Here is a 461,373-nt window from a genome sequence, read left to right on the forward strand (position 1 = left end):
TACTTGTCACTGCTACATCATCCATCAGCGCTGCGATATCATCCAAAATAGCAAAAAAACCAGATGCCATAAATTTTAATATTTTTTTAATAATTGTTAAGCAAAAGTAATTATTTTAATTTGATTCATTCTATGATTTCATCGAGGTTTTAGAAGAATTAACATGAAAACTCTGACTAAACAAAAGAGGCAAAAGCTTTAACACATAAGGCACATTAGATTTTTTAGTTAAAATATTGCGCCTATTTTAGAGCACATGAGATTAAAAATCAAAGATTTTTAAAAACTATTGTTTCTTCATTCTACCTATTCAGAGCAGTAAAAGTGCTGTCCTATTAACAACAGGAGCACAATTTTCACATAAAACAAATTATTCGATCCATTTAAAATCATTAAATAACCATCATTTATTTGGGTTGCCAATTTAAAAGTTTTAAATTCCAGGCAAAAAGACTCAATGATGAGTCTCAAAGAGTGAAAAACCAGTCTTTTATACTCGATAATGAACCTAAAAGGCTCAAATTCCAGGCAAAAAGACTCAATAATGAGTCTCAAAGAGTGAAAAATCAGTCTTTTTACTGGATTTTGAGTGTTAAAGACTCAAATTTTATAGAAAAAGAGTCATCCATCAACCTTACAGGCTGAAAAATCATACTCATATATTCACTGGTGAAGATTCTTTTAAAGTTTTTGAACTGTTTTTCGTTTAATTTAAATATCCGTAAATTTATTTCATGAAAAAGCTGATTCTTAAGTATCATTTTTTCGTTCTTGGACTGATCAGCTTTGTATTAAATTCATGCAATACAAAATTCAGAGTCTGGGTAGGAACGAATAACGAACAGAAAATATATAACCTGAAATACGGCGAAGATAAAAGACAGAAAATGGATGTTTTTCTTCCGTCCGATTATCCTCAAGATTCCCGAGTAATATTGATCGTTCATGGTGGTGCCTGGAAATATGGGCGTAAGGAGCATATGATCCAGATTCAGAAAATGCTTTTTAATCACAATATCCCCAGCATCAATATGAATTACCGTCTGGTTTCGAAACCTAAAAAAATCACATACCGTGAACAGCTGGCAGATATCGATGCGGTTATTAAAAAATTCAATGAACTGGCAGGAAAAGCAGAGCTTCAACCGAACAATTATATTCTTTTGGGCGAAAGCTCCGGTGGTCATCTTGCCTTGCTATATGGATATCAGAATCCTGAACAGATCAGAAAGATTATTGCTTTGAGTGCACCTACAGACTTTTATTCCCCAGAGTACCTACAGTCATTCTATTCTACATATTCTTCCCCTACGATTCAAAAGGTCGTGGGAACTAAGTTTCACCGGAAAAATTTATCTGAAGAATTTAGAAAAGCGAGTCCTGTGGCTAATATTTCTCATGTTCCTACGCTGATATTCCAAGGAAATCAGGATTTTCTGGTGAATCAGAAACAAGGATTAGCTTTAGATTCAGCATTAACAGCACAGCATGTTCCGCATAAGCTCGTATTTATGAAAAATACCGGACATGCAGCAAGGTTTTTTAATAAGAAGAAAAGAGACAGTATTATTTATCCGAATATTCTGGAGTGGATTCAACAAAGATGAGTAATGAGTAATCGATGATATATGATAATTGATAGTTGATGGTTTTGGGTCTTAATAAAAAGCCCGCTCATTGAGCAAGCTGGTATTATTTAAATTCTTATTCTTCGTCGTCGAATTTGTGATTTTCATATTTTGAAAAGTCTTCTTTTTTTCCGAATAAAAATTTCAGGATCACCGGTACGGTTGTTATTAAGACGATTACGATGATGATAAGTTCCAGTTTCTTTTTAAGGTCGATTCCGAACTGGTCGATGAAAAGCTTATCAAGGTAATGTCCTGCAAAGATCAGCAGAAAAGACCACAAAACGGCTCCGATAATATTATCTCTTAAAAATGCTTTTTTATCCATTTTCACAATCCCCGCAACGATAGGCGTAAATGTTCGGACTACCGGTAGGAATCTTGCCATAATGATCGCCAGCGCTCCGTTCTTTTCAAAGAAATCGTGAGCCTGATACAGATATTTCTTTTTAAACAGCCAGGTATCCTGTTTTTTGTATAAAGTAGAACCGGCTTTTCTTCCGAAATAATATCCTACCTCGTTTCCAACAATCGCAGCAAATGCCACAGAAGAAGCTAAAATAAACGTATCCAGGAAATCACTTCCCGTAGATCCGAAAGTTTCTCTTATAATGTCAATCGAATAAATTCCCGAAACGAAAAGCAGTGAATCTCCCGGTAAAAAAAATCCTACAAAAAGACCTGTTTCGGCAAAAATAATAAACAAAATAAGCCAAAATCCACCAAGCTTTATATAAAACTCAGGGTTTAATAAATCTTTCCAATTATTGAAATCTTCCATACGTTTTGATAAGTAACAAAAATAGGATTAATAAACGTCATTCCGAAATTTATTATCAGATTTTAACGAAATTTAAACATCCCTTCTATAAGTCCATATCATCGTCTGAAACCGCGGTTCCATCGGCCATGAGAAATGCTTTCAGGAATGGGGTAAGATTTCCGTTCATTACAGAATCGACGTCGGAAGTTTCGTATCCTGAGCGTACATCTTTTACCAGTTTATAAGGATGCATCACGTAATTTCGGATCTGACTTCCCCACTCTATCTTCATTTTGTTGGCTTCGATCTCATTTCGGGCTTTCATTCTTTCTTCCAGCTCCATTTCATATAGCCTTGAGCGTAACAACTGCATCGCTTTTTCTTTATTCTGAAGCTGTGAACGGGATTCTGAGTTTTCAATAATAATTCCTGTCGGTGCGTGACGGAGACGTACAGCTGTTTCCACTTTGTTTACGTTCTGCCCTCCTGCTCCGGAAGACCTCATCGTTTCGAAGGAAATATCAGCAGGATTGATGTTGATTTCAATCGTATCATCCACCAAAGGATATACATATACTGAAACGAAGCTCGTATGGCGTTTCGCATTCGAGTCGAAAGGTGAAATTCTTACCAGTCGGTGTACTCCGTTTTCGCCGCGAAGGTATCCGAATGCAAATTCACCTTCAATTTCCAGCGTTACGGTTTTTACGCCGGCCACATCGCCTTCCTGGAAATTCAGCTCGCGGATTTTATAGCCCTGCTTTTCGGCCCACATCGTGTACATTCTCATCAGCATGGAAGCCCAGTCGCAGCTTTCAGTTCCTCCGGCTCCGGCAGTAATCTGCAATACCGCAGAAAGTTCGTCACCCTCATTGGAAAGCATGTTTTTAAATTCCAGGTCTTCGATTTTTTCCACCAATTGAGGGAAGGTATCATCAAGCTCTTTTTCTGAATCAGGATCTTCTTTGGCAAAATCTACCAAAACCTGCAGATCTTCAAACTGAGTATGAATTTCTTCATAGGCTTCCACCCACTTTTTCTTGGAACGGAGCTGCTTTAAAAATGCTTCCGCCTCTTTCGGATTATCCCAGAATTCGGGAGCTGCCGTTTTTTCGTCGTCGTTGGCTATTTCTATCTTCTTTTTATCAATCTGAAGATATTTATGGAGATCGTCAATTCTTGACTGAATTTCTTTTATCTGGTCGTTGTTGATCACGATTTTTTATTTCTTGCAAAAATAAGAAATTTTATTCCTTTTATCCCTTGTCTTCACGTCCAGTTTTACCTTCCTCTTCATTGTGAGAAAAACCGATTACTCTTCTTGGCTCTTCAACGATCCTGTAGGAATCCAGCTCGGTTTTAAGATCTTTTACCCTGTTCTGAAACTGGTCGAAATTATTAATAATGACGTCACTCAAAAATCTGGCGATCTGATCCAGATACTCTTCCGTAAGTTTTCCTGCAGCGTCTCGTAAGGCTGCTTTTAAGAGATTCTGGTCGATCTTAAGATTTTCGTCTCTTGTTTTCTGGTAAAGATTTTTGATCCTTTTTTTAAGACTTTGGGTAAAATCAATCAGCATGGTATTGCTGAACACTTTCATCTGGGCAGAAATTCCGTGCCAGAAAGGTATTTTATCGGCTTTGTTATTTTTTAAAATTTTAAATAAAAGAGAATCTTTTTCGAGATTTCGGGTCATCGCATATAGAATGATTTCTGATCTTTCGGCGAGATTTGGAGGAAAAATGGGAATCATCACATCAAATCTTCCGGGAGCAAGAATTTCCTCATCTATTTCCGCCACGGAATTCGCAGAACCTACCATTAAAAGCTCTTCCTGCTCAAACTTTGAAATGTAATGAAGAATAATTTCCTGTGTTTCAAGATTACATGAAGCGACGTTATTTTCTGCTTTTCTCGCCATCATGATGTTATCGAAGTCCTCAATAAAGAGCAATACTTTATCCTCTTTCATCATGGTAACCAGAAAATCGTTGAAGTTGGTTTGGTTTCCGTCTACAAAAGAAGTTCCGAGATAATGCTTTTTTACTTCCTTAAATTGATAGCCGATAATTTCGGAGATTTTATTGGCCCAAAAGATTTTTCCGCTTCCCGGAGGACCATATAAGATGATTCCTACAGGTTTATTAATTCCCCAATCTTTGATCTGTTGAGGATTCAGGAACGGCTCCAGAACACCAGAAATATGAAAAAACAGATCTCTGTATCCGATAAAATCTCTTTTCTGCAGGCTTGTTTTATGCCCGAAATAATCGTAAACAAACTTATAATTGCCACCCAGCCGGTTGTCTATTCCATAACTGGAAATCGAGGATTTAAAGAAACCATTATCAAAAATATTGGGATCTGATTCTTTAATTACTTTTTCAACCTTATCTTTTGGCTGATTTATCTTTTCTGCAATCTGCTCGAGGGTTTTCATTTTGTCGAGATCTTTTTCATAGAGCTTCAGGAATTCAATATTTTCCCGGGCGAATTTTTCAAAGTCTTTTTTTATTTCAAAATTGGTGCTGATACAATCAACGAGATCAAGATCAAAATCCTGGATGAACTGTTTGATGGCTTCCGCAGAAACATTGAGTTCTTTTGCTAAATCAACTAATTTCATAAATGTCCATTAATACTATCAAAAATAGCGTATTTGAAATTAAATATGAATTGATTTAATATAAAAACTGTAACAATTCAATAGTATCATAGACTACTACTATGTAAAACAAATTACATGGAAAAAATTTTATCGGTAAAAAATCTTACTAAAAAATTCAAAAGAATTGTGGTCAACAATATTTCTTTTGATGTCGAAAAAGGGAATGTGTATGGTTTGCTGGGACCCAACGGAAGCGGGAAATCAACGACTTTCGGTATGCTGCTTTCTACCATTAATCCTACCAGCGGAGACTGGTACTGGTTTGGAAAGAAAGGCACCGATCCGGATACGCTGAAGAAAATCGGTGCGATCATCGAACAGCCTAATTTTTATCCTTACCTGAGCGCGGAAACCAATCTGAAAATCGTTGCCGAAATCAAAGGAACTCCCTACCATAGAATTGACGAGGTTCTGCAGACCGTAGGGCTTCTCGAACGAAAAAAGGAAACTTTTAAAACATTTTCCCTGGGGATGAAACAGCGTCTGGCCATTGCATCTGCCATGCTCAATAATCCGGAAGTCATGATTCTGGACGAGCCAACAAATGGTCTTGATCCGGAAGGAATCATCCAGATTCGCGAGATCATCAGCAATATTGCCAAACAGGGAATCACTATTATTATTGCCAGTCACCTTTTGGATGAGATCGAAAAGATTTGCAGCCATGTGATTGTCCTTAAAGAAGGAAATTCAATCTACTGCGGAAGGGTGGATGAAATGACCGCCAATAATGGATATTTTGAATTGAAAGCAGACAACAATACATTGCTTTTAAAAGCATTAAACGAACTTCAATGGTTCACAGCAGTTAATCAGGACGGCGATATGCTGAAAGCGCAGATCCGCGATGATGCTTCTATTTCGGCATCAGCTCTAAACCAGAAGCTTGCCGAGCAGGGGATTTACCTGTCACATTTAACGAAGAAAAAGCTTTCTCTAGAATCTCAATTCCTTGAACTTGTAAAAAACACAAAATAATCATGATAAAATTATTTAAACTAGAATATTACAAAAATCTGAATTATAAACCATTCAAGATTTTTACAATCCTGTATTTTGCGATTCTTATTGCATTATTATTTATAGGATTGGTGGATTTTGATCTTTTTGGAGGAAAGATTAATTTAAAAGAACAGGGCATTTATAATTTCCCGGAAATCTGGAATTTCACAACGTATATTGTGGCTTTGCTTAAAATTTTCCTGGGACTAATCATTGTTTTTTCGATTTCGCAGGAATTCAGCAACCGGATGTTTAAGCAAAATACGATTGATGGGTTAAGCAGAAAAGAATTCATTTCTTCAAAATTACTAACGATCAGTATTTTTACGATTGTTTCCACAGTGGTTGTTTTTGCGATCACCATGTTTCTCGGATATAAATATTCTAATACGACAGAATCTGCGAAGGTTTTTGAAGAAATTTTCTTTATCGGAAATTATTTTGTGAAGCTGTTTACGTTCTTCTGCTTTCTGATGTTTCTTTCCATTTTGTTGAGGAAATCGGTTTTTGTTTTTCTTGCCCTTTTTGTTTTCTGGATCGGTGAAGGTATTTTATCCGGTGTGGAAGTGTACATGAAAGTGCGCGGAATGCAGGGACCTCAGAGAAATGAAGTGCTTCAGAATGATTTCTTCATTACACATCTTTTACCACTGGAAAGTATGTCCAGCCTGATTCCTAATCCCGTAGTAAGACTCAATATGGTAAAAATGATGGGTGTGAAATATGAGTTCCACTACCCTACGGAAAGCATGATTGCGTGTCTGGTTTGGTGTGCCATCTTCATTATTGGTTCATACTGGATTTTAAGAAAAAGAGATTGGTAATTTCTAATTCAAGATTCAGAATTCAAGATTTAAAGTTTAATTCTTTACATAATAAGTGATTCGTTTTCGGATCACTTTTTTTATTTTATTGAAGTTTTATTTTATATTTAATAAAAATTAATGGCATGAAGAGAATATATTACGTTCCCGGATTGATAAGCGCTTTACTTATTCCTATTTTATTTTGGTTTTACGGGAGCCAAAGAAGCCATGCGCCATACACAGTGATGGATCTGGGACTGCCCGCAAAAATAAGAGCTGGAGCAACGGATTCCCTCGAAACATTTGAGCATTACAGAAACTGGAATTATAAGAAAATCATTGTACGGCCTAATACCGCTCTGCAAAATCGCGCATATTATGTTTCGAAATTAAAAAAACTTCAGGCAAGAAATGAAAAGGAAACGGGAATTGAATTTGTGATTGATGATAAAAACAATTATCAGGATTTTATTGCCTTAATTGATGCCATGAAGCTGGCAAAACAGGAAGCCTACGGAGTAGACGTGGAGAAAACGAATCATTTCTTTGCGATCCATATGTACAAAGATCCGAACGCCACCAGGAGAAATTATAATAGTGGCGGCACTTGCGTGGTTGATAACGAGTATTATAAAGAAAAATTAGCATTAAATATCATCAAACCTGAAACCTTCATCAATCATGTTCCCAACCAAACTTATTATATAATTTTCGGTTTTTTGGTATTTTTAAATATTTCAATGTTTAGCATTAAAGAAAATCTTCAACTCAAAAGAACTTACGTATGAAAAAGATATATTATTTCCCTGGATTGATGAGTGCTTTGATTGTACCTGTTTTATTTTGGTATTATATTAATCCATACATTGATAAAACGAAGTATACTGTCATTGACATCGGAATTCCTGCCAAATTAAAGAAAGATAAAAGCAATGATATATATAATCTTGAATCCTTACGAAACTGGGATTACAAGAAAATAAAGGTTGATCCTTCAAAAGCAAAAGAAAATTCAAAATTTTATGTTTCGGAAATTAAGTCTCTCCAAAAACGTAATGAAAAAGAAACCGGAATAGAATTTATTTTAGATAAAAATAACAGTTATGGTGATTTTGTCTCTCTATTAAATGATATGGCCGTTGCAAAACATGAAACTTACGCATTGGATTTGGAAAAAACCGGAAATGTATTTGCCACTGTGAATTATAAAAGTCCAAAAACTGAAGAAGAAGAAATAGATTGCCTTTTATGTCATGACACGATTTATACTTATGTTGAGGTAAAGCCCGATTTTAAACAATATTATATGAGTATTTTTCAAAATCTCTCAAAACTTCCAAACGGAGCTTATTATATCTTTTTCGGATTTCTTTTATTTTTAAATATTTCAATGTTCAGCATTAAAGAAAGGTTTCAAATGCAGAGATTTCGTTTAATATAATAGATTTCCGCTGTGCTCCACTTCGTTCCGATCATTTCAGAATGAAATTGAGTTGGTCAGATATAAAAAGAAAAGACTGCCTTTCGGCAGCCTCCTCAATCACTTCACTTAAAATATTACTTTTTATCTTTCTCCAGGAGCGCAATATACTCTCCGTAGCCTTTTTCTTTCATTTCCGCTTTCGGGATAAACTTAAGAGAAGCACTGTTGATACAGTAGCGAAGTCCTCCTTTATCTGCTGGTCCATCATTGAAAACGTGTCCCAAATGGGCATCTCCGGTTTTACTTCTTACCTCTACCCTGGTCATTCCGTGTGAACGGTCAAGCTTTTCTTCAATTAGCTTTTTCGTAATTGGCTTTGAGAAACTCGGCCATCCACAACCTGATTCAAACTTATCGGTAGAGATAAACAATGGTTCTCCGGTGGTAATGTCTACATAAATCCCTTCACGGGTCTCGTCCCAGTACTCATTCTGGAAAGCTCTTTCCGTACCGTTTTCCTGCGTTACATTGTATTGTTCGGCAGTTAGTTTTTCCTTAAGAACTTTTTTATCCTGCTTCTGATATTTCACTTTTTTTTGCTTTGGAGGATTTGCATTTCTCGCCATTTCAAATAATCCCGGTTCAATGTGACAATATCCTCCCGGGTTTTTGTCAAGATAATCCTGGTGATAATCTTCTGCTTTATAAAAGTTTTTTAACGGAATCGTCTCTACCAGTACAGGTTTACTGTAATTTTTTGCCAGTCTCGCTACTTCCGCTTTTACAATAGCTTCGGTTTCTTTATCGGTTGAATAAATTCCGGTTCTGTACTGATCTCCTCTGTCATTTCCCTGTTTGTTTAAACTCGTAGGATCAATCGTTTTGAAATAAAGATCGATGAGCAACTTAAGATCAACTTCTTCCGGATCGTATTTTACTTTCACCGTTTCGGCAAAACCGGTTGTGTGACTGACAACTTCTTCATAGGTAGGATTTTGCTTATTTCCGTTCGCATATCCTACTTCCGTTCCTACGACTCCTCGTATTTGTTGAAAGAAATGCTCAGTTCCCCAAAAACATCCTCCTGCAAAATAAACTTCTTTTACATTTTTATTGTCCATAATGGTCTCATTTTCTTTTTTTGATTCGGCGGATTTCATCTTTTTTGAATCTCCGCAGCTTGTTGCAAATACTGCTATTCCCAGAATCACTCCGAGAAATATTAATATGTTTTTCATTGTTAACTTTTTATTTGTATTCATTTTTTTTCATTTAATATCATTAATCCGAATCCTAACAGCATAAGATCTTTCAGAATGAAAAAATCTGTTACAGGAACTCCATCTACTACTTTCCAGACTCCGGGAGTCGTAAATAAATAACTTAACGTAATCAGAAAAGTGGCAACCATACCGAATCCCGCAAGCCTTTTCAATGATGCAAATTTCACACTAAAGATGAGTAATAATGCAATGATAATTTCTATCACTCCGATAGCATTTGACACCGCCTGTACACTTACAAAATTATATACGAAAAAAGTGAGAAAATGGTTTTCTATTAAAGGTTTTATTGCATTGGCTTCCGTGGGAGTAAATTTAAAAATTCCTATCCACAGTAAAATAAGCGCTGCTCCGAATAATGAAATGTAATAGCCAGATTGATAAGCTGAAATCCGATGATTTGTTTTTGTTCCGTTCATGTTCTAAGATTTTGAATTAATACTTTTATTATTTTCAAAAGTATAGTCGGAGCCATTTCAAAATCCTGACAATTTTTAAATTAAATATCTAATTTTTTTAAAATATTTTTATTAAACTCTTGAATTTCAGAATCATTAATTTCAATATTTTTTTCCTGAGATCGTTTATTTTTTAAGATATCATCTAAGATTTCCAGTTTCTTTTTATAAGCTCTGCACCATTTACAGATTTTAAGATGCAGATTGAGCCGCCTGTTTTCATTTGACGAAATATTGTCTGCACTGCGCTTCTCCATGAGTAAAGTTGCTTCACTGCATGGTAAAAAGATAATATGTATTAGTTTTTTTAGCATTTTTAAATTTATGATTTTGAAAACCAGTTAAATTCTAAGCATTCTCTCAGCTGCATTCGGCTTCGCTGTAAAATCTTCCAGAGATTAGTCGTAGAAATATTCAATTCCTGACTTACTTCCGGTGCTTTTTTTTCTTCGAGATAATACATTTTCATGGGAATCTTCCATCGTAAAGGCAGATCTTCCATACAGTCTTCCAATGTTTTATTAAAATCTTCATCGTCGAGAAGTTCGCCTTGCTTTTCAGAGACATCCCAATTGTTGAGAACATCATTACTTTTCCATAAGCCTGTTTCATCAAAAAAATGATCCAGATGTATCTGTGGCTCAGACCTGTATTTTTTGCGGTAAAAATCAGCAACCTTTCTGTTTAAGATAGCCAATAGCCACGTTAAAGGCTGGCTTTTTCCTTCAAAAGAATCATATGATGAAAAAGCAGCAATAAAAACCTCCTGAACAATCTCTTCTGCCTCGATTTTATCCGAAAGTAAATAAACAGCTCTTCTGAGTAATGGTTCAGAATATCGCTCTATCCAGCGTTTAAATATTTCGTTTTTTGTCATTTCAACGGTTTTCCTGAAAAAATATTCAGATTCTCAAACATCATTCACTGTAAAACACTTATCACAATCTTGATATTTTATTTAAATATAAAAAGTTAAAAGATAAAGTCCAAAAAAATCTCACTTATGAAATTTTCATGAAAAAACTTCAATGTACATTTGGCCTGCATCCACCATAACCTTCAAAACATAATTTTGCAAACAGCTTAAAACGTAAAAGTATATTTTCCTATTGCAGCAAAAAGATTAAATTTGCATCTTATCAAAATTGTAAAAAGCAAAGCAATATAAATTATGACATCACAAGAGATCCGTCAAAAATTTTTAGATTATTTTAAAAGCAAAGGGCACCTCATCGTTCCTTCAGCACCTATCGTACTGAAAGATGATCCTACCTTAATGTTTTCCAACTCAGGAATGACACAGTTTAAGGATTTTTTCCTTGGCTATAAAACACCTACCGCTCCGAGAATTGCCGATACGCAAAAGTGTCTGAGAGTATCCGGAAAACATAATGATCTGGATGATGTAGGCCGCGATACCTATCACCACACCATGTTTGAAATGTTGGGAAACTGGTCTTTCGGAGATTATTTTAAAAAAGATGCTATTGCTTTTGCCTGGGAATTGCTGACGGAAGTCTATGGAATTCCTAAAGAAAACTTATATGTAACGATTTTTGAAGGAGATGCTTCCGAAAATCTTGAAAGAGATCAGGATGCTTATGATTTCTGGAAATCTCATATTTCCGAAGACAGAATCATCAACGGAAACAAAAAAGACAACTTCTGGGAAATGGGTGAAAGCGGACCGTGCGGACCGTGTTCAGAGATCCATGTAGACTTGAGAACACCAGAAGAAAAAGCAAAAGTTTCAGGGCTTGAATTGGTAAACAACGATCATCCTCAGGTGGTGGAAGTATGGAACCTGGTTTTCATGGAATTCAACAGAAAAGCCGACAGAACCTTAGAAAAACTTCCTGCCCAGCACGTGGATACCGGAATGGGCTTTGAGCGTCTTTGTATGGCCCTTCAGGGAAAATCTTCCAATTACGACACCGACGTTTTCACTCCACTGATTGCTAAAGTAGAAGAACTTTCCGGAAAAAAATATACGGGAGTTTTAGAAAACGAAAAAGACATTGCCATTCGTGTAGTGGTAGACCATATCAGAGCCGTTTCTTTTGCAATTGCTGACGGACAGCTACCTTCCAACGGAGGTGCGGGTTATGTGATCAGAAGAATTTTAAGAAGAGGAATTTCCTATTCTTACCGATTCTTAGGGATGAAAGAACCATTCCTTTATAAATTAGTTGCAGTTTTGCAGGAGCAGATGGGAGCATTCTTCCCTGAGCTAGAAAAACAAGGAAAACTTGTTTCAGAAGTGATTAAAAGTGAAGAAGAATCATTCTTAAGAACCATAGAAAACGGATTGATCAGGGTTGAAAAATTGATTCAGCAGACGATTGCCAGCAACGCTAAAGTATTGCCGACTGAAGAAGTTTTTGAATTATATGACACGTATGGTTTCCCGGATGATTTAACGAGAATTATTGCCGAAGAAAAAGGGTTAACGATCGATGAAAAAGGATTTGAGCAGGCATTAAATGCACAGAAACAACGTTCAAAAGCAGATTCAGCACAAAAGGTATATGACTGGGTAACTTTAGAAGAAAAGTCCGAAAACTTCGTAGGTTATGATAAGTTTGAATCTGAAACCTACATTACGAGATACCGAAAAGTAGAAAATAAAGACGGAGAATTTTACCAGGTGGTGTTAAGCGAATCTCCTTTCTATCCTGAAGGCGGTGGCCAGGTGGGAGATAAAGGAATCCTTGAAAATGCAATGGAAAGCTTCGAAGTTCTCGAGACAAAAAAAGAAAACGGACTGATCATTTCTTTAATCAATGGTCTTCCGAAAGATGCAGGTGCAGTTTTTTATGCTAAAGTGAATATGGCAGAAAGAAGAAATTCACAGGCTAATCACTCCGTTACTCACCTGTTACATGAAGCGCTGAGAGAAGTTCTGGGAACTCACGTAGAACAGAAAGGCTCATTTGTTGGTCCTGACTATCTTCGTTTTGACTTCTCCCATTTCAATAAAATGACTGAGGAAGAACTGACATTAGTAGAAGATAAAGTAAATGCCAAGATCAAGGAAAGCATTGCCTTACAGGAATTCAGAAATATCCCGATTCAGGAAGCGCTGGACAGAGGGGCAATGGCTTTGTTTGGTGAGAAGTATGGTGACAGTGTAAGGATGATCCAGTTCGGAACTTCGATGGAACTTTGCGGAGGAACACACGTAAAAAACACCAGTGAAATCGGTCATTTCAAGATCGTTTCCGAGAGTTCTGCCGCAGCGGGAATCAGGAGAATTGAAGCCATTTCGGGAGATAAAGCTGAAGAATATTTCAAAAATCTTGAAAAGCAGATTGCCGAGCTTTCTCAATTGCTAAAATCTAAAGATGTCGTACGTTCTATCGAGAAATTAATCGAAGAAAATGCTGTCTTAAAGTCTGAAGTTGATGCTTTGAAAAAAGAAAAGGCAAAAGGAGAAATCAGTAACTGGAAAGGAGCTTACGAACAAAAAGGCGATAAATTAGTTCTGGTAAAAAGAACTTCTTTGGATGCCGGTTCGGTAAAAGATATCGTTTTCCAATTAAAGAAAGAAATCCCGACTTCCATTACGGTTATTCTGTCCGACGCAGACGGAAAACCAATGATTACCGTTGGCGTTTCTGATGATTTAGCTGGAATTTATCAGGCGGGAGCATTGATTAAAGATTTGGCAAAAGAAATCCAGGGCGGCGGCGGCGGAAATCCGGGCTTTGCCACAGCAGGAGGAAAAAATCTTGATGGATTGGAAAATGCTTATCAGAAAGCTTTGAATCTTTAAACTTTAATAAAAATATAAGGTAAAAAAAGCAACTGTCGTCGTGGCAGTTGCTTTTATTTTTACTGAACTTTTGTTATCAATAGAAATGGGCTTTAGCCCATTTACCAGATTAAATAATGCAATTGGCTTTAGCCAAACTTAAAATCATTTTGGCTAAAGCCAATCCCGATCAGAAACACCTTCGGCCTGCTTGTCTATAACAACATCCAGAGCATTACGCTGGGCGATAAGTGTCGCGATTATTATTCTTCAAATAATTTTGTATCGAAATGAAGGAGGTCGTAAATTGGACACAGCTGATTTAATTTTTAACAAAAGATTATATTTTCTTCAGTCGTTTTGTAACTTTCTTATCAATAGTTTTGTCTAACTATTAAAAAAGACTAATGACAAAATTTTTATCGCCGCTGTTTTTATTCTTTACAGCACTGGTTTTCGGACAGACTCAGTTGAAGGTTTTCAATAAAGCCGACAAGCAACCGATCTATAATGCAGCCGTATATTGTGATGATGCACTGTTGGGAAAAACGGATCTCAATGGAGCGTTGTCCTTTAAAACGAAATGTAAAAAAGTTGAAATCCTGGCCAGCAATTTTGAAGATGTGACGGCCGATGTAAAGAAAAATATGGAGGTTGCCATGCAGCCTTTGTCTGAAAAGAGAGGAAATATTGACCGTGTAGTGATCAATGACAAAAGTGATCCGAGAGCACTGAAAATTCTTGATGAGCTTAATAAAAGGGCCAAAGAAAATTCTCCTAAATCCTTAGATTCCTATAATTTCAAGTCGTATTCTAAATTTTCCATCGACCTCGACAAGGATTCCATCGATATTTATAAAAACTTTTTAACCGTAAGAAAAGACTCTCTTTCAAAGGTTGACCATAAGGATTTTAAACAAAAAGAAAGCGAGAAAAAAGATTCCCTGATTGCAGAAGATTTTGTGGAAGCTTCATCGGAGGGGCAGATGTTCCTTTGGGAAAAAGCTGCTGAATACAAATATTCCAAAAAATTTGGTGAAAAAACCAATATCATTGATAACCGAATGTCAGGTTTTAAAAATCCAATCTATGAAGCGCTAGCGATTAACATTTCGAATCTTGACAGAACTCCGAGACAGCTGAGACCGGAAAACAGAAAGCTGTTTAACTATTACCTTACTGACACGATACAGCTTGACGGAAGAAAAACATACGTCATCAAGTTTAAAGAGATCACCGACAAAAAGAAGCAGAACCCACGGAAATTCAACGGGAAAATCTATGTAGACGCCGACAGCTATGCCCTGAAAAAATTTGAAAGCATCAGCAAAAAAATCAACGAAGGAAATATCGTCTCTGTATGGAAGCCGATCAATAATAAATGGTTCCTGGATTACGAAGATATCAAACTCAAAATGGGTGATACCAGCTTTGACACTTCAAAGAAAGACAGTGTAAAAGCAGGTGAAAAAACGAAATACAACAAAAAGAAATTCGGAAATTACCTGTACGTCAAAAACAGATTCTTTGATTTTGAAATCGACCAACCGCAGAAAGCTTCCGATTTTAAGGGCTATTCCCTTGAAATGAAAAACTCCGACGGAAGTCTGCTGCAGCAATACAGAACTGATAGTTTGACCACCAGGGAAAGTAATACTTATACCAAGATCGACAGCTTTGTGCAAAAACATGATTTTGAGAAAAAACTCAATACTTTGACACAGCTTTTAAGAGGAAATCTCCGCTATAAAATGATCGATTTTGACCTGACCAAATTCATCAGCTATGATAAATACCAGGGATTCCGCCTGGGAGCAGGGATAAAGCTCAATGAAAAATTCAGCAAAACATTTTCTCCTGACGGATATTTTAGATACGGGTTTAAAGATCACCGCTGGAAATACGGGCTTGGTCTGGATGTAAAACTTTCTGATAAAAGGACCTCCGTCTTCCGGGTTGAATATGTAGATGATGTATTTGCTGCCGGAAGATTCAGCAACCAGATGTGGGATATGATGATGAAAATATCTGATTTAAATCTTGACCTCCATAATTCGACATTCTACAGAAATCAGAGATATGGAGCTTCTTTCCTGTATGATATTTCCAACTCATTAAGCATGAAAATTGCGGTGAACAAAGAGAAACAGAATGCTCTTTTTGATTACCAGTATAAAAATATGGGAAACAGTTTTGACAATACAAACGCTGTTTTATCTTTGAAATTTGCCCCAAATGACAAGAATATTATGACCCCTTCTGGGAAATACACGTATGAAAAAGGCTACCCGCAAGTATTTTTAAATTATGAAAAAGGCTTTAAAACCTTAGGCGGAGATTTGGATTACAACAGACTTGACGCATTGATTATCCATCAGTTCAGATCAAAACTGGGATATACCAACATCAAACTTTTCGGTGGAATTTCTTCGGGAACGGCTCCTATCTGGAAAAACTTTGAAATCGCAGGACAGAATGATGCGAATATCGATCACTGGTATTCCAATATAAGCACCCCTTCCAATTTCGGATTTGCTACCATGCCTTCGGGGACTTTCTTTGCGGATAAATTTGCCGGGTTTAAAATTTCACAAAGCCTTCCTTTCCGATTTAAAACGTTGGGTAAAAGATATTCAGATATCGAATTGGAATATCAGTCGGCCATCGGTGATTTTAAAAATGCAGGAGATCATCAGTTCCAATTCCGTCCGCTGGATCACTATTACCAGGAAGCCGGTGTGATGTGGAACAGATTTTTAGGAACCGGATTCGGTGTAGGCTTTTCCTACAGACTCGGCTATTATCAGACCTCAGAGTTTAAGGAAAATATGGGAATTAAGATCAAGTTTAATCTTTTAAACTAAATCGCACAACATTAAAAATTTAATATTAAGTCTGTTTAAACTTTTGCAGTTAATCCTGAAATTAGTTTAAACAAGTTTATTTAAAAAAAATGAAATACCAGATCCCGGAAATCCCGGGATTTTTTGTGATTGATAACTCTTATGAAATAGGCAGTGAATATCAATGGATAAAAACTTTTACAGGAGAATAAATATTATTAATTTTGACCTGTTTTCTATGAAAGGGGTTGTATTGATTATATGTTTCTGTATGGGTATTTTTGGTTTTTCACAATCAAAAGTTACTTCTATTGAAGCTGTTGTCATCGAGGATAAAAGTGATCCCAGAGCACTTGAAATTCTGAAAAAGGTCAATCAAAAGTTCAGTGAAAATTCTCCGAAAACACTAGATTCTTATTCCTATAAATCGTACGAAAAAATCTCCCTGGATATTGATGAAGACAGCATTTCGCAATATAGACAGTTCTTCGAAAATGCCGATTTATTCAGAAAAAAAAGAGAGAAAGATTCCCTGAACAATGTATCTGCCAGAAAGATATTTTCAAAAAGTAAATTATTCTTATGGGAAAGGGCTCAGGAATTTTTATATTCAAAAAAATATGGTGAAAAAATCAACATTCTCGACAACAGAATTTCCGGGCTGAAGCAGCCGATCTATGAACTGATCGCGCTTCAGCAAAGTAACCGCGACCAGCTTCCCGCCCAACTGAAACGGGAAAACAGAGGATTGTACAGGTTCTTTTTGACCGATACTATTGAAATAGACGGAAGGAAGAATTTTGTGATCCGTTTCAGGGAAGTCAACTACAAAAATCCGGATAAAAAGAGAAAATATAACGGTGCGATTTATATTGACACTGAAACGTACGGTATCAAGAAAATCGAAAATTTCAGCAAAAATAAAAACGACGGTATCATTACCAGCACCTGGATTTATTTCAATAATAAATGGTTCCTCGCCCATGAAACCGTAAAGCTCAAGATGAGTAATATGGTGATGGAAGAAGATAACAAAGAAGATCCTGACGAAAAACGTGAGAAAAATAAGAAACAGAGTTTTGGAACTTATGCCTTTCTGACTTCACGGTATTTTGACTATCAGTCGCCTGCAGAAAATGAGAAAAATAAATTTAAAGGGTATACTTTTTCCGTAAAAAATATTGACGGAAGAACATTGGATCAATATAGAACAGATCCTTTAACAGATAGAGAAAGGAACACTTATAAAACCATCGATAGTCTTGGAAAAATATACAATATTGACCGGAAAGCAAGAGTGCTGGGAGGATTGTTATTAAACGGACAAATAAAAGTAGGCGTTGTGGATTTTGCCGTGGATGAAATTGTTAATTATAATTTATATGAAGGCTTCAGGGTTGGTTTGAAAGCTAAACTGAATGAAAGCTTCAATCCGTATTTTTCTCCTGATTACACTTTTGCCTATGGTTTTAAAGATGACAAATGGAAATACAGGATCGGACTCGACATTAAAACGACCTTGGAAAAAGATTCCTATTTCAGGATTGATTATTATGATGATGTGACTGCTTCCGGAGAATTTTACAGAAGACTCTGGAATTTTAAGATGAGAATGGCAAACTATGGGAATAATTTGAACAACGACCGTTATTATCGTTACAGAGGTGGCTCTGTTTCGTATTTAAATGACGTGACTAACGGATTGACGTTGGTATTTGCAGCCAGAAAAAATCTTGAAGAAGCGATGTTTGATTATTCTTTCCGTGGAAGAGGCTCTTCTTTTGGCAATTTCAATACCTTATTTACTTTAAAATACTCTCCGAATTCCACCAACATCATGACGCCTCAGGGAAAATCCCTGATCGATCAGAAATATCCTGAATTATATTTCAATTATGAACAGAGCTATAAACTAATTGGTGGGGATTTTAATTATACGAGATTTGATGCGCTCATTGTCCATAATTTTAAAACCATGCTGGGAACCACCGGCTTCCGTCTTTATGGAGGAATGGTCTTTGGAGACGCCCCAATCTGGAAAAACTTTACCATGAACGGACTGGCCTCCCCGAGAAGGGATTTTAATTTTAACCTGACTTCATTTCTCGGATTTGCCACGCTGAAAGGCGGAAAATACTATAATGACCGGTTTGTGGCGTATTATTTTACGCATAAACTGCCATTGTATTTTAAAAGCTTTGGACAAAATATCTCAAGTTTTGATTTTGTGCTGAGAGGAACTATCGGAAATATGGCGCATCCGGAATATCATCAGTTTAGGTTCAGACCGCTGGATCATCTTTATCAGGAAGTTGGCCTTGAATGGAACAATTTCCTTTCCACTTATTTTAATCTCGGCCTGTTTTACAGGGTAGGTTATTATACCACCCGGAATTTTAAGCAGAACTTTGCGGTCCAGTTTAAATTAAAACTTTTGGAATTTTAGGAGCATATTTAAATTTTACTAAATAAATTTTTTATAGTTTTTCCTTAATTTTCTAAATTAAATAAACTTTGTTTATTCTTAATTCAACATTAAGAATTTCAGTGAGTTAAACTTTATTTTGATTAAGGAATCAATACATTGATTTTAATAAGTTTTTTAAGCTAAAAGACCTTAATTCCTTAATGTTAAGATATAAATTATAATTTTAAACAGATTTTAATATTTTAATCAAAACAATACAATCTACATGCAAAAAATCGAAATAAAAGCAGAGCAATTTTTCGAATTATTAAAATTAAAAGACACTTCGATGTGGGAAATTTTCGCCCAGATGATTGATGGGAATGAAAAGGAAATCATTTTCCTTGATAACGAAGATAAGATACTTTTCAACTATATTCTCCCGAATAACCCGGAAAAGCTGGAAGAAGACCGTAAAGAATTTTCGAAGCAGTTTGCGGACAAGCTTGCGAATCTTAATTGAGGGGAGAGTTTGAGGGTTTTAGTGTGATAGAATTTAGCTTATGCAAAAAGAGTCAGAGAGTTTTGGTATCTATAATATTTTTTTTAAAATAATAGATTAACGCTTCTACACTAAAACACTCCCACTCTCAAACCCTCTTACTCATAAACAGATCAACTGTTTTCTTTGCCTCTGCAACATCATGAACGCGTAGAATTTTTGCGCCTTGCTGTAGGACTTTCAAATGAAGTTTCTGGGTTTCTTCATTGATGTCGAGAGCAGATTTTCCTAATGGTTTATATATAAACGATTTCCTTGAAATTCCGATCAATAAAGGAAATTTACCAAATCCAAAATATTTTACTTCATCTATCATCTTCATCTGATCTTCTACCGTTTTACCAAAACCGAAACCAGGATCTAGAATAATATCTTTAACGCCTTTATTTAATAATTCATTGGTTTTTTCAGAAAAATATTGGTTAATTGAAAGAACAATATCAGCGAATTTTATTTTATCGTGCATGGTTTCGTACGAAGGATTTACATGCATCAGAATATAAGGAAGCTTTGTTTCAGCAGCGGTATCAAACATTTTATCATCATAATGCCCTCCGGAAATATCGTTAATGATATCAATTCCTTCATTAAAGCCAAATCTTACCGTTTCAGCGTAGAAAGTATCCAGGGAAATCAATACTTCAGGAAACTCTCTTTTAATTAAAGAGATCATGCTTCCGATTCTATTGATTTCCTCTTCGGCACTCAGAAATTCAGCATGCGGACGTGTCGATTGCGGACCAATATCTATAATTTCCGCTCCTTCCGTCAACATTTTATGGGTTTGTTCTAATGCTGATTTCTCAGTATTGAATTTTCCACCGTCAGAAAATGAATCTGGTGTGAGGTTGAGAATTCCCATGATCTTCGGCACCGAGAGATCCACCAGCCTTCCATTGCAGTTGATTGAATTAAAAGTTTGGAAGTTTAAAGTGTCCGAAAGTGAAGAAACCTGCAAGCCGGATAAATGATGATGAGACATGACAATATAAGCTGAAATTTATGGTACAAAAATAAAACAAAAAGATTCTTCTTGCTTAAAAATTCTATAATTCAAAACATCTACTTCTCAAACACATATACTCTCCTACCTTATACTCTCAAACTCTCCGGTTCCAAAACCCTTCAACACACAAAAATTCGTATATTTGAAAGATTAAGAGAATTTATGTCAGAAACATCAGTACAGTTTGAGAAAATTATCAGTCAGTGCCGTGAGCTTTTCAGCAAAAAACTACAGGATTACGGACCGGCATGGAGGGTTTTACGACCTAGCTCTATTACCGATCAGATTTATATTAAAATCAACAGAATCCGTACCCTGCAGATGACCGATAAAAAAATGGTGGATGAAAGTGAGGAGGGTGAATTTGTCGCCATTATCAATTATTCGATCATTGGGCTTATCCAGCTTGAAAAGGGCTTTTCAAATGATTTTAATGAGAATAACGAAGAGATCCTCAAACTTTATGATCAATATGCTACCGAAGCCAGACAATTGATGGAACGAAAAAACCATGATTACGGTGAGGCCTGGAGAGACATGAGAATTTCGTCGATCACAGATCTGATTTATCAAAAAGTATTGAGAACAAAACAAATAGAAGACAACCAGGGAGTAACGGTTGTTTCTGAAGGCCTGGATGCCAATTATTTTGATATGCTGAATTATTCCGTTTTCTGTCTCATCAAATTCTCTGAACAGGAAAACAAAGTTGAATCCAAAAACTAATTATATGATCAAAGGTTTATTACGTTTTATTGTTGCGGTTATTTTTATCCTTTCGGGATTTGTAAAAGCAGTGGATCTGGTCGGATTTTCCTTTAAAATGGAAGAATACTTCTCTCCTGCGGTATTCAATATGCCTTTTTTTGAAAAATTTGCCCTGTTGTTTTCGGTAATCGTTGTAATTCTGGAACTTTTGCTCGGATTTATGCTTTTGCTAAAACTTAAGCTTAAATTTACCCTTTCAGCATTGATTGCACTTTGTGTTTTCTTTGGATTTCTGACTTTCTATTCTGCGTATTTCAATGTGGTGACGGATTGCGGATGCTTTGGGGATGCGATTAAGTTTACTCCGTGGCAAAGCTTTATTAAAGATATTGTACTTCTGTTCGCTTTAATTGTTCTCTTCATTCTTTACAGAAAAGATTTTAAGAAAAAAAATGAATACAGCTACGGTGAAAAAAAAGAATCCAACAACGTAAGATATATCCTTTTGGCGGTATTTTCTGTCGTAATGATTGGTATTGGAACTTACGGAATTTTATATGAACCGGTTATTGACTTCCGTGATTATAAAATAGGAACCGACTTAAAAGCTGAGAAAGAAAAAATCAATAAAAATCCATCCGAATATAAAACGTTCTATTCTCTTAAAAATCAGAAGACAGGAGAAATACTGAAAGTAAACCAGGATGATTATATTAAAGAAACAAAATATTGGGCTGAAGGATCACCATGGAAAATTGAAGAAGGGAAAAATGAATCCGTTTTGGTAAAAGAAGGGTATAAATCTGAGATCGTAAAATTCAAAATTGAAGATCCTACCGGAATGGATATGACTGAAGAAGTGATCAATGCGCCGAAAGCCATCCTTGTATTCTCTTATCATCCGAAAGAAGTTTCCCCGGAATTGCTGAAACAGGTGGAAGCCAAAGTAAAATCACAAAAAGCCAATGTTGTGTATGGCGTTTCCACGGATCCGAATACTTTTAAAACTATTAAAAACATGATGATGGATGGCACTGCCATTAAAACCATTGCAAGAAGCAATCCATTTGTTCTTGTTTTGCAAAACGGCAAAATCATAGATAAACAGCCGGCAAAAGAATACATTAAATAATTCTTTGTCTAAATCTAAACACTAAACTTTAATTATATATTTACTCATGCAGAAATCAAATAAACCGATCGCCGGATACCATTTATTAATGATATTATCGTCGATAGACGGAGAATTTGCCCCGGAAGAAGGAATGCTGGTTCAGCAATATCTGGCAGATGAATTTCCTTTCAAAATGGATCTTGATAATGAGCTTGAAACCATCGCTTTGCTGAAGCCCGAAGAATGGAAAGGACACTTTGAGTTTCATGCTAACTGCTTTTATGATGACTCTACGGAAGAGGAGCGTCAGAGCTTTATCCAATTCGCTAAAACTTTAATCAAAGCTGACAATAAGGTAACCGACGAAGAGCATTCTTACTATACTCTTTTAAAAAAAATCTGGAATATTAATTAATTGAGAACAGAATTAGCTTTCTCTAATTCTAACCTCAACTTCTAAAAATAAATAAGAAACTATGAGAAGAAAAATAGTTGCAGGAAACTGGAAAATGAACAAAAACGTAATTGACGCGCAACAGTTGATGGTTCAGTTACTAAGCTATAAAAATAACAATACAACCAACTGTGAAGTGTGGATCGCACCGCCATCTTTGTATTTAATGATGGCTAAAGACATCTTTGAAAAAGACGAAATCGGGGTCTTTGCGCAGGATATGAGCGAGCATGAAAGCGGAGCTTATACAGGCGAAATTTCTGCCGATATGCTGGAGTCTATCGATGCTGCAGGTTCCCTGATCGGACATTCTGAAAGAAGACAATACCATGGTGAAACAGATTCTCACTGCAATAAAAAAGTAAAACTGGCTTTAGATAAAGGTTTAATTCCTGTTTACTGTAATGGTGAAACATTGGAGCAGAGAAAGGCAGGACAGCATTTTGAAGTGGTAAAAAACCAGACGGAGGTTGCCCTTTTCACGCTTTCTGCAGAAGAAATCAAAAAAGTAGTAATCGCTTACGAGCCGGTTTGGGCTATCGGAACAGGTGAAACGGCAACTCCTGAGCAGGCACAGGAAATCCATGCCCACATCAGAAGCATTATTGCTGCAAAGTACGGACGAGAAGTTGCAGATGAGGTTTCTATTCTTTACGGAGGTTCTGTAAAGCCTGATAATGCTAAAGAAATTTTCTCACAGCCCGATATCGACGGAGGATTAATCGGCGGAGCTGCTTTAAAACTGGAGGATTTCTCTAAAATTATTGAGGCTTTTAATTAAAAGTAAGTGAAAAAGTTCGTTCTTTTATTTTTCGGAATTCTTCTATTTGATATTGTATATATTTTTGTGTATGACCAGCTTTTAATCAGCATACAACCGGAATTCCTACAATACCCTTTTGTCTTTATAAAGTACTTTGTGAGTGCTCCGGCGATATTCTATAACAGACTTTTGCCGTTTTATGCTCCGATTCCAATGTATCTGTCGTTGCTGATATTTACAGGAAATGTTTTACTACAAACACTTTTGATCTATACTATTTTCTTTAGAAGGAAAAGAAAGGATTAGAGAATATAAAAAAACAAACGGGGCGGCATCTTCGATGCCGCCCCGTTTTTACAAAATCTAATTACTGAATATCGACTATATACATGGTTCCTTTATCCTGTTTTCCTGTTTTAGGAAGAATTTTTGTTTTCGGATTCCCATTTCCATCATCGGCAACCCCGAAATCATCATCATTGAAAACGGCAAGCTTGTTATTTCCAAGGTAAACAATCCCTTCAAATTTATCGTGTTCATATCCTATTTTGGCGACAAGATCTACGGCTAATGTTTTGGTGACAGGCTGATAACCTGCCGTTGTAATTTCATCCCAGGTACATTCTTCAAGGGCCTTTCCGTTGATTTTCATTCCGTCCACAGCAGCCGCGTCAGTTCCTGATACATCGGAAGCGTTGGCGATATTGATCCTGTAAACCTTCTTCGATCCTCCTGCAGAGCCGAAGTTTCCGTCTCTTTCAATAACCAGAAATTCGGTATTGCTGATCGGAGTGATCTCACATACAGAGTCTGAAGCGCCGCCATCCTGTCTGTATAAAAATTGTTTAGTTTTACCTGTGGCAAGGTCAAAGGTTACGATTCTCGTGAGCGTTTTGTTGGTAGCCAGAGCTTTAGTCGGAACATACATCGTAGACTGCATCGTGCCTACCAGCATTTTTCCGTCGGGTGTCATGCACATTCCCTCCATTCCACGATTGGGACGTCTTTTCGCAAAAACGGCTGGCAGCTTTCTTGTCCCTGTATTTACCCCGATCGGGCTGATTCTCTCCAACTCTACCCCTTCTGCACTGTAGTGAACGATATGAGGACCATATTCATCGGAAACCCAAAAAGTTCCATCCGCAGCAGCTACAATACTTTCACTATCGAGTCCATAGTTATCCGTTCCCAGTATACTTCCGTCCGCAGCATAAGCTGTTTCTCCTGTACTACCCATTCCTGCAGGATTCGGAAGGCCGGTGATAGGTTGGCCGGAAGGATTTTTAAGCTTGATATATTTAATCACTTCAATATTTCCGTCTGCATTGATTTTGAAATGCATAATCGTTGGAGTAAAGTTGGGAACCAAAATTTTGATCCCATTAGAATAAGCTACATTCGGGCCACGGTCGGTGATCACATAGAATTCACCTTTTCGCGTAGGATGTGCCGTTGCACCCGAACCAAAACCTCCGTTGATCACATTCACTCCATTCATCGATGCCAATGTGGTGAAAGGAAATTCCTGAGGCAGCTTTGAATAATTAATATCCTGATCATTACTATTTACATCCTCACTGTCGTTGCAGGCTGTAAGAACAGCGATGGCAAACAGGGGTAACAAGAATTTTTTCATGCGTACTTTTTATTGGATGCGAAATTAGCTGTTCATTGTAAACTGATCTTAAATGAAATGATAATTGTATTTTAAATATAATAGGCCCGGACAATGATCCGGGCCTTAATAAGCTTAATGAGATTTGACTTATATAGTCTGTTCTTCATGTTTACCTTCTTTGATTTCCTCCACCATTTTAGCGTTGAATGCAGGAAGATCTTTCGGCGTGCGGCTTGTAACAAGTCCGTTATCCACGACTACTTCGCTGTCTTCCCACTGGGCTCCAGCATTTTTAAGATCTTTACTGATGGAATTAACCGAAGTCATATTTCTACCTTCTACGACCTCAGCATTGATCAGGATCTGCGGACCATGACAAATGGCTGCTACTGGTTTCTGCTGCTCAAAGAAATCTCTTACGAAAGACAAAGCACTTTCATTTGTTCTCAACTGATCCGGGTTGATCACACCTCCTGGCAAAACCAGTGCATCATAATCAGAAGCATTGGCTTCGTCTAATGTTTTATCAACCGGATATTCCTGTCCCCAATCTTTTTCTGCCCAAGCTTTTATGGATCCTGATTCCGGGCTGATGATGTGTGCCGTCCAGCCCTGCTGCTCCAAATGTTCTTTTGGAGATTTCAATTCGCTTTCTTCAAAACCGTGTGTTGCTAAAATTGCAATTTTCTTTGACATAATTTTTATGATTTAAGTGTTATGTCCTATTAAGTGTAAAAATGATGCCGTTATAGATGCTTCAAGTGATAAAAATTGTTAAAATATACCGCTCTAAGCTGAAGGCGCTAACGAAGCTAAGGTGATGCCACTTAGGCAGCTAAGTGGGTAACGCTTAGGAGGCTAAGTGGCATCACCTTAGGTAGCATGTTAAAAAATAGTAAAATTATAATAGGGTAATAGGCATTAGAATATAAATAGCATCGGACTTTAGCCCTACACTTCAAATAAGAATCGGCATATAGTCTTTAGCCGAAACTTACAGGAGATTTTAATTTAAGCCTGGGGTTATTGATTCACTAAACGAGCTAAAGCTCATTTCTTATTAATATTACAAAACTTTGTCTACCTGGACTTAGATTTGTAATAAGGACGACCACCCTAGCCCGGATTGCAGCGATCGTTTGAGCTCATTTTATTTATTTCGGCGCGGCAGCTTCGCTGCCGCGCCGAAATAAATAAAATAGCGAGTGCGGAAAGCCGGAAATTGCTCCTTAAAAAAATATATAAAATACAATTCGACGAAGTCAAAAAGCTTCAAATACAAATAAATACTGCTTTTCGATGTAATCAAATTGCTCCTTAAAAAATATATAAAATACAATTCGACGAAGTCAAAAAGCTTCAAATACAAATAAATATTGCTTTTTGATGTAATCAAATTATTCCTGATAAAATAAAACCGCACCAAAACTGATGCGGTTTAATTCTCTAAGAAAATAATTTATTTCTTGTCTTTTGATCTCTGTAAAACTTCGTCTACCATTCCGAAACCTTTGGCTTCTTCGGAGGTCATCCAGTAATCTCTGTCTGATGCTTTTTCTACCCACTCGTACGTTTGTCCTGAATGTTCGGAGATGATTTCGTACAATTCTTTTTTAAGCTTTAACATCTCTCTCAGGTTGATCTCCATATCGGAAGCTACCCCTTGCGCCCCTCCTGACGGCTGGTGAATCATCACTCTTGAATGTTTCAACGCAGAACGTTTTCCTTTTTCACCGGCAACAAGCAAAACAGCACCCATTGATGCGGCAATACCTGTACAGATAGTCGCTACATCCGGCTTAATGATTTGCATTGTATCATAAATCCCTAATCCTGCGTACACGCTTCCACCAGGTGAATTGATATAGATCTGAATATCTTTTGAAGGGTCTGCGCTTTCTAAGAACAGAAGCTGAGCCGTTACAATATTGGCCACCTGATCATCGATGCCTGTTCCTAAAAAAATGATTCTGTCCATCATCAGACGGGAGAATACGTCCATCTGTGCAACGTTCAATCTTCTTTCTTCCATGATGTATGGTGTAAGATTCGTAGGACCATACATTCCCATATACTGATCGGTAGCCAGACCGCTGTTTCCTAAATGCTTTACAGAGAAATCTCTGAATTCTTTTTTAATGTCCATATTTCTATTATGTATTATTAAATTTTACGAAGTTTAAATTACAACTTTTATTCCTAAAATATTATAGGACTTTTTGTCACAGACTTTCTTTAAAACAGAAAATAATCAAACATTATCTGTCAGAATAAATCCCCGTAATTGCTGAATAGTTCAGAATTTTGGATAATTCTACCGATACCAGGGTAAGCATCTGGATCTTTTTGATTAATTCAAAATATTTGGCTTCATCAGAATCTGCATAGTCTGCAAGCTCTTTTTTAGTTTGGAGGATCAGGTAATTGACGTATCGGAATTTATGGATCAGGATATCTCCTGCCACCTGCTCAGGGATTTTGTCACCGTAATTTGGGGAAAAGATATTCCGGGTGGACCAGTCATTCAGTTCGCTGTAAATATTCATAGAATTAACGGCCGCTTTGCTGAGCTCTTCATCCATCAATCCGAAAAAGAAATTTCCTTTTCTCAGCTCTTCTTTTTCGACACCTTCTTTGATGTAGTCTACAATTCTTTTGTTGAGCTCGACCTGAAATTCGTAACCATCTTCTTCAAAATGATGAAGAATTTCCTCAATGACGGTAATTTCATATTTTTGTTCGTCAGGTGTTGTTCGCTGCAAGACCACATCGCCATAATTCAGCATATGATTGATGAGATCATTCTCCAGTTTTGTGACGTTAAAGATGATAGGATCAACATAATCTTTCGGCTCATCAACGATCTGAAGTTTTGTAGGTTGTTGTGCTTCCGCTTTGGGCTGGGTCTTTTGGGTCTGATTCTGGGTAATTTGCTTCTGAACGTCCAGCTCATTGAAAAGACTCTGTTCTGATAATCCGAACTTATTCGAAACTTCTTTAAGGTAGACTTCCCTTTTTAAAGCATTCTGAACGAAAGATACCGATTTAACGATATCCCGGATCGCCTCAGCCTTTTTGATAGGATCATTTTCGACCTCTTTCAGGAGAATTTCTGCCTTAAAGTCGATGAAATCCATAGCCTGGTTTTCAATGAACTTTTCGACATACTCCTGCGGATGTTTTCTGGCAAATGAATCGGGATCATCACCATCGGGGAATAGTAAAACCCGGATATTCATTCCTTCCGTCAGCAACATATCAATACTTCTGAAGCTCGCTTTTATCCCTGCATTATCACCGTCAAAAAGAATGGTGACATTTTCCGTAAGCCTTTTGATCAGCTTGATCTGCTCCGTAGTAAGCGATGTTCCAGAACTTGCGACAACATTTTCGATGCCCGACATATGGAGGGAGATCACATCCATATATCCTTCCACCAAAAGACAGACATTTTTTCTTGAAATTGCCTGCTTACTTTGGTTCAATCCATACAGAACGTTGGATTTGTGATAAATCTCTGTTTCCGGAGAATTGAGATATTTTGCCGTTTTGACATTATTCTTTAGAATCCTTGCTCCGAAACCTAATACTCTTCCTGAAAAACTGTGAATCGGGAAAATTACCCTTTCCCGAAAACGGTCGACCCCGGAAGGTGTATTTTCCGGAAAGATGGAAAGGCCGGATCTTTCAAGAATTTCTTTATTGTAGCCTTTCTCCAGCGCATAAGCCGTAAACGCATTTTTCTGTTCAGGAGAATATCCCAGCTGGAATTTTTTGATGATATCATCCTTCAGCTCTCTTTCTTTGAAATAGGAAAGGCCGATGGATCTGCCTTCATCCGAATCCCAGAGAATTTCCTGGAAATAATTGTTGGCCACTTCATGGATCTTGTACAACAAATCCCTTTCGGTGTGTGCCTGTTTGGCCTCTTCAGAAAACTCCCGCTGATCTTCCTCAATCTCAATTCCGTATTTTTTTGCGGCATGGCGAAGCGCTTCGGGATAAGTGAAGTTTTCAATTTCCATCAAAAAGGAAATCGCAGTTCCTCCCTTTCCTGTCGAGAAATCTTTCCAGATCTGCTTACTGGCAGAAACCACAAAGCTCGGTGTTTTCTCATCATGAAACGGACTGAGCCCTTTGTAGTTAGACCCTGCCCTTTTCAGCTGCACATATTCTCCCACAATCTCTTCTACACGGATCGTTGAGAATATTTTATCGATGGTCTGCTTGGAAATCATGATGTAAAAATAGGTATTTTAAGAATAAATCCTGCATCTGGAATGACAAGTATTATCAAGAATATTGCTAAAATTGTGATTACTAAATCACTTACATTATCTATTTTTGCATTAAAATCAAGGCATGCAGTTTACCATAAAAAGTATCGACGACTGGCAGGGTATTGTTGACAGAATAGTTCCCGAATTGAAACATAACATCCTCCTTTTAAAAGGAAATCTGGGAGCAGGTAAAACAACTTTTACCCAGTTTCTTATGAAAAAGCTTAATAGCACGGATGAGGTGAATTCTCCCACGTATTCTATTGTAAATGAATACAGCACACCACAGGGAAAGGTTTTTCATTTTGATCTGTATCGTTTAAAAAATATCGATGAAGTATATGACATCGGTATCGAAGAATATCTTGATAACGCTTTTTTATGTATTATTGAGTGGCCTGAGGTGTATGAAGAAGAGCTTCATGGGCTTAAATTTCACGAAATGAGCATTATCAATACCGGTGAGCATAGAGAAATCTCATTCGACTAAATATTATGTATCTTTGTTTCTGAAATTTGAATGTAAATAACAGTCTGTAAGAATTTAATTATTTAAAGGATGAGTACTACAAATATTTTTACTCCTTTTACCGAAGAGGAACTGATGCCAAAAGAAGAAAAGCTTGAGGTTATCAAAAAAGGAAAACAGTTCAGCATAGGAATTCCGAAAGAAACCTCTCTGAACGAAAGAAGAGCTTGTATCACGCCGGATGCTGTACAGGTTCTGGTAGAAAGTGGTCATGAAATCATTATAGAGGCCGGGGCAGGTCTTGGTTCTTTTTTTACAGACCTTCAGTACTCTGAGTCGGGAGCAAAGATTACCAACGATCCGAAAGAAGCATTTTCGCAGGACCTCATTCTGAAGGTTAATCCGCCAACAGAAGAGGAAATCGAATATATGCGTCCCAATACATATCTTGTATCTGCTCTACAGATCAATCTCCGGGATAAAAATTATTTCCTCAAACTGGCAGAAAAAAAAGTAAATGCCATCGCTTTTGAATTTATTGTTGATGAATATAAACAATTAGCTTTAGTAAGGCTTGTGGGCGAAATTGCCGGAACAGTTTCCATTCTTTATGCCTCGGAATTATTAGCTTTATCCAACGGCCTTATGCTGGGAGGAATCACAGGAGTAAGACCCGCAGAAGTTGTAATTCTCGGAGCCGGAATCGTAGGAGAATTCGCCACTAAAGCAGCTATTGGCCTTGGAGCGAGTGTAAGGGTTTTCGATAATTCACTCTCCAAACTGAGGAGACTTCATACGCTGGTAGACAGCAGGGTTCCAACTTCCATTATTGATCCTAAAGAGCTTAGGAAAGCATTACGAAGAGCCGATGTCGTAATCGGAGCATTACCAAGACTCAATATGACCCCGATCGTGACCGAAGATATGGTCATGAAAATGAAGAAAGGCAGTGTTATCATCGATATTACCATTGACAACGGAAAGGTAATTGAAACGTCTGAGCTTACCACGATGGAAGATCCTTACATCATCAAGCACGGCGTGATCCATTGTGGACTTCCGAATTTAACTTCAAGAATGCCAAGAACGACAACCAAAGCCATCTCAAACTTCTTTCTTTCTTATATTTTACATTACGATGAGGAAGGCGGCTTTGAAAATATGCTGGTTCGCAAAAACGAAATGAAACAGAGTCTTTATATGTACAAAGGACGACACACTAAGAAAATCATCTGCGACCGTTTCGGGCTTACTTACCATGATATCAATCTTTTAATCTTCTAATGAAAAAACTCAAATTCTATATGATAGGTCTTATTCCCGGACTTATTATCGTATTTTTTATCTTAAACAAAAAAGGCGCTAGCTGCAGCGGATATCTTCCCAACAGCCGTGTCATCGCAGAAACATTATCGAAAGATTTCACGTATTCCGACCAGTTCAAAGCAGAAATGTCTGCATTGAATGTCAATGAAAAATTTCTAAAAGACAGTATTATCACCAAAGGAAAAATTGATTTTGACAAAAGTCACGCTCAGAAAAAACCTTGTCCGGATTATCTTTTAACCTATCCTGAAGAAAATCCTGCTTACGAAATTACATTTGAAAAATGTGAGGAAAAAGCAACAATGCTCTCTCTGAAAAAGCTGAAATAATACATTCTGGCAAAATGGAAGGCAATTACTACATGATTCATGATTATCTGATATTCATCGGGGTTTTTGCCATATTTTTTTTTCTGACGGTAAGTATCTATCTGTTCAGCCAGAACCGGAATGTTAAAATCAGAAATACCAGACTTTCGGAGGCAAATAAGATGATTGAGCAACGACTCAATGAAGTTCAGCTGGAGCATATTGGTACGAAACTTAATCCGCATTTATTCAAAAATATTTTAAATTCGGTACAGTCGCATGCTTACCAGACTTATATGTCACTGGATAAACTGGCGAACGTTTTAGACTATATTTTATACGAAAGCAATAACAAATTCGTAAGTCCTAAAGAAGAATTAAATTTTGCCTTAAGTCTTATCGAGATCAATAAAATAAAGGTCAATCCTCTTTTTGATTTCAGGATTAAATCTAAAATTGATAAATCCGATCCCGTTTTTGAGGAGAAAGTTTTTGCTCCTCTCATTTCTGTTGATCTGATTGAAAATGCTTTTAAACATACCGATTTCCTTGCTGAAGATTCATTTATTTCTATTCAGCTTGAACTGCAGCAGGGTATTTTTTCAATGAAAGTAAGCAATAAGGCATCTCTTAAAAATGTCCTTGAAAAAGAAAAAAGTGGTTTCGGAAGCCAGTCTCTGGATCAACGCCTGAAAATGATTTATAACAATTATTATTCTCTTCAAAAAAGTTCAAAAAATGGTATTTTTACAGCAGAATTAACCATTAATCTCGGAAATTTTTATGATAAAATGCGTTATTCTTGACGATGAATTACTGGCCATCAGCTATCTGAAACTTCTTTGCGAACAAATTGAAGGTGTAGAAGTGATAAAGGCATTCAATGATCCTAAAGTCTTTTTAAAAGAAATCGGAAAAATCGACTGCAATGTTTGTATTCTTGATATTGAAATGCCGGGAATGAACGGTCTTCAGGTAGCCGAACTGATTTCAGATTCCAAGAAAATCATCTTTACAACAGCCTACAAAGAATATGCTGCTGAAGCATTCGACCTCAATGTAGTGGATTATGTCAGAAAACCGATTAAAAAAGAAAGACTTATCCAGGCGTTTGAAAAAGCAAAAGAACTCGTACAACACTCACAGAAAAAGTCATTGATCGAATGGAATACGAATATCGGAAAAACCGTCATTTTTACAGATCAGATCGCTTACATTAAAACTTCAGAAATAGACAGCCGAGATAAGGATATTATTCTCAACGACGGCACAAATATCGTTTTAAAGAATCTTAATTTCAAGAATCTCCTTGAAATGCTTCCTGACAAGGACTTTGCGCAGGTCAATAAAAAGGAAATCATTGCTCTTTCTTCCATTAAAGTTTTTTCGACCAACGAAATTATTACAACAATTCCTGCCGAATCTGACGGTTTTCTGAAGCTTCAGATCGGGGAAACTTATAGAAAGAGACTTTCTGACCTGTTCGGAAAATAGATTTCGCTGCATTATTTATTGCTTTCATTACATTTAAAGAAGAATACTATTTGTCATAATGATATTCTTATCAACTTTGCATAAAATATCGGAATTATGAACTTTGGCAAATACAGAAATATTATTTTCTATATCGCTACCATTGCTGCTTTTTCGTTTTTGATATACATTTTCATCATTGAAGGGCAAACGCTGGAAGCCGGGGAGAATATTATCATCAAAACGAACAACAGCTCTACCTGGGATAATTTTTTGGAATCTTTTAAAACGAATTTACATCATCCGCTGGCATTATTACTTGCTCAGATTGTGACGATTATTCTTGTTGCAAGACTCTTTGGATGGATCTGTATAAAGATCAAGCAACCTTCCGTAATCGGTGAAATGATTGCCGGAATTGTATTGGGTCCATCATTATTAGGAATGTATTTTCCGGAATTTTCAGCATTTCTTTTTCCGAAAGAATCATTAGGAAATTTACAGTTTTTGAGCCAGATCGGACTTATCCTTTTCATGTATATTGTAGGAATGGAGCTGGATTTAAGCGTATTGAGAAAAAAAGCGCATGACGCCGTAGTGATCAGTCACGCCAGTATCATCATTCCTTTTGCGTTGGGAATAGGTTTATCCTACTTCATTTATAAGGAATTTGCTCCCGACGGTATCCAGTTTACCTCTTTCGCTTTATTCATTGCAATTGCGATGAGCATTACGGCATTTCCTGTACTGGCAAGAATCGTTCAGGAAAGAAATCTTCAGAAAACGAAACTTGGTACCGTTGTTATTACCTGTGCTGCAGCCGATGATATTACAGCGTGGTGTATCCTGGCAGCCGTAATTGCCATCGTAAAAGCAGGATCTTTTGCCAGTTCGATTTATGTGATCCTAATGGCAATAGGCTATGTATTTTTCATGATAAAGATTGTAAGGCCATTTTTAAAAAGAATCGGAGATCTTCAGGCGGGAAAAAACACCATCAATAAACCTATGGTGGCTATCTTTTTTTTAACGTTAATACTCTCAGCTTATACTACAGAAGTGATCGGTATTCATGCACTTTTCGGAGCGTTTATGGCTGGAGCGATTATGCCCGAAAATGCAAAATTCCGGACCCTGTTTATTGATAAGGTAGAAGATGTTGCGCTGGTACTTCTGCTTCCGTTATTCTTCGTATTTACCGGTCTTCGTACACAGATAGGTCTGCTAAATGATGAACATCTCTGGATCACGGCAGGGTTTATTATCCTTACTGCTGTGGTAGGAAAGTTTGCAGGAAGCGCATTGACCGCTAAATTTTTAGGCATCAACTGGAAAGAAAGTCTGACTATCGGGGCATTGATGAACACAAGAGGATTAATGGAATTAATCGTTTTGAATATTGGCTATGACCTGGGAGTTTTAAGCCCGGAAATCTTTGCCATGATGGTAATTATGGCCTTATTCACTACTTTCATGACGGGTCCGGCACTCGATTTCATCAACTTTATTTTTAAATCTAAAAAACCAGAGGAAGAAAATAAAAACCATAATAATGCTCAGTACAGAGTTTTGCTTTCTTTTGATAATCCCGAGTCAGGAAGCACCTTACTGAAGCTGGCCCACGACTTTACCAAAAAGATGAATGCCAATAAAAGCATTACCGCAATGAATATTGCGCCAGTAAACGAAATGCACGCCTACGACATCAATGACTATGAAAACGAACAGTTCAGAAATGTAATAGACACTTCTCAAGAGCTGCAGTTGAAAATCACAACTCTTTTCAAAGCCTCAACAGATATAGAAAGTGACCTTACGAATATTTCAAACAAAGGAAATTATGATCTCCTGCTCATCATGCTCGGAAAATCAATGTACGAAGGAAGTTTGCTCGGAAGGCTTTTAGGTTTTACCACCAAAATAATCAATCCCGAGAAACTTCTGAATACCGTAAAAGGAAAAGGAAACATATTCAACAACTCTCCTTTTGATGATTTTACCCTGCAGATTTTAGATAAAACCAATATTCCGGTCGGTGTTCTGGTGGAGAAAAACTTTACTTCTGCCGATAAAGTATTTGTTCCCATTTTTAATCTGAGTGATTTTTACCTTCTTGAATATGCCAAAAGGCTGATCAATAATAACAATTCTCAAATCATTATTCTTGATGTGGCCGGACAGATCAGGAGTAACATTGAGGTAAAAGAACTCATCAGAAGCATCGAGCAGGTGGCACCCAATCACATCACTTTATATAATGAGAAGAAGATTGAAAAAGATTTTCTTACTTCTCAGGACCTTATGCTGATCAGCAGTAAAAGCTGGAAAAATCTGATTGACACCAAAAGTCTGTGGCTATCGGATATTCCTTCAACACTGATCATCAGCAATCCATAAAATGTGAATGGTGAATTTTAAAAGTCAATTAACTTCGTTGTCAATTAACTTTGCAGTGAATAATTCATGTGAATTTAAGAATTGACCATTGACTTGCGAAACAAAATTCACTATTCACTTTTTAAAAAAAATTTTCTATCTTCGCCCTGTGATTACAAACATGGGAACATATTATTACGGAATTTTTAACTCAGATATGGGATAAGGATTTCGTTGTACAGATACACATCACCTCGTCCTTGGGCGGGGTTTTTTATTTTAAAATTTAAAAGATGAAAATAAGTATTATAGGCGTAGGCTTAATCGGCGGATCAATTGCTTTAAAACTGAAGCAGAAAGGAATGGCCGATTTTATTTACGGAATAGACAACAGCACAGAACATCTGAATGAGGCTTTAAAGCTTAAGATCATTGATGCTAAGGTTGATCTTGAATACGGGATCAGAAATTCTGACTTAATTATTATTGCAATTCCGGTGGATGCGGCAAGAAAAATATTGCCTCAGGTGCTGGATCTCATCTCGGAAAATCAGACCGTAATGGACACCGGCTCTACCAAAGCAGGCATTGTACACGCTGTAAAAGATCATCCTAAGAGGGAGCGATTTGTGGCATTTCACCCGATGTGGGGAACAGAAAACAGCGGTCCACAGTCTGCTGTTGCAGAAAGCTTTTCAGGAAAAGCCGGGGTTATTTGCAATAAAGAAGAATCTGCACCAGAAGCTTTACAATTGGTAGAGCGCGTTGCTGAAAACCTGGATATGCATTTAATTTATATGAATGCACAAGATCATGATGTTCACACTGCCTATATTTCTCATATTTCACACATTACTTCGTATGCACTGGCGAATACCGTTTTAGAAAAAGAACGTGAAGAGGAAACCATATTCCAGCTCGCGAGTTCGGGGTTTTCAAGTACAGTACGACTGGCGAAATCACATCCGGAAATGTGGGTTCCTATTTTCAGGCAAAACAAAGAGAATGTTCTTGATGTTTTGAATGAACATATTTCGCAATTAAGAAAATTCAAATCGGCTTTAGAAAAAGAAAATTATGATTATCTGGAAGAACTGATCTCCAATGCCAATAAGATCCGGGGAATTCTGGATAAATAGAGAAAACTTGACTGGCCTGAGAGGCTGTTAAATTCTATAATTCTATTTTTAACATTAAGAAATTAAGATTTTTTTTTTGCCTAAAATAGTTATTGAGTAGAGTTTTACTGAGCAAAGTTTACATTTTCCTAAGTAAACTGTTACCGTAGTGAAGTAGACTGTTACCATTGGTAAGTATACCGTTACCGTAGTGAAGTGGACTGTTACCGTAGTGAAGTAGACCGTTACCATAGTGAAGCAGACCGTTACCGTAGTGAAGTAGAGTGTTACCGTAGTGAAGCAGACCGTTACCATAGTGAAGCAGACCGTTACCGTAGTGAAGTAGAGTGTTACCGTAGTGAAGCAGACCGTTACCATAGTGAAGTAGACCGTTACCGTAGTGAAGTAGACCGTTACCGTAGTGAAGTAGACCGTTACCGTAGTGAAGTAGACTGTTACCGTAGAGAAGTAGACCGTTACCGTAGTGAAGTAGAGCGTTACCAGAGTAAAGTAGACCATTACCAAAGGGAATTAAGCTGTTACCGGAGAGAAGTAGAGCAATACTCAACGGAAGTAAAGCAATACCCGACAGCAGTAAGCCTTTACCCGAGGTCAGTAGACTAATACTAAAGATCAGTATACCAACATCTTAGGTAACTAATCTTTACTCGAAATCAGATGAAACTGAAATGGGAGGCAGCACATTTTTATTGATAAAAAAAATAATACAATAAATCCTTAGAACTATGCTCTAAGGATTTTTTATTATAATGTAAATTTAATCTTAACATTCTGCAACGTTCACAGCAATCGCGAGCCCTCCTTCGGAAGTTTCCTTGAATCGGTCATTCATGGAAAGCGCGGTTTCCCACATCGTCTGAATTACCTGATCCAGGCTTACTTTTGCTTTGGCAGGATCACTTTCAAGGGCAATATTTGCGGCGGTAATTGCTTTGATGGCGCCCATCGTATTTCTTTCAATACATGGAATCTGAACCAGTCCTTTAATCGGATCGCAGGTCATTCCCAAATGATGTTCCATGGCAATTTCTGCCGCCATAAGCACTTGTCCTACACTTCCGCCGAGAATTTCCGTAAGGCCTGCAGCCGCCATTGCCGAGGAAACGCCAACTTCTGCCTGGCAACCTCCCATCGCTGCAGAAATGGTAGCATTTTTTTTAAATAAAGTTCCGATTTCACCTGCCACCAATAAGAAACGGATGATATCATCATCGCTGGTAAAAGGAGTAAATGCCTGAGCATACATCAGCACTGCCGGAATCACACCACTGGCTCCATTGGTCGGCGCTGTAATGATTCTTCCGAAGCTTGCATTCTCTTCATTTACAGCTAATGCAAAACAGGAAATCCATTTATTGATATTGGTGAAATTTTCCTCTGCATCAACAACCTGCTGAAACCACTCGTCTTTATTTTTATAGATCTTATCTCCTAGTAATTTTCTGTTGATTCCTGCGGCACGTCGCGAAACATTCAATCCACCCGGGAGCACACCTTCTTTATTCACACCTTTATAGATGCATTCTTTGATCTGCTGCCAGATATACAGTGCCTCCTGTTTTGTTTCTTCCTGGGGTCTCCAGCTTTCCTCATTCATTAAAATAAGATCCGAAATTTTGTCAAGTCCCAGCTTTTCGCAGTACTTTACAATGTCAGAAGATTTATGACAAGGATATAATGTACGGATGCAATGTTTTTCAATAGATTTTTTCTCCTGACTCATGATGAAACCACCACCCACAGAATAAAAATCCTGTACAAGCTCGGTTCCGTCTTCAAAAATGGCTTTGAAAATCATTCCGTTCGGATGATAATCAAGAGATTTCTGCATATTTAAAACCAGGTGATATCCGTAGACAAAAGGAATTTCTTTTTCGCCCCCCAGGTTTATTGTTTGAGTACTTTTTATTCTTTCTATTTTTTCATCAATTTTTGTTGTATCAATGGTTTTAAAGTCTTCGCCATTTAATCCAAGCATTCCTGCGATATCGGTTCCGTGCCCGATTCCTGTTTTGGCAAGAGAGCCAAAAAATTCGAGGAAGACTTCTTTCACCTCAGCAATTGATCTTTCTCTTTTTATAATCCTGATAAATGCTGAAGCCGCATTCCAGGGTCCCATTGTATGCGAACTGGACGGGCCAATTCCTACTTTAATAATTTCAAAAACCGATATTGATTCCATACAGAAATTCTTCCTTTTTTCCTGAGTACAAAGATACACGATAAATCCACACGCAAAAGCCGGAGTTGAAAAATCAGCCCCGGCTTTCTAATTAAAACTATATGAACACTAGTAGATATTTTTTATGTCAATCGTCAATGGTGAATGGTCAATTCGTTTCACGGTCAATTTACGGTGTAGTCATTTTTTAAATTTGGTAAAAAAAATTCACTATTAACAATTCACAATTCACCATTATCTTCTCAGCACAGCTTTTCTTCGTGTTGAGAAAGATCCAATCCCATCTCTTCAGATTCTTCTGAAACTCTTAAAGTAATAATACTGTTTGTTATTTTATATAAAATCAATGATCCGAAAAAGGTAAATACTGATACAAGAAGCAGAGCTGCCATATGATGGGCAAAGACTTCAAAACCACCATGAAGGAGACTTGCATTTTCACCATGAGCAAAAATAGCCGTGAGAATCATTCCCATAATTCCACCAACTCCATGACAGGCAAAAACATCCAGGGTATCATCAATCTTTTTCAATGCTTTCCAGTTGACCATCAGGTTTGATACAATCGCAGAAATAAATCCGATAAACAGACTTTCCGAAATGGAAACGAATCCACACCCGGGAGTAATAGCCACCAATCCTACAACAGCGCCTATACAGGCTCCCATAGCAGATACTTTTCTTCTGTTGATTCTGTCAAAGAATATCCAGGTCATCATCGCTGAAGCAGAGGCGATTGTCGTCGTTCCAAAAGCTGTAGCAGCGGTGGCATTAGCACTGAGAGCCGAGCCCGCATTGAATCCGAACCATCCGAACCAAAGCATCCCGGTTCCCAACAATACATAAGAGATATTGGATGGCTCATGATGAGGCTTTTTCCTGTTTCCCACTACCATAGCGCCTGCTAATGCAGCAAAACCGGCACTCATATGGACAACTGTTCCTCCTGCAAAGTCTTTTACTCCGAAATATTTATTTAACAGTCCATCCGGATGCCACACCATATGACAAAGCGGTGTATAAATAAAGATGCTGAAAAGAACCATAAATAAGAGGTACGAGATGAAACGTACTCGTTCCGCAAATGATCCGGTGATCAAAGCAGGGGTAATCACGGCAAATTTCATCTGAAATAAAGCAAAAAGCACAAATGGAATGGTAGATGCCATGTATTTATGTGGCAATACGCCTACCCGATTAAAGAACGGGTAGCTTAGGGGATTTCCGATAATGCCATAATGTACGCCGTTTATAGTAAAGCCGATAGAATCACCAAAGGATAAAGAAAAGCCAATTACCACCCACAACATGGAAATAACTCCTAGTGCAATAAAGCTCTGCAGCATGGTGGAAATTACGTTTTTCTTTCCAACCATTCCTCCATAGAAAAATGACAGGCCGGGAGTCATCAATAACACCAAACCTGCAGCAGCTAAAATCCAGGCTACATCCGCGCCTACAATTTTATCTTCGCTAAGAAATTCTCCTGTGTTGGGAAAGTCTGCCATAGGACTCCAAAATAATCCGCCAATGGCAACAAGTGTAATGATACTAAAGGAAACGATCCATTTTAAACCGACTGTCATAAAATTTATATATTACCCCTGCAAAAGTAAGCATAAATTTTATAATTAGTATATAAAATTAATTTTAACCCCTAAAAATTTAACACTAAAATAATATTTATTGCTAATTTTATTCAAATACCCCTTTCAAAATACCGGATACTTCTTTAGATTTTGTTGCGGGAAATAAATGAGTGCCTCCTTTTATAGTAAAATCCGGCCGGCAGTTTTTGATCGGGAATACAATATCTTTATCTCCCATAATCTGGATGACGTCCGGATTTTCATCAAATTTCCAATCTGAAATTTTTTCGATAGACCATTTCAGATAATAAGGATCTCTTACCTGGAAGTACTGAAGAATTCGTGGATTTTTCGGATCGAAAAATTTCCTGAACATAGAATATATATTGGTTGTCTTTTCATTGAAAAATTTTACCGGCAGCAACTTAGGAATTCTGGTGATCTGTCCTGTTTTTATTAACCTTGATTTCTCTCGGTCTGACTTTATACTTCCCATGATTACAACTTTTCTTGCAGGCTTTAGCTTATTAATTTCCTGAACCATGATTCCTCCAAAGGAATACCCCAGCAGATAAAAAGGCTCTGAATCATCAATTTTTTCAGCCATTCTGACTACATAATGTAAAAAGTCTTCATTTTGCTCAGGAATGAGCCAATCTATAAAAACAACTTCATGATGCTCCGGAAATTTAATTTTTTCAAGCACTTTAAAATCTGCTCCAAGCCCGCTTACAACATATATTTTCATACTACTAAAATAAAAAAATAAGACAAAAAAATGAGCGGCTTCAAAAGAAATCGCTCATTTGTTTATCGAAAGACCGAGGGTCTTATTTTTTCTTCTTAACAGGAGTTCTGTTTTCGTTATCCAATTTCTCAGTAGAAAGCTTAAACTGAATATCCATTTCATTTTTAATGAAATAATCTTTCAGAGAAGACTGATAGAATACTTTGAAATCTCTTCTGTTCAGTGAGAATTTAGCAGATTCTATTACTACCGTAAACTGCGTGATATACACGTTTGCAGGGAAAGTAATCGTTTTTCTTACTCCTTTGATTGTCACATCTCCGTACACTGTAGAGTTATAATCGCTGTTTGCCAAAGGAATAATTTTCGTTAAATGGAATTTTGCCAACGGAAACTTTTTAACTTCAAAGAAATTGGTACTTTTCAGGTCGTTGGTAAGTTTTACCATATCTTCATCCTGGCTTGATACGTCACCTGCCATGATCGACTTCATATCAATCACGAATTCTCCGTCTACCAAAACCGTTTTGTCAAAAGTGAATTTTCCACTTTTCAGCTTTACCGTTCCGGAATGTGTTGTAGGAACTGTTTTCACTACTTTATATCCCCACCATCTGATCTCCGACGATGTTACTTTTACCACCTTATCTCCTTTCTTCTGCCCGAAAACAAATGACATGCTTACACACATCATAGCAAACAATAGTAATCTTTTCATTCTTTTTTATTTACAATTCAACAAAAATAAAAAAAAGTGTAGAACTTCTACACTTTTAACAATCTTTTTTTGATTAAATTATTTTGCTGTTACTTTTACCTGCAAATCCATATCATCTTTCACAAGAACGTCCTGCATGGTAGATTTGTAAGCAACATCGAATTTTTGTCTGTCGATAGAAAATTTATTTGACATTAAGCTTACTGTTCCGTTAGCATAAGTAATTTTTGCAGGGAAAGAAATTGCGTTGGTTTTTCCTTTTACCGTTAAGTTACCTGTTACTAAAGAATTGTACACTTTGTCATTGTTTTTCTTAACACCTGTGATTTTGAAAGTTGCTGTAGGGTATTTTTCAACCTCGAAGAAATCTCCGTTTTTAAGGTGCCCGTTCAGTTTTTGCTGATATTCACCCGAAAGATCTGTCGCGTTGATCGAAGTCATATCTAAAACGAAAGTACCACCAACCAATTGGTTTCCTTTCATAATCATATCACCTGATTTTACCTTTACAGTTCCGTTGTGAGAACTTGCTTCAGATTTTGCGATCTTATAACCCCACCACTGAACATCAGAGCTTACTACTTTTTTTGCCTGTCCGAATGCTAAACCACTAGCCAAAACTGCTAATAAGAATATTTTTTTCATTTGAATAAAAATTATTTGCTTGTTTATTATTTACTGGTGCAAATGTAGTCAACAGAAATGATAGATTTCATTGATGTATATCAATTAATGCAATAATTTTTATAAATAAAAAAACTCCGGAATTCCGGAGCTTCAGTTAGTCTTGATAATAAGCGGTGTATAGCGCTGCGCCATTCAAAGCTGTATTTTCATTTTTATTCAGATAGATAGGTATATTTCTGAGCATTTCCTCCATCTTATCACTGATCTTGAATTTTTCGTAGAACTTATCTTTATCAATATATTCTCTGATCGCCTGAGGAATATCCCCTGAAATCAGTAAACCGCCGGTAGCTTTTATCTTTAAAGTAAGATTATTGGCTTCTCTTGCAAGGAATTCAATGAAAGTGTCTAATGCAATTTTGCAGATCATCACATCGTCTTCAACTGCCGCTTTATATAATTCCTGTACAAAATTTCCTTCTGTCAGCCTTTCAGCAAGCCATTCCGGTTCCGGATGTCTTTTTACATCTCTTAAAAAACGGTAGATGTTAAAAAGACCTGTTTTAGACAATACATTCTCCCAGCTTACAATACCATAAATGTTATTCAGGAACTGGTAGAATTCTACTTCCACATTTGTTCTTGGGGAAAATTCTGAATGCCCTCCTTCCGTTGCAAAAGGTCTTATGTATTTTCCATCGAAAAAATATCCGGCTTCTCCCAGACCATTTCCGGGCGCCAGAATCGCCACATTTCCTTTCTCAAGGTTTCCGCTGGTATATATCGGATCAAGATCACTGTCTTCCAAGAGACCCATTCCATAAGCTGAAGCTTCCTGGTCATTGAGCATATCTACTCTTTCGAAATCAAAATCTCTTTTAAAATCTTCAACATCGAGATTCCATCCCAGTCTTGCAGGATTACTTTTCCCGTTGATGACAGGTCCCGGAACAGCTATCCCGAGTCTTTTTACATTATCCAACTGATTATCCTGAATAAATTTTTTCAGAATATCTGTGAAAGAAGCATATTCTTTAGTTGGATATGTATGCTGAATTTTAACTTCAAGGCCACCATCAGCAGATACAAAATAGCCTAAAGTTGTAATATCTTCACGAAGGTTGGCACCAATGATAGAAATGTTATCATTGCCAGCATTTTTTACTCCTGGTAAATAAAGCGGAAATTTCGGATTCAAAATCATAACCTCAAATTTTATCAAATATAATAATAGTTTTCGTAAATTTTCGTTAGAAATAAAAAACCTTCTCAAAAATTCGAAAAGGTTTGGCTAATAATTGCTTATATTTAAATCTAACTACTTTCCTAAAGGAATATTGTAAGAGAATCCTACCCCAAGATTACCCACATTGTAGTCCTGATTTGGCAAATCTCCTTTGCTTCCTACAAATACTTTCTGGTATTGAACAAAGAAATTCCAGTCCTGATTGTGATACCCGATTTCCGGCTTGATATAAAATCCACCATCTGGTCTGTCAAGAGAAGCATTAGATGCTACTTTGTTATCACCTACCAGGAAACCATATCCTAAGTCTGTTCCGAAATAAAACCCTGTCTGCTTCGGATAAATTCTGATCAATGCACCTACTGGTACAACGCCTACGTCATTATTATTATATCCGTTGTTGTCTTTTCCAAAATAATGTGTATATCCTGTTGCAATACCCAATCCGAACCCCGGAGTGATCAAATTCTGATAAGCTACATCCACACCCACTGCCATAGAAGTATTATCAGAAGGAACTGCTAAACCAACATTTGCTCCAACTTTGATCATGTTATTCATTTGTGCACTTTGGGCACTCAAAGCTCCAGCAGTAAAAATTCCGGCAAATAAAATTGCATGTTTTAACATTTTCATAACTCTGATTTTTAATTTTACTAAGCTGAAAACTGTAAAAATCGTGCCAAGCAAAATCTTTTTATTCAGATTACCATTGATTAAATCTACAAAAACATGATTGTCAATTCATTAAAATTAAATAAGCGTTTAATTAAATTTCAACAAAAAGGAAAATTACAGCTCAATATTAACAATTCTTAACCGTTACTTATTTTAACCTTATCATAACATCCATATCCAAAATATAAAACATTATGACAGTTCCGTCATTTATTAATAACAAACATCTTCTCTGGCGTGCAGGATTTGGTCCAGGAATTAATCAGCTTGAAGATCTGGAAAATAAAGACCATAACGCTTTATTGAATGATTTGTTTAAAGAGGAAAATTTTGCTGAAATCGATTATCAGACTGCTGAGACAGAATCGTCGGATTATATGAATGACAAATCTCCTGCAGAGAAGAAAAAGGAAATACAGAAGATCAACCGACAGCAAAACGAAGAACTTAATCTTAATTTCCTGTATAAGATGGTCACTAGCAATGAGCAGCTGAGAGAAAAAATGACGTTTTTCTGGCACGGTCATTTCGCTTCCAGGGTACAAAATCCGAAATTTAACAGACAAATCCTGAATGTGATCCGGAAAAATGCGTTGGGAAACTTTAGGGAATTGTTGTTTGAAGTCAGTAAAGCGCCGGCAATGTTGAGTTTTCTTAATAATCAACAAAATAAAAAAGACCATCCTAATGAAAATTTTGCGAGGGAAGTCATGGAACTTTTTACAATGGGCAGGGGAAATTATACCGAGAAAGACATCAGAGAGGGAGCCAGAGCTTTTACAGGCTGGGGTTATGATAAAGGAGGAAATTTTGTAGAAAGAAAAAAACTTCATGACGAAGGCAGCAAAAATTTTCTTGGTAAAACCGGGAACTTCACGGGAAATGATGTTTTAAATATTATCCTTGAGCAGAAAGCAACCTCCAGGTTTATCACGGCAAAAATTTATAAATTTTTTGTAAACGAAAATGCAGATGAAACGATTATCAATACTCTCAGCGAAAACTTTTATCAGTCTGGTTACGATATCAAAAAACTGATGACCGACATCTTCTCAAGTTCATGGTTTTATGATAAAAAAAATATTGGAAACAGGATAAAATCACCGATCGAACTGATGGCAGGAATGATGCGAATGCTTCCGATGAATATTCAAAATCCTGAAAATCTTATTGTTTATCAGAAATTACTCGGGCAGATGCTTCTTTATCCTCCGAATGTAGCCGGATGGCCTACCGGAAAATCCTGGATTGACAGTTCCACATTGATGTTGAGGCTTCAGATTCCGCAAATCTGGTCGGGATTGCGACCGCTTGACTATCGTCCAAAAGCAGATGATGATGTTGATATGGGATTGAAAAACAACACCAACACTTTGACGAAAAATTTCAAAAACCCCAATATCACCATTGACTGGGAACGTGTAGAAAAAATATTTGCTGGAAAAAAACCTGAAGAATATCTGATTCAGAATACAAAATCGCTGGATATGAATTCCGTGAAAAGCTTTTCCGATAACAGTGTAAAAATGAACGTCATTAATTTAATGTCTACTCCTGAATATCAGTTAATGTAGTTTCAGGTCATATTTTAGCTAATCACTGCATAGAACTGCAACCTTAACCTTAACCTTAACCTTAACCTTAACCTTAACCTTAACCATATGCTAATCAAAAGAAGAGAATTCCTCAAAATAAGTTCACTCGCAACCGCTTCATTATTGATGCCTAACTTTCTTAAGGCAATGACATTTGATGATGCTTTGGAATCTGATCAGAAGATTCTGATCGTTCTGCAGTTTACCGGTGGAAATGACGGACTAAATACAATAATTCCTGTACGGAACGATATTTATTTTAAAGAAAGAAACAATATTGCAATTAAAGATTCTTTGCAACTGAATGATGAAACGGGGATCAATCCTGCCCTATCCTATTTTAAGGAGCTTTATGACAATGGTGAGCTTTCGGTAATGAACAATGTAGGATATCCCAATCCCGACAAATCTCATTTCAGAAGCATGGATATCTGGCATTCCGCGAGCAGAAGTGACGAATATCTTGAAACAGGATGGCTCGGAAGGTTTCTGGATGAAGAATGCTACCGCTGCGAACATCCGACACAGGCGCTGGAAGTTGACGATATGCTCAGTTTAGCATTAAAAGGTAAAAATAACAAAGCTTTTGCTTTCAAAGATCCGAAACGATTGTACCAGACCAGCCAGGAAAAATATTTTAAATCGCTTTATGACCATCATCATGATGACGAGACAGTTTCCTATTTATACCAAACTTTAGGATCAACCATTAATAACGCGGGATATATCTTTGATAAAAGTAAAGCAAAAAAAACCGATCAAACTTACCCGAATTCACAATTGGGAAAAGATTTTAAAACCGTTGCTTCACTCATTAAATCCGATATCAATACAAGAGTTTATTACCTTTCCATCGGAAGTTTTGATACCCATGTCAATCAGAATGAAAGACAGCAAAAACTCTTCAACGATATCAATGAAGCGGTAAAATCGTTTGTAGCGGATATGAAAAGTAATGGGCTTTTCGACAATATCCTTCTGATGACATTTTCTGAATTTGGACGTCGTGTGGCTCAAAATGCCAGCAACGGAACCGACCATGGAACGGCCAATCAAATGTTTTTTATAAGTGGTGGATTAAAGAAAAAAGGAATATTAAATCCTCTACCTGATCTTACAAAATTGAACGAAGGAGATCTTATTTACACCGAGGATTTCAGAAAAGTATATGCTACAATCTTGAAAAACTGGCTGAAAGCCAACTCTTCAAAAGTTCTGGGCTGGAAAAACGGCATTTATGATTTTGTGTAAATAAAAAGAGGCTGTTATGTATCAACGCCTCTTTTTTCATAATATTTAAATTAACTACTCCCAGTTTTGTACGGGAACTCGTTTTTTATCTTCCGCCGGTTTTTCATCAAACTTTTCAGCGATTTTTTTGATTATAAATTCAATCACCAAAGGTGCTACCACTGCTACCACAGCTTTTAATATTCTAGATTTCATATTATTATTTTTGTGTTTTGGGTAATACAATTTCCAAGCCACAACGATTTTTTTGGTTTAATCTTCTTCAATATTAAGACCCTGATAATTCTTAAATCCGGATTTGAATTTTTCTTCCATTCTCAATCTTAGTTTCCTTGGCTGATGCACTATCAAGCAATCTCCAAATCCCAATAACAAACGCTCCAGCTCATAGTTGATCTGCACACAGATCTTAAATACAGCACCTTTTTCTGTTTCGCTTATAACTTCCTGGCTTTTATGAAGAGGTTTTGTTTTTACGTAAGGCGTGTTGGATGAATCTACAAAGAAAATCACATTGCGGGGCTTCATCGTTTCAGAAACCGTAACGCCTACAATATCTTTAAAATATTCATCTCCGTCCAGATTCGGGTCAATGTATTCTGCATTTTCTTCCGCCTCTATATGCTCCATCCGGTCAAGGGCAAGGTTATACATTTTTCCTTTGTACAGACAGATCAGAAACCAGCGGTTATTATACTCTTTTAACAGCTGTGGATGAACAGTAAAAATATTTGCTTCTCTTGCCGTGAAGCTTTTGTACTGAATACGGAGTACTTTTTTGTTGATAATACTTTCATAAAGAATATCAATATGCTCAAGACCTTTCAATTGCTCATTTTTATCCAGATGAATAATCGACTTTTGATGCGTAGCATGAATAGAATCTTCCAGCTTCTGAATCACACCATTCATCTCTTTAAACATCGAAAAATCTTTGAACTGCTTTAAAATCTGAACAGCATTGTTCATGGCTTTCAGGTCACTTTCATTCACGGAAATATTGTGGATACTGTAATCCGGATCACTGTAACGGTAATATTTCCGCTCATACACTTCAATCGGAGCTTCATATCCGAATTTTTCACTACGCATGTTTTGTAGATCAAGCTGTACCGTACGTTTGCTTACGAAAGATTCCTTGCCTTCAAATTCAAACAGAGCTTCCGAACATTCGTCAATGAGATCTTCCAGGGTATATTTCCGGTATTTGTTTTTCAGGCATTTGTCCAGGGTTTTATAGCGGATCAGAGCGTTTTTGTTGGATGACATATTTTATATTTTTATTTTGGGCGTGTCCCTCTCCCTTCGCAAAGTCTTATCATCGGGCCGGGCTGCTTCGGGCTTCACTTCGTTTCGGTTTCGGCTCGGGGCAAAGCCCCGAGCCGAAACTCCTCCTTTCAGTCAGACCCTCCGCATCCCTCACGCATTACTTTCTACTCAAAGCCTTTTCTTCAAAAGAAATTCCTTCCCAGCCAAATTCCATGAAGTTTCTGATATTCTGGTGATCGGTACCTTCAGGGTTTTTCAGCACATCTTCCCGGTAAAACTCTCCGAAAAGATTCAGCGTTTCCTGCGCAGAAAGATCATTCAACTGAGCAAAACTGAAAACTTTACACGAACCATTGTTCTGCCCTGCTTCGTTTACGGTATTGCCATTGGTAAATTTTGTCGGCGTAAAATCATAATGTTCATCAATAAAAGCAATAACATCTTTAAACATAATTTGCTCTGATGATTTCTCTAATTGTTCAAATAGCATATTATTTAATTTCTTCAAAAATAATTAAAATAATTTCATCTGCGCAAAAACATTGCATACTTACGTTATTACTTTGCATCAACAAAGAGAATAAAACATGGAATTTAACGGAAACAATTTAATCGAATTAGGATACCGTCCTGCAAAATGGTTTAAGGAAGCCATCGAGTTCATTAACGAAAATAATTTAGACGAAAATCAAATCAAAATATACCTGGAACAATTTAAGCAACCGGAACTTATTCCCCTTCATGAAACGGCAAAAGATTTTATCATCAATATCAGGGCAGAGCATGAAAGCGAAAATGATAACGTAGAAAAAGTAATCAACACCATGAAGGTTTTGATGAAAACGCCAACGCTAACTGACGGAGCCATCATGCCGGACGCCTGTCCTACAGGCCCTGCAGGACATATTCCTGTTGGCGGAGTCGTTGTGGCAAAAAATGCCATTCATCCCGGATTTCATTCTGCAGATATCTGCTGTTCGGTAATGCTGACGGATTTTGGAAAAGCCGATCCCAAAGAAGTCTTGGATGCAGCGCATTCGGTGACCCATTTCGGATATGGAGGAAGGCCGAGAGGTGAACAAATGCCGATGTCGCAGGAACTGATGGATGCTTTCAGGGAAAATGATTTTCTGAATGATGAAAAACTGATCAGCATTGCCCGTTCACATATGGGTACGCAGGGCGATGGGAATCATTTCCTGTTTGTCGGAATTTCCAAAAAAACCGGAAATACGATGCTGGTAACTCACCACGGATCCAGAGCTCCGGGAGCTGCCCTTTACGATAAAGGAATGAAAGTGGCCAACAGGTTCAGAATGGAAATCTCACCGGAAACATTAAAAGAAAATGCCTGGATTCCGTATGAAACTGAAGAAGGAAAATCTTACTGGGAAGCTTTACAGCTAATCAGAAAATGGACAAAAGAAAACCATATATCCATTCACGATGCTGTTTTAAATAAACTGGAAATTGAAAAAGAAGACCGATATTGGAACGAACATAACTTTGTTTTCAGAGATGGTGACTTGTTCTACCATGCAAAGGGAGCAACACCGCTGGATGATAAATTCTTACCGGATATTACAGGTCCAAGACTAATTCCACTGAATATGGCAGAACCTGTTTTGATCGTAAAAGGAACTACCAATGAAAGAAACCTTGGTTTTGCCCCTCACGGAGCGGGAAGAAATTTCAGCAGAACACAACATAAAAAATCATTGGCTCATAAAACCATTGAGGAAGTTTTTGCAGAGGAAACCAAAGGTCTGGATGTACGTTTCTTCACCAATGAAATTGATATTTCCGAGCTTCCAACCGCTTATAAAAGTGCAAAAAATGTTCGTGCACAGATTGAAGAATACGGTTTATGTGAAGTGATGGATGAAGTGATGCCATACGGTTGTATTATGGCGGGTGATGTTCAGAAAAATGCGCCTTGGAAGAAAAAGAAGAAGTTTAGAAAAGCGTAGTATTCAGCACTATTAAGGAGAATTATAATATTAAATCTGGTTTCACTTTTTATTGTCGTGTAAAACAATTTTATTATAGTGAAATTGATTTTATTCTTGAAAAATAGGTTTTAGCCTAGTGAAGTAAGCTTTCCTGGTACAAAACATTTTTATCCTAGTGCAAACCGTCATTATCCTTCAAAAATAAGCTTTATCCTGGTGAAGTAAGTTTTTACCCTAGTGTAAAACACTTTTATTCTAGAGTAAACCGTCATTATCCTTGAAAAATAAGCTTGATCCTGGTGAAGTAAGCTTTTATCATAGCGTAAAACACTTTTATTCTAGAGTAAACCGTCATTATCCTTGAAAAATAAGCTTGATCCTGGTGAAGTAAGCTTTTATCATAGCGTAAAACACTTTTATTCTAGAGTAAACCGTCATTATCCTTGAAAAATAAGCTTGATCCTGGTGAAGTAAGCTTTTATCCTAGCGTAAAGACATTTAATCAATACTTATCTACAATTTTCATTACCATTATTAAATATTAAAAATCCTCAAAAGCGTTGCTTTTGAGGATTTATTTTAATTAAATTATTACTCTATATTTGAGATTATTCTCTGTTTTTAAGCATGATCCAACCAGATTGGCTCATGTTTGCTTTAGACTTCGGATAATCAAAGTTGAATTTATACCAATATGTTGCTGTCGGTAATTTTTTACCTCCTACTGTACCATCCCATACAGGCGTTTGCTTTGAGAATCTGAACATTTCACTACCATATCGATCGTAAACAGATCCCGTAAAGTTATTAAATCCTCCAAGGGCAGTAAGATCAAGAGTATCATTCACTCCATCCTGGTTCGGCGTAATAACATTTCTCACATGGAAGGTAAAGAATTCTAATGCTCCTACACAATGTGTACCTACTGATCTTACCTGAATCTGATATGTTGCATTGTCCTGAAGACCTGTAAATACATTAGAAGGCTGCCAAGAAATCCCCCCATCAATAGAATATTCTGCAGTCTGAGGAATATTATTGATCATCGGAATTTCTGCCGTAATCGTAAGGGTATTATTGCTGTAATCAAGATTTGTAACAAAAGGAGAAGCAGCACCCATTACATTAACGGTAAACGTTTTTTCACAATATCCATTATCAATCGTTACACTGTAAACACCCCATTGATCTACATTGATGCTCTGTGTAATTTCACCTGTGCTCCAAAGATAAGTATAGTTAGGCCCTGCTCCAGCGTCAAGGGTTACTCTGTCACCTTGGCACATTTCAACATCTCTCAGTGGAGAGGTAAGTTCCGGCACTACTTCTACAGTAATAGTGGCAGGATTTAAAGATTTACATCCTTTAGTCCCTAAAGAATATACAGAGAAAGTTGTTGTATTATAAACTGTTGCAGTCTGCGTGTTTCCGGTTCCCTGGAAGTTAGCCCATTCGTAAGTAACACCACCAGTTGCCGTAAGCTCGACTTGAGTTCCCGGACAAACCTTAATTTTTGATGCAACCAAACTTACTGTCGGAGTTGCCTCTTTCAACAAGGTTAATTCAACCATTTTACTACAGAAACCTCCATTCGAAACAACAACGTAAAGAATCTGACCATCATTACCATTATAATGTAAAACATCCTGGATATAGTCGTCATTTTGAGCGATAGCATCGTCCTGATCTTCATAAAAATGGAACACAGCTCCAGTAGTTGTACTGATTGACGGCATTGCATCCGTTAGATCAAACCAAGTAACATCTGGTGTTGTACAAAGCAGCAATGAAGCATCGATCGCGGCAGGTGTTGTTCCTCCGTTAATTTTAATATTGGCTTTTCCCGGACAAGGATTACCTGGGAATGATACCTGAATTTCATAATTACCAGGTTGAGTAGCTGTAATTGTAGGCGTAGTTGCTCCCTGTATAGCAGTTCCGTTGTAGAACCATTGGTATGTCATATTCGGATCGCTCACAGAAGCTGTAATTACCTGAGGAACGTTATCACAAACATTGATTTCTTCCGGTAACGTTGCACCTGAAGGATCTAATAATTCAACACCGATATTGAAAGATCCCCCTTCCAGGAATACCGCAGAGTCATATCCTGAATCACCTGCATCTGCTAAAACCATTTTGAAGTGATAAGCCACACCAGGCGTAACTGTTGCTGTAGCAGTAAGAGGCGTAGTTCTTCCAATAAAATTGGTTTCGATATTAGCCGTATTTAAGCCACCAAAAAACTGAGCGTTAATGGGGCCACATGAAAAGCCATTTCCATCAGGTACAATATTAGTAGCACTTACGGGTCCTGTTCCAGGAGGCGGCAAAACGGCCATATTTACATAAGGTCCTCCGGCTACTGGTCTCAATAAAAGAGCAAACGCATCAGAATAGCCCAGACATGGGAAGTCAGAAGTATATTCTTCAGAAGCAAATAAGTAGTTAAATTTTACCTGGGAAGATGTGGGCACAAAGTCAAACTCCAACACTACGGCATCATACAAGGGTTTTGTAGGGTTAGTAGCTGCTACAAGATCCGGATCGCTTCCTGTAGGTAAATCATCTCCTAAGGTACCACTTATAAAGCTATTACCTGCTTTGTTTGCATAGCCTGTAGAAAGCACAATACCATCTGTAAACGGAAAATTGGTCGTCCCTTTATGAAAATAACCCCATGATCTTTGTACGTTACTTGCCGGTAAATTCGGACTTACTACAACATTTGAAACATTGGGTGTAACACATGAATTTGTCCCTGACGAAATTAAAACATCTTTCACCAACTGTAAAGGATCATAAGCTGATGGTGCATAAGCTGCAGTATTCACATCAATAAAAGCGCCTGCTTTCATCGTTAAAGCAGAAGACTTTTCTTTCTGAGGCTTTCTGACTGTAGTTTTTTGTGAATAAAAGAGACTCGACGACGAGACCATGAATAAAGAAAACAATAGTAGGTATCTCTTCATAAATAAATTGTTTCAACAAATTTAATTTATTTTTATAAAAACTACATATACATTTAACATTTTTATATTAAAAAAGCAAATTAACCTCCCAAATTGAGAGGTTAATATAATTTATAATCGTTAATTTCTATTTTTCAACAAAATCCATCCACTGCGCTGTTCGAGTTTTTTACTGGCAGGGTTTTCCCATTGTACACGGTACCAGTAAGTAGCTGTTGGAAGTATAAGAGTTCCTTTAAGCAAACCATTCCAGCTTGTTTCGTTTTTGCTGGCCTTGAAAACTTCCTGTCCGTATCTGTCGAATATAGAAGCCGCAAAGTTGTTATACTGACTGATTCCTGAAAAATCTACTTTATCGTTCTTCCCATCAGAATTCGGAGTGATTGCGTTTATCACGACAAATGTAAAGAATGACAGCGTAGTTCCGCACTTGGCATCTTTTACCCTTACCATAAGGGTGTAATTGGCATTATCAAGAATATTGTAGAATATATTTGAAGCCTGCCATGTAACCCCTGCATCTACGGAATATTCCAGACTTCCACCTGTAGGGTTTGTTGCTGATAATGTTAAAACATGATTATCATAAGCAACATTGCTGAATTGAGGAAGCGTAGGGTTGATTAGCTGAGCACTGAAAACTTTAGAACATGTTCCATTACTGATTGTTACAGAGTATGTACCAGGTGTAGTAACGGATATCGTCTGTGTAGTAGCGCCTGTATTCCAAAGATATGTATAGTTTGGCCCTGAACCGGCATCCAGAGTTCCTGAATCACCCACACAGGCATATACATCTTTCAATGTTGACTCAATAGCAGGAACCACCTGAATGGTAATTGATGTAGGGTCATCTACCTTACAGCCATTTCCACCTAAAGCATACACAGAATATATCGTAGTAGCCGTTGGAGATACCACCTGCGTATTTCCATTACCCGGTAAGCCGACCCATTCATAGGTAACCCCGCCTGAAGCTGTTAATGTAACGGATTCACCTGCACAAATCTTGGATTTCGATGCTGCGAGTATCGCGACAGGCGGACCAACCACGATCGTGATCGTTGCTGTATTTGATGATACACATCCATTAGCTCCTACCGCGGTAACCGTATAAACAGTAGTACTGGAAGGAGATACCGTCTGAGTACTTCCATTCCCTGGAAGAGTTCCCCAGTTATAAGTCGCTCCTCCGGAAGCTGTCAAGGTAACAGATTCTCCCGGACAGATTTGCAATACCGGCGCTGTAACACTTACTACAGGAGGTGTTGTATTCTGTGTTACGGTTACATTTGCCGTATATGAACAGTTTAAATTTCCCGGTTGGTTAACATTCGTTACTGTTAATGTATAGACACCGCCTGCATTCACTACCGGCGTTAATGTATTAGCACCTGAAACAATGTTTCCTCCTCCGGTTGTTGTCCATGCAATAGTAGAACCCGTAGGAATCACAGAAGCAGATGCATTTAATGTTATTTGTGATGTTGTACAGGTGATTTGCTGAGGTTGAGCAATCGTTAAAGTAGTTTCAGGTGTTGCCAAAAGCTGTAAGTTCACAACATATCGACATCCACCGCTGACAACGAGAACATAGATCGTCTGGTTTCCTGCACTGTTGAATGATGTAGTATTATTTATAGTGTTTGTATTCCCGGCATTAGCATCTGCAATATTTAAATAATAAGAGAATGTAACACCTGGAGCTGATGTAATCTGAGATTGTGCCTCCGTTAGATTATAATTAATTCCCCCTGCCTGATAACATTTAAATAAAGTAGCATTCTGAACGGTAATCGGCTGAGAAACCTGTATTGTAATCGTTGCAGGTGTTTGAGACACACATCCGTTTGCACCAACAGCTGTAACGGTATACGTCGTTGTTGTCGTTGGTGAAACAGTTTGGGTATTTCCGTTACCGGCAAGTCCAACCCAGTTATAGGTAGTTCCGCCGGATGCCGTTAACGTAACCGATTCACCTGAACAGATTAAAACTTTAGAAGCTGTTAGGCCTGTAGTCGGCGGAGCACTATCACCGGTTACAGTGACATTTGCCGTTCCTGTACACGTTAAATTTCCAGGCTGATAAGTATTTGAAATCGTTAATGTATAAACTCCTGCTGTATTTACAACCGGATTCAAGGTATTTGCGCCGGAAACAATATTTCCGTTTGTTGTTGTCCATGCAAAAGTAGAACCTGCAGGATATGTTGAACCTGAAGCATTCAGTGTGATCTGCGAATTTGTACAGGTCAAGGTCGTAGGCGTGGCAATACTTGCGATTATTTGTGGAGCTTTAATTAATTGTAACTGTGCAACTTTTGAACAGAATCCTGTTTTAACAAGCACGTATACGGTCTGCCCAGCACTTGGGAAAGCCGTAGTGTTTGTAATCGTATTGCCATTACCCGCTAACGCGTCTGACTGGTTAAGATAATAAGCAAAAGTAGCACCTGGTGTTGTACTTATCGAGGTTTGAGCCGTGGTAAGATTAAACGTGGCATTTCCCTGCGTGTAGCATGCGGTGAGCGTTGCATTCTGTACGGTCGGCGAAGTTCCTCCTACAATTGTTACAGAAGCTGTTCCCGGACATGTATTTCCCGGTAAAAATACCTGAACGGTATACACTCCCGGCTGTGTTGCGGTATAAGATGAACCAGTCGCTCCAGGGATAGGATTATTTCCCAATAACCATTGATACGTAGCCCCACCACCCTGAACTGAAGCTGTAAGAACCTGCGGCGCATTGTCACATACATTAATGGACGAAGGCAGTTCTACTCCGGCAGGGTTTAAAATCTGAACACCGATATCAAAAGATCCTGCTTCAAGAAAAACTGCAGAATCGAAATTTGAATCCTGATAATCTGCCAAGACCATTTTAAAATGATAGGTCTGTCCCGGAATTACCGTTGCGGTTGCCGTTAAAGGAACCGTACGTCCGTCAAAATTGGTTTCAATCTGAGGGTTGTTCATTCCGGCAAAATATTGAACATTTTTAGGACCACAAGGCAAGTTGGCAGGAATGATATTGGTAACACTTACTGGCTCACCACTCGGAAGCAATGCTAAATTGGTATAAGAAGGATCTCCTACTTTTTTAAGTAATAATGCAAAACCGTCTGAAATATTACACGTAAAATTACTCTGATATTCTTTGGACGCAAACAGATACCTGAAGGTTACTTTTGTGGATGCCGGTACAAAGTCAAATTCTATATAGGTTGCATCTCTTAAATTGGCATTATTTACATTCAGGGCTGTTGCGAGATCGGGATCACCTCCTGAAGGAAGCGCATCACTTAAAGTTCCCTGAAAATTATTTCCTGTCTTTCTGGCATATCCTGTTGTAAGAACAATACCTTTGGCAAAAGGGAAATTGGTTGTTGCTTTATTAAAATATCCCCAACTTCTGTTTTGATCGGTAACTGCTAAATTCGGAGAAACAACCACATTGCTCACGTTGGCCGCAGAACAAGTGGAACCACCACTGATGAGAACTTCTTTTACCAATTGTGTAATACTGTAATTTGATTCGGGATATCCGGCGGCATTTACATCAATAAAAGCTCCTGCTTTCATACTCTGAGCGGTAGGTTTTTTAACAATACCTTTGCCTTGCCTGTCCTGAGCAAAAAAGCATTGTGTAAAAATTAAAAGCAAAGCCAAAAGTAAATTTCTTGTCCTCCTATTTAACATTTTTATATTATTTTAAACAAAAATACTATTTTTTTTGATTGAATATCAATTCAGCATAAATTACATTATCACTAATATAACACTGCTGATTTTAAAATATCAATTCAATTAATTTAATAACGAAAAAAAGACCAACAAATTGTCGGTCTTTTTTTGAATATTGATATTGTCTTATTCTATGTTTTTAAGTAAAATCCATCCCGTTTTCAAGGCAGGTTTTTTACTTGCCGGATCTTCAAAACTTACCTGATACCAGTATGATGAAGTCGGCAGACGTTTTCCCTGGAAGTAACCATCCCAATAAGGCTGAAGGCCACTTGCTTTATATACTTCTTTTCCATAACGGTCGAAAATAGATGCTTTGAAATCTTTATTCTGATTTACACCTCTGAAATCGATAATGTCATTAATATTATCACCATTTGGCGTGATTACATTCTGCATAACAAAAGTGAAATATTCAAGGAATCCTACACAGCTTGTTTTCTTTACTCTTACTCTGATCGATACAACCGTATTTCTCGGTACATTGCTGAATGTGTTTGAATTCTGCCATGTAAGCCCATTATCTATAGAGTATTCCAAAGGTCCGTTACTTGGATTGCTCGCGGTAAAGATCATGGTACCGTTTTCATTATAATTTACATTAATGATTTCAGGGATAATAGCCTGAATTATCTGTGTTGTATATACTTTAGAACAAACACCATTGTTTACTGTTACGGAATATGTTCCCGGAGTTCCTACTGAAATAGTCTGCGAAGTATCTCCTGTATTCCACAGATAAGTATAATTTGGTCCTGCTCCCGCGTCTAATGTAATGACATCACCCTGACAGATCATTCCGCCTGAAAGATTTGACGTAATTGCTGGAACAACTTCTATTGTAACAGATGCTGGCTGTAGAGATTTACATCCCTGTGCACCGATTGCATAGACAGAATATGTTGTTGTCTGAGTTGGAGAAACAGTATAGGTAGCACCCGTTCCGGATACACCTGTCCATTCGTAAGTTACTCCGTTGGCAGCAGTTAAAGTAGTAGATTCTCCTAAACAAATTTTCATTTTGGTAGCCGTAAGCTGAGCAACAGGTGTTGCTTCTTTCCTTAGCGTCAATGTTACTAATTTGCTACAAAAAGCACCATTGGAAACGACAACATACAAAACCTGCCCGTCGGTACCGCTATAACTGCTGACAGCAGCATCGCTCAGATAGCTGTCGTTTTCTTCAACAGCATCTGCCTGATTAACATAATAATGTAAAATAGCGCTTGTAGAAGTTGTGATCAAAGGTCTTGCATCATTTAAATTAAATGCAGAAACAGAAGGGGTTGTACAAAGCTTCAAAGTAGCATTCTGAGCTGGCGGTGTCGTTCCTCCTACGATGGTAATAACCGCAGAAGCAGGACACTGATTCCCTGGAACCGCAACTTTTACCTCATAAGCACCTGGAGAAGTTGCCGTATAAGAAATATTAGTAGCACCATTGATGGCAGCTCCGTCTTTGTACCACTGGAATGTCATTCCCGGCGCGGCAGTAAGCAATGCAGTCAATACTTGCGGTGTATTATCACACATATTTACAGTATCCGGTAAAATAACTCCGTTTTGGTCTACAATTTTAATTCCGATATCAAAAGATCCTCCTTCAAGAAAAACAGCAGAATCTAATGTCTGGTCATTATAATCGGATAAAACCATTTTAAAATGATAAGCAACACCTGGCGTTACATCGGCAATTGCAGTTAAAGGCACTACTCTTCCGTTATAGTTGGTTTCAATGCTTGAAGTGTTATAACCAGCAAAGTAGGTAGGATTCATCGCACCACAAGATAGTGGTGATCCGTCGAATTCTGTATCTGGACGGATATTGGTAACACTTACAGGCCCAGCTGTTCCCGGAAGAATGGCAACATTGGTATAAGGACCTCCCGCAACCGGTTTTATAAGTAAAGCAAAAGCATCTGAATAATTGCAGGGATATCCCAAAGAATATTCTTCGGATGCAAAGATATAATTGAATTTTACCTGATTGGAGTTCGGTACAAAATCAAACTCCAACGCTACGGCATCACGCTGATTGTTAATATTGGTATTGGTAGCGGCAGCAAGATCGGCATCTCCATTCATGGAAATTGACCCGTGGAGGTTTTCGGAAATCGCAGCATTACCCGCTTCTCTGGCATATCCAGTCGTTAAAACAATTCCGTCTTCAAATGGGAAATTGGTGGTACCTTTATGAAAGTATCCCCAAAATCTGTCATTATTTGTTACCGGCTGATTAGGAGATACTGTCACGTTACTTACACTTGGTGTTGCGCAGCTTGACTGTCCATTGATAAGAACCTGTTGAACCAGCTGTTGTGGTGTATAAGATGATTGTGTATAAGATGCCACATTTACATCAATAAAAGCACCTGCTTTCATACTTTCAGAAGTCAGCTTCACTTTACCGTTTTTTCTGGACGCCTTTTGAGCAATAGCAGACCCCGAAACAAAAAGCAACACTAAAAATAAAAAGTAGTTTTTTAGTCTATAATTTAACATTATGTTTGTTGTTTGTTCAAAAATAATAATTTTATGATTAAATTTTATTAAAAAATAGAAAGATTTATGTTAAAAATTTAATCTATTCGATAATCCATAACATATCAGATAATATATCTGTAATAATAAAAAAAAGACTAAATTTTATTAGTCTTTTTTTAGAGTTATTTCGTCAAAACTACAATTTCATGTGATTATTCATTTTTCAGTTCATCAATTTTATCCTGAAGTTCCTGAATTTTATCTTTTAGCACCTTGATCTCATTTTTATTGGAGCTCACATTGCTTTTCAGCATCACATTTTTGGCACGTTCGCTATGATCTTCTTCATCTTCATCCTCATTGATCTCTTCAATATCTTCCTGAATATCTTCAATATCCTCGTTTATTTCTTCGATGTCTTCACTGATTTCTTCTATATCCTCGCTAATCTCTTCAATATCTTCCTGAATGTCTTCAATATCTTCCTGAATGTCTTCAATTTTTTCATGACTTTTATTTACTGACATCTGGATAAAAATAGCAAGATAAATCGCTTCTAAAGATACTACTGTCGTAAGAATCAACAGCATTTTATCAAATTCTACAAGTCCAACTAGCGGCAACAGAAATGAAATGATAAAAAATAGCGTATGTGCAATAAGGGATGGGATTGAGCCTATCCACCAGGTGATACCGTTGGCAATTTTTTCTAAAACCTCAGTTTTTTCTTCGTACTTTTTCATTGTGCTCAACTTTTATAATAATTCTTTAGTAACTCCTAATCCAAACAGTGCGAAATCATATTTTGCAGGATCATTCTCATCAAATTTCCTGATGACAAGATCGAGTTCTTCTACCGTTTTCCAGTCATTCTGCGTTCTTGTGATCAATCCCAACTTCCGGGAAATATTACCCGTATGCACATCCAGCGGAATCGACAGGTATTTCTGATCAATATTTTCCCAGATACCAAAATCTACACCATGTTTATCTTTACGCACCATCCAACGGAGGAACATAATGATTCTTTTTGTAGACGAATTCTTGTAGGGCGAACTTACGTGTTTGTGGCTTCTGTGCTTTTCGCTTCCGAGAAAACTGCTTCTGAATCTTTCAATAGCATGAAGGAAATTCGTTTCCGATTCATGTATTGTAAAAAGATTTTCAAGACTTTTATTTTCTTTGTAAATTTTGTTAAACTGCTCTATAAAATAAACAAAGTCTTCGCCGTTGAACGTTCGGTGTATACTTTTACCTTTAATGTCACCAAGATCTTTTTCCGAATAGTTCATTACAAAATCATAAGGAGAATTTCCCATAATTTCCAGCATTTTTTCGGCTGATTTTATGATTGCTTTCCGGTTTCCCCAGGAAATGGTTGCCGCCAGAAAACCTGCAATCTCAACGTCCTGCTTCAGGCTGAAACGATGCGGAATCTGTATCGGATCATTTTCTATAAACTCAGGATGGTTATATTGATCAGCCTTTTCATCCAAGAATATTTTTAATTCTTCAAACTTCAACATCATTTTTTAAATTTTCACAGCCTCCAATGCCTTGGGTAAAAAAGTATTGGGAAAAATAGTTCGCGCTTCATCAGTAAAAACCGTAAGATCTGCATATCTGTTGGAAAAGTGTCCCAAAATCAACTTCCCGACATCTGCTTTTCTGGCAATGGTTGCCGCTTCGAGTGCAGTGGTATGCCCTGTATAATCTGCCATTTCTTTTAAATCATGTAAAAACGTAGATTCATGGTAAAGGACCGTCACATTTTTTATAATAGGAATTACACTTTCCAAATATCTTGTATCACTACAGAATGCATAAGAAACAGGTGGAATAGGATCTGTCGTAAGAATTTCATTTTTGAGAACATATCCGTCACTAAGCACAAAGTCTTTCCCGGCTTTAATATTATGATAATCGCAGGTTTCAATTTCTTTATACTTTGATATTTCCTGCATATTGAGATGTCTTTCTTTGGGTTTTTCCTTAAAAAGATAGCCATTACAATAAATCCTGTGATCCAAAGGAATGGTATATACTTCTACCCTGTTGTCTTCATAAATCTTTTCCGAATAATCTTTATCCAGCTCATGATAAACCACCTCAAAACCACGATGGGTTTCAGTAATCGTAAAGATGGTTTCCAGCATTTTTTTAATTCCTTTCGGCCCGTAAACATGCAGTGTTGTTTCTCTGCCTAACAGTCTGAAAGATGCGATAAGTCCCGGCAACCCAAAACAGTGATCCCCATGAAGATGGGAAATAAAAATATGATTTATCCTTGAAAATTTTGCTTTTGCTTTTCTCAGCTGTACCTGGGTACCTTCTCCGCAATCGATCAGGAAAGATCTTTCTTCCATTTCCAGGAGCTGTGCAGTGGGAGAAGAATTAATCGTCGGAATCGCTGAATTAAAACCTAATATCGTTAAATAAGTACTCAAATCGATCGTTTATTATTAAACAAATGTAAGGAATTTAGGTTAAGAATAAGGCTGAGATTGAGATAAAGGTTGAGATTGAGGTTGAGGTTGAGGTTGAGAATAAAAACAGTAAGATTAAAAAATGACTTAAAGAGATCTGCTCCTTAAGTCATCTTGTTTAATTTTTTTTGTAATCAAAATTGAATTTTCAAAAACCTCAGCCTCAGCCTTACCCTCAATCTCAGCCTTAACCTTCTCTCAAAAAATCCAGAAATAGATCCAATGCCTGTTTTCGGTGACTTATTTTATTTTTATCCTGAGGTTCCATTTGTGCAAAAGTCATATCATATCCCTCCGGGACGAAAATCGGATCGTAACCGAAGCCTTTGAATCCTTTGTTTTCATCGAGAAGATTTCCGTGCACTCTTCCTTCAAAATATTTTGCGCCGTTTTCATCATAGTAACACAAAACGGTGATGAAGTAAGCTTTTCTATTTTCAATACCCTTCATTTCGCTCAATACTTTTTCAATATTCTTTGCGAAATCGTGATCTCCGGCATAGCGTGCGGAAAATATCCCAGGCCTACCGTCTAAAGATTCCACTACCAGTCCGCTGTCGTCGCCCAAACTTGGAATTCCGGTTTTCTCAAAACAATATTTAGCTTTAATCAAAGCATTGGCATTGAAAGAATCGCCATCTTCCACAATTTCTTCGTGAATATCGTAATCGGTAAGACTTTTAACAATAAATTTTTCACCTAGGATTTGCTGAATTTCTTCTTTTTTATGTACGTTGTGGGTGGCAACCAGTAATTCCATTTTTTTTATTTTTAAATTTTATTTTTAAATGTGAGTACACAATTATGCGATTATTGTACCAGAATATTTGTATTTAAATTTCAGCATAATGCACTTTATATTTCCTTGTAAAAAGATAATAAAATAGTGAAAAAAGTACGATTCCTATCGCGAGTATGATCCATTCGGAAATTTTAAAAGCATCTGAAAAGCTTTCATTTTTGGTATATATAATAAGTATGGTAGAACATAAATTATTAAACCCGTGAAGAAGCATTGGCAATAATAAAGATTTTGTTTTGTAATAAACAAGACCGAGTACACAGCCTAACAGGACGGCACCTACAAACTGCCACGGATTTCCATGTACTAAGCCGAAAATAATTGAAGCAAAAATAATGGCTTTCCACGGTTCTACTCCTTTATTCATTAATCCTTTCTGGATAATTCCTCTGAAAATAATTTCCTCAAATATCGGTGCGCAGATGACAGCGGTAATGATCATTACAACTGGATTAAAAGTAAGCTGATCCATCAATCGATTGAAAAATTCATAATATTTTCCGAAAAAAGGTCCTGTAGTAGGAATCTGCGATGTGATGAATTCTGAGATAAACATCATTCCGATCATCATGGGAAATATAAGCAGGTAGGTATAAAAATTAGTGGGTGAGAAATTGAAATTGAGTTTTTTGCCGGTGGTTCTTCTCACGATAAAAAAATCGAAAAAAGCGATAGCGGTAAGAAATCCTGCTGCGTTGGTAAGCATGAAGAACCAGTCTTTGTACTGAAGATTTTCTTTGAAGGTAAACATCCAGAAAACATTAAAAAAAGAAACAACCGTTGTTCCAACTACGAGTCCTGCCAACAGGACGAGCCCTCCTATCCATGTAAATGTAAACTTTGGATATCTGCTGTTTTCCATGCTTTATATTAAGATTATTTTAACAAAGATAAACGTTTTTGATAAGTTTATTTTATGTTTCCGATAATGTGGCATCGAAAAGGGGCCGTCTATTATGCCGATATGGTCTCGTAATTTTATCTTAATCAGAATAATACTGAGATATTTTATTTTTACTTTAAATGGATAAATTTGATCTGATTATTTTTATCGCAAATTAAGACCAGACTTTTAATTTACTATGCCACACATTTTTAAGATAAAGAAAGGCGTAAACTTATTGATGAAATACTAAGTTGGGTAATAAGTTCGGACAATGATTTATGCATTCCGGACAGCCCTATATATATTTTGGACAATGTCTTATGCATTCTGGAACGCGTCTTATATATGTTGGAAGATCCTTTATATACTTTAGCCAATGCCTTATACATTTTAGAACAGGCATTATATATTCTGGACGATGTCTTTTACATTTTAGAGGATGGCTTATACAGTTTGAAGGATGCAATATGTATTTCTTCACATTTGTCACACTATCTGCAAAAATAATGTTGAGAATATTGCTTAAAAACTCACAAGCAGGAACGTGTATGAAATTGATTTTCACATTCCATTAAAAATTACGATTTTTGCAACTTCAAAATACGATATGTCAGACTTAATCAAAGAAATAGAGAAAAGAAAAACTTTCGGGATTATTTCCCACCCCGATGCGGGAAAGACGACTCTTACGGAGAAGCTTTTGCTTTTCGGAGGGGCAATTCAGGAAGCGGGTGCGGTGAAATCCAACAAAATAAAAAAAGGGGCTACCTCCGACTTCATGGAAATTGAAAGACAGAGAGGAATCTCGGTGGCCACTTCAGTACTTGCCTTTGAATACAGAGATCACAAGATCAACATCCTGGATACTCCCGGACACAAGGATTTTGCGGAAGATACTTACAGAACCTTAACTGCCGTTGACTCGGTGATCGTTGTGATTGACGTTGCGAAAGGGGTCGAGGAACAGACGGAAAAGCTGGTACAGGTATGTAGAATGAGAAACATTCCGATGCTGGTTTTCATCAATAAACTTGACCGTGAAGGGAAAGATGCTTTCGACCTGCTGGATGAGGTGGAACAAAAATTAGGTCTTACAGTTTGTCCGCTTTCATTGCCGATCGGTATGGGTAGTGATTTTCAGGGCATTTATAACATCTGGGAAAACAACATCCAATTGTTTTTGGAGGAAAAGAAACAGAAGGTTGGAGATTCTATTAAGTTTGATGACATTAATGACACTTCTATTGATGAAGTTATTGGTGAAAAAGCTGCCAATACATTAAGAGAAGAATTAGATCTGGTACAGTCGGTTTATCCTGAATTCAACCGTGAAGATTATATGAAGGGTGATCTTCAGCCCGTTTTCTTTGGTTCGGCTTTAAATAATTTCGGAGTACGTGAATTGCTTGATGCTTTCATTGATATTGCACCGATGCCTCAACCAAAGGAAAGCGATACCCGTATTGTAAAGCCTGAAGAAAATACGTTCACAGGATTTGTTTTCAAAATTCACGCAAATATGGATCCTAAGCACAGAGACCGTCTTGCTTTCGTGAAAATTGTTTCAGGAACATTTAAAAGAAATGAAAATTATTTGCTGGTAAGGGAAGGCAAAAAAATGAAATTTTCTTCACCTAATGCATTTTTTGCGGATAAAAAAGAAGTGGTAGATGAAAGTTTCCCTGGTGATATCGTGGGACTTCATGATACAGGAAGCTTCCGAATCGGTGATACGTTAACGGGTGGTGAAAAGCTGAATTTCAAAGGAATTCCGAGCTTCTCTCCTGAGCATTTCAGATATATCAATAATACGGATCCTTTGAAGGCCAAGCAATTGGCAAAAGGAATTGATCAGCTGATGGACGAAGGTGTGGCACAGCTGTTTACGCTTGAAATGAACGGAAGAAAAATCATCGGTACGGTGGGCGCCCTTCAATATGAAGTGATCCAGTATCGTCTGGAGCATGAATACGGTGCAAAATGTTCTTATGAGCCTCTTTCCATGCACAAGGCATGCTGGGTAGAAGCGGATGAAAAATCTGAAGAGTTCAAGGAGTTTGCAAGACTGAAGCAAAGATTCCTGGCGAGGGACAAATACAATCAATTGGTATTCCTGGCTGATTCTTCTTTTACCATTCATATGACACAGGAGAAATTCCCAAATGTGAAACTGCATTTTATCAGTGAATTTAAAAATGCTTAAATAATATTAAAATTATAAAAAGACCGTTCAGAAAGCTGAACGGTCTTTTTATATATGTTTAGATTAAATCTTGCTTATTCTTTGATCCATTTTACAGTTTTATTGATGTTTTTAGATTTAATAGTGATCAAATAATCTCCTTTTATTAATTGACTGACATTGAAAGTTCCGATTTTATCGTAACCTGTTGTATTGTTGATTTTATTAAACACTAATTTTCCGCTTACATCATAAATACTGATATCATATTTATCATTCTGATTAATAAATCTGATATTTACAATATCTTTACCGGGATTAGGATATATAACAAATACATCTTTAGTTGTGTCAACTTCATTTACTGCAAGTACCTGAGTAATTGTAAAATTAACTGGATTAATATTAAAAAATACATTTCCTACTCCTGCAACCATAATTCTTGCCTGGCTTGTACTCACATTTGGAATGGTAATAACTTCTGAACCGTCATTTGCAGTAGAAGCAACAATTGTCGTTGGATACGTAAGTCCCCCATCCGTTGAAAGTAAAATACTTACGTTCGCACAGCTCACCGGTGCAGCAGTTGTATTAGCCACGTTCCATGTTATTGTTTGTGTAGAATTCCCCATCCAGTTTACGGCTGTGGTCGGTGCAGTTACCGTAAACGGCCCTGAATTTCCGTCAACCGTAATTTTTGCATCATCGTTGGCAACTCCGGCGCAACCAGCATTATTATCTCTGACCGTCAATCTGAATTCCATTGATCTTCCGTATGATGGTAAAATTTCGCCTTTTGTTGTTGTGTTATTAATAACATCATTAATTTTAGGAAAATATCTGTACGGTACTGTTACCGGTAAGAATGATCTGAATAACGGAGCATTTCCGGTGGGAGCATTCCAGTTTCCAGCAGGTCCTGTATCATTTTGTTCCCAGCAATATGTTAATGCATTTCCCTGAGCATCTGTAGCAGAACCTGTTAACTTAAAAGGGGTACTTTTGGGTATTGTGTAATCATTTCCTGCATTTACAACAGGCGCAGTATTAGAAACAGTATTTGTTACCTGACATGTTGTCGACTGAATCGTCTGGGTTATTGACTGAAATGAATTGGTATGGAAAATAGGGATACTGTTATTCGCCAAATTATTTGTACTTCCACAAATCCCGGCATAAGCCATAATTGTAATTCCACTTCCAGGCTCCACTGCATGCGAACCATCACGATTGCCTCCTCCACAATTGCTTGTTGTTGCATTAAAAGTATGAGGCCCTCCAAACTGATGCCCTACTTCATGCGCAACATAATCAATATCATAAGGATCACCAACAGGATTCGGTGAACCGGTAATACCACTTCCCTTACTTGAGTCGTCACAAATAACCCCAAGGCCAGCCAATCCGCCGCCACCGGTACTGAATGTATGGCCTATATCATAATTGGCCGTTCCTATTATTGCATCAATCTGGGTCTGACTTTCATCAATTAACAAGCCTGCATCATCATTTCCGTCGAAAGGATCTGTAGTGGGATCTGTAAAGATAACGGAAGTTTCATTAGCAACTAATACAAGTCTTGCTGCAACTTCCTGTTCATATACCCCGTTTACTCTGTTTACAGATGTTACAATAGCTGAAAGCGTCTGAGCAACGGTTGGCGAAGGTAGGCCTGTTGCTGCTATCGCGTATTCTCCTGTACAAGCCACTACAAATCGAAAAATTCTAATTTGACTGCCAACACTGGGAGTTACTGTTTTTTGTGCATTTTTTTTAATTAATTCCGAAGCATCCTCCTTTACTTCGCATATTCTGGGATTTTTATTAATTAAATCTGCTTTTTTATAAACAATATAATTATTGATATCGTTCTTTGCATAAGGATCAATATAAAAATCGCCTGTCATAACAGACTTTATCTGAGCATGGAAGCCCAGTTCTGTAAAATCTAATTTTATCGTTGCGTATTGGTCATCAACTCCCTGTCCGGTAAAGGTAATAAGTTGCGGAAATTTTTGAGCCAATTCCGGAGCCATCACAGAAGATTTCCAGATTCTGAACCTTGCTTTCGTTCCATCGGCCATTGGTAGAATAATGATAGGAGCATTACCTTTAAAATCTGCATCATTCAAGTCAGGAACTGAACTGAAATAGTTTTTAATCCCACTCACATCAAGTTTGTAGATAAGAAATTTCTCTGGCTGCACCGTTCTGCTGTGCGAATCTGCCTTAATGGATCTTTCGCTGATAGAGGAGAAAAAATCCTGCGCTTTTCCTAAAAAGCACAGAATAAATATTCCTAAAAAAAGTAGTTTTTTAATCATAATATATAATTTAATTTATTATCATTTACAACTTAGTTTTTGCTAAGCTTTTCAATTTTACCTTATTTTATTACTTCTTAAAAAATTTAAAGATACTATAAACTAGACATTCGGTATAAAAAACAAATATATAAAAAATACACATTCAAAAAACTGAATGCCAACTAATTACATAAAATTAAAATAATACTATATTTTATACACCATTACATTTATATTAAAGAAAAACAAATTCTTTTTGACTCTTTAAAATGAATATTATTAAGTTTAAAAATTATATAACATCTAAGACATTTATTTGTCTTGTTGTAAAAAGCAGTTCTGTTTCAGCAATTTCTTCTGTAAAACTCTTGTAAAATAATTATAACCCACTTATAATAAGCTTGTTGAAATTTTACATCTGTAATACATTTCATTTACAATCTTTACGAAAATTTCGCTCCTAATTTTACCTCAACGAAAAAATTAATGTTATGAAAAAATTCATCTTACTCGTTGCTGTATCAGGAACATTCATTATGTGTAAAAAAGGGGAATCTGCATCACAACTTGAGGATACTGTCAGTTCGGCTGACAGTATAGCTTCTCAAGCGTCTGGAAAAATCAGTGATGTTAATAACAAGGTAAATGATGCGCTTGATTCGGCAAATGTTAAAATTAAAGATTTTCAGGACACCGGAAATGATATCAAAGACAATATTGAAAATACTGCAAAAATTGTGGATTCCTTATCTGAAAAAATTTCATCCTTAAAACTGGAATCAAAAAAGGAAAAGAAAGATACTGTCAGTAAAGAAGGAAAGATTATTGTACAGGTTCCTGCCCCGAAAGTAATCCGGGAAACAAAAATTATTTATAAGAAAGAGCCAAAAAAAGAGAATTACGAATTAAATGTCCAGAGAAACCGACTCGTTAAGAAAGGAGTGCTTGATCTGACCGTAAATGATGCTGAAACCGCAAAGGAAATTGTAAAAGAAGAAGTCGCCAAATACGACGGATTTGTAAGAAGCGAAAATATTTCGCTACAGAATGACGATAAGAAAACGGCCTACCTGAAAGTGAAAATCCCGATTCAGAAATTTGATTATCTCATGTCTGATCTAAGCTATAATCTCGGGAAAGTTGAAAATAAAAGCATTGAAGTTTCAGGAATGAATGCCGTTGAAAATACACTTTGTGAGATTGATATTACTTTGTATGGACAAGAAAGTGAAGCTGAGGTTGATAAAGAGTACGAAACTTTTGGTGATAAATCTTTTGCCGCCATTTCTTCAGGATGGAATGTAATTACTTCTGCTTTCCTTTTTATTCTTCCGCTTTGGCCACTGTTTGTGATTGCAGGTATCGGATATTATCTTTATAAAAAAAGAAATCCGACTGATAAGCATTCATAAGGCATTATTTATTTTAATAATATTTTAATCGAAATTCCGTTTTTTCAACAAGGGTTATTCCTAATTTTGTTCTGTTAATTTAAATTAAGAATTTAACTTCAGTTAAATAATTTAATCAAACAAGTGTTAAAACAACATATTATTAATATTTTGTGGTTCGTGTGAAAGTAAAAAGGCTCCCATTTTTGAGAGCCTTTTACTATTTCATTTATCGTAAGCAATTACTTTGCAATGCTTCTTGAGATAACGATCTTCTGGATTTCAGAAGTACCTTCATAGATTTGGGTAATTTTTGCATCACGCATCATTCTTTCTACGTGATATTCTTTCACATATCCGTATCCTCCATGAATCTGAACAGCTTCTATCGTTGTATCCATTGCCACTTGTGATGCATAAAGCTTTGCCATAGCACCACTTTCAGAGATATCTTTTCCTGCATCTTTTTCTACTGCCGCTTTAAAGCAAAGCATTCTTGCCGCCGTAATCTGCGTTGCCATATCAGCCAGTTTAAAAGCAATCGCCTGATGATTGATGATTTCAGTTTTGAAAGCCTTTCTGGTTTTAGCATATTTTAACGCCAGTTCATAAGCTCCAGAAGCAATTCCCAATGCCTGAGAAGCAATCCCTATTCTTCCACCGTTCAGAACGGCCATCGCAAAATTGAATCCGAAACCATCTTCTCCGATTCTGTTTTCTTTAGGTACTTTTACATTATTAAAGATCAAAGAATGAGTATCACTTCCTCTGATTCCCAATTTATCTTCTTTAGGACCAATTTCAAATCCTTCCCAGCCTCTTTCAACGATAAAAGCGTTGATTCCTTTATGTTTTTTCTCAGGATCAGTTTGTGCAATGACAATATAATAAGTAGCTGTACCACCATTGGTGATCCAGTTTTTAATACCGTTCAACAAATAATAATCTCCTTTATCTTCTGCAGTGGTTTTTTGTGAAGTAGCGTCAGAACCTGCTTCCGGCTCAGACAAAGCAAATGCCCCGATCACCTGACCGCTGGCAAGAGGTGTAAGATATTTCACTTTTTGCTCTTCGGAAGCGAATTTTTCAAGGCCTGCACATACCAGAGAGTTATTTACAGACATTACCACAGCTGCCGAAGCATCTATTTTTGCGATTTCTTCCATTGCCAGAACGTAAGAAACGCTGTCCATTCCTGCACCTCCGTATTTAGGATCTACCATCATACCCAAAAGGCCCATTTCACCCATTTTCTTTACCTGTTCGGCAGGAAATTTCTGGTCACGGTCTCTCTCAATTACTTCAGGTAATAATTCGTTTTGTGCAAAATCCCTTGCTGCCTGCTGAATCATCAGCTGTTCTTCCGATAAATTAAAGTCCATAAAAATTGAATAATTAGATGGTCGCTAATTTACACTTTTTGTACAAACCTGAAAATAGAATTAAATCTTTGCCATTCTATTCTGAAAATCAACAATTAAACATATTTTAACAAATCGAGAAATCACTTAAAAATATTATTAAAAATATCCATTAAATTTAAATACAGATGAATATATATTGTAATCCGTTTCATTAATTGTTAATTTAAAATTCTAAATTTTGTCAATTAAAAAAAATGCTTATATTTAAAATTAACTATTTACTTTTAAATCATGACCATCAAAAGATTATTCGATATACCCCATTATGCTTTAGAAACATACCCGAAAACGGATATGTTTGTAACTAAGTATCAGGGAGAATGGAAAAAGACTTCTACCCAGGAATTTATCAATGAAGCGAATAAAATATCACGCGGGCTTTTAAAGCTTGGCATAAAACCTGGGGATAAAATTGCACTCATCACAACAAATTCCCGAACTGAATGGGCCATTATGGATCTTGGGCTTTCCCAGATCGGTGTAGTATCCGTACCCGTATATCCGAGTATTTCTCCTGAAGATTACGAGTTTATCTTCACGAATGCCGAAATCAAATATTGCTTTTTATCTGATAAGGATCTTTTAAACAAAGTAACAAAAGTAAAACACAACATCCCTTCCCTTCAGGGAATTTTTACATTTGACAATGTAAGTGGCGCTGCCAACTGGAAAGAAGTGCTGGATCTTGGTGAAGATGATTCTACCCAGATAGAGGTTGAGGATCTTTCCAATACCATTAATTCGGAGGATCTGGCAACTATTATTTACACTTCCGGAACTACGGGAAGGCCTAAAGGGGTTATGCTTACTCACCATAATATTGTGTCTAATGTATTAGGCTCAATTCCGAGAATTCCAAAAAAGAAAGGTCTTGATTACAAAGATACAAGAGTGCTCAGCTTTTTGCCGATCTGCCATATTTTCGAGAGAATGCTTTTTTACCTTTTTCAGTACAATGGCTTCTCCATTTATTTTGCAGAAAGCATTGAAAAAATGGGTGAAAATGTGAAGGAAGTAAAACCTCACTACATGAGTGTTGTACCAAGACTTGTAGAAAAGGTTTATGATAAAATTTATGCAACAGGATCATCTGCCGGCGGCCTGAAGCAGAAGATATTCTTCTGGGCCCTTAATCTTATTTCTAAAAAGAAAACGGTTTCCAAGCCATCCGGGTTACAGGAAATTATTGCTGATAAACTTGTTTTCAAAAAGTGGCGTGAAGGACTGGGTGGCGAGATCATTACGCTGGTTTCCGGATCAGCAGCTTTATCGACAAGACTGAATTTAATGTTTCAAAATGCAGGAATTCCTATTTTGGAAGGATATGGACTTACGGAAACATCACCTGTTATTTCTGTAAATGCTTTTGGGAAAATGAAAATAGGAACGGTGGGTCTTCCATTAGATAATGTTCAGGTGAAAATTCAGGAAGATGGGGAAATTACTGTAAAAGGACCTTCTATCTTCAAAGGTTATTTTAAAAATGACGAAATGACCAAAGAAGTATTCACAGAAGATGGTTACTTCAAAACCGGGGACATCGGGCATATTGATAGTGATGGTTTTCTTCAGATCACAGACCGTAAAAAAGAGATGTTTAAAACTTCAGGCGGAAAATACATTGCTCCTCAAACCATTGAGAACCTTGCAAAAGCATCTAAATTTATCGAGCAGATCATGGTTGTTGGTGATGGTGAAAAAATGCCGACCGCTCTTATACAACCGGATTTTGAATTTGCGAAAAGCTGGGCCATGAGAAATAATCTCAGCATCGGCTCAACTCCTCAGGAAATTGCAAAGAGCAAAGAACTTAAAGAAAGGATTGAAAAAGAAATTGACAATACCAATGAGCATCTGGGAAATTGGGAAAAGATCAAGAAAATTGAGCTGACTCCGGAAATATGGAGCATTGAAACCGGGCTTTTGACACCTACTCTAAAGTTGAAAAGAAAGGCTATTAAAGAGAAGTTTATTGATCTGTATAATAAGATGTACGAACATCATGAATGAAAATAGGAACCGCTTCTTTTGAGGCGGTCTTTTTATAGATATAATTATCGTTTGGGGCGAAAAAGGAAATAACAAACTTTGTAATAATTATTACGATGCTTTATCGCTTCGCTCTTCGCTATGACATGAAAAAAGCTGTCTCATTGGAGACAGCTTTCCTATTTTTAAAAATTGTAATCAGTATTAAAACTTAATTACAGATTTCATTTTTTCATTTTCTTCCATTACCAACTCATCGTCAACAAGGATTTTCCCTGAATGCTCATCGATAATGATTTTCTTTCTCTGAGCAATTTCCATCTGCTTTTGAGGTGGGATTGTAAAGAATGATCCTTTTGGAGCTCCTCTTTCCAATCCTACAACCGCAAGACCGTTTGGTGAATTGGTTCTGATTCTGTTGTAAGAAGCGAGTAACCTTTCGTCGATTTTTGCAGCAAATTCTTTAGACTGCTCAATTAAATATTCTTCTTCCTTCTGCGTTTCAGAAACCAGACCTTCCAATTCTTCTTTTTTGAATTTCAGGTGGTTTTTAAGATCATCAATTTTTCCATTAAGCTCATCCAAAGTTTCGTTTTTGTGACCGATCTTAGCGCCGAATTCTTTGATTCTTTTTTCAGCAAGTTGAATTTCAAGCTCCTGATATTCAATTTCTTTACTTAATGCTTCAAACTCTTTATTGTTTCTTACATTATCTTGTTGAGACTTGTATTTTTCAATTAAAGATTTTGCATGGTTGATTACTTCATGCTTGGTTTTGATCTGATCTTCCTGATCTTTTATATCTGCATGAAATTTTTCAGCTCTTTTTTCAAGACCTTCGATTTCAATTTCAAGATCCTCTACTTCGATTGGCAATTCTCCTCTTGTATTTCGGATTTCGTCCAATCTAGAATCAATGATCTGCAAATCGTATAAAGCTCTTAACTTCTCTTCAACTGAAATATCGTTGGTTTTTGCCATATTTTAAATGAAATAATTTACCGGGTTCGTTTTCTCAATAGATTTTGAGATTGCAAATGTACTAAATTTTTGTGACAAAATTTCAAATAATTGTTGAGTCACAAATTGTTCTGATTCAAAATGTCCTATATCACAGATCATCATTTTTGATTCTGCCAGGAAAAAATCATGGTATTTCACATCTCCTGTAAGATAAGCATCACATTTTTTGGAAATTGCAGATTTTATTCCGCTTGCTCCGGAACCGCCTAGAACGCCTACCCTTTTTATTTTTTTACCATTAAAATCTGAATGCCTGATCACTTCAAGATTAAATTTTTCTTTTACAAATTTCAGAAAATCTTTTTCATCCATAGGCACTTCAAAATCTCCGTACATTCCAAGTCCGGTATATTGATTGGTATTATCCAGACTGTAAATCTGATGGGCAACTTCTTCGTAAGGATGCGCTGATTTCATAGCGGCAACAATCTGTCCCTGCTTATATCCTTCAAAAATAACGGAAACCATATCTTCATCAGCATTTTCCCTGATATCCTGCTGCCCCGAAAAAGGATCAGAGCCTTCTTTAGGTCGAAAAGTTCCGCTTCCGTTGATGGTAAAACTGCATTCGTCATAAAATCCTATGTTTCCTGCACCTGCAGCAAAAAGCGATTCTTTTAATTGCCCTGAATACTCTTTTGGCACGAAGACGGTAAGCTGTTTTAAATTATTTTTCTTAGGCTGAAGAACTTTAAGGTTTTTAAGTCCCAGTTGCTGGCAGATTCCGGCGTTTACGCCAAAAAAGTCATTATCAAAAGCAGTATGAATGGCATAAATGGCAACCTTATTCTCAATAGCCTTTATCACAGCTTTTTCCACATAGTTCTTCCCTGTTAAAGATTTTAACCCGGAAAAAATAATCGGATGAAAACATACAATTAAATTACAGTTCTTTAGAATAGCTTCATCAACAACATTTTCCAGGGCATCATGACAGACCAGTATTCCACTCACATTGCGGTCATATGATCCGCACAGCAATCCGACATTGTCAAAATCTTCCGCCTGCTGCAACGGAATACGTTTTTCAATTTTAGAAATGACATCTCTAATTTTCATTTTATTCTGTATGTTTGTTACGAAAATAAGGATAATTTGTTATATTTAAAAAAACATTAAAATGGAAAGAGAGCATAATCTTATTCCTGAAGATGCCTGGTGGAAGCGATATCTCTACAGAATTATTTACCGTTCTGACACAAAACTCGGGAAACTGTTCGATATCATTTTGCTATCGCTTATTCTGATAAGTACGGCCATCATTATGATGGAAAGCATTCCAAGGCTTGATAAAAGGTTTCATTATACTTTTATTATTTTGGAGTGGATTATCTCCATTTTTTTTTCAGCAGAATATGTTTCAAGAATTGCCGTTGTAAAAAATAAGCGCCATTATATTTTCAGTTTCTTCGGAATCATTGATTTTTTGGCGCTTGTTCCTTTTTATCTGAGTTTTTTCTTTCCTGTTACAAAATATTTTCTTATTTTCAGAATGCTGAGAATGCTCAGGGTTTTCAGGGTTTTTAACCTTATGGATTTTATGAATGACGGCTCTGTAATTGTACGGGCACTAAAGAACAGTTCACGAAAAATTTATATTTTCCTTTTATTCTTAATTATTTTTTCAGTAATCGTAGGTTCGTTGATGTTTATGGTGGAGGGTGGCAGACCGGGCTTTGAAACCATTCCCCAATCCATCTACTGGGCAGTAGTAACAGTTACCACGGTTGGTTATGGAGATGTATCACCAATTACCCCGATGGGTAAATTTTTTGCTGTGATTCTGATGCTGGCCGGTTATTCTATTATTGCTGTTCCTACGGGTATAGTCACCGCCGAAATGCGTAATAAAAGACAGAACCTGGAAAAAGTATGCGACCGTTGCGGAAATGAAGATATTGATGATGACGCAAGATATTGCAAACAATGTGGCAAGAAATTGGCTTAGTGTAAAATAATATATCATCTATTAACCAAATACCACAACATCATGGAACCAAAAAAGAAAAACAAACCAAACAATTTAGTCGTTATATTATTTTCTTTAATTGTATTAATGGTTGTTATTTATTTTATTCTTGTGACCTTCTTCCCGGCTGTTTTTCAAAGCCTTAATACCGGAGACTTACAACCTGTCCCTCAAAACAGATAATATAATTGAATTTTCAATTTAATCAAAAAAGGCGATCTCTTTCGAGATCGCCTTCAGTTTTGGTATTATACACAGTTATTTTTTAATTGCTTTAACTGTTTGTTTTGAACCATCTTTCATGGTAAGAATTAAGAAATACATACCTTGTTTCAATTCTCCTAAATTAAGTGAAGATCCAGGATTGTCAATTACTTTTAACAGTCTTCCTGAAACATCAGAAACTGAAACTGATTTTACATTTGCAGCATCAGCGATATTTATTACATCACTGAAAGGATTAGGATATACTTTAAGGCTTTTCTTTTCAGCTTTCACATCAGAAGTTCCTAGTGTACCATTTGTGATATTAACAGTAAAGGCACCTTCCTCCTCATCAGAACTACTGTAATGACCAACATTTACATAGTAGGTATTTCCGGCAAGGGTAGGGATAGAAAGTGTTTCAGTACCACCTGATCCTGCAACATCAACAGTATTCTCACATGATAAAGCTGAGCAGGTTCCGCTGTATACACCAATCTGTGGATCAAAATCGCTTCCTGCCGGCATTGTAACCGTAATATTGAATGTATTACCATCTCCAACGAATGTAAACCAAGTACCATCATTCATCCAATTGTCACAAACATCTATGATTCCTGCATTATTTGTAGCTCCCGCGGCATCATTTTGAACATAGGTGTATGGGAAAGTATTTGCTATAAGAGCTCCCGCGCAATCATCGTTAGCTGGCGGTGGTGGGAATGTACCTACGCAGATGTCAAAACTTTGATTACTGCCAGCACCATTATAACTGTAAACTCTCACAAGATAAGTCTCTCCTGGTGTGAGATCCGAAACAGTACCTGATAAGTCACCATATGAACAATAAACAGGTGACAATGCTCCGCATCCTCCGTTAAATACTTGGAAATAGACATAAGTATCATCCGGCTCTGTTCCTATTGACTGCACATTTGAAAGTGATATTTTATGTTTTGTTTCAGTTGCAACAAAACTAAACCAAACATCGTCATCTGCTTCTCCATAGCAAGGATCTGGTGCTGTACCTGAGTCTGTAGCTTCAAAGGTATGACCTGCCGTTACAGTACCACAGTTAAGATCCGGATTTACAGTTAAGGCAATTGCCGTTGCACATTCATCATTTGTTGGAGGCGGTGGAAGTGTACCCACACATATATCAAAACTTTGATTACTGCCAGTACCATAATAGCTATAAACCCTTACAAGATAAGTTTCTCCCGGTGTAAGGCCTGTCAAAGTACCAGATGACGGATCTGAACAATAAACGCTTGACAATGCTCCACACCCTCCACTAAATACCTGGAAGTAAGTATCTGTATCGTCTGGCTCACTTCCTACAGACTGTATGTTTAAAAGAGATATTTTGTGATTTGTACTAGTTGCCACAAAACTGAACCAAACATCATCATCAGGAGTTCCATAGCATGGATCCGGAGATGTTCCCGAGTCGGTAGCTCCAATAGTATAACCCGAAGTCACTGTTCCACAGTTCAGATCTGGATTTACCGTTAAGGCAATTGCCGTTGCACATTCGTCATTGGCAGGTGCCGGCGGTGCAGTAGTAAACATTATTTCTGAACATCCTGAAGATTCACCTCCCGTACCTACTGCTACAACTTTTATATAAAGATTGGTATTAGATGGAAACGGAGTGGCCGGCGTAAAGCTGTTTGTGGTTACAGAAACCTGATTAGCGACATCAGTACCACCTGAAGTTGTGCCTATAGAAACCTTATAACTTACCGCTCCCGGAGAACCATTCCATGTAATGGTTGGAGATAAAGGAACAAAAGTACTGTTATTTGCAGGATAGGTAACTGAAGGACAAGCAGGAATAGGATTTGGTATCAAACCTTCAAAGGTAGTAACAGATTTATAATCCTTAAGAACACCATTATTGGGAGGAGAAGCCGGATCCGGGTTCTCATCATCATTTCTATAAGTGATTGAAGAATTTGCAGCTCCTGGATAAACATACATAACTTCATTGAAATTGTTATTGTCGTAACCTGCCGAATTTTCTTCTGCAGCAACTACCAGGTTATCCATATTGTTGTAAGGAAAAGGTGTTGCAAAGGTAATTTCAATTACACCATTCGCATTTGTTACTGTTCCGGAAAATACCTGTGTAAGTTGCGCTAAAGGAACCCAATCTGACACTGATGTAAATGAGGTTTTGGTAGTTTGCCCTAAATACACAGCCCATTCCGATGAATTAGCAATCGACATAGAAGGATCAAGATAGAATTTTAATCCTGTTATGTTTCCCGCTGCATTCGCATTGATTTCCTCTTTAGTGAAAATTTGCTGTACATACGAATAGCCGTAATAGGTACTTATCGGAGCTATTCCGACATTCGTGCTTCCTGCGCCCAACGTTATCTGCGCATTAAGCATCATACTTAAAAACAATAAGCATGAGAGTAGAAATTTTGTCATAAATTTATTTTTGCTGATTAATAGAACGAAATTAATAATAATTTATTAATTCACCGATTATAGTATTACTTTTTTTAAAAAAATTCAAAAATAATTTACTATCACTACTAAACACTTCAACATATCGCCCAAAACATTGCTTATTTCACTATTTATCATCTGTTGGGGAAATAAATATTCTTCAAAGTTATTCTTGATTTTAAAACGAATTATTACCAAAACTATCACGCCAAAAAAATTATCCAATCAAATCTATAAACGTAGATAAAAAAAGCGGCTGAGGCCAGCCGCTAATTCTTTCATTTAATTAAAAAACTACTTTTTAATAGCTTTAATTGTCTGTTTAGAACCGTCTTTCATTTCAAGAGTAACCAAATACATTCCTTGTTTCAGTTCTCCAAGTTGAAGCTGAGATCCAGGATTTGCAATAGTTTTCAATAATCTACCTGAAAGATCTGAAACCAAAACATTCTTAACATTAGAAGCATCAGAAATATTCAATACATCATTAAATGGATTTGGATATACTTTGATGCTGTTTTTAGCATCTTTTACTTCGTTTGTTGCTAAAACAAGTGATGAGTCATATGCAGAGATCTGGAATTGACCGTTTGTACTTACTCCCCCTGCAGTTCCTGTATACCTCCATACACTAAAGTATAAAGTAGACCCAGGAGTTTGTCCTGTTAATGAAACCAATGAATAAACTCCTGAAGAGTTATCATCATTACAAGCAATTGATGTTAATGATCCACATGTACCACTGTGTGCAGAAAGAACCGTATCTAACAGTCCAGATCCTGATACTCCTTTCGTTTCTACTGTAACATTTCCACTTGCAGGAACAATTACTGAGAACCAAACATTATCTCCTCTATTGCTTTGGCATGATGTTGTACCATCTGTTGTTGCTCCTACATTTGACGTTGTTAAAGCATTATCAGCAAATACACCTCCTACAGTTAAAGGAATCGCTCCGGAACAGTTATCATTTGCTGGTGGAGTTACTAATGTCGTAAAGCTGATAGGCCCAACCCATACACTTGTACTACTGCCACAATTTGATCTTACCCAAACATAGTAAGTAGTATTTTGTGTTAATGAAGATAAAGTTTCAGTTAGATTATTTGTCGAAGTACCAGAACCTACCGGATCTGTATTTGAAGTAGAATAATAATATTCATATCCTGAACTTGGTACCGAAGCAGGAGCCGTCCATGAAACATCAGCAGAGCTCAAAGCAACATTTGCTACAGTTAAAGATGTTGGTGCAACACATGAAGGAGCAGCCGTAACATTAAATGTAAAGTCTACATAATTTCCGTATGGAGCTGGCCCACAAGCTGTAATGGCACCCGATTCAGATAAAGCAATTCTTGCCCTGTAAGAACCTAAAGCCTGTCCCACAGGAACCGTAAGAGTTCCTGAAGTACTTGCCGCATAAGTTGTTGTAGCAAGCATGGTTTCTCCTGCATCATTAAAGTCTAAATCATTATTAAAATCTACCCAGATGTAGAAATAGCACGTAGAAGTATTACTGTTAGCTAATGAGTAATTAAACGTTCCTCCCGGATAGCTTGAGAATGAAGTAGCAGTGTTATCCGTATAAGCCGCATAAGCACTGGCAGAATAATTCAGGTTTGTTAAAGCTCCTGTAGTAGAGATTGTTTTTAAATAATAAGAAGTAGAGCTTGATCCTGCTGTTGGTAAACAATAACCTGTTCTGAAGGTTCCGGAATTCGACCAAGCACTCTTATCAGAAGCAGAACAAACAGAACGAACCCAAACATAGTAGGTTGTATTTGGTGTTAAGCCGGATAAATGAGTAGTTGTAGTGGTTGCAGTTCCTGAAGCAGTTGTTGCAGCTGTCGGATCTGTATTTGAAGTAGAATAATAATATTCATAGCCTGAACCGGGTACTGAAGCAGGAGCCGTCCATGAAACATCAACAGAGTTAAGAGTAACGTTTGATGTAGTAATACCTGTTGGTGCAATACATGAAGGAGCAGCATTAACGTTAAATGTAAAGTCTACATAATTTCCGTACGGAGCTGGCCCGCAAGCTGTAATGGCACCCGATTCAGATAAAGCAATTCTTGCCCTGTAAGAACCTAAAGCCTGTCCCACAGGAACCGTAAGAGTTCCTGAAGTACTTGCCGCATAAGTTGTTGTAGCAAGCATGGTTTCTCCTGCATCATTAAAGTCTAAATCATTATTAAAATCTACCCAGATGTAGAAATAGCACGTAGAAGTATTACTGTTAGCTAATGAGTAATTAAACGTTCCTCCCGGATAGCTTGAGAATGAAGTAGCAGTGTTATCCGTATAAGCTGCATAAGCACTGGCAGAATAATTCAGGTTTGTTAAAGCTCCTGTAGTAGAGATTGTTTTTAAATAATAAGAAGTAGAGCTTGATCCTGCTGTTGGTAAACAATAACCTGTTCTGAAGGTTCCGGAATTCGACCAAGCACTCTTATCAGAAGCAGAACAAACAGAACGAACCCAAACATAGTAGGTTGTATTTGGTGTTAAGCCGGATAAATGAGTAGTTGTAGTGGTTGCAGTTCCTGAAGCAGTTGTTGCAGCTGTCGGATCTGTATTTGAAGTAGAATAATAATATTCATAGCCTGAACCGGGTACTGAAGCAGGAGCCGTCCATGAAACATCAACAGAGTTAAGAGTAGCGTTTGATGTGGTAACACCTGTCGGCACAAAACAAGTAGGCGTAGCACCTTGTGAAATATTTACATTATCAAAGTAATAATAAACATCCGCATTAGCATCCGATGTCACATTAAACCTTACATAAAAGTCTCCTGCAACAGGATTAAATGTGATTGTTTTAGTAGCACAAGTATTTGCAGATACGTGATTAGTAGGATCAATTGTATAAACCGTCGTCCAAGGTCCTGAAGTACTTGAAGCATATTCAACTTTTATACTACCTATGTTTGCTGCTGGTGTAGCAGTAGTACTTGAAGAATAATTAGTTACTTTATAATCGAAAGACATAGATACTGTCCCTTGATTATTTCCCGTTAATACGGGTGAAGTAAATTGTCCTGTATTACCATAATATCTTTCCCCCCGAATTGTTCCTCCCGTAGAACCGCAAATCTGACTTGCCGTGGAATTTCGAGAAAAAACTGAACCACTGGTTGTCCAGCCGTTCAGCCCAGTGGCCGTCCAGTCTTGTGTATATGAAACTTGAGCCGAAATTAATGTACCTATAAGTGCTAGATACGCGAGTAAAAGTTTTTTCATTCGTTTGTAAATTAAAATTAGGCGATAAAATTATATATAAATTAAATTATATGAAAATTTGTACTAATTTTATTACAAAAATAATAATCAAAATATTAAATAATTGATTAATATTAAATAATTGTTTGATTTTATAATGAAATTCTCAAATTTATGAATTATTTTTAAAGCTCATTTTCAATTATTTAACAACAATTAAATATTTATCTCTCCTAGGTACAGCCATCATTTAACATAAAAAAATATTTTACTTTCAGACAAAAAAATAGCGACTAAATTAGCCGCTATTCAATTTTAGTTATTTATTACAATCTATTTTTTGATTGTTTTAAGGGTCTGCTTAGAGCCATCTTTCATTTCAAGAGTGACTAAATACATTCCTTGTTTCAGTTCTCCAAGTTGAAGCTGAGATCCCGGATTTGCAATAGTTTTTACCAATCTACCTGAAAGATCTGTTACCAAAACATTTCTAACATTAGAAGCATCTGAAATATTCAATACATCATTAAATGGATTTGGATATACCTTGATGTTGTTTTTGGCATCTTTTACTTCATTAGTTGCTAAAACAAGTGATGAGTCATATGCAGAAATCTGGAATGCTCCATCTGTTGCTGTAGAATACTTCCAAACACTTACAAATAATATTGTACCCGGAGTCTGCCCTGTTAATGCAATTTTAGAGAAATTGCCATTACCTGTATCATCATCACAAGCAACAGAAGTAGTAGTACCACAATCAGTAAACACTGACAAAACAGTATCTGTTAACGGAGAACCTGAAGCAGCATCTGTCTCAATTGTTAAGCTACCTGAAGCAGGAACAGTAACTTTGTACCAAACATTACCTCCTACGTTTGTAGGTGTAAATAAGCAGCTAGCAGTTAATGCAGGAGTATTTGTAGCCCCGACAATAGTACCAGAAACCGCATTTTGTGCAAATGTACCCCCTGCTGTCAAATCAATTGCATTTGAACAGTTGTCATTTGCCGGTGGAGGGAAAGGTATTGTATATGTCAATGGTCCTGCCCAAGTACTCTGGCTTGATATTGAACAATTTGATCTTACCCATACATAATATACAGTTCCAGAAGTTCCAGGAATATTTTGCACCGTGCCTGTCACTCCAGTATATTGAGGAGTATCACTTGCTGTAGGTGCTGTATTCGTTGTGCTGTAATAAACATCATACCCACCAGCAGGAGCCGAAACAGGGGCCGTCCAAGAGACATCAGCAGAAGTAGATGTAATGTTTGAAGCAGTTAATAATGATGGTTCTACACAACTTGGCATTAATTCATACACTACATCATCAATTAAAATACTATACCCTGTCGGGCCAATATGCTTAAATGCCATTGTAGTAACACCAGCAGGGGCAGTAATATTATTTATTGTGTAATTATCCACTACACTTGCACTGTTTGCCGTATAAATAGTACCAAAAGATACAAACGTTGATGCATCTGTAGGATCAGTAAGATAACCAACATCTATTTTATCTCCAGCTGTATAATTGGCTCTCATTTTAAATTTCAAACGATAGGTACCCAATTGAAGCGTACTTACCGGCGGCATAGAAACTACTGCAGGGGCAGCCGCTGAACTAGTATAGATATACATATTGTTCGGACCACTGATCGCTGTACTTGACTGAGTATAAGCAGAACCGTTTGAACCTACTTTAATCCAGCAAGACGGCCAGTCGCCAGCAGTTACAGAGTCAAAGTTTTCAGAAAATGCACTAACAGAAAGACATACAGTAGTAAAATTTCTTTCTGTACAACTTGACGAAACAGCTGCTGGTGAATAAGAATTAATAGTATAATAATATTTCGTACCATTCAGCAATGCGGAGCTAAATGTATAAGAGGTAACATTCCCAAGGTCAACATTATTCAAAACATCTGTTCCTCCTGCTGTTGTTCCCACTGAGATTTTATAACCGGTAGCCCCTTGAGAAGCAGTCCACGTAATAGTAGGCGTTATAGAAACTCCTCCAGCTCCAGCCGCTGGAGCCGTAACAGCAGGGCAAGAAATATTAGCTGTAGTAAAAGTTCTCTCCGAACAACCTGCGGAAGAACCAGAACCATTATAAGAACTTATCGTATAATAATATTGAGTATTAAACTGCAGAGGAGTTGGTAGTGCATACGAAGTAACATTACCTAAATCCTGATTATTAATAATATCGGTTCCTCCCGATGTTGTACCAACACTTAATCTATAGCCAGTTGCATTACCTACTGCATTCCATGTAAGAGTAGCCGATATAGATACACTTGTTGCAGCCGCTGCTGGCGCTGTAACTGTAGGACATGCAGGCAGTAAACTAGGTGAAAGACCTACCAATGTCACAACAGACTGAGTTGCAGATCTTGTTCCAGATTGAGTAATAGCTGTCGGATCCGGATTCGTGTAATCGCTTCGATAGTACAAAGTTTTATTTGTTCCACTGGTATAAGTGTAAAAAAGCTCACCTCCATCGTCTCCGGCTTTATTTTCATCAACAGCAATGACAAGGTTACTTGTATTATCATAAGCAAAAGGTGATGCGAATGTTATCTCTACAACTCCTGCATTATTCGTTGCTGTCCCACTGTAAACCTGTGTCATTGCACTCGTAGGAACCCAATCTGTTGTTGATGAGAAAGAAGATTTTGAAGTAAGTCCAACATATACAACGATATTATTCGAATTACTGATACTGTCGGAAGATCCCAGATAGAATTTTAATCCCGTAATATTTCCAGGAGCAGCAGCATTGATTTCGCTCTTCAGCAAGATCTGCTGCGCATAGCTGTATCCATAATAAGTACTCCACGGAACCGTGGCAACGGATGTAGAAGTACCGCCTGTTGTTGTTCCAGAGCCCAAGGTTATCTGAGCTGACAATAATGTACCTAAAAGCGTAAGGTACGCAAGTAAAAATTTCTTCATGCTTAGTAAATTAAAATTAGATGATAAAAGTATTAATAAATTACAAAATATAAAAGATTATTTTATTTTTTTTAATAAAAAAACAATAAATCCATCAAATAAATGATTTATAACAAACATTTATCACAATAAAAAGAATTATTTTCAATGAATTAAATATTCACAAAATTGATTTTCAATAATTTACCAATCTATAACTTAAAGAATAATTAAATTTTTATAATATTTTAACAAATACCACATAATTATAATTCGTGAAATTTTTAACGATTTGCCAGAATCCGTATTAATTAATGCCTCAGAATAACATAGCTTACAAACAAAAAAAGTGACAAAATAGCCACTTTTTATTTTATATTAATGTAAATAATTGAATTAGTTAAGATAGAATTCATATTTATTCAATAACTGAATTTCTTTGATGAGTTCTCCGCTCAGATTGACCGAATGTTTCATCGACTGAACCTCAAGATGTTCTACCCTAGAATCGTCATCTGTATTTTTTATATAAAATTTCAATTTCTGATTGCCCTGATTTCTTTCAAGAACGGTTCTGAAAAAAGTAAGATCTTCAGGTCTGAAATCCATCACATCCATAACAAGAGAGATGCTTTTGGCAAATCTTTCAAACGCTTCCTGAAGTTCGATTACATCATTTACATTCACAAAGACCCTTCCGTCCTTCACCTGGGCAAATTTAATTTTGAAAATTACAAAACGCTGTACTTCCAGCTTTTCTTTTAAACGCATATAATCACGATCACCTAGCCTGAAAGAATACGACCCTGAATAATCCTCCAATGTTACAAAAGCTACTTTTTCACCACTTCTAAAGCCGTCTTGAACGCGATATTCCGTGATAAGACCGGCAACAGTATATTCTTTTCCTCCGCCTCCGTTCTCCCTTTCTTTCTGAATTGTTTTCCAGTCCTTTTTCTTTTCTTCAAATAATTCTTCCTGCTTGTTGGCAAAAGCCTGTTCTTTATAAGCATCCACCTCATCAAGGTTCAGAAAGTGAAAAACCCCTTTAGGTTCAGCTTTTTTTGTCACTTCCTCAACAATCTCTTCTTCACCGGTCAGCAATTCATCAGAAACGATTTCAACAAGATCAGAAACATCTTCCGGAGTATCCTGCTCAAGAATCGGAGCTTCATCTACAACCAGTTTTACCTCCTCTTCTTTCTCTAAAACCGCTTTTTTAGAAAGTTGCCCCTGCATAAACTGATATTGATATTTAAATTCATCAAGAGGATGCGCAGAAAGATAGAATCCGATAATTTCCTTTTCTTTATTAAGCTTATGCATATTCGGCCATTCCGGACAAGGAGCGAGCTTCGGCTGCTCGATCTGTACTTCTTCAGCAAAATCTGCAAATAAGGAATTTTCCATTTCGTTTTTACTTTCCTGAAAGCTCTGTCCGTACCTGATCAATCTTTCAAGATTGGTTCTTCCCGCCATATCAATATCAAAATACTGACCTCTGTGGAAAGAATCTAATTCATCAAAGGCACCAGCCAACACCAAACTTTCCGCTACTCTTTTGTTCATCTGAGAAGGGAGAATTCTTTCAAAAAAGTCATAGATATTTTTAAATCTTCCGTTTGCTCTTTCTCTCGTAATGGCTTCACTCGGTCCTTCCCCAATACCTTTGATCGCTCCTAATCCAAAACGGATCTGTCCTTTTTCATTTACCGAGAATTTGTATTGAGATTCATTAACATCCGGCCCTAAAACATCTACTCCCATACTTTTACAATCTTCCATGAACATGGTAATAGAGTCGGTATTGTTGATGTTATTACTCATCACGCTCGCCATATATTCCGCAGGATAATTAGCTTTTAAAAAGGCCGTCTGATAAGCAATAAATGCATAGCAGGTAGAGTGAGATTTATTAAAAGCATATTCTGCAAAGGCTTTCCAGTCGTTCCAGATTTTTTCTAATCGCTCTTCATCAAGATTATTTTTTCTTCCGCCTTCGATGAACTTAGGATACATTTTATTAAGAACGTCAATCTGCTTTTTACCCATTGCTTTTCTCAGCGTATCCGCTTCACCTTTTGTAAAGTTGGCCAATTTCTGAGATAAAAGCATTACCTGCTCCTGATATACGGTAATTCCGTAAGTTTCTTTTAAATATTCTTCGGTTTCAGGTAAATCATATACAATTTCTTCTATTCCGTGTTTTCTGTTGATGAAGTTCGGAATATATTTGATAGGACCCGGACGATATAATGCGTTCATCGCAATAAGGTCGGCAAAAACAGTCGGCTTAAGTTCCCTCATGTACTTTTGCATTCCGGGACTTTCGTATTGGAAAATCCCAATGGTTCTACCTTCCTTAAATAACTGGTACGTTTTAGCATCATCCAACGGAATTTCGTCAGGATCTATATCGACTCCGTGTCTTTCTTTAACGAGTTTAAGAGCATCTTTAATGATCGTCAGCGTTCTCAAACCCAGGAAGTCCATTTTAAGCAGACCGGCACTTTCCGCTACTGAGTTATCAAACTGAGAAACCAAAATATCCGCATCCTTCGCAGCAATGGTCACCGGAACAAGATTGCTGACATCTTCCGGAGTAATAATCACTCCACAGGCATGAATTCCTGTATTCCGGATACATCCTTCCATTTTTCTTGCACTTGCGAGCACGTCATGACGAGGATCAGAAGGACTATCCAAAACCAGTCTCATTTCATCAACGAGCATCTGTTCTTCCGGTTTTAGTTTATCATATTTTGCCAGGGCTTTTGCAATATTCATCCCGGGCGTGGAAGGAATTAACTTCGCAATATTATTCGTATCAGGAATCGGGACATCCAATACTCTCCCTGCATCTTTAATGGCAGATTTACCTCCCAGTACAGAGTATGTAATGATCTGCGCAACCTGACTTTGACCATATTTGTCGATTACCCATTTAATAATCCGGTCACGGCCTTCATCATCAAAGTCAATATCAATATCCGGCATGGAAACCCTTTCAGGATTCAGGAATCTCTCGAAAAGGAGATCATACTTAATCGGGTCAACGTTTGTGATTCCGATACAGTAAGCAACAGCAGAACCCGCTGCAGATCCCCGACCGGGACCAACCCAAACTCCCATTTTACGAGCTTCATTACAAAAATCCTGTACAATAAGGAAATACCCCGGATAACCTGTATTAGCAATTACTTCAAGTTCGAAATCCAGACGTTCCTTTATATCATCTGTAATACCATCAGCTCCATATCTTCTTTTTGCCCCTTCATAGGTCAAATGTGTGAGATAAGCCATCTCACCACGTTTCCCTCCATCAATTTCATCTTCTGCGTGAACGAATTCCTGAGGAATATCGAATTTAGGAAGAAGAACATCCCTTTTGAGGGTGTAAGGCTTAAATTTAGCGGTAAATTCTTCGTAAGCATCAAAAGCATCAGGATATGCTAGAAAAGCTTCTTTAATTTCATCTGAATTTTTAATGTAATACTCTCCGGTAGCAAGCCCTCTCCTTTTACCAAATCCCTTCCCTACAGGTGTTGAGAGTTTTTCACCATCTTTAATACAACTCACAATATCCTGAATATTGGAATCGTCTTTATTGGTGTAGAACGTTTCGTTCTGCGCTAAAATTTTAACATTATATTTATCTGCAAAATGAAGGAGAACATCATTTAAATGCTCTTCTTCAGGCAGTTTATGATTCTGAATCTGAACATAAAAATCATCTTCAAAAGTATCTTTCCACCATTTGAAAAGTTCCTCCCCTTTTTGTTCTCCGGTATTTAAAATAGCATCAGGAATATCACCATGAATCCCGGAAGTCAAAGCAATAACCCCTTCTTTGTATTGTGCGATCAATTCCCGGCTCACCCTGGGAACACCAAAATAGAATCCTTTAAGAAAACCAATACTGGAGAGTTTTGCCAGGTTTTTATACCCGTTAAAATCTTTCGCCAACAGGACAACCTGAGTTCTCCGGTCAGGATCATCCTTGGTAAATTGCTTCTGTTCATATCGGTCCGATATATAAAATTCACAACCCACCACAGGAATAAGTGGCTGCGAAACCGGTTCTGCCTCATTAAAAACTTCACCTTTCTCTTCAGCTTCCTGTTTTTTGGCTAAATATTCTTTATGTTTTTTCGCACGGTCACCATTTGCACTTTCTACAGCTGAAACAAATTTGAAAGCTCCCATCATATTGCCCAGATCCACCATACCGACAGCCGGGAAATTATCATCAGTCGCTTTTTTAATCAAATCATTAATGCTCGAAGTCGCCGATAATGTTGAAAAAACACTGTGGTTATCAAAATTGAAGTATTTCCCGAGATCAATTTCATCAATACTTCCAAAATCCTGTTGTTTTTTCTTGTTATGAAAATCTGCAACCTGCCTTCTGATAACAATGCTGAAAGGCCTGATCGGATCGGGATACAATGTTTTGAAGTATGTAAGCTGATCTTCAGAAATCTTTAATACCTCAGCAGGAATTACTCCGATTCTCATCATTTCGAAGAAAACCTGAGCAGTAGCATTTACGTCGGCAGCAGCATTGTGAGCTTCATCAAACTTATGTCCATAAAGCTTTTCGTACAGCTCTTCCAATTTTGGTGGCTTAAATCGACCGCCACGTCCTCCTCCAAGCTGACAAAAATCTGTTCCCAGAACCATCGTATCGGCTCTCGGTTTTTCTTGAAGGTTGTCTTTTATATTTTTACGGTAAAATTCGGCTCCAACGATATTATAGTCAAACTCGACATTATGACCGGATACAACTCTTACTTTTTCTAAAACTTTAGAAAATTCATTTAAAATTTCTGTGAGATCACGACCTTCTTCATTGGCAATCTTTGTGGTGATACCATGAATTCTTGCCGCATTAAATGGAATATCATAGCCTTCCGGTTTAATGATATAATCCTGATTTTCAATTAAAGTCCCATCATCATCGTGCAACTGCCACGCAATCTGAACCATTCTTGGCCAGTTGTCTGAATCTGAAAGCGGAGCGTTGAAATTCTTTGGTAAACCTGTGGTTTCTGTGTCAAAAACTAAATACATGTATTTTCTAGCTTTTATTTAAAAGATAATGTAAAGTTACTTCATTTTTTGATGTTATGTATACATTTAAATTCATTAAATGGGCTCAAAAACTTATGCTTCATTATAAATTGTATTTAGTTAGCAAACAATATTGATAAAAAAGTATTAAAAAAATTAAGAGTAATTAAAATTTAATTAAGATTAATTGATGGATAATCAACATTTAACAATGAATCATGAATCTTCAATACATTTGTTCTGGATATTTATAATCACTAACGGCATGAGGAAAAATCTAATTGTATTGAGTACATTATTATGTATTTCAGCATATGCACAGAAGAATAATGAAAGTTTAAGAAGAGAATTTAATCAGCAAAAGTTTGAAAACGAGAAAAAGTTTGATGCTTATGTTGAAAGGGTATATGGAAAAAATCCGGATTCGGCAACAAAGAAAAAAATAGATTCTTTAAAATCAAGGCTTGGAGGTTTTCATTTTGATATTCCCTATTTCTTAGAGGAGCACGATACAAGACAATTATCCAACTCCAATTCTGATCAGCTGAATACTGCCGGCAATATAACCGGACTTACGGGAGCTTTTAACGGAGAAAATATCAAGTATACAATTTTTGATGGCGGAAGAATATACGCAGCGCATACCGCTTTTGATAATGCTACTGGAAGAATAACCAATAAAGAAGCAAGCTCTCAGAGTTATTCGGATCACTCTACCGGAGTTGGAAGTTTTATCGGAGGTAAAAGTGTTAACTTATCCAGTGGAGGTGTTTCTGTAGGAAACGCAAAAGGTGTCGCTATTAATTCCACGATGGACAGTTACATGTTTGCAACAACTACTTTGCCTGGTGACACTTCTACAAGTACGGTTTTTGATAAAATCCTTATTGCACTGCCTAATATTTCCAACCATTCTTATGGGATTAATGCAGGTTGGGACGAAAAATACGACAGCAGCGGAAACCTTTCATCCTATGTTTATAATGGATCCAAAAGCGGAAATACATTTTATGATTTTCAAGGAACTTATGATAACAACGACTACAATTATGATGCCCTGGTATACAGCAATCCTTCTTTTATTATTGTAAAATCTGCTGGAAACTCATTTGGCATGGGACCGAATGGAACATCAGTAACAATTCCTAAATATTATAAGACTTCGAGCGGTCAGATCGCATTTAGTACCAGTGACACTCCACCCCCAAACAACTGTGCGCAGGGCTACGACTGTATCGGTCCCGGCTCATTGGCAAAAAATATTATTATAGTAGGAGCTACAGACATTATCACAACCAATAATTTCCGCTATACCAGTGCAAGTGATGTTGTACATTCTGAATATAGTAGTGCAGGACCACGAGACGATGGCGGAATAAAGCCGGACATCTCCACAGTAGGAACAGATGTTTTATATGCTGCTACATCAGCCACGGGCAGCAGCGTATGGGCAGGAGGAAGCGGAACTTCTTTTTCTGCACCAGTTGTGACTGGAATTATTGGACTTTGGACACAAATCTACAAGCAGCTTTTCAATAATGCACTACTTAATGCTGCTTCAGCAAAAGTGCTTACCGTTCACTCGGCTGCTGAAGCTGGAAATGTGGGTCCAGATCCATGGTTTGGATGGGGATTTATTGATGCTAAAAAAGGAGCGGAATTACTGGTCGGAAAAGCCAACAACACCGTAATTTTTAACGATGAAATATTAAACAGTGGAGTTAAAAACAGTAAAACAATTGTAGCAAGCGGAAGTGAACCATTAAAAGCGACCATCAGCTGGATAGATCCGCAATATGAACCCAATTACCAGTTCGTATCAGATGTTTACAATAACAGAACATCAAAATTAATCAATGATCTTGATCTCAGAATTATAGATCTTACCACAAATACCATATATTATCCATGGAAGCTTGATGCCAATAGTCCAATGACGCCAGCAACAAAAGCAGATAACACAGTAGATAACGTGGAGCAGGTTGTTATAGATAATCCTGTTGCAGGAAGAAACTACCGAATTGAAATAACAAACAAAGGAACGTTGGTTAATGATTCCGGGGCTGCTGCGCCACAAAACTATTCTATCATAGTTACTGGTCAGACCCAGACTACATTAGGAACAAATGATGTCGTAAAAGACAACGGAATAATTATCGCCCCAACACTTACCAAAGATTTTGTTAAAGTACTAAAAGCACCGAAAAAATCTACTTTTAGCGTATATGATCTTTCTGGTAAAAAGCTGCAAAGTGGCAGTCTTAATAATCCTGAAGAAAAAATTGATCTGTCTTCGTACATTAAAGGAATTTACATCATTGAGGTGAAAACCGACAATGATACCATATCTAAAAAAGTAATTAAAGAATAATCAGATCATTATTTAAACATTAAAACCTGTAAAACACTAACGATTGTTAGTGTTTTGTTTTTTTGTTTATCTTTGCTTTCTATGGAAAATACACTTCACGAAAAAGTTTCTCAGGATATTCTGCTTAAAGCTTATAATCATATGATGCTTGCCAAAGCAATGGCTGACATTTATGAGGAAAACAGAAATGTTACCAAATATGTTCATAGTACATCCAGAGGTCATGAAGCTATTCAGTTGGCGACCGCTTATCAGTTGAAAAAAGAAGACTGGGTATCTCCTTACTACAGAGACGAAAGTGTTCTTTTGGGAATAGGCTTTGAACCTTATCAACTGATGCTTCAGCTATTGGCAAAAGCTGATGATCCTTTTTCGGGAGGAAGATCATATTATTCCCATCCTTCAAGCAGGGATGAAAACAAACCAAAAATCATTCATCAAAGCTCTGCAACAGGAATGCAAACCATTCCGACAGCCGGAGTCGCACAAGGAATAAAATATATTGAGGATTTCAATTTGCAGCAGTTTGAAAACAACCCGGTGGTTGTCTGTAGCCTCGGAGACAATTCCGTAACGGAAGGTGAAGTGAGTGAAGCGCTTCAGTTTTCAGCATTACATCAGCTGCCGATCATATTCCTGGTTCAGGATAATGAGTGGGGAATTTCCGTAACGAAAGATGAAGCAAGAACCTCCGATGCCTATGATTTCGTAGCCGGATTTACAGGCTTAAGCAGAATGAGAGTTGACGGAACAGATTTCATAGAAAGCTTTGAAGTCATGAAAAAAGCGGTTGATTTTGTACGTAACGAAAGAAAACCTTTAGTTGTTTGTGCAAAAACAGTTCTTATCGGCCATCATACTTCCGGAGTACGAAGAGAATTTTACAGAGATGACGAAGATTTAGCTAAACACAGATCAAAAGATCCGGGAGAAATTCTTAGAAACCAACTTCTTGATTCAGGCGTTGACGAAGAATTATTAAAACAGATTACCAAAAAAGCCCGTCTTGAGGCAGAAGAAGCATTCGAGAAAGCTAAAAACGCAGAAGATCCAAAACCTGAAACTGTAATGGACCACATTTTCGCACCTACTCCGATTAATGAAGAAGTGGGAACACGCGAACCTCAGGGTGGTGAAAAAATCGTTATGGTTGATGCGGCCATTCATGCGATTCAGGAACTGATGTGGAAACATCCGGAAGCCTTGCTTTACGGACAGGATGTCGGCGAAAGAATCGGTGGTGTTTTCCGTGAAACAGTAACATTAGGAAAGAAGTTTGGAAGCAAAAGAGTTTTCAATACTGCTATTCAGGAAGCATATATTATCGGTTCTACAACAGGTATGAGTGCGGTAGGCTTAAAACCGATCGTAGAAGTGCAGTTTGCCGATTATATTTATCCGGGAATCAATCAATTGATAACAGAAATTTCAAAATCAAGTTATTTAAGCCAGGGAAAATTCCCGGTAAGCAATATTATCCGTGTACCGATAGGTGCTTACGGCGGAGGTGGACCTTACCACAGCGGCAGCGTTGAAAGTATTTTAGCAAATATTAAAGGAATAAAAATCGCATACCCCAGCAATGCCGCAGATTTTAAAGGATTGCTAAAAGCAGCTTACTACGACCCTAACCCTGTTATCATGCTGGAGCATAAAGGATTGTACTGGAGCAAAGTTCCCGGAACTGAAGATGCAAAAACAGTCGAGCCTGCAGAAGATTATATTTTACCTTTTGGAAAAGGGAAAGTAATTATTGAAGCCGATAAAGATGAAACAGAAAATGGCAGAACTTTACTAGTGGTAACGTACGGAATGGGCGTTTACTGGGCAAAAGAAGCTGTGAAAAACTTTAATGGAAGAGTGGAAGTTATCGATTTAAGAACTTTAATTCCTCTTGATGAAGAACTTGTTTTCGAAAGAGTAAGAGCACACGGAAAATGTATCGTTCTCACGGAAGAACAATTAACCAATTCATTTGCAGAAGCTTTTGCACACAGAATTTCCAGAAACTGCTTTAAATATCTTGATGCACCGGTGGAAACCATAGGTTCCTTAGATACTCCCGCTGTACCGATCAACCTCGCATTAGAAAAGGCCATGCTGCCCAATGCTGAAAAGCTACGTGAAAAGATTGACGGAATGCTGAAATATTAATCCTAAAATAAATTAGACCTCTAAATTCTTTTTAGAGGTTTTTTTGTACGCTTTTTGTTACTTTGAATAAAAATTTCATAAAAAGCATACAAACCTATGATCACTACGAAATACGTCAATTACAAACAGATACTCAACTTATCCGGATTTCATGTTATTCTGATTTCCATTTGGTGTACGTTGATTGCTGTTCTCTTTCACTTCTTCAATTGGCAGTGGATGATTATTCCATGGGTTCCCGTGGCACTTATTGGTACGGCAGAAGCTTTTTTGGTTGGTTTTAAAAACAATCAGGCCTACGACAGATTATGGGAAGCAAGAAAAATCTGGGGAGGAATCGTTAATTCCAGCCGTATGCTGGGATCAATGGTATATTCTTTTGATGCTGAGGATGAAAAAATTGGAAAGTTTGAACTTGAAGACCGTAGAAGAAAAATTGTATGCAGGCATATTGCCTGGCTGTATGCATTTCGTGATCAGCTTCTGATCCCTACAGAATGGGAACACATAAAAGTAGAAGAAGAGCTATCCAAAAAAACGGATCATAAACGCAACCGGTTGATCAAAGCGGGATTTCCTGATTATACCAGAACTCCCCTGTTTTTAAACAAATATTTATCAGAAGAAGAAGCAGAACAAAAGTCTCATTATAAAAATTTCGCGACGTATCTTATTGCTCAGCAGTCAAAAGATGTTAATGAATTGAAGAATATAGGTGCTATTTCAGAATTCAACCAAATGCAGCTTCAGGAATGCCTGAACGAGTTTTATACCCTGCAGGGACAAGCCGAAAGGATCAAAAAATTCCCTTTGCCAAGACAGTTTGCCAGTACGGCTTTTGTATTTAATGTTATTTTCATCATGCTGCTTCCATTAGGTCTGGTAAGTGAATTTGCACAGTTGGGTGACTGGGGAATCTGGGCCTCTATCCCGTTTTGTATCATGATTGGCTGGATGTATATTATCATGGAGCTGGTGGGTGACTATTCCGAAAATCCTTTTGAAGGATTAATGTTTGATATCCCGATGCTGTCTATATGCAGAACAATAGAAATTGATCTCCTGCAAATGACCGGAGAAACCGAATTACCGGATCCGATCGCCTCTAAAAACGGTGTTCTTGTTTAAAAAATAATGACGGCTATTATTAAATTTACAAAACAATAGCCGTTGTATTTTTTACTTCAGAGATCATAAAAGAACTATGAGTGCTTGAAATGTGCTTTAAAGTGGTAAGTTTTGTCAGCATAAAATTTCGGTAATCTTCCATGTCCCTGACTGCAATTTTTAAAATATAATCATAATCCCCGCTCACATGAAAACACTCTGTCACCTCATGCAAATTCATGATTTCCTTTTCAAACTGTAACACATATTCCTTTTTATGCTGTGTTAATTTTACATGACACAGCACAATAAAATTCCGGTCGATTTTATGCCGGTCAAGGATCGCAACATATTTTGAGATTACGCCTGTATTTTCCAATTTCCTAATACGCTCATAAACAGCCGTTACGGATAATCCAAGTTTGTAAGACAGTTCTTTCGTGGTCTGCTTAGAATCTTCCTGCAAAAAAAGCAACAGTTTTTTATCAATATCATCGAAAGCCATAGATAAATTTTTGTTAAAAATTTACATTCACCAAATATAATAAACTTTATTTCTATTAAATCAAATAATCATAGATTTATATTCCGTTAATTCAATTTTATGTTGTAAAAAACATGAAATAAGTTCATTTTAGCAAAAACTAAAAGGATATGAAAGATTTTAACGCCGCAAACGAAATTCAGGATTTACAGTACTTTGGTGAGTTCGGAGGAGTAAATCCATCCATCTCAGACAGTTCTACCTATACTTTCCTTTCTGCCAAAACAATGTTTGATACATTTGAAGGAAATGCAGACGGATGCTATCTGTATTCAAGACATTCATCACCGATGAACCTGTATCTTTCGCAAGCTCTTGCCAAAATGGAAAATACGGAAGCTGCCAATGTGACGGCTTCAGGGATGGGAGCAATCACTTCAGTGCTTCTTCAGACTTGTAAAAGCGGTGATCATATCATTTCCAGCAGAACAATTTACGGCGGAACATATGCCTTTATGAAAAATTTTCTGCTTCCCTTTAATATTGAAACAACCTTCGTCGACATCAATAATTTTGAGTCTGTCGAAAATTCTATACAGCCCAACACAAAGATTATATATTGCGAAAGTGTGAGCAACCCTCTTCTGGAAGTTGCCGACCTGAGAAAGTTGTCGGAAATCTGTAAAAAGTATAACTTAAAACTGATTGTTGATAATACTTTCTCACCACTTTCCATCTCACCTGCACTGCTGGGAGCAGATATTGTGATCCATTCCCTTACAAAATTCATCAATGGAAGCAGCGATACGGTAGGCGGCGTTTATTGTGGAACGCAAGAATTTATCAACGATACCAAGAACGTGAATACCGGCGCATGTATGCTTTTAGGCCCGACGATGGACAGCCTTCGCTCGGCAAGCATCCTAAAAAACCTCAGAACGCTTCATATCAGAATGAAACAGCATAGCCACAACGCGATGTATCTGGCAGAAAGATTTGAAAATGACGGGCTAAAAGTTTCTTATCCCGGACTGAAATCCCATAGAAACCACGAACTGATGAAAAGCATGATGCATACAGAATACGGTTTTGGAGGATTACTGACACTGGATGCAGGAACTACCGAAAAAGCCAATGAATTAATGGAGTTAATGCAGAAAGAAAACCTCGGCTATCTTGCGGTAAGCCTTGGATTTTATAAAACCTTATTCTCATGTTCAGGAAGCTCTACCTCTTCTGAAATCCCTGAAGAAGAACGCGCTGAAATGGGAATCTCCGACGGATTGATACGATTTTCCATCGGCCTCGATCATGACATTGAAAGAACATACGAAAAGATGAGAGAATGCATGCTAAAAACAGGCGTTCTCAACCATGAAACCATCTCCATATCTTAATTATTATCTTAAAAGCTGTTGTTCATCCGACAGCTTTTTTTATTATTACATTTTATGAAAATGTTTTGGAAATGCCTCTTCAGGCTTCATTTTAAAAACATTCAGCAACACCCAGGATTTTAAAAAGCCATATCCGTAAGAAAACATCTGGATATAAGTTGAAATCACAGCCATTCCGGCAATGCTGATATTCTTAGTCACCCATAACGCATGGAACAGCACCATAAAAGTATACAATCCGTAAAAAGCAAGAATGATTCCTTTTCCCATAATGAAATATTCAAGGAAACCCATGATATAACCTAATAAAAATAAAGTCGGAAAAGCGAATGAAATCTTTACATAATTAGGATGCCTTTGGTTCAGAATCGGCCGTGCACAGCCAAACTGATACACCTGTTTGGAAAACTTTCCGAAATCTACCCTTCTTTTATGATAAACAGCAATATTGTCAAAAAAAGCTGTTGTAAAACCATTTTCCCAAAGTGTCATCGAAAGATCCGGATCCTCCCCGATTCTCATTTCCGAAAAACCTCCAACCTTTTCAAATACTTCTTTCTTTACGCCCATATTAAAACTTCTCGGCTGAAATTTTGATACCGCTTTTTTACTGCCGCGGATTCCGCCAGTGGTAAAAACAGAAGTCATAGAATACGAAATTGCTTTCTGCATCAGGTTGAAACCTTTATGAGCCTTATCCGCCCCACCGAAAGCATCACAGGGAATTTCAAGAATATCTTTTTTGATATTTTCGATATAATCTTTTTCTACGATGACATCACTGTCCACAAAAACCAGCCATTCATTTCCCGCTCTTCTGGAACCAAAATTTCGGGATAATCCCGGTCCGGAATTTTCTTTCCTAAAATATTTTATGTTCAGAAAACTTTCAAAATTCTCGATTGTCGGACGCAGATCCACAAGCGAACCGTCATCCACAATAATGATTTCAAAGTCTTTATCCGACTGTGAAGTAAGAGAATTCAGGAGCTCAAAAAGCTCATCTTTACGGTTAAAAATAGCAACGACAATGGAAATGGTAGGCTTCAAATCTGAAAATTTTTCAAAAATACTTATTCACGGAAGAATGCGCAAAGCATTTATGATAATTTATAAATTGAAAATTGATTTTGTTGATAGTACGACAGCTATGTAATTATTTTTACAAGAATATCCCCGATTTAAAATAAATCCACAAAATCACTGATATAAAAAATGATACTACCGACAAACTGAAAAAAAGCCACTGAAAAGCATTTTTAAAATAATACATCTCAAGAACGTGCAGAACGAAAAAAACCACAAGGGAGACCGCCAGCCCCAAAACTGATCCAATAACAACCGACTGCATGTAATTCTCTGAAATAAGTGGATTTCTAAATACCAGAAAGAAAAAAACTGCTGAAAAAAAATACAATATTAGACTTATCTTTTCCCTGACATATTTTGTTTTCTTTTTCTTATTTCTTGTAAATCTCGTTGTCCCTGAATTAAGCAGATTGCTACCGATATCTAATAAATCAAAAAAGTCGAAATTCATAGGTTGAATTTCGACAAATTTAAAAATTTATTCGGTACATCGGAAACTGTTGTCTCCGATACTTTTATTTAACGAGCTGAATATCTACTGCTGAAAAACCTTTTGGAGATTTCTCTTTTTCATAAGATACTTTGTTTCCTTTTTTTACAGGCTCTGCGCAGTTATTACTGTGGAAGAAAATATTTTCCTTCGATTTGTCTTCCGTAATAAATCCGTACCCTTTTTCACTGAAAAAAGTAATGATTCCTGTTTTTCTGATTTCTTCCGCTTCGATGGGAGCCGCTCCCAAACGGATATCATCCACGTTGATCTCTGCTTTTTCCGCATGATCCGGTGGAGTTGAAGTCAATTGACCGTTGGCATCTACATACATCAACATCTCGTCAAGACTTTTACCTTTGTTGTTGCTCGTTTTACGCTCTTCACGCTTAAGAGCTTTTTCCTTTTGTTTTTGAATTTTCTTTTTGAAATTTTCTTTTTTAGAAAAAGAATCCGCCATATATTATTATAAAATTTAGTTGTTACTGAAATAAAAACTTTCCGCTATACGAAAAGAAATAAAAAGTTTTGAATAAGATCTCTGATTATGCCTCAATAAAGAGCTTAAAATGAAATAGTATTAAAATCTGTCAGCTGTAAAAGCAAAAAACTGCTTGGAAATAGAAATTCTAACTTGTTACAGAGAAAGGTAATTACCTCTTATTAGGTACAAAGATACGAAAAAATGCCTACACTTCCTAGTAATTAATTGGATCTCAATTTGTTTTTGTTGTAAAGCTTTGTTTACACTACACCTAAGCTTAAAAATTGTCACATCTCACCAACTCCAAAAATCTAATGAATTTTACACACCCCGTCATTCCGAGGAACGAAGGAATCTCTTATTAGAATTAAATTATTTATAAGGGGTTCCGTAATTTTTTTTTATAAGGAAATTGTATATTTATAAAAACAAATAACTATGAGTTTCAAATTAATTGCTATACGCCCACTTGATGGTTGTAATCCTAAATTCTTAAAGAATTTAACTCCAAACTTTATTTATAAGTTTTATAATGATTATAAATTTTACAATAACAAAGAATTAGCTGAAAATAAATCTACTAATAGCGATATTATAAGGATTGAATACACAGCTAATATTCCAGAAGATTTATATTATCAAGGTGATGACGAATATAAAACTAAAATAAATGTTTCTGCTATTGTCGGGAAAAATGGTAGCGGAAAAAGTGCTTTAGTAGAATTACTTGTAGCATCTATTGTAAAAATGTCTTTGATGATTGATGATAACTTTATTGATCCGAAGAATTTATACTATCATCGAGATGAAGATATATTAAAAGAATTCATAGCAAAATATGAGAAAAGTAAAAATGAGGATTTAAATTCCATAAATTCGGAAATTTACTTTTATCACAAAGCACCTCATTTAATTGAAAATCATAATCCAATTATAAAGATTAGAAAATTAAGATTAGAAAATGGTGTTATATCTATTTTCGATTTTGAAAAAAAATTCAAAACTGATACGGTATTTTTAATAAAAAACAATATTCCTACTTATTTAAACCGGACTAAAAAAACTGCTAAAACAAATAATCAAGAAATAACTTTATCAACAAAGGAATTAGAATTTTTCAAAGATTTCTTTTATACAATAGTAATCAATTATTCACACTATGGCTACAATACTAGAGAAAGTGGAGAATGGTTAAAAGGAGTATTTCATAAAAATGATGGTTATCAATTACCTGTTGTAATTAATCCTTTTAGAGAAGAAGGAAATATTGATATCAATTCTGAAAAGAATTTAGCATCTTCAAGATTCTTAGTTAATATTCTTCAAGAAAAGAAATTGAGAACAATCTCAGAAAATAAAACGGTTTCACATATAAGTATTGAAATTGATAAAAGTAAATTCTCTGAATGGGATGATTTAGAAAAAAGAGATACAAGAATTTACAATAAGGAAGAGGAAAAAAAAGAAATTTTAGAATCACTGATAAATATTTTCTTTGATGAAAAAAGTTTTAAAATAACCAAAACCGAAAATTCTATTTATCCTTTCATCAGGGATTATATTTTTTTAAAATTGTATAAGATCACTCAGTATAAAAAGTATAAAGATTTCCGTGGAGATAAATCCACATTCATGAGAGTTTATGAATCACCATCATCATTTTCTTTTATTGATAATGATAATTTAAGAGATTATTTTCATGATTTAGAAATTGATTCTAGTCATATTACTGACAAACTTAGGCAAGCATTATTCTTCCTTAAATATATGTACTTAAATGATAATGATATATTTGAAAAAGATAAAAACGAAAAACTTATAAAAATTGATGACTTATATGAGAATATAAATTATAATTTTCATGATTATATTAAAAATAAACTTATTGTCGAACAATTTTTATATTCAAATTTCAGGGTCGAAGAATCACTGCCATCAATTTTTAAGGTTAATTATTTTTTTGATAGTAAATACTCAGAAAATAATTTTAATAATTTCAGTTCTGGCGAAAAACAAAAAATATACAGCGTTCATTCTGTAATTTATCATTTAAGAAATTTAAAATCAGTAACGGAAAATTATGATCTTGAAAATCAACATAGTCTAATATATTATAAAAACGTAAATATAATCTTTGATGAAATTGAACTTTATGCACATCCAAACTATCAAAAAAAATTTTTAAATGACCTATTAACCGCAATTAATTCTGTTTATCAGAGGTATGATAATCTTAATATACTTTTCATTACTCACTCCCCATTTATCTTATCTGATATTCCAAAACAAAATGTATTGTTTTTGGGAGTTGATGAAGAAACTAAAAAATTCAAACCTCAAAATTTTAAAAGAATGAATACTTTCGGAGCAAACATAACAGATTTATTAGCTGATAGTTTTTTCATAAACGATGGCCTAATTGGTGATTTTGCAAAGGGGAAAATTGAAGAAATAATTAATTGGCTCAATTCAATTCTTGAACTTAAAGAGAATATAAAAAAATGGGAATTAGAGAATAAAAATCAAACAAATAATACTAAGATAAAAAATACGAAAAAGAAAATTAACAATTATTTAAAAAAAGAAATTCAATTAAAAAGTAATGATTATAAGAAATATTTTAGATTAATTGAAATTATTGATGAGCCCGTTCTGAAACATAAATTAGAGGACATGTATACGGAAGCAACTTTTGAGTTTCCAAGAAAGGAGATATTAAAAAAACAAATTGTTCAAATACAAAAACAATTGGAAGAACTTCAAAATCAACACGACAATGCTTAGTTTAAAATTTTCAACCATAAAATCTCTTCAATACTATGATGAAATTAAACATAAAATTAAGAATTTTGATGCATTGGGTTTAGCTGAAGAAGATATTAAAAAATTAATTATCTCCAAACCTGCCCAACTAATTAAAATAAATAATGATTTTATGACAAATTATATTCAAGGATATAATTTTGATGAACTTATATCTTATACAAAATTGAAAGAAGCAAACAAACCAACAGATACAAAATATCATTTAAAAATATTAGGACTTAAAAATGTTTTTAATTATAAAACTATAATTGGAAATAAATATTATTTGGCAGAAATATTAGACCAGCATACATGTATTTATTGTAATAGAAATTATGTAAAAACAGTTGGGAATTCTGATAACAAAATTTTACGCGCAGAGTATGATCATTTTTTCAATAAAAATAAATATCCTCTTTTAGCACTTAGTTTTTATAATTTAATACCAATTTGTAGTACTTGTAACAAAAAAAAGGGTGATACTGATTTTGATCTAGATAATTATTTACACCCTTATCTAATGAGTGATGAAGATAAAAAATTTAATTTTAGTTACAGAAAAAAAAGTTTTATAGATAACAATGTAAAATTATGTATTTCAACTACAGATTCTGCTGTAGAGAAAAAAATAAAAAAAACATTCAAAGATTTATGTTTGAATGAAATATACAATTCGAATTCTGATAAAGAATTACGAGATTTACTAGATTTACGTTATAAATATTCTCAAAATTACTTAGAAATCTTACTAAATAATACTTTTAAAAACCTTCCAATAACAAAAGAAGAGGTATATAGAATGGTCTTCGGTATTGAAACTAAAGAAGAAGATTATCATAAAAGACCTTTTTCAAAATTTAAAAAAGATATTATTGATGAACTTTTAAAAAAATAAAAATTAGCTTATTTTACATCGCTTAGACCCAAAAACCCTAGCCTTCCGCTAGGGTTTTCCCATTCCCTCATTTAACATAAAATAATGATTATCAATTATTCACTATAAAAAGACCCATCAATCAAAATAAATTTTATATTTGTTCGACTAATTAAAAACGCAAATGCCTATGTCTACAACATTTCCATCGGAAAGCAATTCCGAATCCGGCAAAAACAACAAAAAAACAGCAAGCGAAGTAGGACACGCCAGAAATGTCGCCAACCTGCATAAGCTCATTCAGCAGGTTTCCGTGTATCTATTGTACAATCCGCCGGTTCCCGAACTGAGCGTCGACAGTCTTCAGACCCTTTACAACACGGCCACTACCAAATTGAGCGAGGTCGAAGAAAAACGCAATGCCAACAAAAACGCAATCACCCTGCGCCAGACAGCATTTGAAAACTTGAAAACAACCTGCACCCGCATTGTCAACCGCCTGGAGATCCTCGGATTACCACAAGGCACCGTAGACCAGGCGAAATCCCTGAAACGATCAATACAGGGAGCTAAAAAGAAATCTGCCCCAGCATCCGAAGCAGCTGCAGAAGCACCCAAAACCATTTCTACCTCCCGACAGTCTTTCACCCAGCAGGCCGAAAATTTCGGGATCCTGTTACAGCTGCTGACCACCATTTCAGCCTATGATCCCCAGGAAGATGAATTGAAATTAGCCAACCTCAACACCTACAAAGATTCCCTGGTAAGCGCTACCCAGGCCGTAGACCAGGCCGAAGCCGAGCTCAACCTCAAAATGATGGAAAGAAATAAAATACTATATACGGAAGGAAGCGGCCTCTACTCCATTGCCCAGAACGTCAAAAAATATGTGAAGAGCCTCTACGGAGCCACTTCCCCGGAATATATAACGGTTTCAGGCATCATATTTACCCGCACTAAATAAAATAGTATAATGATTGAAGAATGTATGATTGATAACATCTTATATTCCTCCTAGATAAAGTTACATTCCTGCAATGTAACTTTACTTTTTTATGATCTGGTTTTACTTTCTTGCAATATGGTTTCACTTTCTTGCGATCCTGTTTCACTTTTTTGCCATCTGGTTTTACTTTTTCGCTTCATTGTTTTACTTTTTTGCCTTATTGTTTTACATTGGCACGATATAAAGTTACATTTAAAAGACTTTGCCGTGCTTGGCATAAATTCTATTAATCCTGTACCACCAGAATTAGCTTGATTGGGTGCGTCGGACTTAAAAGTTCCACCACTTTCCCATCTAAATACAGCCATAAGATTATTTGCCATTTTAATTTTATTTTCTTCCCCCCCACAGATCAGCACAAATCTCCACAACCTTTTTCCTAAATTCACAACTCACTTTATTACCCCAAATTAAATCATACTGCTGGCATAAACAAATGCTTTCTTTGTTTTGAGGATGAGCCTTCACCTCCACAGTACTCCTCCCAGACTTCTCCATAGCATCAACCCCTACCTGCTTTTTATATTTCCCTTTTATAACAACTTCCTCAATCAGTATTTCTTTACCATAAATCTTATTGGGATGTATACTGCTGCTTACAGTTTGTGTAAAAATATAATCAGGATTTTTTACCTCAGCATTCTTACTTACAGATTTATGTTGGGCGGTTTCTGCTACTACGTAATATTCATGGATCTTGTCGTGGCTTCCATCCATCACGGCATTGGCTATTTTGGAAAATTCAACAGGCAGTTTAAACTCATGCCATAAAAATCCATCCTTATTTAGATTTCGTGTAATGCTGGCTACCTTATTTTTCTCATTCTTGGTACTATGTCCGGAGCCGTTAACATCATCTTCATACAAGCTAAGCTTTATTTTTTCTCCCGGCATATTTTGGGTGTAAACCTTTACCTTAATGCTTTGTCCGTATTTGAGGACAGTATTTTCTTTGATAGGAGTATCATCACGCATAAACAATTCTACACGATCAATTTTCTTATTTTTTCCCGGGAGTACTTTTACTTTCAATCCGGGAGGAGCGGACTTTTCAGGTTCGTACAGGTAAGCTTCTATTAAGATTTCCTTACCTACAAGCTTTTGATTGTTAATGGTTAAAGGTATTTTATAACCTTTCTTAGGTGGCGTTCCCGGTTTCTGACATAGCTCACGGAAGCTCCCTTTATCGTGTACATATATTTTCCAATTGGTAATACCTATCTTTTCTGTATCATTAATATCATAAAATCTACTGACTTCATAATAAACAGTTTCTCCCAGATGTATTTCTTCCGGGCCTTTGATTTTTGAGATTGTTTTTTACCATGTTTATTTTATCTATTGGAGTAAATATTTAAAATTTTTGCATCATTCAATTTCATTTCCATACAATAAAAGTTTATTTAGAAAATCAGGTTCCCATTTTTCTATATATATATTTTGAAGTTCTGATGCTTGTCCCGATGTCTCTTTTTTTTCACCATTTAAATTAATAGAGCAATAAAATTTACCCGTAATAAAATTGAATGATTTGGAGTAACTGCTTTTGTTCTCTTTTTTATAACTTAGATCATAACCTATAATTTGTACCTTCTTACTCTTATCATTAAATCTAAACTTAATCTTTTCAATTATATTTTTTTTGTACACAGAAATATTAGGTTTTGTTGTTTAATCTGCATACTCCACACGTAATTCTACAATTTTACCTTTTATAATTGGGTCACTTACGTAATAAACTGAATAATCATTATTATATAAAATACTATTGTTTAAAACAGGTGCTTCGATTGTTTCATTTAAGGTTGATAAATGAAAAGATAACTCAAAATTTAGCATTTCATTGTCTGGTTTTGCGAGAATTTTTACGTCATCATTTATATTATCATTATCAAAAAATAAACTTTCGTTTGGTTCATATAATGTGTCAATATTGTCGGTATCATTAATTTTTTTGTCAATAGTACTTATTCGTGAATAGTAAGATACTAGAGAATATATTTTTGGTTTGTTTCCTATTTTATATTCTAAAATTTGCCATTGGCCATCAGCTTCATTTTTATTATAAATGAAGTGTTCTTTGGAAAAGCTAATTTTTTGTTGTTGAGTTTTATGTATTCCGCCCTTACTTTCATTAATTATTTCGGAAATATAATAATTAGCATCATCGGCAATTGTGTAGAAATTATCTTCTCCTTGTTTTTTCTTTATCTCTTCTATCTCATTTTCATTAGGGGCTACCAAAATTGTAGTACTATTCGTAATTATAGTATCAACTTTGGTTTTAGCTACACTAATAATAGTGCTATCACCATTTTTTTTACACAAAAAAAGACATGATAACGTCAAAAAGTATATTCTTATAATATTTTTCATTTTTGTTTTCACGGCAGCTTTGATGATTGAGTTTATTTAATATTACCGTCTTTTTTTACCATGATCATAATGAGCACCAACATTAAGATTTACACCATATATTCTAAAATCTAACATTCCCGTAGCATAATTATTCATTAGATTTAGTTTATTTTATTGTTACTATCCATTAATATTATTTAATTTTAATTAAGGGCATTTCGTTGTTTCCTGGATTGATAAAGTATATAGGATTTCCCGAAATATAATACTCATTATAAGATTTTTCAACATAAATTGTTCCCATATCATCTGATGAAGGATCGTAAATTATTTTAATTTTGTTAAAATCAATTTTTTCAGCCTTTACATTTGAATATTTAGTTTTTATACCCTCTTCAGTAAGATTTATCAAAATGTCATTTAACGAATTTATGGTGATGTCAAAAATTGTTTTTACATTATCTCTATTTGATGCTTCAAAATGATATGTTCCTTTCCATTGATTATTCTCTGTCTGTATAGTCTTTTCAGAATCTTCTAAAGAAAATTTTTTTTGTTTTATTCTAACAATTTTTCCTTCTGAATTTATTTTATTATGCGACCATTTTTCCACATTTGTTCCAGATTCATCTTCAGCTATATCAAGTAAATAAATGTTATCATTACTAATAAAATAATTTCTTTCTTTTACTGTTAAGGCTTCAGAAAAATTTATCGAGCGATAAATTATAATAGAATCTGTAATATTCTTATTAATTTCTATATATAATGTTGCTTGATTATATACATCTGCATTCTGAGTATTGTAAGGTTTAGTAGTTTTAATGAAAATTTTAGCGCTGGAACCTATATTTCCAATGGAAATTTTAGATTTTAAAGAACTTAATTTTTCATAATTAAATTTTATTCTTGACAAAGCACATTTTAAGTTGTCATCTTTTACTTGATTATCTGCACGTCCAAAGAAAGAATCATTTAATTTACATGTTGGCCCAATTGAATTTACAAAATTCAAATCTGAGATTAATGGATCACCTTGCCATGCTTTATTTAATTCAAACGTCTTTGAAATTGCATTTATACTAATCTTTTCTTGTGTTTTTTTGCAAGAAAAGATGCTTAAATAGCATAAAATAATTATTATTTTTTTCATTGTTCTTTTATAATTTTTATTATTGAACTATCAAAATTTCCTGAATGTAGATGACTATTATGAAGCGTTCCACCGTTACCTGCCCTTTTCAGTTTCTCACAATAACTATTTATTCCTTTTAATACTTCAGTAAAGTGAAAAAATTTAGCATTATCAATTACTTTTTGGTCTTGTTCAGTTACACCTAAATAGAGTATATCAACACTTCTACCATTACAATGCTCTTGGCTTGGAAAACTTGAACCTTCATAGAAACAACTGCCCGTAGTTGTTAATTTATATCCTGATTTAGCTAAATACCCAATAAATCCTGCAAAAGAATTTGCACCTGTATATCTTCTTTGAGTTTTTGAAAAATTATATGCAATTAAAACCCCATCCTTATTATAGTTTAGACTATCTGGCATCTTAACCAGCTCAACATTATTTTTTCCGGCTTTATACAAAAGCCAAATATTTCCTTTTTTAGGGTGGCTTCCATATTCTGCAATATCTCCATTTTCATACTTTACCCGCCTAGAAGTGTTTCCTTCTGAAACAATTTGGTCAGAAATAACGTTTGAATGGGTTGGTTTAGTTTTATAAACTTGGCCAATTCCCTTTTCTTTAGTTACATGCCAATCAATTATACAGACATCATGTTCATTCCCCTTTGAATCATGATATACATACTTATATCTATTTTTAAATACTTCTTTTATTTTTTTGGGGATATGTTTTTCAATTTTATTATTATGATAAATATGATAAGTAACAATATCTTTTGCATTAACTTTATCATCTGTTTTATTAATATTTTCGCAAGTGAAAATTTTGGCTTTATTTGATTGTCCTAAATTCTCTACTTCTTTAAGAGCTTCCTCAAACTCCCAAACATAAGACTTCCCTTCTTTACCTGTATAATATTGTTTCTTTCCTTTTTTGTCTATCCAAAACTCATGTCCTTCCCTTTTAAACATAGGATTGTCATCATATGCATCTTTGTTATGATCGTATACTACATAATTCTTGTCATAAGCATATTTTGTCGCATTTGGATAGTTCACAGACAAATAAAGTGCAGTTCTATTATTAAGCAAACCTTTGAATTGTTTCAATTGAAAATGTTTTTCTACATAATCCAATTGTTGTTCTGCTGTAAGAGACATTAAATGAGTTCTTGTTGTTCTTACTTCTGTAGCTGCTGCCTTACTGAATTGAATTAAACCAATGTATTTATATTTACTGCTTTCGTCTGGATTTTTACCAAAAGTTCCACATTTAGGACTAAAAGTATATGCTGATTCTAGTGCCATAATAGTCATTAACCAATTTGCGCCTTCATTATTTTGTTGTGGTAATCCTATATTCTTAGATATTTGAATTACCTTTTTCCTAAACTCGCAACTCACTTTATCTCCCCAAACCAAATCATACTGCTGGCACAAACACTTACCATCCTGTTTCCTCATTGGTTGACTCTTCACCCCAACAGTAGACCTCCCATGATTTCTATTCACCGTAATCTCCTTATCCTTCTGCGCTTTTCCCTTTACCTCCGCCCAATCATGCAGATAACCATTGGCCTGATGGATCAAAATATTCTTTTCCTCTCTCTTGGAAAGAGGCTTTTGTTCTGCTGGTGAGCCTTGTGCTTTTGGATGGAATTTCTTCTTTTCAAGAGCTTTGTATAACGGATTATGGACATTCACATTCTCAGAATTATGAGTCTTGCCTTTGTAATATTCTACCGTTACATAAAACTCAAATTCTTTGGCATCAGCTTCACCTTTCATGGCTTTTTGCATCAAGCCTTTCGTAAGAGTAAATTCTACGACGGCCAGCCCGTTATGGCCCACTTTTGCTGTTGTTGTTTCTATAGCTTGGTTGCCGGCGCTGTGTCCGTCACCTTTTGCATCATCCTCCCAAAGCGTAAAAACCAGATACTTTCCGCGCATCCCCGTTGTATGCGCTTTTGCCCGAAGCCGGTCATAGAAACTGAAGTATCACCCTTTTTATCATCCACATAATGCAGCTCCACTTTTCCTATTTTGGGAATAGTTGAAGATTTAGGATTGATGATCAGGCCCCCACCTTCCGGCTTATGAAGATATGCCTCAAGACGGTAGGTATTTTGGATTGAAATTTCGCCAAATGTAAAAGTTCCATCTCCGATTTTTTTAATATTTGTTGAAGTAAACTTACCGTTACTTCTCTTTTTGAAAAGTTCCCAGGTTACCTTTTCAGGATCTCTATCTGCATATGGAGTGTCCTCATACCAGCCTGCAACGTGATAGGTATTTTTCTCTCCGACAACAGGAGTTGGGCTTCCCGAGACCATTGAAACACCATGCTTACCACTGTTTGCAAGTTGTCTTTTCACCTCTGCTTCGCGTATTTTTTTCTCTTCTGCTAATTCCTTTTGATATTAAGGTGATCAAAATTTAATCCCCTAAGCTAATTATTGCATTTATTTAAAATTATTTCTTGTTTTGGATTTTTGTTATTTAAAAATGGATTTTCCAAAAGCTCTCTCTGATTGGTTTTTACATTATAAAATCCATACCATTTAAATTCAATTTGTTTATTATTTATTACTTTAATTTCTGCTATTTTTTCTCTTGAAGAGTAATCTTCCCAATTAAGATCGGCATTTTTTCCGGAAACACCTGTAATGAAATCATATTTTATTTCATAAACATTATTTAGTTTTTCAGATGAAGTAGATATTGATACCCAGTGTTTTTTTTGAGTATAAAAGCTTAATTGACCTTCATCATCTGCTATATAATATGAGGGGTTAGCATCATCACATGAATTGTAACGGTAATAGCCATTTATAACAGTCTCAATAGTATCATAATTTATAGATAGACTATCTACATTAAAATTATTATAAGTTTCGTTATAATTTAAAATACTAGGTATGTCATTAACTTTTATATCTTTTATTTTAATAGTATTATTTATTTTTTTTAATGTTATATAAATGTAATTTTTAGAATTATCAAAACTATTAGAAATTTCAAACTTATTATTATCTTCAACAGATTTTGAAATGCTTAAATTTTTTCTCCAATCTGATTCTACATCTTGTGCATTTATTACAGGGTCATAATCTAGATTTAAATGCTTGATTTTATTGTATAAATCAATTGTCATGTATTTTTTCCTTAATTGATCAAGTTTTGTTTCAACATCTTTATCACTTTTTTCCATTTCTGAAAAATAAGATGTATAAAATTTTTTTAATTCCTGTAATGCATTATCATCAATTTTTATTCTTTCTATTTTTTTCTCAGAGGAACTAGTCGTTTGACTACATGCTTGAAATGAAAAAAAAGCTACTAAAAGCAGAATTATTTTTTTATTTATCATTTTTAATTTTTTTATTTCCATCTAAAAATATTATATCTAGGGGGATTTTTTCTATATCTTGGTCCAGGCCACATATCTATTTGTTTAAAATCAGAAACCCATTGGCTTCCATTATACATACAAATATGACCATGTGGATGATTTGCTATACTTTGTATTACACTAATATCACCTTTTTTTGGTGTATAATTCTCAGTACTAATTTGTGTAAAGCCTAATTTTGGTAAAAATACATCATAATTTTTTGCTGAAATTGGCCTTCCATTTGTTGATAATCCTCCTGCCTCAATTGCAATTCTTACATATTTAGCACATGCGGAAATTGATTTAGGCTCTACATTAGAATTAATTTTTGCTACTGCTTTATCAATATCATATTTCTTCTTTGTTATTTGTTTACTATCATTATTTTCTTCACAGCAGTTATATCCAAAGTATTTTTTTAAAAAACCTGGTTTAATGTGTAATTTAGCAATACTTCCTTCCTGGCCAGTTAATTCTTCGTTTAAAAACTTATTATATAATTTTTTTACAGTCTCTATACTTTCTTCTCTTTGTCCATATCCTGCACCGGGTAAACTGGCCCATTCTTTAGCACATTTATTAATTGCTCCTTCAAGGTCATTGTTTTTAATATCATTAAAAGCTCTTTTCTTTTTAATTAGTAGATAAGCACAATAAATGTCTTGGCTTTCTGGTGAAAAATCTTCAACTTTATTATCACTTCTCCATTGTGAAAAATTTTCACTGTCCCAATTAGTTAGTGTTATTTGATAAGCTCCTGCTGCTGTTGAATTATGTTCTTTTATGTATATTTTTGGATGTGATTTAAAATTAGAAAATTTAGATCCTCCAACAATACGAGAATATCCTCCTTCGTCAATTGTTCCTTCTCCTTTTCTAATCATCCTCATAAATGCCCTCACTCTAGCCTCACACTCACAAACCTCATTTTTATCATCCTGTTTCACCGCCGGTGGAGCCTTCACCTCCACAGTACTCCTCCCAGACTTCTCCATAGGATCAACCCCAACCTGCTTTTTATATTTCCCTTTGATAACAACTTCTTCAATCAGTATTTCTTTACCATAAATCTTATTGGGATCTATACTGCTGCTTACAGTTTGGGTAAAAATATAATCAGGATTTTTTACCTCAGCATTTTTGCTTACAGATTTATGTTGGGCGGTTTCTGCTACTACGTAATATTCATGTATCTTGTCTTGGCTTCCATCCATGACTGCATTGGCTATTTTGGAAAATTCAACAGGCAGTTTAAACTCATGCCATAAGAATCCATCATTATTTAGATGTCGTGTAATGCTGGCTACCTTATTTTTCTCATTCTTGGTACTATGTCCGGGCCCGTTAACATCATCTTCATACAAGGTAAGCTTTATTTTTTCTCCCGGCATATTTTGGGTGTAAACCTTTATCTTAATGCTTTGCCCGTATTTGAGGACAGTATTTTCTTTGATAGGAGTGTCATCACGCATAAACAATTCTACACGATCAATTTTCTTGTTTCTTCCCGGGAGTACTTTTACTTTCAATCCGGGAGGAGCGGACTTTTCAGGTTCGTACAGGTAAGCTTCTATTAAGATTTCCTTACCTACAAGCTTTTGATTGTTAATGGTTAAAGGTATTTTATAACCTTTCTTAGGTGGCGTTCCCGGTTTCTGACGTAGCTCACGGAAGCTCCCTTTATCGTGTACATATATTTTCCAATTGGTAATACCTATCTTTTCTGTATCATTAATATCATAAAATCTACTTACTTCATAATAAACAGTTTCTCCCAGATGTATTTCTTCCGGGCCTTTGATTTTTGAGATTCCTTTTTTTGCCATGATCTATTTTATTCAAAATCAATTGTACTATCATTTTCCATCTCATCAATAAAACTCCTCAAATCCACCAACGGATTGATATAGCTGTGGAAATTCCTGTCCGCATTCTTGAAGTTCTGTTTGGTCAGCTCTTCCCGCTGGCCGTGATCCATTACTTTTATTTTTCCACCGATGGTGCATTGGAGCTCTGAGATTTCGGTAATAAGAGCGTTATCCATAACTTTTACATTCTGGTAGAACTTCTGCCATTTGCCTGCAGGAGAAAAAGTGCATGACTGGCCGTTTTGAAGCGAACAATTCCCAAAAGGTACTGCAGGAGGATTGAACTGCACATCATTTTGGGTCACGGCAAGATAATCGTCGGATGAACCATCGTCATTGATATAATGCTTCTTGTGGCTAGTGACCTTAAATTGAGGAAACTTAGCCCCTTTGTCGCAGATGGCTTTCCCTTTCTGGATTACAAAAAGTTTTCCGTCGTGTTCACTCGGCGCTTTCTCTTTAGGTTCGTTCTTATTTTCTTTTTCATGCTGATCTTCATTAGATTCTGTTTTGTTATTTCCGGAAATTTCCTTTGCATTTAATTTATCAGCATTCTTCGCTCTCTTACTTTCCATTTCACCGTTAATTTTCGCTACTTCATGTGCATCCGGGATGGTAAGGATCATTCCTTCACGGATGTCATTTCCTATACCTTTCTCTATAGGGCCATTAAAATTGTGAAATGTTTTCAGCGTATAGGCATCAGGTAATCCTATATCCCGGGCGATAGACGATAAAGTCTCGCCTTTTTTTACTTTATATTCTTTCATTTGTGTGTATTTGTGTCGAATTAATGTTTTAAACGTATCTGTATTTCTTTAAATTCCTTTGTGTGATAATCTAATGATTCTACTTTTATTTCGGCATTTTGTAGTATTTTTTGGCTTTTATCCAGATGGTATTTAGCCGTAATGGTAGATTCAGGCAATTCGCTTTCACCATACTGCTCCTCGCTTCTTTTTATATTCCCGAAGATTTCATGCAGACTGCGTTTATCAATAGATTGAGATTCCTGCTTTATGGCAATCAGTTTATCATTGATGTCAATTTCATACACATTTTCGTGCAGTATTTCATCAAATAAGAAATGAGCTGCATTTTCAGATTTCCCTTCAGCATACCTTTTAAAATAAACCGAAAAATAAAACTGAAGAAAAATTTCCTTTCTAAGATAAGAGGTCAGAGTATCTCTATCTTCTATAACAGTATTTATTTCGTCAATATATCTTAGAGACAGAGCATCTTCATAAAGATTGTAAAGGTCCTCTTTTAAGGTTTTCCATTTATTATAAATCTCTTTGTAGTTATGAACATACGACAACAAACCATTTTTATTAATCCCTACCTCTACATAAGAAAACACAGAAGCACATTTCAAGGCCAGATTATATACTTTCAATTCGGGGTTTTCACCATTTAATAAAAGATTTTCTTTTTTGAATTTAAAAATATAATTAGAGTCATGCTTATCCAGATATTGTAATAAAATTTCAAACTGTACATGATCTGTTCTATTTTCAAAAATATCTCTTATTTCAACGATATAAGTATGATCAATAGATTGAAAATCAGGCAATAAATTTCCGTTTTCAATCTGATTGTGATTTTTTATATTATTTTCTTCACTATTTAAATTTCTTTTTTCTAAAATAGTGCGGATATCATTTTCATCAGGGATAAAAATTTCCTGTCCGGCAAAAAGAGTATTGCCCAGATGGTTGCTGTCTTTAGGTACATGCTGATAGTGGAAATATTTCAATAGCTCTATATCCGGAATCTGATACTGTTCAGCAATCTGTTCCAAAGTTTCTCCTTTTTTTGCAATATGGGATTTCAGATAAAGTCTCATACTGTAAAAATTGTTTTGGAAGTCAGCCTTGAAATTAAGGCTGAAAGAATAAAAGTATCCTGAAAAGGGAAGTTTTGTGAAAGTATATTTTTCATGCGTTTGTGTTTATATTTGCTCAAAAATATAAAAATTAATTTAAATTTTTGCCGCAGACATAAAATCCGGTAAATTCAAGGGTATCAATGTTTTTTTGAATGTAAATAAAAACATAACTAAATATTTGCTTACGCATACATTTAAGCAGAGATAAAAAGACGTTTGATTAGGTTTGAATTAGAAAAAATCTTTTAATTCCCAAAAGGGTAGTAATTAATACGTCAACCCAGAATTGCAATCCGAAACATCTTGGTCTTTACAGAACGCAGGATCGATAACATCTTATATTCCTCCGACATAAAGTTACATTCCTGCAATGTAACTTTACTTTTTTATGATCTGGTTTTACTTTCTTGTAATGTGGTTTCACATTCTTGCGATCCGGTTTCACTTTTTTGCCATCTGGTTTCACTTTCTTGCTTCATTGTTTTACTTTTTTGCCTTATTGTTTTACATTGGCACGATATAAAGTTACATTTTAGCAACACGGTAGAACATTCCTGCGTGCTAAAAAGCAATTCTTCCGGAGATTTTTCATTCCATTGCATTTCATTCAGAATGACACACCAGCCAGCTCAAATTTGCAATCCTCGTTTCCATTAAAAGCTTAAACAAAAAAACCACCGGACATCCGGTGGTTTCATATCATTGATAAGTACTAATCTTATGCTTCAGTTGAAGGATTGTTGTTTTCAGCAGGTTTTTCGCCCTGTGGTCTTTGTCCTTCAGGTCTGTTTGGTCTTCCCTCTCCTTCCGGTCTTGGTTTACCTTCCGGTTTCGGAGGTCTTGGCAAAAGAACCTTTCTTGAAAGCTTCATTTTCTTACGGTCATCATAACCCATAAATTTCACTTCCACTTCATCCCCTTCTTTATATGGAACTTTATCCAGACGCTTCCACTCGATTTCCGAGATGTGAAGAAGTCCTTCCGTACCTTTTGCAATCGCTACGAATGCTCCGAAATCCATGATCTTCACCACTTTTCCGTTGTACACCTGTCCTACAACCGGTACAAAAGTGATTTCGTTGATTTTTGCCACTGCTGCATTGATCTTCTCTCTGTCGGTACCTGCAATTTCGATACGTCCGATTTCGCCGATTTCTTCAATGGCAATAACTGTATCCGTATCTTTCTGCATCTGCTGAATGATTTTTCCACCAGGCCCGATTACCGCACCGATGAAGTCTTTCGGGATTTCCATTACCACCATTTTCGGAGCGTGTGGTTTTACATCAGCTCTTGGCTCAGCAATTGTTTCCGTGATTTTATTTAAGATATGTAATCTTCCTTCTTTAGCCTGCATTAAAGCTTTTTCCATGATATCCATAGAAAGCCCTTGGATTTTGATATCCATCTGACAAGCAGTGATACCATCGGCAGTTCCCGTTACTTTAAAGTCCATATCTCCAAGGTGATCTTCATCTCCCAAGATATCAGAAAGTACGGTAAATTTACCTGATTTTGTATCAGTAATCAATCCCATAGCGATACCGGAAACAGGTTTTGTAATCTGTACCCCAGCATCCATTAATGCTAAAGTTCCCGCACAAACCGTTGCCATAGAAGACGAACCATTTGATTCAAGGATATCGGAAACGATTCTGATCGTATATGGATTTTCTTCAGGAATTACGGCCTGTAAAGCTCTCTGAGCTAAGTTTCCGTGTCCTACTTCTCTTCTTGAAGTTCCTCTCAAAGGTCTTGCTTCACCCGTAGAGAACGGAGGGAAGTTATAATGTAAAAAGAATTTTTCGTCATGTTGCGTGATAACGCTGTCGACCATGTTGGCATCTTTTACAGAACCCAACGTTACAGCCGTTAATGACTGCGTTTCACCTCTTGTAAAGATCGCAGAACCGTGGGCTCCCGGAAGATAATCGATCTCAGACCAGATCGGACGGATTGTTTTCGGATCACGGCCGTCAAGACGGATGTTATCTTCTAAGATCATCTGACGCATTGCTTCTTTTTCTACGTCATGATAATATACTTTTGCAAAAGGAGTTACTCTTTCAAGCTCCTCAGCGTTATCTACATACTGAGCAAGGAACTCATCAAGAACAGCCTTGAATTTTTCTCCTCTTTCTTCTTTTGCAGATGGCGTTTTTGCAACTTCATAAACTTTATCATAAGTTTCTTTCCACACTTTTTCACGGATCGCTTCGTCGTGAACTTCATGCAAATATTCTCTTTTCGGGAAAGCTTTACCTACTTTTTCAGCTAATCTTTCCTGACCTTCGATTTGTTTTTTGATTTCAGCATGTGCGAAGATGATGGCCTCCAGCATTTCCTGCTCAGAAATCTCTTTCATCTCTCCTTCTACCATTACGATAGAATCTTTGGTAGCACCCACCATGATATCAAGCTCAGAATCTTTTAGCTGCTCATAACTTGGATTAATAGCCAGCTGACCATTAAATCTTACCACTCTTACTTCAGACATTGGTCCGTTGAAAGGAATATCGGTAATGGCAATTGCTGCAGAAGCGGCCAAACCTGCCAAATCATCAGGAATTGTCTTCCCGTCATAAGAGATTAATGAAATCATCACCTGAACTTCTGCGTGGAAATCTTCAGGGAAAAGCGGACGCAATACTCTGTCCACCAATCTCATTGTTAAAATTTCCTGATCGGAAGGCCTAGCTTCTCTACGGAAAAAGTTTCCGGGAATTCTTCCTCCTGCATAAAATTTTTCTCTGTAATCTACCGTTAATGGTAAAAAATCCACTCCTGGATTTGCTTCCTTATTGGCTACAACCGTTGCCAAAAGCATTGTTCCGCCACATTTTACAACTACGGATCCATCGGCCTGTTTTGCCAGCTTACCCGTTTCAATAATAATTTCTCTGCCGTCTGCAAGAGTAATCGTTTCTGTAAACGCTTGAGGTATACTCATAAAAATTGTCTTCTTGTACTCCGTATTGAGTACGATTAATATTTAAACTCTTTAAATTTTCGATGCAAATTTAATGTAATTATTTGGATATAACACTTTGTCGGCCTAAATCCGTACTAAAATCAAGGCAAATTTATGTTTTTAGTAACGTAGCTTCTCGTGTATTTTAATGTGGTAATTTTAAAAAAAATAAATCAGATAAATAAAAAAGCAACTTCTTTCGAAGTTGCTTTTAAAAATCTTGTAGATTATTTTCTTAAACCTAGTTCAGCAATAATTGCTCTATATCTTTCGATATCTTTGTTTTTAAGATAATCTAGTAATCTTTTTCTTTTACCTACCAGTTTTACCAAAGATCTTTCAGTGTTGTAATCTTTGTGATTGCTCTTTAAGTGAGCAGATAAATGGTTGATTCTGAAAGTGAAAAGAGCTACTTGTCCTTCAGCACTTCCTGTGTCTTGTGCAGATTTTCCATGTTTTGCGAAAATTTCCTGCTTTTTTTCTGTATTTAAGTACATTCCAATATTATTTAAATGATTATTATGTAACGGCTGCAAAATTACGATTTATTTTGGATTCTGCAAACATTATTGATTTCGTAAATTGAAATTGATAGAAAAAAATGTTAAATATTTCTTAAAAAAATTATGCTATCCCATTAAAAGGCAGTAATTTTGCATAGGAATTAATGATGAGAAAATCTACTACTTTCGCAATATTCGCTATTCTTGTTTTATCGGGCTTTTCTTTACTTAAAGCGCAGAAGAGTTATGACGCTAAAATAAAAAAAGTGTTGTACTTCAATCCACAGGTTGAGCCTGATATTGAAGAGATAAAAGAGCCTACCAATACTGCTTTTTTCAGTGCCGTTTCAGATAATTTAAGTGAAAGAAAAAACAAAATGCTGAAAACGGAAACCCAGATTTCTTTTGACAGTATTGACAAAAAGACAATTGCGGATTATTGTATTAATAATGATGCAGATTTTGCCATTGTGCCTAAAGTAAAATATTTCAAAGTAGGAATCGGAAAATATGTTTTTTCCAACCAGGTAATAGTAAGCATGAAACTTTTTGATGCTTCAGGAAATCTCATTACAGAAACCGATTATGATACGTATAGGAAAAATATGCGGCTTTTGGGATCTACAGTAAATTCAGTGAAGATCGGTACAAACGGTGCGATCAAAGGAATTCTCAAACAATTGCGAAAAATAAAGCCTTCTGAAGAAAACGGGTTTTAAATTTATTCTTCAAGTAAATATGTAAGCTTCCGTACAGTAATATTTCTTCATCAAGAATATTATGCACACCATTGATTTTCATAAATTTATATTCATTCTAAAGTGAATAATTTAAAAAAAATGATTATTTTAGAGATAACAATTCATTCAAACTTATCTCAATTCAAATTCTTCTGACACTCGCATTCTTGTGAGTGTTTTGTGTTTAAATACATTTTAAGTAATCCTTAAATTTAAATCACCATTACCTTTTTCTAAAAATTTGAACTATTTTTGCATAACCAAAATTTAACGTTTTGAATTCTAAAGACGAACTTATCTTTAATCCTGCCGATATTGCCGAAACTCTGAGCGAACTTCACGCCGATGAGAGGCTTTTGGCATTCCTGAAAGTTCCGAAAGAATACAAAGCAGAAGTTTTCTCACATCTTGACCCTGATTTCCAGGAAGAAACCATCCGAAGCATCGGAAGCGACGAAGTATCTGAAATCCTTAACGCGATGACGCCCGACGACAGAACGGCTCTGTTTGAAGATTTTCCGGATGAACTGATTAAATATTCTATTAACCATCTGAATCCTCAGGAAAGGAGGATTGCATTGAAGTTATTAGGCTACGATTCTGATTCTATTGCACGTCTGATGACGCCTTATTACATCCAGATCCGGAAAGAATGGACGATCAAAAGATGTCTTCAGCAAATCAAAAAAGTCGGCAGCAAGGTAGAAACCATGAATTACCTGTATGTTGTTGATGAAAGAAACCGATTAATCGACGACATTGCTCTTGGAAGCCTTCTGCTTGCGGAAGAAGATACGTTGGTTTCAGAAATTACTGATAATCATTTCGTTGCTATTACAACCACCACTTCAAAGGAAGACGCTGTTCAATATTTCGAAAAATATGACAGGGCCGCACTTCCAATTGTTACAGAATCAGGTGTGTTGGTAGGAATTGTAACGATTGATGACATTCTGGATCAAATTGAGCAACAAAACACTGAAGACATCCAAAAATTCGGGGGTCTTGAAGCATTGGACGTTCCGTATACCCAAACTTCGCTAATTGAAATGGTGAAAAAGAGAGGTATGTGGCTGATCATCCTTTTTTTCTCTGAAATGCTAACTGCTTCTGCGATGGGATATTTTGAAGATGAAATTCAAAAAGCGGTGGTTTTAGCGCTGTTTGTTCCTTTAATCATATCCAGTGGCGGAAATTCAGGTTCGCAGGCTGCTACATTGATTATCAGGGCGATGGCACTCCAGGAGATCGGACTGAAAGACTGGTGGTACGTTATGCGAAAAGAGATATTCACCGGATTATTTCTTGGCGGAATTTTGGGAATTATTGGTTTCTTAAGAATTATGATCTGGCATCAGGCAGGTTTCTTTAATTACGGAATATACTGGCCGTTCGTCGGCCTAAGTGTTGGTGTTTCTTTAGTGATGATTGTTCTTTGGGGAACTCTTTCTGGTTCTATGGTTCCGTTTATTTTAAAGAAATTAAAACTTGACCCTGCAACTTCTTCTGCTCCTTTCGTAGCAACATTGGTCGATGTCACAGGACTTATCATTTATTTTTCTGTGGCTGGGCTTTTCTTAACCGGTAAACTTTTGTAATTTTAGGCAACTTCTAAAATATCAGAATGAAAGTTGTTTCTCTTGTCCCCTCAATTACTGAGGCTTTATTTGATTTAGGTTTAACGGAAAATCATGTGGTGGGAAGAACAAAATTCTGTATCCATCCTGCAGAAAAGGTGAAAAACGTAACGGTTATTGGCGGAACGAAAAATATTAATATTGATAAAATAAAAGCTTTACAACCCGATCTTATTTTGGCAAACAAAGAAGAAAATGTCAAAGAACAGGTTAAAGCTTTAATGACTGATTTTAAAGTAATTGTTACCAATGTTGAGACTATTGAAGATAATTATTATCTGCTTAAAAATCTAGGTCAAATTTTCAATAAACAAGATAAAGCGCAAATGTTCAATCTTAAAATTTATGATGTTTTACAACAAACCAAAATTAATAAGAAGATAAAAGCAGCTTACCTCATCTGGAAAAATCCTTATATGACCATAGGATCTGATACTTTCATCCATAGAATACTGGAAGAAATAGATTTTGAAAATATTTTCAAAGATAAAAAACGTTATCCGGTAATTGAAATTGCAGATCTTGCTCATGCAGAAGTTATCATGCTTTCTTCTGAGCCTTTTCCTTTTAAAGAAAAGCATATTGAAGAGCTAAAAGCTTATTATCCCGATAAAAAAATCATCATTGTAGACGGAGAAGCTTTTTCATGGTATGGAACACACATTGCGAAATGCGGGAATTATTTTAAAAATCTGGTTTCTGAAGTAGAGTTAATTTAATTTATGTTTTTCTCACAGATTCGAACAGAATTGTATTGAAACAAATAGGCTTTTTAAAATTAAATTCTTTGAAACAAAAGACTCCGGCCCTTCGGGCCGGAGTCACTATTTTAACAGATATATTCCACTATAAAATTTTGGAGACTTCGTTGCAAAGCCATTCCAGCAATTCACGGTCTTCATCCGTAAAAGGATTGATCGTGTGAGAATCGATATCAATTTGTCCTATATTCTTTCCGTCTTTAAAGATAGGAACAACAATTTCTGCTTTTGTATCAATGGAGCAGCTCAGATAGTTGCTTTCTTCATGTACATCGGGAACTACAAATGTTTCGTTAGAAACGGCAACCTGCCCGCAAATTCCTTTTCCATAAGGAATAATCGTATGATCTGTAGGAGCTCCAACATAAGGCCCCAATTTCAGTTCTTCTTTATCTCCATTTTTGAAGTAAAAACCAGTCCAATTGAAATATGATATTTCCTGATCTAAAAGATGGCAAACCTTTTCAAGTTTCTCTTCCGTATTATGTTTTGGACTTTCTAATATTGATGAAAGTCTTTTTTTTAATTCTGACATTTTATATTGTTTTTAAGAGAATTGTTTTAACGAAAGTTCTTCTTTATAGCCGAACATTCCGCGTTCTTTAATCATTTCCGCGACGCCTTCAGGAAGCTGGGTTTCCCAGCCTTTGATGTTGCATCCGATCTTTTTCAAAATATCTCTTGAATAAATTTCCAGGAACTCCGGATTGTAGTTGGTAATGTCTACGATACGTTCGTTGTGCTTGAAATATTTATACAATTCTTTCAGGTTTTCTTCTACTTTTAATGTATCGGAATTCAGCAATTCATGCGTTTCAGGATCCTTGTAAGGATAAAGATACACTCTCAGTCCGTTTCTGAAAAACTTACCGAAAGCCTCCAGGATTCCCCCTGATAGATTCTTATAATATTTCTCGTCGAATACCATCAACAGGTTATTTACACCCATCGCCACCCCGATATTTCCACTGGTGTACGAAGCAAAGTAATCAATCAAACGGTAATATTCCGAATAATTGGAAATGATAACCGTATATCCTAGTTTGCCCAATACATCGACTCTATCCAGGAAATCCCTTTCATCAATATCACCGTCTGCACGAAGGTTTGAAATGGTGATCTCGATCAGAACTTCGGTTTCGTCAGGTGTACATAGGGCGTCTTTAAGAAACATGTCGAGACCATTTTTCAACATATCAATATTTACCTTCGTTACAGGCCTGAAACTTCCCCTAACAGCAAAAATATTTTTCTTGTATAAAATATCAGCAGGCAGCATATTGTTCCCTTCCGAATTGAAGATGACGGCATCCGTCATTCCATGTTTTACCAGCTGTAAGGACATCAGTCTGTTGTCAACATATTCAAAGGCAGGACCGCTGAAATCGATCATGTCGATCTCCAGATTATCCTTCGCTACTTCGTCGTAAAGAGATTCTACTAGATTTCTCGGGTTATCATAATAATGAAAGGCCCCGAAAATAAGATTTACACCAAGATTCCCTAAAGTTTCCTGCTGTAACGTGGCATCATTTTCTTTAAATTTTACATGAATAACAATTTCATTGTAATCTTCATTCTCCTTCACCTGAAAACGGATTCCTACCCAACCGTGACCTTTAACTGTTTTATCAAAATTAATGGTTGTAACGGTATTTGCATAAGAAAAAAACTTTCTGTTCGGGTTGTTTTCTCTGGAAATTCGCTCTTCGATTAAAGCTACTTCATAGCGAAGCATTTTTCGAAGTCTGTTTTGGGTAACGTATCTGTTTTTTACCTCTTTTCCATAGATCGCATCACTAAAATCTTTGTCGTAAGCCGACATTGCCTTAGCGATTGTACCGGAAGCTCCCCCTGCTCTAAAAAAGTGTCGAACAGTCTCCTGCCCTGCTCCAATTTCCGCGAAAGTACCATAAATAGTAGGATCTAGATTAATTGTTAATGCTTTTTGTTTAGGAGTTAGTTTCTGATACATTAGGACATTAAATTTTTCGTAAATTTACCAAAATTAAAACAACCTCAAAAGAAATGAAGTTGAAATTTTTAGGAACGGGAACTTCCCAGGGTGTACCCGTTATTGGATGCACCTGCGAGGTATGTACTTCAGAAAATCCCAAAGACAGTCGTCTCAGATCTTCTGTAATGGTGACCACCGATGAAAGTAAAAAAATACTAATCGATTGCGGTCCCGACTTCAGACAGCAAATGCTTGACAATAAAGAAAATACGATTGACATCGCATTGCTTACCCACGAACACAATGACCATGTGATCGGTCTTGACGATATGCGTCCTCTGATTTTCAAAACAGGAAAAGATATGCCTTTGTATTGTTATTCAAGAGTTGGAAATGAGGTAAAAAAACGTTTTCCATATGCCTTTACAGATGAGAGATATCCCGGAGCGCCTGCTTTTGAGCTGCATGAAATTGAAAATAAGCCTTTTACGGTTTTAGATACAGAAATTACGCCTATTGAAGTAATCCATTTTAAAATTTCTGTGTTTGGATATAAGTTTAAAAATCTTGCTTATATTACCGATGCCGGCTTTATTTCAGATACGGAAAAGGAAAAGCTTAAGAATCTGGATGTATTAATTTTGAATTGTATCAGAAAGTTTGATCCGCATCCTGCTCATTTTATTCTTCCTGATGTTATTAAATTATTCGAAGAGCTAAAACCAAAGAAACTATTTTTAACGCACATCAGTCATCATCTGGGGCTGCATGATGTTGAAGATAAATTACTTCCGGCCGGAATGCACCTTGCCTACGATGGATTGGAAATAAATTTTTAGTTTTTTCATTAAAATATTTTTTGAGATTCATAAAAAGTTTCTATATTTGCACACCGATTCAAACAAAGGTAACACTTGCCCAGGTGGCGGAATTGGTAGACGCGCTGGTCTCAAACACCAGTTCTTAGGAGTACCGGTTCGATCCCGGTCCTGGGTACACAAGCCAAATGGCACCAATTGAAGACAATTGGTGCCATTTATTTTTTATATACTTGATAATCAGTAATATATCAATATTATAAAGTTATACCTATTTAATACTTCTTTTTTTACTTTATAGGCGATTTATAAAATGGTCGAATCACGCAAAACGACTGTATATCAATAACTTAATATCAAAATACTCTTTATTTAAAGGAGAAACGTATTGAGATTCTGCCAAGGTGACCATACCGGAATCGAACCACATATATCTTATTGATTTTAAGAAAATTAAATCTGATCTTAACTAGAAATCTGGTAAAACCAAATTTTCAAAAGGAAACTTCATAATAAAAACCGCTACCCTTTCGAGTAGCGGTTTTTATTATGGCTTGTTTTTTAATGTTTTGTATAAGCTATAATTTCCTGAGCTATTTTGTCGATAAATGTGATAATCCTCAGAGTTTTTTGCTTTATGAATAGAGTCACCAATTTTAAGAACATTCTTATCAGGTGCATAAATCCAAAAGGTATAATTAAAATCATTTTCTCCAACAAATTTGATAACTTTAGAGTTTTCAAATTTTCTATTTGATTTTATCTCTTCAATGATACCATTAACTTCTGAGCTATAAAATTTATTGTATTTATATAAATTCCAAAAAAACCTGTCTCCTGGAGTTACTTGCCATTGTACTTGTAATTCTACAATCCGCTCACTTTTTCCAAATCTTCCTACTCAGGTTTTTGCTTTCTCAAAAAGAGATAGCTCTAAGTTTGGGTATAGACCAGGTACAATACAGCAGAATAGAAAGCGGTAAAGTAGAGCCTACTTTATCTTCTCTTGATAAAATCGCTGAAGCTTTAGGAATTAAACTCGCTGAACTTCTGGACGAAGAACAAACTTTGGATATTAATTCTTATGATAAAAATGTAATTGATAAAGTACGGCTTTTAGAAGAGCTTGACGAAATAGAAAAAAATCCATCTTCAATATTATCGATATCGCCATCAGTAAAAACGATTAAAAGACAATCTTGCAAACGTTTACAAGGTATAAAGCAAAAAAACCTCGCTTTTGCGAGGTTTTTTTTACAAAACTGTATTATATTTCGATATAAGTAAATGATAAAGAAAGGAAGGTATTTGCTTATTGTAAACAACATCTTCTTTCCTTGTTCCATTATCATAATATATCGTGCGTAATCCCATTATGTAGATATCCTTATGGATTTTGAAAGTATAAAAACTTATGCAATCTTCCGCCGTTGTTTCATTGATGAAGTATAAATCATCATTGCTGAATAACAATAATCTGAAAGGCGATTTGTTTTCAAGATATTTAAGCTTGTAACCTCTTAATACTCTTATTAGTCTAATCTCTTTTATATCTTCCTGTTTAAACACTTTGCTTATATTCTCTTTTATAAAACGATTGGATATATAGTCAAATTCTCCTCTCATAATCATTCGGATAAAGTATTGTAAAGTTCCGTTCCTGTTTCTGAACCATAATAGTATCCTACAGCTCCCCCAACAATACCACCAATTACAGTTCCCCAAGGTCCGGCAAAAGAACCAATCATCGCACCATATTCCGCTCCAGCCCAAGCTCCTGTCCAACCTCCAATCTCACCAGATAATGCTTGTGCTTTATTATCCGCAGTTGCCACATTATATATGGACATACCTGCGGAAACTACAACGACCGCAGTTCCTGCTCCCCTCAATATTTTCGCAGTACCAGCACCACCCCTAATTCTTCCGCTAGGCTTAATTCCCTCAGAAGCATAGTATTTTGCTGTAGCTAGTTGAGCTTCTTTTGTTTTAAGGATTTGAGACATTGCTCGCCCTTGTGTGGACAATTGAGCTCTAGTTGATTGTTGTAAATGATACCTATAGAAAGCATATTCTGCAGAACTCGTATAATTATTATAAATAAGTCGATTATTGGGATAGTAATAGTTGAGTCTAATATGGGAATCTTTTGCTAAATTATAGCCAGTATACCAAAGCCAAGAAACATTGTTAGAACTAGATTTGGAACTACCACTAACAGTAACTCCTTCGATCTGCGTTTCTTTATATGAAATACCAGCACCGTTACTATCTCTCCACATATCTCCATCCCAAGTAAAGGTCCCGTCTAAATCTGTCCAAACCTGCCCCTTTTCTGTTCCTGGTCTGTCAGGATATGCCAACATATTATTTTCCTCTTCAAATAATCCAGTTGGGTCAGAAAAATATGTAGGATTATTAAACGCGAAACGATAAGGCGTCCAACTAGGCATTATTTCAGAAAGCCCGTCATGGGCAATAAATCTTGCAATATCCGGCATATAATGACGGAAGTCCATTGCGTACATACCCGTCTCCTGAAGTTCCTTACCGTTATATTTGTAGTTTTGGTACCCACCTAAAAGTCCTTTAGGACCTCCAATATGATTTAGACCAAATGGATAGTAGTCGTTCCTGTCTGTAATTTCTAATATGCCATCCGTATTTTTAGCATAACTAATTCTTGCATTTCCCAATTGATCTCTATACTGGTAAATATAACGGTTTTCTGTGAAACTGTAAAAGCCTTCTGCTGTTGGCACAAAACTTAAAATCCAAGTAGAAGAAGGTATTAGTGGGGGCTTTTTACCATCACCTGGTAGCACTATATCTTTCTGCTGATAAGCCTGCTCTTCAAAAGCTACGCTGGTACGACACCATGTACATTGTGTAGTTTCTGAAGAACTATACTGAAAGCCATCCAAGTAATCTGTCATATTTGTTGTTGTAGAATATCCCCTAGGCCCAACATTGATATAGGTTTTGCGTAATTTAATCCCATCAGCACGATACAAGTGATTTAAAGTGACATTAGATATAGCTCCCAAGTTATTTTCACTGATTCCGTAAGTAGAAGGTAAATTCAAATAGTTATATGATATAGTTTGAATACCTTTGTCCTTCATATTAATCATATTCCCATTAGCATCGTAATCGATCAGATTATTTCCACCTTCATATCCTGTATCATTCGTTGAATTTTCAATAATCTTGTCAAGACGGTTTCCAGTGTATTGATAATCCAGATTGTCTACCAATGTACCTGTAAGTCCTGATACCGGAATTGCAGTACGCTTAAGATTTGAGATATTTCCATTCAGGTCATATGTTAAATACTCATCAAAATTACCGCTGATTCCCGTGCTTGGCTCCTTATAAAATGCGTTCGTAAGTCTGTTCAGTTTATCATACTCATAGGAATATCTTCGTTTAGGATCATTTACTACCGCTCCCGTTATCCAATCTACTTCAGCGATATTACCATTAAATTTAGGAGCAGCATTTTCCGGATTATTATATTTTATTTCATAACCAAATAATTTGCCATTAAGATTTGCCGGATCGTTGATTTTAGTCATCCATCCTCTGATATTGTAACTATAGCTGATGTCCTGCAGCGGAACAGAAGGTGATATCCCCCCTACTTTCTTCCCGGAAATCAGTGAAAGTTCATTATAGCTATTCTGGGTTAAATATTCTACAGGATTACTGTCCACCTGATGGGTATGGATCATTAACCTGTTTTGAGGATCATAGGTAAAGTTTTCGGTAATCATCCGATCGGTATCCGTATCCAGTCTTTTATGAGTGGTTATAGTCTGTTGGATAACTCCTGAAAAGTCCAATTTAGAATCTACCTTGGTCCGACCACCTAAGTGATTGATAGAATAACTTCCGATAGCTCTTCCCTTTTTGTCATAGTACGTGTAGTTCTTTGTCCAGTTGTTATCCTCAATATTTTTTATCAGGTTCATCACCGGAAGACTTTTTGTACTTAATCCTTCTGTGGTGGGAGTATCGGTTAGTGTTGTTTCTCCCAGAATCGTTGGAGGAAAAGCAGGGTTGAAACTATAACTTGGATAACTGTCGTAATAATTGACAGACAACAAAACATAATTATACTGAGGATACGCTGAATTCGTTGTATAGTATACGTCCATCCCGGTATTGTTAAAACTTGCTGTAGTTCTGACTTCATTATTGGAGCCTAATCCCTCCACAGCAACTACCTGCTGGGCTCTACCCGGCGGGCTGTCTAGAATACCGGTATATATAGGCCTTGAAAACTGATCGTATTTCGTGAAGAGCCATTTACCCTGAGCTTCCAGTACCGCATCACGGGTAAGAACCAACCGGTCTTGCTTATCATAAACCATATACTCCCAGCCTTTACCAGGAAGCTTCTTTTCTACCAAACGGTTTCTGCCGTCATATTTATACTGATAGCAAAGATCCGAAAGAATCGTATTGGGATCATCCGCCAGCGATGCTTTTGGAGGAATGACAAAAGCAAGCTGATTATATTCATTGTACACATAATACGTGTCGGCTTTTTCCGTCGCACTGAGCATCTTTCTTACCAAGAGTACCTTTCCCTGAGCATTTTTAAACTCAATCGTCTGGTTGCCGTCTTCATCCGTTACGGTGTTTTTATACAATTGAGCATCACCATAAACGGTACTTTGGGTGATGGTGCTTTTCGTGGCTCCGTTTTCCCAAGAGGTTACCGTGACATATTTTTTTACAGCATCCATTGTAGTATTGGCATTATACCCGAATTGTACTGGTTTATCGTTCCAGGCCTGGCCTACCTGTTTCTGCTGCAGAATCCTGTCCAGCGGAGAGTTTTCCATGATTTTTTCCGAAAAAGGTTTCTCATTCATATATACTCCTGTTGGATCTCCTATCGGGAAGTTACCTGAAGTTTGTGTATATATTCCACCGTTATTGGTCGATTGTTGAGGAACAGGAAGGTAATCGCTTACCTGTCTTCCGAAACCGTCATATAAGATCGGCTTTACCACGTCTTTACCCTGCGGAGAAGCTTTTACATTTACAATCTGTTTGGGTCTGCCTAATCCATCAAAGTACTGGACAGTCTGAATTTGTTTGGCAGTAGTACTAGATGTTGTAACAGGTTCCAAATACGTTCTGCTCTGGATATAGTTTTCTGTAGAACTTATTTGTCCATAAGACAAACCTGACAACAGTAAAGCGCCTATAGGAATTAATATTTTTCTCATCGGTATTAGTTTTTGTAATTGTAGTTGAATTCTTTTAACAGTTTACCACTCTGGCTGCCTTCTCTTATTTCTTTTAGCCTGTTGGCAGCGTCATAAAGATAGATTTCTCTTACTCCTGATGGAGGGGTAATGCTTCTCACCCCTATTAAAGGATCATAAGTATACGTCGTAATCTGATAGCCTGCCATATTGCTGTCTTTTCTAAAGTTATCTAGTGCGGTAAGAAGAGCTGACTCATCATTATTCGGAACTGCAGAAGCGTCCGTATCTGATGCAGAGACAATTGCAGCTACAAAACTGCTTACCTGAGCGTATGTAGCACCAACAATTTTAGCTATGGGCTGTGTGTTATTATATCCCCAGATAATAGCGGTCGGAACCCCATCCTTAGAACTATATTGCTGTAAGTTTCCCTTGATATCATACTGATCATAACTAAAGTTTACCATAAATGAGGGTGGATAAATATTGTTATTGATATCATTAACATTATAGTCTAACAACGAATAAGGAAGAGGAAGACCAGCAGTTTTTTGAGCGGCTTCAGCATTAGACTCAGGATATTTAATCTCACTAAGAGAAAGAGTCTTTGTTATATTATCAGCTGTTCTTTCTACTCTTGTCACCAACGGAATTCCGAACATTTTCTTAGATTCCAGATAAGCGTTCCCCACAATATCTGCATATTCATATTCTGTTTTTATTTTTTCATTAGAAGCCTGATTAGTGTGCAGCCATATTGAGCCTTTTGAATTATATGTAAATGTCTCTACACTTTGCAATATATTGTTATTAAAATATTGTTTGTGAATGATTGTATCGATCTTATGAGATTCAGACATCATAGGCGTAATATAATAATGATACTTAGAAATTCCATCATACTCCCCTGATGAGGCTAATACCGGATCTTTCCCGGTACCTCCCAGAAGAAATTTCTTTTCCGGTCTTACACTGTAAAACTGATTAAATGGAATTAAATTTTTATAGATATAGGTATCTGCTTGAAGAAGATTATTATTGGAATCTTTAGTTAATTTTTCTCTGATAAGACCATTCGTTTGATTTTTGATAACGGGAAAGAAATTAGCAGTTGCATTTTCATGATTGTTATAGTAGTATTCCGTGCTTCCTTTCGACTGAAGAGGATTATCAACACTAAATTTCTTCTCAATTACTTTTCCATACCCCACAGCATCAAATTCATTTGAAGTGACTTGGTCACTTATATACCAGAAATTATTATAACTCGCATTACCTGAACAATAAGTTGACGGAGTACAGTCAAAACAATAATAATCTTTCTCCATTAGAGGACTTATTTTGTTATGCAATATTCCTTCATCATATTCATAATTTTTCCATTCAGCAAGAGTGCCTTGTAATGAATAATTTTTAACTGATTTTATACGGGGACCGTGGCCAAAACATGTAAAACCACTTCCAACAGCAGGAGAATCAATATAAGTCACAGTCGAAAATACACCTGCGGAATGATACATATCTGCCGGGACGTACATATTGGGATTAAGATTAAGTTTTACCATATACCTGGTAGTTGGATCAGGATCAACAGAATCAATTGTATAAATCTCTTCCCATTCGTATGAATATGTCTGATTGAATGTAGATGCGTTAGTAAGACTGGCAAGATCCCACTGTTTTAGAACCTGTGTATTCGTTGTTCCGTTAGCATTCGTTTTTAGTTTCATAAATTGAATAGAAGCTCCTGCATTAACTAACTGGTAAAAATCATATCGTTTTGATTGAGGACCATACGGACCTCCGTCAAACCCACCTGAAAACCTATTTAAAAAACGTATAGTCTTTGGTCCAGCGGTTACTTTAATTGTTAAAGTATCTTTGTGTGGTGAGCTATATCCTCCTATTCCCGTATTGTTCAAAAGATATGTTTTTGTAAGATCTATCACCTGATCATGACTTGGAATAAACTGATTTTTAAAAGAATTAATTTCGTAATCAAATTCAGTATACCCTTTTGTCGGATACTTTATTTTTTTCAGCATATAGGCGTCAACAAAAGTTTTATTAGAATACCTATTATTAAATTCATAATCAATAGGTAATCCGGTACTGGATTGGATATAAAATCTTAAATCCGGCAATAGTATATTACTACTATGCCCATTGTAGAACCCCCAGAAATCTTTTGCAAAAGACACTTTGGGAGGAAGAGTATTCGTAAGATTATATTCAAAATCATAATTCTCACCAATATTTATTTTATTTTCAGAACTATCGTAAGTTGATATTGACACTTTGTCAAGCTTTAATCTTTTTCCCAAAGCATCTTTTAAAGTTGGATTCAAAAGATTAGATGGAAAAACAACACTTGGAAAATCGTCAATGTATGGAAAATAGGAATAATTAAAATCAACTGTTTTTAACTTTTTATTCGTTCTTGCATTCATTATATCAATAGACTGCAATCTTTTTACATTATTAGTAGATAAAATATTGATATCATCTCTTCCTTCAAGGTTGAACTGAGCTATTACATCATCTGTCCTGATCTTCTTCAACATTTTCACATCGCTAGCATTCATTATGGCAAAAGGATTTTGATATTGTTTATTAATCTTTCCGTCGCAGAATGTATAACCTAAATTGTAGCCATACTTATCAACATTTTTACTTTGGCTAAATGTATAAAATGAATAATTGGCATTCTCATAGTCAAAAAAGATCTTTTGTTTAGTAGGCAGTTCTATCTGCGTAATTTTATAGCTTCGGCTGGAAAAATCTGATGTTAGAGGATTGCCATAATAACTTGTAAATATTTCACGCTCTCCAAAGGTATATTTAATTCCTTTATCATCCGTTGCTACGATACTTCCCTCGGAAACATCAAACTGAATATCTTCGCTTTTGTCGATAAGAACAACCTGTCGGGTCTGAAGGTTTATGAAAAAGCTGCCGGTATGTCCAAAAAAATTAAACCTAAAAGTATCTACCTCACCATATTTTCTATAAACAAGATCATTTACAACCACATCAGCATCCGAATTAATGGGTGGGGATGGTGGAAAGCATAGTGGTATTCCAGAAGTAGGCATACACCAGTCGTAATCTGCATAACCTCTTTGCTTAACTACTTTAAAACGACCTGTACCCCCAGGATATGTGGCCAATCTATCATAAAAAGCGGCATACTCATTCGGACTTACATAACTTACATCCAATTGGTCTGCTTTACCTCTAACATTTTGATAAATCACGCCTTCGGGCATTAAATTCCAGCCCAAGCCTACCCAAGTTGCCTGATCATCCAGCTTGATTCCAGATGCTTGATAGTCTAAAGAAATAGGTATAGAAAAACCATTTACATTTAATGAATATAATGGCACTGTGGTACCTGCTACACCTGTATAAAGACTTACAGGAATATCTCCAAATCGCTTAAACATAGCAACTTCAGGCGACGTGGGAGTATTAATTTTATTCTCTGCTAGTGTTTGTGCAAAATAAAAATTCGAAAATAATACAATAAGTATCAAATAGGTTGTTCTCATTATTTCTTTATAATTTTTGCGTTGGCTGTTTTATAATCATTAGTTTTTATCGTTATAAGATACGCTCCCTGTACTAAGGCCTGCGTATTAATCTTGGTCACTTTATTCTTGGTTTTCAATATTTGCAGTTGCCTTCCTCCCATATCGTACAACACAATATCAGCCTCCTTAAAATCAAAACCAATTTCAACATAAGCATAATCTGATACTGGATTCGGATAGATTTTAATATCCTGTTTCTCGATCAGCTGATCAATCTGCTTATCTCCCAGTTTTACAATTTTCCAGTTCTCCTTTCCCAGCTCTTCGGCACTTGTTCCTGCCAGTACAATTGATCCATCCCTGTTTAATTTAATATCTGAAAGTCTCTCTTCTTTTTTCTTTGACTCTCCTTTCACATATTTTCTCCACTGTTCATTTCCATTGTAATCCAAATAAAGCATCCAGAACGTTTCGTCATCATTCTCGATTTTTCCCTCTGCCTGAGTATAACCTCCTAATAAGATTCCTTTTGAAGATTTTTCATCCCAGGAATGTAAAACACTCATTCCCATTAACACATCTCTATTTTTAAAATTGTAAGATTTCTGCCAGATTTCCTCTCCTCTTTCATTAAGAGAAATCAGCCATAAATCGGTTCCTTCTTCAATGCCAACCGTTTTATTACCCGACCTTTCTGATCTCGATTCACCCCCGATTAAGTATCCTGTAGAAGTCAACGCTAATGTTCTTAAATGATCATCACCTTTTCCGCCGAAATTCTTCTCCCACTCCACTTTTCCGTCTTTGGAAAGCTTGATGATCCAGTAATCACCTTCACCATAGTTGCCGCTGGATTTTGGCTGATGGCTGATGGCTTTACTTCCGACTTCCGGCATTCCGCTTCCAGCCACAGCACTGCTTCTGGAATAGACTCCTAGTAATGCTCCGCCGTCTTTCGTAGGGATCATTTTCTCAACTTCATCCAGGCCTTTTCCACCAAGAATTAGTTGAAAAGTTTCTTTTCCATTTTTGTCAAGCTTAATAAGAAGAACATCTTTCGAACCATAACCTTTTTCAGAATTTTGAATATTGCCTGCCACAAAGAATCCTAAGTCGGTGGTTTGGATAACCGATCTAACCTCTTCATCAGATGTACCTCCAATGGTTTTCTGCCACAATTCATCCCCAAATTCATTGATCCTGATCAGCCATATATCTGAACCTCCTTTGGAATCTTCTTTCTTATCAACACCTTTTCCCGAATAGGTAGTACCGGAAATTAAGAATCCCCCCTCCTGCGTACTTACTGTAGCGGATAGAAAATCATGATTCTGACCAGAAAAATATTTTTCCCAGACTTTCTCTCCCTGCTGGTTGAGTTTGATTAAATGGAAATCATAACCATTGTTTTGTTTGCTTTCAGCAGTTAATTTATTCGACTGAATAGAACTTCCTGAAATCAGGTACTGTCCATCGATGGTTGTGATAATCTGGCTTAAAAAATCCTGCGTTGAGGATTTAATATCTTTCTGCCAAACTACTTCTTGAGCTGAAATACCCAAGAATGAGCATAAGAACAATGCTCCTGAGTAGATTTTATTCATGATATATATATTTTGAGTTATTGATTATTAATTTAAATCGCTACAAAAGTATTATTTTTATTTCTCCTTTAAAAGAATTACACCGTCAATTTTATATGAATTTTATAATATTGCATCATTAAGAGACAATACTAAAATAAAACATACCAAAAGTTTACGTATTTATTTTTTAGTTTCAGAAATAATGAACTAAATTATATTCGTTCCTTTTCGTGCTACAAAATCTTCTGAATATATTTTAAATGTTTATTTATAAATCTCTAGCATTACTTTTTCAAGCAATAATCTATTAATTATAGAAAAAAGCAACGAATATGCTGGACTATTATATATATATTCTTTTCCAGCAAATCCCTGAACTTTATCTTTCGTTTTAAATGCAATAGCATTTTGAAGATTACAATCCGGTTTAGTTACATTGCTTTGAAATACTGATATTTGATAAAGTAACTTCCTTAAAATTCCTGCAGTCTCTTGCAAAACTAGTTTGCCAAGAACATTAGAAACACAAATATTTTCAAATTTCTTCTCTCTGTAACCTAATGGATAAGGTTGAATTTTTTTTAAATTCTTCTTTAAATATTATATCCTTTTCTCTTTTGGATGTATTAAGCTTCATCTCAAAACTATTCGGTGTACTATTCTTTGAAGGATTTTCCATCACAAATGAATAATATGAATTATTTTCAAATAACATATTGTGAATTTTTCTTCATCCTTTTTGCATGTAACAAGTACAGAAATTAAGAGAAGACTAATAACTAAAATCATCAATACTTTTATTGAGCTGCTCATTAGCAATATTTTTATTTATGGATTGATAATATTGCTGCAAAATTTGTCTATGTATTGGTTTCTTGTTGTATGATTATTTTTTTCCTGATAATGATTGTAAATTCTAACTGTTTGAAATTTGACATTTTGTGACGTTTAGATAATTTATAAGTCGTAGCTACTACTTTGATTAAGCTTGCTATCATAAGAAATCTTTTGCTTCAGGCAAAACATGTACAAAATCTTCATGATCAAATGTTTCTATTTGAGTTGCAAGTCTGTTAAGAGTATATTGTTTGTTATGCTTACAGTGAAGTTAGTTCTTCCATTTTTACTTTCAACAGTTGTTTACTGATGCATTTTGAGTCAAAGACTGCTTGGAAACATTATTATCAAATGTCAAATCCATTTTTTTTATTATGAAACTTTCCATTTTATTATACTTAACTCGGCAATTACTTGTCCTTTTTGAGCGAACTTAGCTATTAATGACTGCCCTTCTTTAGATTTTACAAAGTTTTCAAAAGCATTTATTTGCTGCTAATTGCTTTTTTGTAAGTCTCAGTAGGATCCACATATTTCCAAAGGCTTTTCTATTGTTTATAATGTGGTGTTTTTAAGCTTCTCTTACAAACTGTAATTCACCTGCAATTTTACCTGATCGCTTACCATTACTCCTCCATCTTCTAGTGCAGTGTGCCAGGTAAGTCCGAACTTTGACATTTGAAATCATCATATGTCTTACTTTGAAGGATAATTCATTGTGTGTCGGGTCCAGGTTCCATTTTGTTGCCATTGTAATTATATTTTTAAATGTTATTGATACTGCAAATTTATAGGGAACACCTATCGGAATTGTTGACATTTGATAATAAAGGACTAATTCAATTATTTGTTTACTATTGAATTTTGAAAAGCATTTTTAAAGGCCAAATAATTTTCATTAAATTCGTAAACCAAGAAATTAGCTTAGCATTTCACATGAATATCAATCAAGACAGTTTTTTAATTCTTTTCAATTATATCGAAGCACATAGCTCTTCGCTATTAACTTCTGAAGACAAAGAATTCATACGAGAGTTGTTTGTTTACAAAAAAATTGGCAGAAAACAATTTTTTCTAAAGCAGGGAGAAATTTGTAAATACTGTGGCTTTATCATTAATGGATCGATGAAACAATATGCTGTTGATGACTTAGGCAAAGAAAATGTCATCAATCTTTATCTGGAAAACTGGTGGGTAGCAGACCGCGAAAGTCTGTTGGGTTCAAAACCAACTATTTATAATATTGAAGCTTGTGAGGATACCGAAATATTGATGATTTCACAAGAAGGCATCAAAGAAATAACAAAAGTTCCGGCTCTAAATGAATTGACAAAACGATTAGACATGAATCACGGTATAGCGATGCAAAACCGCATCAATAATGCAATAAGTCTTCCTGCAGCTGAACGTTACAATAATCTTTTTAAGACTCATCCTGCTTTTTTACAGCGATTTCCACAGCATCTCATTGCATCCTATCTGGGAATTACAAAGGAAACTTTGAGCCGTTTCCGGAAACACAAATAGATCAGGATAAAATTCCTAAATATTATTTTTTCCAAATAGAATGTCATAACACACTACATTTATTTGAAAGCAAAATTTAATGCCATAAATTAGCAAGATAATCAAAAGTAGATATGGATTCATTTCAGCCGCTTATCGATCACATCAGTAAAAAGATATCAACTACGGAAAATGAAACGATGGAAAGGCGTTTCTTCGCGAGTCAGGAGCAATACTTTCTCCGATCAATCTTTCTTTATTATGGTAAATTTTTCAAAGCTAATTCGGCAATATCTTTTACCACCTGTGTCGGCGAGTTGCAATCACAATTACTAAATCCCAGAACGTAAATATCTTTACCAGGGATATAAACTCCCATAGATTTGAATCCGAAGATGCTTCCGCCATGCTCACGGGTTGGGATGCCATTGATATTTTTCAAATGCCAGCCGTATCCGTATTCAATTTCTTCACCATTATTCAATTTGTATTTTGTAAAAGCTTTTGTAGATTCTTTTTGATTTAATAAAAGATTTTGGTTCAGTGCGATTTGCCATTTCAGCATATCGTCCAAAGTTGACATCAAGGAGCCGGAGGCGTAGGGAACACTGAAGCTAATGACCGATTTATTCACAAAACCATCGCTTTTTTTATGATAGCCGTAAGCTCTGTCTTTTATCACCTTTCTATCGGTGGCATAATAAGAATGTATCATACCGATTTTCTCAAAGATATTTTTCCGGATAAAGTCTTCATATTTTTCTCCCGAAACCTTTTCTATAATATACCCCAGAACAATATATCCGGAATTATTGTATTCAAATTTCTCTCCCGGCTTAAAATCGACAGGCTCATTCTTAAAGAAGTCAACCATCATTTGTGGTGTCATTTCTTTTTGGGAGATTTCAGAAAGTCCTTTGATTTTTGTAAAGTCCTTGATTCCTGAGGTATGTGTTAAAAGATGATGAATCGTGATGTTGCTTCCGTTTGGGTAATCTGGGATATAATTGGAGATAACATCTGTGACCTTCAGCTTTCCTTGCTGCTCCAGCATCAGTATAGAGACGGAAGTAAATTGTTTGGTCATCGAGCCGATTTCAAAAACATTATCCGGATTCAACGGTACATTAAGTTCCAAATTGGCTAGTCCGAATGCCTTTTCATAGACAGGTTTTCCTTTTTGGGAAATCAGAAAAACTCCTCCAGGGCCTTCCTTTTCAGTAAACTTTGTTTGAATAATACTGTCTACTTTTTCTGAAAAATGTTGAGAAAAAAGAAATTGGATACAAATACAAAGGAAAATGCCAAGAATATATTTTTCATAATATTAATTTAATGCAAAGATATATCTTTTAACAATTACTATGCAATACAAAATACTAAAATAATAAAAATATTAAATCTGTTTACTTTTCAATTTGCAAAAAATACGTTGTTTCATTTCCAACCTACTTTCTGCCTCCATGCGATATAATCCGGGTTTTGGCTCTCGATGGATTCAATATGTTCTATTGGTGGGATTTTATCGATTTCTTCCTGCGAAAATTCCGGTAAAAGATGGTCTTTTCTCATCGCATTGATTTCATCTTTATTCATGACCGGATAGATGCTGCCATCTGAGTTCAGTTGAGTCCCGAATTTCTGTGGCTTTCCCTGAAAAAACTGAATCCGGTCAAACAAAAAGGCAAGATGTTTTAGATTGATGTCAGACTGATCTTCAAACATCATTTGGTAAGAACTTTTCATAAATTCAGGATCTGATATAGAATGCTGTACAATTAACCAGGCTGCCTCACTGGCTTCCTGACCAACTTTCGAAATCGTTGGGAACCCGATCTGCTCAATGATCTGTCTTAGATGTCGGACGTTTTCTTTATGTATTTTTTCCATTTCGGGATGGTAGCCATCAGAAAGTTTGTTCTCTCTCAACAACCTTTCCCTTACCTGCAAATCTTTCTTTGCCAAGCGAATCAGTTCTTTCGAAAATTTAGTATTCATATTTTTTTTGTTAAAAATTCCATTAATCTTTATATATCAAAAAAATCATTTTGTATTTTGAAGAATTCTGTGTAGCCAATCAGCAAGCACTTCATTTTAATTTTTGGTAATTGATATTCTTAGTTTCTATTTTTTGTTAATTCATAGTTGCCCATTACTTCGTCTTTTATTACAGAATATCGTCATTAAGCTCTAGTAGCCAACCCTTTCCGCTTATAATCTTATTCTCCATTTTCAAAGGACTTGTGACTAAAATCTTATCCCATTTAGAACTTATTAATGCTATTTGAGAATCTGTTACCATTTCTGAAAATTTTTACAATAGAATGCTTGTATTAAAATACAAACTTTTGTTTAGCTCAAAGATAAATAGATTTGGGTGATTATATACTTAACTATGCCAGCCTAGCAATTGATCGTACTTACTTTTTGGCCTTTCTACTACAACACTGAGACTTTTGGATACATTTGCCAGGGCCACATAACTGAACTTTGCTGTATCAAAATTTATCAGTATGGATTTAAAAAACAGTACGGTTCTGATCACGGGTGGGACCAGCGGCATTGGTCTTGAACTTGTAAAACAGCTGATCGAACAAGGTTCACGGGTGATTGTCACAGGAAGGAAAATCGAAGCGCTTAAAGAGGTGAAGGAACGCTTCCCCAATATTTATACTTTTCAAAGTGACGTAAGCAACCCTGAAGATATAAGGCAGCTTTATCAAAAAGTTATACATCAGTTCCCAGAATTGAATGTGCTTATCAATAACGCCGGAGAAATGCGGCTGATTGACATGCAGGATACCTCTAACAACCTTGAAGATATCACACGGGAGATCGACATCAATCTATCAGGTGCTATTCATATGGCATCTCAGTTTTTACCACATCTTCTTACCAAGCAATCTGCTGCTCTTGTGAATGTTTCTTCCGCAATCGCCTTTATGCCCTACTCTATTGCACCGATATACAGCGCCTCAAAGTCGGGCATCCATGCTTTTACAATGGCACTGCGCCTGCAATTAAAAGACATCAGCGTAAAAGTAATGGAGCTTATACCTCCTGGGGTTAATACCAACCTGCAAAATGATTGGGTGATGAAAGTTAATCCTAAGCAGATGATGGACGTAGACAAATTAGTAAACGTTGCAATCAATGGTCTTAAGAAAGATATTTCCGAGATAAAACCACCTTTAGTAAAAGTTTTAAAATTTTTGAGTCGCATCGTACCTAATGCATTGATGAATCTCGGGCACAAGGAATTTGGAAAATTTAAACAGTTAAACAATAATAAATAACCGTAATATATGAAAAAAGCAATGTTAGCAGTTGTTTTTCTGTTGATCTCGGTAACATCTTTTATAATACTTTGCTTTGTGTAATATACTCAATTACGGCACATCGACAGTTAATTGGAATCCATATTACAGCACTACAATGCATTTATCCCAAATTAATTTTAAAAAAAAACCTAAAAACAATAAAATGAAAAATAGTAACGACGATCTGTCAAGATTTGGGCTGATCTTATCCAACGCAGTCCCACCTATAGGAATCTTCCTGTATTTCAGACACAAAGGACAATACCCTAACAAGGCTAAAAAGGCACTTATAAGTGCACTGACAGGCATACCTATCGCTATCCTGACGGGATATATCATGAACACTTATATTCTCAGCTAAATGATAAAGAACATCATTTCATTGCTGTTGCTCATTGTTTCGGTATTGTTAAACTTTAAGCACGGCTGGGATACATTTAATTACAAAAGTAATCCCGAATCAGTAAAAGCAATGGCCGATCTGGGCATTACGGAAGTAACCGTTCCTTTTCTCGGTTCGCTGGCGATAATCACCGGTATATTTCTGTTGTTTCCGAGAACATTCTTCTATGGTAATGCACTTAATGCTGTATTAATTACTCTAATCATGACATTAGCAGTACGGTCAGAAAATTATAAAATGGCTTTGATGGAAATACCTTTCCTGCTTATGCCACTGATCATGATCTGGCTAAAATATCCGTTCAAAATTAACTAAATTGCAGTATGGGAAATACAACACCTTTTAGGATCCGGTCTATATCGGAGATCCATCGTTTAATGGGACTTCCCAAGCCCCATCATCCGCTGATCAGTATCATTGATCTGAAAGGACTGAGAAATGATAGAGGGATTGAAGCCGTTATATTTGACCTGTACGTCATTTCAATGAAAAGGGGTTGTGACGGCTTACATTACGGTCAGCAAAAATATGATTTTGACGAAGGTTTAATGGCTTTTTTATCACCCGGTCAAATTTTAAAGGGTGAAGAAAATGGCGTGCCACCTGCTCTGGAGGGCTGGATGCTATTTATACATCCTGATTTTTTATGGAATACCTCGCTCACCAAAAAAATAAAGAAATATGAATATTTTGGTTATGCAACCCATGAAGCCTTATTTCTTTCTGACAGGGAAGAACAGGTAATCAATGATCTGGTAAAAAATATCAAAGAAGAATATCATTCCAATATTGACAAATTCAGTCAGGACATTATCATTTCTAATCTTGAGACGATGCTGAATTACGCTGAACGCTTCTACGAACGTCAATTCATCACCAGGAAAATAACCAACCATTCAATACTTAACCGGCTTGAGGAAGAATTGGTAAACTATTTTAATGACGATGATCTGCTTTCTAAAGGATTACCAACCGTACGGCATATGGCTGACAAACTAAATATGTCATCGAAATACTTAAGCAGTTTACTCAAGCAACTTACCGGGCAGACTGCACAACAGATGATTCACGAAAAGCTGATTGATAAAGCAAAAGAAAAATTGTCGACAACCGAATTGTCCGTTAGTGAGATTGCTTATCAACTGGGTTTTGAACATTCACAATCATTTAACAAACTTTTTAAGCTCAAAACCAATCAAAGTCCGCTAGAATTCCGGCAGTCTTTTAATTGACGACTTAAAGAACTATTGGAAATGCACAAATATGAGAAGTAAAATAACTTTAAGCCCAACAGTCACTCTTTTGTAGATTTCATTAAGAACAGCCTTGAGTTGACAACAATTAGCTTTAAAGTCAGCACAATCATTATACAATATTCCAACAGCTACAAATAAAAAACGGCAGGGGTTTACATTCTGCCGTTTCAAATAAATTTATTTATCTTACAATAACTCTCCCATTCCGAACACCGTCAATCCTTTGGCAAATTGTTCGGCTACCGCTTGGTTAGCGGCCTCAATATATTGACCAGTGATGGGATCAACCACGGTGCGTAAGGGTCTGCTTCCTTTTGGAGTGTCAATAAGTTTTACAATAGCATCAGCAACGTCCTGTGGATCAGGCTTTTTATCCTGCATTTCACCACCCAATGCGGCTACCATTTTGTCAGGGATATCGGCAATGGCTGCGTATCCCTCAAATACTCCCTGATCAGATGCAGGGTTGTTCTTTTGCTGCATTTCCGTAGGGAAAGCACCCGGTTCGACAATAGCTACATCAATACCTAAACGTTTTACCTCGTAATGTAAGCCCTCACTTATTCCCTCCAATGCAAACTTTGAAGCTGCATAAATAGTAGCGAACGGAAATGACACCCGCCCAAAGCCGCTGGTTACATTAATAATCAATCCTTCGGATTGTTTGCGCATGGCGGGCAGCACTTGTTTCATCAGTCGCCAAGGGGCATAAACGTTGATATCAAAGGTGGTGTGTACATCGGCCGTGGTAAAGCTCTCAGCGACCCCTGTCATACCGTAACCTGCGTTATTTACCAGCACATCAATTGTGCCTTCTTTGTCCAAAATGGTGTTAACAGCTTGTTTCACGCTGTCGTCATCTGTCAGGGTAACATCCAAAACGGTTACATTGCCTAAGGTCTCAAGAGCAGCTGCTTTATCAGCATTACGGCCCTGAGTATCACGCATGGTAGCGTACACTTTGTGTCCTAAAGCGGCTACACTATGGGCGGTAAGCCAGCCAAAACCACTATTTGTTCCGGTTATTAATACAATCTTTTTGCTCATCTTTTTATTATTTAATGACTATGCAAATATTGAAAATGACAGTAAAAAAACATTTACCAAATGGTAAAAAGTGAAGTTAACGGATATTGCGGCGTATACGGCTTAGCGATTGCTGGGTGACGCCTAGATAAGAAGCCACATATGAAAGTGGGATACGGTTGATGAGGTTAGGGAATGCTTCAATAAACGAAAGATAACGTGTGGTAGCATCTTCTGAAACCAACGGACTGCGCCGCTCCATAGCCAGCGTAAGACATTTTTTTACCATCTTCGCCTTCATCATTTCCCAGCCAACAATGGTATTAGATATCTCATCCCAATCTTTTTTATTAAAAACAAGTACTTTGCAGTCAGTAACCGCCTGTAGATATTCCGAGGCAACAATCTGCGATTCAAATTTTTCATTATCAACTACAAAATTGCCTTCGTCCACAAAATAATTGGTAATCTCTTCACTCTTATTGTTATAATAGCAAAAGCGGAACACGCCTTCCAATATGAAAGCTACATAACGGGGCACCTTTCCGGCTTCCGAGAGGTATTCGTATTTTTTGAATTCAAGGGTTTGCACCTTGCTTAGCAAAAATTCGATCTGCTGTTTGTTCAGGTCACCAAATTGCAGGATAAAATTTATCATTGCTTCCATTATGCAAAGATAATACATTATACAAAGCGCTCAATTACCAATCAATAACGTTCATCTTCAACATTCGCAAACGTCTTCTCAAAATATATTGTTGATTGTCAAGTGACAAGGCAGATTTAAAAGGTAATATTTAGTGCCTGAAAACCAGAATAAACTGTTTCATTATTATTGTTCTAACTGAATGACTGTCTGAATTCCAGGGGTGTCTGGTTGGTTTTATTCTTGAATAACCGACTGAAGGATTGTAAATGTTCAAAACCCAGTTCATATGCGATTTGACCGACAGATAAATCTGTTGTAGAAAGTTTTTCTTTCGCCTTTTCTATAAGTCTGGTTTGTATATGCTGCTGGGCGTTTTGCCCGGTCAGGTTGCGAAGCATATCACTTAAATAACTGGGTGAAAGATATAGCTCATCGGCAAGATATTGAACGGTTGGAAGACCATTAATTAAGGATTTTTCTTTATTAAAATAATCATCAAGAATAGTTTCCATTTTTTGCAATAATTGGGCATTAACGGTTTTTCGTGTTAGAAACTGTCGCTTATAGAAACGGTTACTGTAATTCAGCAATGATTCGATTTGTGAAATGATGACATCCTGGCTAAAATCATCTAACCGGTCTTTCAGCTCATCATCTATATTTTTAAAAATAGCAACAATGGTTTCTTTTTCCTTAGCGGATAAATGAAGCGCTTCGTTTGCCGAATAAGAAAAAAAACCATAACGTTTGATTGTTGCTGCAAGAGGATAGGTTAATAAAAAATCAGGATGAATGATCAAGGTATATCCCGAATGATCTTCATTATTATCACTTCTGGATGTCACCTGATTAGGTGAAACAAAAAACAGTCCTCCATCGTCAAAATCATAATATTGCTGACCGTATTTTATTTTTCCTTTTAGATTCTGCTTCAAGGATATTTTATAAAAAACAGAAGTATGATGATCAGGCAAATGATTTACCTGCAATTGATTATCGCTATTAGTAATCAGGCTTATCAACGGATGCAAAGGCTTAGGCAACCCGAGCATCCGATGCAAATCTATCAGAGAGTTATAATGGTAAGGAATTTTAGAATCCTGTTTCATTGGATAAATTTAGTAAATTCTCTTGTTTGTTACCACGGAATTTCACCCGTTTCAGGATTATTGTCTACACAGAAAAATTTGCCTGTAGGTCCATCATTATCGATAAGTGTGTAACGGAGAATATGTTCCGCACCTACTTCTACACTGCTTGTACCCAAATGATGATTAAAATCGGTAGCTGTAGATGGCGGGCTGATGGCGTTTACTTTAAAGTTTGTGTCACGAAGTTCAAATGCCAGGGCGATGGTATACATGTTCAGGGCAGATTTTGAGGACTGATACACCGCCCCTTTTGCATGATAATATTTATAACCCGGATCACTATGCAACGTAAGCGAACCCTGACTCGAACTCACATTTGTAATGCGAGGTTCCGTAGATTTCTCTAATAAGTCAAAAAATGCCTGTGTGGTTCTGATGACTCCAAAAACATTTACTTCGTATACTTCTTTAAATTTATCGATACCCGTCCTAAGCGAAGAATGCATGATAGGTGTATTACCGGTAAATTCTATTCCGTTTATTCCTGCATTATTTATTAAAATATCCAAAGAAGTTGTTAAACGACCGATTTCAATACGCGCAGCATTCACAGATTCCTGATCGGTTACATCAATTTGTATGGCTTCAACATTTTCAAAACCCTCTTCTTTCAGTTTCTTTACGGCTTCTAATCCGTTTTGCAAATTTCGACTTCCAATAAAAATATAATGTCCTTTTTCGGCCAGCTGTCTTGCCATTTCAAAGCCGATTCCTTTATTGGCTCCCGTAATCAATACTTTTTTCATTTTATATTTGTTAAAATTGAATTACGAAAGTCGGGATATAGGAAATGATTGGTGTAACTGTATTGCGGTATTTTGTAACGGAATTCGGGACATTACCCATAATTCCGATATTATCTAGTAAATTTTTGTAATAAATCGGTTGTAAGCATCTTTGTCACTAGGAGTCTCTAAAAACTTAGCCCTTCATAAGTTGAACTGCCTAAATTAATTAAATTAAATGAAGTATAATTTTATCCAGCGCTTTTAGAGGCCATCAATTTATAGACTGACATGTTCTCAGCTCTACATCATTAGATCAAAGCTAATATATAACATATTGCAAGAGAAAATATTTCTTAAAAAAAAGACCGATTGTTCTATTTTTTATTTAATTTTGTCCCCGATAAGAATTGCTGCTTATGAAAACTCAAAAATCCGAAAATACAAAACAGCTGATCATTGAAAAAACGGCAACGGTTTTTAACGTGAAAGGATATGCGGGAACTTCTATAAATGATGTAATGAGCGCTACCGGTCTTTCAAAAGGTTGCATTTATGGTAATTTTGAAAACAAAGATGAGATCGCACTTAATGTTTTTGACTACAATTTCGCTAGGGTCACGGAGCACATGAAAGAACGTATTCTAGCAACTGAAGATGCTATCGAACGCCTGCTGGTTTATCCTCAAACGTATAAAAACTATTTCAGATATCCTTATTTACAGGCAGGCTGCCCTATTTTAAATACAGCTACGGAAGCTGACGATACACATCCGTTACTTAGGGCACGTGCACAAAAAGCTCTTGATCTTTGGAAAACATCCATCGAAAATCAAATCAAACGTGGTATAGAAAGGAATGAAATAAAGGCAGATACCGATCCAGCAGAGATCGCTGTGGTTATGATCTCAATTATCGAAGGTGCATTCATGCAGGCAAAGGTCAACAACCGTATGACAGAGCTTAATATAGCCATGTCATTTTTAGAGAAGCTGATCAGGAATTTGAAAGCTTAATTTTTTTAACCATAAAAAGACCGATCGGTTTATTTTTTTAATTAAAATATTTAAATAATAAAATGGAAACATTTGATATTACCGTCATAGGATCAGGTCCAGGCGGATATGTGGCAGCTATCAGAAGCGCTCAACTGGGATATAAAACAGCCATCATTGAAAAATACAGTACCTTAGGCGGTACATGCACCAATGTCGGTTGCATTCCCACCAAAGCGTTGCTGGACAGTACGCATCATTATGCAGATGCGCTCAGTAGCTTCGGAGCACATGGGATTGAGTATTCGGATCTCCGTCTCAATTTTGAACAACTTTTTAAACGAAAAAGCGAAGTTGTGGCAAAAAATACACAAGGGCTAGATTTTCTGATGAGAAAGAATAAGATTAAGGTTTTTCAGGGCTCAGGTTCTTTTATCAATAATGAAACATTAAAAATCGTAAATAACAATCATACTGAAACCATTATCAATTCAAGTAAATTCATTATTGCCACAGGCTCAAAACCCGCAACTATTCCAGGCGTTACCATCGACAAAAAGAGAATCATTACTTCTACCGAAGCCTTATCAATGCAGCAAAAACCCGAGAGCATCGTGATCATTGGCGGGGGCGTGATCGGTGTAGAAATGGCTTCCATATTCAACAGAATTGGAACAAAGGTGACCATTTTAGAATATGCTGATAATCTGATTGCCACTATGGACAGTGAATTAGGAAGAGCTTTAACGAAGATTTTAGTAAAAGAAGGGGTAGAAATCAGACTTCAGCAGGCAGTGTACAAAGCTGAAAATCTTGGCAATACCGCTAAAGTTTATTCCAAAAATAAACAAGGTGAAGAAGAAGAGCTAACCGCCGATTATATTCTCGTTGCTGTCGGCAGAAAGCCTTATGTTAAAGGGCTGGGGCTGGAAAACACCAACGTGGAATTGAATAACAACGGTACGGTCAAGGTCAATGAACCGCTTCAGACAACAGCTCCAAACATTTATGCTATTGGAGATGTCATCGGTGGCGCTATGCTGGCCCATAAAGCAGAGGAAGAAGCAGTATTTGTGGTGGAAAGAATCAATGGTCAGAAACCTCATATCAATTACGACCGTATTCCTTCGGTAGTGTACACATGGCCGGAGGTTGCTTCTGTAGGGGCAACCGAAGAGGAATTAAAAAAACAGGGACTGGAATATAATATCGGTAAATTTCCATTTGCCGTGAATGCCAGGGCCAGGGCGGGAATGGAAACGGAAGGTTTTGTGAAAGTGCTTTCCGACCCGAAATATGGAGAACTTTTGGGAGTACACATTATCGGTGCCCGGGCGGCTGATTTAATCGCACAGGCTGTTGTTGGTCTGGAATACGAAGTAACAGCGAATGATATGGCAGCAATCAGTTATGCCCATCCGACCTACTCGGAGGTATTGAAGGAAGCTTATACCATAGCATCAGGAAGACCTTCATTAAATATTTAAATATATTTGTTATTTTTTAGCATTATGTTACAACAAATCAGGCTCGCAACTCTAAAGGATTATCCGAGAATCATGGAAATTTGGGAATCCGCAGTCAAAGCAACACACGACTTTCTTACTGAGGAAGATTTTATCCATTTTAAACAAGTCATCCCAAAGGATTATTTGCCCAATCTTGAAGTATTCCTGCTTATCGAAAATGGGGAACCTGTCGGATTTTCATCAGCAATGGAAGGAAATCTTGAAATGCTTTTCATTCATAATGATTACCGCGGAAAGGGCTATGGCAAGAAGCTATTTCATTTTATGAAGGAAAAACATGGTGTCACGAAGGTCGATGTCAATGAGCAGAATCATCAGGCTATCGGGTTTTATGAGAAATTAGGTTTTAGAAGAACAGGGAGATCTGAAAAAGACGGTTCGGGTAAAAATTATCCGATTATCCACATGGATCTCTGAATATAAATTACAACTGGAACGCTTTAAATTCAATTTTAAATCGTAATATTGCAATATAAAAATACAATCATGGGTTTAACTAAAACAGAAATATTTTCGGCCGAGCAAAATAATTTAGCTTCCCTGTTCAAAGTTTTGGCACATCCGGCTAGAATTGCAATTCTCCAACATATTATTAACCAGAAAGCTTGCATTTGTAACGATCTTGTTGATGAATTGGGGCTGGCACAAGCAACCATTTCACAGCATCTTAAGGAATTAAAGAATATCGGAATTATTCAAGGAACTATCGAAGGAAAATCTGTCTGCTATTGTATCGAAGAAAAAAAATGGAAAGAAGTTCAGGGATTATTAAATCAATTTTTTGAACAAGATGTAAAAGTTGGACAATGCTGTTAACAGCTTTTTTCATCATTTTAATATCGTCATATTGCAATATATAATTATAAATAATAAAAATTTTAACTACAATGAAACTATCAAAAGTCAAAGAAATCTTATCTACACTGAACAACGTTGAATTTCAGTTAGAGAACGGAAAATTTGTACCAGAACATTTTCACGTTACGGAAATAGGTATTATCACCAAGCGTTTTATAGATTGTGGCGGAAATATCAGAAATGAGAAAGTTATCAATTTTCAATTATGGGACGCTAACGACTATGAACACAGGTTGAAGCCGGCAAAACTCTTAAACATTATCTCTCTGTGTGAGAATAAATTAGACATCGAAGATTCTGAGATAGAAGTCGAATATCAAAGTGAGACTATTGGTAAATACGACCTGGATTTCAATGGGAATAATTTTGTCCTGAAAAATAAGCAAACAGCCTGCCTGGCTAACGAAGCTTGTGGAATTCCTGAAGGAAAACAAAACCTGAAATTATCCGATCTGAATAATGCTTGCTGTTCTCCTGATTCAGGGTGTTGCTAAAAAAAACAATGCATTATGGAAATCAGATCTATAACAAAAGACAATTTTCCGGAAGCCGTCGAAATCTATAAGCAAGGATTAGCGACCAATATAGCCACTTTTCAGAACGATCCACCAGAATGGGAAGATTGGGATAAAGCGCATCTGGACTTTTGCAGAATCAGTATTTACGATAATGATACAATGCTTGGTTGGACATCTTTAACACCCGTTTCAAGTAGATGTGTCTATGCAGGTGTAGCAGAAGTTAGCGTTTATGTCGCACAGGATGCACGTGGAAAGGGAATTGGCAAAATATTGTTGAATGAATTAATTACTCAGAGTGAAGAAAATGGGATTTGGACATTGCAGTCAGGCATTTTTGCTGAAAATGAAGCCAGTATCAATCTTCACAAAAAATGTGGATTCAGGCTGGTTGGTTTCAGAGAAAAAATAGGTAAGAAAAATGGTGTCTGGAAAGATAATGTTCTTATGGAACGCAGAAGCAAAAATATCGGAATAGATTAATAAACATAAACTTAAGCAACAACTATGTATTCAGCATTAATAAATACTATTGAGCAATTACAATTTCAAAACATCAGTGAAGAAAGAAAAACAACATTACAACCTTTGATTGATTTTATACAGGAAAAAACAGATAAAGGAGAAAACATTAATATTAATTTTATTTGTACACACAACTCACGCAGGAGCCATTTGTCACAAATTTGGGCACAAACAGGAGCATCCTATTTTAACATTCCAAATGTATATTGCTATTCGGGTGGCACAGAAGAAACTGCATTATTTCCACAAGTTACTGATACACTGATCACTCAGGGTTTTAATATTTTCAAAATTGCAGACAGCAAAAATCCTGTCTATGCCATCAAGTACGATGATAATTTTTTACCTGTTATTGGATTTTCAAAAAAATATGATAGTCCATTCAACCCAACATCCGGTTTTGCAGCTATTATGACCTGCTCACAAGCGGACGGAAGCTGCCCTTTTATTGCGGGAGCCGAAAAGAGAATTCCGATAACGTTTGAAGACCCTAAAATATCCGATAACACGCCAGATCAAAAAAAGGTATATGCAGAAAGAAGTTTGCAGATAGCTTCTGAAATGTTTTACATTTTTTCTAAGATTAAAAAATAGTTTGATGCAGCCAAAATTAAAATTTCTAGATCGTTACCTTACTATATGGATATTTCTTGCAATGGCAGCGGGTATTGGGCTAGGATATTTCTTCCCTTCAATTTCGCAAATCACAAATGCATTGTCTGTAGGAACGACAAATGTTCCATTGGCAATAGGTTTAATTTTGATGATGTATCCTCCACTGGCAAAAGTTGATTATTCATTATTACCACAAGCTTTCAGAGATAAAAAAGTAATCGCGATATCATTATTCCTGAATTGGTTTGTGGGTACAGCATTAATGTTTGGATTGGCAGTCTTATTTTTAAGACATGAGCCAGGTTATATGACAGGTTTAATTCTGATAGGTCTGGCAAGATGTATCGCAATGGTAATCGTCTGGAGTGACCTCGCTAAAGCAAATAGAGAATATACAGCTATGCTAGTTGCATTAAACAGCATATTTCAGGTAATTTCTTACAGCTTCTTAGTTTGGTTATTTATTAATGTATTACCAAGTAAACTGGGACTTGCAAATTTCAACATATCCGTATCAATGAAAGATGTCACGGAAAGTGTACTGACATATCTGGGTATTCCTTTTGCAGCTGGCTTTCTGAGTCGCTATATTTTTGTCAGATTAAAAGGTGTTGATTGGTATAATAAAAAATTTGTGCCTAAGATATCGCCCATTACTTTATATGCTTTACTATTTACCATCATAGTAATGTTTAGCTTGAAAGGAGATAAAATATTAGAGTTACCAATGGATGTGCTAAAAGTTGCAATACCGTTAATTATCTACTTTGTGTTTATGTTTTTCGTTAGTTTTTTCATCAATACAGTTTTAAAAGTTCCTTATGACAAAAACGCATCGATCGCATTTACAGCAACAGGAAATAACTTTGAATTGGCGATAGCCGTTGCAATAGCAGTGTTCGGTATTAATTCCCAGCAGGCTTTTGTTGGTGTTATCGGACCATTAGTGGAAGTACCGGTACTCGTATTATTAGTCAGGGCTAGCTTGTGGTTGAAGAAGAAATATAAGTTTTAAAAGTAATGCATTAAAAATGCTTTTGATATTAAGTCTTTTAAGCTATACTTTAATATTCATCAATAGTCTGACATTTCAATGGCACGAACAAAAGTCGTTTGTGCTATTTCTTTAAAATTATGCAATTCCTGTACGCATTACTTCACAATGATTCAATTTACATCAGAGCAATTTTTTATAAAATAACACTTCAAATCCAAAATATTTCGTAGCATACCAAGAGAAACCTCTTTTTTCAAAAAAAGGAATATTTACTAATGTTGAAGTTTCCACGCACATCGCTTCTTTAAATGTCTTGTAATATTCTGTCAGATCTGTTAAAAACACAGATCCCTTTCCCTGATGTTGCACTTCCGGCATTACCCCTAAAAACCATAAATGAATATAATCCAGATCTTTAGGATGAACTTCTGCGATAATATTTTCTTTATTGAGAAGTTTTTTAATTTTTATCAACCCAAACACTTGATATTGTAGATCAAGCCAAATTGATTTTAAATTAAAACTTTTCTTTTTTGGATCAATTAAAACTGCACATGCGGTCAGATCTTTTTTAATCCAGACATCACCAAAAAGAAACCCTTTAGCGATTGAGTAATGAAATAACTTGGGAAGAGACTTTTTACTCTTTAAAACATAGTTTGCAGATTTATCTTCCTGGAAAGATTCTGTCAATATCTCTATTAACCTAGGGATATCATTCTTAGTTGCTTTTCTCATTTTATTTTACAAATAACTAATTAACAGTATATTATAAAACTTTTAGTGTTTTTTTATTTTAGGTATTAAATTTACCTCGTCGAATTTACAAAATAATTTTGATCCTTAGTTTAATAATTACGCAGCAAAAGTATTTAAAAAAAAGAAACATCCCTTTCTCAGTTTGTTAAAGTTAATTAACACTTAAAAAAAATATACAAAGTGTTAGTCTACAATATTTTACATTATACATCCGAATCGCAGGAGAAAAGTATGTGAAATTCTCTTACAATTTTCAATAAAAAAAAGCTGCCTCAATTTGAGACAGCTCTATTAAATAATGAGTTATTAACTATTAATCTTTCAATATTTTCTGAGAGACCGGCTGATTATTTACTGTTCCGGTAACAATATAATTTCCTTTTTGCAGATCGGCAACATTTAATGTTTCATTGTTTCCTCCTTTAAAAGTTTTAATCAATTGTCCTGATAAACTGTAAACCTTGACGTCTTTTACGTCAGCATCAAAAATAATTTCATCGTCTTTTACAAAACTATTTTTAATGAAACCTGCTCTTTTGGAAGCTGCTGAAATATCACTTACGGCCAACACTCCTGAAGAAGATTGCGGAGTCGGTAAAGTTACAGTGAAATCTACATTGTTGTTATTCGTATCTGCAATCGTATTCGTTCTGGTAATAGAATTCAAAATGGTTGGCGACGGAGCGGGGCCGGCACCTTCATATTGATTAGCAGATCCGTATCCTACAAAGTCCAGTACATTTGCTGAAGTTGGGCTGGTAACTTGCGTTGAGTTACTTGCCAGCGCAACTTTTCCGGAAGTTAGGGAAAGTCCTACACCGACTCCTACAGCTGGTGAACCGTCAAAATTCAGTACCACACTGACAATAAGATTAGGATTAAGTAAATTAATAAGTCCTCCTAACCCACTGGAACCCTGCTGAATTAAATAAGTTTGGCCGGGTGCCAACGTGATAGAAGGAATCGGATAATACTGGTCAAAACCTCCAGTCGCGGATCCAAACTGAATCGTTGCACCGTTAAGAGACTGATTCGTCGTACCGATGTTTCTTAGCTCAACGAAATCATTCGTAATCGCTGCGCCAAGTAAGCCACCTCCGGTGTAAATTTCATTAATCACAATTTGTGCATGGGATAATGCAGCCATCGAGACAAGCCCGATAAAAGTAAATACTTTTTTCATAATTCAATATTTGTTGATTTAACATAAAAATACAAATTTAGTACCAAACTGAAAAAAAACACTACTTTAAATATATGATTAGCAGATAACTACGTATATATCACACAAACAAGATATTTTTTGCACTAGTAGAGATTTCAGATCATTTTATATTTTTTATTTATCAGATTTGGTGGTCAATTAAATCAAAAATAAGTATATCAATAAATATGTATTTATGAGCCTGATCAATTTTCAACTTTTTCATAAAATTTTATTATTAATATTCAAATAATAAAAAAGTGACTATATTATTTGATATTTATAAATCAACTTTAATCCATTTAAAGAAAGATTAAAAATCACTGTCAATTCATTAAATTTATATTCCAAATAATGAATTACAAAAGTTCAGAATTTGATAATCTATTTTAACACAATGTAAACTTATGACGAATATAAAACTAATAATTGACCATATCATTCAGATAGAACATGGCTTTAAACACATTATAGAAGCCGGAGATCAAATCCTGAAGGATAAAGATAGAGATCATTTTCTACAGGCTTTGGATTTTCTGAAGCAAAACGATTACCAGGTAAGGATGCTGGGAACTTATATTCTGGGACAGCTTTCAACAGACCATCCTGAGGCTCTAGAAATTTTAGAAAATGAAGTATCGATGGATCCAAACTGGCGTGTACAGGAAATGCTGGCAAAGGCGTTTGATCATTATTGCAGTGTCATAGGCTATGAGCAAAGTTTACCTAAAATAAAAAATTGGTTGTCTAGCCCTAATCCGAATGTTAAAAGAGCCGTTATTGAAGGACTCCGAATTTGGACAGGAAGGCCTTATTTTAAAGATCATCCTGAAGTGGCTGTTGATCTTATTGCTAAATACAGATCAGAAGACAGTGAATATGTAAGAAAGTCAGTAGGCAATTCTCTTCGTGATATCAGAAAAAAAAATCCTGATTTAATAGATAAAGAAGTATCAACATGGAATCTTCAGGATAAAAATACCTTGTTTACCTACAAACTGATTAAAGAAAAAAAATAATTCTCACGATTTTTACAATTAAAATCTGTTTAATTTTACAGAACTCAGCGCTGTGGTATCTTTGTCGGACTATATCCAAAATGTTTTTTAAATGTATTTGAAAAATGGGATAAATCTTCAAAACCAAGATCAAGATAAATATCAGAAGCTGACATTTCTTTCTCTTTAATCAGAAAATGAGCTTCATCCAGACGTTTCTGTAAAATCCATTTGTGAGGTGATAGGTGAAATATTTTTTCAAAGTCCCTTTTGAAAGTAGCCAGGCTCCGTCCTGTGAGATAAGCAAAACGCTCAAGGCTGACATTATACTGATAATTTTGAATCATAAATGACTGCAGATCTATTTTATGAGGTTCTGAAAAATCAAAGAGAATATTTTTAAGCTGAGGTTTTGATTGTGTTATAATAAGAAGCAGCTCCTTTATCTTTAAATCAACCAACAGCTTGTTATCAAGACTGCCACTATCCATTATTGTTTGCAAAGAACTAAAAAAGCTCTTTATCAGGTCATTTATTTTTATAGAAACCATTGGCTTTATTTCATGAGAATCATAAGATTCAAAATCATATTCTTTAGCGAATTTTCTTAAAATTTCTTCGCTCAGATAAATATTTAAACTTTCAAAAACACCGTTTTCAGGAGGATATTTTACAAATTTCACCAATTGATTTTTTCGAATAAGATTAAAATCACCTTCTTTAGCGAGATAAGTACGATTTCCATCAGAAAGCGAAAAATTCCCTGACAGCTGTAAAGACAGCGTGTGCCGAGGAACAAAATTTTCCCCTTTTCTGCTTAGCTCGTGATAGCAGGAATAAACAATATCAGAATTCTCAGTCATAATGTTGTTGATAAAGACAAAGCGCCGTCTCTGCAACAACGCTTATCAAATTTAAAGAAATTATTACTTCAGTATAGCTTTGATTTCAAGATAAGGCTCAAGCCCGTATTCACCATATTCCCTTCCCATCCCTGATTGCTTAAATCCTCCGAAAGGGACCATAGGATCATGACGAAAGCCATTGATACATACTCTTCCCGCATCAATTTTTTCAGCAACTCTTGCTGCTCGTTCATTATCCGCGGAACTGATGTAAGCTGCCAAACCGTAAGGTGTATCATTTGCAATCCTGATCGCATCTTCCTCAATTTTATAAGGAATAATGGATAATACCGGTCCGAAAATCTCTTCCTGAGCAATTTTCATATCGTTCCTCACATTGGTAAAAACAGTTGCTTTCACAAAGTTTCCGGCTTCCAGCCTTTCAGGTTTTCCGAGTCCGCCAGCCAATAAAGTGGCTCCCTCTTCTATCCCGGTTTTTATGTAGTGCTGAACTTTTTCAAACTGCTTTATACTGACCATTGGACCAACATTGGTGCTTTCGTTTTGCGGTAATCCTACAATTATTTTTTCTGCAACAGATTTTGCAATTGCGTTGACTTCATCAAGTTTTTCTTGCGGCACCAGCAATCTTGTAGGCGCAATACAAGCCTGCCCACTGTTCATATAGGCCCCATAAACTGCCACTGGAATTACCTGATCTAAATCTGCATCATCGAGGATAATATTCGGAGATTTCCCACCGAGCTCCAAAGTAAGGCGTTTCATTGTTTCCGATGCATTTTTTGCAATTGATTTTCCAACTGCCGTAGAACCTGTAAAAGAAATTTTAGCAATATCAGGATGAGTAGTGAGCTCTGCGCCAACAACATTTCCCAGGCCTGTAACAAAATTAATGACTCCTTTTGGTAATCCGGCATCATGAAAAGCTTCCATCAGGACCTGTGTCTGAAGGCTGCTCATCTCGCTTGGCTTGATAACCACCGTACACCCTGCGGCAATGGCAGTGGCTACTTTACTTGCAATTGAACTGTTGCTGGCATTCCAGGGTGTGATGATCGCAACAACACCGACTGGCTGCAATCTAACCGTCGAAGAATTGATGGTTCTTTCAAATTCAAATTTTTTGAGAACTTCTATCATACTGTCAAACCAAGCGCCGGTATGCCCGTTACTCATCGTCACAAATTGGTAAGTCCCACCGTATTCTTCTATCATCGTTTCGATAAAATCCTGTTTTCTTTTTTCGACTGCAGTTTTGAGCCTTGTTAAATAATCAATGCGTTCATTAGCCGTAGATTTTGAAAAAGATATAAAAGCTGTTTTTGCTGCTTCAATTGCTTTTTTAGCATCCGTTTCATCAGCGAGAATTACTTCTCCGATCTTTATATTATTGGCTGGATTGATTAAATCGAATATTTCTGTTCCGTGAGGCATTACAAATTCGCCATTGATATAAATTTTATTTACGTTTTTCATTGTACTGATTTTTATTAGTACAAAGGTAGGATGACAGTCACATGGACACTTTGTAAAAAAGCTCAATTTCACTTTGTAAAAAAGCTCAGCTTTAATGTATATTCAATAAAAAGCCTTCTGATTTTTTATGTCAAAAGGCTTTTTAAAAAATAAAACTAATCATAAGAAAGCTAAATAAAATTGACGAAAGGTAAGTTTTACTATGAAAATAATATGATAACCACCGGCATTTAGAACGGAAGAATGCAATTTTAAAAATAAAACCAGAATAAAAAATAAAGGAGTTATCCGCCGACAACTCCTTTATTTTTTATTATTTAAGAAACACTGACTCCAAAAATATGGCCTATCAATGCAGTTACGCCCATCGCGACAGTTCCCCAGAAACATATTCTCATGACTGCAATTCCGGTTTTTGAGCCTCCGGTTCTGGCCGAAATGGCTCCCAGAATCATCAGAAAAACAATTGAGAAACCATACTGAAAATAGACCATCTGGTTGATTGGTGCCAAAAGTGAAACAATAAACGGCAATAAAGCCCCCAGCGCAAATGAACCGAATGAAGCAATTGCAGCCTGCAACGGTTTTGCCTGAGTAATTTCATTGATTCCCAGTTCATCATGCGCATGAGCCGCCAAAGCATCATGTTCGGTAAGTTCAGTTGCTACGCGCAAAGCCGTTTCTTTACTGACGCCGCGTTTTTCATAAATTTTGGCAAGTTCCTGAAGTTCTATTTCGGGCATTTCTTCCAGCTCACGCTTTTCCCTGAGAAGATCAGCTTTTTCAGTATCTTCCTGAGAGCTCACGGAAACATATTCTCCGGCAGCCATAGACATTGCACCGGCAATCATTCCGGCAAGGGCGGCAAGAACGATCGTATTCCTGTCCGGTGAAGCGGCGGCAACCCCTATAACGATACTTGTGGTGGAGAGCAATCCGTCATTAGCTCCTAAAACCGCTGCCCGAAGCCAGCCCACTCTATTTACATAATGTTTTTCTAATTGATGATGCATAATTAAAAGTTTAAAACCATTCCGGCTCCAAAATTTTTAGAATCTAAAACAGGATAGATCATTGTAAAACTTTTGGAATCTGTTTTATTAAAAAATGTATTAATCCAGGGAAAAAGCCAATAAGCCAATTCTGTACTTAAAATTCCGAATCCGGCACCTGCAACCACATCCCCGACCCAATGTTTATCATTCAAGGTACGGTAAACTCCTGTGAATAAAGCAATAGGATATCCTGAAAGTGAAAGCCAGAAATTTTCATCTTTATATTCTCTGAAAAGAAAATGAGCGGATGAAAAAGCCGCCGCTGTATGCCCCGAAGGAAACGAAAGATTATTAGAACCGTCAGGACGTTCTTCTTTCACCAAATGTTTCAACGGAAGCACAAATGCCGCTGAAATCAGTTGCGAAGTTCCATAGATAATGGTCCTATCCTTGAAATCATGTTTACCTTTTATCCCTACAAGATTATAGCCATACACCATAGCGGCAGGAAGATACTGCGTATAATTATCAAGTTTAATATGTTTCGGCTGATGCTCACCAATTTCATATTTTGTAGATTTGTTCAGATCTTTCAGAGCGTCAGAAGTAAGACTTATCACCCCATATCCAATCAAAACCGTTGGAACGATGAGCTTTTTATAACTGGGTCTGTAACTACGATCCTGGTATTCAAGCTTTTCAAAAGACATGGAAGAATCTGCCCTGATCTTCTGCCCATTCAAAGAATAAGAAAAGATCAAAGCAGTCATAAATTTGATTAATACTTTCATGGATTATTACTTGAACCTTAAATTTAAGGAAATAATATCAGATTTCATACCCACAGATTTTGTATAATGACCATATCTGATTTCCAGCATATTAAGTCGCTCTATTCCAAATAATCCATTCTTCGGACTGATCCGGATTCCGGCACCGTAAAAATGACTGTCGAATTTAGATAAATCATAATTACTGGTATAAAAATCATCAAAAGCTGTGTGTTGCTGATATGGCGCAAAGTACTTCGCTGCAGTCTGTGAATAATACCTGTAAAACGGACTAACCGAAACAAATGGCGAAATTTTCACTGGTGTTTCAATACTCAAAGTATTTGATTTTAAGCCCCAATCATCGGTATAGTAACGATAATATGCCCTCAGGATTACTTTATCTCCAAGGAAATAATTGGCCCGTAAACCTACGGGGATTTTAAATCTTTTGTCCGGCAACGCTTCCTGATGAACGGAATTATCATTAAAATAAACCCTGTGAAACGGCAGGCTCAGATATCCTGTCTGCTGAACGGCATCTCCCAAAATTTCTACCTGGAAATTCTGATTAATGATTTGAGAATATGCCAGAGAAAGGGCAAAAGTATTTCTTCCGCTGGTTCCATAACTTTCATGTTCGCCACCCGTGCTTCCGTTTGTTCGCAGTTCGATCGGAGCAATCAGTTTTACCTGATCCAGATAAGCCTGGAACTTAGCCGTAAACTCTCCCATCCTGTTTGCCGTTTTCTGCGCAAAACCGATGTTTGCACCGTAAGACTGATAATCGAATTCGAAAGATGTAGAAACACCAGCCATCAACGTTGTTCCTTTAGACTCATTTTCACGGCTCCAACTCAGTGCAGGATAGATTCTGTTGTCTGCGTGAGAAGCTGAGGAATTCGCTTTCAGATCAATCATATCTGAAGAAGCAGAAGTATAGTGGTCTATTTCCACACTAAAATTGAATTTGTTTTTACGGTCTTTTTTATCATACTTTACCATTGTCACATCAATGGTATTGGAGATGTCCGTTAGTTTTTCCGTTCCGATTCCGCCGGTGACTGCAGAATTGTTTCCGTCCTGACGATAGTAGCTCGAAACGAGGTTTGCTTCATCAAAGGTTAGCTTTTTAGGCTGCTCGCTGTTTGTGTTTTCCTGGGCTTTTGCATTGAAAATTCCGAAGAGTGCAATTACACTTATTATTATTTTTTTCATTTTAGATCACAATTAAATTTACAGTTACTGTTTTAATTACACCCACAACCGCCACCGACTTTCCCGGCATTGGCTCCGGAAGAACCTTCTCTATAGGATTGAAAACTCAGCTCTGTTTTTTCGATCGTACGGTTTCCGAGAACCATTTCCGCATCGTTGAGCTTATTCTTTTCATATTCTTTTACGGTAGTGCATGAATGCATTGAAACCATTGTGATCACCAAGCAAATTGCTGTTATTATTTTTATGAAATTTTTCATTTTTGATTTTGTTTTTAAGAAGCTTATTTGTCTTTAGATCTTACCTGAACTTCAAATGAAGATTTCACTTAAGCCAAGAATGACAAGCTTTTCATTTTAAATTAATGTTTTGGGATGTGTAAATTCTGCCCGAATCATCAATGATAATACATTCCAGATGGTTGATCTGGTTTACCATATTGAGTGCAGCATCGATTCCCATAATACTGACGGGTGTTGCCATTGCATCCGCAATCTCTGCATTAGGACAGAAAATCGTTACGCTTTTTACACCAGAAACCGGCATTCCCGTTTTCGGATTGATGGTATGAGAATATTTTTCACCGTTGATCATGACGAATTTTTCATAGTTTCCAGAAGTTGCAACGGCCATATCCGTGATATTCATATAGGAAAAAGGCTGCTTGGCATTGTCAGGATCGGCAATTCCTACCGTCCAGGGTTTTCCGTCTGCCTGATTTCCCCAGGTTGTCAAATCGCCGGAAGCATTTACAATTCCGGAAATAACTCCCCTTTTCTGAAGAAGACGTTTCGCCATTTCTGCGGCATAACCTTTCCCAATTCCTCCAAAACCGATCCGCATACCTTTTTCTTTCAGGAAAACCGTCTGGTGTTCTCTGTCAAGAATAATATTCTGATAATTAACCAGTTTTAGATGATCTCTAATGAGTTCAGGATTTGGAAGTTCTTTCATTTCCCGATCAAAATTCCAGAAACTTTTATCGATCCCGCCATAGGAAATATCAAAATAGCCGTCTGTGATTCTGCTGATTCTCAAACTTCTTTCAATCAGATCAAAAATCTCCCAGTCTACTTTCACAGGTCGTATTCCTGCATTTTTGTTAATGAGATTGGTCTGACTTTCTTCACTGAATGTGGTAAGAAGCTTTTCTATTCTGCGGATTTCCTCAATAGCAGCTTCAATATGGCGATGGGCAATATTTTCATCATCACTCACGACGGTAATTTCAAAAGCATTCCCCATCAGTTTTTGAGGTCTTTTGAATTCTTTTACCATAATTTAATTATTTTGATTTTTCCCTAATCTCCCTGATTTCTTTACTAAAAGCCAACGCATTTTCAGATGGCAATCCTTCCCAGCTTTTCAGAACTTTGCCTTCTTCATTCAGCAATAAAGTATAGGGAAACAATCCTTTTTTATTGTATTCATCGGCTAAAGAAGCATTTTCTTTTTTAAGTTCTGCAGAAAGTTGATTTTTTTTATTTCTGGGAAAATCTGCGTTGATGTATACGATCACATGATCAGATTCCAATTGTTTAAACTCATCAGTTTCAATAATATTCTTATGAAGCTTGATGCACGGAATACACCAATCGGACCCTGAAAAGTTAAGGAGAATAAGCTCTTTGTTTTCTGATGCTGTTTTTTTTGCGTTTTCCAGTCTGCTTTGTGCATGGATACCAACAGTGAGCACAACCATTACTATGGTTGAAAAAAGTGTTTTCATTATTTTAAATTTTATAATGAGTAAATAATTGAGACCTTGACTTTTCTTTAAGCCAAGTAATTTAAATGAATGATGAAAACAAAGATTTCGGTGGTTCCCAGACAGAATTGACAAAGCCTTTAAAACAAAAGTCCTCGTCTTTTGATGGAATTTTATTTGTTTTTAACTGCGTAAAATTAATTTTTGACGCCTCAAGGCTGAAGCCCGGGCTGACCGTAAAGACTAGAGCTAACGGCGCAGAATGAATAATGAACGGAAGCTTCTGATCTTTACCATAATCTCCATCTTTCACAGGATGGTCATAATGCGTTTTGATGAACGCTGAGAAAGGCATATCAGGATTAAGTCTCTTGTGTTCCCAGTAATGTTCTACCAAAGTCGGTATTTTTAAAAGCTGATACAATTCGGTTGTGGAAACCAAATACAATGTCAGAAACAATATGGAAATCAACTTTTTCACTACTCAAAATTATGAAATGTTTTATTAAGAATGACTTTAAATTATGCCTTTAATTATTTTTTAATTTTTAGTCATTTATGCATCGTTGATTCTTAAATAAACTGATCACTAATTTCCTGGAAATAAGTTGTCAAATAGCCAGAATCCCGCAATATTTACGGGATTCATTAATTGTTCTTATTCCGATTTTTCTAAGATTGATTTTTTTACCGGCTGCAATTGTGGGATTGAGAGTGTGCTGAGATATGTAATGGTTGTTCTGTTACCATTTTCATCTACTTTTACAATGATAGATTTGCAGCATGGAGATGCCTTGAAGTGATTTTTGTAGCGTGTTCCACATTTGAAGCACTCGGTGATTACCGTTTCATTTTTTTCCATAGTTATTGTGTTAATTTCTTTACCTTACATAAAGGTATCAATTTTTGAAATAATATTAGCAAAATTGTTTTTCGGTCTGCAGCTTATTAAATATTGATAATTTGTAAAGTGCATCCAGAACGTTATCGTCTTTCAATTTTCTGTTTTTTACCTTTCGTATATATACTGCGTCTTTTGGCTCTTCTCGCAGAAGTATATTTACTGAAGTTGTGTAACGCGGCGGTAACCATTGCTCAATAAAATCAAATTTTTCATCAGATTTTTTCTGTTGATTGGGATACTTTGATTTGCCCATACAAATGAATAAATTTTTGTTAAACCTTTTTTCGTAATTTTGTGTTGTCTCAAGAAGACAATTTTAAAAACAAATATACAATTTTAAATTTATAAACAACATTATATTTAAAATTTATCAATTTATTATTGCTAATTATTTAACACAAAGAAGCTACTCAATATGAAAATTTACGAGAAGATCCGTGAGTACAGCAGGGAAAAAGGCGAAACGATGAGAGAAATCGCAACAAAGTACGGTGTCACGCCACAGTCAATCCAACTTTATTTTTCGGGGAAAAATGCAATGCCCCTGACTTTTTTGGTATGGTACGTAGAACATCATCCGGACATAGATCTTTATGCGCTTTTCAGCAAAGATCATGATAATATTGTTGCCGAGCCAAGAGCTGAATATCATAAAAAGTACAGAAAACAGCATGTTATCGACAGTATTGTCAAGATTCTTGAAGATGAGCTGTAAACGCTGAATAATATGAAAAAAGAGATCTGTTAATGTTAAATTTTAGCAAATTAGATCTAGTAATAGCTGTTTTTATTTTTAATCAACTATCTTTATCGTGATATAGAATTAAAAATATAATTTTTTTTAATTGATCTATTACTATTTGTATTCTATTGTCTTAATGATCCCATCGAATATATCATAAGATTTTGATGGGATTCAATACGATTGAGCGATATAATATCGCAAAACGTGTTTTATAAACTTTACGGCCGTGGCCATGAGGTTTATTGACGAAGGCTGAACATTTGTTCGGCTAATTTCATTTTATTTAAGGATTAGAATTATTTTAGTATGACAAGCAAAATCATAGGTGTAGGAAACTATATACCTTCAGAAACCATTAACAATTTATTTTTCGATAACCATGTATTCCTCAATGAAGAGGGAAATCTTTTACAAGACAGTAATGCATCCATTACAAAAAAACTACAAAAAATTACAGGTATCGAAGAGAGAAGATATGCCAACAGCTCACAGGTAGCTTCTGATCTGGGTTTCATAGCAGCACAGTCTGCAATTGAAGATTCGGGAATAGACCCTGAAACGCTGGACTATATTATATTTGCCCACAATTTCGGTGATGTACGATTTGGGACTATCCAGTCTGATACAGTTCCAAGTCTGGCTTCAAGGGTAAAACATTCATTAAAAATAAAAAATAATTTCTGCGTTGCATATGATGTGCTTTTCGGATGTCCGGGATGGATTGAGGGAGTAGTTCAGGCTCATGCCTTTATCAGATCCGGGATAGCAAAAAGATGTCTGGTAATCGGTGCTGAAACACTTTCTCGGGTAGTCGATATCCATGACAGAGACAGCATGATTTATGCCGACGGAGCCGGAGCTGTAATTATTGAGGCCAATGAAACTGATGATTCAGGAATAAAAGCCCATTTATCAGCTTCTTATACACTTAACGAAAAAGATTTTTTGTATTTCGGAAAATCATACAACAATGAAAGCTGCCCCGATACCAAATATATTAAAATGGACGGCAGAAAAATCTATGAATTTGCGCTTTCCAATGTTCCTGACGCCATGAAAAAATGCTTCGATAACAGTGGATATTCCATAAATGATCTGAGTAAAATAATCATTCACCAGGCCAATGAGAAAATGGATGAAGCCATTGTAGAACGTTTCTATCAACTCTACGAAAAAGATGTTCCTTCCGATATAATGCCTATGGTTATCAGCAAATTGGGAAACAGCAGTGTAGCAACCATACCTTCTTTGCTCACCATGATCCTGAAAGATGAGCTGGAATCTCACACGATAAAAAAAGATGATATCATTCTCTTTGCGTCGGTAGGAGCAGGCATGAATATCAATGCACTCGTTTATAAATTTTAGAGTAAGCTATAAAGAGATCGGTTTAAAAGATACAAATATATTTTTGATAATCAACTACTTAAAATATATTTAATCTGTTTATTTTGTTCTATCTTTGCAATACAAAACAGGCCACTGCCTTGTTATTCTGTAGATTTTACATCTTATTTTCTTTCAGTTTACCTTTCCAGATGCCATTTTAGTTGAACAACAAGTCTTTGCACAAGGCATTAGACTTAACAATAATTTTTTTAACAATATTACAATGCAAGAAGGCACCGTAAAATTTTTTAATGAAGCAAAAGGCTTCGGGTTTATCTCTCCAACAGACGGAAGCAGAGATATTTTTGTACATTCTTCAGGATTAATTTCAAGATCTATCCAGGAAAATGACAAAGTAGTTTTTGAAGTACAGCAGGGCCAAAAAGGCTTAAATGCTGTGAATGTAAAATTGGCATAAAGCCAAGTCTTCAGGTATCAAAAGTAAGAATATTAATATTTTAACTATTTACCTGAAAAGACATTATTGAATTGATATTTATCTTATTTATATATGTCATCAACCTCTCGCAGAAAATGTGGGAGGTTTGTTTTTTTAATAATCATGAGCATGATTAGCACTAAATTTGTTTCATTGTTTTTAACAATTTATTTATCTTCGTTTTCCAATTAAATAATTTGATTTTGCCTGCAGAAACAGTATATATGCCAGCCAGCTCCTCTCACAAATTAATTCCTATGACCGATTTCGTCATAGAATATTATTCACATGAAGGATATGCAGATCTTCAGACCTTAAAGCTGATGAATAATTATGCAAATTTCCTGAAAAAACCTCTGACACTGGGGATGTTTGTTCCGGTTGACACGAAAGGAAATATTCTTAAGGAACCCAAAAACTATACGTCCTGGAAATCTCTTGAACACAACAAAAAAGGCAGTGATACCAAAGTCGACAGTAGCGCATTCGAAGAATATAAAATATATCAAAAAGCAGAAAAAAAATGTCTTTTCGAAGGATTTAAAATCGCTTATAATGGTTATTCAGTGGTAAGAATAACAGCAATCTATAATGATTCTATTGAACTCTCGTTTAATAAAAATGAAAAAGCTTTTCAAAATTTCAGAGATGTAGAATCCCTGACGCATTTTCCAGACATCTACCTAAATGCTAATGCTTTGAAAAAATTAGGACTAAGAAAATAAATTTTAATTTTACTAAAATTATCCGTTTTTAACTGCTTTTCCATACACTTCGAGCGCTCTTTTTCTGGCAAAAACGTGCTCTACAATCTGATCAGCATTTATTTCTTCTTCGGTAAGCCATTTTTTGATGTATTTCTGATCAGCATCAAACTTTTTAGCTTGTTCGGAAGGATTAAAAACCCTGAAATAAGGTGCTGCATCACATCCGCAGCCTGCTGCCCATTGCCAGTTACCGTTGTTGGATGAAAGTTCATAGTCCAGAAGCTTTTCTGCAAAGTAAGCTTCACCCCATCTCCAATCGATGAGCAGGTGTTTGGTAAGAAAGCTTGCGACGACCATTCTCACTCTGTTGTGCATAAATCCCGTTTCGTTCAGTTGTCTCATTCCGGCATCAACAATGGGATAGCCTGTTTTTCCTTTGCACCAGAGATCAAACTCTTTTTCATTATTTCTCCATTCTATATTTTCGTATTTTTCTTTGAATGAATGATGCACTACTTTTGGAAAATGATAAAGGATCTGCATAAAGAACTCGCGCCATATCAGCTCATTCAGCCAGGTTTCATTATGTTCAACGGCATACTGGACACATTTACGAACCGAGATTGTTCCGAAGCGTAGAGCAACACCCAAATGGGTTGTGTGATCCATTCCCGGAAAATCTCTGTATTGCCCGTAGTTATCAATGATTGATCTGTTAAGCGTGGGATGTTTAAATTCTATTTCTGTCTTTTTAAAGCCAATATCTTCAAGTTCGGGAAATTCTGACGCCTGATATGGTAAGAAATTCGAAAAATCTGCTTTATAATTTTCAATGCTGCTTTTTTTCAGAAGCTCTTTCCATTGCTTTGAATAAGGCGTATAAACGGTATAGGGTGTTCCATCTTTTTTTAGAACTTCATCCTTTTCAAAGATTAACTGATCTTTAAAACTTTTAAAACCAATATTATTTTTTTTAAGATAGGCTTCCACTTCCTGATCTCTTTTTATAGCGTCCAGCTCGTAATCCGAATTACAGAACACGGTATCAATTTCGAATTCTTTGATTAATTTTTTGAATGCATCCAAAGGTTTTTCATGAAAAACTTTAATTCCTGATGTATGGTTTTTTAGTTTCTGATGAATTTCTTTCAACGCCTGGTGGAAATAATCTACTCTTTTATCCGATTTGTTTTCAAGTTTTCCTAAAATCTCTTTATCGAAAATAAAAACAGGCAGCACTTTAAAATCTCCATTTAAGGCCTGATAAAGACCACAGTTATCCTCCAATCGTATATCTCTGCGGAACCAGAAGATATTTATTTTATTTTTAATACAAGACATAAAATCAGTTGTTTTGATTAAAACGTTGTTCTAATACATTAAATCGATAATCGAAAATATGTTGGAGTTTGTTTTTAACAAAAATTTTATGTGCGATTTCTCCTAAAAAGCCAAAAGGAAGTTTATAATCAACAGTATCTTTCATCAGTACACCGTTTTCATTTTCTATAAATTCATGGTGATGATTCCAGAGTTTGTAAGGTCCCTTTTTTTGAAAATCAGTAAAGCTCTTTCTGAAACTGACCTGAATGATCTCGGTTTTCCATTTTAATTTAATTCCAAAAAGTGGAGAAACAAAATAGTCGATGATCATGCCTTCATAGATTTCATCATTCTCAAACTTTGTCAAGACAATGAATTTCATATCTTCCGGAGTAATCTTGGAGAGATTTTTAGCAGAAGAAAAAAATTTCCATGCAGTGTCTATATCACAATTCAGTTGTTGCTCGCGAAAGAGTCTGTGTTTCATTATTTTTTCACATTGAAATACAATAAAGATACCACATTTGTATTTTTTTTAATGCACTAATGTAAAAATTATTTTATAAAAACATTTCTGTTAAATATAAAAACAATTTAATACATTATTTATAATGTAGAAATATTCCGTAATCTGTAGGCGTCCACAGTGCCGCTTTTTGTCCGGCAACTTTCAAGGCATTGTTAGCCCAGGTATTACAGGTATCAAGAAAACTGTATTTTCCTTTGGCATCGTAGAACGCGTCATTATTTCCATAGACCGCATTGGTTGGAATGAGAATAAAGTTCCCGTTTAGATCTCTGTCAAATTTATTTTCTACAAATTCTACCAGCTTTTTATACTGATTTTTGCTGATCATGATCATTTTACAGTCATCGCCTTCCTTCATTGTCTCATAATAGGTACAGTGCATCGCAGATTCACTTAGCCAGAATGCAGCTTTAAAGGCGGTGGAAAATTTGAGATCGGCCCAGGTAGGAGTATCAAGATAAAAGCCTTTATCACCCCACCCGATTCCTATATATTTATAATCTGTTTTTTTTGATTTTGTATTGGCAAACGGAACTTTAGAACTCCAGTCGTAAAGATCGTTTTTGACAGGCATCACAATATCTGTATGAACTCCATTGGTATAAATATAAATGGGAATTTCTTTCTTTTGACCATCATCTTTCGCCGAAACTTCAATAAACGGCAGAAGATATCCTAAAGCAATATAAAGTGCGATAATTCCAACAATAATGCCTAAAGCTTTAAGAATAATAAATAACATTTTTTTGACAGCCATCTTTTAATATAATGAATAAAATTTAATAATAATTTTCTTAAAAGTATTTGTTTTAAACGAATTTTTCTTTAAATTTAAATACAAATTGTTCACAAATATGCAGAAAAACTCTAAATCAAACAAAAGATTTAAAATCAGAGTAAAAGTTGCTCCAAAAAGAATACAGAAAAAACGTTGATTTTCGGTGAGAAATATTCTCCTGGAAATCTTTTTTTTGAAGTAACCCGATACCTGTAAAATCTTACCTCTTTAAATAAATTTAAGGAATGGTCGTTCACCCTTTTGATTTTGGAACCTAAAAATTCCAGACAGGAAATTATCCCCTAAAAATTCAACTTATCTGATGACCTTTCGAGGAATTCAATATTTCGTTTAAGACCCGCAAATTTTGTCCTTTTAACGGGAGATTTCCTAAATATTTCCGAAAACAGTTCCTGGGTAAGTTCTTTCCATTCTCCTTTTTTAAAGTTTTTCAATGCCTGGTTTGGTGAAAACTTTTTTTGATGTGTCGGTGCTGAAAACCTATTCCAAGGACAAACATCCTGGCAGACATCACATCCGAACATCCAGTCATCCATTTTATCTTTAAAATAATCGGGAATATCATTTTTCAGCTCAATAGTAGCATAAGAAATACACTTGCTTCCGTCAATCAGCTTTTCAGAAACAATAGCATTTGTCGGACAGGCATCTATACATTTCCGGCATGTCCCGCAATGATCGGTTGTTTCGTGATCGGGAATCAGTTCAAGATCGCAGATGATCTCGGCCAGAAAATAGAATGAGCCATTCTGTTTAGTAATAAGATTTGCATTTTTGCCCACCCAACCAATTCCGGATTTACGGGCCCAACTTCTTTCCAAGACCGGTGCAGAGTCTACAAAAACGCGAAAACCAAACGCTCCGATATCTTCCTGAAGCCCTGCAACCATTTCTCTGAGAATATCTTTGATTACTTCATGGTAATCTTCGGCATAGGCATATTTTGAGATTTTAAAATTATCCAATGTAGAAATTTTCTCCTCGGGAAAATAATTGTAAGAAAGGGAAATTACTGATTTTGAACCTTCTACCAATAATCTCGGATCAAGTCTTTTATCGAAATGATTTTCCATGTATTTCATTTCGCCATGAAAATTATTCTTCAGCCATTCTTCCAGTGGTCGTGCGTCTTCTTCCAGAAAATCAGCTTTGGAAATACCACAGCTCTGAAAGCCGAAACTTTTTGCCCTGGCCTTGATTAACTGCGAATATTTTTCTGCGTTCGAATTCATTATTTTACCTTGCAAAACTAAGATTATTTTATAAATTTGTTTACGCTTTGAGATTGAATTGCTGTATAAATGTTTTCAGTAATTAAAATTTCAGAAATTAATCTAAAATATTAATATCATTATGTCTTTATCAGAAGTTTTAAAATCAGGAAATTATGAATTAATCGACGTTCGCGAGCCTATGGAGCTTGAGATGGACGGAAATATAGAAGGAGCCAAAAATATTCCTCTGGGCGAAGTAGAAGACAGACAAGATGAGATTTTGTCTATTGAAAAACCGGTAATTATTTTCTGCAGAAGTGGAAACAGAAGTGGAAAAGCTTTGGAATACCTAAACACTCAAGGCTTGAAAGAAGGCTATAACGGCGGTGGCTGGGCTGAACTTAAACAAGCTATAGAAGCAAATCAGGGAACTTTTTAAAGTTCCTTTTTTTATTTAAAAAATCGTAAAATGGATCTTCAAGAAAGATTTTCAAGAAATTGTATTCAAATCTCAGAGAATATTAAGCTTATTAATGATCTATGGCTTGAGATAGAGAAGAAATATTCTGAAAAAGGAAGACACTATCACAACTTTGAACATCTACAAAATATGTTTATTGAACTGAGTGAGGTAACGCCTACAATAACAGATCTTACAGCCATTACATTTTCTGTATTTTATCATGATGTAATTTATAATGTTTCTTCAAAAACTAATGAAGAAAAAAGCGCTGAGTTTGCCAGAAAACACCTTCGAAAATTGTGTACAGACACCGATCTTGCTGAAAAAGTTTCACAACAGATCATTGCTACAAAGCTTCACGTATCTGAGGACAGTGACACCAATTATCTTTTGGATGCAGATCTTTCGGTCTTGGGACAGAAATCTGAAAAATACATAGAATACACTCAAAAAATCAGAAAAGAATATTCAATATATCCCGATTTACTATATAAACCCGGAAGAAAAAAAGTATTACATCATTTTCTGGAATCTGAAAGTATCTTTAAAACGAATTATTTTAGAGAAAAATATGAAGATCAGGCCAGAAAAAATATACTGTTAGAAATTGAATCTTTAAATTTTGGCTAAAGCCAACTTGTATATTAAAATTAAAGCGGGCTAAAGTCCGCTCCTATTGATATTGCTGATTTAATTTTTTTATTAAAATAGTGATTTAAATTTTACGGCTATTCACTATTTGACCTATGAATTCAATTGATTTTGCTAAAACCAGTTCTGGAACCTCTTTATGAGGAGTATGTCCGGCACCTTTAATAATAAACTTTTCAGCAGCTCCGCCTACTTGAGAAATCGTTTTCTCGACCTGCATCAATGTTCCATATTCATCATTTTCACCCTGAATAAATAAAAGCGGTGAATTTATATCTTTCAAAAGATATTCTATATTCCAGTTTCGAAATCGATCACTTAACCAAATCTCTGTCCATGCCTTAATGATCATTTCCACCTTGTCACCGTGATATTTCGCCAACCGTTCAGGAAGATTTGTCGTCTGATAAGCATGCAATGCGTCTGCAACACCTTTTATGGTAATATCTTCCACGAAAATGTGACCGGCTTCACAGATAACTGCCTTTATTTTTTCGGGATATTTTGCGGCAGTAATTAAAGCAATTGTCCCTCCATCACTGTGACCAAAAAGAATAATCTCCTGTATATCTAATTGATCCAGCAAGGTGTTCAGAACATCTGCTTCCGTTTCCATATAATCGTTTTTACGTTCATGAGTAAACATAGGAAAAGATTTTCCATAGCCTAAACGATCATATATCAACGTATTACATTGGGTTTCCTTTGACAGTTTATCCGGGAAGTCTCTCCAAAGCTGAGAACTGCCTAAAGAATCATGTAAAAAAACAATAGTCGGCCTGTTTTCAAATAAATTTTTATACTCAACATAAAGCTTTTTCCCTTTTACATCGATAATCCCTATTTCCATTATCTTTAAATTGCTTATAAAACCGGGGTATCCGCATTTCTGAATTCTTCCAGCAAATTTTTAAAAACGGTTTCTGCAGGAAGTACCTCATCAATTAAAGCTGAAACCTGGCCTATTTCAAGCTCTCCTTCATCCAAATCACCCTCAAACATTCCTTTTTTTGCTCTTGCGCGGCCTAAAGAAGCAATCAGGGATTCTTTATTTCTCCCTGTATTATAGATTTCTTCGAGTTCATTAAAAAACTTATTTTTAACCATCCTTACCGGCGCAAGTTCTTTCAGGGTAAGATGAGTATCACCTTCCTCAAGTTCAGTTATTTTTTTCTTCCAGTTTTCATGAGCACTTGCTTCTGTCGTTGCGGCAAACCGGGAGCCAATCTGTACACCGTCTGCCCCAAGAATCATGGCTGCTTTTATTTGTGATCCCAAAGCAATTCCTCCTGCTGCAATCAGCGGTTTTGTAATATGTTTTTTAACATTCGGAATCAGACAGAATGTTGTCGTTTCATCTCTTCCATTGTGACCGCCGGCCTCAAAACCTTCTGCAACGATACCGTCAACTCCTGCATCTTCGCATTTCATAGCAAATTTTGTAGATGAAACAACGTGAGCCACTTTTATTCCTTCTTTTTGAAGAGTTTCGGTATAAGCTTTAGGACTTCCGGCAGATGTGAAAACAATCTTCACACCTTCTTCCAAAATAATATTGATAATTTCTTCTAAATTGGGATAAAGGAGCGCTACATTTACGCCAAAAGGCTTATCAGTAGCTTTCTTACACTTCTGAATATTTTCACGCAAAATGTCAGGATACATACTTGCTGAACCAATCAATCCCAATCCTCCGCAGTTTGAAACTGCCGAAGCCAGTCTCCATCCGGAATGCCAGATCATGCCCGCCTGGATGATGGGATATTCAATATTAAAAAGTTGTGTAATTCTATTCTGACTTTGCTGCATATCGTGAAGTTTTTTAGCCGAACTAAAATCTATAAAATTGCTCATGCTGTAAAAATAATAAAAACTAATGTTAACGGCAGTTTTAAGCATAAAAAAACCTTCAGAAATTCTGAAGGTTTAGTATTTATTTTTTGATTGAATCTTTTTTCCAGCTTCCTTTAAAAGCACAGCTGTCATATCGGCCGTCTATTGAAATGAATGTCGTCGGTAATTTTGAATTAACAAATTTTTCCACCATTTCATTTCTTCTTTTGTTAAGTGCCATTTGCTTGATTCTGTCATAGTCAGTTTCCAGCGTAATCTGGTGTGCAGGAATCACATCTTCCATTTTAATGATCTTTACTACTTTTCTGTCTCTTTCATCTTTATCATCAAAAGCATTCGTGATATCTCCTTTATTAAGACCTGCTAACTCATAACTGATTGTTCCAGGAACACTTTCTCTTTCTATTTTATTAGAACCATCAGCACCGGGAATCACACCGGCATTGAATTTTGTTCTTTTATCATCAGAAAATCTGAACGCTGCATCTTTAAAAGTCATTTTACCGTCCATAATCAAACCTCTGATGCTGTCTAATTTTGCTTTTGCGGTTTTAATTTCTTCATCCGTAGGCGTTGCCATTAGAAGAATATGTCTTGCATCATATATCTTTCCTGATTTTTTCACCAGCTGTATGATATGATAACCGAATTCGGATTCTATCGGGTCTGAAATTTCTCCTTCCTGAAGGTTAAGGGCAGCAGCTTCGAAAGGTTTTACCATCTGACCTTTAGAGATATTTTTCATTAAACCACCGTTTGCCGCTGAACCCGGATCTTCTGAATAGATCCTTGCCTGGCTTTCAAAAGTTTCTCCTCCCTGAATATCCTGCTTTATTTTCTTTAGTCTGTTAATCAGTTCATCTTTGTGAGCTTCCGTAAGCTTGGGATACATCATAATCTGTGATAATGAAACCTCATCTTTAATTTCCGGAAGCTGAGTTTTATACATATTGTAGAAATCAGTTACCTCATTAGGCGTAACGTCAGCTTTTTCCGTAATTCTCTGGTATTTTGCCTGTCCGTAATATTGATCCGTATCGATTTTCTCGATCGCATTTTTCATTTCATATCCGTTTCTGAACTTATAGGCAGCCAGCATCGTTTTTTCATCCGGAAACTGGGACAATAATTGCTGATATTTTGCATTAGCCTGCTCCTTGATCGCAGCAGAACGATTATCTATTAAAGTATCTTTTCTTGCTTCGTATACCAGAAGTTTATTGTTGAGAAGATTTTCCAAAAACTCACACTTATCTATATTAGAAGCTCCCTGCTGTTTTGCATAGTTCATCTGCTCATTCACATCAGATTCCAAAACAATTTCATCACCGATTACAGCAGCAATACCATCCACTAAATCTCCTTGTTTCAGCTGAGCATTCATCATATTTGCACCAAACAACATGATGAAAATTCCAAAAAGAAAAGTGATCTTAAGTTTATTTATCATTTTACTATTTTAAACAAGTTGCAAATTTAGAATTCTTAATGAATTACACTAAATTTTTTATTATAAATATTTCTTAAAAAAGAAGTATTTACTGTAGTTCCACGTCAAATGTTGTTAATTCTTTAAATTGTCTTAATCTTGCGAACATATCCGATTCATTTACCTCCTCAATTCTTTCGGTCCCGAATTTTTCAACTGTGAAAGAAGCCATTGCAGAAGCTACAATTAAAGCAGATTTCATGGTTTCAAAATCAGTTTTTCCTTTTTTAGCAAGATAAGCTGCAAAACCTCCCGCAAAAGTATCTCCGGCTCCGGTTGGATCGAAAACCTCTTCCAGCGGCAGTGCAGGGATCGCAAATACCTTATCGTCGTGGAAAAGTAACGCTCCGTGTTCACCTTTTTTGATAATGACATATTTCGGGCCCATCGCATGAATTTTTTTAGCTGCTTTTACCAAAGAATATTCTCCGGAAAGCTGTCTTGCTTCTTCATCATTGATGGTGATAACATCTGTTTTCGCGATCATGTCCATTAAAATATCCCAGGCGGTATTCATCCAGAAATTCATTGTATCGAGAATAACTAATTTCGGACGATTATGCATTTTTTCAAGAACTGACAGCTGTACTCCCGGATGAAGATTTCCTAATAATAAAATCTCTGCATCCTGCATAGAATCAGGAATTTTTGGATCAAAGTTTTCCAGAACATTTACTTCTGTTGCCAATGTATCTCTTGTATTCAGATCGTTATGGTATTTCCCGGCCCAGAAAAAAGTTTTACCTTCTTTTACAATTTCAATCCCTTCGATGTTTACACCTCTATCGGTAAACATATCCAGATATTCCTGAGGGAAATCGCCTCCCACAACGGAAACGATTCCTGATTTTACACCCAAAATAGATGAAGTAATCCCGATATATGTTGCTGCACCTCCCAAAATTTTATCTGTTTTACCAAATGGAGTTTCAATTGCATCGAATGCAACACTTCCTACAACTAAAAGTTTCATATTATTTTCAAAGTATGTTAAACGTAATTAATTTTTCCATTCAAATGTGTCAAGCAGATGTTTCATATCATTTTTGATATAATCCACTGCAGGAGCCAAAGAGTCAGGTTTTGGCCTTGTGTTAAAGTATAAGTAAGCAGTTACAAAATGTTTTGTACTGTCTGTAATGTAAAACTGAAGATTGGAAGCACTTTGACCTTTAAGCTCGTAGAAATTACCATACACCTTCTTTTCCGGGTATTCGAATGATTTGGTGTCAATAGCACTTGCCTTTATCGTATGTTCGTAAACCATTTTTTCCGCTTCCCGGATGTGTGCCGCGAAATCGTTTTTTATCGGATAATAAGTAACGAATACTTTCGCTTTCATTTTCGGATAGTTCAGGTAATACCAGCAAGGTCTTTTGGCATCTGCTATTTTGGCAAAATCTGAATATTCAAATGTATAGGCACAGTTATTTTCAAACTTCTGGTATTTTGGGGCAGGATATTCCAGGCGAAGTTCTCCATAAGGCTTTGGAATAGGATCTTTGCCACAAGACACCAAAAGCAAAACTGCAAAAATAAAAATGGCGTTTTTAAACATTTTGCAAAAATACAAATTCCATTTAGATTTGAGAATACAAATTTCAGGATTTCAATAGGTTTTGGATTTGAAATTGAATTTTGTAGGGATGGCTTTATTTTAACACAAAGATCGCAAGATTTTTTTGATCATTACCCGCTTTTAAGTTCGCAAAGGCGTTTCACTCAGCAAAAGACATTAAAATTTATAATTTTGGGTGAATAGCACATTTTGTCATTCTGTAGAAATCCAGACAATTTATATTTAATTTTTGAGATTGCTTCGTCGCTTCGCTCCTCGCAATGACATCACAGAATTCTGTATGCCGCATCATAATTTTGGATATAATTTTCCAAAGGTTTTGGAAATGATCTTTCGTGAGAATCCATTACATTGGTTATGATGAAATTATTCTCAGCGATAAAACTTTGCCAGATTTCTTCAGAATCTACTTCAACATTGTAAATTTCTATGCTTAAATTTTTGTGTGTCAGTTTATGGCTTACCGTTTTCACTCCTACGATGAATGCTACCAGTTTATCGGAAATTTCAGGTACAAATTCGAACAGCTTTTTCCATATGAAGTCATCTTTTCTCTGCTGAATCAGGAATTGTCCGTTTCTGTGGACAAAATAATATTTTAATTCAAGATCTTTTGCTTTTGTTTTTTTGGCTTTAACGGGAAATTCAGATACTTTGTTCAATGAAAAAGCCAGACAATCATTATTTAGCGGACATTCTCCACACAAAGGATTCTTTGGTTTACAAATTTCAGATCCCAGATCCATCATGGCCTGATTAAAATCACCGACATTATCCGGTAAAATTAAATGTGCAAGCTCAGAAAAATAATTGAAAGCTCTTGAGTTTGAAATATCAAAATCATCTGCAAAAATACGGCTGAGAACACGGTAAAAATTTCCGTCCACCGCAGGAATTTTGCCATTGAAACAAATACTGGAAACCGCAGCAGCAGTATATTTGCCTACTCCTTTTAATTTTAAAATTTCTTCATATTCATGGGGGAAAATTCCGTGATAGTCGTTCATGATCTGCTGTGACGCTTTATGAACATTTATAGCCCTTGAATAATATCCCAATCCTTTCCAATACAGTAAAACTTCATTTTCATCAGCTTCAGCCAGTGTTTTAACGTCCGGAAACCTTGCAATAAAATTATTGTAGTGATTCAATCCCTGATTGATCCTTGTCTGCTGAAAAACAATCTCACATATCCATATTTTATAAGGATCTTTTGTCTGGCGGAAAGGAAGATCTCTGGCATTTATCCTGTACCAACTTAGAAGTTTACTGCCAATAGGTTTTAAATCTGAATTTTTTATATTTTCCAAAAGTTCTTCTTCATTAATGCTGCAAAGATAATTTAATTTTCCCTTTTTACCGGGTAAACGGGGGCGGCTTTAAGCCATTGATATTTCAGGTGTTTGTCTTTTGCAATAAAGCGGTAGCCTTCAAGTCTTTTAAGGTAAGCATACATCGGAGATTTCAGTTTCAATCTTTGATTTGACAAAATCTGCATTGGAAAGGTAACGATTGAGTCTATCGTTGTTTTAAGCACTTCTCCTGATTGAATTTTATAGATGAAAACTGCCCGTCCACGACCTGTAGAACTGTCTGTCAGTTTAATATCTGATGTTGAAATTACGAGATTACTGGCATCAAAGCATTCCTGTTCACTCATAATATAAGCTTTACCTTCTTGTCTTTCGTCCGCAAAAAGATCTATTGTATGTTCCTGTTGAATCTTTTTTTCTTCACAGCTAACCACAAAAAGAATTAATGGCAAAAAATAAAGTAATCTGCCTTTCATAAAGAAATATTTTAATGATTTGATAGAAAAAAACCGATGTATTTTCATCGGTTTTTATTGTAAGATATTTTTTTATTCCTGAGCGTATTCAGCATCCCATTCGTTTCCGTCATCACCTTTGTGCCCGTCAAGCTTTATCACAAAACTTTTTGTTGGGAAATATGGTGTCAGGCGGATGTCAAGCCACACTCTGTCTTTATTTACTCTATCCTGTTCGAAACGAACGATTTTAAATTTCTCGATCAGTTTGTCCGGACCTTTAATATTATCCAGGAACTGAACAATCTGTCTTCTCAAATCATCTTCATTTTTAGCATTCCAGTTTTCGAAAGCTCTTCTGTTCAGGAAGTCTAATAAAACTTTAGTGACATAGTCGAATACACGGACAACAGAATACGTCTGCAGACCGATATTATCGCCGGTGAACAGTGTTTTTGCAGAAAATGCCATGATCTTTCCGTACTCATTTACCATAGGAACAAGTCCCATTTTTTCAAGCTGTGAAATCTCGCTTTTCTTTAACTCGAATTTTACGGCGTCTACTTCATTGATGTTTCCATGTTTTTTACCGGCAGCTACCTGAGACATCAGCGTTTTATGGATTTTTCCTGCCAGTGAAGTCGATGGCGGAAGCTCTACGTTTTCTTCCTCTCCTACTTCTTCAGCCTTTCCACGGCCTACCAGCCAGTTGCATGTCATGATCACATTACTTCTGTGCAGTTCTCCACCCGTAAGATTCGCAGAGTGGAAAAGATCTACCACATCATCCGGCTTATCAAGATTCGCAAAATCGGTAACCATCATCACTTTGTTTTCGTTACAGATTTTTGCCCATTTCTCAATGACTTTATTCGATCCCAAATATCCCGGAATTGCTAAAATAGAATAGTTATCCCTAAGATCAAGGCGATCGTAATAATTTTTAAATTCTTCTGCAATAGCATCGATAAACAAAGGATTATCAAGATCGGAAACTTGATCCAGGCTTGCATTGACAATGCTTACATTGTCAACTTTATCAAGCTCGGTATTTTTATAAAACTGAGCCACCGTTCTGTAGTTGGTTTCAAGCATGCGAACGGCGTCAAGTGTATTTTTAAGGTTTGATTTCAGGCTCTGCTCTGCTGCCTGTGCCTTTGATTTGCATGTTTCGGCCATTTTATCGGCAGAATCATTGCCTTCCAGAAGATTTACCCAAAGGTTTATTTTTTGAAGAAGCTCTTTTCGTTCCTCTTCTTTATTGCTGTCATTAAGGAAGATTTCTTTCCTTGCTTTTCTGGTAGGGTTCATATTGGCAATACCATCCACAACGGATTCTACAAAACCAAAACCTCCGATTTTATTGAGTTCGGCAAGCGGATTAGCCTTCGGCTGACCTGCGTGTTGCTGCTGTTGTCCCTGTTGTTGGTTTTCAGCTGCCTGTAATTTACTATCCATGATTAATGTAAAGTCTTTAGATTATTTTTCAAGTTCTTGTGCCACGTCCTTCAATACTTCGATAAATGCAGCTCTGGTCTGATCATTTTCGAGCATATTCCGCAAAATTTTGTTGGTTTTCAGCTGACGTACGATTTTATTGTACTGTTCATGCTCCATGCTGAGCTGCTGAAGGTACGCTGATTTCTGGGTAAGATTTTTCGGGGTGAAGTCCGCAAGATTTTGAAAACGGAATTCTTCTTCTACTACATTGCCGTCTTCCGTTTCGTGCTGCACGTGTACAGAAGGCTGGAAATGTTTGAAGACGTCATCCACAGTCTTTAGACCTGTTACAATTTCAGGAACATAAGATTCATCTGTAGTAAGCTGGCTCACGATGAGTGACTTGTTTTCCTGTATGTTCTGAATAGCTTCATTAGCATCCACTTTCACTTCGTTTCCGCCAACGCCATAATTAAACATTGCCATATTATTGTTATTTTGAGATTTTCTATTTTGGTGTGAATCGTATTTATCAGCATCAAATAACTGACCAATCCAATGTTTAAATTTAAAAAAAAACTGTAACATACAAAATTTTGTTAAGATTTTTCTTGAAATATTTAATTTAAATACTAAATATTAATCAAAAATCAACATTTTACGATAATACTAAGCTAGGAAAAATTAAATAAAAAACGCACCATTTCTGATGCGTTTTTCGTTTTCTAACAATTTTTGGCTTGTTTACCAAATTTTTATCCTGTCTTCAGGTGCCTTGTACATTTTGTCGCCAGGCTTGATATCAAATGCTTTAATAAATGCATCCTGATTCACCAGCGGGCCATAAGCCCTGAATATTCCCGGAGAATGCGGATCGGTCTTCACCTGATTGGTCATATACTGATCCGTAGATTTTGTTCTCCATACGGTTGCCCAGCTCATGAAGAATCTCTGATCCTGTGTAAAGCCACTGATCAATCCCGGGTTTCCGTGATCTTTAAGATACATCTGAAGCGCATCATAAGCAACCGCTACCCCACCAAGGTCACCGATGTTTTCACCACTGGTAAATTTACCGTTGACAAAACTACCTTTTACCGGCTCATAAGCGCTGTACTGGGCCGCCAGTTGGGCAACTTTTGTATCGAAATTCTTACGATCTTCATCGGTCCACCAGTTATTCAGGTTTCCGTCACCATCGAATCTGGAGCCACTGTCGTCGAATCCGTGAGAGATTTCATGCCCGATCACCGCTCCGATTCCACCAAAATTAACAGCGGCATCTGCTTTTGGATTGTAGAATGGCGGCTGAAGAATGGCTGCAGGGAAAACGATCTCATTGTTGGAACCACTGTAATAGGCATTTACCGTTTGTGGAGTCATGCCCCATTCTGTTTTGTCGACCGGTTTTCCTATTTTATCAAGGTTTCTCTGATACTGCCATGCAGAAACATTCTGAAGATTAGAATATAATGTCGCGCCTGCTTTAGGAGATTCTACCTTTAACTGAGTATAATCTTTCCATTTATCCGGATAGGCGATCTTTACGGTGAATTTGGATAGCTTTTCCTGGGCCTTTACTTTCGTTGCAGGCGACATCCAGTCCATATCGTTAATGTGTTGCTTAAATGATTTTAAGATATAATCAATATACGTTTCCATCTGCGCTTTGGCTTCGGGAGTGAAATATTTTTCTACATACAGTTTACCGAAAGCTTCACCAAGAACACCGTTGACCAAAGAAAGACCTCTTTTGTTCATCGGACGCTGCTCTTTCTGACCCTGAAGATATTTAGAATAGAAATCAAATCTGATCTGTTCCAGCTTTTCATCCAGATTGCTGGCGTTACCATTAATTAAGTGATATTTAAGATAATCTTTTACCAACGGAAGATTTTTCTGGGTAAGGAAAGAATCCATATTCTGATAATATTTCAGTTCACCGATAATCACTCTGTCCGTATTAACTCCCGCTTCCTTAAGATATTTCTGAAGATTTATATTTTTAACCAATCCTGATAATTCAGAAACATTTTTCGGGTTGTATCTTAAATTAGCATCCCTGTTTTGCTCTAGCGTTAATAAATAATTAGCAAGCTGCTTTTCAAAATCAACTACATTTTTTGCTGCTGCATCAGAGTTTTTGTATCCCAGAACACCGAATAATTTCCCTACGTAAGACTGATATTCTGTCAGGGTTTTGGTATTGGCTTCGTTTACTTTTTGATAATAATCTCTTCCCAACCCAAGATCCGGACCGCCAAGATAAACCGCATTCATTTTGGAATTCTTCATATCTGCCCCTACTCTCCAGCCATAAAACGAGTTGTCCCCTAACTTTGTAGCTTCCAGTAAATATTTCTGAAGATCATTCAGGTTTTTGATGGCGTCGATCTTAGCCAGATCTCCTTTTATCGGTGCCAACCCTTCTGCATTTCTTTTATCAGTATCCATAAATGAAGCATACAGATTCTGTATTTTCTGCCCCTCGGAACCCTCGGAATAAGATTCGGATAAAATTTTGTTTAAAATATCCAGAGAAGCATCATCCACATTTTCCCTCAATGCATTAAAGGATCCCCAGCTCGCTTTATCTGAAGGAATCTGTGTGGTTTTCACCCAATTTCCATTCACATAGCTAAAAAAATCATCTTGCGGGCGTACCGATTTATCCATATAAGATAAATTGATCCCTTCTTCTTTTATCTCTTCTTTCGCAGATTCTGCAGCAACTTCTTTTACCGCTTCAGGTTTTTGTGTGTCTGCGGTTTTTGCCGTCCCACATGAATTTAAAAATACAAGCCCTGACAAGGCAAGTATTCCGATATTTAGCTTTTTCATTAAAAATATTTTTTGATTTTACACAAACTTACCAAATATACAAATTTTAGTGATAAATGTTTATGGTTTAGAATATAGAGGATGAGGCTAAGGTTGAGGTTAAGATTGAGGTTAAGATTGAGGTTGAGGTTGAGGTTGAGTTTGAGGTAGTGAGATTAACGATGTGGCTTGTATAAGTAATCGTTAAAATCAGGTTGATTATTTTTATCATTTATCAAATAAAAAAACCGCTCATTGCTGAACGGTTTTGGTATTTTTTCGGTAATGATTACCAAATTTTAATTCTTTCTGCAGGCGCTTTGTACAATTTATCTCCCTGCTTCACGTCGAATGCTTTGTAGAAGGCATCAACATTGATGATAGGCCCGAAACTTCTGAAATATCCAGGAGAGTGCGGATCTGTTTTTACCTGGTTTACCATGTATTTTTCACTGGATAATGTTCTCCAAACAGTTGCCCAGCTTAGGAAGAATCTCTGATCCTGTGTATATCCGCTGATCAATCCAGGGTTTCCTTTGTCTTTAAGATACATTTGAAGTGCATCGTAAGCGATATTCACCCCACCTAAGTCGGCGATATTTTCACCGTTTGTAAAAGTTCCGTTTACGAAAGTTCCTTTTACAGGCTCGTATTTATCATATTGAGCAGCAAGCGCTTTAGTCGCTTTTTCAAAGTTTGCTTTGTCTTCCGGAGTCCACCAGTCTACCAGGTTTCCGTCTGCATCGAACTGTGCGCCGGAATCATCAAATCCGTGGCTCATTTCGTGACCGATAACCGCGCCAATTCCTCCGAAGTTTACGGCTGCATCTGCCTGAGGATTGAAGAAAGGCGGCTGAAGAATTGCGGCAGGGAAAACGATCTCGTTATTTACCGGGTTGTAATAAGCATTTACCGTTTGTGGAGTCATTCCCCATTCAGATTTATCAACCGGTTTTCCGATTTTTGCTAAATCCTTATTGTACTGCCACTCAGTGATGTTCTGAAGGTTTGAGTAAAGATTCCCACCTTTAGATTCAGGAACGATGGTTAATTTAGAATAATCTTTCCATTTGTCAGGATAAGCAACTTTTACAGTGAATTTGTTCAGCTTCTGCATTGCTTTTTCCTTTGTTGTAGAAGACATCCACGCCAGGTTATTGATGTGTACGGCAAAACTTTTCTTTAAATAGTCGATGAGTTCAACCATCTGCGCTTTTGCTTCTGCAGGGAAATATTTCTCTACATACAGTTTTCCGAAAGCTTCACCCAATGTTCCGTTGATCAGCTCATATCCTCTTTTGTTTAATGCTCTCTGTTCCTGCTGACCTCTTAGATATTTACCATAGAAAGCAAATCTCATGTCACCCAGTTTTTCGCTTAAGTAAGAGGCACTTCCGTTGATCATGTGGAATTTAAGATAATCTTTGATCACAGGAAGATTCTGTGCATTGATGAATTTGTCTAAATTTTTATAATATCCCAATTCACCGATGATCACTTTATCTGTATTTACCCCTACTTTATTAAGGTAAGAAGGAAGGTCTACATTTTTTACAAGCGTCTTAAGCTCAGCCATTGTTTCAGGGTTGTACTGAAGCGTATTGTCGCGACTCTGCTCGTTCGTAAGATACGTTTTAGCGATACTTTTTTCGTAATCAACAATACCTTTTGCTGCTGCGTCGGCATTTTTGTATCCTAATTCTTTCAGCATGGAAGCCACATATTTTGTGTATTCGTTAAGAGCTTCCGTATTTTTTTCGTTTACTTTCTGGTAGTAATCTCTTCCTAAACCTAATGATGCATTTCCTAAATACACCGCGTTCATTTTAGAATCTTTCAGGTCTGCATCTACACCCCATCCATAGAAGGTATTTTCACCTTCTTTTGTTACGGAAATCAGGTAATTTTGAAGATCGTTAACGTTTTTGATGGCATCGATTTTATTCAGATTTGTCTGGATAGGTTTAATTCCGTCTGCATTTCTCTTCTGAATATTCATGTAAGTTGCATACAGATCCTGAATTTTTTTACCTTCTGTTCCATCTGCGAATTTATCTTTCAGCAGAGAGTTCAGGATAGTCATTGAATTGTTATCTGTATCTTCAGCCAATTTGTTGAAGCTTCCCCAGGTTGGTTTATCAGAAGGAATTTTAGCGGTTTTCATCCACGTTCCGCTCACATAGTTGTAAAAGTCATCCTGCGGACGTACTGATTTATCCATCAGGCTAAGATCCAGACCTTTGTCAGAAGTCTGTGCGTTCACATTCTGTGAACAGATCCCTGCTAGTAAAAGCAAAGAAAGTGTAAGTTTTTTCATTATAATTACAATTTATACAATAAGTGTAACTTTTTTTTAATTCGTTACTTTTTAGTGAAGACAAATTTAATTAAATATTAAGATGTGTCTATATTTATTTTTTCAACATGATTCATGCTTGTTTATGAACATTTTTAACATTAAACTTGTTTAAACTAATTCAGAATTAACCGCAAACCAAAGGTTCGACGTAGTCAAAAGTCACAAAAGATGAGTTCAAATTTTATTTAAAGATGATGGCTATAAATGAAAAACATCACAACAGCTTTAAAAAATCTTCGATTTTTCTTTTGAGAACTTTGAATATTCTAATTATTGCTTTATTATTATCTTTTGGAACTTTTGTGGTTAAATAAAAGTTTAAAACACCTTTATTAATAAATTCACTTTAATAACATATCGAGAATTTTTTTATAAAACATCAGTTCTCGATACAAAATTCTTTCAGAATTTCACTCGAACCGATGTTACCTTTCTTTTAAATCTCTGAATAATTGTATCAAAATTCTAAGACGCTGCAAATTCTTTCACATTTCCTGTACGTTTCAGGAATCCCCACGATTGCATTTCGCCTTTTAAAGCCCGTCTCAGACTTCTGAACAAAACAATATACATCAGCCATCTGTAGCCGAACCGCTGCGGAATAATATACAGAAGATTAACCATTTTTTCTCTCTGCATGACAAAAGCAATTAAAGCCAGTGAACCATCCACCAAAAGAAAGATTAAATAATAACTTACTATTTTGCCTCCGTTTCCTGATAATATTCCGAAAAACATGATAAGATCAGCTAACGGTGAGAAAAACGGAATGATATACTGAAACAGTAAAATATTCGGCATTGCCCACAATCCGAGGCCTTTGTATTTCGGATTGAGGAAAGTATGTTTCTGTTTCCAGAACATCTGCATAATCCCGTACGTCCATCTGAACCGCTGTTTTAAAAACTGCTTTACACTTTCAGGAGCCTCTGTAATGGCAACGGCACGGTTTTCATTGGCAACGGTATATCCTTTTTTCAGAATCTTAACCGTAATATCGCAATCTTCTGCCAATGTATCGGAAGAATAGCCTCCAACCTCAACAACCGCAGATTTCTTAAACGCACCAATAGCTCCCGGGATCACCGTAATGGCATTGATATTAGCATAAGCAAGTCGATCAAAATTCTGACTGGTTGTATATTCTATGGATTGCCATTTCGTCAGCCAGTTGACTTTATTTCCTACTTTTACATTTCCGGCCACGGCTGCAATTTTCTCATCGGGATATGAATTTAAAAATCGGGCAATTAAATATTTTACAGCATCTTTTTCCAGTTTGGTGTCTGCATCGATACAGACTACATATTCTGCATCAGACTGAGAAATACCGAAGTTCAGAGCGGTTGCTTTTCCACCGTTTGTTTTAGTGAAAATTTTAAGTTTCGGATGACCGGCAAATTCCCCTTTTGCCTTTTCGTACGTTGAATCTTTACTGCCATCATCAACCAGAATGATATCAAAATCCGGATAGGTCTGCTTTAATAAATTGTGCAGTGAAGAAACAATATTCACTTCCTCGTTGTATGCCGGAACAATAATCGAGACTTTAGGATACGATTCCAGCACAGGAAAATCTCCTAACTTTTTCTCTTTTTTTCTTTCCTTAAATGCCCAGTAGAGCATAATAATCAATCGTATCAAACCTAATCCGATAAAAATGGTAAAAAGTGCCACAAGGAAATGACTTATGCCATAAATGATGGTTGCCAAAATTAAATTAAGCTGCATCACATAATATGATCTTGTTTTAGGAACGGCGGGCATCAATTCCGCTTTATTTTTATGTAAAATCGTCGAAAGATTGGTAAAATGATAGCCTTCTTTCTGTAATGTAGGAATTAAAATTTTTAAAGCTTTTACGGTTTCTTCACGAGTGTCACCGCCTGCATCATGAAGAAGGATAATATTACCTTTTCTCTGTTGCAAACCTGTCAGAACACGTTTTACAATTTCATCAGCTTTTATTCCGGGTTGCCAGTCTTCCGGGTCGATATTTTCACCAATATCCAGATAATTCTGCTGTCTTGCCAATGCTACGGGAACGATTTCCTCAGAAGTTGTAGGTTCAGAATCAGCATTATAAGGAGCCCTGAAAAGAATAGTGCTGTGTCCCGTAATGCATTCGATCAGCAATCTTGTAAGCTTCATCTCAAGCAAAGCCCGTTCGGGACTAACTTTTGCTACATTTTCGTGGGTAAAAGTATGGTTTCCGATTTCATGACCTTCCCGGTAAATTCGTTTAACCAAAGGAAGATTTTTCTCCGCATTAAGCCCTACCAGAAAGAAAGCTGCAGGAACATGATATTTTGAAAGAACATCCAATATCTGCGGGGTGTAGGTTTCGTCAGGCCCGTCATCAAAAGTGAGGACAAGCTCTTTCTGTGGAGCTTCCCCATATTTTTTTACTTCATAGGAGCTTGGATAGGTGATATAATTTTCATCAGTGATGATTTTTTCTTTAGGATCGATTTCTATGTCAATTTTTCCATCATGAGGCGTATTCAAAACATCTAAAACTTCTCCATCACCGATATAATCGACCATGGTCTGCCCTTTTACATTTTCCAGTGATTTTAAATTTAATTTTGATAATCCTGCAAATGTCAGATCTTTATCATAGAAATTCCAGATCCGGCTGTCTTCGCTTCCCAGTCTCCAGAGCGCTGTTCCTGCCAGAGGATATTCTGAGGAAAAACGCATCGTATTGAAAATGGATGCCGCATCATTAAAGAACACAGTATGCGTATTATTTTTGGAGTCTTTATAAGAATAATTTAAATTAAAAGTATTGTCATCAAAATTAATATTTGCCTTGCTGGCACTCGCTTTTGTAATGGCCTGCATATACGTCACAGAACCATTGTCATTTTGATCCGTACTCCAGTCGTAGCCGTATGCACCCAGTCCTAAAATAATTTTATTTGGAGATGTTTTCGTCAACATTTTTCCTGTCTGCGCTTCAATCCATTTCTGAGAAGAAACCGGCCCGGCATCGCTGTCATCAGAGTATTCGTCATAGGCCATCAGTATAAAATAATCTACGTAAGGATCTAATTGTTTGATATTATAGTCGTCATTATCGGTGGTAATATCCATCGATACCAACAAATTATTCTGTCTGAAAGTTCCCGAAAGTTCTTTCATAAAAGTGATCAGATATTCATCAGAATCGAGATTTATATTTTCAAAGTCAATATTAATTCCTCTGAAATTTAGTTTCTGACATTGCTGCTTTAATTTCTGAATGAGCTGAACCCTTTTCTGCGGATCTTTCAACACTTTCCCTAGCCCTTCAGAATGAAATTCCTGCTCAAAATTATTACTCAGAATCGGCATAGCAGCAACTCCTGTTCTTTTAATGAGTTTATAACCTTCAGGATCGACATTTGTTTTTAGTTCTCCTGTTTTAGGATCAAGGAAAAACCACTCCGGGAAAACCAGGTTGATATGTTTGATATTTCTTTTCAGGGACATCAAAGATTGAGGATCCCATGCCACATAAAATGCAGAACGGATTCCTCCGGGAAACTGTTCCCAGTTGCGGTTTTGATTTTTAAGTCTGTCGGCTCTTGCTTTTTCAATTTTAGCAAGATTGGTATGCATGGTTTTTTCAGAAATAAAACTTCGGAAGCCTTTATATTCTTTAGAAATTCTATTCTCCTGAAGATAAGGTTTACTTGCAGTAATGACCGCTTTATAATCTTCTTTAAAAGGAATTTTCGGATTCTTATCCAATTTCATCATTAAGCCTAAGGCCAGAACAAGTAAGATGCCTATAAAAATGAAAATACGACTTCCCCACTGTACATTTCGCCAGCGTTTTTTGCTGTCGGTCTGAAAAATCTGTTTTGAGTTTTCCACAATTTTGATATTTCCTCATCGACGTCAAAAACTGTGAAAAACCACTTCAGAATTAATTAAAAAAAAATTAAAAAATCAACTGATTATGAATTAATTACTTACCAAAATCCCTATAAGATCCTGGATCACTTTTTGTGACACAAAATACATGAAATCCAGCCTTTCCAGATGCGGCATATACAATTTGGAAGTAACTTCCCGGTCATAGATTCTGATCGTGTAAAAAACGGTGCCTACTTCTTTTCCGTCTTCTCCTTTTCCCGGACCTGCAACTCCTGTAGTGGATAATGAAATATCTGTATCAAATAAATTCTGACAGCCTTCTGCCATTTCGGCCGCCACCTGTTCGCTGACTACTGTAAATTGTTCTACTGTCTCTTTTTTAACTTTTAAAATTTCGGTCTTTTTTTCTGTCGCATAGGCAATGATTCCTCCAAGAAAATACTTTGAGCTGCCGGAAATTGAGGTGATCATTTTCGCAAGCTCTCCTCCCGTACAGCTTTCTGCCGTGGAAATCGTCATCTTCCGTTCTGTAAGAATTTCAGCCAGGATTTTTTCAATTTTATCTTCTGAAGTTGCGATAACATGATCTTTTATTAAAGGCAACAATTTTTGGATTTCTTCTTCCAATTGCTGTTGGAGCAGCGATTCATTTTCTCCTGTTGCGGTCAGTCGCAATTTTACACGTGTCCCGACCGGAAGATAAGACAGCGCTATATTTTGAGGCAATGCCAGTTCCCAATTTTCGATGGTGTCTGCCAAAATACTTTCGGGAATCCCCACAACGGAAACGATTCTTGTGGAAATATAATTAAGGTTAAATTTTTCCTGCAGATACGGAACAATCTGATCTTTGATCAAAGGTTTTACTTCGTAAGGAACTCCGGGAAGGCTGAATAACAGTTTTCCGTCCTGCTCCATCATCATGCAGGGCGCCGTTCCGTAATGATTCTGAAAAACTTTTGATTTTGTAGGAACGAAAGCCTGCTCGCGGTTTCTTTCCAGGATTTCCAGTCGGCCGCGTCTTTCCATATAAGCTTTTAAATGATTGAAAGTTGTCTCGTCCAGAGCAATTTCATCATTGAAAAATTCAGCAATTGCTTTCTTGGTTTTATCATCTCTTGTAGGTCCCAAGCCTCCTGTAGTGATGATTAAATCGCCAATCTTAAATGCAGATTCAATGGCAGCCTTGATGGTTTCAATTTCATCTGAAACGGTAATGATCTGTGAAACGTGTATTCCTATATTTTTAAGTTCAGTAGCAATGAAATTAGAGTTGGTGTCCACCGTATTTCCGGAAAGGATTTCGTCACCAATCGTAATCAGAACAGCATTTTTCATATGTAGGTTGAAAAAAATTCAGCACAAATGACGGAAAATTCTCTATGACCGGCAATATAAATTGATTTTTTCTATTTTTGGCAGAAATTGTTTATAACTATAATTAAGAATTATGTCTACATATGATGATGCATCATGGCATTATGGAGGTGATTTTCCCGAAGAACTTCCTGAGAAAAACGGGGCAACCCATACGGGAATGTTTCTCGTGTGGTGTATTGAAAATAATCTTGTCTCCGATGAATTGAAAAATGACGCAACAGAAGAAATACAAAAACTGAAGCGACGTGAACTGACTGGTGCTGAATTTATTATGGATTCGATGGATGGAAAATTTTCTGAATATGATCTGAATGTAATGGGAAATGCCTTTGCGCAGGATTATTATAAGGACGAAACAGATTTTGGAAACAGATTCAGTTCATTTGCTGATGATTATGTAAATCTTTTCGATACAAAAGCAGAGGAAAATGATTATGAATATGAAACGTTCTATCATATTGAAGATACATATGAGAATTATGATCTGATGAAGCAGATCATAGACTACCGTTTTGACGAATGGAAGGAGTACAAGAATTTAAATTAAACACCACTTGATTTGTCATTCTGCCGAAAGAAAAATCTCCACAATTAAAGATTCTTTAGCTCAGAATGACAAACTTTTGTAAATAATTAATTATGTCTAACCCAAATTAGTTCATCTGTATTATAGCCTACTTTTTTGGCTTTTTCAAGAAACCTTTGTCTTATACTTTCCGGGATTTCTTTGGTACGGGAAAGAATCCAGAGGTATTTCAGGTTGCTTCCCATAATCAGGGCGTACTGATAGTTTTCATCAATGTCAACCACGTTGTATCCTGCCCAAATAGGTTTAAAAAAAGAGACTTTTAAACGTGCTTCTGTTTCTTTATTTACAAATCTGGCCTCTCCAATCGACTCTTTCCATTCTTTTTTGACATAATCATAACCTTTATTATCGACTTTTATGCTTCCGTTTGGGTTTTTATAATATGTAGCTGTTACGTTATCCATGTTTTTTTCAAATTTATAGTCGAAACGGGCTATTTCATACCATTTTCCAAGATATCTGTCAGCATTGAAATTTTGAACAGCAGTAGCTCCTTTCGGAATTCCTACCGAGCATGAATTTAAAATAATGAGCCCTAAAACTCCCAAAGAAACCGGGATTACAATCTTTTGCAAAGTTTTCATAATATAATCTTTTGTGTGGTACGTTAAACTTCAAAAATAGTGCCTTAGAGTTAGAAATATTAACCTTAAAAAGAATTCAAATTAATAAATGTACCACAAGTTACAAACATTTAAATCTTTTGTTAACTGAATATTAATTATGGTTTACTTTTTGTTATCAACCTAAAATCTAAACCACAATAAAATATTACAATATGATAACGATTATTCCAGAAGCTCCGGAAAATGTTGCGGCTTTCAATGCAACGGGAGAAGTAACCAAAGAAGATTTTGAAAACCTGGTAATTCCGAGGGTAAAACAGAAGGTAGATCAGTTTAATGAGCTGAATTATCTTTTGTACCTGGACACTGATCTGGATAATTTTACCATGGGGGCCTGGTTGCAGGATGCGCTTTTAGGATTAAAAAACTTAACAAAGTGGAACAGAACCGCTATTGTTACAGACAAAGAGGGTGTACAGAATTTTACTGATATTTTCAGTGTACTCATGCCGGGGGAATTTAAGTCTTTCCCTAAAGGAAACCTTTACAATGCACTCTATTGGTGCAAAAACGGCAATGAAGTCGAAGCGTAATTTATGCTTATTATAAAAACAAAACGGACCGTCTTTTAAAGATGGTCCATTTTTATTTTATTTTTCGCAGGAAACACATTCAGTCAATGTTTCATTGTTTGTTTTTGAGGCATACAAATATCTGTATCGTATACTGATAATTAGACCTATGACGGTCATGACTACGCCAACAAGAGAAGGGTAATTGTAACTATATCCTTTCTCCAAAGGAATCCCTCCAAGAAAAGCGCCCATTGCATTGGCAATATTAAAGGCGGCCTGCATAAAGGCGGCTGCCATCATTTCGCTTTTGGGAGCAGCTTTCATCATCATAATATTGATCGGTGCCGATACAGACATTGACAATGCGCCGCAAATAAAGGTAAGGGTAAGCGAAACATTACGATATTCTGACAGAAAAAAGACCCCGGCCAAAGAAAGCATCATTAAAAATAGCAATAATGAACATGTCTTCTCAGGGCTCAGACGATCGGATAAATATCCTCCGACAAGATTTCCTACTACCATTCCGGCTCCTGCCAAAATCATCACATAAGCCATATAGCTTTCTTCTATTCCAGAAACAATGGTCATAAGCGGTGTAATATAGCTGAACCATGTAAATAATCCACCGAAGCCTATAGCTGTTATCATTAGGACCAGCCAGGCCTGTCTTTTCTGTAAAAATTTGATTTCTTCTTTAAAATGAGTCTCCTGATTTGATCTCAGGTCAGGAAGCCATAATTTAATAAACAGAAGAGCAAGCAGTCCGATCACCGAAACAATGGCAAAATACCATCTCCAGTGAAAAGTATGACCAATATAAGTCACCAGAGGAACCATGGCAAGATTGGCAATAGTAAGCCCCGTGAACATGAGTGAAATATTAAAAGCTTCTCTACCTTTTGTTGCCATTCTGGCCGCAACTACAGTTCCGACCCCGAAAAATGCTCCGTGAGGAAGACCAGAGAGAAAACGGATGATCATCATGGTTGTATAATTTGGGGCCAATGCTGACAAAGCATTAAATAAAGTAAAAATGATCATCAGAGCCATCAATACTTTTTTTGGAGGAAATTTTACGGAATATCCGATAAGAACCGGTGCGCCCACTACAACACCAAAAGCATAGGCAGAGATCAGGTGACCGGCCTCAGGAATACTGATCTGTAAAGTTTTTGCCATATCGGGGAGTAATCCCATAATGGTAAATTCCGTAGTTCCTATTCCTAGGCCACCAATTGCCAGAGGAATAATTTTTTTATCTATTTTCATTATCTTCTTTAAAAGTGCAAAATTCGGCAGAAATAATCATTTTAACTTTAACCAAAATGATATAAATTTCCACTATATTAACCTGATAAGTTAAATTTAAACTAAATATTAATCAAAAAAGAACATAAAATTAAATTTTGGAAGAGGATACCTATACAATTCCAATTACTTTTTATGTGTTAAAAAAATCGCTCCGTGAGTGAAGCGATTTGTATTTTAGTGAATATGTTTTTCTGCGTGATAAGAGCTCCGTACCAACGGCGAACTCTCAACATGCCTGAAACCTAAACTTCTCGCAAAATCTCCAAGTTCATCAAACTCTTCGGGAGTGATAAATCTTTTCACGGGAAGATGTTTTTTTGTCGGCTGCAGATATTGCCCCAATGTGATGACATCTACATTTGCATTCCTGATATCTTCAATAGTCTGGAAAACTTCATCTTTTGTTTCACCCAATCCCAGCATCACTCCGGTTTTGGTCCTTCTTTGTCCTGCTTCTTTTAAATATCTCAGTACTTCAAGACTGCGCTCGTATTTTGCCTGGATTCTAACTTCTCTTGTCAAACGTTTTACAGTTTCCATATTGTGGGAAATCACTTCGGGTGCTACATCAACTAATCTGTCGATATGCTTTGTTATTCCCTGAAAATCCGGAATAAGTGTTTCCATCGTTGTACCCGGAGATATTCTTCTTACCGCATTTACTGTTTCTGCCCAGAGAATTGATCCCATGTCTTTCAAATCATCACGGTCTACGGAAGTTAAAACGGCATGCTTTATTTTCATTAATTTTATCGAGCGTGCTACTTTTTCCGGTTCGTCCCAGTTTACATCAAGCGGCTTTCCGGTTTTAACTCCACAAAATCCGCAGCTTCGCGTACAGATATTTCCTAGAATCATGAAGGTTGCCGTTCCTTCTCCCCAGCATTCACCCATATTCGGGCAGCTTCCGCTCTGGCAAATTGTATTTAATTTATATTTATCAACCAAAGTTCGCAGTTCCCTGTAATTCTTGCCGGTAGGAAGTTTTACACGAATCCATTTTGGTTTCTGAACAGTTGTATTTTGAATTAAATCCTCCATGTAAATCTCAAATTGAGGGTCAAAGTTAGTGAATTTTTTATCGAAACAATCAAAGACAGAGATTGATGAAACATATAATTTTGTAATTTTAAATTCAAATACCAATTCATGAAAATTACATTCTGTTTTTTATTCGGATTTATAAATCTATTTTGTTTTGCACAGGAAGAATTTAAACCGGCAGGTGCAACTGTTATTGAAACTGTTGACGGAGATCTTGACGGAGATGTTGTTCCTGAGAAAGTAATCATTTACAATACAAAAGATACTACTGAGTATGGAAACATCCGTGAAATACAAATTTTAAAGAAAGTGAATAATAAATGGACGATCCTGGAGAAGTCAAGAAATGCGATCCTGAAAAGCAATGATGGTGGAATGATGGGCGATCCTTATCAGTCAACCGAGATAAAAAACGGAATTCTGATGATTACACAGGCGGGGGGAAGCAGCTGGAAATGGGGCTATACGGATAAATACAGATTTCAGAACGGTCGTTTTGAACTTATCGGCTACTCATCCAGCAGCGGAAAACCAGAAGAATATTGGACTGATGTGGATTTTAATTTGTCTACAGGACAATTAACTTTTGAAAAAGAAGTTGAAAATACGAAAGAATACGGACCCTCGAAAAAAGAAAACCTAATAAAGAAAGGCATAAAGCTTAATCTTCAAAACAGAAATCAAAAAGAAAGAATTGAAATTCTTCTTCCGAAAACGAAGGAGAAAGTTTACTTATAAAAATGAATACCGCTAATTATCTTCAAATTCATTATTTTTAAGAAGTTCGGCCAATACCTTTTTAGCCCTCATGACGCGCACTTTTGTATTGGCTACGGAAATTCCGAGTTCTTCTGCAATTTCTTTAATACTTTTTTCCTCAAAAAACCGCAATCTGATAATATCCTGATAATTGACATCCAAAGATTCTATGGTTTTAATGATCTTTTTCTGCTCTTCCTCAGAAATCATGAGTTCTTCCGGAGATTTGGCATATTGATTTTTTACTTCTTCCAGATTTTCTGTAGGATCCTGATTTTCGCGGCTTTTTCTTCTCCAGAAATCAATAATGGTATTCTGGGCAATGGTAAGCACCCAGGTCTTAAACTGAAAATGAGGATCATACATATCCAGCTTTGATAAGACCTTTGAGAAAACATTCACTGTGATTTCGTCGGCATCATTTTCATCATGAACTTTTTTCATCACAAAAGAAAAAACATCAACCCAAAAGATGTTGATGAGCTTTGTCTGAGCTTTCTGGTCTTTTTCCTTTGCTTTACCGATCAGCTGGAATAATTGTTCGTCGTTCATTATTAACAAATATAATTGTTTTCAGCTGAAAATACAAAGCAGGATATCAAATGAATTTTTTCTGTAAAGTTGATATTGCCGACTAAAGTTTAGCCCTGATCGCAGCATTTGTCTGAGCTCATTTTTTTGATTTCGGCGCGGCAGCTTCGCTGCCGCGCCGAAATCAAAAAAAATAGCGAGTGCGGAGAGCAGGAAAATGCTTCTAAAAAAGAAATTAAACGTTTAGATAATTATAAATGACAGACTCTTCCCTTCCCCTTATTTCCCTGAAATGATTATCTTTGCACATTAAATTTTAAAGTTAAAAATAATGAACTCTTTTATTGAAGAATTGAAATGGCGCGGTCTTTTTGCAGACATGATGCCCGGAACGGATGAACAACTGAATAAGGAAATGACAACGGCCTATATCGGTTTTGATCCTACCGCAGATTCTTTACATATTGGAAGTCTTATTCAGATAAAAATTCTCGCTCATTTTCAGCAGCACGGTCATAAGCCGATTGCTCTGGTAGGTGGCGCTACGGGAATGATTGGTGATCCTTCCGGAAAATCTGCTGAGAGAAATCTTCTGGACGAAGAAACACTTCTTCATTATGTTGACTGTTTAAAAAACCAGCTGTCGAGATTCCTGGACTTTTCAGGGAATGAGCCTAATAAGGCTGAACTGGTAAATAATTATGACTGGATGAAAAATATCTCTTTCCTTGATTTCGCAAAAAATGTAGGAAAGAATATTACGGTAAACTATATGATGGCAAAAGATTCCGTGAAAAAGAGGTTTTCAGGAGAATCCGGAGCGGAAGGAATGAGCTTTACTGAATTTACCTACCAGCTGATCCAGGGATATGACTTCCTGCATCTGTACCAGAACAACAATGTAAAACTTCAGATGGGAGGTTCTGACCAGTGGGGAAATATTACGACAGGTACAGAATTGATCCGCAGAAAAGCTCAGGGAGAAGCATTCGCATTAACCGTTCCTCTGATTACAAAAGCTGACGGTTCAAAATTCGGAAAGTCTGAGAGCGGAGAAAATTACTGGCTCGATAAAAAGAAAACATCACCTTATAAATTTTACCAGTTCTGGCTAAATGCTACGGATGATGATGCTGAAAGGTTTATTAAATTTTACACTTTCCTTGGAAAAGAAGAAATTGAATCCCTGATTGAAAATCACAAAACAGCTCCAAATGAGAGAAAGCTTCAAAAAAAGCTGGCTGAAGAAGTAACGGTGTGGGTTCATGGAAGAGAAGAATATGAAAAGGCTCTGAAAGCTTCAGAAATTCTTTTTGGACGTTCAACGGCTGAAGATATGGTAAGTTTGGATGAAGCCACTTTTCTGGAACTGTTTGATGGTGTTCCTCAAAAGGAAATCGCAAAATCTGATGCCTTAGGAATAAATATCATCGATCTCCTTTCTGAAAAATCAGGTTTTTTAAAATCAAAGAGTGAGGCATCAAGAGAAATCAAAGGCAATGCAATTTCGGTTAACAAGCAAAAGGTTAATGAAACTTTTACAGCCAATGAAACTGATCTTATTGACGGTAAATTCTTATTACTGCAAAAAGGAAAGAAGAATTACTTTATTGTAAAAGCAATTTAATTTCTTTCTTACATTATAATAAATTTTCGGCGCGGAATTTTCAATTCCGCGCCGAAAATTTTTCATTTTTACTACCTCAACAAATAAAAAAAGACCGCAAAAGCGATCTCTTCATGTATTGTAAAATTAATCTTATAATTCTAAGAAGCTGTAATAAGTAGAAGTACTTTTTTCTCCTGATCCAATTACTTTACTTGTTTTGGCAAGTTCTCCGTCGACGTAGATATTTACGATCAATTCTGAATCTGAATATGGAAGAACTGCATTTGCAGCGATACTTAACTGAGACTGACTAGAACTTACAAACAGGTCTCCTGATGACCAGGTTAATCCTGTTGGGTTGAAAGTTGTCTCAGGACTTGTTCCTATCTGGGTAACAACAGCTTTAAAATTTACTGTAGGAGGCGTTGCTGGCGGAGGATTTGGACCTTTTACATTTATTTTTGCTTCCAACTGAATAATGTGATCCGTGAACTCATCTTCATCATCGTCTTTACAAGAGTTAAGAACAGAAATTACCGAAAACAACACGGCGAATAAAAAAGAAAGCTTAAGTAAACTTTTTGATTTGTAAAATTGCTTCATTTTTCCAAATAGATTTTTAATGTTTCAAATATAGGTTTTTTATCAATATAAAAATATGTTTTATGAAAATTTTCCAACAAAGATTTCCAAAAAATATCAATTTAATAAATAATATTTCCTTTTTCTATCTGATATGGGAAACTATATATTTCTAAAGCAGACAGTTTGTCATCGTATTGAGCATGGCTTCATTTTTATAGTATTAAATCATCATCATTTATAATTATCTTTGCTTCATGAATTTAGACTACATTGTAAGAGAGCCGGAAAATATTACTCCACAAACGACAATTCTTTTTATGCTTCACGGCTATGGAAGCAATGAGCAGGATCTTTTCAGCTTCAGGGATACACTTCCTGATGACTGGATTATCGTAAGCTTCAGAGCCCCTAGAGAGACACAGTTTGAGGGATTTTCCTGGTACGATATAGACTTTAGCAATCCTGATCGTTTTGTGGATGTCGAACAGGCAACAGAATCACTAAACAGTGTTTTGCAAAGCATTCTCAGCATCATCAATCATTATGGAATTACAGAAGGTAAAACCCATCTTTGCGGCTTTAGTCAAGGTGGAATTCTGTGCTATGCCCTGGCATTGAAATACCCCGAAATGTTTAATTTAGTCGCCTGTCTGAGCAGTTATCCTGAGGAAAAATTATTGCAAGACATTGTTAAGGACAAGAAAAAACTTGAAAAATTACGTTTCTTCGTTTCCCATGGTACTGATGATGCAGTAATTCCTTTAGATTGGGGAAGAAAAGCGGCTGATCTGTTATATGATCTTGGCTGTTATTTCACTTTCAGGGAGTATATGAGCGGGCACGGTGTAAACCAGAAAAACTATATGGATCTTATGGATTTCTTTTCCAAATAAGAACAATACGGAATTTAAAATTTCGCATTGATTATTCAAAAACAATACAAGCATTCTTAAAATTAAGGATGCTTTTTTATTCGCATTGAGATAAAATGAGTAAATTCAGTACATGAAACTGAATTGCTTTTTATGGATTTTTTTCTTTGGTATTTTCATTAATGCCCAAAATTCATTTGAAGTTCAGGACGCGAAAAAAACAGTGATTCCCTTTAAATTAATCAATAACTTACTCTTTATTCCTGTTAACATTAACGGTGCCGATCTTACCTTTTTACTGGATACAGGCGTTGCGGAAACCTCTATATTCAGCCTGGAAAACCAGGAAATAAAACTTATCAATGTCGAGAAGATAAAATTTTCAGGGTTAGGAGGAGACAGAAGTATTGACGGATTCCGGTCTGATAATAACATCGGAAAAATAGGAAAAAACTATGTCAATGACTCGATGACGATCTTTATTATCACAGATCAGGATTTTAATATTTCATCACACGTCGGGATTCCCGTCAACGGAATAATCGGCTATCATTTCTTTAAAGACCATCCTGTCGTGATCGATTATTCCTCAAAAAAGATAACCATTTATAACGATGAAAATTTATTCAGAAAAAAGGTTAAGAATTTTAGTGAGATCGATATCAGTATCGAAAAGAATAAACCTTATGTCATCGCTGATGTAGAAATGACGAATGAAAGGAAAAGTTCAAAGCTTCTTATTGATCTCGGAAACAGCGATCCGATCTGGCTTTTCCCAAAATTGATAAAAGATTTCGTATACAACCGTCCCAATATCGATGACTTTCTCGGAAGAGGCTTTAATGGTGATATTTACGGAAAGAGAAGCAGAATCCATAATTTTTATTTAGGAGAATTCAAATTTGAAAAACCTCTTACGGCAATGCCCGATGAATATTCTATTCAGAATGTAAATTTGGTTGAAAACAGAAAAGGCCCTGTAGGCGGGGATATTATGAGACGTTTTACGGTTGCTTTTGATTATGCCGGGCAAAAGTTATATTTAAAGAAAAACCGAAATTTCGACGATCCGTTTCATTTTAACATGAGCGGCCTTGATTTCCGACAGGACGGAATGGAATGGACAAAAGACATTGTAAATCTCCCAACAAAAAATCGTGGTAATTCGTCGGGTGGTACTGAAGTATTTACCAGCAGCATGCAATATAATTTTATTTTAAAACCTGTTTTTTCCATTGCCGGTGTACGTAAAGATTCTCCAGGCGCAAAAGCCGGATTACAGAAAGATGACCGCCTTATAAGCATTAATGGCAAGAAAACTGCTGATATGACCTTACAGAAAATAATGGAACTCATGAAATCCGAAGAAGGAAAGACCATAGAAATGCTGATTGAAAGAAAAAATAAGCAGATGTCTCTACGCTTTACTTTGGAAGATCCTATACCTTATCAAGAATAATATGAATACGGAAGAAACAACACTCGATAAAATAAGAACCAGGCCCCGGTTCACGATGTTTACTCACCTTAGTAAAGAAGAGTATGCGGAAAACCTTAAGAAATATCTGGCAGAGCATGCCGATGAATTTTCCGGAAATATCAATAAAGAAGTGGCAACGATCTGTGTAAAGACCAACGATGAAGGCTACTGGAAACCCAGACTATCCTTACGCGTAGAGATTGAAGATGATGAAACCTCCATAAGAGGAATTTTTGGTCCGAGTTCAGCGGTATGGACATTCTTTATGTTTCTTTATTTTTCCTTTTCTATCCTCTGGATGGTATTTTTTTCTATGTATTATGTAGAAAAGAAGATTAACAGCCAGGAATTTCCGTGGGCGCTGAATGCTTCTTTCGCCATGCTGTCGTGTATCGCGATTACGTATGCTGCAGCGAGGTTCGGGCAGCATAAAGCTAAGGATGAAATGCTAAAACTTCGAAGATTTGCAGAAGAGTCTACTTTACAATTTGAAAAGATAAATTAATAGTAAATCTGAAAATCAGAAGCAATTTAAAAGACTTATAAAAAACAATGTTGCAGCATCTGTAAAAAAGCTGCGCAGGTTTTAGGTGAAAGGTGCTTAGGTTTTGATCAGAATTTATTAAGGTTCAACTGTTTTTGTGGTTTGTGGCATCTGCTCGATTTCAGCTTTCGCCGCCCTGATGGAATCCACTACCCTTTCTCTGTTGTCCTGTTCTTTCAGGATTTTCTGGATATTCGGTTCAATCATTTTGGTCATTTCATCCACAGAAACATTATTGGAATTCGGGTCATTAAGTAACTTTCTCCAAGGCTTGCGTTTTCCCCATGGATAATCTCCGTATACCAGCACGGGCGTTCCTTTTGCCTTGGTAGTAGCTCCTCCCGGGTTTAAGACCCATGTATCAGCATAGCCATACAGCCATTTCGCATCATTCATCAGCAGTCGTAAACATGAATGCGATGCCGGATATCCCGGAAGATCATACTGATGCCATCCGATACCATCAAGATTAAATATATTAAAATTATAAGGTAGCTTCCATTCGCTGCTCACCGTAGAAATGGCGAGCTTTTTCTTCCAGTTTGCAAACGTAAGTCCGGTCTTTGTTTTGGCGGATTTTTTACCCATGCTTGTAGGCCCCCATTTAACCAAAGTTCCATTTGAATAAACCCCGTATGCCTGAATAGGATACGAGAATACAACAAACTTTTTAACAGGACTCAACACATCCAGCTGCATAGGAAATGGTGAATATTCCATTAATGTAGTATCAATTTTAGCAGGCACTACTAATGTATCTGCATTCCATTTATTTTTCGAATCAAGCCTGTTAAGTGCCAGAATTGCGTAGCGCTCTTTCTCCGTAAATTTTTTGTTAAATGATGCGAACAGAGAATCTCTGACTTTTTTATCTTTAGGGAAAATATATGCATTATAGAATCCATATTCCTGAACGGCAGGTGGTAATGACTCTTTTTGTACAACAGAATCTTTCTTTGCCATCAGAGAATCTTTTTTCTCAGATTCTTCCGTGACAGATGAAGCCGTGTCGCTGATTTTGTCATTGATTTTTTCCAGTTCCTTTTTACAGGAAACAAGCGTTAATGTGATAAATAATGTGTAGAGAAATGATTTTTTTACAGATATGTTTTTCATAAATAAAATTACCGGAATAGTTTTGCTATTCAGTACAAATATCAGACCTAAATCCGAATAATAAAAATCAACACATAAAATACCGTAAAAAACCGGGGATGCTTACAAAGCTGTGAATAATTAGGTATTTATGTATCGACCAGAAGTTTAGAATCTATTTACGCCACATGATTGTTTTGGATTTTAGATGCTGAGAATCCGTTCCAATCATTATTTCAAATTCGCCTTCTTCCCAATCAAAAATAAGTTCTTCATTATAAAACTTCAACAGTTCAGGGGTAATATTAAAAACTACATTTTTTGTTTCCCCTTTTTTCAAAAATACCTTTTCAAAACCTTTCAATTCTTTTACAGGCCGGGTAATACTCGCCACCTTATCCCGGATATAAAGCTGCACCACCTCTTCTCCGTCGTAACTTCCGGTATTGGTAACATTAATGCTCACTTTCAAAATTTCATTTCCTTTAAGCTGATTTTTAGAAAGCTGTATATCTCCATATGCAAAGCTGGTATAGCTCAATCCGAATCCAAAGGGAAATAAGGGATCATTGTTTTCATCAAGATAATTTGACTTGTATTTCTCAAACCGACCGTCATTAAATTCCAATGGTCGCCCGGTATTCTTATGATTATAATAAATGGGAATCTGTCCTGCAGAACGTGGGAAAGTCATTGGAAGTTTTCCCGAAGGATTTACACTTCCGAACAGCACATCGGCAATAGCATGCCCAGCCTCAATCCCCGGAAACCAAACATTAATTACGGAATCCGGAATATCGATCATCTGTGACAGATCCAAAGGCCTTCCCGTAAACAATATAACAACGATCGGTTTATTTAATTTTTTCATTTCCCTGAGCAATAACAACTGATTTTCAGGGAAACGGATGTCTGTTTTGCTGGAAGATTCGCCTGTCATTTCTGAAGCTTCCCCCAATACCAGAACAATTTTATCAGCCATTTTTGCTTTTTCCAAAGCTTCCTTTAAAAGAATTTCCGCTGATATTCTGGGCTGCCCTTTTGTGAATTCTATAAATGAATTCTTTTCAAGATTCCGATCTTCAGTAATATTACATCCTCTTGCGTACGAAAAATTCTTTTTCTCCGAAAGTTCTTCCAAAGCATTTTTCAACGTAACCGATTCTTTAGAATCTACCACAACAGACCATGTTCCCGGCATATTGACTTTATCATCAAGCAACGGTCCGATGAAAGCAATTTTTTCTGTTTTCTTCAAAGGTAAAGCCTGATTCTTATTTTTCATCAGTACAAAGGTCTGGGCTGCAATTTCTCTGGCTGCTTTTCTGTTTTCGGGAGTAAGAATATCGGTTTTTAATCTTTTTTCATTTAAATAACGGTAAGGATCATCAAATAATCCTAAATTATATTTCATTTCCAAAACCCTCTGGCAGGCTCTGTCTATATCTTCCTCTGAAACTAAATTTTCCCGGACCGACTTTTTTAATGTTTTAAGATAATCTTCACCGACCATATCCATATCGGTTCCGGCTTTTAAAGCTCTGGCTGCAACTTTTTGCTCATCTCCCAGGCCATGTGCCTTAAGTTCTTTAATCGCAGTAAAATCAGTCACGACAAAGCCTTTGAAACCCCATTCTTTTCTAAGCACATCAGTAAGCAGCCATTTGTTAGCTGTCGCCGGCACTCCATTGATATCATTGAATGAAGTCATCACCGTGGCGGCCCCCGCGTCTATTGCCGCTTTGTAGGGAGGGAAATATTCATTATACATACGGTTTGGGCTCATATCTACGGAATTATAGTCTCTTCCTGCTTCTGCCGCGCCATACAGGGCAAAATGTTTAAGGCACGCCATAATGGTATAGTTTTTCGACAAATCATCTCCCTGATAGCCCTTCACAAAAGCTTCGGTGATTCTGGAAGCAAGAAAAGGATCTTCACCTGCACCTTCCGCCACTCTTCCCCACCGCGGATCCCGGCTGATATCTGCCATGGGAGAATACGTCCAGTTAATACCATCTGCAGAAGCCTCTTTTGCTGCAATATAAGCTGCTTTCTGAACCAGTTCAGGTCTCCAGGATGCTGATAACGCTAAAGGAATAGGAAATCCGGTTTTATATCCGTGAATCACATCCAGCCCAAAAATGAGCGGAATTTTAAGCCTTGATTCATTTACTGCAATTTCCTGTGTTTTCTTTATACGGCTTAATGTAGTCATGTTGAGAACAGCACCCAACTTACCTTCTTTAATATATTGTTCTGCATCAGCACTTACTGCCGCACCGGTTTTCACGTCTCCCGGCGGAGAAATGAGATTGAGTTGACCTATTTTCTCTTCTAAGGTCATTTGGCTCATAAGATTTTTAATGAAAAGATCTCGTTTTGAATTGCTCTGAGCTGCGATTAAAACAGCAGTTAAGGAGAATAATAGAATTTTTATTTTTTTCATTATTTAATGTTTAAATATGATCCACAACTTCTATAAAATTTCTGAGATAAGCAATAGGGGATAAAGTTTTTTTGGTAAAATTAAAGTTGTAATAATAACAGTAAATGTTTTGAGAAAGGTTTATTAAATCTAGTTTGATTAGAATTATACTTAACCGGAGGATTATAAATAAAAAAACCTGCATTATTACAATACAGGTTTATATTTTCAGCGATCCGGACGGGACTCGAACCCGCGACCTCCGCCGTGACAGGGCGGCATTCTAACCAGCTGAACTACCGGATCAATTTTTTAAAGAAATTGAGAAAACTTCAGCGATCCGGACGGGACTCGAACCCGCGACCTCCGCCGTGACAGGGCGGCATTCTAACCAGCTGAACTACCGGATCAATTTTTTAAAAGAAATTGAGAAAAACTTCAGCAATTAAATATGACTTCATTTATAAAAAGTCCTATCCATCTGCTTTATACTAACTTCTGTTTAATAAAACACCAAAGATGAATTTTATTAAACATTTTAAAGATCGCTTGTTTTTTAACTGGTGCAAATATATAGCTTTTTTTAGTTTTTCCAAAGAAACGTATTTCTTTTCTTTCAAAGTTATTGTTAAGATACAGATTGTCAAAGATAAAAAAATTAATATAGAGCTGTACTTAATACTCTTCTGCCCTATTTTACTTAGAAAATTTAAGAAAGTCGATTATAAAAAACACACACAAAATCAAAATTCTTGTTACTTTAAATTCTAAGATCACCCTTTATCTATAATTTGTACATACAATAGATTCTTTCTCTTGATCATTTATTCTGTTTGTTCGATGACTTCAACAAATTTTTTACACAAAATGGATTTATCATAAACTGTTTCAGCCAATTTCCTTGCATTCTGTCCCATTTCCTTTACCAATTCAGGATTGTCTTTCAGATAGAGTACTTTTTGTGCAAGTTCTTCCGGACGGTTTGGGTTTACATAAAATCCGCAATGATATTTTTCGGCTATATCTTTCGTCCAGCCGGCAGAGTTTACAATAATTGGTTTTCCTGCAGACAACGAATCGAAAAGCTTGTTTGGAGAGTTGGTATACAAAATAGGAATATCCAAAAAGGAAATCATCGAAACATCCGAAAAATTGACAATTTCAGATACGTCAGTCATAGGGAACTTTCCGAGAAATTTCACATTCTTAAGATTGCTTTTTTCTACTTCTTCTATCAAATCTTTTTCGGTAGAACCTCCTCCTACAAACAAAAATTCTATATCTTCTCTATTGTTTAATAATTTGGCGGATTCAACAATTGTCTGAGCCCCATTTGCCAACCCCAAAGAACCAAAGTGAACTATTTTGAAGGAATCTTTTTTTAAGCCGAGCTTTTCCATCAGTTGATCATTTTTTCCCCTAGGCCAGAATTCGTCCATTTTAGCCATATTAGGAATCATGGATGTTTTTTCTTTAGGAATATACTTTACAACTCCAGCCTGCATACCAGGAGAAAGAGCAATAACATGGGAAGCATTTTTATAAATCACTTTTTCCAGCAGACGAGTCGTTTTTATTGTCCAACTATTTTTTATGGCTCCCATCTGTATTGGCACCTCCGGCCAGAGGTCTCTTACTTCAAAAACAAAAGGCTTCTTTTTAAACCACTTTAATATAAGTGCCGGAATACCTATTGTAAGGGGAGTAGATGTAGCAATTACCAAATCGATATCTTTCTGTTTCATTCCTACTACAGATGATTTGTACATAAATTTCAAGAAGGCCTTTAACCTTCTGGAAACACTCATATTCTGGTCGTAGTCTTCTTTTATATAAACGACTTCAATACCATCAATTTCTACAATTTTAATATCCTCTGAAAATTTTGATGATGAGGTGAGCATAGTAACTTTATGCCCGTTTTTAATAAGTTCTTGTGCCAGCCAATACGATCTTGTTCCTCCGGGTTCCTGAGGAGTTACGAAATATTGGTGGATGTATAATATATTCATTATTTTTTTTCTGTATATAATTGTTGATATACTTCAGCTATTCGCTTCCAGTCATGATTTTTTAAGAATTGTTCCATATCAAAACTATAATGATCTCGTTTTTGGATTAACCGTTCAAGCCCTCGTTCGATTGCAGAAACAGAAGTGTCTTCCACTTTTTCTCCAATAGAATCATCATAAAAACCGTCAATCCCTTCATTTTGCGTGTACATCACCGGTAAACCTTGCAAAAGTGCTTCTATATAGACCAAGCCAAAGGTTTCTGCTTTGGAAGGCATTGTAAAGAAATCGCTTCGTTCGTAATAGGATTTTAAAACAGGCAGACTGTCTACTTTTCCTACAAACTCGAAGGAAGGGTCGTTTTTAATAGAATCCAGGATTCTTTTCTCGTCATTTCCTCCTCCTCCTATCAGTGTTAATTTTATCTTATTCTGAACCTTGTGATTATAATTCTTAACAGCATTAATAAGGTTAAAGACATTTTTTCCCTTATTAAATTTCCCTATATAAAGCAATTGAATGCTTTTTTCATTCTTAACAACATTCCTTTTCATCACCTTTGATTCAATCCAGTAAGGATCTACACCATTTGGAACCACTGTAAGTTTTTGCTGTACATCATCCAGGATATGAGACAGTCTGGAATCTTCAAGCATTCTGTTTTTATAGACTGCCGAAATGGTTATGATCTTATTCGCATTCTGAAGAATTTTTTTTCCGTAGGCTCTTTCGTGCAGAAAATATTTCAAAAACACATTAAGATCAGTATTACGCACTGCTACTATGTAGGGAATATTATATTTTTTATGAAGTTCATAGGCCGCTCCGCCATCGCTGTACCATGTGTGAGCATGAATAAATTTGACAGTCTTGAGATCTATTTTTGCTTCAATGTCCTGTACAATTTTTTTAATTTTTCTCTTATACAAAACCCGATCTGCATATTTTGATAAAATATGGCTGTAGATAATCTGAGAGCGGTTATTTTTAAAATTTATTTTATTTTTTCCTATTCTGGAAGCCTCCCGAAATGGATTATACACAATCTGCTCCACCCCGTTATTATCCAGCTCCCTCACTAAATTTTTATACACTGTAGATCCTGAGTAATCGTTTGTAATGTGAAGTATCATTATGGATAAATTGAATTAAACTGCAGCTCTAAAGAGGAATTTTTAATTTTATTACTATAATTTGTAAGGTTTTTCTCGATCAAAGGATATAAACTTGTATCAAAATAGATAAGTTTCATCCAGCCATCCGATATTTTCCATCCTGTATTTTGTACACTTGGATTTGTAGTACCGTCTACATTATCAGCAATACTGTCTCCTTTAAGAATCTTAAGTTTCAGGGTATTGCAGAGGTAACTGAAATTAAAGTCGGTCCAATTGGCATTTCCCAATTCTTTTGCCTTTATTAAATATAATACGACATGATTTCCATGTGATACATCCTGTATAACGGGCTTATAATTCTTAATTTTCTGTAAAGCCTTACAAAAAGCATCCGGATACGTACTGTTCCATGTATAATAAAAAACGCCACTTGTGCTTTTGTTTAAGATCAGTGCTTTTTTCAGCTGCTGATCAAACTGATTTACAAACACGGAATATGAGTTTTTATTAGATTCGTCATATTTCATCAGATATAGTGCAACAACTGCCCAGTTTGCTCCTGTATGAAGCCTCTGATGAAACAATAAAGAATAATCTCCATACTGGCTAAAACTTCTGGCTTTCCATTTATTGAAAGAGTATTTTAAACCACTTTCTATCGCCGGCTGATAATTTGTATACAGTTTATTCTTGGCTAAAATATCCAAAAATTCGCCGATGTATCTGAAAAAATATCCTTCTGAAATCAAATGTTCCTGCCCATTTACAATAGCATTTTGATTTGAGCTATTCACATTCATCCTCCAATTATTATTTTTATAATTAAAATCATTATCATTAATTAATATAGGTTGAATAATTTCTAAGTTATTAGCTAAATATTGCTTATCCTTAGTTTTCAAATACATGTTATTATTCGCATTCAAAAAATAACCCAATGCCATAAAATTATACACATTGCTACTTTTAGAAAAAGATCTAATCTTATTAAGATTATTATTTAAAATTAAATCATACTCATTTTTTTTTAAATAATTATATTGAGCATAAACGCTCGTACAAATCAATATAAATATTACATTTAATAAATACTTCATAGATATTAATATTTAATGATTATTAAAATAAAATTGGAATAACGAATGCGAATTTTTTGTAGCAGAAAACTGAGAAAGACAAAAAATTAACGCAAATGCAATAATCATTGCAAAATATTTTAACTTATTATTTATTTTGTTAAAATTTCTACATAAATAATAAGTAAAAAAAGAATAAATAATTGTATCAAATATATAAAAGTACCTAAATGGTCTTGATAAAGCAACTGCGCCATCTGGTATAATATATTTAGCTAAAATTCCAATAAAAAAGAAAAAATAACATATTATAAAATATTTATTATTATAAAATTTTTTTAATTTTTTGCTTTCTAAAATAATAATAATGTTAACCAGTAACTTAAAGTAAACAGCAAGACCTGAGCCATTAGATTCTACAAAACCATCAATTAAATTTTCCATACTATAACTATCGTATAGCCCATCTCCCAGTATAGAAACATATAATGTAAAAACAGATTCTAACTTTAAGATCAAAGTAAAGAATATACTTCGGAGTAAGAATGCTAATAATAATAATATTAATTGTATTTTAATATTTTTAAAATAATCTCTATTTCCAACTAATAATGGATAAAATATCAATAATATTATGGAACTTCTATGTACCATAAATATTATACAAATAAATAATAAGTACATGTAGAAGTTCCTACTGACTATGTATTTTAAGGAATATAACCAGATGCATAGTGCTAGTGCTTGCCTTATCCCATTCATCCAAAACAAAAAACTACCATTAGTAAATAAGAAGAATATTAAAAAAGGATATAGATATCTATTATTTTTAAAAGACAAATAAAAAAATAATATCTGCAAAAATGCAATTATTCCAAAATAGATAGAAAAATGTAATTTAAAATACCAAGATAAATCAGATAAAAAGTAGAATAAATATTCATTTTTTCCGACATGAGTTTTCGTTAAATAACTATTCAAATAAGAAAAATAATCAACTCCTACATCATATCTCATACCAAATATCGTAGAAAAGATTAAAATTGGTAATATTATATCTAAACGCCAAAAAGATCTTTTATCTATATTATTAATTATAAATTTATTAGAATTGTAGTAATAATTAACACCAAATATCAACATTGATGTAATTAAGAAAAAATATGTAATTATACTCTCTATGAACATTTAAGTTTCTTTCTATAATTTTTTACTATAACAGATATACCAAATAGAAGTAAAGATGTTTGTAATAATTTAACTTTTTTATGAGATAGTTTAATTTCTCCCACATCTAATTTATAATTCAAAACCTGTTTTATGGATTTATATATATTACAAAATCCACCTATTGTAAAACATTTACTTAAATTATTAAAAATTGAAGATATTATTCTATAAATCGCATAATCTAATAAGCTAATCTCTGATTTATTTAATTGCTTTAACTTTTTATAATTATTTATGTATTTAATATTATTAATCATCAATAATATTTTATCTTGATCCCACTTTCTGGATGCACTACCATGTCTTTCGTAAATAAAATAAAATATTTCATCAAAAAATATTACCTTCTTGAAATACAACATACATTTTGTAAAAAAAATTGTATCCTCTCCATTTATCAACCCTATTGGAAATTGTATATTGTTTTGAATTATAAAACTTCTTTTAAAAAAAGCGCCACAAACACTTCCTCTTAAATATTGTTTTTGGAAAGCTAATTCATTACCAGTAAATGTTTTTTTTAGAAAAGAACTATTAAATTTATATTTTTCATTTAATCTTTTATTACCATTATTAATGTAAGATTTAGCTATAATACAGTCTAATTCAAAATCATTAACTTGATTAAAAATATTTGATAAAGATTCTTTTTCAATAAAGTCATCTCCATCTATAAAACACAACCATTGTCCATTAGATTTACTTATTCCATTATTTCTAGCTACGCTTACCCCTTGGTTTTCTTGAGAAAAAAGTTGGATATTTGGGTGTTTTATTTCATATTCCTTACAGAGTGATAATGAATTATCTGTACTTCCATCATCTATAAGAATTATTTCATAATCAATAAAATCTTGATTTAAAATACTATCTAGGCATTTTGATACATACTTTTCAATGTTATAAATTGGAATTATTATAGATAGCTTCATTATTTAGTTATCGAAAGATTTATAAAATTCAATGCATTAGATTTAAGAACTTGTAATTTCGAGTTAACCTTATCATAATCTAGATCACGATTTAGAATTTCCTTATTAAATTCATTCTCAGCTATTATTATGCGATCTTCTAGTGAAAAAAGCTTTAACAAAGAATAAAATCTTGAAGCTCCTCTTTGTTTGTTCAATATTGCAATAAATGGTTTATTAAAAATTATTGAAAATGCTGTTCCATGAAAAGAATCAGTTACAACAAATTCCGCATCCATAAAAGCTCTTATCCAAGTTTCTACTTTCGGAAAAACACAATTTTCAATATTATCATTTTCCACAGAATTATACTTATATTTTGGCATAACTTCAAAAGCTTTTAATTTCTTTTCTCTAGCAACAATTTCTACAATATTATTTTTATGATTATTTTTATCAAGGATATAACAAAATAAATTACCTTCACTTTTTTCTATTGCAGCTTTATTTACAAGTTTTATATAATCATCTTTAGATAATAATAATGTAGGATCGATGACCTGCTCTGCTTCTACTTTCAAGTAATCATTACAAAGATTCACTCCGGAATCTTCTCTAACTGATATAGCATCAAAAAGTTTTGCTAATTTTTTATATTTTAATGTTTCTTTTTCATTGAATTCCCAAAAATCAACCCCAAAGGAAGCTGCATATGCTATTTTTTTTACTTTATTATTTTCTTTTAAAAATTCTAAAAATTCTAAATCATTTGTTCTTACCTGATTTCTTCTCCATACTTGATCACTACCTACAATATAACAATTAAACATATATTTATTGTGTAATCTATCAACTTGACTGTTATTAAATATCGTTTCTGTTAATACAATTTCATTTTTTACAAATTCTCGTGTATTACAATCTATAATATTGGTATCTTTATCTGATAACCAATTCTTTAATTTAACATTCTTACCTGAAATCTTTAAAAGAAAATTTTTTAAGAATGAAAGTATTTTGGTTTTTAATGGTAACTTTTGAAGTTTATCTATGCTATAAACCTCATTGCCTCCTCTTTTCAACACCTGTTGTAAAGCCCAGTTTTGTAATATACCACCGTAATTATTTTTTAAGGGATGTGTGATTATTGCTATTTTCATATTACATTGATTTGATACCTAACTTCTTTTTTATTATTTGGACTTTATGATAAATTTTAGTATAAACTTTAAGTGTTTTTATATCATTTTTGATATTATTATCAAATAATGCAGCATCTTTATATTTTAACCACAAAGCTATACTTCTATTTCTAACTTTTAATCTTTGTTTCTGAACTAATTTATATTCAATAGGTATATTTTCTAACAGTCTTTTTCTCTTAAAGGGTATTAAATTATTTTTAGATTTAAAATAATTTAATCTAGATTTCATAGCCATTTGTCTATGTCTAAATGCTCCAGCTTGAGATTCAATAAAGGAATCAATATGTATATTTTCTATTATTAATTCGTTTCTTTTTATCCCTTCATTAATAATAAAATCTGCTAATTCTGATCTTGTTAAAATAACATTATGTCCTTTTCCATCCTTTCTATACGGATTTATCCAAGCATCTCCTAATGTTATATCACTTAATTCACCAGTAACATCATCACTAAAATCAGAAGCAGTACAATTAAACATACCTGTTCCCCACATATTTCCAACTTCTTGCATTCTGACTTTTCTAAATATATTATTTGAATCAAACGCTCCAAATGAATAATCAATTGCTGTTGAATCCAGATTCTTCAGTCTATATTCAGGATTGTAAAATTTACCATTAATTCCACTTTTTTGTGCCAAATACTCCGTAAAAAAAGTACCTTTTACACCACCTGATATTATAGCTATTAAAAACTTTATCTTTTCTTGATATTCAGGATAATAATATTGCTTTAATCTAATGGCCTTTAAAAATGGAGGTATACCAACAATTGCAATTTTACCAACCTTATTATTTATATGTTCAAATAGTCCTTCTAAATTAACCGGATAATAACGTGTTTTAGAAATCTTTTCTAAATCCCTAACATCACTAATCCATTGATAACCATACCTATCATCTTTTTGTCCAACAACAAATAAATGATCTACGATTTTTTCTTTTAATAAAAATTCTAAAATATATGTAGCAACTCCTCCAGAAGAAGAAGTCTCTCTATATTCATTTGAATATCCTACAAATACATTATTATATTTACCTATCCTATTATGCTTAAATTTATAGTTATTAATAAAAATATCGGATAATTTATCTTCATCCTGAACTTCCTTTTCAGGATTTGGATTGAAAGGACAAACTTTTACAGCCATTTCATTAAAAGAATTATCTATTTTTGGAACCCAAAAGCCTTTATTATTCAAGATCATTTTAGAAGATTTTGATTCAGAAATACAAACTCCACATCCAATACATAAGTCATTCTCAACTATTTCTTTTATTGTCGCTTTCATTTTTTGATAATCTTTTTTAATAGTTTTTTAATAATAACTTTTTCATCTTTACCTGTCCCGAAAAAATAAATAATGATTATCATAATCATTAAATATAGAGTTGTTATAAATGTAACTTTAAATAGGTCGTCTAAAATTAAATAGGTATTAATTAACTTAATAAGAGTAAAAGATAATATAGATATTACTAGTAATTTAGATAAATGTTTAACAAGAAACTCCTTAATATTAAAATTTAATACTGTTTTCATAAAATACAATCTTATGAATAATGATATTATTGAAATTATAAACCAAGTATAAAATACTAAATTCGGTGTATTGATAATTTTATATTTTAGTAAAAAATATGATATTGGTAAATTTAAAAATACAATACTACCAACTACTGCTTGATATGTCTTAATTTTTCCTGTGGCTTGTATTCCAGTCATTAATGGTCCTGATATACTATCTATTAATAGACATATTAAACACCATTTCACTAAATAATTTGTATATTTTGGAGAATCAATTAACCACACCTCCAAAATAAAATCAATATTCAAAATTACAGGTGATATTAATATTAATGTTAATACGAATGATAATTTTGAACTTATTACTATTAACTTAATGGATTCTTTTATATTACCTACAGAGTGATTTTTAATTATCTGCGGATTAACTGCTAGTTGAAAATTACTAATAAAAATATTAACAGCACTTTGTACTTGCATAGTAATGCCATAAGCAGCATTTATTAAAGTTCCAAAAAATAAATTTAATATCAAATTATTTCCTTGATTTCTACTAACAGAAGCTATATTTCCAAAAAGATTCCAACCAGAATAACTTATCAATTCTATGAAATATTCTTTATCATAAATAAATTTATACTTACTCTCAATAAAATTCCTCCTACAATAAATTTGATATATTAATCTAATTATTAATGAAACCGTAAATGTTAATATTGAATAAATTATAAGTTTATCATCTTTAATATATATTAATATATATACAATAAATAGCTTTAAAAGTACTTCAATTACACTTACATAAGCGTACACTTTCATTCTTTCTCTTGCTATTATCAGTGCATTATAAGGCACTTGCAATATATTTAAAAGGAAACTTAATATTGAAAACTGATAAACATAATTAACTGCTTTAGTTCTTTCAACAGGAAAACTTAGTATATTATTCAAATACCATAAACCAATTGTTTCGGCGAGTATTAATATCAATATTCCTATTCCAATATGAATAGTCATTGTAATACTAAATGTTTTATTTAAATTAATAAGATCTCCTTTTCCAATATCATAGCTTAAATATCTTTGTGTAGCTGATGACATTGCTGAATTTAAAAAACCAAATAATACAACTATTCCTCCTACTAAACTATATATACCATAATCAGATGCTCCCAAATTTTTTAATACTATTCTTGATGTATAAAGGGTTATAAATAGTATTAAAAACATTCTAAAATATAGAAATGCTGTATTTTTAGCTATATTATTCGTAGACATATAAGGGTAAATTAATCATTCCCAAATAAATCCCTCGTATACACCTTATCCTGTACATCAACAAGTTCCGATGCATTACGATTAGAAATAATTACATCACATTCTTTCTTGAAAAGTTCTAAATCTTTTACTACTCTGGAACCGAAAAAAGACTCTTCATTAAGGGCCGGTTCAAACACTTCAACTTCCACGCCTTTAGCTTTAATCCTTTTCATGACACCTTGTATAGCAGACGCTCTGAAATTGTCGGAGCCTGCTTTCATGATCAGACGGTAAACACCTACCTTTTTTGGTTTTCTGGCAAGTACAGAATCTGCTATAAAGTCCTTACGGGTCCTGTTGGCATCTACAATTGCCTGGATAATATTATTGGGAACAGCGTTATAATTTGCCAAAAGCTGTTTGGTATCTTTAGGCAGGCAGTATCCTCCGTATCCAAAAGACGGATTATTATAATGTGAACCAATTCTTGGGTCCAGTCCAACACCTTCTATAATCTGGCGGGTATCCAGTTCATGAATCTGTGCGTAGCTGTCTAATTCGTTGAAATAAGCCACACGCAATGCTAAGTAGGTATTTGAAAACAATTTAATTGCCTCTGCTTCTGTAGGATTTGTAAATAAAACCGGAATATCTTTTTTTATGGCACCTTCTTTCAGTAACTCTGCAAAAATTTTTGCGCGCTCACTCTGTTCCCCGACAATAATTCTGGAGGGATATAAATTATCATACAGGGCTTTGCCTTCTCTTAAAAATTCAGGAGAAAACACCACATTATTTATATTTAGTCTGCTTTTTAAATCTACAGTATATCCCACCGGAACCGTAGATTTAATAATAATTACAGCTTCAGAATTATATTCTGCAATTTCCTTAATTACATTCTCAACACTGCTTGTGTCGAAATAATTGGTAGTGGGGTCATAATCTGTTGGTGTAGCAACAATAATATATTCAGCTTTATCATAAGCTTCCTTTCTATCTAAAGTAGCTTTAAAATTAAGATGTTTCGTACTTAAAAATGTACTGATCTCTTCATCCTCTATAGGGGATTTTTTAGAATTAAGCAATTCTACTCTTTCCTGAACAATATCTAAAGCTACAACTTCATTATGTTGCGCCAATAAGACGGCATTAGACAAACCTACATACCCTGTTCCTACTACTGCTATTTTCATTTTCTAATTTCTTTTTATATACGATTATCGTATTTCTCTAAAATTCCTTTAACATCTTCATTGACAAGGTATTGACTTGGTTCTACGTATTGGTTGATTCCTCTTCCACTGTCGCTCCCTACTTTGTTTGCAGTATTAAGATTAAAAGGTTTTACGGCAATTTCATCAAGTGCGGATACCAGAATAAGAAGAACATCTCCTTCCTGAATATGTAATTTCTGAAATTTTGCTTTCGCAACTTCCTCTTCCATATTATGTTTCGACATATATATCATATCCTGCTTCGGTCTGCATGATAACAAAATAACCGATAACAATGTTATATATGTAATAATCTTTTTATTCATATGTTGTTTATTCTAACTCTACTTGTGTTATTATTTAAAATCTATCTGAACTAAATTTAATTTAAGATACCTAATAGGAAGAAAGCTAACCACATAAGTATTCTATATTTATAAAAAGTTTACGAATGTGAGTGGTATTTAATCTTTATATTTAAAATCAATTCTTTCTCTAGCAATTTTCATTCCGTTTGGAATTAATAGCAAAATTATTATTTTATATCAGTTTTTTATGTATTTTATTCTTTAATTTTCATTCATATGCTTCATGTTTAGATATCTTGTCAAGAATTTCAATTCAGAGTTATTGCTTTTAAATTCCGGCACAATTATTTTTAATATTCTCACAATCTGTAAACTATCTTTATTCATTGCTGAAAGAATAATTTGCGAGCACAAAAATATCTATATCTTCAAACTTCATCAATGGATCTCTGGATATAATAATTTTCTCATGATGGGTAGGAATAGTTGTAGAATTATCCGGTAAAAGTTCTTCATATAGTTTCTCATCAGGTCTTAACCCAATAAAATCAATTTTAATATCGATACCTGGAGTATATCCTGATAATTTGATCATTCTTTCCGCTAAATCCAAAATTTTAATTGTCGGACGATTCAGTACATCTTCAATCTGAAGAGGACGGATACTTCTCACCTTATCATCCTCTTTTATGATATTGGTTATGGGTACTTTTAATACTTTCAATCCTTTATCCAATGCAAAGCTAGTCCATTCTTCTATCTCTTGCTTTGTCATCACATCTTTGATTAAAACCGCATCAAATTGTTCTTTCAGAGAATCACTCTTAAGAAATTGCTTTTTATTATAAATTTTATGGCCAAGCAACCTTGCTTTTTTAGAATCTGATCTTGCAGTGAGAAATCCTGCCAGCTGATAGGGATGATCGGGATTGTGAATAATAGCCTTTGCTAATGACACGGAAGTATCCTCTACTCCTACAATAGCAATTCTAGCTTTGGATAGAGTATCCTTAGAATCTATTAAGACACCGAAAAGCTTTTTGATTGCCATTCTGAAAAAAAACATCAGAAAAATGGAGACAAAGAAAAATAAAAAAAGAACAGGATATAAAAATACGGGTTTGCCCAATATCAGTTCTGACATAAAATTTAGTCCAAGCAAGACAATAAGGGCACTGCCTGAAGACCATACAATTTTAAAAAAGTCAAAAAAAGTAGAGTGTCTGATAATTCCTGCATAAGTTTTGAACAGAATTATACATAGACTATTAATAAGCACCACTGAAAATATATTTTCCTTTTGATACTTAGTAAAGTTGAGTTTTACCTCCAGACTATTCAGAAGAAAATATGAAACTAAAATTGAAAAAAAAATGAATGAAACATCAATAAGAAAAACCGACCACCTGGGTATATATCTTAACTCCCTGATTTTAAAAACATTCCCCATACACAAATAAATCTAAAGTATCTTTTTCATTATTTCAACAATTGGTGGTTTTATTATCAGGCGAAGATAATAATTATTATTAATATTTTTAATAGCATAAGTTAATTTTTATTCAAAATATAAATTACTATTGCCACAAAATATTTTAACCTAAAATTAATATGCATATTCCAAAAAAAATACTGCAAAATAAGTATTTTACAGTATTTTGACTACTTTGATTAGTAGTTGCGATCCGGACGGGACTTGTTCTTATTTGAAAAACTCCCTATCCATAAGCTTTATGTCGTTCTCTTATTTTTAGGTCACCGAATAGGTCACTTTAATAAACAAAAATAGAGTGCGTCGTTTTTACTGGTGCAAAGATATGTTTTTTTTTATTTTTCACAAATAAATGTAGATCTTTTTTCTATCTCTTCCATAATCCACAGATTTTCAAATAACAAATATACCCTGCCCTAATCATTTTTCGCTTTTGATATAAATCCCCAAACCAAAAATCATTAATGAACTATCATCCTTTTTATCTTTGGTAAGTTTAGATGGTAAAATTGTATAATTTACAAAAAATAATTACCTACTACTATTAAGACGGTCAACCTTAGCACTTGGCAACCAACTGTTTCGTCTGGCTATTAAAATTTGTACACTAGGACTGTTCAATATCCACATTAATTTACTATGCGATAAAGGTTATTGTTTTTCAAGAAAAATATCCTAACAGCACATATCCTGAGATTAAATTCCGTTTCAAATTATCTAATCTTTATTTATAGTGTTTGCTATAAATGCACAGCAGTCATAAAAATAATTAGACATAGCGAAATAAAAAGTTAGATTAATCTAACTTTTTATTATATTTGAAAAAAAAACGTGAGCAAGAGATATATACCTATTATTATAATTTTCTATCTTCTTTTTCTGATCGTACAAGCTTGTGATAAACTTCAGCCTGAAGCGATAGATGAGAGTGAATTACTTGATGGCTCCATTGTGGGGTTATCATATGCTGAAAACCAACAATTTTTGCGAGGGGATATCGCCTTTAACGATGAAACCTTCACGGTCGGGAAAGGTCTTGGTCCAACCTTCGTGGCAACAAGTTGTGGAAGCTGTCATGCTGGTGATGGAAAAGGGACTCCCTTTACTACTCTTATACGTTTTGGACAGACTGACGAAACAGGAAATTTATTTTTGCTTTTAGGTGGTCCTCAATTGCAAAATAGGGCGATACCAGGTTATACTCCGGAAGCAATTCCTCCCGGAGCAACATTTTCTAAATTTACTCCGCCTGCCAATACCGGATTAGGTTTTATTGAATTGGTTTCTGATATGGATATTTTGGCAATGGCTGACCCTTTTGATACAAATAATGATGGCATCTCAGGAGTCCCCAATTATATTGATCTTCCGGCATATCAAGCACCATTCTTCTTTGCTGTAACAAAAGGAGGGAAGTATATCGGAAGATTTGGTAAAAAGGCATCCACATACAGTTTACTACAACAAACCGTTAATGCTTACAATCAAGATATGGGCATTACTTCAACTTTTAATCCTCACGATGTTTATTCAGGAATGAATGTTGATCCCGAAGTTTCTGATAAGACCATCGCAGATGTTGTATTTTATCTTCGTACATTGAAAACACCTATTCAGCGAGACGCAGAAAATAGTATCATTAAACAAGGTCAGACTATATTTTCTCAGATAAGTTGTAATAAATGTCATGTCCCGGAACTGAAAACTTCATCCTCCTCAATTTCACCATTATCCAATAAAAAGTTTTATCCGTACACAGACTTATTACTTCATGATATGGGTGCTTCTTTGGATGACAACTATACGGAAGGCACTGCGAAAACTTATGAATGGCGTACGCCTGCACTGTGGGGGTTAGGTTTATCTCCAAAATCACAAGGCGGTCAATACTTCTTAATGCATGATGGCAGGGCAAAAAGTATAGAAGAAGCAATACAGCTTCACGGGGGAGAGGCTGCAACCAGCAGAACCAATTACACTCAATTACCAGTCCAAGAAAAAGAAGCTATTATTAAATTTTTGAAATCCTTATAATTATGGACAGACTTGAATTTCTCAAAAAATGCAGTTTGGTCTGTTTAGGCTTTACTGCAATTCCTCCCATTCTTTCAGGGTGTATAAGCAATAAAATGATTTCAGGAGCGATTAAAGACGATTATATCATATTGCCTTTGGAGGATTTTATGGATACAAAATATCCTGACAAAAAATTATCCTATGTAATTATTCAAAATGAATCTCTCAAATATCCCATTTGTGTATTTCGTTTTTCGGAAACTGAGTATGAAGCATTATGGATGCAATGTACCCATCAGGGTAGCCAGTTACAAGTATTTGGAGATAAGCTACAGTGTCCTGCACATGGTAGTGAATTTTCCAACCAAGGTTTAGTACAAAACGGTCCTGCTGATCAGACCTTAAGAAAATTTCCAGTATACATAGAATCGGATTTTTTGAAAATTTCTTTAAAAAAACCGGTATGAAAAAAATTATCTATCTAATTATAATTTTAATTTTTCAGGAAGCCACAGCACAGATAGATTCTGAATTACTAAAAAGAATACCTGTAGACAGTTCTCGCTCTTTGAACATGGATGCCGTTTACAAGCGTCCCTTCTTAGGATTAGGGAAAGTGCCTGTCTCTATTGGTGGCTATGCGGAAGCCAATTGGCAGCATATCAGCACTGATGGTATATCTGATGGACATCAATTTCAATTACGTAGGATGACACTTTTTGTATCTTCTACAATTTCCTCAAAAATTAAATTTCTGAGTGAAATAGAATTAGAAGAAGGAGGTAAAGAGATTAATATTGAATTTGCTGCCATTGATGTAGAGTTTAATCCCTTGCTTAATTTGAGAGGAGGAATTATTATGAATCCAATTGGTGCTTTCAACCAAAATCATGACGGTCCGAAATGGGAGTTTACCGATCGTCCTATATCTGCTACAGAAATGTTGCCTGCTACATTCAGTAATGCTGGTTTCGGATTTTATGGAAAAATGTATAAAGCCGAGTGGATGTTCGGATACGAGGTATATCTATCAGGAAATTTTGATAATTCAATTATTGACAATAATCAAAACAAAACGTACTTACCTGCTGCCAAAAGTAATCCTGAACGTTTTGAAGAAATTAACAGCGGTGTTCCTCTTTTAACAGCAAAAATTGCCACAAGACATGAAAAAGCAGGAGAATTTGGAGTCTCTTATATGGGAGGAATCTATAATAAATTTCAGGATGAAGGTCTTCAGGTTGACGATAAAAGAAGGGTTCGGGTATTTGCATTGGATTATAATAATACACTTCCAAACCTTGGAACTTTAATTACTGCAGAATGGGCTTGGGTTAAAGTAGATGTCCCGGAAACTTATACACAACAATATGGAGACAGGCAGCATGGAGGATTTATAGACATTGTTCAGCCAATAATTAAAAGAAAAATTTTGGATTGGGAAAGAGCAACCGTTAATCTTGCATGCCGTTTAGAGTATGTAGATTGGAACGTAGGTCATTTCAGAGAAGACAACAGCAAAATTGGAGAAGATTTATGGAGTATTATGCCTGCAATCAGTTTTAGACCCAATGCACAAACTGTTTTTAGACTTAATTATAGATTTCAGAAACAGAAAGACATTTTTGCGAACCCTGCGGCAAAAACTGTAGGCTTCAGCTTTGGTATTTCAACGTATTTCTAATAATTTGCCTCCGCAGATCTTAGGATTGAGCAAAAAGTCATTCTTGAGTTAATACTCCGTGGATATTCTTTATGTTTTTGTTAAGGGACAAAAAGCAAGAAAGACTGTTTCGTAGGATTACTGGAATTAGCGAATTCAATCTAGATTTTATACATAACGACTCAATTAAATATTAATATTTGAAAATGCTCACTTATGAAGAAAGATTAAAATACGGTACATTATATTATTAAAAATATACTGAATTCCAGTATTGAAATTCAGTATTTATAAGAACTATGCTATTTACTTCTTATTCTCATCATGATGTTCTTTCTCATCGTGATGTTCTTTTTCTTGATGATGCTCGGCCTCATCGTGATGCTCCGGCTCATCTGCATGTTCAGGACCCTCGTGATGTTCCTTGTGCGGATGATGTTCTTTGTGTTCGTGATGTTCTGGATGGTCGTGTGTCTCTTTTTTTTGATCTTCGCTGTTCATAACATTTTAATTTAAAGGTGAATATTAATTTATATATGTTGTTATTTGTGAAAGGCAAATAAGATGCCAAAACAAAGCTATAATCTACTGATTTTAAATACTTTCCATTGTTTTAAACAATATTGCTTCAAACATCTAAATAATTTTAAATGTCCTTTAAAAACGTGATATGTTAAAACATTACTCTAAAAAAATATTATTTCTATCTGTCCATAGTTAACTATTGATCGTTTTAGGAAGTAGATTGATTAGTTTTTACTTTGATGATATTTAAAATGATGGTCTTTGACAGGATGAAAATATTTCTTAAATCCATATGTTATAAGAGATAGTATCAGGATACTAAAAACTATCAAATAGAATATATCTTCTGACGCAAGCCGATGCTTTCCCCTCCTGATTATTCGTCTCCTAAATCGTCTTTTAAATCCCATAATTTCTCATTTAAAAAAATAGCTGGTACTTCAAACCCAAACTTTTCTGCTGATAACTCTTCTGGAAATAAGGAGAAATCATAGATAATGTTTTTTCATTCTTACTTTTAAATAAAGTTTTGATCTTTGGATATAACCAATATGCTATCTCAGTAGAAAAAATTCCGATACCAGCACCAGACAGGACATCTGTAACCCAATGCTTATTATTGATGATTCTGTACACACTAGTAAAAATGGCAAACGGATATCCTGACAGACTGATCCAATAATTGCTGTCCCTATATTCTCTGAACATAAACTGTGCAGTTGAAAATGCGATCGCTGCATGACCTGAGGGAAATGACATATAATTTGATTGATCAGGCCGCTCCCTGCCGATCAATGATTTTGAAGGAATAACTATTGCCAATAAGATAGCTTGTGATGTTGCTAAAATGATCGTTCGATCTTTTAAGTTATGTTTCCCTCGAACACCCGCTATGTTTAAACCATAAACGAGCGCAGCTGGTACAAATAAGGTATAGTTGTCTAATTTTGAATTGTTTAATGTATGATCGTTTACCTCCCTTCTCACATCATAATCAAACTTTTTGATTTCAGGAATTGTAAAACCAATTGCACCTGCCGATATCAAGCTAACCGGAACAATAAGTTTTTTATAATCCAAAGTATCATCTCTTATTATTAAAGAATCTTGTTGAGCAGTTTTTTGCAATGACAAACTATCCTGAGCATAAATACTTAGAGAGAATTTCAGTAAAAGGATTAGTATTGAGTTTTTTTTTACATAAGTCCACATAAAAATTATATTTCTGATTTTTATTGTTCGGATCTAACATTAATAGTATTCAATTTTATATCGTAAAATTGGATGTAACTTCCCTGTTCCCATCTTTTATGGGAACTCAATCTTAATAATATGAGTGGAGGCAAATTTTCCTTAGAATTGTAATATCCTAAGGAAACAGGATACTAGAATTTGCTCTATTTTTATCTGTGATAATCTCTTTTAAAATTTCATTCTTTGAATCCTGACTGCATTGAGTATTGCAATCAAAGCAACTCCCACATCAGCAAATACAGCTTCCCACATCGTAGCCAGTCCACCAGCTCCAAGTACGAGCACGATGGCTTTTACAACAAAGGCAAGAATGATATTCTGCCAGACGATCCTTTTGGTCTTCTTTCCAATATTGATCGCCATAGGTATTTTTGATGGTTTATCATCCTGGATCACAACATCGGCAGTTTCGATGGTCGCATCGCTGCCAAGTCCACCCATTGCTATTCCAACATCACTTAATGCTACTACAGGCGCATCATTTACACCATCACCAACAAAAGCCACACTTTCATTTCTTGCTTTGATTTCTTTGACCTTGTTGACCTTATCTTCCGGAAGCAGGTCTCCAAAAGCATTGTCAATACCGATCTGCTCAGCCACATATTTTACTACAGTTGTCTTGTCACCACTTAGCATAGTCGCTTTTACATTCAAGCTATGAAGTTTTTCAACTGCTTGCTTTGCATCGTCCTTGATTCGGTCGGCAATCGTAATGAATCCTGCAAATTTTCCATCATATGCGATAGCTATCACCGTATATACGATTTTGGATGGGTCTACATCATAACCGATCTTAAATTTATCCAATAGTTTAAAATTACCCACCAGGATTTCCTTCCCATTAGCTCTCGCTTTAAGCCCATGCCCTGCAATTTCTTCAGTATCCTCTAAATTGATCGAATTGTTGATCTCTCCTACAAACTCGTGAACAGCAGTAGCCACAGGATGGGTACTTTTACTTTCAACAACATTGACCAATTGGAGAATCTCATCTTTGTCAAATCCTTCTTTAATGGTAACGTCCTGAACTTTGAAAACACCTTCTGTCATAGTTCCGGTCTTATCCATTACCACATTCTGAATCTCAGCGATCTTATCCAAAAAGTTGCTTCCTTTAAATAATATACCATTGCGGCTCGCTGCTCCGATACCTCCAAAATAGCCAAGCGGGATAGAGATCACCAATGCACACGGACAAGATATAACTAAGAAAATCAATGCTCTGTACAACCAATCTCTGAAAACATAATCATCAACAAAGAAATAAGGTACTAAGCAGATCAAAACAGCTAATGCAACCACAATTGGGGTGTAAATTCTTGCAAATTTTCTGATAAAAAGTTCAGTCGGAGCTTTTTGAGCTGTTGCATTTTGTACCAGTTCAAGGATCTTACTGAGTTTGCTATCCTCATAAGCTGTATTAACCTTAATCAAAGCTACGCTGTTCATATTGATCATTCCGGCTAAAACTGTTTCACCTTTATTTTTAGAATCAGGTTTGCTCTCTCCTGTTAACGCTGCGGTATTGAAAGACGCAGAATCGGAGATCAGTTCTCCGTCCAATGCCAGTTTTTCTCCTGATTTTAACTGAATCGTATCCCCGATTTTGGCTTCGGCAGCTTTGATTTTTTTAGGCTGATTATTTTCAATAATCGTTACCTCATCAGGACGTTGATCTAAAAGAGCCTTAATATTGGTTTTAGCTCTCGACACAGCCAGAGTCTGAAAAACCTCTCCTACTGCATAGAACAACATAACCGCTACTCCTTCAGGAAATTCTCCGATAATGAAAGCCCCTATCGTTGCAATGCTCATAAGGAAAAATTCTGAAAACACATCACCTTGTTTGATACTTTCAAATGCCTCTTTTAAAACCGGTAGGCCTACCGGTAGATAAGCAACACCGTACCAGACAATACGTACCCAGTCTTTAAACCATTCAGGCTTAATGTAATTGTCCAATGCAATGCCTGCTAATAACAATACCAAAGAAATAATCGCAGGCAAGAACATCTGAAACGCTGTTTTATCAGTTTCTGCATGATCATGTCCATCATCATCTGTATGTTGATGATCTTCCGTTTTCTTCTTTGGAGCGCAGCATCCGTCTTCTTCAACTAATTTTTTGGCTCCAGCATCTTTATAGATTTTGCCTTCCTGTGGAGTACAGCAGAGCTGCTTTCCATTTTCGTCGTAGATGTGTTTATGTTCCATAATAATATTATTTTTATGATTTTTAGGTTACTTTATATATATATCCTGGTCTGATTGTCTTCCGGTTTTTAGAATTTTTTTATACCAGCCAAATTTGTTAATACTTAAGATGAACAAGGTAAGAACAGTTGCTAAAAAAGATAACAAAAACATGTTCAGTGCAAGGGCAGATCCTATTGCCGATGCAGCCCATAAAGCAGTGGATGTTGTAAGCCCCTGCATGCTTTTGGAACTATCTTTAAATGCCAGTCCAGCTCCGATAAATCCTAAACCGGCAGGTATCGCCGCCAACATTCTCGCTATTGCAGATTTATCATCTGTAAGATGCGAGGCAACTGCCACAAATAAGCAAGAAGCCATACAGAGAACGCCAAAAGTGCGAACCCCTGCATCTTTATGGGCAGTTTCTCTTTCGAAACCTATTATCGCGCCAAAAAACAGTGCTAATAATAATTTTCCGGCAAGTAAAAGTTCAAATTTTAGATCCATTTTATATCACTTTATCTAGTTGTGGTTATATTTCCCTTTTTAATCCGCTTCTGTTTTAATCCTTCATTCTTGAAAAGATAGTAGGCCGACTGATAATTTGCTATCGCTTTTTTTACATACTGTTCAGACAGCATCTCTGGATTTTGTTTATTTTTCTCCTTGTCATACAAATACGTCTCTGTTTTTTGCTGTGGACCTAGAATAACCAATTTGTTGTTTTCCATATATCCAAGTTTCTGATAGGTACTTACAAATATTCTTGGAATATAGCTTTCGCCTAAAACATTTTTACCATAAAGATTACTCTGATATGTCCAACCTAAAAGTGCGAAAAGTGTTGGATACAAATCGATCTGAGAGCACATTTTTTCAATTCTGAATGGTTCGTTGTCGTTCAGGTTGACAATCATTGCAGGGATATGGTATTTTGCGACATCGATATCGTTCTTGCCCGCACTGCTGGCACAATGATCTGCAACAATTATAACAATGGTATTTTTGTACCAGGATTTATTCTTTATCTTTTTAAAAAACTGACCGATCGCATAATCTGTGTATTTCACGGCGCCTTCCCTTCCCGATCCCGAGGGAATATCAATCTTTCCTTCAGGATATGTATAAGGACGATGATTGGAAGTGTTCATTACAAAATCGTAAAAAGGTTTCCCCGCTGCAAATTTTTGATCTGCTTGCTTTATCACCTGATCATAAAGATTTTCATCACTAATACCCCAGGCATTTTCAAAAGTGACCTCATTGTCTTCTATTGGTATTCTTGGAGACTGATAATCTTCCCCTACAAAAGAATTTCTTTTCCTGTCAACAATTGTGTATCCATTATTACCGAAATAATTATTCATATTATCAAAATATCCATCACCACCATATAAGAATGAAGTATCATATCCCTTTTGACCGAAGATAGATCCTACAGTGGTCAGATTATCGTTGTCTTTCCTACGAACAATACTATTCCCCGGTGTAGGCGGAACGGCAAGTGAAAGTGCCTCCATTCCTCGCACGGTTCTTGTTCCGGTAGCATACATATTGGTAAATAAAATGCTTCGATTCGCCAATGAGTCCAACGTAGGTGTCAGATTCTGATTGTTGCCAAATGTTTTCATAAAGTCTGCACTGAAACTTTCCAATGTGATCATAATAACATTGGGCTTCTCAGAGGAGTCATCTCCCTTAATGTTACGTACAATTGAGAAATCTTTTGATACATAATGTGAGTCAGTTTCCTGCAGATCAGTTCTCACAATATTAAACGCCTCTCTATTATCGATGAGTGTGTAGAAGTGCTCATAATTGATCTCGTTATTTTTATAAGCTGAAAAAAAAGAATAGATTCCTGATTTTGACAACTCATTCCTATACCTGTTCTCACTGCTCTCTGCTAAACTGTTGTCAATAAAAAATGTGTAGAAGACTGAAATAAAAAGCAATCCTAAAAAAATAGTGAATCGCTGTATAAAAGGTGTACTGCCTTCAAAATTATCTGTGAAATAATGCCTCTTATAGAAAAGTAAAAATACCAAAGAGGTCATTAGTAACATGGCTGTAATGAGCAATGGCAAAGGATATGATTCATTAATATTATTGATTACTTCATAGGTATAAACCAAATAATCAACTGCAATAAAATTAAACCGACTTTCAAATTCCTGCCAGAATGTTACTTCAGCAAAAAATGAAAACAACAATATAAGCACAGCTACAGTAAAACAAAAAAAAGTCATAGCTCTATTGAAAAGCGAATTATTATATTTCTGGGGAAACAAAAGCAGATATAGGCTGTATGGTAGCACAAAAAATACCCCTACACCAATATCAAACAAAAATCCCATAGCAAATACTTTCAACAATGAAATAAAACTAAGATCAGCTTTTTGAATGCTGGCCACAGAAAGCCCTATCCTAAGAAAAAAGGACAAGATCATGTATAATAAGAAAAAATTAGTGAGCAGGCTATAAGTGCTTCTCTTAATTTTAATTAGTCTCATAAACAAGTTTTATAAGTGATTAAAACATTATTATCCTTTGAAATCAATTTTATGTGATAGAGAACTAACCATTAGATTTTATTTATTATCAATCTATTTTTACCGTTCATCTATAAGTGTATTACACTTTCATCATAGCCTTCATATTCGATTTGAAAAGTGGTGTGGGTTATTTTAAAATCTGTTGTCACTTTGTCTGTTAATATTTTCAGGATTTCGTTGCGATTTTTATTTTCATCTGCAATCACATGAGCACTCATGGCATTAACGCCTGACGTAAGAGACCAAACATGAAGATCGTGGAGTCCCTTGATTTCCGGGAGTTCTTCCAGTGATGCTCTAAGCTTGCTGATATCTACATCTTTCGGTGTACCTTCCAATAAGACATTAACCGCTTCCATAAGCAACTTTAAGGTTCTGGGAATGATTAATAGACCTATTGCCGCAGAAATGATCGGATCTGCGTAATACCATTGTGTTGTCAGCATTATCACACCTGCGATCATTACTCCTACGGATGTCAGCATATCCGACAAGACCTCAAAATAAGCACCTTTCATATTAAGACTTTCATTGGAGTCCTTTCTTATGATAAGGATACCGATGATATTGACCACAAAACCAATTCCTGCAACGATCATCATGGAGCCACTTTGCACTTCAGGAGGATTTTTAAATCTTTGAAATGCCTCATATAAAACAAATAATGAGATACCCAATAGCACAACAGCATTAATCACAGCAGCCAAAATCTCTGTGCGATAGTACCCAAATGTTTTTTCAGGACTAGCCTTTCTCTCACCAATTTTGATTGCAATAAATGCTAGGAGTAAACCGACAACATCTGTTAGCATGTGAGCAGCATCCGCAAGCAATGCAAGACTTTTTGTTGCAATTCCTCCAATGACTTCAGCAATAAGATAAGTACCACTTAGTGCTAGGACGATGAGTAAATTTTTCTTATGTCTGCTTGATGCAGATCCAGTCTGTTTATTTGTGTCGCTCATAATTTTATGTATTTACTAGATTGACTCTACATTTCGAAGTAAGTATTATTTTCTTTTTTAACAGGAATATCATTTTCTTTGATCATCTGTAAAATATTGATTTCTATAGTTTGTGCAATAGATGTCATTGGCGTATCCACAGGAGTATTCTCGAAAGGATCCTGCATGATGATTGCTGTTTTCTCAATGGCTATAAATAGCAGAGGAATAGTGATCGTTGTAATAATTTCCAAGGTGAGCTGGGAATCTTCCAATCCGAAAGGGAGTATAAAAGCAAAAACATATATAAGAGTATGCAGTAAAATACTATAGGCACGTGGAAATACCGTATTTTTCAATCTTTCACATTTTCCCATATTGTCACACAGCCTCATGAGAACTTCGTTAAGCTGAACCTCCTTGAAATCTGATACCAATCCTTTTTCGGCTATTTGTCTTAAGTGATAAGAATGTTCATCCAAAATTGCATTGGGTATATTAACAGCGTTAATCTGATGCATATTCAAATACTCCCCTACTTTACCGGAAAAAGGCTGTTTTCTTAATGCTTCGCCTAACGCATAGACCCATACGATTTGTCTTTCTGCAAATATTTTAACGTCCGCACTATCCTGAGGAATGAACTGAATAATTAATCGGATAAGAGACCTGGAATCATTAACAATAGCACCCCAAACGGTTCTTGCTTCCCACCATCTCTCGTATGACTGCGCCGTCCTAAATGCAAGTAGCAGTGATACAGCAGTTCCTAAAATTGCGGGAATGCTTAATGGAATTGATATTTTTTTGAAAATAGGATGCAGATCCAACAAACCTATACCTACAGCAAGTATAACAATCAGTAATATTTGGCTTTTAATTTGATCAATAAAATACCAGATTGAAATTTTCTTGTTTAGTAACATAACTTTTGTTTATAGATTTGATATAACATTATGATACGTAGTTCACGATTTAATTCGATTCGTAGCATAATGTTATTTTTTATTACAGCTGAAACTTTTATATAAAGGCTTTCGTAATAATAAATCTAATCTTCATGCCCTCCTGAATTAGATAATTTAGCATTGACGAAGAATGCACCTTTTACCACAATGTTTGTATCAGGTGCAATTTTGGTCACTGGAGTGATTGCAGTATAACCTAGATCTGAAGAACCTTTAACAATTTCTATTTTCTCAAAATTCAATGTTTTTCCTTGATTCTTGGTATGCGCTGCCTCTTTTGTACCTTCCTCTTTCTCACCCCCTTCTTCCTCTTCAGCATGTTCTTCAGGCTTTTTAGAAGTCTGTATGAAAACATAGAATTTACCGTCAGCTTCCACGATTGCTTCATCAGGAACGGCAGCGGTGCTTGAGTTTCCAAGGCTTACCATTCCGGTAACATTCATCCCATCGATCAACCCCACTTTATTTCCTGTAACACTCGCATGTACAGAGATCGTTTTACTCTCATTTTCGAATGACGACCCGATACTAAATACGGTAGCGTTATACAAAGTTTCCGGATTATTGGTCAGCTTAAACTGTACAGTTTGTCCAACTTTCATTTTAGGTAGATCCTTTTCAAAAACCTGAAGATCTAAATGGATAGAACTATTATCAATAATATCAAGAACTGGTGATGCCACATCAACATAACTTCCAATCTGCGCATTGATACTGCTTACGGTTCCACTGATCGGTGAAGTTATAACCAACCCAGATCGTAGATTACCATTGCTTACTTTACCCGGGCTGATCCCCATAAGCTGGAGCTGTCTCTGTAGTGATGATCTTTGGGTTCTTAAACTTTTTAATTCAGCATCAGAGCTTTGCAGATTCTTTTTTGCTCCGGCATCATTATCAAATAGTTCACGTTGCCTTCTATATTCCTGTTCAGCAAACGCGATCCTGCTGTTCACTGTAAGATATTGCTCCTGAAGCTGAATATACTCGGGATTATTGATTGATGCAATTACCTGCCCTTTCCTCACATGATCTCCTATCTGTACATTTAATGTCTTAATCACCCCACCATACAGAGAGGTAACGGTAGCTTTTCTATTGTTGGGAACACTCAATACACCATTGGCTTTAACAAGTGAGGTCAGATCTTTCATCTCAATTTTACCTAAGGAGATTCCGACTGCTTTCATTTGTTCTTCTGTTAATGCCGCGATCGTTTGCGGTGCCTCTTCATGAGCCTCCTCTACCTGTTCGGTTTTTGCTTTTACTTCCGTTTCCTCAGAGGCTTCTTTTTTTCCACAGCTTAAGACTAAAAAAGAAATTAACAGCGTAGATACTATATTATATTTAATTTTCATTTTATTTGTTTATGATAGAATTAATGGTAATAACAGATTGATTAACCTGTTGAATCGATTCGAGATACTTTAATTGAATATTGGTAGAAGTCTGAAGCGCAAAAAGATATTCAACGTAGGAAATTTCTCCTGTTTTATATCCCAATTGTCCGGCTTTAGCTATTTTCTCAGCATTGGGTATAGCCTGATTAATATAATAATTATATTGCTCTACATCCTGCTGATATTGATTCAAAGCGTTTTCCAGTTGCGCTTCCAGCTGTTTTTGCTGTAATTTTGCATTAGATTCCGCTACTTGCTTTTGGAACTCCCAAGATTGCATTCTCGCTTTTGTAGCACCGAAAGTCAGGGGAATCGTAACGCCAATAGTTGCTGCGTGAAATCTATTTCCCGCATTAAAATTCCGATCCATACCATTGATCGTCTGGGTACCGATTAAAGACTGATTGGTGTAACCTATACTGAAATCAGGTAGGCCCAGAGACCTTTCAACGTTTTTATTTTTTTCTGCTATGGTCATCTCCTGATAGTAAGACCTTACTGTTGGATGATTCGCTATTGACGCGCTGTCAAATACATAATTAGCTTTCAGGGGCTCATAATTTGTGTTATAAGGAACCGAGATGTCTCCCGAAGTATTCAATAAGGTTTTTAAGTTTTTGTATGCATTATTCAAATAAACTTCATTTTGCTTCAACAACAAATTGATCTCCCCTTTCTGAGTTTCTGCAGTATTGATCTCTATCTTTTTAATATCTCCTGATTTAAATCTGACCGTAGCAATTCTTATAAAATCCTGATATAAACTATCCAGATTTTTTAATTTTGACTGGTTAAATTGCAGATATTCGATCTGATAGTAATAGGTCCTAACCTGTCTTGCAAGTTCGTTGACCGAAATCTCCTTATTGATCTGCTTTCCTTTGATCTGTTCAGCGATAAGTTCTCTTCTTGCTTTAAACAATGTTGGAAACGGAATACTTTGAGATATAGAAAAAGATTGATCGAATTTTTTACTGTTGTATTGGCCTAACTGAGCATCTAAACTCATTTTTGGAAGTTCTTTAGCAGTAGGTTTCAGTACCTCTGTTACTTTAATATCCAAATCTTTCGACCGCATTAAATTATTGTTGGTCAATGCGATGCTCGTAGCTTCCTCAACTGTAACAGGGGTACCTTGTTGTGCGTTAAAGGTCTGTCCAATGAATAAAAAACCTAAAACTAAAACCGCTGTCAGTGGCTTATTACCTGAAGGCTTTTTGATTTTTAGTTTAGTACTGAAGATAATGTATAACATCGGTAAAACAAAAAGAGTCAAGAAAGTTGCTGTAACCAGTCCCCCGATTACAACGGTCGCCAAAGGTTTCTGAACTTCTGCCCCGGCTCCGGTTGAAATTGCCATAGGTAAAAATCCTAATGATGCGACTGTGGCTGTCATTAAAACAGGTCTCAGACGAGTTTTAGTTCCTTCCATCACACGTTTTAAAATATTGGTTTCACCTTCCTTCTCTAACTCGTTAAATGTTCCGATCAACACAATACCATTAAGTACCGCTACACCAAATAATGCAATAAACCCAATTCCCGCGCTGATACTAAAAGGCATACCGCGAAGCATTAACGCGAATATACCGCCGATAGCACTCATTGGAATTGCCGTAAAGATCAAGGCAGCCTGCTTTAGCGAACCAAAAGTAAAATATAACAGCATAAAGATCAAAAATAATGATACAGGTACAGCAATGGTCAGTCGTTTACTGGCAGCTTTAAGATTCTCAAATTGTCCGCCATATGTATAATAATATCCTGATGGTAATTTTTCTTTATTAAGCTTCTGCTGGATTTCTTCTACTACACTTTCTACATCTCGGCCTTTTACGTTAAAACCAATGACGATTCTCCTTTTACCTGCCTCACGACTAATCTGTGCGGGGCCAAGTTTATAATTGATATTGGACACCTGTGAAAGCGGGATCTGTATTCCTGTCTTCGTAGACACCATCAGATTGTTGACATCATCAATACTGGTTCTATGTAAACTATCCAAACGAACCACCAGATCAAACCTTCTTTCATTCTCAAATACCTGACCTGCAGCCTGACCTGCAAAAGCAGTACTTACAGCAGTATTTACGTCTTCAATATTCAGCCCGTAATTAGCCATTCTTGTGCGGTCATATTCAACATTAATTTGCGGAAGACCACTAACACGTTCGATCTGTGGAGCACTCGCACCATTAACAGACTGAATAATTTTTGCTGTTTTATCCGCATATATCGCTAAAGAATCTAAATTTTCACCGAAAATTTTAACCGCTACATCTTGTCTGATTCCTGTCATCAACTCATTGAAACGCATCTGGATCGGTTGATTTTTTTCGAAAAATACCCCGGGAATAGCTTCAAGCTTTTCAGAGATCTCATCTGCTAATTCATCATATGATTTTTTTGTTTTCCATTCACTTTGCGGTTTTAAGATCACCATCATATCAGTAGCTTCAGGAGGCATTGGATCAGTAGGCACTTCAGCAGCACCGGTCTTCCCTACAACCATTTTAACTTCGTCAAACTGCTTGATCAGCCTGGAGGCCTGCATAGAGGTTTCAATACTCTGACTTAATGAACTTCCCTGTGGAAGAATACAGTGAAAAGCAAAATCACCTTCTTGGAGTTGAGGGATAAACTCGCCCCCCATTCTTCCAAATATAAATAATGAAACTGCAAATAATGCAACAGTAACACTTACTAACCAATATTTTACTTTTAAAGCTTTCTCTAGTAGAGGTTGATAGATTTTTTGGAGTCGGTTCATCATTTTATCTGAGAAATTTTCTTTATGCGAGATTTTCTTCGATAAAAAAAGTGCACTCATCATTGGAATATAGGTCAATGATAATATCAATGCACCAAAGATTGCAAAACCTACAGTTTTAGCCATCGGAGTAAACATCTTACCCTCAACACCTACTAACGTTAAAATAGGAATGTAGACAATCAAAATAATAATCTCCCCAAATGCTGCGCTGCTTCTGATTTTAGAAGCTGAAAGAAATACCTCTTCATCCATCTCAGACTGGGTAAGAAGACGTGTTGTTTTCCGCAATCCTAAGTGATGAAGAGTCGCTTCAACAATAATAACAGCTCCGTCGACAATTAATCCAAAATCAATCGCCCCTAAACTCATTAAGTTGGCACTTACTCCGAAAACGTTCATCATTCCCAAAGCAAAGAGTAAGGACAACGGAATGGCAGATGCCACAATAAGACCGGCTCGTAAATTACCGAGAAATACTACCAGCACAAAAATCACTATCAACGCTCCTTCGATAAGATTTTTCTCGACAGTATCAATAGCTCTGCCAACTAGATTAGTTCTGTCTAAATAAGGCTCAATAATCACATCAGTAGGTAAAGATTTTTGAATAGTTGGTATTTTTTCTTTGATTAATTGCACTACCTCATTACTATTAGCACCTTTAAGCATCATCACCACTCCACCTACAGCATCCACCTCACCATTAAATGTCATGGCACCATATCGAACCGCACTTCCCAAACGAACCTCAGCAACATCTTTAATGAATATAGGCACACTCCCTGTTTCATTTTTAACTACAACATTCCCAACATCTTCAAGAGAGGTCACAAGTCCAATTCCACGGATAAAATAAGCATTAGGCTTTTTGTCAATGTAGGCTCCGCCTGTGTTCTGATTATTTTTTTCAAGAGCTGCAAAAATATCAGAAATACTAACTCCCATCGCTCGTAGACGATCAGGGTTAACAGCGACCTCATATTGTTTTAGCTGTCCTCCGAAGCTGTTAATCTCTGCAACTCCGGGAGTACCATTAAGCTGTCTTCGAACGATCCAGTCCTGCATTGTACGAAGTTCTTTGGAATCGTATTTTTTCTCACTTCCTTTCTTTGGATGAAGGATGTATTGATATACTTCCCCAAGTCCTGTACTTACCGGAGCCAACTCTGGTGTGCCAATTCCTTTTGGAATTTCTTCAGCAGCCTGCTTCAGCTTTTCACTGATCAATTGGCGGGCAAAATAAACGTCAACCTCTTCTTTAAATACAACAGTGATTACAGACAAACCGAATCGTGAAATACTTCTGGTCTCCTCAATATCAGGAACATTAGCAATACTCTGTTCTATAGGGAATGTCACCAACTGTTCAACTTCCTGACCGGCCAAAGTAGGACATACCGTGATTATTTGAACCTGATTGTTGGTGATGTCGGGTGTGGCATCGATCGGAAGTTTGGTTGCGCTCCAAACTCCCCAAATAATCAACAACAAGGTCATTATACCAATGACAATCTTGTTCTTGATGCTAAATCTTATGATTTTATCTAACATGAGAATATAATTTTTATTGAATGTCACAACTACCTTTTGGAACAACTATTTGTTCTAAAAATCGAGCGACAAAAATGAGTAAGAATACAACGCAATGCTATTGCAATGTTTCCATAACTGTTTTGACGAAAGACAATTCTTCCGTCTGATTAACAAAAATTATATTTTAGGAGGTTGCCATATCTGATCGTACACCAAATATGCAAAGTCATTCTTTATGAAAAGAATTTTTTTAGAATAGTACTCTTTTATCTGTTTACGATATTCTAAAACAGGATTTATTTTGAGCGAAGTAACGCTGATTCTGCAGCAATTACAATAACAAAAAGGAGAACAAGAATCTGTTTTTGAATGAGCATCGTTTTGCTCAGATTTTATATAGGAATATGATACATTTTCATTTTTTGATTGCGCTTTTGCAACATCCATGCATGGCATTAATGATAATGCCATGAAGTAGACTGTAAAAAGCAATCTTAGAAAATTCATGCGACAAAGTTAATTATTTTACATTTATAAATATATATTAAATTTTATCTATTTTTTTAAAATTTATTACTAACAAGACTTTTAAAAAAAATTATTTATACTACAGTATCTTACAAAGCACAAATCTCTTTTAATAATCCGTACTAAACAATCAATATAAATATATCTTACTAAGCTATATACAAATAAATAACTACCTTCTTCGGACAACATTCTGAAAATTATCTAAGTAAATATTCTCTTTTTGGTTTAATACTTTATCTATAAAATCTACTGTTGTTAAATTGTTATATAAAACTGTATTTTCCCTCGCTCTTTCTCTCACATAATTTCTATTTTCATTCGCTTTAAGCTGTTCCTCTTTTTCTATTCTGTATTGAACTACTAAATTTTCTCTAACTGCTGGAAGCTCTTCCAGCTTTTTATCCAGTTCCGCAATTTTATCTTCAGTCATTTTGGTTTGATATTCAATTTGAGTAACATCTATTCCTTTCTGAGCTAAATTTTCAATTACTTCTTGTACTTGAACTTTATGAAGTTCAATTGTTTTTTGATATGATGGTAATTGGGTTGCCCAATATTCAGCATTTGCATCGCCATTTTTCGAATAGCCTTCAATTCTATTATATGAATGCTCGGCTTGGGTTACCAATTCTTTTACTTTCAAAACATCTTCATATTTTCTCAGAACAAATGCACTATCGGCCAAATGTTTATTTTTTTCACTTTCAATCTTCTTTTTAATGAGTTCGATTTCGATATTGGCTCTGGTTTCGGGATTGGTAATGATGGAGGTTTTTAATTCTTGAGTCCTGATGTCTGAAATATCCAAAACATCGGCTCCTTTTTTCATTGCTTCTAAATATCTTGCCTGTTTGGATTGCAGTTTTTGAAGCATAAACACATCAATACTGTCATTGGTCAGCATAAAATTAACCCGCACATTTTCGTTCTTGTTTCCTTGCCTCCAGGCTCGTCCTTCCACTTGTCGGAGTGACGTAAAATTATATGGCAACGTAAGCATATAAACATCGGTTGTGTTTTCCTGAAGGTTCATTCCTTCCTGAATGGCTTCACTTCCAATAACTACTTTTATTTTTCCTTCATTAAAATCATTTTGAATAGAAATTCTTTGGTTTTTATTGGTCGCCCCGGTAATGATTCCGATTTCTTCGGGTTTGTAACCAATTTCTGTTATGAGATATTCTTTTATTTTTGGAAACTGAGCAACTGCTAATTCAGAATACACAATTTGTCCTGAGTCAGGAAGATCTTTTTTGTTCTGCCTTATCAAATCCATCGTGTCTTTTAACTTCGGAGAATTTTCTATGAATTTTTTTATTGAAGGTTCTTCGCCATCATAAAATGGCGATAAATACGGTGAAATAGCAATCAATCTGGCATTGAGAATATGTGTTAAAATTGCTCCTTTTTCAGTCTCACTGAAATTTTCATTGAGCAGCTCATACTGTTCTCTTGTGAGATCATTCTGTTCAATTTTATATTCTTTGTTAATTTTGTTGGGACGAATTAATTCAGGATTGTCTTCTTCTCCTTTTATATCAATGAATTCCGAAAGTAATTGTTGAAACAGCGAATTATTTTTAAATCTCCGAACGTTGGCTTTAAATTTCACATCACCCTTTGCATCAATTTCCATATCATTATCCGCTTCCATAAAGGTCTCGAAGAAAGTATTGACGTTGAAATATCCCGATTCTTCTAATCTTTTATTTGCTATTAAAGAAAGAATGGAATAATATTCCAAAGGCTTGTTGGTAAAAGGCGTTGCGGAAAGCAAGGTCACATTTCTTCCGTCGTTTTTGTCTTGAATGTACTGAGCTGCCATCCAGGTATTGATTCCCAGTTTGGAAGTCTGTTGGTTTTGACTTCTAAAATCGGACGCAAATCTTCGGTCCTCAATTTTTACTTTTCCTACAATATGATTGGCATTGTGAACTTCGTCGTAAGTCAAATGGTCGAATCCAAAATCTTCCCAGTCATAGATTTTACCACGCTTCATTTTTCCCTCAATCTCCTTTTCTTTCTGAAACTCAATTTGGAGGTCTCTTTCGGTATTGGTAACGCCCTTCATTTCACTTGCAGAGATGTAACTGAATTTTGACGAAAGTTCTTCGGTTATTTCTGATGAAAATCCAATATTGTTAAAACCTTCATAAGTAACGATGGTTATTTCTCCGTCTTTATTATCAAATTTTGAAAGGTCATAATCTTTCCCCAAATTCCCTAAAACATTAACTTTCGCGTTGGGAATCGTTTCAAAAATCGTTTCCACCCATTGTTTCATAATGCTGTCATTCGGAACTACGATGATTGGTCTTTTCGCATTTCCTCTTTCCATTGCTTCGTGCATTGAAAGGATTCCGGACAATGTTTTTCCATAACCCACTTCGTGCGCTAAAAGTCCTACGCCTTTTGTGGTCTGTCTTCCGATTCCCGCCTTCTGAACCTCTGCTAATCTAAATTCCTTTCCTTTGAAATTCTTATGAATCTTTGAAAACAATGGGAATTTAGAATAATCCGGAACGTGGATGTTATTGTAATTGCGGTTAAAATCTTTTACAAAACGAGTTCTAATGTCATCTGATAATTCTTCACGTACAAATTTGTAAAACAAATCATTCGCAGCAGCTTTTCGTCTTTCTCTGACTAACGCATTTCGCTCTTTATCGCTTCCTGTAACCGTTTCATTATCTACAAAGCTTCGCACTTCCCAAGCTGAAGAACCCGCAAAGGCTTCACTTGACAAAGTGCCTACAAAGTCTTTGAATCTTTCCGCAAGATTGTAATCTACAATGACTGATTCGGTACGTTTTGTAATATGATTATATTGGTCTTTTTCTATTTGGCCTAACTCAAATTTGTGCACGAACTCGTGGTTCGGACTGATATAAATTTCATCTAAAGATTTCGCTTTTGGTAGAACATTTTCTAATAATGCTTTTTGTTTTTCGTACTGATTTTCCGTTCCACCAACAGCATTTTTATCTGCAAAATCTTTTTCGAGCTGCTCTAACTTCGCATAAATATTTCCTTCTGCATAATAAAAATCGTGAATCCAAACTCCATCAGAATAATTTGAAAATTTGGAATGTTTTTCGTGATTGTTGAGCGTTCCATCGTAAGATGTATCTCTGAATGCTTCAATTTGTTCTTTCGTAATGTTTGAACTATTTTGCAAGGAAGTATTTACAATTTCATCCTGTTTGGAGAATTGATATTTTAAAATTCCTTTCTTTATGGAAGGCTCCGTTTGGACTTTATATTCCTTCTCAGTTCTCGTATTGTGAATAGAAATTATTCTATCACTTTTTTCTATCAATTCTTTTAATTTTTCTTCTGAAAACGATGCTGGTTTTGTGATTAAATCTTCGCGCAGTTTTTCATACTTTCTTATTTCAGTCGTAATGGTGGGAGATTTAAACTTGATGTTATTGAGTTTAGAAAGTACCAATTCAATTTTTTCTTGAGTTTCTGTTAAATTCAACTCATCTATTTTCTCCGCAATAATTTCTTTTTTTACAGGAACTTTTGTAACAGAATTGGACTCAGTATTTTCTAAAAACAAATCTTCAAAAAGATTTCCGATTCTCTCGGTTTCTTTTTTATTTTTAAATTGTTCAATCTTAAAGAGAGCTTCATCCAAATTTCCGTGGATATAATTTTCCAAACGCCCAAAACGATTGGTTTTCTCACGGTTTTCCCCGAGAACTCTTGTGTGATTATTTTCAAAATATTTGGAAATATCCGCAGAAATCTGGTGATTGTTTTTTTTGAGAATGATAATATCCGTTCCGATTTGTGTTCCTGCAAAAGCGCCATTGGGTAAACGGAAACCTTCCAAAACACTAGCATTCTGTAAATTCTTTTGTCGGTTGAGCCAACCTGATGGAAGAACCATCGCCAAAACGCCGTTGGGTTTCAAAGAATCTAATGACCGTTTAACAAAATAATCTTCGTATTTTGAAATTTTAGGTTCTTCGCCTAATCCTTTGTAAAGCCCACGATGTTCGCCATAAGGCGGATTTCCGATGACCAAATCATATCTTTCTGAAAAATCTTTTGAGTCTTTTTTATTACCTCTGTCATCAATAAATTCAGTTTCAAACGAACGAAGGTTGATCTCGACTTCGGGATGTAGAATTTTTGCAATTTTCGCCGTGGTTTCGTTGATTTCAAAGCCTGTAATTTTAGAATTTACAGATAATTCGCGAGTGGCATAGATAAAATTTCCTGTACCAACGCTGGGTTCTAAAACAGAAATTTCTTTTTGAGTTTTGAAATGGTCTTTGATTAAATTGCGGACTGCATCGACAATTTTATCTTGTGTGTAATATTCATCTAAAATCCCTCTGCCTTCTTTTGCGGTTCCGCCACTTTGGAATTGATTGCAGATTTCTTTTAAATCATCCGTGACTTTCAGATTTTCTTTGAGAAGAATTCTGTTGTCATTAGAAACAAAACAAGCTGCAGAAACTACTTCCGCAACTTGTTCATTATTAAGTTTTCGCCCTTTATATTTTGAAATGAGAACATCTAGCTCTACCTTATTTGTTGAATTTTCACTTACCTCGGAAGGTCTTCTATCGGATCTTCTTCTATCGGATATAGCTCTCCCGGATACGATTCCGCCCAAGGAATATTCTCTTCCCTCATTTTTTTCATCATTTTGCGGTTGTGTTCCTCCATTGGATCCTCTTCCTCGGTTTCGGTTTCCCAAATCGCTCCGTTCTGTGCCTGCAAGTCCATTTCCAGCATTGTTGCTGCCCACTGCTTGTCCGCTTTCGTAACTTCCGTTTTGCTCGGATTGGATTTTTGAGCCAAGTTCTCCAGTGTTTTGTTCAGGTGTTCCGTTTCCCACTTGCTGAGGATCGGATGTTGTTCCGGATTCAATTGCATTGCTTTCATTTTCAGAAATTTTTGGTTCAACTAAATTAGTATTTTTATCTTGAAAATTGAGTTTATTCTCTAAATATTCGGTCAGGTCTTGATTCCCATTTTCAGAAATTTCATACAACGGACGAACGTCTTTGATATTTTTGCCATTAAATTCTGTAAGAATTTTTCTGGTTATTGCATTTCCTGTTCTGTCCCCGCTCAGACATAAAAACATTTTGCCATCATAATTCTGGTATCTATTGAGGAACTTTTTGCTATTGGAACCGGAATTTAAGGTAATAATTGTTCTATTATTGACTTGCTTGTTCAATTGAAGAAGCTCCAAGAATGAAAGCATATCCTTACTGTTTGTGAAAACAATAAGTTCCTTTTTATTTCCTTCAACTACAGAAATGTCATCATTTATCTCATTAAAAAAATCTTCATCTTTCACTTTTTTCTGTTTTTTATGAAGTGGTTAAATTCAAAAATTTCTTTGGCTTCACTGTCCCAGTTTTTTCTTGATATTAATTGAAGCGTCACGAATATGTCCGTCTTTTTATTGTAAGAATCAATCCTTTCGAGCCTTCCGTGGTAGTCCTTTTCCGCGTGTTTGTAAATAGAGTACGGTAAAATAGTATCCGTTGGATAAATGTAAAACCGGGTGTACATCCAAGGTGAGTTGATTTCAAATCGTTTGTATTTTTTCTTAAACAAAACCGTATCATTCAGATTTTTTCTGTTTCTGTAATTGGGGATTTTTTCCTGAGAAAACAATGTTCCTCCTTTTTTCTTTTCAACCGAAAGCGGCTTTTGTTTCTTTATGATGTCTGACAGAATAATTTTGCCGGGATTTTCATTTTCAATAGTATAGCACAATGAATCTTTAATGAAATAAATCTGTTGGGTTATTTCGGGAGCATCAACATCCGGAATCCTTTCTATTATGGAATCTCCTGAATAATTAAGGCTTGACAAATGAAAACTTTGGATATTGTTCAGATTTTTGGAAACATCAAAATATACATTGGAGACAACATCGATTCCTCCTTTTTCGGATTTGATTTCTTTGTGGCAGGAAGTGCTTACAAAAAGAAAAAACAAGCTGGGTAGTATTAAAAGTTTTTTCATAGATATAGGGTTTAAAAAAGCGGCAGCCTAATTAATTTGACTTACCGCTGGGAAATAAATGATTGGTTGTAAGTGTTATCTATCGTTTAATACTTTGTTCTTTCACGTTATTTTTTTCGTGCTTGTTGTCTTGTTCCAAACCTTCTAAAGGCTTGTTGGTATTGATTCTGTTCATATCAGAATCATACAGATTCAGATTTTTGTATTGCGGATTCAGCACCGCTTTGCCTTCTATTACTTTATCATCCAATTCAAATTTTACCTTCACGATATTTCCTTTTTCCAAAGATTTTATGGTACTTTCCTTCCATTCCGGCTTATCGAAGATCAGTTTGGATTTTTCTACGATCTGAGCCGTATCAACTCCATAATTTTTGTAAAAATTCTGGAAATTGTAATTTCCTTTTTCGGTTTTGGGTTCGTTAAAATTCAGTTTGGCAAATGCAGGTTCTATTTTTTCTGTTTTCGGATTGTGAAATTGTATTTTTACCGTACGCCCTTCCAAAAGGTTGACTGCTTCTTTAGCAGTAAATGTATTCACCCTGTTAACAGGAAAATTGTGGGAGATAACGTCGCCATTTGCTTTAGTGAGTTTAGCATTATAAAAATTCATAAAGACACTTCCATTTTCTATCTTATTGAATTTTAACGTGAATTCCATTTCATTTCCGGGCATCGTTTTGTCGGAAGTGGTTTTAATTTCGAACTCTTTTTCGGGAGCATTAATTCCGTTTTCTAAATCTTTGTGCAGTTGTTCTCCTTCTCCGAAACCAAGATATTTTAATTGAAATTTCGGATACTGAGATGGTTCATATTCGTTCTGTGTTTCCATAATGTTTGGGGTTTGATTGTTAAATTTTATATCATTCATTGTTAATATTCTGTTTCTTGAAAAAACATTTTCATCCAGATAATTTTTTAGAATTTCACCGCTATCCAATAATTCGTAGGATTCCCCATATAGCTGTTTTTCCAATAGGCCGAAAGCCAATTCGTATTTGTCATTTTTTGACAACGTATGACCATCAATAACATTTGGGATTGTGTCCATTTGTGCCTTTGTAAGAGAATAATCTCCATCTGTTGTTCCGAATTCCATTTTCTCTGAATAAGCTTTTCTTTGGCTCGCTGTGATCTGCAAGTTCTCCAGTATGAATTCGTTTTCTTTCATAAAGATCCTGTATTTGAGAATATCATTTTTTTCCTCTTCGGAAAGTTTCGGATAAAGATTATTTTGCACCGCTTTTGCTTTTAAGTCGTTTTCGACATAGCTTTTGAATTCGTTCAAACTTTTTGGAGCATCATAAAAATCTCTCATACCTGTCCATTCTCGCCGACCGTACGGTAATGTATATTCCTGAGTTTGCAGATCATAGCTGTAATACCTATGACCGCTTGGACTCTTCAGCGAGCCACTCCCATCATCGTAATCGTTCCAGGTCCAGCCGTCCGGAAGGTCAGATGCAGGGGTTAAATTTTCTTCAAAGCCTTCATCTGAAAAAAAGTCTGCATTTTCTTCCAGATCAGTCATTTCAATTTGATGAACCCCTTCTAATGATAACTTTACAGCTTCAACTTCATAATTTCGATAATGATGAGCTTGCTTTTCATCAATTTGCGTATAGGTCAATCCGGAACTTAAATCAGTTTTTTTCTCCAATTCCTGAGCCCAGAGATCAGAGAGAAATTTCTGTTTTATGGACTCATTACTTATAGCAATTTCAGTAGACTCCCTGTTATTTTGCAAAATCAAATGTTTATTGGCTAGTTGCTGCTTTTCAATAAATCTGACTAATTCAGCGGTAGTATTAAATTTATCCTCAATAGGGAAACCCTGATTTGAATTGAAAAATGTTTTCAATGTAAAATTTGAACCTTGAATAAATTCTTTTCCCTTAGATTGATGAATTGCCATAAACTTTTTCTCTCTATCGGTAAACAGCCTCTCTCCGTCCCGAAAAAACTGTTCAGGTGAAGTGTTTTCAATTTCCTTCACAAAATTTTTATAAGCCTTCGTTCTGGGAACTATATTCTTATCAAACCAGGTTAGATTGTCTTCCATTTTTTCCACCTATTAAGCTATCTTCTAAAACCTCTTGACTTTGGTATTTCCTCGTCCTGCTCTTGGCTTTCCTCATCTCTCATTCGATTGGCATCCTGATAGACATCAGGGTCGTTCACATTTAGTTGTAAATCTGATTTTTCCTGCTTTTGAGAGTGATTTTGCTTTTCAGAGATTCCAGCAACTGTATTAAATTCTTTGGATACAATATTCAAATCATTCGTAATTTCTTTTGCCATTTCTGGGAACTGAACAATTTTATCTTGCAGAAAAGATTTAAGTTTTAGAAGTTCTGCTATGTAACGGTTAAGTTCTTCTGTATTTTTTTTATCTGCAATAATTGCGGTCAATTCTCTTGCATTTTTAATGAAATCAAATTCAACTACTTTTTCGGTCTCTTTGTCAAAAATGAAAGCTTTTTTTTCGAAACTCAGTTCATTTTCAGATTTAGAAACATTCTTGACATCAGTATATTGAATATTATTTTTACTGTTTTCGAGGATGTCAGAAATACTTTTATCTCTTTCCAAAAAGATGACCTTCAGTTTAGTATTATTATCAGTCAGCTGAAAAGTCGCCCTGTTTTTGTCGTGGTCTGCAACGATGGTATATCCTTGCAGAAATTTCTGAACATCCTCTATATTTAGCTTTTTAGAGAAAGAATTATCCTCATTAATAATTCCGTATTTTTTCAGTTCATCGGTAGGTAAGGTTATGTTATTCATTGTATGTTGCTATTAAATTGTTTACTTTTATGAGGTCATTTAAAAAATGAGAAGGATTGATGTTTTGTCCGAATTCTTTCACCGAAAAATGCAGATGTGGTCCTGTGGAGTTTCCGGTATTCCCGCTTTTTCCGATGACAAATCCAGCTTTTACTATTTCTCCAGCTCGATAATACATTTCTGAAAGATGTAGATAGGAAGTTTCGAAACGGTTAAAATGTTTTACCTTTATGAAATTCCCTCCGCCTTTAGAATCCCAACCGGTTGCTGTAACAATTCCATCCATTACAGAATAGACATTCTCATAACTGGCTTTAAGGTCGATGCCGTTGTGCGTTTTTTTTGTTCCGAAAATAGGATGAGTTCTTGTCCCATAAGAAGATGTAATGGTGATCTTGTTTTTAAGAGGCATTACAATTTTTGAAAAAGATGCTGCAGGTTCGTCTACAAAATCATACGTTGTAAAAAAGTTTTGTTTTTTTGATGCTTTCTTTGTTTCTTCTACTCTATTTTGTGCTTGCAGCATCAAAGAATCTTTCAGTTTTTCAAACTCATTTTTTCGTATTTCTTTTACACTGCTATACTCTTTAATCAGTGTTTTCAGTGAATCTATTTGACTCGTTAACCACTTCGTCGAACCTTTGGTTTCATTTTTTAAATCTGATTTTGTGGTGATATTTAAAACTTGCTTCCAAGATTTCTTAGCCTTCTTTTGTTTTACCGGATCTTCAATATTAGATTTTTCGGATACCTTTGGATTTTCAGATTTTTTCGGTATTGTTGGTGTAATCGTATTGAATTGGGCAAAGCATAAGCAGCTGTAAAACAGCGCCATCAATGTAAATGTGTATTTTAGTTTTTTCATTTTACGCAGCTTTAATATTTTCATTCACAATGAGTTCCACTTCTTTGTTGATCTTTCTAAAGTTGGTCATCAGCACTTCTTCTTTGCGGTTAACCCCTTTTTTATCTACAAAAGAGTAATAAGATGGCATTTTAACATAGTTTTTTTCTTCTTCTTGAATCGCTTTCATATCCAGGTTAATTTTACCACTAATTGCAGACGTTTTATATTCCTCAGCATCATTTTCTTCTCCCTGTGCGATCATTCCAACCATTTCTCCGGTTTTCAGAGCCGCAATTTTTCCGGCAGGAATCATATTGTCCATCTTTTCATTAATACTGGTGGTCGTCCCTTGCTGTGAAATTGATTGTGAGTATGATTTCTGTTTAATTTTCCCAAATAGTTTTTCCAACCAATCCAATGTATTTTTGTCTCTGGCAGAACCGGAAATAATATTTCCAACAATCGCAGAAATAGTATCTGCAACTTCTTTTTTGTAGAACTGTCTGAGCTGCGGAATTTCTTGTAATCCAAGCATTACAGCAACTTTATTGCTTCTTGCAGTGGCCACGATGTTATCAATTTTATGAATATAAATCGTCGGAAATTCGTCTGCGATAATTCCTCCCGGTAAATTGTGCTTGGAATTGATCAATCTTAAAGTCCTGTTTAACACCGAGGAATAAAGGGCTGAGTTAATATCCTGTGTTCCCGGATCTGATGCTAATATGATAATGGATGGATTTTCACGATCAGTAATCTTCAATTCCACTTCATCTCCCGAAAACACCCAAAAGCTTTCTTTAGTTGCCAATCGGGAAAGGAATATTTTCAAAGTTCCAATTTGTCCTTCCAGCTGATCAAACGCTTTGTTGTCATACGCCGTTTTGAAAGGCGAAAGCAAAGAGAAAATTTCTTCGTTGGTAAAAAGTGTGTCAAAAATTTCTTTATAACTGCGGTTCATAAAGGAAAGAATATGAGGCAGATCAGAATATTTTCCATTTTCAAATGTTGCAAAAAAATAAATACAGGAAGACAGAAAATTGATGGCGGATTGGGTAAAGAAAGCTTCAGAACCACCTCCGGAACTCGAACCTCCCTTCTGTAGAGATGAAACCATTGATTCTGCCATTTCCTGGGCTTCTGCTAAAGTTTGGATGTACTTTTTGTGAAATGGATTGACTCGTTTTGATTTTTCAACCTCTTTCAGATTAATGACGTGGAAATTGTAATCGTAGTCTGCTTCCTTACTTTTTTTCAACAAATAATGGTAGTATGCAATCTGTGCTAGATCAGGAAATTTAAAATCGTAGATGCAGAGACAGAAACCTTTTGCAATCATTTGTCTTATGGCAGGATTGATCACACCAAAAGATTTACCAGAACCTGGTGTTCCAATGACCATCGTTCCTCTAAAAGGATTGATGTTCATCCAACCTTTATTGCTTTTGTTTTTGTAACGGAACAAGTATGGAATATTGATTGTGACATCCGATGTTACCAATTCCTGATTTTGGTCGAAAGATTCTTCTTCAACATTCCATCGGTCTTTTCCCATTTTCTGCTGCATCAGTTTTGAAATACTATCTGCACCCATTTGAAGAATAACTGCCCCTAAAAAAGAAAGAACTGCATAGATTCCCTGATAGAGATTAAATCCGGGAAACACTCTTGGAAGTTTTTCATTTCCTGCCTCATTCTGCCAAACCAGTGAAGAAAAAATCATCAGCAATCCCAAAATCATAGGAGCAATAATCTCTTTACTAATATTAAGGTCTTTCTTTTTCTTGGCTTTTGTTCCGACAGCCACTAATCCAATCAGAATCAATGTTGCAAATTTGGCATTGATAGGAGGGTAGATAAAACTCAACTTTGAAAAATTTTTCAACAAGTTTGATACTACCGGAACATTGGCATTAAGGTAGAAAAGCGAAGCACAATCGAGTGCTACGACTGCGTACACCGCTTTTTGTAGAAAGCCATAGATCTTTATTTGGTGTTGTTGCTCTTGCATTAAGAATAATTTTCGAAATATTGATTCAGTAATTTGTGTTCTTCCAGTAAACTATCGTGTAGCTTCTGTTGCCGTTCCTGCAAATTTTTATGATGTTCCTGTATTTTAACAAGTTTGGCATTCAACAGATTCAATTTATTTATTAATTCATTTCCTCTTTTTTCGACACTCTCGATAATGTATGAGTGACCTGGCTCTTCAGATATTTTATCACACCAATCTTTAAGGTTTAACACCCTTTTATAGGCAATGATAAATTCTTTTCGTTTTTTATAAATAATAATTATAGCAACAGAATGGTAGGTAAATAGTAATATCACCAGTGCAAAACACAGCATAACTGTAAAATTTTCCATAGTCTTAATATTAAAAGGTATCTGCTTTCAGAATATCTGAATAGTTGACTTTCATTTCTATGGTGCGCCCCGAGAGCTGTTCTTCAATCAAGCGAATCATCATCACTTTACTGTTTGGGTAAGTGAATTTTTTGAAAACATAAATATTCCTGAAATTTTTTCTGAAGTGTTTCTGCGGATTGAGCTGTAAAATGGGTGTTAGATCTACACTTTGGTTATTGGTGGCTTTGTGTATTTTTTTGTCTTCCAAGGAGAATTTCAAATCCTCAATATCATAGTTCAGATTAGAATTATTCTTGATGGTCATATCTAAAAAAATATAAGCACTCATCACATAGACATTATTGAGCTGGAAGCTGAGTTTTAGATTTTTTTCTTCTCTAATCGGATTTTTTTCAGATTTTTTTCGAATAATATCCATCGAAAATTTTCTCAGTTCAAGATTAGAGAACACCATTTTATCAAATTCTACAGGCTGCATCGCTTCGGGCTGTATATGAATATTGGTAATCGTATTGAGGTTATCCTGATTTCTATGCACCACTTTATACTGTGCAATGAAAGATTGTGCGACAACGGTAATGATCCCAATAGTATTTCCATTAACAAAAACGGAAGGTATATTGATTTTTCCTTTCTCGTCAGAATCAGGATGGTCTGTGATCTTTATTCTGGCAATGTTTGTAGAAGGCAAATCTCCAGTCAGTTTTTCTGTTGACAAATCCACGTACTGAATGGGCTCAGGCGAGATAATATGCAGGTTGATGCCTTCGGTAATTTCAATCTCAGGTAAATCGGAAACAATCTGTTCTTTGGTTGCAGTTTGAGCCGTGAAAAATTGAGCTGTGAATATTAAAAGGGTGTATAATAAAGTTCTCATTGTTTTATTTTTTTTGTTGGTTTTGTGAATCTTTCAATTGATTTTCGTCGATCAAAAAGACATATGAGTTGTATTTCAGTTTTGCTTTATTTTCTTTGATCAGGTTGGCAATAGATTTAGATGTTGATGTAAACAGGCTGGATCCAATGCTTGAGAAAAATCCTTTTCCGCCCATATCCATCTGAGTTCCTTGTACTGAGTTACTTCCCATTTCCCGCATCATATCTCTGAAAACGCTTTGCGGAACGTACAATCCCTTCATCCCGTCAACATCATAAATCGAAAGATTGACAGGATAGATTTCTCCTTTTGTGAATACAGATACAATGTTGAGATTGACTCTCTGCATTGAAAATCCTGAGATTTGTCCGTATAATATCGAACCTTTGATTATTTTTTTGTTCCCGACAAAGATGTCTTCCAACAATCGGAACCTAATCCTGCTTCCAAGAAAGCCTTTGTTATTTTCGTCAATGACCGCTTTGATAAAGCTGTTTTCTTTCTCCTTATAGAAAGCATTGAAACCACTGTTGATTCCGGATTTGCTCACATTGAAAGTTGAATTAAGAAAATCTTCCATTTTCTCTTTATTGGACTTCAGTTTTTGTTCTGCTGCGAGTTTACTTTGGTACTCAGGATCACGGGATTTTTCTAAAGAATCCATCACGAGCATTTGTTCTTTCAGATATTTTACAGGGTCTGGTTGGACACTTTGTGTCTTTTCTTTTGGTCTATCTGCGTATTTATCTTCTTGGTTCCCGTAAGATTTGTCATTCAGCATTTTAATGATTTCTGAAGACCTGTTGTAATCTTTGTCATCCCTCTGTGATTGATTTGGTTTGTAATACGAGGATTGATTTTCTTTTGCCTGGTATCTGTTTTGTCTTCCGTTTTCTGCTTTTAAGGAGTCAATTTTTCTTTTTTGGTCCAGTGACAATTGGTCATCATAGTTCAATAAACTATCTTCTTCTTTATCCAAACCACCAAGCATCGTTCTGTTATCCTCTTTTTTGAAAAAAGCATCATACGCATCATTTTTGGTCATAATGGAATCTTGCGTATCGCCGAGTGATAGTAACAATTCTTTTGGTTTATTTTTTTCAGAAGTATCTTCTTTGAGAAACTGTGCTCCTACGTAGCCGAAAAGAAAAAGAAATGGCAGAGCCAAAAGAGGCAGAACATATTTTTTTTCTTTAAAATTTATTTTTTTAATGTCCATTTTTTAATTTTTGGTATTGGTTGAACAAGTAGTCAATTCGTAAACTGTCTTCTTTTTTCAGTGCGTTTTTGTCTCTTTTCACTTTTAAAGTTTTCAGTTCTTGTACTATTTTTTCCATCTCTTTATCATTGTTGACAGATAGATTTTGACTCGACTTATTTTTAGAATAGAGAACCGGAGGTCTTATTTTAAATGCTGTTTCGGAAGGGAAAAAGATACCTTGAATTAGAGACCCTATAAATGAAACCGACAGTAGAATCATTGAATACGTGAAGAATTTCTTTGGATTTTGAACTGCCCACTGCAGCCATTTCTGACCCTTTTGTTTTAATGTAGTTTCCATTTTAGTAAGAATTTTTATTTTGATTGGACAGTTCCTCGTTATTGATGATTCGCCAGTTTTTAAGAATCACACCGTGAGGATTATTGGGACTTCTGATGATGTCTTCAAAGAAACCTTCGGTGATGAGCTTCCTCGTAATGACAGAAGATTTTCTTGTGATCATCTGCTTACCGAAAAAGCTAAATTTCTTTTGTTCCATACTAAGCGTAATCGAATCGGTATGGATACTGACCATCGAACTGGAAGCTATTATTTGATTGTAAAATCCTTTTTCCCTTAGGTTCGTATATTCCTTTTTTCCGCTGTCATCAATAAGATACAATGACTTTTGAATATTATCCTTGATATAGGTATCATCGGGAGCGAGTGTGAAAAACAATCTGTGGAATAATTCAATTTGAGCTTTATATTCAACAGGTCGGTTCAGCAGGACATCAGTCTGCTTGGCAAGAACCGGAACGCCATTGTCTAAAATGTAAATTGATTTTCTGGAATCCTCGATCATTCTGTATGCAAAGAAAAATCCGGCAATGACAATGAAAACAGCAAAAGCAATGGTGGATAAAGAAATGACCTTGTTGATCTTGATTCTTTGTTCTATATTTTTGATAAGCATCTTTATTTTAGTTGTTGGTTGATAATGTTTGGTTGTTGGTCATTCGTACAACATTTATTTTCCTTTTTTCATCGCTCTTTGAACTCTGCCTGATGCTGAACCTGCTGCTGCACTTGCTGCTACAGAAGCTCCTCCTGTTTTGGCAGCCAATATTGCTGTTTTAGCACTGCTTGCCATTTTTCCTGCTGCACTTTTCATTTTCGTCATTGCTCCCGCCCCTCCTGCAGAAACAATACTGTCTGCAATGGTTGGGGTCATTAGTACTCCGATTCCCGTAACAACATAGGCAACACAGGTGAAAAGCTGATTGTAGATCATTCCGGAGTTGCTCACATAGACCATCAAAGCGTCTAAGTTGGTAATGGTTCCATTGGATAATAAGGTATCATACCTTTCGATCTCCATTGTATAACCGGAAGCGATCAATTGCTGACCGATGTTGATGATCGTATAGGCAACAAAAGTGTAAAGATTAATGTTGATGAATTTTGATACCCAACTGTATAATGAATTTTCAAATCCGGGAATAAGAGCCATTCCAACAGCTATCGGTCCTAAAATGATTAAAATGTAAGACCATATTTTTTGAATGAAGAAAATGAGATATACACAAATCCTAAGAATGGAAAGGCAACAAAACTCAATGAGTTCTGCGACTAATTTTTGCATTTGGAATTCCATTCGTATTGACCATTCTTTGATAGGCTGAATCAATTTATCCAATCCCTCACTGATATCAAACCACGAATCATCAGCATCTTCAGTGGTATTCTCAATGACTTCCTGCTTCGCATCTTCTTCCGCTTTCAGTTTTATAACAGCATCCAATAATTGTTGCTGTTTTTTAAATCTTTCAACCCGTAGATCATTGACTTCCGATTCGATTTCGCTGAAAATTGAGATTCCGGGTTCGGCAATGGCCTCAAATGGCGCTTGAATCATACTGACAAATCCACTCCAATAAACAAGCGTAAATCCGATAAGAATTGGTTTCAGCATTGGAGTGATTTCCCATTCTCTATCTCCGGCCGCCATTTGCCAACCCATATATCCAAGGTACATGAGAGCGCCTAAGCCGCCTATTGCTTTTCCTACCAAAGCAGATCCGGCGGCGCTATCTTGTACACTATTGTCTAATTTGGTAAAAACCTCCATAAACCATTTTTCAAAAGCGCCATCTCCTTTTAAAAATTGGAGTAGATTACTGTAATCGCCGTCTGTCTGGGCGAAACCCATTACAGGTAAAAGAATTGCTAATAGGCAAAAAGTTAATGTTATCGTTTTATTCATTTTTAATATCGGTGTTTGTAGTGGTTCATTATATTTTGAACAATCTGCCCGTCTGATGAAGGTGTCCACGCAGGTGGCAAAGCAAAATTTGAATGGTTTTTCAGAATATTCTTGTAATCTGTAAGAAGTGTTGTCTTGTTGTTGTGCTTCCTTAATTCCTGAACAAATTTTCGCCATTTGATAAGGGTTTCGTGGTACATAATGAACCTTTTTCCCCTTGGCATATCCATACTTCTGGACATTGAATATTTTTCTTTGATGAGATCCAGTTCTTCCTGAAGTCTTTTTAATGCTCCTGTTGAGCTGAGTGTTTCAAACGTTTGCAGGTCTTTCAGTCGCCACTCGATAAAATTTTGAGGTGTATCGGGAAATTCAGTAATAGGTTTTAGCATTCGTTTGTAATACAATAGCCAAAGAGGATCGGCATCGACAGTAGCGGACGTCCAATGGGCAAAATCCTGAACGCTCCTTTTATGAATGGTATCTGAAGCTGCTTTTATCTTTTTTGCTTCTTCCTCTTGAAACTTTAGCTGGGCAAACCTTTGATTTTGAACTCCTGTCGGTTTTAATGGACGAATGTCTTCCCCATCCTTATAATCCCTGTTGATTTTTGGAGCCCAAATTCCCCACACCGTTGCGTAGGCAAAATTGGTTTGGATTCCTAAAAAGTATTTTGGATATGGTCTCCAATCTCCCCAATCTTGAAAGACCATTCTTTTATGCTGGGCAACAATGGAAGGATCATTTAATCTCTTGACGCTGACTTGTCCAAACACACTGCCTGTAATCAAGATGAACTGAAATAGGCTGATTTTTTTTAGTAGATTTTCCATAATTTTTTAATTAAAGAGGTAATGGTATTTGGTGATGATGTCGCCAACAATGGCTTTGTCTATATTGATGTAATTACGAAGCACCGGAACCTGATACAGATAAGGGATTTTCTTGGCATTCTCTAATCGTAAATTGATGTACAGAATATTTCCGTTGATATTTCTGACCCTTGTAAAAATCTTTTCAATCAGCATTTCCCTATCCATTGCGTCCATTAGAAAATCTTTTTCCTCATTTAGAATGTCCTGCGTAACTTCCTGCTGAAGTTTCGTCGTCTGCTTCCCGATTTCAACATAATATTTTGAAATGAGTACCGAATATTCAGGATGCTGTGCTGATAGATCCAGCATTTTATTGGAGTTCGTTACTATTTTACCCAAATATTGATAGAGATAAATGAGTTTTTTGCTCTGGGTCAAGGCTGAATTCACATTTTTCAGTTGTTGATAGATGTATTCCTGAATCGCAATGATCTGCGTGATTTTATTGTTGATATCATCATACAATTCTTTTTGCTTTTCATAGGAATCCAGAAAAGCCTGTTCGCTTCCTAATCGAACACCGTGGTTTACGGTGATCTGTGACAGAAGTTTGTCGTTAATCACTATTTGCTGGCTTTTTACAGATGCAACAGAGAAGAAAAAAACTCCGGAAAAAAATATTTTTTTCATTTTAGAAAGATTTAATGTTATCCATGATGCTTTCAACTACTTGCTTATCCCTGTTGACATAATATTGAAAGGCTCTTTTGTTACGTTTTACCTTGGCTTTAATATCCCTTATCTTTAAAAGCATATGGGTAGAATTTCTGCTTATCGCCTTTACTTCACCCAAAGCATAGTCTAATAATACTTTACGTTCTGATTTTTCCATTTGGTTGATGGCTCCGTAAGACAAAATGATCCCGGTTACCAGCCGTGTTACCATTTGCAGATCATCAACAAACTGAACCTGAGAAGGCAAAACAGCGATAATGGAATAGGGAGCATCGTTTATTTCATTGATAATAGCAGTCTGATTGTTTGTTATTTTGGTTATTTCCCTGCTCATTGCTATTCCGGTGGGTATCGCTTGAATGGCAAATGAAACAATTCGCAATCTGTCCTGAACTTTGGTGATTTTTTCTTTAAAATTGTTCCATTGGTTTCTGTTGGCCGTTTCTACGGTGGCATTCGCAATTTGTTTTTGTCGCATTTCTTTTTGCCTGTCGTGTTCTTTCATCGTGGCATTGATTTCTATATCCATCATCGGAAATGAAACATTTTCCTGTTGCCATGCAGGGGTAGACCCACCACCGGAGGATCTCAATACCAAATAAACTAGAGGAATAAGCAAACTGACAACAATTTTATTTTTGCCACCGTAAGGTCGGCGAATCTCATTTTTCGATTTCATCATAGAAAAATTTAAAAATTCCGTTTATACCGGTTCATTATATTTTCAACAATAGCTTTGTCTGTATTGATATATCCGGCAAATGGATTAATAGAATTCCAGAATCCCAATCGGTTTGCTTTTTCTAATCGCAGTTTGATTGCTAAAAGCCAAAGCTTCAGATTTTTCACATTACCGGAAATATTATGAAGAATTTTGTAGCGGTCTCCTGCTGTTGCAAGATTCAGCTCTCCGGAAGCGAGAATATCAGAAACGTCGGTAACAATCTTTAGACTTTGCTCATACGTTTTTTGTGAAGCTTTCACCCCAAAAATGGCATACTCAGGATGTTCTGATGCTAGTTGTACCACTTGTGATGAATAAGCATAACATTTATTGAGCTCAGAGTAGATTTCCTGTGCTTGGATTCCATTTTGTAAAGTGCCGGAAACCTCTTTTAAACCCTTCAGAATTTTATTCTGAATGTCATTAGCCGCTACCATCTGTGTTCCCACCCAGGTCTGTGCGTCCTTTAATTTTGAAGTTTCCTCAATGACTTCGTTCTGCTTGGCTTTTAGATTTTCAGAATAAAGAATCATTGCCGCTGTTACCGTAGGGTCGATGTAGGTGTTTTGGGCGAATCCCATTGTCCCCCAGAGGGAGAAAATTAGTAGAAAAACCTTCAATATAATATGGTTCGCCAGAGATGAAACGTGACGAAATCCTCTTGGGAAATTTATAGGTTTAAACGTTTTCATAAGCGTAATTTTGTTTACTGATTAATTCTGAAAAACTGATATTACGGTCTTCCAGTTGCTGTGAAATGATTTTAAAAACATTCTTTCCTTTGTTCTCTTTTTTCATCATTCTATAAAAGGAATTGATTTTTTGATCTAAAGGATTTTGGTATAAATTCACGAGTGACACTAAGTTTTCCAGACTGTCTCCGAAGGTTTTTAAATCACCAACTATTCTGCGCAATGCTTCATCATAGTCTCCGTATTGGTGCACATAATATTCAACTGCCGATTTTTCCGGTTTTTCTGTAGTGTAGGTGAGATATTGTTCAAGCGAAACTTCATTTCCATAGACCTCTCCTTTTGAACCTCTTTTTAAGTAAAATTCTTTGAATCGGCTTCTCCCGAATTTGTTGTTGAGATTGTTGATGGTAAAAATCTTGTTTTGCTCTACTTTATTGAGCGATAGCAATGAAGCGATTTTATCAAAGTTGTCTTTGAACTTCGTCTGGTCAAGCAAAATAAATGTATCCGAATTGTTGATGATGGAATCTTTAACCACTGCATTTCCAATAATGTCATCCAGTTCCTGCGTTACCACCACCGCTTCTCCCCAAAATTTCCTCACCGTTTTATATAAATAAAGAATGTATCCACCCATCAATTTACTAGCAATGGCCTTCCATGCTTCTTCGATTATTAAGGCTTTTCTGCGGTCTTTTCTGAGTCTCATTTTCTGAATGAAAGTGTCCATAATAATGAGCGTTACTATCGGAAAGAGCTTGGGATTATCTTTTACATTATCAATTTCAAAAACGATGAAAGATTCATCGAACAGCGTATTATCTGCACTTTCATTGAGCGTTGTTCCGTACCTTCCGCCTTTGTAAAAATCTTTCAGTACAAATAAAAAGGTGCGCAGATTAAACTCTTTCTCTATAATATTATGTTTTTTATTATTCAGGTAAATAGGAAGAAATTGATCGCAATAATCATAAAACCCATTGAACGAAAGTTCTGTTACAACCAGCTTTTCTTCCAGTTCTTTTATTTTCCTGATGATGGCTTTTCTAAAGGATTCATTCCATTCTTCTGCTGATCGGGGTTGCCTGATGATGTCATTCGACTTGATTAAAATCAACTGCGTTTCATTGTATATTTTCCTTCTTTCTTCATCGTTCAGCGTGTCATACGCTTCATACACTTTATAGAAATTTTCGCTTTCATATTCCGGGTTATTGATGTTCTTATCAGGATGATAGAATTTCAATAATTTTCTTCCCGCTTCCTTTATTTCATCGGAACTGGCATCGAAAGTAATTCCCAAAATGTCATAGTAAGTATGCTGTCCTTTTGCTTCATTCTCATATTCCGTGAATAGATCATCTTCGTGAATGTTGTATTTTCCGAGATATAGAATCAGTTCTTCAGAAGTTTTATTTTCATACCATCGAGTTCCAGCATTGAAATACCCGTGGTAAAACGACATCAACACATTGTCTAAAATGGATTTTTGTGCGGAAGACATTGAAGAATCCGGACCTTGCCAAATCAAGAAGATCAGGTTGGTTAAAAATTCTATTTTTTCGATATTAAATTCTTTTTGATCCATAAGAAAAGGATTCATCGTGATTGGTTTTTCTTCAGTGTATTGGATGTATCTGCCTCCCTTATATTTGCACGTTCCCGAATACGAATCTCCTGTATCAACAATGACCACGTCATAATTGTAGGTCAAATACTGCTCAATAATATTGTTCATCAGGAATGATTTCCCCGAACCTGACGGTCCTAATACAAACTTGTTCCTGTTGTTTATTCTTCCTGTTTTCATCGGTAGATCCGATGGGTCAACTTTTAGCGGAACACCTTGTCTGTCGGTGAATCTCAGGTAGAAATTGGACTCTTCATTGACGGGGTAACTTTCCTTAAAAAAAAAACACAAGGCCGCTTCGCTTGTCGTCATAAATAAATCATACTCCCTAAGTTCTGTTCCATTGCCCGGAATAGCTGACCGAAAGAGTTCCAATTGGTTATAAGCGTTTTTAGAAACAATGATTCCTTTCGTAAAAAGCTTGTTTTCAATCATTGACTGAATATTTTCCATTTTCTCCAGTGTCTGTGCTGAAAAAAGGATTGAAAAATGAGCATTGACAACGAGCTGTCCGTCAATGGCTATGTTATGAAGCAGGGTCTGGATTTCATCTGCTATAATGGCGTTGGACGGAGAATTGTTGGCTGCTCCTTCGTGCTTTTTCTTTTTTTTGTCGAGTTCCCTCTGCTGTTGTGCCTGAAGCGGAATCGTAATGATCTGATTGTAGACAATGGTCTCATAATCTTCTAGTTCATTGATAAAACTAAAATTATCAACTGCTGTTTCTGCTGCTGCACCGTTACCGCCGAGAACAGAGTAAGGCTCAATTTCTGAAGGAAGATCAATATTTTCTACATCCACGTAGGAAATATTTTTTACAAACCTGTTTCCGATCTGCAAAAATTCGTTGGTGCTTTTGATATTATCAAATATGGGAGAATCGGAAAATTGCATCGACAAAACACCTGATATATAATATTCAAAATCTTTCTCAAACAAAAACTGCGGTTCACAGTCATTCTGCTTCAAAAGCATCAATACTTTCTGACATTTGTCCCGTAGTTCTTTATAGCTTTTTTCAGAGAAATTGTAATGCTTATTTTTCTTTTTCAGCTTGTCATCAATAATATCGGTAAAGAACAGAACCGTTTCAATGGTTTTGAAAAGTCTGCCGTCAAAATGTTCCGAATATTTTTGTTGTAGAAATTGGTTGGATTGTTCGGCTGAATATTTCTTTTTTGAAAAAATATCGAGCTTCTGAACAATTCTTCCTTCTCCAATGATTGATACCACCTGATTTAAAACCGTGTGGAAAGTGAGATAGCTGTCAGGATCTGCCGAATATTGCTCGACAATGTTTTTTATCTTGATCCCGATAATAGGGTTTCCGTATTGTCCGAAAAGTACATCAAAATCCCAATTGAAATCCTTTCCAAGATCATATCCGATAAAAGGAATGCTAAATGCCTGTTTTTTTGTTGTTGCCATTCTTTAAAAGTTTATTACTGTCTAACCTTTTGGGAAAAATTAAGATGTGATCGAAGTTTTTGGTTTTGTCATACAAACCATATTTGTCCTGTCTTCTGAAGATAAGATAAACTCCGCCTGCGGTGACTGCAAGACCAAGTAAAGAGCCTAAGAGACCGAACTTCGAGAGTACCAATGCTGAAATGACCCCGCCTCCGATGACACCAACTGCGTAAAAGATATATTTCCCTTTGAGTCCGAAGAATATAAGGGGCTTTTTCAGCCCCTTATAAAGGTAGAATCCCATATTAGGCAAAGAATGCTGTTACGAATTCCGGAACTACAATCAAGAAGATCATTGCTCCCCCATAACCAAGGATCTCTTTGTTGACGTCCTGGTCACCATTCGTCCATTTATTATACACTCGGAGACCTCCGATAAAACCGACCAATCCTCCTACTGCTTTCAAAATCAGCTTGACCGGATCCCAATAATCAGTGATATCACTTGCGGCATTTGAAATAGCGGTTGCACCACCTTGTGCAAATGCTGGAGTTATCGCCATAATTGCCAAGGCTAGGGTTAGAACTTTCTTTGTTGTCACGTTTTTTGTGAAAAAATTTTTCATCATAATTCAAAAAATTTATAAAGGGTTAATAATCAATTGAGTGTTAAATTTTGGGCATAGAAGTCCCGGACAACGGATGGAAATCCGCTGTTAAGTCTAATAATCAGTACGTTAGATTTTGTTTAAGTTGACTAACTACATAATGGATTGATAAACCTTATATCCATCGTGATTTGCAACCAATTGAACCAGGGTTTCAGAAAGATTCAGCATCGCCTTCCAATCTTTAATTCTGGAAGTTTTCTGGTCTGCACTAACCGTGATCGGGTTTTCGCTAATCACTTCATTAGGTTTCTGATTTTCCTTTTCGGTTGATATTTTTTCCTTTTGTTCAAAATACTCTTCGCTTGATTCAGCATTTTCAGGATGTGATTGGTTTTCAATTTCGGTAAAATCCTTTTTTGATGGATTATCGAATTCATCCAGATCTTGTTCAGATTCAAATTGTTTTCTTAAATACTCCAGATCTTGTCGTTCTTCATTTCCTTCAGTGATATCAGAATGGATTACATTTTTATTAAAGGACTTGGGAGTGTTGAGATTTTCTACATCTTCAATCCCTATAGTTGCAGTAAGATCTTCGTACTGTTCGGAAATTTCGGACAAAGAAAATTCCTCCGTCTCTTCTTTATAGGTTTCTTTTTCTTTCTTCAGAAACAGATCGTATACAATGTTACCTGCATAATACAACACGTAAACAGCCAGAATAGTAAGTGAAATTTTTATCATTTTTTATTGATTTAGTTGTCAGTCAATCGTTGTCGTTTGTTGGTATTGAATCTTTGATTTTTTACCTCTTTTTAATCACTTGTATTTTGATTTTTGAGGTTTCATTGATATATTTTATAAGTTCATCGAATGTATGTTCTACTGCATATTTTTGCTTGCCTATAAGGCTTCTGGTATTAATAGTTTGTAGGCAGTTTCTTTTAAATACCGGGCTTGGCAGCAGCATTCCATATTTTGCGAGCTCAATGTCCATTGCTTCCTGATTCAGATACTTGTAGCCTTTATCATATTTGGAACGGATAAATATTCTTTCGGCCTCACTTTCCAGTAGTCCCAGCATATTGATGAAGACCAAAGTCGATTTTACAGAAACATCGGAATACTCAAAAGGTGTTACGATAAAATCACTGTATATGAGCAAATCACTGTATTTTGCATCGAGCGTTCCGGCCAAATCAAAGAGATTGATCTCATCGCTTTCTTTTAAATTAATGAGAGTTTCAAAGTCTGAAAAAGGCTGCTCTTCTTCCTCGCCAATAATTTCTACATCGTACAATTTTGGAATGTCCAATAGCTCATCTTCTTTCCATTTGTGATAGAATGATTTCTGATAATCAAAATCGAAAACATTGAGTTTTCTTTCTGAAAGTGCGGTAATGTAATTGGCAAAAGCGATGGCTAATGTCGTTTTTCCGGTTCCTCCTTTTTGGGTAGCAAATGTGATGATCATAGGTTTTAGTTGATTTTTATTGGACTGAAGATGATTTTTCCATCAACTTTATCGTCTCTTTTTTCGTCTTTTTTTGAGTTCATTTTCGGCAGGGTCTTTTGCAGTTCCCGAACTTTTCATCAACTCAAAAAGCATTTCGTTGACGGCTTTGTTTAATTCTGTTTTTTCATTATTTTCAGTCCGGTTTTCTGTCTGCACTTCATTGACGCTTATGGGATTCAGAAATTTTTGATATTCCTTTTCTCCGATTAATGGTTGAAGTTCACCCACGTAATGAAATCTGGTATGAACAGCATACAGCTTTCCATCTTCGCCTTTTGTTATAGAAATATCTTTTTTTTCATCATTTGTGTTTTTGTTATTTCTAATAAAGTCCTTTACTTCAAACTGGACTTTTCGGTAGGTTTCCAAATCTTTCTTCCCTCGGTTTTCAAAAAGCATAAAGTCCTTGATTTCTGCTTCCGGATTATTCTTCTTAAAAAATTCAAGCAGGATCTTTTTTGTTTCCTGGCTGCGAATATTATAATCCTTCAGTATTTCAAAAGTCTTCTTATCCACCTTGTCAGAAGTAAATTCAAATACTTCATTCATTTTCATAATATCACTTCCTTTGTATACTTCTCCTGTTTTATGGTCGATCACGGTGTAGCCGAAAGGATTTTTATCTTCTTTATGATGAAAAACCATATCGATCCCGAAAACATCTTTCAGCTTTTTTTGGAGCTCGCTTTCAAAGGCAATCTTCATTTTTGAATCATTTCCTCCGTCAGTAGTCTTCTCTTTTGGAAGCACTGCTTCATTTTTTCTATTATCCACCACTTTAAAAACCTTATTGGAATACAATTCTTTGTATTTGCTTAATATGGCTTTCATCTGCTTAGCCCTTTTTTCATTTTTGCTGTTATCAAAAACAATCTGATCCCCTCTAATAGATTTTTGGTTTACTCCGTTTTTTAAAATGTTAAAAGAATTTTCATCACTTGTGTTTTTGCCTATCTTGTAACCATTTCTGCTGAGTAGAGTTTCCAACTGATCAAGCGAACTTATTTTGTAGTTCAGCAGCTTTTCCAGTTCTTCTTCCGGTTTCTGACCATATAATTTTTCCATTGTAACGCTTAATGCTTTTTGGGCTTTAAGCCTTTCATAACTGTCATTGATCTTTTTCCCTGTCTGTTTATCAACCCGGGTTGAAACAATGTGTACGTGATTATTATCTGTATCCTTATGAAAAACCACAATGAAAGGCTGTTCGCCATATTTCATTTCATCCATAAAATTCTCCGTTATCTTAGTAAGCTCTTCTTTCGAATGCCCTTGAAATTTTGTAGAGATCATCGCGTGAAATTGAGGCTTCAACACTTTTTTATTCCCGATTGAAATAGCTCTTAAATAGTTTCTTACTTCTTGCTTGCTGCTTGATTCGTTAATGAATGAAGGAAAATTTTTCATCAGCATTAATTCTCCAATGCCTTTATCAATTTTCTTATCGTTATAATGAACTCCTGGAAAACTCGGACCTGCCGGATCCATGATCTTAACAATCATCTTGATAGCTTTGCATAGATTTTTGTAAAGATTTCGTTCTGTTCTTTTTTCAGAATTATGATCTCTGATAACTTATCCGAAAAATTTCTGAGTTTATTTTCGCTGATAAATTTTTGACCATTTGCTATTTTTGCTACCTGATTGATATTATTTTCAATTTTTCCGAAGATGTTATCCTGTTTTTCAATGAACGCCAATACTTTTCGTCTCTCGTCATCCATCATTCTATTCTCTACGGAATTGATGATTAGACTAGTCAGGGAAATTTGTTTATTGGAACAGATTTTTTTCCAATCTTTCTTCTTTTCACTCTTAATTCTGAAAAAAATAACTTCATCTTTTTGCTCATCAATATTCATCTTTCAAATTCAAATTTGATTTTAAAAATGTTGTTTTCTATATTGGAACAAAGATGACCGCCGCAATTGCCATAATGCCTACAACGATAGAACTAACGACTTTTACTTTTTTCACTTCCCTGATTTGTTTTTTATCTATTGAAATCGTCTCTCCTTTTTTGGAAATACCATAAATATTGTTGCCATCAACTGATGTGATTTTTATTTTGTGGATTTTTGCAGTGAAATCCTGAACGTCATATTTGTGATTTAATGCTAAAGAATTATCTTTTAATGGTTTGCCAGGATTCGAAACAATAGACCTACAAGATGTTAGTGAAAGAGTGATCATCAGGCATAAAAATTTGAAAAAGTTTTTCATAGTTTATGATTAAGGTGTTACCCAACTTGTCAAACCGTTTACGCTTTTTAGAATATATGTTCCGGTAGCAGGCGGAGTTGGAACTATCTCTGTTGCAAAACCAAATGAACCATCTGTTTTGGCAACTACTTTTTTCGTATAGGATGAATCTCCGTCTGCATTGGGCATTTGGGAAGGTGTAACGCTGAGCTTGCCATTGATATTTAACCATCTTTCAGAAAAATCCCCCGAAATCAAAGCAAATTTGTAATCCGTATAATTGTTCGTGATACTATCCCAAAAGCTGGTTGAACTTGTTGTAACGCGGGTTGAATGTATAGCTAGTTTATTACTTACGCTTCTGTTTCCTGTGGCCGGGCTACCAGCGCCAATGCCGATGAAAATATTGTTAGACCCTGTTCGGTTTCCTGTTCCTGACAGATAGCCAATAGAGATGTTATCATTTCCTGAAGTAATGTAGGACATAGCTCCCGGACCAATTCCAATATTTCTACTACCGGAGATTACGCCGTTTGCGATGCCATTCAAAGCAGAAACTCCTGCAGCATAATTAAGTTTGCCTGTAACTTCTCCTTGAGACATTGCATAAGCACTAGCGGAATTTCCTTTTCCAGAGGTTATATTAGAGTCGGTTGCAAAAATAGAATTGTAGTCACCGGTGATTGGACTTCTGGAATTTCCCAGTATGTAATTTTCTTTCTCATCAAAATTAAGATGCAGACTGTTCTTGACAATAAGTTCAACCGTAGAAGTGTTGCCCTTGAGTGCAACTGTATTTAGTGGGTCTTCTTTTATAAATGACTTCCATAGATCACCGTCAAAATAATACAACCCGGACTTTGTGATATGAATAACCTGACCGGATAAATTAGTAGCTGGAGATGTTACAAACACGACAGCTCCTTTTTTTGCAGATGAATATGTTTTTGCTGCGAGTTGGTTACCTGTAATCCTTGGAGGAATAATCCCGTCATAATGATTGGTGTCATTTGGTTTCCCTACAACTTCTAAAGTAGCCTCGGGCGTCTGGGTGTTGATGCCAATCTGTCCCTGTATTGTTGTTGCTATGAAAGGCAGAAAAAAATAAATTAATGTTTTCATTTTATTTTTTATTAAAATTCATTTGGTCTTAAGAATCGTATTAACTGTGTATAATTTGTATTAATTGCTATAATTTTAGCGTCCTAGTGTAGATAGGGTCTGATCCAATTTGAGTAGCCCTGAACTTCTCCATAAGTATAATATGATGTTGATATTGCGCCTAAAGAAGCTTGAGGAATTTTTATGGTGAAATTTTCAAGCAAGGCAGGAATAAGCATTGTTGAATTCTCAGGATGTAAAAAAACAATCTGGTTAGGAATATACCCTATGTCACTAAAGATATCCGGAATATTTATAAGTGCGTCGGAAGTAATTGGTTCTGAATCAGTCGACCTGAATATTTGAAATTTTACATTGACGATACCATTAACTTTTCTGAATGATACGGATCCTTTTAAGCCTCCATAATTTTTGGTCCCAATGGTATAGTATTTAGAAGCGGTTAAATAATTATTTGTATTTCCATTATAATTAACCGGAGCGGACCATGTAGAAGTTGCACTAAGAGCCGCAGTACTGGTATGGTCAAACGTCAATAGAATTCTATATTCAGTGGGTTGCTTTTCTTTTGAAAATGTTTGCCACAAATTGCCATCAAAATAATATAATCCGGGTTCAGTTATTTGAATGACTTGTCCTGATAAATTGTTAGCCGGAGATGTTACAAAGACGACAGTTCCTTTTTTTGTAGATGAATATGTCTTTGCAGCGAGTTGATTTCCTGTAATTCGTGGAGGAATAATTCCGTCATAATGATTGACATCATTTGGTTTTCCTACCACTTCTAAAGTCGCCTCTGGAGTTTCGGTATTGATGCCGACCTGACCTTGGATTGATACTACTATTAATGCCAGTAGAAGATGACTCAATTTTTTCATTAGTATTTTGATTAAAAATTCTGTGACAAAATTGGGCGTTAAAACCTTCTAAAACAATAGTATTCAATGGGTTTGGGCTAAATAAGAATAATCTGGATTAGTTTGGAAACTTCCCAGGATTAAAAAAGAATGATTTGGATTAATTTGGATTCTTGTACCAAAATTTAATTAAAAACAAAAAAACAAGTTCCGCAGTTTTTTTCCCCTTTTTGAAAAAAAGGCAAGATCGTCTTTGGATATAAAACTTGAAAAGTTTGTATATACAAAGACACATCTTGCTCAAAAAAGCCTCTCATTTTTCGGAGTCCTGAAAAGCGATTTATATTATTGATAATCAATAAGTTTGACTCTTCTATTATTTTTATGAGAAAGTATAGAAGTGAAGCCTTTGATTAAGAAAGAAAAAAATGTTAATTGCTTGTAAAGTGAGAATTTACTTATCGTATTGTAAATCAAATTGTAATGACGTTGACCTGTACTTATTTTACGCAGGTTACCTGCATCTAATTTACGCAGGTATGAGATTGCACCTGTATTCGTAGTACGCAGGTTTGATGAGTGGGATAATGCTTTTTTATGCAAGTTACCTGTATCTGATTTACTCACGTATGAACTCCAGCTGTATCTATTTTACACAGGTTTGATGATTGGAATAATCCTTTTTTATGTAAGTAACCTGTATCTGATTTACGAAGGTGTCTGATTCCACCTGTATTCTAATTACGCAGGTTCGATAATTGATATTGTCCTATTTTATAAAGATGACCTGTATTTGATTTACGGCCGTATGAAGTATAGCTGTAAGTATTTTACGCAGGTTTGGTGATTTCGTTTTCCATTTAGCTAAAGCAATAGCAAACCACAAAATGTTTTTTTCTTCTATTTCAAGGATTTTCCAATTTCGTCAATAATTTTTTTTGATATAATTTCAGATTGTTCATCTTTAATATATAAATCGAAAAATTCTCTGTAAATACCAGCAAATGAATCACTTTCGCGTATAGATGTTCCCCAAGTCTCCATAAAATATCATCTGTTTAAAATAGCTAATAACGTTACGCAGTTTTGCGCAGTGGCGACAATTTACATTATTTTTTTATAGATATATAAATATCTCATTGAGTAATTTCCGGCAAAGAAAAATAAAACCACCCATTGCGCGAAACCGCTTTTATAGTGAGTGTCTTTAGTTCATATTCCTTTTAAAGCTACAGAATAAAAAGTTCTGCGTTGTTTCAAAAGGCGTTATGTGATTTTCCGTTATACAACGTAACTTTTCAAAGCCTTTTTCAAGCTCCGTTGTTAAAGTTTCTTCATTATACTGTTTAATATCTAATCCGCTACATTTTTCTGGACCATTGTCTGAGAAAGTCCCAATTGTTAAATATCCAGAAACCGCTTTTCTCGCAATTTCCATATATTTTTTTATTTGGAAATCTTCTGTCAAAAAGTGAAATGCTGCTCTGTCGTGCCAAATGTCAAAAGTTGTTTCTGGGTTAAATTCTGTAATATCACTTACAATCCAATTTACTTTTTTAGCTTTTTCTCCCAAGCGCGTTTTAGCTTTCTCAAGAGCTTTTGCTGAAATGTCCAAAACTGTAATATTTTCAAAACCTTGGTCAATCAAAAAGTCTACAAGTTTACTGTCTCCACCACCTATATCAATAATTTTAGCTGACTTCTCAACTCCAAATGATTGAATAAATTCTAATGAAGTTTTCGGAACCTCTTGAGTCCAGCTTACTTGTTCTGGATTCTTTGTTTCATAAACAGTTTCCCAGTGATTTTTTCTATCAATATTCATAAGTTCTATATTAATTTATGCGTTTCTCGTGTATTGGTTTTAACTTATTTATACTCGCTGCGTTTTACCTTAAATACGAATATAAGTTAATAGAAACATTAATAGTTGCAATACTACATAAAAAATAAAAATTTCGATTACCTAGGATAATATTAAGGCGAAAAAAAAAATATTTATACATCCTCAATTAAAAACCTACAACCTTTTTTCAAAAACAAACTAAAGCCAAAGTCAGGAATTGTTTTAGAAATGGGGTTGTTCCGCTTTCGGCAAAAATGCGTTTCCGACCGCAGGGAGGAATTGCATTTTTGCCGCCCGATTTGCATCAGGCGACTTTTTATAGTTTTATGGGTTGAGAATGGAAAGTTTTCAGATTAAGAAAAAAACCTCTGTTTTCAGTCAATCCGTTGCGAAATAAGTTCCACAATAGAGAACATCCCATCTGTGCCAATGTTGAATTAATAAACAAATCTTGTTTTTCCAATGCTTCCGCTAAACTGCAACTTGGTGTATCGTCTTCCGTTTCAGACTGCAAAAGTAGTTCTCCAAATTCTTCCGTCACATAAGGAAGATGCGACACTGTTTGATATTTTTCAGAATTAGGTTGATTTATATTCTCAACTGTAGAAAGCAAAACCTGTCCAGAATATCGATTGTTTCCTAAATCCATCCAATATTTAGCCTGGTTTCTGTATAGTCTCCTACCCTCTTTCAATTCATTCAGAATATCAGCAATTTCAAATCGTGATTTGACATTATCAACACACGACATATAAATTGCTGATTGCATATTCTCTTGAATTCTTCCTAAAGAATCTCTTTCAAACTTTCTGACTTCGGCTTTCCAATTCGTTCCAGACCATCGGTTTGCCCGATTTATCAGTGCAATTGCCTTTGGTAATCCTACTTCACATTCTGCAAAACGCTGTCTGCCTTGATTTGCTTCTGTGACAATATCATCATCCCACAACCGTACCTGTAATCCTGCGTGTCTCAATTCAATCAATGAATGATTCATTTCCATTAAAGCGGTCAATACTTTTGAACCTGTACCTCCTGCACCTATGAGGTTTAATGTAATGGGATTGGTAGGATTTAAAAGGCTATCATCGGTCAAATGGACTTTTGGTTTTTCTGAATGTATCATCACAGTAGATTTTTTAAAGTTAGATTTGAATTGATTAGAACATCTGTCGGAAAAGCTTCTTTACTTTGAATTAAATCTTTCCAAAGATTAACACAATTTCCATTGATAGGATTATGGCTGTTGACCAAATGGCTGAAATAAGAATTGAAAAAATATTCTTCCCATTTCTTAGTAAACTCTTCCAATGATGCAGAACTTTTAATTTTCACATCGACTGTACCCATACAGACACTACCGCTTTCGTAAACATTAAAGAAAGGTGCGTAGAAAAGTGATGTTTCCTCTCTTGGGCGTTGGTCTGTCTCCAATGCGAATATTTTCATTCCCTGCTTATTGGCACACCATACCAAAGGTGGCACATTCGCCATTCCGTTTGGAATTGAAAGTTTATCCGTAAATAATAAATGTCGTTTCTGTGCTTTTGTGTACCAGACCACTTTTCCATTTTCCGATGTATCTATAAAAAGTACATTTTCAGAAATAACACCACTCGGTCTTAGAAAATCTTTGTCTTTCTTATTTTGGATATTAAGCGTTTTCGATAACCGCTGTGCTTCCCTTACGGTCAATGGATGGGCGTTGATGGGATTACCGTTGCGGTCAATATCAAAATGCTCAACATAACCATCGGGATTATAATCTTCTGTCTCATAAAAGACCAATGCTGATTTAGGATGGTAAAGTGTCCCAAAATTATTGGTTATGTCGGTTTCTTCGTTTTTAATTGTATTGGCTGTATTTCTCATAGCTTGTTTTTATAATTGAATTATTTGTGCCGTTTTATCCACAGATTAGTTGAGCAATCTGCACAATTCGTTTAAGACCTTAAATAGCTGATTTTCGAAATCAAGGTTTTTATCCGATAAATCGCTTCCGTCAAAGGTTTTAAAAATCATTGGTTCTTGTGTTTCAGCATATTCATTGAACTCGTTATTGACCATACTTGTAAGATTATCATAAATTAATCCGTCACTCTCGGCAAAAAAGGAAATGTATTTATCCATTGCGACAACGGTTTCCTCGTTGTAATAGTCATCTTCGTTCATATCTTCGGATTTGACCGCATTGTTGAAGTGGGCATTTCTGAAAATGCTTTCATTAGGGTAATCACAATAAATTTTAAAGGCTTTTTCTGACAATTGAAGACATTCTTTATCAAACCTGTCTTTCGGTCTAAAACGTTTTAAGCGTTGCTCAAAAAAAAGAAGATTCTTAGGATTGGAAATTTTTTGCCCCATTACATCTCCAATGATTTCAGCCCGTTGAAGTTCTTTTTTGCTGTTGTGACTATCCTCTATTTCTTCGTCCTGTTCAAGCCAATCGTTGAGCATTTCGTAATTATAATAGAGATAAGAATCTTCCTGCCTGTAATATGGGACATCTGCATTTCTATACAGATAAGCGCATACTGATAACAGTAAACAGGCTGCTTTTCTGTGTACCTTATTGTGGAGCAATTGATAAAGCGGTACGACAGGAACATAAAACAAGGTTGCCCCTGTGTTGCATCTCTCTTCTATTGCGAAGTAGGTCTTACTACCCTTTTCTATCAGCTGGATACTCTGCCAATTTTCACTCTTGGTTTTCAACTGCGCTTCAATATCTCTCAAAGCAAGGCTGATATTATAAGGATAATTAAAATGCTGTGTCGGCATCGTAGTTATATCATAATGCTTTGCTAATTGAGAAAGGGACTTATAAAAATCCCTTTCTATTTTAGCAGACTTACGTTTGGTCTGTTTTACGGTTATGTCATTCTCCTTTAATTTCGGCATAAAACAGGTTTTCAGAAAAGCATCGGAAGTTGAGAGATTGGAACTGATTTCCGTTGGTCTTTTTGAACTTCTGAGCTGTCTTTCATTTGATGCATCCACTCTGCGTATTCCCTTAGTTGTCGGTGCAGTTGTTTTTGTTTTTTTTCTTCGGGTGGTTGAATTGTTCCCGATATTGTTTTTCGTTGCATTCATTTTTTTTTGTTTGTCAGTTTATGGTTGATGGTTGTTAGCTTTTAGATTGTAATTCTATCAACTGTCAACCAAAAACCATCAACTATTTATTATCCTTTTGTTCCCATCACACTCTCAAATTGGTATTCAACGGAATCATCCTTGATTTTCGGTGCTGAAATTTTCGAAGTGATCAGAATCGGGTATGTGTTGGCGTAAAAATTCATTACGGCTTCTACACTCCATTTTGGTTCGGGGTCGGTCAAGCGGATTTCCTGTCCGTTATCTTTTAATATAAAAACTCTGTCTAATAGTGTTGCAAGTAGCATAATCTTAGATTTTTAGGTTAAATTTCGGTTGATTGAGGTTGATTTTCAGAGAAAAGACTTGGTGCAAAATGTCTTTCGTATTCATCCTGCTTTTTGCGGATTTTCTCAGCATATTCGGGAAATTCCGAACCTTTCGGAAGTGCAGACCACGCATCCTTATACTTGCCCTCTTTTTCAAGTTCTTCGGCTTTCTGTAAGGCTTCGCTGTACTTTTTGTCTTTGGCTTCCTTTTCTTTTTTCTCCCTATCAGATTTTTCCTTTTCCATTGCCGATTTCTTCTTGGCTTGTTCGACCTGTTTCATAAAACTTTCCATATCTACCATTAAACCCGATGCGGTTTGTAATGGAGTGGAAATATTCTCAAAAAATCCATTGTCCAAATCTTCCGCTGTCCCCCTCAAATTAAGTGGCGGAATCGTTTTCCTTGCCTCGTCTCCGCATTGCTCATTGTTGAGCAATACGGAAAGAACGAAACTGTTATCTGCCCCTTGTCGGAGTGTGATTTGTAAATCGCCTGTAAGATTGAGTTTGCCTATCTGTCTGAAAAAATTGGTTTGCATAATTTTGTTTTTAAAATTGATTTTTTACTATTTCTGTTATAATTAATTTTATATTCATTATTTTGAATAATGCTCTGTAATAGGTTTCTTGCGTTTGTGGCATTCCAATCATCTTCTTTGGTCATATCCAAGTAGTGTAATTTTTCATATTGTTTTACCATTTGGGCAATAATGTTCAATGCTTTATACTCCGTTTTGTCTGCGAGGTTGCTCATATTGTTTTAATTTTAGTAGTTTTCCGTACATATCTGTCCAATACCTCTTCAGTCTTTTATCTAATTCTGAAAATCCTTTGTTTGTATGTTCATATTCCTTATACTCTGCTGTAATTTGGATAGCTTCATCAAGATTGGTTACTTCAATCTTGCAACCGTTTAAGTCTGTAAGTCTCATTGTTGTTGAGTTAATTGATATAATGAAAATTCTTCTGTCCAAAATTCTTCCCCTGTGTGTTTTCCAAAAGCATTGTAAATAGCATTTCCGTTTTTATAGACTTGCATTTGGTAGCAGTTCAGATTATTTTCGGGTTGCAAAAATTTTTTCAAATCCTCTTTTTCCAATTCGATAAAAATCCTGCTTCTCTCCGAAAGCCATTCTTCAACTTGGGGATAATTTTCTTTCGAAAATTTGAAAAACTCTACATTGGTATCGGAATAGTTCAGCCATTTTAAATCATAGTCATTTTCCAATGTCTTTACGGCTTTGAGCCTTTTCTTTTGGGTTTCTTTCCATTCTGCCGTACCGTGGATAATGGCAAAATCGCCATTATCCCATTCGCTGTTGGTCATTGATTTTATCAGTAAATATTCTGTTTGTTGAAGTGATGTTTTCATTTATGCAATTTTTTGACTGTTACTATTTATTTTCCTGTCTAAAAGGATTCTCATAATCTCCTCCTTGTAATCGTAATTTTCACCCTCAAATTCATAACAATCTGAATCTACATTGTAAATGCAGTCTTGAAAGTCACATTGATTGAGAAAATAATCCTGTAAGATTTGGTTTTCGCATATGGTCTTGCCAAAAACCATACAGCCAGATTCTTCGTAATCCAATACAAACCCAACATTGTAATGATTTGCAATAATCCATAACGACTCAATATTTGGACTCCATCTTGTTTCATAATGGAAAGAATATTCATCCGTTTCGTTCTGATAGATTTCAAAGAAGTAGCCACTTTTGCTCTCGATAAAATCGGGCAGTTGCCCGATATTTCCCTTAGTTTCCTTTTCTATCATTTCTTGAAATACATTCGAGACTTTTTCCAAAACCTCTTGATTTCCTGTGAATGTTACTTTATTGTTGCACCAATTTGCCATAATATTTGTTGTATTAATTGTTGTTTTCGTAAATGTATGTTCCGCTTGTTTTGAAAGGTTCTTTTCCCTCTGTAAGACGGATTTCTGATTTGAACTTTCTTGAAAGACTTTTTGCATACCGTATTGCTGTCGTTCTCTCGCAATAGAATTGGGAAAAGACCTCCACCTTTTCCCAATCATTCTTATCACTTTTCGGCTTCATTTGAAAGTTATATTGTGCTTCCATATTTGAATGCTTTTAGAATGGTAAATCATCGTCCGTATCTTCCGCAAATGCATTGGACTTCTGTGGATGTGAAGTTGGCTGTTCTTCTGTGTCAGACTTTTTTCCACCTCCGTGGACTTTGATGTTAGAAGTATGGAAATTCAACCCCGATTTTATTTCTCCATCTTTTCCAATCCACGCACTCGCACTTGCTCTGCCTATCAGCTCTACTAATGTTCCCTTCGTTAAAATCTTAGCTACGTTGGCACTTAGCCAATAGGAGCAGTTATAATAAGTGGTCTGTTCTCTTAGTTCGCCTTGTTTGGTTTTAAATCTGTCATTAATGGCTACTGAAAAATTCACGACCTGTTTGTCATTTTTTAAAGTGTTGATTTCTGCGTTTTTTGTAATTCTGCCTACGATGTTCATAATGTTAAATTTTGATTGTTAATAATTATTTTCGAGTTTGTTAAAATTTTCGATTTGATTGATTGGGTTTCGAGGACACTCGTTTTTTTTTCTGCTTATATCCAATTGGAAAAGCAGAATTATTTGTTGTTTTATTTTGTTGTTTTTTCCGTTGATGTCAAAGACCTTCTGCGATTTAATTGATTCGTATAACTGAGGTTCCGTCTTTTTCTTTGCCGATGATCATAGGAAAGTATCAGGCATATAAAACCACAATCCTCCAAAGCTTTGGAGGATTGTGGCTCGAAATATTTTTGTCCGAAGGATTCAGGAGTGTCTGAAAAAATTATTGGAACTTGTGGAAAGAATTTTTATAGAAACCCAAAAATATTTTTTTAGGTGAATGATGCTGTCCTACATTTGCAATTGTAAAAAGCCAAACATCAGTTGGAAGTGATTAAATAGACGGTATTGACAGTGGGAAAATTAAAATAAAGCATTGGGTAATCTGTTTTTTTTAAGGTTTAACCAGTTTTATCATTCTTAAAAATTTAATTTCTCTTTAAAATCATTTTCAGAATTTTTACATTTTACTTTGTTGCACAAAACCACTCATTCAAATCTAAAATCCTGATATAACAAAGAAGAATCTTCGACATATATTTCTTTTGGATTTTTCTTTAGTGGTTTCCAATTACATTCATTAGATTTCCGTTATCCATCACTTTTCAACGGATTCCAAAAACCATAATCGCTTCTTATCTTGGTGTTTCAAAAGAAACATTTAGCCGGTTTTCGTCATAAATACACGAAATGGTAACAAAAATAAAAACTAAAAATACTTTTCAACAAATAGGCTTACAATACGATATTTTTAAAACTCAAATTATTAAATCAATAATTCGACATTACAAAAACTTAAATTATTATCTTTGACAGACAGCCATTATATGAACACATTTTCCAGCTTAAAAGAAGTATTATTTGCTCTCTCCCGAGAGGAAAAGCTTCTTGCGGAAATGTTCAAGAGACGAAAAACGGCTAAGTATAAATACGAATATGCCCTTGAACTGGCTGATGATAATGACGGCAGACTTCAATATCTTATCGAACGTTCGGTTATTCGACAAAATGAAAGTACATTAGAAATTGATGATTTGTATGTAATTTTTTTGAACAGGTTTTAGAAGCAAATGAAGAAATAAACACTTCGTACATTAACGAAAATCTTGAAAAAGTAAAACAGAATATTGAGTATTACTTCAATGAACAAAATGAACAAAGAAAATACGAGTATTTACGAATAGTCAAAAATACGCTTAGGAAAATTGGCATTATTACCTTGCGAAATGTTGTTGATCTGAAGCGCAATATTGACAACACTTTTAAGAGTGAGCCCAACTACAAAAACAAAAAAGCAAAGCTCATCAATCTTGATAATAAACGAAAAGACATTACCAAGCTTGCCGAACAAACCGAGCAACTAATCACAAACGATAATATCACGTTTTTCAAAACAGCAACTGATGAGGAATTGAACCGGATAATTGTTCATTTGAAAATGCAGTTGCATAAATGCACGCACAATCTGATTGAGATAGAACGGCAAGTAATTGACTTTTTAAACCAAATTCAACAGCAAAGCGGTGTAATAGAAAAACTGCGACAAATAAAGTATTTGAAAGACCAATTCATTTTGGAAACATCTACCGATATTAAACAAATTTTAGCTTCAAACAATGCCGTTTTCTTTGAACCAAACCCAAGCTATCCTCTCAAACTTTCATTGGAATATCTACAAACTGATGAGGAAATTTTTACAACTATTCAGAAAATAGCCGGAAGAAAAAAACTCGGAAACAAACTCAAACAACCTGTTGCCGAAAAGATTTCTGATGAATATTTGGAAACTCAAATTCTGGAAGAAGTGCAAATCAACTTAGAAGAAGTGAAGAACGGTTTTGTGGCAGGAAGCAACAATTTATTTGATTTTATACTGAGTTATAACTTCTCAAAAACTGTTTCTTTTGATGAACGTGTTACGATTTATTGCCAAATGGTCTCTTTGTACGACTCTGTTTTTGAAATAACGGATCAGGTTGAAGAAAAAAATGAGGTTGAATTTGCAATGATTTATCCTAAATAATAATTTATGAACGTACCCGTACAAACAGCCAACATATTCAAAATACTAAGCAAAGGGCAATTTATCAGTTCCAATAGTTCTGATAAAAACATCAGCAGTCTGTACAACATTATAGAAGATGATGAGAATTTTGATAATCTATACGATTACTTTATAAACATCAATTTTGTTTTAGAAAAAGGTGATGAGTATTTTTATTTTAGCAGACCAGAAAACAAAATAGACCTTGAAAAGAAGATTGAAAAAGCTTTTGAATGGATTGATATCATTGACTTTTTCAAAACTTACGATAATGCTTTTAGTGCAGGATATCGTTTTTCGCCTTCCGAACTTTTGGTAAGAATAAAGACAGATGCAGAATTGGAAACAAAGTTAGATGGTCTTAAAAAACATACAGATAAAACCAAGCATCAGGATATTTTAGATAAAATGCTAAAGAAATTGATAGACGATACCTATATTGAATTGGAAAATGAAATCACCAATCAATATAAAGTTTTGGCTTCATTCAACTACCTTGAACAACTGATATTAACCATCAATATTCCCGACGACGTAAGAAATGAGATACCTGAGTAAAATAGTTTTCATCAACAGTGCCGACAAATCATTAAAATATTCCGAAGTTGATTTGGATGGAAACGTGCATTTCATCGGCACACAAGGTGTTGGTAAAAGCACATTGCTTAGAGCCATACTCTTTTTTTACAATGCAGATACACAAAAGTTAGGCATTTCGAGAGAAAAGAAAAACTACAACGAATACTATTTTCCATATCAAAATTCATACATCGTTTACGAAGTACAAACGGAAACTGGAAAGTATTGTGTTTTAAGTTTCAAATCTCAGGGCAGGGCTGCATTTCGGTTTATCAATTCGAGTTACGACAAAAATTTTTTTCTTGATAATGAAGGAAAGGCGTATGAAACATTTGACAAAATCAGAGAAGCACTGGGGAAAATTGATTCCACAAGAATAATCAACAATTATGAAGAATACAGGAATATTTTATACGGTAACAACAAAGGTCTGCCAATTGAGTTTAGAAAATACGCTTTGATTGAAAGCAAGCAATATCAAAACATTCCGAGAACGATTGCCAATGTATTGCTGAATGCTAAGTTAGATGCCGAATTTGTAAAAGAAACCATCATTAAATCATTGAATGAGGATGAAATAAAAATAGATTTAACCACTTATTCGCAAACCCATCTTCGTGATTTTGAATCTAATCTCAATGACATCAAAAAATGGACAGAGGGCAAAATAGACAAACAAGCTGAAAAAGTGGCGACTACCTATTCAGCCATAAAATATTTGGAACAAAAGAAAAAAGAGCTTTCTTATCAATTAGGTTTTGCATTAAACAATGTAAAAGAACAACAACCCAAAGTTCAGGACCAACTCCACTCAGAAGAATTAAAACGAGATAAACTCCATATTAAACTCAACGAACTGGATAAAGATTTTGGGAAAAAGAAAGAGGATATTTTAAAACAAATTGGCGAAGTTGGGAGTAAACTTAAAGACATAAAAACAAAACGTGAAGAATATTCGGCTTTGAAAATAGAAACCATTCTTGAGCGTGTAGCACATAAACCGAGTTTGGATTTGGAAGAGAAAAATTTACTCGAAGAAAAAAACATCTTGACTTCCAAGTTTCTCGAAACTCAGCAACGCTTCGAAGCGCAAATAAGACAATTGGCAAATCAATTGAAAGAGTTTGAAAACAACAAACAGACAGAAAAAAACAATGCAGAAAGAAATTTTAATGTATATGAAAAAGAATTAAATCAACAATACGATTTGATTTATGATGACATTCGACAACAAAATAAAGAAGCATTAGAAACGGCAAATGACAATGTAAAAGCTCAGGAAAAAGCGATTACTAATCAAAGAATAAAACTGTCGGAAGCCAAGCATAAACGCTTTTTTGAAGCTGAAATTACCAATTACAAAAATGAAATCGAAACTGTAAAATCCAATATTTCAAACGCCGAAACACAAATTCAGCAAGCTAATGATAAGATTAAATCTTTTCAAAATGAATGGGAATTTGAGAAAAAAAATTGCGAAACAGATACGGAAAGAAAAATTGAACGGAAATTAGAAGAAGACGAAAAAATCAATGTAGAAATCACTACAATTGATGCCAAAATTGAGAACAGTAAAAATTCATTTTACGGTTGGCTGAATGACAATGTTCCTGATTGGGAGAAAACGATTGGAAAAGTAATTGACGAAGAAAATGTATTGTTTCAGCAAGGATTAAATCCAAAAAAAATGGCTGATGCAAATACAAGTTTTTATGGGATAAAAATTGATACATCGGAAATCAATAAGAATGTAAAAACGGTAGCTGACTTACAAAACGAGCAAGCTGATTTTAAAAATAAAATTCAATTCATAAAACAATCTATTCAAAAACTACAGTCAGATTTGAATGATGGATTAGATAAATTAAAGCGAAAATTTCATCCGAAAATAAAAGAACAAAAAGAAATAATCCAAGATAACGAATATACCAGAGAAAACGGAAAAGCAAAACTGGATGAATTTTCTGTACACCTATCGGAATTGGAAAATAAAGCAAAGGCGGAACAAAAATCCGCAATAGAAAACATAGAAACCAACATTGCTACATTGAGTGAAGAGAAAATAAAGGCCGAAGAACAAGTTCAAAAAATAGCATCAAGTATCGCAAAAACAATCGAAACAAAAAAGAAAGAAAAAACAGCTAAACAAAAAGAAGAACAGCTAAAACTATCAGATATTTTACAAAAATTAGAAGCGCAAATTCAACAAGAAAGTAAAAACATTAATACAAAATCTGAGACGATAAAATCTGCCCAAAAACAAGAACTGAAAGCAAAAGGTGCAGACATAAAAAGGATTGATACCATAGATTTACGTCTTTCCGAAACAAGAAAAGAATTATCGTTTATAGAGAGTAATTTATCGGTTACTGAACGCTACAAATATGATAAAGAGCAATTATTCGACAAAGAAAGTGAGTTCAAAAACAACAAAACTTTATTAGATAAAAAGCTAGAAAACGAAGCGGAAAAACACCATCAACAAAAAGATAAATTTGTTCAGCAAATAGGCATTCACAAAACAGAAATCGAAGCATTGAATAAAATTTCGGATACTTTAAAAGCAGATTTAACTGCTTTTGAAAATTTCACCAAAACAGAAATTTATTCGGTAGTTGAGCATTTCATTTCTTCTTATTCCGAAGTACATAAAACCGAGCAAAATTGCGTTTCGTTGACCACTGAACTACAAATGACGGACAATACCATTACCAAGCGCTACATAGACTTGCAGGAAGCCATTAACAAATTCACAGGGAATTTTCAAGAAAATAATCTGTTTAGTTTCAAAGTGAAATTTATGGAGAAAAGCAACTATTTTGATTTTGCCGAAATGCTGAAAGAGTTTGTAGATGAGAATAAAATCTCCGAATACAAGCAGCGTGTGGAAGAACGATTTGCTCATATCATCCGTCAAATAGGTAGAGAGACCAATTCTTTGATAGAGAAAGAAGGCGAAATCAGTAAAATAATATCCGATATCAACGACGATTTTGTTACACGAAATTTTGTGGGAGCCATAAAAAGTATGGAATTAAAAACCATCGAAAGTAAAAATAAAATCTTCACTTTATTGGTCGAAATCAAGCACTTTAATGATGAAAATGCTTTTAATTTGGGCAAACCTGATTTATTTTCCACCGATGGATTGAACAACAAAAACGAGAAAGCAGTTTCCCTTTTGATACAACTCGTGAAAGAAATGACCATTTCCAAAGATAAAGAAATTACACTTTCAGATTCGTTTGAACTATTATTCAAAATCGTAGAAAACGACAACGATACGGGTTGGGTAGAAAAGTTGACCAATGTGGGTTCAGAAGGTACAGATATTTTGGTAAAAGCGATGATAAACATAATGCTTTTGAACGTTTTCAAAGAGAAAGCAACAAAAAAACAGAAAGACGATTTCCGTTTGCATTGTATGATGGACGAAATTGGAAAATTGCATCCAAACAATGTAAAAGGCATTTTGAAATTTGCCAACGACAGAAATATTTTACTGATTAATAGTTCGCCAACATCACTCAATGCAATGGATTATCGCTACACTTACTTATTAGCAAAAGACAGCAAAAATGTAACAAGCATCAAACGACTAGTGAAGAAAATTGTAAAGACGGAAGCATAATAAATCAATGAAAATACCCATTCACATCGCTCAAAAAATTGTACAACTTTCGCAAGGAGAAACGCTACCATCAAGCGTGGCTAAACATTTCATTATAGAAGAATTGATTTCTGAAAGAATCATTGAAAGAACAGGCAGAATCCAGAAAAAACTTCAACTCATAAACCGCAACACACTATTCTTGTACCTTCAAAACAAATACGGAATCAGCGATCTGGAAAAGTACATTGAAGTTAGCCAGAAAGAAAATGTGCAACGAAGCGATTTAGTTGAAATTTCTTCCAACTCAAAACTTAAAAACGTAAGAACATTCAAAGGGTTTTTGGTAAATAGTTATCTTCCTATACAAGCGACTTTGAATGGTGAAGAAACAACATTGAATTTTACAGAAGGAACATTTCAATTTATTTATGATTTTGAAAATTTTATTCCAGAGAATAACATTACAATTGTAGGAATCGAAAACGCTGAAAATTTTCGTTGGATAGCAAAACAAAAAAAATTATTCGCAGATATTAAACCGCTTTTTGTAAGCCGATACCCTCAAAATCAAAGTAAAGATTTGGTAAAATGGTTGCAGTCAATTCCCAATAATTACCTTCATTTTGGCGATTTTGATTTTGCCGGAATTGGAATTTATTTAAATGAGTTTAAAAGGCATCTTCCAGAAAAAGCATCCTTTTTCATCCCTGAAAACATTGAAATTTTGATTGCTGAGAAAGGAAACAAAAAACGGTATGACCAGCAAAAAATTAATTTCAAAACAGAATCAATTGAAGACGAAAAATTAGCACAATTAATTCAGACCATTCATTGCTACAAACAAGGCTTAGACCAAGAAATATTCATAAATTATAGCGAGTAGAAACATTTAATAATTTATCTATTTTATGGACTTACCCCTTCATTACTTTTGGCAAATGAATTAACAATTACTAAGGCTTTTCCCAACTCTGAAATTTACAAAAAGAGCTCCGTTCAAGCGGGGCTACAAATACCGCAATGTAGAAATTTCCAGCCATCAATTCACAATTGTTTTTTTATTATCCGTGCATTCCTGGTATTTTCTCTTCACAATTTCAAAGCGACATTATTTGTGTATTTGTAGCAATCCAAACCTTTCAATGTGACCTATCTCCAGTCTGTTTTTTTTAAGGTTTAACCAGTTTTATCATTCTTAAAATTTAATTTCTCTTTAAAATCATTTTCAGAATTTCTACATTTTACTTTGTTGCATAAAACCACTCATTTAAATCCTTAAAATCTTTGTACAACAAAGAACAATCTTCAACATTTTTATAGTTTTTCCTGATAATCTGTTTGATTATAATTCCATTATCATCATTATCCAGGAAAAGTGAGATTTTGTCATATTCTCTAAGTTCTTCATCAACTTTGAAAAGCATAGCCGTAGAATTGAGAATCAAATAATCTGAAATTGAACTTTCAGCACTTTCTAAATTTTTAAAAGTCAGATAATCAAAAAAACCTTCAAAAACTACAATTTCATTGGAAGTATTCAAATCATTTTTTATCAAAGTGACATCTTTTTTGCCCAAACAGATTTTTGAATATTTACTTCGGATTTCAACTCCTCCTGAATTATTAAAAAAGCCAATTCCGAAATATTTTTTGCTGTTCAGTTCGTAGTAAATCTCTTTTACCAAATTTCTTTGCTCAAAAACTTTTCTGGATCGTAAATACTGGATTAAAGCAGGGTGCTGAATTTCGTTTACTTTTATGATTTGATAATTTTTGATTTGGACAGCTTCTTCAATCTGAGTATTATTTTGAACTGAGAAGTCAAATTTTTCAAGATACTTCAAAGCATCAGAAACTGAACACCGATTCATTTGCTGAACGATTGAAATCACATCATAACTTTTCCCGGTTCCAAAATCAAATGCTTTATTTTTTACAAAATCAACAGACAAACTCGGGATTTTTTCCTCCCTGTCAAGCGCAAAGTAAAATGCAGTTTTCACGTTTTCTTTCACAGGAAATAAATTAAACGATTCGAAAACCGTTCTTATATTTATCTTTTGTTTTATTTCTTCGCAATTCATTTTTTTCTTTTTGAAGCAAATTTTTTATCCACATTTTCCTTTTTAATAAAAAAAGACTTTTTAATTACTTTTAATATACTTTTAATGAGGCATTGCATCCTCTTATGGCAAAGGTTTTGAGCCGTTTTTTCAGTGAGCGCAATTCCGAATTCTGGTGAGCGCAATTCCGAAAGTAGAGTGACCGTAATTCCGAAAAAACAAAAGTTTTCGGGTGAGTGCAATTCCGAATTGAACCTTCTATTTTCATTCATTTTTAATACTGCACTCGTAGTTATCCACATTTTTTCATGGTTATCCATATTTCTAGTGGGTTTTGAATTTCGGAGTGAGCGCAATTCCGAAATCTTAATCAAAAGTTTCGGAATTTTAACATTTTCTTAACTTCAGTGACCGCAATTCCGAATTCCGGGTGAGCGCAATTCCGAATTCAAATAATTATCGGATAACCATTTGGCAATAATTCTCCCATTTTTGTACGCCGATAAATTTGTATGAGATGTTCCTGAATTTCATTCAGAAATAATTTTCCTTGAAATTCCGTAGATTTAATTTCTTTCAATCGAGCCGTTCGGATAAATTCTTTGAATGCCTTTTCTATCAAAACTCTGGTTTGTGGAACGTTTCTGTATTGATGGGAAAACTGGAGCATTTCATTTTCGTGCAGACCATATCTTTTTCTGATGTAACTTAATCTTTGGGCTATTTTTTCCCTATGGTCAAGATATGCTTCGCTTGATTCTAGTTGTTCGCTTGTATTTTGAGATAAAGTGTTTTTCAAAATGTTTTTAGTTAAATGAGGAATAATAAAAATTGAATCTCCTCTGTACTTGTAATTGAAGGAAAGCGTATTAAATGTATTCAAACTGACTCTTGCAGGTTTTAAAAATTTGAAGCAAAAATCCTTAGAAGTTTTATACTTCAATCCAAATTTCTTGTTCAATGTTGAGAGTTTTAAAACAGCTCCGTTCTCAGGCAGTTTTGCAAGCCAGATAGCGAAAATAATATGCTTATTGTTCCTGACATTGTACACCAAGTTGTACAAAACGTAATTGTATTCCGGAATAACCATCAGTTTTTTAAGCCAATAACTACTGATTAAAAACGTGGTGTAACCTCTCTGGTCATAACTAGGTATAGAAATTAGTCCACCAAAAGTTTTGATTTCCTTGCCTTTGGAATTAGTGGATTTGTACCAGCACATTTTGAACTTCGTAAGAAATTCATAAGCTTCTACCACTTGCTTCGTAGAACCGCTTGGTGATATTTTACTGTTCCTGATTTTTATGAGAGCGAAAATATTGTTCTCGGTTTCAAACTCCTCATCAAACAAGGAGAGTTGTTTAGGTCGGTCTTCCGGACGAAATTGCTCATTACTGATGGCAGAAACAATATTAAATATCACCCTAAGAGCATTGATGGGAATATCCGCAGCCTCGTGACCTTCGAAAATAAAATCGTCCACGAAATGGTTTCCCAACCGAATTCTTTCAGGATTTACTTCATTATTATTTTTAAAATTCTTGCGGATCAACCGTAAATCTTTTTCCGGTACAGCCATAATAATACTTCAATTTGTTTTAAAATTTCAATCTTTATTTTCCTTCATTACATTCTAAATTGATTAAAATCGATTTGTAATTTTATATCAATTTGATTTTCTCGCTTTCGAGTGTTTTAGTACCGTCCGCAATACTGTAATATTTGTAAATATTAATTCCTTCACCTTGAAAGACCCTTTTCTCGACTTTACCGAAATTTGGGATCTTCACTTTTTGAATTCCTTTATATTCGGCAAGCATTCCGTTGATGGTTACTTTTTGACCTAGTTTTAAACCTGATAGTGTCTAATTTAATTTTTTAGTGTGTTCTTATCCTAGACATTTGCCCAGGTTTCAAAGGTTGCCGTTTTCGCATTTTGGACGTTTTATATCCGGAATGGATTGAAGTGAAAGTTGATGGCTTTCCGTTTGACTTTTAATAAAAGGTAACGTACTTTTCAATGAAGATTTCCAATTGGTAATGGGTCTATCAGAACTATTTTTCCAGCCATTCTTTTTCCAATTCTCATATTTCGATTGTATTTCAGAATCTAACTCAGGCTTGTAAATTTTTAATGTTTTCGCATACGTCATAAATTCTTCCAAAGACGGAATATTTTCATCATTCCCTTTTTGAGTTGTTGGTTGTGGTTGTGAGGATTGTATTGTTTGCAATAAATCGCTTTCAATTTCCTGATCTTTAGAGTTTTCAGAAAAAATTTGGACGAGAAAATTTTTTAGTAATGAAACTCCGGATTCTTCTGTTTCTTGAATCAAATCTTCCTTTCCAATTTCTTCTTTCTTCACTATTTCAGGGGCAGAAATATGTGAAGGATAATCTCCTATCAATGTGTACTTACACGCAAGTCCGCTTGTTGTTTGGTATTGAATTAATCCTAAATTCCGGAGTTTTTCCTTAGTGGATTTTACCGTTTTTCTGGTCACTCCTAATTCTTTGCTTATGACAACATCAGAAATTTGAAAATCACAAGAGTCATTATCAGAACCAATTTTCAGCAGGTATAAATACATTGAAATTCCCGTTGTTCCAATTGATTGTTTTGGGTTAAAATCCCAAAACCGCTGCATTAATTCAAGGTAATGCATCTTATTTTTTTGCGAAAAGCACTAATGCCTTTTCCTTATCAATGATGATAATGTTTCCGTTTTGAATGATGGCGTCATCCAAAACTCCTGAAGATTTTATTTCCGAGGCTTTCGAAATAGAACATCCCAGCATTTTTGCCAGACCTTTCAATCCAAATTCATATTTTTTTTCCGAATTAATTTTTTTGGAAACCTCCAAAAATTCTTCAACAGTTAGTCGCCATATCGGAGTTTTGGGATCTATATTCGTCATCTGTTCTTAATTTATATATTTTTTCAATTCAGATATCCAATTCCTCGCAGCAGCCTGCCAGCATTTCATTGGTTTCTCATTGCTCAATTTCCAGTTTTTAGATCGATAATAAGAGAAAAAACGATCTGCTTCTGCAGATGGGAGATCCCGTTCAGAAAAATATAACTCAACTTCATTAAACACCGGAACTAAAAACCGAATCTCATCTTGCAGTAAGAATTTTTGATTTTGAGATATTATTTTTTCACTTACTTTTTCAATGTCAAAATCAACGATCTCGATCAAGCTTCCTTTGTATGAATTATAACTTGGCGAGTACCGTATAAATCCTGCGCGACAAAGTTCTCTGATGCACTTATGGTAAGTTGCGATTGACCTGATCTTACTTAACTTCATCACGTCTTCCCTGCTGATCCGAAAAGAATTCTGAAACCGGTTCCAACTCCAGAACTGGAAAAGTGAAACATACATACTGATATGAGAGGGATACAATCGATCATCTTCAATAACACGCTCAAAAAAAACGATGATATTTTTATTATTCTTCATAATTCCGTATTAAAAATTAATGTTTAACATCCGTGAGTAATTTTTGGATGTCTTTATAATTGTAATACAGGGAGCCCCCTATCTTGCTGTACGATAATGTTCCGTTGATCCTCAGATTTTGTAAGGTTCCTGAAGATATGTTAAGCAGCTTCTTGACCTCGGAACTTCGAAGCCATAATTTTTGCTCTGTAGTCTTACCCTTGAGTAAAAATTCAATACCTTCCAATAGTTCAATTTTGAATTGCTGAAGGTCTTCTTTGGTGATAATGGATATTGCCATAATTTCGATATTGTTTTGTTTGACAAATTTTCGAAATCACACAGAATATCTTTCGGTAGTTTCTCGGTACTACCGAAAGATTCTCTTGTACACCCCATGAATAGAGGGTTTTCAAGTAATAGCTCAAGGAAAATACACTCAATTCTTTGGAAATCGAGAAAATAGTTGCTAAAAATCACCTTCAAGAAACAATCTGCTTAGATTATGACTCAATATCTATTAAAATTTTGATGTTCTGGCCTACCCCCGGCGTTATAGGTCCAATTCATCCAGATATTGATCTAGGTTTTTCTGAAGCAGTGACAAAAATTTGGTCCTGTCGGTTTTCCTTAGGCGCATTTCACTTAAGGTCTTATGATAATTGCCCAAGTTGATGTTAAGTGAGTTCTCGGCCCACCGGAAAATTTCTGCCAGATCGGACTGACCACCGTTAAAGCACTTTGTTTGATGAAGCGCGTACAATAATTCAATAAGCGCAACTTTCGGGGCTGTCCATTCCAGATTCTTAATATGCGTAATTGAGTTTTCTTTGTTTTCCTTCAAATCTATTTTATCTGTTAAGTACTGATCTAAAAGGTCATTTGCCATAATTTGAGAAACAATATGGTCGTGGGATGTTGAAAATCCCTCATCATAACTGTACAGTTCCGGACTGAGCTTCAACTTAAAATCAAATTTGAACCGAACGAAATATTTTTTGTCCAGGTATGTCGATTTACGACGATAATAACTGATGAAGTCCCTTTGTTCATTATAGAAATATAAAAGATTGGATCTCTCGTTTTCATAGTACAATCTTAACGCCTGCGAATCAGCGTAAGGTTTTGAGGCTTCTATCGCTAACACTTTGGAATAGTAGATATATACTGCTACGAACTGCGGTTTGGTATTTTTAAAGAAATATATTTCGTTACTCCAGTCCGGAAACTGATATTGGCGCAATAGATCCTTCAATTGTTTTATAGCAGCATCTGTTTCCATCAGAATTTCTTCTGCCCGAATCACAATATCATTCTCACTTCTGTTGATCTGATCCACTGCTGTTGTAAGATCTTTCCAAAGTTGATCAACTTTTTTTTTAAAATTTTGTCCGTTCATACATTTTTCAATTTATTGTTAACGTAAAAATCGGGCTAAAAAATAAAAAAGTCAGGTCTTCTTCAATTCTTCCTGTCTCATTCTGATAAAATCTCTAGGCCTGATACTGTTGATCTCCTGAAAGTGTGCTGAGAAGATCTGCCTGTTCGCCATCCCGCATATTTTGGCGAGTGTTTCAATTTTATAACTAAGATATTTAGTATCCTCTACAAGCAAATTGGTGATATATCTTATCCTTAAAGCTTTAAGGTATGTTGGAAATGTTACATCAAAATGTACATTGAGTACATACGATACATGGGTGCGGTTACTCCCTATCATTTTGGCAACAATGTCAAGTGTTAAATTCTGCTGAAGAAATTGTTTTTCGTCTTCAAAAATCTTTAGATTTGTTTTGATGTCTTCGATAATTTCTGAACTGTATAAGTCTAAACTGTTTTCATCAGATGAAGCGGGTGGTATAAAGTCGAAAGTAATGGTTTCTTTTGAGGTATTTAATTTTTCAAGCACTTCCTGATACCTGGCATTCAATTCCTTTTCTCTTTTCCTGAACCTCCAAATTAAAAAAAACAAGATTACCAGTCCCGCACCAATGAAAGAATATAAAATAACTTGATGACCTCTGATCATCTGCTTCTTCTCTTCTAATAAATTCTCCTTATCATACTCGCTATAAATTTTGTCCGTGAGCATCACAAAGTCAGCATTAATAATGGAGTCAGCCTTTAACAACTGATCCCCGTAATACATCTTCCGTTCAGAATCCCCATTTTTTTTAGCATGATCGATCAGATACAAGTAACTTGCTCTAATCTCAGGGGTAATAAACCAAAATTTATTGACCAGCGAATCAACTTTATTAAAATACTTTAACGATTCAGCTCTATTTCCCTTTGATCTATATAGTTTCCCCATATAAAAATAGACGCCCGTCAATGAAGCGTAATCCTGATTGCTGCTCAAAATATCTTGAGACACTTTAAAATGCTTCAAAGCTTCATCTGCTTTTCCCTTTCTAAGTAACTGCACTCCCTTTCCTTTCTGGAAGTACCCAAACTCAACTACAAGCTCGTTATTGTTATGAAGTCTTTCCAGCCCAATATTAATGAGAGAGTCTTCCTTATGATATAATCTTAGATTTTTATAACACGTGCTTAAGCGATAAATACTGTTAAAATAACCTGATTCATTATTGTACCTGATGTTCCGATCTAAACTCTCTTTGGCATTTTTTTCAAAAAAATCAGCTGCCTCTTCAAAATGTACGACCGCATATTTATAGTATCCCAAATAGCTTTTGATCATTCCCAAATGATAGATGATCTTATTCTTAAGGTAACCATCTTTTGATTTTTTTGAATATTTGAATGCTATTAAATATTCTTCCAAAGCTTTTTTATATTGTCTCAGATTATAGTAATAAATAATTCCTTTTCCTGCGTAGGCTCTCGCGATCTGGTCCTGGTCGTTTGATTTTATTGCAGTGATAATGGCACTGTCAGCGTAGGATAATTTCCTGCCGGTTTCTTTGCTGTAATAGATGGCTTCCTCGTAACCTCGGATCAGTTTTTTAAGGTCATGGTGATTTTTTGCTTTGTCAATGTACATTTTGACAAAAACCATTGCTCTTTCGTCATTCTCGGGGTAGGAATCGATCAGTCGGGAAATCTCCTTGTAAGATTGTTGCTTTATCTCTTGACCTTGTGTCATAAGCACAAACAAAGTGAACAATAATGGTAAAATTCTATTACAATAATACATTATGATAAGATATGTTCAAATTTAATGAAAAACTCGCAACTAAACGCCCGTTCAATATTTAAAACGATAACAATAAACTGATTTTCAATACATTATAATCATTATTTGTTGGTAGAATTGATCAATAGTTACATCGAATGTATCAATTGATGCAACAATAGTTTTTTTTAATTCCACAACCCACCTAATTTCGACATCAGAATTCTAATCAATATCAACAACCGGCCGGAATAACTTTTAAAACCATTAGTAAAAAATGAAAAAGTATATCTCAATTTTAAGTTTAATAGCTGCATTGTTTATGCAGTCCTGTGAAAGATCTGAGTCTGATTTAAATCCCACAGAACACGAGAAGATCAAAATTGAAACCCTCAAAAACAAAGAATCATCAAAGAATGCTGATGTATACTCAGAAGCAAAGGGCTCTAATAATTTTGAGACGGGTGATGATGATGAACCCAAAAAGGATAAGCAGCACTGGAGGACAGTGCGGGATACGATCTGGTGAAGATGACCTCTGCTAACTGATACAGTTTAAAATGGAAAATCAGAAAGTGATCTTAAGCACCGGAAAGAGATGTACCGCAAGTGGAGAATGGGAAATCGAAGGACGGATCAGTACTTCAATTTATGTATCAAAAGGTGAAATGATGCCGGCATATTGCGGAAAGAACGTCAAATGGATTTTAGTTAGAAAAGGATAAAATAAAAGAATTATGAAAACTTTCAGAACAAGATTTATAGAATTTGTCAGCTATTTTTTCATACTGCTCTTCTGCTACGCAAGTATCAGTAAAATGATGGATTTTGAGAATTTTCAGATCCAGATCGGACAGTCACCTTTGCTGAGCGCTTATGCTGGAATGGTTTCTTACTCCGTTATAATTATTGAGATTTTAATTTCTATACTCCTGATATTTGAAAGGACAAGGATTCCTGCACTCTATGCAGCGACAGCTTTGATGTCTGCATTTACGATCTACATCTATCTTATTCTTAATTACAGTGATTTTGTTCCATGTTCCTGCGGTGGCATACTTGAAGATCTGGGATGGACCGAGCATCTCATTTTTAATATTTTCTGTGTGGCAATTGGAGTGGCATCTGTTATCCTACAACAAAGGGTTAAGACCAATGGATTGCGACGAAGTATTTATTTTTTACTGTTATCCAATTTCCTAAGCTGTCTGATCGTTGTCGCATTATTTTTTTCGTCTGAGCACATCATTAAGAAAGAAAATAATTTTACGAGAAGATTTCTCATCCATCCTGTTATTGAAGAAAACAAACTGGATCTTAAAGTCAACTCATACTATTTTGCAGGCGAGCATAACGGAAATATCTATCTTGGAAATTATACTTCGCCTTTTACGCTCAGTATCGTTGATAATAGTTTTAAGACAATTCAGCAATATCAGCTTGTCCCTCCAAAGAGCAAACTCATTCTGAAAAATTTGAAAACAGTTGTAAGATTTCCTTTCGTCTATGTGGCTGACGGAAGCGCACCAATTATCTACCGGGCAAAGTTAGGAAGTTCAGCCTTGAATGTTTACAGTTTTAAAGATGTCTATTTTAATGACTATGTGGTTCCCGATAGCACATCGATTGTTTTCAGAGCAAAAAGCTCGACAAGCGACAAGCATGTTTTAGGGCTTTTGAAAATAGAAGATTCCAAAAGTGTGGTCATCAATAATGATATGATCTTATCGGATGGAGACGGAGTCTTTTCCACAGACGGAAAATTACTGTACAGTTCAGATGCAGACAAATTAATATTTGTCCATTATTACAAAAATACTTTTAGTGTAAGCAACCTGGATTTCTCAGGACTTCAACATCTGAAAACGATTGATACCGTAAACAGCACGAAACTTAAGATTGTAACCAAGCAGGATGGTCATCGGAAGATGGCAGCGCCACCAATGATCGTCAATGTCAATGCATCTACTTACGGCGATGTCCTTTTTAACCAATCTAATATCAAAGGTAAATTTGAGTCGCAGAAACTCTGGAAGAAATCCAGTGTCGTTGATATGTATAATATCATTAAACAGGAATATTTTGGTAGTTTTTATATCACCAACAAAAACAATTCAGGAATGAGCCAGATGCTTGCAACACAAAAATTCTTCTATACCATTACAGAAAATGAAATTGTGAGATACAGATATGCGCAGTCTGTATCGAAACATTTTCAGACAGGGAAAGCTGAAAACCTGAAAAAAGAGTAAGCATAATCATCAAATACTTTTTATTATGAAAAAGTTCATTTTACCCGCATTTGTGATCCTTATGGGTTCAGGTGCAGCTTTTGTCACACAAAGTTTTAAAACAGCTGACAAAGCAATTGTTGACGGATACAGAATCGATGAGTCTGATCCTCAAAATCCAACATGCGAAAACATGCATGTCGCATGTTCAGATGTCGCTACTCCCTTCATATGTGAGGACACAGTAGGAAACCAGCTCTACGAACTTCAGGGAACGAGCTGCCCTGAGCAATTATTCAAACCTTAGATCAATCTGGCTGTCTCACAAAAGGCAGCCTTTCTTCTGTTTAAGATTTAGTAATTGATCTTTATTCTTAGAAAACAAAAACGAACTCTTTTTAGGAGTTCGTTTTTGTTGAAAATTATGGTAGCACTTACTGTTTCAGGTACTTATTAAACCACTCTCCTATTTTAATTGTTGCCTGTATCTGATTTGAAGGTCTCTGCAACGCATGACCATCTTTCGGAAAGAGTATAAGCTCCGCAGGCTTTGCCAGGCTTTTCAAAGCGATAAACATCGCAACACTCTGTTCCCAGTCGACGTGGTTGTCTTCTTTTCCTGTCCATATCAGCAAAGGGGTATCAATACGGTCAGCGTGAAAAACCGGATTTTGCTTGATGTAAACATCTTTCAGTTCATAGAAATTTCCGGAAAACCTGAAGCTTTGATCCGTATACCGCCAAATATCGGGACGGAGGTATTTTTTACTCATCGAAAAGTATGATGCTGTAATGTCCGAAAGTGACACACCGCTAACAGCTGCCTTAAACATCTTTGTATTGGCTATGATATAATTCACTTCAAACCCGCCGAAAGACTCACCGATAATACCTAGTCTATCTCTGTCAATGCTGAATTTTTCTGCTGTCTTATTCACAGACTCTTCCACAGCTTCCAATGCAGACTCTCCGGGTCTGTTGATCTGATAGAATATTCTGGGCATAATAACGATATAGCCGTCCATTGCTGTCAATGATCTGTTGAATCCGGGCTGATTATAAAATGATGGCGAGACAAATTTCTTTACCGACGAAGCTGTATTTTCATAAACACGTACAATAGCAGCGTATTTTTTAGCAGGGTCATAATCCGGAGGTAGAATCACCGCAGTATAGGTTTCGTTTCCGTGCTTGTCCGTATAATAAATCAGCTCTGAGGCAGGCAGTGCCATACTTGCCAGATTCCCCTCGTTTGAAGAATAGACCGATTGTAACTTTTTCTTTTTGAGATCGTACAGCTTCAATTCCTGCGGATGTCTTGAGTTTTCTACGGTATAGGAAATACAATTATTTTCGATCAACACATTGTCGATCTGTATAATTCGAGGTTCTTCTATGACTGTTGTTTTTTTGTCCCTCACAACGATAAGACCTTCCTGCAATTGATTTTGATGCAATGTTTTTATTAACAGCCAGTCTTCCTTGATTGTATTAAACTCTGTCCATTTCATTTTATCTATCGGTTCGGAAGACCTGTTTAAGATCTCAAAAGCAATATTTTTGTCTTTTGATCGTGTAAGATTGGTAAATCTGCCCGTTCCCGTATCCATTTTCCAGATATTATTTTTACCTGTTACATATGCCGTCTGCTGATCTTCGGAAAAATGAAGATCGCCAATAGGTAAGGTTGATTTGACATTCTGCCTGTTGTAGGAGAAAAACTGGTCATCAACTTCTGCGGTAAGATTTCGTTTGACTTTCAGTACCGGATCATACATCCACCAGTCTTTCCCTTCAAAATAGAAAAACTTTCCTGTTTTGGTCGGAATAAAAGAGGGACTTCGTTGTACTGAGAATTCCACCGTGCCACTGCTGAGATTTTTAAGCCTGATGCCCGGTATCAAATGTTCATCCGTAAAATTTTCATTCGCATAGGCCATCACTTCGAGCAAGTATTGATCATCAAAGACCAGCATTACATCTGTTATACCTTCCGTATATGGGAAAGAAACTGATGTTTTCTTCACAGGGTCAATAATTAACGCATCGAAAGACAGCCCCTCACGTTTGTTAAGATTGGTCCCGAGTGCCAGATCATCCGTTCTCCAAACCTCTATGCTATCCTGCAACTTTTTTGCAGACCTCCCTCGTATAGCGATCAATTGACCACTATCTGTGAATCCTGTAAGCCTGAAGTCCTTTCCTGGGTTTTCAACATCAATTTCTTTGATCAAAATTCCTTTCTTATCATACGTGACCATTTTATAATTATTTCCCGCTGCAACCAGAATATCAAATTTTGAAGACGACGAAATTGGATTCCACCGAACGAAATTAGATCTATCGACCAAACCCAGATTCCTTCTGATCTCAGTTTCCAGTTGTACAAGAAGAGAACTCTGATCAGACATCGCCAGCATCCATTTATTATCCGAAGAGATCTCAAGTCTGCCGATATTTTTTGCAATCTGAAAAGATTTCAACTGGTCAGATTTCATCATATTGAGTTGTCCATCATTCATCAACAGGTAACAACTGTTATTTTTTTCAGAAATGTAAAAATCTTTTACCTGATCTATTTTTAAACGCTTTTCATTTTTCAGGTTGATGACGTCCAATACTCCGTTTTGATCCAACGCTATAAAAAGATCGCTACCGAAGTCGCTTTTCACCGCCAGACCGCCTACTATTTTATTCCCCGTAACATTATTTAACAGTACAGCATCTCTTTTCCTGTCATCATACTTCCGTATAAAATAGCTGTATTTCCCGTCATCGCTGACGGATATGTTGCCCAGCTGGTACCACTGCCTAAAAGTTTCAGGTTCAAATCCCTGCTGGGCTTTGAAGAGACTGATCGAGAAGACCATCAAAGCGATCACTGAAAGAACATTTATTTTCCTGCTTACTTTTCTGATATTAGTATCCCTCATTTTGCGGATTGAGTTTTGGGTTGGCAAATAGTTCTCTTTCAGGCAAAGGCAGCAGTTTTCGGAAGTTTTGCCATGCCGGCTTTAATGGAGATATGGTATTATCCAGCAAGCCTTTTCTTTTCAGATCAAAAAAGCGGTGCCCGTACTCTGTAAACAGTTCGTGACGCCTCTCATCCAAGATGGCAGTTCTGAGTTGTTGCTGAGAAAGCCCGCTCAGTGCAGTCAGTCCGGCACGGGTTCGCAATTTATTGACCGCAATAAGTGCAGATCCTGTGTTCCCCAGTTCATTTTCTGATTCCGCAAGAATTAAATAAGCCTCTTCAATTCTTAGCACCACTGAATATTCCAATGATGTGGTCGACGTTTTATTGTACTGCTTGTACTTATAAGCGTGGGAATAGGTCATTTGGGAATTGGACAAAGTCTTTGTCCATTGTACTTTTCTCTGATCTCCTGATTCGAAAGAATTAAGCAGGCTCTGCGACAGAACCACATTGGCTGGCGGGAGTGTCAAAAATGTATAATACTGACCTTCCAGAGTGTTGATCCCTGCATCTATCGGCATAAACTGCCAAACGGCACTTTTTGAATCTTTTAAAAATGTTTTGCTGAGGTCCTGGTCCACGGAATACGCAGGATTCTGGATGACCAGTGATGCGTAATTCTTCGCTTCTGACCATTTGTTTTGATAGAGGTATAGTCTTGCGAGGGAAAGCCTTACCCCCGAACGATTGATATGGGTGCGGTTAGCACTCGGATAGGTATCGCTTAACATCGTTTCAGCCTTTTTCAGATCCTCCTCGATTCGTAGGTACACTTCGCTAACAGGCATTCTTGATACTGACTGATTGATATTGTAATCTGTCGTTGAAACATATGGGATATCGCCATACAGTCCGACCATATAGAAATGGAGCAATCCCCTGATAAAATAGGCTTCCCCCAAGATCTGAAGCATCGTACTCTCATCAAGGTAGGCAACGCTCCGCAAAACCCCTTCAATGATGCTGTTCACAGCATAGATCTGTTTGTACGAATTGACCCAGATAGTATTGACCGTTGGTGTATTGGGCTGAACACCTAATTCGTAAAAGCTTCTGAAGTCGACAGGCTGATTGCTCACAGAGGTCAGCTCATCGGTATAGCACCCCATCAATGTTCCTACACCCGCCAGCCCTCCATTCAGCAGGGTATTGCTTCGCAGGTTGGAATAGACATCGGAAAGTGCCGCATACGCCAGTTTCTTGTCTTTGAACACCATGCTTTGAGAGATCTGGTTCTGCGGCTCATCCACTTCGAGGAATTTTTCACAGCCGACCGAGCAGATCAATACGGCTACTGCTCCAACTACAAACAGCTTTTTGCCGATATGTTTCTTGATATAGTTTGTTTCTGTTTTCATAACTTAAAATTTAAGGGTGGCGCTTAATGAGTATGATCTAATGGAAGGCAGATAAAAGCCGGCAACTTCGGGATCCAGTCCCTTGTATCCTGTGATCGTGAAAAGGTTCTGCGCCTGTGCCTGTAGTGTAAGGTCACGAATGAGACCTTCTTTCAATGGGATCTTATAGCTTAGCTGAACATTGTTGAGCCTGATAAATGAAGCGTCAACAATGACCGCATCACTGCTTTGGTATAGGGAATGGGCACGGGTCACATCGGAATTGGTTCCTGTGCCGGGACGCTGATAACGTGAATCCCTGTTTTCGGGTGTCCAGTAGTCCAGCATATAGGACGGGACATTGGACATGATGCCCAGCAATGAGATGCTGTAGTCCAGACTGTATTGTCTTTGCTTGACGCCTTGGATCAAAAAGGCGAATGACCAGTTCTTATAGTTGATCTGGCTGCTGAGCCCTCCGAAGAATTTCATTCCGATATCAACCACTTTGGTCCTGTCATTCAGATCGATCTTCCCGTCACCGTTCAGATCACTGAACTCATATACACCCGTATCGGGATTTACACCTTTTAGCTCATACACCTTCTTGATATTCATTGAACTCCCAACCTCGTACATCGTCGCATAGGAGGTGGATTCAATGTTGTCAAATTCGAGGAGCTTCGTTCGGGGAACCGTTAGATTGGCCGCGACTGACCATCGGAGGTCTTTCTTACGGATAAGATTGACATTCAGCTCTGCTTCCGCACCTGTGTTCTGCACCTTTGCAGGAAAGTTGCTCTGCACGGTTAAAAAGCCTGTGGTAGCTGCCAATGGAAGACCTACCAGCTGATTGGAAGACCGGTTCTGGTAATATGCTACTGTCAGGTTGACCTTATCTTTGAAAAGACCTAATTCCAAAGCTGTTTCCAGCTTTGTCGTCTTTTCCCAACTGAAATCAGGATTGAAAAGTCTCGACGGGTAAATTCCCGAAACACCATCATAGATCTGGGTGGTGGTGGTATAGGTGTCCATAAACTGGTAGTCCCCGATAAGATCGCTTCCGGCAGTTCCTAAGCTCATTCTCAGCTTGCCGAAGTTCAGCCACGGATTGTTTTCCAGAAAAGACTCTTTCGAAAAGATCCACGCTGCTCCTACAGCTCCAAAGTTCGCAAATCGCTTCTGCGGACCGAAACGGCTTGAACCATCCCTCCTTGCAGTAAGGTTCACAATATATTTTCCCGAATAATCATAATTGAACCTCCCGAAAAAGGCATTATAACGGTATTGCACTTCATTATCTTCCAAAACCTTTTGTACTTTGGCATTGGAAAGATTGCCTATAAGGTCATTGGAAGAAAAATCGCTTCCCTGAAGACGCAGGATCTGATCCTTCCTTTCCTCTACGGTCATTCCTGCCAATGCACTTAACTTATGATGAGTCCATTTTTTATTCCAGTGAAGCTGTGGTTCGATAATCCAGCTGTCACGCACCACCACCCCGTCGTATCTCACTGACGTACTGCTGTTGGCGCCGGTCGACGGATTAAAGGCGGTCGACGGATTGAGTCGGGATTCATTCTGCTCCGTAAGCGTATATCCTGCATTGAGTTTCAGTGACAAATCTTCAAATAACCGATAATCAACATTCATATTAGATGTCAGGGTTTTGATCTTTGAACTGTACTTATTTTCAAGCTTTGCGAGTGGATTGGCAAATGTGTTGCCTTCCCAGTTAAGCTTACCATTTGGATTGTACAGGGCCGGTGCATTGGGAGCGAGGAGAATCTGCCTTGTCAGATCGGCATCATTAAGGTTATTGTCCTGAACAGTATAATAAATGGTAGGGCTTATCTTGAGCTTTCTGTCCTCTGATGAATAGGTGTTGCTTAAATTGAATCCTGATCTTTTATAGCCCATCCCATTTCCGAAAGCTGTTCCCTGCTCCTGATGATGAATTCCCAAATGGTATTGATTCTGCGTATTTCCACCTGAATATGAAAGCTGTTGCTGTTGGCTGAGGAAGGTATTTCCGATAAAGGTCTTGTACCAGTCTGTTTCCCGTGACTGGTCCCATTTGCCGTTGAGATCATATGCCGTTACAGGATATGTAGAAATATTGTCGTTCTTAAAAGCATCCTTTCTCAACTGGAGATACTCTGAAGTATTTGCCATTTCAATAAATCGGTTTACTTTGGAAATGGTCGTACTCATCGTAAATTCAAGTGACGCCTTGCGGGAACTTCCCTTTTTTGTCGTAATAATTACAACACCATTAGCACCCCTTGAACCGTATATTGCTGTCGCATCGGCATCCTTCAACACCTCCATACTCTCAATATCATTTGGATTGATAGAGTTAAGCGGGCTAGCCTCTCCTTTTGACAAAATACCTGCTGAAAGAGAGGTTAGCGCATTGGACTGCGAATTCAAGGGAACGCCGTCAACAATATACAGAGGATAATTTCCTTCTGGACGAAGACTGTTCTTTCCTCTGATCTGGACTTCGAATCCTCCGCCTGCGGTTCCCGAGTTTTGGGTAATGCTGACACCTGCCATTCTGCCCTGTGCAGATGCAAGCACATTGGTTACAGGTTGATTTTCGATGTCTTTGGCCGAGATCTTGGCAATACTTCCTGTTCTTTCCTTGTCTTTGACCTTGTAATAACCTGCATTGAGAACAACTTCCTCAATTTCTTTTTCTTTCCCTAATGAGATATTGACGGTTATCCTGCTGCCTAAAGTGATTTTTCGTTCGGGATAGTCCGGATGCCGGTAAATGATCACCGGGTTTTCTCCTGACACCTGGACACGGTAAACGCCTGCTGCATTGGTCACAGCCACTTCCTCACTACCCTCCTGAAATACGGAGACGCCTTTGACTGGATGGCTATTTTCAGTGACAGTGCCTGTAATGGTGCGCATCTGCCCTATTGCTACGCCGGAGACGAGCAAGGTGAAGCCAAAAGCCAATTGAAGATGACTTAGGCTGCAAAAGTTTTTTTTCATACTTTTGAATAGGTTTAATTCGTTAAACTTTGCTCTTTCCTACGCTAGCGGTCAACTTTTGTGGAAAGGGCTTTTATTTTTATATGGTTACGTTACACTTTCTTTTTCTTTAATATGTTTTTAGCGTGTCTATTTGATGATGCTTGGGAGGAAGCTTCAGTAAGGACATAGCAAAACCTCCTGCCCCAGCACATCTTGAAATAATATGAATGAAATTGTGTCCCGTGAAAGCTGTAAAGCCGCAATAAGTTGTACACCTTATTGTATCGTGCAGTCTGATACTGTATTTTGTGGAAGCGGCTTAGAATGTAGAGAAAAGCTGACAGCATTGGAAATAAAACGACGTGGAACTCTACTATATCCGCCCTGAGGTACTGGTATACCCTTCACACAGATAAGAGAGCCCACGCCCTAGGTCGTGAGCTTCTTACTTATCCTCTCGTGTGTTAAAAATTACCAGTTTTCGGGCGAGATTCTAAGCAATAGCTTCTATAATTCTTTGAAGTATCGCAAAGTTACATTGCAGTAACTTATTTTACAAATATAATAAAAAAACACAAAAGACACTTATAAGTATCCTAAAATTTGATTCTAAACCAAGAATTTTACAATTAATGAAAGATTTAACTTTTACTTATGCAAAAAAAGCTCTTGGTTATAGGATTTTTGAGTTAAGACAAAAAATTATAAATCCCGAGACTGGAAAGCCTATATCTCAAGAAGAATTAGGATTACGAACTGGTCTTGTAAAAAAAACAATTGGTGAATTGGAACGAGGCAATACCAATCCAGAATTTGAAACATTATTGGTAATTATCAGAGAACTGAATGTCACCTTGCAAGAATTCTTTAATTTTGATATTGAGGCATATACAAAACTTGCCGAAGCTAAAAAATAGTTGATACAGGGTAGACTTCACATTATTATTAACGTAGAATCAATAAATTCCCTTTTAGTAAAAACTAAACCATATTGTTCATCCTTTGAAAGTTGGGTGTATTCGTAGAAATACAGTTGTTACATTTCGTAATTTATAAATTCTAATCTTTTCTGTAAAGTAACCCCGAGTAGAATGATTGTTTTGTTGTTATGTGAAATCACAAAAATAAGTTTTTAACATAAGGCTTCAAGCTAACAACTAATAAGGTGTGAATACATCAAAAAAAATCTCTTTAAAATAATATTTTTTAACCCGTTGTGCATTTTAAAATATGTTTGATTTTAGATTGTTAATATTTCTGTTTAAGTAGTTTTTATTGATGTATTGAACAATTGTTAGTGCTGTGATTTTTGCCAAAATTCTTGTTTTAAATCCTTCGAAGGTCTTCGCATAATTTCGTCTAATCATAAATTGGTCACACAGCTGAGAAAATAAAGTTTCAATCCTTTTTCTATGCTTTTTAAAGAGTTAAAATTGAGGTTTGTAGTCTTTTTGATTAATTCTTTTTGGAGTTTCCAAAGTAATATTCGCATAATTGAAAAGATCTACTTGTACCTATGACGAGAGATATCCTTATCACCAAACAAAATACAATCAGACAAATGTTCTTTAATATCTTTTAAGAAATGAATATCATGAATGGATGCCGGACTGAGCTCTACGCTTTGAAAAACACCACTCACAGAGCAAACCGCATGCAATTTGTAACCGTAAAAAGACATTTGTTGCGATGCACAAAAACCTCTGTTAGGAAAGCAATACTGTTGATCCTTACATATTTTGGAGCGCATACTTCTGGAAATTTCACAGATTTCCAAAGGCATACTGTCGACAATAAAATAATTTTCAAATTCATTGAAACTCTGAGCCATTTTTAAACGTATTTCATTGATCTTAAAGATAATTTTCGCTTTCTTCGATTGTAAACACTGCGTTCTATTTTATTGCTCAAAAAATGAGGAAGCTAACGGAATAAGTGATTTTCACTATCAATTCCCATATATTCGGCGGTTAAGGCAAGGCTTACGACTTCCAAATCTTTCATTCTGGAAACATATCTCTGATAAGATAAGAGTGTTTCACTTGAAATTTTTCGTAAAACTTCCAAAATCCTTCCGTAATTTGCACCTAAGTTGTTCATTGTAAATGTTTTGTGGTAAAAACATTTACAATGAACAACTTATTTCTTTTTATACATAATGCACAACGGGTTTTTTATATATTTGTGTAGGTCTATTCTACAGAGCCTGCCACCCACTAATAGCAAAGCTGATAAGCACTGTAATTCTTTTTAATTGAATAACTTTTGTTTCATACAAGAGACGTGGTTAGTGGGTGACATTTATTTCTTGTGAAATAAAATAAAATAAAAATTCAATGGAATCGCATAATCATACGATCAATTTTTATAAACTAGAATCAAAAAAGCTTAAAAGAGAACTTGGAATCCGGCATATCGAGGCATTACATATTACTGCCAAAAAATATGGATTTTCAAACTGGACACACTGCCTTAGAAGTTTTGATGCTAAGCCAGAGCCATCTGACAATATTATAGCACATATAACATTCACCGATTGGTTGAGCAAAAAGGTTAACAGGAATTCACCGCTAGGCGATCTGGCCAGAGATGTGAAAACGGACAGCACATGGCCGTCATTTGATAGCTTTGAGCAGTATGAATCATACCTGAGATCAAAAGGAGCTGCAAGAGAAGCTATGTACGCTTTGAAAAATGCGTGGAAAAGCTACAATGCAAATCTTAAACGCAGTTTACTGCCAAATAAGGATAAGATAATAGCAAAAATACTAACACCTAAAAATGATATTAGAAAAATCGTTTTCGTGAAGAATATCATTCCTTTACACTACAGCAAAAGAATACCAGAAAAGTTCAATGTTGGAGATGAGGCCTGGATCTCCAATGACGGACGTAAAGCCATACCTGTAATTATTACAGAAGTGGATGAACGGCACTATTCCTTCAGGGTTGAAAGACCTTTGAAAAATGCCGGAGATGAATATTACTATCGGCTAGACGAGGTTCGCAGTACTCCGGAACTTGCTTGTCTGAATCGACTTACATCATAACTTTAATATCTTTCTTCTGTACTTTTTAAATAAGGTGGAAGTTTTAGTAACATTAAAGATGCCCTTGGATCTGTACCAAGGGCATTTTTTATAATTACAGTTTTCCCTTCTGACCATTTCATCACTTATGGAAGCTTCTATTTCCTGTCATTCCTTGATTCACAAAATATTTCTATATTCTTGAGAATTATCGTAATTAAGATTTTTTAGAAACAGAAAGTGCAGGACACTCTATCAATACGTTCGCACTAACTTCGTTATAAATCAAATGGCTATGTTTTGGAAAATATCCCTATCCTTCATTTTATGTTCTTTCAATTTGATGATCAACGCACAACAGCTGGCATTTCCAGGAGCAGAGGGCTTTGGACGCTATGCATCCGGCGGTCGTGGGGGAACTGTTTATTACGTGACCAACCTTAACGACACAGGAGCAGGTTCATTCAGAGACGCGGTAAGCAAGAGCGGTAGAACTGTCGTTTTTGATGTTGCAGGTGTAATTAAGATCAATGAAAAGATCTCAGCTGCTCCGGGAATCACCATTGCAGGACAAACCGCACCTGGAACTGGCGTTACGGTTTACGGCAACAGTGTATCCTTTAGTGGAAATACCATTGTCAGGTACATGAGATTCAGGGGAAGCATTGATATGCCCAAAGGCGCATGCACCGTGGTAGCAGATGATTTGAAGGATATTATCTTTGACCACGTTTCCATTGAATGGGGCAGATGGGACAACCTGCACGTAAAGAACAGCAGCAATATAACTTTTCAATATTGCCTTATCGGAGAAGGGATAGACCCTCAACGTTTCGGCGCACTTCTGGAAAATCCTGTAGATATAACGGTACACCATTGTCTATGGACAGGAAACCAGAGCCGCAATCCTAAAGCGAAGGCGAAGATCGAATATATTAATAACGTAGTTTACAACTGGGGTAAAAGCGCATTCGTTGGAGGACACTCGGCAACAGATCACTATCAGGATATTGTGGGCAATTACTTTATTGCGGGACCAAGTTCTACCGGTGATTTTTTAAGTATGTTCACTGCTACAGATCATGTATACCACAGAGATAATTATGTCGATCTCGATAAAGATGGTAAAGTAAACGGACGGTTGGTGACTGATGAAGATTTTATAAGACAAAAAGCAACTTTGGTAAAAGTACCTTCAGTAATCTCAAGAAGTAATGTTAAGATCAGTGCCGCAACAGATATGTGGAAAGTTATTATGAACGAAGCCGGTTCCTCATTGAAACGCGACGCGGTAGATCAACGTATCATAGGGTATTTTAAAAGTCTCGGTTACAAAGGTCAGATCTTTAAGACGGAGGCCGATGCTGGCGGACAACCGAAAGTGAAAAAGCAGATTTCAAAATTAAAAGACACAGATGCGGATGGCATCCCCAACAAATGGGAAACCAAAAATAATCTAAATGGTAAGGATTCTGGGGACGCAGCTATCATAAGTAAAACAGGTTATTCAAATCTGGAAAACTATATTAACAGTTTGGTCAAGTAGTGAGTCAATACTTTTAGGGAAGTGAATACCTTACTTTATGCCACTAATTTAGGAACCGTTTGAAAAAGTTAGAAAATCAGGTATTAGTGCGCTTTCAAAGAGACATAGAAATTGAACTCTAATGAAAACAAAAGGCAGAAAATCTCCCAATTCTCTGCCTTATTTATCAAACCAAAAGAAACGAATCTCCAGATTTTTCAATAAGAGAGTGTTCTTCAAGATATTTTACCATTGCTTCCACCGCCTTCAAGCCATTTTCTGTACGGTTTTTCCCGAATTTCTTCGGGATGCCTTGCTCCGTGAGAAAAGCAACTTTGTAAACCTTGTCTTTTTCTAAATGTGTCCCCTTAAAATAGATTTCCTGAATTCTGTAACCCGGCGGATTTTCAATTCGCATCAAAATCTTCAGTCCGTTGCAACGCTTCACGTAACCTCCCATTTGTTTCATCGGCTCAGCGGAAAAAGTTCGTTCAAGATTTTCTTCTAACATTTCAAAGATCTCTTTTCCCGTAAGCTCTGTGGTGGAAATAGACGGGTTCATCGGCACGATTTTGTATAAATCCCATAGTGTAATATTGCCGACATCTATAGGCGCACCGTAGCGCCACCCGTTGGAAAAGGAGATCTCAACGTCCGTCGCAAAATTGACGGCAGAAAGAAGAAAATCATCCATAGTTGAGGATAATGTCGAATAGCGGTGAAGGATATGATCTGTTGTCCCCAAAACTTTATTTCTCATTTCAGAAAAAGGCTGTAGACTTTTTTCCACCAGATTTTTAACTTCTACATCTTCATCTTCATCTATACTGCCATCTGTTTCAATGAGCTTGTAATCAAAATGTTTAATCATTCGATTTTCTATGTCAAGCATTAGATGCCCTACAAATGATCCGTGGCAGCCACATTGGATGATAATGCAGTTTCCTGCTTTTTTTGGTTCGTACATCCGGTTATGGGTGTGTGCACTGAGACAAATATCGATTCCTTCAACTTTTTTGAGCAGTTCAATATCTTGCGGATAACCATTGTGCGACAAAAGAATAATAACGTCCACAGCATTATCTCTTAATTCTCTGACGCATTGATTTGTCTCTTCAATTCCATCGGTCACCGTTATGCCTTCACTAAACTTCTCTGGCATTGTCTTATCGATAATACTGGAACAGATCCCGATAATACCAATTTTGAGTCCTCCAATTTCCGATATTTTGTACGGTTTTAAAAACTGATTTCCATTTTCATCAAACACATTACATCCTAAAATAGGGTAATCCAATTGACTTCCCAATGTCAAAAGATGCCTTGGTGTATAGGCAAAATCCCAATGACCTACCATTGCATCAAATCCAAGCTGGTTGAGTACGGGAATCAAAACCTCTCCTTTCGATTGTACGACCGGAACGGTTCCGTGAAACGTATCACCTCCGTCAAAGAACAATGCATTCGGATTTTCTGCCCTGATCTTTTTAAAAATATTCTGAATTCTTGCGTAACCTCCTGCATTTTTTACATACTCTTTCTGACAGTCATAATACAACTCCGGGTGTGGCTCCATATAACCGTGTACATCGTTGATAAATCCTATTGATAACTTCATAATTTCATTTTTTAAGGTTTAATTATTGCCCAGCCTTCATACTGTCTCAAAATTATTTCACCATTTCCGCTGGGGGTGTAATTGACAAAATCAAACAATTCGGACTTATCTATTTTTTTCTCACGAAGCGTATTTTCGCACTGCACCATTACCACACCTCTTTTTTTCAGTTTAACAAGCAGTTCCTGATATGGATTTTTCTTTAGGAACATTTCCACTCCGCCTCCAAAAGCCAGCAACTCGACATTCAGTTTGTCTTTCAATCTTTGATCTTCAAGAGCGTTGTTGATATTTCTGATAATAGCCTTTAATTTTTGGTCATCCGCTTCGTTGATTATGTAGAGAGCATTATATTCCTGATTGATAGATTTCGCAGGTACGTAAGAGGTTTTCTCTTGAGCAAAACTCATAAGGCCGGTCAGTAATACTGATAAGGTGAGTACTTTTATTAATTTTTTCATTGATTTTCATTTAAAAGTTTATTGATTTCTTCATAGAAAGAATCTTTGCTGTAATCTGCCATTCCGGCGTGATGCATCCTGATTTTCCCCGATTTATCCAAAACTACCGTCGTAGGAAGTGAGCCATTAAAAAATGAAGACGGAATAGAGCCTTCCGGAGCTAAAAAAGGCACAGTAAACTGTTCTTTTTCGAGATAGATTTTACCTAAAGTAGAATCATCATCAAGATTTACCGTCAGAAAAACCAAATCTTTATTTGATTTATACTGATTATAAAACTTCTGAATTGATGGAAATTCTGCCCGGCAAGGCGGACACCACGATGCCCAGAAATTAATGAAAACCACTTTTCCTTTGAGTTCAGAAGTATGGATAAAATCTCCTTTTTCATTCCTTACACTGAAATTTTCAGTGATGGCCGAAGAACTCGACTCAGAAATTGGTTCTACTTTCTTTTCTTCAATCTTAGAATTCAGAAGGCCGGTTGAAATAATCTGTCTCATCAGCCAGGCTTTTGCATCGGGGCTTACCAGCAAAACTATAAATACTGAAACCAGAATTGTTGTACTCCAATTTTTCCGAAGCCATATTTTAAATTTTTCCATTGTCTAAATATATTAATTATTGTTCTGTTAATTTTTTCAGCGCCTCATAAATCTGAGGCTGATCAAAATCTCTCCCACCCTGAATCTGTGCTTCGAGTTCTCCCTTTTTATTAAAAATTAAAGTTGTAGGAATAGCACCCTGAAAGTATTTGGAAGGTATATTATCTCCTGCAACATATACCGGAAGGTCATAGTTTTTATCCTTCATAAATTTCATAGCCTTCGTCAGGTTGGCTTCCACATTAAGGAAAACAAAGATAATATCATCATTTCCCTTGAATTTATTTTTCAGCCTGTTGAGTGTCGGCATTTCTTCTACACAAGGTCTGCACCAGGTTGCCCAAAAATTAATGAAGACAACTTTACCTTTCAGTTCACTCAGCGAGATTTTCTTTCCGTTTTCATCCACTAAAACAATATCATCGTTTTCATCAAAGAGATTCGGATTTTGGATTTGAATTTTATGTTGAGGGACAGACTGCATTGCATTGATTTCTGATGAAAACAGGAAGAGTGGTAGTATAAGAACAGGTATTTTAGATTTTAAAATATTTTGCATTATTTCTTTTTTTTGGTTGATATTTTACCTTCTTCCAATTCTTCGGAAGGTTTTATTAAAATTTTATCGTTTTCTGAAAATGCACCAAAAACTTCGGTCAGCTTTTCATACGTAATTCCTTCTTTTACAGCCACTCTTTTCACCGTATCATCATTAAAAGTCATTACGAAAGTTCCAGACTGAGTTTGCAGAATACTTTTTGTCGGCACAAAAAAACTGGGCGCATTTCTTTTCAGATTCAGCTGAACCTGTGCATACTCACCACCTTTTAAAACAGAACCTGGATTAGAAACATCGAATTCGAGCGTCATAGAGCGGTTTTCCTGACTGATAACCCCTGAATTTCTTGAGAGATGCGCATTAAAAGTTTTACCCGGAATCGAATTGACCGTAAAGTCAGCTTCCATACCTTCAGTAATGCTTGACGCGTGTTTTTCAGGAAGAGAAACCGTAAGTCTCAATTTATTTTTCTGAGCCATACTAAAAAGAGCCGTCCCCGAATTAGGACCAACTAAAGCTCCGGCAGAAAGATTTCTATCCATTATAACTCCATTGAAAGGCGCTGTAATCCTCAGATATTGATTCATCTGCGAAGATCTGCCTGTTCCCGCTTTGGAGGCATCATACGCAGCTTTGGAGCTCCGCATAATGCTTTTAGCCCTGTCCAGCTCAATATCTGCAACTGCTCCTTTTGTCTTGGAAGCATCCTGCAACCGTTCAAAAGCTTGCTTGGCGTAGAGGTAATCGGTATACATTTTCTGCTGCGAAGATTTATCCGAAAGGTAATCCTGATTCATTTCCGGAGCTTCTAAAACCGCAAGAAGCTGACCTTTGGAAACCACCGAACCTCTGTCAACATAAATTTTCCTGATAAATCCCGGCACTTTGGCAAAAACCTGCACCGATTCATACGGCTTCAGTTCGCCTGGAACGGAAATCTGATAAGTGGGATTTATGAGCTTGATTTCTGTGTTCAGGAAAGACTGAGCAGGCTGAACAGTTTTTTTTGTTTCATTTTTAGTTTCCTTTTCGCCCGAGCAGGACGCCACCCCCAAAAGAATGAAAGGAATAAAGATGTATTTTATTTTGCTGATGATTTTCATTATTTTTTAATTATTTAAGATTGTACGTAAAATTTACTTTCCTCATCTTCCGGATCCAATGATGGATTTGAGTGCCCTGCATTAGACATTACTGCCGCAAAAAAATGTGGAACCAAAAGCAGAATGGTAAGAGTGGATGCGATGATACCACCAATAACAGCTCTACCAAGTGGAGCAACCTGCTCAGAACCTTCCCCGATCCCGATTGCCATAGGAATCATCCCTGCAAGCATCGCCAAAGCGGTCATTAGTACAGGGCGAAGTCTGGATGCGGCTGCCATTCTCGCAGAATGAAGTGCGCTGGTATGGTAATGTTTACGGTAGTATTCTGCCTGATTGATAAGTAATACTGCATTCGAAACAGAAACACCAATGGACATAATCATTCCCATATACGACTGTAGGTTGAGCGTACTGCCGGTAATATAAATCAAAACAAGACTTCCCACGATCACGGAAGGAATCACAGAAAGAACTACAAAAGGAACTTTAAATGATTGATAGTAAGCAGAAAGCATCAGAAATATTGCTAATACTGCCGCCAAAAGTCCCATTGCAAGACTGTCGAGTGTATCATCCAGTAGCTGCAGTGTGCCTTCTGTCCAAACAGAAACACTTTTTGGAGGTTTTCCAGTCTCACTGATAGCATTTTTTACCGCATTGGAAGCAGAGCCTAAATCTTTCCCGTAAAAATTTCCAATAATCGTTACATATCTCATAGGTCCCTTTCGGTTGACCTGCGCCGGTGCGGTTGTTTTTTTAACAGTAGCAATATCTTCAAGAATGGGTCTGGGGCTGTCCTTTTTCAAGGGAAGGGATTTCAGGATCTCTTCAGAGTTCATTATACTTTCTGGAATCTGAACCTGTGCCTGAAAGACAAGTCCTGATTTTGGGTCCACCCAAAGGTTTTTGTCAGTGTATCGCGTTGAAGAGGTAGCGGTCACAAGACTGCGTGTTACATCCTGCATCGTCAGTCCGAACTGCGCGGCGAGATTTCGGTCTACGTTGATCTGTAACGTCGGATATTGAAGTGGCTCTGCAATGCGGACGTCTCGCAGGAAATCGTTATTTTTCAGCTTTTCCTCTATTTTTTTTGCGTGAGATACCGCCAGTTTCAGATTAGGAGATCCTACCTTGATTTCTATCGGGGTCATCGAACCTTGTCCGATGATTTTTTCGGTAAGTTCCATGGGTTCAAAATTAATTTGTGCTTCAGGATGCTTCTCAGCAATAGTCTTGCGAATCTTTTCTTTCAAATCTTCCATAGACCCTGAAAAATTCTCCTTATTCACAGAAACCTGCAAAACAGACTGATGTGTCCCGTTGGTGAAAAGAAATATGGGATTAATTGGCGTTGCTGCTGGATGCAAGCCTACATAGGCCGAACTGATGTTGATTGCATTTTCTGGCAAAATAGCTTCAATATCTTTGAGAATATCCTTCACCAGCTTTTCAGTTTTCTCCAGACGGCTTCCCTGTGGCGCATCAATTCTCATCTGAAAATCACCGCTGTTGGAAAGAGGCATAATATCGGTTCCCAAAGAGCGCATCATTAAAAATATTAAAAGACCCGAGAAAATAATATAGGCTGAAAACAATACCAAAGTCCTTCCCGACCATTTTCTCATTTTGTGACTGTAGCCTGTTCTGAAACGATAGAAAAAACTCCTGTTTTTAACATAATGCTTCTCGATATGGTTATTCTTCATCATCCAGTTAGCGAGGATCGGAACAAAGGTCTGGGATGCCAGAAAGGAAGCTATCATTGCGAATGCAACTGCAAAAGAAAGCGGAAGAAACATATCTTTTGGAATGCCCGTCATAATGAAGGCAGGCGTAAGAACGGCCAAAATGCATAATAATATAAGCACCTTCGGAATGGAAATTTCAAGTACTGCATCAAGAATGGCTTTGGGTTTAGTTTTCCTCATTTCCATATGCTGGTGGATATTCTCAATCGTGACCGTAGCTTCATCTACCAAAATTCCGATGGATAGAGCTAACCCACTTAATGTCATTATATTAATAGTATATCCTGCAAAGTAGAGCACACATACGGCTGTTAATATTGCTATGGGAATTGTAAAGACCACGATCAGTGCACCTCGAAGATCACCAAGGAAAAGAATGATGACCAGTCCCGTAAAGAGTGCGCCTAAAATTCCTTCATGAATTAGATTTGAAAGGGAGCGTTCAATATATTTTGACTGGTCAAATTCATAACTCACCTTCACATCATCTGGAAGCTGATCTCTCAGTTTTGGCATTGCTTTTTTAAGATTTTCAACTGCTGTCAGTGTAGAAGCATCTGATTTTTTGATCACCGGGAGATAGACAGAGCGTTTCCCATTGACCAATGCATATCCAGATGTCTGATCAGCTCCATCGTGAACATTGGCAACATCTCCCACGTAAAGAGTTCTACCGTCTTGGGTCTTTATCGGAATTTTAAGAAACTCCGCAGGATCTTTGGCTATGGAATTGATCGGTGCCATATAATTCGTTTCACCCATTCTGATATTTCCTGCCGGCGAAGGATGGCTGCTTTTTGTGATCGCCAAAGTAATTTCTTCAGGACTCAGTCCGTTACTCTGCATTGCAGCCGGGTCAATATTTACCACGATCGAACGGATGTTACCGCCAAAAGGTGCCGGAGCCGTAATACCGGGAATCTCAACAAACATCGGTCGGATTTTGGTAAGAACCATTGTCTGAAGATCTGTTACCGAGTGATTGTCACTTTCAAAGACGAGTTGACCGACCGGAAGTGAATTACCGTCAAACCGCACAACCATTGGTGGTACTGCACCGGGTGGTAAAAATCCCATTGCCCGAGAAACCTGCGTGGAAACCTCACCTGCAGCCTGCGCCATATCAGTGCCGGGATAAAAGGTCAGTTTCATTAAGGTAAGTCCCTGAACACTTTTGAAATCAATATTCTTGACACCATTCACAAAAAGCAGGACTTTTTGAAATTCATTGGACATAAAACCGTCCATATATTGAGGTGAAAGCCCACCGTAAGGCATCGCAATGTACATTGAAGGCAACTCTACCTCGGGAAAAATATCTACTTTTATTTTTTTTATAGCTGTAAGCGAAAGCACAATGACCGACAGGAAAACGACCATTACGGCAATGGGCTTTCTTAGCGCAAAACGTATTAAATTCATTCTAAAATTTTAAAGTTGGGTAAATAAATAATCAAAATCGCCGGTGAGTTCATCCTTTGCTATGACCTGCTCCCAGAATTCTTTTGCGGCATCGATCTGACTTTTTTCTGCATTCTCAAGAATCTGACGGACCTGTAACAGTTCAGTGAGGGTAATAAGCCCACTCTTGTATCTTGCTACATACATTTCGTAGGCATCTGATGCGCCTTTCACAGAAGCACTTTCTTTCTTAAGCTGTTTTTGCTGTTCTACAATCCTGTTTTCAAGGGCTTTAATCTCAGTCTGCATTGAAAGCTGATACTGGTTTTCGAGATAACCCATACGTTCCGCTTCTTTTGACAGCATATTCGCTTTTTGCCTGTTCGTATGAAGACTGCTGATATTCCACGTCAATCCAAGTCCAACCAGAGCATTGTTGGCAGAATTGGAGAAACCATTGGTCCATTTCCCTGAGACATTGCCATACGAATCGGCTCCTGAACCTCTGTAAGCATAACCTCCCAAAATCTTAATCGACGGAAGTGATGATCTTCTCTCTGTTTCCGCTTTGGTCTGGTAGTATTCGGACTCCTGATGAATGGATTTTAAAAAAGGATGTGATGGATTAACTTTCTCATTATGGGAAGAATTTTTTTCAGGATCAAGAAAATGACTGACCTGGTAATCCTCTACTTTAAAATTATCACTATAAAATTCCTTAAGTTTTTCTGCGGATGCCTTCTGCTTTCCAAACCAATTATCTTCTATTGCCAACGCCTGAACGTATGATGAATAGGTAAGAACAGAATCTGCTTCCGGTTTGAGACCGGCACGGGAAAGTGCTTTGCTTGAACTGTGGATTTCTTCGAGCCTTGTTGAGTTTTTCTTTGCCCATCTGAGCTTTGCTCCATTAAAGACATAGTCAAGATAACGTTGTGAGAGCAGTCTTTTGAGCCTCACCAGATAGGATTCTTTATCTGTCCTGAGTTTTTGTGTGAACTCATTTGCTGATTTTTCCTCGGATTTCTGACGCCCGAAGTTATAGATCTCGTACTCCGCGATAGCCGAACCGAAATTGTTTGAGGATAAAGAGGAGCCTGAATTCCTGTTTCCGGAAACATTAAAAAAACCGGACTGTGGGAAAAAACCACCACTGCTTCCTTCTAATGTGCCGTAGGTATTTTGATATTGAAGCTTTACCTGTGGTAATGCCTTGGATTTCACCGTCTCTTCATTATATTCTGAAGATTCTATTGCAGACTCGGCTGCACGGATCCCTGAATAGTTTTTTTGTGTTTCTGTCCATATTTTACCCAAGAGTGATTCTTGCTGGGCGAAAAGGACAGACTGTTGTGTGATCAGTCCAAAGAATAGGACTGATAGACTTTTTCTTATCATTTTTTGACAAATTAATAGCTACCGAAAAATTCCGGTAAGGATTAAAAAAATAAAATCATTTACATCTGCTATTGTTAACAGATTGAATTAATTTTAAATCAAATGATAAGTTTGCGGTATTGTATAAAGATGGGGACAGCATTCCCTATTTTGGAAGAGCCGTAAAAAGGATGTTTCGGAATATTGACAAAAAGAAAAGCGGCTGCAAAAAGAATAAATGTAAATGCAGCAATCTCTTGAAAATCGGATACGGAAAACTGAGTATCGTTTTTCGCCGTCATTTCTTTTTCCTTACAGAAATTACATTGCGAAGCAGAAGTTGTGACCGTAAATTTGTCTTTTGGAACTGAAGAATGACTTGTGGAAGTAGGCGGTACGTTGAACAGATTTTTGATACCGTATTTTACGGCACACGAAGAAATTAAAATGCATACAATGAAAAACATTCCGATGATGCTTCTCATTGTATGATTTGTATTTAATTTCTGATTAGTCATTCTTGCAAATGTAAATGTTTAAATAATGAGGTCAAAAATATTAACAGACTTTATAGAATAGTTTTATTTGGAAATATGTTTTTTAACTTCCTCTTCCGTTACAAAACCAAGGTTTTCCCAGGCTACCTTGTCATTTTTGTATAGTTTCAAAACCGGGAGTGCAGAAACATTCAGCTCTTTGCAAAGTTCTGTATTTTCGTCGGCATTGATTCTGACAATTTTCAATTTATCCTGCATTTCCGAAGCCATTTTTTTTAAATATGGTTCCATTTTTTTGCACGGAGCGCACCATTCTGCATAGAAATCTACTAAAACAGCTGTATCACTTTTCAGCATTTCGTTGTACTGAGCAAGACTCATTCCTGCGGAAGTGGATGCTTTGATTTCCGGAAGACTGGCATTTCTCCATTTCATCATTCCACCCTGCATTTTATAGACATTTTTAAAGCCCATCTCTGTGAGTTTCTCAGCGGCAGCAGAACTTCTCGGTCCGCTCATACAGTACACGAATACAGGTTTATCTTTATCTAAAGCTTTTGCTTTTTCAGCAAAATCTCCGCCAGTCCAGTCAATGTTCATTGCATTTTTAAGATGTCCGTTACGGAATTCTCCCGAAGTTCTCACATCGACCAACTGAGCATCTTTGGTCTGGTTTAATTTTTTAGAAAATTCTGTAGCAGACAGATTGCTTTCTCTACTATTCTGAGCTTTTCCACAACCTGTCAATACGATGAGAAAAAATAAAACGATTAGATTTTTATACATTTAAATGTTTTGTTTAATTAATCTTTCCAGTTCATCCGCCTGAAAAACTCCTGATTGCTTCCATTTCACTTCACCGTTTTTAAAAATCATCAGAGTCGGAACACTTCTGATTCCAAACTGCTCCGCTACAGCCTGATTTTTATCGATGTCAATTTTAACGATACTTGCTGTATCGCCTATATTTTTTTTTAGATCCTTAAGAATGGGAGCCTGCATTTTGCACGGACCGCACCATTCTGCAAAAAAATCTACCAACACCGGTTTGTGTTGACTTATTAGTTCCTGAAATTTATTCATTTTGCTCAATTTTTATTTAATTTCCTCATATCGCACCTCATCACTGCTGTTTTTTGAATCACGACTCGGTACCGAACAATTTCCTGTTGCACAACAGCCGATATTCAATAATGGCATTACAACAAAAACTGCTCCGACAGCTACTAAAATCCACATTCCTGATTTCACGGCTTCCACGATAAGAAAAATTCCCATTGATAAGCGAAACAGCCTTACAAAGTTCCAGTTTTTAAATAAATTAATCATACTTTTCTTTATTTTTTTGTACCAAATAAGCGGACAACCGAAGCTTTCCCCTGATGATAAGCACCTTCATTGAGCACAGTTTCGGAAATATATGCTTCCTGAAAATCGAAATCGGAAAAATTAGCTTTCAGATCCTCCAGATCATAAAGCATTTCCCAATGTTTTGGTCCTCCTGCATTTGGATTTTCGTCTTGAAATTTAGAATGCTCTTTACTGAAACCTTCCAGAATAATTTTACCGCCTCTCTTTACAAGCGATGAAAACTTTCTGTGCAAATCCCGTCTCAATGTTTCAGGAAAATGGGAAAATACCATTACTAAAAGGTCAAAACTTTCTTTTTCATAACTTATTTTATCTGCCGAAACCGTTGTATAATTTATTTTCACCGAGTTTTTTTCTGCAAGCTGCATCGCTTTCTTTTTGCCTTCTTCACTTTGGTCAAAAGCTTCGACTTCAAAACCCTGAGTTGCCGCGTAGACAGCATTCCGCCCCTCTCCTTCTGCAGGAAAAAGAACTTTTCCCGGAGTGAGTTCAGCAAATTTTTCCGCAAAATAGACATTAGGCTGATCTCCGTACACAAAATCTGACTGGCGGTATCTTTCGTCCCAAAAATCTTTCATTATTGTTCCATTAGTTTTATCATATTCTGTACACTGCCACCGTTGAGAACATTCGTGATTCCGTTTCGTTCCAATGTTCCTTTTGCCATTGCGCTACGGTTTCCGCTTCTGCAGAAAACGATGATGTTTTTCTTGTTCCTAAACTTGGAAATCTGATCTTTGACAAAATCCAAAGGAATATTAACAGCTCCTTTTGCACTTCCCGAAGCAAATTCTCCGGGCGTTCTTACATCTACCAAAAAAGCGCCTTCTTCCAACGCTTTGTCCAGTGCTGCATTGTCTTTTTTTCCAAATAACATTGATAATATATCCATCTTAATTTTTTACAGTGTTCGCTTTTTCTATCCATTCTTTCATTCCGCCGGAGAAATTTTTCACATTCTCAAAACCGTTTTTCTTTAGCAGAGAATAGGCAATCGTCGCTCTGTCACCACTTTGGCAATGAATCACGATTGGCTTTTCACGGGAAATTTTATCCAGATTATGCGCTAAAGTTCCCACAAAGACATTCTCAGCATTTTCAATATGTCCTGCGTCATACTCGGTTTTATTCCTTACATCAACCACCTGAACGTCATCTCTGTTCAGATAAGATTTGAATTCTTCAATATCAATAATATCAGCAGTCTGTAATTCTAAGTCTAAATCTTTTACGTCATCAACATAGCCCATCATCTGATCCATCCCGATTCTCATCAGTTTTCGGGTAAGATCTTCCATTTGTTCTTCCTGTGCAACTAAAATAAACGGCTCAGCATAATTGACAATCCATCCCATCCACGTGGAAAATGAATTATTACCCTGAATATTGATGCTTTTTGGTATAAAACCTTGGGCAAAATCTGCTTTATTTCTTGTATCAATAATTTTAACACCGCTTTGATAAGCTTTCAAAAAATTTTCTTTGGAAAGTTTCGGATGTTCTGGAACTTCTGTCAATAAAGGTCTATCCACCTTGTTGAGCTTCTTCATCATTGCGAAGTATTTCGGAGGTTCCGGCTGTCCTTCCAACAGGTATTTTACAAAACCTTCTTCATCTTCTTCATATTGAAAAGCCCAGTTTCTGATCTTTTCATACCCTACTGTGGAACTTGGAACTGCGCCCAAAGCCTTTCCGCAAGCCGAACCAGCACCGTGTCCAGGCCAAAGCTGAATAAACTCTGGCAATTTGCTGAAATCCTGAACAGAATGATACATTTCTTTTGCTCCTTTTTCCTGAGTTCCTGTAATTCCTGCTGCTTTTTCCAATAGATCAGGTCTTCCTATGTCTCCCACGAAAACAAAATCTCCCGTGAAAATCATTACGGGTTCGTCCGTTGCGGGATGATCGGTCAATAAAAAGCTGATGCTTTCCGGTGTATGTCCTGGTGTGTGAATGACTTTTAAAGTTAAATTTCCGACTTTAATAGTGTCTCCATTGGTTAATCCGGTATGCGGGAACTGATATTGCCAATCTTCACCACCTTCATCCGAAAGATACATTTCAGCTCCCGTCACTTTCGCAAGTTCTCTGGAACCCGATAAAAAATCGGCGTGAATGTGGGTTTCTGTAATATGAGTAATCGTAAGATTATTTTCTTTGGCAATCTGAAGATAAGTGTCGATATCTCTTTTGGCATCGATAACAATGGCTTCACCTTTTGCCTGACATCCGATTAAATAGCTCGCCTGCGCAAGGCTCTTATCATAAATATGCTGAAAAAACATAATGTAATTTGTTTAGGGTTATACTTTTTTATTTTTATAATACAAATTTCGGGTTTTGCAAAATGCTATACCGCTACTTTTGTTACATAAGTTATTTTTTTTCAAAACCAATAATTCGTTATTAAATTTAACTGATTATAATTGGTCTTTTGATAAACTGCAATTGGATTTGTGGTTTGGAGATTTCTTTTAAAGATGTACAGCAAGTCAACTTCCAGTTTATTAGTGATTCTGAAAGCGACAAAGCTGTTCCATTGGAAAAAATCATCTGTATTGTATTTATTATTTTTGAAATCATTTTCGGAAGCTCCGCTGCTGATGCTAAAATCTGAATGAGCCGACCATTTTCCCTGATGAAATAAGACCGTAGCTTTTATAATATCAACATTTCGAAAACCTTCCATTCTGCTTCTCGGAAGCGATGTGAAAAACTGGTCTCTTCCCAATTCTTTCGGAAATAAAAATCTGCCGGTATCAAAAGCTTTAGAATAAGCAAATTCCCACGCAAATTTTTTGATTTTATACCGAAGCAAAAAACTGGCAACCTGACCGTTTTCATCTGGCTGAACATATCTTTCTGAATATTTTAATCGATTTTGGTAAGAATCCGGAATCTGATAGCTGTAAATAAACCCCAAATCCCATTTAGGAAAATTTAAACCCAGCTGAAACCAAGAGGTATTGAGTATTTTATCTAAATGAATGTTGTAAAAATTAATGTCTGCTAGTCTAAACTTTCTTCCGTAATGAAAAATTGTAGCACCTAAGGCATTGCTTTTATTGAGATAGTCTACTTTTGAACCATCTGGCTGGAATCCATTATCCAATACTCCGATTGCGTCCTTTATTTTTGACCACTCTGAATTTGAGCGCATCGAAACAGAGTTAAGCAGTGCTACATCAACCTGAGACTTACCAGAAGTGAAATTCCAGCTCAATCCGCCATATTCTATAGGTAGCATTCTGCCGTCACTTGGATTGATAAGCGGTGAATATTCAACAGGAATTTTCCCTATTGTAAGTTTTGATTTCCCATTTTGATATTGTACATAAAATTGATTAAGCCTTGAAACGGCATAAGCATTCTCAGGAGAAGATAAGTCAAAAAGTTCCCGTTCCCACTTGGATGATTTTCCGGATCCCAAATCTTTTTCATCCAAATCTGATGACAAAACTTTAGAAAGATACGAAGCAGAAACTCCAATGGAAATATGTTTTACGGGTTTGTATTCAAACTTTAGATTTCCGCCTAATGCATCCGCCCAATAATCTTTACCTTTAAGATTATCTGTTGACATCAAAAAGTTCCGAAGATTTCCTGAGATGAGCACTTTATCACGATTATCTAAATTAACAGATTGTGTTTTAAACAATGAAAAAGCAAACACCAAAATTATTGACGTAACTTTTTTGGTAAACATTTCAAACTTCTTTTCCTTTCAGCATTTTGTTCCAGTACAGATACGGGAGAATATATTTTTTGAGAATCCAAAGTCTCCAATGCTCTTTTGAACTGTCTGAAATGAGCATCTTTTTGAGATTCGGGTCTGGTGTGAATTCATTTTTATAATTAAATTCTGCCAAAACCATTTTTCCGTAACCTGTTACCAGCGGGCAGGAAGAATAGCCATTATAAGATTTGTTATCTGCCTTGCTTCCCAAAATCATATTGATGAGGTTAGAGACCACTACCGGAACCTGCTTTCGGATTGCCGCTCCTGTTTTAGCTGTAGGAAGTCCGGCTACATCTCCTACTCCGAAAATATTTTGAAATTTATTGTGCTGAAGACTGTTAACATCTACATCAAGCCAGCCTGCTTCGTTGACTAAAACTGAATTTTTAATAAAGCCCGGAACTTCCTGTGGCGGCGCAAGATGAAGGAAATTAAACGGCATCTCAATAATACGATCTTCGTTTTTAAAGTAGGCAATTTTATTGACTGGGTCAATCTTATAAAGTGCGTGTAGTGTTTTTAAATCGATACCGTAACGGTCGATTACTTTCATTAACGTTTCAGCGACTTCTTTTACGCCAAAAATAACACCACCCGGAAGCGCAAAAGTAATTTTCACCTTATCTGAAATTCCTTTTTTTCTAAAATAATCTGCTGCAAGATACATTATCTTTTGCGGTGCACCACCGCATTTGATGGGCGTTGTAGGCAAAGTAAAGAGCGCATTTCCTCCTTTGAAGTTCTGAAGAGATTCCCAGGTAAATTCGGGGTCTATGTAATTGCTGCATACTACACCCGTTTTTACTGCCTCTTCTAAACCCTCCACCAGAGAAAGATTATTTACCAAGCCCGGCGCAACAACTAAATATTCGTAAGAAAAACTCTTGTTATTATCTGTAGAAATTTTGTTTTGGTCGGGATGAATTTCGGTGACCTTATTTTTAAGCCAGGTTACACCGGTGGGAATTAAATCTTTTGCCTGTCGTATTGTGTCTTTAAAATCGTAAGTTCCAGCTCCTACAAGAGTCCACGCTGGTTGGTAATAATGTTTCTCGGAAGGATCTATGATGAGAATTTTGAAGGATTTATTGGTATTTATGAGCGAAGCAGCAGTCATAATTCCTCCTGTTCCTGCTCCGATGATGATGATTTGAAAATGATTTTCCATAGCCATACTTTTTGATGTTTTGTAAAGCTATATAATTTGATAAAACCAGTCAGTAACATTTGTTACATAAGCAAAAAATAAATAAGAAAAGATCAATCAGTTAATGATAAATGCAAAACAACCTATTGATTAATAATGACAACAACTATATAATTTCGTAAAAAAAGATTAATAAAAAGTAAAAATAAGCAAAACGATTAAAATCGTTGCTATACAATGATTGTAAAATAGTAGTCTTAGTTTGGAACTCGCTGTCTGATATGTTTTGGTTAAAGTCCACGTTCAAAACTACTTTCTATTTGAAAAGAACGAACCAAAAAAGAACGGTAATGTCCTGGTTATGGTACGTTTTACTATTGACGGAACGCCTAAAACTTTCGGCACAAAGTTTGAAATTAGCCCCAACAATTGTGATTTAAAACACGGAAGAGTTTTGGGTAAGAGTTAGCAATAACCAATGATTGGATAACATACGTGGGCATATCGACAAATATATAAAGATATGCTGAAGCACGAGGGTTTTGTAAAGGCACAGAAAGTAAAGCTCTCGTTTTTGGGCGTCGGTGTAATGAATGATGCAATATTAAAAGTGTTTTAACGATCAGAGTGAGGAATTCAAAATTACTCGATAAAGAAGAACGTTCAAGTAGCACCTATAATAAATAAATCATGGTTTACAATCATCTTAAGGAATTTATAACGGAACGCTACCGTAGCAATATGGCATTTCGGGAACTAACAACAGATTTTATCCGTGAATTTGATTTTTATCTCCGATAGGATAAGCAGTGTGCACATAACACGGCTTGGGTTTATACGATGTCCGTTTTGAGTTTTGTAGAACTAGCTATCAAAAAAAGGTTTGGTACGTGACAACTCAAAAAAAGTATTCACTTAAAATTAAAAATCATTTGCTGTTTCTTTGCTAGAGGTATCATTGGAGGGTGCCTTTCTCTACTTTGAATTAGAAACACTTCTGTTCCTGTTGGACTGTTGCTTTTTGCACTTTGGTATGATCGTTATTACTTAGATATTATTCTTTGCGAAGAAAATTCAGGGATCAGCGCCTGTAGAAATTACCTTAATATAGTTCTGTTCCAAGACGGTTAGAATATCCGTTTCCTTATAAATTATCTCACCCCAATTTGTATAAATGGCAGGATTTATCATCACCATATTGCTGTAAAGTCCTTTTGCTAATATGGAGCAGTCCTCATAGATATGTATATTTCTCCATTCATTACTGGACGGTAATTTCTCAATATACTTTCGATACGGCTTCTTAGCTGCGTTATCATTTCCTTATGGGCAATGATTTCTTCATTGTCATTTGTAAATAAATTAATTGTCGTTGGAATTGTACGGGTGTAAGGCTTCGAGCAAAGCCTGTATATACGAAAGTTTAAGATAATTACTGCCGTTCAATTTGGAATATGGCAATTAGACTCGTCATTGTAGGTCAAAGTGCGTTTTGTATTGTTCACCATTAGACACACTTCTTGGTTATCAAGCCATTTCTCTTCTTTGAAAATTGAATTGTATTTCCGAATAGAATTTTCGGTCAGTTCTAAAAGTGCTTTCAGTTTTTCATTCCCTTCAATGAAGATTTTCTGTTGCGATAACTTACATGGCTTGCTTCATTTTTCTGTGGAAGTTGAATTTAGAAAGGCTTTTTGAAATGAAGAGATATGTTGTATAGTTTAGCTTTGAGAGGCTGTGTTTGGCATTTTATGTTTGCCATCAAGAAAAATTGGATGACCCAAAGATTATCCGATTTTCTTTTTGAAGATTAAAAAAAATGAATACTTTAAAAAGTATATAAAACGCTTTCAAAGCTGATTTAAAGAAATTATTTTTTCTGTATAGTCTTTCAATTTTTTCAGTTCAAACTTTCGTCCTTTATTTTTACCAGCTTCGGAATTGATTTTTTCAACCCGAACAAACTCTTTGACCAATCCAAAAATAGCAAAATAAGTTGTTTCTAATCGGCTGACAGGAATTGATGTATTATTCTTATTGTATGATTTGAAAAGAGAACAAAAATATTCAAAGTGTTTTTTCTGAATGGAATTTACAATATCTCCTATCTTCATTGTCGATGCCTGTAACTGTTCTATCATAAAAAGATAAACCAATTTCGGATGAAGATAAGCTACATTAATTGTTTGGTCTATAAAAGTTTTTACACCGTCACTAAAACTATGACCATTTTCAGCTATTACAGGTATAGCTTCTAAACAAGCATGAAGCTGTCCAAATATTGACACATACAAATTTTCCTTACTTAGAAAATAATAATTTATCATAGAACAATTTACAGAAGCTTCTGTGGCAATGTCCCTTATTGTAGTAGAATGGTATCCTTTTCTAAAAAATAATTCTTCTGCCCTTTTTAAAATATGCTCTTTAGTACTCATAATCCTAATATTTATTATACTTGTTATATCTATTTCTCAATATCCTTATAATATTCTTCTTTCAAATATTTGATTTTGTCTTTCAGCTCACCTGGAAGTGTTTTCAATTTTTTCAATTGGAAAGCCAGTACAATAGCCGATATTCCAGTAATAATAAACGATAAAGCTGTTATTACGACCAGTGACATTCCGGTGAAAATTGGGTTAGCGATAAGCAAAAACGAAAATATAATGGCCAAAACACTCAAAATTGCCAGATTTCCCCAATTTATGACACCGTTATGTTTCAATTCAAAGGCAAATCCCAATCCTTGAAAAGAACGGAACAACAAACTAAAACCAACGAAAAATGGAAGTGTGGTTACAGCAACTTCGGGTTTTGTGATTAATACAATACCAATTAGCAAAGTAAAAATTCCACTTGTTAGATACCAGCCCCAGCCTTCGAGTTCTTCTTTATTTCGAACAGAAAACAGGATTTCTAAAATTCCCGAAAACAAGAATGATAGGCTGAAAAATATCGTCAGCGTAAAATAAGTCTTTGCTGGGACGCTAAACAAATAACCGCCAAGCAGAATAAACAATACACCGATAATTGCCGGGATATACCAATGTTTTACGGTGTTGCGAATGGTTTTGAGAAATTTTGCCATAGTAATTAAATTTAATTTGGTTATATTAAAATTTTTGTGACGTGAATTTACAAAAAAAAGATACCAAAGATGGATTTTATAGATTTTTTACGAGAAATGCTTGTGTCGGCTAATGGTTTTGTATCTTTGGATGTTTTATAATTAATACCCTGTTTATTTTGGTAAGTTAAACCTAATCAAAGTTGATTTTTTTTGCTACTAAAATTGTTGATTTTCGATACAACAAGGCACACGTTCCCCAAGATTAAATATATTGTTTTTTTAAGGGACTATCTTTCATTGATAAGCGTACTTTCGTCTTACAATTTCTAAAGCATTTGCAGTGTGTATGCCAAAGAAAATCCAGAGTATTTCGATTTTTGGAGTTCGATCTTTTATTTTTATAGCTTAATGTATATTTTTTAGTTCTTTAATTTTCTATTAAAAACGTATCCGATTCCAAAATTAATTTGGTAGAATACGAAGTCCTGACTTGCTTTGTCAGGTTTATTGTTAAGTGTAGTTTTGATATCTGGCATATTGATGTAACCAAATTTCCCCTCTACTCTTGCCATCCAATGATTCCAAAAAACAAGATTGATATTGGCTCTTGCGTCCAATCCAAATCCAGCTACGTGAAATCTGTCACTTCTCTCATTTCCAAAAAGTTTAACATTGCTTTTTGGAAGAAGAACACCTGCACCCGCTCCGTAAGCCCAAAAGACATCAAAGTTCTTCTTTGTTAATATATTTTTATATTTCTCAACTCCCGCATTTACATAATTCAGGCCGTCTGTATGCTCAAAGGTAAGGAACTCTCCGCTACTTAAATCCACTTGTCCATTCTGAACCATTGAAGCATAAGTAGGATCTGATATATTTCCAGTGAACTTTGCCGTTTGATCTTGATCCATCACAAACTTCATGTGATCCGTTCCAACAACTAGTGCCAAATCATCTTTGAAAAAATATCCAAATCTGAAATTGAACTGCGGTTTCGAAACCTGTCCTGGATTGATGTAATCCCAAGTCAGTTCCGAAGGTCTGTCGTGTGCTGTTACATTTTGGAGCGTAAAATCATAACCATTGCCTTTGAATCTAATATCAGAATCACTGAATCCCGCTCTGTTCCATCCCCAAAAAGCGAACATTGTTCCTTTTTTGAATGTTGATTTATCAATTAGAAGCAAATCAACAGACCCACTTTCAATTAAAGAATCTTCTTTTATTTTCTGTCCTAATACAAGATTTGACCCTATAATTAAGACAAAAAAAGTCTTTAATATTTTGTTCATTTTTTTTAAAAGTTATAGTCAGAAATCAATGCGTAATTATTCATTGTTATAAATAAGCAAAGCTGTTTTTGAATATTGTAGCAAATGCTTGGTGTAATTAGTTATCAACAGTCTTTGTAGAAAGCTTTTATGCCGATGGATAACACACAGTACATCGGTTGAATTGGAGCTCATAAAATCGTTTAATCCGTCTATTACATCGGAATTAATAATGATTTCCAATGAGATTTCAGCACTGTTGATATTTGATTTCCACATTTCTTTCTTCGCTTCAGCTTTTAAGGCTTCTTTCTGATTTTCTGCTACATATACGCATTTCAGGTGGTCTCCGCCTGCTTTCTGTAACCTTCCGGCTAAACGGTTTACGATTTTGTATTCGTTTTCGTTCAGGGTTACGGCAAGCGTAAAATTCCGTACTTCGGAAAAAACAGTTTGTTCTGGAATAGCGAATAAAGGTATCTCCAAATGATTAATCAAATTTCCCGTATGTGAACCGAACAGTTTTTTATCGACCGTATTAGCTCCCCAAGTACCCATTACCACTACATCGATATCTAGTTCTTCAATATAATCATCCACAACTTCCTGAAAATAACCTTTCTCGAAATGAAATTCCACAGGGACATTCATTTTGTGATTGTCTTGGGCAATTTTTTCTAGCTTTTTTGCTTCGGTTTTAAAACCAGACCATTCATCGGTTTCTAATTGCTTATTATAGAATGTTGCTAAGGGATGTACACGCATCTGTTCGTCTGTATCTTTAGCTTCGATAATGTGGACAATGTGCAGAATGTGTATCTCTGCATTTATTTTCTCTGCAACCGACAATGCATAAATGAAAGCATTGTCTGCTACTTCCGAGAAATCTGTTAAAAACAATATTTTCTCCATTTCCAGATATTTTTACAATGGTTTTTATAGCTAAGAATGATGTTTCTTTAGGTTGATTAATTTTGTAATACCCAACCCGACAACGAAAGTATCGTATGCATGTCTTTTAGCCTCGTACATAACCGAAACACCCAGTTCTAAATGGTGGGGAAGCTCAAACATATATTCCGTTCCGACAACAAACATCGTCAAGTCTTTTTTTCTGCTGAATTCCTGCCCGAAACCTGCCATAACCCCTAATGAAGGTATCGGTTTGTAAGTTGTCACTAAATTTACGGACAATGGATACTCTCGCTCTATAAAACTGCGTTCTCCGTTTGTATTTTTCTCCTCAATGATGAAGTTTTCAAAGACCATATCCGAATGTATGCCCACTGCCCACCTATCGGATAACCAATAATTAGCGTTAAGCCCGAATGCTGCGGCGGAGTTTATTTCGTTTTCGTTTTCGATTTTGGTTTTGATAAAAGCATGACCCATCACCGCCGAAATACCTATTTTTCCTTTGATGGAATGATGTTCAGCGGTTTCCTGTGCATGAACGTATACACTGCTTGTTATGAATGCCAATACTAGTAGTCCGTATTTTTTTAAATTTTTCATTATTCTAAAATTTATATCCTTTTATTGAGTTTCCACGTATCGCTTTGCGGAATAGGATTACCCTTCTGAAATTGAAGTTTCCGTAAGAATGTGTAGCAATAAATATCAGTATAGGGACAATCAGCCAGGTCAATGTTCCCAACACGATTTTCCCGGAAGCCATCAATGCGTTCAGGCTGATGTTTTGATAAATAGCCATACCGTTGGGGATTTCTCCACTATCGAGATATATGGAAATATCATTTAAGCTTTGCCACTGTGACTGATAACTTGCCCACCCAATAATGGCGCCCCCTAATGCAGTAGCCAGAAAAGACCTTACTATAATTAATACAACCATCATTCCCATCATTTCATTCATTTGCAGGTTGAGCGTGGCATAGTACCAGAGCCCAATGAACAGGGTGCCCATTCCCAATCCTTTCAGTACCATCGAATACTCGAGATAGCTGATGTCCATATGCGGTTGTATAATCAGATAGAGGCTTAACGTATGCAGAGCAAAACACACAAACCCCAAAGCAATGTAATACTTGATGTACCACTTATTTTTAAAACCGAAAAATGCCAGTATGCCGGCAATGACGATACCAGGTATCATCCAAAGATTGGTATGAGCGTTAATCAGGTTATTATACCCTAATACACCCATTGTATATTGTGTATATACCGATGTACTAGCCAGATATAACCCCAGAACGAACAACAATATGGTAGCGTGGATAACATTTTTCTTTTTAAATGCCGTAAAATCAATCATCTTACGTTTAAGGGAATTTTGTCGGTATATCAAGATGATAAAAAGTCCCAAACCGATAATTAATGAAGTGATAATATTGGGCGAATGAAACCAGTTTTGCTGTTTCATAAACACCAAGAAGTAGTTAATCGACATAAAGGAAGTTGCTGCCAAAACCAGCGACAGCCAGTCTATCTGATATAGTGGCATTTTAAACCCAAAACGTTGATTGTGCTGAAAAATAAGCGATATTACCGCAATTACAAGCATTATTGCCGACATAAATAAATAGGGTGTTTGCCAACTGCCATTGAACACCATAGCGGAAAAATAATATGCCGAAAGCTGCCCAAATCCAATAGACAAAGGGTAGAATATCGCATAGAATTTACCTCGATCTCCTGTCGGAGCAATGATGAACATTACAGGAAGCATCATTTCTATCATCGGAAACATCTTGATAAAACCTATAAGAAAACTACAACCTATCAACACAATAGGGCTGTCTGTAGTACCGCACATATACGATAATATAGCAAGGATAATAGCTGAAGTTGCAATGATTTCTTTGGTGCGGAAACGCATCTTGACACGCATAAGTATCATTATAGAACAGCCCATACCAATTGTACCTGCGTTATTGGCAAACGAGATATATTCCGTATAAGTAGCCATTGCTCCCGAAATATCTGTAATAACACTTATATATACCCCCGAAACGGTCATCATCGGGAACATTATGATCAGGATAAGCAACAGCATCAAAGGCTTGGGGACCCAGCTTGCAAAAGGTGCTTTATTGTACATAATTTATAATTTTCAATCTCAACTATTTCAACGTTACTTCTACGTTCATACCAGCACGAAGCTGTTTTAAGTCTTCGGGTTTATTGTCTTTAGTAAATTCAATGCGAACGGGTATACGTTGTTGTACTTTTACGAAATTTCCTGTGGAATTATCCATGGGAACTGCCGCGTATCTCGCTCCTGTAGCACCTGAAACTGCCTTAATTTTTCCTACAAAAGCTTTACCACCTAACGCATCTACTTCAATGACAGCCAATCCGCCAATGGTTACGTTTTTCATTTGCTTTTCACGGTAATTTGCCGTTATCCACACATTGTTGATGTCCACAATGGTAGCCACCTGTTGACTTGGGTTTAGTAATTGTCCGATATTGACTGTTCTTCTTCCAACAATCCCGTCGTGCGGAGCGGTAATTACGGTATAGGAAAGGTTGAGTTTTGCCATTTCGAGTGCATTTTCGGCACGTTTGATTTCAGCGTCGTTCATTCCCAATCTTGATTGTACTTCATTCACGGACAGTTCGCTGGTTGTCTTGCTATTAATCACCGATTGATATTGCGAAATTTGGGCTTCCAACTGGGCTTTTTGTGCTTCGAAATCAGTCTTTATCTGGTCAAATTGCTGACGGGTTACCGCTTCGTCTGCCAAAAGGTTTTTGTAGCGGTTAAAATTCTGTTGTGCATTCCACAATCTTGCTTTGGTAGCTTCGATATTCGCTTTTGCTGCCTGCACATTTGCTCCCACAGTATTGACATTGTTAGCTGCCGTTTTTACCGAACTTGATGTTGCATTTTTAGAAGCCAGTGCTGCCATATAAGCCGCTTCTGCCTGTCCGAGTTGTGTCTGGATTTCACGGTCATCCAATATCAATAATGTATCGCCTTTTTTTACATATTGATGTTCCACAAAACGGATTTCTTTAATGTATGCGGAAACCCTGGTGTTAATAGGGTTAATGAACGCCTCTACCTGTGCGGCATTTGTATAGCCGTCGTTCCCGACATTGAAATAGGATTTTACCACAAAATAAAGCCCGAAAAGAACCAGTATAAGCACCAGAATATTAATGATTTTTGTCTTTTTTTGTTTGGTTTTCTGCTTATTTTCCTTTTGTTTTTCCTTTTGTTTTTCCTTTTGTTTTTCCGCAGGCTGCTTAATGGATTGCTTTACGTTTTCTTGATTGCTGTTTTCTATATTTTCTGACATTGTTTTATCTTTAAGTTTATCAATTTATTATAAATTCCCGCTTTCTTTCAATAATTTGTAGTACGCATAAACGATGTTTATTGCCGAATTGGCAAACTGCAACTCAGCATCTAATTTCTGATTGCTTGCGTCAATCAAATCCAATAAAATTGCCAGCTGGTTGTTGTATTTACTGTTCATAATCCTATAATTTTCGTCTGCAAGATTTTTATTTGTTTCGAGTGTATTATTTTGTGTAACGGCTTCATTGTATTTAATATAAGCGGCATTTACAGCGACATCAATCATTTGTTCCACCTCAGTTGACTGTGCGATGGCTTTGTCTATTTCAAAACGCACCTGTTTGATTTTTTTAGGGGTTTTGTACAGTGCATCAATATTAAAATTCAGCGAAAGCCCAGCACTCCATCCGTTGGTGTACATATCCATTGCGGGCGACGTTGTAGTAATTGGGCGTGCCAGTCTATTTCCTGCAAATGCAGATAACGAGGGCATCATTTCTGCACGCGTAATTTTTTCGGAAGTTTCGTAAATATCCACCGCCTTTTTGGTCATTAATACCGTTGGATGATTTTGTGCGAATGCTCTGTAATCGTCCATCAATAAAGCTTTAGGAACATTGCTTATTAAGGTTTCGTCAGGCACAATCTGTGTGCTTTCGGATAAACCCAAAGCTGTGGTAAGCTGTTTGTTGAGTATTTGGCTGTTGTTTTCTACTACTTGTAGAGCAAGTTTCAGATTGGACAATTGCAGTTCTCCACGGATAACATCATTTCTCGTAACCATTCCCTGATTGTAAAACTTATTGATATTTTGCAAACGCTGTTCTGCTAATTGGATATTCTGTTGAAATACCCCTTTTTGGTTCAGGAGCTTATACAAATCAAGATAATAGCCCAACACCAAAAGTTTGATACTTTGTTCGTTAGACTGATAGTTCAGCTCCGTCAATTCTTCTTTCAACGATTGGGCTTTGATACCATTTTTTACCAATCCGCCTTTCCATATCAACTGGCTGGCATCTACCGAAAACGTGTTGCCGAAATGTGGCATATCTACTCTTGTGGAATTCGAAAAATCCTTATCAAGAATAAGTGCATTGCCGAGATAATAGCCTTGCAAAGCCGCATTGAAAGTTGGAAGCTGTGCGTTTTTAGCAACTTCTACACCTTGCTTTGCTATGAGAATATCTGCTTTTGAAACGGATAAACTAGGGTGGTTTTCTTTTGCAAGCTCAAATAACTCTTCCACAGAAATTTTTCGTTCCTGAGATTGCTGTGCATACGTTGTACTTATCGACAAAAAGCCCATAACCAACATTGTACATAACTTTCTTATTTTCATTAATTCAATATTATACTGTTTAAATTCAAACTATTCGGTCAGAAAAAAATGGTTTTTTATTCCATCATTTTTATATTGATTTTCTGAAGTACATTGATTGTATTTTCAAGCTCTTCAGATGAAATATCCATTTGAAAAGATTGATAAACTTCTTTAAGCAGAGGTATCAATTTCTCCTGATAGTTTCTTCCTTCTTTTGTCAATGCAATCAGATTATTTCGTCTGTCCGTAGGGTCAGGAATTCTTTGCACAAGCATTCTTGCCGTCATATTGTCAATTAGAGAGGTAATACTAGCTTTATTGCGGTTGGTTTTGTCCACGATTTCCTGTTGATTGATGTTGTCTTTGCTCCACAAAATGTACAGAACCTCCAACATTTCGATGGTAACATCAAATTGATGCTCTTTCATTTTCTTCATAAAATGACTGCGCATTGCTTTGCGGACGTTCCGTATGATATCCATCAGTTCGGATATTCTGGCCAAATCTTTTTCCTTTTCAAATTTCATTCGGCAAAGATAAAAATAAAGTTTGATATTAAACTATTTGGATTGAAAAATCAGATAGCTGAAAGGCTATCTGATTTTTTCTTAATTTTTAGTAATCCAGATTAACAATTTGAACTATTTTCTAAATCATCTGCCACCTTTCCAAACTTTTTTTAACCTGCTGTAGTCGTTTAATTTCTTGTCGATTTCCTGAATTTTAGATTGAAACAGTTCGAAAGTTTCACATTTTGCCTGGTTATTTCCAAACCAAATGTCCAACAACTTCTTGATTTCTGCCGGCATAATTTAGCTTCTACAATAATTTCTAATCATTCCGCGACCTTCTCATCATAGTTTTTATAGTTGTTGGTCTTAACGTTTTCGTCTGCTATCAAACCGAGGTTTTCATAATATCGCATGATATGTATGGTTACACCTGTTTTCTTGGATAATTCGTTTATCAACATTGCTTATCGATTTTAACAAAAAAAGTCTAAATGTGGAGCGTAGGCTATACTTGACAGAAGTGGTCTATACTTTTTGCAGCTTGGCGAAGTGGCGGAATTTTAGCACAAAAGTTCAATAATTACTTCTGTTGAACTTTGCACAAATGTTTCATAGAAGCAATTCAGCCCCGCTTTTGGCAATACCTTGTTAGCAGCTGACAATTTTCCCAACTTTCAAAATTAACTTCCAAGTCATTTCTTTCTGCTTCTCAGGGTCTTGCCAATAGTCTTGAAATTTTTGTGATAAAATGTCCACAGGATTTACGTTATACTTGTCAATATACTTTTGAGTTGCTGACCAACTTCTTAAACGCCCCAAGGTTTCTGAAAGCGTTACTTGTTTTTTAATAAAAAACTCTGGTGTTTTAAGCTCTTCAAATGGAAAAGGTATTGTTGAATATTCCTTGTCAATTAATTTGTTTTCAGGGAGCCAAAATTCGCCAACAATATTGTCGTGAAAGTCTTTGATAATACTGTCTAATCCTTTGTTGATTGTCGGATTACCGTAAGCCCAAACATCGATTACTCCATTCGGTTTTAAAACTCTTTTTACTTGTGTGTTAAATTTATCACAGTCAAACCAATGAACTGCTTGGGCAACTGTAATTAAGTCAACCGAATTTTCTTCTATTGAACTTGGGGTTTCAGCATTTTCAATTTTATAAACTATTCTGTCGTGAGTAATAGCGTTTTTATTTGTTTTTGGCTCGGGTCTGTTGCATAAACTTTTTCATAGCAGTCAGCTAATTTTACCGCTGACTGCCCGTTTCCCGTTCCAATCCCAAGCTAATTTGTGTTCAGAGGTTAGACTACTTAAAAACTCGAATAATTCTTTGGGACATGTCGGTCTGAATTTTACATAAACCTCTGCTTGTTTTAAAAAATTGTCTTTAAATGTGTTCATTGAGTTGTCTGTTTTGTTTGCTGCTAACGTTTTGCCTCTTTTAGAAGTGACTGATTTATAATTACTTACTTTCAATTTAGCACTAAATTTCCTTTGAAAAACTGAATGTTCAATTTATCACTGAACCCGCCATTTTGCCAAACTGCTGTTAGCCGTTCGTTGTTTTTAGTTTATATAAACTCATTTAAGATATGTTTTAAAAAATTCCCAAATTGTGTCAGTCGCATTTATTGAATTTGAAGGTTTACCAACTAACCATATAGGTAAATTTTGTTCGCCTCCAGGCCAATGATGTCTCATTCCTTTTACGGTTATCCATTGTATGTCTGCTTTTTATACTTGGTGAACAGCCTAATAATTTTTAGCATTATCAAGGCAATCTTGCCTTTGGGATCAAAAGATAATCCGGACCTAATTATGATTCTTTTAATTTTAAAGTTTGAGAAAGTTCTGAAAAAGGTGTAGCTAAATAAATTTTACCTATCAGATTTTAAAATTGCTCATAAAAACCATTAAAATCATCCATTGATAATATTTAAGGGTAATTGTGCTGAAATTCTCTTATTCGTATTATTTTTGACATACCCATTTAAGAAGACCTCGTTTTTGACTCTTTTTGAGCATTTTCGGGTGTTTTTCTTCTAAGTACACGAATTAATTATTTGATATACAACGGTTTAATTTACAAATTTGCCTTTTTAATTATTCCTAAATAAAAGATGCAGATTATTTAGAAAAAACACATAAATTATACAGTAACAAAAATGTTTTTATCCTTTATTGCTCAACATATCTAGTGCAACGTCCACAATCATATCCTCCTGTCCGCCTACCATTTTACGATTACCAAGTTCCAGTAAAATAGCCCGTGTATCTAATCCATATTTCTGTGCGGCTCTTTCAGCATGCAGTAAAAAACTTGAATATACCCCTGCATAACCAATAGACAAGGTTTCGCGGTCAACTCGCACTGGTCGGATTTGCAAAGGGCGGATTAAATCGTCTGCAGCATCCATAAGTTTATATAAATCGGAGTTGTGTTTTACTTCCATTTTATTTAATACGGCTATCAGTACCTCCAAAGGGGCATTGCCTGCACCAGCACCCAGTCCAGTCAAGGATGCATCTAAACGGGTGGCTCCGTGTTGCATAGCCACAATGGTATTAGCAACCCCTAAAGATAAATTGTGATGGCAGTGTATACCCACTTCTGTTTGCGGTTTTAAAACATCTTTATAAGCTTTAATTCTATCTACTACACCTTCCATTAATAATGCACCTGCAGAATCGGTTACATACACACAATCGGCACCAGCACTTTCCATGATCTTAGCCTGCTCGGCTAGTTTTTTGGGTTCGTTTAGATGTGCCATCATTAAAAATCCGCCCACGTCCATCCCTAATTTCTTAGCTGCTTCAATGTGCTGAATGGCCGTATCTGCCTCGGTACAGTGTGTTGCTATTCGCACCGATTCAACCCCTAAATCATGAGCTTTCTTTAAATCGTGAATGGTGGCGATACCTGGCAAAATGAGCGTAGTCAGTTTTGCATGTTTTAAAACATCTTTAATGCCGGCTAGCCATTCCCAATCGGTATGGGCACCGAAGCCAAAGTTGAAACTACCGCCCGACAAACCATCTCCGTGGGCTATTTCAATGGCATCTACACCAGCCTCGTCTAATGCAATGGCTACTTCTCTTACCTTTTCAACAGAAAGCTGATGGCGTAAGGCGTGCATTCCATCTCTAAGGGTTACGTCTTGAATATATAATTTTTTCATTTTAAAGCAATTAAGCATTTGTTGTTTCTATCATCTTTTCAGCGGTTGCTCTTGCGGCACTGGTCATAATATCTAAATTACCAGCGTATTCAGGCAGATAATGTGCCGCACCAATTACTTTCAAAAATATGGTGGTTTTTAATCCATGTTTCCAACCTAATCCTTCAATAAATACAGGTTCATTCTCTGGAACATCGTCAAATTGAATTTCTTGTTGCAACTGATACCCTGGTACATATTTTTGCACTTCCTTTACCATAGTATGAATACTTGCTCTGATCTCCTCTTTGTCTGCTTGATCGGATAAAGTAAATACCGTGTCTCGCATTACTACTGGCGGTTCAGCAGGGTTTAGCACAATAATGGCTTTGCCTTTTGTAGCCCCACCAATTTTTTCGATTGCGTGCGATGTAGTTTCAGTGAACTCATCAATATTTGCACGAGTACCTGGACCTGCCGATTTACTTGCTATAGAAGCTACAATTTCGCCATAATGTACTTTTACCACACGGTTAACAGCCGCAACCATTGGAATGGTGGCCTGCCCACCACAGGTTACCATGTTTACATTTGCTACGTTTATATTTTCTAAGAGATTTACAGCTGGCACTAAGAATGGACCTATGGCAGCAGGAGTAAGGTCTATCATGCGTTTATCAGGAAAGGCTTTTATTTTTTCCCAATTATATAAATGAGCCCCTGCGGAAGTGGCATCAAAAATAATTTTTATATCTTCCCATTCAGGCATTCCCAAGAGTCCGTCAACACCCGTATGGCATGTTGCAAATCCCATACGGGCTGCTCTCGCTAATCCATCGGATTTCGGGTCAACACCAACCATTACCGACATTTCCAATACTTTTGAGAAACGAGCTATTTTTATCATCAAGTCGGTTCCGATATTGCCTGAACCGATGATGGCCACTTTTGTTTTCATGCTATTATATGAGTATTAAGTTAAATCCTATTCAGAAAAGGTAATGGAAACGCTCCCTAAAACATCAAATTCTGCCAAAACTGTGTCTCCAGCTTTTACTGAAAACATGGGACCCACAGCACCCGACAAAACCAGTTCTCCAGCTTTTAAAGGGCTGCCAAGCTGAACCATCCTTTGTGCTAACCAAAGGGTAGCATTCAATGGAGAACCAAGACATGCAGATCCAATTCCGGTAGTAACTAATTTTCCATTGATGCTCATTTTCATTTTAGTATTAACTACGTCAAATTGATTGATAGTTTTAGGAGTATGTCCAATTACATAATGGCTTGAGGAAGCATTATCTGCTATTGTGTCTGTAATTTTTATTTTCCAGTCCGCAATTCGGCTATCAATTATTTCAATGGCGGGCAAAGCATAGTCAATTGCGTCAATAATATCAAGAATTGTTAAATTATCTTTATCTAAATCTTTTGACAGCACAAAGGCGATTTCTGCTTCTACTCTAGGCTGTATCATTTCCTTCATGCTGTGTGAAAGGCCGTTAAGGACTTCCATATCATGAAACAAAATTCCAAAATCTGGCTGATCTACACCAAGTTCTTGCTGTATTGCTTTTGATGTGAGTCCAATTTTTTTTCCGATAATCTTTGCACCTTGTTTAAGCCTAAATTCAGTGATGGAATTTTGAATTTCATAAGCCAACGAAAGATCTTCAATGCCGATTTCTTCACTTATAGGACTTATTGGTATCCTACTAGTATAGGCATTCCTTATTTTTTCTGAAATATGTTTTACTTCCATATATTTTTTTGCTTTTAATTATGATAATTGTTAATAAAAGGTCTTGTGATCAGATAAGTCTAAAATTCTCTCTGCTTTTCCGGTTTTTATATATTTTAATACATTGCTAACCCCCAGTTTACTGCTTTCTAACAACATACCCGATACCATAGCAGAATTATGTGGTGAGCCTAAAACGTTTTTCATTTTTAAAAATGGGTAATTCATGCTAAATTCTTTCACAAAAAAAGGTTCTGTCCACCAAGCATCTATGCCAACTTTAAAGGTTTCAGTAGTACTTAATTTTTCAAATAAGGCTTTTTCATTTATAATTTGCCCTCTTGCTAGATTTATTAATATGGCATCGTCTTTTACAAGGCTAAGCTCCCTATCGCCAATTAAATTTTCAGTTTGTGCAGTTAGTGGAATAGTGATAACAATAAAATCAGATTCTTTCAATAAATGGTCGATATTTTGTAATGTTCCAATCCAATCCACTTTTTTATCAGTAACACCTGAAGTATTAACTGCATACACTTTACAGTCGAAACCTTCTTGAAATATCTTTGCAATTTTTTGCCCTATACCGCCAAATCCGATAATGCCAATTGTTTTATTGAAAATACTTTGCGATTGAGAATTAAACTGGTTGAAAATACCGTCCTGCATTTCATGGTGATGATTTAGCAGTTCCTTTGCAAGAGCTAAAATCATACCTGTTCCGTGTTCGGCCATTGAATTAGCATAAGCACCCATATTACCGGCAACTACACAAGTGGAAGGAAATTTACTGAAATCCAAATGGTCAAATCCGGCAGAAAGCAATTGGACAAACGAAATATTCTTGAATGCCTTTGCAGACAGACCTGGCATTTCTACAGTTGGATTTCTGGAAATAAGCAAGTTGCATAAAGACAATTTTTCTTCTTGCTCGTTTGCGGGTAATCCGTTTAAAAAATGGTATTGTGCTATATCCTTAAAACTTTCTTCATAAAAAGTTCTTTCTTCATCGGAAATTTTATTGCTGATTGCTATAGTCATCATGGTAAGAGTTTTTTTTAAATCGGAAATTTTGATTCACCGCCATCAATAGTCCAAATGGAACCTTGTACAAACGAAGCTGCAGGTGATAGTAAAAAGGCTACTACTTTCCCGATTTCTTCTGGTCTTGCAAAACGACCTAATGGAATGGCAGTTGCCATTTGTTTTTCGGTTTCATCAATGCTTTGTTGTTTTTGTTCGGCTACCATTTTCACATAATTGCTAATCACTTCAGTGTTAGTGTAGCCAGGTGCAATACCGTTTACACGAATGCCCCGAGGCGATAGTTCTTCAGCCATCGTTTTTACCATACCTGCAACTGCCATCCGTAAATTTGATGCAAGGGTATAATCAACCGAGGGCTGACGAATATAACTAGAAGTATTAACCACAATGCTGGAACCGCTTTTCAATAATGGCAAAGAATGGTAACACAAATGTCGTACACTGATAATAATGTTTGAGTAAGCATCGTTCCAATCTTTCGTAGTTAGATTACTCATACTTCCTGCTGCAGGAGCCCCCGAATTAGTAAAAAGTAAATCCAATTTTCCGTATTGATTTTTCACTTCTTCAAAGGCTGCTTTCACACTATCTTCATCACTTACATCACAAACCAAGGGGATAACTTTGTTGCCTGTTTTGTTTTCAATACGTGAAGCAACTGCTTCAATTTTTTCTAAATTTCGAGCGCAAACAAATACGATTGCTCCTTCTTCAGAAAGGCATTGGGCAACAGCGGCTCCCATTCCCTGGCTAGCTCCAGCCACAAAGGCTATTTTATTTTTAAGTTCTAAATCCATTTCTAAATCAATTTGCTGTAATTAATCCTCCATCTACATGGATGTTTTGTCCAGTTATATATTTGTTTTCTTCTGATAATAAATAAACGATAAAATTGCCAACATCTTCAGGCATACCAAATTTACCCAAGGGAATATTTTCTAAAGTTCGTTTGTCAATGTCTTCTATTGGCAGACCTTCTTGTTCGGCGTATTTTGCGTTAAAATCCAATATTCGTTGTGTAGCGATATAACCCGGAGCAACCATATTAATTAAAATCCCATCACCGCCTAACTCTATGGCTGCAGTTTTTAGGGCATTTACCAATGCTGCTCGCAAACTATTAGAAAGCACAATGCCTTGATAAGGGCTTTTTACAGTAAAAGAACTAATAGCGACAACTCTTCCTTTCTTTTGTTTTTGCATTAAAGGCACCAATGCTCTAAACAACTTTAATGGGCTGGTAAGCATTATGGAGATATAAGTTTCCCATTCCAGGTCAGTTACTTCCATAAAAGGCTTTACTGGTGGACCGCCGTGGTTAAGTAACAATGCATCGATATACCCTTTCTTTTGCACTAAAGAAACAAGGGCTTCAACGGTTTTATCATCTCCCAAATTTCCGTTTACCCCTTCCACAGTAGTGCCAAACTTTCTTAATTTTTCTACAGCTTCTTCAGTGTGTCGGCTATTAATGATTAAGTCGTAACCTTTTTTTGCCATTATTTCTGCCGTAGCAAAGCCAATTCCTTTTGAAGCACCAGTTAATAAGGCTAAGGGTTTGTTCATTTCTTTTGATTTGCTATTTTTTCTATTAAATCTTCTCTCAACGGTGTAAACATATCTAATAAAATTGTATCATCTAATGCTTCTACCTCATGTTCAACATTAGAAGGGAAATTAATAACACATCCTTCAGATAAAATAACTTCCTCCCCCAACATTCTTACCACTACTTTTCCACTTGCAACATAAGTTATCTGTTCTTGTGGATGTGCGTGTTTTGCAGCTATACTCCCTTTTGGTAAAAAGGCTTTAAGGAGCATTAATTTTTCGCCAGCGAATGGGTGAAGTTTAATTGCCCCCTGTTCTAAACAAGGCAAATCCTTCGTGTCTGTATAATTCAGTTTCATATCTGTAAATTTTGATTTTTCAGCTGTCATATATGTTATCGCTTTTACTTATTGTTGTTTATCTCACAATGAGTTTATTTTCATTGGTGTTCGATGATTTTTCAATTGTTTGCAACAAACTTGTTGTTAATGGCGATTTCATATATGTGGATATTTATTGTTTTTAAATTAAAGATTATTATAATATATAGCTATGAAAAAACTCATAGCTATATACTAAATTAAATTGTTATCGTCTTTTTTTTAAAGTTATTTTTTGAGCCAAACTTTAGAAAAAGTAAAATTTATAAAAGGAGCTTGTGCAAACCTGTTATTTGTACTCACATCAAAAGCTCCTGTAAGCCTGAATGTTGATGTTTTATGTTGATAAAAGAAAGAAGGACCTACCGATAATGCCATTTCTTTAGAATCAGGTATTTTTGCGCCCCCTATTTCATGTTCTGTTAATTGTTGTAGCCAATATCCAGTGACTCCAACCCTAAAATCTTTATAAGGCATATATGACACTCCATAGTTTATCCATGCAGCCTGCCCAGGTTGCACATCATCAGCGAAAGCTACATCGGTGTTTTTTGAGTTCCACTGATATCTGAAACGCATTGAGGTTTCCCATTTGGTAGCCGTATCCCAATAAATTGTAAAGGCATAATAAGGCATAATGCTCCAAACATTGCTGCCAGTATTTACAGCATCTTCTTTGCTATAAGATCCTGTAGGAGCAGCAGCATTTAATAAAAAGCGGTGAAAAAAAGTTTTGCCAAACAACTTTTTGTTGGGCCATTGAATTCCGGTTCCAACAGTTATATCTCCTAAACCAAACTTATTGTCATCTACAGCTCCCCCAATTTTCACATCGGCGTTTACAATAGGAACTAATATTTCAAAGACAGGAAATCCACCCCATAAAGGTTTTTTGGAAACAGTAACAAAATGGTTTACCATAAACTGGGCATTCATTTTATTATCACCAGGTACGTCATCACCATTTCCATCTTTGAACTTAGTAGAGTTTTGGCTTCCAAAAAAAGCCTCATACAAATATGCGGGACCTGCAACACCGTCATTGATGCTTGTTAGTCCTAAATCAGAGGCAGGCAAAGAAACCTGCGCATTTCCAGAAAAAGAAAACATCATAAATATGAGTGCAAAAAGAAAATATGTGATGCTTATGTCATAATATTTTTTAATCATAATATTTAGTTTAAATTTTTTAATATTGTGTATTTTTTAGTGTTACAATCTATAGGATGTTTTTTTATAAAAAACATCCTATAGATAAATAGCTTACGTTGGCTAAAATTACAGTAATTAAGAAGCTGGTCCGACAGAGTCTGGTAAAAAGTCGGATTTAAGTTCTGGTCCCCACCAAATAATTCCATCTGCCAATTCATTCTCTTTCCATACAACAGTTTCCCAGTCAGGATCATAAATATGGTATCCTCCACTAAATAATTCTAATCTAATTCCGCTTCCTGGATCTTTAGCATATATAAATGATGCTTGTGTAACACCATGTTTACCTGGGGCAACATTCAATTCAATACCATGTTCCCTATAAATATCTGCGGCACGAGCCACATCTTGAAAGCTGTCTAAATAAAAGGCGATATGATGCAAGCGGTTTTGTCTGTTTTCTGGATCGTGCATAATAGCCAAATCATGTACTAATGAGGTAACGGATGTCCAGTGAGCCACTCTCATTCCATTGTCTAATTCGATACACTCCCTACTTTTAAACCCAAACATTTCCTCATGAAACTTCATTGCCTCATCAGGATTGCCAACATTATAATTAACATGGTCAATACAACGTGGAGATATTCCCTGATTGAAAGATTTGAATACCTGATTTTTTAAACGGGATTTCAATGCCTCAGGAGCTGGTGGTTTTTCCATTTCGTAGTATATTTCATAGATTTGTCCTGTTGGTAATTTGAAACGAAAGGCATATCCTAAACCAGCTTCTTCACCTGGCTGTACATCCCACGTGTTAAACCCTGCATCATTTAATTTTTTCTTAAACATATCAACATGCTCGGGTTTTTCAGTTTTCCAAGCAATGTGATCTAATTGAGCTTCATTTCCTTCAATAAGAATAAGTGTGTGGTGTTCAAAATCGGCCCAACCGCGATAGTATATTTTATTGGTTTCTTTTTTTTGAACGTTTAATCCAACAACATCGTGAAAAAACCAATGGGATTTTTCAAGATCTGGCGTTACAATTGCGATGTGCCCTAATTTGGCAAGTTTTGGTTCCATTTTTTTTGTTTTTAAATTATAATTAATAGAAATTGTTAAATCTTTTTTAAGAAAAATTGTAATAATAGCATGTGAAATGCTTCTTTATACTCTATTTGAGTCCAGTGGCTGCAATGATTGAAAATATGCATTTGAGCTTTTGGCAAATGATTTATTAAGTAATAGCTTGTGTCCACATTTACCAGTAAATCTTCTAATCCATGAATGAGCAAGAAAGGATGGTTCATATTTCTTAAAGTGCCTCCGGGTATAATTACATCATCCAAATGTTTCTGTCTTGGGGCAGGAAACATGGCCTCGAAAGAACGACGGACATCAGGATTCATGGCCGCTTCGAAACGCATTCTTGCTATTTGTTTCAACTCTTCTGTAATTCCACTTGAGTTATAAGAAAACCATGAAATAATATTGGCCATCAACTCAGGCGAAGGATCATCATAGTAGCCCCAAGTTCTATCTAATTCAGCGGTTATTTTTGTTGGTGCACCAGCAGCTCCCATCAGTACTATCCTGTCAAATCTATCTGGAAAATCCATCATAAGTTGAAGAGCTACTGCACCGCCAGCGGAGTTACCAACCAAATGTATTTTTTGGATTTCTAAGCTATCCAATAAACTTATTATTTGATCAGTCCATATTCGCATCCATTTACGCATACCTAAAGGAGGATTTTGAGGATGTTCGCTTTTACCAAACCCAATTAAATCAGGTGCAATGCAATGAAATTTATCTCCAAATTCCGGTAAAATATATTGCCAGTTAGACCAAGCAGAGGCTCCTGGCCCAGAGCCATGGAGGAATAAAATTGATTCTTTCTTGTCGGAACCAGTTTCATTTAAGTAGGTTTGAAAAATACCTGTCTGTATTTTTCTGGGATTATTTTCCATTTTTTTTAATTTTTAAATTAATTAGCCATGTTAGATGAGAAAAAATTATTCATATAATAATGAGATTACATAGTTTTAAATTAATAATGATATTTACATAATTTTTTTAGCAATTATTTGCCGATTGTTTATTTTTATCAAAATTATTTTAAAAAAGTATTTTAAAAATTGTACAAAACATCATAATTTCTGTAAAAAACCTATTTTTGTAAAAAAATTTGTTTACAATGCCAGTTAATAACATACCTTCTTACAATGAATATGGTCAGAAAGCAAAAAGTGAAATCAGGCAATATTTTACAATATGGTCAATAAAAGACTTGGTCGCACAAACTAATTTTCAGCAAGAGGCTCATTGCCATCCATTACTATATCAATTGTGCTGGATTACAGAGGGTGAGGCCACAGTAGAAATTGATACAGAGCATTATAAGCTTAGCAAAAATATTTTTCTCTTAATAAAACCAAATGTTGTGCATGGCACGAAATTTTCTGAATTATATGAAGGCTATATGATCCATTTTAGCGAGGACTTTTTTTCTATTTATTCACAGATTAATCAATTTTTCTCGCATATCTTACAGGCATCGCACAGAGACGAACCAATTGTTATCTCGTTGAACGACGATACAGCCAATGAGTTGGATATTATTTTCAGCAAGGTTAGCAAAACTTATGAAGAAAGCTCCTTTATAAAAAACGAACTAATCAGATCTTACCTAAATACTGTTTTGCTTAAGGTATATGAGTCTCACGGAATAAAAAATGAGAATAAACTTAAAAGCAACTCAATAACTCTTTATAATAATTTCATTCATATATTGGAAAATTATGTCTTAGAAAAAAAAAGCGTAAAAGATTATGCAAAAATGCTGAATATTTCTCCTGCCTATCTGAATATGGTAACCAAATCAGAAGTTAAAAAAACTGCAGGAGAAGTTATACGTGGCAGAACTATTCTTGAAGCTCAGAGAATGCTGATATTTACCACAAGCAGTATATCTGAAATAGCATATAAATTGAATTTTGACGATAGCTCTTATTTCTGGAAGCTTTTTAAGAAAATTACAGGTCTATCTCCAAAAGAATATAGGCTCAATTACAATAGTCAGACGCTTTAATTTTTTTGTTAGTTTTATTTAATTGCCACTTTTATCTAGGAATTCCAAAGTGCCTTTTTAATATATCAAGCTCCATATTTGCATCTGCCAATTCTTTTCGCAATTGTTGTAGTTCCTCTTCTCTTTGCTTTTTACAGTATTGTTGTGCCTGTCAATTTCTCTTTATTAAACTCTTTTTTCCATCGTTTAATGTTATCCGCACTAACATTTAGTTAGTTTGCTACACTTACCAAACTACCGCATTCTTTGCTCAATTACACAACTTTAATCTTGAATTCTAAACTGTAAATTTTTCTCTGTCTTTCATTTTTCAAAGTTACAGAATAAGGTCTTAAAAAATTCGTCCACTCAATCCTTTGAAGTGTCTTTTGTTGTTCTTTCTGTGATTCCTTCCGTGATCGTGGGAAGTCTTGTTTTGATTTATATTACTGGCAGTACGCTCAACCTACAGTCGTATATAGGAATGATTACATCCTTGGGTGTTTCGGTTTCTAATGCAGTATTACTTAACAATCAGGCAGATTACTACCGTAAACTTTACCAAACCAACGCACTTCATTCTGCGAGAATGGCAGCCGCATCCAGAATTCGCCCTGTACTGATGACCGCTTTGGCGATGCTTGCTGGGATGATTTCTATGGCAATCGGTATCAGGGAATGTTCTGAGCAGCTTGCTCCACTTGGTAGAGCCATTAAGTCCATTTGTAGAAATGGCAGGGTTTGGCTTTTAGAGGCGGGATTTGGCGGAATTAAAAATACAGGTAGATTAATTTAGTATTTTTGCAATGAGGTATAAACAATAACACAATGAACTATCAAACCTATCAATCAATTGATGGAATTGATATTTATTTTGGGAAATGACATAAAACGATATACTTCAGAAAATGAATTCATCATCCAGCCAAGAGCAATAGTCGTAGGACAATTACCGAACCATTTATCATCCAACCTGTCGGTTATGTTCACTGTTTTGCAACCCGTTTTTATCCTTATGGGGTTGCTAATTTTATAAAAACACCACTTAAAGATTTAGAAAAAAAGAAACACCAATCGCAGAACTTTTCGGAAAATCAACAGCCGATGAATTAGAACAAAAAATTATTCACGCAACCGCCACAAAAACAAAGAATTGAGATAATCGAAACTTTTCTACTTGACAAACTCAACGAAAAATTCACAATTGATAACATTGTGAAATCAATCCTTGACACACTTATTGCTACAAGTGGAAATTCGCCAATAAAAGTTATTTTAAAAGAAGACCTATCGAAACGCAGACAACTCGAAAGGAAGTTTTTGAAACAAATCGGAATGAGTCCAAAACAGTTAGGTAAAGTTGTCCGATTGCAAACTGCTTTAAAGCTACTGCTCAACAAAAAGACGGAAACGTTTACTGAAATAGCTTTCGAAAGTGAGTATTGTGACCAAACCATTTCATTAAAGACTTCACAGAATTTACAGGTTTAACACCAAAAGAGTTTCTTGGAAAAGAACAAATGATTTTATCTTCTCTTTTTTACACCAACGATTAAACTTGTCGCATTTTTTTTTTCAGGAATTTCAGACATTGTACTTTGCATCAAAATTCATATGATGAAAAGAATAATATCAAGTGTGGTAATGCTAATCGCAATCATTTTTTCAGCCTGCACCGAGAAAAAAAACAAAGAAGAAAAGTAGAAAATATACAAACTCAAAAAGTAAATGATATGAACAACTTAATTTCAACCGTAGAAATTTCGATAACCGACTTTGCAAGAGCGGTAAAATTTTATCAAACAGTTTTAGACATTTCTATTGAAGAGATGGAAATGGACGGAAATCAAAAAAAAAAAAAGGGGGGGGGGGGGGGGGGGGGGGATTACCGAACGACGAAGGTACGGTAAACGTGGTTTTGTAAAAGGCAACTATTACAAACCAACAACAGACGGTGCTGTTCTCTATCTCAATGCAGGTACGACTTGCAATCAATGCTTGACAAAGTTGCACAAAATGGCGGACAAGTAATCGTTCCAAAAACTCAAATCAGTCCTGAAATGGGCTACTTCGCATTATTCATTGACATAGAAGGAAACAATTTGGGATTACATTCTGCACAGTAAAACAATGAAAAAAGAAACAAAATTTCTTATAGAAGTTGTTGGTTTGGTTATTCTTTGTGCTTGGACAACAAATCAAACAAACGACATCACAAAAGCGGAATGGCTAGTCGGAACTTGGGAAAACAAAACCCGAAGAGGAAGTATTTACGAAACTTGGAACAAGACGAACGATAATGAATTTTCGGGCATGAGTTACATCATCAAAGAAAATGACACATCTGTCTTTGAAAATATACAATTGGTTCAGGAGCAATACGCACTATTTTACGTTCAGATAGTTAAAAATCAGAATAACGGCTTATCCGTTCGTTTTACCGCTAAGAAAATTTCAGAAACACAATTGATTTTGAAAATCCGCAACACGATTTTCCTCAAATCATTTCCTATACAAAAATCAGTGCTGATAGTTTAGTAGGTAATATTTCGGGAATAAAAAACGGACAAGAAAGAAAACAGACTTTTCCAATGAAGCGAGTGAAATAAAATAAATTTTATGGATTGTGTAAAGAACAGTAAAGTTCTCTGTCGTCAATAATCAAAAAGCGGTCGTGAGCATCGGAAAAAATTTCAATTCATTCAGGGGCTGTTGTTCCGTTACACATCAAGCTGTAGATGATACTTTTTGCGGTTACATTATCATTCAGTTACCTACAAGCTAAAAAATAGTAGAATGATATTAACAGCACGATTTTGCCAATGTAATTTTACAATTTGCAATGTGACTAATGTTACAGAATATGAAGGAAAACAATTGTAACTTTGTTCAATATAAACAAATTAAAAAAAATATTAAAATGGACAGTATAAACTTAATCGGACTTGACAATGATAAAGCAAAACATTTGGCGGAAAAACTGAATGAACTCTTAGCAAACTATTCAATCTTTTATCAAAATACTCGTGGCTATCATTGGAACATTAAAGGAGAGAAATTTTTTGAACTTCATTTAAAATTTGAAGAGTTATACAATGATTTACTCTTAAAAATAGACGAAGTTGCAGAGAGAATATTAACATTGGGACATACACCAAAACATAGCTATGCAGACTATCGTAAAAATTCCAAAATTAAAGAAAGCGTTCAAGTTAGTGATGGAATAAAGGCTGTTGAAGACATTTTAACCTCTTTTCAGACTATTCTTATATTTCAACGTGAAATTCTTAATATATCTGGAGATGCTGGAGACGAAGGAACAAATGCTTTAATGAGTGAATTCATAAGTTTACAAGAGAAATCTGTATGGATGTATTCTTCATTTCTAAACAATAATGTGAAATAAAACCAATGCAGGTAACATTATATATAATAAGCAATTTTGACTAACATCAAGGCTTTTGGCTCGTATCAAACTTTATAGCTAGCCGAAAGTCTTGCGCTTAGAGATTACCTACTTTTCATATACTAACCGTTTATCCAATAAGGTCAATACTATACTGTATCATCTACATAATTATTAAGCAGAATAATAGAGCTTTTGGCAATTCGGATAATATCCGACACCAAGGTATAGGCATCAAAAACCTGCTCGTTGTAGAAAATCCCTTTTTCGCTACGGAGCTTATCACCTTCCAGTGCCTTAAAAATATCTTCGGATTTCTGGTCGGCTTGTAATTGCTTCAATTCAATCTTATTCAAACGATGAAACAATGAAGCGTTGCTGAGAAGCATTCGTCGCATTTCTACAAAGGCTTCCATAATTTCAACACTGACTTTAACGGCAATATATGAACGGAGTATGGCAGAAGCCACTGCAACCCCTTATTCGGTAAAAACATCAGGCAAATAACGCCTTCCGCCTAGCTCAAACTTGAGGTTCCAAATTGGAACCTCAAGTTGCTGGCTTCCTCCTCGTTCAGTTGAAAGCAAAAAAGAAGCCGGAAAACTTTCAATATTTCTTTTTACCGCTTTGTTGAGGTTCTTTGTTTCCACTTGGTATAAGAAAGCGAGGTCGCTATCCAGCATTACTTGCTTGCTACGTATGGAATAATCAAATTTCTGATTTCCGTTGTACTAATATTAGATTTATTTTCCACTACTTCTTGTAATTTTTGCTTTTCTCAAATTCAAAGGGACTATCGGCTTGCTCATTCAATCGATATAGGCATCGAACTTCTTTCCTGCCTTACTTTTGCATTTGGGGCAAACTAATTTAGGCAGGAAAAGACGAATAAAGGGCAAAGAACTATTATATTTTGACCTTTATTTATTATATCTGCAGTATTGATTTACAAGGTAATCAAATGAAAGAAAGTGCAATAAGCACCATTACTAAAGCGGCAGAGTTTATCACTCTTGTAAACTACTCTTTATTAGTTACTTTAGGCTATATAATCTTTTTACTGAAAATATATTAGTGGGGCAATTTATCCCTCAAATATCCGTAAACCCAGGTTCCAAAAATCGCACTCAGCAAAGTAACTGCAACTGCCAATGCTCCTGTTCCAATCTGTGCGAAAAGCGGTCCTGGACAAGCACCTGTCATTGCCCACCCAAATCCAAAAATCAGCCCGCCATAGATTTGTCCTTTGTTGAATTTTTTGGGAGCAATGGAAATTTTCTCTCCATAGATTGTCTTAATGTTTAATCTCTTGATGATGAAAACCGAAATCATCGCTGTCAATACTGCACTTCCTATCACACCATACATAAAAAACGATTGCAGGCGAAACATTTCCTGAATCCTGAACCAACTGATGATTTCTGCTTTTACAAATACAATCCCGAATAGAATACCCACTGCAAGATATTTCAGATTGTAATACCATTTTTGCGTCAGATGACTTTCGTTGGTACAAACGCTGTCCTGATGACGTATATCTTTTTCTGTTGCCATATTTTTTTAAATTAAAGTGAAAGAATTACCGGCAAAATGACATTTGCCATTAAAAAACCGCCTGCCATAAAGCATATTGTTGCAACAAGTGATGGTAACTGCAAATTTGCCAATCCCATAATGGCGTGTCCGCTGGTACAACCGCCTGCGTAACGGGTTCCGAAGCCTACTAAAAATCCACCGACAACCATTGTAATGAAACCTTTTGGCGTTAAAAGACTCGCAAAATTCATCATCTGAGCAGGAACAAGATTGCTGTAATCGGTAATACCGTAAGTTGCAAGTTCGGCTTTCAGATTCGGATTAATCGATATTTCTCCAGGATTCATAAGGAATTGAGATGCGATTACTCCACCGAGCAAAATCCCAAAAACGAAAAACAAATTCCAGAGTTCTTTTTTCCAGTCATATTTGAAAAAGCCAATATTTGCAGGAATACAGGCTGCACAAATATGCCTTAGAGATGAACTGATTCCGAAAGATTTGTTTCCCAATATGAGCAAAACAGGAACAGTAAGCCCGATTAAAGGACCGGCAACGTACCACGGCCAAGGTTGTTTTATGATTTCTACCATTGTTATTGATTATTATTGCAAAATTATATTTTTAGAAATTGCTGCTCCGCTACTTTTGTTACAGAAGTTTATTTTGGGTTCAAGACATTGAACGGTGCACATTAATGAGAAAAAGGCGAATACTTTGATCGAGTTTACGAAAAAAGTTCCATCGCAAAAAACAATTAGAGAAAAACTTCTCTTATGATGATGTAAATGCCCATCAACAGAATAAACCATCCAAAAGCGGGCTTCAGTTTTGCCCCATCAATTTTTTTTGATAAGTGTGAGCCGATGATAATCCCGACAATGGCGATAGACGATACCGTTGCAAGTAATTTCCAATCAATGGCAACATTATGCATTGAGGTAAAAAAACCGATGAGGGAATTTAGGGAAATGATAACTAGCGATGTTCCGATAGCAACTTTCATAGGGGTTTTAAGGAGATTAACGAGAGCGGGAATAATCATAAATCCGCCTCCTGCTCCGACTAAGCCTGTCAAGATTCCTACAACCGAGCCTTCTCCGGCTGCCAAAATCGCGCTGTTTTTATTAGGATGAACTGCTTCGATGTTTAACTCCGTTCTTTTCTGAATCATTTTATAGGAAGCGAGAATCATTAATCCCGCAAAAATCAAAAGAAGAAAAATATCTTTGGTTACCACAAAAGCTCTGATGGTAAAAACCTCATCGGGAATTAACGGCAGAATATAATTTCTAGTCAGAAATATCGAAATGATGGAAGGAATACCGAAAACAAAAGCTGTTTTGAGATTGACTAAGCCTTTTTTGAAGTATGAAACGGAACCAACCATACTGCTGATCCCGACAATAAAAAGAGAATATTCTGTAGCCAGAAAAGCGTCTAATCCGAAAAGATAAACCAAAACGGGAACAGTGAGGATACTTCCTCCACCACCGATTAAACCTAATGAAATCCCTATTAAAACCGAAGCAACATATCCAAAAACTTCCATATTATCAACTTTATAATGCAAAGTTGAGCATATCGGAAAAGTTGTACCGCTACTTTTGTTACATAAGGTCAAATGTTTTCGGAAAGAATGATTTTATTTCTTCCGAGCTCTAATTTCCCAGAGTCTTCCAGTTGTTTAAGAAGCCTTGAAACCACGACTCTTGCAGTTCCGAGTTCGTTGGCCAATTGCTCGTGAGTAACATTGATTATTTTGGAACCAAGATTTTCAGATTTTTTATGAAGAAGATTTAATAGTCTCTCATCTACTTTTTTGAATGCAATGGCGTTAATAATGTCCAAAAGTTCTTCAAATCGCTTGTGGTAAAGTCTGAAAATATAATCGAGCCACTCCGGATATTCTTTGATGAAGAGCGAAACTTTGTCCACAGGAAGAAAAAGAATTTCTGTATCTTCCTCTACTTCGGCTTTTACGATGCTTTTTTCGTTATGCATTCCACCAAGAAAAGACATAATGCAACTTTCGCCTGCTTTGATGTAATACAACAAGATTTCTCTGCCATCCTCTTCTGTTCTGATGACTTTTAGCATCCCTTTCATCACGATTGGGATGGCACGAATTGAAGAGTTTTCATCTAAAATAATGTCGCCTTCTTTATATTTTTTTAGGATACCATTTTGATTAAGTTTATCCATTAATTCTGGTGAAGAAATGAATTCCGATGCCAATACCTCTCTGATCATAGATGTAGAATAGGAGACGAATTTACACATATTTAAAAAATAATAACTAAATATATTCAGAAAAATAACTATTATTTCAAATCCATTTTAATATTAGCTAATAACAAAGCAATAAAAATGGATTTCTAAGGAGTCTATTATTTAGTTAGAGTATCCAATATAAAAAAGAAAATTTTCATCTTTTTATTTAATGAAAATTTATACATTTGCATCCAAGGAAATGGTGCTCTTCCTTATCCAACCGCCTTAAAAAAGCTGATGACGCCTGATTAGAATAATGTTAATACATTTAATCAGGTAAATTATGTCCAAAAATCAGCATTTCAGATCCAACAGCAGAACAGCTCAGCTTCGTACAAAGATCTTCTTTCGAAAATATCCGAGTCTTCCTTACATTGTTAAATGGTTTTTAATCAGTTCCATCATTGGGATATGTGTAGGTTCTGCCTCGGCAGGTTTTTTAGTGTCGCTGGATTGGGCTACAAATTTCAGAGAAAACCATTTATGGCTCATTGCCTTCTTGCCCATTGGCGGATTGCTGATTGGTCTACTCTACTATTATTTAGGAAAAGATATTGAAGCCGGGAATAATCTCTTGATCGACAGTATTCACAATCCAAAAGAAATCATCCCTTTCAGAATGGCTCCATTTGTTTATTTAGGAACTATTGCTACTCATTTTTTTGGAGGCTCAGCAGGTCGGGAAGGAACAGCATTGCAGATGGCAGGTGCGATTGCAGATCAGTTCACAAGACCCTTCAGACTCAATGAATCTGAGCGTAAAATCTTACTTATTTCAGCCATAGCAGCTGGTTTTGGTTCCATCTTCGGAACACCTCTAGCGGGTGCACTGTTCGGTCTAGAAGTCTTTCTTATTGGAAGAATAAAATACGATGCGATATTTCCTGCTTTTGCTTCAGCAATTCTGGCTGATCTGGTCACCAACCTCTGGCAGGTAAAACATACCCATTATCATATTGACCTGATTCCCCAATTGGAAGCTTTGCCTATCATTTACAGCATATTGGCAGGGATTTTATTTGGTTTGTGCGCAGCAACTTTCAGCAAGGTCATTCATCACATCACTGCGATTTTTAAAGCGAAAATCTCTTTTCCTCCATTCCGTCCATTTGTGGGAGGCATCATCGTTGCCGTTGCTGTTTTTGCGATGGGAACTACAAAATATATTGGCTTGGGAATTCCCACAATTGTTCAGTCTTTTGAGCAGCAATTACCACCTTACGATTTTGCGTTGAAGATGGCTTTTACCATTATCACACTTGCGGCAGGTTTCAAAGGCGGAGAAGTAACGCCTTTATTCTTTATCGGAGCTACTTTGGGAAGTGCATTATCTTTATTTATTCCTTTACCGACAGGTCTTTTGGCAGGAATGGGATTTGTAGCTGTATTTGCAGGCGCAACCAATACGCCACTTGCCTGTATGCTGATGGGAGTAGAACTCTTCGGTGCGGAAAGCGGGATTTACATGGCGATTGCCTGTGTGGTTTCCTATCTAATTTCTGGTCATAACAGCATTTATGGAAAACAGGTCATCGGGGAAGCAAAACATTCCAGATTTCAGAACCAATCCGGAAAAAATATAAACGAAACCAAATAAATTAAGCAATGGAAAACAAACCAACAGTGATAGCAAGGATTTATTTTGAGTACGGAGCATCTTTAAAAAAACAATCGTTTTGGAAAAAATTATGGAACAATTCTCTGGGCGAATTTCTATTGAAAAAAGCCAGGGAAAGTAACATAGAGCAAGCGAATATCTTCATTGCCAAGTCGGGTTATCTGAATTATAAAAACATTACTTATAATATTTCCGAGTTACCTCCTTTAAATAATCCCGCCTGTCTTGAACTCGTTGACAGTGAAATTAAGATCAACCAATTTTTAGAACTTAATCAAGACAATTTAAAACAAGCTAAAATAGTCCTTGTTCATCCCAATTCTGAAATATTATTCACCTAAATACATTACAAAATATTATGAAAATTACAAAAGTACACGCTAGAGAGGTTCTCGATTCCAGAGGAAATCCAACGGTAGAGGCAGAAATAACCCTCAATAACCAATTTACAGGAAGAGCTATTTCCCCATCGGGAGCCAGCACAGGAGAAAAAGAAGCTATGGAATTAAGAGATAATGATAAAACACGCTATCAGGGCAAAGGCGTTTCCAAAGCGGTCAGTAATGTCAATACCATTATTGCAAACGCATTGGTCGGTAAAGAAATACTTCTTCAGAACGATATAGATGCTTTGATGATTTCTTTGGATGGGACGCCAAACAAATCCAATCTGGGGGCAAATGGCATTTTAGCAGTTTCCATTGCTTATGCTAAAGCATCTGCTGCTTTCAATAACATTCCATTGTACCGTCAATTTAGAAATCAATCCACCTATACGATGCCGGTTCCTTGTATGAATGTGATCAACGGCGGAAGGCACGCTGACAACAATATCGATTTTCAGGAATTTATGATCGCCCCTCACAATGCACCTAATTTTAAAGAGAGTATCCGGATGGGTGAAGAAGTATTCCATACCCTAAAAGATATTCTTAAAGGAAAAGGCTACTATACAGGTGTTGGTGATGAAGGTGGATTCGCACCCAATTTAAAATCCAATGAAGAAGCCGTTGATGTCATTTTAGAAGCGATTACCAAAGCCGGATTTACACCCGGAAAAGATGTGTCGTTATGCTTAGATCCTGCAACAAGTGAAATGTGGAACAATGGCAAATATAAATTTTTCAAAAGTTCGAAGGAACAGAAGACAAGTGAAGAAATGATTGGACTTTGGGAAAGCTGGACATCACAATATCCGATTGTCCTTTTGGAAGATGGTCTCGGAGAAAATGACTGGAAAGGCTGGCAGCAATTGACCGAAAGATTAGGAAACAAGATAGAATTGGTGGGAGATGATATTTTCTGTACCAATCCTAAGATCCTGAAGGAAGGCATTGATCAGAAAATTGGAAACTCTGTTTTGATCAAACTTAATCAGATAGGAACTGTTACCGAAACATTGGAAACGATTGATCTGGCTTACAAGAACAATTACAACTGCTTCATCTCGCACCGAAGCGGAGAAACTGAAGATACAACAATCGCTGATTTGACAATGGCAGTTGGTGCAGGTCATTTAAAAACAGGAAGTGGCTGTAGAAGTGAGCGGGTTTCAAAATTCAATCAATTGCTGAGGATTGAGGAAGAGCTTGGAGGTGCAGCAAAATTTGCAGGAATCAAAGCGTTCAAGTAAAATGTTAGAACAAATCAATGATCTCGACACCCAATTATTCCTGTTGATCAACGGGAAACATAATTTATTTTTTGATCCGATAATGTATTGGGCAAGTGACAAATTATTTTGGATACCGTTTTATGCTTTTCTTTTGTATATTATTATCAGAGAATTTAAAAAGAAAAGCATTTATGTGATCTTGGCAATTGGTCTTTTGATTACCATCTGCGATCAAACCGCTTCACACCTGATCAAAAACGCAGTCAAGAGACTTAGGCCGTCACACGAACCAACTTTGGAAAATTTGATACATCTGAGCAAAGCCGGACCGGGTGGTCAGTATGGTTTTATATCCTCTCATTCTGCGAACGCATTTGGCTTAGCAACTTTCCTAATCTTTTTACTACCAAAAAAATATAATTGGCTCAAATATGTTTTAGGTTTCTGGGCTTTTTTGGTTGCTTACAGTAGAATCTACAACGGCGTGCATTATCCTGGTGATGTTATCGTAGCGGCATTTTTGGGCGCACTATATGCAGGTTGCCTTGCCTATTTTTTGAAAAAAATGATTGATTAAGCACAGTCACATATGTTAAAATATTTAATTTATTTTTTTAATTAATCAATTCTACTCAGGCTTTTGTAGGAGAAGGGATCGGCTGTATTGTAGAAGTTCCGGTTTTAATATTATTGGTATGGGCGAATCTATTTTTAAAGAAAAAGTGATGTCCATAGTGATGAAATGAATAGAACAGGAGAAGCAGGCTTGTTTTAAGCCTGCTTTTTTCTTACATTTGCACTCTATTATGAAATTATTCAGAACTACATCTTCTCAAGTTACACCGCCTTAATTTAGCAGGCTCATAATTCATTTGATATCCAAAATCCTTTTTGGATAATCTTTCTTATACTTTCAAAATAAATTTTCATTGATTTGATCCCATAATTTGCTGTGGGATAACATACAGATTATACAATATGCAAACTACTTTTTTAAATTTTAAATCATTTCAAAACGTCAATATCAAAAATGAGATCTTAGCAGGATTAACCGTTGCTATGACGATGATCCCCGAATCGCTATCATTTGCCATCTTGGCCGGTCTATCTCCTTTGACAGGCTTACATGCTGCTTTTCTAATGGGAATAGTAACCGCCTTTTTAGGTGGCAGACCGGGAATGGTTTCTGGCGGTGCAGGAGCTACCGTAGTCGTTCTAATTGCTTTGGCTTCCACTCACGGTGTCGAATATCTTTTTGCGGCAGTTGTCTTGGCCGGAATTATCCAGTTATTGGTCGGCGTTTTAAAACTCGGAAAATTTGTAAGGCTGATACCACAACCTGTAATGTACGGATTTCTGAATGGTCTGGCTGTGATCATTTTTATGGCACAGGTAGCTCAGTTTAAAGTGACACAAAACGGGATAACTTCCTGGATGGAGGGTTCAGCACTGGCGATAATGGCAGGCTTGACTCTTCTGACAATCGCTATCGTTTTCGTTTTTCCGAAGATCACTAAAGCAGTTCCGGCTTCATTAGTTGCAATAATCGTTGTTTTCGGCTTGGTTTACTTTCTGAACATCGACACCAAGAAAGTGATCGATATAGCCTCCGTGAGTGGCTCTTTACCGTCTTTTCACATTCCGAATATTCCATTTAACATAGAAACTCTGAAAATAATATTTCCTTACGCTGCAATTATGGCGGGTGTTGGATTGATTGAGTCTTTATTGACTTTGAATATGGTAGACGAAATTACCAATACAAAAGGACGCTCCAACAAAGAAGCTTGTGCGCAAGGAGTCGCCAATATTACAAACGGTTTCTTTGGCGGAATGGGAGGTTGCGCTATGGTAGCACAAACCTTGGTCAATATTGATGCCGGAGCAAGAACAAGAATTTCAGCAGTGATCGGAGCTGTGACTATTTTGATTATCATTTTGGCGGGCGGACCGGTTATCGAACAGATCCCAATGGCAGCATTGGTGGGAGTGATGATGATGGTAGCGATTGGAACATTTGAGTGGATCTCATTCCGAATTATTACGAAAATGCCAAAGTCGGATATTTTTGTCGGGATTCTTGTGGCAATCATTACGGTGCTTCTTCACAATCTAGCATTAGCTGTTTTAATTGGTGTCATTATTTCTGCACTTGTCTTTGCCTGGGACAGTGCAAAAAGAATCCGAGCCAGAAAGTCAATCGATGCTGAGGGCAATAAAATTTATGAAATATATGGACCTTTATTTTTTGGAAGTACAACAGCATTCATCGATAAATTTGATGCGATTAATGATCCTGAAAAAATCATAATTGATTTCAAAGAGTCTCGAATTGTGGATATGTCTGCCATCGAATCTTTGAAAAAAGTAATCGAAAAATATAAAACACACAAAAAGTTGGTTGTCCTGAAACATCTTAGCCCCGATTGTATTCATCTATTAGATAATGCCAGTGGATTTATTGAAGTTAATCATTATGAAGATCCAACTTATCGAGTTTTGGGAGAGAAATAACAGTTTGAAACGCTGGATGTTCACAAATTTATAAGCGCCACCGTATCTCCCAATAAGAAAAACAAATTCAAATACAACTAGGTGATGATTTGTTCCCGGTCATTGCTGAACTAATAATCTGGGGCTCAAAATATGATTCGTCTGAGAAAAAAAACATTTTCAAAGATCTGGAAAGAGACAAGAAAAGTCCAAATCTCACCAGTGTTCCCCAGCCAAACAATGCAATTTTAAGATCGTCATGCTTAGACTGCTATTCTTCGAAAGTTACTCTCCTATGGTCTGATAAGATACACCGGCTAATTTCTTAGTTGCGTCTCACATCAAAAAAGAACCGAAAACTTTGGACTTCTCAAAATAGCTTCCTGGCGAAAACCTAAACAGAACTATTTCATTTACTATTCCATTAATAAAATTTTATTAAGCGCAATGCCTGTTACAAGTTATGCAGCAATACATTCTTCGGTCAGATTTAATGAAGCTTAGATTAATGTTCTGAAAAATTACACATTGCGCTTTCTCTGAAAAAAACGGCCATTAATACAACTGGATAGGGACGATGGAAAAAAAGCCGTAAGTGATTTTCCGGATTCTGACAAAGAATGTATTGAATGTAATACTTAAGAAAATCAAGAAATAAAAAATATTATCATATTGCCGTTCTCTCTTTTATGAACATTGTCGTCGAGGATGAAAAAAAAGTCGAGACAGAATTTTATTCTTGGTCTATTAATGGCAGTTTCTCCGTGATGAATTCTTCTTCAATTACTCTCTGACGACGATTTTTTATATTGTATGCTCAATGGATTATAATTTGCATATATTCTGATAGATTAAAAAATATGTTATGAGTGAAGAAAAGAATAAGACAGGAGATTATCTGGCTAATGAAAGAACCTATTTGGCTTGGCTTAGATCTTCAGTTGCTCTAATGGGATTCGGTCTAATTTTAGTTAAATTTTCTGTTTTCCTCAAACAAGTTACAATGCTGGACTCAAATAAAGTGATTGTTCATTCCCAAAGAGATTATACAGGTGTGACCGGGATTGTCCTAGTGTCAACTGGTACGGTAACACTTCTCCTCTCTTATCTCAATTATAGAAAAACCTACAGAATGATCAAAGAGAATATTTTTGTTGGCAACAACTCTCTTGTTTTGTTTGTGACAATTCTAATCATTTCAGTCAGCATCTTTTTGACAGGCTATCTTTTTAGAAGTATCTAAAAAACTTTAACAAATTTTCAGTGAAAATTTGTTAACATTTATTCACTTATTGGTGATTTCTTGTAGTACTCAATATATATTTGTAAATACCCTTGTAATTAAAAAAAATATTCTATGTTACAGTTTGTTTTATAATCATTATGTCGGATTAGTTTTATAAGAGGCAGCTAGTAATTTGATAGATTTTGCCATTTATAATTGAGCTAATTTTTTAAAACTTCTTTTCCTTAAGAATGTTTCTCAACGAAGACATATCCTCACTAACTTTTTTATCTAGAATTTTTGCGTAATGCTGAGTAGTCTTAATACTCTTGTGACCTAGCATTTTACTTACACTCTCAATGGATACCCCATTAGATAAAGTGACAGTTGTGGCAAAAGTATGGCGTGCAATATGATAAGTCAATTCTTTATTAATTCCGCACAGATCTGCAATCTCTTTAAGATATGCATTCATTTTTTGATTACTAAGAATAGGCAGAAGTTTTCCACTATTAAGACATACTGGATGATTTTTGTATTTTTCAATAATTTTCTCTGTTTGAGGAAGCAAGGGAATATTAGAAGTAGTTTTAGTTTTCTGACGTTTGGTATAGATCCATTGAGAGCCATCAAGTCCTAAGTTGATATTTTGAAGTGTTAATTTCTGAGTATCAATATATGCCAACCCTGTGAAACAACTGAACAGAAAAATATCTCGTACCAAAGACAATCTCTCATTTTTAAAATCTTTGGTAAAAAGCACTTCTATTTCCTTTTCATTAAGGAACATTCTTGTTACTTCATTAAACTTAGAATGATAGTTCATAAAAGGGTCTCGCTCCATCCATCCATTTGCAAGACAGATACGAATGATCTTACCAAAATTCTTGATATATTTTACTGCTGAATTATTGTTACAGGATTTTTCGGTTCTTAAAAAAAATTCAAAATCGTTTAGAAAAGCATAGTCGATCTTTTTAATTTCAATGTCGGTAACGCAGTATTTCCATTTCAAGAAATCTTTGGTATGCTTCAGACAGGTCTTATAACGCGTTAATGTTCCTTGAGCAAATTCTTTGTCTATAAGTTTCTCCATTCGATCATTATGATCCTGAAAAATAGGAATGAGCGTTCTGCTAAACTCACCTCTACCCACTAACTTATTTTTAAGAGTCTCACAAGTCACTGTTTCTTTATCTCTGATTAATTCGTGATAGGTGTCGTAAACTTTCTGCTCAAATGTTTTTAAATAAAAATTAAGTGATCTGCATTCTTCTGAAGAGCCACTAACCTTCTGCATTGCAGAGTTCCATTTTGAAGACTTTACAGTACGTTTTGTGCTGATCTCGGATATTTTGCCATCAATTGTAATTCGTAAATAAATAGGACACTCTCCTATAGAATTGATTTTAGCTTTTTTTACATAGAAAAGTAAATTGAATGTCTTGTTCATTTCGTTTAGCGTTTAAGATTTAAAATTAACCTTAGCAAAAACTTATCACAAGATATTCAGTTGCTGAACTAGCTACTGAACAGGGTTTGTCAAATTTTCAGTGACCTTTTAAACCTTCTTTTACAGGTCACTGAATAGGTCACTTTCAGATTGTGCTTTTTTAGTTCTCTTTGAACAGACATAAAACAAAAAAAGCTTTAAAACATACGTTTTAAAGCTTTTTGTACTACTTTGATATTGTAGTTGCGATCCGGACGGGACTTGAACCCGCGACCTCCGCCGTGACAGGGCGGCATTCTAACCAACTGAACTACCGGATCAAATTTATTAAAGAACTTTGTTTCTTTTTTGTGATTGCAAAACTACAACTTTTTTCCTTCCCTGCAAATTATTTCTCAAAAAAAAGCCTCCCAAAAGTGGAAGGCATTCATTATCAAACTTATTATTTTATAAGTGTGCGCTTAATTTTTCAGCAATTACGTGCTTTGGAGCTACTCCTACTAATTTGTCAACAACCTCACCATTCTTAAAAATAAGAACCGTAGGAATATTTCTGATCCCATATTGCATAGAAATATCCTGATTGTTATCTACATCTACTTTTCCAACTACTGCTTTTCCCTCAAAATCTGTTGCAACTTCTTCGATGATTGGTCCCAACGTTCTGCAAGGCCCGCACCATACTGCCCAAAAGTCTACCAATACCGGCTTATCTGATTTTAAAACCGTTTCCTGAAATGAGCTGTCTGTAATTTCTAAAGCCATTTTGTTTCTTTTATTTTAATTAATATTATTCTAAACTTGTCCTTAATTAGATACCCAAAATTACGCCATTTAAGTAATAGAGTTATCTATGCTCAACATTTGTATTTTCTATAACAAAATCTTTAGAAATTTCCTGTAAAGCCTCTGCTAATGCATCAATATCTTTCTTAGTAGTCAAATGGCTGAACGAAATACGCAAAGGGGTACAATGTTCCATTTCTTCTTCTGATAAAACCATCATCATAACCATTGAAGGTTTTGATGCTCCCGAAGAACATGCACTTCCCTGTGAAATTGCAATCCCTTTCATATCCAGCTGAAGACCAATTAAAGGATTTTTATAAGGTAATAAAGCACTTAGAACGGTATAAAGACTTCCCTCTTTTTCTGAGCTTCTTCCGTTAAATTTAATTCCCGGAACTGCTCTAGCAAGCTTCTCTACCGCGTAATTTTTGATTTCCTGCATATGATCTGTGTATGCCTGCAGATTATTCAGAGAAAGTTCTAATGCTTTACCTAAACCAACGATTCCAGCTACATTCTCCGTTCCTGCACGTAAGCTTCTTTCCTGTGGACCTCCGGTAATAATTCCTTTTAATCCGCTTGATTTTCTGATAAATGCAAAACCAATCCCTTTAGGACCGTGGAATTTATGGGCACTACAAGATGCAAAATCTACCTGAATATCAGAAAAATCCAGCTCCATATGAGCCATCGTTTGTACCGTGTCTGAATGAAAGATTGCGCCATTCGCCTTACAAAGTTCTGCAACTTTTTTAATATCGGTGATATTACCAATTTCATTGTTGGCATGCATCAAACTTACCAATGTTTTCTTATCTGAAACTTTCAACAGTTGTTCCAGCTTTGCAAGATCGATATCTCCTTTTTCGTTAGGGCGTATATAATTTACTTCTACACCCTTTCTGTTTTTCATGTCGAGAATACTTTCGGAAACACATTTATGTTCAAGAGGTGAACTGATAATCCTCTGTACTCCAAGATGTTCAACAGCAGATTTAATGATCATATTATTAGATTCCGTACCGCAAGATGTGAAAATGATTTCAGCAGGAGTAACGTGCAGATAATCCGCAACCTGTCTTCTTACGTTTTCGATAAGAATTTTTGCTTCCTGTCCAAAACTGTGTGTTGAAGACGGATTTCCAAAATTCATTTTCATGGTTTCTACCATTGCATCGATAACTTCTTCTGACAGAGGGGTTGTAGCAGCGTTATCTAAGTATATTTTATTCATTTTACTTTGAAGATTTATTTCTACGGAAACAGTTTATAGCCGAAAATAGCAGCACAGCAGATTTAATATTAAACATCAATTAGCTTACTTGATTTTCAGTACCCAAAATTAGTGAAAAAATTGATAATGTCCTTCATTTGCCCATTTAAGCATTGGCTTATCTCCTGAAGTATCACCAAAAGCAATGATTTTATCGTATTTCTGATTGATAATTTCAGCTTTTATTCTTTCTAATTTTTCCTTGCCATTGCAGTTTTTTCCTATAAAATTACCTGTAAAAATACCATTCCGAAACTCTGCTTTTGTTGCTACGAGCTGCATTTGGAATGCTTCAGCAAAAGGTTTTGCCCATATATCAAGAGAGGCAGTCACTAAAAGACTTTGTATATTTTCACGATCGATATTTTGAATAAAATCCAATGCATTTTCCCTTACAATTTTAGGATAATGCTGCTCAAAGAATTGTCTGGATTTCTTTTCTATTTTTTCCTGCGTTTGCCCTTTAAGAATGGATCCAATAAAACTTTTCTTTACTTTTTCGGTTTCAGCAAGCTTTAATTTTAATAAAACGAAAAGCGGAATATGCTTTAAAAATTGTAATCTGAATTTTACGGGATCATAAAATTTAAGATACATAAACATCGTATCTTTATAGGTCAAAGTTCCGTCAAAATCAAAACAATACAATTTCTTCATTGGAATTTCGTTTAATTTATCTTAACGTAAATGTCGTAAAGATATTTTTATAATCAATAAATATTCATTCAATATAAACATTTACAGCTTTAAATTTTTAAATATAAACTCCGGAATATTTCTGATAATTAACATTATTAATTCCCAAACCGACAGTACGTATACTATATTTTTCTTTTTTTGATAGGCCTTAAAAATACATTGAGCCGCCTGTGCCGGTGTTGCCGTAAGTTTCGGATTCAAAGGCAGGCCTTCTGTCATTTTTGTGGCCATAAATCCCGGTTTAACCGTAATGACATGAACTTTTTTATCGGAGAGATAATTCCTCAAGCCGCTTAAATAAGCTGTAAAAGCGGCCTTTGCACTTCCATAAATAAAATTACTTTGCCTGCCACGATCTCCCGCTACGGACGAAAGGCCAATAATAGTTCCCGATCTCCTATTTTCAAACTTCTGTGCAAAATAGGTCATTACCGGAATCAGCTTGGCATAATTGATGTCAATTATTTTTTCCGTATTCTTATGATCATAAAGACCTTGTTCTGTGTCTTCTCCTAAATATCCTACGGCACAAAATAAAAGATTGGAATTGATATTTTCAAATTTACTGTAATCCGGATCTTTTAACAGATCCATTTCAATGACTTCAGCCTGCTGAAGAAATTTCACGTCAATATGCCTTGCAAATCTCTCGGTTGTCTCTGTATTTGAAGTGATAAGATAAATTTTTTCAAATCTTTCTCCCTTTTTCAAAGTTTCTTCCACAAAAGCCTGTGCTACTTCCGATGTGCTTCCTAAAACAATCATTTGTTAAATATTATTTATGATTCTTTTGTGCTGCAAAGACACAAATTTTGAACTTTGAACATTTTTGAGATAATTGGTAAGTGATGACCTGCTCATACTGTCTTTGGTAAGATAAATTTTCCCATTATATTCCTCCACAATATCGTCTAACCGTTCAATAAGCTTTTTTAATCTAGAATTAACTTTAAAATCCAGGGCCAGCGAATATCCTTCAAAAGGAAAGGAATTATATGCCTGTGGATTTTCTTTTCCGTAAAGCTTTAAAACAGCAAGAAAAGAACCGTTTCCACTATTGGCAATGGTTTCCAATATCTTTTTCATCCCTTCTCTCCCAGATTCTTTCGGAATCATCATTTGATACTGGATGAACCCGGATTTACCGTAGATTTTATTCCAGTCTTTTACAAAATCCAGAGGATAAAAGAAAGTTTCATAGTCAATAAAGTTTTTCACTTCTTTTTTGGACTGCTTTTTAAAGTAAAAATAATTGAAAATCCTTACGGTGAAAGCATTTAATACAAATCCCGGAAAATAGAATGGTACTGTAGGCTCAAACTTTTTCTTCAGTCTTAGAGGTTTATCTTTCAAATTTTGCGGCAGTTCATGTTGAAAAGCATGTTCTCCCCTCATCAAAATACTTCTTCCTATATTTTTACCTTTCTGCAGACAATCGATCCATGCAACTGTATAGGTCCACTTTTCACTTTCTTCAAATAATCTGAAAATTTCATCAAGATTTTCTGCCTTTATACTTTCCTGACGGATATATGCAGACTGAATATTTTTCAGCTTAAATTTAGCGCTAAGGATAATGCCTGTAAGGCCCATCCCACCTATCGTTGCCCAGAATTTATCTGAATTTTCATCTCTTGAACAGGTAATGATATCTCCATTTTCGATCATTAGTTTAAAATCAATCACATATTCGGAAAAACATCCTTCCGAATGATGATTTTTACCATGAACGTCTGAAGCTATCGCACCACCCACGGAAACAAACTTGGTTCCCGGTGTTACATAAAGAAAATATCCCTGCGGAACAGCTATTTCAAGAACATCGGAAAGCAAAACACCGGATTCACATTCGATAATACCGTTGAGCCGGTCAAAACTGATGAATTTATTTAATTTTTTTGTTGAAAATATATGCTCGCCCAAGGAAGCATCACCGTAACATCTTCCGTTGCCTCTTGCTATAACTTCATTATTATTAAGTACAAATTCCTTTATCTTTTGGAAGCTATCATCAGATTTCATTTCCTTCTCAACCACTGGATAATTTCCCCAATTGGTTACTTTCTGTATAAAATTTGGCTTCATTTCTTAAAATAAATTTGAATTAAAAATGCAGCCACCCACAATAATAAAGTAACCTGAATATATCGGTCCCGATATACAATCTTAGTAGGAGATTCTGTCCTGTTGTACACCAATGTCTGTTGTAAATACCGCAAAAAGGCGAACACGACAAAGATAACCGTGTAAAAAACCCGCTGGTGGAATTTCGCCTGAACTTCCGGAGACAGTGTAAACATTAAGTAACAAATAATAGCAAGCGTAACAGAAATAGAGAGCGTAATATCGGCAAACTGAACATTATAGCCATCCAAAGCTTTTCTTGTTTTTCCTGAAACCTGGGCATTGATAAGCTCTCCTCTCCTTTTTCCGACAGCAAGTACTAAAGCAAGAACGAAAGTCAGTAATATTGCCCATTGCGAAATACTGATTCCTGTGATATAACCTCCTGCTAACACTCTGAGGACAAATCCCAAGGCGATAATAAAGATATCAATGATAGGAACGTGTTTTAATCTGAATGTATAGGCAAGATTCATTAAAAAATAAGATCCTACGATGATCGCAAATTTCCATAGATTCTCATGAAAATAAGCCTGTGCAAAAAAGACCAATGCAATATCTGCGGCAATTAATCCTATAAAAATACTTATTGCTTGAGATTTTGAGATTGCCCCGCTCGCCAGAGGCCGTCTTCTTTTTTCGGGATGTTGTCTGTCTGCCTCGATATCGTTATAGTCGTTTAGAATATAAACGATGCTGGCTGCCAGAGAGAAAATGACAAAAGCGAAAATACTTTTAGTAAGTAAATCGACATTTTTGATATTGCCGGAGAAAAATAATGGAACAAAAACAAACAGGTTTTTTACCCATTGCTCGACACGGAGCAGTTTTAAATATTTCTTCATTTATGTTATTTCTAATGCAAAAATAATGATTTTAAAGAATATCACCATAAAAATACAAAAATAACCGCAAACGCGGTTATTTAAGAAAATATTTATATGTAATAATTATTGCCCGTTCTGAGCGTCATTAATCATTTTTTCGTTAGCAGTGATGGCAAATTCCACTCTTCTGTTTTTTGCTCTGCCTGCGTCAGTGTCATTAGTAGCAACTGGCATGCTTTCTCCTTCACCTTTTGCAAACAGTCTGCTGGAAGCAATTCCTTTTCCTACAAGATATGATTTTACAGAATTTGCTCTTCTTTCAGACAATGACATATTGTATGAATCTGATCCTTTACTATCGGTGTGTCCGTAAATATTAATATTCGTATCTGGGTTATTTACAAGAACCTGCGATAATTTATCAAGATTGGCTTTAGCAGTGCTGGTAAGGGCAGAAGAATCAAAATCGAAATTTACGATACTTTCATTTAAAGTAATTTTAATACCGTCACCTACTCTTTCTACTTCAGCACCAGGTAGGGTTTCTTTAATTTCTCTGGCTTGCTTATCCATTTTAGAACCGATTACATTACCAGCAACACCACCGATAACACCACCTAAAACAGCACCTATTGCTCCGTTTCCTCCTTTTCCAACATTATTCCCAAGGATTCCCCCGATTACAGCTCCTGATGCTACCCCAACTGCTGTACCTCTCTGCTGGTGATTTGAATTCTGTACTGCTTCACAGCTTGTCAGTAATAAAGCTGATGATAAGAATAAGCCTCCTATATATGTTTTTGTAAACTTCATTTTATTTATTTTTTATGTTAATTATTTCATTCCGGTTCTTTCAAAGTTGTAAACAACTCTTACATTTTCTCCATCGAAAGGAATGTTTTGCTCTAATGAAAACTGATCAGTTGTTTGGTTAGTGAGGGTAAGTGTATAACCTGCCGTGTTTTGTTTTGCTTTTGTACCTTCAGCAATTTTTTTGAAATTAAAAGTATTTCCACTTACTACGTCTACTTTAATAGGCTGCGTAAATCCAGCTCCGCAAGTTCCGCCACCATTTACTGTATATGCGCCTGTCCAGTTATTAGGAATCAGTCTCCAGTGGCTTCCTACGAAACACTGTGCATCAATACCATCATCAAATGGTTTTACCTTAAACTGTTTATCATAATTGATACTTACGATCTGCCAGTCACCTTTCATTTTAAGGAATTCTGATCTTTGATTTTGGGCTGTTTTTGCGTTTTTCACTCCGGAACAAGACACTGCAAAAAGTGATGCTCCTAACATCCCTGCAAATAGTAACTTTTTCATTTTGTAGTTTATTATTTTTTGTTAAAATAAAATTACAAAAAAACCGTGCCAAAAATGAAAGATAGAAACAAAAAAAGTCCGAAAATTTCGGACTTTGTATGATTACACCTTAAATACAGGCAGATAAACTATTTTTTAACAGTCTTTTTTACGGATTTTTGAACCTTTTTCGAAGGGGCTGATTTTCCGTTATAAAAATTCGTATAGGCATATTCTGCAGCTTTTTTTACATCAATAACTCCGCCAGCCTGAGAAAAGTCTGTAAATCCGTTTGCTGTGCTCGGATTGCTTGACTTAACCAGAGATTCAATGATCTGTGCTGGGGTTAGATTTGGCATATATGCTAATAGAATAGCGGCTGCTCCCGCTACAACTGGGGATGCCATCGACGTTCCCTGAAGGTATTTATACTCATTGTGAGGAACAGTAGAGTAAATCTGATCACCCGGAGCAAAAACATTCACCATTTTTTTATTGTAATTTGAGAAACTCGCTCTCAACGCATTGTTATCATTAGTACTAGCGCCAACAACAAGTACATTGTCTACAAATGGCTTTTCGTCGGTCACATTTTTAAAGTTTGTAGGATAAGCAAGATGCTCTGCAACGTCTTCATTTTCGTTACCTGCAGCTTTTACTAAAAGAACGCCTTTATCCTGGGCATATTTAAATGCATCCCAAACTACATTTTTACCTGGTGAAACCGGTTTTCCAAAACTCATATTAAGAACTTTGGCTCCGTTGTCAACAGCATAGCGGATGGCATTCGCCACATCTTTATCTCGTTCATCACCATTAGGAACTGTTCGCACCGACATAATTTTAGCAACTTTTGAAGCTACCCCATACTGTATCTCTGCTGCATTCGGAAGCCCGGCAATGATCCCGGCAACGTGCGTTCCGTGTTCTGCATCAGGACCTTCGTAATGATTGTTTCCATAATTCTTTTCAGAATAATCATCATAATTATCTCCTACGATTTCTTTTCGTGGATCGTAATCAAGATTATACTGTTTTTCCTGTGGACCAAAATAATCCAATGCTTCTTTTATCTGATCACGCATTATTTTTTCAAATTCTGCAGCAGATTTCCCTTTAAATTCAGGGCTTTGAGCAACCTGGCTAAGAACCTGAGCTGCTATAGCCTCTTTCTGATCTGCAGGTTTTAATGAAGCAATATTCTCAGGAGTAAGAGATTTCCCATTTAACAACCTTACCATCGTCGGAATCGCATCATTAATCATGGTATAGGTTTGGAACCCCTGTCTTGCTTCTATACTTTTCTTATTAAAAATCTCTTTAGATTTCATGTACATTGCAAACTCCTCTGGCATTTTAGCCTGATTGGCTTTGTTTTTTGTGGAATCATCACCTTCAAAAACAGGTTTATATTTAGCAACAACACGTGTTACTTCCATATTGTCGATATCAATATCTCCGTTTTTCCCACCAATGAAGTTCCATCCGTGAACGTCGTCGATATATCCGTTTCCGTCATCATCTTTACCATTTCCCGGAACTTCATTAGGATTTGTCCAAATATTTTTAGCCAATCCCGGATGATCGATCTGAACGCCGCTGTCTAAAACACCTACAACAACCGTTTTAGGCTTTAAACCTTTAGACTCTAAAAATTTATAAGCGTTTTCAGTATTAACTCCGTATACTTTCGTTGCTGCAAAATCTTTATGGTACCAGGTCATAAGATCTTTATCTTTCATCGGATCGGTGCCCGCTTTAACTTCCTGTGCATGCGAGAAGCCGAATCCCACTAAAAAAACAGCGGCTAATAATACCTTTTTCATGTCAGTATGATTGTTTAATATTTTTAATATAAGTCAGAGATTCAGGTCCTTTGTTACAAACAAGATCTAAAATAGACAGATCTTCTACAAAACCCAACTTATCAGAAAATGTCTGATAATATTCTTCCATTTCAAATTCGGAAGGATTTTTTGCTGAAAATTTTTCTCTAAAGCTGATCTCCTGTGGATTTTTGATGTATTCTGTATTCAAAGACCATGCCTTTTCAGTCTTGAGAATCTGCTGAATAATTTCAAGTGTTTTAAGATTAAAATCCAGTAAATTCTGTTCTTTTATTTCAAAGACTTTTCTGAGCTTATCTTCGTAAAATTCAAAATATGGAGAGCTCTGATAAGCAGTTTTGATTGATTTCCAATGGAGGCTTCTCCAGTCTTCACGATAAGAGATTTCAATATCTTTAAGCTCTCTTTTTCCGTTGTGCGAAATAGGAATAATTAAAGATAATTTTCCGTTTGCCCCATATATATTCGCCCTGTTTCTATACGTCTGCTTCGGAAAGTTTTCAAACTGTTCAAATAAAATTTCGTTCTCAGAATTCAGAAAAACTGAAAACCATGAAATCGGCGGTAGATAAAATACCGGCAGTAGTATGTTCTTCATATTTATATTGCAAAAATGAAGTATTCTTTCAAATACTCCATTCTATTTATTAATTTCTTAGTTGACTTTTAAACTCTGTCAAAGATTTCAACTTTGACAAAATGGCTATTAATCGTCGTCTGTCTTTTTCTTCTTAAACAATTTCACAAAATATTCCCAGCCGAAGAATAAAATAAGAATCATAGCAGCGATCCACCAGTAAGAAGTTTTGTTGGCTTCTCCAGTATTAGTCGCTTTAAACATTCTATCCCAGCGAATTCTCCATCCGTCTGCTTGAAAAGACGCGCCTGAATCATTAAAGGCTCCTTCAATACTCATCCATGTAAACATCGGTTTTCCTACAATATTTTCCTCAGGAACAACGCCAAAGAATCTTGCATCTAATGATGCATCTCGGTTATCACCAACCATCATATAATAATCCTGCTTGATGGTATATTTATTGGTTTCTTTACCGTTAATAAAAATTTTACCATTTTTATTTTCTAAGCTATTATGCTCATATTCAGAGATAATCCACTGATATTCTGGGAGCGTTTCCTGATTTAAGGTAACTACATCACCTTTTTTAGGAATTCTTAAAGGACCGTACCAATCCTGATTCCACGGCTTGTTGATAGGATAAATAGATTGTGTAGTATCTATTTTTGTTCTCATTGCATCCCTATATCTCACAGCTGCATATCCTCTTTCCATCACATCTTCATGAACAGATATAACTTGCGGAAGATCCTTGATAGCTTTTAACCTCTTGTCCGTAAGCTGCATCACATACACTGTATTGGCAGGATTAATACCATATTTTTTTGCAGCTTCTTCAAAACCAGGTACAGAATTATCTAATTGAGCAATTGAAATGTACTCTAATTTTTTAAAGAGGTCTTTAATATCAAGTTCGCTTCCTGTCTCCACGTAATAAGAATGCTGAATCTCCTGATCACCCAAAATAGTTTCCGGTTTTCCGTTTACAAAAAGTCTTCCGGCTCTCATTTCGAAAACATCTCCTGCTACCGCCACACATCTTTTTACATAAGGATCTTTTCTGTCGATCGCCGTATGTACAGAATCCTGAGGATAATTGAAAACGACTACGTCATGTCGCTGAGGTTTATTGAATTGAAAAATCCTTTCGTAAGGAAGTTTTACCCCATCTACATAAGATTTCGGATCGTCTTTAGGATTGCCTTTTTCACCGGTATCCATAATTGTTCCCTGAAGGAAAGGTATTGCAAGAGGCCGCATCGGAAGTCTGTAACCGTAGCTCCACTTGTTAACGAAAAGGAAATCTCCAACGAGTAAAGTTCTTTCCATAGAGCCTGTCGGGATTCCGAAAGGTTGCGTTACAAACACGTGGATGATGGTTGCAAAAACTACGGCAAAAGTAACCGAACCAACGAAAGAGTCTTTCTTTTTTGCATTTTTTTCTTCATCTGTGAGAAATAAATCATTTTCATCTTCCAGCTCAACATCTTTACTGTAATTCACTGTTGCCATATAAATAAAAGGAAGAATTACTGTAAGAAGCTTATCTTTAAATAAAGTCTTACCGAATTTCTTCATTAAATATAAATGAAAAACAGACATCATGATTGGCCCTACGATCGGTAAATAAGACAAAATCGCCCACCATTTCGGATGTTTGGTTTCCTTTAAAACAATAAAATAATTGTAAAAAGGTATAAAAGCAAATAAAGGATTATACCCCAGCTTTTTAAACAGTTTCCAGGTTGAAACTCCCATCAGTACAGACAGAATGAGAACATAAACTGTATACGTTAAAAAATAATTCATAAATTTTTGTGCCTAATCTATAATACAAGTAATGAGTAATGGGCAATGAGTAATTTTTATTGCTGGTCATTACTACTAATTAGTTCGCAATGTAGGAATTTTGTTACAATTAAAGTCCCAAAACATCCTTCATTGTGAAATTTCCTTTTTTATTTTTAATCCATTCTGCTGCAACTACTGCTCCCAAGGCAAAACCGTTTCTATTGAAAGCCGTATGCTTGATCTCAATTTCATCAACTTCACTTTTGTAGAAGACACTGTGTGTGCCCGGAACCTCATCTTCACGAACAGCAAAAATACCCAATTGATTGCCCTGAGTTTCTTCCAGTTTCCACGAATCAAATTTCGGATTGTTTTTAAATATGCCTTCTGCAATGGAAATTGCAGTACCGCTTGGCGCATCTTTTTTATGGATGTGGTGAATTTCTTCCAGCTGACAAGAGTATTCATCGACGTTTTTCATTAAATCAGCGAGCTTTTCATTTAAAGCAAAGAATAAATTAACGCCTAAACTGAAGTTGGAACCATACAAGAAAGCCGTCTCATTTGCAACCGCAAGATGTTCAATTTCAGGCTTTTTTTCGAGCCAGCCTGTTGTTCCGCAGATGACCGGAATTTTATTTACAAGACAAGCTTTGATATTTTCATAAGCCACTTCCGGCAAAGAAAATTCAATCACTACATCTGGATTATTAAGATTTTCAGCAGTTGGAGTTTCTTTCAGTCTGGCAACTACTTTATGACCTCTTTTAGTGGCAATTTCATCAATTATTTTGCCCATTTTGCCGTATCCAACAAGTGCTATTTTCATATTTTATTGTTTGTCTGCTATATTTTAACGCTAAGACCGCAAAGTTTTTGTTCAAAATCGTCTTTCATATTTTCGTTCGCAAAGGCGTTTGACTTCGTCGAATCTTCGATTTCACTCAAAGGCGTATTTAATTAATGCAGTTTTATATTTTTATTAAAATTTATAACTTAAACTGATTCCTGTTTTCGGAGGAGTGATTCCATAATGGTCCTGAATAACCGCGGGACTGAATGAGAGATCAGGATCGTGCCGGCTTTCGTAAAGATGTGCATCTACAACTGCATCTACAATATTCAGAATATAGATCAATCCGGTAATGGCTATGGCATAATCCCTTTGTCTTTTAGCTCTGTCCTGCGCGTTTCCTAAAGCAACTTTATCCAGCCATGGATGTTCGTCGACAAACTGGTTGGGAGTTCCGTTAAGTTTGGCAATATAATATTCCCTGTATTTTCTGTATTGATTATCATTCCAGACGGCGATACCTACACCCGCACCGACAGCTCCCCATACGATGGGAACTTTCCAGTATTTTTTATTGTAAAACTGTCCTAATCCCGGAAAAACAGCAGAATAAAGTCCTGCTTTTGTAGGATTAAGCTTGAGTGTCTGATTGGTCGGGCCGTTTGCTTTTTCAAGATCTGAAACAACATTATCTGCCGTTTTCGTATTGTTGTTTTCTACCGACACGCTGTCCTTCGGATGATATTCGACCCGGATCGTGTCATTGGGATTTACCTGAGAAAAGGCAATTACGGAAAGACACAGAAAAAATGTGAAAAGAAATTTTTTCATTTATTTAATATGAGATAAAATATATTCCAGCTCATCTTCATTTTTGAAGTCCAGAACAATTTTACCTTTTTTACCGTTTCCGGAGGTTTTGATTTCTACTTTTACGTCCAGTATATCCGAGATCGTTTTCTGGGCTCTCTTATAATTGTTGGAAAGCTCTGCCTTTGCTCTTTTTGCTGCAGGAGATTTCGGATTTTTTAAAGCGGTTGCCGCCTGCTCTGCCTGGCGAACATTAAGTTTTTCCTTAATAATAAGATCAAACAGAATCTGCTGATGCTCTTCATTTTCAAGGCTGATGATTGCTCTTCCGTGCCCTGCAGAAATTTCTCCGCTTCTGATCGCGTTTTGAATATCGGGATTCAATCTCAACAATCTGATTGAATTGGTAATCGTACTTCTGTCCTTTCCTACTCGCTGGCTTAGATTTTCCTGAGTAAGGCCGATTTCGTCCATCAATCGCTGATAGGTGAGGGCAATTTCTATAGCGTCAAGATCTTCTCGCTGAATATTTTCAACAAGAGCCATTTCAAGAAGCTCCTGATCATTTACCAGACGGATATAGGCAGGAATTGTCTCAAGGCCGGCTATTTTACTTGCTCTGTAACGTCTTTCCCCTGATATGATTTCAAACTTTTCACCATCTTTTCTCAGCGTAATCGGTTGTATTACCCCTAAGTTTTTAATGGATTGTGCAAGTTCATTTAATGCTTTTTCGTCAAAATAAGTTCGTGGCTGGGTGGCGTTTGGATAAATATCTTCTATCGAAATTTCTACGATATTCCCTACAAACTTGTCTGCTCCTTCATCGGTAGCAGAATTAATTGTTGCTTTGGATTCGGCACTTAGAATAGCGCCCAAACCACGTCCCATCGCTCTTTTTTTATCCTTCATATTTTTCTAGCGTTTAGCTTATGGCTATTGGCTTTTTAATTCTTTACTAATTTTTCATTTTTAAGCAAAACTTCTTCTGCCAGCTGAATGTACTGAACTGCTCCTTTGCTTTCCGCATCGTAGTTCAGAATACTTTCTCCAAAACTTGGCGCTTCGCTCAATCTTACATTTCTGCTGATAATCGTTTCAAAGACCATTTCAGGGAAGTGCGCATTAACTTCTTCCACTACCTGATTAGAAAGTCTGAGCCTGCTGTCATACATCGTAAGCAGCAAACCTTCGATATCAAGATCTTTATTATGAATTTTCTGTACGTTTTTAATGGTATTTAAAAGCTTTCCAAGTCCTTCCAGGGCGAAGTACTCGCATTGGATCGGAATGATGACAGAATCTGCTGCGGTAAGGGCATTAACGGTAATTAAACCTAAGCTCGGCGCACAGTCGATGATGATATAATCATATTCATCCCTCACGCTTTGCAATGCTTTTTTTAGCATATATTCTCTGTCTTCCTTATCAACCAGCTCGATTTCTGCTGCTACAAGGTCGATATGAGAAGGTACGATATCAAGATTTGGGGTCGCCGTCTGCTTGATACATTTTTTTGTTTCAACACTGTGTTCCAAGAGATTGTATGTAGAATACTGAACATCATCCACTCCTAAACCGGAAGTTGCATTTGCCTGAGGATCAGCATCAATAATTAATATTTTCTTTTCCAATACCCCTAATGCCGCAGCCAAATTAACAGCTGTTGTTGTTTTTCCAACGCCTCCTTTCTGATTAGCGATACCTATGATTTTTGCCATTATTAGAACTTTAAGTTTCAAAAATACACATTTTTCCTTGCTATTGATGAACCGATAAAACGAAAAATGAGTTAAAATATTGTTAATAAGCCTTTTAACACTAAAAAAAATTATCCACAAAAAAAAATATTTGTGGATAACTGTTCAAGATATGTTTTTATTTTTAATTATCGAACTTCATGGAAATCGGGAATTTAAAGTAACTTCTTACGGGCTGTCCATTTATTTTGGCAGGAACCCATTTACCTTTAATGCTTCTGATTGTCCTCATTGCCTCACTGTTAAAATCCGCATCTTTTCCGTCTGCTTTGATTCCTGAAATCGTACCGTCTTTTTCAACAATAAAAGTAATGGTCGTTCTCATAACATCACCTGACTCAAATCCTGATCCATCAAAATTGTTCATCACTTTATTTCTGAATGAATCAAGACCACCCACAAAATTGGCTTCTACATCAACAGAAGTAGGAATAGAGTTACCATCAACCGGTTTAATTTCAGGTCTTGAAGGAGCGGGTACTGAAACAGGACCTGTATTAATTGTAGGTGCCGTCGGAACATAATGTGGAGGAGCAGGATCTGCCTTAAAGTTATTTGTTAATCCAGCTATTGCATCATCCGGAATCTTTTCAGTATTTGTGTCCGGGGCATTTCTGGATGGCGTCTTAACAGTACTATCATAAGTCCTAACAGCAGGTTGTGTAGTTTGAGGAACAGGTTGCGGCTTGGGAGGAACAATAACATCATCAGGAACTACAGAATCCTTAAGATTAATTTCAACTCCGTTTGGTATTGTAATTGGTTCGGACTTAAAAGCATTAATAATTACAGGTGTAATCGATATTGCAGCATATTTAAATTGTTAAATTGAGATTATCAGGTTATCACCTTTAATCCATGGTTATTAATTAAGCATCAAAATTTCTGCCATTTATTTGTTAAATAATTACCATTATTGAAATTTATATATCAATAATAAAATTTAACTATGCTTTAAATAATAACTGTCCAACGAATATATTACTACTCATTTGATTTTCAACGGATTGTATTTAATAAAAAAGACCGTCCGGAGACAGTCTTTATATGTTGAGAAGAAACTTATTTTAGAATAATTCTTTTCTGATGATGTTCTGACTTCTTTCAGGACCTACAGAAACCAGATAAACATTGATGCCTAAATAGTTTTCAATGAACTCGATGTATTTCTGTGCATTGGCAGGAAGTTCATCATAAGTTCTTGCTTTTGTGATATCTTCTGTCCAACCCGGAAGCTCTTCGTAGATTGCTTCGTAATCGTATAATTTTGTTGTAGAAGAAGTGAAATAATCGATGATTTTTCCGTCTTCCGTTTTGTAATGTGTGGCAATTTTAATGGTATCAATTCCCGTAAGAACGTCTAATTTAGTAATAACCAAATTATTGATTCCATTGATCATACAGGCATGTTTTAAAGAAACTAAATCCAACCAGCCTGTTCTTCTCGGTCTGCCTGTCGTCGCACCAAACTCATGACCGATCTGTCTGATTTTTTCGCCTAACTCGTTATCCAATTCTGATGGGAAAGGGCCATTTCCTACTCTCGTACAGTATGCCTTAGCCACACCGATCAGGTTCTGAAGGGAAGTTGGCGGAACTCCTGCTCCCGTACAAACTCCTCCGGTTGAAGGAGAAGATGAAGTTACGTAAGGATATGTTCCGAAGTCGATATCAAGCATCAAAGCCTGCGCTCCTTCAAACAATACGTTTTTACCTTCGTGGATAGCTTCGTTTAACTCCAGCTCCGTATCAACGATTCTGTCCTGAAGCTGTTTTCCAATCTCTAAATATTCGTTGTAGATTTCTTCAACGTCCAAAGTTGGTTTTCCGTAATATTTTTCAAAAAGAGAATTTTTAATTTTTAAGTTTTTCTCAATTTTTTCTCTTAAAATTTCAGGGTTCAGAAGGTCTACCATTCTGATTCCCACTCTTGCAATCTTATCTTCGTAGCACGGTCCGATTCCTTTTTTGGTGGTTCCGATCTGCGTTCCCCCGTGCTCTTCTTCACGGTAGGTATCCAAAAGAATGTGATAAGGCATGATCACATGCGCTCTTCTGCTGATGAAAATATGATCAGTTCTAAGGCCTTTGCTTTCGATCTGATTCACCTCCTTAATGAAAGATTTGGGGTTTACCACTACTCCGTTGGCAATGATACATTTCCCTTTGCACTGAAGAACTCCCGATGGAAGAAGGTGCAATACAAATTTTTCATCGCCTACATACACGGTATGACCTGCGTTGTCTCCACCCTGGAAACGTACAACGTAATCCGATTTTGCCGATAAAACATCTGTGATTTTTCCTTTACCTTCATCTCCATACTGAAGACCTACAACTACGTAAGTTGACATATTTTACTTTTATTTTAGATTCATGCAAAATTACTTTTAAAAAATTGGGTGCGCAAATTTGTAGTGGATTTTATTTTTGGGATGGGTGGAAATCATGTGGTTGGAAAGAAAATTGGCTTTATTTTATTTAATTTCTTTAAGAACTTCTAAATAGTTGTAAATATACTTTTTCAATAGTTTTTAAATATGAGGCAAGAAAATAAATAGAATTACAATGAAAATTAAACATAAACCCACAATGTTTTTCTTTTTGAGATTAAATTTTTTACCTCTTCTTAATTCTATAAATGATATAATAAAATTCCCAAAACTAAATCCAGGTAATGGTAATATATTTAAAATCCCTACAATAATACAGCAAAAAACTAACAATGATATGTTTTCTGTAAAGCTGTTTGAATTTAAATTCATTTCGGATATCTTTTTATAATTCTTCTTTGGATTAATAAAATCATAGGCACCTTTGATATAGGTTTGGTAATTTTCTAAAACCTTTGTGAAACTAAACTTTTCTTTGGTCTGTTTTATATTTTGAATTTTACCTTCTTCTATATTAGGTGTAAATTTTACTTTTATTGGAGTTCCTTCAGATTGGAGAATCTGTATTACTTCACTATCACTTATTTTTAATTCCGTATAATTATTGTTCCTTTTTATTTTTATGATAGTATTGGGATTCAATAAAATCATATTAGTAATTTCAGATATTTTTTTGACAGGCTGATTATTAATTGAAATAATTTTATCTCCATTTTTAAATCCTAATTCCTGCATAGTATTGCTAAATTCCAGCCCGTAAATTGCATCTTTATTTTCAATATAATAACTTTTTGGAGCTAATAAATGAATTAAAAAAAGTAGTAAAAATGCTGTAAAAAAGTCAAAAAACAATCCCGATAATTTCAGAAATGGATTATTTTGTTTAATTTTTGACATTGTCCATTTCGGGAGATAATTTCCTAAAATATGAATCAAAATTGATAATATTATCATTGTGTTTTATGAATTGTAGATTTGTTGAAGTAATATATATAAATTTTTCAAAAGTGAAAACCGCTTAGAAAAAAGCGGCTCAAAAATTTTCTACTTTTTCTATTCTTCTAATATTTACCCATTGTTCTTGGAGTGGTAAAATAGAGAAAGCTATGTTTATTTTTATCATATTTTTCATTATCATCTGTAAGCTACCATATATCATCTTAACAAAATTTATTGTATTCATATTTACTACAACCTTATTATTATTCTATAGAAAGATACATAGGTTTATTTTCTAATAAACATTCTTCTGCGATGGTCACAATTTTAAAAAAGTCCCATATTCTTCGGTTATTAGGACTTACAAGACTTAGATTTAAATCATAATCTTCACCTTTCCATTGCAAACGTTGATTAGGTAAAAGAAAGTCATCTTTATCAATCTTTGGTATTGTTTCATCGATCTTCTGACTAAAGATAGTTTTTATCTGCTCTGTTTGCACTTTGCTTAGTGCAAAATCCTTAAATTTTTCATCTATCTTAGCACCAACTACAGGCTTAATAAGCTCTTTGTAAAATGCAACAAGAGTACTTGTACCTTCACTAACTCCAAATTTTTGATAAGACGGATTTCTATAATAATCTATAGGCTCTAATCCTTTAGTTTTTATGTTACTTAAAATAATCTTTTTCATTTATTCTTCTTTAATAAATTTAATTACAACTTTTGAAGAGTTATGTTTTCTTCCACATATTTTATAATAATCTTAGTAAAACCGTTCTTCCTTGACCATTGTCCTGTAAAAGTTTCAAAGGCAGCTTCTTCGTAGGATTTACCCGCATCTACTGCTTCCCAGAACTTGATTAAATTAACAGATTTCCCACCATAACCACTATATAAATCAGCATTTTCCAGCCATACTCCAAATAACCCATCTACACTTTCTATATCTTTACTAGTAGAATAAAATTTATAAGCATCATCCAACATTAGCTCCCCTAAACCTGAATATTCTGAAGTTACTCTTGTCGTGATGTTGAAGTCTGCATACATTATATCTTCAAAAGGCAACATAGGCAAATCATAAGTTTGAGTAGCCCCTTTGTTCATCAAAGTTGTAAAGGCCTGAGAATCCTTTGAGAAAATCTTCTTCAGCTTTATTTTATAATTTAACCTTCTTTGTACTCCACCATAAGTCACACTCTCTCTTTCGATCTTACCAATTGAAAATCCCAGCTCATCAACAAGTTGAAACTCTACTTTTGCGGCTTGTTTTCCAATATCATCAATGTTTGATATGGTTACATTTTTTCTTGGGTTTCCTTTTGCTTTTAAGTCCTCAATCTTCGTTTCCTTCGGAATTCTTTCTTCTAATTCATTTTCTAAATCATCAAAAACTTCTTTAGTCTCACTTTCAGCAGTTTTCCCTTCCAGTTTCTTAGAAAAATCATCAGACTCTTTCCTCAAAGTTTCATAGTATTCGTCAAGATACTTTTGGGTTTGCTTTTCTATGGCTAACTCAGAAAACTCTTTTATAGCAATGTGAAATTTATCTCATTTTTTTTAATAAAGCCTTCCACAATGATAAACAATTTCATTTAAAAGCTCTTCAAAAGCTTCTCCCAAAGCATCTGTAAGTGCAAAGCCAATCCCATCTCTTGTAATAATCATTATAAGAGAAGCTAAATCTACGATTCCGGAAGCAAATTCTATACATCCATTCCAAAGACCTACTAAAAATGCATTGAGATTATAAATCTCATTAAGCATTTCTGCTTTCAAAAAAGATAAAGTTTGGAAAAATCCGAATGAAGATTCAAGGCATTGCTTACCTGAAAAGATTCAAGTAATTTTTAATTGTATTGATCCACTTCTATGATGGGGCGGCTTTCGATATAATATCGATTGTCTCCCTTCTTTTGTTGTGAATGGAAAGATTAAAAAGATCCGAAATTCCCCGAATATCTCTCTGCAAAGTACGGATAGAGTAACTCTTGATCCCTGCATCCTGAAATTCAAAGGAATTGAGTAGATAGTTCTCCAACTACGAATAGGTAATCGGAGAACTTATAATCTTTTTAATTATGATGGTAAAGTATTAACTATAATAAAAGATGTAAGGTCGTTCTGTTCTTCAAACTTTGAATATAGTTCAAGTAGCTTTTCTAATTCTTCTGGAGTATAAGAGTCTGTAGTTTCCTTATTTTGAATAATTGACAAAGCCCAATGATACGGAATTTGATGATTTATATAATCTACACCTTCATAATCTTCAAGATTATTTAATAATGATATAAAATAAGAGTAAAATTCATTTTCAATAATTTTTTTTTCGAAAAAATCTGTAATTAAAAGACAGACGAATTCAAAATATTTTCCTCTTAAAAATGTTTTTTCCTGACCATCATCATCTATAAATAAAAATTTATCATTCTTAATATGTTTCATAATCTAACTTATTTAATCTTTTTCTAAATATTTTGAAAGAAGCTTTGCTCCTTTTTCACTTGTTATTGCTACTTGTGTTTCATTTATTGCTTTGGGGGTTTCTTTACCCGAAAGTACATCCCAGGGATTTTTTAGTTTGGGCCCAATCACTACATCATAATCATGTATTAAATTTCCTTGTCTTGCTTTGGTTACAAACTCAGCCCATTCGTCGGTTGGCCCATCAAACCTTTTTATCTTTAAACTTAAAAAGTCTTTTTCAGCAATTGTAAATTTTAAAATTTCAGAAGACTCTCCACTTCTCCCGAATTTATATTTGTTGTATTTATCTGTTTCTTTTAATGAAAAGCTAGTATAAAAAGAACCATTACTTTTGGAATTAAAATCTAAGTTAGGTTTATTTACGGTTAGCTTAATTCCATCTTTTCTTATTGAATTAGCAGCTCCTGAACTTGTACCATGAAACAAATCTATCAAAGAGTTTTTAGATATTTCTTTATTTAATTCTTTCTGTGTCTTCTCAAAAGCCTCTTTTATTACTTTTTGAGCCGTTTTCGCTTCCATTTTCTTAGAAAAATCATCAGACTCTTTCCTCAAAGTTTCATAGTATTCGTCAAGATACTTTTGGGTTTGCTTTTCTATAGCTAACTCTTTTTCTGTTTTGGAAAGATTTTTCAATAAAGAAACTTCCTCCGCCGCTTTGCTTGCTTTACCGGCTTTCAAAGAGCCGTGATAAAATTAGCAAATAGAGTTTTATTACTCCATTCCTTGCCATCCACTACCGAAGTTGTATTCATATTGTTGAAGATACGCTTTACCAAAGTTTGGTTTTTTCTAAAGTTTTCAAAAAGAAATTGACTGTTTTTAAAAACTTTTAGCAGGTTTAGTAAAGCTCCACTTGAATCTTTTGTCCAACTAAACATTCCTTTATCATCGTAATGGGACAGAATTTCAATATGTTTCCAGAGTAAATCTTCTACAGTGTTATTAATTTCATTTTCTCCAATTTCGTTCTTGTTAAAAGAAATTCCCATTTCTTGAAATAATCTATTTAAAAGTTCTTCTGTCACAAAAGCAGGCATATTCTCATAGATAAATTTTAAGGCTTCCCCTTCAGTGGTATGCTGTATTTCTTTGCAAAAAGTGAGATTATTTTACTTCGTGCTTGTGCTCCAAAATTTAGATTATCTGATATCGAAATAAAAAACTCGAAGCTTTTTTGCTCAGGAGTGTAAAACTTACTCTGGTTTTATTTCTCTATCTTTGTACTTTTCGTAATTATTTCTGATGTCTTCTGCTAATGTTTTCAATTCTTCAAAATCATAGTTAAGTTCATCTCCTTGTAATTTAAATTCTCTAGTAAAATCAAAATAACTTTTGTAAAAGGCTACATTAAATGTTTTTATACCATTTTCTTCGTAGAGAATAAAATCCCATTGATGTTTCATTAATTCTTTTTTCATTATTTTAAATATTTAATCGTATAGTGAGTATTTTCGATTAATCCTTCTGTTCTAATGATAACTTCAAGATTTCCGTCAGGTAAAATCCCGCCCGGAATCCATTGATCATTAGCACCCCACTCATTACCTGATGGCATTTCAATCTTTACATCTTTTTTTGATAAATCAAAATCTATTCTAACTAAACCATCTTTCTCAAGTTGTTTGATTGGTATTCCTAATTTTTTTGCTTGTTCTTCTCGCAAAAGCATTAATATATCATCAATATCTGATTTTCTACTGAAAAACTCTGTTTTGCCTAAACCAGGCTTACCAATTCCATATTTTTCAAATGCTTCTTTGGTAACTATCCTAGATGCAGTACCTTCTTTTTGAAAAAGATTGTAATGTTCAATTACATGTTCTGGCACAAAACATTGAGTTGGTGATGGTCTGTCTTTCTCCTTTTGATTTTGCAAGAATCTTTTCCTTTGTCCATCCGCTTTGCCAAGCTTTTTCTACTCTTTCAAGGTTTCTAAATAATTTTCTTCATTGCTTTAGTTCTAAAACTTCATCTATCCATTTAACAAATTTAGATAATTGTTTTGTAAGTTTTCAAAACAAGACTCCGAAGGAAAAAGCTTCGGAGTTATGAGGAATTAATCTTTTTTGATAAATATTTTATATTTAAAATCTTCTAATGAATACTTTTCATTTAATATATTAACTAAAATAGACTTACTTTCGCTATTAGGATTATTCTTCATTCCTACTCCTTTTAAAATAAATGCTAAACTATTTTCAGAGTTTTCATATATATCATTAATCAAATATTTATTTCCTTCAACTTTTACAACAAAAATTATTTTGTTCGATAAATTAAATACGTCAAATACTTCTATTTTATTTGTCATAATTTAATCTTTTAAATTCGTTTTTAAAATATTCCAATCATATAGAGTAAAATCCCATGAACTCTCGATTAATTCTTTTTTTCATTAACCGTATAATGTATATCCAATTAATCCTATTATTTTTAACTACAATAAAAACTCCGAAGCGAAAGACTTCGGAGAATTGATAATAATTATTTCTTAATACGTTTGTAAACTCTTTCCAATCAAACTCAAAGCCTAAGTTTTTGGTAACATAATCAAATATTTCATCAAACTGAGGTTCGTGCTCTTTTGCAAAATCATACCATCCTTTTGAAAATTCAGAATATGGATCTGCAAAGGCTTCACCTTGAGTACGCATTCCTTTGTGTGTACTAGCTAACCAATACTTCTTTTTTTCTTCTAAGCTCATTTTTGGATATCTCTCTTTCCAAAATTTTTCCCGATTATCGAGTATGTTCTGTAAAAATTCCTTATCTGTCATTTTATTTTTCTTTTAAGGTTATTAAAAAATTATTATCTATTTCTTCAAAGCTGTCTACTTCAAACTTCCTCCCCCTTTCTAACAACAGTTCATCTTTAGCATAACCTCTAATCTTTATACCATCTGCAAAATCTGAAATAATAGGTGCATTTTTTACTTCCATTCTCAAAAATACATTCTTTTTGGGTTTATCAAAAAATGCAGCACTGGTATTACTTCCACAAGATACAAAATCATTATATTCAACCGTTTTTCCTTTGCTGTGTTTTTTTAGGAAAGATTCAAAAATGTCATCATCACTAAACTCTAATGCCCGGAAAGCGGTTCCGTTATATTTTGGCATTTTCTCTAATGCATTGGTTAATAGTCTTGCTATTTCTTTTGTTTTATTTGCATTTATCCCATTTCTTAACCAATGTAATCGAGTCTTTCTGTAAAACCATCTGTATGGGAATATACCATAAAGTATTTATCGTTCAAAATAAAAGCTCCATTTTCATCACGTTTCTTATATTGTGGAATAAAATGATTATTCATATTCAAAGCTTTTACATTCACTTTATTTTAATCCTCCCAATCTTCAACGTAACCGTGTGGAGTGGCTGTAAATAAGACTTCGCCAGTTTCTGCGTCTACTGCAATAAAATGTGGAATAGGTTCAGTATAGCCTTCTATATCATAATTAATTACATAAATATTCCGTTCTTGTTCTTCATATTTTCCATAATTTATATATTTTTTTTCTTCATATATAATTTTTTCTTTTGTAACAATATATACATAATTCCTATTTCGTTTTTTAATGTATTCAATGGCATTTTCTAATGCTTGTTCTTTTGTTATCATTTTTGTTATTTTAAATTTATTATTGTATTAATATTTATGCCCTGTCTTTTTCTTGGTATACTTTTCAGATCAAACGGTAAAATTTCTTTAATAGGGTTACCAAGATTATCTGTTTTTCCTACTTTTCCATAATGCCAATTAATGTAATCTTCTGCATGCTTAAGTTCTTTTCTATTCAGATATTCTTGATATTCCACCATTTTATCATACACAAATTTTTCTCTCTCCACAAAAGATTTTTGCATAAATGCTTTCATCCCTATCTTCTGGCAATCCCGCATATGCATCAATTCGTGGAGGGCTTCGTAAACAGTGGCGTTTTCACGTAAAATCAATTTCATTTTTATTCCATCTGTAACGAACATTGCTGCATTATGAGCTTCCAACATTAAAGGATTTCCTGATTTAAGAAAGAATCCTTCTATTTCAAAAGCTCCGGCTCCTTTTCCAATTTGCAATTCTACTTTTAACTGTTTCAGATCACTTTCTATCTTTATAAAATCTGCTTCATTAAGAATCTGCCCCAAATATTTTCCTCTTCTTAGTAGTGCAATTTCAACTCTCCTTGCACCCTTTCCTCCTTTCATTAAAACCTCATCTATCCATTTAACAAATTTAGATAATTGTTGGGCAAAAGTTTTCTAAACAAAAACTCCGAAGTCTTTTAACTTCGGAGTTTGGAACTATTTACCAAGTTTACTGTAATCATACAATTTTCCTACAACTTCATAATTTCCTTTTTCGTTAAGCTTTATTCGAATATGTCCTGTGTAATAATGATACGCAAAGGCTTCACCTTTTTCATCATCTATAGAAATTATATACTCTGGAAATTCTCCATAGTTAATCTCATCTCCAACTGCTTCCGGGTCTCGGTAGTCATAACCCGTCGACCAATAGTCAATCCCAAATCTGTTATGCTCATCATTCTTATAAATGTAGATAAATTCAATTGGATACTTATTGCTGTGTGTTAAATTTAAATCTTTATGAACTTTTACTGTTATTTCTTTTACTTGATCTTCTGTTAATTTCATTTTTAAATTTATTTTATTAAACCTAATTTCTTTCCTAAATCTTCCATTTCTTTAATTTCAATTTTTATCTTGCTTAAAGTTTTTCTTCTTACATATTCTTGATAATACAAATACGCATCTACCAATTCAGGTTCACTCCATTTGTTTCTGTTTTTAAGAATATAATTCCAAACCGATTCTTCGTGTTTCCAAGGAGTTATTTTAGAAATGTTACTGTATCTTTTCCAGCCTAGTTCTAAAAAATCTTCCAAATGTTTTCTCTCATGATGCCAGGTTATCTTTGGACATTCTGGTCTTAAACTTAAAATTACCTTATTTTTTTCATTTGTGATTCTAAATCCTCCTAAATAGTCTGGTTCATTAAAGCGAGGATGTGTACTATCTATCATTTTTATTTCAAGATTAATACCTCTTTCTTTACAAATTTTAATAGTTTCATCAATGTATTTTTTGAGCAAATTAGGATTAAGTATTTCATATTCAATTATTCCAATTCCCACTTTGTAAAATTGGATACAAATTGGCTAAACAAAATCTCTGAAGTGAAAGGCTTCAGAGGCTTATAAATTTTATTACTTTTCTTTGTAATCGTATAATTTCCCCACAACTTCATAATTGCCCTGTTCATTTAACTTTATACGAATATGTCCGGTGTAATAATGGTATGCAAAAGCTTCACCTTTTTCATCATTTATCGAAATGATGTATTCAGGATATTCGCCGTAGTTAATTTCATCTCCAACCGCTTCCGGATCTCGATAGTCGTATCCGCCTCCCCATCGAGCAAATGGATACTCATTTTCTTTATCACTCTTTTCGTATCCCCTAACGAAAATAGGATACTTACTACTGTGGGCTAGGTTCAAATCTTGATGAACCTTCGCTATAATTTCTTTTACTTGATCTTCAGTTAATTTCATATTTTATTTCTTAATTAAACCTAATTTTTTTCCTAAATCTTCCATTTCATTTATCTTTGGAAACTTTTGGAATCTTTCGGTGTGATAATTTTTCACATACTCATATGCATCTACCAATTCTGGTTCACTCCATTTATTTCTGTTTTTGAGAATATAATTCCAAACCGATTCTTCGTGTTTCCAAGGAGTTGTTTTAGAAATGTTACTGTATTTTTTCCAGCCAAGTTCTAAGAAATCTTCTAAATGCTTCCGTTCGTGATGCCATGTTATCTTTGGGCATTCTGGCCTTAAACTTAAAATTACCTTATTTTTTTCATTTGTGATTCTAAATCCTCCTAAATAATCTGGTTCATTAAAGCGAGGATGTGTACTATCTATCATTTTTATTTCAAGGTTAATACCTCTTTCTTTACAAATTTTAATTGCATCATCAATGTATTTTTTGAGCAAATTAGGATTAAGTATTTCATATTCAACTATTCCAATTAGTTTCTTTGTCCTTTTTGCTTCTTGCAAAGCTTCTTCAACTTTTAGAACCCCTTTTCCTCCTCTCGCCAAAACCTCATCTATCCATTTCGTAAAATTAGATAAAAGTTGAGCAAGTTTAGCAATACCTTTTATAATGGTAACAATAGTAACAATAATATCTATTGCCAAAATAAGATCCTCTCCTTCATTATGTTGTATTTGGTATTCATTTAATTTAGGATCGTCGTAACGGGAATTTTTATAATTTTTAATGCCTTCTATTGCATCTTTAAAAACTTTAGCAGGGTCTTTCAGAACAGCTCCTAAAGCTTCTTCCACACCTTCTCTTATTTCTAAAAATTCCAGATTAGTTTCTCCTCCCGCCAGATCGCTAACGGTAATATTAATCGCTAGTAAAGCAATATCTAAAAATCCGGCAACAAATTCTACCAAACCATTCCATACTCCACAAAGGAACGGGATCGTCAGCTTAATATCATCCCTTTTTTCAATTAGCCATTTTTTAAATTCTTCAACGCTTTTTATTTGCTCATCGATTCCTTTTATGATATCGTCCAGAGTCTGTATTTTAACTTCCTTACCCAAGATTGTAAAAGACTTCAAAATTTCTAATTGATCTTTGACTTTTTTGAGCGTTTTCTTTAAAGAATCACATTTTTGTATAAAGTAATTAATCGCTTTTTCTGGTTCTTCAAATAGATATTCATCAGATTTCAGTGTAGGATCCCACTGCTCCCTGGAAAACCGTTCATCCTTGCGGAAAGAATACGAAATACTTTCTGTTATTTTCTTGATAAAGTTTTCGATATCTAAAGCCGAAACATTAGAAATTAATTTCGTTTGCCGTTTTACAGATTCTAAAAAAGCTCCGGCAATTTCATCCTCTGTAAACCAGAATGTTTTGTTGCTTTTGCATTGTTCATAAATATATTTTGCCCAATATTTCGACAGATCCTCCGTGCCTTTATACTCATGATGATACTTTACCATTGCATCGCTCATCTTTATGAGCAATACTCTTCCCAGACTAATGGTGTGATCGTCTTTTTCTGCATACATGATAAAGTCTATCTCATCATCTTCGGTTCCTATTGAATTTTTGAGTTTCAAATCTTCTTCCCCGAATTCTTTGATGAGTTTCGTAGCATTGTAATCATGTACGATTTCATATTTCCAATAACCCATAGCTTACAGTTTCGGTATTTGACCTGTTATTATTTCTCTTAATTCTCTATAGAACACGCTTTCTTTCCCAAAAGGTGTACTTAATGCAATCTCATTAGAAATTTCAGCAAATGTTTTGTTGGTTCTTATTCCTTCAAAAGGGTCTTTAGCATTTCCAGAAATTCCTTTTTCGAGTTCTGCAAATTGGATGATACGACTTCCACGAAGCATTCGTTTGCTTTCTTCGTCAAAATCATCAATGCCATCTAAAATATTTCCCATAAATCTTTTTTTAGTTAGCTGTCTGTTACATCTAAAATAAAAAGGCAGCGTTTTTCAGGCTCTGCCTTTTTAAATATTGACTTTATCTCAAAGTCTGGTATCTATTATAGTTTATATATTTCAACGATATTGGCGATTACGCCGGTATTTCCCAGGGTATTCATATTATACATTCCAAAAGCAACCGGGCCTGTATAGCCTGTTTTGGTATGCATAACCGTTTTATTATTGAAATTTACTATAATAGTCCAGTTTCCACCGCGTCTTATAAACACTGCATTAAGGGCATAAGTCGAACCATTGGAAGATAAGGCTTCTGCCGAATTATCAGCAACTATTGTAACCATAGGGTACCAGTACGATTGTATCAACCTTACGTTAACAACGGTCTGGTTTATAAGCGCTACAGTATTCGCCGGATTTACTAGCCCGACAAAGTGAGTCATACCTGTGTTGCCTATATTAATACTCGCTGTTTTACCTGTAATTTCAACATTCATATAAAAATCTTCATCTGCACCAATCAACTCACCAGTCATCCTGGCCGCAATAAAAGAAGAGTCATCTGCCGGAGTTTTTACAGTGCTGTCAGAATTATAGCTTACTGATGACCCTGACTGCATAATGGCAGGTGATACGGCATCATTGTATATTTTCTTTTGCCAGATAATGTTATTTAACGCTATTCGCTGAATCTGATTTACTACATTGATGGTGAAACCTGTTAAATACCATGCAACGCCGTTCCATAACCTTATTTTATACTGTCCTACCGGAATATCTTTAAAGTTGTAATAAAAGGTCAGATCAATACCATTGGTATAGAGCTGAACCTGCGCACCCGGTATTTCTTTAACGACAATAGCAGTATCGGCAGAAACACTATCCTGAGTACATAACTCAATTTTGAAGCTGGTAGAAGGGAGATTTAAATTTGCTCCTTTCAGATTGATCCAGAAAGATTGATCTGTTTTATCCACAACGGGTGGTGATATTATAGCTACACTCATGGTTCCTGTACTCCAGCCGCCATTCATTTTAGTTTTCCATACTGCTCTTTCTGCTTCTGTCAATTGGTTTGGCATTTCCAGGAGTAGATTTTTGCTGTCTATCACAGCATTTAGCCCACTTGTATTTTGAACCACAACTTTTTGAAAATTAGCGGTATCAGAATTTTTATTTGGCAACCCTGATAATACATAAGGATTTCCTAAAGTATTGATCGAAAACGAAGCATTAAGGGTATGGCTTCTTGCTGAACTGTTTGACAGGTTTGCATTCATCATATTTTTTCCCAAATCACCTGCAGGAAGTTTTGCCACCTCTCCGTTATCATTCATCCCTATAATTTTAGGATAATCCTGAGTATTTCCGTCCGTCAGCGGAATCGTTACTTTTTCAGCTAATCTTTCCCTCGTTTTGAGATTATATTCAGCCTGACTTGCTATTCCTTCCGCTAAAAGATCTGCATTTGTAATACTGACATGATTATCAGCTAATTCCAGGGGAATGGTTCCGTTCACAACGGCATGGGTCTTTAAATCACCACTTTCGTCAACGGCATAATCCGTGTAAGATGGAGAGCCGGGAGCCGCTACCTGGTAAATAACATTGGTCTCTCTTTCTCCTATTGGTGGCAAGGCATTTACTCTTATAATTTTTCCTATATTGGGCATAATCTTATTTTTTAATTAATAGTTTTCTTAAAGCCAGTCTCCCGTAATGATTTTTTCTTCTTCTCCGGGTTGAATACCTAAAAGGTTATCATTCTTTTCAAAGTTGAATTTCTCCGGAGTAATTACTTCCGACGGTATTTCAAAGTCATCAGGATTTTCTGTGGTAAACGGTAAAGCGTGCGCTACTTTTAGCCCAATGCTTTCTGCCTGAAGGATATTTAAAGTCGTAGGAAGTCTCGTGAGCCAGGCCTTTCCTTGTTTTTCTCCTTTTGGCTGTTTCATTTCATCCACGATCGATAAATAAAGTTCGTCTCCAATAACAGGAACCTCACCGCCATTCCAGATTTTACCGGTTGCCAGATAGAATTGAACTGCATCTTCGAAGCCAGGACGCACCGTCACAATCACCCGTGCCATACCGCTTTGCAAGAAGCTTCTGAATAGTGGGTCTGTATTTTCCGATTGATATAATTCTATCCAGTTTTGCTTATTTCCCCAGTAATAAGGATACAGGTAGTAAGAAAGATTATCCCATTCAAAAGCCTGCTCCATAAACTTGACAAAAGCGGTGTATTGATCCAGCTTTGATGAAAGAACGGTTTCATAATCACTAAATGAATTGCCTTGGGTTAATCCTGACAAGCCATATCCACGCGTAGAATCTGCTGTTCTGTCTGACATGTAGGAGATACAGTTTTTACGCAAAATCGTATTTTCAATCTGTCTGTAGAAATCAGGATTTGAATCTTTTATGACTACAGCTTTATTATCCGCTTCTGCTTTAGCATTATTGTAAGCTGTAAGTGCATCTTCATAGGCATTAATAATAGCATTGAACGTCTTTTGCAGCCAGCTGTTTTTCGCTTCAATAGATAATTTGCAGTGGATGTTAAATCCAACTGTCATAGCATGATAATTTGCTGCATGGTAAGTGACATTTATCGATTTTGCAACATTATCCAAAGCAAAATAAACATTGCCAAATTGACCATCTCCATATAAGCTCGCTACACAATGAATATGCTGACCAATACTCACTCCGAAAGAGTGTTGCTGCTGTGGGTCGTTATCATATTTAAAATACCCATTTGCATAGCCATGTGTGGCAATATATCCGTCAGGGATAGTGATTGATTCAGTTTTATTGAAATGCTCATTATCTCCAATATTTGTATCGGAATAAGACTTACTTAAAACGAGATTGTTTTCTGGAATTTCGATCTCAACATTGTACTTACCCAGCCAGTATTTTAATTTTATCTCATTGCTCAAAGCACTGTAATCACTGATCTGCATACCACCTTCAGCTCTTGGATCTACAGGCTTTATTAAATCCATCTGATCAGGATCTTTCACTTCTTTCATTCCCAGCAAATGAAGCCTTGCAGGCTCAGGAATCATAAATTCAAACATCATTCTTTTGCCGTAATTATAGATCTGGTTTTTCATTAATTTATCAACCCATCTATAGACACCTACGACATGTTTGTCTCCTTTCCTGTTATCTAAACCGTGAGAATTGTTTTCTTCAAATTCATCAATAATTTTTTCAATTCTTTCCTCATGAACTTTGGAAACAATTCTGTCCATTGCTCTGGAGGTAATATCCTGCGCCAAGGTTGTTGCCTGTCTAGTACTTTCTTCTTTTGAGGAATGATGAGCATTACTTAAACCTAAACTTGCATTAGCATAAAAACCTCCCTTACTATAACCAGCATTTACACCAAATTGTGTACTATTATCGGAAGCTTCCTGCATCATTTTTGAAATCTCACTCTGCATTTCAAAACGATTGGCCGTAGTGGTGTCCGTAAGCTGCTCTCTTTCCGTATCAGAAGATGTGGTTGTAGTATTTTCGCTTCTTCTTAATCTTCTGGTAGATTTTTCCCTGTATTCCCTGGCCATTACATTTTCTATGTGGGCTACTTCTCCTTCAACATATGCATGGGTACTTTGCTCAACCTTTAGATAATCTGCAATACCGATATTTTTAAAGCCAAATCCGGATGGAATAAAGTTATTCTCATCTTCAATGATTACAGGAGGTTCTCCTTCTTCCACCTTAAGGACAAAGTCTCCCGAGCTGCATGCCCTTGCCGTAATTCCTGGAACGGTAAACTCGGCAACCCTGCCATTGGTAAATACCACTTTAATCCTTAATGTGGAATCCTGAACAGTGTAAAAATCCAAACCAGGTTTGTACAAATCATTTAAGAAAATGGTATTCCCTGTTCTGGTTTTCACAAAATAAACTCCATCAATTGAGGATGATATTCCATTGGGAGTAAGGGCATAAGATAATAAATTTACATCCCACGAGGAATCCGGTACATTCAGAGCCAAAGTAAAGGTATATGCTTTGTATATGAAATTCGGACAAATCTGGAAAGTAAAAGGAACCGAAACAGTCTTTGATGCAGGAATAAGAATACCTCCTATACTTTTATAAACTTCTTCATTTCCCTGAAAATTCTGAACGATCAGATTATTCAGCTCTTCAACATTTTTATCAACTTCAGCGCTGATTTCTCCAAATGTATCCCTCCCTTCTAAAACAGATTCAAGATCACTAATACTTTCTTCTACTGAACGTGAAGACTGCTCTATTTCGGGGTCAAACTTATATCCTAATACATCGAGTAAAGTTTCTAAATTTTCCGGTTTTAGTTCTGTTGCCAACGATTCTGCGCTTATTTCATCCCTAAACTTGAACTCAAACTCCGGCAGTCTTGGAAAAGGAACTATTGGAAGCTGCTGACATGGATCTTCAGGATTATATTCTGTTCCGGGTGGACGCGTGCTGCAATATTCTTGTTTAGATGCTGCAACGGCTCTCTCATATTCTTCAAGAAGCGGAATTACCCTCTCCTGATGTGCTTGATTCTGAATCTTAAATTCTGTCTCATAATCCTTTTTGTATTGCTTTTTAATGACAGAAAGATTCCTGTTCAACAGTTCAATTCTACTGAGTTTTGTTTTTGCAGCAGAAATTTCCTGCTGTTTTCTCATATTATCAGTAGGAAGGGTTTGCATAATCTCACTAGACCGCGCTTTAGAACTGGAAGTTATAGCTGGTATGTTATTATCATCCAATATCAGTTCTTTTGGAAGAACAACTTTCGCCGCAAGAGCCAACAAAACATTGTCCTCACCTGTAACAGCAAGAGTATGCAATGCTAAAAGCATTTGTAAAAGTGTTTCCTTGAGATAGAAATTTTCTTGTGTAGCTACCTGGTAAATTAGGTTATTCCATAAAACATGGAGTTCAGGAGTCGGATAGATCGGAGGCAGTATCTCCGTTTTTTTGGCTTGAAATTCTTCATAAGTACAAGTCGTCTTATTTACGGCAAGCCAGGAAGCAAACATATAGAACTCATTAAATTCGGTTTTAAAATCATTTAAATTCTTAATTCGGTCTGCATTTGTTTTAAAGACCTCCGCTCTCTCGTGTAGAAGTTTTTGCTTAGATCCAGTACCATCAATTATGGGTTTATAAAAAACAGTATCGGCTTTCATCGCTTCAGGGAAAAGAACAAATCTCTTATCCTGATCTTTTTCATCAGAAAGCTGGGGACTTCGTAAGCTCACAAATCTAAAAAGTGTTTGGGTCGGGGTGTTCTCTGCAATCGAATCTGCAGTGATTTCATTTTCTGCCATTTGTAATTTTGTTTGGGTTATGTTATTTTGAGTATACTTTTTCAGTAGATAAACTGGTGTGACGAATTGTTATCAGTGTCAATATGTATTCACTGGTTTTAAAACATAGTGTAATTTTCCAGATATTTGGATTTAGATATAATTGTGCTGGGTAATACGGATGATTATAATTTTTATAAGGAAAAACCTGTCGAAGTCTTGATACTATTTCTGTAGATTATTTTGTAAGAAGATAGGTACCGATTATAGTAGACACATTTTATAGTAGATACATTAAAAATGTCCGGAAAGATTGTTTTCATCTGTTAATTAGTTTTTAATTTTTTTTACAAAAATAATCTCAAAAAACATCAAAATTTGTAGTATTAGTTTGAAATTCTTATTATCCTACATCCCTCATCAACATATCCATGTTCTTAACACTATACTACTTTTGCCAAATCCTTATCTAAAAAAATGTAAGAAATTTTCGAAGAGATGATCAGATTTCTTCGACAATCCTTCGGGAGTTCTTCGGAAGCTCTCATTTTATCCCAAAAGATATCCTCTTTAAACTCATAAAATACTTTCATCAAAAATCCTTAACTTTGCACACTACTAAAATTTTTATGGAAAGTATTAAAGTTCACGACAAAACTTTCGTTCCTTATCTGAAGGACGCCGAAATTCAGGAAATTGTAAAAGCGACGGCTTTAAAAATTTATGAAGATTACAAGGATGAAGTTCCTGTTTTCATCGGAGTTTTGAATGGGGTTATCATGTTCTTTTCGGATCTGCTGAAACATTATCCGGGTCCGTGCGAGATTGCTTTTATCCAGATGAGTTCTTATGTAGGAACAGAATCTACAGGAATCGTTTATCAGAAAATGGAACTGACGAAAGACGTGAAAGACCGTCATATCATCCTCGTGGAAGATATTGTAGATACAGGAAATACGGTGGAAAGCCTTTTTAAATATTTCAAAGAAACACAACGTCCGAAATCCGTAAAACTGGCTTCTTTCCTTCTGAAACCTGAAGTCTATAAGAAGGATTTCAAACTGGATTATATCGGAAAAGAAATTCCAAACAAATTTGTTCTCGGCTACGGACTGGATTATGATGAACTAGGAAGAAACCTGCCGAATCTATATCAACTGGAAGAAGGACAAATCAATCATTAGATTGCCGATAGCTATTAGCTACTGGCTTTTAGCTTTAAATATTAAATCGAAATAAAAGTAAAATATTAACTAAACAAAGCTAAAAGCAAGAAGCCATTCGCCGATTGCCAAAAGCAAAACAACATTATGATAAACATTGTTCTGTTCGGCCCTCCGGGAAGTGGAAAAGGAACTCAGGCTCAGAACCTGATTAAGAAATTCAATTTAAAGCAGATCTCAACAGGCGACCTTTTCAGATTCAATATGAAAAATGATACGGAGCTTGGAAAACTGGCTAAATCTTATATTGATAAAGGTGAGCTGGTACCGGATCAGGTAACAACAGATATGCTGATCGATGAGATCAGAAAACCGACTGATGCAGCAGGATTTATTTTCGACGGCTATCCGAGAACTGCAGTTCAGACTGAAGCGTTGGAAAAAATCGTAAAGGAAGAGCTGAATGATCAGATCGATATTTGCCTTTCATTAGTCGTTGAAGATAAGATTTTAGTTGAAAGACTTTTGAAAAGAGGGGAAATCAGCGGAAGATCCGATGACAGCAATGTTGAGATCATTGAAAACAGAATAAAAGAATACTACGCAAAAACAGCAGAAGTTGCCGAACTGTACAAACAACAGGGCAAATATGTGGAGATCAACGGTGTCGGAGATATCGATGAAATTTCAGAAAAACTTTTTGCTGAAGTAGAAAAGGTTCAAAAATAAAAATTTTTGATTCAAGGTTCAAAGTTCCAAATTCAAGGTTAAAACTTTGAACCTTAAACATTAACCTTGAATTAAAATTATGTCAAATTTTGTAGATTACGTAAAAATTCATTGTAAAAGCGGCCATGGAGGTGCAGGTTCTGCGCATCTTCGCCGTGAAAAATATATTCCTAAAGGTGGTCCTGATGGTGGTGACGGTGGTCGCGGTGGCCACGTTATCATGAAAGGAAATGCCAATGAATGGACTTTACTTCCCCTCCGTTATACCCGTCACGTAAAAGCGGAACGTGGTGAAAATGGTGGTAAAAACCAGCTTACAGGGGCTTACGGTGCAGATGTTTATATAGAAGTTCCGATTGGAACAATTGCTAAAAATGAGGATGGTGAAATCATTGGTGAAATCCTGGAAGACGGCCAGGAAATCATTCTGATGGAAGGCGGAAAAGGCGGACTTGGAAATGAGCATTTCAAGTCTTCTACCAACCAGACCCCAAGATATGCACAGCCAGGAATGGAAGGCCAGGAAGGTTACGTAACTTTCGAACTTAAAATTCTTGCAGATGTTGGCCTTGTAGGATTTCCGAACGCCGGAAAATCTACGCTGCTGGCCTCAGTTTCTGCAGCAAAACCTAAAATTGCAGATTACGCCTTTACAACTTTAACACCGAATTTAGGAATTGTCGATTACAGAAATTATAAATCTTTTGTAATGGCCGATATCCCGGGGATTATTGAAGGCGCGGCAGAAGGAAAAGGCTTAGGACACCGATTTTTAAGACATATCGAAAGAAATTCAATTTTATTATTTTTAATACCGGCCGATTCTGAAGATCATTTTCAGGAGTTTAAAATTCTGGAAAATGAACTGAAAGAATACAATCCTGAATTGCTGGATAAAGATTTCATTGTTTCTATTTCAAAATCAGATCTTCTGGATGACGAACTGAAAAAAGAGATCGCCGCGGAATTTCCTGAAAATAAACAGCCGTTGTTTTTCTCAGGGGTTACCGGTGAGGGTCTTACTGAACTTAAGGATGCCATCTGGAAACAATTGCACGGATAGGAACATCTAAAAAACATTCAACACAATCTATTTATAATTCTTTCGTTAGAGAAATTAAATAATTTTAAAACAACCATGACAAAAAACATTTTATCTGCTGTAGCGATCACTATTATGGGATTTATTAATGCTCAGACTCAGGATTCTGCATCTTCTGATTCCGATTTTAAATTTGGCGTAAAAGCCGGTTATTCTTTATCGAATATGAAGTTTTTTGATGAAAAGCTAGATTCAAAATCATATTTCTATGCAGGTTTGGTTGGCGAGCAGCCCATATCTTCAAAATTTGGAATTCAGGCTGAGGTACTTTACACACAGATTGGCGGTACAGAACAGTTACCGGTCGTCGACTTTACAGATACCGGTGTCATAGAGACCGGAACAAGACTTAAATTTGATTATCAACTGACCCAAATCCAGGTTCCTGTTTCTGCAAAATATTATTTTATTCCTGATCTTTCAGTTTCTGCCGGGATGAATGTAGCTTTTAATGTTTCTGAAAAGGTAAAAACAAAAGAAGTGGTAAATGGAAGCACCTCTCATAATTATGAAGGCATTAAAAGCGTTAACCTCTTCCCTTTCCTTGGCGCAGAATATAAAATCAACGATAAGTTTTTTGTAGATGCCCGATATAATTTCAACTTTTTTGAAATTAATAAAGGTGATTTCACGACAAAGGTTGGTTTTCTACAGGCCGGCGTAGGATACAGATTTAAATAATTTTTGGAACAATTATTGAAGAATTCAATCCAAATTTAAAACAATGAAATATTTACTTGGACTGTGTGCCTTTATCTTTTTATTTTCATGTAATTCTCAGAAAATGAATTCAAAATATTCTAAAATTGAATATGAAGCTACCCCTTGTTTCGGATTTTGCCCGGTTTTTAAAATGACCATTAATCCAGACAGAACCGCTGTTTTTGAGGCAGAACATTTTAATTTTAGTGACAAGCCTTCAAAAGATGAATTTTCTAAGCCTCGTGAGGGAACTTTTAAAGGAACCATTAAAGAAGAAGATTATAATAAACTCATTGCATTACTCGACGGACTGGATGTAAAGAACCTGAAGGATAATTACGGAGAAAAAAATGTAACTGACCTGCCTTCTTCGCATTTAAGAATTCAATTTGCAGACGGAACCACAAAACATGTTGAAGATTATGGTAAGCGTGGAAGTGAAAAACTTTCGGAACTGTATAAGTTTTTTGAGGATTTGAGAAAGAATCAGCAGTGGACAAAAGTGAATTAATCTACTTAAAAATATTTAAACTACCTTTGCAAAATATAATTCCTTCAAAATGAAGGAATTTTTGTTGTAATTATAAAAACAATTCATTTGAATTTTACAGATTTAAACTTAATAGAGCCTATTGCCAAAGCAATTCAGGAACAAGGATATACCAACCCTACCCCAATTCAGGAAAAATCGATTCCGGAAATTACGAAAGGAAGAGATTTCCTTGGATGCGCACAGACAGGAACAGGAAAAACGGCAGCCTTTGCCATTCCTATCCTTCAGAATCTCACTCAGAATAAATTTCCGAACAAACATATTAAAGCCTTAATCTTAACGCCGACAAGAGAGCTGGCAATTCAGATTGAGGAAAACATTAAAGCTTACGGGAAATATTTACCATTAAAACATCTCGTTATTTTTGGAGGAGTAAAGCAGGGAAACCAGGAAATTGCATTAAAAAAAGGCGTTGACATCCTTGTGGCGACACCGGGAAGATTACTGGATTTTATTTCTCAGGGAATCATCAGCCTTAAAAATCTTGAGATCTTTGTACTGGACGAAGCCGACAGGATGCTAGATATGGGCTTTGTGCACGATGTAAAGAGAATCATTAAATTATTGCCGCAAAAAAGACAGACGTTATTTTTCTCGGCGACCATGCCGGCAGAAATCCAGAAACTTGCAGATTCTATTCTTAATAATCCTGTAAAGGTGGAGGTAACGCCTGTTTCATCAACGGCGGATACAATAAAGCAATCGGTTTATTTTGTGGAAAAAGAGAATAAACTGAATCTTTTAACGCATATTTTAAAGAATGATATTTCGGATTCTGTGCTTGTTTTTTCCAGAACGAAGCATGGGGCTGACAAGATTGCCAGAAAACTTCAGAAAGACCACATTACGACAGAAGCCATTCATGGGAATAAATCGCAGAATGCACGTCAGAATGCTTTAAACAACTTCAAATCCGGCAAAACCAGAGTGTTGGTGGCCACAGATATTGCCGCGCGGGGAATTGATATTGATGAGCTTAAATATGTCATTAATTTTGAGCTTTCCGACGTTTCGGAAACCTACGTTCACAGGATCGGAAGAACAGGAAGAGCCGGCGCCGAGGGAACCTCAATTTCATTCGTAGACGGATTGGATTTGCTCAACCTGAAAAGTACTGAAAAGCTGATCGGTAAAAAGATTCCTGTCATTAAGGATCATCCTTTTCATACTGATGATCTTGTGGTTCAGAAAAGGGATTCCAACAACAAGCCCGTGGCACCAGGTGGAGAAAGGCCAAAATCTTCAAGACCTAACAATCCCAGGCCAAACAACAACAAAAAGAAGCCTGATGGTGCATCTGCCAATGTCGGCTTCAAAAAGCCTAAGAACAAGAATTTTACAAGAAAGAAATAATAAAAAAGCCTTCCGATTTGGAAGGCTTTTTACGTTTTTGGCTAAAGCCCATCTGATATTTCCGATTAAAAAAACGGGCTGAAGCCCGTTCCTATTAATATTTAAATAATTTCTTTGCATTCTCAGTCGTAACCCTGTCAATCTCCGAAAAATCAGTTTTATAAATGTCCACCAGCTTTCCGGCGACTAAATCAAGATAAGAACTTTCGTTTCGTTTTCCCCGGTACGGAACAGGAGCTAAATAAGGAGAATCGGTTTCCAGGACGATTTTATCCAATGGAATTTCGCTCAGGAACTGATCGATTTTACCATTTTTAAAGGTTACTACTCCACCGATTCCTAAAATAAAATTCAGATCTATGGCATGCTTTGCCTGCTCCAGATTTCCTGAAAAACAGTGAAATATTCCTCTCAGTTTTGGATGTTGTTTTCTTTCAAGCACTTCAAAAGTCTCGTCAAAACTTTCTCTTGTATGAATCACAATCGGAAGGTCTTTTTCAATGGCCCAGTCGATCTGCTGCTCGAAAGCTTTCACCTGGATATCGAGTGTTGTTTTATCCCAATACAAATCTATCCCGATTTCCCCGATTGCCGGAAACTCTCTTTTATCAAGATAATTCTTTACAATTTCAAGTTCTTTTTCCCAGGTCTCAGGCTTTACATAACAAGGATGCAAGCCCATCATAGAGAAAATTTGGTTTGGATATTCAGCTTCCAGCTGAAGCATTTTTTCATGTGACTCTGAATCGATAGCGGGAAGATAAAATTCGGTAACCCCTTTATCAATCGCCCTTTGAATCACTTCTTTCCTGTCTTCATCAAATTCTTCTGCGTATAAATGTGTATGTGTATCAATCATTTTCTTTACAATTTTAATAAATCTTCGTAAGGGTTTTCAAGTTTAAGTAACATTCCGAAAGCAGGTTCTGTTTTTATTCCCTGCTTTTTCAGCGCTATGATCTGCTGTTTGAAACTCTCTCCTTTTTCCTGTAATATTCTGTATTCTGCAAGCATGTGCCGATAGGCGTTCTGTTCTTTTACAGGCTTATTTTGTCCGAAAATTTCAATAGGAAATTCTTCTAACATGAAATTTATGGTAATACAATTTTCACCATCTAAAATTGGATATTCTACTTTAATTTCTGCATCGTGAGGAATCAATTTGCTCTCTATTATATCGTTCAAAAAGTCTTCTTTAAATCTAAGATCAACCTCGCAAATAATATCCAGGTCACTGCCTTCTATATCAATTTCAATAGGAATGGTTCCGGCTAAAACAGGAGAATATCTTTTCAATTTTTCAATGAGATGATGTTTTGAAAGAACCTGACAGGCCCTTTTTTGCCTGTCATTTCCTGATTTCAGATAATCAATCTTGGTAAAATCAATCATTTTGAAAGATTTTATGCTTCACTTTTTGTCGCTGAATTTCAATTTTTTGGTTTAATTTTTCTTTAAACTCAATGTATTTAGGGTCTTTTTCATCTTCTGTCCTGTGCTCCAAGGCTTTATTAATTTTAAAGTTTTCTTTAATAAAATCTTTGGTTTCGTCAGAAAAATAAGCATTACCAAATTTCTCGAAAATATAATTAACCGCCTGACTATTAGGATGAATCATATCTTCTTTATAAAAACGGTAATCTCTGAGATCATCCATTAAAATTTCGTATACAGGAAGATAGTGGCAGTTGTCAAATTGCAGGATCGTTTCATGAACTGCAGTAATCAGTTTTGACTTACTCAGCTGATTTTCAACCATTCCATCTTTTGTATGGCGAACGGGAGAAACGGTGAAAATAATCTGAACATTGTCTTTACAGATATCGTTCAGATTGATTACCGTATTACAAATTGAATCAGTTATTTCCTGATGGCTCAGCAATCTTTTTTCAAAGAATTTCTGCGGAACCTTGTGACAGTTGGCGACAAGCTTTTGCTTAGGAGTAAATTCGTATATAAATGACGTTCCATACGTAACGATCACCCAATCCGTTTCCTGAAGAAAGGAATTTCCCTCCTCAATTTTAGCATTGATTTTTGCTAAGGTCTGGTGGATATACCGTGTATCAAAACCTGTATGGTGATCCAGAGAAATAAATTCATCGTTAAAGGTGATTAATTCCTCTTCATGATAAAATTCCGCATCGTGAAGCCTCTTTACAGAATTAGCGATTGAAAATGGGTTGACAATGGTCCCAAAAGGGTTATTCAATGCCTGAAGCTGCCCCTGATGAAAAAGGTCAGCCATTTCAGAGGCAAAGCATGATCCTATTGAAAATATTTTATCTTCAAGCCCAATCTTCTTTTGCGATTCTTTAATTTCAACTTCTGTTCTGAATTTCATTAACCTCATTTGATAATTTGAAATGAAACAATTTAGAATTCTCAAATTGATACATTTTCAAATCAGTACATTAACTTTCTCTTCTTAATAAATAATTTGCCAATTCGGCAAATGGCTTTTTCTTCTCTTCAGGAATATCAATTTTCTGAAGGTAACTCTGTCCGATTTCATTATGCTTTTCAATTAATCGTAAAGCTTTTTCATCCACTTTTGTTCTTCTGAAAATTTTTTCTACTCCATACACCTTATCGATATTGTCGGTTTTTTTAGAATACCAGTAATCCAATTCTTTTCTTTCTTCCTTGGTGGCGTGTTCTCTTGCCATCAGATAAAGAACTGTTTTTTTATTTTCATAAATATCTCCGGCATGTTTTTTACCGAATTGTGCCTGATCACCGAATACATCGAGATAATCATCCATAATCTGGAAGGCAATTCCGATATGTTTTCCGAAATTAAAAATGGATTTTGCATCTTTGAAATTTGCTTTCGCGATCAGTGCACCTATTTCAAATGATGAAGCGCTCAACACACCTGTTTTATAAGTAATCATTCTGATATAATCATCAAAAGTTACATTTTCCTGAGTTTCAAAATTGATGTCATATTGCTGCCCTTCGCATAAAAGCAAACCTGTATGGGTAAATATTCTGATACAGGCTTTAAAAATTTCAGGCTCCAGATCTTCAAAAAACTTATATGCTTTCAGCATCAGACCGTCTCCGGAAAGAATTCCAACATTGATTCCGTGCAAAGTATGAATCGTAGGTTTATTTCTTCTTAAGGGCGCTTCATCCATAATATCGTCATGGATGAGGGTGAAATTATGGAAAAATTCGATTGCCAAAGCAGGCTTGATTGCTTCTTTTAAATTACCTCCGAACAGGTCACAGGCCATCAGTACCATGATCGGACGAAGACGCTTTCCGCCGTGTGAAATAATGTAATTCATCGGTTCGTACAACTCTGCAGGTTTATCTTTAAAGGTATACTTGGCAATAGCATCCGCAACAATCTGCTGGTATCTGTCTAAAAATTCCATAAAATCTAATAGTTTGAACAAAAATACAATTTTTCGGGGCTCTGTAAAAGTAAAAATCCTCACTGTTTTATAGTGAGGACTTAATTCTAATATTTAATTATTTTAGTTTTAATGTTTCCGGATTTTTACTTCCATGCCGAATTGTTAAAATATAAATCGTATCATTATCCATTTCATAATAAAGAAGATATTTATGGATGATCTTCAGGCTAACATTAGGTATATCAGTTCTTTTTCCTGACTCAGGAAATTCTGAAATTAATTTTAACTGCTCTGAAATTAAGTTATTAAGCTTGATACTAAATACATTAGATTTATTTCTTTCTATCCAATATTTAAGAATCTCAACAAGTTCTTTCTTAGCTTTATTTGTCCAAATTATTTTTTTAGCCATTCTCTAATTTCCTTTTGAACATCAGCATCAGAAGAAACTTCACCATTTTGAATTTCATTTCTAGCTTCAAGAACAGCTTGTTTCTCATCATCACTTGTGATATAGACAGATGATTCTTCCTGAAATTTTATTAATTGTAATAATTCTTTCAGTCTAACTTTGTCCTTTATAGCTGTAATTTGGTTTATTAAATCTATTTTTAATTCTGCGGTACTCATGACTTTTGATTTAATGATCTAAATTAGAAAAAATTTCTTAATTCAATAAACAAAAAACTTTGCCCATATGAGCAAAGTTTATATCATTTATTTAAAAATAATTTAAGATAAAAATGTCACTAAAAGATAGGTAATTCCCGCCACAATTGCCGAAATAGGAATGGTAAGAACCCAAGCCCAAAGCAGGCTTACCGTAATACCCCATCGTACGGCCGATACTCTTTTCGTAAGACCGACCCCAATGATTGATCCTGTAATCGTATGTGTTGTAGAAACAGGAATTCCGAAGTGATCTGTGATGAATAAAGTAATCGCTCCCGCAGTTTCAGCACTTACTCCTTCCAGGGAAGTTACTTTTGTGATTTTAGTACCCATAGTTTTAATGATCTTCCAGCCACCACTCATGGTTCCCAAACCAATGGCGAGGAAAGATACCAAAGGTACCCAAAGATAATGTTCTGCAAAATAATCAAAACGTCCGGCAGCAGGAATACCCAGATAAACAGGATCCTTAAGCATCTCTACGTGATAGTAGATCAATGCTGCACCGATAATACCCATTACCTTCTGAGCATCATTCAGACCATGGCCTAAACTGAAAAGTGCAGAAGATCCAAGCTGTAATCTCTTAAATGATTTATCTGCTTTGTGAGGATTTGATCTTTTATAAAGATGAACAATAATTAAAGTAATGATAATTGAGATCACCATCCCAATGATCGGCGCCATGAAAATAAACAGGAAAATTGGGATTACTTTGTCAAATTTCACAACACTCTGCTGTGTTACCTGACTGAAAGCCTCTTTACAGGTATCCCAAAAACCAAGACCCGGCTGTGCTGCAGCCACATCATGATAATCCATCATGAAAGCATGCATCAGTGCAGCTCCTAAAAATCCTCCGATCAAGGTATGCGATGAAGAGGAAGGGATCCCGAACCACCATGTCAGGAGATTCCATGCGATGGCCGCTACAAGCCCCGAAAAGATTACTTCTAGGGTGATAAAATTTTCATTGACGGTTTTGGCAATCGTGTTACCGATTTTAAATTCGCCAATAATATAGGCAGCGATAAAGAATGCCGCAAAATTCCAGAGTGCCGCCCAAAGTACAGCCTGGAAAGGTGTTAAAACTTTTGTAGAAACAATAGTCGCGATTGAATTGGCCGCATCATGAAAACCATTGATGTAATCGAAAATTAAAGCCAAAACAATAATAACTATAAGTAAAATCGGAAATTCCATTGTTTAATTATAATTATTAATTACGCGTATTTAATCATGATGTTTTCAATCGTGTTGGCAACATCTTCTGCTTTGTCCGTTACGACCTCAAGATAATTAAGTACCGATGAAACTTTGATAATGTTAATGGCATCATTGGTTTCGAACAATTCTACCATTGAGTTGGAAAGAAGATCGTCTGCAATATTCTCAATAGAATTCACTTTAATACAAGCTTCTTTTACCTGCTCCATATTTTTGAACCCTTTTAGGTTTTTCATAGCATTCTGGATTTCAAGACATGCCTTGTGAATCAGCAAAGAGAAATCCGAATATGCTTTCATTTCCGGAGATTTATATAGGAAAATATACTTTGTAGAGGCATAAATGTAATCAGCAATATCATCTAATCCCGTTGCCAGGGTGTGGATATCTTCTCTGTCGAAAGGTGTAATGAAGTTTTTCCCCAGTTCTACAAAAATCTCATGAGTAAGCTCATCATTTTTATGTTCGAAGTCGCTCATTTTTTTCAGCATAGAATCGTCGTTAAGATCGAAATCTTTAATTCCCGTGTTGAATTCCTCAGACATTGCAACGAGGTTTTCAGTTACTTTTTCGAAAAGGACGAAGAAGATTTTATCTTTTGGTTGAAAAGCGTGGAAAATATTACCAATTCCCATTTTTAAGTATTTATAATTCGAGTGCAAATTTCTTAAAAAAGGACCTTACCTGAAACAATACAACATTAAGTTTTGTTAACATTGCATGATGATTTGATTATCAACTAAAAAAACCGGCTCTAAGGCCGGTTTCCAGTATATTTTAAAGAGTTTAGTTTGCTACTTCCGCTCTCATTTCTTTTCCTTTGAATTTCATCGATCCGATGTTGCTCAATACATTGTCTTTGAATGATTTTTCAACTTCGAAGAATGAGAATTTCTCAAGAATTTCAATATCGCCGATTTCTGCTCTTTTTTTGCTTTTTCCTGAAGTCGCTTTATTGATGATATCCAATACATCAAGCTTCTTCAATTGATCTTTTTTACCAAGATTAAAGAAGAATCTTACCATATCTTCATTTTTTCTTCTCGGTTTTCCGCCACGTTCGCTTCTTTCGCCTCTGTCACGATCTCTTCCTCTGTCTCTGTCGCGGTCTCTTCTGTCTCTTCTGGAACCACCGTCATCATCTCTGCTGCTCAGTTTCTGATCCATCAGATCATGTCTGTCTTTGTAATAAAGTGCAAGATCTTTAAGCTGGAACTGAAGTAATTTATGAGCAAGCTCCTCCTTTGTAAATGCTGACAAATCAGGAATCAGAGAGTCATCAAATTCAAAGAAATCTTCGTGGATCTCAAAAAGACTTTCGAAAACACCTCCAACCTGAGCTTTAATAATATCTTCTCCGGTAGGAATTTTACCTTCGTGCATTTCGATTTTCGTCACCGATTTGATCTGTTTCAGCTTTCTGCTTTCTTCAGGTTTGATCAGGGCAATGGAAATACCGTCTTTTCCGGCTCTTCCTGTTCTTCCGCTTCGGTGAACGAATACTTCGGGATCATCAGGAAGAGAATAATGAATAACGTGTGTCAGGGAATTTACATCAAGTCCTCTTGCAGCTACGTCTGTCGCTACCAGGATATCAATATTCTTTAACCTGAATTTTTTCATTACCGTATCTCTCTGTGCCTGAGAAAGATCTCCGTGAAGAGCATCTGCTGCGTATCCATTTTGCATCAGGAAATCAGCAACCTCCTGGGTTTCCATTCTTGTTCTGCAGAAAATAATGGAATATTGATTCGGATTGGAATCAATAAGACGCTTCAAGGCTTCTTTTTTCTGGCGATAACCGATTACATAATATTCATGTTTGATGTTCTTCTTAACCTCGTTAATAGAACCCACTGAAATTCTGTGCGGTTTTGTTAAATAATTTTTAGAGATTCTTTCCACTTCTTTGCTCATTGTGGCAGAGAAAAGAAAAGTCTGCTTGGTTTCAGGCGTTTCACTAAGAATAGTTTCCAGTTCGTCCTTGAAACCCATGGAAAGCATTTCATCGGCTTCATCCAAAACCAACCAGTGGATAGCGGAGAAATCTAATGCTTTTCTGTTGATAAGATCGATAACCCTACCTGGAGTTCCCACGATGATCTGTGGTTTATCCTTAAGAGATCTGATTTGATCCATAATACTGCTTCCACCATAAACGGCTGTCGTTTTGATGTCTTTCATGTATTTGGAGTAGTTTTTAATGTCTTTCGTAATCTGAAGACATAATTCCCGTGTCGGACAAAGCACCAAAAGTTGGATTTTGCGACTCGTATCGTCAATCATATCCAAAATCGGAAGCGAAAATGCTGCTGTTTTGCCTGTCCCTGTCTGCGCAAGTGCGATCAAGTCGCGAATATCTGAAAGAATAAAAGGGATAGTCTGTTTTTGGATTTCTGTCGGGCTCTCGTAACCCAGTTCGCCAATTGCCTTAAGAATGTCAGGACTTAAATTGGTTTCCGTAAATAAATTCATTAAATATTTTAAAATTTTTGCAAAGATACAATTATTATTTGAATTACATTTTAACTATTATTACAGAAACAATAATTTAATATTTAAAACATACAATGCTTTTGTAATTTTCTCAGAAAAACCACGTTATTTTTATTATTAATTTAATAAACAATTCGATCCGCACCACCTTTATATCCGAAGAAAAATGTTTTCCGGCATTGCCTAATTTTAAGTAATTTTGAGTGAAAAATATAAAAATATGTCTGCATCAATTTCACCAAAAGTTTTTGATTTCCTGAAAAATCTGGCTCAAAACAATAACCGCGAATGGTTTACTGAGAATAAAAATCTCTACACAGAAGCTCAGGAAAATATTATCCTGTTTCTTGAAGAGCTTATCAAAGAAATGTCCGGATTTGATGAGCAATTGGTAAAAATTGATGCAAAAAAATCTTTGTTCAGGATTTACCGGGATACGCGGTTTTCAAAAGACAAAACGCCATACAAAACCAATTTCGGCGCTTCACTCGGAATGGGCAAAGGAAGCCAGAAAGGCGGATATTACCTTCACCTGGAACCAGGAAAATCATTTATCGCCGGAGGGATTTACATGCCGGAATCATCTGTTTTAAAAACATTGAGAAAAGAAATTTCACTTTACGGACAGGAATTTATTAAAATTATCAACAATAAAGATTTCAAAAAATATTTTCCTGAATTGGATCAGGATGATAAACTTAAAAAAGTTCCCCAGGGATTTGAAAAGGAGGATCCGATGGCAAAATACCTGAAGCTGAAGAGTTTTATTGTTGTCTACAACCTTACGGACGAAAAAATTTTAGATAAAAATGCTTCTAAAAATCTTGTAAAAATCTTTAAAACGATGAAGCCTCTTAACGATTTTCTTAATGCGCCTTTTTTATAGTTTTAAATCTTGTTTACTGACATTCAGAGGTTTATAATTTACACAATTTAACAATAATTTAACATTTTTATGTATCTTTGTTCTTGTCAAAAGCAAAAAAATGTCTCTATACCAAAGAATTGCTGAAAATCTGCAATATATCAGTCCGGGATTTTACAAGAAAAGATTTTTTAAAAGTTTAAATAATCTCAGTAAAGATAATTTCTCAGCAAGAAATGTAGAACCTGAATTGGTATGGATCAAAGAATTCTTACCCAAAAATGCCGTAATTCTTGATATCGGAGCCAATGTAGGAACATTTCTGTATCAGCTTGAGAATAAGCTGAATCATGAGCAGATCTACGCTTTTGAACCCAATAAAAAATTATACAGAAGGCTAAAAAGGCTTTTTCCTGAAATGCGTGTATTTCCTCTGGCACTTTCGGATGAAAATACAATAGCAGAGTTCAAAGTTCCTGTGATCAACGGAAAAACGGTTGCTTCAAGAGGCACTCTGAATACGGACTATAAAGAAAAAGGTGAAGAAAAAAGCTATACCGAAAAAGTAAAGGTCATAAAGCTTGACGAATGGGCTGCCATAGAAAATTTCAAAAAGCTGGATTTTATTAAAATAGATGTGGAGGGCAATGAAATGAAAACACTTTATGGAGCTAAAGAAGTCATTTGCAAATTTTCACCGGTACTCATGGTGGAAATGGAACAGAGACATCATGAAACACCCATCTGGCAGGAGATTTCAGAAGTTGAATCCTGGGGATTTGATGCAAAATATTTAAACAGAAATACCTTTGTCCTTGAAAAACTGACTGAAGAAATCTTACTCAAAAACATTAGTGACGAAAAAAACAAAAAAGAATACATCAACAATATCATTTTTATACCAAAAAGCCAATAAGAGATGAGTGTAGTAGCAAGGCAAGGGTTTAAATATTCTATTATTGGCTATGTAGGTTTTCTGCTGGGTACGGTTTCTGCGATTTTTATTTTTCCGAATGACCTTGTGTTCTATGGTACACTCAGGTATAGCATGCAGACGGCAGAGATGCTGGTTCCTTTTGTAGTATTCGGCATTTCGTATGCCAATGTAAAATTTTACCATAGTGTGCAGAAAGACGGCAAAAGCCAGAATATGCTTTCGCTTTCACTGCTTACTATTCTGATCAACTTCCTGATTTTTTGTGTCATTTTTTTTATACTGCCTCATATTTATCCTAAATTCATGAAAACCAAGGCCTGGAATTTTAAAGAAATTATTCTTCCTCTTATTTTGGTTTTATCATTCTGTGCCATATTTAATAAATATGTATCAAACTTTAAAAGAATTGTTGTTTCTAATATATTTGATAATCTTTTTCCTAAAATAGCCAATCTTGGCGCTTTTTGTCTTTTTTTTTATTTTGCATTTTCGCAGCAGACTGCCCTGGCATTTTTCTTCGGGATCTTTACTCTGATGCTTTTCGGATACATTTATTACACCAATAAGCTGGAAGAAATTCACCTTGATTTCAGTACAGATTATTTTAAGAAAGACGATCTATGGAAAGACTTTGCGAGTTATAGCTTCTTTGGCTTTTTAGGAACTTTCGGAAATTATCTGGCCATCAACAGCTTTATGATCGGTGAATATATGGGAATGGAGGAAAACGGAATTTATTCTACACTGTATGCATTGGTTTCTTTAATTTCTATTCCGCAATTGGGTTTATTTAATATTTCTGCGCCAATTATCAGCAAAAACCTCGCAGACGGCGATATGGAAGGTTTAGACAAATTCCATAAAAAAACATCTCTGACACTATATTTTCTGGGCGCTGTTTTATTTTCATGTATTATGGTCGGATTTCCTTATCTGACGTATTTTATGCCTAAACACGGGATATTGCTTAGGGAGTACGAGCCGGTAGTCTGGATCTGGGGTTCTGCGGTTTTGATTGATCTGGCTACAGGATTTAACGGTAATATTATTTCGCTTTCTAAATACTATAAATTCAATATTCTGGTCATGCTTCTTCTTGCAGGGCTGACAATCAGTTTAAATTTTTATTTTCTGGAGAATACCGATTTAAAGCTTATCGGAATCGCATTATCTACCGCTATTTCACTGATCACCTATAATGTGGTAAAAATTGTTTTTAATTATATTGTATTTAAAGTTTCCCCACTTACGATCGAGATGATCTTTGTATCCATCATCTGCACGCTGGCAATTACAGTCGCGATTATTTTGCCGAATTTCAACAATAATTTTATCAACCTGATCTACAAACCCGCTGTTGTTTTGTTACTGATTTTTATTGGTAATTATTTTACAAAAGTTTTTCCGATCGAAGATTATCTGAACAAAAATTTTATTAAAAGCATCTTTAAATTCAAGTAGAAATCAGGCTTTTCAGAAGTGTTTCAAGCTTTTCTTTTACTGTTTTTTTATTGTAATCTTTTTGAAAATCGAACTGATTATTTTTAAGCTCTTCAAACAGCATGATCATATCACTTTGATCTGAGATAATAAAACCCAATTTAGACTGGTAATTTTCCGGGAAAACAGCCATCTTTCCGAATTTGATTGCATCACCGATATTTCCGGTCATTTTTGTTTTTCCGTAAATTTCCTTTTGACTGAAAAATTCAGTTTCTTCCTGAATCGGACACCATAAAACATCTGCTTTCTGCATCCAGTTATTGAAGTCCAATTGGGAAACTCTTTCCTTAAAATAAGTGATGTTAATGTATTTTAAAGTTCTTTCAAGATCAATAAGTTGCTTTAATTCATTATTTTTTGCCTTTCCTAAGAAAATGATTTCCATTGGTTTCTTTTGAATATCAGGATTATTCTCAAGTTTTTTTATTACTGAAATTACTCTCTGATAATCTCTTCTTTTTTGAGAAACTCCCCCGGGAATAACAATAGTGAAATTTTTATGATCTTGTTTTGTGTAATCTCTTGTGTAAAAAAGTGGTAAAAATTTAAGACGGTCAGAGCTTAATTCTTCATCAAGAACCAGAAGATTCTTTGCTTTTTGATATACTTTTGAAGAATAAAAAAGTCCTTCTTTCCACCAAAGCTTTAGTCTGTAAACCGTATCTGTTTTGAAGATGTTCTTAAGCAAGCTCCATTTCGAACTCTGTATAAAGTTGATATTGTGAACGATAATAGCTGTATTATATTCTTCAGCAATTGTCCGGAACGTGTTAAAATAACGGTGTACGGTACCGATCACGATGAGATCATAACGTTTTGATTTTAACTGATCCAAAATCATGGAACTTTCCGACAAGAAAATATTTCCTTCTGGATGTCCGATTTCATCAATTATCCTTTTTGAAAAATAATAATCTACATTAAATTCAGCAGAATCCTGCATAATTTCTATGAAATCCTGTGCAACTTCCGCGTGGGTATCTATTTCTATGTAAGCTATACTTTTCAAAATAATTTAAGCCAACTCAATTAATGATTTTATTTAAATGAAATTTCTCCTATCCTTTCAGATCTTCAGCCATTTCTTCTTCAGCGTTTCCCAACGTTGTCTGTTGATGGCTTTTTGTTCATTTTCAGATATTTTTAGCTCTAATTTCTGGTTGCGACAATGTTCATACGATCGGATTATTTTAAAAAAGAAAAAAACTGATCTACTCTTCAGAGCTTCCTTAAACGCGGCAATATAAGCCAACAGCCTTTTCAATCCCAAAAAATAAAAATATCTGCCATAGTAATCGGCGGGTTTTATGGTGTAATCTGCTCCTTTTACTTTAATTAATTTAACGTGCAATTCGTCAAGAACGATCTCTTTCCAACCTAGGTTTTGCAGCAGTATAGCATCAATATTATCCCAGCCAAGTGTCTCCCTGATTCCGTTCATCCGGATAAAGCTTTCTCTACGATATGCTTTCACAGGCCCGCGTACATGATCCTTATTGGAATTTCCTTCATACACCCAGCTTCCGTTTTTCTCTATGTATAAAAGACCACCAACAAGACCATAATCAGCATTATTGCGGAATGCTTCCTCTATTCTTTCAAGATAGTTTTCCGGAAAAATAACATCCGAATCAAACTTGCAGATGATCTCAAAATTATCTAAATTCTGTGTTTCCAAGCCTTTTTTGAAAGCGTTTACTACTTTCGATCCGGGCTGATGAAGAGATTTCTGCAAATTGATTGTTGTAAAACGTACATCATCATCTGAATATTTCTTAATGACTTCCGCAGTCTTGTCCGTAGAGCCATCATTTACGATAACGACCCTGAAATCGCCGAAATGCTGCCTCTGTAAAGAATCCAGCGTGAAAGGAAGATTATTTTCCTCGTTATGGGCAGGAATTATGATTAAAAACCTCACTTTAAAATTATTAATAGTGAATGATAAGTGATTAATAATCAAAACATTAATCACTTGCCATTTTATTTATCTGTTATGTGGTTTCAGCATGTTTCTGGGATCAAGGATTTCATCCAGCTTTTCCTGTGACAGAATACCTTTTTCCAACACTAAATTATAAACGCTTTTCCCTGTCTCCAATGCTTCTTTTGCAATCTCGGTAGAATGTTTATATCCGATATACGGGTTGAGAGCCGTTACAATTCCAATGCTGTGTTTCACCATGTTTAAACATACTTCACGGTTTGCTGTAATTCCCGCTACACATTTCTCCCGAAGCGTATCCAGCGCATTACAAAGAAAGTGAATATTTTCCATGATAGCATGGGAAAGCACCGGTTCCATGACGTTGAGTTGCAATTGTCCTGCTTCTGCAGCAAAAGTTACCGTAAGATCATTCCCAAAAATTTTAAAGCAAACCTGATTAACCACTTCAGGGATCACAGGATTTACTTTTCCCGGCATGATGGACGATCCCGGCTGCATCGGCGGAAGATTAATTTCGAAAAGTCCGGCTCTTGGCCCTGAAGAAAGGAGTCTCAGGTCATTACAGATTTTTGAAAGTTTTACGGCAAGGCGCTTCATGGAAGACGAATAAATAACATACGATCCGGTGTCAGGCGTTGCTTCTACCAGGTCGGGTGCAGAAACTACGGGAAAACCGCTAATCTGGGCCAAATTTTTAGCACACAGAGCCGCATAGCCGATCGGAGCATTCAGTCCGGTACCGATTGCAGTAGCCCCCATATTGACTTCAACAAAAAGACTTGCGTTGTTATTCAATTTAGAAATATCTTCTTCCAGCGTCGCCGCAAATGCTTCAAATTCCTGCCCCAAAGTCATCGGAACAGCATCCTGGAGCTGCGTACGACCCATTTTTATTACATCACTAAATTCACGTCCTTTTTCCCTGAAAGCTTCAACAATTTTTTCAAGCTTCTCTACAAGCGTCGCATTCATCTGCAACAATCCCATCTTAATGGCCGTTGGATAAGCATCATTTGTTGATTGTGAAAGATTAACATGATCATTCGGTGAACAGAACTCATACTGACCTTTATTTTTACCTATTTTTTCCAAGACCCTGTTGGCAATGACTTCGTTCGCATTCATGTTGATGGAAGTTCCCGCCCCACCCTGGATCATGTCTACAGGAAACTGCTCATGAAGCTCACCGTTGATAATTTCGTCGCAAACCTCAGCGATGTTAAAATACATATTTTCATTAAGAAGCCCCAGTTCATAGTTTGTTTTAGCCGCCGCCTTTTTTACAAAAGCCAGGCCTCTGATAAACTGCGGATAAGATGATAACAGCTGCCCTGAAATTTTAAAATTATTGATCGCTCTCTGTGTCTGTACTCCATAATAAGCATTTAGAGGAACGTTCAATTCGCCCAGTAAATCGCTCTCTTTTCTGAAATTCTCCATAATTTGTAGATGAATTAATATACCAGTATAACAATGTACCAATGTACCAATAAATAAATGAATTTAGATATTGGTACATTGATAAACTGCTACATTGTTACATTTATTTTAACGGATATTTTAATACCAAAGCCTGTAAAATGGCAAAAGTTTCGGCATCCATGATTCCGTCATAATTCTGCGGACGGAAATGGTACTGAAATGCTTCTATGGTTTTCTTGGTTGCATCGTCCCACTTTCCGCTCAGATCCAATGCATAACCGAACTTCTGTAATTGTGTCTGCACATTGAAAATAAAAGTCGGATCATTATATTGCAGCTGGAAATCTGTAGAGGTGGCAAGATCATAATAAGACTGTTTCTGAGCTTCATCATACCACATCCCGATCTGATATTCATCATAAAGTTTCTTCCATGGGAAAAGTGGCCCCGGATCCTGCTTTCTGGTAGGGGCAATATCCGAATGCGCGAGAATATTCGTCGCCGGAATCTGATATCTGTTAACAATATCCTTTACCAGAGCTGCCACTTTTTTGATCTGTGCATCATCAAAAGGGGCAAATATTCTTTTACCGGAAGCATCGGTTGTATAGCCTGTATTTACGATTTCTATTCCGATTGAAGTATCATTAAGATTTTTATCTGCTCTCCATGCACTTACTCCTGCATGATAGGCACGCTTGTTTTCGTCTACTAACTGGTAAATCTGGTTATCACCTGTGTTATTAACAAGATAATGAGCACTTACTGCCTGCTGTGTAAGAACGGTAATTGATTTATCGTCCGGTAAAGCCGTATAATGGAGAATAAGATATCGTTGTCTGAAATTCTGTGCAATTGCCGGAAAATAATCTTTTACCACTTTATAGCCAGCCGGTTTTGCAGAAACAATAGACCCATAGCTTGCGGTGTTATCATTCTTGGTAATATCAGCAATATTGGTAGTGAAAAACTCTACTCCATGATCGGAAGTGATCTTTGGTTTTGGTTTTTCGGCGGGAGTCTGTGCTGTGGCCTTTTGCTGTATTGATGGGGTTTTGGGAATGTACTGCCTTTTTTTTGCATTTTGCTGCGAAGTACAGGAAAAAACGACCGTACTTAATCCGATGATATATAATGTTTTACGCATTTGTCTATTTTTTTTCTTAGTTTATCAGCTCAAAAATACGCAAATTTTTCTTGAAAAATATTTGGTAAATAAAGAAATCTATTCTATATTTGCACTCGCAATAAAGGAACAACGATCATTAAAAAACGAAGATAAACAGGAGGGTTGCCGGAGTGGTTAACGGAGCAGTTTGCTAAACTGTCGACGCGAAAGTGTCGCAAGGGTTCGAATCCCTTACCCTCCGCTTTTCTATATATCTTTTTCGGGGCGTAGCGTAGTCCGGTCATCGCGCCTGGTTTGGGACCAGGAGGTCGCAGGTTCGAATCCTGCCGCCCCGACTTTTAGCTTACATAATCGTTAAGCAACAATCAACTTTTAATGGGTGCGTAGCTCAGCTGGATAGAGCATCTGCCTTCTAAGCAGACGGTCAAAGGTTCGAATCCTTTCGCGCTCACAGAAAACTCACAAGAAATTGTGAGTTTTTTTGTTTATTATTAGAAAGGAAACTCTATTTTTTTTAATTTAATAATAATTCATGTATCAGTTTAATATTTCTTAAAGTCTAAAATTTTTAAATCGTCGGTACTGATTTTAAAATGATATAAAGCAGTTTTCTTTATGATATATTTACGCGTGACATTCTCATAATCAATATCAATTATATTTTTATCAAGCTTATAGATCAATGTACTGTTAACAGTTCCACTGAATCCCGGAACATTTTTATATAAATACCTATAAACAACATCCCTTACATCGTCTCCTTCCAGGTGATAGTCAGGGAAAGCAGCTACCAGATTCATTTTAGGAATCGTATATAATGTATCTACTTTTACACTTTTCTTATCATTTCCGGGCAACATATTTCTGCCCAGAAAAAATGTATTATCTTTTTCAAAGAATATTTCAAGTTTCTTACCCACAACTTTGTACTTTTTTGACTGTTTCATCCTCGTCTGAAAGAAATCTTCTACAGACATTTCTTTTTTCTGTATATAGGAGATTGTGACATTTCCGTTACCTTCCAGTTGTTGGGCACTTATCTTGGTACATAATGAGAATATGAACAGGATAAAGTAAATAAATAATTTTTGTTTAGTCTTCATAGTTGTTATCAGTATCATATTTTTCTAATACGGAGTCAATCTAAATCATTCATGACTTTAAATTGCCTGCAAATTTATCATTCTTTATCATTCCTTTAGAAGATTGAATCTGAGAATGCTAACGGTGCATACCATTTTTTATTTTAGAATAATTTAAATTTTTGCGAATTTTATTTTTATAATTAAGAAATAAATTCTATATTTGCACCCACAAAAAACAAGGTAATATCCCTGTTTTAGATGACTTCATCGGGGCGTAGCGTAGTCCGGTCATCGCGCCTGGTTTGGGACCAGGAGGTCGCAGGTTCGAATCCTGCCGCCCCGACATCAAATTTATTTTTAGGGTGCGTAGCTCAGCTGGATAGAGCATCTGCCTTCTAAGCAGACGGTCAAAGGTTCGAATCCTTTCGCGCTCACAAGAAACTCACAGGAAATTGTGAGTTTTTTTGTTTTAAAGAATTACAAACTTCTACTCTAAAACTGTAATAATATTCATTTTATATTAAAAGAACTGCCATCCCAAACATAAAATTTTGTTGCATATTTTTTCTTTTCCCGATCATTTTCATCTTTCTCCATTTCTTCCATTTTAAAAATAATCGTATTAGACACTCCTCCTTTGTCATTAGGAAAGATGAATTGTTCGGAATGATAATACACGTCAGCATCACCTACATTAATAAGTTGGGGAAGAGTAATCAATTTTTTATCCTTCAACAGAATATACTGATCATAGCTCGGAATTCCGCATGCTTCACCGGAAACAGTAGCTTTTAAAGTTAATTCTACATTTTTCAACTTATGACCGCTTTCAACATTAAAGGTGCCATAATTCAGGCTTTCACCGGATCCTGTTTCAAAAGAAACTTCATCAATCAGGATATTTTCTTTTATCATTTTTACGCCTGCTCTGTTTTGCTGTACTTCTTCATCTTTAAACTGTCCGTCTTTTATTTTAACCGTTTTCGTCAGTCCAAAAAGAAAATCATAGCCGTTTTTGTTCCGGTAATCTACACAAAGATTTCCGCCCCATACATATCCCTCAGACATTTTGCCTTCTTTCTGATATGAGACTTTATACCAGTTGGCAGCTCTTTCACCAAGCTTAAGAATAGAATCCTCTTTTTTAATAATTAAAATATCTTGATTGGTATTCAGCGAATCAAGGACTGGAGAAGCTACATCAGGAAGCTGACGGATCCTCGTATTATCTGTAAAAATTTTCTGTGCCTTGTTTTCTTCGAAGCTGAAGATACCATTTGCATACGTATCATGATCTTTCTGCGCCGAAAAAGTCTGAAGCATGAAAATAAATAAAATGGCGAAAAGGGATTTCATATTAATATTTTGTGGTGTTATTTTTCTAGAAGAAGGCTCACCCATTCTTCTCGCTGAAGCTGTTTTTTAAGCTCTAAACCGTTTTCTTTGCAAACTTCCAGAATATCATCCACATCGAAGAAGCACAATCCAGAAAGTAGCAATTGTCCGCTGTCATTCAACACCGAAACATACGTTGGAATATCTGAAATAAGAATATTTCTGTTGATATTTGCCAGAATGATATCAAAATTTTCTTTGCCTAAATTTTCTGCAGTTCCCAACTCAATATCCAGCTCAACCTTATTTCTTGCGGCATTTTCTTTTGAATTCTCTACAGACCATTCGTCGATATCGATTGCCTTTGTATCTCCAGCACCAATTTGTTTTGCATAAATAGCGAGTACTGAAGTTCCACAACCCATATCCAGAACTTTCTTTCCATTAAAATCCATATCCCTCATCTGTTGGATCATAAGATGGGTCGTCGGGTGATGCCCTGTTCCAAAAGACATTTTCGGCTGAATAACAATTTCATGCATTCCCGGAACTGACTCGTGAAATTCTGCACGGATCAGTACTTTATCATCGATATTGATTGGTTCGAAGTTTTTCTCCCACTCTTCATTCCAGTTGATATTTGGCATTTCCTGGAAAGTATAATCGATTTTAACCTCTTCGTTCTGAAAAAGCGGAAGCGTTTTTAAATCTTCTTCTTTAAATAAATCTTTCTGAATATATCCTAAAATACCATCAATTTCTTCTGTAAAGCTATCAAAACCGATCTCGATAAGCTCTGCCATTAATATTTCGTTCCAAGGCTGAAGTGGAGAAATCTTGAAATTGAATTCTAAATAATTTTGCATGTCAATAATTTGTTGCAAAAATAAAACTACTTTTTTGATTTTATTGAAATATTGTTCTTTTGTTTTTAACGCAACGAGCACAAAGATTTTTCAATGTTATTATAAATATTTCTCGTTCGCTAAGGCGTTTCACTTAGCAAAGTACAGTAAGAACATCAGTCTGAAGAATGAAGAATTCACGATTTAAAAGTAATGCTCTTTTTAATTTTACTGAAATATTGTTGTTTTGTTTTTTAACGCAACAAGCACAAAGATTTTTTAAATTATTGAGAATATTTTTCGTTCGCTAAAACGTTTCACTCAGCAAAGTACATTAAGAACATCAGTCTGAAAAAGGAAGAATTCACGATTTAAAAGTAATGCTCTTTTTAATTTTACTGAAATATTGTTCTTTTGTTTTTAACGCAATGAGCACAAAGATTTTTTTTCAAATTATTGAGAATATTTTTCGTTCGCTAAGGCGTTTCACTCAGCAAAGATTGTAGATTAAGCATGTCATTCTGACGAAGGAAGAATTCACGATTTAAAAGTAATTCTCTTTTTAATTTTACTGAAATATTGTTGTTTTGTTTTTTAACGCAACAAGTACAAAGATTTTTTAAATGTATTGAGAATATTTTTCGTTCGCGAAGGCATTTCACTCAGCAAAGTACAGTAAGAACATCAGTCTGAAGAATGAAGAATTCACGATTTAAAAGTAATGCTCTTTTTAATTTTACTGAAATATTGTTGTTTTGTTTTTTAACGCAACGAGCACAAAGATTTTTTAATATTATTATAAAATATGTCTCGTTCGCTAAGGCGTTTCACTTAGCAAAGTACAGTAAGAACTTCAGTCTGAAGAAGGAAGAATTCACGATTTAAAAGTAATGCTCTTTTTAATTTTACTGAAATATTGTTGTTTTGTTTTTTAACACAACGAGCACAAAGATTTTTTTTCAAATTATTGAGAATATTTTTCGTTCGCGAAGGCGTTTCACTCAGCAAAGATTGTAGATTAAGCATGTCATTCTGACGAAGGAAGAATCTATTTTCTTATTTAGTAAGATTCTTCACTCTCACTTCGTTCTCGTTCAGAATGACAAACTTAATACATAAAAAAGCGAACCGAAGTCCGCTCTTATCAATTATAGTTTCAAGTCTAAAAACTTTAAACCCAAAACATTAAATTTTAAATCAATTAAGGATTTGTAGAGAAGATTGATCCGTTGGCAATCAATGCTCTACGGTTCATTTTAAGAATATCTCTCACCCATTCTGCAAAATCTTCCGGCTGAAGAACTTTATCCGGATTCCCATCCGTAAGACCGCCCTGTATAGACATATCCGATGCAATGGTGCTTGGAGTAAGTGTAATCACACGGATATTCTGCTTTCTCCATTCTGCCATCATGGATTGTGAAAGAGAAACAACGGCTGCTTTTGAAGCTGCATACGCCGACATATTGGGACCACCTTTTAAACCCGCGGTTGATGCAACATTAATAATATCGCCTTCACCTTTAGACTTCAAATATGGATACACCGCCTTTGCAGCATAATACACTCCGAAGAGATTGGTTTTAATAACCTGCTCCCACGTCTCTGAGGGCATTTCTTCAATAGATCCGAAATCACCGATCCCAGCATTATTAATAAGAATATCGATTCCTCCTAATTGTTCGGCCAGAGATTCGATTCCTGCTTTTACGTGTATTTCATTATCAACACTGAAAACAGCATATGCTGCCTTTACGCCAAGTTTCTGGATTTCATCAACTGTCATTTTCAGGTTTTCTTCATTTCTTCCTGTAATTCCAATATTTACGCCTTCATGTGCCAATGCGAGAGCAACTGCTTTGCCAAGACCTCTTCCACCACCTGTGATGATGGCATTTTTTCCGTTGATGTTCATTATATTTAATTTATTGTTGATGCAAATTTACGAAAGATGATTCGCATACTATTGATGAATAATGATATTATGAGAATAGACATTAAAGATAATATGACAATTTTCACAAAAATAAAACCGGCTTCACAGGAAGCCGGCTTCTTTGAAAGTATAGTAATAAAATGAAAAATTAAGGTATAAGGATCTGATTTTGAACTTCAAATTCTTCCGATGCTGAAAACCTGTTTCCATACATGTCAACTGCTCTCACCTCAACCTTATGTTTTCCCAGAGAAAGCTTTTTAGAAAAGTCTCCCGTCCAGATATGTTTTGATGCTTCAGGATTTGAAGGCCTTCTTCCCGGGAAAATAGTATTCGTTGTATCCCATTTGAAAACAGACATGGCAAAACTCGGATCTACGGTTTCGTCGTATTGCATTTCTTCCCATTTATCATCATCTATCCTGTATTCCACTTTGTCTTTTTTGCTGCCCATAAAGAAGTTTGCCAGCACTTTTGCAGATGTTTTTGAAGGGAAAGGAATCACTTTCGGTACATACAGATTGATCTGATAATCTTCCGGCTGACCCGCAGTTTTATATTTAATTTTATATTCATTATCGTTAAAGCTGATGAAAGAATATCCTTTGGCCGTGCCGTCTCTCATGGTAGATGTCGGCAATCCAAGATTATCCGATGTTCCAGACCACCAGTCGCCGCAAGTGGTTCCGGCATTGTATTCGTGAAGATCTTTTGAACCGTTCCAGCCTGCTTCTTTTCCATAGAAAATCTGTTGCTGAATATGCGTATGCGCCGATAAAATCAATGCATTTTTAAAAGGCAATAAAAAATCAAATAGCTTCTGACGGTCAGAATTCCTGAAATTATCTTCATTCTTATGTTCAAGCGGAATGTGGAAAGAAACGACGATCAGTTTATTTTTATCCACCACTTTCAGGTCATTTTCTATAAATTTTAACTGATCTTCACGGAAACCTCCCCAATATCCTTTTCCATCTCTAGGATCCGGATAAAGAATATCATCCAGCACGATAAAGTGAACATTTCCATAATTAAAGGAATAATTGGCAGGACCGAAATTGGACTCAAAAGTCTCATCGGAAAGCAGATCTTCCTTCGCTTCATAATTCATGTCATGATTTCCCATGATGTTGTACCAAGGCAAACCGATCTCTTTCATTACTGTTGCGTAAGGCTTTTGAAGTATTAAATCATTTCCTACCAAATCTCCCAGACTGATTCCTAACACTGCATTTTTCTTCGTATTTTTCACTTCATTTACAATAGATCTTCTGAAATAATCAAGCTCCTTTTCGGTGTAAGGTTGTGGATCACCAAAAACAAGAATATCAAAATTTTTGCTTTCATTTTGTTTGTTTAAGGCAAAATTGATCTCTTTCGGAAGCTCACCTGTCGGCGCAGATCCTTTGTATTTAAAATCTGCCGGAGAACCTTTTGGTTTATACTGATAATAATACTGAGGCAGGTTATTTCCGTTTACCGGCGTCATATATCCTGAAGGTTTGATCACAAAAACCGATTGCCCTTCCATGATCGGCAGGCTATATCTTCCGTTCTTATCGGTAAGAACCACCTGTGCTCCGTTGGAAACCGCTACTCCTTCAATTCCTTTTTCCCTGTTCTCTTTCTTCTGATTTTTATTGAGATCTTCATATACATATCCCGAAACAGAAGTCTGTGAGAATGCCATTGCTGAAATCAGTATACACGGCATTAAAAATTTTATATTCATTGTATTGATATTTAAAGTTAAATTTTGGCTTCAGCCAAATTGATTCTTTTTCTAAGAATCGGGCTAAAGCCCGATCCCGCCGATGAATTTTACGGCTTATTCCACCACATTTTTACGTTGATATCATCTCCGCCCATCTGCTGTACAGCGGCCTGGTAATTAGCGGTATTCAATATTCTTGGATTTGGCGGATACATAAGCCTTGAAGGCAATACTCCATTATTTAATAATCCTCCATTGTTTGGCAGTACAGGGAATCCTGTTCTTCTTTTTTCAAACCACTGCTGCTGATCGACAAAGAATAAAGCGACATATTTCTGAAGCATAATTCGTTCTAAAGTCCCATTGTAAGCCACATTGGTATTAGCAAAATAATTGGATGGCACGGTTGAACCCCATTGTTCAATCGCTGCCTTAACCCCATTCTCATAATATGTTTGTGCATTTCCCGGGATAATTCCTTTAAAAGCAAGCTCAGACAAAATAAACTGCAACTCAGCATAGGGATACACCAAAATATTTAATGGTGCTTTTGCCAGGTTTTGATTCATATTGGAAGGCTGATAATTAAAGGTTGTTCCGTAAGCATATCCTGATGGCGCGCCTTTATACCCTATATTTGCATTGCCGGGAATACTTTTGGCCTGCCCGAAAAACATTGACATTCTCGGATCATTATTGGCTTTTAATGTTTCTACAAAGAATTCAGATGCTGCTCTACCGGTAGTAAAATCCTGTGGTCTTGTAATCGGGGGAAGCAGTGGTGCAACGCCAGTTACATTTACTTTAGCCGTTTCGGTATTGCTCTGAAAAATAGGATATTTGGCAGGATCGCTGATAATTTCCTGAATTCTTTCATTTACATTCACCTCACCATTTCTGTTTAAAATTCTTGTCAGCAAACGTAATGAAAGTGAATTACAGAATTTTTTCCAGTTGGTAATCCCGTTCGCATCACTTTCTGCTTTGTAAAAAATATCCGAACCGGTAAGCATCTTAGTGGTTACAAATAGCGAGTTTGCCGTTTTTAAATCATCTAATAATTTTACATAAATATCTTTCTGCTTATCAAATTTCGGTTGAGCATTTCCATCATCCAGACTTGAAGCTTCAGAAAATGGCACGTCACCATAAGTATCGGTAAGATTGGAATAAATCCAGGCATTAAGCACCATGGCAATTGCAATATAATTCGGATCATTATCTTTTTCAGCGGCGAGCTTCATGTCTTTTACCTGCTTGATCCATTTGTAGCTGTTATTCCAGAAGCCAGCTCCGGTGTTCTCTGTAATGTTGTATCTACTGAGTGTATTTCCTTCATTCGGAAAATCCAGAGAAACCTGCATAAGATCGAATGTAAAATCATTTGCTCTCATATAATTGACAGCCGCCATATTATACTCTATCGGAACGAGTAATTTTGAAGCTGCAGGCTCGCTGATCCTGCTGTTGTCAACATTTACCTCATCAAGGTTTCTGCTGCACGATACCGGAATACAACCAATTCCTGCAATTAATAATGTATTTAAAAATAATTTTTTCATGTTTTCAGAATTTAAAATTTAACATTAAGCTGAATACCTACCGTTCTTGCAGTCGGCAACTGTCCCATTTCTACACCCGGTGTGATCTGATTGTCATTCAGTGTTGCCGCTTCAGGATCAAACAGTGGGAACTTCGTCCACATCCACAGGTTTCTTCCGAATAAAGCCAGGGTCAGTTCTGTGATCTTAAGCTGATCGGTAACATTTTTAGAGAAAGTGTAAGCAATTCTTGCGTCTCTCAGTTTGATGAAAGAAGTATCGAATGTATTGGTTTCCACGTTGGCTCTCCGGTAATAATCAGCGTAATAAGATGACAGCAAAATCGGCTTGGTGTTCGGCGAGAATGTTCCGTCTGGGTTTTGTACTACTCCATCGCCTACAATCATTCCTCCCGGATTCTCTCTTCCGAATAATGTATGTTCCAGCTTTCCTTGTTCCGTCATTTTGTGATGCGACTGGGAATAAGCCATTCCCTTATACTGTCCGTCAAATGAGAAACTCACGGTAATACCTTTATATCTGAATTCGTTCTGAATTCCAGCTCTCCATTTTGGATATGCATTTCCTATTTTCTTCATCTGCGTCGGTTTTGCTGTAAGCCCATCGGTAGCGTTATAAATCACCTGACCATCCGGAGAATACATCAGTCCGTATCCATACATATCGCCCAGTGAACCTCCTACGAAAGCATTAAAGTAAACCACACCTCCTACGCTTCCCATTGTGTAAGGCTCTCCGTTGAATTCTTCAGGTAATGACAGAATTTTGTTTCGGTTCATAGACCAGTTGGCATTGATGCTCCATGAAAAGTTTTTGTTTTTCACCGCATACGTATTCAATGTCATTTCAAGACCTCTGTTTCGTACTTCACCCGCGTTGATAACTTTCGTGCTGTACCCCGTTTCCCACAATGTAGGAATTCTGATAATCTGATCTTTGGAATTGTTCTGATAAGCAGTAATGGTATAATTGATTCTGTTTTTAAGAATTGTAAAATCCATCCCCGCTTCCATATTGGTAATCATATTAGGTCTCAGGTTCGGATTGGGATATAAAGAGGGAGATTCCACAGAGCCAACAAAATCACTGTTGTTGTAATATTTGATCAGCTGATAGGGATCTGTATCATTACCAACCTTGGACCAGGAAGCCCTTAATTTCCAGTAATTAAAAGAGTTGGAAGATAAATTAAAAATATCTGAAAGAATAAAAGATGTAGCTACTGAAGGATAGAAATAAGAACGGTTTTCCTTCGGCAGAGTGCTGCTCCAGTCATTTCTTGCGGTAAGATCAAGGAAAATTTTATTCTTAAAGCTTACGGTTGCAAGGGCGTACGCACTGTTCACCTGCTTGTCATTTGGTCTTGCAAATTTTGAAATATTTGAAATACCGTTTGGAAGCGTATAAACACCTGGCTTCAGAAGGCCTTCTGCAATATAATCATTCATCGTATATTCTGTGTAGCGGATATTTCCTCCTGCTGAAGCACTGAAATCAAATTCTCCGAATGTATTGCGGTAAGTGAATAAAACATCGTTATTCAAATCCATCAACCTTACATGCTGCTCCCGATACATTCCCTGAAGATAATTGGCAGAACTCCATGGTCTTTTCTGAGTACGGAGTTCGTTGTTCAGCTCCATCCCCGACCTTACCATGACATCGAGATTTTTGGTGATTTTATAATTAAGGTTTACGTTTCCTGTGATAAAGTTTTTATCCACTCCATTCAGCATTTCATAAGCAATAAGGTAAGGATTGTCGATAAATGAACTGAAAGGATGCACCTGATCTACCTGCTCTTTTCCTTTTTTCCAGATTGGTCTGTACCAGGAAAGATCGACGTTCGGATTCTGGAAAATCATGAAATATGAGATCGACTGATTACTGTAGCCGGTCGCCGGAAGGTTGTCACTTTTAGTTTTGTTGTAGTTTATTTTAATTCCGATCTTTAATTTTTCACTCAGCTTATGATCTACAGAAAAAGCAGCATTGAACCTATCGAAACCTGTATTTGGCATCATCCATTCGTTTTTTAAATACGTTAAAGATGATCTGAAAGATGTATTTTCGTTGGATGCCTCTACGGAAATGTTGTTTGAAAAGGTTGTCCCAGTTTCCCAAAATCCTTTGATGTTATCTTTATAAGGTTGCCAGAGTTTTCTTTCGGAACTTTGCCCTTCGAGATCTGGATCATACTGGAAATAATACTGACCCGCAAACTTTGGTCCGAATGCGCTGCTGGTAGAACCTGTGTTGATTCCATCCGCGGAAGCTCCATAAGAATAGAAAAAATTTCCCTGCGTATCTTTTTGTAAAGTTCCCTGTCCATATTCGTACTGATAATCCGGCCATTTCAATACCGTGTCGTAGCTGGAATAAGAATTTAAGCTTACCTGCACTTTTCCTTTTCTGCTTTTTCCGGATTTTGTAGTGATCATAATAGCCCCGCCGGCACCTCTTGATCCGTACAATGCTGAAGCTGTTGATCCTTTAAGAACCGTAATTGATTCAATATCATCAGGATTGATGGTATTGATTCCGTTTCCGTAATCGATGGGTAAATCTGCCTTCGCTCCTGCTCCATATGCAGAGAATCCTGTTCCTGTCGTATTATTGTTTAAAGGCACTCCATCTACTACGATGAGAGCATTATTCTGATCAGGATTCATGGAGATATCCCCTCTCAGTTTAATGATTGAGCTCCCGAGAGGTCCTGCACCGGCTGTCTGAATTTTAAGACCTGCCACTTTTCCCTCAAGTGCCTGCGACCAGTTGTTGTTTTGGGTTTTCAAAAGCTCGTCAGACTTGATCGTTTCTGCCACATATCCTAAAGAACGGTCCTGTCTTTTAATCCCCAATGCCGTTACCACTACTTCGTCAATGTTTTTTATCGTGTCCCGCTTTGCCTTTTGCTGGGCCATAACATTTACACTGACCAATCCTAATAATGATAATATTAGTACTTTTTGTGTCTCTTTACGCATATCCTTTTTGTTTGTGCAAAATTAGACCGTCATTATGATTATGGTTTTAACTTGATTTTAACATTTATTAAAGAATTATTAAACCCTATATTAATTTATTTTTAACAAATCTTTATAGAGATTTGGTTCACAATCCTTTAAGCTAATTAAGAATTTTTAATATGACTTTTCCTATCTAAAAGCGTAATTTTATTGTCTTTCTTTGAGAAAATAACAGATACCACACATCTACCACGAATGATAAATCGTTAAAAAATTAACTGTGTTCAAACAACAAAAAAGTCTGCCTTTAAAAAGACAGACTTCGGTATATTTTAAAAAATCATTTATTTAAGCTGATCAGGAATATTCGTCGTAATAAAACCAATTCCCTGTTTTTTCAATTCATCCGAAACAGCAACATCATTTACGGTCCATGCATTCGTGATTAATCCTAAAGCTTTAGCATCAGCAATCCATGTCGGATTCTTTTGGAAAACACTGTAATGATAATCAATTCCGTCTAAACCTTCATCTTTGATCTGCTGCGGAGAAAGCTCTCCTCTTAAATACTGCACTTTGAAAGCCGGTTCTAGTTTTTTAATTTCCTTGCAGATATTCAGACTGAAAGAAATAAACTCACACTGAGATCCCAGCTTCATATCCTTAATCATTTTGATGGTTTTTGCCGTCAGCTCATCTTCCTTTTCTTTTGTTTTATCAGGCTTTATTTCAACAATAAGCTTTAACGTTTTGTCTTTCTTTCCCTGCTTCAGATAATTTTTCAGGGTAGGAAAATTTTCACCGTTGGATAATTTTACTTTTTCAAGATCTTTAAAATTCGTTTCGGAAATTTCCATTTTTGCATGGTGCTCGTCGTGATTTACGACCAAAACGCCATCTTTCGTCATTCTTACATCAAATTCAGATCCGTAAATCTTTAAATGTTGAGCATTTTCCAAGGACTTCAGAGAATTTTCCGTCGTTGGCGGCTGCGTCTGCCAATACCCTCTGTGGGCGATAATCTGGGTTTGTGCCTTCATGAAAACTGTGCTTGCTACTGCTAACCCTAAGATAAGTTTTTTCATAATATAAATTAAATTATTATTAAATATCCGCGAAATTTATGATCCGCCGAAAATTCAGATAAAATAATGAACAAATTTAGAAAGACATTTCTGATAATACTTTAAAATGAATATGAAATTTGTTTAATTTAATATTAAATCTAATCGCCAAAATCTCATAATACTTATTATTTTTGCTGAAAGACAGAAATCCAATGCCCGATAATCTCGAAAACATACAGCAGAAAATAGAAGATCTTCGTAAAGAACTTCATCAGCATAATGAAAATTATTATCTTCTTGACACCCCTACGATCTCAGATTTTGATTTCGATATGCTGCTTGAAGAACTCCGTGATCTGGAAGCAAAATACCCGGAATTCTATGATGAAAACTCTCCCACAATGAGAGTTGGCGGAGGCATTACAAAAGTTTTCCCTACCGTTCAGCATAAATTCAGAATGTATTCCCTCGACAATTCCTACGATTTTGACGATCTTGAAGACTGGGAAAAAAGAATTATTAAAACCATCGATGAACCCGTGGAATTTGTCGCTGAATTAAAATACGACGGTGCTTCCATTTCCATTCTCTACGAAAACGGAAAGCTTGCTCAGGCAGTGACCCGTGGCGACGGCTTTCAGGGTGATGAGATTACTTCAAACGTTCGTACCATTTCTGATATTCCTTTAAAGCTGAAAGGCGATTTTCCTGAACATTTCTTTATGCGTGGTGAGATTTATTTAACCCGAAAAAATTTCGATAAAATCAATAAACTTCGTGAAGAAGAGGGCCTCGATCCATTCATGAATCCCAGAAATACAGCAAGCGGAAGTCTGAAAATGCAGGACAGCGGCGAGGTAAGAAAACGTGGTTTATCATCAGTTTTATATCAATACATTTCCGAAGAAATCCCTGCAGAATCTCACTGGGAGCTTCTGAAAAAAGCAAAATCCTGGGGTTTCAAAACATCACAGCAGGCTAAACTCTGCACAACTTTGGATGAGGTAAAAGAATTTATTACCTACTGGGACATCGAAAGACACAATCTTCCTTTTGAGATTGACGGTATCGTATTAAAAGTTAACTCATTAAAGCAACAACGACAACTTGGATATACTGCCAAATCTCCGCGTTGGGCCATGGCTTATAAATTTAAAGCTGAAAAGGTTGAAACCGAATTACAAAGCGTTTCTTATCAGGTAGGAAGAACGGGAGCGATCACTCCGGTGGCCAATTTAAAACCTGTTTTACTGGCAGGAACCATTGTTAAAAGAGCATCCCTACACAATGAAGACATTATTAAAAAACTGGATCTGCACGAGCATGATTTTGTATATGTAGAAAAAGGGGGAGAAATTATTCCTAAAATCGTTGGCGTAAATACAGAAAAAAGAGCAGCCGAAAGCAAAGAAATAGAATATATCAAACATTGCCCTGAATGCGGAACAGAGTTGGTAAAAATCGAAGATCAGGCGATCCACTTTTGTCCGAATGATTTGCACTGTCCGCCACAGGTGGTGGGTAGAATGATCCATTATGTATCCAGAAAGGCATTAAATATTGAAAATCTGGGAAGCGAAACTATTGAGCAGCTTTACAGGGAAAAATTAATTGAAAACCCTGCCGACTTTTATGTTTTAACCAAAGAACAGCTTCTTCCTTTGGAAAGAATGGCAGAAAAATCTGCGCAGAATATCATTTCAGGAATTGAAAAATCAAAAGAGATTCCATTTGAAAAAGTACTGTACGGAATTGGTATAAAGCACGTCGGAGAAACGGTTGCCAAGAAATTAGTCAAAAATTTCCCAACCATAGAAGAACTTAAAAACGCTACGGTAGAAGAGCTTTGTCAGGTAGAAGATATAGGAACTAAAATCGCTGTAAGCATTGTAGACTTTTTCGCCAATCCGGAAAATGTTCTGATGCTGGAAAGATTAAAATCTTACGGCGTTCAGTTAGAAAAAGGAGAAAGCACCAATGAAGTCTTATCCAACATTCTGGCAGGAAAAACTTTTCTTTTCACGGGAAAACTGTCGTTGTTTACGAGAGAAGCTGCTGAAGAAATGGTAGAAAAGCATGGTGGGAAGAATATTTCCGCAGTTTCTAAGAATTTAAATTACCTCGTTGTGGGCGAGAAAGCCGGAAGCAAACTAAAAAAGGCTCAGGATATCGGAACGATCAGCATTCTTGATGAACAGCAGTTCCTAGATTTGATAGGACAGCAGTGATATTCTAAAATATTTAACATAATAAGCCATTGAGATTCTTTCTTAATGGCTTATTTTTGTCCGAAATTTAAATAATAACCATGAGAAAAATCTACTTGATAATTTCCTTTATTATGTTTGCTGTGTTTCAAGCACAGATTGTAAATATTCCAGATCCTGTTTTCAAAGCGAGACTTTTATCGGCAAATACAACCAACGGGGTTGCGTCCAACAGCAGCAATCAATATATGGTAATTGACACCAATGGAGATCAGGAAATTCAGGTTTCAGAAGCATTGAATGTTGCCAAGCTATTTATTCCGGGCCAAACTGGCAGTATGATTACTGATCTTACAGGTATTAATCAGTTTGCTAATCTTACTTCTTTGAGTGTTTTTGGTAATGCTTTAACCAATCTTCAAATATCCGGATTATCCAATCTTATAGTTATACATGCAGCCAATAATAATCTTACAACTGTTTCTGTTGATAATTTAAGCAGTCTGCAGAATTTAAACATTACAAATAATCATCTTACCAGTTTCTCAGTTACTAATACGCCAAATCTCCAAACTTTGTCTTGCAGTGGAAATCAATTAACATCTGTTGATATTTCTAATTTTCCAAATCTGATGACCTTAGAATGTAATAATAATTTAATTACATCATTAATTTTAAATAACAATAATATTTTAACAAATATTTCCGCTACAAATAATAAAATTACAGCAATTTCTTTAGACGAAGCCCCTAACGTGGCGAATCTATACATTAATGATAACCTATTCACCACAATTGATGCCGGATCACTAATATATCTTGACAATTTCAATTTCTCTAATAATCCTAATCTTATAAACTTTAATATTAAGAACGGAAAAAATAATTATGCCCAGGGAGCTACTCCAATATTTTCAAATACACCAAGCTTAAGCTATATCTGTGCTGACGATTTTGAAAAGGCAATGATCGGTGCACTGATAAACTGGTACAATCAACCTAATGTTGTAATAAACTCATACTGTTCTTTCACTCCCGGAGGAAATTTTTACACGATTCAGGGAAGCACAAAGTATGATGTCAATAACAATGGTTGTGACGTCAATGATCCTGCAAAGGCATTTCAAAAATTCGTCATTACAAATACCGCTAATTCCGGGAATATCATAACGAATGCTTCAGGAAATTACTTAATTCCTGTTCAGGCTGGTAATCATACCATTACACCTGTACTGGAAAATCCGACATACTTCACGATTTCACCGACAAGTGTAACGGCAAGTTTTCCTGCACAGACAAGCCCGCTTACCCAAAACTTCTGCCTGTCAGCAAACGGAGCCCACAATGATCTGGAAGTTGTCATTATTCCAATTACTGTAGCAAGACCTGGTTTTGATGCAAAATACAAGATCATTTACAAAAACAAAGGAACAACGACGCAGTCGGGAACTTTATCATTTAACTATAATGATAATTTGATGAACTATCTTACAGCATCAATGAATCCTTCATCTCAGTCAAACGGAGTTCTGAGCTGGAATTTCACAAATCTTGCTCCTTTGGAACAAAAAGAAGTAACGGTATCGTTCACTTTAAATACACCTACCCAGACACCGCCATTAACTGCAGGAGATACCCTTCATTATACAGCTCAGGTGAATGCCGGAACAGATGAAACCCCTTTAGATAATACATTTACTTTAAACCAAACTGTTGTAAATTCTTTCGATCCGAATGATAAAACCTGTCTTGAAGGAACAACCATTTCACAGGCAAAAGTAGGAGATTATGTGCATTACATGATCCGTTTTGAAAATACAGGAACGGCAAATGCACAGAATATTGTCGTAAAAGATGATATAGACGCTTCCAAATATGACCTGGCAAGTTTAGTATCCCTGGCTGGCAGCCATAATTTTGTAACAAGAATTACAGGAAACACCGTAGAATTTATTTTTGAAAACATTCAGCTTCCTTTTGATGATGCCAATAATGACGGCTATGTTTCATTTAAAATCAAAACAAAATCGACGCTGAATATCGGTGACAGCTTCAGCAACAAAGCGGAAATCTACTTTGATTATAATGCTCCGATTATTACCAACAACTTTACGACAACTGTTCAAAACACTTTGTCTGCTTTAGAAATTGACAAAGAAAACAATACGGTTTCAATCTATCCGAACCCGGTAAAAGATGTATTAAATATTCAGTCGAAAAATGAAATTACGAAAGCGGAAATCTTCGATGCAGCAGGAAGAATTTTAATTTCAACTTCTGCAAAAGGAAATTCAATCAATGTTTCCGAGTTTGCAAAAGGGAATTATATCATCAAATTATCGACAAAAGATAAAACATTTATTCATAAATTTATTAAGAATTAATATCAAAATAAGTAGTGAAGGCTGTCCGTTTGGGCAGTCTTTTTTGTTTGTAATCTGAATCATAACAATGAAAATATTTTTTGTTGTAAATTTATTCCAAGAAGTTAAAAATTTTAATCATGGAGTTTTTAAAAGATCACTCTATTCAAAATGAATTGCTGTTGATTTTCATATCGGTTATTTTGGGATTGTTGATCGGGGCAGAACGTGAATACAGGAATAAATCGGCAGGACTGCGAACCTTTATTCTGATCTGCTTCGGATCCAGTCTTTTCACGATTCTTTCCATAAAAATCGGAGTAGATGATCCCGACCGAATCGCAGCCAATATCATCACAGGAATAGGTTTTCTGGGAGCCGGCGTTATTTTTAAAGGCGACAATAAAATAGACGGAATCACTACTGCAACAACCATATGGGCAACAGCTTCGATCGGAATGGCGGTCGGCTCGGGATACGTATACCTTGCGTTAATGGGTACTTTCTTAGTATTGCTGATATTAAGCTCTTTAAATCATTTTGAAAAGTTTATCGACAGAGAACACAAAATCAGGGAATATAAAATTGCGGTCGTCAATTATCATGATGTTCCTTATTGTGAGGAACTCTTTAGAAAACATCGTCTGAAATATGCAATTTCAAAGCAGCAGTATACCCAGGGAAATCTCGCTACTTCCTGGATTATTACAGGAAAAAATATCAATCATGAAGCGTTAATGAAAAGCCTCATGGAAGATGAGCGTATTATTGCCTATCAGTTTTGATCAATATCACTTTATTTTTTCATTATATAAACCATTTAATGAAAATATTTTACAACTTAGTACATAATCAGCTCAGTTATAAAAGCGAATTAAATTTTGTAATAATCTCATTTCCAAATTAAAAAACCAACATACCCTAAAAATATCAAACTCGTAATTTCTTCGTAAATTGGAGCAAAATTTTGATTATGACAAAAAAGATACTCTTATCTGTATTTCTTTTGCCGGCTGTAATGACATTTGCACAGCAATACGGAGGAATGTGGATACCGACAGAGCTGAATGAAAAGGAAATGAAAGATCTGGGAATGAAAATCTCTGCAAAAGACATCTTCAATCCTCAAAAAGCAAGCATTAAGGATGCAGTAGTACAGTTCAACGGCGGATGTACTGCGGAAATCATTTCTCCAAAAGGTTTGTTACTGACCAATCACCACTGTGGTTACGGGCAGATCCAGGCACATTCAACTGTTCAGAACGACCTTCTATCAAACGGATTCTGGGCCAAAAATACCGAAGGTGAACTTCCGAATCCAGGTGTAACGGTTGATTTTATTGTTGATATAAAAGAAGTGACCAATCAGATTCTTCAGGGAACCGATAATCTTATGGAGCCCGAACTGGCTAAACAGATTGCCAAAAATATTGAGATTTACAAAAACTCACAGAAAATCGAGCAATACCAGTCGATTTCCGTAAAACCAATGTATTACGGAAATAAATTTTACGCCTATACCATCGAAACCTACAAAGATATCCGTTTGGTAGGAGCTCCACCGCAAAGCATCGGAAAATTCGGCTCCGATACCGACAACTGGGTTTGGCCAAGACACACCGGAGATTTCTCCATGTTCAGGATTTATGCTGATAAAAATAATAAACCGGCAGAATACTCCAAAGACAATGTGCCGTATGTTCCAAAGCATTATCTTCCGGTTTCCATTAAAGATAAAAATGAAAATGATTTCACATTCGTTTTCGGATTTCCGGGGAGAACTACGGAATATCTTCCTGCCATTGCGGTTGAAAAAATCATGAAAGAAATCGATCCTGCAAGAATCGCAGTAAGGGATGTTGCTTTGAAAACATTAGATGAAAAAATGCGTACTGATGATGTTACGCGAATTCAATATGCTTCAAAATATGCTTCAGTAGCCAATTACTGGAAAAAATGGATCGGTGAAGTAGAAGGTTTAAAAAAATCCAATGCCGTAGAGAAAAAAGTAATGTATGAAGGTTCTTTAGTGGCTAAAAATCCTGAAATCAAAACGACTTTAGATCAACTAAACAAACTTTATAATGATCAGGCTCCTTTTGCTTTAAATAATGCGTATTATTCTGAAACCATCAGGAATGCAGAAACTTTGATGCTTGCCAATCTTTATTACAATTATATCACTTCAGTAGAAACTGGCAGAATGGATGAAAAAGGGACAACTGCCCTTAAAAAGAAACTCACCTCTTTCTACAAAGACTACAATGCTCAACTCGATGCAAAAGTGACTGCAAAATTACTGGCTTTATATGCCAATAAAACAGATGCACAATTCTTGCCTGCAGGTTTTGAAAAATATAAAAACGAGACTCAAAACATCCCGACGATTGAAGAGGCTTCTGAAAATTCCATTATTACAGGAAGAAGTGAAGTAAATGGCGCTTCTTTAAGCAAAGACATTGAAAAAGCTTTCTCTAATCAGGATAAATTGATCAAAACTCTGAAAAAGGACCCTGTTTTCCAGATTTATACGGCTATGAGAGATACGTATATGACGAAAGCCGACCCTCAGTTTACTACTCTTCAGACGAAAATAGATGCGCTGCAAAAGACCTATATGGCCCAGCAAATAGCTACGGATAAAGACCGAAAATTCTTCCCGGATGCCAATTCTACATTGCGTGTTACTTATGGAAAAGTGAAAGGTTCCTCACCAAGAGATGCCGTTTCTTACAGCTATCAGACGCATCTTGCCGGAGTAATGGAAAAATACGTTCCGGGAGACTATGAATTTGATGTTCCTAAAAAACTGATTGACCTTTATACTAAAAAAGATTTCGGTCCATATAAGGATAAAACAGGTGATGTACCGGTAGGATTTACAGCCACCAACCACACAACAGGAGGAAACTCCGGAAGTCCAGCTCTGGACGCCAACGGAAATCTTGTCGGACTAAATTTCGACAGACAGTGGGAAGGAACGATGAGTGACATTAATTACGATCCGCGTTTCAGCAGAAATATTATGGTGGATACAAAATATATTCTTTTCATCATTGATAAATTTGCCGATTCCAAGTGGCTGATCAATGAAATGAAAATCGTGAAATAGTTTTAATCAAAACAATAATAAACCCCGAAAGTTTCCTTCGGGGTTATTTTTTTTAATTCTTTAGAGATGCTTCGACAGGCTCAACATGACATTTCTAATACTAACAGTCTAATTTCATTTAAAAGTTAATTGTAGCAGTATCATGCTGTGCATGGCGAAGCATTTCAAGATTATTTTAATTTAAATTCTTAATGTCCAAAAATATCTTTCAAACTGACTTCTTTAAAATTCCCCATCTTGTTCACAGCCTCCCTATTGAGATTTTCTTTCTTACCAATAATGGCAGTATTAAAATGAACTGATTTAATATAATTGTTATAAAAGTCCTTCAAATCTTCAAACTTCAGACTTTCGATCTGCTGATAAATATCTTTTCTGAAATCGTAATCAATATTCAGTTTTTTAAGTCTTAAGGTATTAAAGAAAATATTCGTTCTGGTAATCCTTGTAGAAGCAATCTGCTTCAAAGCTGCATTTCTCGCGTTTTCAAACTGTGCCGGAACTTCAGGAAGCTCTGCCATCAGTTCGGTCATGGTATCTACGGCAATCTGCAATTTATCCGGCTGGGTACCAATATACGTGGTGATATAATCCGGATGATTCAGTTCCGAATTGGCAGCATAAGAAACATACGCGGAGTAAGCAAGACTTTTGCTTTCACGAATCTCCTGGAAAACAATAGACGACAATCCTCTGCCGAAATATTCATTAAATACATTGATCTTTCCGAAGTTTGCAGTATCGACCATTTGCCCCTTCCCTACACGGCTCATTTCCATCTGTACCATGTCGTAGCTTGTAAAATAAACATTTCCGGTGGTTTCAGGTTCGGGATAAATTTTAGGTTCGGGGATGACCATACTTTCCGTCTCAATATATTTTCCGATATAGCCTTTAAAAACTTCAACATCTCTTCCGTAGAAAAATATCTGGTACGGAAAATGGAAAAGTTTTTTAATTCTTTCCGTAAAGACCTCAACATTACTGCTTTCAAGCTCTTCTTTTGAGATGATATCCGTGAATCTGGAAAACTCGCCAAGCTTAGTATAATTCGTTAAAGCCGTCATGATGCGGGCCTTGTCTTTTTTTACGGCCGCACGATTTTCAAGCATGGTTTCCACAAACTGATTATAAATTTCCTGATCAGGTTTTACCTCCTTCATCCAATGCTGCAAAAGCTCAATTCCTTTAGGGATATTTTCTTCAAGGCCGTTCAGTGAGATCGTAAGCTGATCGTTTGTTGTTTTAAAATCATTTGTGATTCCGATTTTAAAAAACTCTTTTTTCAGATCATCCGGTGAAAACTTTTCTGTTCCCAAGTATTGAAGAATCTGTGTAGAAGTCCCGAGGTCACGGTCATGATCACTTCCGAAAGGAAAGATAAAATGCACCTGCGCAATATCATTGTACCTGTTTTTGACGAAGCTCAGCTTTTTACCTTTGATCACATCCGTAAGAATTTCTCTATCATAATCGATAAATTCCGGCTGAATATCTTCTGTTTTTTCTGCCAAAATCTGCTTGAGAAATTCAGACTGAACCTCACGATTGATCTTTACCGGAGTAATTCCAGGGTTTTCAACACGGATCAGTTTATCATTAATTCCTTTCTCTTTATTTATGATCACATAATTCTCTTTGAAAAACTCGTTGGCAAAACTGATAACATCTTCCTTGGTAAATTTCGCATATTCGTCCATTTCATTCAGCTCCTGCTCCCAGGTTCTGCCTTTGATGTACGTGTCATACAGGTTGGTAGCCAGTCCGTCAGCCGTTTCCAGCGCTTTCATTCTCTGAATTTTAAAATCATTAATGATCGCCGTTAGCATCCAGTCAGGAAAATTTCCTTTTTTTACCAGCTCAATCTGCCCGAGTACCAGGTCTTTTGCTTCTTCTACAGTCTGTGTTTCCTTCGGAACGGCCACAATAGAAAAATAGCCATACTGTTTCAAGCCTATAGAATAAGCCTGTGCCCAAAGCAATTTCTGAGTCTGATTGATATTTAAATCCAATAATCCTGCTTCTCCCCTGTTGCTTAAAATATTGGCAACGATATCAGCAAGCATCACTTCTCTTGTTCCGTAGCTATCCGTTCTCCACGCCAGCTGAACTCTTGGGGTTGTCGGACTTTTCACAGTTCTTTCAACAATGCCTGAAATAGGTTGTTCGATAACCGGCGTTTTTTTCGGCAGCTCTCTGTAAGGAATGGCTCCGAAATACTGATCAATGAGCCTGATGGTTTCATCAAAATCAAGATCTCCAACCATCACCATTGCATAATTATTCGGCACGTAATATTCGTCAAAATAAGTATGAATCGCTTTCATGGAAGGATTCTTCAGATGTTCCGCCTTCCCTAAAGTAGTTTGCTGACCGTTGGGATGGTTAGGAAAAAGAGCATCCATGAGCTCATACTGAACCAATCTGGAATCATTATCCTGCGCCCTGTTGAATTCTTCATACACTGATTCCAGCTCCGTATGAAAAAGCCTTAACACCAATTCTGAAAATCTTTCCTTTTCAATTTTCAGCCATTTTTCCAGCTCATTGTTAGGAATATTATTTTTGTAAACTGTCTCATCAAACCATGTGTGGGCATTGGTTCCTGTAGCACCCAATGAAGAAATAGCCTTGTCATACTCATTGGCAATGGCATAGCGGCTCGCTTCCTGTGAAAGCTCATCTATTTTACGGTAAATGACTTTTTTCTTTTCAGGATCAGGCTCCGCTTTATGTTCTTCGTACAAATCCGAAATTTGATTTAGCAATGCGCTTTCTTTCTCCCAATTTTGCGTACCGAGCTTTGAGGTTCCTTTAAACATCATATGTTCAAGATAATGCGCCAGTCCCGTATTGTCGGCAGGATCATTATTGCTTCCAGTCCTTACCGGAATATAGGTCTGAATCCTGGGAGCATCAAAATTCTGGGCTAGAAAAACTTTTAAACCATTTTTCAAAGTGTAGATTCTCACCCCGTTTTCATCATTGGAGACCGTAATGTATTCGTAATTTTTATCTTTATGAATTGTTTCGCTGTATTTTTTTTCTGCCATATAAATCATTTTCATTCTAAATCCAGAATGCCGTACAAATGTAAGCAATACAAAAAGAACTCTATGTGTTTTGTCAAGATTCGCTGAGGTTGAGTCTGTTTAGTTTTTTATAACCACAAAAGTCACTAAAGATTTAGGTTAAAACTTTGCGCATATTTTAGAACACATGAGAAGAAAATCAAAGATTTTCATGGAGAGTGCCAGATATGCGTCTCGATTGTCATTCCTGCAGGGAATCCAGACGTAAATCTTTCCATGCGAATCTCTGATACTACGTTGAGATTCCCTTCGGGAAGGACAAACATTGTGTTTGATTCTTTGTAATTGTATTATATCCCTGGGTTCATGGTTAGAACACAGAAATAAAATCAAAGATTTTCATGGGGAGTGCCAGAATATGCGTCTCGCTTGTCATTCCTGCAGGGAATCCAGACGTGAATCTTTCCATGCGAATCTCTAATACTACGTTGAGATTCCCTTCGGGAATGACAAACATTGTGTTTGATTCTTTGTCAATGTATTTATATCCCTGGATGCGAAAAAAAATCAAAGGTTTCATGGGGAGTGCCAGAATATGCGTCTCGCTTGTCATTCCTACAGGAAATCCAGACGTGAATCTGACCATGCGAATCTCTAATACTACGTTGAGATTCCCTTCGGGAATGACAAACATTGTGTTTGATTCTTTGTCAATGTATTTATATCCCTGGATGCGAAAAAAAATCAAAGGTTTCATGGGGAGTATCAGAATATGCATCTCGTTTGTCATTCCCGCAGGGAATCCAGACGTGAATCTTTCCATGCGAATCTCTAATACTACGTTGAGATTCCCTTCGGGAATGACAAACATTGTGTTTGATTCTTTGTCAATGTATTTATATCCCTGGATGCGAAAAAAAATCAAAGGTTTCATGGGGAGTATCAGAATATGCATCTCGTTTGTCATTCCCGCAGGGAATCCAGACGTGAATCTTTCCATGCGAATCTCTAATACTACGTTGAGATTCCCTTCGGGAATGACAAACATTGTGTTTGATTCTTTGTCAATGTATTTATATCCCTGGATGCGAAAAAAAATCAAAGGTTTCATGGGGAGTGCCAGAATATGCATCTCGCTTGTCATTCCCGCAGGGAATCCAGACGTGAATCTGACCATGCGAATCTCTAATACTACGTTGAGATTCCCTTCGGGAATGACAAAAATTGTGTTTGATTCTGTTTAAATGTATTTTAAATCATTGCGATGTCATTATCTTTTCTGACTTTTGTGGTTAATTCCGAAATCATCGCGCCAAAAAGACTCAAAGTTAAGCCTTCAGGACTCAACAACCAGGCAAAAAGAGTGGATTTTGAGTATAAAAGACTCAACGACGAGGCAAAAAGACTCAAAAACCAGTCTGAAACACTCAACGATCACTCAAAAGAGTGGAATTTGAGTATAAAAGACTCAACGACCAGGCAAAAAGACTCGACGACGAATCTAAAAGGCTCAAAAACCAGCCTAAAAGGTTCAAATTTGAGGCAAAAAGGATGGTTTTCAACTATTGAAACATCAAATTACATTCATTAATATCTCTGGTTAATCATTCCCATATTTCAATATAAAAAGAACACTTTTTCTTATATTTGTTCCTTATGGACAATATAGACGCAACTCAAGATAAAAGATTATTTCTCATTGATGCTTATGCAATGATTTTCAGAGGATATTATGCTCTGATCAGGAATCCCAGGCTTACCAGCAAAGGGCTTGATACTTCTGCCATTTTCGGATTTACCAACTCCCTGATCGAGCTGATCAGAAGGGAAAGACCTACGCATCTTGCCGTGGTTTTCGATGTGGGTGAGGCAAGCATAAGAACGGGAGATTTTTCAGAATATAAAGCCAACAGAAGCGAAACGCCGGAAGCCATTCAGAATGCCATTCCGTATATTCACAGAATTCTGCAGGCCATGCATATTCCTATTTTAGGAGTTCCGGGTTATGAAGCAGATGACGTGATCGGAACAATTGCCTGCAAAGCAGAAAAAGAAGGTTATACGACATTCATGGTAACTCCTGATAAGGATTTTGCACAGCTTGTTACCGATAAGATCAAAATTTATAAGCCGGGGTTAAAAGGCGGGGACATTGAGATTTTAGGTGTAGAAGAAGTTAAAGCCAAATATGAAATTGAAGATCCCAAACAGGTCATTGATTTCCTTGCCATGATGGGTGATTCTGTAGATAATATTCCCGGGCTTGAAGGGGTTGGTGAAAAAACAGCCATGAAATTCCTGAAAGAATTCGGAAACATTGAAACGCTTTTAGCCAACACAGACAAACTGAAAGGCAAGCTTAAAGAAAAAGTAGAAGCTTCGGCAGAGCGTGGAATTTTATCTAAAAAGCTGGCCACCATTATCTGTGACGCCCCTATTGAATTCCACCAGGAACAGTATGATCTGGAGACTCCCGATTTTGAAAAAGTAAAAGAGGTTTTTGACGAAATAGAATTCAGAAGACTCTATGAAAATCTTTACCGTGCTTTTGCGACCACGTCTCCGGGAACTGTTGTAATTGCTGAAGTAGATATCACTGTTGCAGAAACACCACAGCAGAAAGTCGCTCAGGCAGTCGGACAGCTGGATCTTTTTGCTACCTATGAAGAACTGGATCAGGCGACTTCCACAAAATCTACCATTGAACAGAATGATCATCTGTATCAGTTTATTGATAATCCTAAAGCTCAGAAGATTCTTGTCCAAAATCTCCTGAAGCAAAAAGTCGTGTGCTTCGATACGGAAACCACTTCATTGAATGAATTGGAAGCCGAGCTGGTGGGAATGAGTTTCAGCTATAAAAAAGGACTGGCTTACTACATCCCTCTATCGGAAGATCAGGGTGAAGTGCTTCAGACTCTGGAAATTTTCAGACCTTTTTTCGAAAAAGAAGATCTCATCAAAGTAGCGCACAATTTGAAGTTTGACTATAAAATCCTCCAAAGATATAATATCACGGTAAAAGGCGCTATGTTTGACACCATGATCGCCCATTATCTTCTAAATCCTGACGGCAGACACGGAATGGATTATCTTTCTGAAATGTACCTGGGCTACAAACCCGTTTCCATAGAAACCATCATCGGAAAAAAAGGTAAAAACCAAGGTAATTTCAGGGATGCGGATCTCAGGACTCAAACTGATTATGCCGCGGAAGATGCTGACGTAACTTTTCAGCTGTATGAGCTTTTTGCCCCACAATTGAAAAAAGAAAACTTAGAAGATCTGTTCTTCAACATAGAAATGCCTTTAATGGAAGTTTTGGCTAAAATGGAACTGGCCGGAATTTCTCTTGATGAAAAATGGCTTGCCCAGGAAAGCATTGATCTGGAAAATGATCTGAAGCAGCTGGAAGCAAAAATTTTCGAACTTTCTGGAGAAGAATTTAACGTCAATTCACCCAAGCAGCTTGGAGATATTCTTTTCGAAAAACTGCAGCTCGATCCGAAGGCCAAGAAAACCAAAACCGGACAATACGCCACTTCGGAAGATATCCTTCAAAAACTGGCGTCCAAACATGAGATCATCAAGCATATTCTTGAATACAGAACTTATCAGAAATTAAAATCAACCTATGTGGATGCATTGCCGTCACAGATTGAAAAAACGGATAATCGTGTTCACACTAATTTCTCACAGACCACTGCAGCAACTGGTCGTCTGGCAAGTGTAAATCCGAACCTTCAGAACATTCCGATCAGAACGTTGAGAGGTCAGCAGATCCGTGGAGCATTTGTTGCCGGAGAAGGTAAAAAGATCATTTCTGCCGATTACTCACAGATTGAACTGCGTCTGATCGCTGAAATTTCCGGTGAAGATAATATGATCAAAGCTTTCCAGAACGGAGAAGATATTCACGCTTCTACAGCGGCGAGATTATTTGATATTCCACTTGAAGAGGTTTCAAAAATCCAGCGAAGCCAGGCCAAAACCGTAAACTTCGGAATTTTGTACGGACAGGGAGCATTTGCCCTCGCCGAGCAGACCGGATTATCCAGAAGCGAAGCTAAACAGATGATCGATGCCTATTATGCTACGTATCCGAAACTGAAAGAATACATGGCAGAGCAGGTGAAAAGAGCCCGGGAAATCGGTTATGTGGAAACCATTCTGGGAAGAAAGCGTCACTTAAAAGATATTAATTCCAATAATTTTGTAGTTCGTGGTCACGCCGAAAGAAATGCGGTGAACGCCCCAATCCAGGGAAGTGCTGCCGATGTGGTAAAAATGGCGATGATTAAAATTCAAAAAGAGTTGGAAAAGGAAAAGCTAAAAACCAGAATGCTGTTGCAGGTACATGACGAATTGGTATTTGAATCGCCGGTTGATGAAATTGAAGTTGCCACCAACATCATTAAAATGGAAATGGAAAATGCGATTGAGACGCAGGTTCCGTTGCTGGTGGAAGTGGGCGTTGGTAATAACTGGCTGGAAGCGCATTGATTATAAATTTAAATATAAAAACTTCCACGATTGGTGGAAGTTTTTTGATATTTATCTATTGCCTATATTTGGTATTGTTACCTTTTTTAAATTATCAATTTCCTTATTCATTTTTTCTTCCCAGCCTTTTCCATTTCTTTTTTCGAGGTAAGGCTTTAAAGTCTCTTCATATTTCTTCTGTCCTTCCCTATCAATGTCGTCAATGATACAGCCTGTATTTTCATAACTTATTCCAAATTTTTTTCGGATGTTATCAATTTTGTCAAGCGTTTCAGCTTCGTATTCCGGAATAGAAAATCCACCTGAAAATCGGTAGGTAACATTATCTTTTTTTATATCTTCCTTAGCCTGTTGAATGTATTTATTTTCAATTTCTTTAATTGCTTTTCGGGTTGATATGTAAGTCGCTGCATCAAAATATATAATGAATGTTAACAATACACCGCAGAGTATAGTATATGCTAGAAGAAATTTATTTTTCGGATTTAAACTTTTAATTCTCAAATGACTAATTAACCAGGCAATCACAACAAATAAACCCAAAGCGATCAGAAGGTATTGCGGACCGCTTTCCGACACAACCGTCCAAAAGTCAGGTTTCATCGGATACATAATGAGGTAACCGCCTAAAGTATGCGCTATAATTAGCAACAGTACAATGAAAATATTGATGGTGAGCAGCTTTTTGGAAATCATGATTTAATTGATGATAAAGCTAAGGTGAAATAGGACAGGTTCAAAGTATTTTATGCACTAAATTCGATTCCACCCACATACGTCAGCGAAAAAAAGTCATTTTCGACGGAAACCGGTTTCGGAACCTGGCCTTTATTCAGGAAAATGATGGCATTAACCTCAAATTTCAAATTAATCTCATTGAGTCTGTTGACAAGGATCGGCAGCCATTGTTCGGCAAAAGAATATTCTGCAAATTTTTCATAGATCGTTCTGCTGCCACCTTCAAAACCATATTCTACGAAATCGTGATCGAGCCAGACCGTATCCTGTGATTCCGCGAATTTTGAAATATGAATATCATCAGATTCTTCGAGAAGATAATAGTTTTCATCTTCCTCTACAAAATCATAAAAATCTTCTTCACTGTTGAAATTTCCTACCCAAAAATCTAATGTATCTGTATTCATTACTAACTCTTAATTTAAAGCACCAAAGTTATGATAATATTAAAGAAGTATCAGAATCTTGGTACTCTTTTTCCCGATTCACTTTCCTCAATTGTCTTCTCCAACCTTGAAATTCTTGTCTTTTCCTGCTTCGCGCTCATGATCCAGTGCAACATTACTTTTTTGTACGATGGAGCCTGATTGTTAAAAAATTCCCATGCTTTTTTATTTCTCCTGAACTGTTTTTCAAATTCCTGACTCAATGTAGCGGTTTCATTTTCATGGGAGTAGACTGCCGATCTTTCTTCTTTTCTGAGTTCAAAAGCTTTCTGACCCGCTTGGGTCATAAGCCCGGCATTTGTCAGTTCCTCCATCTTTTTTATATTCACGGCACTCCAGATGCTTGTTGATTTTCTTGGAGTAAACCGGATGCTGTAACTTTCTTCATCAATTGATCTTCTCACGCCGTCAATCCAGCCGAAGCATAAAGCCTGATCTACGGATTCAGGCCAGGTCATGGACGGTTTTCCGGATCCGACTTTGTAAAAGCCTACCAGCAGTTCTTTTTCTGTCTGATGGTTTTCCTCAAGCCATTGACGGAATTCCTGCGGTGTTGGGAAGAAGGTGGGTTTCATTTTTTAAACTTTCATCTAAAATACTTATTTTTCTAATATTTAAGAGTTGGGTGAAAAGTTTCGGGCGGGAGCAAAGCTCCCGCCCGAAACTGAATTAAAATACATTTTAATTTTTGAAAGCTAGTAATTTTTGATCTTCTTATTCCCTGAAAAACAAAAAGTTGTTCAATAGTCAGATTTTGAAGTTGGCTCATCCCTTCTTCCATCCCAAACTGAAAGAACAATCAATTCAGAATCGGAAAATTCGTAAAAGACTAAATAATTACGAACAATTTTAACTCTTACATTTGCAGCATTTGTTTTTCTTCCTAGGGTTGGGTTTTCAGAGAGTAATTGAAGAGCATCCGTAATTAGCTTATTAAGCTTTATGCTGAATGTTTTAGACTTGTTTCTGGATATCCAGTATTCAAAGACTTCTTTTCTTTCGATTTGAGCCTTCAGTGTCCAGATTATTTTTCTTTTAGCCATTGTTCAATATCCTGATTGGCTTGTTCGTCGGTAAGAAATGCAGAACTCTTATATTCCTGTTGGGCTTCTGCAATTCTGTCTTTTTGAGAATCGGTAAGAATATATTCACCAGTATCCAATTCAAAATCTAAAAGCTTTTGAATCTCCTCAACAATCCTTCGTTCTTTCAGTTGAGTAATTCTTTGGATTAAATTAATTTTTAAATCTGATGCATTCATCCTTTTGAATTTTATATTCAAATGTAAAGAATTTTCTCTAAACCAACGGCAGCAAAAAATAAAAACTACTCCCCTGATTCAGCGAGCTTTTCACGCCGATTTCACCATGTTGTTTTTCAATAAAGTTTTTTGAAATAGCTAGTCCGAGTCCGGTACCGTTCTGATGTTCGCCCGGAACCTGGAAATAGCGGTCGAAGATCTGACGGTGGTATTGTTCCTCAATTCCTTTTCCGCTATCGGTAACGCTGAATTTTACGGATGTTTCATATTTCTCCACCTTTACGGAAATGCTTTCATCCTGAAAAGAATGCTTAATGGCGTTGCTTAGGAAGTTATTCATCACCCAAACGGTTTTATCAAAATCGGCTGCAACAAGATCCGAATCTTCAACTTCAAACTGGGTTTTAATGGAAATATTCTTCTGCTCTGCAAGTTTTTCCACATTTTTGATCGCAGTCTGAACCATCTCTTTCGGAGAGCAATGTTCGATATTTAACCTGATATTTCCTGTTTCAACCTGTGATAAATTCAAAAGTTCTGCGGTAATATTCAGGAGGCGCTGTCCGTCTTCATTGATCCCGTTCAACAGCTCTTTCTGTTGTTCATTCAATTCTCCGAATTTTTGGTTTTCTAAAAGCTGTACACCCATTTTAATGGCCGAAATAGGTGTTTTTAATTCATGTGAAATGGTCGCAATAAAATTGGTTTTGGCAAAATCCAGCTCTTTGAAGGGCGTAATATTTCTGAGAAGAATCACTCTTCCGATGTACTTTTTCTCTTTCTCGCCGGTTTTTACAATATTGATCGGAATAACATCCTGCTCAAAATAATTCTCCTTATGACCGGAAACAATTTTAATAGGTTCTTTTTGAGGATGATCTATATTTTTCAGCAGTTCCCTGATCAGATCGTTATTGACTGCTACTTCATGAACAGTTTTTCCAATAATTTCTTCTTTATTTAAATTCGTAATTTTTAAAGCTTCATCATTAATCATGTAGATGAAATGATTTTCATCCAGGCCAATTACTGCATCGTGCATGTTGTTGACAAGCGTTTCGATGCGCTTTTTATCCATCAGCTGTTTAGACAGTGTACTGCTTTCATATTCCTGAAGCTTTTCAGCCATGACATTAAATGATTCCGCAAGATCATTGAATTCCTCACTTCCTTTAAAATGAACCCTTTCGCTATAATTTTTATTGGCAATCTGCCGGATACTTGAAGTGAGCTGACTAATCGGTTCTGCAATGGTCTGCGGAAGATTAAACAACAGTACAAAAGCGATGAGGAAACATACCGTTCCGAGGCTGACAATCCAGAATGTTGCGTTTTCTGCAGTGATAATAGCCATATCACTTTTCCGTTCGATTCCTTTCATATTCAGGGTCATGATCTTAACAAGATCTTCACGGATGAGCTTCTCCTTTTCATTATCGGGATGATTCAAGTAGTCGTTAAAATGTAAGTTCAGGCTTTGGGTAGCTTCCTTTTCCCCGAATTCTGTCAGATTTTTTTCCTGAAGCTGGTTGTTTTTCTTAAAAGTCTGTATCGCGACAGCGCTGTCGGTTCCGATCCTGTCCAGTGCCAGAAGCATATTCTTGGAAAATTCAATACTGTTGTAATTGGCATTGAGAATTTTTTCGGTGTCCGATTTCAGTTTATTGATGTAGACCGAGCCCATGACTGAAAGAAGAACAATCAGTAAAAAAAGAAGACCGACACCTAAGGTAAGTTTTGTTTTTAGTTTCATCGATTTCAGGATAAAATAATAATATCGATCTGCCGTTCATTGAGGCGGTTCATCAGGGTGTAAATCCAGCTGTAGCCGAAGATCCTCTGCCAAAATCTCGCATGCGGTTTTCCCATGCATACCGTGGTGATATTATGCTCCACAACATATTCGAGAATACCTTTGTGAACGCTGTTGTTTTTCACACGAATGACCTTGGCGCCCAATTCCTGTGCTAAATTAAAATTATTAATTAAATAACGCTGTTTATCCAGGGCAATTTTTTCAAGGCTTTCGGATGGCCGCTGAATGTAAAGAACGGTCCACGGACTATTGTAATAACTCGCAAGCCGCGCCGTTTTCCGTATGATATTCTTGGCAATCTTCCCGTTGCTGCTGATGCAGGCAAGAAATTTCACAGGCTTAAAATTTTCGGTCCTGATTTCAGTTTCCACTTTTTTTTCGACATGGGCAGCGACCTCTTTTAGAGCTAGCTCACGGAGCTGCAGAATATGTCCGCTCTGAAAAAAGTTCTGTAATGCGGTTTGAATTTTCTCTTTTTTATAAATTTTACCCTCTTTTAAACGGGTTAAAAGCTCATCTGCGGTAAGATCAATGTTCACCAATTCATCCGCAAGTCCCAAAATTTTATCAGGAATACGTTCTGAAACTTCAATTCCTGTGATTTTTTTTATTTCTTCATTTAAACTTTCAATATGCTGAATATTCACCGCACTGATGACGTTGATGCCATTATCCAAAATTTCCAGCACATCCTGCCATCTTTTTTTATTCTTAGACCCTTCAATATTGGAATGTGCCAGTTCATCCACGAGAATGACTTCGGGACGACTGTTAATGATGGACTGAAGATCCATTTCTTCGAGATTTTTACCTTTATAAAATGACGATCTTCTCGGAATTTCGGGAATACCTTCCGCCAGCGCCTGGGTTTCTTCCCTTCCGTGGGTTTCTATGTAGCCGATCTTTACGTCAATTCCATTTCGTAAAAGTGCATGTGCTTCCTGAAGCATCCGGAAAGTTTTTCCTACGCCTGCACTCATGCCGATGTAAATTTTAAATTTCCCTTTTTTTGATTTTCGGATGAGCTCTAAAAAATGTTCTGCCTCTTTTTTTTCAGGATCCATTTGATTTAGATATTGAGATCATATTATTTTTGACAAGTATTCTTTGTTTTACTTTTTTAAATGAAATGCCTTTGTTTATCTTTATTAAAGATCAACTATTGTAAGAAACTTTGTCTAACCTTGCGATAATTAAAACGCAAGGAAAAACAAAGAATTGATTTTAAATATTTGAAAACAAGGTAAACAAAGGCGTTACACTTATTTTCGAAATACAAGGAATAATATGCCCATGGTTTGAAGAATAAATTTTGTATCTAGAACCAGTTTTTCTATAATAAAAGTTCTCGATACGATTTTTCTCCATTTCATTGCGAAAAACCTACTCGAACTGACGGTGTTTAAATACAATCCTTTAAATTTAAGTTAGTGTTTTCAAACCTTGAATAAAAGCTTACTTCACATGGATTTTTCCTTACTTCACGTGGATAAAAGCTTACTTCACCAGGATAAAACTGATTTTTCAGCAATTTTTCCTTACTTCACATGGATGAAACCTTACTTCACATGGATAAAAGCTTACTTTACGTGGATGAAAAATTTATTTATTTCGTTTAACCAGTTTTCATTAATTATTCAATTATAACCTAAACATCACAGCCAACGTTACTCTGCTATCCGATTTTCTTAAATCCGGTCTCCAGTTATCAACAGGTGTGTCGATCCATCCATCGGGGCTTGTGGTTCCTCCAGGCCCTGCGAAATATGGAATATTGCTTTTTCTGAATCCGTATTCCAATCTGAAAGTTACGAATTGATTCGGCATGACGTCAACGGTTGCCGTTCCCTGAAACATCTTTAACTTTTCACCGCGTGCAATGGCATCATTAAAGTCGTTATTAGCCACCGGTGACGGACTGAACGCCAGATAGGCCCCGGGATTGGAAACGGCATCTGCTCTCAAGGTTAAAGCAATTTTATTATTGTAAAACCAAAGCCTGTTGGCTATGGAACTTCCGATCATGTAATTGTCTGTTGCCTTTAAGCCCCCTCCCGATTGAAATCCGTAATGATTGTTGATGCTGAAAGCTGCCTGTGACAATCCTTTGCTCTCCTTATTTTTATAATATCTCGCTACGATACTGTGATCATGATGAAAACGTCTTACATCCGGATTATTTCGGGTATCTTTTCCATTTAAGTAAAAATTGGCGACCAGCTGAATATTTTCATTCGGACGGTAATAGTTGGATATGCCAAGTCCAAGCCCTTTATTCCATGAATTATAGGTTTGCCATCCGTTCATCACCCAAAGTTCAACCTTATATTTTTTTGACGGATAAGCCTGAAATCTCGCTCCCTGGAAGTAGAAAGGAGTAAAATCGCAGACCAAACTTCTTTGATAATTCCAGTTTTCACCAAGGATATAACTTTCAAGTCCGATATAACTCATAAAGATCCCAGCTTCTACATTAAGGCCATGCATTACGTTAAAATGATAACCGGCAGCAGCTTCCCGAATGTTCTTTAAGTTATTGACACTCGTATTCTTCCCGTGATTTACACTTCCGTCCAGATCCTGAACGATAGAACCCATTTGTCCATACTGAAGCCATAAACGACCGATCATATTTTTGTAATTCGTTTCCAACCCGATGCTCGCCATATTGATTGTAAATTCATTAGAACGTCCGATGGCAGAAGAAATCGTGTGTGTGTTATCTTTCGGATTACGGAAATCGTAGTTATAATAAGCATCTACATACGTTACTCCGGTAAGAATTGTTTCTCCGTCTTTATCTTTTAAGGTTAAAGGAAAATCTGTCTGTCTGTTTTGTCCGTTGATCCACGTCAGATCATAGCCTTCGAAAGGGATCTTTGAATCATTTATTTTTAAAGAATCTTTAGGTTGTAAGGAAACAGAATCCTGTTTAATCTCTTGTGCATTTAGAGGGTTTAAGGCTAAAATTCCGAATAATAAAATAGCCTGAATAGTTGTTGATTTCATTTTAGTAATATTGATAACAATGTGTGTTAATTAGTTTGAGAGAGGGAGCGACCTAGGAGTTGGAGGCGTTAAGAAAATTGAAATTTAATCCGTGAAGAAATTCCCATTGTTTGAAGCGCGACACAAATGTTGAACCGAAGAACAAATTCCGAACTCACGCAAGTTTTGGGAATTTTAGGAATAATTTCAATTTTAGCCGACAAATCCAAGTCTTGAACTTTTGTTTCTTTTGTTTCAAGACAAAAGAAAAAAGATTATTTATTTTAATTCGTTTAAGGCAATATTCAGTTTAAGAACATTGACTTTAGACGGTCCGAAAAATGATTTTTCCGTTTGATTGTTAATAAGATTTTGAATTTTATCAATTGAGATATTTCTTTCTTTAGCAATTCTTTTTGCCTGGTATAAAGCGCCTTCGGGAGAAATATCAGGATCCAGTCCGCTTCCGCTGGCGGTTACCAGCTCTACGGGAACTTTTACATTACGCATTTCCGGATTCTGCATTTTTAAAGTGTCGATTCTTTTCTGAACCGTTTGAAGATATTCTTTATTGCTGGGTCCTTTGTTGCTTCCGGCACTCCCTGCGGCATTATAATTGACTGCGGAAGGGCGACCGTGGAAATATTTAGCAGATTTAAATTCCTGTCCAATATTGGCGTAAAATTTCTGGCCTTTATAATGAATGATTTCTGCGTTTCCCTGTGTCGGTAAAACTTTTGAACCTGCGTAAACGATGCCTAAATAAATTCCGACAATCACAAGCATCACAAGGGTCAATCTTAATGCGGAGATAATATGGTTTTTCATTTTGAGTTAAATTTTGTTGTTGAGGAAAGAAGGATGGATGATGGGAGCTGGATGATGGAAGTTCTATTGATTATGATTAACAGCCACAAGTCTTTTCATTTAATAGTTAATTAAAACGGCATGCTATTAAACTTCCAGCATCTAACTTCCAGCCTTTAAAAGAAAAGACTGATTCCTAAATCGATGAGCTTAATCCCTATGAACGGCGCGATAATTCCTCCCAGTCCATAGATTAAAAGATTTCTTCTTAATAAGGCACTTGCCCCAATTGGTTTGTAAGCCACTCCTTTCAAAGCCAACGGAATCAGGATCGGAATGATGATCGCATTAAAAATAATGGCCGATAAAATCGCCGATTCAGGGCTGTGAAGATTCATAATATTCAGGTTCTGCAGGGCTGGAATAAAAGTGATAAATAAGGCTGGAATAATGGCAAAATATTTAGCAACATCATTCGCAATGCTGAAGGTTGTAAGCGTTCCCCTGGTCATTAATAATTGCTTTCCGATTTCTACAATTTCGATTAGTTTCGTAGGATCATTATCGAGATCTACCATATTCCCGGCTTCTTTGGCTGCCTGTGTTCCGCTGTTCATGGCGACGCCAACATCGGCCTGAGCAAGAGCGGGTGCATCATTCGTTCCGTCTCCCATCATGGCGACCAGCTTTCCTTCCTGCTGTTCTTTTTTGATGTAATTCATCTTGTCTTCCGGCTTGGCTTCGGCAATAAAATCATCCACCCCTGCCTTTTCTGCGATAAATTTTGCGGTTAAAGGATTATCGCCTGTCACCATCACGGTTTTTACACCCATTTTTCTCAACCGCTGAAAACGTTCCTGAATGCCGGTTTTGATGATGTCCTGAAGTTCGATCACGCCCCATACTTTTTCATTGACAGAAACGACCAAAGGTGTTCCTCCGTTTTCTGAAATTTTGGTCACGGCTTCCTGAGTTTCCTGCGGAAAAATATTTCCTGCTTTTTCCGTGATCTTTTTAATGGTATCGTAAGCACCTTTCCGAATTCTTGTATTTTCAAAATCAATTCCTGACGTTCTTGTTTCTGCCGTAAATTCGATGTACGAAGGATTCGGAACAAGCAGTTCTTCAGGTTTCAACTGACTTAATTCAATGATTGATTTACCTTCAGGCGTTTCATCAGCAACAGAACTTAATGCAGATGCTTTGATAAATTCATCCAGTTTGGTATTATTTGAAGGATGAAATTGTGTTGCCTTACGGTTACCGATGGTGATTGTTCCGGTTTTGTCTAGAAGAAGAACATCAATATCTCCGGCCGTTTCCACGGCTTTACCACTTTTGGTGATGACGTTGGCTCTTAATGCTCTGTCCATCCCGGCAATTCCGATCGCAGAAAGCAGACCGCCGATCGTTGTAGGAATCAGGCAAACGAAAAGTGAAATAAATGCCGCGATCGTGATCGGTGTCTGCGCATAATCTGCAAAAGGTTTCAGGGTAACGGTAACGATGATAAAGGTCAGTGTAAACCCTGCCAATAATATAGTGAGTGCGATTTCGTTTGGTGTTTTCTGTCTTGAAGCGCCTTCTACCAGGGCAATCATTTTGTCAAGAAAAGATTCTCCCGGTTTTGTGGTAACTTTTACTTTAATTCTGTCGGAGAGTACTTTTGTACCACCGGTTACTGAGCTTTTGTCCCCTCCTGCTTCACGGATTACAGGAGCACTTTCCCCGGTAATAGCCGATTCGTCGATGGTAGCCAGGCCTTCAATAATCTCTCCGTCCATCGGAATCTGATCTCCGGCTTCGCATAAGAAAATATCTCCCAGCTTCATATCGGCTGATTTTTTAAGGATGGTTTCTACCTGGAATCCCTGTTTGTTATTCATGACCACTTTGGCAGGCGTTTCTTCACGGGTTTTTCTTAACGTATCTGCCTGTGCTTTTCCTCTTGCTTCGGCAATCGCTTCGGCAAAATTGGCAAATAAGACCGTGAAAAATAAGATGATGAAAACCAAAAAATTATAACTGAAACTGCCTTGTGATCGATCACCGGTTAAGCTGAACAAGCTTACGATGAGCATCACCACGGTTCCGATTTCCACCAGGAACATGACCGGATTTTTAAACATGATTTTGGGATTCAGCTTAACGAAAGACTGTTGAATGGCTTCATTAACCAAATCTTTTTGAAATAATGTCTGTGATTGATTTTTCATTGCTTTTGAATGATTTTATTTTTTATTTGAACCATTAAGAGCATGTTTAAAATTTCATACGCAAAGTTTTAATTCAACTTTACCTATTACTTTTAGAAAGCAAAGGCAAATAAATTGCTTCGCGAAGCTTGAAAATACAGCTTCATTAAATTAACTTGTTGATTCTTCTTTGCTCACTTAAATGATTAAGTCTTCAAATAAAATCTTTGCGTCAAAAAAATGAATGAGGATTTTGTAATATTTAATAAAGTTTAAACAGGCTCTAAGATTTTTATTGAGAAATATTCTTTGAATGTTTTTAGGCTTAATGATTGAATTATTTATTTAGAGAAATATTGTAACTGTTCTGCGATTGGGCCTAATGTCAGCGCAGGGAAGAATGACAGTGCAGCAATCAGTAATATAACCGCTAAGGTCATGAAACCGAAGGTGGCAGTATCTGTTTTCAGGGTTCCGGCACTTTCAGGAATGTATTTTTTCTGAGCCAGCAGTCCTGCAATGGCAACAGGACCGATGATCGGGATGAATCTTGATAAGAGCAAGATGATTCCCGTAGAAATATTCCACCATGGCGTATTGTCGCCCAAGCCTTCAAATCCGGATCCGTTGTTTGCTGAAGATGAGGTAAATTCGTATAGCATTTCGCTGAAGCCATGAAATCCCGGATTGTTCAGTGTTTTTGTTCCGAATTCCGGCAAATAGGCGGTTAAAGCTGTTCCTACTAAAATTAAAAAAGGATGGAATAAAGCAACAATCATGGCAATTTTCATTTCCTTCGCTTCTATTTTCTTTCCTAAGAATTCCGGAGTTCTTCCTACCATTAGTCCGCTGATGAATACAGCCAGAATGATAAAAATAAAGTAATTCAGAATTCCTACACCGCAGCCTCCGTAGAAGCAGTTGATCATCATGGCCAGCAGTTCATTCATTCCCGACAAAGGCATGGTGCTGTCGTGCATGGCATTGACGGAACCTGTGGAAATAACCGTTGTTGCAATACTCCAATATGCTGAAGAAGCGCTTCCGAAACGTATTTCCTTGCCTTCCATGGCTCCGAGATGAGGATCGGTTCCCATTTGCGTAATTAATGGGTTTCCATTTGTTTCATTAATAATATTCGGAATGGTTAAGGCCAGGAAGCCGATCGTCATGACGGTAAAAATCGTCCATGAAAGTTTTTTCTTCTTTAAATAAAAACCAAGTGCAAAAACCAAAGCGAAAGGAATGATCATCTGTACAATCATCTCAGTCATATTGGTGAGATAATTCGGATTCTCAAGCGGATGTGCGGAGTTAGCTCCAAAAAATCCACCGCCGTTTGTCCCTACGTGCTTTATGGCAATAAATGCTGCTGCCGGACCTCGTGAAACTTCTACTTTCTGACCTTCCAATGTAGTGATATGGTCTTTTCCTTCAAAGGTCATCGGGCTTCCGTTAGCAGAAAGGATGAATGCTACAACAATACTTATCGGAATTAATATTCTGATGACCGATCTGGTAAAAAAATCGTAGAAATTCCCTAGTTCCGTGGTGGTTTTGTCTTTAAATGCTTTAAAGAGCAGTGCCATAGCGGCCATTCCTGTGGCTGCCGATACAAATTGTAAGAACATCAGATAAAGCTGACTAAGATAGCTCAATCCTGTTTCTCCGGAATAGTGCTGCAGGTTGCAATTAACTAAAAAGGAAATGGCCGTATTGAAAGCCAGATCGGATGACATATTCGGATTTCCGTCGGGATTTAAAGGAAGCCAGGATTGATTCATTAAAATAAAAAAACCGATGATAAACCAAACAAGGTTAATGGTAAGCATGGCAAACATATTCTGTTTCCAGGTCATCTGCTTATTTTGATTAATTCCTGAGATTTCATAGATCAGATTTTCAACGGGTTGGAAAACCTTATCTAAGAAAGTTTTTTTATAGCCATAGACATCAGCAATATATTTTCCTAAAAAAATACCGATAACGAATGTAATGGCGAACATGACAATAATGCCTAATATTTCTGTATTCATCGTTTCAGGTTAAAATTTTTCAGGTTTCATTAAGACGTAGCAGATATATCCGAAGGCAAGGACGGAAAGGAAAAATAAACTCCACATAATTATATGTTATCAAAAAATTCGACGGAACGGTACAGGATCCAGAACAGGGCCACACACAGGATGATTAAACTGATCAGCATCATATCGCAACAATAAGAGTTAGAAGGGTGAATACTGCATACGAAACGATCAGCAGGCTCAGCCTCGAATGTTCTCGTTCTTTTAAGATTTTTCTTGAAATTGACATTGTTTAGTATTTTATTCTTTATCCTTAATGCCAAAAGAAATTCCATTTAAGAAATAATAAAACCAAGTAACTGAAAATAAACATGTTATTACATTTAAAGCAAATGTCAAAAACAGAAAAGCCTATCAAAATGATAGGCTCATTATTAAAATGATAATTATTTTTAGAGGTTACTAATCCGATCAGGCAGATTTCAGTCTACTTCTGAAGGTTCTCGGTCTACTTCTGAAGGTTCTCAGTCTACTTCCGAAGGTTCTCAGTCTACTTCCGAAGGTTCTCAGTCTACTTCCGAAGGTTCTCAGTCTACTTCCGAAGGTTCTTGGTCTACTTCCGAAGGTTCTCAGTCTACTTCCTAATGTTCTCGGTCTACTTCTGAAGGTTCTCAGTCTACTTCTGAAAGTTCTCGGTCTACTTCTGAATGTTCTCGGTCTACTTCTGAATGTTCTCGGTCTACTTCCTAAGGTTCTTAAACAAGTTACAAAGATATGTGGCTCAGTTCAGACAGTTTCCGGGCCAATTTTACCTTAAGCCATATTCCTCCAGTTTGCGGTACAACGTGGCAATCCCGATTTCCAATAACCTTGCGGCTTCGGCTTTATTACCTTTCGTGTATTGTATAACTTTCTGGATGTGCTCTTTTTCAAGAGATCTCATGCTGAAAGAATCTTTTTCATCTGAAACTTTACCGGAATATTGAGGTAAGCTTTCTTCATCAAGAATATGATTGTTCATCAGGATCAGGCTTCGTTCTATGGTATTTCTCAACTCACGGATGTTTCCTTTCCAGTCGTTTTTTTCCAGGGCTTTAAAATATTCGGGAGTTGCCTGAATGTCGGAAATGTGTAGCTTTTGGGAAAATACGCTGATAAAATATTTGGCCAACTCCTTTAAATCTTCCTTTCTTTCGCGTAATGCAGGGAGCCTGATTTCAAAAATATTCAACCTGAAATAAAGATCCTCACGGAAATTTCCCTGTCTGATTTCTTCTTCCAGGTCACGGTTTGTTGCAGCGATCAGTCTGAAATCTGATTTTGAAACTTTGGTTTCACCCATTTTGATGAATTCTTTGGTTTCAAGAACACGAAGTAATTTTGCCTGAAGCTCTATTGGCATTTCTCCAATTTCATCGAGGAACAGGGTACCTCCGTTGGCTTCTTCTACCAAGCCCTTTTTATCTTTTATGGCTCCCGTGAATGCTCCGGCCTTATGCCCGAAAAGCTCACTTTCCAATATTTCTTTGCTGAATGCCGAACAGTTGATGGCAACAAAATTATTCTTTTTCCGCTCACTTCCCTGGTGGATGGCATTGGCAAAAACTTCTTTTCCGGTGCCGGTTTCCCCGGTCAGCAGTACGGTAGCATCGGTAACCGCTACTTTTTCTGCGAGCTTTTTTGCCTGAAGAATAAGTGGTGAAGATCCAATGATAGCTTCAAATCCTTTCTGTGCGGTCTGATTTTTCTGGGCTTTATTTATAGCATTGTCTTTGGCTTTATCCAGCGCTTTGTAGACAAGCGGGATAATTTTCTCGTTATCGTCGCCTTTAACGAGATAATCATACGCACCGTTCTTCATCGCCTGAACGGCATCCGTAATGTTCCCGAAAGCCGTCATCAGAATAATTTCCAGATGAGGGTATTTGGTTTTGATTGTTTTTACCAGATCAACGCCAAAGGCATCAGGAAGCCTGACATCGCTTAACACGACATCGAATTCATATTGTTCGAGCATATTCATCGCTGATCTTGCAGTAGATGCCTCTTTTACGTTAAAATTTTCCTGGGAGAGGATCATTCCTAAGAGTTTCAGGAGCTTGATCTCGTCATCGATGATGAGAATGTTTCCGGACATGGTGGTATTTTTTGGAAAGCTGTTGCAAACTTATTGAATTTATTCGGGATGTGGATTTTTAACATTAAGATTTTATGAAATAAATCTGTTTAAATTTTTTAAAGAAGGAGTTGTCAGAAAATTAGTAATTAGAGTTGCAAAAAAAAATAATAACTTTTTGTTTACGTTTTTTATAAAATGCTATTCAAAGTTTTACATGAGAATTCTTGTAAACGCAAAGAAAAATATTTTTTTATAGATAAAGTAATGCAAAGAATTTCTGTCAGAGACGGATGACTAAGCGTACGTTTAACGGCAGAAGAATTCTGCCTGCTTTGCTTTTCTTAAATAGGTTTTACATGAAGAATCTTAATTAACGTAAAGAAAATGTTTTTAAATCGATAAGTAAAGCAAAGAAATTTCCGTCAGAGACGGATGCCTAAGCGTACGCTTGATGGCAGAAGAAATCTGCCCTCTTTGCTTTCTTAAAGAATTTAAGTTGAAAATGAAACTTTGCGTTTTATGTTTTATGATATGCTATTCAAAAAAGTTTTACATGAAGGATACTTTAAAACGTAAAGAAATATGTTATTATAGATAAAGTAATGCAAAGAATTTCCGTCAGAGACGATGACTAAGCGTGCGCTTTATAGCAGAGGAATTCTGCCTGCTTTGCTTTTATTCCATTCCTGTATAATCAAAAAAGACCTCATCGAGGCCTTTTTATTGTGTTTTAATCTATTTCTGCTTTGAGGAAGAGATCCTGGATCTGAACTTCGTCTTCACAGGTTTTTTTGAATTCTTTGATAAAGTCTTTTAAGTGTTCAGGATTCTCAGAATAGGCACAGAACATGTCGGCTTCCGGATCGAATTTGATCTCATTTGCCAGGTCGGGCCTTTTTTCTTCCACAAAAACTTTAGCCAGTGAAGCCCAGTCGTATCCGTTGCCTTCGAAACCTTCATCTTTACGCCACTCGAAAATTTCGGGTTTGTAAGTTCCTGCATTTAAACATACTGAAAAAGTCTTTTCTGAGGCTACCCAAAAAAAGGGTTTAATCGCCGTTTCAAAATTGTACGCTTCCATACTTTATTATTTTTAAATGATATTAAAGATAATAAATTTTGGGCTTGGGTGATATTTTATAACATTTATTAACTTTTGATAGTTGAATTTACGTTTTGACAGTTCTAGATAATCGAAAAAATATTCGAGATCATTTTGAAAACTGTATCATTAACATCCAATGTAAAATCATATTTTTCTGATTCTTCACTTTCGCAGATAATAGTTTTATCTTCTAAGTATATCTTTGAAAGTTTAATTTTTCTGAATGGTTTTTGCTTAATCAAAAAAAGTCCATCAGGTTCGCTGATCACACGTAAAGAGTCAAGAAGCTGATATTCATCATCTTTAAGAATATTTTTATAAATGTAAAAGGCCGATATCAGTCCGTTTTTAAAAATTAATTCAATTCTGTCAAGATCTACTGAAGATTTGTCTATTATTTGATTAAAACCAGCAATAATATCAAAAAAGAGATTGTCTAATGCTGTCTTGCTGGTTAGTTCAAAGTTAATTTCTTCTCCTTCAGATTCGGCAGAAAACTCAAGTTTATTTTCTTCTTTCTTAATATTTTTAATCGGAATCAGATTTTCTTCACCGTGTTGATTAGAATCTAATTTAAATGAATCTGAGCGATATACAAATCGTAAGTCTGTAATTAGAGAAATTTCTCTCAAAGTCGGATCATATTTAAAGGCGGATTCTCTTACTTTTATTTTTTCTGTCATACACTATCTGCGTTATTTGTATTTATTATATTTTTCCAAAGCATCCCAGGCAGCATTAGATCGTGCTGTCTTATCTGCTATTGTTTCGTTTGGCATTCTTTTTACTGTCGTTAATTCTGCCTGTACTTTTCCAAAATCTTTAGAATCTATCTTTACTGTGCCTTTCACTTCGTTTCCGATAGTTTTTGGAAAGGTAACACTTTTGGCACCACCCTCTTTAAGAACATCAAATATATCTGTTCTACAATTTACACATACCCCAACCGGTACATCTCCCGTTCTGAATTTTCCAAGTACGTCTTTAATGATAACATCCTGGTCTTCCATCAATCCGTTGTTAGCAAAATGATTCAGTCCGTTCATTTCTGCGTGTCCTGCCGAAGAACTGTGAAAGGTCTGTGTCCCTAAATTAGTAGAAATTGTAGCATAGGCTCCATTCATTCCCCAAGGCATTAACCCAAGAGGATCAAACATCCCGTTTGAATTTTCTACATAACTGTAAAGATTCAATTCTCCTGAACCTGTTTTCATTGGGTCCTGACTTATATAATATCCTATTTCACTATCATAATATCTAAATCGATTATAATACAAACCTCCCAATTCTTCATCTTCATACTGCCCAAGCTGTCTGAAAGGTATAAAATATTGTGTTCCTTTTTGATTCGTCTGCCTTCCATATATGTCATAGTCTGCAGACCAAATTAATTGCCCTTCGTCATCGTAACACTGTATTGGCCTTCTGATATAATCTGAAATAATACTGTATGTTTCTCCGTTTACTATTTTTCCGCAAGGAACATAAGAACCCCTCTCATAAACCCATGTTACCAGATTTGCAATTGGCTCCTTTTCCATCATTAGATTTCCTTCTTCTCCAACGGTTGTTTTAGGCTCGTTTTCCACTTCGTATTTCCATTCATGCAAAACAACATGTCCACACCAAATATACCGCGTTATTTTTTTGTTTCCAATTTTTGAAATTCGTCTTCCCAGCGCATCGTAAGCAAAGCTTACTTCTTTTCCATCCGGACGCTTTACTTTGGCCAGCATTCCGTTGGCATTCCAGGAATAGGCCCAGTCGCCGGGTTGCCATTCAGGATTTTGAATTTGTTCCGGAGAATTTTCATGAACGTCCGGTAAACTATTTTCATCACGCAATTTTGGTGCATTTATCCAGTCTTCCGCAATTGTTTTATAATAAGGATGTGTATTTTCGTTTTCGTTTTTCTTATTTGATCTTACATTGTTGATGGGTCTTTTACTTTTTAATAATAAATTCCCTTCTTCATCGTAGTGATAAAACCAGTTTTTGTCGCGCATCAGTTTTCCGCCTTTGTCGTAAATACGGTCGGTTCTCCTGGCACTTTCGTATAAACAACCTGTTGCATCGGGATTTTTGTACTGAATTTCTCCATTGGGATACTGAGCAACTACAAGGCTTCCGAAAGCATCATAATCAAATTTTGTTCTGCCTCCGGTTATGCGGTCTAAAACCTGCATCAAACGACTGCCTGAACCCCACTGATAATCTTTATGGAAAGCCGTTTGATTTTTATGAATCATTACTTTCTGGCTTACCGGCATTCCGGCATGATCGAACTCGAAAATACTTTCAACACCTCCTGTCATTTCCCGGGAGAATTGCTGACCGTTCCTGCTTATATTTAAATTCATTTGCCAGGGCTCATGAACTTCTTTTGCACCCGCTGTTACTTTTTTAAGCTGACCGATATCGTTGTAAGCATAATCTATTTCTGCGCCCAGACTGCTTTTTAAGCTTATCAGATTTCCCTGATTATCATATTCATAATCAATAGAATGCTCACCTTGTTTTTCACTTGTGACCAGGCCTAATTTGTTACGCTGAAAAACTACGCTGCTGTGTTCATTATCTGCTCTTATCAATAGTCCTGAAGTGTCATACTGATACGCTTCCCAGGTTCCGTCGGGATAATGAGTCTGCGTTAATCTTCCTCCTAAATCATATTCATAAAAAATATTTTTTCCGTGTGGATTGCGGCTTTGGGTGATCATTCCGTCCTTGTCTCTTACAAAGAATTTCTGTTGTCCGTCGAAACCGGTTTCACCGATGATCTCATCATTATTGTTCCTTTCAAAATGATATATTTCTCCTTTTTCGTTGGTGATGCTCATTAAATTTTCATACGCATTGTAGCCAAAAATTAAGGTTTCTTCTTTTTTAAAAGTCAAAGCATTTCTTCGAACCTGTCGTTTCAGGCTTCCCATCGGCGTGTAACTCATGAGCCATTCCGCCTTTCCGTCGGTGGCGTATATTGGAAGATCGTAAGCATCGTAGCGAAGTTTCAACGGCAATTGGCCGGGTTCGTGTACCTCAACGACACGTCCCATTTTATCTCGGTTCCAGACGGTTCTGTTTAAAGGTCTCGGACTAAAAATCAAAAGTCTCCCGTAATCGTCGTATTTCCAGTACTGTTCGTCGCCAATAGTATTGGTCAATCTGATAATCTGGTTTCTGCTGTTATATTCATACCGTGTTTCAATTGCCTGTTTTTTACTGCTCTCGGGAAGTTTTTCATTATCCGGATATTGGTAATTTATCGTCTCATCTGTGGGATCGGTATAATTTAAAAGTCTTCCTTCTTCATCATAATTCCAGGTTTCTGAAGTTCCTGAAGGAGAAAAACGCGCAATGATCTGTCCGAACTCATTATACTGATAACGATATTCTTCTCCGTCCGGAGTGTGGAAAATTTTAATATTTCCAAATTCATCGTAAGTATAGCCCTGAACCCGTCCTTCAGGCGTTCCGGTCATTTTTAATTCGTTGTGGGAAGTATAATCGTACCAGGTTTCTCCACCTTCACCATCAACCTGTTTATATATAAGAAGATCTTCATCATAATAATATTTTTCGGTTTTATTGTTCTGTCTCGGATAGATAACTTCAGTATATCCTTCTTCATCATTATAATTTAGAAAACCTTCCATAAAACCTTCCGAGCCTTTTGTATGGACCACTCTGCCTTTTTTATCATACTCCCAGTGATAGCTCATTCCGTTTCTGTTGGTTCTTCGGATGATTCTGTTCTGATCATCAAATTCAAAAACAATTGCTTTTTTATGAATATCCCAGACATGGGTAAGATTTCCATGTTCATCATACGAGTAACGTATCTGCAGATCCCTCTGATTTTTATAGCAGTAATAAACTTCGGTGATTTTTTTAAGTTCGGGATGAATAGTTGTTTCTATCGTAAAACCGCTTTTAACATCTTTAATATTTTTTAAAACAATATTTCTCCCTTCATATTCATATTCTCTGATCGTTCCGTCTCCATATTCAATTTGGATTACTTTAAAAATACTGCCTTCCACTGCATGATGAAAACGTTTGTACGTATAAATATCCGTTCCTTTTCTGATGATCCAGATACTTTCATTCGGGCGGTACTGCCAGATTTTCTGACTTCTGTAATAGGTTAATTCTTCCCCAACTGACGGAAGAGGAATCGGCATCGGTTGAAGTTCTTCCGGATGCACCCACGCAGCAACCTCATCTTCTTCATCAGGAACGATATAAAGGTCATGAGAATTGAAAATACCGTTTCCAAGCATCCCATGCTGATACGGTCTGTCGCTGTACCAGACATTTTCCCATTTTAGCGGTGTTCCGGCTTCAATCTCAAAATCATCCCATTCAAACAACATGGCTCCTGAGGCGAAATTAACCGGTTCTAAGCCAACTTTACACAACGCTTTCGAAAGAGGATTATTTTTCCCGAATTTCCCCTGCAAAAAGTGATTAAATTTCGTAATTCCTTTACCCAGGCTTTTCGTTAAACCTCTCATTAAAGCCATTCCTGCAAAACGCATCAGCATTTCGCCCGGAGTATAAACATGCGGAACAAAAGCACCACCTACGAGTACAGGACCTCCCGTATTTATCTGAATATATAAGCTTGAAAAATTATTATAAAAAGCAAAATAAGCAAGTGGATTCTTTTTAGGCTTATCCGGCATTGCAGGTAGCATGGTCATTCCGAAAGGCAATCCCATACACGTAAGTACCTGCTGTGGCTGGTTTCCGCTCATTTTACTTCCCTGTCCTAAAACGGTTTGTGCCCCATAGTACACTTCGCCTTCATGCGGCGCCTCCTGAAGGAAGGGAATCATGTACACTGGAATAAGTGAAGTAACGTGCCTGAAAGGTATGACAACTCCCATAACACTGGTGGTTGTGGTGGCTTTGTGTCTTCCGTGGACATATATTGAGCCTCCCATGGGAATTCCTTCCGGAAGATCGGGTTTTAAATTTCTGATAAATTGTGGAATCGGGATGGTAAACTGAATATAATCCATCACATCAAAAACGATTCCTATGAAAGGATGTGGCAGCGGTAAAGGAATCAGCATGAATGACGGCGGTGGCGGAATCAATGTCCAATGAATATCAATGGCCAGAACAATATCAAAGTGTTTACTGGTATGCTGAATCGCAGTTGGGGTAATGGCAGGGGTATTAACTTTAATAAGTTTCACCTTGCTTTGCGGTGCGGCATTTTCTGACGTTACAGATGTTACTCCGCCACTACCACTTGCAACTTCTGATTGTACGTCATCATTACCACCTAAAGACTTCGCCATAGAAACAGGATTCAGGGAATCGAAATTGTTTTTCATTCCGTTTTTCCAGCCTTGCGTGGTTTTTTCTTTGCTGAATGATGTTACATCCGCATTGACTTTCCATGACCGGTCCGGATTCATATCTGGCTTTGCAACCTTTATCTTTTTAATTTTATTTTGATCTGCCATGATATTTATTTGTGATTTGGTTTTAATAATTTACCGCAGAACTTTAATTTTTAACCATTAAGAATATTTAAGTAATTAAGTTTAATTAAGAAAAATCAAATAGATTTTATTTAAAGCATTGAAATTATTATTGTAAACTTCTTAGTTAAATTTTAATGGTGAAATTTCATTTATTTAATCATATTTTGGCTTCTCAACGCTTACTTTCCAGTCTTCCCCAAAATAATTTTTCATTTCTTTATCTAAAGCATCTTTCTTTTCTGTATCGTTTTCATATTTAATCATCAGCATGGAAGCAACAAATTTGAGACTGCTTGATTCTCTTGTGGAAGGCTCCATTAATTTTGCGATTTCCAGACATTTTTCGAAATAACGAATCATCTTATCTCTGGTGAGAACCGTATCATTTAAGGTTCCGATAATTCTGTAACATTCAATCGCCATCGCATATTCACCGATTTTTAATGCAATATCAGCAGCTTTTTCGAATGCCTTTTCTGCCTTTGCTTTTTTTGAATTACCCAGACAATAGCTACCGTAATTCATATACATCTGAATTTCCAGCGGAGAATCAGGTTCTACCTCTTCAAATATTTTTTGATAGGTATCTTCCGCTTTTTCCTTTTTTCTGTCCGCTACGTAAGTCTGTGTCAACATAAAATAAGCGGAAATTTCACCTTGCTTGTTATTTTGCTCTCTGGCTAATTTTACGGCGTTTTTTAAAGAAAATTCAGCTTCATTATATCTTCCTTTACTCAAATGATTGCTCGCTATGAGAATCTGCTGCTGAAAATCGGTGTCTGCACTGTTTTTCTTCCTGTTGGTGTGCGCCGCGGTATTCTGCATCAGCTGGTGAATATCAACCTCGACCCTGAAGCTGTGTGCAGAGGAATTCTCTGGTAATGTTTTGTATGTATGATGTTCTGCCCATACCAATTTGATATCCTGGTTTCCTGATTTTTCACAGATTTCACACCATTCTTTTACCCAAACTGACAATTCTTCGATATTGCTGATCCTTATCGGAGCGATATACAAAAAAATCTTCGAATCTTTGATCGTTGGAAAATTTTTCTTTAAATCCAACAGCGGAAAAAATGCTTTAAAGGCATCCGTTTTAAACTTATTTTCAGAAATTGTAAGCCTCCATTCCGGAATATTTTCCTGGCTTTTTTCAAGCATTTCATAATATTCTTTCCATTCTTCAAATAAAGCCTGACCGAAGGAATCCATTCCATTAAATTCCTGATAATGAATAAGGAAAATATCTTCATCATCATAATCTTCGGATAGCCTTGATTTTATAAATCCGTCAAAAAGATCAGTTTCATGTTTTTCACCCAAGGCAATCAACATGGGCTTTTCTGCGTTATTTTTAACGATATTACGCCAATTCCTTTTTAATTTTACCAGTTCCAGATCTACGGGATTCATTAATTTTAATTTTTAGTTTTGAACACAGAGGCCCTTCCTTAATTTAAAGTTTGAATTATTTTTAAACATTAAGAAATTAAAGTCTATTCTTATTCTTAATAACCTGAATTACTTAATGTTAAAAGAGAAACAAACAACTTTATTTTAATTAAGATAATTAAGGAAAGTTTAAAATTTAACAAAGATTTAATTCAGTTTTACCGTTCCGCTTACGATATTGGTTTCGCTTCCTCCGCCGATGTTGATCTTGGCACTGCTCAGATTGGCTTCAGTCTTCGCCCCCATGGAAAGAGTGGTCGTTCCGACATCTAATGTAGTTGATTCAATACCGATTCCCGATGTTGGGCTTCCCCCTTCGGGGCCAACTCCAATTCCTATGCTTGCTGTTCCTCCAACACCGATATTGTCTCCCTGAACGATGATTTCTTTTCCTTTAATCATAATGTTTCCATCTTTATCCATAACAATAGAACTGCTTCCGCACGTCAGGGCAATAGAAATTTTACTATCAATACTTATATTTCCCGCACCATCAAGGAAAACCGTATTCTGATCCTTATCTCTTACCGTCATGCCACCACCATCGTCGAGGCTGATGGTATGCCCGCTTTTACTGCTTAAGCTTTTAATATTATTTCCGGTACCACCACCGCCGCCGACTCCACCGTGGAACATTCCGCCCATCACGAAAGGCCTGTCCGGATGCTGGTGTGCAAAATTGACCACTACCTGATCGCCAACTTCGGGAATGGCTACAAATCCACGGTTTTTGCTTACCTTTTCACTGCCTCCTCCATCGGGAGTCATAACGCGGATATATTCTGTGGTGGTTGATCCGTTCTGCCAGTCAAACTGTACCTGTACCCTTCCCTGATTCAGAGGATCGGTATTAGAAATTACTTTGGCAAACTGTGCATCTGCTTTTGGAAACTGAAATTCAGGTCGGGGAATAAAACCTGTATCTGAAGCTATGGCATCGAACGTTCCAGTATAGTAACCTCTAGCGTCTACCTCGTGATGAACCTCGGTAATCATTAATTTAGTAAAATATGAGGTTTCATTACTGTCATTTTTCCGCATTTCAATATCAGCGACACAGCCGGGATAAAGAAAAGGAACCGTGGTTGTTCCTGAGGTTACAAACACATCTGAAGCCTTGCTTCCGGCCGTTCCTTTCTGTGAGGTTTCCACATCCATAAAAGATGCAGCTTTGATAGGAGCAACTCTTAATGAAGGGGTTGTAAATGTTTTTTCTGAAATTTCATAAGCCCGTTTTGCGATATCTGAAGTATGGGTAATTCTGGAGCTGCCTGTTGTTAATTTTTCATTTTTACTGCTATTATAGCCATAAAAACTAGGATTCACATGTTGAGCTTTCATTCTTATTTTAACATCGTTGACGCTGCTTCCGTACGTAAGTTTTACAGGCTGTTCCTGCGGGGGCAGCTTTCCGAAGTGGAGGACTTCACCATCATAATAAAACTGTTCTCCGTAAGCTTCTGCTATTCTTGCTAAGTAGTTATAGTGGGTTTCTTCATATTGTGAGCTGTAAGAGACGTTTCCGTGCTGAGCATCTACCCGGAAATCAAACTTTCCGTTTCCGAGGCCTTCTTTAATGACCTGATCTGCAATACTGTTAAGACTGATTTCCTGACCACCGCCAAAGCTTTGTATATGCGGTGCAGCATCCAGAAGAATGGTCGGACTGTATCCGGTGAGCACAATATTTCCCAGACTGCCTTTTTCCTGGCTGAATCCGACTTCTGTAATAACACCTACGAAGCTTCTTTCGGGACCATCTTCGACATCCTTGTATTTAAAAGTAACGGTAATCCTTTTTCCTAAAAAACTTTGGGCTTCTTCAAGATTGTGATTTTCTGCAATTCCGAGTGTGTCATGGGCCAGCATCAGGCTGAATTCGTGATGTCTGACAGCACTTTGATCCAGACGGAAGTGTTTGAAATGTTTTACAGGTTTACCTTCTACTACGATATCAAGCTTTACCACGCGGTTAATTCCCTGAATCTGGCTTTCAGGAATTGCATTGGCATTATGTATTTTTGATGTTGGCTGCTGAGACCAGACTTTATTTTCTACCAATGTGGGAGAATTGGGCTGTAATTTTTGGTTGAGAAGCATTCCGGATGTGCTTTGTACAACTCCGGTATAAGCCTGTGCCTGAGCCATTTTTTGCGTTAGCTGATCTGCGGTTCCTTTTGTTTTTCCCTGAATCTTTTCTGTAGCTTTAGTTACTGCCTGGTTTTCTGCCATTTTTTTGATTTCCCCCACAGGTTTTATATTGGAAGATACTCCTGCAGAAGATATTTTCGGTGTATTATCATCCTGAAACATAGCCTTAAAATTTTGAGTGATGGTGTTTTTATTTTAACATGCTAAAATTTACCTGATAATAAATCAAATAAACTCATTATCTTATTGATAATTAAATATGCTGATGTGC

413 protein-coding genes, 9 tRNA genes, 1 pseudogene and 1 riboswitch (1 of these 424 cut by a window edge) are annotated in these 461,373 nt (G+C 36.0%); of the genes and pseudogenes, 121 read left to right on the top strand and 302 right to left on the bottom strand.

Going from position 1 to position 461,373, the window contains the following annotated elements:
• A protein-coding gene (locus BMW64_RS07055) for a DUF808 domain-containing protein (protein ID WP_089999333.1) crosses the window boundary here: on the bottom strand, positions 1-70 show its beginning. Its footprint begins 818 nt before the window's first position; 70 of the gene's 888 nt are visible here — the first part of the coding sequence; its start codon is at positions 68-70; its stop codon lies off the left edge, out of view.
• Between the two features lie 341 nt (positions 71-411).
• On the opposite strand from BMW64_RS07055, the gene BMW64_RS07060 reads away from it, so the two are divergent.
• Both BMW64_RS07060 and BMW64_RS07065 read left to right on the top strand, forming a co-directional pair.
• On the top strand, positions 412-645 hold the full coding sequence (locus tag BMW64_RS07060) for a hypothetical protein (protein ID WP_089999334.1): 234 nt from the start codon (positions 412-414) through the stop codon (positions 643-645).
• A gap of 89 nt (positions 646-734) precedes the next feature.
• Positions 735-1,607, top strand: a complete 873-nt coding sequence (locus tag BMW64_RS07065; RefSeq protein ID WP_089999335.1) for an alpha/beta hydrolase — start codon at positions 735-737, stop codon at positions 1,605-1,607.
• 97 nt (positions 1,608-1,704) lie between these two features.
• On the opposite strand, the gene BMW64_RS07070 is transcribed toward BMW64_RS07065, so the two are convergent.
• From BMW64_RS07070 to BMW64_RS07080, 3 genes are all read right to left on the bottom strand, one after another.
• Positions 1,705-2,409, bottom strand: coding sequence for a DedA family protein (locus tag BMW64_RS07070; RefSeq protein ID WP_089999336.1), 705 nt, complete (start codon positions 2,407-2,409; stop codon positions 1,705-1,707).
• Between the two features lie 85 nt (positions 2,410-2,494).
• Positions 2,495-3,607: a peptide chain release factor 2 gene (prfB, locus tag BMW64_RS07075; RefSeq protein ID WP_089999337.1), complete on the bottom strand. Its 1,113-nt coding sequence runs from the start codon at positions 3,605-3,607 to the stop codon at positions 2,495-2,497.
• Positions 3,608-3,647: 40 nt separating this feature from the next.
• Complete coding sequence (locus tag BMW64_RS07080) at positions 3,648-5,018, bottom strand: AAA family ATPase (RefSeq protein ID WP_089999338.1); 1,371 nt, start codon at positions 5,016-5,018, stop codon at positions 3,648-3,650.
• Positions 5,019-5,135: 117 nt separating this feature from the next.
• Here BMW64_RS07080 and BMW64_RS07085 point away from each other — a divergent pair, with 117 nt between their 5' ends.
• From BMW64_RS07085 to BMW64_RS07100, 4 genes are all read left to right on the top strand, one after another.
• Positions 5,136-6,038: an ABC transporter ATP-binding protein gene (locus BMW64_RS07085; protein WP_089999339.1), complete on the top strand. Its 903-nt coding sequence runs from the start codon at positions 5,136-5,138 to the stop codon at positions 6,036-6,038.
• Between the two features lie 2 nt (positions 6,039-6,040).
• Complete coding sequence (locus BMW64_RS07090) at positions 6,041-6,886, top strand: ABC transporter permease (protein WP_089999340.1); 846 nt, start codon at positions 6,041-6,043, stop codon at positions 6,884-6,886.
• Between the two features lie 125 nt (positions 6,887-7,011).
• The gene (locus BMW64_RS07095; RefSeq protein ID WP_089999341.1) at positions 7,012-7,656 is read left to right on the top strand and encodes a hypothetical protein; all 645 of its coding nucleotides are present in this window, start codon (positions 7,012-7,014) and stop codon (positions 7,654-7,656) included.
• Positions 7,653-8,309 carry a hypothetical protein gene (locus BMW64_RS07100; RefSeq protein ID WP_089999342.1) on the top strand — a complete coding sequence of 219 codons (657 nt, stop codon included), beginning with the start codon at positions 7,653-7,655 and terminating at the stop codon, positions 8,307-8,309. The genes BMW64_RS07095 and BMW64_RS07100 overlap by 4 nt, the downstream gene beginning before the upstream one ends.
• Before the next feature lie 116 nt (positions 8,310-8,425).
• Here the strand turns inward: BMW64_RS07100 and msrB are convergent, their stop codons facing one another.
• The 4 genes from msrB to BMW64_RS07120 all read right to left on the bottom strand — a co-directional run bounded on the left by msrB (position 8,426) and on the right by BMW64_RS07120 (position 10,909).
• A complete protein-coding gene (msrB, locus tag BMW64_RS07105; RefSeq protein WP_089999695.1) occupies positions 8,426-9,529 on the bottom strand; it encodes a peptide-methionine (R)-S-oxide reductase MsrB in 1,104 nt (367 codons plus the stop codon).
• A gap of 20 nt (positions 9,530-9,549) precedes the next feature.
• Complete coding sequence (locus tag BMW64_RS07110; protein WP_089999343.1) at positions 9,550-9,993, bottom strand: DUF417 family protein; 444 nt, start codon at positions 9,991-9,993, stop codon at positions 9,550-9,552.
• A gap of 80 nt (positions 9,994-10,073) precedes the next feature.
• Complete coding sequence (locus BMW64_RS07115; protein ID WP_089999344.1) at positions 10,074-10,346, bottom strand: hypothetical protein; 273 nt, start codon at positions 10,344-10,346, stop codon at positions 10,074-10,076.
• A gap of 8 nt (positions 10,347-10,354) precedes the next feature.
• Positions 10,355-10,909, bottom strand: coding sequence for an RNA polymerase sigma factor (locus BMW64_RS07120; RefSeq protein WP_089999345.1), 555 nt, complete (start codon positions 10,907-10,909; stop codon positions 10,355-10,357).
• 294 nt (positions 10,910-11,203) lie between these two features.
• Between BMW64_RS07120 and alaS the strand changes: the two genes are divergently transcribed.
• From alaS to BMW64_RS07140, 4 genes are all read left to right on the top strand, one after another.
• A complete protein-coding gene (alaS, locus tag BMW64_RS07125) occupies positions 11,204-13,807 on the top strand; it encodes an alanine--tRNA ligase (protein ID WP_089999346.1) in 2,604 nt (867 codons plus the stop codon).
• A 386-nt stretch (positions 13,808-14,193) separates the two neighbouring features.
• Positions 14,194-16,650, top strand: a complete 2,457-nt coding sequence (locus BMW64_RS07130) for a DUF5686 family protein (RefSeq protein ID WP_089999347.1) — start codon at positions 14,194-14,196, stop codon at positions 16,648-16,650.
• Between the two features lie 250 nt (positions 16,651-16,900).
• Complete coding sequence (locus tag BMW64_RS07135; protein WP_228400870.1) at positions 16,901-19,075, top strand: hypothetical protein; 2,175 nt, start codon at positions 16,901-16,903, stop codon at positions 19,073-19,075.
• Positions 19,076-19,322: 247 nt separating this feature from the next.
• A complete protein-coding gene (locus BMW64_RS07140; RefSeq protein WP_089999349.1) occupies positions 19,323-19,559 on the top strand; it encodes a hypothetical protein in 237 nt (78 codons plus the stop codon).
• 127 nt (positions 19,560-19,686) lie between these two features.
• Here BMW64_RS07140 and folP read toward each other — a convergent pair whose 3' ends face one another.
• On the bottom strand, positions 19,687-20,460 hold the full coding sequence (gene folP / locus BMW64_RS07145) for a dihydropteroate synthase (RefSeq protein WP_228400896.1): 774 nt from the start codon (positions 20,458-20,460) through the stop codon (positions 19,687-19,689).
• A 306-nt stretch (positions 20,461-20,766) separates the two neighbouring features.
• On the opposite strand from folP, the gene BMW64_RS07150 reads away from it, so the two are divergent.
• The 5 genes from BMW64_RS07150 to BMW64_RS20430 all read left to right on the top strand — a co-directional run bounded on the left by BMW64_RS07150 (position 20,767) and on the right by BMW64_RS20430 (position 23,949).
• On the top strand, positions 20,767-21,330 hold the full coding sequence (locus tag BMW64_RS07150; RefSeq protein ID WP_089999351.1) for a DUF1599 domain-containing protein: 564 nt from the start codon (positions 20,767-20,769) through the stop codon (positions 21,328-21,330).
• Between the two features lie 4 nt (positions 21,331-21,334).
• Positions 21,335-22,444 (top strand): BT_3928 family protein, encoded by a 1,110-nt coding sequence (locus tag BMW64_RS07155; protein ID WP_089999696.1) that lies wholly within the window; start codon positions 21,335-21,337, stop codon positions 22,442-22,444.
• A gap of 46 nt (positions 22,445-22,490) precedes the next feature.
• Complete coding sequence (locus BMW64_RS07160; RefSeq protein ID WP_089999352.1) at positions 22,491-22,841, top strand: tellurite resistance TerB family protein; 351 nt, start codon at positions 22,491-22,493, stop codon at positions 22,839-22,841.
• 61 nt (positions 22,842-22,902) lie between these two features.
• Entirely contained in the window at positions 22,903-23,661 is a 759-nt protein-coding gene (gene tpiA, locus BMW64_RS07165; protein ID WP_089999353.1) for a triose-phosphate isomerase, read from the top strand.
• A 6-nt stretch (positions 23,662-23,667) separates the two neighbouring features.
• A complete protein-coding gene (locus BMW64_RS20430) occupies positions 23,668-23,949 on the top strand; it encodes a hypothetical protein (RefSeq protein ID WP_143052656.1) in 282 nt (93 codons plus the stop codon).
• 61 nt (positions 23,950-24,010) lie between these two features.
• Here BMW64_RS20430 and BMW64_RS07170 read toward each other — a convergent pair whose 3' ends face one another.
• The 4 genes from BMW64_RS07170 to dnaG all read right to left on the bottom strand — a co-directional run bounded on the left by BMW64_RS07170 (position 24,011) and on the right by dnaG (position 29,499).
• Complete coding sequence (locus tag BMW64_RS07170; RefSeq protein WP_089999354.1) at positions 24,011-25,279, bottom strand: esterase-like activity of phytase family protein; 1,269 nt, start codon at positions 25,277-25,279, stop codon at positions 24,011-24,013.
• A 129-nt stretch (positions 25,280-25,408) separates the two neighbouring features.
• The gene (locus BMW64_RS07175) at positions 25,409-25,957 is read right to left on the bottom strand and encodes a type 1 glutamine amidotransferase domain-containing protein (protein WP_089999355.1); all 549 of its coding nucleotides are present in this window, start codon (positions 25,955-25,957) and stop codon (positions 25,409-25,411) included.
• 763 nt (positions 25,958-26,720) lie between these two features.
• Positions 26,721-27,407 (bottom strand): ATP-dependent Clp endopeptidase proteolytic subunit ClpP, encoded by a 687-nt coding sequence (clpP, locus tag BMW64_RS07180; RefSeq protein ID WP_089999356.1) that lies wholly within the window; start codon positions 27,405-27,407, stop codon positions 26,721-26,723.
• 112 nt (positions 27,408-27,519) lie between these two features.
• A complete protein-coding gene (gene dnaG / locus BMW64_RS07185; protein WP_089999357.1) occupies positions 27,520-29,499 on the bottom strand; it encodes a DNA primase in 1,980 nt (659 codons plus the stop codon).
• Positions 29,500-29,623: 124 nt separating this feature from the next.
• On the opposite strand from dnaG, the gene tsaE reads away from it, so the two are divergent.
• The 8 genes from tsaE (at position 29,624) to BMW64_RS20435 (ending at position 37,235) form a co-directional block, all read left to right on the top strand.
• Positions 29,624-30,031 carry a tRNA (adenosine(37)-N6)-threonylcarbamoyltransferase complex ATPase subunit type 1 TsaE gene (tsaE, locus tag BMW64_RS07190; protein ID WP_089999358.1) on the top strand — a complete coding sequence of 136 codons (408 nt, stop codon included), beginning with the start codon at positions 29,624-29,626 and terminating at the stop codon, positions 30,029-30,031.
• Positions 30,032-30,100: 69 nt separating this feature from the next.
• Positions 30,101-31,294 (top strand): alanine dehydrogenase, encoded by a 1,194-nt coding sequence (locus BMW64_RS07195; RefSeq protein WP_089999359.1) that lies wholly within the window; start codon positions 30,101-30,103, stop codon positions 31,292-31,294.
• Positions 31,294-31,665, top strand: coding sequence for a hypothetical protein (locus BMW64_RS07200; protein ID WP_089999360.1), 372 nt, complete (start codon positions 31,294-31,296; stop codon positions 31,663-31,665). The genes BMW64_RS07195 and BMW64_RS07200 overlap by 1 nt, the downstream gene beginning before the upstream one ends.
• A 14-nt stretch (positions 31,666-31,679) precedes the next feature.
• Positions 31,680-32,450, top strand: coding sequence for a histidine kinase (locus BMW64_RS07205; protein WP_089999361.1), 771 nt, complete (start codon positions 31,680-31,682; stop codon positions 32,448-32,450).
• Positions 32,428-33,138, top strand: coding sequence for a LytR/AlgR family response regulator transcription factor (locus BMW64_RS07210; protein WP_089999362.1), 711 nt, complete (start codon positions 32,428-32,430; stop codon positions 33,136-33,138). The genes BMW64_RS07205 and BMW64_RS07210 overlap by 23 nt, the downstream gene beginning before the upstream one ends.
• Before the next feature lie 96 nt (positions 33,139-33,234).
• On the top strand, positions 33,235-35,514 hold the full coding sequence (locus BMW64_RS07215) for a cation:proton antiporter (RefSeq protein ID WP_089999363.1): 2,280 nt from the start codon (positions 33,235-33,237) through the stop codon (positions 35,512-35,514).
• Between the two features lie 272 nt (positions 35,515-35,786).
• Positions 35,787-36,632: a prephenate dehydrogenase gene (locus tag BMW64_RS07220; RefSeq protein WP_089999364.1), complete on the top strand. Its 846-nt coding sequence runs from the start codon at positions 35,787-35,789 to the stop codon at positions 36,630-36,632.
• Between the two features lie 195 nt (positions 36,633-36,827).
• The gene (locus BMW64_RS20435; protein ID WP_143052657.1) at positions 36,828-37,235 is read left to right on the top strand and encodes a hypothetical protein; all 408 of its coding nucleotides are present in this window, start codon (positions 36,828-36,830) and stop codon (positions 37,233-37,235) included.
• Positions 37,236-37,395: 160 nt separating this feature from the next.
• Here the strand turns inward: BMW64_RS20435 and BMW64_RS07230 are convergent, their stop codons facing one another.
• The 7 genes from BMW64_RS07230 to BMW64_RS07260 all read right to left on the bottom strand — a co-directional run bounded on the left by BMW64_RS07230 (position 37,396) and on the right by BMW64_RS07260 (position 44,378).
• Positions 37,396-38,814: an L-serine ammonia-lyase gene (locus BMW64_RS07230; protein WP_089999366.1), complete on the bottom strand. Its 1,419-nt coding sequence runs from the start codon at positions 38,812-38,814 to the stop codon at positions 37,396-37,398.
• A gap of 242 nt (positions 38,815-39,056) precedes the next feature.
• Complete coding sequence (locus BMW64_RS07235) at positions 39,057-40,400, bottom strand: ammonium transporter (RefSeq protein WP_089999367.1); 1,344 nt, start codon at positions 40,398-40,400, stop codon at positions 39,057-39,059.
• A 109-nt stretch (positions 40,401-40,509) separates the two neighbouring features.
• Entirely contained in the window at positions 40,510-41,151 is a 642-nt protein-coding gene (locus BMW64_RS07240) for an alpha/beta hydrolase (RefSeq protein WP_089999368.1), read from the bottom strand.
• Positions 41,152-41,233: 82 nt separating this feature from the next.
• On the bottom strand, positions 41,234-41,869 hold the full coding sequence (locus BMW64_RS07245) for a YceI family protein (protein WP_089999369.1): 636 nt from the start codon (positions 41,867-41,869) through the stop codon (positions 41,234-41,236).
• A 78-nt stretch (positions 41,870-41,947) separates the two neighbouring features.
• A complete protein-coding gene (locus BMW64_RS07250) occupies positions 41,948-42,514 on the bottom strand; it encodes a YceI family protein (protein ID WP_089999370.1) in 567 nt (188 codons plus the stop codon).
• A 136-nt stretch (positions 42,515-42,650) separates the two neighbouring features.
• On the bottom strand, positions 42,651-43,700 hold the full coding sequence (locus tag BMW64_RS07255) for a glucokinase (RefSeq protein ID WP_089999371.1): 1,050 nt from the start codon (positions 43,698-43,700) through the stop codon (positions 42,651-42,653).
• A 114-nt stretch (positions 43,701-43,814) separates the two neighbouring features.
• Positions 43,815-44,378, bottom strand: coding sequence for a hypothetical protein (locus BMW64_RS07260; protein ID WP_089999697.1), 564 nt, complete (start codon positions 44,376-44,378; stop codon positions 43,815-43,817).
• A gap of 236 nt (positions 44,379-44,614) precedes the next feature.
• Between BMW64_RS07260 and BMW64_RS07265 the strand changes: the two genes are divergently transcribed.
• Together BMW64_RS07265 and BMW64_RS07270 are read left to right on the top strand one after the other, a co-directional pair.
• Entirely contained in the window at positions 44,615-45,994 is a 1,380-nt protein-coding gene (locus BMW64_RS07265) for a DUF1800 domain-containing protein (RefSeq protein ID WP_089999372.1), read from the top strand.
• A gap of 87 nt (positions 45,995-46,081) precedes the next feature.
• Positions 46,082-47,266: a DUF1501 domain-containing protein gene (locus BMW64_RS07270; RefSeq protein ID WP_089999373.1), complete on the top strand. Its 1,185-nt coding sequence runs from the start codon at positions 46,082-46,084 to the stop codon at positions 47,264-47,266.
• A gap of 54 nt (positions 47,267-47,320) precedes the next feature.
• Here BMW64_RS07270 and BMW64_RS20630 read toward each other — a convergent pair whose 3' ends face one another.
• From BMW64_RS20630 to BMW64_RS07280, 3 genes are all read right to left on the bottom strand, one after another.
• Complete coding sequence (locus BMW64_RS20630) at positions 47,321-47,461, bottom strand: hypothetical protein (protein WP_177175253.1); 141 nt, start codon at positions 47,459-47,461, stop codon at positions 47,321-47,323.
• Between the two features lie 57 nt (positions 47,462-47,518).
• Complete coding sequence (locus BMW64_RS07275) at positions 47,519-48,535, bottom strand: helix-turn-helix transcriptional regulator (protein ID WP_089999374.1); 1,017 nt, start codon at positions 48,533-48,535, stop codon at positions 47,519-47,521.
• Between the two features lie 157 nt (positions 48,536-48,692).
• Positions 48,693-49,025, bottom strand: coding sequence for a HopJ type III effector protein (locus BMW64_RS07280; RefSeq protein ID WP_089999375.1), 333 nt, complete (start codon positions 49,023-49,025; stop codon positions 48,693-48,695).
• 97 nt (positions 49,026-49,122) lie between these two features.
• Here BMW64_RS07280 and BMW64_RS07285 point away from each other — a divergent pair, with 97 nt between their 5' ends.
• Positions 49,123-50,505, top strand: coding sequence for an RtcB family protein (locus BMW64_RS07285; RefSeq protein ID WP_089999376.1), 1,383 nt, complete (start codon positions 49,123-49,125; stop codon positions 50,503-50,505).
• Positions 50,506-51,095: 590 nt separating this feature from the next.
• Here BMW64_RS07285 and BMW64_RS07290 read toward each other — a convergent pair.
• The 8 genes from BMW64_RS07290 to BMW64_RS07325 all read right to left on the bottom strand — a co-directional run bounded on the left by BMW64_RS07290 (position 51,096) and on the right by BMW64_RS07325 (position 63,837).
• A complete protein-coding gene (locus BMW64_RS07290; protein WP_089999377.1) occupies positions 51,096-53,459 on the bottom strand; it encodes a choice-of-anchor L domain-containing protein in 2,364 nt (787 codons plus the stop codon).
• A gap of 120 nt (positions 53,460-53,579) precedes the next feature.
• The gene (locus BMW64_RS07295) at positions 53,580-57,158 is read right to left on the bottom strand and encodes a choice-of-anchor L domain-containing protein (protein ID WP_089999378.1); all 3,579 of its coding nucleotides are present in this window, start codon (positions 57,156-57,158) and stop codon (positions 53,580-53,582) included.
• A gap of 171 nt (positions 57,159-57,329) precedes the next feature.
• Positions 57,330-59,705: a choice-of-anchor L domain-containing protein gene (locus tag BMW64_RS07300; protein ID WP_089999379.1), complete on the bottom strand. Its 2,376-nt coding sequence runs from the start codon at positions 59,703-59,705 to the stop codon at positions 57,330-57,332.
• 194 nt (positions 59,706-59,899) lie between these two features.
• Positions 59,900-60,430, bottom strand: coding sequence for a DUF1003 domain-containing protein (locus BMW64_RS07305; RefSeq protein WP_177175254.1), 531 nt, complete (start codon positions 60,428-60,430; stop codon positions 59,900-59,902).
• A gap of 12 nt (positions 60,431-60,442) precedes the next feature.
• Positions 60,443-61,213, bottom strand: a complete 771-nt coding sequence (locus tag BMW64_RS07310; RefSeq protein WP_394332258.1) for a TIGR02757 family protein — start codon at positions 61,211-61,213, stop codon at positions 60,443-60,445.
• Positions 61,214-61,219: 6 nt separating this feature from the next.
• Positions 61,220-62,134 carry a ribonuclease Z gene (locus BMW64_RS07315; RefSeq protein ID WP_089999381.1) on the bottom strand — a complete coding sequence of 305 codons (915 nt, stop codon included), beginning with the start codon at positions 62,132-62,134 and terminating at the stop codon, positions 61,220-61,222.
• A gap of 226 nt (positions 62,135-62,360) precedes the next feature.
• Positions 62,361-62,933 carry an RdgB/HAM1 family non-canonical purine NTP pyrophosphatase gene (rdgB, locus tag BMW64_RS07320; protein WP_089999382.1) on the bottom strand — a complete coding sequence of 191 codons (573 nt, stop codon included), beginning with the start codon at positions 62,931-62,933 and terminating at the stop codon, positions 62,361-62,363.
• A 73-nt stretch (positions 62,934-63,006) separates the two neighbouring features.
• On the bottom strand, positions 63,007-63,837 hold the full coding sequence (locus BMW64_RS07325) for a CPBP family intramembrane glutamic endopeptidase (RefSeq protein WP_089999383.1): 831 nt from the start codon (positions 63,835-63,837) through the stop codon (positions 63,007-63,009).
• Positions 63,838-64,468: 631 nt separating this feature from the next.
• Here BMW64_RS07325 and BMW64_RS07330 point away from each other — a divergent pair.
• Positions 64,469-66,064, top strand: coding sequence for a peptide chain release factor 3 (locus BMW64_RS07330; protein ID WP_089999384.1), 1,596 nt, complete (start codon positions 64,469-64,471; stop codon positions 66,062-66,064).
• Between the two features lie 74 nt (positions 66,065-66,138).
• Here BMW64_RS07330 and BMW64_RS07335 read toward each other — a convergent pair whose 3' ends face one another.
• Entirely contained in the window at positions 66,139-68,367 is a 2,229-nt protein-coding gene (locus BMW64_RS07335; protein ID WP_089999385.1) for a reprolysin-like metallopeptidase, read from the bottom strand.
• A gap of 473 nt (positions 68,368-68,840) precedes the next feature.
• On the opposite strand from BMW64_RS07335, the gene BMW64_RS07340 reads away from it, so the two are divergent.
• On the top strand, positions 68,841-69,761 hold the full coding sequence (locus BMW64_RS07340; RefSeq protein WP_089999386.1) for a DUF4349 domain-containing protein: 921 nt from the start codon (positions 68,841-68,843) through the stop codon (positions 69,759-69,761).
• 221 nt (positions 69,762-69,982) lie between these two features.
• Here BMW64_RS07340 and BMW64_RS07345 read toward each other — a convergent pair whose 3' ends face one another.
• Positions 69,983-71,122, bottom strand: coding sequence for an acyl-CoA dehydrogenase (locus tag BMW64_RS07345; protein WP_089999387.1), 1,140 nt, complete (start codon positions 71,120-71,122; stop codon positions 69,983-69,985).
• A gap of 273 nt (positions 71,123-71,395) precedes the next feature.
• On the opposite strand from BMW64_RS07345, the gene BMW64_RS07350 reads away from it, so the two are divergent.
• On the top strand, positions 71,396-73,174 hold the full coding sequence (locus BMW64_RS07350; RefSeq protein ID WP_089999388.1) for an AMP-dependent synthetase/ligase: 1,779 nt from the start codon (positions 71,396-71,398) through the stop codon (positions 73,172-73,174).
• 183 nt (positions 73,175-73,357) lie between these two features.
• Here BMW64_RS07350 and BMW64_RS07355 read toward each other — a convergent pair whose 3' ends face one another.
• Together BMW64_RS07355 and BMW64_RS07360 are read right to left on the bottom strand one after the other, a co-directional pair.
• Complete coding sequence (locus BMW64_RS07355) at positions 73,358-74,134, bottom strand: zinc ribbon domain-containing protein (RefSeq protein ID WP_089999389.1); 777 nt, start codon at positions 74,132-74,134, stop codon at positions 73,358-73,360.
• A 3-nt stretch (positions 74,135-74,137) separates the two neighbouring features.
• On the bottom strand, positions 74,138-75,235 hold the full coding sequence (locus BMW64_RS07360) for a Nif3-like dinuclear metal center hexameric protein (protein WP_089999390.1): 1,098 nt from the start codon (positions 75,233-75,235) through the stop codon (positions 74,138-74,140).
• 61 nt (positions 75,236-75,296) lie between these two features.
• Between BMW64_RS07360 and BMW64_RS07365 the strand changes: the two genes are divergently transcribed.
• Positions 75,297-76,124 carry an ion transporter gene (locus BMW64_RS07365; RefSeq protein ID WP_089999391.1) on the top strand — a complete coding sequence of 276 codons (828 nt, stop codon included), beginning with the start codon at positions 75,297-75,299 and terminating at the stop codon, positions 76,122-76,124.
• A 279-nt stretch (positions 76,125-76,403) separates the two neighbouring features.
• Here BMW64_RS07365 and BMW64_RS07370 read toward each other — a convergent pair whose 3' ends face one another.
• The 4 genes from BMW64_RS07370 to dnaE all read right to left on the bottom strand — a co-directional run bounded on the left by BMW64_RS07370 (position 76,404) and on the right by dnaE (position 90,047).
• Positions 76,404-78,791, bottom strand: coding sequence for a T9SS type A sorting domain-containing protein (locus BMW64_RS07370; RefSeq protein WP_089999392.1), 2,388 nt, complete (start codon positions 78,789-78,791; stop codon positions 76,404-76,406).
• Between the two features lie 315 nt (positions 78,792-79,106).
• Positions 79,107-82,055 carry a GEVED domain-containing protein gene (locus BMW64_RS07375; RefSeq protein WP_089999393.1) on the bottom strand — a complete coding sequence of 983 codons (2,949 nt, stop codon included), beginning with the start codon at positions 82,053-82,055 and terminating at the stop codon, positions 79,107-79,109.
• A 312-nt stretch (positions 82,056-82,367) separates the two neighbouring features.
• A complete protein-coding gene (locus BMW64_RS07380; RefSeq protein ID WP_089999394.1) occupies positions 82,368-84,995 on the bottom strand; it encodes a T9SS type A sorting domain-containing protein in 2,628 nt (875 codons plus the stop codon).
• Between the two features lie 375 nt (positions 84,996-85,370).
• Positions 85,371-90,047: a DNA polymerase III subunit alpha gene (dnaE, locus tag BMW64_RS07385; RefSeq protein WP_089999395.1), complete on the bottom strand. Its 4,677-nt coding sequence runs from the start codon at positions 90,045-90,047 to the stop codon at positions 85,371-85,373.
• Positions 90,048-90,312: 265 nt separating this feature from the next.
• Here dnaE and BMW64_RS07390 point away from each other — a divergent pair, with 265 nt between their 5' ends.
• The 3 genes from BMW64_RS07390 (at position 90,313) to BMW64_RS07400 (ending at position 95,700) form a co-directional block, all read left to right on the top strand.
• A complete protein-coding gene (locus tag BMW64_RS07390; protein ID WP_089999396.1) occupies positions 90,313-92,418 on the top strand; it encodes a S8 family peptidase in 2,106 nt (701 codons plus the stop codon).
• Positions 92,419-92,499: 81 nt separating this feature from the next.
• The gene (locus BMW64_RS07395) at positions 92,500-94,572 is read left to right on the top strand and encodes an alpha-ketoacid dehydrogenase subunit alpha/beta (protein ID WP_089999397.1); all 2,073 of its coding nucleotides are present in this window, start codon (positions 92,500-92,502) and stop codon (positions 94,570-94,572) included.
• Positions 94,573-94,668: 96 nt separating this feature from the next.
• Positions 94,669-95,700, top strand: a complete 1,032-nt coding sequence (locus BMW64_RS07400) for a bestrophin family protein (RefSeq protein ID WP_089999398.1) — start codon at positions 94,669-94,671, stop codon at positions 95,698-95,700.
• Between the two features lie 25 nt (positions 95,701-95,725).
• Here the strand turns inward: BMW64_RS07400 and BMW64_RS07405 are convergent, their stop codons facing one another.
• Positions 95,726-96,184 carry an Lrp/AsnC family transcriptional regulator gene (locus BMW64_RS07405; protein ID WP_089999399.1) on the bottom strand — a complete coding sequence of 153 codons (459 nt, stop codon included), beginning with the start codon at positions 96,182-96,184 and terminating at the stop codon, positions 95,726-95,728.
• A gap of 149 nt (positions 96,185-96,333) precedes the next feature.
• Here BMW64_RS07405 and BMW64_RS07410 point away from each other — a divergent pair, with 149 nt between their 5' ends.
• On the top strand, positions 96,334-97,560 hold the full coding sequence (locus tag BMW64_RS07410) for an aminotransferase class I/II-fold pyridoxal phosphate-dependent enzyme (RefSeq protein WP_089999400.1): 1,227 nt from the start codon (positions 96,334-96,336) through the stop codon (positions 97,558-97,560).
• A 45-nt stretch (positions 97,561-97,605) separates the two neighbouring features.
• On the opposite strand, the gene BMW64_RS07415 is transcribed toward BMW64_RS07410, so the two are convergent.
• Both BMW64_RS07415 and BMW64_RS07425 read right to left on the bottom strand, forming a co-directional pair.
• Positions 97,606-98,610, bottom strand: a complete 1,005-nt coding sequence (locus tag BMW64_RS07415; protein WP_089999401.1) for a glycosyltransferase family 2 protein — start codon at positions 98,608-98,610, stop codon at positions 97,606-97,608.
• A 554-nt stretch (positions 98,611-99,164) separates the two neighbouring features.
• Complete coding sequence (locus BMW64_RS07425; RefSeq protein WP_089999403.1) at positions 99,165-99,599, bottom strand: cold shock domain-containing protein; 435 nt, start codon at positions 99,597-99,599, stop codon at positions 99,165-99,167.
• A 462-nt stretch (positions 99,600-100,061) separates the two neighbouring features.
• Here BMW64_RS07425 and BMW64_RS07430 point away from each other — a divergent pair, with 462 nt between their 5' ends.
• The 3 genes from BMW64_RS07430 (at position 100,062) to BMW64_RS07440 (ending at position 104,266) form a co-directional block, all read left to right on the top strand.
• Complete coding sequence (locus BMW64_RS07430; RefSeq protein ID WP_089999404.1) at positions 100,062-102,407, top strand: hypothetical protein; 2,346 nt, start codon at positions 100,062-100,064, stop codon at positions 102,405-102,407.
• On the top strand, positions 102,400-103,323 hold the full coding sequence (locus BMW64_RS07435; protein ID WP_089999405.1) for an HNH endonuclease: 924 nt from the start codon (positions 102,400-102,402) through the stop codon (positions 103,321-103,323). The genes BMW64_RS07430 and BMW64_RS07435 overlap by 8 nt, the downstream gene beginning before the upstream one ends.
• 169 nt (positions 103,324-103,492) lie before the next feature.
• Positions 103,493-104,266 (top strand): hypothetical protein, encoded by a 774-nt coding sequence (locus tag BMW64_RS07440; protein ID WP_089999406.1) that lies wholly within the window; start codon positions 103,493-103,495, stop codon positions 104,264-104,266.
• Positions 104,267-104,355: 89 nt separating this feature from the next.
• Here the strand turns inward: BMW64_RS07440 and BMW64_RS07445 are convergent, their stop codons facing one another.
• From BMW64_RS07445 to rpsO, 12 genes are all read right to left on the bottom strand, one after another.
• A complete protein-coding gene (locus BMW64_RS07445; RefSeq protein ID WP_089999407.1) occupies positions 104,356-104,631 on the bottom strand; it encodes a hypothetical protein in 276 nt (91 codons plus the stop codon).
• 7 nt (positions 104,632-104,638) lie between these two features.
• Entirely contained in the window at positions 104,639-105,340 is a 702-nt protein-coding gene (locus tag BMW64_RS07450; RefSeq protein WP_089999408.1) for a hypothetical protein, read from the bottom strand.
• 639 nt (positions 105,341-105,979) lie between these two features.
• A complete protein-coding gene (locus tag BMW64_RS07460) occupies positions 105,980-106,684 on the bottom strand; it encodes a hypothetical protein (protein WP_143052658.1) in 705 nt (234 codons plus the stop codon).
• Between the two features lie 175 nt (positions 106,685-106,859).
• On the bottom strand, positions 106,860-107,819 hold the full coding sequence (locus BMW64_RS07465) for a hypothetical protein (RefSeq protein WP_089999411.1): 960 nt from the start codon (positions 107,817-107,819) through the stop codon (positions 106,860-106,862).
• Positions 107,816-109,756, bottom strand: a complete 1,941-nt coding sequence (locus BMW64_RS07470; protein WP_143052659.1) for a hypothetical protein — start codon at positions 109,754-109,756, stop codon at positions 107,816-107,818. The genes BMW64_RS07465 and BMW64_RS07470 overlap by 4 nt, the downstream gene beginning before the upstream one ends.
• Positions 109,675-110,181 (bottom strand): hypothetical protein, encoded by a 507-nt coding sequence (locus BMW64_RS07475; protein WP_143052660.1) that lies wholly within the window; start codon positions 110,179-110,181, stop codon positions 109,675-109,677. Before BMW64_RS07475 ends, BMW64_RS07470 begins: the two co-directional genes overlap by 82 nt.
• Before the next feature lie 74 nt (positions 110,182-110,255).
• Positions 110,256-111,197 carry a YqhG/Tai3 family protein gene (locus tag BMW64_RS07480; RefSeq protein WP_089999414.1) on the bottom strand — a complete coding sequence of 314 codons (942 nt, stop codon included), beginning with the start codon at positions 111,195-111,197 and terminating at the stop codon, positions 110,256-110,258.
• On the bottom strand, positions 111,188-113,026 hold the full coding sequence (locus BMW64_RS20850) for a glycoside hydrolase family 24 protein (RefSeq protein WP_228400871.1): 1,839 nt from the start codon (positions 113,024-113,026) through the stop codon (positions 111,188-111,190). Before BMW64_RS20850 ends, BMW64_RS07480 begins: the two co-directional genes overlap by 10 nt.
• An 8-nt stretch (positions 113,027-113,034) precedes the next feature.
• Positions 113,035-113,838: a DUF4280 and LysM peptidoglycan-binding domain-containing protein gene (locus tag BMW64_RS07490; RefSeq protein WP_089999415.1), complete on the bottom strand. Its 804-nt coding sequence runs from the start codon at positions 113,836-113,838 to the stop codon at positions 113,035-113,037.
• 20 nt (positions 113,839-113,858) lie between these two features.
• Entirely contained in the window at positions 113,859-114,917 is a 1,059-nt protein-coding gene (locus BMW64_RS07495; protein WP_089999416.1) for a LysM peptidoglycan-binding domain-containing protein, read from the bottom strand.
• 760 nt (positions 114,918-115,677) lie between these two features.
• Positions 115,678-117,909: a polyribonucleotide nucleotidyltransferase gene (locus BMW64_RS07505; protein WP_089999418.1), complete on the bottom strand. Its 2,232-nt coding sequence runs from the start codon at positions 117,907-117,909 to the stop codon at positions 115,678-115,680.
• A 248-nt stretch (positions 117,910-118,157) separates the two neighbouring features.
• Positions 118,158-118,427 (bottom strand): 30S ribosomal protein S15, encoded by a 270-nt coding sequence (gene rpsO / locus BMW64_RS07510; RefSeq protein ID WP_089999419.1) that lies wholly within the window; start codon positions 118,425-118,427, stop codon positions 118,158-118,160.
• Between the two features lie 170 nt (positions 118,428-118,597).
• On the opposite strand from rpsO, the gene BMW64_RS07515 reads away from it, so the two are divergent.
• The 3 genes from BMW64_RS07515 to BMW64_RS07525 all read left to right on the top strand — a co-directional run bounded on the left by BMW64_RS07515 (position 118,598) and on the right by BMW64_RS07525 (position 121,529).
• Positions 118,598-119,152, top strand: coding sequence for a pyruvate decarboxylase (locus tag BMW64_RS07515; RefSeq protein ID WP_228400872.1), 555 nt, complete (start codon positions 118,598-118,600; stop codon positions 119,150-119,152).
• A gap of 296 nt (positions 119,153-119,448) precedes the next feature.
• Positions 119,449-120,771 (top strand): magnesium transporter, encoded by a 1,323-nt coding sequence (gene mgtE / locus BMW64_RS07520; RefSeq protein ID WP_089999421.1) that lies wholly within the window; start codon positions 119,449-119,451, stop codon positions 120,769-120,771.
• Positions 120,772-120,797: 26 nt separating this feature from the next.
• A complete protein-coding gene (locus BMW64_RS07525; protein WP_089999422.1) occupies positions 120,798-121,529 on the top strand; it encodes an ABC transporter substrate-binding protein in 732 nt (243 codons plus the stop codon).
• 127 nt (positions 121,530-121,656) lie between these two features.
• Here the strand turns inward: BMW64_RS07525 and BMW64_RS07530 are convergent, their stop codons facing one another.
• Positions 121,657-122,106, bottom strand: coding sequence for a GAF domain-containing protein (locus tag BMW64_RS07530; RefSeq protein WP_089999423.1), 450 nt, complete (start codon positions 122,104-122,106; stop codon positions 121,657-121,659).
• A 12-nt stretch (positions 122,107-122,118) separates the two neighbouring features.
• On the bottom strand, positions 122,119-123,546 hold the full coding sequence (locus BMW64_RS07535; protein ID WP_089999424.1) for a nicotinate-nucleotide adenylyltransferase: 1,428 nt from the start codon (positions 123,544-123,546) through the stop codon (positions 122,119-122,121).
• Between the two features lie 53 nt (positions 123,547-123,599).
• On the opposite strand from BMW64_RS07535, the gene BMW64_RS07540 reads away from it, so the two are divergent.
• From BMW64_RS07540 to BMW64_RS07550, 3 genes are all read left to right on the top strand, one after another.
• Complete coding sequence (locus BMW64_RS07540) at positions 123,600-124,367, top strand: MBL fold metallo-hydrolase (protein ID WP_089999425.1); 768 nt, start codon at positions 123,600-123,602, stop codon at positions 124,365-124,367.
• 77 nt (positions 124,368-124,444) lie between these two features.
• Positions 124,445-124,524: transfer RNA gene (locus BMW64_RS07545), tRNA-Leu, on the top strand.
• A gap of 731 nt (positions 124,525-125,255) precedes the next feature.
• On the top strand, positions 125,256-125,633 hold the full coding sequence (locus tag BMW64_RS07550; protein ID WP_143052661.1) for a helix-turn-helix domain-containing protein: 378 nt from the start codon (positions 125,256-125,258) through the stop codon (positions 125,631-125,633).
• A gap of 341 nt (positions 125,634-125,974) precedes the next feature.
• Here BMW64_RS07550 and BMW64_RS07560 read toward each other — a convergent pair whose 3' ends face one another.
• The 4 genes from BMW64_RS07560 to BMW64_RS07575 form a co-directional block, all read right to left on the bottom strand.
• Complete coding sequence (locus tag BMW64_RS07560; RefSeq protein WP_089999428.1) at positions 125,975-129,589, bottom strand: DUF6443 domain-containing protein; 3,615 nt, start codon at positions 129,587-129,589, stop codon at positions 125,975-125,977.
• Between the two features lie 5 nt (positions 129,590-129,594).
• Positions 129,595-133,122: a hypothetical protein gene (locus BMW64_RS07565; protein WP_089999429.1), complete on the bottom strand. Its 3,528-nt coding sequence runs from the start codon at positions 133,120-133,122 to the stop codon at positions 129,595-129,597.
• Positions 133,122-134,708, bottom strand: a complete 1,587-nt coding sequence (locus BMW64_RS07570) for a T9SS type A sorting domain-containing protein (protein WP_089999430.1) — start codon at positions 134,706-134,708, stop codon at positions 133,122-133,124. Before BMW64_RS07570 ends, BMW64_RS07565 begins: the two co-directional genes overlap by 1 nt.
• Before the next feature lie 246 nt (positions 134,709-134,954).
• Positions 134,955-135,188: a hypothetical protein gene (locus BMW64_RS07575; RefSeq protein ID WP_089999431.1), complete on the bottom strand. Its 234-nt coding sequence runs from the start codon at positions 135,186-135,188 to the stop codon at positions 134,955-134,957.
• Positions 135,189-136,463: 1,275 nt separating this feature from the next.
• Here BMW64_RS07575 and BMW64_RS07585 point away from each other — a divergent pair.
• Positions 136,464-137,054 (top strand): Crp/Fnr family transcriptional regulator, encoded by a 591-nt coding sequence (locus BMW64_RS07585; RefSeq protein ID WP_089999700.1) that lies wholly within the window; start codon positions 136,464-136,466, stop codon positions 137,052-137,054.
• 238 nt (positions 137,055-137,292) lie between these two features.
• Here the strand turns inward: BMW64_RS07585 and BMW64_RS07590 are convergent, their stop codons facing one another.
• Positions 137,293-138,345 carry a serine hydrolase domain-containing protein gene (locus tag BMW64_RS07590; protein WP_089999433.1) on the bottom strand — a complete coding sequence of 351 codons (1,053 nt, stop codon included), beginning with the start codon at positions 138,343-138,345 and terminating at the stop codon, positions 137,293-137,295.
• Positions 138,346-138,470: 125 nt separating this feature from the next.
• A complete protein-coding gene (locus tag BMW64_RS07595; RefSeq protein WP_089999434.1) occupies positions 138,471-139,031 on the bottom strand; it encodes a DUF6624 domain-containing protein in 561 nt (186 codons plus the stop codon).
• Between the two features lie 515 nt (positions 139,032-139,546).
• On the opposite strand from BMW64_RS07595, the gene BMW64_RS07600 reads away from it, so the two are divergent.
• The 4 genes from BMW64_RS07600 to BMW64_RS07615 all read left to right on the top strand — a co-directional run bounded on the left by BMW64_RS07600 (position 139,547) and on the right by BMW64_RS07615 (position 141,988).
• Positions 139,547-140,329, top strand: a complete 783-nt coding sequence (locus BMW64_RS07600; protein WP_089999435.1) for an SDR family oxidoreductase — start codon at positions 139,547-139,549, stop codon at positions 140,327-140,329.
• Positions 140,330-140,516: 187 nt separating this feature from the next.
• The gene (locus BMW64_RS07605) at positions 140,517-140,714 is read left to right on the top strand and encodes a hypothetical protein (protein WP_143052662.1); all 198 of its coding nucleotides are present in this window, start codon (positions 140,517-140,519) and stop codon (positions 140,712-140,714) included.
• Positions 140,715-141,071 (top strand): hypothetical protein, encoded by a 357-nt coding sequence (locus tag BMW64_RS07610; RefSeq protein WP_089999437.1) that lies wholly within the window; start codon positions 140,715-140,717, stop codon positions 141,069-141,071.
• An 8-nt stretch (positions 141,072-141,079) separates the two neighbouring features.
• Positions 141,080-141,988, top strand: a complete 909-nt coding sequence (locus tag BMW64_RS07615; RefSeq protein WP_089999438.1) for a helix-turn-helix domain-containing protein — start codon at positions 141,080-141,082, stop codon at positions 141,986-141,988.
• A 210-nt stretch (positions 141,989-142,198) separates the two neighbouring features.
• On the opposite strand, the gene BMW64_RS07620 is transcribed toward BMW64_RS07615, so the two are convergent.
• From BMW64_RS07620 to BMW64_RS07635, 4 genes are all read right to left on the bottom strand, one after another.
• A complete protein-coding gene (locus BMW64_RS07620) occupies positions 142,199-143,059 on the bottom strand; it encodes an SDR family oxidoreductase (protein ID WP_089999439.1) in 861 nt (286 codons plus the stop codon).
• 76 nt (positions 143,060-143,135) lie between these two features.
• Complete coding sequence (locus BMW64_RS07625) at positions 143,136-143,696, bottom strand: Crp/Fnr family transcriptional regulator (RefSeq protein WP_317048315.1); 561 nt, start codon at positions 143,694-143,696, stop codon at positions 143,136-143,138.
• Positions 143,697-143,878: 182 nt separating this feature from the next.
• Positions 143,879-144,796, bottom strand: a complete 918-nt coding sequence (locus tag BMW64_RS07630) for a helix-turn-helix domain-containing protein (protein ID WP_089999441.1) — start codon at positions 144,794-144,796, stop codon at positions 143,879-143,881.
• Between the two features lie 29 nt (positions 144,797-144,825).
• On the bottom strand, positions 144,826-145,584 hold the full coding sequence (locus BMW64_RS07635; protein WP_089999442.1) for an SDR family NAD(P)-dependent oxidoreductase: 759 nt from the start codon (positions 145,582-145,584) through the stop codon (positions 144,826-144,828).
• Positions 145,585-145,982: 398 nt separating this feature from the next.
• Here BMW64_RS07635 and BMW64_RS07640 point away from each other — a divergent pair, with 398 nt between their 5' ends.
• The 8 genes from BMW64_RS07640 (at position 145,983) to arsB (ending at position 151,618) form a co-directional block, all read left to right on the top strand.
• The gene (locus tag BMW64_RS07640) at positions 145,983-146,579 is read left to right on the top strand and encodes a TetR/AcrR family transcriptional regulator (protein WP_228400873.1); all 597 of its coding nucleotides are present in this window, start codon (positions 145,983-145,985) and stop codon (positions 146,577-146,579) included.
• Between the two features lie 62 nt (positions 146,580-146,641).
• Entirely contained in the window at positions 146,642-148,045 is a 1,404-nt protein-coding gene (gene lpdA / locus BMW64_RS07645; protein ID WP_089999443.1) for a dihydrolipoyl dehydrogenase, read from the top strand.
• Between the two features lie 24 nt (positions 148,046-148,069).
• Positions 148,070-148,504, top strand: a complete 435-nt coding sequence (locus BMW64_RS07650) for a GNAT family N-acetyltransferase (protein WP_089999444.1) — start codon at positions 148,070-148,072, stop codon at positions 148,502-148,504.
• Positions 148,505-148,573: 69 nt separating this feature from the next.
• Positions 148,574-148,903: an ArsR/SmtB family transcription factor gene (locus BMW64_RS07655; RefSeq protein ID WP_089999445.1), complete on the top strand. Its 330-nt coding sequence runs from the start codon at positions 148,574-148,576 to the stop codon at positions 148,901-148,903.
• Between the two features lie 71 nt (positions 148,904-148,974).
• Positions 148,975-149,439, top strand: coding sequence for a DUF6428 family protein (locus BMW64_RS07660; RefSeq protein ID WP_089999446.1), 465 nt, complete (start codon positions 148,975-148,977; stop codon positions 149,437-149,439).
• 15 nt (positions 149,440-149,454) lie between these two features.
• Positions 149,455-149,946 (top strand): GNAT family N-acetyltransferase, encoded by a 492-nt coding sequence (locus BMW64_RS07665; protein WP_089999447.1) that lies wholly within the window; start codon positions 149,455-149,457, stop codon positions 149,944-149,946.
• A gap of 24 nt (positions 149,947-149,970) precedes the next feature.
• Positions 149,971-150,582: a protein-tyrosine-phosphatase gene (locus BMW64_RS07670; protein WP_089999448.1), complete on the top strand. Its 612-nt coding sequence runs from the start codon at positions 149,971-149,973 to the stop codon at positions 150,580-150,582.
• 4 nt (positions 150,583-150,586) lie between these two features.
• A complete protein-coding gene (arsB, locus tag BMW64_RS07675; protein ID WP_089999449.1) occupies positions 150,587-151,618 on the top strand; it encodes an ACR3 family arsenite efflux transporter in 1,032 nt (343 codons plus the stop codon).
• Between the two features lie 162 nt (positions 151,619-151,780).
• Here the strand turns inward: arsB and BMW64_RS07680 are convergent, their stop codons facing one another.
• Both BMW64_RS07680 and BMW64_RS07685 read right to left on the bottom strand, forming a co-directional pair.
• Positions 151,781-152,338: a GNAT family N-acetyltransferase gene (locus BMW64_RS07680; protein ID WP_089999450.1), complete on the bottom strand. Its 558-nt coding sequence runs from the start codon at positions 152,336-152,338 to the stop codon at positions 151,781-151,783.
• A 334-nt stretch (positions 152,339-152,672) separates the two neighbouring features.
• Positions 152,673-153,542 carry a T9SS type A sorting domain-containing protein gene (locus BMW64_RS07685; protein WP_089999451.1) on the bottom strand — a complete coding sequence of 290 codons (870 nt, stop codon included), beginning with the start codon at positions 153,540-153,542 and terminating at the stop codon, positions 152,673-152,675.
• A 428-nt stretch (positions 153,543-153,970) separates the two neighbouring features.
• Between BMW64_RS07685 and BMW64_RS07690 the strand changes: the two genes are divergently transcribed.
• Complete coding sequence (locus BMW64_RS07690) at positions 153,971-154,582, top strand: HEAT repeat domain-containing protein (protein WP_089999452.1); 612 nt, start codon at positions 153,971-153,973, stop codon at positions 154,580-154,582.
• Positions 154,583-154,626: 44 nt separating this feature from the next.
• On the opposite strand, the gene BMW64_RS07695 is transcribed toward BMW64_RS07690, so the two are convergent.
• The 11 genes from BMW64_RS07695 to BMW64_RS07745 form a co-directional block, all read right to left on the bottom strand.
• Positions 154,627-155,424, bottom strand: a complete 798-nt coding sequence (locus BMW64_RS07695; protein WP_089999453.1) for a helix-turn-helix domain-containing protein — start codon at positions 155,422-155,424, stop codon at positions 154,627-154,629.
• A gap of 63 nt (positions 155,425-155,487) precedes the next feature.
• Positions 155,488-156,903: an aldehyde dehydrogenase family protein gene (locus tag BMW64_RS07700; RefSeq protein ID WP_089999454.1), complete on the bottom strand. Its 1,416-nt coding sequence runs from the start codon at positions 156,901-156,903 to the stop codon at positions 155,488-155,490.
• A gap of 317 nt (positions 156,904-157,220) precedes the next feature.
• Positions 157,221-157,916 (bottom strand): VIT1/CCC1 transporter family protein, encoded by a 696-nt coding sequence (locus tag BMW64_RS07705; protein WP_089999455.1) that lies wholly within the window; start codon positions 157,914-157,916, stop codon positions 157,221-157,223.
• 2 nt (positions 157,917-157,918) lie between these two features.
• Positions 157,919-158,689 carry a phosphatase PAP2 family protein gene (locus BMW64_RS07710; protein WP_089999456.1) on the bottom strand — a complete coding sequence of 257 codons (771 nt, stop codon included), beginning with the start codon at positions 158,687-158,689 and terminating at the stop codon, positions 157,919-157,921.
• 6 nt (positions 158,690-158,695) lie between these two features.
• Positions 158,696-159,886 (bottom strand): DUF3570 domain-containing protein, encoded by a 1,191-nt coding sequence (locus BMW64_RS07715; RefSeq protein ID WP_089999457.1) that lies wholly within the window; start codon positions 159,884-159,886, stop codon positions 158,696-158,698.
• 32 nt (positions 159,887-159,918) lie between these two features.
• Positions 159,919-160,098, bottom strand: coding sequence for a DUF4266 domain-containing protein (locus BMW64_RS07720; RefSeq protein ID WP_394332259.1), 180 nt, complete (start codon positions 160,096-160,098; stop codon positions 159,919-159,921).
• A 139-nt stretch (positions 160,099-160,237) separates the two neighbouring features.
• Positions 160,238-161,164, bottom strand: a complete 927-nt coding sequence (locus BMW64_RS07725; RefSeq protein WP_089999459.1) for an FAD:protein FMN transferase — start codon at positions 161,162-161,164, stop codon at positions 160,238-160,240.
• A 7-nt stretch (positions 161,165-161,171) separates the two neighbouring features.
• The gene (locus BMW64_RS07730; protein WP_089999460.1) at positions 161,172-161,615 is read right to left on the bottom strand and encodes a thioredoxin family protein; all 444 of its coding nucleotides are present in this window, start codon (positions 161,613-161,615) and stop codon (positions 161,172-161,174) included.
• 61 nt (positions 161,616-161,676) lie between these two features.
• Complete coding sequence (locus tag BMW64_RS07735; protein ID WP_089999461.1) at positions 161,677-162,075, bottom strand: hypothetical protein; 399 nt, start codon at positions 162,073-162,075, stop codon at positions 161,677-161,679.
• 177 nt (positions 162,076-162,252) lie between these two features.
• On the bottom strand, positions 162,253-162,456 hold the full coding sequence (locus tag BMW64_RS07740; RefSeq protein WP_089999462.1) for a hypothetical protein: 204 nt from the start codon (positions 162,454-162,456) through the stop codon (positions 162,253-162,255).
• A 55-nt stretch (positions 162,457-162,511) separates the two neighbouring features.
• Positions 162,512-162,751, bottom strand: a complete 240-nt coding sequence (locus BMW64_RS07745; RefSeq protein WP_089999463.1) for a hypothetical protein — start codon at positions 162,749-162,751, stop codon at positions 162,512-162,514.
• Positions 162,752-162,913: 162 nt separating this feature from the next.
• Here BMW64_RS07745 and BMW64_RS07750 point away from each other — a divergent pair, with 162 nt between their 5' ends.
• From BMW64_RS07750 to BMW64_RS07765, 4 genes are all read left to right on the top strand, one after another.
• Complete coding sequence (locus BMW64_RS07750; RefSeq protein ID WP_089999464.1) at positions 162,914-163,213, top strand: helix-turn-helix transcriptional regulator; 300 nt, start codon at positions 162,914-162,916, stop codon at positions 163,211-163,213.
• 336 nt (positions 163,214-163,549) lie between these two features.
• A complete protein-coding gene (locus tag BMW64_RS07755; RefSeq protein WP_089999465.1) occupies positions 163,550-164,611 on the top strand; it encodes a 3-oxoacyl-ACP synthase III family protein in 1,062 nt (353 codons plus the stop codon).
• Positions 164,612-164,855: 244 nt separating this feature from the next.
• The gene (locus BMW64_RS07760; RefSeq protein ID WP_029295183.1) at positions 164,856-165,050 is read left to right on the top strand and encodes a cold-shock protein; all 195 of its coding nucleotides are present in this window, start codon (positions 164,856-164,858) and stop codon (positions 165,048-165,050) included.
• Between the two features lie 278 nt (positions 165,051-165,328).
• Positions 165,329-165,796 (top strand): hypothetical protein, encoded by a 468-nt coding sequence (locus tag BMW64_RS07765; RefSeq protein WP_177175255.1) that lies wholly within the window; start codon positions 165,329-165,331, stop codon positions 165,794-165,796.
• 18 nt (positions 165,797-165,814) lie between these two features.
• Here BMW64_RS07765 and BMW64_RS07770 read toward each other — a convergent pair whose 3' ends face one another.
• The 4 genes from BMW64_RS07770 to queG form a co-directional block, all read right to left on the bottom strand.
• On the bottom strand, positions 165,815-167,110 hold the full coding sequence (locus BMW64_RS07770) for a cryptochrome/photolyase family protein (RefSeq protein ID WP_089999702.1): 1,296 nt from the start codon (positions 167,108-167,110) through the stop codon (positions 165,815-165,817).
• A 13-nt stretch (positions 167,111-167,123) separates the two neighbouring features.
• Positions 167,124-167,588: an SRPBCC family protein gene (locus tag BMW64_RS07775; RefSeq protein WP_089999467.1), complete on the bottom strand. Its 465-nt coding sequence runs from the start codon at positions 167,586-167,588 to the stop codon at positions 167,124-167,126.
• Positions 167,589-167,703: 115 nt separating this feature from the next.
• Positions 167,704-168,372, bottom strand: coding sequence for a TIGR02117 family protein (locus tag BMW64_RS07780; RefSeq protein ID WP_228400874.1), 669 nt, complete (start codon positions 168,370-168,372; stop codon positions 167,704-167,706).
• A gap of 338 nt (positions 168,373-168,710) precedes the next feature.
• Positions 168,711-169,661: a tRNA epoxyqueuosine(34) reductase QueG gene (gene queG, locus BMW64_RS07785; RefSeq protein WP_089999469.1), complete on the bottom strand. Its 951-nt coding sequence runs from the start codon at positions 169,659-169,661 to the stop codon at positions 168,711-168,713.
• Positions 169,662-169,782: 121 nt separating this feature from the next.
• On the opposite strand from queG, the gene BMW64_RS07790 reads away from it, so the two are divergent.
• Positions 169,783-170,082 (top strand): rhodanese-like domain-containing protein, encoded by a 300-nt coding sequence (locus BMW64_RS07790; RefSeq protein ID WP_089999470.1) that lies wholly within the window; start codon positions 169,783-169,785, stop codon positions 170,080-170,082.
• 30 nt (positions 170,083-170,112) lie between these two features.
• The gene (locus tag BMW64_RS07795; RefSeq protein WP_089999471.1) at positions 170,113-170,736 is read left to right on the top strand and encodes an HD domain-containing protein; all 624 of its coding nucleotides are present in this window, start codon (positions 170,113-170,115) and stop codon (positions 170,734-170,736) included.
• 85 nt (positions 170,737-170,821) lie between these two features.
• On the opposite strand, the gene BMW64_RS07800 is transcribed toward BMW64_RS07795, so the two are convergent.
• The 13 genes from BMW64_RS07800 to BMW64_RS07860 all read right to left on the bottom strand — a co-directional run bounded on the left by BMW64_RS07800 (position 170,822) and on the right by BMW64_RS07860 (position 189,271).
• Positions 170,822-171,607 (bottom strand): alpha/beta fold hydrolase, encoded by a 786-nt coding sequence (locus BMW64_RS07800; RefSeq protein WP_089999472.1) that lies wholly within the window; start codon positions 171,605-171,607, stop codon positions 170,822-170,824.
• 14 nt (positions 171,608-171,621) lie between these two features.
• A complete protein-coding gene (locus BMW64_RS07805; protein ID WP_228400875.1) occupies positions 171,622-172,611 on the bottom strand; it encodes an NAD(P)H-dependent flavin oxidoreductase in 990 nt (329 codons plus the stop codon).
• Positions 172,612-172,690: 79 nt separating this feature from the next.
• Complete coding sequence (locus BMW64_RS07810; protein WP_089999473.1) at positions 172,691-174,061, bottom strand: peptidylprolyl isomerase; 1,371 nt, start codon at positions 174,059-174,061, stop codon at positions 172,691-172,693.
• An 88-nt stretch (positions 174,062-174,149) separates the two neighbouring features.
• The gene (locus BMW64_RS07815) at positions 174,150-175,073 is read right to left on the bottom strand and encodes a PfkB family carbohydrate kinase (RefSeq protein WP_089999474.1); all 924 of its coding nucleotides are present in this window, start codon (positions 175,071-175,073) and stop codon (positions 174,150-174,152) included.
• A 27-nt stretch (positions 175,074-175,100) separates the two neighbouring features.
• Positions 175,101-175,658 (bottom strand): gliding motility lipoprotein GldD, encoded by a 558-nt coding sequence (gene gldD, locus BMW64_RS07820; RefSeq protein ID WP_089999475.1) that lies wholly within the window; start codon positions 175,656-175,658, stop codon positions 175,101-175,103.
• A gap of 287 nt (positions 175,659-175,945) precedes the next feature.
• Entirely contained in the window at positions 175,946-176,989 is a 1,044-nt protein-coding gene (gene mutY, locus BMW64_RS07825; protein WP_089999476.1) for an A/G-specific adenine glycosylase, read from the bottom strand.
• A gap of 32 nt (positions 176,990-177,021) precedes the next feature.
• Positions 177,022-177,468: a hypothetical protein gene (locus BMW64_RS07830; RefSeq protein ID WP_089999477.1), complete on the bottom strand. Its 447-nt coding sequence runs from the start codon at positions 177,466-177,468 to the stop codon at positions 177,022-177,024.
• A gap of 72 nt (positions 177,469-177,540) precedes the next feature.
• On the bottom strand, positions 177,541-178,905 hold the full coding sequence (locus BMW64_RS07835) for a DUF5458 family protein (RefSeq protein ID WP_089999478.1): 1,365 nt from the start codon (positions 178,903-178,905) through the stop codon (positions 177,541-177,543).
• Positions 178,906-178,926: 21 nt separating this feature from the next.
• The gene (locus BMW64_RS07840) at positions 178,927-179,475 is read right to left on the bottom strand and encodes a type VI secretion system contractile sheath small subunit (RefSeq protein WP_089999479.1); all 549 of its coding nucleotides are present in this window, start codon (positions 179,473-179,475) and stop codon (positions 178,927-178,929) included.
• A 156-nt stretch (positions 179,476-179,631) separates the two neighbouring features.
• Positions 179,632-181,728: a M13 family metallopeptidase gene (locus tag BMW64_RS07845; RefSeq protein ID WP_089999480.1), complete on the bottom strand. Its 2,097-nt coding sequence runs from the start codon at positions 181,726-181,728 to the stop codon at positions 179,632-179,634.
• 268 nt (positions 181,729-181,996) lie between these two features.
• On the bottom strand, positions 181,997-184,024 hold the full coding sequence (locus BMW64_RS07850; RefSeq protein ID WP_089999481.1) for a M13 family metallopeptidase: 2,028 nt from the start codon (positions 184,022-184,024) through the stop codon (positions 181,997-181,999).
• Between the two features lie 507 nt (positions 184,025-184,531).
• Positions 184,532-187,930, bottom strand: coding sequence for a polysaccharide deacetylase family protein (locus tag BMW64_RS07855; protein ID WP_089999482.1), 3,399 nt, complete (start codon positions 187,928-187,930; stop codon positions 184,532-184,534).
• 90 nt (positions 187,931-188,020) lie between these two features.
• Entirely contained in the window at positions 188,021-189,271 is a 1,251-nt protein-coding gene (locus BMW64_RS07860; RefSeq protein ID WP_089999483.1) for a CinA family nicotinamide mononucleotide deamidase-related protein, read from the bottom strand.
• 112 nt (positions 189,272-189,383) lie between these two features.
• On the opposite strand from BMW64_RS07860, the gene BMW64_RS07865 reads away from it, so the two are divergent.
• Positions 189,384-189,860: a DUF7832 domain-containing protein gene (locus BMW64_RS07865; RefSeq protein WP_089999484.1), complete on the top strand. Its 477-nt coding sequence runs from the start codon at positions 189,384-189,386 to the stop codon at positions 189,858-189,860.
• Between the two features lie 86 nt (positions 189,861-189,946).
• On the opposite strand, the gene BMW64_RS07870 is transcribed toward BMW64_RS07865, so the two are convergent.
• The gene (locus tag BMW64_RS07870; RefSeq protein ID WP_089999485.1) at positions 189,947-190,486 is read right to left on the bottom strand and encodes a lipocalin family protein; all 540 of its coding nucleotides are present in this window, start codon (positions 190,484-190,486) and stop codon (positions 189,947-189,949) included.
• A gap of 194 nt (positions 190,487-190,680) precedes the next feature.
• Between BMW64_RS07870 and BMW64_RS07875 the strand changes: the two genes are divergently transcribed.
• Positions 190,681-191,061: a SpoIIAA family protein gene (locus BMW64_RS07875; protein ID WP_029296622.1), complete on the top strand. Its 381-nt coding sequence runs from the start codon at positions 190,681-190,683 to the stop codon at positions 191,059-191,061.
• A gap of 57 nt (positions 191,062-191,118) precedes the next feature.
• Here the strand turns inward: BMW64_RS07875 and BMW64_RS07880 are convergent, their stop codons facing one another.
• Positions 191,119-192,315, bottom strand: coding sequence for an MFS transporter (locus tag BMW64_RS07880; protein ID WP_177175256.1), 1,197 nt, complete (start codon positions 192,313-192,315; stop codon positions 191,119-191,121).
• A gap of 216 nt (positions 192,316-192,531) precedes the next feature.
• Entirely contained in the window at positions 192,532-193,398 is an 867-nt protein-coding gene (gene lipA, locus BMW64_RS07885; RefSeq protein ID WP_089857254.1) for a lipoyl synthase, read from the bottom strand.
• Positions 193,399-193,506: 108 nt separating this feature from the next.
• Here lipA and BMW64_RS07890 point away from each other — a divergent pair, with 108 nt between their 5' ends.
• Entirely contained in the window at positions 193,507-194,139 is a 633-nt protein-coding gene (locus BMW64_RS07890) for a hypothetical protein (RefSeq protein ID WP_089999486.1), read from the top strand.
• Positions 194,140-194,151: 12 nt separating this feature from the next.
• On the opposite strand, the gene BMW64_RS07895 is transcribed toward BMW64_RS07890, so the two are convergent.
• Positions 194,152-194,712 carry an RNA polymerase sigma factor gene (locus BMW64_RS07895; protein ID WP_089999487.1) on the bottom strand — a complete coding sequence of 187 codons (561 nt, stop codon included), beginning with the start codon at positions 194,710-194,712 and terminating at the stop codon, positions 194,152-194,154.
• Positions 194,713-195,022: 310 nt separating this feature from the next.
• Here BMW64_RS07895 and tyrS point away from each other — a divergent pair, with 310 nt between their 5' ends.
• Positions 195,023-196,318, top strand: a complete 1,296-nt coding sequence (gene tyrS, locus BMW64_RS07900) for a tyrosine--tRNA ligase (protein ID WP_089999488.1) — start codon at positions 195,023-195,025, stop codon at positions 196,316-196,318.
• 132 nt (positions 196,319-196,450) lie between these two features.
• On the opposite strand, the gene BMW64_RS07905 is transcribed toward tyrS, so the two are convergent.
• Complete coding sequence (locus BMW64_RS07905; RefSeq protein ID WP_089999489.1) at positions 196,451-196,903, bottom strand: hypothetical protein; 453 nt, start codon at positions 196,901-196,903, stop codon at positions 196,451-196,453.
• 236 nt (positions 196,904-197,139) lie between these two features.
• On the opposite strand from BMW64_RS07905, the gene BMW64_RS07910 reads away from it, so the two are divergent.
• From BMW64_RS07910 to BMW64_RS07920, 3 genes are all read left to right on the top strand, one after another.
• A complete protein-coding gene (locus tag BMW64_RS07910; RefSeq protein WP_089999490.1) occupies positions 197,140-197,778 on the top strand; it encodes an alpha/beta hydrolase in 639 nt (212 codons plus the stop codon).
• A 112-nt stretch (positions 197,779-197,890) separates the two neighbouring features.
• On the top strand, positions 197,891-199,216 hold the full coding sequence (locus tag BMW64_RS07915) for a PDZ domain-containing protein (RefSeq protein ID WP_089999491.1): 1,326 nt from the start codon (positions 197,891-197,893) through the stop codon (positions 199,214-199,216).
• A 1-nt stretch (position 199,217) separates the two neighbouring features.
• Positions 199,218-199,742, top strand: a complete 525-nt coding sequence (locus tag BMW64_RS07920) for a hypothetical protein (RefSeq protein WP_089999492.1) — start codon at positions 199,218-199,220, stop codon at positions 199,740-199,742.
• 117 nt (positions 199,743-199,859) lie between these two features.
• Here the strand turns inward: BMW64_RS07920 and BMW64_RS07925 are convergent, their stop codons facing one another.
• From BMW64_RS07925 to BMW64_RS21070, 15 genes are all read right to left on the bottom strand, one after another.
• Positions 199,860-200,897 carry a L,D-transpeptidase gene (locus BMW64_RS07925; protein ID WP_089999493.1) on the bottom strand — a complete coding sequence of 346 codons (1,038 nt, stop codon included), beginning with the start codon at positions 200,895-200,897 and terminating at the stop codon, positions 199,860-199,862.
• A 154-nt stretch (positions 200,898-201,051) separates the two neighbouring features.
• A complete protein-coding gene (bglX, locus tag BMW64_RS07930) occupies positions 201,052-203,325 on the bottom strand; it encodes a beta-glucosidase BglX (RefSeq protein ID WP_089999494.1) in 2,274 nt (757 codons plus the stop codon).
• Positions 203,326-203,536: 211 nt separating this feature from the next.
• Positions 203,537-203,610: transfer RNA gene (locus tag BMW64_RS07935), tRNA-Asp, on the bottom strand.
• A gap of 30 nt (positions 203,611-203,640) precedes the next feature.
• Positions 203,641-203,714: transfer RNA gene (locus tag BMW64_RS07940), tRNA-Asp, on the bottom strand.
• 414 nt (positions 203,715-204,128) lie between these two features.
• A complete protein-coding gene (locus BMW64_RS07950; RefSeq protein WP_089999496.1) occupies positions 204,129-205,316 on the bottom strand; it encodes a glycosyltransferase family 4 protein in 1,188 nt (395 codons plus the stop codon).
• Entirely contained in the window at positions 205,316-206,449 is a 1,134-nt protein-coding gene (locus BMW64_RS07955) for a glycosyltransferase (protein ID WP_089999497.1), read from the bottom strand. Before BMW64_RS07955 ends, BMW64_RS07950 begins: the two co-directional genes overlap by 1 nt.
• Complete coding sequence (locus BMW64_RS07960) at positions 206,449-207,234, bottom strand: hypothetical protein (protein ID WP_143052663.1); 786 nt, start codon at positions 207,232-207,234, stop codon at positions 206,449-206,451. The genes BMW64_RS07955 and BMW64_RS07960 overlap by 1 nt, the downstream gene beginning before the upstream one ends.
• Positions 207,235-207,543: 309 nt before the next feature.
• On the bottom strand, positions 207,544-208,698 hold the full coding sequence (locus BMW64_RS07965) for an EpsG family protein (protein WP_089999499.1): 1,155 nt from the start codon (positions 208,696-208,698) through the stop codon (positions 207,544-207,546).
• On the bottom strand, positions 208,689-209,672 hold the full coding sequence (locus tag BMW64_RS07970; protein WP_089999500.1) for a glycosyltransferase: 984 nt from the start codon (positions 209,670-209,672) through the stop codon (positions 208,689-208,691). Before BMW64_RS07970 ends, BMW64_RS07965 begins: the two co-directional genes overlap by 10 nt.
• Positions 209,672-210,811 (bottom strand): polysaccharide pyruvyl transferase family protein, encoded by a 1,140-nt coding sequence (locus BMW64_RS07975; protein WP_089999501.1) that lies wholly within the window; start codon positions 210,809-210,811, stop codon positions 209,672-209,674. Before BMW64_RS07975 ends, BMW64_RS07970 begins: the two co-directional genes overlap by 1 nt.
• Position 210,812: 1 nt before the next feature.
• Positions 210,813-212,150, bottom strand: coding sequence for a Coenzyme F420 hydrogenase/dehydrogenase, beta subunit C-terminal domain (locus tag BMW64_RS07980; RefSeq protein ID WP_089999502.1), 1,338 nt, complete (start codon positions 212,148-212,150; stop codon positions 210,813-210,815).
• Positions 212,147-213,667 carry a lipopolysaccharide biosynthesis protein gene (locus tag BMW64_RS07985; RefSeq protein WP_089999503.1) on the bottom strand — a complete coding sequence of 507 codons (1,521 nt, stop codon included), beginning with the start codon at positions 213,665-213,667 and terminating at the stop codon, positions 212,147-212,149. Before BMW64_RS07985 ends, BMW64_RS07980 begins: the two co-directional genes overlap by 4 nt.
• Positions 213,668-213,678: 11 nt before the next feature.
• Positions 213,679-214,845, bottom strand: coding sequence for a nucleotide sugar dehydrogenase (locus tag BMW64_RS07990; protein WP_089999504.1), 1,167 nt, complete (start codon positions 214,843-214,845; stop codon positions 213,679-213,681).
• Between the two features lie 14 nt (positions 214,846-214,859).
• Positions 214,860-215,111: a hypothetical protein gene (locus BMW64_RS07995; protein ID WP_177175257.1), complete on the bottom strand. Its 252-nt coding sequence runs from the start codon at positions 215,109-215,111 to the stop codon at positions 214,860-214,862.
• Between the two features lie 442 nt (positions 215,112-215,553).
• Positions 215,554-216,318 carry a polysaccharide biosynthesis protein gene (locus tag BMW64_RS21070; RefSeq protein WP_317048316.1) on the bottom strand — a complete coding sequence of 255 codons (765 nt, stop codon included), beginning with the start codon at positions 216,316-216,318 and terminating at the stop codon, positions 215,554-215,556.
• A gap of 1,332 nt (positions 216,319-217,650) precedes the next feature.
• On the opposite strand from BMW64_RS21070, the gene BMW64_RS08005 reads away from it, so the two are divergent.
• From BMW64_RS08005 to BMW64_RS08015, 3 genes are read left to right on the top strand one after another with little or no spacing between them, the layout of a single operon-like run.
• Positions 217,651-218,700 (top strand): di-heme oxidoredictase family protein, encoded by a 1,050-nt coding sequence (locus BMW64_RS08005; RefSeq protein WP_233788903.1) that lies wholly within the window; start codon positions 217,651-217,653, stop codon positions 218,698-218,700.
• Between the two features lie 2 nt (positions 218,701-218,702).
• Positions 218,703-219,149 carry a QcrA and Rieske domain-containing protein gene (locus BMW64_RS08010; RefSeq protein WP_051879933.1) on the top strand — a complete coding sequence of 149 codons (447 nt, stop codon included), beginning with the start codon at positions 218,703-218,705 and terminating at the stop codon, positions 219,147-219,149.
• Complete coding sequence (locus BMW64_RS08015) at positions 219,146-220,366, top strand: hypothetical protein (RefSeq protein ID WP_034975904.1); 1,221 nt, start codon at positions 219,146-219,148, stop codon at positions 220,364-220,366. The genes BMW64_RS08010 and BMW64_RS08015 overlap by 4 nt, the downstream gene beginning before the upstream one ends.
• Positions 220,367-220,651: 285 nt before the next feature.
• On the opposite strand, the gene BMW64_RS08020 is transcribed toward BMW64_RS08015, so the two are convergent.
• The 48 genes from BMW64_RS08020 to BMW64_RS08255 all read right to left on the bottom strand — a co-directional run bounded on the left by BMW64_RS08020 (position 220,652) and on the right by BMW64_RS08255 (position 271,462).
• Entirely contained in the window at positions 220,652-220,846 is a 195-nt protein-coding gene (locus BMW64_RS08020) for a hypothetical protein (RefSeq protein WP_034975906.1), read from the bottom strand.
• Positions 220,847-221,290: 444 nt separating this feature from the next.
• Positions 221,291-222,082, bottom strand: coding sequence for a phosphatase PAP2 family protein (locus BMW64_RS08025; protein WP_089999506.1), 792 nt, complete (start codon positions 222,080-222,082; stop codon positions 221,291-221,293).
• Between the two features lie 210 nt (positions 222,083-222,292).
• Positions 222,293-224,341 carry a heavy metal translocating P-type ATPase gene (locus BMW64_RS08030; protein ID WP_040995614.1) on the bottom strand — a complete coding sequence of 683 codons (2,049 nt, stop codon included), beginning with the start codon at positions 224,339-224,341 and terminating at the stop codon, positions 222,293-222,295.
• 27 nt (positions 224,342-224,368) lie between these two features.
• Positions 224,369-224,830, bottom strand: a complete 462-nt coding sequence (locus BMW64_RS08035) for an MgtC/SapB family protein (protein ID WP_034975913.1) — start codon at positions 224,828-224,830, stop codon at positions 224,369-224,371.
• 11 nt (positions 224,831-224,841) lie between these two features.
• A complete protein-coding gene (locus BMW64_RS08040; protein WP_228400877.1) occupies positions 224,842-226,572 on the bottom strand; it encodes an LTA synthase family protein in 1,731 nt (576 codons plus the stop codon).
• 374 nt (positions 226,573-226,946) lie between these two features.
• Positions 226,947-227,843, bottom strand: a complete 897-nt coding sequence (locus tag BMW64_RS08045; RefSeq protein WP_072410598.1) for a cation diffusion facilitator family transporter — start codon at positions 227,841-227,843, stop codon at positions 226,947-226,949.
• Between the two features lie 26 nt (positions 227,844-227,869).
• The gene (locus tag BMW64_RS08050; protein ID WP_028123473.1) at positions 227,870-228,748 is read right to left on the bottom strand and encodes a bestrophin family protein; all 879 of its coding nucleotides are present in this window, start codon (positions 228,746-228,748) and stop codon (positions 227,870-227,872) included.
• Between the two features lie 125 nt (positions 228,749-228,873).
• A complete protein-coding gene (locus BMW64_RS08055; protein WP_028123472.1) occupies positions 228,874-230,148 on the bottom strand; it encodes an efflux RND transporter periplasmic adaptor subunit in 1,275 nt (424 codons plus the stop codon).
• A gap of 1 nt (position 230,149) precedes the next feature.
• Positions 230,150-234,514, bottom strand: coding sequence for a CusA/CzcA family heavy metal efflux RND transporter (locus BMW64_RS08060; RefSeq protein WP_089999705.1), 4,365 nt, complete (start codon positions 234,512-234,514; stop codon positions 230,150-230,152).
• A 159-nt stretch (positions 234,515-234,673) separates the two neighbouring features.
• Entirely contained in the window at positions 234,674-235,003 is a 330-nt protein-coding gene (locus BMW64_RS21075; RefSeq protein ID WP_072410597.1) for a DUF6660 family protein, read from the bottom strand.
• Positions 235,004-235,196: 193 nt separating this feature from the next.
• On the bottom strand, positions 235,197-240,356 hold the full coding sequence (locus BMW64_RS08070) for a helicase-related protein (protein WP_042279187.1): 5,160 nt from the start codon (positions 240,354-240,356) through the stop codon (positions 235,197-235,199).
• Positions 240,353-241,033, bottom strand: coding sequence for a hypothetical protein (locus BMW64_RS08075; RefSeq protein ID WP_034975921.1), 681 nt, complete (start codon positions 241,031-241,033; stop codon positions 240,353-240,355). Before BMW64_RS08075 ends, BMW64_RS08070 begins: the two co-directional genes overlap by 4 nt.
• Positions 241,034-241,112: 79 nt before the next feature.
• Positions 241,113-243,095, bottom strand: coding sequence for a hypothetical protein (locus BMW64_RS08080; protein ID WP_051879934.1), 1,983 nt, complete (start codon positions 243,093-243,095; stop codon positions 241,113-241,115).
• 17 nt (positions 243,096-243,112) lie between these two features.
• Positions 243,113-243,820 (bottom strand): hypothetical protein, encoded by a 708-nt coding sequence (locus BMW64_RS08085; RefSeq protein ID WP_034975922.1) that lies wholly within the window; start codon positions 243,818-243,820, stop codon positions 243,113-243,115.
• Entirely contained in the window at positions 243,813-244,685 is an 873-nt protein-coding gene (locus BMW64_RS08090; protein ID WP_051879935.1) for a M23 family metallopeptidase, read from the bottom strand. Before BMW64_RS08090 ends, BMW64_RS08085 begins: the two co-directional genes overlap by 8 nt.
• Before the next feature lies 1 nt (position 244,686).
• Positions 244,687-246,678, bottom strand: coding sequence for a type IV secretory system conjugative DNA transfer family protein (locus BMW64_RS08095; RefSeq protein WP_034975924.1), 1,992 nt, complete (start codon positions 246,676-246,678; stop codon positions 244,687-244,689).
• A complete protein-coding gene (locus BMW64_RS08100) occupies positions 246,678-247,034 on the bottom strand; it encodes a hypothetical protein (RefSeq protein ID WP_028123307.1) in 357 nt (118 codons plus the stop codon). The genes BMW64_RS08095 and BMW64_RS08100 overlap by 1 nt, the downstream gene beginning before the upstream one ends.
• A 10-nt stretch (positions 247,035-247,044) precedes the next feature.
• Positions 247,045-247,914 (bottom strand): DUF4138 domain-containing protein, encoded by an 870-nt coding sequence (locus BMW64_RS08105; RefSeq protein ID WP_028123306.1) that lies wholly within the window; start codon positions 247,912-247,914, stop codon positions 247,045-247,047.
• 4 nt (positions 247,915-247,918) lie between these two features.
• A complete protein-coding gene (gene traM, locus BMW64_RS08110; protein WP_089999706.1) occupies positions 247,919-249,127 on the bottom strand; it encodes a conjugative transposon protein TraM in 1,209 nt (402 codons plus the stop codon).
• Positions 249,123-249,476 carry a hypothetical protein gene (locus tag BMW64_RS08115; RefSeq protein ID WP_028123304.1) on the bottom strand — a complete coding sequence of 118 codons (354 nt, stop codon included), beginning with the start codon at positions 249,474-249,476 and terminating at the stop codon, positions 249,123-249,125. Before BMW64_RS08115 ends, traM begins: the two co-directional genes overlap by 5 nt.
• Before the next feature lies 1 nt (position 249,477).
• Positions 249,478-250,092: a conjugative transposon protein TraK gene (gene traK, locus BMW64_RS08120; RefSeq protein ID WP_034975926.1), complete on the bottom strand. Its 615-nt coding sequence runs from the start codon at positions 250,090-250,092 to the stop codon at positions 249,478-249,480.
• 54 nt (positions 250,093-250,146) lie between these two features.
• Positions 250,147-251,382, bottom strand: coding sequence for a hypothetical protein (locus tag BMW64_RS08125; RefSeq protein ID WP_072410596.1), 1,236 nt, complete (start codon positions 251,380-251,382; stop codon positions 250,147-250,149).
• A 2-nt stretch (positions 251,383-251,384) separates the two neighbouring features.
• The gene (locus BMW64_RS08130) at positions 251,385-252,215 is read right to left on the bottom strand and encodes a hypothetical protein (RefSeq protein ID WP_028123315.1); all 831 of its coding nucleotides are present in this window, start codon (positions 252,213-252,215) and stop codon (positions 251,385-251,387) included.
• Positions 252,216-252,221: 6 nt separating this feature from the next.
• Complete coding sequence (locus tag BMW64_RS08135) at positions 252,222-252,887, bottom strand: hypothetical protein (RefSeq protein ID WP_072410593.1); 666 nt, start codon at positions 252,885-252,887, stop codon at positions 252,222-252,224.
• A gap of 1 nt (position 252,888) precedes the next feature.
• Positions 252,889-253,614: a hypothetical protein gene (locus BMW64_RS08140; protein ID WP_228400878.1), complete on the bottom strand. Its 726-nt coding sequence runs from the start codon at positions 253,612-253,614 to the stop codon at positions 252,889-252,891.
• An 8-nt stretch (positions 253,615-253,622) separates the two neighbouring features.
• On the bottom strand, positions 253,623-254,348 hold the full coding sequence (locus BMW64_RS08145) for a hypothetical protein (RefSeq protein ID WP_228400879.1): 726 nt from the start codon (positions 254,346-254,348) through the stop codon (positions 253,623-253,625).
• On the bottom strand, positions 254,335-257,409 hold the full coding sequence (locus BMW64_RS08150) for a TraG family conjugative transposon ATPase (protein ID WP_072410589.1): 3,075 nt from the start codon (positions 257,407-257,409) through the stop codon (positions 254,335-254,337). Before BMW64_RS08150 ends, BMW64_RS08145 begins: the two co-directional genes overlap by 14 nt.
• The gene (locus tag BMW64_RS08155; RefSeq protein WP_034975939.1) at positions 257,381-257,695 is read right to left on the bottom strand and encodes a DUF4133 domain-containing protein; all 315 of its coding nucleotides are present in this window, start codon (positions 257,693-257,695) and stop codon (positions 257,381-257,383) included. The genes BMW64_RS08150 and BMW64_RS08155 overlap by 29 nt, the downstream gene beginning before the upstream one ends.
• A 1-nt stretch (position 257,696) precedes the next feature.
• The gene (locus BMW64_RS08160) at positions 257,697-258,017 is read right to left on the bottom strand and encodes a DUF4134 domain-containing protein (RefSeq protein WP_371462110.1); all 321 of its coding nucleotides are present in this window, start codon (positions 258,015-258,017) and stop codon (positions 257,697-257,699) included.
• Between the two features lie 135 nt (positions 258,018-258,152).
• Entirely contained in the window at positions 258,153-258,746 is a 594-nt protein-coding gene (locus BMW64_RS08165; RefSeq protein WP_072410587.1) for a hypothetical protein, read from the bottom strand.
• Between the two features lie 61 nt (positions 258,747-258,807).
• Positions 258,808-259,476 (bottom strand): ParA family protein, encoded by a 669-nt coding sequence (locus BMW64_RS08170; protein WP_040995592.1) that lies wholly within the window; start codon positions 259,474-259,476, stop codon positions 258,808-258,810.
• A 48-nt stretch (positions 259,477-259,524) separates the two neighbouring features.
• The gene (locus BMW64_RS08175) at positions 259,525-261,021 is read right to left on the bottom strand and encodes a relaxase/mobilization nuclease domain-containing protein (protein WP_034975946.1); all 1,497 of its coding nucleotides are present in this window, start codon (positions 261,019-261,021) and stop codon (positions 259,525-259,527) included.
• A complete protein-coding gene (locus tag BMW64_RS08180) occupies positions 261,018-261,380 on the bottom strand; it encodes a hypothetical protein (RefSeq protein ID WP_034975947.1) in 363 nt (120 codons plus the stop codon). Before BMW64_RS08180 ends, BMW64_RS08175 begins: the two co-directional genes overlap by 4 nt.
• A 37-nt stretch (positions 261,381-261,417) precedes the next feature.
• Positions 261,418-261,741 (bottom strand): bacteriophage spanin2 family protein, encoded by a 324-nt coding sequence (locus BMW64_RS08185; protein ID WP_034975949.1) that lies wholly within the window; start codon positions 261,739-261,741, stop codon positions 261,418-261,420.
• Positions 261,742-261,750: 9 nt separating this feature from the next.
• Positions 261,751-262,842, bottom strand: coding sequence for a hypothetical protein (locus tag BMW64_RS08190; protein ID WP_034975952.1), 1,092 nt, complete (start codon positions 262,840-262,842; stop codon positions 261,751-261,753).
• Positions 262,843-262,925: 83 nt separating this feature from the next.
• The gene (locus BMW64_RS08195) at positions 262,926-263,720 is read right to left on the bottom strand and encodes a hypothetical protein (RefSeq protein ID WP_034975954.1); all 795 of its coding nucleotides are present in this window, start codon (positions 263,718-263,720) and stop codon (positions 262,926-262,928) included.
• 1,186 nt (positions 263,721-264,906) lie between these two features.
• Positions 264,907-265,524 (bottom strand): class I SAM-dependent methyltransferase, encoded by a 618-nt coding sequence (locus BMW64_RS08200; RefSeq protein WP_089999507.1) that lies wholly within the window; start codon positions 265,522-265,524, stop codon positions 264,907-264,909.
• 337 nt (positions 265,525-265,861) lie between these two features.
• Positions 265,862-266,668, bottom strand: a complete 807-nt coding sequence (locus tag BMW64_RS08205) for a PRTRC system ThiF family protein (protein WP_089999707.1) — start codon at positions 266,666-266,668, stop codon at positions 265,862-265,864.
• Positions 266,669-266,670: 2 nt separating this feature from the next.
• Positions 266,671-267,417, bottom strand: a complete 747-nt coding sequence (locus BMW64_RS08210; RefSeq protein ID WP_089999508.1) for a PRTRC system protein B — start codon at positions 267,415-267,417, stop codon at positions 266,671-266,673.
• Positions 267,418-267,462: 45 nt separating this feature from the next.
• A complete protein-coding gene (locus BMW64_RS08215) occupies positions 267,463-268,638 on the bottom strand; it encodes a hypothetical protein (RefSeq protein WP_228400880.1) in 1,176 nt (391 codons plus the stop codon).
• Positions 268,639-268,727: 89 nt separating this feature from the next.
• Positions 268,728-268,946 (bottom strand): PRTRC system protein C, encoded by a 219-nt coding sequence (locus BMW64_RS08220; RefSeq protein ID WP_089999509.1) that lies wholly within the window; start codon positions 268,944-268,946, stop codon positions 268,728-268,730.
• 17 nt (positions 268,947-268,963) lie between these two features.
• Entirely contained in the window at positions 268,964-269,506 is a 543-nt protein-coding gene (locus BMW64_RS08225) for a PRTRC system protein E (RefSeq protein WP_089999510.1), read from the bottom strand.
• A complete protein-coding gene (locus tag BMW64_RS20635; protein WP_177175258.1) occupies positions 269,479-269,721 on the bottom strand; it encodes a hypothetical protein in 243 nt (80 codons plus the stop codon). The genes BMW64_RS08225 and BMW64_RS20635 overlap by 28 nt, the downstream gene beginning before the upstream one ends.
• Entirely contained in the window at positions 269,690-269,899 is a 210-nt protein-coding gene (locus tag BMW64_RS08235; RefSeq protein WP_089999511.1) for a hypothetical protein, read from the bottom strand. Before BMW64_RS08235 ends, BMW64_RS20635 begins: the two co-directional genes overlap by 32 nt.
• A complete protein-coding gene (locus tag BMW64_RS08240; RefSeq protein ID WP_089999512.1) occupies positions 269,896-270,339 on the bottom strand; it encodes a hypothetical protein in 444 nt (147 codons plus the stop codon). The genes BMW64_RS08235 and BMW64_RS08240 overlap by 4 nt, the downstream gene beginning before the upstream one ends.
• Positions 270,340-270,828 carry a DUF1281 family ferredoxin-like fold protein gene (locus tag BMW64_RS08245; RefSeq protein WP_089999513.1) on the bottom strand — a complete coding sequence of 163 codons (489 nt, stop codon included), beginning with the start codon at positions 270,826-270,828 and terminating at the stop codon, positions 270,340-270,342.
• A 13-nt stretch (positions 270,829-270,841) separates the two neighbouring features.
• Positions 270,842-271,054, bottom strand: a complete 213-nt coding sequence (locus BMW64_RS08250) for a hypothetical protein (protein WP_089999514.1) — start codon at positions 271,052-271,054, stop codon at positions 270,842-270,844.
• 12 nt (positions 271,055-271,066) lie between these two features.
• Entirely contained in the window at positions 271,067-271,462 is a 396-nt protein-coding gene (locus BMW64_RS08255) for a single-stranded DNA-binding protein (RefSeq protein WP_089999515.1), read from the bottom strand.
• A 929-nt stretch (positions 271,463-272,391) separates the two neighbouring features.
• Between BMW64_RS08255 and BMW64_RS20860 the strand changes: the two genes are divergently transcribed.
• The 5 genes from BMW64_RS20860 to BMW64_RS08275 all read left to right on the top strand — a co-directional run bounded on the left by BMW64_RS20860 (position 272,392) and on the right by BMW64_RS08275 (position 278,683).
• The gene (locus BMW64_RS20860; protein WP_228400881.1) at positions 272,392-272,628 is read left to right on the top strand and encodes a hypothetical protein; all 237 of its coding nucleotides are present in this window, start codon (positions 272,392-272,394) and stop codon (positions 272,626-272,628) included.
• A gap of 374 nt (positions 272,629-273,002) precedes the next feature.
• On the top strand, positions 273,003-273,587 hold the full coding sequence (locus tag BMW64_RS20865) for a hypothetical protein (protein WP_228400882.1): 585 nt from the start codon (positions 273,003-273,005) through the stop codon (positions 273,585-273,587).
• A gap of 6 nt (positions 273,588-273,593) precedes the next feature.
• Positions 273,594-274,166 (top strand): condensin complex protein MksE, encoded by a 573-nt coding sequence (locus tag BMW64_RS08265; RefSeq protein WP_089999516.1) that lies wholly within the window; start codon positions 273,594-273,596, stop codon positions 274,164-274,166.
• A complete protein-coding gene (locus BMW64_RS08270; protein ID WP_089999517.1) occupies positions 274,150-277,818 on the top strand; it encodes an ATP-binding protein in 3,669 nt (1,222 codons plus the stop codon). Before BMW64_RS08265 ends, BMW64_RS08270 begins: the two co-directional genes overlap by 17 nt.
• Positions 277,819-277,825: 7 nt before the next feature.
• Positions 277,826-278,683: a DUF7281 domain-containing protein gene (locus BMW64_RS08275; RefSeq protein WP_089999518.1), complete on the top strand. Its 858-nt coding sequence runs from the start codon at positions 277,826-277,828 to the stop codon at positions 278,681-278,683.
• 358 nt (positions 278,684-279,041) lie between these two features.
• Here the strand turns inward: BMW64_RS08275 and BMW64_RS08280 are convergent, their stop codons facing one another.
• The 9 genes from BMW64_RS08280 to BMW64_RS08320 all read right to left on the bottom strand — a co-directional run bounded on the left by BMW64_RS08280 (position 279,042) and on the right by BMW64_RS08320 (position 286,419).
• A complete protein-coding gene (locus tag BMW64_RS08280; protein ID WP_089999519.1) occupies positions 279,042-279,884 on the bottom strand; it encodes a toprim domain-containing protein in 843 nt (280 codons plus the stop codon).
• A gap of 427 nt (positions 279,885-280,311) precedes the next feature.
• On the bottom strand, positions 280,312-281,442 hold the full coding sequence (locus BMW64_RS08290) for a hypothetical protein (protein WP_089999521.1): 1,131 nt from the start codon (positions 281,440-281,442) through the stop codon (positions 280,312-280,314).
• Positions 281,443-281,524: 82 nt separating this feature from the next.
• A complete protein-coding gene (locus BMW64_RS20640; protein WP_177175259.1) occupies positions 281,525-281,683 on the bottom strand; it encodes a hypothetical protein in 159 nt (52 codons plus the stop codon).
• Positions 281,684-281,776: 93 nt separating this feature from the next.
• Positions 281,777-282,529 carry a ribonuclease H family protein gene (locus tag BMW64_RS08295; RefSeq protein ID WP_089999522.1) on the bottom strand — a complete coding sequence of 251 codons (753 nt, stop codon included), beginning with the start codon at positions 282,527-282,529 and terminating at the stop codon, positions 281,777-281,779.
• Position 282,530: 1 nt separating this feature from the next.
• Positions 282,531-282,782 carry a DUF3853 family protein gene (locus tag BMW64_RS08300; RefSeq protein ID WP_089999523.1) on the bottom strand — a complete coding sequence of 84 codons (252 nt, stop codon included), beginning with the start codon at positions 282,780-282,782 and terminating at the stop codon, positions 282,531-282,533.
• A gap of 6 nt (positions 282,783-282,788) precedes the next feature.
• Complete coding sequence (locus BMW64_RS08305; RefSeq protein ID WP_089999524.1) at positions 282,789-283,331, bottom strand: hypothetical protein; 543 nt, start codon at positions 283,329-283,331, stop codon at positions 282,789-282,791.
• Positions 283,332-283,347: 16 nt separating this feature from the next.
• Positions 283,348-283,611, bottom strand: coding sequence for a helix-turn-helix domain-containing protein (locus BMW64_RS08310; RefSeq protein ID WP_089999525.1), 264 nt, complete (start codon positions 283,609-283,611; stop codon positions 283,348-283,350).
• Between the two features lie 252 nt (positions 283,612-283,863).
• Positions 283,864-284,709 (bottom strand): RteC domain-containing protein, encoded by an 846-nt coding sequence (locus tag BMW64_RS08315; protein ID WP_089999526.1) that lies wholly within the window; start codon positions 284,707-284,709, stop codon positions 283,864-283,866.
• Positions 284,710-284,760: 51 nt separating this feature from the next.
• Positions 284,761-286,419, bottom strand: a complete 1,659-nt coding sequence (locus BMW64_RS08320) for a hypothetical protein (RefSeq protein WP_089999527.1) — start codon at positions 286,417-286,419, stop codon at positions 284,761-284,763.
• Between the two features lie 307 nt (positions 286,420-286,726).
• Between BMW64_RS08320 and BMW64_RS08325 the strand changes: the two genes are divergently transcribed.
• From BMW64_RS08325 to BMW64_RS08335, 4 genes are read left to right on the top strand one after another with little or no spacing between them, the layout of a single operon-like run.
• Entirely contained in the window at positions 286,727-286,978 is a 252-nt protein-coding gene (locus BMW64_RS08325) for a hypothetical protein (RefSeq protein ID WP_089999528.1), read from the top strand.
• Between the two features lie 31 nt (positions 286,979-287,009).
• Complete coding sequence (locus BMW64_RS20645) at positions 287,010-287,174, top strand: hypothetical protein (protein ID WP_177175260.1); 165 nt, start codon at positions 287,010-287,012, stop codon at positions 287,172-287,174.
• 12 nt (positions 287,175-287,186) lie between these two features.
• Positions 287,187-288,701, top strand: coding sequence for a MauE/DoxX family redox-associated membrane protein (locus BMW64_RS08330; protein ID WP_089999529.1), 1,515 nt, complete (start codon positions 287,187-287,189; stop codon positions 288,699-288,701).
• Between the two features lie 25 nt (positions 288,702-288,726).
• Positions 288,727-288,987: a DUF6520 family protein gene (locus tag BMW64_RS08335; protein WP_089999530.1), complete on the top strand. Its 261-nt coding sequence runs from the start codon at positions 288,727-288,729 to the stop codon at positions 288,985-288,987.
• A gap of 127 nt (positions 288,988-289,114) precedes the next feature.
• Here the strand turns inward: BMW64_RS08335 and BMW64_RS08340 are convergent, their stop codons facing one another.
• The 3 genes from BMW64_RS08340 to BMW64_RS08350 are packed head-to-tail and all read right to left on the bottom strand — an operon-like array spanning position 289,115 to position 296,003.
• Positions 289,115-291,613, bottom strand: a complete 2,499-nt coding sequence (locus BMW64_RS08340; protein WP_089999531.1) for an alpha/beta hydrolase family protein — start codon at positions 291,611-291,613, stop codon at positions 289,115-289,117.
• Positions 291,600-293,015: a RagB/SusD family nutrient uptake outer membrane protein gene (locus BMW64_RS08345; RefSeq protein WP_089999532.1), complete on the bottom strand. Its 1,416-nt coding sequence runs from the start codon at positions 293,013-293,015 to the stop codon at positions 291,600-291,602. Before BMW64_RS08345 ends, BMW64_RS08340 begins: the two co-directional genes overlap by 14 nt.
• A gap of 3 nt (positions 293,016-293,018) precedes the next feature.
• Positions 293,019-296,003, bottom strand: a complete 2,985-nt coding sequence (locus tag BMW64_RS08350; protein WP_089999533.1) for a SusC/RagA family TonB-linked outer membrane protein — start codon at positions 296,001-296,003, stop codon at positions 293,019-293,021.
• 614 nt (positions 296,004-296,617) lie between these two features.
• On the opposite strand from BMW64_RS08350, the gene BMW64_RS08355 reads away from it, so the two are divergent.
• On the top strand, positions 296,618-296,902 hold the full coding sequence (locus BMW64_RS08355) for a helix-turn-helix transcriptional regulator (RefSeq protein ID WP_089999534.1): 285 nt from the start codon (positions 296,618-296,620) through the stop codon (positions 296,900-296,902).
• Positions 296,903-297,208: 306 nt separating this feature from the next.
• Here BMW64_RS08355 and BMW64_RS08360 read toward each other — a convergent pair.
• Positions 297,209-298,085: pseudogene (locus BMW64_RS08360) on the bottom strand (IS982 family transposase).
• 236 nt (positions 298,086-298,321) lie between these two features.
• On the opposite strand from BMW64_RS08360, the gene BMW64_RS08365 reads away from it, so the two are divergent.
• Both BMW64_RS08365 and BMW64_RS08370 read left to right on the top strand, forming a co-directional pair.
• The gene (locus tag BMW64_RS08365) at positions 298,322-299,035 is read left to right on the top strand and encodes a YozE family protein (protein ID WP_089999535.1); all 714 of its coding nucleotides are present in this window, start codon (positions 298,322-298,324) and stop codon (positions 299,033-299,035) included.
• 322 nt (positions 299,036-299,357) lie between these two features.
• The gene (locus BMW64_RS08370) at positions 299,358-300,560 is read left to right on the top strand and encodes a pectate lyase family protein (RefSeq protein ID WP_228400883.1); all 1,203 of its coding nucleotides are present in this window, start codon (positions 299,358-299,360) and stop codon (positions 300,558-300,560) included.
• 166 nt (positions 300,561-300,726) lie between these two features.
• Here the strand turns inward: BMW64_RS08370 and BMW64_RS08375 are convergent, their stop codons facing one another.
• The 16 genes from BMW64_RS08375 to BMW64_RS08450 all read right to left on the bottom strand — a co-directional run bounded on the left by BMW64_RS08375 (position 300,727) and on the right by BMW64_RS08450 (position 316,189).
• Positions 300,727-302,157: a bifunctional metallophosphatase/5'-nucleotidase gene (locus BMW64_RS08375; RefSeq protein ID WP_089999536.1), complete on the bottom strand. Its 1,431-nt coding sequence runs from the start codon at positions 302,155-302,157 to the stop codon at positions 300,727-300,729.
• Between the two features lie 11 nt (positions 302,158-302,168).
• Positions 302,169-302,618 (bottom strand): DsrE family protein, encoded by a 450-nt coding sequence (locus BMW64_RS08380; RefSeq protein WP_089999537.1) that lies wholly within the window; start codon positions 302,616-302,618, stop codon positions 302,169-302,171.
• Positions 302,615-303,223, bottom strand: coding sequence for a TlpA family protein disulfide reductase (locus BMW64_RS08385; RefSeq protein ID WP_089999538.1), 609 nt, complete (start codon positions 303,221-303,223; stop codon positions 302,615-302,617). Before BMW64_RS08385 ends, BMW64_RS08380 begins: the two co-directional genes overlap by 4 nt.
• Positions 303,224-303,239: 16 nt before the next feature.
• A complete protein-coding gene (locus BMW64_RS08390; RefSeq protein WP_089999539.1) occupies positions 303,240-303,782 on the bottom strand; it encodes a TlpA family protein disulfide reductase in 543 nt (180 codons plus the stop codon).
• A complete protein-coding gene (locus tag BMW64_RS08395) occupies positions 303,782-304,885 on the bottom strand; it encodes an efflux RND transporter periplasmic adaptor subunit (RefSeq protein WP_089999540.1) in 1,104 nt (367 codons plus the stop codon). The genes BMW64_RS08390 and BMW64_RS08395 overlap by 1 nt, the downstream gene beginning before the upstream one ends.
• A 14-nt stretch (positions 304,886-304,899) precedes the next feature.
• The gene (locus tag BMW64_RS08400) at positions 304,900-308,058 is read right to left on the bottom strand and encodes an efflux RND transporter permease subunit (RefSeq protein WP_089999541.1); all 3,159 of its coding nucleotides are present in this window, start codon (positions 308,056-308,058) and stop codon (positions 304,900-304,902) included.
• Between the two features lie 9 nt (positions 308,059-308,067).
• A complete protein-coding gene (locus BMW64_RS08405) occupies positions 308,068-309,435 on the bottom strand; it encodes a TolC family protein (RefSeq protein ID WP_089999542.1) in 1,368 nt (455 codons plus the stop codon).
• 98 nt (positions 309,436-309,533) lie between these two features.
• Positions 309,534-309,899, bottom strand: a complete 366-nt coding sequence (locus tag BMW64_RS08410; RefSeq protein WP_154656882.1) for a hypothetical protein — start codon at positions 309,897-309,899, stop codon at positions 309,534-309,536.
• Between the two features lie 96 nt (positions 309,900-309,995).
• Positions 309,996-310,697, bottom strand: a complete 702-nt coding sequence (locus tag BMW64_RS08415) for a thioredoxin domain-containing protein (RefSeq protein ID WP_089999543.1) — start codon at positions 310,695-310,697, stop codon at positions 309,996-309,998.
• Positions 310,698-310,994: a thioredoxin gene (trxA, locus tag BMW64_RS08420; RefSeq protein ID WP_089999544.1), complete on the bottom strand. Its 297-nt coding sequence runs from the start codon at positions 310,992-310,994 to the stop codon at positions 310,698-310,700. It abuts the gene before it with no gap.
• Positions 310,995-311,006: 12 nt separating this feature from the next.
• A complete protein-coding gene (locus BMW64_RS08425; protein ID WP_143052665.1) occupies positions 311,007-311,240 on the bottom strand; it encodes a hypothetical protein in 234 nt (77 codons plus the stop codon).
• Between the two features lie 8 nt (positions 311,241-311,248).
• The gene (locus BMW64_RS08430; protein ID WP_089999546.1) at positions 311,249-311,860 is read right to left on the bottom strand and encodes a class I SAM-dependent methyltransferase; all 612 of its coding nucleotides are present in this window, start codon (positions 311,858-311,860) and stop codon (positions 311,249-311,251) included.
• Positions 311,860-312,174, bottom strand: coding sequence for a rhodanese-like domain-containing protein (locus tag BMW64_RS08435; RefSeq protein WP_089999547.1), 315 nt, complete (start codon positions 312,172-312,174; stop codon positions 311,860-311,862). The genes BMW64_RS08430 and BMW64_RS08435 overlap by 1 nt, the downstream gene beginning before the upstream one ends.
• Position 312,175: 1 nt before the next feature.
• Entirely contained in the window at positions 312,176-313,567 is a 1,392-nt protein-coding gene (locus BMW64_RS08440; RefSeq protein WP_089999548.1) for an MBL fold metallo-hydrolase, read from the bottom strand.
• A 101-nt stretch (positions 313,568-313,668) separates the two neighbouring features.
• Positions 313,669-314,988 carry a hypothetical protein gene (locus BMW64_RS08445; RefSeq protein ID WP_089999549.1) on the bottom strand — a complete coding sequence of 440 codons (1,320 nt, stop codon included), beginning with the start codon at positions 314,986-314,988 and terminating at the stop codon, positions 313,669-313,671.
• A gap of 1 nt (position 314,989) precedes the next feature.
• Positions 314,990-316,189 carry an NAD(P)/FAD-dependent oxidoreductase gene (locus BMW64_RS08450; protein WP_089999710.1) on the bottom strand — a complete coding sequence of 400 codons (1,200 nt, stop codon included), beginning with the start codon at positions 316,187-316,189 and terminating at the stop codon, positions 314,990-314,992.
• 340 nt (positions 316,190-316,529) lie between these two features.
• On the opposite strand from BMW64_RS08450, the gene BMW64_RS20870 reads away from it, so the two are divergent.
• Both BMW64_RS20870 and BMW64_RS20875 read left to right on the top strand, forming a co-directional pair.
• Positions 316,530-316,637 (top strand): hypothetical protein, encoded by a 108-nt coding sequence (locus tag BMW64_RS20870; protein ID WP_228400884.1) that lies wholly within the window; start codon positions 316,530-316,532, stop codon positions 316,635-316,637.
• A 221-nt stretch (positions 316,638-316,858) separates the two neighbouring features.
• Positions 316,859-316,969: a phage integrase SAM-like domain-containing protein gene (locus BMW64_RS20875; RefSeq protein ID WP_228400885.1), complete on the top strand. Its 111-nt coding sequence runs from the start codon at positions 316,859-316,861 to the stop codon at positions 316,967-316,969.
• 1,049 nt (positions 316,970-318,018) lie between these two features.
• Here the strand turns inward: BMW64_RS20875 and BMW64_RS08470 are convergent.
• The 22 genes from BMW64_RS08470 to BMW64_RS08575 all read right to left on the bottom strand — a co-directional run bounded on the left by BMW64_RS08470 (position 318,019) and on the right by BMW64_RS08575 (position 337,626).
• The gene (locus BMW64_RS08470) at positions 318,019-318,606 is read right to left on the bottom strand and encodes a TetR/AcrR family transcriptional regulator (protein ID WP_089999550.1); all 588 of its coding nucleotides are present in this window, start codon (positions 318,604-318,606) and stop codon (positions 318,019-318,021) included.
• A 29-nt stretch (positions 318,607-318,635) separates the two neighbouring features.
• Complete coding sequence (locus tag BMW64_RS08475) at positions 318,636-319,259, bottom strand: HdeD family acid-resistance protein (protein WP_089999551.1); 624 nt, start codon at positions 319,257-319,259, stop codon at positions 318,636-318,638.
• Positions 319,260-319,660: 401 nt separating this feature from the next.
• Positions 319,661-320,533 carry a hypothetical protein gene (locus tag BMW64_RS08480; RefSeq protein ID WP_089999552.1) on the bottom strand — a complete coding sequence of 291 codons (873 nt, stop codon included), beginning with the start codon at positions 320,531-320,533 and terminating at the stop codon, positions 319,661-319,663.
• 36 nt (positions 320,534-320,569) lie between these two features.
• Complete coding sequence (locus tag BMW64_RS08485; protein ID WP_089999553.1) at positions 320,570-321,424, bottom strand: universal stress protein; 855 nt, start codon at positions 321,422-321,424, stop codon at positions 320,570-320,572.
• Positions 321,425-321,454: 30 nt separating this feature from the next.
• Complete coding sequence (locus tag BMW64_RS08490; RefSeq protein WP_089999554.1) at positions 321,455-322,027, bottom strand: hypothetical protein; 573 nt, start codon at positions 322,025-322,027, stop codon at positions 321,455-321,457.
• Between the two features lie 4 nt (positions 322,028-322,031).
• Positions 322,032-323,573, bottom strand: a complete 1,542-nt coding sequence (locus BMW64_RS08495; RefSeq protein WP_089999555.1) for an MFS transporter — start codon at positions 323,571-323,573, stop codon at positions 322,032-322,034.
• Between the two features lie 22 nt (positions 323,574-323,595).
• Entirely contained in the window at positions 323,596-324,780 is a 1,185-nt protein-coding gene (locus BMW64_RS08500; protein WP_089999556.1) for an HlyD family secretion protein, read from the bottom strand.
• A gap of 27 nt (positions 324,781-324,807) precedes the next feature.
• Positions 324,808-326,124 (bottom strand): TolC family protein, encoded by a 1,317-nt coding sequence (locus BMW64_RS08505; RefSeq protein WP_089999557.1) that lies wholly within the window; start codon positions 326,122-326,124, stop codon positions 324,808-324,810.
• A gap of 56 nt (positions 326,125-326,180) precedes the next feature.
• Positions 326,181-326,633 carry a MarR family winged helix-turn-helix transcriptional regulator gene (locus BMW64_RS08510; protein ID WP_089999558.1) on the bottom strand — a complete coding sequence of 151 codons (453 nt, stop codon included), beginning with the start codon at positions 326,631-326,633 and terminating at the stop codon, positions 326,181-326,183.
• Positions 326,634-326,759: 126 nt separating this feature from the next.
• Entirely contained in the window at positions 326,760-326,915 is a 156-nt protein-coding gene (locus BMW64_RS20885; RefSeq protein WP_228400886.1) for a hypothetical protein, read from the bottom strand.
• Between the two features lie 26 nt (positions 326,916-326,941).
• Positions 326,942-327,079: a MerR family transcriptional regulator gene (locus BMW64_RS20890; protein WP_228400887.1), complete on the bottom strand. Its 138-nt coding sequence runs from the start codon at positions 327,077-327,079 to the stop codon at positions 326,942-326,944.
• 187 nt (positions 327,080-327,266) lie between these two features.
• A complete protein-coding gene (locus tag BMW64_RS21110) occupies positions 327,267-327,803 on the bottom strand; it encodes a methyltransferase domain-containing protein (RefSeq protein WP_089999711.1) in 537 nt (178 codons plus the stop codon).
• A 989-nt stretch (positions 327,804-328,792) separates the two neighbouring features.
• Positions 328,793-329,803 carry a 4-hydroxy-2-oxovalerate aldolase gene (gene dmpG, locus BMW64_RS08530; RefSeq protein WP_262484207.1) on the bottom strand — a complete coding sequence of 337 codons (1,011 nt, stop codon included), beginning with the start codon at positions 329,801-329,803 and terminating at the stop codon, positions 328,793-328,795.
• A 10-nt stretch (positions 329,804-329,813) separates the two neighbouring features.
• Positions 329,814-330,740: an acetaldehyde dehydrogenase (acetylating) gene (locus BMW64_RS08535; RefSeq protein WP_089999561.1), complete on the bottom strand. Its 927-nt coding sequence runs from the start codon at positions 330,738-330,740 to the stop codon at positions 329,814-329,816.
• 27 nt (positions 330,741-330,767) lie between these two features.
• Positions 330,768-331,544, bottom strand: coding sequence for a 2-keto-4-pentenoate hydratase (locus BMW64_RS08540; protein ID WP_089999562.1), 777 nt, complete (start codon positions 331,542-331,544; stop codon positions 330,768-330,770).
• 30 nt (positions 331,545-331,574) lie between these two features.
• Positions 331,575-332,567 (bottom strand): NAD(P)-dependent oxidoreductase, encoded by a 993-nt coding sequence (locus tag BMW64_RS08545; protein WP_089999563.1) that lies wholly within the window; start codon positions 332,565-332,567, stop codon positions 331,575-331,577.
• A 14-nt stretch (positions 332,568-332,581) separates the two neighbouring features.
• Positions 332,582-333,367 (bottom strand): SDR family oxidoreductase, encoded by a 786-nt coding sequence (locus BMW64_RS08550; protein ID WP_089999564.1) that lies wholly within the window; start codon positions 333,365-333,367, stop codon positions 332,582-332,584.
• 7 nt (positions 333,368-333,374) lie between these two features.
• Complete coding sequence (locus BMW64_RS08555; protein ID WP_089999565.1) at positions 333,375-334,136, bottom strand: SDR family oxidoreductase; 762 nt, start codon at positions 334,134-334,136, stop codon at positions 333,375-333,377.
• Complete coding sequence (locus BMW64_RS08560) at positions 334,133-334,510, bottom strand: cupin domain-containing protein (RefSeq protein ID WP_228400888.1); 378 nt, start codon at positions 334,508-334,510, stop codon at positions 334,133-334,135. Before BMW64_RS08560 ends, BMW64_RS08555 begins: the two co-directional genes overlap by 4 nt.
• Before the next feature lie 219 nt (positions 334,511-334,729).
• On the bottom strand, positions 334,730-335,671 hold the full coding sequence (locus BMW64_RS08565; RefSeq protein WP_089999566.1) for a SphA family protein: 942 nt from the start codon (positions 335,669-335,671) through the stop codon (positions 334,730-334,732).
• Positions 335,672-335,788: 117 nt separating this feature from the next.
• Positions 335,789-336,739 (bottom strand): VOC family protein, encoded by a 951-nt coding sequence (locus BMW64_RS08570; protein ID WP_089999567.1) that lies wholly within the window; start codon positions 336,737-336,739, stop codon positions 335,789-335,791.
• Between the two features lie 35 nt (positions 336,740-336,774).
• On the bottom strand, positions 336,775-337,626 hold the full coding sequence (locus tag BMW64_RS08575; RefSeq protein ID WP_089999568.1) for an alpha/beta fold hydrolase: 852 nt from the start codon (positions 337,624-337,626) through the stop codon (positions 336,775-336,777).
• 227 nt (positions 337,627-337,853) lie between these two features.
• Between BMW64_RS08575 and BMW64_RS08580 the strand changes: the two genes are divergently transcribed.
• The 7 genes from BMW64_RS08580 (at position 337,854) to BMW64_RS08605 (ending at position 342,132) form a co-directional block, all read left to right on the top strand.
• Entirely contained in the window at positions 337,854-338,747 is an 894-nt protein-coding gene (locus BMW64_RS08580) for an AraC family transcriptional regulator (protein ID WP_089999569.1), read from the top strand.
• 361 nt (positions 338,748-339,108) lie between these two features.
• A complete protein-coding gene (locus BMW64_RS08585; RefSeq protein WP_228400889.1) occupies positions 339,109-339,522 on the top strand; it encodes an efflux RND transporter permease subunit in 414 nt (137 codons plus the stop codon).
• Positions 339,523-339,941: 419 nt separating this feature from the next.
• Positions 339,942-340,217: a helix-turn-helix domain-containing protein gene (locus BMW64_RS20895; protein ID WP_228400890.1), complete on the top strand. Its 276-nt coding sequence runs from the start codon at positions 339,942-339,944 to the stop codon at positions 340,215-340,217.
• Positions 340,218-340,324: 107 nt separating this feature from the next.
• Complete coding sequence (locus BMW64_RS08595) at positions 340,325-340,636, top strand: VOC family protein (RefSeq protein WP_089999571.1); 312 nt, start codon at positions 340,325-340,327, stop codon at positions 340,634-340,636.
• An 84-nt stretch (positions 340,637-340,720) separates the two neighbouring features.
• Positions 340,721-340,852, top strand: a complete 132-nt coding sequence (locus tag BMW64_RS21035) for a VOC family protein (RefSeq protein WP_262484208.1) — start codon at positions 340,721-340,723, stop codon at positions 340,850-340,852.
• Positions 340,853-340,856: 4 nt separating this feature from the next.
• On the top strand, positions 340,857-341,264 hold the full coding sequence (locus BMW64_RS08600) for a DUF6265 family protein (RefSeq protein WP_089999572.1): 408 nt from the start codon (positions 340,857-340,859) through the stop codon (positions 341,262-341,264).
• 382 nt (positions 341,265-341,646) lie between these two features.
• Complete coding sequence (locus BMW64_RS08605; RefSeq protein ID WP_089999713.1) at positions 341,647-342,132, top strand: Dps family protein; 486 nt, start codon at positions 341,647-341,649, stop codon at positions 342,130-342,132.
• Between the two features lie 149 nt (positions 342,133-342,281).
• On the opposite strand, the gene BMW64_RS08610 is transcribed toward BMW64_RS08605, so the two are convergent.
• The 6 genes from BMW64_RS08610 to BMW64_RS08635 all read right to left on the bottom strand — a co-directional run bounded on the left by BMW64_RS08610 (position 342,282) and on the right by BMW64_RS08635 (position 345,951).
• A complete protein-coding gene (locus BMW64_RS08610; RefSeq protein WP_143052666.1) occupies positions 342,282-342,548 on the bottom strand; it encodes a hypothetical protein in 267 nt (88 codons plus the stop codon).
• 63 nt (positions 342,549-342,611) lie between these two features.
• Entirely contained in the window at positions 342,612-342,815 is a 204-nt protein-coding gene (locus BMW64_RS08615; RefSeq protein ID WP_089999574.1) for an ORF6N domain-containing protein, read from the bottom strand.
• A 388-nt stretch (positions 342,816-343,203) separates the two neighbouring features.
• On the bottom strand, positions 343,204-343,686 hold the full coding sequence (locus BMW64_RS08620; RefSeq protein WP_089999575.1) for a DUF6691 family protein: 483 nt from the start codon (positions 343,684-343,686) through the stop codon (positions 343,204-343,206).
• Between the two features lie 11 nt (positions 343,687-343,697).
• Complete coding sequence (locus tag BMW64_RS08625; RefSeq protein ID WP_089999576.1) at positions 343,698-344,261, bottom strand: YeeE/YedE family protein; 564 nt, start codon at positions 344,259-344,261, stop codon at positions 343,698-343,700.
• Between the two features lie 164 nt (positions 344,262-344,425).
• Complete coding sequence (locus tag BMW64_RS08630) at positions 344,426-345,220, bottom strand: sulfite exporter TauE/SafE family protein (RefSeq protein WP_089999577.1); 795 nt, start codon at positions 345,218-345,220, stop codon at positions 344,426-344,428.
• Positions 345,221-345,288: 68 nt separating this feature from the next.
• A complete protein-coding gene (locus BMW64_RS08635; RefSeq protein WP_228400891.1) occupies positions 345,289-345,951 on the bottom strand; it encodes a Crp/Fnr family transcriptional regulator in 663 nt (220 codons plus the stop codon).
• A 177-nt stretch (positions 345,952-346,128) separates the two neighbouring features.
• A riboswitch (Fluoride riboswitch) is annotated at positions 346,129-346,196 on the top strand.
• 29 nt (positions 346,197-346,225) lie between these two features.
• On the opposite strand from BMW64_RS08635, the gene BMW64_RS08640 reads away from it, so the two are divergent.
• The 6 genes from BMW64_RS08640 (at position 346,226) to BMW64_RS08665 (ending at position 352,911) form a co-directional block, all read left to right on the top strand.
• Positions 346,226-347,539, top strand: coding sequence for a voltage-gated chloride channel family protein (locus BMW64_RS08640; RefSeq protein ID WP_089999579.1), 1,314 nt, complete (start codon positions 346,226-346,228; stop codon positions 347,537-347,539).
• An 8-nt stretch (positions 347,540-347,547) separates the two neighbouring features.
• Positions 347,548-347,901, top strand: coding sequence for a DUF190 domain-containing protein (locus BMW64_RS08645; RefSeq protein WP_089999580.1), 354 nt, complete (start codon positions 347,548-347,550; stop codon positions 347,899-347,901).
• Between the two features lie 14 nt (positions 347,902-347,915).
• On the top strand, positions 347,916-349,193 hold the full coding sequence (eno, locus tag BMW64_RS08650; RefSeq protein ID WP_228400901.1) for a phosphopyruvate hydratase: 1,278 nt from the start codon (positions 347,916-347,918) through the stop codon (positions 349,191-349,193).
• Position 349,194: 1 nt separating this feature from the next.
• Entirely contained in the window at positions 349,195-349,752 is a 558-nt protein-coding gene (locus tag BMW64_RS08655) for a phosphatase PAP2 family protein (RefSeq protein ID WP_089999582.1), read from the top strand.
• A 401-nt stretch (positions 349,753-350,153) separates the two neighbouring features.
• Positions 350,154-351,689, top strand: a complete 1,536-nt coding sequence (locus BMW64_RS08660) for a SulP family inorganic anion transporter (protein ID WP_089999583.1) — start codon at positions 350,154-350,156, stop codon at positions 351,687-351,689.
• Between the two features lie 844 nt (positions 351,690-352,533).
• Entirely contained in the window at positions 352,534-352,911 is a 378-nt protein-coding gene (locus BMW64_RS08665) for a YidH family protein (RefSeq protein ID WP_089999584.1), read from the top strand.
• A gap of 211 nt (positions 352,912-353,122) precedes the next feature.
• Here the strand turns inward: BMW64_RS08665 and BMW64_RS08670 are convergent, their stop codons facing one another.
• From BMW64_RS08670 to BMW64_RS08755, 18 genes are all read right to left on the bottom strand, one after another.
• Entirely contained in the window at positions 353,123-354,346 is a 1,224-nt protein-coding gene (locus tag BMW64_RS08670; protein WP_089999585.1) for a site-specific integrase, read from the bottom strand.
• 246 nt (positions 354,347-354,592) lie between these two features.
• A tRNA-Asp gene (locus BMW64_RS08675) sits at positions 354,593-354,666 on the bottom strand.
• Between the two features lie 127 nt (positions 354,667-354,793).
• The gene (gene trxA / locus BMW64_RS08680) at positions 354,794-355,111 is read right to left on the bottom strand and encodes a thioredoxin (protein ID WP_089999586.1); all 318 of its coding nucleotides are present in this window, start codon (positions 355,109-355,111) and stop codon (positions 354,794-354,796) included.
• A gap of 82 nt (positions 355,112-355,193) precedes the next feature.
• Positions 355,194-356,369: a cysteine desulfurase family protein gene (locus tag BMW64_RS08685; protein ID WP_089999587.1), complete on the bottom strand. Its 1,176-nt coding sequence runs from the start codon at positions 356,367-356,369 to the stop codon at positions 355,194-355,196.
• A gap of 108 nt (positions 356,370-356,477) precedes the next feature.
• Positions 356,478-357,065 (bottom strand): HAD family hydrolase, encoded by a 588-nt coding sequence (locus BMW64_RS08690; RefSeq protein ID WP_089999588.1) that lies wholly within the window; start codon positions 357,063-357,065, stop codon positions 356,478-356,480.
• 81 nt (positions 357,066-357,146) lie between these two features.
• A complete protein-coding gene (locus tag BMW64_RS08695) occupies positions 357,147-357,872 on the bottom strand; it encodes an SDR family NAD(P)-dependent oxidoreductase (RefSeq protein WP_089999589.1) in 726 nt (241 codons plus the stop codon).
• Between the two features lie 3 nt (positions 357,873-357,875).
• The gene (locus BMW64_RS08700; protein WP_089999590.1) at positions 357,876-359,192 is read right to left on the bottom strand and encodes an FAD-binding oxidoreductase; all 1,317 of its coding nucleotides are present in this window, start codon (positions 359,190-359,192) and stop codon (positions 357,876-357,878) included.
• Positions 359,189-360,076: a decaprenyl-phosphate phosphoribosyltransferase gene (locus BMW64_RS08705; RefSeq protein WP_089999591.1), complete on the bottom strand. Its 888-nt coding sequence runs from the start codon at positions 360,074-360,076 to the stop codon at positions 359,189-359,191. Before BMW64_RS08705 ends, BMW64_RS08700 begins: the two co-directional genes overlap by 4 nt.
• A 105-nt stretch (positions 360,077-360,181) precedes the next feature.
• A complete protein-coding gene (locus BMW64_RS08710) occupies positions 360,182-360,871 on the bottom strand; it encodes a YiaD family glycine zipper/OmpA-like lipoprotein (protein ID WP_089999592.1) in 690 nt (229 codons plus the stop codon).
• 21 nt (positions 360,872-360,892) lie between these two features.
• Positions 360,893-361,387, bottom strand: a complete 495-nt coding sequence (locus tag BMW64_RS08715; RefSeq protein WP_089999593.1) for a lipocalin family protein — start codon at positions 361,385-361,387, stop codon at positions 360,893-360,895.
• Positions 361,388-361,515: 128 nt separating this feature from the next.
• Positions 361,516-363,192, bottom strand: a complete 1,677-nt coding sequence (locus tag BMW64_RS08720) for a S8 family serine peptidase (protein WP_089999594.1) — start codon at positions 363,190-363,192, stop codon at positions 361,516-361,518.
• 1 nt (position 363,193) lies between these two features.
• Complete coding sequence (locus tag BMW64_RS08725; RefSeq protein ID WP_089999595.1) at positions 363,194-363,811, bottom strand: WbqC family protein; 618 nt, start codon at positions 363,809-363,811, stop codon at positions 363,194-363,196.
• 108 nt (positions 363,812-363,919) lie between these two features.
• Positions 363,920-365,602, bottom strand: a complete 1,683-nt coding sequence (gene lepB, locus BMW64_RS08730; protein WP_089999596.1) for a signal peptidase I — start codon at positions 365,600-365,602, stop codon at positions 363,920-363,922.
• A gap of 109 nt (positions 365,603-365,711) precedes the next feature.
• Positions 365,712-366,413 carry a 4-hydroxy-tetrahydrodipicolinate reductase gene (gene dapB / locus BMW64_RS08735; RefSeq protein ID WP_089999597.1) on the bottom strand — a complete coding sequence of 234 codons (702 nt, stop codon included), beginning with the start codon at positions 366,411-366,413 and terminating at the stop codon, positions 365,712-365,714.
• A 153-nt stretch (positions 366,414-366,566) separates the two neighbouring features.
• Positions 366,567-367,208, bottom strand: a complete 642-nt coding sequence (locus BMW64_RS08740; RefSeq protein WP_089999598.1) for a DUF5683 domain-containing protein — start codon at positions 367,206-367,208, stop codon at positions 366,567-366,569.
• Entirely contained in the window at positions 367,209-368,099 is an 891-nt protein-coding gene (locus tag BMW64_RS08745; protein WP_089999599.1) for a ParB/RepB/Spo0J family partition protein, read from the bottom strand.
• Positions 368,100-368,134: 35 nt separating this feature from the next.
• Positions 368,135-368,908 (bottom strand): ParA family protein, encoded by a 774-nt coding sequence (locus BMW64_RS08750; RefSeq protein ID WP_089999600.1) that lies wholly within the window; start codon positions 368,906-368,908, stop codon positions 368,135-368,137.
• Between the two features lie 163 nt (positions 368,909-369,071).
• Positions 369,072-369,314, bottom strand: a complete 243-nt coding sequence (locus tag BMW64_RS08755; RefSeq protein ID WP_143052667.1) for an energy transducer TonB — start codon at positions 369,312-369,314, stop codon at positions 369,072-369,074.
• Here BMW64_RS08755 and BMW64_RS20650 point away from each other — a divergent pair.
• Positions 369,307-369,471 carry a hypothetical protein gene (locus BMW64_RS20650; RefSeq protein ID WP_177175261.1) on the top strand — a complete coding sequence of 55 codons (165 nt, stop codon included), beginning with the start codon at positions 369,307-369,309 and terminating at the stop codon, positions 369,469-369,471. The two genes, BMW64_RS08755 and BMW64_RS20650, sit on opposite strands and share 8 nt — an antisense overlap.
• Before the next feature lie 543 nt (positions 369,472-370,014).
• On the opposite strand, the gene BMW64_RS08765 is transcribed toward BMW64_RS20650, so the two are convergent.
• The 23 genes from BMW64_RS08765 to BMW64_RS20655 form a co-directional block, all read right to left on the bottom strand.
• Positions 370,015-371,301 carry an adenylosuccinate synthase gene (locus BMW64_RS08765; protein WP_089999603.1) on the bottom strand — a complete coding sequence of 429 codons (1,287 nt, stop codon included), beginning with the start codon at positions 371,299-371,301 and terminating at the stop codon, positions 370,015-370,017.
• Between the two features lie 180 nt (positions 371,302-371,481).
• The gene (locus BMW64_RS08770) at positions 371,482-372,237 is read right to left on the bottom strand and encodes a M50 family metallopeptidase (RefSeq protein WP_089999604.1); all 756 of its coding nucleotides are present in this window, start codon (positions 372,235-372,237) and stop codon (positions 371,482-371,484) included.
• A gap of 305 nt (positions 372,238-372,542) precedes the next feature.
• Entirely contained in the window at positions 372,543-372,974 is a 432-nt protein-coding gene (locus BMW64_RS08775; protein ID WP_089999605.1) for a hypothetical protein, read from the bottom strand.
• 23 nt (positions 372,975-372,997) lie between these two features.
• Positions 372,998-373,747, bottom strand: coding sequence for a hypothetical protein (locus tag BMW64_RS08780; protein ID WP_089999606.1), 750 nt, complete (start codon positions 373,745-373,747; stop codon positions 372,998-373,000).
• Positions 373,748-373,843: 96 nt separating this feature from the next.
• Positions 373,844-374,062: a hypothetical protein gene (locus BMW64_RS08785; protein ID WP_177175262.1), complete on the bottom strand. Its 219-nt coding sequence runs from the start codon at positions 374,060-374,062 to the stop codon at positions 373,844-373,846.
• 300 nt (positions 374,063-374,362) lie between these two features.
• Positions 374,363-374,728, bottom strand: coding sequence for a hypothetical protein (locus BMW64_RS08795; protein WP_089999608.1), 366 nt, complete (start codon positions 374,726-374,728; stop codon positions 374,363-374,365).
• Between the two features lie 12 nt (positions 374,729-374,740).
• Positions 374,741-375,451, bottom strand: a complete 711-nt coding sequence (locus tag BMW64_RS08800) for a DUF3990 domain-containing protein (RefSeq protein WP_143052669.1) — start codon at positions 375,449-375,451, stop codon at positions 374,741-374,743.
• The gene (locus BMW64_RS08805; protein WP_143052670.1) at positions 375,448-375,798 is read right to left on the bottom strand and encodes a hypothetical protein; all 351 of its coding nucleotides are present in this window, start codon (positions 375,796-375,798) and stop codon (positions 375,448-375,450) included. Before BMW64_RS08805 ends, BMW64_RS08800 begins: the two co-directional genes overlap by 4 nt.
• A 168-nt stretch (positions 375,799-375,966) precedes the next feature.
• Positions 375,967-376,191: a hypothetical protein gene (locus BMW64_RS08810; RefSeq protein ID WP_089999610.1), complete on the bottom strand. Its 225-nt coding sequence runs from the start codon at positions 376,189-376,191 to the stop codon at positions 375,967-375,969.
• Positions 376,191-376,649 carry a hypothetical protein gene (locus tag BMW64_RS08815; protein WP_089999611.1) on the bottom strand — a complete coding sequence of 153 codons (459 nt, stop codon included), beginning with the start codon at positions 376,647-376,649 and terminating at the stop codon, positions 376,191-376,193. The genes BMW64_RS08810 and BMW64_RS08815 overlap by 1 nt, the downstream gene beginning before the upstream one ends.
• Before the next feature lie 180 nt (positions 376,650-376,829).
• Positions 376,830-377,084, bottom strand: coding sequence for a hypothetical protein (locus BMW64_RS08820; protein WP_089999612.1), 255 nt, complete (start codon positions 377,082-377,084; stop codon positions 376,830-376,832).
• Positions 377,085-377,121: 37 nt separating this feature from the next.
• Positions 377,122-377,550, bottom strand: coding sequence for a hypothetical protein (locus tag BMW64_RS08825; RefSeq protein ID WP_089999613.1), 429 nt, complete (start codon positions 377,548-377,550; stop codon positions 377,122-377,124).
• A gap of 1 nt (position 377,551) precedes the next feature.
• Positions 377,552-377,893 carry a hypothetical protein gene (locus BMW64_RS08830; RefSeq protein WP_089999614.1) on the bottom strand — a complete coding sequence of 114 codons (342 nt, stop codon included), beginning with the start codon at positions 377,891-377,893 and terminating at the stop codon, positions 377,552-377,554.
• A gap of 221 nt (positions 377,894-378,114) precedes the next feature.
• Positions 378,115-378,396, bottom strand: a complete 282-nt coding sequence (locus BMW64_RS08835) for a hypothetical protein (RefSeq protein ID WP_089999615.1) — start codon at positions 378,394-378,396, stop codon at positions 378,115-378,117.
• A 5-nt stretch (positions 378,397-378,401) separates the two neighbouring features.
• Positions 378,402-378,983: a zincin-like metallopeptidase toxin domain-containing protein gene (locus tag BMW64_RS08840; protein WP_089999616.1), complete on the bottom strand. Its 582-nt coding sequence runs from the start codon at positions 378,981-378,983 to the stop codon at positions 378,402-378,404.
• Positions 378,984-379,079: 96 nt separating this feature from the next.
• Positions 379,080-379,433: a hypothetical protein gene (locus BMW64_RS08845; protein ID WP_089999617.1), complete on the bottom strand. Its 354-nt coding sequence runs from the start codon at positions 379,431-379,433 to the stop codon at positions 379,080-379,082.
• 8 nt (positions 379,434-379,441) lie between these two features.
• Positions 379,442-379,933, bottom strand: a complete 492-nt coding sequence (locus BMW64_RS08850) for a zincin-like metallopeptidase toxin domain-containing protein (protein WP_089999618.1) — start codon at positions 379,931-379,933, stop codon at positions 379,442-379,444.
• Between the two features lie 72 nt (positions 379,934-380,005).
• Positions 380,006-380,353, bottom strand: coding sequence for a hypothetical protein (locus BMW64_RS08855; RefSeq protein WP_089999619.1), 348 nt, complete (start codon positions 380,351-380,353; stop codon positions 380,006-380,008).
• A 3-nt stretch (positions 380,354-380,356) separates the two neighbouring features.
• Entirely contained in the window at positions 380,357-382,027 is a 1,671-nt protein-coding gene (locus tag BMW64_RS08860) for a zincin-like metallopeptidase toxin domain-containing protein (RefSeq protein WP_089999620.1), read from the bottom strand.
• A 3-nt stretch (positions 382,028-382,030) separates the two neighbouring features.
• Positions 382,031-382,288 (bottom strand): hypothetical protein, encoded by a 258-nt coding sequence (locus tag BMW64_RS08865; RefSeq protein WP_089999621.1) that lies wholly within the window; start codon positions 382,286-382,288, stop codon positions 382,031-382,033.
• Between the two features lie 104 nt (positions 382,289-382,392).
• Entirely contained in the window at positions 382,393-383,964 is a 1,572-nt protein-coding gene (locus BMW64_RS08870; RefSeq protein WP_089999622.1) for a hypothetical protein, read from the bottom strand.
• 27 nt (positions 383,965-383,991) lie between these two features.
• Positions 383,992-387,621 carry a hypothetical protein gene (locus BMW64_RS20900; RefSeq protein WP_228400892.1) on the bottom strand — a complete coding sequence of 1,210 codons (3,630 nt, stop codon included), beginning with the start codon at positions 387,619-387,621 and terminating at the stop codon, positions 383,992-383,994.
• Positions 387,622-388,043: 422 nt separating this feature from the next.
• The gene (locus BMW64_RS20655) at positions 388,044-388,193 is read right to left on the bottom strand and encodes a hypothetical protein (RefSeq protein WP_177175263.1); all 150 of its coding nucleotides are present in this window, start codon (positions 388,191-388,193) and stop codon (positions 388,044-388,046) included.
• 36 nt (positions 388,194-388,229) lie between these two features.
• Here BMW64_RS20655 and BMW64_RS08880 point away from each other — a divergent pair, with 36 nt between their 5' ends.
• From BMW64_RS08880 to BMW64_RS08905, 6 genes are all read left to right on the top strand, one after another.
• Complete coding sequence (locus BMW64_RS08880) at positions 388,230-388,784, top strand: phosphoribosyltransferase (protein WP_089999623.1); 555 nt, start codon at positions 388,230-388,232, stop codon at positions 388,782-388,784.
• A gap of 126 nt (positions 388,785-388,910) precedes the next feature.
• Complete coding sequence (locus tag BMW64_RS08885; RefSeq protein WP_089999624.1) at positions 388,911-389,492, top strand: adenylate kinase; 582 nt, start codon at positions 388,911-388,913, stop codon at positions 389,490-389,492.
• A 79-nt stretch (positions 389,493-389,571) separates the two neighbouring features.
• A complete protein-coding gene (gene obgE, locus BMW64_RS08890) occupies positions 389,572-390,555 on the top strand; it encodes a GTPase ObgE (protein WP_089999625.1) in 984 nt (327 codons plus the stop codon).
• 75 nt (positions 390,556-390,630) lie between these two features.
• Complete coding sequence (locus tag BMW64_RS08895) at positions 390,631-391,275, top strand: porin family protein (protein WP_089999626.1); 645 nt, start codon at positions 390,631-390,633, stop codon at positions 391,273-391,275.
• A gap of 43 nt (positions 391,276-391,318) precedes the next feature.
• On the top strand, positions 391,319-391,807 hold the full coding sequence (locus BMW64_RS08900) for a DUF6438 domain-containing protein (RefSeq protein WP_089999627.1): 489 nt from the start codon (positions 391,319-391,321) through the stop codon (positions 391,805-391,807).
• A gap of 87 nt (positions 391,808-391,894) precedes the next feature.
• Positions 391,895-393,202 carry a DEAD/DEAH box helicase gene (locus BMW64_RS08905; RefSeq protein WP_089999628.1) on the top strand — a complete coding sequence of 436 codons (1,308 nt, stop codon included), beginning with the start codon at positions 391,895-391,897 and terminating at the stop codon, positions 393,200-393,202.
• A 94-nt stretch (positions 393,203-393,296) separates the two neighbouring features.
• Here BMW64_RS08905 and BMW64_RS08910 read toward each other — a convergent pair whose 3' ends face one another.
• From BMW64_RS08910 to BMW64_RS08950, 9 genes are all read right to left on the bottom strand, one after another.
• Positions 393,297-394,061, bottom strand: coding sequence for a TatD family hydrolase (locus BMW64_RS08910; protein WP_089999629.1), 765 nt, complete (start codon positions 394,059-394,061; stop codon positions 393,297-393,299).
• 5 nt (positions 394,062-394,066) lie between these two features.
• Entirely contained in the window at positions 394,067-394,594 is a 528-nt protein-coding gene (locus tag BMW64_RS08915) for a DUF4269 domain-containing protein (protein ID WP_089999630.1), read from the bottom strand.
• Complete coding sequence (locus tag BMW64_RS08920; RefSeq protein WP_089999631.1) at positions 394,587-395,546, bottom strand: GSCFA domain-containing protein; 960 nt, start codon at positions 395,544-395,546, stop codon at positions 394,587-394,589. The genes BMW64_RS08915 and BMW64_RS08920 overlap by 8 nt, the downstream gene beginning before the upstream one ends.
• Before the next feature lie 70 nt (positions 395,547-395,616).
• Positions 395,617-396,588 (bottom strand): polyprenyl synthetase family protein, encoded by a 972-nt coding sequence (locus BMW64_RS08925; RefSeq protein ID WP_089999632.1) that lies wholly within the window; start codon positions 396,586-396,588, stop codon positions 395,617-395,619.
• A gap of 97 nt (positions 396,589-396,685) precedes the next feature.
• On the bottom strand, positions 396,686-396,982 hold the full coding sequence (locus tag BMW64_RS08930) for a type II toxin-antitoxin system RelE/ParE family toxin (RefSeq protein ID WP_089999633.1): 297 nt from the start codon (positions 396,980-396,982) through the stop codon (positions 396,686-396,688).
• The gene (locus tag BMW64_RS08935; RefSeq protein ID WP_089999634.1) at positions 396,967-397,200 is read right to left on the bottom strand and encodes a hypothetical protein; all 234 of its coding nucleotides are present in this window, start codon (positions 397,198-397,200) and stop codon (positions 396,967-396,969) included. The genes BMW64_RS08930 and BMW64_RS08935 overlap by 16 nt, the downstream gene beginning before the upstream one ends.
• 102 nt (positions 397,201-397,302) lie before the next feature.
• Complete coding sequence (locus tag BMW64_RS08940; protein WP_089999635.1) at positions 397,303-398,445, bottom strand: inorganic phosphate transporter; 1,143 nt, start codon at positions 398,443-398,445, stop codon at positions 397,303-397,305.
• 20 nt (positions 398,446-398,465) lie between these two features.
• A complete protein-coding gene (locus BMW64_RS08945; RefSeq protein ID WP_002981301.1) occupies positions 398,466-399,104 on the bottom strand; it encodes a DUF47 domain-containing protein in 639 nt (212 codons plus the stop codon).
• 151 nt (positions 399,105-399,255) lie between these two features.
• Entirely contained in the window at positions 399,256-400,944 is a 1,689-nt protein-coding gene (locus BMW64_RS08950; RefSeq protein WP_089999636.1) for a DEAD/DEAH box helicase, read from the bottom strand.
• 241 nt (positions 400,945-401,185) lie between these two features.
• On the opposite strand from BMW64_RS08950, the gene BMW64_RS08955 reads away from it, so the two are divergent.
• The 3 genes from BMW64_RS08955 to BMW64_RS08965 all read left to right on the top strand — a co-directional run bounded on the left by BMW64_RS08955 (position 401,186) and on the right by BMW64_RS08965 (position 404,228).
• Positions 401,186-401,851: a DUF2461 domain-containing protein gene (locus BMW64_RS08955; protein WP_089999637.1), complete on the top strand. Its 666-nt coding sequence runs from the start codon at positions 401,186-401,188 to the stop codon at positions 401,849-401,851.
• Positions 401,852-401,951: 100 nt separating this feature from the next.
• The gene (locus BMW64_RS08960; RefSeq protein ID WP_089999638.1) at positions 401,952-402,746 is read left to right on the top strand and encodes an FkbM family methyltransferase; all 795 of its coding nucleotides are present in this window, start codon (positions 401,952-401,954) and stop codon (positions 402,744-402,746) included.
• 3 nt (positions 402,747-402,749) lie between these two features.
• Positions 402,750-404,228 carry a lipopolysaccharide biosynthesis protein gene (locus BMW64_RS08965; RefSeq protein WP_089999639.1) on the top strand — a complete coding sequence of 493 codons (1,479 nt, stop codon included), beginning with the start codon at positions 402,750-402,752 and terminating at the stop codon, positions 404,226-404,228.
• Here the strand turns inward: BMW64_RS08965 and BMW64_RS08970 are convergent.
• The 4 genes from BMW64_RS08970 to BMW64_RS08985 form a co-directional block, all read right to left on the bottom strand.
• Positions 404,221-405,279, bottom strand: a complete 1,059-nt coding sequence (locus BMW64_RS08970; protein ID WP_089999640.1) for a hypothetical protein — start codon at positions 405,277-405,279, stop codon at positions 404,221-404,223. The two genes, BMW64_RS08965 and BMW64_RS08970, sit on opposite strands and share 8 nt — an antisense overlap.
• A gap of 57 nt (positions 405,280-405,336) precedes the next feature.
• Positions 405,337-406,191 (bottom strand): glycosyltransferase family 2 protein, encoded by an 855-nt coding sequence (locus tag BMW64_RS08975; RefSeq protein WP_089999641.1) that lies wholly within the window; start codon positions 406,189-406,191, stop codon positions 405,337-405,339.
• 66 nt (positions 406,192-406,257) lie between these two features.
• Entirely contained in the window at positions 406,258-407,658 is a 1,401-nt protein-coding gene (aspA, locus tag BMW64_RS08980; RefSeq protein WP_089999642.1) for an aspartate ammonia-lyase, read from the bottom strand.
• A 103-nt stretch (positions 407,659-407,761) separates the two neighbouring features.
• Complete coding sequence (locus tag BMW64_RS08985; protein ID WP_089999643.1) at positions 407,762-408,787, bottom strand: N-acetylmuramoyl-L-alanine amidase; 1,026 nt, start codon at positions 408,785-408,787, stop codon at positions 407,762-407,764.
• 138 nt (positions 408,788-408,925) lie between these two features.
• On the opposite strand from BMW64_RS08985, the gene BMW64_RS08990 reads away from it, so the two are divergent.
• The 3 genes from BMW64_RS08990 (at position 408,926) to BMW64_RS09000 (ending at position 409,220) form a co-directional block, all read left to right on the top strand.
• A tRNA-Ser gene (locus tag BMW64_RS08990) sits at positions 408,926-409,010 on the top strand.
• 19 nt (positions 409,011-409,029) lie between these two features.
• Positions 409,030-409,104: transfer RNA gene (locus BMW64_RS08995), tRNA-Pro, on the top strand.
• Positions 409,105-409,146: 42 nt separating this feature from the next.
• Positions 409,147-409,220, top strand: a tRNA-Arg gene (locus tag BMW64_RS09000).
• A gap of 91 nt (positions 409,221-409,311) precedes the next feature.
• On the opposite strand, the gene BMW64_RS09005 is transcribed toward BMW64_RS09000, so the two are convergent.
• Positions 409,312-409,872, bottom strand: coding sequence for a hypothetical protein (locus BMW64_RS09005; protein ID WP_089999644.1), 561 nt, complete (start codon positions 409,870-409,872; stop codon positions 409,312-409,314).
• Positions 409,873-410,122: 250 nt separating this feature from the next.
• Here BMW64_RS09005 and BMW64_RS09010 point away from each other — a divergent pair.
• Together BMW64_RS09010 and BMW64_RS09015 are read left to right on the top strand one after the other, a co-directional pair.
• A tRNA-Pro gene (locus BMW64_RS09010) sits at positions 410,123-410,197 on the top strand.
• A gap of 17 nt (positions 410,198-410,214) precedes the next feature.
• Positions 410,215-410,288 (top strand) — tRNA-Arg (locus tag BMW64_RS09015).
• 76 nt (positions 410,289-410,364) lie between these two features.
• Here the strand turns inward: BMW64_RS09015 and BMW64_RS09020 are convergent.
• The 7 genes from BMW64_RS09020 to BMW64_RS09050 all read right to left on the bottom strand — a co-directional run bounded on the left by BMW64_RS09020 (position 410,365) and on the right by BMW64_RS09050 (position 421,300).
• Positions 410,365-411,210: an SH3 domain-containing protein gene (locus BMW64_RS09020; protein WP_089999716.1), complete on the bottom strand. Its 846-nt coding sequence runs from the start codon at positions 411,208-411,210 to the stop codon at positions 410,365-410,367.
• A 17-nt stretch (positions 411,211-411,227) separates the two neighbouring features.
• Positions 411,228-412,055 carry a 50S ribosomal protein L11 methyltransferase gene (gene prmA, locus BMW64_RS09025; protein ID WP_089999717.1) on the bottom strand — a complete coding sequence of 276 codons (828 nt, stop codon included), beginning with the start codon at positions 412,053-412,055 and terminating at the stop codon, positions 411,228-411,230.
• Between the two features lie 1,180 nt (positions 412,056-413,235).
• Positions 413,236-413,949 (bottom strand): 3-ketoacyl-ACP reductase, encoded by a 714-nt coding sequence (locus BMW64_RS09030; RefSeq protein WP_089999645.1) that lies wholly within the window; start codon positions 413,947-413,949, stop codon positions 413,236-413,238.
• 169 nt (positions 413,950-414,118) lie between these two features.
• The gene (locus BMW64_RS09035) at positions 414,119-415,702 is read right to left on the bottom strand and encodes a calcineurin-like phosphoesterase C-terminal domain-containing protein (RefSeq protein WP_089999646.1); all 1,584 of its coding nucleotides are present in this window, start codon (positions 415,700-415,702) and stop codon (positions 414,119-414,121) included.
• 89 nt (positions 415,703-415,791) lie between these two features.
• The gene (locus BMW64_RS09040) at positions 415,792-417,246 is read right to left on the bottom strand and encodes a SusD/RagB family nutrient-binding outer membrane lipoprotein (RefSeq protein ID WP_089999647.1); all 1,455 of its coding nucleotides are present in this window, start codon (positions 417,244-417,246) and stop codon (positions 415,792-415,794) included.
• 11 nt (positions 417,247-417,257) lie between these two features.
• Entirely contained in the window at positions 417,258-420,233 is a 2,976-nt protein-coding gene (locus BMW64_RS09045; protein WP_089999648.1) for a SusC/RagA family TonB-linked outer membrane protein, read from the bottom strand.
• Positions 420,234-420,559: 326 nt separating this feature from the next.
• Positions 420,560-421,300, bottom strand: a complete 741-nt coding sequence (locus tag BMW64_RS09050) for a glycerophosphodiester phosphodiesterase family protein (RefSeq protein ID WP_089999649.1) — start codon at positions 421,298-421,300, stop codon at positions 420,560-420,562.
• 194 nt (positions 421,301-421,494) lie between these two features.
• On the opposite strand from BMW64_RS09050, the gene ligA reads away from it, so the two are divergent.
• The 4 genes from ligA (at position 421,495) to BMW64_RS09070 (ending at position 428,964) form a co-directional block, all read left to right on the top strand.
• Positions 421,495-423,510, top strand: coding sequence for an NAD-dependent DNA ligase LigA (gene ligA, locus BMW64_RS09055; protein ID WP_089999650.1), 2,016 nt, complete (start codon positions 421,495-421,497; stop codon positions 423,508-423,510).
• Between the two features lie 80 nt (positions 423,511-423,590).
• On the top strand, positions 423,591-425,873 hold the full coding sequence (locus BMW64_RS09060; RefSeq protein ID WP_089999651.1) for a DUF7619 domain-containing protein: 2,283 nt from the start codon (positions 423,591-423,593) through the stop codon (positions 425,871-425,873).
• A 119-nt stretch (positions 425,874-425,992) separates the two neighbouring features.
• On the top strand, positions 425,993-426,637 hold the full coding sequence (locus tag BMW64_RS09065) for an MgtC/SapB family protein (protein ID WP_089999652.1): 645 nt from the start codon (positions 425,993-425,995) through the stop codon (positions 426,635-426,637).
• Positions 426,638-426,825: 188 nt separating this feature from the next.
• Positions 426,826-428,964, top strand: a complete 2,139-nt coding sequence (locus BMW64_RS09070; RefSeq protein ID WP_089999653.1) for a S46 family peptidase — start codon at positions 426,826-426,828, stop codon at positions 428,962-428,964.
• A gap of 188 nt (positions 428,965-429,152) precedes the next feature.
• Here BMW64_RS09070 and BMW64_RS09075 read toward each other — a convergent pair whose 3' ends face one another.
• Positions 429,153-432,017, bottom strand: coding sequence for a M16 family metallopeptidase (locus BMW64_RS09075; protein ID WP_089999718.1), 2,865 nt, complete (start codon positions 432,015-432,017; stop codon positions 429,153-429,155).
• Between the two features lie 349 nt (positions 432,018-432,366).
• Positions 432,367-433,173 carry a hypothetical protein gene (locus tag BMW64_RS09080; protein ID WP_143052671.1) on the bottom strand — a complete coding sequence of 269 codons (807 nt, stop codon included), beginning with the start codon at positions 433,171-433,173 and terminating at the stop codon, positions 432,367-432,369.
• Between the two features lie 87 nt (positions 433,174-433,260).
• Here BMW64_RS09080 and BMW64_RS09085 point away from each other — a divergent pair, with 87 nt between their 5' ends.
• Both BMW64_RS09085 and polA read left to right on the top strand, forming a co-directional pair.
• Positions 433,261-433,587 carry a hypothetical protein gene (locus BMW64_RS09085; protein ID WP_089999655.1) on the top strand — a complete coding sequence of 109 codons (327 nt, stop codon included), beginning with the start codon at positions 433,261-433,263 and terminating at the stop codon, positions 433,585-433,587.
• Positions 433,588-433,652: 65 nt separating this feature from the next.
• Positions 433,653-436,499: a DNA polymerase I gene (gene polA / locus BMW64_RS09090; protein WP_089999656.1), complete on the top strand. Its 2,847-nt coding sequence runs from the start codon at positions 433,653-433,655 to the stop codon at positions 436,497-436,499.
• Positions 436,500-436,550: 51 nt separating this feature from the next.
• Here the strand turns inward: polA and BMW64_RS09095 are convergent, their stop codons facing one another.
• The 17 genes from BMW64_RS09095 to BMW64_RS09185 all read right to left on the bottom strand — a co-directional run bounded on the left by BMW64_RS09095 (position 436,551) and on the right by BMW64_RS09185 (position 461,264).
• Complete coding sequence (locus BMW64_RS09095; protein ID WP_089999657.1) at positions 436,551-437,195, bottom strand: FEKKY domain-containing protein; 645 nt, start codon at positions 437,193-437,195, stop codon at positions 436,551-436,553.
• A gap of 50 nt (positions 437,196-437,245) precedes the next feature.
• Positions 437,246-437,644 carry an immunity 22 family protein gene (locus tag BMW64_RS09100; protein ID WP_089999658.1) on the bottom strand — a complete coding sequence of 133 codons (399 nt, stop codon included), beginning with the start codon at positions 437,642-437,644 and terminating at the stop codon, positions 437,246-437,248.
• A gap of 50 nt (positions 437,645-437,694) precedes the next feature.
• On the bottom strand, positions 437,695-438,258 hold the full coding sequence (locus BMW64_RS09105) for a YdeI/OmpD-associated family protein (protein WP_089999659.1): 564 nt from the start codon (positions 438,256-438,258) through the stop codon (positions 437,695-437,697).
• Between the two features lie 165 nt (positions 438,259-438,423).
• Positions 438,424-438,726: a type II toxin-antitoxin system RelE/ParE family toxin gene (locus BMW64_RS09110; RefSeq protein ID WP_089999660.1), complete on the bottom strand. Its 303-nt coding sequence runs from the start codon at positions 438,724-438,726 to the stop codon at positions 438,424-438,426.
• Positions 438,708-438,944, bottom strand: coding sequence for a hypothetical protein (locus BMW64_RS09115; protein WP_089999661.1), 237 nt, complete (start codon positions 438,942-438,944; stop codon positions 438,708-438,710). Before BMW64_RS09115 ends, BMW64_RS09110 begins: the two co-directional genes overlap by 19 nt.
• Before the next feature lie 37 nt (positions 438,945-438,981).
• Entirely contained in the window at positions 438,982-440,697 is a 1,716-nt protein-coding gene (locus tag BMW64_RS09120) for an ATP-binding protein (protein WP_089999662.1), read from the bottom strand.
• A 5-nt stretch (positions 440,698-440,702) separates the two neighbouring features.
• The gene (locus tag BMW64_RS09125) at positions 440,703-441,824 is read right to left on the bottom strand and encodes a histidine kinase (protein ID WP_089999663.1); all 1,122 of its coding nucleotides are present in this window, start codon (positions 441,822-441,824) and stop codon (positions 440,703-440,705) included.
• A gap of 577 nt (positions 441,825-442,401) precedes the next feature.
• On the bottom strand, positions 442,402-443,769 hold the full coding sequence (locus BMW64_RS09135) for an outer membrane beta-barrel protein (RefSeq protein ID WP_089999665.1): 1,368 nt from the start codon (positions 443,767-443,769) through the stop codon (positions 442,402-442,404).
• Positions 443,770-444,027: 258 nt separating this feature from the next.
• Positions 444,028-444,576 carry a K(+)-transporting ATPase subunit C gene (gene kdpC, locus BMW64_RS09140; protein WP_089999666.1) on the bottom strand — a complete coding sequence of 183 codons (549 nt, stop codon included), beginning with the start codon at positions 444,574-444,576 and terminating at the stop codon, positions 444,028-444,030.
• A 155-nt stretch (positions 444,577-444,731) separates the two neighbouring features.
• Positions 444,732-446,771 carry a potassium-transporting ATPase subunit KdpB gene (kdpB, locus tag BMW64_RS09145; protein ID WP_089999667.1) on the bottom strand — a complete coding sequence of 680 codons (2,040 nt, stop codon included), beginning with the start codon at positions 446,769-446,771 and terminating at the stop codon, positions 444,732-444,734.
• Between the two features lie 320 nt (positions 446,772-447,091).
• Positions 447,092-448,786 carry a potassium-transporting ATPase subunit KdpA gene (gene kdpA / locus BMW64_RS09150; protein ID WP_089999668.1) on the bottom strand — a complete coding sequence of 565 codons (1,695 nt, stop codon included), beginning with the start codon at positions 448,784-448,786 and terminating at the stop codon, positions 447,092-447,094.
• A 796-nt stretch (positions 448,787-449,582) separates the two neighbouring features.
• Positions 449,583-450,911: a sigma-54-dependent transcriptional regulator gene (locus tag BMW64_RS09160; protein WP_089999670.1), complete on the bottom strand. Its 1,329-nt coding sequence runs from the start codon at positions 450,909-450,911 to the stop codon at positions 449,583-449,585.
• Between the two features lie 712 nt (positions 450,912-451,623).
• Positions 451,624-451,974 carry an immunity 51 family protein gene (locus tag BMW64_RS09165; protein ID WP_089999671.1) on the bottom strand — a complete coding sequence of 117 codons (351 nt, stop codon included), beginning with the start codon at positions 451,972-451,974 and terminating at the stop codon, positions 451,624-451,626.
• A gap of 104 nt (positions 451,975-452,078) precedes the next feature.
• On the bottom strand, positions 452,079-452,681 hold the full coding sequence (locus BMW64_RS09170; RefSeq protein ID WP_089999672.1) for a hypothetical protein: 603 nt from the start codon (positions 452,679-452,681) through the stop codon (positions 452,079-452,081).
• Between the two features lie 12 nt (positions 452,682-452,693).
• Positions 452,694-457,478 (bottom strand): RHS repeat-associated core domain-containing protein, encoded by a 4,785-nt coding sequence (locus tag BMW64_RS09175; protein ID WP_228400893.1) that lies wholly within the window; start codon positions 457,476-457,478, stop codon positions 452,694-452,696.
• 174 nt (positions 457,479-457,652) lie between these two features.
• Positions 457,653-458,912: a tetratricopeptide repeat protein gene (locus tag BMW64_RS09180; RefSeq protein ID WP_089999673.1), complete on the bottom strand. Its 1,260-nt coding sequence runs from the start codon at positions 458,910-458,912 to the stop codon at positions 457,653-457,655.
• A gap of 186 nt (positions 458,913-459,098) precedes the next feature.
• Positions 459,099-461,264 carry a type VI secretion system Vgr family protein gene (locus tag BMW64_RS09185; protein WP_089999674.1) on the bottom strand — a complete coding sequence of 722 codons (2,166 nt, stop codon included), beginning with the start codon at positions 461,262-461,264 and terminating at the stop codon, positions 459,099-459,101.
• Positions 461,265-461,373: the final 109 nt, after the last annotated feature.

This window comes from Chryseobacterium taichungense, from assembly GCF_900109935.1.
Taxonomy (GTDB): Bacteria; Bacteroidota; Bacteroidia; order Flavobacteriales; family Weeksellaceae; genus Chryseobacterium; species Chryseobacterium taichungense.

Excerpts from the sequence above, each read along its gene's own strand:
- BMW64_RS07955 (WP_089999497.1), bottom strand. The coding sequence starts at position 206,449 with ATGATACTTCACATTACAAACGATTACTCAGGATCTACAGTGTATAAA.
- BMW64_RS20645 (WP_177175260.1), top strand. The coding sequence starts at position 287,010 with ATGGAAAATCAGAAAGTGATCTTAAGCACCGGAAAGAGATGTACCGCA.
- BMW64_RS08055 (WP_028123472.1), bottom strand. The coding sequence starts at position 230,148 with ATGAAAATTAAATATAATATAGTATCTACGCTGTTAATTTCTTTTTTA.
- BMW64_RS07310 (WP_394332258.1), bottom strand. The coding sequence starts at position 61,213 with ATGTTGAAGTTTGAAGAATTAAAAATATTCTTGGATGAAAAGGCTGAT.
- BMW64_RS08020 (WP_034975906.1), bottom strand. The coding sequence starts at position 220,846 with ATGAACAGCGAAGATCAAAAAAAAGAGACACACGACCATCCAGAACAT.
- BMW64_RS07610 (WP_089999437.1), top strand. The coding sequence starts at position 140,715 with ATGATAAAGAACATCATTTCATTGCTGTTGCTCATTGTTTCGGTATTG.
- BMW64_RS07205 (WP_089999361.1), top strand. The coding sequence starts at position 31,680 with ATGGAAGGCAATTACTACATGATTCATGATTATCTGATATTCATCGGG.
- BMW64_RS08825 (WP_089999613.1), bottom strand. The coding sequence starts at position 377,550 with ATGACAGATAAGGAATTTTTACAGAACATACTCGATAATCGGGAAAAA.
- BMW64_RS07210 (WP_089999362.1), top strand. The coding sequence starts at position 32,428 with ATGATAAAATGCGTTATTCTTGACGATGAATTACTGGCCATCAGCTAT.
- BMW64_RS07950 (WP_089999496.1), bottom strand. The coding sequence starts at position 205,316 with ATGAATATATTATACATCCACCAATATTTCGTAACTCCTCAGGAACCC.
- BMW64_RS08035 (WP_034975913.1), bottom strand. The coding sequence starts at position 224,830 with ATGGATCTAAAATTTGAACTTTTACTTGCCGGAAAATTATTATTAGCA.
- BMW64_RS09125 (WP_089999663.1), bottom strand. The coding sequence starts at position 441,824 with ATGGATCCTGAAAAAAAAGAGGCAGAACATTTTTTAGAGCTCATCCGA.
- BMW64_RS08795 (WP_089999608.1), bottom strand. The coding sequence starts at position 374,728 with ATGAAACATATTAAGAATGATAAATTTTTATTTATAGATGATGATGGT.
- BMW64_RS07925 (WP_089999493.1), bottom strand. The coding sequence starts at position 200,897 with ATGAAAAACATATCTGTAAAAAAATCATTTCTCTACACATTATTTATC.
- BMW64_RS08400 (WP_089999541.1), bottom strand. The coding sequence starts at position 308,058 with ATGAATTTAATACGTTTTGCGCTAAGAAAGCCCATTGCCGTAATGGTC.
- BMW64_RS08340 (WP_089999531.1), bottom strand. The coding sequence starts at position 291,613 with ATGAGGGATACTAATATCAGAAAAGTAAGCAGGAAAATAAATGTTCTT.
- BMW64_RS08655 (WP_089999582.1), top strand. The coding sequence starts at position 349,195 with ATGTTAGAACAAATCAATGATCTCGACACCCAATTATTCCTGTTGATC.
- BMW64_RS08150 (WP_072410589.1), bottom strand. The coding sequence starts at position 257,409 with ATGGCAACAACAAAAAAACAGGCATTTAGCATTCCTTTTATCGGATAT.
- BMW64_RS07360 (WP_089999390.1), bottom strand. The coding sequence starts at position 75,235 with ATGAAAATTAGAGATGTCATTTCTAAAATTGAAAAACGTATTCCGTTG.
- BMW64_RS07880 (WP_177175256.1), bottom strand. The coding sequence starts at position 192,315 with ATGAAAATAGATAAAAAAATTATTCCTCTGGCAATTGGTGGCCTAGGA.
- BMW64_RS07765 (WP_177175255.1), top strand. The coding sequence starts at position 165,329 with ATGACCGATTTCGTCATAGAATATTATTCACATGAAGGATATGCAGAT.
- BMW64_RS08810 (WP_089999610.1), bottom strand. The coding sequence starts at position 376,191 with ATGAAAAAAGAATTAATGAAACATCAATGGGATTTTATTCTCTACGAA.
- ligA (WP_089999650.1), top strand. The coding sequence starts at position 421,495 with ATGCCCGATAATCTCGAAAACATACAGCAGAAAATAGAAGATCTTCGT.
- BMW64_RS08860 (WP_089999620.1), bottom strand. The coding sequence starts at position 382,027 with ATGGGTTATTGGAAATATGAAATCGTACATGATTACAATGCTACGAAA.
- BMW64_RS07405 (WP_089999399.1), bottom strand. The coding sequence starts at position 96,184 with ATGGCTTTCGATGATATTGATAAAAAACTGTTGCTTTTTTTGCAGGAA.
- BMW64_RS09160 (WP_089999670.1), bottom strand. The coding sequence starts at position 450,911 with ATGTCCGGAAACATTCTCATCATCGATGACGAGATCAAGCTCCTGAAA.
- BMW64_RS20890 (WP_228400887.1), bottom strand. The coding sequence starts at position 327,079 with ATGTTGATAAACGAATTATCCAAGAAAACAGGTGTAACCATACATATC.
- BMW64_RS08430 (WP_089999546.1), bottom strand. The coding sequence starts at position 311,860 with ATGAAAGATTTTTGGGACGAAAGATACCGCCAGTCAGATTTTGTGTAC.
- BMW64_RS08370 (WP_228400883.1), top strand. The coding sequence starts at position 299,358 with ATGATCAACGCACAACAGCTGGCATTTCCAGGAGCAGAGGGCTTTGGA.
- BMW64_RS09180 (WP_089999673.1), bottom strand. The coding sequence starts at position 458,912 with ATGAATCCCGTAGATCTGGAACTGGTAAAATTAAAAAGGAATTGGCGT.
- BMW64_RS08295 (WP_089999522.1), bottom strand. The coding sequence starts at position 282,529 with ATGCATTACCTTGAATTAATGCAGCGGTTTTGGGATTTTAACCCAAAA.
- BMW64_RS07375 (WP_089999393.1), bottom strand. The coding sequence starts at position 82,055 with ATGAAAAAACTTTTACTCGCGTATCTAGCACTTATAGGTACATTAATT.
- BMW64_RS20630 (WP_177175253.1), bottom strand. The coding sequence starts at position 47,461 with ATGAAATCTAGAATATTAAAAGCTGTGGTAGCAGTGGTAGCACCTTTG.
- BMW64_RS07615 (WP_089999438.1), top strand. The coding sequence starts at position 141,080 with ATGGGAAATACAACACCTTTTAGGATCCGGTCTATATCGGAGATCCAT.
- BMW64_RS08765 (WP_089999603.1), bottom strand. The coding sequence starts at position 371,301 with ATGTCAACTTACGTAGTTGTAGGTCTTCAGTATGGAGATGAAGGTAAA.
- BMW64_RS07285 (WP_089999376.1), top strand. The coding sequence starts at position 49,123 with ATGGAATTTAACGGAAACAATTTAATCGAATTAGGATACCGTCCTGCA.
- BMW64_RS07755 (WP_089999465.1), top strand. The coding sequence starts at position 163,550 with ATGACAAGCAAAATCATAGGTGTAGGAAACTATATACCTTCAGAAACC.
- BMW64_RS08115 (WP_028123304.1), bottom strand. The coding sequence starts at position 249,476 with ATGGAAACTACATTAAAACAAAAGGGTCAGAAATGGCTGCAGTGGGCA.
- BMW64_RS07195 (WP_089999359.1), top strand. The coding sequence starts at position 30,101 with ATGAGTACTACAAATATTTTTACTCCTTTTACCGAAGAGGAACTGATG.
- BMW64_RS08045 (WP_072410598.1), bottom strand. The coding sequence starts at position 227,843 with ATGAGCGACACAAATAAACAGACTGGATCTGCATCAAGCAGACATAAG.
- BMW64_RS07380 (WP_089999394.1), bottom strand. The coding sequence starts at position 84,995 with ATGAAGAAATTTTTACTTGCGTACCTTACGCTTTTAGGTACATTATTG.
- BMW64_RS07070 (WP_089999336.1), bottom strand. The coding sequence starts at position 2,409 with ATGGAAGATTTCAATAATTGGAAAGATTTATTAAACCCTGAGTTTTAT.
- BMW64_RS08040 (WP_228400877.1), bottom strand. The coding sequence starts at position 226,572 with ATGACTTTTTTTTGTTTTACTGTAGCTGTGCTTATATTGTTGTTTTCA.
- BMW64_RS07200 (WP_089999360.1), top strand. The coding sequence starts at position 31,294 with ATGAAAAAACTCAAATTCTATATGATAGGTCTTATTCCCGGACTTATT.
- BMW64_RS07775 (WP_089999467.1), bottom strand. The coding sequence starts at position 167,588 with ATGAAACACAGACTCTTTCGCGAGCAACAACTGAATTGTGATATAGAC.
- BMW64_RS07635 (WP_089999442.1), bottom strand. The coding sequence starts at position 145,584 with ATGAAAAAAGTATTGATTACGGGAGCCAATAAAGGAATCGGCTTTGAA.
- BMW64_RS08010 (WP_051879933.1), top strand. The coding sequence starts at position 218,703 with ATGGACAGACTTGAATTTCTCAAAAAATGCAGTTTGGTCTGTTTAGGC.
- BMW64_RS07130 (WP_089999347.1), top strand. The coding sequence starts at position 14,194 with ATGACAAAATTTTTATCGCCGCTGTTTTTATTCTTTACAGCACTGGTT.
- BMW64_RS08560 (WP_228400888.1), bottom strand. The coding sequence starts at position 334,510 with ATGACAGCTGAAAAATCAAAATTTACAGATATGAAACTGAATTATACA.
- BMW64_RS07390 (WP_089999396.1), top strand. The coding sequence starts at position 90,313 with ATGAGGAAAAATCTAATTGTATTGAGTACATTATTATGTATTTCAGCA.
- BMW64_RS07245 (WP_089999369.1), bottom strand. The coding sequence starts at position 41,869 with ATGAAAAGATTACTATTGTTTGCTATGATGTGTGTAAGCATGTCATTT.
- BMW64_RS08245 (WP_089999513.1), bottom strand. The coding sequence starts at position 270,828 with ATGGCAAATTGGTGCAACAATAAAGTAACATTCACAGGAAATCAAGAG.
- BMW64_RS09005 (WP_089999644.1), bottom strand. The coding sequence starts at position 409,872 with ATGAAGACTAAACAAAAATTATTTATTTACTTTATCCTGTTCATATTC.
- BMW64_RS07345 (WP_089999387.1), bottom strand. The coding sequence starts at position 71,122 with ATGGACTTTAATTTATCGGAAGAACAGCTGATGATTCAGCAGGCAGCA.
- BMW64_RS08255 (WP_089999515.1), bottom strand. The coding sequence starts at position 271,462 with ATGAACATCGTAGGCAGAATTACAAAAAACGCAGAAATCAACACTTTA.
- BMW64_RS07835 (WP_089999478.1), bottom strand. The coding sequence starts at position 178,905 with ATGGATAGTAAATTACAGGCAGCTGAAAACCAACAACAGGGACAACAG.
- BMW64_RS08185 (WP_034975949.1), bottom strand. The coding sequence starts at position 261,741 with ATGAAAAACTTTTTCAAATTTTTATGCCTGATGATCACTCTTTCACTA.
- BMW64_RS07595 (WP_089999434.1), bottom strand. The coding sequence starts at position 139,031 with ATGAATACTAAATTTTCGAAAGAACTGATTCGCTTGGCAAAGAAAGAT.
- BMW64_RS07870 (WP_089999485.1), bottom strand. The coding sequence starts at position 190,486 with ATGAAAACTTTGCAAAAGATTGTAATCCCGGTTTCTTTGGGAGTTTTA.
- BMW64_RS07815 (WP_089999474.1), bottom strand. The coding sequence starts at position 175,073 with ATGAAACTTTTAGTTGTAGGAAGTGTTGCATTCGATGCAATTGAAACT.
- BMW64_RS08725 (WP_089999595.1), bottom strand. The coding sequence starts at position 363,811 with ATGAAGAACATACTACTGCCGGTATTTTATCTACCGCCGATTTCATGG.
- BMW64_RS08685 (WP_089999587.1), bottom strand. The coding sequence starts at position 356,369 with ATGAATAAAATATACTTAGATAACGCTGCTACAACCCCTCTGTCAGAA.
- BMW64_RS08175 (WP_034975946.1), bottom strand. The coding sequence starts at position 261,021 with ATGATTGTTAAGATCATGGATCCGGCAGGTCCGAGTTTTCCAGGAGTT.
- lpdA (WP_089999443.1), top strand. The coding sequence starts at position 146,642 with ATGGAAACATTTGATATTACCGTCATAGGATCAGGTCCAGGCGGATAT.
- BMW64_RS07255 (WP_089999371.1), bottom strand. The coding sequence starts at position 43,700 with ATGATTTTGAATCCGAAATTTCCGCTTTATTTACCAGGAGTAAAAAAT.
- BMW64_RS07150 (WP_089999351.1), top strand. The coding sequence starts at position 20,767 with ATGTCAGAAACATCAGTACAGTTTGAGAAAATTATCAGTCAGTGCCGT.
- BMW64_RS07695 (WP_089999453.1), bottom strand. The coding sequence starts at position 155,424 with ATGACTGAGAATTCTGATATTGTTTATTCCTGCTATCACGAGCTAAGC.
- BMW64_RS08290 (WP_089999521.1), bottom strand. The coding sequence starts at position 281,442 with ATGGCTGTACCGGAAAAAGATTTACGGTTGATCCGCAAGAATTTTAAA.
- BMW64_RS08570 (WP_089999567.1), bottom strand. The coding sequence starts at position 336,739 with ATGGAACCAAAACTTGCCAAATTAGGGCACATCGCAATTGTAACGCCA.
- BMW64_RS09115 (WP_089999661.1), bottom strand. The coding sequence starts at position 438,944 with ATGAATGCATCAGATTTAAAAATTAATTTAATCCAAAGAATTACTCAA.
- alaS (WP_089999346.1), top strand. The coding sequence starts at position 11,204 with ATGACATCACAAGAGATCCGTCAAAAATTTTTAGATTATTTTAAAAGC.
- BMW64_RS07570 (WP_089999430.1), bottom strand. The coding sequence starts at position 134,708 with ATGAATAAAATCTACTCAGGAGCATTGTTCTTATGCTCATTCTTGGGT.
- BMW64_RS08030 (WP_040995614.1), bottom strand. The coding sequence starts at position 224,341 with ATGGAACATAAACACATCTACGACGAAAATGGAAAGCAGCTCTGCTGT.
- BMW64_RS08080 (WP_051879934.1), bottom strand. The coding sequence starts at position 243,095 with ATGGAAGACAATCTAACCTGGTTTGATAAGAATATAGTTCCCAGAACG.
- msrB (WP_089999695.1), bottom strand. The coding sequence starts at position 9,529 with ATGAAAAACATATTAATATTTCTCGGAGTGATTCTGGGAATAGCAGTA.
- BMW64_RS09165 (WP_089999671.1), bottom strand. The coding sequence starts at position 451,974 with ATGGAAGCGTACAATTTTGAAACGGCGATTAAACCCTTTTTTTGGGTA.
- BMW64_RS07875 (WP_029296622.1), top strand. The coding sequence starts at position 190,681 with ATGATAACGATTATTCCAGAAGCTCCGGAAAATGTTGCGGCTTTCAAT.
- BMW64_RS08830 (WP_089999614.1), bottom strand. The coding sequence starts at position 377,893 with ATGCCAAAATATAACGGAACCGCTTTCCGGGCATTAGAGTTTAGTGAT.
- BMW64_RS07275 (WP_089999374.1), bottom strand. The coding sequence starts at position 48,535 with ATGTCATCCAACAAAAACGCTCTGATCCGCTATAAAACCCTGGACAAA.
- BMW64_RS09030 (WP_089999645.1), bottom strand. The coding sequence starts at position 413,949 with ATGAACATCAACGGAAAAAATGCCATCATCACAGGTGGTGGAAGAGGT.
- BMW64_RS07995 (WP_177175257.1), bottom strand. The coding sequence starts at position 215,111 with ATGTCGAAACATAATATGGAAGAGGAAGTTGCGAAAGCAAAATTTCAG.
- BMW64_RS07795 (WP_089999471.1), top strand. The coding sequence starts at position 170,113 with ATGGATCTTCAAGAAAGATTTTCAAGAAATTGTATTCAAATCTCAGAG.
- BMW64_RS08425 (WP_143052665.1), bottom strand. The coding sequence starts at position 311,240 with ATGATTAATTTATTTAAAAACTGGAACTTTGTAAGGCTGTTTCGCTTA.
- BMW64_RS07660 (WP_089999446.1), top strand. The coding sequence starts at position 148,975 with ATGAAACTATCAAAAGTCAAAGAAATCTTATCTACACTGAACAACGTT.
- BMW64_RS07540 (WP_089999425.1), top strand. The coding sequence starts at position 123,600 with ATGAAGTTGAAATTTTTAGGAACGGGAACTTCCCAGGGTGTACCCGTT.
- BMW64_RS07920 (WP_089999492.1), top strand. The coding sequence starts at position 199,218 with ATGAATACGGAAGAAACAACACTCGATAAAATAAGAACCAGGCCCCGG.
- BMW64_RS09040 (WP_089999647.1), bottom strand. The coding sequence starts at position 417,246 with ATGAAAAAATTATTTTTAAATACATTATTAATTGCAGGAATTGGTTGT.
- BMW64_RS07725 (WP_089999459.1), bottom strand. The coding sequence starts at position 161,164 with ATGGTAAAAGAATTCAAAAGACCTCAAAAACTGATGGGGAATGCTTTT.
- BMW64_RS07910 (WP_089999490.1), top strand. The coding sequence starts at position 197,140 with ATGAATTTAGACTACATTGTAAGAGAGCCGGAAAATATTACTCCACAA.
- BMW64_RS07370 (WP_089999392.1), bottom strand. The coding sequence starts at position 78,791 with ATGACAAAATTTCTACTCTCATGCTTATTGTTTTTAAGTATGATGCTT.
- BMW64_RS07335 (WP_089999385.1), bottom strand. The coding sequence starts at position 68,367 with ATGATTAAAAAACTACTTTTTTTAGGAATATTTATTCTGTGCTTTTTA.
- BMW64_RS08755 (WP_143052667.1), bottom strand. The coding sequence starts at position 369,314 with ATGAACAATTTTGATGGATCAGGATTTGAGTCAGGTGATGTTATGAGA.
- BMW64_RS08770 (WP_089999604.1), bottom strand. The coding sequence starts at position 372,237 with ATGTCAAAAATTAAACAAAATAATCCATTTCTGAAATTATCGGGATTG.
- BMW64_RS07330 (WP_089999384.1), top strand. The coding sequence starts at position 64,469 with ATGTCAGACTTAATCAAAGAAATAGAGAAAAGAAAAACTTTCGGGATT.
- traK (WP_034975926.1), bottom strand. The coding sequence starts at position 250,092 with ATGCTTATCAAAAATATAGAACAAAGAATCAAGATCAACAAGGTCATT.
- arsB (WP_089999449.1), top strand. The coding sequence starts at position 150,587 with ATGCAGCCAAAATTAAAATTTCTAGATCGTTACCTTACTATATGGATA.
- aspA (WP_089999642.1), bottom strand. The coding sequence starts at position 407,658 with ATGGAGAATTTCAGAAAAGAGAGCGATTTACTGGGCGAATTGAACGTT.
- BMW64_RS08025 (WP_089999506.1), bottom strand. The coding sequence starts at position 222,082 with ATGTGGACTTATGTAAAAAAAAACTCAATACTAATCCTTTTACTGAAA.
- BMW64_RS08940 (WP_089999635.1), bottom strand. The coding sequence starts at position 398,445 with ATGGAATTTCCGATTTTACTTATAGTTATTATTGTTTTGGCTTTAATT.
- BMW64_RS21070 (WP_317048316.1), bottom strand. The coding sequence starts at position 216,318 with ATGTCAGAACTGATATTGGGCAAACCCGTATTTTTATATCCTGTTCTT.
- BMW64_RS08720 (WP_089999594.1), bottom strand. The coding sequence starts at position 363,192 with ATGAAAAAGGTATTATTAGCCGCTGTTTTTTTAGTGGGATTCGGCTTC.
- BMW64_RS07685 (WP_089999451.1), bottom strand. The coding sequence starts at position 153,542 with ATGAAAAAAGTATTTACTTTTATCGGGCTTGTCTCGATGGCTGCATTA.
- BMW64_RS09175 (WP_228400893.1), bottom strand. The coding sequence starts at position 457,478 with ATGGCAGATCAAAATAAAATTAAAAAGATAAAGGTTGCAAAGCCAGAT.
- BMW64_RS08310 (WP_089999525.1), bottom strand. The coding sequence starts at position 283,611 with ATGGCAATATCCATTATCACCAAAGAAGACCTTCAGCAATTCAAAATT.
- bglX (WP_089999494.1), bottom strand. The coding sequence starts at position 203,325 with ATGAAAAAAATAAAAATTCTATTATTCTCCTTAACTGCTGTTTTAATC.
- BMW64_RS08625 (WP_089999576.1), bottom strand. The coding sequence starts at position 344,261 with ATGGTAGAAATCATAAAACAACCTTGGCCGTGGTACGTTGCCGGTCCT.
- BMW64_RS07740 (WP_089999462.1), bottom strand. The coding sequence starts at position 162,456 with ATGGAAAAAAATGAAACGGTAATCACCGAGTGCTTCAAATGTGGAACA.
- BMW64_RS07830 (WP_089999477.1), bottom strand. The coding sequence starts at position 177,468 with ATGAAAGGCAGATTACTTTATTTTTTGCCATTAATTCTTTTTGTGGTT.
- BMW64_RS07430 (WP_089999404.1), top strand. The coding sequence starts at position 100,062 with ATGAGTTTCAAATTAATTGCTATACGCCCACTTGATGGTTGTAATCCT.
- BMW64_RS08665 (WP_089999584.1), top strand. The coding sequence starts at position 352,534 with ATGAGTGAAGAAAAGAATAAGACAGGAGATTATCTGGCTAATGAAAGA.
- BMW64_RS07080 (WP_089999338.1), bottom strand. The coding sequence starts at position 5,018 with ATGAAATTAGTTGATTTAGCAAAAGAACTCAATGTTTCTGCGGAAGCC.
- BMW64_RS08325 (WP_089999528.1), top strand. The coding sequence starts at position 286,727 with ATGAAAAAGTATATCTCAATTTTAAGTTTAATAGCTGCATTGTTTATG.
- BMW64_RS08820 (WP_089999612.1), bottom strand. The coding sequence starts at position 377,084 with ATGACAAATAAAATAGAAGTATTTGACGTATTTAATTTATCGAACAAA.
- BMW64_RS08945 (WP_002981301.1), bottom strand. The coding sequence starts at position 399,104 with ATGGGAATTGGTAATATTTTCCACGCTTTTCAACCAAAAGATAAAATC.
- BMW64_RS07110 (WP_089999343.1), bottom strand. The coding sequence starts at position 9,993 with ATGAACGGAACAAAAACAAATCATCGGATTTCAGCTTATCAATCTGGC.
- BMW64_RS07160 (WP_089999352.1), top strand. The coding sequence starts at position 22,491 with ATGCAGAAATCAAATAAACCGATCGCCGGATACCATTTATTAATGATA.
- BMW64_RS08135 (WP_072410593.1), bottom strand. The coding sequence starts at position 252,887 with ATGAAAAAAATATTTTTTTCCGGAGTTTTTTTCTTCTCTGTTGCATCT.
- BMW64_RS08535 (WP_089999561.1), bottom strand. The coding sequence starts at position 330,740 with ATGAAAACAAAAGTGGCCATCATCGGTTCAGGCAATATCGGAACCGAC.
- BMW64_RS08355 (WP_089999534.1), top strand. The coding sequence starts at position 296,618 with ATGAAAGATTTAACTTTTACTTATGCAAAAAAAGCTCTTGGTTATAGG.
- BMW64_RS07990 (WP_089999504.1), bottom strand. The coding sequence starts at position 214,845 with ATGAAAATAGCAGTAGTAGGAACAGGGTATGTAGGTTTGTCTAATGCC.
- BMW64_RS08475 (WP_089999551.1), bottom strand. The coding sequence starts at position 319,259 with ATGGCAAAATTTCTCAAAACCATTCGCAACACCGTAAAACATTGGTAT.
- prmA (WP_089999717.1), bottom strand. The coding sequence starts at position 412,055 with ATGCAAAATTATTTAGAATTCAATTTCAAGATTTCTCCACTTCAGCCT.
- BMW64_RS07805 (WP_228400875.1), bottom strand. The coding sequence starts at position 172,611 with ATGAGCAATTTTATAGATTTTAGTTCGGCTAAAAAACTTCACGATATG.
- BMW64_RS07720 (WP_394332259.1), bottom strand. The coding sequence starts at position 160,098 with ATGGTTTCAATGCATTCATGCACTACCGTAAAAGAATATGAAAAGAAT.
- rpsO (WP_089999419.1), bottom strand. The coding sequence starts at position 118,427 with ATGTACTTAAATACAGAAAAAAAGCAGGAAATTTTCGCAAAACATGGA.
- BMW64_RS08920 (WP_089999631.1), bottom strand. The coding sequence starts at position 395,546 with ATGAAATTCAGAACAGAAGTTGAAATTAAAGAATCGCAAAAGAAGATT.
- BMW64_RS07530 (WP_089999423.1), bottom strand. The coding sequence starts at position 122,106 with ATGTCAGAATTAAAAAAAAGACTTTCATCAATATTAGAAAGTCCAAAA.
- BMW64_RS07340 (WP_089999386.1), top strand. The coding sequence starts at position 68,841 with ATGAAAAAATTCATCTTACTCGTTGCTGTATCAGGAACATTCATTATG.
- BMW64_RS08345 (WP_089999532.1), bottom strand. The coding sequence starts at position 293,015 with ATGAAAACAGAAACAAACTATATCAAGAAACATATCGGCAAAAAGCTG.
- BMW64_RS08925 (WP_089999632.1), bottom strand. The coding sequence starts at position 396,588 with ATGGAATTTTTAGACAGATACCAGCAGATTGTTGCGGATGCTATTGCC.
- BMW64_RS08620 (WP_089999575.1), bottom strand. The coding sequence starts at position 343,686 with ATGGCAACAGAAAAAGATATACGTCATCAGGACAGCGTTTGTACCAAC.
- BMW64_RS08335 (WP_089999530.1), top strand. The coding sequence starts at position 288,727 with ATGAAAAAGTTCATTTTACCCGCATTTGTGATCCTTATGGGTTCAGGT.
- BMW64_RS07690 (WP_089999452.1), top strand. The coding sequence starts at position 153,971 with ATGACGAATATAAAACTAATAATTGACCATATCATTCAGATAGAACAT.
- dnaE (WP_089999395.1), bottom strand. The coding sequence starts at position 90,047 with ATGTATTTAGTTTTTGACACAGAAACCACAGGTTTACCAAAGAATTTC.
- BMW64_RS07355 (WP_089999389.1), bottom strand. The coding sequence starts at position 74,134 with ATGGCAAAAACCAACGATATTTCAGTTGAAGAGAAGTTAAGAGCTTTA.
- BMW64_RS08480 (WP_089999552.1), bottom strand. The coding sequence starts at position 320,533 with ATGAACAAAATATTAAAGACTTTTTTTGTCTTAATTATAGGGTCAAAT.
- BMW64_RS20850 (WP_228400871.1), bottom strand. The coding sequence starts at position 113,026 with ATGGCAAAAAAAGGAATCTCAAAAATCAAAGGCCCGGAAGAAATACAT.
- BMW64_RS07135 (WP_228400870.1), top strand. The coding sequence starts at position 16,901 with ATGGGTATTTTTGGTTTTTCACAATCAAAAGTTACTTCTATTGAAGCT.
- BMW64_RS07250 (WP_089999370.1), bottom strand. The coding sequence starts at position 42,514 with ATGAAAAAAATATTCTTATTAGCAGTTTTGGCTAGTGGTTTAGCATTC.
- BMW64_RS08645 (WP_089999580.1), top strand. The coding sequence starts at position 347,548 with ATGGAAAACAAACCAACAGTGATAGCAAGGATTTATTTTGAGTACGGA.
- BMW64_RS09100 (WP_089999658.1), bottom strand. The coding sequence starts at position 437,644 with ATGAATACAGATACATTAGATTTTTGGGTAGGAAATTTCAACAGTGAA.
- tpiA (WP_089999353.1), top strand. The coding sequence starts at position 22,903 with ATGAGAAGAAAAATAGTTGCAGGAAACTGGAAAATGAACAAAAACGTA.
- BMW64_RS07395 (WP_089999397.1), top strand. The coding sequence starts at position 92,500 with ATGGAAAATACACTTCACGAAAAAGTTTCTCAGGATATTCTGCTTAAA.
- BMW64_RS08415 (WP_089999543.1), bottom strand. The coding sequence starts at position 310,697 with ATGTATAAAAATCTAATCGTTTTATTTTTTCTCATCGTATTGACAGGT.
- BMW64_RS08915 (WP_089999630.1), bottom strand. The coding sequence starts at position 394,594 with ATGATTGATTTTACCAAGATTGATTATCTGAAATCAGGAAATGACAGG.
- BMW64_RS07155 (WP_089999696.1), top strand. The coding sequence starts at position 21,335 with ATGATCAAAGGTTTATTACGTTTTATTGTTGCGGTTATTTTTATCCTT.
- BMW64_RS08385 (WP_089999538.1), bottom strand. The coding sequence starts at position 303,223 with ATGGAAAAATTTAAAATATGGCTTCGGAAAAATTGGAGTACAACAATT.
- rdgB (WP_089999382.1), bottom strand. The coding sequence starts at position 62,933 with ATGGAATTACTGGTTGCCACCCACAACGTACATAAAAAAGAAGAAATT.
- BMW64_RS08195 (WP_034975954.1), bottom strand. The coding sequence starts at position 263,720 with ATGAAAAAATTGAGTCATCTTCTACTGGCATTAATAGTAGTATCAATC.
- BMW64_RS07560 (WP_089999428.1), bottom strand. The coding sequence starts at position 129,589 with ATGAGAAAAATATTAATTCCTATAGGCGCTTTACTGTTGTCAGGTTTG.
- BMW64_RS07905 (WP_089999489.1), bottom strand. The coding sequence starts at position 196,903 with ATGAAGCAATTTTACAAATCAAAAAGTTTACTTAAGCTTTCTTTTTTA.
- dmpG (WP_262484207.1), bottom strand. The coding sequence starts at position 329,803 with ATGAAAAAATTATATATTCAAGACGTAACCCTTAGAGATGGAATGCAC.
- BMW64_RS07515 (WP_228400872.1), top strand. The coding sequence starts at position 118,598 with ATGATGAGAAAATCTACTACTTTCGCAATATTCGCTATTCTTGTTTTA.
- BMW64_RS07435 (WP_089999405.1), top strand. The coding sequence starts at position 102,400 with ATGCTTAGTTTAAAATTTTCAACCATAAAATCTCTTCAATACTATGAT.
- lepB (WP_089999596.1), bottom strand. The coding sequence starts at position 365,602 with ATGAATTATTTTTTAACGTATACAGTTTATGTTCTCATTCTGTCTGTA.
- BMW64_RS08775 (WP_089999605.1), bottom strand. The coding sequence starts at position 372,974 with ATGAAAAAGATTATTTTAAGTAACATAAAAACTAAAGGATTAGAGCCT.
- BMW64_RS07365 (WP_089999391.1), top strand. The coding sequence starts at position 75,297 with ATGGAAAGAGAGCATAATCTTATTCCTGAAGATGCCTGGTGGAAGCGA.
- BMW64_RS09070 (WP_089999653.1), top strand. The coding sequence starts at position 426,826 with ATGACAAAAAAGATACTCTTATCTGTATTTCTTTTGCCGGCTGTAATG.
- BMW64_RS20860 (WP_228400881.1), top strand. The coding sequence starts at position 272,392 with ATGAACACATTTTCCAGCTTAAAAGAAGTATTATTTGCTCTCTCCCGA.
- BMW64_RS08605 (WP_089999713.1), top strand. The coding sequence starts at position 341,647 with ATGGACAGTATAAACTTAATCGGACTTGACAATGATAAAGCAAAACAT.
- gldD (WP_089999475.1), bottom strand. The coding sequence starts at position 175,658 with ATGTTTAAAAACGCCATTTTTATTTTTGCAGTTTTGCTTTTGGTGTCT.
- BMW64_RS07680 (WP_089999450.1), bottom strand. The coding sequence starts at position 152,338 with ATGAGAAAAGCAACTAAGAATGATATCCCTAGGTTAATAGAGATATTG.
- BMW64_RS07655 (WP_089999445.1), top strand. The coding sequence starts at position 148,574 with ATGGGTTTAACTAAAACAGAAATATTTTCGGCCGAGCAAAATAATTTA.
- BMW64_RS20865 (WP_228400882.1), top strand. The coding sequence starts at position 273,003 with ATGCAGTTGCATAAATGCACGCACAATCTGATTGAGATAGAACGGCAA.
- BMW64_RS09045 (WP_089999648.1), bottom strand. The coding sequence starts at position 420,233 with ATGCGTAAAGAGACACAAAAAGTACTAATATTATCATTATTAGGATTG.
- BMW64_RS07140 (WP_089999349.1), top strand. The coding sequence starts at position 19,323 with ATGCAAAAAATCGAAATAAAAGCAGAGCAATTTTTCGAATTATTAAAA.
- BMW64_RS08930 (WP_089999633.1), bottom strand. The coding sequence starts at position 396,982 with ATGGCTAAAAAAATAATTTGGACAAATAAAGCTAAGAAAGAACTTGTT.
- BMW64_RS07630 (WP_089999441.1), bottom strand. The coding sequence starts at position 144,796 with ATGAAACAGGATTCTAAAATTCCTTACCATTATAACTCTCTGATAGAT.
- BMW64_RS08740 (WP_089999598.1), bottom strand. The coding sequence starts at position 367,208 with ATGAAAAAATTTCTTTTCACATTTTTTCTGTGTCTTTCCGTAATTGCC.
- BMW64_RS08750 (WP_089999600.1), bottom strand. The coding sequence starts at position 368,908 with ATGGCAAAAATCATAGGTATCGCTAATCAGAAAGGAGGCGTTGGAAAA.
- trxA (WP_089999586.1), bottom strand. The coding sequence starts at position 355,111 with ATGGCTTTAGAAATTACAGACAGCTCATTTCAGGAAACGGTTTTAAAA.
- BMW64_RS09050 (WP_089999649.1), bottom strand. The coding sequence starts at position 421,300 with ATGAAAAAACTTATCTTAGGGTTAGCAGTAGCAAGCACAGTTTTCATG.
- BMW64_RS07625 (WP_317048315.1), bottom strand. The coding sequence starts at position 143,696 with ATGATAAATTTTATCCTGCAATTTGGTGACCTGAACAAACAGCAGATC.
- BMW64_RS08835 (WP_089999615.1), bottom strand. The coding sequence starts at position 378,396 with ATGATAACAAAAGAACAAGCATTAGAAAATGCCATTGAATACATTAAA.
- BMW64_RS08090 (WP_051879935.1), bottom strand. The coding sequence starts at position 244,685 with ATGAAAAAACTAAAATACACATTTACATTGATGGCGCTGTTTTACAGC.
- BMW64_RS08315 (WP_089999526.1), bottom strand. The coding sequence starts at position 284,709 with ATGAACGGACAAAATTTTAAAAAAAAAGTTGATCAACTTTGGAAAGAT.
- BMW64_RS07960 (WP_143052663.1), bottom strand. The coding sequence starts at position 207,234 with ATGAATGTGAATAGCTCAAATCAAAATGCTATTGTAAATGGGCAGGAA.
- BMW64_RS08280 (WP_089999519.1), bottom strand. The coding sequence starts at position 279,884 with ATGAATTGCGAAGAAATAAAACAAAAGATAAATATAAGAACGGTTTTC.
- BMW64_RS07460 (WP_143052658.1), bottom strand. The coding sequence starts at position 106,684 with ATGAAAAATATTATAAGAATATACTTTTTGACGTTATCATGTCTTTTT.
- BMW64_RS07730 (WP_089999460.1), bottom strand. The coding sequence starts at position 161,615 with ATGAAAACACTTTTTTCAACCATAGTAATGGTTGTGCTCACTGTTGGT.
- BMW64_RS07100 (WP_089999342.1), top strand. The coding sequence starts at position 7,653 with ATGAAAAAGATATATTATTTCCCTGGATTGATGAGTGCTTTGATTGTA.
- BMW64_RS08450 (WP_089999710.1), bottom strand. The coding sequence starts at position 316,189 with ATGGAAAATCATTTTCAAATCATCATCATCGGAGCAGGAACAGGAGGA.
- BMW64_RS08365 (WP_089999535.1), top strand. The coding sequence starts at position 298,322 with ATGGAATCGCATAATCATACGATCAATTTTTATAAACTAGAATCAAAA.
- BMW64_RS08130 (WP_028123315.1), bottom strand. The coding sequence starts at position 252,215 with ATGGAAAATCTACTAAAAAAAATCAGCCTATTTCAGTTCATCTTGATT.
- BMW64_RS09135 (WP_089999665.1), bottom strand. The coding sequence starts at position 443,769 with ATGAAATCAACAACTATTCAGGCTATTTTATTATTCGGAATTTTAGCC.
- lipA (WP_089857254.1), bottom strand. The coding sequence starts at position 193,398 with ATGGAGGATTTAATTCAAAATACAACTGTTCAGAAACCAAAATGGATT.
- tyrS (WP_089999488.1), top strand. The coding sequence starts at position 195,023 with ATGAACTCTTTTATTGAAGAATTGAAATGGCGCGGTCTTTTTGCAGAC.
- BMW64_RS08405 (WP_089999542.1), bottom strand. The coding sequence starts at position 309,435 with ATGATAAGAAAAAGTCTATCAGTCCTATTCTTTGGACTGATCACACAA.
- BMW64_RS08200 (WP_089999507.1), bottom strand. The coding sequence starts at position 265,524 with ATGAATATTGATAGAAAAAATCACTGGGAAACTGTTTATGAAACAAAG.
- BMW64_RS08440 (WP_089999548.1), bottom strand. The coding sequence starts at position 313,567 with ATGTTTTTTCAGCATATTTATGATAAGAGCCTTGCGCAGGCGAGCTAT.
- BMW64_RS08235 (WP_089999511.1), bottom strand. The coding sequence starts at position 269,899 with ATGAGACTTACAGACTTAAACGGTTGCAAGATTGAAGTAACCAATCTT.
- BMW64_RS08015 (WP_034975904.1), top strand. The coding sequence starts at position 219,146 with ATGAAAAAAATTATCTATCTAATTATAATTTTAATTTTTCAGGAAGCC.
- kdpA (WP_089999668.1), bottom strand. The coding sequence starts at position 448,786 with ATGAATACAGAAATATTAGGCATTATTGTCATGTTCGCCATTACATTC.
- BMW64_RS07800 (WP_089999472.1), bottom strand. The coding sequence starts at position 171,607 with ATGGAAATAGGGATTATCGATGTAAAAGGGAAAAAGCTTTATGTTGAG.
- dapB (WP_089999597.1), bottom strand. The coding sequence starts at position 366,413 with ATGAAAATAGCACTTGTTGGATACGGCAAAATGGGCAAAATAATTGAT.
- BMW64_RS07290 (WP_089999377.1), bottom strand. The coding sequence starts at position 53,459 with ATGAAGAGATACCTACTATTGTTTTCTTTATTCATGGTCTCGTCGTCG.
- BMW64_RS07175 (WP_089999355.1), bottom strand. The coding sequence starts at position 25,957 with ATGTCAAAGAAAATTGCAATTTTAGCAACACACGGTTTTGAAGAAAGC.
- BMW64_RS08190 (WP_034975952.1), bottom strand. The coding sequence starts at position 262,842 with ATGAAAACATTAATTTATTTTTTTCTGCCTTTCATAGCAACAACAATA.
- BMW64_RS09105 (WP_089999659.1), bottom strand. The coding sequence starts at position 438,258 with ATGAAACCCACCTTCTTCCCAACACCGCAGGAATTCCGTCAATGGCTT.
- BMW64_RS21035 (WP_262484208.1), top strand. The coding sequence starts at position 340,721 with ATGCTTGACAAAGTTGCACAAAATGGCGGACAAGTAATCGTTCCAAAA.
- BMW64_RS07975 (WP_089999501.1), bottom strand. The coding sequence starts at position 210,811 with ATGAAAATAGCAATAATCACACATCCCTTAAAAAATAATTACGGTGGT.
- BMW64_RS07270 (WP_089999373.1), top strand. The coding sequence starts at position 46,082 with ATGCTAATCAAAAGAAGAGAATTCCTCAAAATAAGTTCACTCGCAACC.
- BMW64_RS08510 (WP_089999558.1), bottom strand. The coding sequence starts at position 326,633 with ATGAAATTTGAAAAGGAAAAAGATTTGGCCAGAATATCCGAACTGATG.
- clpP (WP_089999356.1), bottom strand. The coding sequence starts at position 27,407 with ATGGACATTAAAAAAGAATTCAGAGATTTCTCTGTAAAGCATTTAGGA.
- BMW64_RS09110 (WP_089999660.1), bottom strand. The coding sequence starts at position 438,726 with ATGGCTAAAAGAAAAATAATCTGGACACTGAAGGCTCAAATCGAAAGA.
- BMW64_RS08470 (WP_089999550.1), bottom strand. The coding sequence starts at position 318,606 with ATGAGTACTAAAGAGCATATTTTAAAAAGGGCAGAAGAATTATTTTTT.
- BMW64_RS08690 (WP_089999588.1), bottom strand. The coding sequence starts at position 357,065 with ATGAAGAAATTGTATTGTTTTGATTTTGACGGAACTTTGACCTATAAA.
- BMW64_RS07600 (WP_089999435.1), top strand. The coding sequence starts at position 139,547 with ATGGATTTAAAAAACAGTACGGTTCTGATCACGGGTGGGACCAGCGGC.
- BMW64_RS09185 (WP_089999674.1), bottom strand. The coding sequence starts at position 461,264 with ATGTTTCAGGATGATAATACACCGAAAATATCTTCTGCAGGAGTATCT.
- BMW64_RS08275 (WP_089999518.1), top strand. The coding sequence starts at position 277,826 with ATGAAAATACCCATTCACATCGCTCAAAAAATTGTACAACTTTCGCAA.
- BMW64_RS08660 (WP_089999583.1), top strand. The coding sequence starts at position 350,154 with ATGCAAACTACTTTTTTAAATTTTAAATCATTTCAAAACGTCAATATC.
- BMW64_RS07425 (WP_089999403.1), bottom strand. The coding sequence starts at position 99,599 with ATGGCGGATTCTTTTTCTAAAAAAGAAAATTTCAAAAAGAAAATTCAA.
- BMW64_RS08635 (WP_228400891.1), bottom strand. The coding sequence starts at position 345,951 with ATGTGTAAATTCGTCTCCTATTCTACATCTATGATCAGAGAGGTATTG.
- BMW64_RS07700 (WP_089999454.1), bottom strand. The coding sequence starts at position 156,903 with ATGAAAAACGTAAATAAAATTTATATCAATGGCGAATTTGTAATGCCT.
- BMW64_RS07120 (WP_089999345.1), bottom strand. The coding sequence starts at position 10,909 with ATGACAAAAAACGAAATATTTAAACGCTGGATAGAGCGATATTCTGAA.
- BMW64_RS08895 (WP_089999626.1), top strand. The coding sequence starts at position 390,631 with ATGACAAAAAACATTTTATCTGCTGTAGCGATCACTATTATGGGATTT.
- BMW64_RS08950 (WP_089999636.1), bottom strand. The coding sequence starts at position 400,944 with ATGAATTTATTTACGGAAACCAATTTAAGTCCTGACATTCTTAAGGCA.
- BMW64_RS20900 (WP_228400892.1), bottom strand. The coding sequence starts at position 387,621 with ATGGCAGAAAATGAAATCACTGCAGATTCGATTGCAGAGAACACCCCG.
- BMW64_RS08565 (WP_089999566.1), bottom strand. The coding sequence starts at position 335,671 with ATGATTAAAAAATATTATGACATAAGCATCACATATTTTCTTTTTGCA.
- BMW64_RS08410 (WP_154656882.1), bottom strand. The coding sequence starts at position 309,899 with ATGAGAAGCATCATCGGAATGTTTTTCATTGTATGCATTTTAATTTCT.
- BMW64_RS07170 (WP_089999354.1), bottom strand. The coding sequence starts at position 25,279 with ATGAAAAAATTCTTGTTACCCCTGTTTGCCATCGCTGTTCTTACAGCC.
- BMW64_RS08085 (WP_034975922.1), bottom strand. The coding sequence starts at position 243,820 with ATGAATAACATAACCTTACCTACCGATGAACTGAAAAAATACGGAATT.
- BMW64_RS08095 (WP_034975924.1), bottom strand. The coding sequence starts at position 246,678 with ATGCAAGAGCAACAACACCAAATAAAGATCTATGGCTTTCTACAAAAA.
- BMW64_RS07850 (WP_089999481.1), bottom strand. The coding sequence starts at position 184,024 with ATGAAAAAACTTACACTTTCTTTGCTTTTACTAGCAGGGATCTGTTCA.
- BMW64_RS08505 (WP_089999557.1), bottom strand. The coding sequence starts at position 326,124 with ATGAAAATAAGAAAGTTATGTACAATGTTGGTTATGGGCTTTTTGTCG.
- BMW64_RS07065 (WP_089999335.1), top strand. The coding sequence starts at position 735 with ATGAAAAAGCTGATTCTTAAGTATCATTTTTTCGTTCTTGGACTGATC.
- BMW64_RS08215 (WP_228400880.1), bottom strand. The coding sequence starts at position 268,638 with ATGAATGCAACGAAAAACAATATCGGGAACAATTCAACCACCCGAAGA.
- BMW64_RS08745 (WP_089999599.1), bottom strand. The coding sequence starts at position 368,099 with ATGAAGGATAAAAAAAGAGCGATGGGACGTGGTTTGGGCGCTATTCTA.
- BMW64_RS07605 (WP_143052662.1), top strand. The coding sequence starts at position 140,517 with ATGAAAAATAGTAACGACGATCTGTCAAGATTTGGGCTGATCTTATCC.
- BMW64_RS07220 (WP_089999364.1), top strand. The coding sequence starts at position 35,787 with ATGAAAATAAGTATTATAGGCGTAGGCTTAATCGGCGGATCAATTGCT.
- BMW64_RS07840 (WP_089999479.1), bottom strand. The coding sequence starts at position 179,475 with ATGTTACAGTTTTTTTTTAAATTTAAACATTGGATTGGTCAGTTATTT.
- BMW64_RS21075 (WP_072410597.1), bottom strand. The coding sequence starts at position 235,003 with ATGAATTTTCTAAGATTGCTTTTTACAGTCTACTTCATGGCATTATCA.
- BMW64_RS07890 (WP_089999486.1), top strand. The coding sequence starts at position 193,507 with ATGAAAATTACATTCTGTTTTTTATTCGGATTTATAAATCTATTTTGT.
- BMW64_RS08270 (WP_089999517.1), top strand. The coding sequence starts at position 274,150 with ATGAGATACCTGAGTAAAATAGTTTTCATCAACAGTGCCGACAAATCA.
- BMW64_RS08900 (WP_089999627.1), top strand. The coding sequence starts at position 391,319 with ATGAAATATTTACTTGGACTGTGTGCCTTTATCTTTTTATTTTCATGT.
- BMW64_RS07525 (WP_089999422.1), top strand. The coding sequence starts at position 120,798 with ATGAAAGTTGTTTCTCTTGTCCCCTCAATTACTGAGGCTTTATTTGAT.
- BMW64_RS07480 (WP_089999414.1), bottom strand. The coding sequence starts at position 111,197 with ATGGAAATAAAAAAATTAAAAATGATAAATAAAAAAATAATTCTGCTT.
- BMW64_RS09095 (WP_089999657.1), bottom strand. The coding sequence starts at position 437,195 with ATGATTTCCAAAAAGCTGCTCACCATCAATATTTTCATTGTACTGTTG.
- BMW64_RS08555 (WP_089999565.1), bottom strand. The coding sequence starts at position 334,136 with ATGAACAAACCCTTAGCCTTATTAACTGGTGCTTCAAAAGGAATTGGC.
- trxA (WP_089999544.1), bottom strand. The coding sequence starts at position 310,994 with ATGAATAAATTTCAGGAACTAATAAGTCAACACAAACCGGTGTTGGTA.
- BMW64_RS08490 (WP_089999554.1), bottom strand. The coding sequence starts at position 322,027 with ATGAAAAATTTAAAAAAATACGGACTACTAGTATTGGCATTCATAACA.
- BMW64_RS08050 (WP_028123473.1), bottom strand. The coding sequence starts at position 228,748 with ATGTTACTAAACAAGAAAATTTCAATCTGGTATTTTATTGATCAAATT.
- BMW64_RS07280 (WP_089999375.1), bottom strand. The coding sequence starts at position 49,025 with ATGCTATTTGAACAATTAGAGAAATCATCAGAGCAAATTATGTTTAAA.
- folP (WP_228400896.1), bottom strand. The coding sequence starts at position 20,460 with ATGGGAATTCTCAACCTCACACCAGATTCATTTTCTGACGGTGGAAAA.
- BMW64_RS08395 (WP_089999540.1), bottom strand. The coding sequence starts at position 304,885 with ATGAAAATCATCAGCAAAATAAAATACATCTTTATTCCTTTCATTCTT.
- BMW64_RS08865 (WP_089999621.1), bottom strand. The coding sequence starts at position 382,288 with ATGGGAAATATTTTAGATGGCATTGATGATTTTGACGAAGAAAGCAAA.
- BMW64_RS07410 (WP_089999400.1), top strand. The coding sequence starts at position 96,334 with ATGAAAGATTTTAACGCCGCAAACGAAATTCAGGATTTACAGTACTTT.
- BMW64_RS08435 (WP_089999547.1), bottom strand. The coding sequence starts at position 312,174 with ATGGATATATTATCAATGTTATTTGGAAAAAAAGACAATGCAGCACTG.
- BMW64_RS20875 (WP_228400885.1), top strand. The coding sequence starts at position 316,859 with ATGGTTTACAATCATCTTAAGGAATTTATAACGGAACGCTACCGTAGC.
- BMW64_RS20635 (WP_177175258.1), bottom strand. The coding sequence starts at position 269,721 with ATGAGCAACCTCGCAGACAAAACGGAGTATAAAGCATTGAACATTATT.
- BMW64_RS07495 (WP_089999416.1), bottom strand. The coding sequence starts at position 114,917 with ATGAGACTTTATCTGAAATCCCATATTGCAAAAAAAGGAGAAACTTTG.
- BMW64_RS08960 (WP_089999638.1), top strand. The coding sequence starts at position 401,952 with ATGTCTCTATACCAAAGAATTGCTGAAAATCTGCAATATATCAGTCCG.
- BMW64_RS08165 (WP_072410587.1), bottom strand. The coding sequence starts at position 258,746 with ATGATAAAAATTTCACTTACTATTCTGGCTGTTTACGTGTTGTATTAT.
- BMW64_RS08300 (WP_089999523.1), bottom strand. The coding sequence starts at position 282,782 with ATGACGAATATAGATCCCAAAACTCCGATATGGCGACTAACTGTTGAA.
- BMW64_RS20885 (WP_228400886.1), bottom strand. The coding sequence starts at position 326,915 with ATGCCGGCAGAAATCAAGAAGTTGTTGGACATTTGGTTTGGAAATAAC.
- BMW64_RS08670 (WP_089999585.1), bottom strand. The coding sequence starts at position 354,346 with ATGAACAAGACATTCAATTTACTTTTCTATGTAAAAAAAGCTAAAATC.
- BMW64_RS07260 (WP_089999697.1), bottom strand. The coding sequence starts at position 44,378 with ATGAAAATGTTAAAACATGCAATTTTATTTGCCGGAATTTTTACTGCT.
- BMW64_RS08375 (WP_089999536.1), bottom strand. The coding sequence starts at position 302,157 with ATGAAGTTATCAATAGGATTTATCAACGATGTACACGGTTATATGGAG.
- BMW64_RS08160 (WP_371462110.1), bottom strand. The coding sequence starts at position 258,017 with ATGAAAAATTTTTTCACAAAAAACGTGACAACAAAGAAAGTTCTAACC.
- BMW64_RS08700 (WP_089999590.1), bottom strand. The coding sequence starts at position 359,192 with ATGAAGCCAAATTTTATACAGAAAGTAACCAATTGGGGAAATTATCCA.
- BMW64_RS07490 (WP_089999415.1), bottom strand. The coding sequence starts at position 113,838 with ATGAAAGAATATAAAGTAAAAAAAGGCGAGACTTTATCGTCTATCGCC.
- BMW64_RS08600 (WP_089999572.1), top strand. The coding sequence starts at position 340,857 with ATGAAAAAAGAAACAAAATTTCTTATAGAAGTTGTTGGTTTGGTTATT.
- BMW64_RS08305 (WP_089999524.1), bottom strand. The coding sequence starts at position 283,331 with ATGAAGAATAATAAAAATATCATCGTTTTTTTTGAGCGTGTTATTGAA.
- BMW64_RS07505 (WP_089999418.1), bottom strand. The coding sequence starts at position 117,909 with ATGAGTATACCTCAAGCGTTTACAGAAACGATTACTCTTGCAGACGGC.
- BMW64_RS08540 (WP_089999562.1), bottom strand. The coding sequence starts at position 331,544 with ATGGAAGTAAAACATATTTCAGAAAAAATAAGGAATGCCTATACTAGT.
- BMW64_RS08155 (WP_034975939.1), bottom strand. The coding sequence starts at position 257,695 with ATGGGATTCTACCTTTATAAGGGGCTGAAAAAGCCCCTTATATTCTTC.
- BMW64_RS07650 (WP_089999444.1), top strand. The coding sequence starts at position 148,070 with ATGTTACAACAAATCAGGCTCGCAACTCTAAAGGATTATCCGAGAATC.
- tsaE (WP_089999358.1), top strand. The coding sequence starts at position 29,624 with ATGCAGTTTACCATAAAAAGTATCGACGACTGGCAGGGTATTGTTGAC.
- BMW64_RS08575 (WP_089999568.1), bottom strand. The coding sequence starts at position 337,626 with ATGGAAAATAATCCCAGAAAAATACAGACAGGTATTTTTCAAACCTAC.
- BMW64_RS07810 (WP_089999473.1), bottom strand. The coding sequence starts at position 174,061 with ATGATAAATAAACTTAAGATCACTTTTCTTTTTGGAATTTTCATCATG.
- BMW64_RS07240 (WP_089999368.1), bottom strand. The coding sequence starts at position 41,151 with ATGAAAATATATGTTGTAAGCGGGCTTGGAGCAGATTTTAAAGTGCTT.
- BMW64_RS07620 (WP_089999439.1), bottom strand. The coding sequence starts at position 143,059 with ATGAGCAAAAAGATTGTATTAATAACCGGAACAAATAGTGGTTTTGGC.
- BMW64_RS08610 (WP_143052666.1), bottom strand. The coding sequence starts at position 342,548 with ATGGAAGCCTTTGTAGAAATGCGACGAATGCTTCTCAGCAACGCTTCA.
- BMW64_RS08580 (WP_089999569.1), top strand. The coding sequence starts at position 337,854 with ATGCCAGTTAATAACATACCTTCTTACAATGAATATGGTCAGAAAGCA.
- BMW64_RS08615 (WP_089999574.1), bottom strand. The coding sequence starts at position 342,815 with ATGCTGGATAGCGACCTCGCTTTCTTATACCAAGTGGAAACAAAGAAC.
- BMW64_RS08180 (WP_034975947.1), bottom strand. The coding sequence starts at position 261,380 with ATGAATATTGATGAGCAAAAAGATGAAGTTATTTTTTTCAGAATTAAG.
- BMW64_RS20870 (WP_228400884.1), top strand. The coding sequence starts at position 316,530 with ATGGTACGTTTTACTATTGACGGAACGCCTAAAACTTTCGGCACAAAG.
- BMW64_RS07895 (WP_089999487.1), bottom strand. The coding sequence starts at position 194,712 with ATGAACGACGAACAATTATTCCAGCTGATCGGTAAAGCAAAGGAAAAA.
- BMW64_RS08545 (WP_089999563.1), bottom strand. The coding sequence starts at position 332,567 with ATGATGACTATAGCAATCAGCAATAAAATTTCCGATGAAGAAAGAACT.
- kdpC (WP_089999666.1), bottom strand. The coding sequence starts at position 444,576 with ATGAAAAACCATATTATCTCCGCATTAAGATTGACCCTTGTGATGCTT.
- BMW64_RS09060 (WP_089999651.1), top strand. The coding sequence starts at position 423,591 with ATGAGAAAAATCTACTTGATAATTTCCTTTATTATGTTTGCTGTGTTT.
- BMW64_RS07445 (WP_089999407.1), bottom strand. The coding sequence starts at position 104,631 with ATGGCAAATAATCTTATGGCTGTATTTAGATGGGAAAGTGGTGGAACT.
- BMW64_RS07670 (WP_089999448.1), top strand. The coding sequence starts at position 149,971 with ATGTATTCAGCATTAATAAATACTATTGAGCAATTACAATTTCAAAAC.
- BMW64_RS07710 (WP_089999456.1), bottom strand. The coding sequence starts at position 158,689 with ATGAAAGTATTAATCAAATTTATGACTGCTTTGATCTTTTCTTATTCT.
- BMW64_RS08985 (WP_089999643.1), bottom strand. The coding sequence starts at position 408,787 with ATGCGTAAAACATTATATATCATCGGATTAAGTACGGTCGTTTTTTCC.
- BMW64_RS07640 (WP_228400873.1), top strand. The coding sequence starts at position 145,983 with ATGAAAACTCAAAAATCCGAAAATACAAAACAGCTGATCATTGAAAAA.
- BMW64_RS07845 (WP_089999480.1), bottom strand. The coding sequence starts at position 181,728 with ATGAAAAAGCTAAATATCGGAATACTTGCCTTGTCAGGGCTTGTATTT.
- BMW64_RS07970 (WP_089999500.1), bottom strand. The coding sequence starts at position 209,672 with ATGAAGCTATCTATAATAATTCCAATTTATAACATTGAAAAGTATGTA.
- BMW64_RS08250 (WP_089999514.1), bottom strand. The coding sequence starts at position 271,054 with ATGGAAGCACAATATAACTTTCAAATGAAGCCGAAAAGTGATAAGAAT.
- BMW64_RS07750 (WP_089999464.1), top strand. The coding sequence starts at position 162,914 with ATGAAAATTTACGAGAAGATCCGTGAGTACAGCAGGGAAAAAGGCGAA.
- BMW64_RS08845 (WP_089999617.1), bottom strand. The coding sequence starts at position 379,433 with ATGAAATTAACAGAAGATCAAGTAAAAGAAATAACAGTAAAAGTTCAT.
- BMW64_RS08870 (WP_089999622.1), bottom strand. The coding sequence starts at position 383,964 with ATGCCCAATATAGGAAAAATTATAAGAGTAAATGCCTTGCCACCAATA.
- polA (WP_089999656.1), top strand. The coding sequence starts at position 433,653 with ATGGACAATATAGACGCAACTCAAGATAAAAGATTATTTCTCATTGAT.
- BMW64_RS08715 (WP_089999593.1), bottom strand. The coding sequence starts at position 361,387 with ATGAAAAAGTTACTATTTGCAGGGATGTTAGGAGCATCACTTTTTGCA.
- BMW64_RS08380 (WP_089999537.1), bottom strand. The coding sequence starts at position 302,618 with ATGAAAAAATTAATAAAAGTACTCACCTTATCAGTATTACTGACCGGC.
- BMW64_RS07565 (WP_089999429.1), bottom strand. The coding sequence starts at position 133,122 with ATGAGAACAACCTATTTGATACTTATTGTATTATTTTCGAATTTTTAT.
- BMW64_RS08500 (WP_089999556.1), bottom strand. The coding sequence starts at position 324,780 with ATGTCAGAAAATATAGAAAACAGCAATCAAGAAAACGTAAAGCAATCC.
- BMW64_RS09170 (WP_089999672.1), bottom strand. The coding sequence starts at position 452,681 with ATGACAGAAAAAATAAAAGTAAGAGAATCCGCCTTTAAATATGATCCG.
- BMW64_RS07400 (WP_089999398.1), top strand. The coding sequence starts at position 94,669 with ATGATCACTACGAAATACGTCAATTACAAACAGATACTCAACTTATCC.
- BMW64_RS07535 (WP_089999424.1), bottom strand. The coding sequence starts at position 123,546 with ATGTATCAGAAACTAACTCCTAAACAAAAAGCATTAACAATTAATCTA.
- BMW64_RS07980 (WP_089999502.1), bottom strand. The coding sequence starts at position 212,150 with ATGAAAGCGACAATAAAAGAAATAGTTGAGAATGACTTATGTATTGGA.
- BMW64_RS07085 (WP_089999339.1), top strand. The coding sequence starts at position 5,136 with ATGGAAAAAATTTTATCGGTAAAAAATCTTACTAAAAAATTCAAAAGA.
- obgE (WP_089999625.1), top strand. The coding sequence starts at position 389,572 with ATGTCAAATTTTGTAGATTACGTAAAAATTCATTGTAAAAGCGGCCAT.
- BMW64_RS08320 (WP_089999527.1), bottom strand. The coding sequence starts at position 286,419 with ATGACACAAGGTCAAGAGATAAAGCAACAATCTTACAAGGAGATTTCC.
- BMW64_RS07470 (WP_143052659.1), bottom strand. The coding sequence starts at position 109,756 with ATGCGCGGAAAGTATCTGGTTTTTACGCTTTGGGAGGATGATGCAAAA.
- BMW64_RS09035 (WP_089999646.1), bottom strand. The coding sequence starts at position 415,702 with ATGAATATAAAATTTTTAATGCCGTGTATACTGATTTCAGCAATGGCA.
- BMW64_RS08485 (WP_089999553.1), bottom strand. The coding sequence starts at position 321,424 with ATGGAGAAAATATTGTTTTTAACAGATTTCTCGGAAGTAGCAGACAAT.
- BMW64_RS08350 (WP_089999533.1), bottom strand. The coding sequence starts at position 296,003 with ATGAAAAAAAACTTTTGCAGCCTAAGTCATCTTCAATTGGCTTTTGGC.
- BMW64_RS08145 (WP_228400879.1), bottom strand. The coding sequence starts at position 254,348 with ATGAAAACGTTTAAACCTATAAATTTCCCAAGAGGATTTCGTCACGTT.
- BMW64_RS07915 (WP_089999491.1), top strand. The coding sequence starts at position 197,891 with ATGAAACTGAATTGCTTTTTATGGATTTTTTTCTTTGGTATTTTCATT.
- BMW64_RS08965 (WP_089999639.1), top strand. The coding sequence starts at position 402,750 with ATGAGTGTAGTAGCAAGGCAAGGGTTTAAATATTCTATTATTGGCTAT.
- BMW64_RS08170 (WP_040995592.1), bottom strand. The coding sequence starts at position 259,476 with ATGATCATCACATTTGCTACCCAAAAAGGAGGAACCGGAAAAACGACA.
- BMW64_RS08265 (WP_089999516.1), top strand. The coding sequence starts at position 273,594 with ATGAACGTACCCGTACAAACAGCCAACATATTCAAAATACTAAGCAAA.
- BMW64_RS08105 (WP_028123306.1), bottom strand. The coding sequence starts at position 247,914 with ATGAGAACTTTATTATACACCCTTTTAATATTCACAGCTCAATTTTTC.
- BMW64_RS08640 (WP_089999579.1), top strand. The coding sequence starts at position 346,226 with ATGTCCAAAAATCAGCATTTCAGATCCAACAGCAGAACAGCTCAGCTT.
- BMW64_RS20655 (WP_177175263.1), bottom strand. The coding sequence starts at position 388,193 with ATGAAAGTATTTTATGAGTTTAAAGAGGATATCTTTTGGGATAAAATG.
- BMW64_RS08880 (WP_089999623.1), top strand. The coding sequence starts at position 388,230 with ATGGAAAGTATTAAAGTTCACGACAAAACTTTCGTTCCTTATCTGAAG.
- BMW64_RS08705 (WP_089999591.1), bottom strand. The coding sequence starts at position 360,076 with ATGAAGAAATATTTAAAACTGCTCCGTGTCGAGCAATGGGTAAAAAAC.
- BMW64_RS07790 (WP_089999470.1), top strand. The coding sequence starts at position 169,783 with ATGTCTTTATCAGAAGTTTTAAAATCAGGAAATTATGAATTAATCGAC.
- BMW64_RS07585 (WP_089999700.1), top strand. The coding sequence starts at position 136,464 with ATGAATATCAATCAAGACAGTTTTTTAATTCTTTTCAATTATATCGAA.
- queG (WP_089999469.1), bottom strand. The coding sequence starts at position 169,661 with ATGAATTCGAACGCAGAAAAATATTCGCAGTTAATCAAGGCCAGGGCA.
- BMW64_RS09080 (WP_143052671.1), bottom strand. The coding sequence starts at position 433,173 with ATGGTCAGATTCACGTCTGGATTCCCTGCGGGAATGACAAGCGAGATG.
- BMW64_RS08060 (WP_089999705.1), bottom strand. The coding sequence starts at position 234,514 with ATGTTAGATAAAATCATAAGATTTAGCATCAAGAACAAGATTGTCATT.
- BMW64_RS07760 (WP_029295183.1), top strand. The coding sequence starts at position 164,856 with ATGCAAGAAGGCACCGTAAAATTTTTTAATGAAGCAAAAGGCTTCGGG.
- BMW64_RS08220 (WP_089999509.1), bottom strand. The coding sequence starts at position 268,946 with ATGCTACTTGCAACACTATTAGACAGAGTTTTTATATTAAAAGATAAC.
- BMW64_RS08955 (WP_089999637.1), top strand. The coding sequence starts at position 401,186 with ATGTCTGCATCAATTTCACCAAAAGTTTTTGATTTCCTGAAAAATCTG.
- BMW64_RS07235 (WP_089999367.1), bottom strand. The coding sequence starts at position 40,400 with ATGACAGTCGGTTTAAAATGGATCGTTTCCTTTAGTATCATTACACTT.
- BMW64_RS09085 (WP_089999655.1), top strand. The coding sequence starts at position 433,261 with ATGTCATTATCTTTTCTGACTTTTGTGGTTAATTCCGAAATCATCGCG.
- BMW64_RS07665 (WP_089999447.1), top strand. The coding sequence starts at position 149,455 with ATGGAAATCAGATCTATAACAAAAGACAATTTTCCGGAAGCCGTCGAA.
- BMW64_RS08140 (WP_228400878.1), bottom strand. The coding sequence starts at position 253,614 with ATGATGAAATCGAAAAATGAGATTCGCCGACCTTACGGTGGCAAAAAT.
- BMW64_RS08445 (WP_089999549.1), bottom strand. The coding sequence starts at position 314,988 with ATGTTTACCAAAAAAGTTACGTCAATAATTTTGGTGTTTGCTTTTTCA.
- BMW64_RS08910 (WP_089999629.1), bottom strand. The coding sequence starts at position 394,061 with ATGATTGATACACATACACATTTATACGCAGAAGAATTTGATGAAGAC.
- BMW64_RS07325 (WP_089999383.1), bottom strand. The coding sequence starts at position 63,837 with ATGGAAAACAGCAGATATCCAAAGTTTACATTTACATGGATAGGAGGG.
- kdpB (WP_089999667.1), bottom strand. The coding sequence starts at position 446,771 with ATGAAAAATCAATCACAGACATTATTTCAAAAAGATTTGGTTAATGAA.
- BMW64_RS07965 (WP_089999499.1), bottom strand. The coding sequence starts at position 208,698 with ATGTTCATAGAGAGTATAATTACATATTTTTTCTTAATTACATCAATG.
- BMW64_RS08075 (WP_034975921.1), bottom strand. The coding sequence starts at position 241,033 with ATGAAAAAACTTTTAATACTACCCAGCTTGTTTTTTCTTTTTGTAAGC.
- BMW64_RS08550 (WP_089999564.1), bottom strand. The coding sequence starts at position 333,367 with ATGGATTTAGAACTTAAAAATAAAATAGCCTTTGTGGCTGGAGCTAGC.
- BMW64_RS07465 (WP_089999411.1), bottom strand. The coding sequence starts at position 107,819 with ATGAAAAAAATAATAATTATTTTATGCTATTTAAGCATCTTTTCTTGC.
- BMW64_RS08210 (WP_089999508.1), bottom strand. The coding sequence starts at position 267,417 with ATGAGAAATACAGCCAATACAATTAAAAACGAAGAAACCGACATAACC.
- BMW64_RS08100 (WP_028123307.1), bottom strand. The coding sequence starts at position 247,034 with ATGGAAAATTTTACAGTTATGCTGTGTTTTGCACTGGTGATATTACTA.
- BMW64_RS07780 (WP_228400874.1), bottom strand. The coding sequence starts at position 168,372 with ATGTTATTTATTATTCTTAAAGCTTTAGGCATTATTGTTGGAATTATC.
- BMW64_RS20640 (WP_177175259.1), bottom strand. The coding sequence starts at position 281,683 with ATGCTTGCCGAATATAAAGGAATTCAAAAAGTGAAGATCCCAAATTTC.
- BMW64_RS07860 (WP_089999483.1), bottom strand. The coding sequence starts at position 189,271 with ATGAAAAATGCTGTTCTGATTACGATTGGTGACGAAATCCTTTCCGGA.
- BMW64_RS08840 (WP_089999616.1), bottom strand. The coding sequence starts at position 378,983 with ATGAAAGGAGGAAAGGGTGCAAGGAGAGTTGAAATTGCACTACTAAGA.
- BMW64_RS09120 (WP_089999662.1), bottom strand. The coding sequence starts at position 440,697 with ATGAAACTAAAAACAAAACTTACCTTAGGTGTCGGTCTTCTTTTTTTA.
- BMW64_RS08710 (WP_089999592.1), bottom strand. The coding sequence starts at position 360,871 with ATGAAGTTTACAAAAACATATATAGGAGGCTTATTCTTATCATCAGCT.
- BMW64_RS07265 (WP_089999372.1), top strand. The coding sequence starts at position 44,615 with ATGACAGTTCCGTCATTTATTAATAACAAACATCTTCTCTGGCGTGCA.
- BMW64_RS09075 (WP_089999718.1), bottom strand. The coding sequence starts at position 432,017 with ATGGCAGAAAAAAAATACAGCGAAACAATTCATAAAGATAAAAATTAC.
- dnaG (WP_089999357.1), bottom strand. The coding sequence starts at position 29,499 with ATGATTTCCAAGCAGACCATCGATAAAATATTCTCAACGATCCGTGTA.
- BMW64_RS07305 (WP_177175254.1), bottom strand. The coding sequence starts at position 60,430 with ATGAAAAAGTACGAAGAAAAAACTGAGGTTTTAGAAAAAATTGCCAAC.
- BMW64_RS08885 (WP_089999624.1), top strand. The coding sequence starts at position 388,911 with ATGATAAACATTGTTCTGTTCGGCCCTCCGGGAAGTGGAAAAGGAACT.
- BMW64_RS09020 (WP_089999716.1), bottom strand. The coding sequence starts at position 411,210 with ATGAAATCCCTTTTCGCCATTTTATTTATTTTCATGCTTCAGACTTTT.
- BMW64_RS07115 (WP_089999344.1), bottom strand. The coding sequence starts at position 10,346 with ATGCTAAAAAAACTAATACATATTATCTTTTTACCATGCAGTGAAGCA.
- BMW64_RS08240 (WP_089999512.1), bottom strand. The coding sequence starts at position 270,339 with ATGAAAACATCACTTCAACAAACAGAATATTTACTGATAAAATCAATG.
- BMW64_RS07095 (WP_089999341.1), top strand. The coding sequence starts at position 7,012 with ATGAAGAGAATATATTACGTTCCCGGATTGATAAGCGCTTTACTTATT.
- BMW64_RS08125 (WP_072410596.1), bottom strand. The coding sequence starts at position 251,382 with ATGAATAAAACGATAACATTAACTTTTTGCCTATTAGCAATTCTTTTA.
- BMW64_RS07715 (WP_089999457.1), bottom strand. The coding sequence starts at position 159,886 with ATGAAAAAAATAATAATAAGTGTAATTGCACTCTTCGGAATTTTCAAT.
- BMW64_RS07440 (WP_089999406.1), top strand. The coding sequence starts at position 103,493 with ATGTCTACAACATTTCCATCGGAAAGCAATTCCGAATCCGGCAAAAAC.
- BMW64_RS07745 (WP_089999463.1), bottom strand. The coding sequence starts at position 162,751 with ATGGGCAAATCAAAGTATCCCAATCAACAGAAAAAATCTGATGAAAAA.
- BMW64_RS08330 (WP_089999529.1), top strand. The coding sequence starts at position 287,187 with ATGAAAACTTTCAGAACAAGATTTATAGAATTTGTCAGCTATTTTTTC.
- BMW64_RS07985 (WP_089999503.1), bottom strand. The coding sequence starts at position 213,667 with ATGTCTACGAATAATATAGCTAAAAATACAGCATTTCTATATTTTAGA.
- BMW64_RS07300 (WP_089999379.1), bottom strand. The coding sequence starts at position 59,705 with ATGTTAAATTATAGACTAAAAAACTACTTTTTATTTTTAGTGTTGCTT.
- BMW64_RS07090 (WP_089999340.1), top strand. The coding sequence starts at position 6,041 with ATGATAAAATTATTTAAACTAGAATATTACAAAAATCTGAATTATAAA.
- BMW64_RS07865 (WP_089999484.1), top strand. The coding sequence starts at position 189,384 with ATGTCTACATATGATGATGCATCATGGCATTATGGAGGTGATTTTCCC.
- BMW64_RS08630 (WP_089999577.1), bottom strand. The coding sequence starts at position 345,220 with ATGGAAGTTTTTGGATATGTTGCTTCGGTTTTAATAGGGATTTCATTA.
- BMW64_RS07230 (WP_089999366.1), bottom strand. The coding sequence starts at position 38,814 with ATGGAATCAATATCGGTTTTTGAAATTATTAAAGTAGGAATTGGCCCG.
- BMW64_RS07350 (WP_089999388.1), top strand. The coding sequence starts at position 71,396 with ATGACCATCAAAAGATTATTCGATATACCCCATTATGCTTTAGAAACA.
- BMW64_RS07295 (WP_089999378.1), bottom strand. The coding sequence starts at position 57,158 with ATGTTAAATAGGAGGACAAGAAATTTACTTTTGGCTTTGCTTTTAATT.
- BMW64_RS09065 (WP_089999652.1), top strand. The coding sequence starts at position 425,993 with ATGGAGTTTTTAAAAGATCACTCTATTCAAAATGAATTGCTGTTGATT.
- BMW64_RS08390 (WP_089999539.1), bottom strand. The coding sequence starts at position 303,782 with ATGCAAAATATTTTAAAATCTAAAATACCTGTTCTTATACTACCACTC.
- BMW64_RS07705 (WP_089999455.1), bottom strand. The coding sequence starts at position 157,916 with ATGCATCATCAATTAGAAAAACATTATGTAAATAGAGTGGGCTGGCTT.
- BMW64_RS07215 (WP_089999363.1), top strand. The coding sequence starts at position 33,235 with ATGAACTTTGGCAAATACAGAAATATTATTTTCTATATCGCTACCATT.
- BMW64_RS08855 (WP_089999619.1), bottom strand. The coding sequence starts at position 380,353 with ATGAAATTAACTGAAGATCAAGTAAAAGAAATTATAGCGAAGGTTCAT.
- BMW64_RS08495 (WP_089999555.1), bottom strand. The coding sequence starts at position 323,573 with ATGTACAATAAAGCACCTTTTGCAAGCTGGGTCCCCAAGCCTTTGATG.
- BMW64_RS08935 (WP_089999634.1), bottom strand. The coding sequence starts at position 397,200 with ATGAGTACCGCAGAATTAAAAATAGATTTAATAAACCAAATTACAGCT.
- BMW64_RS08225 (WP_089999510.1), bottom strand. The coding sequence starts at position 269,506 with ATGCAAACCAATTTTTTCAGACAGATAGGCAAACTCAATCTTACAGGC.
- BMW64_RS08695 (WP_089999589.1), bottom strand. The coding sequence starts at position 357,872 with ATGATTGTTTTAGGAAGCACATCGGAAGTAGCACAGGCTTTTGTGGAA.